This is a genomic window from Streptomyces sp. NPDC042201 (assembly GCF_055582185.1).
The window spans coordinates 459,077-809,427 of the sequence record NZ_JBVJDS010000003.1 but is presented as its reverse complement, the minus strand read 5'-3'; the positions used below and the strand labels follow the sequence as shown (position 1 = coordinate 809,427).

Genomic DNA, 350,351 nt, shown 5'->3' with positions numbered 1-350,351 from the left:
GTCACCGCGACCGTCCCCGTCGGAGCCGTTCCACTCGAAGCGGCCATCACCCCCAACGGCCTGTCCGTCTACGTGACCAACTCCGGCGACAACACGGTCAGCGTGATCAGCACCGCGACCAACACCGTCACCGCCACCATCCCCGTCGGAGCGGTTCCCCTCGGCGTCGCAACTACTCCGGACGGTCTGTTTGTTTATGTGACCAACTCGGGTGACGGCACGGTCAGCGTCATCAGCACCGCCACCAACACGGTCACCACGACCGTCCCGGTGGGAACCGCGCCTCTTGATGTGGAGGTCACGCCGGACGGTCTCAACGTCTATGTGGCCAACTCGGGTGACGACACGGTCAGCGTGATCAGCAGCGCCACCAACACCGTCACGGCCACCATCCCGGTGGGCACCACCCCGTTCGGCGTGGCCGTCTCCCCCGACGGCCTGCACGTCTACGTGAGCAACCAGAACGAGGACACGGTCAGCGTCATCAGCACCGCCACCAACGCCACCACCTTCACCATCCCCGTCGGCGTGGCACCGATCGGGGTGGCGATCACCCCGGACGGGCTGCACGCCTACGTGGCCAACTCCGGTGACAACACGGTCACTGTCGCTGAGACCGTTCCCTTCGCCACCACGACGACTCTCACATCGGCGCCCGACCCTTCCGTCTTCGGCCAGATCAAAATCCTTACCGCCACCGTGAGTTCCACCGCCGGCACACCCACCGGAACCGTCGACTTCTTCGACGGAGCCACCCTCCTCGGCACCTCCCCCCTCACCGGCGGAGTCGCCACCCTCTCCGTATCCACCCTCACCGTCGGCACCCACAGCCTCACCGCCGTCTACAGCGGAGACACCAACTTCACGACCTCCACCTCACCGGTGGACACCCAAACCGTCACTACCGCGAGCACCAGCACAGTCCTGACCTCGGCCCCAGACCCCTCCGTCTTCGGCCAGGCCAAGACCCTCACTGCAACCGTCACTGCTGTCCCACCGGGAGCCGGCACTCCGACCGGAACGGTCGACTTCTTCGATGGCGCCACTCTTCTGGGCACAGGCACCCTGACCGGTGGAGTCGCCACCCTCACCACCTCCGCGCTGAGCGTCGGCAGCCACAATCTGACCGCCGTCTACAGCGGGGACAGCAGCTTCGACGGCTCCACCTCACCCGTGGACACCCAGACCGTCACCACCGCGAGCACCAGCACAGCACTGACGTCGGCGCCGGACCCGTCGGTGTTCGGCCAGGCCAAGACGCTGACCGCCACCGTCACCGCCACCCCGCCAGGAGCCGGCACTCCAACGGGAACCGTCGACTTCTTCGACGGCGCCACCCTTCTGGGCACAGGCACGCTCTCCGGCGGAGTCGCCACCCTGACCACCTCGACGCTGAGCGTCGGCACACATAGCCTCACCGCCGTCTACAGCGGGGACGGTAACTTCACGACCTCCACCTCACCCGTGGACACCCAGACGGTCATCACCGCAGGCACAACCACAGCGCTGACGTCGGCCCCCGATCCTTCGGTCTTCGGTCAGGGCAAGATCCTGACCGCCACCGTCACCGCTGTCCCACCCGGGGCCGGGACACCGACGGGTACGGTCAGCTTCTTCGACGGCGCCACCCTCCTCGGTACCAGCACCCTCACCGGCGGAGTCGCCACCCTCACCACCTCCGCGCTGAGCGTCGGCACACATAGCCTCACCGCCGTCTACAGCGGCGACGGCAACTTCGACGGCTCCACCTCACCCGTGGACACCCAGACCGTCACCACCGCGAGCACCAGCACCGCCCTGACGTCAGCGCCAGACCCCTCCGTCTTCGGCCAGGTCAAAACGCTGACCGCCACCGTCACCGCCACCCCACCAGGAGCCGGCACCCCGACCGGGACCGTCGACTTCTTCGACGGCGCCACCCTGCTGGGTACGAGCACCCTCACCGGCGGCGTCGCCACCCTGTCGGTGTCCAGCCTCAGCGTCGGCAGCCACAGCCTCACCGCCGTCTACAACGGCGACAGCAACTTCACCAGCTCGACTTCGCCGGTCGACACCCAAACAGTCACCGCTGCTGACACGACCACAGCTCTCACCTCGGCGCCAGATCCCTCCGTCTTCGGCCAAGCCAAGACCCTCACCGCCACCGTCACCGCCACCCCACCAGGAGCGGGAACCCCGACCGGAACCGTCGACTTCTTCGACGGCGCCACCCTCCTGGGTACGAGCACACTCTCCGGCGGAGTCGCCACCCTGTCGGTATCCACGCTGAGCGTCGGCAGCCACAGCCTCACCGCCATCTACAACGCCGACAGCAACTTCACCACCTCAACCTCACCGGTCGACACCCAGACAGTCACCACCGCCGATACCACCACAGCACTCACATCCGCCCCCGACCCCTCCGTCTTCGGCCAAGCCAAAACCCTCACCGCCACCGTCACCGCCGTCCCACCGGGAGCTGGCACCCCGACCGGAACCGTTGACTTCTTCGACGGAGCCACCCTCCTCGGCACCTCCACCCTCACCGGCGGAGTCGCCACGCTCACCGTGTCCACGCTGAGCGTCGGCAGCCACAGCCTCACCGCCGTCTATAGCGGGGACACCAACTTCGACGGCTCCACCTCGCCCGTGGACACCCAGACGGTCACCACTGCTGACACAGCCACAGCGCTGACGTCAGCACCGGACCCCTCCGTCTTCGGCCAAGCCAAAACCCTCACCGCCACCGTCACCGCCGTCCCACCGGGAGCTGGCACCCCGACCGGAACGGTCGACTTCTTCGACGGCGCCACCCTGCTGGGCACGTCCACCCTCACCGGCGGCGTCGCCACCCTCTCCGTCTCCACCCTCAGCGTCGGCAGCCACAGCCTCACCGCCGTCTACAACGGCGACACCAACTTCAACACCTCAACCTCACCGGTCGACACCCAAACGGTCAGCACGGCCAACACCAGCACAGCACTGACGTCGGCGCCGGATCCCTCCGTCTTCGGCCAAGCCAAAACGCTGACCGCCACCGTCACCGCAGTCCCACCCGGAGCCGGCACACCTACCGGAACCGTCAGCTTCTTCGACGGAGCTACCCTCCTGGGCACGTCCGCCCTCACCGGCGGAGTCGCCACCCTCTCCGTCTCCACCCTCACTGTCGGCAGCCACAGCCTGACCGCCGTCTACAACGGCGACAGCAGCTTCAACAGCTCAACTTCGCCGGTCGACACCCAAACCGTCACCACCGCCGACACGGCGACAGCACTCACCTCGGCGCCAGATCCCTCCGTCTTCGGGCAGCCCAAGGTCCTCACCGCCACCGTCACCGCAGTCGCACCCGGAGCGGGAACCCCGACCGGAACCGTCGACTTCTTCGACGGCGCAACCCTCCTGGGCACAGGCACCCTCACTGGCGGGGTCGCCACCCTCACCAACTCGACGTTGAGCGTCGGCACCCACAGTCTGACCGCCGTCTACAACGGCGACAGCAGCTTTAATGGCTCGACTTCGCCGGTCGACACCCAAACCGTCACCAGTGCTGACTCGGCGACAGCACTCACCTCGGCCCCGGACCCGTCCGTCGTCGGCCAAGCCAAGATCCTCACCGCAACTGTCACCGCAGTTCCACCCGGAGCGGGAACCCCGACCGGAACGGTCAGCTTCTTCGACGGCGCCACCCTGCTGGGCACGTCCACCCTCTCCGGCGGGGTCGCCACCCTCTCCGTCTCCACCCTCAGCGTCGGCACCCACAGCCTCACCGCCATCTACAGCGGAGACAGCAACTTCGACGGCTCTACCTCACCGGTCGACACCCAGACCGTCACCACCGCGAGCACCAGCACAGCACTCACCTCGGCGCCAGACCCGTCGGTCTTCGGGCAAGCGAAAACCCTCACCGCGACCGTCACGGCCACTCCACCCGGAGCCGGCACCCCCACCGGAACGGTCGACTTCTTCGACGGCGCCACCCTCCTCGGCACCGGCACCCTCACCGGCGGCGTCGCGACCCTCACCACCTCCGCGCTGGGCGTCGGCACACATAGCCTCACCGCGGTTTATAGCGGCGACAGCAGCTTCGACGGCTCCACCTCGCCCGTGGACACCCAGACGGTCACCACCGCAGGCACGAGCACAGCGCTGACATCGGCCCCCGATCCTTCGGTCTTCGGTCAGGCCAAGATCCTGACCGCCACCGTCACCGCAACCCCACCCGGAGCCGGCACACCCACCGGAACCGTCGACTTCTTCGACGGCGCCACCCTTCTGGGGACCGGCACGCTCTCCAGCGGAGTCGCCACCCTGACCACCTCGACGCTGAGCGTCGGCAGCCACAGCCTGACCGCGGTCTACAGCGGAGACCCCAACTTCACGACCTCCACCTCACCCGTAGACACCCAGACCGTCACGGCCGCAGGCACCAGTACCGCCCTGACGTCGGCGCCGGACCCCTCCGTCTTCGGCCAAGCCAAAACCCTCACCGCGACCGTCACCGCCACCCCACCCGGAGCCGGCACACCCACCGGAACCGTCAGCTTCTTCGACGGCGCCACCCTGCTGGGCACGGGCACACTCACCGGCGGAGTCGCCACCCTCTCCGTATCCACCCTCACTGTTGGCACCCACAGCCTCACCGCCGTCTACAGCGGGGACTCCAACTTCACCGGCTCCACCTCACCCATCGACACCCAATCAGTCACCACGGCGAGTACCACCACGGCACTCACATCCGCCCCCGACCCCTCCGTCTTCGGGCAAGCCAAAACCCTCACCGCCACCGTGACCGCCGTCCCACCAGGAGCCGGCACACCCACCGGAACCGTCGACTTCTTCGACGGCGCCACTCTCCTCGGCACCGGCACCCTTACCGGTGGAGTCGCGACCCTCACCACCTCGGCACTGGGCGTCGGCACCCACAGCCTCACCGCGGTTTATGGCGGTGACAGCAGCTTCGACGGCTCTACCTCACCCGTGGATACCCAGACCGTCACCACCGCCGGCACCAGCACAGTGCTCACCTCGGCCCCCGACCCCTCCGTCTTCGGCCAGACCAAAATCCTCACCGCCACCGTCACCGCCACCCCGCCCGGAGTCGGCACACCCACCGGAACCGTCGACTTCTTCGACGGCGCAACCCTCCTCGGCACCGGCACCCTCTCCGGCGGGGTTGCCACCTTCTCCGTATCCACCCTCAGCGTCGGCACCCACAGCCTCACCGCCGTCTACAGCGGAGACAGCAACTTCACCACCTCCACCTCACCCGTGGACACCCAAACAGTCACCACCGCCAGCACCAGCACCCTGCTCACCTCGGCCCCCGACCCCTCCGTCTTCGGCCAGACCAAAATCCTCACTGCCACCGTGAGTTCCATCGCCGGGACGCCGACCGGAACCGTCAGCTTCTTCGACGGCGCGACCCTCCTCGGCACCTCCACCCTCTCCGGCGGAGTCGCCACCCTCTCCGTGTCCACCCTCAGCGCAGGCACGCACAGCCTCACCGCCGTCTACAGCGGAGACTCCAACTTCGCGGGCTCCACCTCACCCGTGGACACGCAGACCGTCACCAAGGCCAACACCTCCACGGCTGTGACCGCCTCGCCCGACCCCTCCGTCTTCGGGCAGCCCAAAACGCTGACGGCCACCGTCACCCCCGTCGCGCCAGGAGCCGGGACGCCGACCGGAACCGTCACTTTCTTCCTCGGCGGCATCCCCCAGCCGCCCGTGCCTCTCGTCGGTGGAGCCGCCACCCTCACCACCTCCACCCAGCCCGCCGGCACCCGCAGCGTACGAGCCACCTACAACGGGGACGGCAACTTCACCGGCTCGACCTCACCCACCATCAACACCACCGTCACCAAGGCCAACACCAGCACCCTGCTGACCTCGGCCCCTGACCCCTCCGTCTTCGGCCAGGCGAAAACCCTCACCGCCACCGTCACGGCCACCCCGCCCGGAGCAGGCACACCCACCGGAACCGTCAGCTACTTCGACGGCGCCACCCTCCTCGGCACCAGCACCCTGTCCGGCGGGGTCGCCACCTTCTCCGTATCCACCCTCACCGTCGGCACCCACAACCTCACCGCCGTATACAACGGCAGCAACAACTTCAATGCCTCCACCTCGCCCACCGACCCCCAGACCGTCACTACCGCCAACACCAGTACGGTTCTGACCTCGGCCCCCGACCCGTCCGTCTTCGGGCAAGCGAAAACCCTCACCGCCACTGTTACGGCCACCGCACCCGGAGCCGGCACCCCGACCGGAACCGTCAGCTACTTCGACGGCGCCACCCTCCTGGGAACGGGCACACTCTCCGGCGGGGTTGCCACCTTCTCCGTATCCAGCCTCAGTGTCGGCACGCACAGCCTCACCGCCGTATACGCCGGAGACAGCAACTTCAACGCCTCCACCTCACCCATCGACACCCAGACGGTCACCCCCGCCGGCACCAGCACATTGCTCACCTCGGCACCCGACCCGTCCGTCTTCGGCCAGGCGAAAATCTTCACCGCCACCGTCACCGCCACCGCACCCGGAGCCGGCACACCCACCGGAACCGTCGACTTCTTCGACGGCGCAACCCTCCTCGGCACCAGCACCCTGTCCGGCGGAGTCGCCACCTTCTCCGTATCCAGCCTCACCGTCGGCACCCACAGCCTCACCGCGGTATACAACGGGGACAGCAACTTCACGACCTCCACCTCACCGGTGGACACCCAAACGGTCGGCTCGGCCAGCACCTCCACTGCTGTGAGCGCCTCGCCCGACCCGTCCGTCTTCGGGCAGCCCAAGACGCTGACAGCCACCGTCACCCCCGTCGCGCCAGGAGCCGGGACGCCGACCGGGACCGTGACCTTCTTCATCGGTGGCATCCCCCAGGCACCCGTGCCCGTCACCGGCGGAGTCGCCACCCTCACCACCTCCACCCAACCGGCAGGCACCCGCAGCGTGCGCGCCATCTACAACGGGGACGGCAACTTCACCGCCTCGACCTCACCCACCATCACCACCACCGTCACGAAGGCCAACACCAGCACATTGCTCACCTCGGCACCCGACCCCTCCGTCTTCGGCCAGACCAAAATCCTCACCGCCACCGTCACCGCCACCGCGCCCGGAGTCGGCACACCAACCGGAACCGTCGACTTCTTCGACGGCGCCACCCTCCTGGGCACGTCCACACTCACCGGCGGAGTCGCCACATTCTCCGTATCCACCCTCAGTGTCGGCACCCACAGCCTCACCGCCGTATACAACGGCAGCAGCAGCTTCATCACCTCCACCTCGCCCATCGACACCCAGACGGTCACCCCGTAGGCATGGCAAAGCGCCCCGGCCAGCTCGTTGAGCTGCGCCGGGGCGCTTGCATGCTTCGGAAGGATGAGGTCAGCGCTGTTCGGCCTGCTCCTGCCGGCCCGCCGGCGCACCCGCGGCGTCTTCGTCGGTCCCGTTCCGGTGGTGTGGTCCGCAGCCGATCGCCACGCCCGCCGGGCCGGTGCCGACCCGGGTGGTGCGGATGACCCTGTTCCTGGCCGTATTGATCACTGACGCGTTGTTGGAGAGAAGATTGGTGACGTAAGCGCGGTCGCTGCGCTCGTCCACGGCGACTCCGACGGGCGCGGTGCCGACGCGGATGGTGCCGGTCACCGTATTCGTGGCGGTTCCGATCACCGACACATTGTTTGACGCCTGGTTGGCCACGTACACGCGGCGGTGCCGGCCGTCGACGGCCACCCCGAACGGAGTACCGCCGACGGGGATGGTGGCGGTCACCGTGTTTCCGGCCGTATTGATCACCGACACGCTGTTCGAGCCCTGGTTGGTCACGTACGCACGGCCCCGGTCCACGGCGATTCCAGCGGGCGTGCTGCCGACGGGAACGGTGGCGATCACCGTATTGGTGGCCGTCCGGATCACCGACACCGTCCCGGACAGCATGTTGGTGACGTACGCCCGGTCGCGCTCATGGTCGACAGCGACCGCGAACGGGTTGCCGCCGACCGCGATGGTGGCGGTCACGGCGTTGGTGGCGGTATTGATCACCGACACCGTCCCGGCGGCCCGGTTGGCCACGTAGGCACGGCTGCGCCGGCTGTCGACGGCGATCCCGAACGGACCGCTCCCTACGGGGATGGTGGCGGTCACCCTGTTCCTGCTCGTATTGATCACCGACACATTGTTTGAGCCATGATTGACCACGAACGCGCGGCGGTGCCGGCCGTCAACAGCGACCTCGAACGGACTGCTCCCGACGCGGACGGTGTCGATGTCCCCGGCAGGATTGATCACTGACACGCTGTTCGATCCCTGGTTGACGACATAGACGGGCCGTCCGCCTCTGCCGCCCTGCCCACCCAGCCCGCCGTCCCCGGCGTCGCTTTGAGCGGTCCCGTGCGTCAGCTCCGCCGCATCGCGCGATGCCGGCACCGGTTCGGCCTCCGCCCAGGCAGGTGAAGTTCCGAGCAGCGGGCCGGCGAACAGCGCCGCGGCGAGCCCCACCGCCCACGTTCCCCGCCGTGGGCACGGCGCCTTGCGGGGCCTCCGCTCCAGGGCTTTTGACTGCTGCGGCACGTTACGGGCGAGAGGCATCGTGTCTCCTGACAGGCTGTGGCTCGTCGTCGGAGCCGGGAAAGAAGATGGGGACGGCGCGGCGAGCCGATTCAGCCGTCATGGCTCGATCCGCCAGCAGCCATCCTGTGATGCCCCTTTGCCACTCGCCACGAGAGTTCGGCCAGAAGGACGCAGCGGCGGATCAACAGCCCCCTGCCACCTCGCGAGCGGACCTCGGGGACTTCGCGAACCGCGCGGACCCACGGGGACAAAGATCGCCCATCGGCCGATACGCGTACGAGCCCGGTCCCCGACCGCACGTAAATGATCACGCCGCGCCGCCGCGGACCGGCCGGGACGCGCCAACCAGTCGATCGGCGTGCGGAAACCGTTGACAAACCGGTGACATGATTGCAACCTTTGACTCGCAAAAAACTGGGCAACTGGCTCAATTTTCTAAGAATCTTTCTGCAACTTCATGGCAGGGGCCCGACCTGCCTGCTCCGGTCCCACCGCTCGGCCCGGTCCTGCGGGCCGCCCGCGCTCTCGTTCCAACCGAACAGAGGACCCGATGAAACGGAAGCAGCCCATCCGGCGGCTGATCACCGGCATAGTCATGGCCGGCCTGATCGCCGTCGGGCTCTTGCCCATCTCCGCCTCCGCCTCCGCGGCCGAACGTCCCAACCTGTCCCTGGGCAGGTCGGCCTTGGCCGGCGGATCCGAGGGGAGTCATCCCGCCGCCAACGTCACCGACGGCAACCAGGCAACGTACTGGGAGGGACCGTCCAACTCCTTCCCGCAATGGATTCGGATCGACCTCGGCAGCGCCGTCAGCGTCGACCAAGTGGTGCTGAAGCTGCCGACCACGTGGGAAGCGCGCACCCAGGCCCTCAGCGTCCAGGGCAGCACCGACGGGAACACCTTCAGCACCCTCTCCGCGTCGCAGGGGCGGGCGTTCGCCCCGGCCTCGGCCAACACCGTCACCATCGACTTCCCCGTCGCGAGCGTCCGGTACGTACGGCTGAACATCACCGGCAACACGGGCTGGCCCGCCGCGCAGGTCTCCGAGTTCGGGATCTACGGCCCGCAGGGTGAGGACCCCGGCGAGGACCCGGGTGAGGACCCGGGCGCGGAGGACGGTTCCGATCTGGCCCGCGGCAAGCCGATCGAGGCGTCGTCGACGGTCCACACGTTCGTCGCGGCCAACGCCAACGACGACAAGCTCAACACCTACTGGGAGTCCGCCGGACACCCGTCGACGCTGACGGTGAAGCTCGGAGCCGAAGCCGACATCACGTCGGTCGTGGTCAAGCTCAACCCCGACGCGGCATGGGGCTCCCGTACGCAGAACATCCAGGTCCTCGGCCGCGCCCAGGGCGCCACCGGCTTCACTTCCCTGAAGGCCCGGGCCGACTACTCCTTCAACCCGTCGACGAACCAGAACTCCGTGACGATCCCGGTCACCGGGCGCGCCGCCGACGTGCAGCTCCAGATCTTCAGCAACACCGGCGCGACCGGCGGACAGGTCGCCGAGATCCAGGTCATCGGAGTCCCGGCACCCAACCCGGACCTCACGGTCACCGCGCTGTCGTGGACTCCCGCCTCCCCGGTGGAGACCGACGCGACCACGGTGAGCGCGACCGTACGCAATGTGGGCACAGCGCCCTCCGGCGCCACCACGGTGAACGTCAGCGTGGGCGCAGTCGTCGCGGGCAGCGCCCCGGTGAGCGGGCTCGCCGCGGGTGCCTCGGCCACCGTCCAGGTCGCCGTCGGGAAGCGGGCGGAGGGCAGCTACAGGGTCACGTCCGTGGTGGACCCGACCGACACGATCGTCGAGCAGGACAACGACAACAACAGCTTCACCGCTACCGCGCAGCTGGTGGTCGGCCAGAGTCCCGGCCCCGACCTGCAGGTGCTCGATATCAGCTCCACCCCGCAGAATCCGGCCGTCGGCGCGGCGGTCCAGTTCACCGTGGCGGTGAAGAACCGCGGGACCACCGCGTCCGGCGTCACCACGGTCACCCGCGTGGCGGTGGGCGGCACCACGCTCAACACCAACACCCCGTCGATCGCGGCCGGCGCGACGGCCAATGTGAACGTCAACGGCACGTGGACCGCCACCAACGGCGGCGCCACCATCGTCGCCACCGCGGACGCGACCAACGTCGTCACCGAGACCAACGAGACCAACAACGCGTTCTCACGCTCGATCGTGGTCGGGCGCGGTGCGGCGGTCCCGTACGTCGAGTACGAGGCGGAGGCCGCCAGGTACCAGGGCACCCTGCTGGAGGCCGACGCGGAGCGCACCTTCGGGCACACCAACTTCGCCAGCGAGTCGTCGGGCCGGAAGTCGGTGCGGCTGAACAGTACGGGCCAGTTCGTCGAGTTCACCTCGACCAACCCGTCGAACTCGATCGTGGTGCGCAACTCCGTTCCCGACGCTCCGAACGGCGGCGGCGCGGAAGCCACCATCGGCCTCTACGTCAACGACACGTTCGTCAAGAAGCTGACGCTGACCTCCAAGCACAGCTGGCTGTACGGCGACACCGACGGCCCCGAAGCGCTGACGAACACGCCCCAGGCCGACGCCCGGCGGCTGTTCGACGAGTCGAACTCGCTGCTGCCGACGACCTATCCGGCGGGCACCAAGTTCAAGTTGCAGCGCGACGCGGGTGACAACGCCTCCTTCTACGTCATCGACATGATCGACCTGGAGCAGGTGGCGCCGCCGACGAGTAAGCCCGCCGAGTGCACCTCGATCACGGCGTACGGGGCGGTGCCCAACGACGGGATCGACGACACGACCGCGATCCAGCGGGCGGTCACGGACAACCAGACGGACGTCATCGACTGCGTGTGGATTCCGGCGGGGCAGTGGCGGCAGGAGAAGAAGATCCTGACCGACGACCCGCTGGACCGGGGTCAGTACAACCAGGTCGGCATCAGCAACGTCACGATCCGCGGCGCGGGAATGTGGCACTCCCAGCTCTACACGCTGACCGAGCCGCACCAGGCGGTGGGCAGCATCAACCACCCGCACGAGGGCAACTTCGGCTTCGACATCGACGACAACACCCAGATCTCCGACATCGCCATCTTCGGCTCCGGCACCATCCGCGGCGGCCCGGGCGGCGCCGAGGGCGGGGTGGGCCTGAACGGGCGGTTCGGCAAGAACACCAAGATCGCCAACGTGTGGATCGAGCACGCGAACGTGGGCGTCTGGGCCGGTCGTGACTACGACAACATCCCGGCCCTGTGGGGGCCTGCCGATGGGCTTGAGTTCACCGGGATGCGTATCCGCAACACGTACGCCGACGGCATCAACCTCACCAACGGCGCGCGGAACTCGCGGGTGTTCAACTCCTCGTTCCGCACCACCGGCGACGACTCCCTGGCGGTCTGGGCGAACCGGTACGTCAAGGACACGACGGTCGACGTCGCGCACGACAACTCCTTCGTCAACAACACCATCCAACTGCCCTGGCGGGCGACCGGTATCGCGGTCTACGGCGGTTACGGCAACAAGATCGAGAACAACCTGATCTATGACACGGCGAACTACCCGGGCATCATGCTGGCGACCGACCACGACCCCCTGCCCTTCTCCGGGCAGACCCTGATCGCCAACAACGCCCTCCACCGCACCGGTGGCGCCTTCTGGAACGAAGACCAGGAGTTCGGCGCCATCACGCTCTTCGCGGCGAGCCGGGACATCACCGGGGTCACCATCCGGGACACCGACATCTACGACTCGACCTACGACGGCATCCAGTTCAAGACGGGTGGCGGCACCATGCCGGGCGTAGTGATCAACAATGTGAAGATCGACAAGTCCAACAACGGCGCCGGCATTCTGGCCATGAGCGGCGCTCGCGGTGGCGCGACGCTGACCAACGTGACCATAACCAACTCGGCTGACGGCAACATCGTCACCCAGCCGGGGTCGGGCTTCGTGATCACGGGCGGTGCCGGAGCGGCAAGGGCACCGGATCGGAAGTCGGCTACCCGACGCTGAGATCCGAGCAGGTGCGGAGCGAGGCCGACCTCGCTCCGCACCTGCTGCTGTGCGGGACCGCCACCGGCCCCGCGCCGAGCGCGAGATCACCCGGCCGCTCGTCCGGTCGGCCGCGCGCCGAGCGCCAAGCGGAATAGGGCGATGGGGATTCCCGACGGGTCTCCGCGACGACTGATGACCTGCGGCAGGATTGAGCCGTGACAACCGAGTCGGACAAGATCGAGCTGAGCGAACACGAACTTCGTGAGATCGCGGGCTACGCGGCTGATTGTGCGCGCAGGGCACTGTCGATCTTCGAACAGAATCTTCCTGCTGACACGCGCCCTCGCGACGCCATCGACGCGGCGGACACGTTCGCCGGGGGCGGCCGGCGCACAGCCGCTCTGCGGCAGAGCGGCTGGGCGGCGTACAGAGCGGCACAAGAAGCCGCTGTACCCGCTGCGGTCGACGCGGCGCGAGCGGCGAGCCATGCGGCCGGCGCCGCGTACCTTCATCCCAAGGCAAGCGCTCATCAGGTGAAACACATTCTCGGAGCGGCAGCCCATGCGGCACGAGCGGAAGAGCTGGCAGCCGGAGAAGACCAGCGTGTCGCTGCGGAAACCCTTGAATGGGCGCGTCATCACGCACCGGCAGCGGTCACCGCGGTGCTCAGCCGTTTTCCCGCCGCACCTCCCGGAGGCGGGCGCGTAGGAGAGTTCATTCGCGATCTCGACGCCGCCCTGCGCGCCTGAGGGCGATCGGATACCAACGGACGCGGCGGGGCGGGGCGTACCCGGCCGGCGCTCTGCGGGGCGGCTGCTTCACCGTGTCGGCGTACCCGTCGCCCCTGTGGGAAATTCCTGGCTGCCGAGTACGCGCAGCAGTTCCAGCCGCTCGCGGGTCTCGGCATCCACCGGGGTGAGCACCAGCAGCAGCTGGCCCTGGTCGGGAGTGACCAGGGTCTCGCAGTCCATCAGCAGGCGGCCCACCCGCGGGTGCAGCAGGGTCTTGCGGTCGGCGCGGCGGACCGCCACCTCGTGCTCGGCCCAGAGCCGGCGGAACTCGGCGCTCGCTGCCCGCAACCGGTCGATAAACCCGGTGACCGTGGGGTCGCCGGACCGCCACCGCGTCATTGACCGCCTTGGCACGGCCACGCCGCCGCCTCTCGGGCGCCGCCCTGCTGGGTGCGCATCGCGATCGTCTGCTGGACGCCTCCCTGGAGCACTCCACCGCCGCCATGGTCACCGCGCTGTTCGACCAGGCTGAGGAACGCGACCCCGAGCGTCGGCGCCGCTGGATCGTGCTGGTCGACGGCGCCAACCACCAACTGGATTGCATCGGGAAGGAAGCCGCGGCCCGCGGCGTGGACATCGACGTCATCGTCGACTTCGTGCACGTGCTCGAGTACCTGTGGAAGACCGCCGAGGACCTGCACCCGGCCCAGACCGCCCGCGCCGCCTTCACCGACTGCTGTTGCCCGCCGTCCGCGTGGGCGGTGCCGTCGCCGCTCTGGGCTCACTGCTCGCGCTGATCCTCGGGTTCTCCCGCACCACCCTGGCCATGGCCCGCGACCGGCACCTGCCCCACGCCCTGGCCGCCGTCCACCCCCGCTTCGGCGTCCCGCACCGCGCCGAACTGGCCATCGGCGCCATTGTCGCCCAGCTCGCCGCGACCACCGACGTACGCGGCGCGATCGGCTTCTCCTCCTTCGGCGTCCTGGCCTACTACGCCATCGCCATCAACGCCTCCGCCCTCGCCCTCGCCCTCGCCCCGCAAGAAGGCCGACCCAACCGCCTCGTGCCCGTCATCGGCCTGGCCGGCTGCGCGTGCCCTCGCTATCGCTCTACCCCTGAGCACCGTCCTCCCCGGCACCGCGGTCCTCACTCTCGGAGCTGCCCTCTACGGACTGCGCAAGGCCAGGGCCACCAGCTCCCGCCACTGAACCGTCGGTTTTCCGAGCCTGCGCCGCTCCCCGGGCACGGACCTGGCGGCTTGACTCCGTCGCGGCGCCGACCGCGCCCTCCGATTCGATGGCTTCGGTGCTGGGCCTGTTGGAAGCCAAGGCCCGGAATCGGGCCGAGCGGCTGCGGGTGGAATCCGGGCGGATCACGGCGGAGTCGAGCGGCGGCCGCGGGCCGTCGGTATCAGCGGTTGCGTGGGGTGACCAGGCCGGATTCGTAGCCAAGGACGACGAGTTGGGCTCGGTCACGGGCGTGGAGCTTGGCCATGGCCCGGTTGATGTGGGTTTTTGCGGTCAGTGGGCTGATCACCATGCGCTCGGCGACCTGGTCGTTGGACAGGCCGTGCGCGACCAGGGCGACGGCCTCGCGTTCGCGGCTGGTCAGCCCTTCCAGTTCCGTGGCGGCGCCGGTGTGGAGCGGCTGGGCGACGTACCGGTTGATCAGCTTTCGGGTGATCGACGGTGCGAGCAGGGCGTCGCCGCGCGCGGCGACGCGTACGGCGTGCAGGAAGTCCTCCGGCACGATGTCCTTGACGAGGAACCCGGCAGCGCCGGCGCGCAGCGCGTCGAACACGTATTCGTCCAAGCCGTAGTTGGTCAGGATGACGACGTGCACCTTCGCCAAGGCCGGGTCCGCGGCGATGAGCCGGGTCGCCTCGATGCCGTCGATAACCGGCATCTGGATGTCGATGAGCGCGACGTCGGGCAGGTGTTCTCTGGCGAGGGCCAGGCCCTCTTTCCCGTCGGCGGCCTCGGCCACCACCTCGATGTCGTCCTCAAGGTCGAGGAGCGCACGGAACCCGCTGCGCAGGAGCGCCTGGTCGTCGACCAGCAGGACCCGGATCATGATGTTCCGTCCACGGGGAGTTCAGCGCGGACGGTGAAGCCGCCCTCGCCACGCGGTTCCGCGTGCAGGCGACCGCCGAGGGCAGTGACGCGTTCGCGCATGCCGAGCAGCCCGATACCGGGATTTGGGGTGGTGTCCGGGGTGGCCTTGCCGTCGTCATCGACTCGTATGGTCAGGGCGTTGGGACGGTAGCCGATGTGGACCGATGCGGTAGTGGCGGCGGCGTGTCGTGCGATGTTGGTGAGCGACTCCTGCACGATCCGGTAGGCAGTCCGGTCCACCGCGGCCGACACCTCGTGTCGTTGTCCGTCGATCGTCAGCGTCGCGGCCAGGCCTGTCGTACGGGACCGTTCCACCAAGTCCGGGACGTGGTCGAGCCCCTGCGGCGGGGTCCTGTCGTCGTCGCGCAGCACCTCCAGGGTCGCCCGCAACTCCCGGGACGCCTCACGACCAGCCTCCCGAATCGCCAGCAATGCCTTCGGTACCTCTTCGCCACGCTTGCGGGCCACGTGCACGGCGGCTTCGGCCTGCACCTTGATGACCGAGATCTGGTGGGTGAGCGAATCGTGCAGCTCCCGCGCGATGTGCAGCCGCTCCTCATCGGCGCGACGCCGTGCGGTCTCCTCCCGGGTGCGCTCGGCCTCGTCCGCCCGCCGCTCGGCCTGCCGCAGCGCTTCCCCCGCAGCACCGGCCGCGATTAGCCAGGCAATCTCCAGGGCGCCTCGGGCCCGCACGAACGCCTCGCTCGTATCGTGCAGGGAGACCAGGGCCGCGAGCGGGAGAGTAGCCAGCAGGGTCACGGACGCGGCCACCGAGATGACGTGGTGTCCCGCGCGCATCGCGCCGTACACCGCGAACAGGTAGGCAACGGCCGGCACATCGAAACCCGCCGCCTGGTAGCCCAGCGCGCACAACCCGGTGACGGCCAGAACCTGAACCGGAGCCCGGCGGCGCACAGTCAGCGCCAGGCCGCCGACCGCCAACAGCACGTAGCCGAGCAGGTCAAGCCCCGTGGCGGAGTGCTGCTCGGACAGCCCAGTAACCACCAGCGTCGCCGCCACACCAACGGCGATCGCCCAGTCCCTTACATCGGCCCGAACACCGAACCGCCCTGTGGTCATACGTGGACCCTAGCCGGAGGCCACTGCGGGCGAGTCCCGCCCGCGGACGAGCGGCCACCTACCGCACCCGCAGTACCTTCCCCGTGCCTGCGTCATTCGCAGCAACCGGATGCGCCACCTGCGGCAGCGCGAAATGCCTCCGTCTGCAAGACGACTGGCGATGGGTCCGGCGGCCAGGATCAGGTGACATCCCAACCCGGGAGTCGAGACGCACGAATGAGGAGAGGGACATGAGCTCATCAGGAGCCCTGAGGTCAGTCCGGCTGCCGCTTGCCGCGGCCGGAGCCGCCCTGCTCGGGGTGTTCGTGCTGGCCGCACCGGCGGCTGCCGCGCACGTCTCTGCTCAGCCATCCGCCGCCAGTATTTACACCATGAGCGCCGGGCGGCTCGGGGCCACCACCGCCGCCGTGCTAGGACTGATCGGCGTGGTCATCGCCGGACTGGCTCTGGCCCGCCCTACCGGTCGTTTCGGAACCGACAACGGGCGACTCGGAGCCAACACGGCCCTAGCGGCGGGGCTCATCGCCATGGCCCTCGGCGGGCTGGTGGTAGCAACCTCCGACGGCTCTCTCGGCACCGGCAACGGGCTGGGCGGAGCCATCGTGGCCCTGATCGTGGGACTGATCGCCATGGCCCTTGGCCGGCGGGCTCTCGCCCGCTCCCGCCACAGCGTCCGTGAGTAGGCAGCGGGCGGTGTCGCCCGGTCAGCGGATCCGTGGCAGGGCCTTGTCCGGGTGCGCTGACCTCAGGAGTCTGATTTCGGAGTTCGCGAGCTGGGTGCGCAGCCTGCTGTTTTCCAGCTGGGATGCGACGAGTGCTTCGACGTATGCTGTCAGTAGGCGGATCTGAACTGCGTCCGCAGCTCGGAGTTCCTTGAGTTTCGTGATCTGCCTTCAGAGCCGCTTCTCGTGGTCCGGGGTCTGGCCGCGTGCGCGGACTCTGTCGTAGAACTCGTTTCTGAGGTCGGGGTGTCGCTGGGTGAGGGCATTGCGCGGGACGCCGGCTTCGGCGGCCAGGGCGACGATCGTCCACGCTCCATCGGCGTGGTCGGAGACGCCGCTGAGGACCCGATCCATGGCTGAGCGAATCCGTGCGCGTTCGTCGGTAGCCGGGCTCATCAGGCGCTCCCGCAGCAGGTGACGCGATCCCGGGTGTGGGCGTCGGCCTGAGAACGCAGGCGTGTGGAACTCCTGTACAGCCGCTCGGCAAGAGGCCCCGGTGCCGCCTCAGAGAGTCCGCTTGACGCTCCAGCACGGCCGCACGTTGCCGAAGTTGCTGTGCGTGCTGGTCGGTACGGGCGATGTTCGCGCAGGACGGCTGACAGCGGTGAAGGCTCGGGCTGTCGGCGGTATCCGCGCGGTGGCACAACGCCCGGTCGCGGTTGTAGACGCACATCAGCAGGGAATTCGGGTTGTCGTTGACGGCCAGAGCGGGGTTGTCGAGAATGTCGCGGGCCTGCCGCAGTGTGCGCACGAACCCGGCGAAAGGTCAAAGCCCAGGGACGGCTGCGTGCTCTGCCCCGGCGAGCGGCCTCATCGAAGCGGGACATCAAAGCACTCGTCACAGGTCTCGGTGATATCGCGAACGCGATCCACAGCGCCACCGCAGGAGAAAGCCGACGTTACCGGGCCCTCGGCCTACAAGGCACGTATGACCCCGGAAAGCAGCAGGTCCGGATAGAGGCGAACCTCTGTCCGGACCTGATCACTGCCGTATCTCCCCGTAGGGAAATCGTTGGTGTCCGAGGGGGGACTTGAACCCCCACGCCCGATAAAGGGCACTAGCACCTCAAGCTAGCGCGTCTGCCATTCCGCCACCCGGACGAGTGGTCGTACCGCAGTGTTCGGCCGCGGCGACATGGACAACGATACCAGGGGATGGGGGCGGTCCTCACCCGTATATCCGGTGGTCAGCGATCCGTAGCCGCTCGGTGTGGGTGTCGGGAGGGCCACCGCGGCGAGTCCGGGCTCGACGCGGTGGCCCTCCGGCAAACGGGCGTCCTACGGCATCAGGTGGTAATCGGGGAAGTTGCCCGGCGGGCGCTCCCCCGGGGGGCCGTCCGTCACGGCTCGTACGAGGAGCTCGCCGCCCACAAACGCGCCTCGCCAGGAGTGGCCGAAGCCGCCGAAGAGCTCGTCACGGTCGCCGCGCGAGCGGGGCTTTCCGTGGCCGACCTTGAAGGCGCGGATCTGGGGGGAGAGCCGGGCGTACGTCGCCGGGTCGTCGGTGGACAGGGTCGCGACGAGGGCGCCGTTCGAGGCGTTCATCGCGGCCAGCAGTTCCGCCTCCGTATCGACCAGGACGATCGTGTCGACCGGGCCGAAGGGTTCCGCGTGGTGCAGTGGGGAGGACGGGGGCGGGGCCAGCAGGGTGACGGGCGGCAGGTAGGCGCTCGTGTCCTGGCCGGGGAGGAAGAGGCCGTCGGCCAGCGTGCCCTGGTGCAGCGGGACCGCGCCGCGGTCGATCGCCTCGGACACCTGGTCGTCGAGCTCCTTGGCCTTGGCCGCGTTGATGAGCGGTCCGAAGTCCAGTTCGGGCAGCGGGTCCTCGGGCAGCTGGACCGCCAAGGGATGGCCGAGCCGGATGGAGCGTACGGCGGGGAGATACGCCGCGAGGAAGTCCGCGAAGAGCGAGCGCTGGACGACGAAGCGCGGGTACGCCGTACAGCGCTGCTTCCCGTAGTCGAACAGCTTGGGGATGACGGCGGTGAGCGCGGGCCAGTCGCTGTAGTTCCAGACGCCCCAGGTGTTGAGTCCCTCCTGTTCGAGGATATGGCGTTTACCCAGGTCGGCGACTGCCGTGGCGATGCCGGCGCCGGTGTCCCGGCCCCCGACGAAGGAGACGCAGCCGATCTCCGGCGAGCGGACGAGCGCCTCGGAGAGTTCGCCGCCGCTGCCGCTGACCAGGGTGACGGGGATGCCCTCGCGGACGGCGAGCGCGCAGGCCAGGGTCAGACAGGCCACTCCCCCGTCGGTCGGGGCCTTGGCGATCACCGCGTTGCCGGCCAGCGCCTGGACGAGCATGGCGTGGACCAGGACCGACATCGGGTAGTTCCAGCTGGCGATGTTGGAGACCGGTCCCGGCAGCGGGGTCCGGCCCTCCAGCATCGGTTCGACGCCGTCGACGTACCAGCGCACGCCGTCGATCGCACGGTCGACGTCGGCCTGGGCAAGCCGCCACGGTTTGCCGATCTCCCAGACGAGGAGAAGGGCGAGCAGCTCTCGGTGTTCGGCGAGCGCGTCGAGCGTGGCCGTTACGCGCGCCTTGCGTTCCGCCAGAGGTACGTGTCGCCAGGCGCGGTGCTCGTCCAGGCAGGCGCGCACCGCCTGCTGGGCGGTGGCGCCGTCCAGCCGGGGCGGCCCCGCGATGGGGCTGCCGTCGACCGGACTGGTGGCGGACAGGGCGCGGCCGTCGGACTGCCATCGCGACGCCCAGAGGTTGCGCACCCGGTCGTCGTGGAAGGCCTCCGGGGCGACGGCGAGACAGCGCTGCCACGCGTCGGACCAGGCCGTGCCGGGTTTGAGAGTGAGGTGGTGAGTGAGGGTGGGTGCCATTGAGGGTCTCCGCTCTGAGGAGGCGGGAGGTGCATGGCTCGGCTGCCGCCGCGGCGGCAGCACACAGAGGTGTGGCCGCCGCGGCGTATCGCTGTTACTGGACGGTAGTGAGCCGGGTGGGTGGTGGCACGCACTCGCCATCAAGTATGAGTGACGTCACGCGACGCCGCGAGGCGGTCCAGCACCAGCCGCGCGGTCTCCGAGGGGGTCGAGCCGACCCGTACGCCGGCCGCCTCCAGGGCTTTCTTCTTGGCCTCCGCGGTGCCGGAGGAGCCGGAGACGATCGCGCCCGCGTGCCCCATGGTCTTGCCCTCGGGCGCGGTGAATCCGGCGATGTAGCCGATCACGGGTTTGGTCACATGCCCGGCGACATAGGCCGCGGCGCGTTCCTCCGCGTCGCCGCCGATCTCTCCGATGAGCACGATCAGCTCCGTGTCCGGGTCGTCCTCGAACGCGGCCAGGCAGTCGATGTGGGTGGTGCCCACGACGGGGTCGCCGCCGATGCCGACCGCCGAGGAGAAGCCGATCTCCCTCAGCTCGTACATGAGCTGGTAGGTGAGGGTGCCGGACTTGGAGACGAGGCCGATCCGGCCGGGCTTGGAGGCGATGTCCGCCGGGATGATGCCGGCGTTGGACTGCCCGGGGCTGATCAGTCCGGGGCAGTTGGGGCCGACGATACGGGTGCCGCGCTCCCTGGCGTACGCGTGGAAGACGACGGCGTCATGGACGGGGATGCCCTCGGTGATGACGACGGCGAGCCCGATCCCGGCGTCCGCCGCCTCGATGACGGCCGCCTTGGCGAACGGCGGCGGTACGAAGACGACGGTGACATCGGCGCCGGTCGCCGCCATGCCCTCGCGGACGGAGCCGAAGACGGGCACGGCACGGTCGTCGAAGTCGACGCTGCGGCCCGCCTTGCGCGGGTTGACGCCGCCGACGATGTCGGTGCCGGCGGCGAGCATCCGCCGGGTGTGCTTCATGCCCTCGCCGCCGGTCATGCCCTGGACGAGGACCTTGCTCTCCTTGGTCAGGAAGATGGCCATGGTGTCCTTCTCCTTATCCGGCGTTCGCCAGTACGGCGGCCTCCCGGGCCGCCCCGTCCATCGTGGTGACCTGCTGTACGAGCGGATGCGCGCGGTCCGCGAGGATCGCGCGGCCGCGGGCGGCGCTGTTGCCGTCGAGGCGTACCACGAGCGGTTTGGTCAGCCGTACCGATTCCAGCGCCTGGACGATGCCTTCGGCGACGGCGTCGCAGGCCGTGATGCCGCCGAAGACATTGACGAAGACGGAGTTCACGGCCGGGTCGGAGAGGATGACGGACAGACCGTCCGCCATCACCTGGGCGGACGCCCCTCCCCCGATGTCGAGGAAGTTGGCGGGGCGGGCGCCGCAGCCGGCGACCACGTCGAGGGTGGACATGACGAGGCCGGCGCCGTTGCCGATGATGCCGACCTCGCCGTCGAGCTTGACGTAGTTGAGTCCCTTGGCGGCGGCCGCGGCCTCCAGCGGGTCGCCGTTCGGGTCGTGCTCGCCGTCGCCCCACCGCACTTGCCTGAAGCGGGCGTTGTCGTCAAGGGTGACCTTGCCGTCGAGGGCGAGAATCAGCCCATCTGGAGTGCGTACCAAAGGGTTCACTTCGACCAGCAGAGCGTCCTCGCGGACCAGCACCTGCCAGAGCGCCCGGAGTACGGGCACGGTGGCGGGCGGTAGTCCGGCGGCCGCCGCGATCTCGGCGGCCTTGGCTTCCGTGACCCCTTCCGCCGGGTCGACGGGGATCCGGGCGACCGCCTCCGGGCGGCTGGCCGCGACCTCCTCGATGTCCATGCCGCCCTCGGCGGAGGCGATGGCGAGGAAGGTCCCGGCCGCGCGGTCGAGGACGTACGAGACGTAGAACTCGGCCTCGATATCCACTGGTCGGGCGAGCATCACCTTCCTGACTGTGTGGCCCTTGATATCCATGCCGAGCATCTGACGGGCGGTCAGTTCGGCTGCCGCCGGGTCGGCGGCGAGCTTCACCCCGCCCGCCTTGCCCCGGCCTCCGGTCTTCACCTGAGCCTTGACGACCACGCGGCCGCCGAGCCGTTCGGCGGCGAGTTTGGCCTCCCTGGCCAGCTCCACCACCTCGGCCTCCGGCACCGCGATGCCGTGGTCCGCGAAGAGTTCTCGTGCTTGGTGCTCGTACAGATCCATACCGGCTCCCTTTTGACGAAAGTGCCGCACGCCCCCTGGACACCATCCGCTGGATGCGGGATAACAAGTTTCATACAGTATTCGTCGACTGTATGCAATGTACCGGGAGGGCGCAGGCCCTCCCCTACGAAGGGACAGGGACTACCTCATGCCCGACGACAGCCAGGAACTCATCTCCGGTGGTCATCTGGTCGCCAAGGCCCTCAAAGCAGAGGGCGTAGAGGTCATTTACACCCTCTGCGGCGGCCACATCATCGACATCTACGACGGCTGCGTCGACGAAGGCATCGAAGTCGTCGACGTACGTCATGAGCAGGTAGCCGCGCACGCCGCGGACGGCTACGCCCGTATCACCGGAAAGCCGGGCTGCGCGGTGGTCACCGCGGGTCCGGGCACCACCGACGCCGTCACCGGTGTCGCCAACGCCTTCCGCGCCGAGTCCCCGATGCTGCTCATCGGCGGCCAAGGCGCCCTCACCCAGCACAAGATGGGTTCACTCCAGGACCTGCCGCACGTCGACATGATGACCCCGATCACCAAGTTCGCCGCGACCGTGCCGGACACGGCGCGCGCGGCCGACATGGTGTCGATGGCGTTCCGCGAGTGCTATCACGGCGCTCCCGGCCCGTCCTTCCTGGAGATCCCGCGCGATGTGCTGGACGCCAAGGTGCCGGTGGAGAAGGCCCGGATCCCCGAGTCCGGGCGCTACCGGGCCTCGACCCGCTCGGCCGGTGACCCCGAAGCCATCGAGAAGCTCGCCGACCTCCTCGTCCAGGCCGATAAGCCGGCCATCCTGCTCGGCAGCCAGGTCTGGACGACACGGGGGACCGACTCCGCGATCGAGCTGGTGCGGACGCTGAACGTCCCCGCGTACATGAACGGGGCGGGACGCGGCACGCTGGCGCCGGGCGATCCGCACCACTTCCAGCTGTCCCGGCGCTACGCCTTCTCCAACGCCGACCTCATCGTCATCGTCGGTACCCCCTTCGACTTCCGGATGGGGTACGGAAAGCGTCTCTCGCCGAACGCGACGGTCGTCCAGATCGATCTCGACTACCGCACGGTCGGCAAGAACCGGGACATCGACCTGGGCATCGTGGGCGACGCGGGGCTCGTCCTCGCATCGGTCACCCAGGCCGCGAGCGGCCGTGTCAACGGCGGATCGGTCCGGCGCAAGGCCTGGCTGGACGAGCTGCGCGCCGCCGAGCAGACGGCGATCGAGAAGCGGCTGCCGCAGCTGAAGTCGGACTCCTCCCCCATCCACCCCTACCGGCTGGTCAGCGAGATCAACGAATTCCTCACCGAGGACTCGATCTACATCGGCGACGGCGGCGACATCGTCACCTTCTCCGGCCAGGTCGTCCAGCCCAAGTCGCCGGGCCACTGGATGGACCCGGGTCCGCTGGGCACCCTCGGTGTCGGCGTCCCGTTCGTCCTCGCCGCCAAGCAGGCGCGGCCCGACAAGGAGGTCGTCGCGCTCTTCGGCGACGGTGCGTTCTCCCTGACCGGCTGGGACTTCGAGACGCTGGTCCGCTACAACCTGCCGTTCGTCGGCATCGTCGGCAACAACTCCTCGATGAACCAGATCCGTTACGGCCAGAAGGCCAAGTACGGCGACGAGCGCGAGCGCGTCGGCAACACCCTCGGCGATGTCCACTACGACAAGTTCGCCCAGATGCTGGGCGGTTACGGCGAGGAGGTCCGCGACCCCGCCGACATCGCGCCCGCCCTCCAGCGGGCCCGTGAGTCGGGTCTGCCGTCGCTGATCAACGTCTGGGTCGACCCCGACGCGTACGCCCCCGGAACCATGAACCAGACCATGTACAAGTGAAGGAGCCCTCCCATGACGCAGGCTCTTGAGACCCCGCAAGGAACGAAAGCGCTCACCGGCGTCCGGGTCCTCGACATGACGCATGTTCAGTCGGGGCCCTCGGCAACGCAGTTGCTCGGCTGGCTCGGCGCGGACGTGGTGAAGCTGGAGGCACCGACCGGCGACATCACCCGCAAGCAGCTCCGCGACCTCCCCGATGTCGACTCGCTGTACTTCACGATGCTCAACTGCAACAAGCGGTCCATCACCCTCAACACCAAGTCGGAGCGCGGCAAGGAGATCCTCACGGAACTCATCCGCCGCTCGGACGTCATGGTGGAGAACTTCGGCCCCGGCGCCGTGGACCGGATGGGTTTCACCTGGGAGCGCATCCAGGAGATCAACCCGCAGATCGTCTACGCCTCCATCAAGGGCTTCGGCGAGGGCCCGTACACCAATTTCAAGGCGTACGAGGTCGTCGCCCAGGCCATGGGCGGCTCGATGACCTCGACCGGCTTCGAGGACGGGCCGCCGCTCGCCACCGGGGCGCAGATCGGCGACTCCGGCACCGGCATCCACGCCGTCGCCGGCATTCTCGCCGCGCTCTACCAGCGTGAGAGCACCGGCCGCGGCCAGCGGGTCAATGTCGCGATGCAGCACGCGGTGCTCAATCTGTGCCGGGTGAAACTGCGCGACCAGCAGCGTCTGGCCCACGGTCCGCTCGCCGAGTACCCGAACGACGACTTCGGCGACGAGGTGCCGCGCAGCGGCAACGCGAGCGGCGGCGGGCAGCCGGGCTGGGCCGTGAAGTGCGCGCCCGGCGGTCCGAACGACTACGTCTATGTGATCGTGCAGCCCGTGGGCTGGCGCCCGGTCACCGAGCTGATCGGCCGGCCCGAGCTGGCGGAGGACCCGGAGTGGGCGAGCCCGGAGGCCCGGCTGCCCAAGCTGGGCAAGATGTTCCAGCTCATCGAGGAGTGGACGGCCACCCTTCCCAAGTGGGAGGTGCTGGAGAAGCTCAACGCCCACAACATCCCGTGCGGTCCGATCCTCTCCACCAAGGAGATCATCGAGGACGCGTCGCTGGCGGCGAACGAGATGGTCGTCCAGGTCCCCCACCCCGAGCGCGGCTCGTTCACCACGGTCGGCAGCCCACTGAAACTCTCCGACTCCCCCGTGGACGTGGTCACTTCACCGCTGCTCGGCGAACACAACGAAGAGGTGTACATCGGCGAGCTGGGTCTGGGCGCCGAGGAACTGCGCCTGCTCAAGACGAACGGAGTCATCTAGCAGTGGACACCACAGAACCGAATCACGCGGCCGTACGCGCCGTCCTGGACGCCGCGCTCGCCCAGGGGCGTACGTCCCTGACCGCGCCCGAGGGCAAGGCCGTCACGGACGCCTACGGCATCCCCACCCCGGCCGAGGCTCTCGCCGAGAACGCCGACGCCGCCGTGGCGCTCGCCGACCGGATCGGTTTCCCGGTCGCGATGAAGATCGTCTCGCCCGAGATCCTGCACAAGACGGACGCGGGCGGCGTACGGATCGGGCTGACGTCGGCCGCCGAGGTACGGGGGGCGTTCACCTCGATCGTCACCAACGCCAAGGCGTACGACCCGGACGCGCGGATCCTCGGCGTCCAGGTGCAGCAGATGGTGCCGGCCGGTACCGAGGTGCTCATCGGTACGGTCACGGACCCGACCTTCGGCAAGATCGTGGCCTTCGGCCTCGGCGGCGTGCTGGTGGAGGTCCTCAAGGACGTCACCTTCCGGCTCGCCCCGGCGTCCAAGGACGACGCGCTGTCGATGCTCGACGGGATCCGCGCCGCGGAGATCCTGCGCGGCGTCCGGGGCGGCGCGGCCGTCGACCGGGACGCGCTGGCCGAGCTGGTGGTCAAGGTGTCCCGGCTCGCGGCCGACTTCCCGGAGATCGCCGAGGTCGACCTCAATCCGGTGTTCGCCTCGGAGAGCGGGGTGATGGCCGCCGATGTGCGGATCCTGCTGACCACCGAGGTGCCGGCCGAGCGGCGGAGATACACGCGCGAGGAGATCCTCGTCTCGATGCGGCGGCTGATGAAGCCGCGTTCGGTGGCCGTGATCGGCGCCTCTAACGAGCAGGGCAAGATCGGGAATTCGGTCATGCGGAACCTGATCGACGGAGGTTTTCCGGGCGATATTCATCCGGTGAACCCCAAGGCCGATGACATACTCGGCCGTAAGGCATACAAGAGCGTGATGGATGTTCCTGGCGAGCCCGATGTGGCGGTCTTCGCGATTCCCGCGAAGTTCGTCGCCGCGGCGTTGGAAGAGGTCGGCCGCAAGGGCATACCGAACGCCGTTCTGATCCCGTCCGGCTTCGCCGAGACCGGTGAGCACGAACTCCAGGCGCGGATCGTGGCAATCGCCGAGGAGTACGGCGTACGGCTGCTGGGGCCGAACATCTACGGCTACTACTCCACCTGGCAGGACCTCTGTGCCACCTTCTGCACCCCGTACGACGTCAAGGGCGGCGTGGCGCTGACCTCGCAGTCCGGCGGCATCGGCATGGCGATCCTGGGCTTCGCCAGGAGCACCAAGACGGGTGTCTCGGCCATCGTGGGCCTCGGCAACAAGTCGGACCTCGACGAGGACGATCTGCTGACCTGGTTCGGCGAGGACCCGAACACCGAGTGCATCGCGATGCACCTGGAGGACCTGAAGGACGGCCGGGCCTTCGTGGAGGCGGCCCGCGCGACCGTGCCGAAGAAGCCGGTGGTGGTCCTGAAGGCCGGGCGTACGGCGGCCGGCGCGAAGGCGGCGGGCTCGCACACCGGCGCGCTCGCCGGTGACGACGCGGTGTACGACGACATCCTGCGGCAGGCCGGTGTCATCCGGGCGCCGGGTCTCAACGAGATGCTGGAGTACGCGCGGGCGCTGCCGGTGCTCCCCACTCCGCAGGGCGACAACGTCGTGATCATCACGGGCGCGGGCGGCTCGGGGGTCCTGCTCTCGGACGCCATCGTCGACAACGGTCTGTCGCTGATGGAGATACCGCCGGATCTGGACGAGGCGTTCCGGAAGTTCATCCCGCCCTTCGGAGCGGCCGGCAACCCGGTGGACATCACCGGCGGCGAGCCTCCGTCCACCTACGAGGCGACGATCAGGCTCGGCCTGGAGGACCCGCGGATCCACTCGCTGGTCCTGGGCTACTGGCACACGATCGTCACCCCGCCGATGGTCTTCGCCGAACTGACGGCGCGGGTCGTCGCGGAGTTCCGGGCGCGGGGCATCCAGAAGCCCGTCGTGGCCTCCCTCGCGGGCGATGTCGAGGTCGAGGAGGCGTGCCAGTACCTCTTCGAGCACGGCGTCGTGGCCTACCCGTACACCACCGAGAGGCCGGTCGAGGTGCTCGGTGCGAAATATCGCTGGGCACGGGCGGCGGGGCTGCTGTGACGCCTCGTCAGCACACGGCACCGGCCGGGCGGTTGGGAGGCGATCAATGACCTGACCCGCCCGGGCGAGCACGAAAGGTTTTGGACAGGGGGCGCTGGCCAGCTCTTTCGATGCAAGGGGTGCGACACCTATGACAACGACTCACATCACCAGCTCCGTCCCCTTCAAGGAGGTGACGGACCGCAACGGCCGCGTGTACCGGATCGGTGAGACCGACCGGGACATCATGGGCCGGCCGCGATGGACGATGGTGCTCTTCCCCTGGATGGGCATGCTCGGCATCAGTTCGTCGGAGTACGCGTTCACCTCGGCGGAGGACACTCTGCACGAGGCCCATCTCTGGAACAGCGGGCACATCTTCTGGCTGATGGGCGTCTGGATCTTCTTCCAGGCGGCCGTCGCCTTCCCCGCCGGGCAGCTGCGTGAGAGCGGCAAATTGCCCGCTCGCTACGCCATGATGCTCGGCGCGCTCGGTACGTTGCTCGGCTATGTCTCCCTGGCCTACGCGCCGCATGTGATCGTGGCGTACATCGGCTTCGGAATGTTCAGCGGTATCGGCGCCGGTCTGGTCTACGCCACCTGCGTGAATATGGTCGGCAAGTGGTATCCGGAACGCAAGGGAGGCAAGACCGGCCTCGTCAACGGCGGTTTCGCCTACGGTTCCGTGCCCTTCGTCTTCCTCTTCACCTCGTACATGGACCTGAGCAACTACCAGACCGTGCTGGTGCTCGTCGGCGTGATCTGCTGCCTCGTCGTCGCGGTCGCCGGCTGGTTCTTCAAGGACCCGCCGAAGTACTGGTGGCCGACGGGCGCCGACCCGCTCAAGACCTCGGAGGACCCGAGGATCCGGCGGGCGCTGGCGAAGAACCCGCCGGCGGTGAAGCAGTACTCACCCAAGGAAGCGGCACGCACACCGGTGCTGTGGATGATGTGGTTCTGCCTGCTCTGCACGGCCGGAATCAATATTTTCGGAATCGCGTTCCAGGTGCCCTTCGGAAAGGACATGGGGTTCGCGGGCGGGATCGTGGCCACCGCGATGTCGCTGAAGGCGATCGTGAACGGTACGGGGCGCGGGGTCATCGGCTGGATCTCCGACCGGTACGGACGCCGTAACACGCTGATCTTCGTCTGTCTGGTCCTGGGCAGCGCTCAGTTCGGCGTGCTGGTCTCCGGGTCCATGGGCAGCATGCCGTTCTTCCTCTTCTGCTCGATGGTCTCCGGCTTCGGCGGGGGCGCGATCTTCCCGCTGTTCGCGGCGATGACCGCGGACTACTTCGGGGAGAACAACAACGCTTCCAACTACGGCATGGTCTACAGCTCCAAGCTCATATCGGGCCTGGTCGGCTCCGGCATGGGAGCCGTGGTGGTGGGCGCCTGGGGTTACGAGGGCGCGTTCGTCATCGCGGGATGCATCGGACTCGCCTCGGCGGTGCTGGCGCTGTTCCTGAAGGCGCCGGGACGGCCGGACGCCAAGAAGATCGAACCGAATCCGAACCCGATCGGCCGGGACGCCGCCTGACCCGGCACCCGGCCCCGCACAGAAGGACGGCCCTCCCCACGGCTCGGACAGAGCCGCGGGGAGGGCCGTCCCCCGTGTGCGGGTGGGGCGGTGGCTACCGCTTCTCGCGCAGCGAGTGCAGGTGCGCCGACGACTTGCGGGCGAAGGCGATCGAGTCCACCGGCTGGTCGTGCTCCACCTGCCAGTGGTGGTCACGGCGGCCGCCATGGGTCTTGTTCACGGCCGAGATGAAGCGCTGGTAGTCGATGTCACCGTCGCCGACGTCCACCATCCGGTAGCCGTCGCGGGCGGTGATGTCCTCGATGCCGTCCTTGACGTGGAAGAGCGGGTAGCGGTGGGGCTGCTTGAGTACGTAGCGCAGCGGGTCGAAGGGTGCGGGCTTGCCCTCGACGGTCTTGCTGAAGCGGAACTGGCCGGCGAACGCCCAGTAGATGTCCATCTCCAGGAAGACCAGATCGGGGTCGGTCTCGGCCAGCAGGACGTCGTAGAGACGGACGTTCGGCTGGTCGGTGGCGAAGGAGAACTCCTCCGCGTGGTTGTGCTGGTAGAACTTCATGCCGCGCCGCCTGGCCGCCGCGCCGTAGGTGTTGAAGTCCTCGGCCGCCCGCTTCCAGGCGTCGACGGTGGAGCCGTAGCGGAACGGCCCCGAGGCCGTCCCGATGTGCTCGAGACCGAGGGCCTGGGCGTCGTCCAGGACCTTGTCGAGGTTCTGGGCGAAGCTGTAGGCGTCCGGGTTGTTGTCATCGGCGTAGTTGACATGGCTGCCGATGCCCTTGAGGCCGTGGTCCCTGGCCAGCTTCTTGAGCTGGGCCAGGGTGATCTCTCCGGTGCCCTGGGTGTAGCCGGCGTACTCGATCTCGTCGTAGCCGAAGCGCTCCAGCTCGTCGAAGACCTTGGCGAAGCCGATCGAGGACACCTTGTCACGCAAGGAGTAGAGCTGGATGCCGAGACGCCCGGGGGGCAGGACCGGCTGTCCCTTGCCGTGGCCGTGGTCGTGCCCGTGTCCCTTGCCGTGGGCGGCGGCGGGGGTGGCCGAGGCACCCAGGACGGCGGCGGCGGTGGCGCCCGCGGCGACACCGAGCATGCCGCGTCTGCTGAGCTTCTGCGCGAGCTCGGGGTCGGCTGACTTCTTGCGGCTCATTGCGGAACTCCTTTGTGTCTGTGCTGGGCGGTGCTTGCTTGTCAGTGCTTGCTTGTCAGTGCAGTCCGGCAAGCTGGAGGAGCAGGGACTTCACATCAGTGGCCGCGACACGGCCGCTGACGGCACGGGGGGTGGAGCACAGGATGAGCGGACCTTCGTCGTCGCTCTGCGGAAGGCGGCCGTGGCTGCCGCGAATGGGTGAGGGGTCGAGGGGGACGACCGCGAGGCGGTAGCGCATGCCGAGCTTCTTGCGGGCTATCGCCTTGGCCGCCTTGAGGCGTACGTACGGATCGAGGGGGTCCATGAACAGCTCGACGGGGTCGTAGCCCGGCTTGCGGTGGATCTCGACCAGCTGGGCGAAGTCGGGTGCCCGGTCGTCGTCGAGCCAGTAGTAGTACGTGAACCACGCGTCCGGTTCGGCGATGGCCACCAGCTCGCCCGAGCGGGGGTGGTCAAGGCCGTGGCTCTTCTTGCCCTCGTCGTCCAGGATCTCGTCGATGCCGGGGAGATCCCGGAGAGCCTCGCGGGTGGCGTCGAGGTCCTCGGGACGGCGCACGTAGACATGGGCGAGCTGGTGGTCGGAGACGGCGAAGGCACGGGAGGCCATCGGGTCGAGATACTCCATGCCGTCCTGGGTGTGCACCTCCAGCAGCCCGGCCCGGCGCAGCGCCCGGTTGATGTCGACCGGCCGCGAGACCCGGGTGATGCCGTACTCGGACAGCGCGACGACGGTACGGCCCTCGGCCCTGGCGTCGTCCAGCAGCGGGGCCATGGCCGCGTCGAGATCGGCGGCCGCCTGGTGGGACCTGGGGTCGTCGGGGCCGTAGCGCTGGAGGTCGTAGTCGAGATGCGGGAGGTAGCACAGGGCCAGGTCGGGCCGGCGGGTGGCGATGATGTGGCGGGTGGCGTCCACGATCCACTGCGAGGAGACGATGTCGGCGCCCGGGCCCCAGAAGTGGAAGAGGGGGAACGTGCCGAGCTTCTCGGTGAGTTCGTCGTGCAGCGCCGGCGGACGGGTGTAGCAGTCGGGTTCCTTGCGGCCGTCGGCGTAGTAGACGGGACGGGGCGTGACGGTGAAGTCGGTGTCCGCGCCCATCGCGTACCACCAGCAGATGTTGGCGACGGTATAGCCGGGGTGGGCGCGGCGGGCGGCGTCCCACAGCTTGTCGCCGGAGACCAGCCCGTTGTGCTGGCGCCAGAGGAGTACGTCGCCCAGCTCGCGGAAGTACCAGCCGTTGCCGACGATGCCGTGCTCAGCCGGGAGCGTCCCGGTGAGGAAGGTGGACTGCGCGCTACAGGTGACGGCGGGCAGCACCGTGGTCAGCGGGGCCTGGGATCCGGCGCCGGCCAGCTTCTTGAGGTGGGGCATGTGGTGGAGCAGCTGGGGGGTCAGGCCGACGACATCGAGGACGAGGAGCGGGGTCGGGCTCTCGGTCATGGCAGCTCCTTCAGGCCGAGGTCGACCAGGAGGTCGCGGGCCAGGGTGAGTTCGGCGGCGATCCCGTCGGCGAGCTGTCCGCGCGAGCGGGGACGCAGCTCCGGCGGGAGCGCCTGCCAGGTGTAGGTCTCGACTTCCAGATGGCGGGTGCGCGGCTGCGCGCCGCCGACGAGCCGGGTCAGCGCGTCCTGGAGTACGGGGAGGGTGGAGGCGAGCGGCGGGGCGGGCGGGGCGTGCAGCGGGACGTGGAAGTGCGCGCGCCAGGGGGCGCCGTCGGGCAGCGCCCCGCCGTTGAGGGCCTCGTCGAGGTCGTCGGTGCCGTGCAGCCCGGCGGCGGTGCGGGTGCGGGTCTGGTGGAGGAAGCGGGGCTCGGCGAAGGCGCCGAGAGCTTCCCGTACCTCCGGCAGATGCGGCTGCTCGGCGTGCAGGGCCGCGGAGAGCTGGGCCTTGGGAATGGAGATGCGCGCGGCGTGCAGCGCGTCCAGGGCGGTGGCCGGGTCCTCGAAGGACGTCGCGAGATGGCAGGTGTCGATACAGATGCCGATCCGGCCGCTGGCGATGTCGGTGAGCGGGCCGATCGCGTCGGCGGTGGTCTCGACCGTGCAGCCCGGCTCCGGTTCCAGCGCGATCCGGATGGACTTGCCGGTCAGCTCCTCCAGCGCGTCGAGCCGCTTCGCCAGCGTGGTCAGCGCGGTGTGGGCGGCGCGGGCCGCGGCGTCGTCGAACGGGGTGCGCCAGGCGAGCGGGAGGGTGGAGACCGAGCCTTCCGTGACATCGTCGGGCAGCAGCGCGGCCAGCAGCCTGGCCAGGTCGCTGGTGTGGGCGAGCCTCTCGGGATCGGCCCAGTCCGGTTTGTAGACGCGGTACTTGACCTCTTCGGCGCCGAAGCCCTCGTACGGGAAGCCGTTGAGCGTGACGACCTCGAGCCCGCGCCGGTCGAGTTCGGCGCGCAGGCCACGCAGCACCGAGGGATCGTTGATCAGGGCCTGGGCGGCGTCCTTGGCAAGCCAGAGGCCGATGCCGAGACGGTCCCTGCCGAGCCGTTTGCGTACCGGTTCGCAGTGGTCGCGCAGTTGGGCGAGGACGCCGTCGAGGGTCTCGGCGGGGTGGACATTGGTGCAGTACGAGAGGTGGACGGTGGAGCCGTCGGGGTGGCGGAAGCGCATGGCCTCACTCCCCGCCGCGGAGGATGGAGTTGCCCTCGTGGAGGGCCTCCGGGGCGGGGACGTCGAGCTGGAGTCTGCCGCTGAGGCCGTAGAAGGCGACGGGGTTGCGCCACAGGACCAGGTCGACGTCGTCCTCGCTGAAGCCGGCGGCGAGCATCGCGTCGGCGACTTTGCGGGTCTTCAGGGGGTCGCTCTTGCCCCAGTCGGCGGCCGAGTTGACGAGCACCTTCTCGGTGCCGTGGGACTTGAGGACGGCGACCATGCGGTCCTCGTCCATCTTGGTGTCGGGGTAGATGGAGAAGCCGAGCCAACTGCCGCTCTCCGCCGCGTCCTTGACCGTCGTCTCGTTGAGGTGGTCGAGCAGCACCCGGTCGGGGGCGAGGGCGGATTCACGGATGACGTCGATGGTGCGGCGCAGGCCCGACAGCTTGTCCCGGTGCGGGGTGTGGACGAGCGCGGGCAGGCCGTGGTCGGCGGCGAGCTGGAGCTGCGCGGAGAGCGCGAAGTCCTCGGCCGGGGTCATGGAGTCGTAGCCGATCTCGCCGACGGCGACGACGGAATCCTTGACGAGATAGCGCGGCAGGGCGTCCAGGACGGGGGTGCAGCGCGGGTCGTTCGCCTCTTTGGGGTTGAGGGCGAGCGTGCAGTGATGGGCGATGCCGTACTGGGCCGCGCGGAACGGCTCCCAGCCGAGGAGCGCGTCGAAGTAGTCGAAGAAGCTGGCGGGCGACGTACGGGGCTGGCCGAGCCAGAAGGACGGCTCGACCAGGGCGCGCACACCGGAGGCGTACATCGCCTGGTAGTCGTCCGTGGTGCGGGAGGTCATATGGATGTGGGGGTCGAAGATGCGCATCAGGACTCCTCGCCGGTCAGGTTCAGTGCGCGGTGCAGGTCGGCGGGTACGGAGCGGCCCGCGGCGGTGCGCTCGGCCGCGAAGTCGGCGAGCATCCTGGCCAGTTCGGCGTCTCCGTGGGCACGTCTGTCCAGGCCGTCGACGGCGTCGAGGTCCACACCCGTGAACAGGCATTTGAGGATGGCGTGCCGCCAGGCGTGGGGGTCGAGGTGGGCGGCGGCGTACGGGCCGACGGCGGCGGCGACCAGCCGGGTGTCGTTGGTCCGCAGCGCGTCCTCGGTCAGGGGCAGCGCGCCGGGCCCTTCGACGCGGTCCGGCAGGGCGAGCAGGACGGCGCGGCGCTCGGCGGCGGCGCCCTGGTGGTAGAGCCGGGTGAGCGTGGCGAGGTCGGCGCGGGCTTCCTGAAGGAGCAGCGTGCGTACGGAGTCGACCGTGTCGCCGGACCGTCCGCAGTGGCGTCCTGCGGCGGCGAAGCGCAGCTCCCAGGCGGCGGCAACGTTGTCGGCGGCGGCGGGGACCGCGTCCCGGGCCGTCGCCGCCTCGGCGAGGGCCTCGTCGAGCCAGGACGCGGCGGCCGCGTCGAGCCGGGGGGACAGCTCCTCGCGGGTGGGTGTCATGCCGATGCTCCCTTCGTACGCAGGAAGTCCAGGGAGGTGCGGGCCAGTTCGGGCCCGGCGTGGGAGTGGCGGGGCAGTTCGACGACGGTCAGGCCCTCGTAGCCGGTGGCGGCGAGCGCGTCGAGCACGGGCGGGAAGTCGATCTCGCCGTCCCCGAACGGGAGATGCTCGTGGACACCGCGCCGCATGTCCTCGATCTGTACGTGCCGCAGCCAGGGCGCGGCCTCGCGCACGCAGTCGGCGGGCGAGGCGGGTTCCAGGCACTGGCAGTGGCCGATGTCGAGCGTGAGGCCGAGCAGGTCCGGGTCGCCGAGGCGGTGCCTGAGCTGGTGGAAGCCGGCGAGGTCCGAGACGAGATGGCCGGGCTCCGGCTCGACGGCGAGCGGGATGTCGGCGGCCTCCGCGGCGTCGAGGACCGGTCCCATCGCCTCTTCGAGCCGCTTCCAGGCGGTGTCCGTTTCGGTGCCCGCGGGGGTGATCCCGCTGAAGCAGTGCACGGCGTGGGCGCCGAGGTCCGCGGCGACCTGGACGGCGGTGATCAGCAGTCGCGTACGGGCCGCCCGCCCTTCGGGGTCCGGGTCGAGCAGGGAAGGACCGTGCTTGCGGCGCGGGTCGAGTACGTAGCGGGCCCCGGTCTCGACGGTGACGCCGAGCCCCAGCTCGGCCAGCCGCCGGGCGACCCGCTGGGTGCGGGCGGCGAGTTCGGGGGCCATCGGGTCGAGATGCATGTGGTCGAGCGTCAGCCCGACCCCGTCGTACCCGAGATCGGCGAGCAGCGCGAGGGCGTCGTCGAGCCGCAGGTCGGTGAGCCCGTTGGTGCCGTAACCGAAACGCAGACTCATGTGGGGCTCACTTTCCGTGCGAGTGCGCGGGCGAGCGGCACGAGCGCCATGACGCCGGCCGCGACACCGGCCGCCCCGCCGCGCGCGGCGAGCGCGGCCTGGAGCGGGATCATGGCCCGGATCCCGCCGCCGACGGCGCGCTGGGTGAGGGGCGGGGAGGGGTTGAGCGCGGCGTGCAGGAGGGGCCGTCCTGCGGTGCCCGCGTAGACGGCGGCGAGCGCGCCCGCGAGGACGGGCGCGAGGACGGCCGGCCGCGCGGCGGCCGGGGAGACGTGGCGCGGACCGAAGGAGACCGGGGCCGATGGTCGGGCGGCCGCGCCGGCCGGTCGCGGCGCGGCCTTACGGCGGCGGCCCGCCAGGACGCCCAGGACCGCGGTGGCCGCGAGCGCGGCGAGCGGCGCGGCCGTCGAACCGCCCTGCGCCTCACGGCGCGAGACGGTGGTGACCGCGACGGTGTGCGCTCCGAGGAGCGCGGCGGACGGCAGGGCGGCTCGCGCGCCGCGCAGCGCGCCCGCCGTCGCCGTCGCGCCGAGCAGCAGGTCCAGGGCCCTGGCCGCGCCCATCGCGACGGGCCCGGCCGGGGTGTGCTTCAGCCGGATGTCGTACGCCCAGACGCTGGCCGCCAGCGCCGTGCTCACCGCGAGGGCCGGGCGGCCCGCGCCGGCCGACAGCGCCAGGCCCGCCCCGGTCAGGGCGCCCGCCGCCGCGAGCGCCGCCGCCGGGGAGATCCGGCCCGAGGGGATCGGACGGTGGGGGCGGTCGCGCGCGTCCTCCTCGCGGTCCGCCCAGTCGTTGAGCGCCATGCCCGCCTCGTACAGGCAGAGCGAGGCGCCCACGGCGAGCGCGGTGCCGCGGTGGGGACGTACGCCGAGGGCGGCCGCGCCGGCCAGGGCGTCGCCCGGGACCGTGAACAGGGCGGACACCCTCAGCAGTTCGGCCCAGGCGCGCAGGCTCACCGCGTCTCCCTCAGCCGCTCGGCGAAGGTGAGCAGTGCCTCGAACTGTTCGGCGAGGGCGGCGGGGCCGCCGTCCGGATCCTTGAAGTAGAAGCCCAGCTCGGGCAGCGGCCCGCTGAGCCCCGCCTCGTGCGCGCGGGCCACCAGCCGGGCCAGGTCGAGCACCAGCGGCGCGGCGAGCGCCGAGTCGCAGCCCTGCCAGATGGTCTGGAGGATCATCCGGGAGCCGAGGAAGCCGTCGAAGGCGATGTGGTCCCACGCGGTCTTCCAGTCGCCGAGCGCCGGGACGTCGTCGATATGGACCTCGCCCTCGGGGGCCGCGCCCAGCGTGTCGGCGAGGACGCGTTCCTTGCCCGCGTTCTTGGCCGCCGCCGCGGCCGGGTCGGCCAGCGCCGCTCCGTCCCCGCCGCCCAGCAGGTTCGTGCCCGACCAGGCCCGTACGGTCAGGGCCCGCTGGACGAACATCGGGGCGAGCACGGAACGGAGCAGCGTCTGGCCTGTCTTGCCGTCGCGGCCGGCGTGGGGAAGGCCGCCGGCCTCGGCGGCGGCCGTGAGGGCCGCGGTGCGCAGCCCGGTGGACGGGGTGAAGTTGACGTACGAGCAGCCGGCCTGGACGGCGGCCGCCGCGTACAGCGAGCTGGCGGGCAGCCGTGGATCGTCCGGCGCGGGCTCGGCCTCCGTGGAGGAGACATTGACGACGACCGTCCGGGCGACGCCGGTGCGCCGCGCGAAGTCCGTGATGTCGGCGGCGAAGGCGGCGATGAGTTCCTCGTCGCTCCTGGTGTCGCCGGGGTGGGGTCCGCCGGCTCTGATCTCCTGGTCGGCGGCGGTCAGTTCGGCATGGAGCGCGGAGGGCAGACCGTGCGGCAGTACGCCCGCCGCGGTCAGCGCCTCGGCCCGTTTGGGCAGCGGACAGCTCGCCGTGTCATGTCCGCCGAAGACCAGTGAGGAGAGGGCGGGGAGGCCCGTCCCCGCGAAGGGCGGGGTCTCGGTGACCATGCCCGTCGCGGGGTGGAGCCCGGCGGTGACCGCCGCGCATCCCGCGACGGCAGTCGTGGCGACGGAGCCACGGGCTCCGACGAACCAGACTCCGGTGCGTGCTGCAGTCGATTCGGTAGTGGTCGTCGCCACGGGCTGCCTCCCTGCCGGTGATGTGGTGTGGTGGACGGCGGGCGGGGGGTACGGCGCCTCCCCGCCCGCCGCCGGCTGACGGGCTGCTCTCCTGGGGGTTCCCAGGACTCCTAGAGGTTTCTAGGAGGAGGGCAGCTCCTTGAGCTGGATGTTGCGGAAGGACGCCTGGTCGTCGGCACCATGGTTCTGGATGCCGATGTAGCCGTCCTTGAGACTGCGCGCCGGGTCGCTGTTGGTGAAGTCGTTGATCTTCACGCCGTTCAGGAAGATCTGCAGACGCTCGCCCTGAACCCGGATCTCGTAGTTGTTCCACTGCCCCGGGGGCCGCAGAACCTGGTCCCTGGCCTTGATGTTGGCCGATTTGAAGGTGTAGACGGAGCCGGTGGTGCGGTCCGGGGCGTCGGTGGCGTCGATCTGCACCTCGTACCCGTTGTTCACCGCCGACCAGGGGTCGTCCGAGGCCGGGAAGCCCACGAAGACACCGGAGTTGTCGTCGCCGGCCAGCTTCCAGTCCAGCTTCAGCGAGTAGGACTTCAGCTCCTTGGCCTGGTACCAGAGCATGCCCATGCCGCCCTCGGAGCGCAGTTCACCGTCGACGACGTTGAACGTGCCGGGCCCTGCCTGCTTCCAGCCGGCCAGGCTCTTCCCGTTGAAGATGTCCCGGTAGCCGGTGTCCGGCTTGCAGTCGGCCTTGACCTGGCCGGCCGCGTACCGCAGTCCGCCGAGCAGATGCTGCCGGAAGGGCGCGTCCGCGTACGACTCCTTGGTGTGGCCGCCCCCGGTGTAGAAGGCACGGCCGCCCTCGTACGTCTGGCACCAGGCGATCGGGTGATCGCCCTTCATTTTGCCGCCCTGGTAGGTGGTCTCGTCCAGGGTGGCGAGGACCTTGGCCTGCGTACGGGGGTTGGTGCGGTAGTTGTACCACTCGTCCGTGCGCTGCCACTCGTCGTCCAGATGAGCGGTCGCCGGGTGGTCGTGGTCCTCTACCCGCACGGTGGCGGACTGGATCGCCGGGTGGGAGTCGAAGTAGGCCCCCACCAGGCCGCCGTAGAAGGACCAGTCGTACTCGGTGTCCGCTGCGGCGTGGACCCCCATGTAGCCGCCGCCGGTGGCGACATAGTTCTCGAACGCCCTCTGCTGGTCGGCGTTGAGGACATCACCGGTGGTGGAGAGGAAGACCACCGCGTCGTACCTGGCCAGGTTGTTGGTGGTGAACTGGCCGGCCTCCTCGGTGGAGTCGACGGTGATCCCGGTGGTGCCGCCCAGTTCCTTGAGGGCGGTGACTCCCGCGGGGATCGAGTCGTGGCGGAAGCCGCCGGTCTTGGAGAAGACCAGGACCCGCTTCTCGGTCTTGCCCGCGACGGCCGTACTGAGCTGGAAGTCGTCCAGGTCGTACAGCGCGCCGTCGCCGCCCTTGAAGACCAGGAACAGTTCGGTGGTCTTCTTCGGTACGGACCGCAGCGGTACGTCGATGTCCTGGAAGGTGTCCCAGCTTCCGGTGACCGGGATCGGCGCGGAGCCGAGCAGGTTGCCGGTGGCGGAGCCCGTCCGCACCTCCAGGAATCCGCCGGCGCCGCCGGAGGAGATCCGGGCGGTGAGCGTCTTGGACCCGGTCAGGTTGTACGGCGTGAAGGAGATCCAGTCGTTGTTGTTGATGTCGCCGACGGTCTTGCCGCCGTTGGCACTCGCCTTGTCGTAGGTCTTGATGCCGGACGAGTTGTTGAAGTGCTCGGCCTGCCGGTGACGGGGCTGCAGCTGCGCCTGGTCGTGGCCGGTGAGCGCCTCCTGGCCGCCGCCTCCGCCGTCGGTGTACGAGGCGTCGATCACGCCGAAGATATTGGCGTTGGGGTCGTGCTCGCCGTCGGCGGGCGCGGTGATGGTGCCTTCGCAGCCGTTCGCGGAGGTGATCGGGTGGCCGTGGTTGTCATGGCCGAGGATGTAGCTGACCACGACCTTGGAGCAGTCGATGGGCCCTGCGGCGCCGTCCTCGGGGTCGGTGACCTTGACCTTGAAGGGCAGGGTGTCACCGAAGCTGAAGAGCGTTCCCTCCGCCGGGATTTCCAGCGTCAGCGTGGGCGCCGTGTTGCCGACGACCACGCGTACGGACGCCGAACCGGTCCGCTCCGTGGGGTCCGTGACGATGAGGTTCGCGGTGTAGGTGCCGTTCTTCTTGTACGTGTGGCTGGGGTTGGCCTCGGTGGAGGTGGTGCCGTCGCCGAAGTCCCACGCGTAGGTGAGGGGATCGTCGTCGGCGTCCTCGGTGCCCGCCGAGGAGAAGGTGACCTTCAGCGGGGACTTCCCTGACGTCTTGTTCGCGGCGGCCACGGCGATCGGTGACTTGCCGCCGGTGGAGTTCTCGATGCGGTAGACCGCGGAGTTCTCGTCACCGCCGAACCAGGCCAGGCCGTAGTCGAGCACGTAGAGCGCGCCGTCGGGGCCGAACTCCATGTCCATGACCTGGGTGCCGGTCCACGGGAAGTCGTTGATCGCGCTGACCGTGCCGTCCTCGCTCTGCTCGATCCGCTTGATCCACTGGCGGCCGAACTCGCCGGCGAAGTAGTCGCCGTCGTAGGACTCCGGGAACTTGACCGGGGAGTCCAGGTCGTGGTCGTAGCGGTAGACCGGGCCGCCCATCGGGGACTCGGAGCCGGTGCCGAACTCGGGGACGCTGCCGCCGTCGTACGCGATCCAGGCGGACTGCGCCGGCGGGAGGTCGGTCAGGCCGGTGTTGTGCCGCGAGGTGTTCTTGGGCGCGGCGCAGTCGAAGGCCGCGCCGGAGGTCCCGGTCGCGAAGTCGTAGTCGATGTACGGGTCGTTCTCACCCGTGCAGTACGGCCAGCCGAAGTTGCCGGCCTCGGTGACCCGGGCGAACTCGACCTGTCCGGACGGTCCCCTGGTCGGGGAGGCGGCGCCGGCGTCGGGGCCGTAGTCACCCACGTAGACGATGCCGGTCTTCTTGTCGACGGAGATACGGAACGGGTTGCGGAACCCCATCGCGTAGATCTCGGGACGGGTCTTCTCGGTGCCGGGGGCGAAGAGGTTGCCCTCCGGGATCGTGTACGAGCCGTCTTCGGCGACCTTGACGCGCAGGACCTTGCCGCGCAGGTCGTTGGTGTTGCCCGAGCTGCGCCGGGCGTCGAACGCCGGGTTGCGGTCGGACCGCTCGTCGATCGGGGTGTAGCCGTCGGAGGCGAAGGGGTTGGTGTCGTCGCCGGTCGACAGATAGAGGTTGCCGTCCGCGTCGAAGGCGATATCGCCGCCGACATGGCAGCAGGTGCCGCGCGAGGTGGCGACGTCGAGGACCTTCTTCTCGCTCGCCTTGTTGAGGGTGCCGTCCTCGTTCAGCGTGAAGCGCGAGAGACGGTTGTACCCGTCGAAGGGGGCGAAGTCGGCGGCCGTGCCGTTCTCGGGCGCGTCGCCGGCGGGGGTGTCGAGCTTGGGGGCGTAGAACAGATAGATCGCCCGGTTCTCGGCGAAGTCGGGGTCGACCCCGACGCCTTGGAGTCCCTCTTCGTCGTGGCTGTAGACCTCCAGCGTGCCGGAGACCTTGGTGGCGCCACCCGCGTCGGTGATACGCAGTGTGCCGTCACGCGAGGTGTGCAGCACCTGCCGGTCCGGCAGGACGGCGAGCGACATCGGCTCGCCCACCTCGTCGGCGCCCTTCGCGAGGGTCACCTGCTGGAAGCTTTCTTCCGCGGCCGGCGGCTCGGGATCGTGAGCGGCGGCGGGTACGGCGCTGAGGCTCGCTACCGCGAGCACGGCGCCGGTCAGGAGTGCGAGGAGGGATCTGGCTCGGGGGCGTTTTCTGGGCACGAAAGTCCTCCACAATGGCCGTTCGTACGTGCGGGTTGCCAGGGGAGCGCAGGGATCGCGCTCGCCTCTCAGGGGTGGTGCTCTCGCACCGGACCCCCCGGGGGAGGTGGCTGTTCACCGACGTGCGCCGTCACATCGGAGACCATCTATGTCCTGTACATCTCAGTTGGACGGTAGCCGTGTTCGTCCGGGACCGAAAGACCTTGCGCACAGGTGAAGTTGTACTTCTTCCTGCCTCAGGACAAAGCAACTTCCGGGCACGCCAAACCGCCCGGCGGCGGCCCCCCTTTTTTAAGGGCTCGGTTCGCCTCCGGGGCGCTTTATGCCCCTGTCGACGGTCGACCGTGCTCGATTCGCTCGTACCTCGCGAACCTCCGCGCGCTCTCCCTTTCGACAGCGGCGCGCCCCTTCGGCTCACTCGCCGGGCGGACGGCCTGTGCGCAGTTTTAGTCGCCGCCTCCGAACGCGGCGTCGAAGGACGCGGTCGGGGCGTCGAAGTCGAAGCGCTTCAGGTCGGCCAGGGCCTCCGGGGCTCCCGCCAGCCGGTCCATGCCGGCGTCCTCCCACTCGACCGAGATGGGGCCCTCGTACTTGATCGAGCGCAGCATCCGGAAGACGTCCTCCCACGGGACATCGCCGTGGCCGGCCGAGACGAAGTCCCAGCCGCGCCGCGGGTCGCCCCAGGGCAGATGGGAGCCGAGGCGCCCGTTGCGGCCGTCGAGACGCTTGCGCGCCTCCTTGCAGTCGACGTGGTAGATCCGGTCCTGGAAGTCGTAGAGGAAGTTGACCGGGTCCAGGTCCTGCCAGACGAAGTGGCTCGGGTCGAAGTTGAGCCCGAACGCCGGCCGGTTGTCGACCGCCTCCAGCGCGCGCTTCGTGGTCCAGTAGTCGTACGCGATCTCGCTCGGGTGGACCTCGTGGGCGAAGCGCACGCCCTCGGCGTCGAAGACGTCGAGGATCGGGTTCCAGCGCTCCGCGAAGTCCTCGTACCCCCGGTCGATCATGCCGGGCGGCACCGGCGGGAACATCGCGACCAGATGCCAGATCGAGGAGCCGGTGAAGCCGATGACCGTGTCGACCCCGAAGGCGGCCGCGGCCCTGGCGGTGTCCTTGATCTCGGCGGCGGCACGCTGCCTGACGCCCTCGGGCTCGCCGTCGCCCCAGATCCGGGACGGCAGGATCCCCTGGTGGCGCTCGTCGATGGGGTTGTCGCAGACGGCCTGGCCCACCAGATGGTTGGAGATCGCCCAGCACTTCAGCCCGTACTTGTCGAGCAGCTGGTGGCGGCTGTCCAGGTAGCCCGGGTCGGCGAGTGCCTTGTCGACCTCGAAGTGGTCGCCCCAGCAGGCGAGTTCCAGACCGTCGTAACCGAAGTCACGGGCGAGCCGGCACACCTCCTCCAGGGGCAGATCGGCCCACTGGCCGGTGAACAGCGTAAACGGACGTGGCATGGGACCTCCTAGGCGGGAATTCCGGGCGTGGATGCTCCGGACGGCGGCGGCACAGGCGTGTACACGGCGTTCTTCGCCGCGCTGTCCTCCACCGCGGCGAGCACCCGCTGCACCTGCAGCCCGTCGGCGAAGGACGGCACCGGATCGGTTCCGGCGGCGACCGCCTCGACCAGATCGCGGGCCTGGTGGACGAAGGTGTGCTCGTAGCCGAGCGCGTGGCCCGGCGGCCACCACGCCTCCAGATACGGATGCTCCGGCTCGGTGACCAGGATCCGGCGGAAGCCGGACGTGGGCGCGGGCTCGGTGTGGTCGTGGAACGACAGCTCGTTGAGGCGCTCCAGATCGAAGGCGAGCGAGCCGCGCTCGCCGTTGATCTCCAGATGGAGCGCGTTCTTGCGTCCCGCGGCCATGCGGGTGGCCTCGAAGGAGGCCAGCGCGCCCGAGGCGAGCCGTCCGGTGAACAGCGCCGCGTCATCCACGGTCACCGGGCCGAGCTCGCCTCCCCCGGTCGCCGACAGGCCGGCCGACGCCCCGCTGAGCAGCGGCCGTTCCCTGACGAACGTCTCCGCGAGCGCGGACACCCCGACCAGCAGTTCCCCCGTCAGGAACTGCGCGAGGTCGACGATGTGCGCCCCCAGGTCGCCGAGCGCCCCGGATCCCGCGTGCTCGCGCTTGAGCCGCCAGGTCAGCGGGAACGCCGGATCGACCAGCCAGTCCTGGAGATAGCTGACCCGGACGTGCCGCAGGGTGCCGAGCCTGCCTTCCGCGATCAGCTTGCGGGCGTACGCGATGGCGGGCACCCGGCGGTAGTTGAAGCCGACCATGGCCAGCTGGCCGCGTGACCTGGCCGCCTCCGCGGCCCTGACCATGGCCTCGGCCTCGGCCACCGAGTTGGCGAGGGGCTTCTCGCACAGGACGTGCTTGCCCGCCTCCAGCGCGGCGATGGCGATCTCCGCATGGCTGTCCCCCGGCGTGCAGATGTCGACCAGCTGCACGTCGTCACGCGCGATGAGGTCCCGCCAGTCGGTCTCCGCGGCGGCCCAGCCGAGTTTGTCGGCCGCCTTGACGACGGCCGCCTCGTCCCGCCCGCAGATGGCGGCGAGGTGCGGCCGCATCGGCAGATCGAAGACATGTCCCGCCGTGCGCCAGCCCTGGGAGTGGGCGGCACCCATGAACGAGTATCCGATCATGCCGATACCGAGTGGCGGCGGTGCGCCGGCTTCCTTCTCCGACGCTTCCCTGCTGGTCATAAGGGAGTACTCCTCGTCTCTCGCGCGTGTGGGGGCAGACTGGCGGAGCCGGTCAGCTGAATCCCTGCGGCAGGTACTCGTCGATGTTCGTCTTGTCGACGACCGCCGAGAACAGGGTCACCTGAGCCGGGATCTCCAGACCGGCCAGGCCGCTGACGCCCTTGCTCTGGCCCAGCGCGCGGGCGAGGTCGATCGCCGACGACGCCATGATCGGCGGGTACAGCACGGTCGCCTTCAGGACGCTGTTGTCGGCCTTGATGGCGTCCATCGCCGCCTTGGCACCGGCGCCGCCGACCATCAGGAAGCCGTCACGGCCGGCCTGGTCGATGGCGCGCAGGGCGCCGACGCCCTGGTCGTCGTCGTGGTTCCACAGGGCGTCGAACTTGGGCTGCGCCTGGAGCAGCTGAGCCATCTTGGCCTGGCCGGACTCAACGGTGAAGTCGGCCGCCTGGCGGGCGACCTTCTTGATGTTGGGGTAGTTCGCGAGCGCGTCGTCGAAGCCCTGGGTACGCTGCTTGGTCAGCTCCAGGCTGTCGGGGCCCGACAGTTCGATGACGGTGGCGCCGGCCTTGTCCTTCAGCTTCTCGCCGATGTAGTTGCCCGCGTTGACGCCCATGCCGTAGTTGTCACCGCCGACGTAGCAGCGGAACGCCTGCGGGTCGGCGAAGATCCGGTCCAGGTTGATGACGGGGATGCCCGCGCGCATCGCCTTGAGACCGGCCTGGGTGAGGGCCTTGCCGTCGGCCGGCAGGATCACCAGGACGTCGACCTTCTTGTTGATCAGGGCGTCGATCTGGCCGATCTGGGCGGCGGTGTCGTTCGAGCCCTCGGTGATGTCGAGCGTGACGTCCGAGTACTTCTTCGCCTGGGCACGGGCGTTGTCGTTGATCGCGTTGAGCCAGCCGTGGTCGGCCTGGGGGCCGGCGAAGCCGATGGTGACCGGCTTGCCGGGCTTGTCGTCGGCGGCCGGCGCGGTGTTCGCCGCGGGCTCTTCCTTCTCGTTGCTGGTGCAGGCGGTGAGGAAGGCACCCGCGGAAATGGCGGCGGTGCCGAACAGCAGGCCTCTACGGCTCGTTTCTGGCATGACGATTCAGACCCTTCGATCGAGCGGTGCGTCGGAAGCGGTGCGTAGGGAAGCGGTACGAGGTCGGGCCCCGGGCTACGAGGTCAGCCCTCGCCGTTGCGCGCCGTGCGGCGCTGGACCAGTACGGCGGCGACGATGATCGCGCCCTTGGCGATCTGCTGGACGTCGCTCTGCAGGTTGTTGAGCGCGAAGATGTTGGTGATGGTGGTGAAGATCAGGACACCGAGCACGGAGCCGACGATCGTGCCGCGACCACCGCTGAGCAGGGTGCCGCCGATGATCGCCGCCGCGATGGCGTCGAGCTCGTACAGGTTTCCGTTCGTGTTCTGTCCGGAGCCGGAGAGCACGATCAGCATGAAGGCCGCGATACCGCAGCACAGACCGGAGAACAGGTACAGATACAGCCGCTGCCTGCGGACGTCGATACCGGCGAGCCGGGTCGCCTCCGCGTTGCCGCCGACCGCGATCGTGCGGCGGCCGAAGGTCGTACGGTTCAGCAGCAGCCAGCCGACCACCGTCACCACCGCGAAGATGATGACGAGCGGCGGGATCCCGAGGATGTACGACTCACGGGCACCGAGGTCGAGCACCGACTTCAGGGTGACGATCTGCGTGCTGCCATCGGTGATCAGGAGGGCCAGACCACGGGCGGACGCCATGATCGCGAGGGTCGCGATGAAGGGCGCCATGCCGCCGTACGCGATCAGCACTCCGTTGACCAGACCACAGGCCAGACCCACGATGATCGCGGTGAACAGGATGCCGGCGAAGCCGTACTCCTGGGTCGCCAGCGTCGTCGCCCACACCGAGGCCAGGGCCACGATCGCGCCGACCGACAGGTCGATGCCGCCGCTGGTGATGACGAACGTCATGCCGACGGTGACCACACCGATGATCGACGCCTGGGTGAGGACCAGCTGGAGGTTGTTGGTGTCCAGGAACTGTTCGGGCTTGGTGATACCGCCGACGACGATCAGGGCGGCGAGCACGCCGAGCAGCGAGAGGGTACGGAAATCGAGACGCAGCCCGAGCGGCGGCCGGCCCCCGGAACCTCCCGGCGTCTTTCCGGCGGGCTCGGTCCGCGGTATGGATACGGCGTCGGCGGGTGCGGCGTCGGGCCCGCCCTGCCGTGCCTCGGAGGCAGGCTGTTTCATGGCGTCGGACTCCCGTCCATCACAAGGTCGAGTACACGGTGCTCGTCCAGCTCCTGGGCCGGTGACGTATGGACGACACGGCCCTCCCGGAGCACCAGCACCCGGTCGGCGAGGCCAAGGACCTCGGGGACCTCGCTGGAGACGAGAAGTACGGCGAGGCCGTCGTCGGCCAGCCGGCGGATCACGGAGTAGAGCTCGGCTCGGGCGCCGACATCCACACCGCGGGTGGGTTCGTCGAGGAGCAGCACCCGGCAGCCGCGCAGCAGCCAGCGGGCCAGGACCGCCTTCTGCTGGTTGCCGCCGGACAGGGTGCGGATGATCGCGTCGGGGTTGTCGGGACGCAGGGAGAGTTCCTGGGTCGCGGCCCTGGCGGCCTTGCGCTCGGCGGCGCTGTCGAGCCAGCCGCCACGGGAGAACCGGGACAGCGACGACACCGACACGTTGCGGGTGACCGACTCGATGAGCAGCAGGCCCTGGGCCTTGCGCTCCTCGGGTGCGAGGCCGAGGCCGGCGCTTACGGCGGCGCGGACGCTGCCGGGCTTCAGCTCCTTGCCGTCGACCAGCACCCGGCCCGCGCTGGGCTTGCGGGCCCCGTAGATCGTCTCCAGGATCTCGGAGCGTCCCGAGCCGACGAGCCCCGCGAGGCCGACGATCTCGCCGGCCCGCAGTTCGAGGTCGACCGGGGCGAACTCCCCGTCCCTGGCGAGCCCTTCGACCCGCAGTACGGGCTCGGCACGCGGGGCGCCGTCCGCCGTGGCGGGCCGCTCGGGGAAGACGTACTCGACGTTCCGGCCGGTCATCAGCGCGACGACCTCGCTCGTCGGGGTCTCCTTCGCGGGCAGGGCGACCGCCACGGTCCGGCCGTCCTTGATGACGGTGACGCGGTCGCCGATGCGCCGGATCTCCTCCAGCCGGTGGGAGATGTAGATGACGGCCACACCGTCGGCGGTGAGTGTGGCGACGGTACGGAAGAGGTTGTCGACCTCGTCGGGGTCGAGGGCCGCGGACGGCTCGTCCATCACGATGAGACGTACGTCGTGGGAGAGCGCGCGGGCCATGGACACGATCTGCTGCTGGGCGGCGGAGAGCGAGCCGACGGGCCGGTGTGCCTGGATCTCGGGGTGGCCGAGCCGCTTGAGCAGCGCGGTCGCCCGGGTCCTGGCCTCGCGGCCCCTGACCACGAAGCCGGCGGTGGTCGGCTCGTGCCCGAGGAAGACGTTCTCGGCGACCGACAGGCCCTCGACGAGGTCGAGTTCCTGGTAGATGGTCGCGATGCCGAGCCGCATGGCGGCGATGGGCGACTTGAGGGTGACCTCTTCGCCGCGCCAGATGATCACACCGTCGTCGGGCTGGTGGGCCCCGGCGAGCACCTTGATGAGGGTGGACTTGCCGGCGCCGTTCTGGCCGAGCAGGCAGTGGACCTCGCCTGCCTCGACCTCCAGGTCCACGCCGTCGAGGGCGCGGACGCCCGGGAACGACTTGGTGATGCCGGACATGGTGAGCAGAAGACTGTCGGGTGGTGCGGGTGCCATGGCGTATCCCCTCGGCGGATGCGGCCGTTGAGCGGGCAGGGCAGAACAAGGGAAGGGGTGGAACTGAGGCAGGGCGGGACCAGGTGCGGCGGAGCTGTCGTACGGATGCGGTGATACGGTCGTACGGGTGCGGTGAAGCGGCTCGTGCAGGTGGTGCGGCTCGTGCGGATGGTGCGGCTCGTGCGAGTGGAGCGGGTGGTGCGGGTGCTGCGTCTCGTGCGGGCGGTGCGGGGTGGTGCGGTGGTGCCTGGTGGTGCGGTGGTGCGCTACCGGCGTCAGGCCGGTGAGAACAGGTGGTCGCTGATGAGCCGGGCGGCGCCGGTGACTCCGGCGGCCGGGCCCAACTCGCCCAGGACGATGGGGAGATTGCCGGTGGCCAGCGGCAGTGACTGCCGGTAGACCTGGGTACGTATGCTGGCCAGCAGCGTGTGGCCGAGGCCGGTCACCCCGCCGCCGATCACCACGAGACCCGGGTTGAAGAAGCTGACGAGTCCGGCGATGACCTGCCCGACCCGGTTTCCGCCGTCGCGGATGAGATCCAGCGAGGTGGGGTCACCCGCGGCCGCGGCCGCGGCGACATCCACCGCGCTCAGCCGGCCGGGCGTCTCCAGCCGGGCGGCCAGCTCGGGCGAGCGTCCGCTGCGGGCCGCGTCGTCGGCGTCGCGGGCGAGCGCGGCGCCGCTGAAGTAGGCCTCCAGACAGCCCCTGTTGCCACAGGCGCAGGCGCGGCCGTCCGATTCGACCTGGATATGGCCGATGTCGCCGGCGCTGCCGGTCGTCCCGCGGTAGACCTCGCCACCGACGACGATGCCGCAGCCGATACCGGTACCGATCTTCACGCAGAGGAAGTCGCCCACGGAGCGTGCGACGCCCGCGTGCTGCTCCCCCATCGCCATCAGGTTCACGTCGTTGTCGACCATGACCGGGCAGCCGAGCTCCTGGCTGAGCGCCTCCCGTACGGGGAAGCCGTCCCAGCCCGGCATGATCGGCGGCGCGACCGGGACACCCTCGGGGAACCGGACAGGACCGGGCACCCCTATCCCGGCTCCGTCGAACTCGTCGGCGAGCCCGGAGACCTTGAGCTTGGCCGCCATGGCGAGCACCTGCTCGAAGACGGCGACCGGACCTTCGCGGACGTCCATGGGGTGGTTGAGGTGCCCCAGTACTTCCAGCTCCGCGTTGGTCACGGCCACATCGATGGAGGTGGCGCCGATGTCCACACCGAGGAAGCGCAGGGCGGGCGCCAGCCGGATGTTGTGGGAGCGGCGTCCGCCGCGCGAGGCGGCGAGTCCGTCGGCGACCACGAGTCCGGTCTCCAGCAGCCGGTCGACCTCCACGGCGAGCTTGGAACGGGAGAGATCGACCTGATCGCCCAGCTGCGCACGGGAGTTGGGGCCGCCGTCGCGCAACAGCCTGAGCAGTCGCGCCTGGTGCGCGTTCGCGGGTCGTGCGGTCATACGTCTCACGCGCCCTCCCCGCCTTCTCGGCTGTTTTCCTTCGGCTTTCGAGGGAACGTAGCAGCGCTTGACCGCAGTGGGAAGAAGTTGCGCGGGAATCTGCCCCAACTTTCTCCACGCCGAGGACAAAGCTGTTTCCAGGCATGGCTTTTAGGGTGAAATGTTCCTACTGTCCGGCTGAAGGGAAACGGACGGCATTCGGCCACGGCGGCGGCTCCACCCGGGCACACCGGGGGTCCACACACCGCGGCCCGCACCGCCGGCCCCGCGGGGGGTCACCGGAGGGCAGCGGTGTGCCTTCCGGGTGGGGCCGGGGAGCGGGCCGGTGGGTCGCGACGACCCCGGTCAGGACCGTTCGCGCTGGTGATAGGTGGTGCGGGTGTGCTCGGTGTGCCCCTTCATGACCTCGGTCGCGCGCCGCTCGTCCCGCGCGGAGATGGCGGCGATCAGCTCCCGGTGCTCGATCCAGGACTGCTTGCCGCGCTGCCGGGCGACCGGGGTGTAGTACCAGCGGACCCGGCGGTCCACCTGGGCGGCCAATTCGGCCAGCACGATATTGCCCGCCAGCTCCATGACCTTGGCATGGAAGGCGGCGTTGGTGGCGACGGTCAGATCCACGTCGTCGTCCGCCACCGACTGCTCGCCCCTGGCGCACAGCTCCTCCAGGGCGGCGATCCCCGCCGTGCCGGAGTTGGCCGCGGCCAGCCGGGCGGCCTCCGCCTCCAGGAGCGTGCGGACCGACAGCAGCTGGTCCGCCTCGTCCTCGGTCGGTTCATGGACGAACGCGCCCTGGGCCGGGCGCAGATCGACCCAGCCCTCGGTGTTGAGGCGCTGGAGCGCCTCGCGCACCGGCTGCCGGGACACCCCCAGATGACCCGCGAGCTCGCTCTCGACCAGATGCTGGCCCGGCTGCAGCGCCCGGGTCGTGATCAGTTCGAGCAGCGCCTCGTACACACGCTCGCGCAGTGGACCCGGTCGTTCGAGCTTGGGCACGGCTCCCTGCGCCAGTTTTGCAGACAACATCGCGGTCCCCCTCGTGGCCGACAGTGCCAATGACTGTAGCGATCAGATCAAGACATTGGCTATCGTCTACAGTCTACCGGGAGGCCGCACGGTTCACGGGCAGCGGATGACCTGACCCGCGTAGGAGAGGTTTCCCCCGAACCCGAAGAGCAAGGCCGGTGCCCCGGACTCGACTTCGCCGCGGTCCACCAGCTTGGACAGCGCCATCGGAATCGACGCGGCGGACGTGTTGCCGGAGTCCACCACATCGCGGGCGATCACCGCGTTGATGGCGCCGATCTTCTGGGCGACGGGCTCGATGATCCGCAGATTCGCCTGGTGCAGCACGACCGCGGCCAGCTCCTCGGGGGCGACCCCGGCCCGTTCGCAGACCTTGCGCGCGATCGGCGGCAGCTGGGTGGTCGCCCAGCGGTAGACCGACTGGCCCTCCTGGGCGAACCGCGGCGGGGTGCCCTCGATCCGTACGGCGTGTCCCATCTCCGGCACCGAGCCCCAGAGCACCGGGCCGATGCCCGGCTCCTCGTCGGGACCGGTCGCCACGACGACCGCCGCGCCCGCGCCGTCGCCGAGGAGAACGCAGGTGGAGCGGTCGGTCCAGTCGGCGATGGCAGCCATCTTGTCGGCGCCGATGACCAGGACCCGGGACGCGGAGCCCGCCCGTACGGCGTGGTCGGCCGTGGCGAGCGCGTGGGTGAATCCCGCGCACACGACATTGAGGTCCATCACGGCGGGCGAGCCCATGGAGAGCCGGGCCGCGACCCGGGCCGCCGTGTTCGGCGAGCGGTCGATCGCGGTGGAGGTGGCCACCAGGACCAGATCGATGTCCCCCGGGGTGAGGCCGGCCGCGGCGAGCGCCTTGGCGCCCGCGTGCGCGGCCAGCTCGTCGACCGGCTCGTCCTCCCCCGCCACATGGCGGGTCTTGATCCCGACCCGGCTGCTGATCCACTCGTCGCTGGTGTCGACGATGGCCGCCAGGTCGTGGTTGGTGAGCACCTTGGCGGGCTGATAGTGCCCGAGCGCGGCGATACGAGTGCCGGTCATGCCCGGGACCCCCTCTGTTGTCGACGTCAGGAGTCCTCCAGTCTCGTCAGCGACTCACCCGTATGGGGACAGGAAAACCAACAGGATTCGCACGCGCCGCTTGGAGACTCCGCATCATCTGGTGAACAGTTGTGCGGCCTTGAGGACCAGCTCGTACACACCGTACGCGAGTGGGATGCCCACCCAAAGCCACGCGAAGACGATCAGACCGGTACGCCGGGACTCAGGCGGGGCGCTGCTGCTCGTTGGTGATGTGGTCATCGACTGCCTTCCTCGGAGCGGGGATGTGGTGGCGCGGGTTGACGGGCCTGACCAGCTCATTGGCGACAAAGCCGACGACCAGCAGGCCGATCATGATGGTGAACGAGAGTCCGTACAGCCCTGAGCCGCTCCGGCCCGCCTCCTCCTGGCTGTCCGCGACCCGGTTGACGATCAGGGGGCCGAGCACGCCGGCGGTGGACCACGCGGTGAGCAGCCGGCCGTGGATGGCACCGACCTGATAGGTGCCGAAGAGGTCCTTGAGGTAGGCCGGGATGGTGGCGAAGCCGCCTCCGTAGAAGGAGAGGATCACCAGCGCGCAGAGGACGAACAGCGGCTTGGAGGAGTCGCCGAACTGTGAGATCAGCAGATACATCAGGGCGCCGACGCCGAGGTACACGCGGTAGACGTTCTTGCGGCCGATCAGGTCGGAGGTGGAGGACCAGCCGATCCGGCCCGCCATGTTGGCGGCGGAGAGCAGGGCGACGAAGCCGGCCGCCGCGGAGACGGAGACGGGGGTGTCCGTCTCCGCGAAGAAGTCGGTGATCATCGGGGCGGCCTTCTCCAGGATCCCGATGCCCGCGGTGACGTTCATGCACAGGACGACCCACAGGCACCAGAACTGCGGGGTGCGCACGGCCGACCTGGCCGAGACCTGGGCGGTGGAGACCAGCGAACCCGCCGGTGCCTCCGGCGCGTCGGGGGCCTTCGCCGGCCTGCCGGACGGCCGGGGGACGCGGACCAGCAGGACGCCGAGTGACATGAACACCGCGTACACCAGGCCGTGCACCAGGAAGGCCAGCGCGATGCCGTCGCTGCCGGTCCCGAACGACTCCAGCATCTGGGCGGACCACGGCGACGCGATGAGCGCGCCGCCGCCGAAGCCCATGATGGCGATGCCGGTGGCCATGCCCGGCCGGTCGGGGAACCACTTGATCAGGGTGGAGACGGGCGAGATGTAGCCGATGCCGAGACCGATCCCGCCGACGAAGCCGTAGCCGAGGACGATCAGCCAGTACTGCTCGGTCGCGGCGCCGAGCGCGGCGATCAGGAACCCGGAGGAGAAGCAGCACAGGGCGACGGTCATCGCCCAGCGCGGCCCGTTGCGTTCGACGAGTGTGCCGCCGAAGGCGGCCGAAAGGCCGAGCATCACGATGCCCAGCTGGAAGGGGAGCGCGCTCTCGGTGCCGGTGAGACCGAGCGCGGATTCGAGTGGGGGTTTGAACACGCTCCAGGCGTAGGCCTGGCCGATCGACAGGTGCACCGACAACGCGGCGGGGGGTACCAGCCAGCGGCTCCAGCCGGCGGGGGCGAGAGGTGGGGTCATGGTCGCGAACTCTAGGAACCGGTCGACCGGTTGGGAAGATCTACAACGGAGTTTGCCGACTGCATACCGAACGGGAGCCTTGTCGGCCAGAACTACATACTGTAGACAATATATCGTCGACACAGAGTGGGCATCAGGTGTGACCCTTCCTCGGTCCCCCTCAAACCGAACGGAGAGCCCCACGGTGAAAGTCGCAGTTGTCGGTGCCGGTGCGATCGGCGCCTATGTCGGAGCCGCTCTCGACCGAGCGGGCGCCGACGTCCATCTCATCGCCCGTGGACCGCATCTGGCGGCCATGAGGCAGCACGGAGTCCGGGTGTACAGCCCGCGCGGTGACTTCACCGCGCGGGTGCACGCCACCGACAGACCGGAGGACATCGGTCCGGTCGACTATGTGTTCCTGGGGCTGAAGGCGAACTCGTACGCGGCGTGCGGGCCGCTGATCACGCCTCTGTTCCAGGACAGTACGGCGGTCATCGCCGCCCAGAACGGCATCCCCTGGTGGTACTTCCACGGCCACGGCGGTCCGCACGACGGGCAGCGCGTCGAGAGCGTCGACCCGGGCGGCTCGGTCAGTGCCGTGCTGCCGCCCGAGCGCGCGATCGGCTGCGTGGTCTACGCCGCGACGGAACTGGAGGGGCCGGGCATCGTCCGGCATCTCGAAGGGACCAGGTTCTCCATCGGGGAGCCCGACCGCTCGGTCTCCCCGCGCTGTCTGGAATTCAGCGATGCCATGCGGGCGGGCGGTCTCAAATGTCCCGTCGAGGCCGACTTGCGCAATGACATCTGGATCAAGCTCCTCGGCAATATCTCCTTCAACCCGATCAGCGCCCTCACCCGGGCGACCATGCGGGAGATGTGCCTGCACCGCTCCACCCGCCAGGTCATCGAGCTGATGATGGCGGAGACGCTCCAGGTGGCGGAGGCGCTGGGCTGCCGTCCCGACATCTCCATCGAGCGCCGGCTCGCCGGCGCGGAGCGGGTCGGCGACCACCGGACCTCCACACTCCAGGATCTGGAGAAGGGCAAGCCGCTGGAGCTGGACGTGCTGCTCACGGCCGTCGTGGAACTCGCCGCGATCACCGGCGTGCCGGTGCCGACGCTCCGCACGGTGGACGCGATCTCGGATCTGCTCGCCCGTGGCGTGGCCGCGGCGGCCTGATCCCGCCCTCCGAGGGGCGGGTACGCGTCATATCCCGTACACGGGGTTCCGCTGCGTACCCGCCTACAGAATACTGTATGCAATGGGCGCGTCATCACTCCCGAGGAGAGCGCAGCGTGAAGAAGCGAGACCGAACACCGAAGACATATGCCCGCATCACGTATCCGATGGTGCGGGACGAGAAGGGCGGCCCGCTGCGGCGGGCGACCTGGGACGAGGCGCTGGACCGGGCAGCGGAGGGCCTGCGCGCCGCGCGCGGCGCGTTCGGGATGTTCTCCTGCGCCCGCGCCACCAATGAAATGAACTATGTGGCGCAGAAGTTCGCGCGGGTGGTGATGGGCACCAACAACGTGGACTCGTGCAACAGGACCTGTCACGCGCCCAGTGTGGCCGGCCTCTCCGCGGTCTTCGGATCCGGCGGCGGCACCTCCTCGTACGAGGAGGTCGACCACACGGATCTGATCCTGATGTGGGGCTCCAACGCCCGCTTCGCCCACCCGATCTTCTTCCAGCATGTGCTGCGGGGCATCAGGAACGGCGCGCGGATGTACGCCGTCGACCCCCGCCGTACCTCCACCGCGGAATGGGCCGAGAGCTGGCTCGGGCTGAACGTCGGCACCGACATCCCGCTGGCCCACGCGGTCGGCCGCGAGATCATCCACGCGGGGCTGCACAACACCTCCTTCATCGAGCGGGCGACCACCGGTTTCGAGGAGTACGCCGCCGAGGTCGAGCCCTGGACGCTCGCCGTGGCCGAGAAGGTGACGGGTGTGCCGGCCGAGGCGATCCGCGGCCTCGCCCACGCCTACGCCCGCGCCGAACGGGCCCAGCTGTGCTGGACGCTGGGCATCACCGAGCACCACAACGGCACCGACAACGTACGGGCGCTGATCAACCTCTCGCTGCTCACCGGGCATGTCGGCCGGTACGGCTCCGGCGTGCAGCCGCTGCGCGGCCAGAACAACGTCCAGGGCGGCGGCGACATGGGGGCCATCCCCAACCGGCTGCCCGGCTTCCAGGACATCCTGGAGCCCGCCGTCCGGCGGAAGTTCGAGACCGCGTGGGACACCGTCATCCAGCCCCGGTACGGGATGACCCTTACCCGGATGTTCGAGGCGATGGAGTCCGGCGAGCTCAAAGCCGTCTACTGCATCGGCGAGAACCCCGCCCAGTCCGAGGCCGACAGCGAGCAGGCCGTCGAACGGATGAAGCAGCTCGACTGTCTCGTCGTGCAGGACATCTTCCTCACCAAGACCGCGGAACTCGCCGATGTGGTGCTGCCGGCCACCGCCGCGTGGTGCGAGACCGACGGCACCACCACCAACAGCGAGCGCCGGGTGCAGCGGGTGCGCAAGGCGATCGAGCCGCCCGGTGAGGCGCGTGAGGACATCGACATCATCTGTGACCTGGCGGGCCGGCTCGGCCACGCCTGGAAGTACGCCGACGCGGAATCCGTCTGGAACGAGCTGCGTTCGGTCTCCCCCGACCACTTCGGCATGACGTACGAGCGGCTGGCGGAGCATCAGGGAATCCAGTGGCCCTGCCCCGAGACGGACCGGCTCGAACCCACCTATCTGCATGGCCGGCTCTGGGAGGCGGACCCCGCCAGGCGCGGCCCGCTCGCGCCGTTCGGCCTCGTCAAGCACGACCCGCCGGTCGATCTGACGGATGATCAATTTCCGATCAGACTCACCACCGGACGCCGGCTGGACTCGTACAACACCGGTGTGCAGAGCGGGAGTTTCGCCTCCCCGCTGCGTCGCGGCGAGTATCTGGAGCTGTGCCCGGAGGACGCCGAGCGGTACGGCGTGTCGGTGGGCGAGGAGGTACGGATCAGCTCCCGGCGCGGAACGGTGCAGGCGCCGGTCTGGGTCGATCCCGGGCTCCGTCCCGGCCTCGCCTTCATGACCATGCACTTCCCGGACGAGGTGGACACCAACCAGCTGACCATCGAGGCCAATTGCCCGATCGCGGGCACCGCCGAGTTCAAGGCGTCCGCGATCCGGATCGAGAAGCTGCCTGTGGCAGCCGTCAGGAGCTGAGACGCAGTGGACCTGCACTTCGGTGACAGCAAGCCGACCGACGAGGAACGGGCGGCGGTCGACGCGCTGCTCGGCCCGCCGACGTCGGCCTGGGAGGGCGCGGACGACCGTACGGACGCGGATCTGCGCTGGGCACGGGGCGGCCGCGAGGCACGTGAGCGGCGCGATCTGCTGTTGCCGGGGCTGCACGCGGTCAACGACCGGGTCGGCTGGATCAGCGAGGGCGCGCTGGACTACCTCTGCCGGCGGCTCACAGTGCCGCCGGCGGAGGCCTACGGCGTGGCCACGTTCTACGCGATGTTCGCCGTCAAGCCGCGCCCCGCGAAAGTGCTGCACGTCTGCACCGACCTGGCCTGCGCGAGCCGCGGCTCCACGGCGCTCTGCGCGGATCTGGAGGAACGCCTCGGGGCGGCGGGCTCGGCCTCGGGAGGCGTCGTATGGCAGGCGAGTCCCTGCCTGGGCCTGTGCGAGCGGGCCCCTGCCGCGCTGGTGATCCAGGCGGGCGCTCCCGCCGACGCGGCCGGCGCGGCGGCGGAGCCGGCATCGCGGCGGTACGCGACGGCTGTCATCGCGCCCGCGACCGCCGAGTCGCTCGTCCACGCGGCGGCCGCGCCCGAGGAGGCGCCCGGGGAGCCGGCCGCCGTGATGGCCGTACCGCAGGCGGGGCAGCCGGGGCTGACCCTGCTCGGCCGTGTCGGGGTCGTCGACCCGTACAGCATCGACGACTACCGGGCGCACGGCGGGTACACCGCCCTGCGGCGGGCCTTCGACATCGGTCCCGCCGCGGTCATCCGGGAGGTCACGGACGCCGGCCTGGTCGGCCGCGGCGGCGCGGCGTTCCCCACCGGGCGCAAATGGCAGGCCACCGCCTCGCAGCCGGACCACCCGCACTATCTGGTCTGCAACGCCGACGAGTCGGAGCCCGGCACCTTCAAGGACCGGGTGATCATGGAGGGCGATCCGTACTCCCTGATCGAGGCGATGACCATCGCCGGGTACGCGGTCGGCGCGCGGCGGGGCTACCTCTATCTGCGCGGTGAGTACCCGCGCGCCCTGCGCCTGCTGCGGCACGCGATCGACCAGGCGCACGCCCGCGGACTGCTGGGGGACGACGTCCTCGGCCAGGGGTACGCCTTCGACATCGAGATCCGCCGCGGCGCGGGCGCCTACATCTGCGGTGAGGAGACCGCGCTGTTCAACTCCATCGAGGGCTACCGCGGCGAGCCGCGCTCCAAGCCCCCGTTCCCGGTGGAGAAGGGCCTGTTCTCCAAGCCGACCGCCGAGAACAACGTCGAGACGCTGATCAACGTGCTGCCCATCCTGACGCACGGCGCGCAGGCGTACGCGGCGATCGGCACCGGCGGGTCCACCGGACCCAAGCTGTTCTGTGTCTCCGGGAACGTCGAGCGCCCCGGTATCTACGAGCTGCCGTTCGGCGCGACCCTCGGCGAACTGCTCGATCTGGCCGGCCCGTCCGCCACCACGCGGGCGATCCTCCTGGGCGGCGCCGCGGGCGGCTTCGTACGGCCCGACGAGCGGGACATCCCGCTCACCTTCGAAGGGACCAGGGCGGCCGGTACGACGCTGGGATCCGGCGTGGTGCTGGTCCTCGACGACACCGTCGAGCTGCCGCGGATCCTGCTCCGTATCGCCGAATTCTTCCGCGACGAGTCCTGCGGACAGTGCGTGCCCTGCCGGGTCGGCACCGTCCGGCAGGAGGAGGCGCTGCACCGGATCGTGGACCGTACCGGCGCCGCGGCCGCCGACGACATCGCGCTGCTGCGTGAGGTCGGGCGAGCTATGAAGGACGCCTCGATCTGCGGTCTGGGACAGACCGCGTGGAACGCCATCGAGTCCGCCATCGACCGTCTGGGGGCCTACAAGTGACCGCCGTACCTCTGCAACCGCCCCGCCGCCTGATCGAGTTCACGCTCGACGGCCAGGAGACGCGGATCCCCGAGGGCGCCACCCTCCTCGACGCCTGCCGGGCGGCGGGCAAGGACATCCCGACCCTCTGCGAGGGCGACACGCTCACGCCGAAGAACGCCTGCCGGGTGTGTGTCGTCGAGGTCGAGGGCGCCCGTACCCTCGCGCCGGCCTGCTCGCGCCGCGCCGAGGCGGGCATGGACGTCCGCACGGACACCGAGCGCGCCCGGCACAGCCGGAAGATCGTCCTCGAACTCCTCGCCTCCTCGACGGATCTCTCGACCACCCCGAGGGCCGCCGAGTGGATCAAGGAGTACGAGGCCGAGCCGGCCCGCTTCGGCCCGGACGCGGCCCGGCTGAACGAAGAGCCCAAGATCGACAACGATCTCTATGTCCGCGACTACGACAAGTGCATCCAGTGCTACAAGTGCGTGGACGCGTGCGGCGAGCAGTGGCAGAACTCCTTCGCGATCTCCGTGGCGGGCCGCGGCTTCGACGCCCGTATCTCCACCGAGCACGACGCGCCGCTCACCGATTCGGCCTGTGTCTACTGCGGCAACTGCATCGAGGTCTGCCCGACCGGAGCGCTCAGCTTCAAGTCGGAGTTCGACATGCGCGAGGCGGGCACCTGGGACGAGTCGGTCCAGACGGAGACCACCACGATCTGCGCGTACTGCGGTGTTGGCTGCAATCTGACCCTGCACGTACAGGAGAATGAGATCGTGAAGGTCACCTCGCCGCACGACAACCCGGTGACCCACGGCAACCTCTGCATCAAGGGCCGCTTCGGCTTCCAGCACGTACAGCAGCGCTGATCGACACGAGTAGGACTGATCACCATGGGACGGGTCACCGAGCGCCGCCGCACCATCCGCATCAGGGACGGATCCGTCACGACCCGGCCCGACACCCTGGTCGCCGAAGAACCCCTGGAAATCCGGCTGAACGGCAAGCCGCTCGCCATCACGATGCGCACCCCGGGCGACGATTTCGCGCTCGCGGCGGGCTTCCTGGTGAGCGAGGGCGTGCTCGCGGCGGCCGCCGATGTGCGGTCCATCGTGTACTGCGCCGGCGCGAAGGACGACGGCTCCAACACGTACAACGTGGTCGACGTACAGCTCGCGCCCGGCGTGCCCGTCCCGGACATCACGCTGGAGCGCAACGTCTACACGACCTCCTCGTGCGGCCTGTGCGGCAAGGCCAGCCTGGACGCCGTACGGACCACCGCGCGTTTCCCGATCAACGACACTCCCCCGGTCCGGGTCGAGCCCGCACTGCTCTCCAGCCTCCCCGACCGGCTGCGGGCGGCACAACAGGTCTTCGAACGGACCGGGGGGCTCCATGCGGCCGCCCTGTTCTCCGAGGACGGCGAAATGCTGGACATCCGGGAGGACGTCGGCCGCCACAACGCGGTCGACAAACTGGTCGGCCGCGCGCTGCGACAAGACCTCCTGCCGCTCTCCCGGGCGATCCTGCTGGTCTCGGGCCGCGCCTCCTTCGAACTGGCACAGAAAGCCGTGATGGCGGGCATTCCCGTCCTGGCAGCAGTGTCGGCACCGTCGTCGCTCGCCGTCGACCTCGCCGCGGAAACAGGGCTGACGCTGGTCGGCTTTCTCCGCGGCCCCTCCATGAACGTGTACGCGGGCGATGAGCGGATCGCCCTGCACACCGGGGTCTGACTCGTCCCCGCTGCACGGGAAAAGGGCCCGGCCGACGGGGAGCGCCCCCTGCGTCGGCCGGGTTCCGACTCCCCCTTTTTTTTGGGGCTCGGTTCGCCTCCGGGGCGCTTTATGCCCCTGTCGACAGTCGACCGTGCTCGGCCCCTCGTACCTCGGGGCCTGTGCGCGCTCTCCTTTTCGACAGCGGCGCGCCCCTTCGGCTCACTCGCCGGCGGTCGGGGAGACGGGCGGTCGTCACACGGGAGGAGCGGCCCTCGTGCCACGGGCGCGCGTGTCCCCACCTTCCCCAGGCGGGGCCGAGCGGGCTGGTGGGCCACCGGCGGGAGGGGGGTGGGGGCGCAGGAGGTGTGTGTCCGGACGTAAAGCGTGATTTGTCGGCGCACACAAGCCGCACCCGACAAACGAGCCGCACGGCGCCGTAAATCATGCAGTCCGGACACACACCTCCGGAGCCGCCGACCCCCGCACCACGACAAACGGCCCCGCACCCGAACCCCCGCCGGACGCCGAACCGCGACACGCTCCGCGTACGTTCGGACACCACCCGGCAACGGAAAACCCGCAGGTCCAGACCAAGATCCCTGGCCCGCGTGACAACGTCGTACGGGTTTGGTGGAGATTCCCCCGCGACGAACCTACCCTTCGGTCAGAAGTGTGCCCGGCCCTCGCCGATCCGGTCTCGTTTCAGGCGCTGACCTGTGGTGATACGGCTCTGCTCCGGCGCCGTGCACACTCTCCCGCCGGGCCCCGCCGTGGGGTACCGTCACCGGCGCTGTGCGGAGCGCCACAAGGAGCAAGTCATTGCGCGAGTTCACCGTCCCCCCCTTGGCCGCTGCGCCCCCCGTCGGTGGGCTCGCGGACGCCGTGTTCGATCATGCCCTCGACGACCCGCGCCGTATCGCGCTCGGCCGTAAGGACAAGGAGGGCCGCTGGCGGGACGTGACCTCCGCCGTGTTCCGCGACGAGGTGCTCGGTCTGGCGAAGGGGCTGCTCGCGCACGGCGTGCGGTTCGGGGACCGGGTCGCGATCATGTCCCGTACCCGCTACGAGTGGACGCTCTTCGACTTCGCGATCTGGGCCGTCGGCGCCCAGTCCGTGCCGGTCTACCCGACCTCCTCCGCCGAGCAGGTCTACTGGATGCTGCACGACGCCGATGTCTCGGCCTGTGTGGTCGAGCACGAGGACCACGCCATGACCGTCGGCTCGGTGATCGACCGGCTGCCGCGGCTCGGGCGGCTGTGGCAGCTGGACGCCGGCGCCGTCGAGGAGCTGCTCGGTGCGGGCGCCGGCATCGACGACGACGTGGTGCACCGGCACAGGAAAGCGGTGACGCCCGACTCCGTGGCCACCGTCATCTACACCTCGGGCACCACCGGCCGCCCCAAGGGCTGTGTGCTCACCCACGCCCATTTCATGTTCGAGGCGGACACGGTGCTCAACCGCTGGGAGCCGGTCTTCCACACCAAGTCGGGTGACGAGGCGTCGACGCTGCTCTTCCTGCCGCTGGCGCATGTCTTCGGACGGATGGTCGAGATCGCGGCGGTCCGCGGCCGGGTGAAGCTGGGCCATCAGCCGGCCCTCCAGGCGAGCGCCCTGCTGCCCGATCTGGCCGCGTTCCGGCCGACATTCATCCTGGCGGTGCCGTACATCTTCGAGAAGGTCTACAACGCCGCGCGCCGCAAGGCGGAGAAGGACGCCAAGGCCGGGCCCTTCGACAAGGCCGTCGAGGTGGCGGTGCGCTACGCGGAGGCGATGGAGCACCGGGCGTTCGGAGTCGGGCACGGGCCTTCCCCCGCGCTGCGCGTGCAGCACCAGTTCTTCGAGAAGGCCGTCTACAGCAAGGTCCGCGACGCGATGGGCGGCCGCGTACGGCACGCCATGTCCGGCGGCTCCGCGATGGACCGGCGGCTCGGGCTGTTCTTCGCGGGCGCGGGCGTCATCGTCTACGAGGGGTACGGACTCACGGAGTCGTGCGCGGCGGCCACGGCCAACCCGCCCGAGCGCACCCGCTACGGCACGGTCGGGCAGCCGATCCCCGGCACCACCGTGCACATCGCGGAGGACGGCGAGGTGTGGCTGCGCGGCGGCCAGGTCTTCGCCGGCTATCTCAACGATCCGAAGGCCACCGACGCCGTCCTCCAGGACGGCTGGCTCGCGACCGGCGATCTGGGGGCGCTCGACGAGGACGGCTATCTGACCATCACCGGCCGGAAGAAGGAGATCCTGGTGACCTCCGGCGGCAAGAGCGTGTCTCCCGGGGCCCTGGAGGAGCGGGTACGGGCGCATCCGCTGGTGTCGCAGTGCATCGTGGTCGGCAACGACCGGCCGTACATCGCGGCGCTGGTCACCGTGGACCAGGAGGCCGTCGAACACTGGCTGTCCGTCCAGGGCAAGCCACGGCTCAAACCCGCCGAGCTGGTGCGGGATCCGGATCTGGAGATGGAGGTCAGGCGTGCGGTGGTGGCCGCCAACACGGCGGTGTCGCAGGCCGAGTCGATCCGTACGTTCCGGATCCTGGCGCATCCCTTCAGCGAGGAACACGGGCTGCTGACGCCGTCGCTGAAGCTCAAGCGCAAGGCGATCGAGGCCGCCTACGCCGTCGAGGTCGACGCGCTCTACCGTTGAGGCGGCACCGCCGGCGCCCGACGGACATGGTGGCGGGAATCCGTCCGCCCTCGTGATCGTTGTACGACGGAGAAGCAACCGACGACGTTAGGATCGACCGCCCGTGAGCAAGGTCCCCACCCTCACTCTCAACAACGGCATCGAAATGCCCCAGCTCGGCTTCGGTGTCTGGCAGGTGCCGGACGACGAGGCGGCACAGGCCGTCGGCACCGCCCTGGAGGCCGGCTACCGAAGCATCGACACCGCCGCCATCTACGGCAACGAAGAGGGCACGGGCAAGGCCATCGCCGCCTCAGGGACACCCCGTGAGGATCTCTTCATCACCACCAAGCTGTGGAACAGCGAGCAGGGGTACGACTCCACGCTGCGCGCCTTCGACACCTCGCTGGAGAAGCTCGGCCTGGACTATGTCGATCTCTATCTCATCCACTGGCCGATGCCGGAGGCCGGCACCTATGTCGACACGTACCGGGCGTTCGAGAAGATCCACGCGGACGGCCGGGCCAGGAGCATCGGTGTCTCCAACTTCCTTCCGGCGCACCTGGAGCGGCTGATCGGCGAGACCTCCGTGGTCCCGGCGGTCAACCAGATCGAGCTGCACCCGCAGCTCCAGCAAGGCGAGTCCCGTGCCTTCCACGCGGAGCGCTCCATCCTCACCGAGGCCTGGTCGCCGCTGGGCCAGGGCAAGGGTCTGCTGGAGGTTCCGACGGTGGTGGCCATCGCGCGGAAGCACGGGAAGACCCCGGCCCAGGTGGTGCTGCGCTGGCACCTCCAGCTGGGGAACGTGGTGATCCCCAAGTCCGTGACCCCGTCCCGGATCCGGGAGAACCTCGACGTGTTCGGCTTCGAGCTGGACGCCGACGACCTGGCGGCGTTCGCCGCGCTCGACGAGGGCAAGCGCATCGGCCCGGACCCGGCGACGGTCAACCGCTGACGCGAGCGGGACCGGCGGTTCGGAAGACCCGACCGGACACCGCGTCACCCGGCGCCGCCGGCCGACACCGGCCGGCGGCGCCGTCGTTGCCGGGGTTACGGCGAGCTCCGCTGCTGCTCCGGCACGGTGCCTGCCGCGGCGCCCGGTACCGCTCCGGTCGTCGCGCCGCCCGCCCGGTACTCCTGGGGGCTGACGCCCCGTACCCGCTTGAAGGCCGCGCTGAGCGCGAACGAACCGCTGTAGCCGACCTTCCTGGCCACCGACTCGACCGTGGCGTCCGTTCCGCGCAGCAGATCGGCGGCGAGCGCGAGCCGCCAGCCGGTGAGGTACGCCATCGGGGGTTCCCCGACCAGCTCGGTGAAGCGGCGGGCGAGCCCGGCCCGCGATATTCCGCACGCGGCGGCGAGCGAGGCGACCGTCCAGGGACGGGCCGGGTCGTTCTGCAGCAGCCGCAGGGCGCCGCCGACCGTCGGATCGGCCATGGCGCGGTACCAGCCGGGTGCCTCCGCGTCGGGGCGCGAGAACCACGCCCTGAGCACGGCGATCAGCATCAGGTCGAGCACCCGGTCGAGCACCACGCTCTGGCCGGGCTCGTCCCGGGAGATCTCGTCGTCGAGGACCGGCATCAGCGGACCGTTCCACGCGTCGGCGGGCAGCTGGAGCAGGGTGGGCAGCGCGTCGAGCAGCCGTCTGCTGACCTCGCCGTCCATCTGGTACGTGCCGATCAGGACGGTCGTCCCGCCGTCCGGGGCGTTCCCCCAGGTCCGTACCCCCAGCCGCATGGACTGGGCGAGCGGTTCGCCCTCCAGGGTGTGGCAGACGCCGCCTGGGCCGATGAGCGCGCGGGGGCTGGTCTCGGGGCGGTCGGCGGTGATGTACGGCTCCGGGCCGCGGACGACCGCGACACCCCCGGGGCGTAAGCACACCGGATCCCCGCCGCCGTCGGGGACGATCCAGGCCTCACCGCGGGTGACGCACATCAGGCAGAGCGGGGCGCGGTCCTCGATGCGGACGGACCACGGCGGCTCCATCACCATGCGCAGCAGAAAAGCCCCCCGGGCCCGCGGTCCGTCGAGGAGTCCGGCCAGTACGTCCATGGTCACCAGCGTAAATGCACCGGCGGGGGTGTCTGTCGCCGCACCGATCAGTTCGCGCCGTGTGCCGGGGCAATTTCCTCGACGCGTCGCGCGAGCGTGAAGTCCCGCTCGGTGACGGCGCCACCCGCGTCATGCGTGTGCACGGCGAGGGAGACGGTGTTATAGCCGAGGGTCAGGTCGGAGTGGTGGTTCAGCTCCTCCTGGATCTGGGCGACATGGACGACCATGGCGGTCGCCGCGAAGTGGCTGCCGAGCCGGTACGAACGGGCGATGCGCCCCTCCTTGAGGCTCCAGTCGGGAAGCTCCCGCAGCCGGTCCTCGGTCTCCTTCTGCGACAGCGCCTCGGTGGCCATGGGGGGCTCCTTCCGGGAACGGGCAGCGACCCGGCCGACGATACGTCGTCGTGCGCGCGCCCCGTGTCCGCCGTGCCGCGCGGGTCGGTTTCAGCGGATGTCCCGCGGTGTATGACCCTCCTCGGCCGTTGCATTACGGTCCTCGTATGGCAGCTCTCGCCCCGGACACGGCAGTCGGTCCCCTGTTGCGCGACTGGCGCCGGCAGCGCCGGGTCAGCCAGCTGGAGCTGGCCCTGCGGGCGGATTCGTCCGCCCGGCACATCAGCTTCATCGAGACGGGCCGGTCCCGGCCCAGCGAGGAGATGGTGCTGCGGCTCGCCGAGCATCTCGATGTTCCGGTGCGGGAGCGCAATGTCCTGCTGCTGGCGGCGGGTTACGCGCCCCGGTTCACCGAGACGGCGCTCGACGACCCGGCCATGGACGCCCTGCGCGAGGGCCTCGGCCAGTTGTTGCGGGGCTACGAGCCGTATCCGGCGGTGGTCGTCGACGGGACGTACACCGTGGTGGCCGCCAACCGGGGCATCGCCCTGCTGATGGAGGGGCTGCCCGAGAAACTGCTGGCACCGCCCTTGAACGCCATGCGGATCACCCTTCATCCGGAGGGGCTCGCTCCGCGGATCCGCAATCTGCCGGAGTGGCGCGGGCATCTGCTGGAGCAGATGGGGCGTCAGCTCGCGCTCTCCCGCTCCCCGGCGCTGCGCGAGCTGTACGAGGAGGTGGCCGCCTATCCGCTGCCGGCCCCACGCCCCGACGCGGCACGGGCAGAGGCGGCGGCCCACGCGGACGGCCCTGCCGCGATGCCGGGTTTCGCGCTTCCGATGCGGATCGAGCACGACGGGCACGTGCTGTCCTTCGTGTCGTCCATCTCCACCTTCAACACGCCGATGGATGTGACGGTCGCCGAACTGGCCGTCGAGACCTTCCTCCCGGCGGATCCGGCGACGGTCAAGTATCTGACGTCGGTCCTTCCGTAGGCGTGGCGCGCCGGGTGGCCCAGCCGGCGCACGCCGTGGCGAGCGCGGTGATGCCCAGGGCGACGGCCCAGTTCACGGGATAGTCGAGCGGGAGCACGGACGGGTTGTCCGGCTTTCCGGGGCGGAGCAGGAGCGGCAGCGCCAGCAGGGTCAGACAGCCGGCCGTCAGCAGACCGCCGCGCAGGACGGTCCTGAGCCGGGTCCGGCCGAGGAGCAGCCCGGCACCGAGGACCAGAGGGACGAGCAGCCCGTCGTGCAGCGCGACGGCTCCGGCGAGCCACAGGGCCACCTCGGCGGGGTCGCCAGGACGGGTGCGGTCGAGGAGTTCGTACCCCCCGAAGCCCAGGGCGAGTACGCCGAGGGCGCCGAGGGCGATCCGGGAGACGTTCGCGGCGCTCATGCCATGACCTCCAGCCGGGTGACCCATTTGGTCTGCAGGACCCCGGGCCGGTTGGGCGCGATGATCCGCGCCGGATAGCCGTGGTCGGGTGAGAGGACCGCTCCGTTGAGACGCAGCGCCAGCAGGGTGAGTCCGTCGCGGGTGTAGGCGCGGTCCATCTCGCTGACGCCGTATCCGCCGTGGCGCTGCAGGGAGACGATCCGCAGCGCGGCGCCGTCCCGCGCCCCCGCGCGGGCCAGCAGGTCCTTGACCCGTACCCCTTCCCAGTGCGCCGACTTCGACCAGCCCTCCACGCAGGCGATGGGAAGCTCGACGCGGTGCTGCGGCATCGCGCGCAGCTCGGCGAGGGTCAGTTCGTACGGCTCCGGTCCCGCCACCCGCAGCCGCCACTCCCGCAGGTCGTCAGCGGTGATGCCGGCCGCCGCGGCCGTGCGGTTGACGGGCAGGCCCTGCGGTCCTGTGCCGGGGTCGCGCGGGGCAAGCAGCAGGAGCCCCTCCAGCGGGGTCACCGACTGGCCGGCCGAGACGACGGTGACCGCGCCGACAGCGGCGGCGAGCCCGAGCAGCAGCGAGCGCCGCTCCACGCCGTCGGCGGCGGGCTCGGCCGTCCCGGGCGGGGTACGGCGCCAGTGCGCGGCGATCAGGGGTGCCTTCACGGCGAGATGGACCAGCAGCGCGCCGATGATGACCCAGGCGAGCGACCAGTGGACCTGCCGGAAGGAGAAAGGCCAGAGATACCACTGCGCGGTATTGAGCAGTCCCATGAACAGTTCGAGCAGGGTGGCCGCCACCAGAACGGCGAGGGAATCGCGTTCCAGCGCGTGCGCCACGGAACGCACCGGGGGCCAGCTGAAAAGCCGTGGATAAACGGTCCAGAGTTTTACCAGCAGCAGCGGTACGGCGGCGATACCGCTGATGACGTGAAGGCCCTGCGTGACGCGGTATCCGGAGACGGGACGCGTCGGGAGACGGCCGGCGGCCCAGGTGGGCGGCTCCTGGAGCACATGGCTGAGCACGCCGGTGAGAAAGCAGACCAGAAGGGCCAGGCCCAGCAGCCGGCCCACCACGGTCGCGGTGCGCGGGTCGTGCGACCGGCCCCGGAAGCGGGGAAGGAATGTCGGGATACGCATATCCGTATTCCACGCGCTTTCCGGGTCCGGGTGAAGATTCAACGTCCTTACGGAATATGAACGTTCCCCGTCCTTACCAATAGGTCAGCAGCAGATGATTGACGAGGAGGGCGGTCACGGCCTGCGCCGCCAGCCAGCCTCGGTGCTTCCCGGCGGGCAGCAGCGCGGCGGCCGCGGGCAGCCAGAGCGTGAACGGCAGCCAGATGCGTTCGGTCTCGGCCTTGCTCATGCCGGACAGGTCGGCAGCCACCAGCGCGAGCAGCACGGCGGCCACCAGGAGCGCGACCCGGCCGTCACCGCCCCGGTCGCCTTCGGCGGGCCCGCCGTCCCGCAGTCCGTCGCGCAGCCGCCGTAGGGACGGCGCGGCGGCGGCCGGTGCGCGCCGGATGCCGGCGACGGACGCGAGTCCCGCCGTGACCATCACGGTGGCGAGATTGGCCCATACCCAATACCCGTAAGGACGCTCCCTGGCCACGCCCTGGTAGTAGCGCTCGACCAGCAGTCCGTACGCCTCCCACCAGCGGAACCCGGCCAGCAGGAAGACCCCCGCCACCGCGGCGAACCCCAGCAGCGCGAGCGGCAGCGGCCGTGCCGTCCGGGCGAGAAGCAGCACCATCGCGGCCGGAATCACCATCAGCGTCAGTCCGTACGACAGATGGACGGTCAGTCCGAACAGCAGACCGGAGCCCAGCGCCGCCGCGCGGGGTGCGCGGGCCGTGCGGGTCGCCGCGTGTGCCAGCAGCGCGAGCGCCCAGGCGGCGACGGCCGCGAAGTAGCCGTCGGCGGAGGCGCCGACCCAGACGGCGGCGGGGGCGAGCACGAGGAAGGGGGCCGCGGCGCGGGCCGCGCGCTCGGCGCCTAGCGCGCGCAGGGTGACGAGTACGGCGGCCGCCGTCGAGGCGCCGGTGACGACGCAGAACGCGGCGGCCCATGCCCCGCCGCCGAGGCCGGCCCGGTCCAGGCCGACAAAGGTCAGGACGGCGGCCGGCGGGTGTCCCGCGATATGCGTCGGCCAGTTGTCCGGTGAGTTGATCAGGATGTGCCGGGTGAAGTCCCGCAGGGTGGCGCCGATGTCGTCGAACCGGTCGACTCCGCGCAGATACTCGTGCGGGGTGGTCAGCCGGGCCGCCACGCCGCGCTGCCAGCCGTCGACCAGCGCCAGCGACCAGGTCCAGGCCATGGTGGCCGCCCAGGCCGCCCAGGTCAGCCGGCGCCAGGACAGCCGGGCGGCGAGGGGCGGGCCGTACAGGATCACCGCGACGGCGATCACGAGCGCGGGGAGGGTGCCGGGGCCGAGGTGCGGCATCCACTGGGCGAGGAGGGGCGCCCAGTTGACATGCAGGGTGTCGTCGTACCGCTCGATCAGGGTGCCGGCCACGGCGGCGACGGCGAAGAGGAGCGCGCCCGCGCCGGCCGCCGCCAGGTCCAGGGCGTGTCCGGTGGATCTTCGGGGACCGGCGGGCGGCGTCCGGTGCCCGTCGGCGCGCGGCGGGCGGGGCGTACGGGCGTGCGGGGCATCGGGATGCGGTTCCGGCTGGGGAAGGCCGGGGCGGGGCGGGGTCACGCCGTCACGTTAGGCCCGCGGTCCCCCGTGCCGGGGCAGCCGACAGGCCGCGTCACCGAACCGTCAGATCTCGCCCTGCGTCGTAACCGGGCCCGGCGCGCACCAGGACCTACGGTCACGGATATGAACGTCCCTGCCCGGTTCGTCCCCTCCTGGCGCAGCCCATTGCGCGGGCCCTGGCTGACCTCGGTCTTCGCCGTGGTGCTGCTGGCCGGCATTCCCGTTCTCTTCCTCACGGGTCTGCTGTCGTACGTCGCGTACAACCCGGATCTGGCCCCGGTCAACGACAAGACGCCGGACAAGGGGGTGCTGGGCTTCTACCTCTTCTCCTGGCAGACCGATCCCTACTGGCTGTACCGCGTCACGCAGGGCGTGCATGTGACGCTCGGGATCGTGCTCGTGCCGGTGCTGCTCGCGAAGCTGTGGTCGGTCGCGCCGAAGCTCTTCGTCCTGCCGCCGGTACGGTCGCCCGGTCACGCTCTGGACCGGCTGTCGCTCCTGTTGCTGGTCGGCGGCGGGCTGTTCGAATTCATCACCGGAGTACTCAATATCCAGTTGGAGTATCTCTTCCCGGGCTCGTTCTATCCGCTGCACTTCTACGGGGCGTGGGTGTTCATCGGGGCGTTCGTCGCCCACGCCGTGCTGCGGCTGCCGCGCATGGTGCGCGCGCTGCGCGGCCGCGATCTCCGCGCCGAGCTGCGGACCCCGGCGTCGCGGACGGTGCCCGAGCCGCTGGACGAGACCGGGCTGGTCTCCGCCGACCCGGCGCCGCCGACCATCTCGCGGCGCGGCGCGCTCGGTCTGGTGGGTCTGGGCTCGCTAGCGCTGTTCGTGGTGACGGCCGGTCAGAGCATCGGCGGGTCGCTGCGCGGCACGGCGCTGCTCGCCCCGCACAACCGCGAACCGGGGTCGGGACCGAACGGCTTCCAGATCAACAAGGGCGTGACGGCGACCGGGATCCGGGCGCGGGACATCGGCCCCGACTGGCGTCTGGTCGTACGGGGCGGCGGCCGGGAGGCCACCCTGACCAGGGCCGAGGTGGAGCGGCTTCCGCAGCACGGCTCGGCGTTGCCGATCGCCTGTGTGGAGGGCTGGTCCACCTCCGACCAGCGGTGGGAGGGGGTCCGGCTGGCCGATCTCGCCGCGCTGGTCGGGCTGGGCGGTGCTCCGCCGAGTGTCTTCGTGGAGTCGGCGCAGCGGCGCGGCGCCTTCCGGGCGGTCGCGCTGCGCGACAACCAGGTCCGCGATCCCCGTTCGCTGCTCGCGCTGCGGGTCAACGGCGCGGTGCTGTCGGCGGATCACGGCTATCCGGCGCGGATCATCGTGCCGGGCGCACCGGGCGTGATGAACACCAAGTGGGTCCGGCGGCTGAGCTTCGGGGAGGCAACATGGCCCGCGTGAGGCGCACACGCGCGGGGCGGAACGGGGTCGGCCACCACCGCTTCGGCGCCCGGCGGCACTTCCGGCGTCTGTACGGGGAGTCGCCGCTGCAGCTCCTTCTGCTGCTGGCTTCGTTCGCGCTCTGCGCCTACGCCGGGATCAGGCTCCTGAAGGGCGACTGGCTCTTCATCCTGGTCTGGTTCGTGGGAGCCGCCGTCCTGCACGATCTGGTGCTGGTGCCGCTGTACGCGCTCGGTGACCGCGCCGTCCGGTCGGTGCTGCGGCCCCGTGGCGCCGTCCCACGTACGGCGGTCCATCACGTACGCGTCCCGGCCGCTGTCTCCCTGCTGTTGCTGCTCGTGTACTGGCCGCTGGTGCTGCGGACGTCGCGGCGGACCTACGAGGCGGACACGCGGCTCACCATCGATGTGTTCCTGGGCCGTTGGCTGCTGATCACCGCCGCCCTGTTCGCGCTGTCCGCCGTATGGCTGGTGATCAGGCTGTGGCGGCCGCCGCCCTCCGACGCGGGCTCCGGCGCGGGCCCCGGAGAACTGGTCTCGGACAGCCGGACATGAGCGGGCGCGTTCAGGGCAGGAGCGCCCTTTGTAGGGTCCGCTGCGCTGGAGGGTGATGTCATGACGACCAGAACTGTGCATGCTGCCGAAGTGGAGCAGGCGGAGGGTGTCCTCGCTCCCAGGGCTGGAGCACCCTCCGACGAGCTGCCGTGGATCGAGGACGCGGGCAAGATCGCCCCGAAGGACGCGCGTGCGCTGTCGAAGGTGTTCTTCGATCAGCTCCAGGTCCTGGAAGAGGGCACGCACGAGTACCAGTACGCGCGCAACACTCTCATCGAGATGAACCAGTCGCTGGTCCGCTTCGCGGCGAGCCGCTTCCGCAACCGGGGCGGCGGCGACATGGAGGACATCCTCCAGGTCGGCACGATCGGCCTGATCAAGGCGATCGACCGGTTCGATCTGTCCCGCGAGGTCGAGTTCACCTCCTTCGCGGTCCCCTACATCGTGGGCGAGATCAAGCGCTTCTTCCGTGACACCAGCTGGGCCGTCCATGTTCCGCGCCGTCTCCAGGAGCTGCGCGTCGAGCTGGCCAAGGCCAAGGAACACCTGGCCACCAGCCTGGACCGGGATCCGACCGTCAAGGAACTCGCCGAGCTGCTCGGCATCAGCGACGAAGAGGTCATCGAGGGCCTGGTCGCGACCAACGGCTACACGGCCGGCTCCCTGGACATGCCCACCGGCGACGAGGGACAGCCCAACGGCGGCGGGCGCACCTTCGCCGATGTGATGGGCGAGGCGGACCCGGCCATGGAGAAGGTCGAGGACCTGCACACGCTGGCCCCGCTGCTGAAGCAGCTCGACGAGCGCGAGCGCAGCATCGTGGAGATGCGCTTCGGCCGGGAGATGACGCAGTCCCAGATCGGCGCGGAACTGGGCGTTTCGCAGATGCATGTGTCCCGGCTGCTGAGCCGGATCATCAGCCGGCTCCGCAAGGGGATGCTCGTCGAGGAGTGACGCGTCGGCCGGGCGCCGGTGACGAGGGCGCGGCGGCTTTGTCAGACCCATGAATCAGACTGGAAAGTCCGACGGATTCATGGGAAGGAAGCCGAGATGACCACCGCGTCCCGAACGTCCGGCATGTCCAGTGAGTACACCGCGGCTCGGGCCTATCTCCGACTTCTGGCGGCTGTCCGGGCCGTCCTGGACGATCCCCTGCAGGCCTCCCTGAGCGCCCCGTTACTGGCGGCCCCGATCGCGGAGGCGGACGAGGCCCTCAGCGCGGCGGGCCTGGCGGGCAACGAGCGGGAGTTCCTTCATCTCGTCGCCGCCCAGGCACTGGACCCCACGCACGGACGGAACATGTCACGTCGCGACCATTGACACCCGAAGAGATCAAGTGATCTATTCACTTTATGAGTCGCAGTGAACTGTCACTGTCCGAGCATCTGGCGGACAGCATCGTCGAGATCATCCGTGCCGAACGGCTGGTCCCGGGAGACGCCTTGGCGTCCTCGCGGGATCTCGCCCGACGGTTCGACGTCACCACGCCCACGGTCCGCGAGGCCCTGCGCAGACTTGAGGCCACCGGCGTGGTGGAGTTCCGGCACGGCTCGGGCACGTACGTGGGCCCGGGCAGTGAGCGACGGCTGCTGGCCAATCCCCACCTTCCGCGTGGCAGCCGCGAGTCGGTGCTCGAACTCGTCGAGGCGCGGCTGGTCCTGGAGCCGGCCGTGGCGGCCGCCGCGGCGCGTACCCGCGCGCCGGAGGCGGTCGGGGAGCTGGAGGCGGCGTCCGCCAACGCGCTGCATCCGCCGGACGAATCGCTGCGGCAGTCGGTGCACTTCCATGTGGCACTGGCCGCCGCCAGTGGCAACGCGCTGCTGCGGGAAGCCGTCGAGGCGCTGCTCCAGGTCAGGGCGCGGGAACAGGTCGAGATCCGGCACCGGTACAACGACCGCGCCCGGGACCACGCCGAACACGTGGAGATCTTCGAGGCGGTACGGGACGGGGACGCGGACGCGGCCGAGCGGCTGACCCGGGAACATCTGGGGTCCATCCGCGAAGCGGTCCTCGCCGCCGATTTCCCGGACGCCGTCCCGGAGACCGCCCCGAACACTGTCCCGGAGACCGCCCCGGGGACCGGCCGATGAGCGCCCGACAGCCGCTGCGGCTGGCCGAGATGACCACCGAAGAGGCGGCCGCGGCGGTCACGGCGAGCCCCGTGGTGATCATCCCGGCCGGCGCGTTCGAACAGCACGGTCCCGGTATGCCTCTCGCCACGGACACCATCCGGGCCGAGGGGGTGGCCGAACGCGTGGCCGCCGAACTGGCCGGCCGTGCGGTGATCGGTCCGCAGCTGCCGGTCGGTGTCTCCCCGCACCATCTCGCCTTCGCCGGCACGGTCACCCTGACCACCACGACCCTGGCCGCGGTGGTCCGTGAGTACGTCGGGAGCCTGTACCGGCACGGCTGGCGGAAGGTGCTCGTGATAACCGGTCACGGCGGCAACAACGCCACCCTGACCACGGTGGCGCAGGATCTGCTCACCACCCACCCCGATCTGCAGTTCGCGTGGACACCCGTCACCGCGCTCGCTGCCGATGTCGTGTCCGGTATGGGGGTCAGCGAGGTGCACGGCCACGGCGGCGAGGCCGAGACCGCGCAGCTGCTCCATCTCACCCCGCATCTGGTGCACACCGACCGGCTCGCCGCCGGTACGACCGCCACCGCCCAACTCGATCCGCTCTCCCGGCTCTCACGGCACGGCAGCCATCCGGCGCTCGCCGTCCGCTACGACCGGCTCAGCGCCAATGGCATCCTCGGTGACCCGCGCCGGGCGACCGCCGAGGACGGACAGGCGGTCGTCGACGCCGTCGTGGTCCGTGTGGTCGCCTTCGTCAAGGAGTGGCTGGACGTCTGACACCGGCTGACCAGCCGCTCCGCCCGCGCACCGCGCGCACCCCGCACGCCGGACCCGCGCCGAACACCGCGCACCCTCCGCACCCGCAATCCCGCAATCCCGCACCCCGCAACCCCGCACCCTCCGCCCACGGCACCGCGCCCGCCTCATCGCGCGTGGTGCCGTGGGCCGGACCTTCCCGCGCCGCCGGGCCCGTACGACGCTCGTCGCACCTCAGGCCCCCGGACCGCGATCCCCGCCCCCCGCAGCGTGGGGCACCCCTGCCCGCACATCAGTGAGCCGTCCGCCCCAGGCGTCCGGCAGAAGGAGCCTGCCATGACTGGCACCCCGCACAGCAGCCGGAAGAGTCGTACCACCCGCCCCCTGCGGCGGACGGCGACGGCCGCCCTGGGCCTCGTCCTGTCCCTCGGAGCCACCGGCGCCGGGACCGCCACCGCCGCACCCGGCGGCGCGGCCAAAGCACCCGCCGCGGCCTCCAAGGCATGCCGGCTGCCCGCCCCTCAGCAGCCCGGCACCAGCGAACAGCACACCCTCACCAGCGGCGGCCGCGACCGGACGTATCAGCTCCATCTCCCGGCCGGATACAGCCACAAGCGCGACTGGCCGGTCATCCTGGCCTTCCACGGCCGCGGCAACACCGGCGCGGGGACTGAGGAGTTCTCCAAGCTGTCGACGCTGCCCGCCGTCGTCGTCTACCCCAACGGCGTGATCGGTACCGGGGACGGCGACCGGCAGGCCTGGCAGGGCGCTCCCTACGCGGCGGCCGGCGTCGACGACGTCGCGTTCACCGAAGACCTCCTGGACCGGCTCGAAGACACGCTGTGCGTCGACGAGCGGCGGGTGTACGCGACCGGAAAGTCCAACGGAGCGGGCTTCGTCGGGACGCTGCTCGCCTGCCGTACGGCCGACCGGATCGCCGCCATCGCCCCCGTCGCCGCCGCCCTCTACCCGACCGGTGAGGCATGCGAGCCCTCCCGGCCGGTCCCGGTCATCGAGTTCCACGGCACGGGCGACGCGACCATCCCGTACGCCGGCGACGCCGAGCGCGGACTCCCCGCCATTCAGGACTGGGTGGCGGGCTGGGCCGGCCTCAACGGCTGTGTCCTGCGCGCCCGTGACCGGGTGACCGAGCCCGACATCACCGTATCGCGGCGGCTCGGCTGCGACCGCGGGGCCGAGGTCCGGCATGTCGCGGTCACCGACGGCGGACACACCTGGCCGGGCGCCGACATCTACAGCGGCGGCGGCTACACCACGCAGACCATCGAGGCGCACGAGGTCATGTGGCAGTTCCTGCGCCAGTTCCGCACTCCCCCGTCCCACCGGCGCTGACCCCTCCCGCAGAACCCCTCCACCTGACACCGTGGACCCGAGCAAGGAGCCGCTCCCATGACCACGCCGACCCCCGCCCCCGCCGGTACGCCCTCGCCACCCGGTATGTCCTCCCCACCCCCCGACGGAACCCGGCTGCCGCGCGTCGTCCGCGCGATGGCCGTCATCGAACGGGCGGGCAACGCGCTGCCGCATCCGTTCTGGCTGTTCTGGATCCTGTCCGCGGTACTCGCGGTCATCAGCGCGGTGCTGGCCGCGGCCGATGTCTCCGTCGTCGCTCCCAGCGACGGCAAGACGGTCGCGGTTCAGAATCTGCTCAGCGGTGACGGACTGTCCATGGCGGTCTCGACGATGATCGAGAACTTCGCCACCTTCCCGCCGATGGCCACCATCGTGGTGGTGATCATGGGCGTCGCCGTCGCCGAGCGGACCGGTTTCCTCGCGGCGCTGATGCGGGTCAGCGTCTCGCGGGTGCCGGCCTCCTGGGTGGTGTTCGCCGTCGCGTTCGCCGGCACCGTGGCGCATGTCGCCTCGGCCGCCGCGTACATCATTCTCGTACCGCTGGGCGGTCTGGCCTTCCGCGCCGTGGGACGCTCCCCGATCCTCGGTATCGTCGTCGCCTACACGGCCATCGCCTCCGGGTACGACGCCAGCCCGATCCCCACGCCCAACGACGCCATCTTCGCCGGCATCACCACCGCGGCCGCGCGGATCGTCGGAGGCGACGCCGCCTATGTCTCACCGCTGAGCAACTGGTTCTTCAACATCGCCTCGTCGCTGCTGCTCGCGGCCGTCATCACGCTCGTGACGAAATTCGTCCTGAGCCGGCGGCCCGATCTCGACGCCGACCCGGACGCCGACCTCGAAGACCTCGGCGCGCTCACTCTCAGCCCCCGGGAGCGCTCGGCGCTGCGCGCTGCCGTCCTCAGCCTGGTGGCGACGCTCGTGGTGCTGGTCGCGGTGATGCTGCCGCAGTCGTCGCCGCTGCGGGGCGAGGGCGGCAGCATCGTGGACTCGCCGCTCCTCGACGGCATCGCGGCGGTCGTCGCCCTGGTCTTCGGACTGGTCGGCATCGTGTACGGATACCGCTCGGGCTCGATCACCTCACCGGGCGACGTACCGAAACTGATGGGGCAGGGCGTCATGCAGATGGCGCCGGTGCTGGTGCTGTTCTTCGCCATCGCCCAGTTCCTCGCGTACTTCGACTGGACGAATATCGGCGATGTGCTCGCCGTCAGGGCCGCCGAGGCGCTGGAACAGAGCGGGATGCCGATCGTCCTGGTGTTCCTGCTGATCCTGGTGCTGCTGACCCTGGTCAATGTCATGGTCACCAGCGGGTCGGCGATGTGGGCGCTGGCCGCGCCGGTCCTGGTGCCGATGCTGATGCTCGTCAGCGTCCCGGCGGAGACGACGCAGGCGCTGTTCCGGATCGCGGACTCGGGGTCGACCGCCATCACCCCGATGAGTCCGTACTTCGTGATGGCCCTGGGCTTCCTCCAGCGGTACCGCAAGAGCGCCGGCATCGGCACGCTGGCCTCGTACACACTGCCGCTGGCCGTCGCCATGACGGTCGCGTGGACGGCACTGTTCCTCATCTGGTGGGCGGTGGGCATACCGCTCGGGCCCGGCGCGCCGGTGCGCTGAGGAAACCGGTGTGCCGAAGGGAAGGGCCATGGGCCGCCGCGCCCACGGCCCTTCCCCCGTTCTCCCCGGCTTCCGCCTGCCGGCCGGCTCTTCCGCCGGCCGGCCGGACCGGCCCGCGACCCGGCCGCGCCCACCGAGAGCGGCGCGGCCGGGCGTGCGGTCAGGGCGTTACTGCGGACTGCCGCTCTCGGTGCGTTCTCCGTCCGCGGCCCCGCCGTCGGACGCGGCTACGGGCTCGGCGTCCCGGTCGGAACCGCGCGAGGCCCGTCGACGGGCTTCTGACACGTCGGCGCGCGCGACTTCGGCGCGGAGCATGGCGTTGAGTGCGGCGAAGGGGTCAATAGGCATGGTGGTGTCCTCGCTGTGAGATGGGGCTGAAGCAACTGCTGTGACTCGATGGGCACATGGGGCCCTCGGGCCTGTCAGCAGCGCAGCACCACACAGCGCGAGGCACTCGGCGCCCGCGGGGGCCCGGCCGGAGCGCGGCGCCCGGCGTACGGATCCTGTTCCGTCCCCGCCTGCGGGCCTGAGCGGGGGAACGGCTCGATACGGGACCTGCCCGCCCGCTCGGTCCTGGAGGGGGCGGCCTGTTCGGTCTCGGCCGTGTCCTGCTTTCCCTCGCCCGCGGGATCGGGGGCGGCCGAGGCGGGTGGCCGGGACTCCGCGCCCCGCGCCACCGCGGAGCGGGCATCGAGCGACATGCCCAGGAGCGCGACCAGCACCAGCAGGGTCACCAGCGCGGTCCGGCGCGCGGAGGCAGCCGCGCGGGCGGCTGCGGTGCTGGGGATGACGGACGCGGCGTGGCGCATGGGCACGACCTCCTGGACATGCCACCCCTGCCCATCAACGGCCGCGACTCGTCCTGCTACCGCCGGAAATCGCCCGTATGGGGGACGTTCGTTACGCCGAATTCCTTTCGCCCTCGGCCGAACGCGCCGCAGCGGGCCGTACGTCGCCCGATTGCGCCTGCGCCGACGGCCCCTCCACCGGCCGGAGCTCCACCGGACGGGATTCCGCCGGACGGGGTTCCGCCGCGGGTCCGAGCGGCACCTGCGGTCCGCTGCCTTCGCGCAGCCAGCGGGCGAGCACCCGGTGCACCTCTTCGGCGCCGACGAGTTCACCGCTGTCGGGGACCGGCGCCGAGAGCACCAGCGGTGACAGCAGGAAGGCCCGCGACTGTTCGCCGCCGAGGCCGCCGTGCGAGCCGATCTGTTCCTCGAAGGCGTGCACCCGGCCCGTCGCCGGGTCGTACATCGAGTTGACCATGATGTCGGCGACATGCGGGAAGGTGTCGGTGCGCCGTACGGCGTCGGCCGCGCCGGGCCCCATGGCGGCGAGCGGCCCTTCGTCACCGAGCTCGGCGAGCGGGACCTCCACCCCGTCAGGGCCGAGCACCACCGATCCGTGTCTCTCGCTGCGGACCAGCAGGAAGCCGATCCCCGGGTGTCCCGCGAGGGTCCGCAGGAGCGCGGGGTGGCGCCGGTCGATCTGTTCGCGGCTCATCCGCCCCCGCACTTCGGGGAAGGAGATCAGGGCGAGATTCCCGGAGGCGAGCACGATCGGTTCCGAGTCCTGCGCGGGCTTCCGCCCGGTGTCCTCCTCCCCCATCGGCCGGTGGAGCGCGCTGAGTACGGCGTGCCGTGCGGCGTCACGCGCCTCCGCGCCGCTCTTCGTCCGCTCGGCCTTGCGCGACACGGGCAGTCCGCAGCCCGCTCTGACCAGGTCCTTGAGGGTGAGCCCGTAGCGGCCTTCGAAGGTTTCGCCGGGGCTCTGGCCGTGGTCGGAGAGCAGCACGATCCGGTACGTACGGGGCGCGTGCTCGGCGACCTTGGCTATCAGGCCGACCGAGCGGTCGAGGCGTTCGAGGACGCGCGCGGCGTCGCGGCTGTGCGGTCCCGAGTGGTGGGCCACTTCGTCGTAGGCGACGAGGTCGGCGTAGACGGCGGTGCGTCCGGCGAGCATGTCCCCCATCACCGCCGCGACCACCACGTCCCGCTCGACGACGGTCGCGAAGGCCCGGATGAACGGGTAGAGCCCGCCCCGGCCGACCCGCGGCCGGTCGCCGCGCAGCCGCGCCCGCGTCGACTGGCCGATCTCGCGGCCGACGTCGGCGACGAAGGAGACCACCGTACGGACGGCGTTGGCCGGATCGGAGAAGTACGCGAAGTAGCCGGCGCGGGAGCGGTTGGCCCTGCCGCGTCTGGCGGCCATCGAGAGCACCAGGGCCAGTTGGTCGGCGCCGCCGCTGAAGAGATTGCCGCGGCTGGCGCCGTCGAGGGTGAGGAGCCCGCCGTCGCCGGTGCGTTCGATGGCCCGGCGCTGGAGTTCCGCGGCGCTGGCGGGCCGGTTGCTGACCATGATCCGGCCGCTGTCCTTCTCGTACCAGCGGAACGCGGGGATGTCGTGGTTGGAGCCGTGCAGGATGCCCAGCTGGCTGGCGCCGGTCTGGCTGGACCAGTCGGTGCGCCAGGGCGTCAGCCGGTGCGTCGGCTGCCCGGAGTCGGCCATGGATCCCGACCGTCCGCTGCCCAGCCAGCCGGCGACATGGGGCATCACCCCGTCGGCGACGGCGTCCAGCAGCACCTGGTGCCCCACCCCGTCGAGTTGCAGGAAGACCGTGCCGGGCTGACCGCCGTGGCTGCCGTCCTCGCCGCTCCTGCGGCGCCGCCGGTCGGCGAGGCGCCAGAGTCTTCGCCGGTAGGCGCCGTCGTCGCCGACCGCGAGCGCCGTGGAGGTGGCGGAGGCCACGGCGGACATCACCGCGGCGACGACCACCGCGGTCTCCGGGTTGGCGGCGCCCCGGCCGTCGGGAATGAGCCAGAGTGCGATCAGCAGCAGCGAGCCGTTGAGGAAGAACACCAGCAGCCCGAGTATCAGCGCGGGGACGAGCAGCAGCGCCCGTACGAGCAGCGGCCAGACCAGCGCGCTGAGCAGCCCGAACGCGCCTGCGCCCCAGGCCGCCGTGACCGCCGTCCTGGTGGCGCTGTCCCCGACGTCGGACTGGAGCTGGAAGTCCGGCAGGATGCCGGCGAGCACCAGCAGGGTCAGCGTGGACACCAGCCACACGATGATCACCCGCAGCAGGGCTCTGCCCGTCGTTCGCCATCGCCCCTGGAGCACTCCGCTGTCACCTCACGTCGGGGCCCGTACCGACCCACGGGCTCGGCCCAGCCTGACACAGCTCGCCGCGGTCCCCGGGCGGTACGGTCAGCAGCCGCCGTACCCGGCCGTCGGCATCGAGAGCCTGCGGTGCACATCGGCCTTCATGGCGGCGTCGTACGGGGGTTCGTCCAGGCCGACGGTCTCCAGCCGTACGCCCCTGCGCTCGCACTCGGCGGCGAAGGCGGGCGCCGAGGTGAACGCCCGGTCGAGCACCCGCTCGTTGGCAGCGACGAAGAGGTCCACCTGCCCCTCTTCGACATCCGCCCACAACCCGCGGTGGCCGGGGCGCAGTCCGTAGAGGAGCAGCTGCGTGGTGACGGCATAGCCCTTGTCCTCGGCCCACCGCGCGCACATCGCGTGCTGGCCGCGGGTGTCCACCAGGAAGGGGACGCGGTCGAGTTCCTCCAGTGGGGTCAGGCTGGCGATCGCAGCCACTCGTAACGCATCCATGTCCGTCCCCCCGTGCCCCCGCACTCGCCCTGGTCCGCAGACCCTACTCCGCGTGCGGCCCCGGGAGGGAGGAGCGCACCGGATGGCCTGCGGCGCGCGCGGGCGGGCGGCGGGCGACGCCGCGCATCCCGGCCACCCCGTGCGGGTACCCGCCGTACGCTGAGTACGGAGATCGTGCCCGGGGCGTACACCTCCCCGGGCGGACGGAGCTGAGGTCGGGTTGGGAACTGTCATCACCTGGTGGGGCCATGCCACCTGCACCGTCGAGGACTCCGGGGTCCGGGTGCTGACGGACCCGCTCTTCGTACGCCGGCTGGCCCATCTGCGCCGCCGTCTCGGAGCCGTACCGCCTGCCGGGGCCACGGTCGCCGACGCGGTGCTCGTCTCGCATCTCCACTCCGACCATCTCCATCCGCGGTCGCTGGCGAGACTCGCGCCCGGCACCCTGCTGATCGTGCCGCGCGACGCGGCGCGGTCCGTCCCCGGGCTCAGAAGGCTCGACTGCCGCAGAAATCCGGCCGGGCTGCGGATCACCGAGGTCGACGCGGGCGACGAGGTGAAGATCGGGCCGCTGCGGGTACGGGCCGTGCCCGCGCGGCACGACGGACGACGGCTCCCGGTCGGGCCGCACCGCTCCCCCGCGCTCGGTTATGTGATCAGTGGTGAGTCGCGGACCTACTTCGCCGGTGACACCGGGCTCTTCGACGGGATGGCGGACGCCGTGGGGCCGGTGGATGTGGCGCTCCTGCCGGTCGGCGGCTGGGGGCCCCATCTGGGGCCCGAGCATCTGGACGCGGAGCGGGCGGCGCAGGCGCTGGTCCGGCTGGCGCCGAGCGCGGCGGTGCCGGTGCACTACGGCACGTACTGGCCGATCGGCCTGGACGGCGTCAGGCCCCACGAGTTCTTCTCGCCGGGCGACGAGTTCGTACGGAACGCGGCGCGGCTCGCGCCGAAGGTGACGGTGCATCTGCTGGGGCACGGCGAGAGTGTGCGGCCGGAGGTCACGCGGTGATTGACCAGCTCATGTCGCAGCTGCCGGCCGAGTCGACCCAGCAGGCCGTCGGCTATCCGTCGCTCTTTCTGCTGGTGGCGCTGGGAGCGCTGGTGCCGGTGGTGCCGACGGGCGCGGTGGTGAGTTCGGCGGCGGTGGTGGCCTTCCACCAGACCGCGCCGCTCTCGATGGTCTACATATTCGTCGTGGCGGCCTTCGCGGCTTTCCTCGGCGATGTCTCGCTCTACTGGCTCGGGCGGCGCGGCGTCGGCTCGAAGAACGGCTCGCGCTGGCTGGCCGCGCTGCGCCGGCATGCCCCGCCCGACCGGCTGGAGCAGGCGCAGCGCAAGCTGCGGGAGAACGGCGTGACGGTGCTGGTGCTGTCCCGGCTGGTACCGGCCGGGCGGATTCCGGTGATGCTGGCCTGTCTGCTCGCGAACTGGCCGCTGCGGCGGTTCGCCCGGGGCGATGTGCCGGCCTGTCTGGCCTGGGCCGCGACGTATCAGCTGATCGGGGTCCTCGGCGGGTCGCTCTTCGCCCGGCCCTGGGAAGGGGTGCTCGCGGCGGTGGTGCTGACGGTGGTGGTCAGCGGCGCCCCGGCGCTGTGGCGCCGACTGCGCAGGCCCGGCTCGGAGAGCCAGGAGACGTGAGGCACCGGTTCGCTCCGCGCGGTCGGTTCGCCCGGTTCGTTCCGTCATAGAGGATCCGCTCACCGCAGTTCGTCGAAGGCGGATCCGAACACGTCGAGCGCTCGCGCGACATGGGGCAGTTCCAGGGGGTCGGGCGCGGTGAGGGACTCCAGGCGCTGCCGCGGGGTTGATCCGAGCAGCGGTCCGGTGGACAGGCGTACGCGCAGCGCGCCCAGTTCGTCCCCGAAGCGGTGGCCGCCCGGTACGGGCATCCCCAGGCGTTCGCTCAGATGGTTCTCCAGCTCCATCGAGTCGGTGACCCCCAGGGCGGCCAGGCGGGCGCGCAGCGGCCCGAGGTCGGCGTAGAGATGACGGCCCGCCTGCGGGGGCCTGGCGAGGGCGCCGGAGACGAGCACCGCACGGTGGGCGGCCGCGGTCACGCGCGCGTACAGGGCCGCCGCGGCCGCCGCTCTGGCCGTGACAGGACCGGGTTCGTCCAGCGCGTGGGCCCCGGCCGCGGCGACGGGACCGGCGACCATCGCGCCGAGCGCGGTGAGGATGTCGAGCGTTCTGGCCCGCCGGGCGGCTCCGTCCGGGGTGGCGGGGAAGCGTGCGACGGCCATCGGCCAGGCGGCCGGGAGCAGCGCGCCCGCCAGGTCGGAGACGATGACGACCTCGTCGGGCCACATCTCGGCCGGGCTGAGCAGCACCGTCTCGTGCGGCCGGTGCAGGGTGTCGCGCCAGGTCTCGTCGCTGATGATGTGCAGCCCCTCGTCGGCCGCGGCCTCGCAGGCCTCGCGGACGAGCTCGGGCGGGGCGACGGTGGCGGTGGGGTCGTCGGCGAGGGAGAGCAGCAGGACCCGGGGGGCGCCGCCCTCGGCGCGTACCCGGCGGACCGTCTCCAGCAGGGCGTACGGATCGGGCACGCCGCCCGCCTCCGCCGGGGTCGGCACATGGTAGGCGGGCCGCCCGAGAAGCCGGGCCTGCGGGGTCCACCAGGCGGGGCAGGGCCTCGGCATGAGAACGTCCCCGCCGTACGCGGCGAGCAGCGCGAACAGCAGGGGCTGCGCGCCGGGCGCGGCGGCCACGTCGTCCGGTGCCGTGCGCAGACCGCGCCGCCCCCAGTAGCCGCAGGCGGCCTCCCGCAGCACCGCGTCACCGCCGGGCTCCTCGGCCGAGGAGCGTCCGGCGGCCGCCGCGCACACGTCGACCAGCTCCGGCAGCGCGGGCAGCCCCGACTCGGGGGCGGGCGGGCCGAACCGGACGGGGCCACGGCCTTCGGGAGCGGTCCGCCGCATACGCCACCTCCAGCCGTCACCCGCCGGAAGCCCGGCCCACCGGCCGGGCCCAACGGCCCGTCGCACGGGCCTTGAGCCCTTTATACGGAGATTCCGCACTGCGTGCTCCCCGGGCTCCGCTCCCCCCTGCTACCCGGGACGGCCGTGTCCGTACCCGCCGGTGCGCCCACGGGGACGCCCGGCGGTTGGCCGTCGACGGCAGCGCACGCCGGCTCTCCGCCGCGTGCGCTCCCGCGCGAGCGCCGAGGAGCGGGCACGGGCGCGGGCGCGAGCCGGCCCGTCCGTCCGCCCGTCTGTCCGTCCGTCTGTCCGTCCGGATGCCGTACGGGCTGCTTGGGTCCGCCATCCGCGGGGTACCCGCGTTCCATGTTCGACACCTCTGCGGCCCACCAGGCGACTCCGGGAACCCGTGCCAGGATCGCCGCACTGCTCGAGTCCTGGGACGAGCAGGTCTTCCGTTCCGTCGCCACCCGGCACTGGCCGGGCGCCGATCCTGTGCTGCCGCGGCTGAGCCGCGGCGCCAACCACGGACTGCTCTGGTTCGGTGCCGCGGCGGGCATCGCCACGCTGGGGCGCGGGGCGCGTGCGCGGCGCGCCGCCCTGCGGGGCGTGGTGTCGCTGGGGCTCGCCTCGGCCGCCATCAACACCGTGGGCAAGCGGGCGGTGCGCCGTCAGCGGCCGCTGCTCGACGCCGTGCCGCTGATACGGCAGCTGAAGCGGCAGCCGTTCACAACCTCCTTCCCGTCCGGGCACGCGGCCTCGGCCGCCGCCTTCGCGACGGGGGTTGCGCTGGAGTCCAAGAGCTGGGGCGCCGTGGTGGCGCCCGTGGCCGCCGCGGTGGCTCTCTCCCGGGTGTACACGGGGGTCCACTATCCGAGCGATGTGCTGGTGGGTGCGGCACTGGGGGTGGGCGCGGCCTTCGCGGTGCGCGGGATCGTACCGACCCGTTCCCAGATGCCGTCACCGGGGCGGCCGTACGCCGAGGCCCCCGCGCTGCCGGGCGGCCGGGATCTGGTCGTCGTGGTCAACCGCGCGTCCGGTTCGTCGGAGACCGCCACGCTGGTGCGTGACGCGCTGCCGCTCGCGGAGATCGTGGAGTGCGAGCCCGAGGAGATGGACACCGAGCTGGAGAAGGCGGCGGGCCGCTGCCGCGCCCTCGGCATCCTCGGCGGTGACGGAACGATCAACCGGGCCGCGGCCCTCGCCGCGCGGCGCGGCCTGCCGCTGGCCGTCTTTCCCGGCGGCACGCTCAATCACTTCGCGTACGACCTCGGCATCGAGGACGTGCACGACACGGTCAGGGCGCTGACGGAGGGGGACGCCGTCCGGGTGGACCTCGGGCGCTTCACCCCGGGGCCGGACGGAGCGGAGTCCGGTCACTTCCTCAACACCTTCAGCCTGGGCGTCTATCCGGAGCTGGTACGGGTGCGGGAGCACTGGGCGCCGCGGATCGGCGGCTGGCCCGCCGGGGTTCTGGCGGCGCTGAAGGTGCTGCGCGGGGAACATCAGCTGGCGGCGGAGTTCGAGGGCCGGCACCGGGCGCTGTGGCTGCTGTTCGCGGGGAACTGCATCTACCAGCGGATGGGGCCGACCCCGGGCCGGCGGCACGATCTGGCCGACGGTCTGCTGGACGTACGGATCGTGCACGGCGGCCGCACCCCCGGACTGCGGCTGCTCGCCGCCGCGCTCGCCGGACCGCTGAGCCGCTCGCCGGTGCACGCGGCGGAGCGGATGCGGCGGGTAAGGATCGCGGACATCGCGCCGGGTACACCGCTGGCGTTCGACGGTGAAGTGGCCGAGGCGCCACGCGAGTTGATACTGGACAAGGCGATCGAGGCACTGACGGTCTACCGCCCGCAGGCCCTGCTGTAGGCCCTGCGGCAGGGGGTCTGCGTCGGGGACCGCCTCGGGGTCCGTACCGGCACGGAAACCCGATGGACAGGCACGGACGGGGCGGCCGAGGATCGCGGCCATGGATCCTCGATTCTTCCTGGAGACCGCGCGGCTGAGGCTGCGGTCCTTCACCGAGGGCGACCTCGACCGGCTCGTCGCGCTCGACAACGACCCGGGCGTGCGGCGGTTCATCGACGCCGGCCGTCCGGTCTCCCGCGACACGGTCCGCCGCCTGACCCTGCCCCGGATGCTCGGCCGTGGTTTCTGGGCCGCCGAGGAGAGGTCCACGGGGGCGTGGCTGGGCTGGTTCTCGCTGGAGCCCGGCGATGAACCAGGCTGGGACGTGGTCGAGCTGGGCTACCGGCTGCACCGTGCGGCGTGGGGCCTGGGGTACGCCACCGAGGGCGCACGCGCCCTGGTCGGCAAGGCCTTCACCGACCTCGGCACGGAGCGGGTGACGGCGCAGACCATGACGGTCAATACCGGTTCGCGGCGCGTGATGGAGAAGGCGGGGCTGACGTATGTCCGCACGTTCTTCGAGGAGTGGCCGGAGACCATCGAGGGGTCGGAGCAGGGCGATGTCGCATACGAACTCACCCGGAAGGAGTGGGCGGAGGCCGGGCGTGCCGGGTTCGCCGCGCATCCGACCACATAGCAAGACGCGTATCTCATTATCCGACATGGCGGCGTACCGTGGCCGGACTGCCTCACGCTAGGAGTCCTGCCGTGCCGAAGGAGACCGCGGTCTACACCCACGGGCATCACGAGTCGGTGCTGCGCTCGCACCGCTGGCGCACCGCCGCCAACTCCGCGGCGTACCTCCTGGGCGAACTGCGTCCTGGCCAGGACGTGCTGGACGTCGGCTGCGGCCCCGGAACCATCACCGCCGACCTGGCCGCGCTCGTCGCGCCGGGCGTGGTGACGGCGGTCGACGCCGCGGCGGACATCCTGGACCAGGCCCGGCGGACGGCGGACGCGGCCGGCGTGGACACCATTCGCTTCGCGGTCGCCGATGTCCACGCGCTGGACTTCCCCGACGACTCCTTCGACGTCGTCCACGCCCATCAGGTCCTGCAGCATGTGGGCGATCCCGTTCAGGCTCTGCGCGAGATGCGCAGGGTGTGCAAGCCCGGCGGCGTCGTGGCGGCGCGCGACGCGGACTACGGCGCCTTCGCCTGGTTCCCCGAGGTGCCGGTGCTGGACGGCTGGCAGGAGCTGTACCGGCGGGTGGCCCGCGCCAACGGCGGTGAGCCGGACGCCGGGCGCCGGCTGCTGTCCTGGGCGCGGCAGGCGGGCTTCACCGGCATCACCGCGACCGCCACGGCCTGGTGCTTCGCCACTCCGGAGGAGCGTGACTGGTGGAGCGGCCTGTGGGCGGAGCGCACCACCGCGTCCGGCTATGCCGGCCTGGCGGTCGCCGGCGGCCATACGACACGCGGGCGGCTGGCGGAGATCGCCGAGGCCTGGCGGGAGTGGGGCCGCGCCGAAGACGCCTGGTTCATGGTCCCGCACGGCGAGATCCTCTGCCGGGTGTGACCCCCTTGCCGCCCGAATCGATCACCTGTCCCGGCGCGGCCAACTAGGGTGTTCCGTATGGAAATCCTGGGAACCACGTTGCGCATCTGCGTCGACGACCTGGAGACCTCGGTGGTGTTCTACGAACGCCTCACCGGAAGCCCCGCGCTCCGCTTCGAGCGCGGTGGGGTCTCGGTCGCCGCCGTCGGCTGCTTCCTCCTCATGAGCGGACCCGCGTCGGAGATCGATGTCCTGCGCAAGGTGACGGCGACGATCGCCGTCAAGGACGTCGACGAGGCGCTCGCCGCCCTCACCGAGGTCGGCGCCCGGGTCCTCGCGGGACCGGTGCCGACCCCGGCGGGCCGCAATCTGATCGCCCTGCACCCCGACGGTTCGGTCTTCGAGTACGTCGACCGCCGAGTGGTCCAGGGCCCGTGACAAGACGGGTTCTGTGACGGGGCGGGCCCTGTGACGGGGCGGGAGCCTGTGACGGGGCCGTGCGCCTCGCTCAGTCCCCCGGCCGCATCCGGTACTCATAGGCGTCGGGCAGCGGATCGTCCGTCAGCGCTGCCCACACCTCACCCAGCGTCTCGGCGCCCTCCCTCAGGTCCGCCACCTCGAAACCGGCGTCGAAGACGGCGCGGGCCGCGTCCTTCTCCCCCTCGGCGAGCAGGAGTCGCGCCTCGACGAGCCGGAACGCGCCGCGCCGCCGTACGTCCGGCCGCAGCCGGTCCCAGACCCGGCGCGCCTCGGCCGTACGGTCCACCGCGAGCAGCGCGGTGACGGCCTCGCGGCCAAGGGCGGTGTGCACGGCGGTCCATGCCTCGCCGTCGTCGCCGCGCCCCGCGCAGAGGTCGTCGAACGCCGCCGCGTAGTGGTCGGCGGCGAGGTCCGGGTGGCCGCTCTGCCGGTCGGCGACGGCCAGACAGCGCAGCAGCGGCCACCGCGAGGGCGCCAGTTTCAGCCCGCGCTCCCAGCTGCGCACGGCCTGGGCCAGATCCCCGGCGTGCCACTGCGCGATACCGAGGTGGTACTCGGTGAGCGGCTCGGCCGGGGCGGTCTCCAGCATGTCGCGCCAGTGCGGCGCCACGAGCGTGGGGCCCGGCGGGGCGTCCACGCGTGGCTCCGGAAGCAGCCCGCTGGTCAGCAGCTCCACCCAGGGTTCCTGCTCCTCGCCGAGCGTGGACTCCTCGAAGGGCGTGCCAGGAAGTTTGTGCCCGGCCCGCAGCACTTCGAGCGCGCCCCAGCCGGAACCGGTCGCCAGACGCTCCCCCGGCGCGGCGTCGGCGTACGGCAGCCAGGCCGCGTACGCGGCGTCGACCTCCGCGCGCGGAAGGACCGCTTCGAGCCGGTCCGCGGCCGCCGCGCGGGCCCGGTCCCAGTCGGTTCCGTGGACCGTCGCGGGGTCGGCGGCGAGTGGTCCGTACGCCTCCAGCCAGCTGAACTCCGCCTCGCCTTCGAGCCGGACGTGCTCCAGCTGGGTGCGGGCGAGCCCGGCCTGGATCTCGGCGTATCCGGGGGTGCCCGGCTCGGTCAGCCAGCGCTGCCAGCGCCGGCCGCCCCGGCCCGCGCCCCACAGGAAGAGCTTGCGGCCGCGCAGTGCGTCGGTCGATGTCTGGACGAGCCCCGTCCCGTTCGCGTCGAGCGAGGCGATCCATTTCCGCTCCTCGTCCGGCACGTCGTAGAAGTAGTCGGCCGGGACGTCGCCGCGCAGCGGGTACGTACGGTCCTCGCCCCGGAACTCGGGCACCGGGACCTGGCGCAGGTCACGTTCGTACCCGAAGTGCCAGGCCGACTCGGCGGGAGACAGGACCCGGGTGTGTTCGTCCTCCTCGACCGCGATGTTGGACCACCAGTAGACGGGCGCCGCCCGCTCGTGGGGATTGCGGATCCGTACTCCGGCGTAGAGGAAGTCGGAGCCGTCGGGCAGCCACAGGTCGACCTGGAACGGCAGGTCGCGCAGGCGCTCCCACTCCCAGAGCCTGAGCATCTCGCCGCCGTCGGGGGCGGGTACGAGAGCGGCGTGCAGCGGCGCGCAGGACAGGGTGGTGTGGCCGGTGGCGCCGATGTTCCACTCGATACCGCCGGAGAACCAGGCGCCGTTGAGCGCGAAGCTCGCGGGCTGGAACACCGGGTTGCGGTAGACCAGTTCACGGCCGGTCGGCTTGTGGTGCAGCGAGTGGATCCGGCCGCCGAGACCGGGCAGTACGGTGACCCGCAGCCGGTCGTTCTCGATCACGACGGCGTCGAGATCCGTGTCCGTACGTTCTCGTTCGTATCCGTCGAGAATCCGGACGGGCAGCAGGGTACGCAGCGGCTCGTAGCCGATCTGCCGCACCATGTCGCGCGGCAGCCGCTCCTTGGCGCGCTCGTCGAGGGTGTGCGTCTCGTCGAGGACCCCCAGGGCGGGCAGCGGGTTCTCCGGCCCCAAGGGGGCGGCGGGCAGGGTCAGTACGGCACGTCGCACGGTCGTGGCCACGGTAACCTCGCTTCGTTCACGCGGGCGGCCGGCGACTCCGTTGGCCGGTGGCCCGTCGACCATGGAACACGGTGAACGCCCCGCTGACCAGGGGCCCTCGGGGCGTACGGTCACCGGTGTCCGCCCGCGCGGGAGCGGCGTCCACCCGCGCGGGGCGCCGGCCGGGGTATCGGCTACCGTTCGGCCGCCGGTGCGTCGCCGTCGGTGAAGGCTCCCACGATCAACTCCAGATCGGTCAGGTCCCGCTGGCCGCGTCCTGTGGAGAGCGCCAGCTCCTCGCCGCGTTGGAGGGCGCGTCGATCACCACGATATTCCGCATGCGGACCATCCTCACCGCCGTACGCTCATCCTCAAAGCGGTACGGCGGACCTGCACGGCCGCCACGGACAGAAGACGCGGACAGAAGGCGGTAAGCGGGATGACCACGCAACACACGTACCGGGTGATCGTGCGCGGGACGTGGGACGGGCTGACGGACGAGGCCCGTACCCGGCTGCTCGCGGACGTGGACCAGCACGGTCTGGCGCAGATGCGGTTCACCCCGGAGGGCTCGCTCACCTACGACCCGGCGCTCCGGCACTTCAGCTACCGCTATGTCGTGGTCTCGGACGTGGCGGACGGCGAGGAGATGGCGGCCGTGCTGGCCGAGGACCGGGCGGAGACGGCGCTGAAGGGGCTCGGCTGCGGCTATCGCGGGCTGCGCTCCACGGTGACCGACATGGACACCATGAAGATCAACCGCAAGGGCCGCTGAGGGCCGGCATCTCCGCGGTGACCGCCCAGCGTTCGTGGTCGCGCCAGGCGCCGTCGATGTGCAGGAAGTCCGGCGAGAAGCCCTCCAGCCGGAAGCCCGCGCGCCGCACGAGCGCGATGGATCCGGTGTTCAGGGGCTGGATGTTGGCCTCCAGCCGGTGCAGACCGAGCGGGCCGAAGGCATGGCGCAGGACCAGCCCGAGCCCCTCCGTCATCAGACCGCGGCCGGCGGCGTGCGCGAAGGCGCCGTACCCGAGCGCGCCGCTCAGGAAGCCGCCCTGGACGATGTTGTTGATGTTGATGAAGCCGGCGATCCGGCCGTCGTCCCGGGCACAGACCAGGAAGCCCGCCTTGGCGGGGTCGTCGATGAGCCGGCTCGCGTACTGCGCGTACGCCTCGGCGTGCTCGGGCGGGAAGAGCCACGGGTGGTGCAGGGCCCTGCTCGCGCGGGCGGCGGCGGTGAACTCCCCGGCGTCCTCGTGGCGGCAGGGCCGGATGAGCGTGCGCGGGCCCTCGGCGAGCGGGGTGGGAACGGCGGGCATCGCGCCAGCTTACGACCTGGTGCACGATAGCCAGCGGGCTCCCGACGCCCTGCGACTCCGCCTCCGGCGTTGTCGTCAGTCGACGACGCTCCGCGTCGCCTCCCTCCTCCGCCTTGGATGCGAAGCCGCATGACGCCGCTCGCTGATCCACTGGCTATCGTGCACCAGGTCGTTAGGTCCTGTCCGGTCGGTCTTGGCCGGGCGGTCGTGGGGTCAGGTCAGCGCGGGCACGTCCAGGGTGAGGGTGGCGCTCTCCGCGTCCAGGACCGCGGGCACGCCCAGCGGTATGGTCAGCGCCGTCTCGCCGTGACCGAAGCCCAGCTCCTCGACGACCGGTACGCCCAGGCCGCCGAGCCGGTCGAGCAGCAGCTCGCGCACGTCCTCGTACGGGCCGCACTCCGCCCAGGAGCCGAGGCCGATCCCGGCGACGCCGTCCAGCCAGCCGGAGCGCAGCAGCTGGGTAAGGACGCGGTCGAGACGGTACGGCTCCTCTCCGACATCCTCGATCAGCAGCAGCCCGCCGGCGGCCGAGGGACGCGCGTGCGGCGTGGCGAGGTCGGCGGCGAGCAGGCTGACACAGCCGCCGAGCGTGACGCCCCTGGCCCGGCCGGGCACCAGCGCGCGGGCCGTGTCCAGGCCGAGCGTCCGTACCGACTCGGGCTCGAACAGCGTGGCCCGCAGCGACTCCTGGGTCCTGGCGTCCTTCAGGAAGGTCACCGCGGCGGTCATCGGGCCGTGCAGCGTGGCCAGGCCCATCCGTACGGCGAACGCCTCGTGCAGGGCGGTGATGTCGCTGTAGCCGACGAAGACCTTCGGTCCTGCGGCCCGCATCGCGGTCCAGTCCAGCAGATCGGCCATGCGCTGTGCTCCGTAGCCGCCGCGCGCGCAGAGCACGGCGGAGACGGACGGGTCGCACCACGCCTCCTGCAGATCGCGGGCGCGGTCCTCGTCCGTGCCCGCGAGATGGCCGAGCCGCGGATGAACGTCCAGGACGTGCGGGGCGACGACGGGGTCGAGGTCCCAGCCGCGCAGGATGTCGAGGCCCGTTTCGAGCCGGTCCGCGGGCAGCGGGCCGCTGGGCGCCACGACGGCGACCTTGGCCCCCGGCCGCAGTCGCGCGGGCCTGGTCAGCGGCGTGACGGTCACTTCTTGAGCTCCAGCCTCGGGATGTCGGTGCGGGTGATGCCGAACGTCTGCGCGTACAGGGACAGTTCGGCCTCCAGCGCGCGGACCATGGTGTCGGCCCTGCGGAAGCCGTGTCCCTCGCCCTCGAAGGCGATGTACGCGTGCGGAATGCAGCGTCCTTCCATCCGCTCCAGGAACCGCTCGCACTGGACGGGCGGACAGATCACATCGTCCAGCCCTTGCAGCAGGAGGAACGGCGCGGTGATCGCGTCGGCGTGCTGCGACGGCGAACGGTCGTGGTAGCGGTCGGGGACCTCGGCGAGCGGTCCGATGAGCGATTCCAGATACCGCGACTCGAAGTCGTGCGTCTCGTCGGTGGCCCAGCCCAGCAGATCGAGGATCGGATAGATGATGGTGCCGCAGGCGTAGACGCTGGTGGTGGTGAGGGAGGCCGCGGTGGTCCAGCCGCCCGCGCTGCCGCCGCGCACGGCGAGCCGGGCCGGATCGGCGGTGCCCTCCGCGGCCAGGGCCTCGGCGACTGCCGCGCAGTCCTCGACGTCCACGACACCCCACTGCTCGCGCAGCCGGTTGCGGTACTCCCGGCCGTAGCCGGTGGAGCCGCCGTAGTTGACCTCCGCGACGCCGATGCCCCGCGAGGTGAAGTAGACGATCTCCAGGTCGAGGACGAGCGGGGCATGGCCGGTGGGCCCGCCGTGGGCCCACACCACATAGGGCGGCAGTTCGCCGTCGGGCGCGCTGTGGCCGGGGCTGTGCGGCGGATAGATATGGGCGTGGATCTCGCGGTCGCCGGGTCCGGTGAAGGTACGGATCCGGGGCTGCGGGTAATACGCGGGGTCCACCGCGTCGTGGTGCGTGGAGCCGATCACCCGGGCCCGTCCCGTCGCGGTGTCCAGCTCGACGACCTCGTACCCGCTGTGCGGACCCGCCGCGACACCGATCACGCGGGTGCCCTGCACCGCGAGGGTGGCGGCCCATTCGGTCCAGGGCCCGGCGGCGTCCACCAGCTCACCGGTCGCCGGGTCGAGTATGCCGAGGGCGGTGGTGCCCTTGCCGTGGATGACGGCGATCAGCCCGTTCTCCAGGGGGTGGAACCACTGGAGTCCGATCTTCCAGAGCGGCCCGCCGAACTCCTCCCCCCGGCCGGGGCACAGCGTGGTGCTCGGGATGACGCCGGGTGCGAGCGCGTCCAGGTCCGGTCCGAGGCGCGCGCGCTGAAGTTCCCAGTAGTCGCCGGCGTCCGAGACGAAGAGCAGCGAGCCGTCGGGCGCCCAGTCGACCTGGGCGACCGATTCGTCGGTGTCCCCGACCACGGGCCTGACCCCGGTGAAGGGGCCCGTTCGCGTCACCTCGCCGAGCATGACCACCGTGCCGTCCCAGGGCATCTGCGGGTGGTCCCAGGCGATCCAGGCGGCGTGGCGCCCGTCCGGCGAGAGCCGGGGCCCGGTGACGAACCGGTGCCGGTCGTCGGAGAGTTCCCGTACGGCCGCGCGGTCCTCGGCGGCCGAGCCGTCCAGCGGGACGGCCGCGATCACGCGGCGTACGTCGGTGGGCCGCTCGCCGGTGAACTCTTCGAGCACGCACCAGACTTCGCCCCGGTCCTGATGGATCCGCGGATCGGCCCAGCGCAGTCCGCCGCCGGTCGCGGAGACCGGCGTGAGCGGGCGGGGCTCGCCGGCGCCGTCCGGCTCGTACACGTACAGCCGCTGGTCGGGGAAGTGGACGAAGACGACGAGCGGGCCGCCCTCGGTGCGTGCGGCGCCGGCCCAGGGCACGCCGCCGTACTCGATCACCCGGCTGCGGACATTCCACGGGGCCGGCAGCACCGACTCCTCGCGGCCGTCCGCCCGTCGGCGCACGAGCGCGCGCCGGCCCGCCTCGGCGGGACGCGGCTCGGTCCACCACACCTCGTCACCGACCGCCCCGGCGTACTCCGGGCGCCCGTCGTGCGAGGCGGCCAGCGCGGCGTCGATCGGTGACGGCCACGTTCCGTAGGCCCCCTTGGACGGCATGGACACCATGGACAACGCTCCTAAGCGGACTGCAGATAGTGGTCGAGGACGCGGACACCGAAGTGCAGCGCGTCGATGGGCACCCGCTCGTCGACGCCGTGGAAGAGCGCCTGGTAGTCGAAGCCGGGAGGCAGCTTGAGCGGCGAGAAGCCGTAGCCGGTGATACCGAGCCGGGAGAACTGCTTGGCGTCCGTGCCGCCCGACATGCAGTACGGGACGACGTGCCCGGCCGGGTCGAAGCGCTCGATGGCGGCGCGCAGCTTGGCGAACGTCGGCGAGTCGACCGGCGCCTGGAGCGCGATCTCGCGGTGGTGGAACTCCCACTCCACGTCCGGTCCTGTGAGCTGGTCCAGGGTGGTGCGGAACTCCTCCTCGCCGCCGGGCACCATCCGCCCGTCGACATACGCGGTGGCCTGGCCCGGAATCACATTGACCTTGTAGCCGGCCTCCAGCACGGTCGGATTGGCGCTGTTACGGATTGTCGGCTCGACCAGCGCGGCGGCCGGGCCGAGCTTGCCCAGCAGGCCGTCCGGGTCGAAGTCCTCGGCGTGGACATCGGCCGCGATGCCGTGCAGCGCGGCGAGTTCGGCGAGGGCGGCCCGTACGGTCGGGGTCAGCCGGACCGGCCACGGGTGGTCGCCGATCCTGGCGACGGCGGCGGCGAGCCGGCTGACCGCGTTGGCTCGGTTCACCTTGGAGCCGTGACCGGCCTTGCCGCGGGCGGTCAGCTTCAGCCAGGCCGTGCCGCGCTCCCCCGCGCCGATCGGATAGAGCGCCATTCCTGGGCCCGCGTGGAAGGTGAAGGCCCCGGACTCGCTGATGCCTTCCGTGCAGCCCTCGAACAGCTCGGGGTGCTGTTCGGAGAGGAAGCCGGAGCCGTCCTCGGCGCTGGCCTCCTCGTCCGCGGTGTAGGCGATCACGATGTCGCGGCGTGGCCGGATCCCGGCCCTGGCCCAGGCCCGGACGACGGAGAGCACCATCGCGTCCATGTTCTTCATGTCGATCGCGCCACGGCCCCACACCACGCCGTCCCTGACCTCCCCGGAGAAGGGGTGCACGGACCAGTCGGCGGCCTCTGCGGGCACCACATCGAGGTGGCCGTGGACGAGCAGCGCGTCGGCCGACGGGTCCGTGCCCTCGATCCTGGCGACCACATTGGTGCGCCCGGGGGTCCGCTCCAGGAGGGTGGGTTCGATCCCGGCGTCGGCGAGCCGCTGCGCGACATATTCGGCCGCGGGCCGCTCCCGGCAGTCGCCGCTCCCCCGGTTCGTGGTGTCGATACGGATGAGCTCGGAGGTGAAGGTGACCACCTCGTCCAGCGCCGCCGTATCGAGAGCGGCACTCGTGTCGATGGGCGTCATGTCAGCCATACTGCTCCTCCACTGCGGCGGAGACGATCGTGGTGACCGCCTTGAAGGTGCGAATGGCCTCATACATCGTCCCGCAGGTGTACGCGACACGCCGTTCGCCGCTGGGGGTCACGCCCGGCACGACCGTGGCGGCGGCGGAGAGATGGTCGGCGTCGAACTCCAGCTCCACCGTGAACGGGCCGCCGCTGACCGGTGCGTACCGGCGGGCGAGCGCCGTGGCCTCCTTGGCGGCGGCGCGGATGTCGGCGGCGGTACGGGCCGGGGTGCGGCACACCGCCGCGTACCGCGAGACATGGTCCTTCACCGCGACCTTGCGGGCCTCCGGCGCGTAGCCTTCCGCGTCCTCGCAGGTCAGGTCGTCGCCGGTGACCAGCACCACCGGGATGCCGTACTCCGCGACGACATGGGCGTTCAGCAGGCCCTCGCTCGCCCGTGCGCCGTTGAGCCACACCCCGGTGATGGAGTTGGCGAGGTAGGTGTGCGCGAGCACGCCTTCCGTGCCCGCGCCGGTGTGATAACCGACGAAGGCGATGCCGTCGACGTCGCCGTGCTGCACGCCCTCGACCATGGACAGCGGCTTGTGCCGGCCGGTGAGCATCTCGACGCGCTCGTCCAGCCGCTCCAGCAGCAGGTTGCGCATGCTCCAGTGCGCCTCGTTGATGAGCACCTCATCGGCGCCGCCGTCGAGGAAGCCGAGCGCGGCGGCATTCACGTCGGAGGTGAACAAGGCGCGGCAGCGTTCCCACTGGGGTGTGCCCGGCAGGACGTCCGCCGGCCAGGTCACACCCGTCGCGCCCTCCATGTCGGCGCTGATAAGGATCTTCATGGCTGGAAACCGTACGCGTCCCGGCAGGACCGGGCCAGCCCTGTGGAAAACTAACGGTGGTCTAGACCTCCAAAGCGGCCCCGTATGGCGTACGACCAGCGCTTTACGCGAACGGCGCCAGGAAGTCCTTGGGCGCGAGCGCGCGGCTCACGATGCGGGTGTCACCGATCCAGCCGTAGAAGCCCTGGCCGAACTCCTCGTTGAACTGGGTGGCCCCGATGACGAACGGCTTGCCCAGGGTGGCGATGCCGGTCGACTTCTGGGACGGGTTGCGGGCGATCTTCGATCCGTCGACATACATGACCGTACGGCGGCCGTCGTTGACCAGCGCGATGTGCATCCAGCGGCCGACCGGGACGGCGTGGCTCCACGAGGTGGGGTCGGCGTCCTGCCGGTGCGGGTAGACGACGAACTGGAGGAATCTCTCGGGGGAGAGATTGAGGCTGCACGTGGGCTCGTCGGGCGACCAGCCGGTGGTCTTGCCTGCGTCGCCGTTGCGCCCCTCCCAGCTGAGGATCCCCATCCAGTCGTGATTGCCGTCGAAGGGATCCGGCAGCTTGACGAAGGTCTCGATGGTGTAACCCGAGGTGAAGGTCGCGCTGTTGAGCGGGGCGCCCGCGGCGGTGGTGAGGACCGCGCCGCGGTCCGGTTCCTTGCCGCCGTCGAAGCGCAGGCTCGCGTGGGCCGGCTGGCCGAGGTGGTGCTCGGCGGACCAGGTCAGCGCGTCGGCGCCGCTCGCGTGCAGCCGGCGCACCATCAGGTCGTTGCCGTTGCCGGTCAGGTCACGGGCGACCTTCCCGTCCGTCACCGGCTGGCCCGCCCGGCCGGCGTCGCGCAGCCCCGAGGAGTCGAAGCGCCAGTACGCGACGGTGCCACGCGGCATCACGGCGGCGGCCGGACGCGGGGCGGGCGGCCTGGCCGGGGCGAAGCCCGCGAACCGTTCGGTGAAGTCGATGTTCATGCTGAACCGGTCGACCGGACCGGTCAGTTCGATGGTCTCGGCCTCCAGCGGGGTCCGCTTGCGCGGATCACGGGCGAGGAACCACGGGGAGAACGTCTCGACGTCGACGACACCGCGGACGAGGTCGAAGCCGTACATCCGGATCATCCCGGCGCCGCCGTAGTAGCGGTCCTGATAGTTGGTGATCTGGACATGGACGTCGTGGCCCGCGTCGTTGGTGAGGACCGTGCGGCCCGGCGGCCAGTAGTGACCGCCCAGGGCGAGGAAGATCTGGTCGTTGCCGCGGACCAGGCCGTCCCACAGCCGCTTGCCGTTGTCCGACAGCTGCGCCGTGCCGGCGTCGTCCGACCACGCGATGTCATGGGTGGTCAGGATGGCCGGCAGCGAGGAATGCCGGTCGAGCACGCCCTGCGCCCAGCGCAGTCCCTTGTCCGACACCCGCCAGTCCAGGGCGAGGACCAGCCACTCGCGTCCCGCCGCGCGCAGCACGTGATAGCTGTTGTAGCCGTCGGGGGAGGCGCCGCCGAAGGTCGGCATGGAGGAGAAGCGCTTCGGGCCGAAGGCCCTGAGGTAGGCGCTGTCGCCGCGCTGGTCGTCCGTCGAGGAGGCGATGTCGTGATTGCCCGCGAGGACGCTGTAGGGCACCTTGCCGTGCAGGGTACGGAAGGTGTCGGCGGCGAGCTCGATCTCTTCCCCGGTGCCGTGCTCCGTGACATCACCGAGGTGCGTCATGAACGCGATGTTGGACTCGCCGCGTTCCGAGACGAGATAGCGGAATGTCTCGCGCAGCGGCGCCGGGTCGGAGCTGTCGGCGTCGAAAAGATACTGGGTGTCCGGAAGGACGGCCACGGCGAACCGGGGGCTCTCGGTGTCGAACCGGCCTCCGCCGGCTGCCGCGCCGCTCTCCGACGCCGCCCGGGCCGGTGAGGTGTCGAGCACGGTCGCCGCGGTGCCCGCGGCCGGCACGACAAGGGCTGCCTGGAGCAAGGCCCTTCTGTGGAAGTCCTTCTGATTGCCTGCCGTACCCATCTTCGCACTCCATGCACTGGACGCTGGTGTCAGTTGCACTGTGCTGATCGTCCATGGCTGTCCGGTGGCAGACAGCTGAACGGCCAACCGCTGTCCGCCGTACGAATGGGCTGGTCAGGCAGCGGGCGAGGCATCCGGCACGACCGCCCGGCGGCCCGCACTCTTGAGGACGGACGGGGCGTGGGAACAGAAACGAGGTGCCGCATGGGACGACCACTCGGCCGGCGGGCGCTGCTGCTCACTGCCGGCGGACTGCTGGCGGGAGCCGCCGGCTGCTCCGGAACCTCACCGACACGCGCCGGCCCGTCGGGCGCGGCGTCTGCGCTGTCCGCGTCCGGATCCCCGCCCTCGCCCCTGCCGACGACCACGGCGTGGCGGCCCGACCGCGGTGATGTGGACCCCGCCGTGAAGCTGCGCGCCGTACAGGTGGTGGAGGCGATCGGTGCCTGGGCCGCCGGGCAGGGCGGTGCGGCGGCGGCGAAGCGGCGGGTGGCCGCGCTGGGGGCGGCGCCGTCGCTGGTGGATCAGGCGGGGGCGCTGCTCCCCCGTGCCGCCGAGGCCACGCTCCAGGTGGTCGACGCGCAGTACGGCGGGATCCTGGCGGACAGGGCCAGCGTGCTGGTGGTGTGCCGCCAGTGGATCCCGGGGCACGCGGGCGGCACGACCGTCGACGTACGGCTGAGCCGGGCGCGGCCGCACTGGGAGGTCACCGCGCTCCACCCGGCGCGACCCGGCGCCGCCGCGGCGTCGCTGCCCACCACCGCGCGGCAGGTGCTGGCCGACCCGCGGATCACGTTTCCACCCGCCGCGCGGGCCGACTTCCGCAGCGGGAAGGTCCACCCGAGCGTGGGTCGGGCCCTGCTGCGGCTGGCCGGTTCCTACCGGATGTACGTCAGTGTGGTGCGCTCCGGGCATCCGCTGGATGTGTTCGGCACCGACCGGCCCAGTGACCATCCGCTCGGCCGGGCCTTCGACGTCTGGCAGATCGACGGGCACGCGGTGGTCGACCCGGCCACGCCGCGCCGGCTGGTCGAGTCCTTCATGCGGGACGCGGCGGCGGCCGGCTCGTACAACGTCGGCGGACCGGTCCAGCTCGCCGGGGGCGCGGCCGGTCAGTTCTTCACCGACAACACCCATCACGACCACGTGCACGCCGGGTTCACGGCCTGAGGACTGTCCTTAGGGAATTCACCAGATCCGGCGCCCTAGGCTTTTCGGGCGGAAAGAAATCACGGAAAAGACACCACAGTCGTTGGTTGCGCCTGCCCGAATTCCCTCCGGTGACGTCTGGATTGGATGCGAAATGCCCGCACAGGACGACTGGAACAGGATGCGGCCGGTCCTCGGCCCCGGCTCGATCGTGCATCAGATGTCATTGAACGAGACCTGCTATCCACCGTTGCCGGGCGTTCTGCGCGCCGTGCAGGAGACCGCCGCGCAATCCCACCGCACGCTGGACGCGCTGGGTTTCGGGCTGGCCGGTGCGATCGGCGGGCATCTGGGGGTGCCGGCGGCCGATGTCCTCGTCGGGGCCGGCTCGGGGGCTCTGCTTCAGCAATTGTTCAGCAGCCTGACGGGGCCCGACAGCCACACACTCCACGCCTGGCCCTCCTGGGAGGCGTACCCGATGATGGCGGCCAACGCCGGCTCCAGCGTCGTGCGCATACCCCTGACCGAGGACCGGCACGATCTGGACGCGATGGCCGCGGCCGCCACCGCGGACACCCGCATGGTCGTGTTGTGCAACCCGAACAACCCCACCGGGACGGCGGTGGACCATCAGGCGGTGGAACGGTTCCTGGACCGGCTGCCCGCCCATGTGACGGTGGTCGTCGACGAGGCATACCGGGACTTCGCGGCCGCCGATGCCGTCGCCGACGGCATCGCGCTGTACCGGGCGGACGAACGGGTCTGCGTGGTCCGCACCTTCTCCAAGTCCTACGGGCTGCTGAGCCTGCGGGTGGGTTATCTCGTCGGACATCCGCGGGTGCTCGCTCCGCTGCGCGCCCTGCAGCCGTTCCACCGCGTCAGCAACACCGGCCAGGCGGCCGCGGTCGCCGCGCTCGCCGAGGACGCCGAGATCCGCCGCCGCTGCGCGGAGACCGCCGGGGAACGCGACCGGCTGCACGGGATCCTGAGCGAGCAGGGCTGGCACGTGGCACCCAGTGAGGCCAACTTCCTCTGGCTTCCGCTGGAGGAGAGCGTCGAGGACTTCACCCAGTTCTGCGCCGACCACGGCGTCGTCGTCTGCGGCAAGCCGGGCCAGGGCGTCCGGGTGACCATCGCCGAACGTGCCGCCAACGACGCCTTCGCCGAACTGGCCGCCGCCTTCCGCGCCATGTCGGGCAGTGCGGCGTGACGCCCTCCCGCGTGCGGGCTCCGGCCGCACCCGCCGCCGCCTCCGCCGTTTCCGCCGCCTCCGCCGCCTCCGCCGCGCCGGCCCCCGCCGCTTCCGTCCCGGCCGCGCCGCCGGCACCGCTCCCGCAGGCGCTGCTGGATCCGACGCTGCGTCTGCTGCGCGGCGAGATGGAGCGCCGCCGCCCGGCCGGCGGCGCCGGTGTGCGCGCCATGAGCCGCGAGGCGCTGCTGCCGCCGGGCAAAATGCTGCGTCCCCTGCTGTTCGTCGAGTCCGCGGCGGCGGTCGGCATGCGGCGCGAGGACGCCGTGGCGGCCGCGCTCGGTGTGGAGTACCTGCATGTCGGCTCCCTCGTCCATGACGACGTGATCGACGGGGACACGCTGCGGCGCGGCCGGCCCACCGTCGCCGCGCGATTCGGCGCCGACAACGCCATCGTGGCCGGGGACGCCCTGATCATGGGCACCTTCCAGGCCGTCGCCGACTGCGCCGACAGCGGCATACCGGAGCACCGGCTGCTCGCCGTCGTACAGGCACTGGCCCGGGCCGGCACCGACCTGTGCCGGGGGCAGGTCATGGAGGAGGAGCTGCGCGCCGATCACGGCTGTGGCCTCGACCGGTACCTGGCGATGATCGCGCTCAAGACGGGCGCCCTGTTCCGCGGAGCGTGTCTGGGCGGGGTGCTGCTGGCCGGCGGCTCGGCCGCGGAGCAGGACGCCGTGACCCGGTTCGCCGGCCATCTCGGGCTGGCCTTCCAGATGTCGGACGACCTGCTGCCGCACGTGAGTGACACGGCCGCCAGCGGCAAGCCGCAGCTGAGCGACATCGCCAACAACCGGCCGACGTTCGCCCTGCTGCTGTGCCGGCAGGCCGCGGGCCCCGGCGACCGGCAACGGCTGGCCGAGGCGCTGAGCGGCGGGCGGCCGGCCGCGGAGGCGCTGGAGACGGTACGCCACCTGCTGGTGGTGACCGGTGCGCTGGAACGGGCCAAGCAGGAGGCCCGCACCCAGGTCGCACTGGCGAAGACCGCTCTGCGGGGGCTGCCCGAGGGCCGTGGCAGGGACGTACTGGCCGCCGTCGCCGACCTGTCCGTGGACCGGGAGCGGTGACCGTGGCGCGGGGCGGCGCTCTCCGCGCGCATCTGGAGACCTGGCGGCCGTACACGCTGGCCTACCCGGGAGTCGTCGGGCTGGCCGGCGCCGCTGCCGGTGGCGGTACGGCGACGGCCGGGGCGCTGCTGGCGGCCTGGGCGGCCCCGACCCTGGGCTGGCTCGGCGGTCACTACCTCGGCGACTACTTCGACCGCGACCTGGACGCGATCGGCAAGCCTCAGCGTCCCATTCCCTCGGGGCGGCTGAGTCCGGGCACGGCGCGGGCCTGCGGGATCGGCGCCGTCCTGGCCGCCGCCGTCGTCACCGTACTGGTCAACTGGCCGGTGGTGATCGCCGTCTTCGTCGCGCTGGCGGGCGTGATCGCCTACAGCCTGGTGCTGAAGGGGCGGGGGATCCTCGGCAACGCCGTCCGTGGCGTTCTGACGGCAGTCGCCGTGCTGTTCGGGGCGGCGGTGACCGTGGGGGTGGGTGATCCGCCGTCCTGGCGTGCCCTGCCCGTCGCGATCGTGTTCCTGCTGCACGACACCGCGTCCAATCTCGTCGGCACGCTGCGGGATGTGCGGGGCGACTGCGCGGGCGGCTACCGCACCCTGCCGGTGCGCCGCGGGCTGCCGTTCGCCATCCGTACGGCATCGGCGCTCCACCTCAGCGCGCTCCTGGTCGCGGCGGCCGGTGCGGCGTTCACCGACCGTCCCGCCGCGTATCTGGTCCTGCTGCTGATCACGGCCTCGGCGGGGACAGCGGCGTTCGTGCCGCTGCTGCGCTCCGGCGCCGCGCCGACCGCCCGGCTGGCCCTGCGCTCCCATGAAGTGCTGGTGGGCGAGCGGCTGGTGCTGGCCGGTGCGGTGCTGGCGGGCGGCTGGGGCCCGGTGGCGGGGCTCGCCGTGCTGCTGCCGCTGCTGGCCATCAGCCTGGTGACCCAGCGCCGGATGCGCGCACGGCACGAGTTCCCGCCGGAAGCGCCCGGTGCGCTGTCCCGTCGTCAAGGCGCCGTCGACCCGGCGCGGGGTAGCGCCCTGCCGCGCCCGAGGCCCGGTCCGCACCGCACGGGACGAGAAGAGGAGGTCGCGCCATGACGCGTTCAGCTCTGACCGTACGACTGGAGGAGGCCGTCACCTCCGGCGCCGAGGCGCTGTTCGGCCGGCAGCGCGCCGACGGCGTCTTCGCGCCAGGGGGTGACCGCTTCTCCCCCGCGAACACCGGTGCCGCGCTGATCGCGCTCCACTGCGTACGGATGGCCGCCGCCGCGGGGCCCGGCGGCGCCGGCCGGAGCGTCGCCGAGCGGAGCGCCGAGGGACAGCGCGTGGACGAACAGGGCCTGTACGACGAGAGCCTGCGTACGCGGGCCGTCACCCGGCTGTGTGAGACCCAGCGCCCGGACGGCGGGTGGGCCATGGCAGGCGTGGCCACCGAAACGCTCGCCACGGCCGTCGCCGTCGCCGCTCTCCAGCTCACCGCTCCGGACACCGCGCGATCCGCCATCACCGCGGGGCTGGCCTGTCTGGAGCGGCTCGGCGGCGCCGAAGCGCTGCCCGAGCCGACGATGACCGGTCTCGTACGACAGTTCGAGGCCCTCGCCGGACAGCGCGACGAGACCTCGCTCCCCCGGCTCCCCCTGGAGCTGCTCCTCCTGGCCGGGCCCGCGCGCCGGCTGCTCAGCCTGCGCCTGCCCATCTTCGCGGCCATGGCCCTGGGACAGGCGGCGCACCGCCACCAGGGTCCGCTGCGCGCCCGGCTGAACCGGCTGGCGCGGCCCCGCGCGCTCGCCGTGATCCGCCAGGCGTACGAACGTGAGGGCGGCACCGGCGCGTTCAGCACCGACCCGTGGCTCACCAGCCTCATCACGACAGGCGTCAGCCGCTCCGGTCTGGCCCCCGACATCGCCCGCGCCGCCGCCCACTGGCTGGCGACCGCGGAACGGCCCGGCGGCGCCTGGGACCTGATGCCGCTCGACATCACCTGGTCCAGCTTCGCGACCGCCGCCCTGCTGGAGGCCGGGTATGCGAAGGACCCCCGGCTGGAGCCGACGCGCGCCATGTTCCACGAGCGCCAGCAGGACGTGCCGTTCCCCGCGCTGGGCTGCCCGGCCGGCTACTGGGGTTTCTCTGACCGCCGCAGCTGGCCGATGGCGCTGGAGACTGCCGAGGTCAGCTCGGCCCTCGGCAGACTGCCCGGTGGCGCGGACGACGACCACGCCCGGCGGGGCATCGCCTGGCTGACGGCGCTGCAGGACCGGGCGGGCTCCTGGAGCCTGGCCGTACGCGACAGCCGGCCCGGCGGGTTCGGCCCCTGCCCGCAGATGACCGCGAAGGCGGTCATCGCCCTGCTCGACTCCGGTGCGGGCACCGACGACCGCCGGGTGCTGCGCGCGCTGCGCTGGCTGGGCCGCCGGCAGCAGGACGCCGGATGGTTCACCTCCCTGTGGTACCGCGGCCGTACGCCCGGCACGGCCCTGGTGCTGGAGGCGCTGTGCCTGGCGGGCCACGGCGGCGGGGAGCCGGCCCGGCGGGCCCGTGACTGGCTGCTGCGCTCCCAGCACGAGGACGGCTCATGGAGCACCGGCGGCGCCGACCCGGGGACCGTGGCCCCGCCGGAGGAGCCGGTATCCGAAGCTCCGGGCAGCGTCGAGGAGACCGCCTGGGCCCTGCACGCACTGCTGGCGGCGGGTGATGACCCGTACTCCGCACCGGTCGTCGCGGCGGCCGGGTGGCTGCTCGACGCCCAGGATGCCGAGGGCGGCTGGACCGGCTCCGCGGTCAACGAGTACGTGCGGTACTGCTCGCGCTACGCGGACGACATGATCGCCACCGGCCTCGCGCTCAAAGCCCTGGCCCGTCTGCGCTCAGACACCGCCACCGCCACCCACAACGCCATCGCCATCGCCTCCGCCACCGGCACTGGCGCCCCCACCGGCACCGGCACCGCGAGGAGGGAAGAGGCCGCATGAGTGACAGCACCCACTACGACGCCCTGGTGTGCGGGGCCGGTGTCGGCGGCCTCGCCTCGGCTCGCGCGCTGGGAGAGCTCGGGCTGCGGGTACTGCTCGTCGACCGGCAGCGCGCTCCGCTGGACGTCGCCAAGGGCGAGGTGCTCCAGCCGGGCGCGCTGCGGGTGCTGCGCCGCTGGGGCACCGAGCGGCTGCTGCGCGAGCGCTCCGCGGTCGGCCTGGACCGGCTGGTGGTCCGTACGGCGCGGGGCGATGCCCTGATGGCCCTGGACTACCGTCAGCTTCCCGACGGGGACCGGCAGTTGCTGGCCCACGACCATCTCGCCATCCTGACCTCGCTCGCCGACGGCCTGGGCCCCGAGGTGGAGATCCGCCGCGGCGTGCTGGTCCAGGAGCCGCTGCGCGACGACACCGGACGCGTCACCGGCCTGCGGCTGACCCAGGAGGGCGTGAGCCACGACGTGCGCGCCCCGCTCGTCGTCGCCGCCGACGGCATCTCGTCCCGGCTGCGCCGCGCCGTGGGGATCGGGGGCCGGCGGGTGGACTACCCGCACCGGCTGGTCTCCCTGGACATCGCCGGCCCGGCGTGGCGCCCGGAGGACTTCGCCGCCTATCTCACCGACCGGGGCCTCCGGCTGGCCTACCCGCTGCCCGGCGGCCGGGTGCGGCTGTATCTGCAGACCCGTTCCGACGAACTGCGCGGCCTGGACCGCGGCCGGCTGGAGGAGTGGGCCGCACAGGCGGTGGGAGAAGTGCCCGCGCTGCACGGGCTGGTACCGGCCCTGGCCGCCGCCGCGGGCAGCCGGCAGATCTTCTCCGTCACCCGGTTCCTCTCGGACCGCCTGGCCGCGCCCGGCCTCGCCCTCGTCGGCGAGGCCGCGTACGCCGTCCATCCGATGGCCGCGCAGGGCATGAACACCGCCATCACCAGCGCCGCCGCCCTGGCCGAGCAGATCGGCCGCCGCCTCGGTGACCGGCCGGCGGCAGGCGGTCCGTCCCGCCTCGACACCGCCACGGTCGACGCCGCGCTGCACGCCTACCAGGCCGAGCGGCTGCCCTTCCTCGTCCAGGCGGCGCAGACCAGTGGCAACGCCGCGCGGATGGTCACCGACCTGTCCTGGCCGGGACGGGTCGTCGGACGCAGAGCGGTGCGCTGCACCGGGGCCAACCCCCGGCTCCTGCACACCGTCACGTACAACATGGCCGGCCTCGGCCCCCGCCCGCTGACTCCGCTCGACAGGCTGCAGCAGATCGGGCTGCTGCCCGACCCCCGCGCCCACCTGGTCCCGGCCGGTTGATCCCGCCCGGTTACTGGCCACACCCCACCGCGCCCACCGCCAACCAAAGGACGATCCTCCATGGCGAATGAGGAATTGGTCGTACGCCCGGTCTCCGGCGCCCTCGGTGCCGAGGTGCACGGCATCGACCTGAGCCGGCTCGACGACAAGCAGTTCGCGCGGATTCATGAGCTGATGCTGCGCCACCTCGTGCTGTTCTTCCCGGGGCAGGCCGGCCTGACCCCGGAAGCCCATGTGGCGCTCGGCCGCCGCTTCGGCGAGGTCGAGGTGCACCCGTTCCTGCCGAAGCTGGAGGGACACCCAGAGATCACGCTCATCGAGTCCGACAAGGGCGGCAAGGCGGACGAGTGGCACATCGACGTCACCTTCAGCCCGAACCCCCCGGTCGCCTCGATCCTGCATCTCATCACCTGTCCCGAGGCCGGTGGGGACACGATGTGGAGCAACCAGTACCTCGCCTACGAGACGCTGTCCGCTCCGTTCCAGGAGATGCTGAACGGGCTGACCGCCGTCCACGTACTGAAGGCGCCTCAGGTCGGTGAGCTCTCCGCGGAGCACCCCGTGGTGCGGGTCCATCCCGAGACGGGCCGTCGCTCGCTGTACGTCACCCGGATGTGGACCTCGCACATCCCGCAGCTGAGCCGGCACGAGAGCGACATCGTGCTGCAGCACCTCTTCGACCACTCCGAGTCGCCGCGCTTCGCCTGCCGCCACCGCTGGGATCCGCACACGGTCGCCCTCTGGGACAACCGCGCCACCCAGCACCTGGCCATCAACGACTACGAGGAGTACCGGATGGGCCAGCGCGTGACGGTCCTGGGCGACCACCCCACCGGCGACACCCCGCGCCGGCCGGACTACGAACGCGCGGGCGACGAACGGTACTACCCGCGCAGGGTCAACGCGCGCTTCGGCTACTGAGGGGCCCGGCCATGTCCCGACGACCGCTGACCTTCATAGTCGGCACTGGACGCTGCGGCTCGACGGCACTCTCCGACGTGCTGCGCCTGCACCCCGGTGTCCTCAGCCTCAGCGAGCTGATCACCACACTGGAGCCCGGCGCGCTGCCCGACCGGCCGATCGACGGCGAGCGGTTCTGGTCACTCCTGGCCTCTGCCCGGCCGTTCGCCGACCGGATGATCCGCGAGGGCACCCCCCTGCCCGAACACCTCTACCCGCGCACCGCCGGCCGCTTCTCCGCGGACAGCGGCATCCCCGCCGTCTGTCTCACCACGCTGCCCCACCTCACCTCCACCCCCGACGAGCTGTTCGACGCGCTGCGCCCCGTGCTGGCCGGCCGGCCGGACGCACCCGTCGCGGATCACTACCGGGCCCTGTTCGACACCCTCGCCGAGCGCTTCGGCCGCCGGGCGGTGGTGGAGCGGTCCGGCTTCTCCCTGGGGCTGGTGCCCCAGCTGCGGGCTCACTTCCCGGACGCCAAGTTCGTACACCTGTACCGGGACGGCCCGGACTGCGCGCTGTCGATGAGCCGTCATCCCGGGTTCCAGCTCGTCCAGCTGATGACCGAGGCCGCCCGGGGCCGCGGCGGGGAGGTCCCGCTCGACCTGGAACGCCTGCTCGCTGACGACTCGTACGACCTGGCCTCCGCGCTGCGACGGCCGGTTCCGGTGGAGCGGTACGGGGCACTGTGGTCCGGGATGATCACCAGCGGGCTGGCCGCCCTCGACGAGGTCCCCGCCGCATCGCGTATGTCGCTGGCCTTCGAGGACCTGCTCGACACACCCGAGCGTGCACTCACCCGGCTGGCGGGACACCTCGGTGTGGACGCCGACCCGGTCTGGATCGCGGCGGCCGGGACGATCCTGGACGCCGGGCGGCGAGGCGCCTCCGCCCAGCTCTCCGACAGCGAACTGGCCACCCTGCGGGCCAGCTGCGCACCCGCCTCCCGCGCGCTGGCCCGCAGCGCCGCGTGAGACGGGCCGGCCCTGTCCCGTTCTCTCAGGCGTGTCCCGTTCCCCGGGCCGCTGGTGTCCTGCTCTCTCAGGCCCTGCCCGTTCCCTCAGCCCCTGTCCGTCCTGGCGAGCACGAACCACCTGGCGGGCAGGTCGATACGGGTGCCGTCCGGCAGTCGCTCCGTCTGGGCGAGCGCGGTGTCCCCGCTCGCGAGGACCGTCAGGCCCGCCGCGCGCAGCAGCTCGGGTACCTCCTCCTCGGCGGCGCCGGCTGGCTTGAGCCCGTGGTCGAAGACCCGCCGGAGCTTCTCGGGTGGCCCGCCGGGGCCCTCCGCGGCCTTCTGCAACACGGCCTTCGACGCGGGGGTGAGCTCCACGACGAAAGCCCGGCCGCGCCCACCGAGCAGCTCCGCGACGGCCTCCGCGACGGCGGGCCTGTCCTGCGGCTCGCTCTGGTGGATCACCGCCCGCATATAGACATTGGTGTCCCCGAGCCGCTCGCGCAGGGCGCGCACCGCGTCGTGGTCGACCAGATCGAGCTGCTCGAACTCCGCCACTTTCGCGGTGTCGGCGCGGCGCGCGAGCTCGATCGCCGCGTGCGAGAGATCCACGCCCACCGCGCGGGCGAAGCGCGTGGCCAGATAGCGCGTCTGGGTGCCGTTGCCACAGCCCAGGTCGACCACCGGCAGCGAGACGTCGGCGTACGGCAGCAGCAGCTCGCTGTGCGGCACGGAGGCGAGTGCGGGGTCGGAGTCCCAGATCGCCTCGCCCGGCGCGTCGGAGGTCTCGCGCCAGAAGCCCTCCCATGCTTTCCGGTAACGCTGCGACGCGTCCATATGACCTCCTCGAAGTACGTCCTGCCGAAGGCAAGTTGCCGTGGACCGGACAGGACCCGGCGCCGCCACCCGTCGGGGGCACGAGGGCGGCGGCCTTCCCTCAGCGTGCCTTGCGCGCCAGTGCCTGTTCGAACCAGACCGTCTTGCCGAGAGCTGTCGTGCTGGTGCCCCACTCCCTGGCCAGACTGCTCACCACCCGTAACCCGCGCCCGAACTCGTCGTCCCGGCCCGCGTCCAGCAGGGCCGCCGGGGCCGGTTCGTCGTCCATGACCTCGCACAGCAGGGCGTCCGTACGGACCAGCCGCAGGCCGACCCGGCCCGACCGCGCGTGGTTCATGGCATTGGTGACCAGCTCGCTGACCAGCAGCTCGGCCGTCTCCACCGCCTCCGGCAGCTCCCAGTCGAGCAGCCGTCCGCGCACCAGGCGTCTGGCCCTGGCCACCTCGCGCGGGTCCAGGGCGAGTTTGTATTCGGCGACGTTCTCGTCCGGGATGCCGTTCAGCCTGGCCATCAGCAGGGCCACATCGTCCTTGCGCCCGCCACGGGTGTTGAGCGCGCGGATGATGGTGTCGCAGGCGTCGTCCATCGAGGCGGCGGGATGCGCGGCGGACGCGCAGAGCGCCGCCAGCCCGTCCCCGATGTCCTCGCCGCGTACCTCGACCAGGCCGTCGGTGCACAGCACCAGCCGGTCGCCGGGACGGACCCGTACGATCGCTGTCTCGAAGGCCACTCCGCCGACACCGATGGGCGCGCCCGTGGGCAGGTCGAGCACCTCGCCGCTGCCGTCCTCGGCCCGGACGAGCACCGGCGGGACATGGCCGGCGTTGGCGATCTGGAGCTCGGAGTGGATGGGGTCGTACACCGCGTAGAGACAGGTCGCGAGATACAGCTCGCCGAGCCGCTGCGCCAAGTCGTCAAGATTACGGAGCAGTTGGGCAGGCGGCATCTCCATGGTCGCCATCGTCTGTACGGCGGTACGCAACTGGCCCATCATCGCCGCCGAGTTGAGGCCATGGCCCATGACGTCGCCGACGATGAGAGCGGTGCGTGAGCCGGGCAGTTTGACGGCGTCGAACCAGTCGCCACCGATCCGGCCGAGCTGGGTGCCCGGCAGATAGCGGGTGGCGATGTCGCACCCCGCCATGCGCGGCGTGACCTGCGGCAGCATGCTGTCCTGCAGCGTCTCCGCGACCTGCTCCTGGTACGTGTACATCCGGGCGTTGTCGAGCACCAGACCGGCCCTGGCGGCGAGTTCGGCGCCGGTCGTACGGTCCATGTCGTCGAACGGCTCCCGGTCGGGACGCCGCAGCAGCACCATGAAGCCGAGCACCACGTCGCGCGCCTTCAGCGGTACGACCAGCAGGGACCGGTTGTTGATGAGGGGCCGCAGATCCCGCTTCTCGAACTCCCCCGAGATGCGGTCACCGTCCTCCTCGCTGAGCCGCGGGATGAGCACGGGCTCGCCCGTGACCATGCACTGGAAGAACGGCGTGTGCTCGGGGAAGGAGATGGCCTCGCCGACCGGCACGGTGTCGTCCCAGCGGCCCGGTGCGTCGGTGTGCTCGACCCACACCCGGTGCCAGACCGTGGTCACATCGGGCGGGCCGTCGGGGAATCCCTCGCCGGCGAGGACCGCGGCCCGCAGATGGGTGCCCGCGAAGTCGGCGAAGCGCGGCACGGCGGCGCTGGTGACCTCACGGATGGTGCGTGCGAGATCGAGGGACGTACCGATACGGCCGCTGACCTCGTTCAGGAACTCCAACCGTTCCCGCACCTCGGCGTATTCGAGGTCGAGTCGCGGAGTCGGCACCGGCTCCTGCCGGAGCCGCGCGGCTCCCATCGAGGGCTCCGGCGCGCTCTGCCGTCCGGCCGTCCGGCGCGGCACCCCCCAGTCGGGGGTGACCGGCACCCGGTCGTGGTGGCTGAATTCCAGTACGGGGTAGCCCAGTTCGAGGACCTGCGCGACGATACGGCCGGACTCGGCGGGGCCCATGTTCGGCAGGATGTCCGGCAGCCGCCGGGCCAGCGCGTCGGCGTCCTGGAACTCCGTGTGCAGGGCGAAGCCCGGGGTGATCCGCAGGATGTCGGGGTCCTCCCCCTCGTCCTCGCTCTTGCCGCCGCCCCCACCGTCGCCCTGGCCGTCCGTCCGGAACTGGCCCGCGTCGGCGGCGAGAATGAGATGGCGCCCCGGGCCCGGTCCGACCAGTGGGTAGGCCCACCAGAGCACATCGAGCCGGTCGCGTCCCGTCCCGGACACCTTCGCCCAGCCCGCGGTGGGGTAGGAACCACGGGCGTGCAGCTCAGGGCCCAACTCGTCGTACGTGTCGTACGCACCGTGGGCCACGCCGTGCTCGTTCTCGGCGAGGGCGCCGGCGACCGGCATCAGATCACCTGCGGGCCGGCCGACCGCGTCTTCCCTCGCACGGCCGAAAAGCCGCCGTGCCCCGGTCGACCAGTGCGACACCAGGCCGTCACCGTCCACGACGACCACGGCGAGCGGAATCCGGCCGGCCGCGGCGAGTGGCCGCGGCAGCCCCGGCGGAATACCCCTGTCCATGGGTGGGAGGCTCCTTCCCCGCCGCCAGGATCCGCGGCTCCGCCCTCCACGGTACGACCCTTACGCAGGTTCCGCCGGTCAATGAACTAATAGGTTGTGCGCCCGCGCACGCCCCCCGGTTGACTGAAAATCAGTCAGTCTTCATGGCCCAGTTGGAGATCGCGTTCGGTGCGTCCGCCGCCCGCCATCTGGAGCACGGTGGCGACCGGCGGATAGCCCGCCGCGATGACGGTGTACTCGCCGGACGAGAGGTCCACGAACCGGAAGGTGCCGTCGGCGCTCGTGGTGAGGGTGTCCACCACGTTGCCCGCCGCGTCGAGCAGCGTGACACGCGCGTCCTCGACGGGGCGGCCGCCGCCGGCGCGTACGGTGCCGCGCAGCACCGCTCCGCCGGCCAGTTCGATGTCCTGGCGGGTCTCGCGCGAGGCCTGCACACTGACCGGAAGCGCCGCGGGACGGAACGCGGGGGCGCTCGCGGCGAGGGTGTACTCCCCCGCCACCAGCTCCGAGATGACATAACTGCCCTCGCGGCCGCTGCGGGTGGACGCCACGACCTCTCCGCGTACATCCGTGAGGGTCACGGCGGCGTCGCGCACCGGGGTGCCGTCGGCGGTGACCACGGACCCGGCGAGGCGCCCCGCGCCGCCGAGGACCACGTCCAGCTCGATGGGCCGTTCGCCGACGGTGACGGTCACGGCCTGCGGCTGGTGCCCGCCCGCCGCCGCGATCATCACGTACGAGCCGGAGCCCGGCACGCTCAGCGCGTACCGCCCGTCCCCGCCGCTCGCCCCGCGCCCGATCTGCTGTCCATGGACATCGATGAGGGTGAGGGCGGCGTGCGGCACGATGGTGCCGTCGTGGTGCTGCACGGTGCCGCAGACGGCCACGCCGGAGGTGTGCGGGGGCGCGGGCGGGCCCGGGGCGGCGGCCGGGGAGCCGGAGGCCGCGGCGCGAGCGGAGGGGACTGCGGTGGAGGCGTTGTGGGACACCAGTGGTTTCTCCTTGAGGAAGAAGGCGATCAACAGGCCGAGGACGAGCACCGGCACGAGATAGAGGAAGATCCGCGGCATGGCGTCCGCGTACGCCTGGATGTAGGCGTCGCGCAGCGCGGGCGGCAGGGCGTGGACCGCCTGCGGGGTGATGGACTCGGCGCCGGGCAGGCCGGTCGCGACGGGGACGCGGTCGGCGAGGGCGTGGTCGAGCCGGTTGGCGAAGAGCGTGCCGAAGACGGCGGCCCCCACGCTGCCACCGATCTGCCGGAAGTAGTTGTTGGCGCTGGTGGCGGTGCCCAGGTCGGCGGGCGGCACGGCGTTCTGCACGGCGAGGATGAGCACCGGCAGCACCAGGCCGATCCCCAGACCGAGGAGTGCCTGCGCGATACCGCATTCGAGCCGGGACGTATCGGTCTCCAGCCGGGACAGCAGCCACATCCCGGCCACCGAGATCGCGCTGCCGAGCACCGGGTAGACCTTGTAGCGCCCGGTGCGGCTGATGAGCTGCCCGGAGACGACGGAGGCGACGACGATGCCGCCCATCATGGGCAGCATCAGCAGACCGGACTCGGTGGCGCTGGCCCCGTCGACCATCTGCAGGAAGGTCGGCAGATAGCTGGCGGCGCCGAACAGTGCCACGCCGACGACGGCGCCGATCAGGCTGGTGATGTTGAAGACCGAGTCGCGGAACAGCCGCAGGGGAATGATCGGCTGGGGCGCGAAGTGCTCGACGACCAGGAACAGCACGGCCGTTCCGGCGGCGCCGGCGGCCAGGCCGAGGATGACGCGCGAGCCCCACGCGTACTCCGTACCGCCCCAACTGGTCAGCAGGACCAGGCAGGTGGACGCGGCGGCGAGCATCAGCGCGCCGAGGACGTCCAGCCGGGCCCGGGCGGTGGGCTTGGGGAGTTTGAGCACGGCGGTCACGACGGCGAGGGTGACCAGGCCGAAGGGCACGTTGAAGTAGAAGCACCAGCGCCAGGAGGCATGGTCGGTGAAGAAGCCGCCGAGCAGCGGTCCTGCCACGGAGGCGAGGCCGAAGGCGGCGCCGATGAGCCCCATGAAGCGGCCGCGCTCCCGGGCCGGCACGATGTCCGCGATGATCGCCTGGACGCCGATCATGAGTCCGCCCGCGCCGATGCCCTGGATGGCGCGGAAGGCGATCAGCTGGTCCATGGTGCGGGACCAGCCGGCCAGCGCGGACCCGATCACGAAGACGACGATCGCGAACTGGAAGACGCCCTTGCGGCCGAAGAGATCGCCGAGTTTGCCGTAGATCGGCAGGCCGATCGTGGCGGTCAGCAGATAGGCGGTGATCGCCCAGGACATCCGGTCCAGGCCCTGCAGCTCGCCGACGATCTTCGGCAGCGCGGTGGCCACGATCATCTGTTCCAGCGCGGCCAGCAGCAGGGCGAGCATCAGCCCGAGGAAGACCAGGCGCACCCGGCGGGGGCTGAGGGGTTCGGCGGCGGCCGCGGCCGCGGTGCGTGGTGGTGGCGGCGGGCCGGCCGTGGCGGGAGCGGGCAGCGCCGCGGCCCGCTCGGCGTCCTGCCCGACGTCGGGCCCGACGTCCTTCACCAGAGTGATCCCGCCCACGTACTGCTCCCCTCGTCACACCTGCGCGGCGTCATTCTTCGCATTGCGCGCCAAGCGGGAGCAAGCGGAATGCTGTCCGCCGAAGGGGGTTGTGACGGGGGCGGGTTGGGCCGGGGAGCGCCTGCCGAGGCGCTCATCAGGGGCTTTCCCGCGACGTGTCGCGCGCTGGACGCACAACGGCGCCGCGGGGAAAACCACTCGAAACGGTGACTTCGGCGGTGACCTCGGCAGGATCGGCGGTGACCTCGGCAGAAGCCCGCCGGGCTACTCGCCCGGCTACTTCCCGGGCTCGGCGCCGGGCTCGGTGGCGGTGCCCGGCTCGGGCTTGTTCTCGGTCTCGGCGGCGAGCTTTTCGAGCAGCGCGTCGTAGATGCGCGCCAGGCCCTTGGGGGCGAAGGTCCGCTCGAAGAAGCCGCCGATGCCGCCGGCGCCGTCCCAGACGGTGGTGACGACGGCCTTCGAACGGCCCTCACCGGCCGGGGTGACGGTCCAGGTGGTGACCATCGAGGAGTTACGGTCCTTCTCCACGAGCCGCCCGTCACTCGGCTCGGTCACCTCCAGCAGACAGTCGCGCACGCGCTTGCTGGTGGCCTGCAGCTTCCAGTGGACGAGGGTGCCCTCGCCGTCGCCGCCCTCCCGCACCTCGTACTCGCTGTACTGCGCGGGCATGACCTTCGCACGGGTGTCCTCGTAGTCGGCCAGCGCATCGAACACCGTCTCCGCGTCCGCCGCGATGATCCGCTCCGTCGTGGCCTCGACCTGCGCCATGGCTCTTCCTCCAGCACTCGTACTTCGGTGGGGTGCGGCCAGCCAATCACCTCCGGAACCCCCGCCCAAATCCGCGCCGCGGCGATCAAGGGAACAAGTGTTCTATTCTGAGAGGAGCACTACCGAGGAGGTACCCATGCGCTGGGACAATCTGGCCGAAAACCCACCGGCAAACGGACCGGCGGGGGACATCGCGCTCTTCGGTACGGACGCGGTGACCACACGCACCTTCGACACCCCCGAGTTCCGCGGCATCACCTTCCACGAGGTCCGCGCCCGCTCGATCGTGAACCGGGTGCCGGGCGCGTCCCGTATGCCGTTCGAATGGACGGTGAACCCGTACCGGGGTTGCACGCACGCCTGCGTCTACTGCTTCGCGCGCAAGACCCACAGCTATCTGGATCTCGACACCGGTCTGGGCTTCGACTCCCAGATCGTCGTCAAGATCAACGCGCCGGAGCTGGTGCGCCGCCAGCTGGCCTCCAGCCGCTGGCAGGGGGCGCATATCGCGATGGGGACGAATGTCGACTGCTATCAGCGGGCGGAGGGGCGCTACCGGCTGATGCCGGGCATCATCTCGGCGCTGCGCGACCGCGCCAATCCCTTCTCCATCCTCACCAAGGGCACGCTGATCCTGCGCGATCTGGAGCTGCTGCGGGAAGCGGCCTCCGTCACCGAGGTGGGCGTCTCGGTCTCGGTCGGCTTCACCGACCAGGAGCTGTGGCGCACGGTGGAACCGGGCACGCCGTCGCCCGAGCGCCGCCTCGACGTCGTACGCGCCATGGCAGACAACGGCATCGGCTGCGGCGTGCTGATGGCGCCGGTCATCCCCTTCCTGGGCGACCGCCCCGACCAGCTGCGGGAGACGGTACGGGCGATAGCCGAGGCCGGCGCCACGTCCGTGACCCCGCTGGTCCTGCATCTGCGGCCGGGCGCCCGCGAGTGGTTCATGGCCTGGCTGGCGGAGCACCATCCACGGCTGGTGGCGCGCTACGAGCGCATGTACGCCGAGGGTGCGTACGCCCCCACCTGGTACCAGCGCCGCGTCACACGGCAGGTGCACGAGCTGGCGAACGAGTACGGGATCGGCCCCGCGAGCCGGGGCGCCGCCCGGCGCATCACCGACCCCAGGGATCCGGACCCGCCGACGGCACCGGAGCCCGGGCCCGGCGCCACGCAGCTCACGCTCCTGTGACGGCCTTCCGCCCTTCGGCCGGTCGGAAACCCCGTGGTCCGTTGTCAGTGGCGTCGGCCAGGATGGGCCCATGACTCGACTCACCCATCTCGGCTCCCCCGACGGGGTCGCCCCAGGAAACGGCTACAGCCATGTCGTCTGGGGGACGGGCAGGTTCGTCGCCGTCTCCGGCCAGTGCGCCTTTGACGAGGCCGGCGAGATCGTGGGCGTCGGTGACCCCGCCGCCCAGGCCCGTCAGGTCTTCGAGAACCTGTGCCGCTGTCTCGCCGCGGCCGGCGCCACCTTCGACGACGTCGTCAAGCTGACGTACTTCGTCACCGACGTCGCACACCTGCCCGCGGTACGAGCGGCCCGGGACGCGGTGATCGACACCGAACACCCGCCCGCGAGCTCAGCGGTCCAGGTGGCCGCGCTGTTCCGGCCCGAACTGCTCGTGGAGATCGAGGCGTTCGCGATACTCGAAGACCCGGCCCGGTCCCGATGACCGTCGAGATCCGCGAGATGACCGCCGACGACTGCGAAGCCGTCGCGACGGTCCGGATACGGGGCTGGCAGCACGCGTACGCGGGGCTGATGCCGCAGGCCTATCTGGACGCGCTGAGCGTCGAGGAGGACGCGGCCCGCCGCCGTGACCATCTCGCCCGGGGCAAAGGCCGGGTGGTCAATCTCGTGGCGGAACGCGCCGGCCGGGTGGCGGGATGGGGCTGCTACGGGCCCGGCCGCGACGAGGACGCGCCCGCCGGGTCCGCAGAGCTGTACGCGATCTATGTGCTGCCCGAGCAGCTCTCCACCGGGGTCGGCCGGGCCCTGATGGACGCGCTGACCAGCCGGGCCGCGGCAGAGGGCTGTCCGCTTCTGCTGCTCTGGGTCCTCGCGGGGAACGAGCACGCCCGCCGCTTCTACGAGAAGGCCGGATTCGCGCCGGACGGCGCCGAGGAGTCGTTCGAGGTGGGCGGGGTCTCGGTGGGGGAGGTGCGTTATGGGAGGCGGGTGAGTGCTGTCGTGGCGGCGGGGGACAGTCTCGGGTGATTTCGGGCCGCTTCCAGGACGGTGCGTGCCTGGGCGTCGCCGAGCAGGCCCAGGCCCTCTACGCAGGCGAGTGCCACCCGCCAGTGGGGTTCGTCGGGGGCCAGTAGCCGTTCGAGGGTGGTGATCAGTGCCGGTACGGACTCGGGGGCGCGCAGTTCGGTGAGCAGCCGTACGGGGTGGAGCGCGTACGCCGTCCGCAGCCCGTTGCCGGCGAGCGCGGCCGCGGCTCTGGGAGTGCGCGGGTCGTCGAGTTGGGCCAGTGCGTACGAGGCGGAGACGCAGCGCTCCGGATCGCGGTGGTTGAGGAGCAGCACCAGCGCCTCGAAGGCCCGCCGGTCGCCGGCGCAGCCCAGCCGGAACGCGGCGATCTCCCGGGCCCACAAGGGCTGGCTGCGCGCGGTGAGGACACCGGCCAGCTCTTCGTGGTCCTCGGTCCCGATGAGCAGTTCGTACGGGCCGGAGCCGCCGGACTCCTCCCGCACCCGGTCCGCGAGCGAGCGGAAGTCCTCATCCATGGCGGCCAGCGTATCGGCGCCCGCCGGAGCATCCGTGACACAGCGCACAATGAGCCAGCTATGGCGCGCTCGTTACTCGTCGGTTAATCTCAGATGAGCGGGTAACCCCCCGCGGCTCCCGGTGGCCTGGTGACGCAGCCATCGAGAGTGCTGTCGGTTCAGCACACCGTGGTCCGGCCCGTCCGGGCCGCGCGACGCGACTCCGGAACAGAGTCCCGTCACCCTTTCGCAGCGAACAGCGATCCGCATCCGCCGCGCTCCGCATGTCTGCCGGAGCCGCCCCGCGCGCGCCCTTCTTCAGTCGTCACTCATCCCCTGGAGTCCCGTGATGGACATCCCTCTCTCCACCATCGCCGTCGTCGGCCTCGGCACGATGGGGACCGGTATCGCCGAGGTCCTCGCCCGCGCCGGCCGTGAGGTCATCGGCATCGACATCAGTGACGCGGCCACCGGCCAGGCCGTCGCCGCGCTCGAAGCGTCCACCGCACGGGCCGTCGCACGCGGGCGGCTGACCGAGGAGGAGCGGCGCACGGTCCTGGCCCGCTTCCGTACCTTCTCCGATCTGCACGCCGCCGCCGACGCCGAGCTGGTGATCGAGGTCGTGCCGGAGTCGTACGAGACGAAGCAGCAGGTCATCCGCGCGCTGGACGGGATCGTCGGCCCCACGGCGATCCTCGCGACCGGCACCAACGCGCTGTCGGTGACCCGGCTCGCCGCGGACTCCGCGCACCCCGAGCGCGTGCTCGGGCTGCACTTCTTCAACCCCGCCCCGGCGATGAAGCTGGTCGAGGTGGTCTCCTCGGTCCTCACCTCCCCCCAGGCCGTCGCGGCGGTCACCGCGCTCGCCCATGAGCTGGGCAAGGAGCCGGTCGCGGTGGGCGACCGGCCCGGTTTCGTCGCGGACGGGCTGCTCTTCGGCTATCTCAACCAGGCCGCCGCGATGTACGAGGCCAAGTACGCCTCCCGTGAGGACATCGACGCGGCGATGCGGCTGGGCTGCGGTCTGCCGATGGGACCGCTCGCCCTGCTCGATCTGATCGGGGTCGACACCGCCCGTACCGTGCTGAACGCGATGTACGCGGCCTCCCAGGACCGGCTGCACGCCCCCGCGCCGGTCCTCCGGCAGCTCAGCGACGCCGGGCTGACCGGCCGCAAGTCCGGGCGCGGCTTCTATACGTACGACGCGCCCGGATCCGGCACGGTGGTGCCGGACGCCCTCACCCCGTCGCCGGCCGCGCGGAGCGTCTCCGGCCGCCCGGTGCGTTCGGTCGGCGTGGCCGGCTCCGGCACGATGGCGAGCGGCATCGCGGAGGTCTTCGCCACGGCGGGCTTCGACGTGGTGCTCGCGGCCCGGAGCCCGGAGAAGGCGGAGGCGGCCCGGGCCCGGACGGCGAAGTCCCTGGCGCGCTCGGTCGACAAGGGCAGGCTGACGGCCGAGGCCCGTGACGAGGCCCTGGCGAGGATCACCCCGGCCGGTTCGCTCGACGCGTTCGCCGAGGTGGATCTCGCCATCGAGGCGGTGGCCGAGGATCTGGAGATCAAGCGGCAGCTCTTCGCCACGCTCGACAAGGTCTGCCGGCCCGGCGCGGTGCTGGCCACGACGACGTCCTCGCTGCCGGTCGTCGCCTGCGCCCGCGCGACCTCGCGCCCCCAGGACGTCATAGGGATGCACTTCTTCAATCCGGCCCCGGCGATGAAGCTGGTCGAGGTGGTCCGTACGGTCCTCACGGCCGACGAGGTGCACGCCACGGCCCGCGAGGTCAGCACAGCCGTCCGCAAGCACCCGGTGGACTGCGGCGACCGCGCCGGTTTCATCGTGAACGCGCTGCTCTTCCCGTATCTGAACAACGCGATCAAGATGGTCGAGGAGCACTACGCGACGCTCGACGACATCGACGCCGCGATGAAGCTGGGCGGCGGCTATCCGATGGGCCCCTTCGAACTGCTCGATGTGGTCGGCCTCGATGTCTCACTCGCCATCGAGCGGGTCCTGCACCGCGAGTTCCGCGACCCGGGCCTGGCACCGGCGCCGCTGCTCGAACATCTGGTGGCCGCGGGATGCCTCGGCCGCAAGACGGGACGCGGCTTTCGCGAATATGCCCGGCGCTGACCCAGGCGCTGACCTAGGCGGTGATCCCGGCGCCGACCGCGGTGCCGACTCCGGCACTGACCCCGGCGCCGGCTGGGGCGGGCTGCTCGATCCCCCGGGCGGTCCGCCCCCGCAGGCGCGCTCTCCTGCGCCGATGCAGTACGTTCACCTCATGTCCCAGTCGGCCAAATCCCCCCGTACGAACACCACGTCCGACGTTCCGGAGAGCGCCGCGGGCACCCGCGCGGCCGCCCAGCGGCTGAAGATGCGCCGGGAGCTGGCGGCCGCGGCGATGGAACTGTTCGCGACCAAGGGGTACGAGGCGACGACCGTCGACGAGATCGCCGCCGCGGCCGGGGTCGCGCGCCGGACCTTCTTCCGGCACTTCCGTTCCAAGGAAGAGGCCATCTTCCCGGACCACGACGACACGCTCGTACGGGCGGAGGCGGTGCTCAACGCCGCACCGGCCCACGAGCACCCGCTCGACACGGTCTGCCGGGGCATCAAGGAAGTCATGCGGATGTACGCGGCCTCCCCGGCGGTCTCCGTGGAGCGCTACCGCCTCACCCGCGAGGTGCCCACGCTCCGCGAGCGCGAGATCGCCTCGGTGGCCCGCTACGAGCGGCTCTTCACCCGCTATCTGCTGGGCCACTTCGACGAGCGCGACCACACCGACGGCAATGACGACCCGCTGCTGGCGGAGGTGGCCGCGTCCGCGGTCGTCACCGCGCACAACCATGTGCTGCGCCGGTGGCTGCGGGCGGGCGGCCAGGGCGATGTGGAGACACAGCTCGACCACGCCTTCGCGATCGTCCGGGACACCTTCGGCACGGGCATCGGCGCCGGCCGGACCGTCGGCGGCAAGCCGCGGCACGCGGCGGCCTCGGCCCGCACCAGTGGCGACGTCCTCGTGACGGTGGCGCACACGGACGCGCCCCTCGACGAGGTCATGCGAACCATCCGCCAGGCGCTCAGGAACGCCTAGACCCTCCCAGGTCACCACCGGCGGTAACGCGCGGCGCGCGCTACCGCGTGCGTACGGCTGCCCTCGCGCCGATACGCCATGCGCACGCTCGGGCACATGAAGTGATATTTACCGCTTACAGGGCGGTAAACATTGCTCATGCGTGCCATGCGGGTGACAAGTGAGAGTAAATTTTGGCACCCAGTGCCTTGTCAGGTGTCACGGCGTGCCATACGTTGACGTTGTCCGGCTGTTCCCGCAAGCGATCCCGCTTGTGCCCCGGACGCCTGCGTCACAGGCACCTCCGCGCCCACCCGGCGCCGCCGATCTGCTCGATCAGCACACCGCGCACCCGCCGAACCGACGGCACACCTCCCTCGCACCGCAAGCAGCCCCCACGCACCACGCACCCTCAGCTTCGCCGGAGGCAAAACCGTGAAGGAAATCCTGGACGCGATCCAGTCGCCGGACAGCACGTCCGCCGACTTCGCCGCACTGCGCATCCCCGGCTCGTACCGCGCGGTGACCGTGCACAAGGACGAGACGGAGATGTTCAGCGGTCTCACCACCTCGGAGAAGGACCCGCGCAAGTCCCTCCATCTCGACGACGTGCCCGTGCCCGAACTCGGTCCTGGCGAGGCCCTCGTCGCCGTCATGGCCAGCTCGGTGAATTACAACTCCGTCTGGACCTCGATCTTCGAGCCCCTGCCGACCTTCGGGTTCCTGGAGCGGTACGGCAAGCTCAGCGAGCTCGCCAAGCGCCACGACCTGCCGTACCACGTCATCGGCTCGGACCTGTCGGGCGTGGTGCTGCGCACCGGACCCGGCGTCAACGCCTGGCAGCCGGGCGACGAGGTCGTCGCACACTGTCTCTCCGTCGAGCTGGAGTCGTCCGACGGCCACAACGACACGATGCTCGACCCCGAGCAGCGGATCTGGGGCTTCGAGACCAACTTCGGCGGCCTGGCGGAACTCGCGCTGGTGAAGTCCAACCAGCTGATGCCCAAGCCGCTCCACCTGAGCTGGGAGGAGGCCGCGGCTCCCGGCCTGGTCAACTCCACCGCGTACCGCCAGCTGGTGTCCCGCAACGGCGCCGGAATGAAGCAGGGCGACAACGTGCTGATCTGGGGCGCGAGCGGCGGACTCGGCTCGTACGCCACGCAGTTCGCGCTCGCCGGCGGGGCGAATCCGGTCTGTGTCGTCTCCAGCGACAAGAAGGCGGAGATCTGCCGGCGGATGGGCGCCGAGGCCATCATCGACCGTACCTCCGAGGGCTACGCGTTCTGGCGGGACGAGCACCACCAGGACCCGCGTGAGTGGAAGCGCTTCGGCAAGCGCATCCGCGAGCTGACCGGCGGCGAGGACGTGGACATCGTCTTCGAGCACCCCGGACGCGAGACCTTCGGCGCGAGTGTGTACGTCACGCGCAAGGGCGGCACGATCGTCACCTGCGCCTCGACCTCGGGCTACACCCACGAGTACGACAACCGCTATCTGTGGATGTCCCTGAAGCGGATCGTCGGCTCGCACTTCGCCAATTACCGCGAGGCGTGGGAGGCCAACCGTCTGGTCGCCAAGGGCAAGATCCACCCCACGCTCTCGAAGGTGTACGCGCTGGAGGACACCGGCCAGGCCGCGTACGACGTCCACCGCAACCGCCACCAGGGCAAGGTCGGGGTGCTGGCGCTGGCGCCCCGTGAGGGTCTGGGGGTGCGCGACGAGGAGATGCGGGCCGAGCACCTCGACGCCATCAACCGCTTCCGGAACATCTGAGGACGTCACATGACCGATCATCAGAAGGACCGGCCCTGGCTCATGCGGACGTACGCCGGTCACTCCACCGCCGAGGCGTCCAACGAGCTCTACCGGCGCAACCTCGCCAAGGGACAGACGGGCCTCTCGGTCGCGTTCGACCTCCCGACGCAGACGGGTTACGACCCCGATCACATCCTGGCCCGGGGCGAGGTCGGCCGGGTCGGGGTTCCGCTCTCGCATCTCGGCGACATGCGGCGGCTGTTCCAGGACATCCCTCTGGAGCGTACGAACACCTCGATGACCATCAACGCCACCGCGATGTGGCTGCTGGCGCTCTATCAGGTGGTCGCCGAGGAGCAGGGCGCGGACCTCACGAAGCTCCAGGGGACGACGCAGAACGACATCGTCAAGGAGTACCTCTCGCGCGGGACGCATGTCTTCCCGCCGGTGCCGAGTCTGCGGCTGACCACGGACATGATCACGTACACGGTGAACCACATCCCCAAGTGGAACCCCATCAACATCTGCAGCTACCACCTCCAGGAGGCGGGGGCGACCCCGGTACAGGAGATCGCGTACGCGATGTCCACCGCCGTGGCCGTGCTCGACGCGGTGTTCGCGTCCGGTCAGATCCCGGAGGACCGCAGGGGTGACGTCGTCGCCCGGATCTCCTTCTTCGTCAACGCCGGTGTCCGCTTCATCGAGGAGATGTGCAAGATGCGGGCCTTCTCCCGCATCTGGGACCAGGTGACCCGTGAGCGGTACGGCATCGAAAACGCCAGGCAGCGCCGCTTCCGCTATGGCGTCCAGGTCAACTCCCTCGGACTCACCGAGGCCCAGCCGGAGAACAACGTCCAGCGGATCGTCCTCGAAATGCTGGCGGTGACCCTCTCCAAGGACGCCCGCGCCCGCGCCGTGCAGCTGCCGGCCTGGAACGAGGCGCTGGGCCTGCCCCGGCCCTGGGACCAGCAGTGGTCGCTGCGTATCCAGCAGGTCCTGGCGCACGAGAGCGATCTGCTGGAGTACGAGGACATCTTCGAGGGCTCGCATGTCATCGAGGCCAAGGTGGCCTCCCTGGCCGCCGAGAGCCTGGCCGAGATGGACCGTATCGAGGCGATGGGCGGCGCGATGGCGGCCGTCGAGTCCGGCTATCTCAAGTCCCAGCTGGTCTCCTCGCACGCCGGACGGCGTGCGCGCATCGAGTCCGGCGAGGAGAAGATCGTCGGCGTCAACTGCTACGAGTCCACCGAGCCCAACCCGCTCACCGCGGATCTCGACACCGCGATCATGACGGTCGACCCGGCGAACGAGGCGCGGGTGGTGACGGCCCTGCACACCTGGCGGGACAACCGCGACGAGGCCCGCGCCACCGAGGCGCTGACCGCGCTGAAGAAGGCCGCCGCGGGCACCGCCAATCTGATGCCGGCCACCGTGGAGTGCGCGCGGGCCGGTGTGACGACCGGGGAGTGGTCCTGGGCGCTGCGCGATGTCTTCGGCGAGTTCCGCGCGCCCACCGGCGTGAGCGGCGCGCCGGTCGCGGTGACCGCCGAGGCGGGCACCCCGCTCGCGGCCGTACGGGAGAAGGTGTCCCGTACCGCCGAGGACCTCGGCTCGGGACGGCTGCGGCTGCTGGTCGGCAAGCCCGGTCTGGACGGGCACTCCAACGGCGCGGAGCAGATCGCCGTACGCGCCAGGGACGCCGGCTTCGAAGTGGTCTACCAGGGCATCAGGCTGACGCCCGAACAGATCGTCACGGCCGCGCTCGCCGAGGACGTGCACTGTGTGGGGCTGTCGATCCTGTCGGGTTCGCACGGAGCGCTGGTCCCCGATGTGCTCGCGCGGCTGCGCGAGGCGGGCGCGGCCGACATCCCGGTGATCGTCGGCGGGATCATCCCGAGCGCCGACGCCGAGGAGCTGCGGGCGGCCGGCGTGGCCGCCGTCTTCACCCCGAAGGACTTCGGGATCACCGGGATCATCGGCCGTATCGTCGACGAGATCCGGAAAGCGAACAGACTCGACCCTCTGGAGGTCCCCGCATGACCGCCCCCGCCGCCCCTCTCACTCCGGCCTCCCCCGGGGCCGCCGCGAACCGGTTGCGTCCGCGCCGCTCCTGCCTGGCCGTGCCGGGCTCGAACCCGCGCTTTCTGGAGAAGGCCCAGGGACTGCCGGCCGATCAGGTCTTCCTGGACCTGGAGGACGCGTGCGCGCCGCTCGCCAAGGAGGGCGCCCGCCACACCATCGTCGACGCGCTGAACAAGGGCGACTGGACGGGCAAGACCCGGGTCGTACGGGTCAACGACTGGACGACGCACTGGACGTACCGCGATGTGATCACGGTCGTGGAGGGCGCGGGCCACCACCTCGACTGCATCATGCTGCCGAAGGTCCAGGACGCCCAGCAGGTCATCGCCCTCGATCTGCTGCTGACCCAGATCGAGAAGACGATGGGCTTCGAGGTCGGCAGGATCGGTATCGAGGCCCAGATCGAGAACGCCAAGGGCCTGGTGAACGTCGACGAGATCGCGGCCGCCTCGCCGCGGCTCGAAACCATCGTCTTCGGCCCCGCCGACTTCATGGCCTCCATCAATATGAAGTCCCTGGTCGTCGGTCAGCAGCCGCCGGGCTATGGCGCGGACGCGTATCACTACATCCTGATGCGCATCCTGATGGCGGCCCGTACCCACGATCTCCAGGCGATCGACGGCCCGTACCTCCAGATCCGCGATGTGGCGGGATACCGCGAGGTGGCGGGCCGCGCCGCCGCTCTGGGCTTCGACGGCAAGTGGGTGCTGCACCCGGGCCAGATCGAGGCGTCGAACGAGATCTTCTCGCCCTCCCAGGAGGACTACGACCACGCCGAGCTGATCCTCGACGCGTACGAGTACTACACGTCCGAGGCGGGCGGCAAGAAGGGCTCCGCGATGCTCGGCGACGAGATGATCGACGAGGCCAGCCGCAAGATGGCTCTGGTCATCTCGGGCAAGGGCCGGGCCGCCGGGATGCGGCGTACCACCGCGTTCGAAACCCCGGAGGCGTGAGCGATGCAGTTCGGACGCACCTTTGAGGAGTTCGAGGTCGGCGCGGTGTACAAGCACTGGCCGGGCAAGACGGTCACCGAGTACGACGACCACCTGTTCTGTCTGCTCACCATGAACCATCACCCGCTGCACCTGGACAGCAACTACGCCGAGAAGACGACGGACTTCGGGAAGAACGTCGTGGTCGGCAACTACATCTACTCACTGCTGCTGGGCATGTCGGTGCCGGACGTCTCCGGGAAGGCCATCGCCAATCTGGAGGTGGAGTCGCTCAGGCATGTCGCGCCGACCTTCCACGGCGACACGCTCTACGGCGAGACGACCGTGCTGGACAAGACGCCGTCACGGTCCAAGAGCGACCGCGGAATCGTCCAGGTGGAGACGAGGGGCTACACCCAGAACGGCACGCTGGTCTGTGTGTTCCGCCGCAAGGTGATGGTCCCCACCGCGACGTACATCAAGGAGCGCGGCGGCGAGCAGCCGGGCCGCCCGCAGTTGTCGGACAGCCAGGACACGCCACAGCAGCCGCAGACGCCTCAGGGGAAGTGACAGCGATGAGCCGACTCGCCCAGACAGCCGGGCTGACCGACATCCAGCAGGAGATCCTGGCCACCGTCCGGGATTTTGTCGACAAAGAGATTCTCCCGGTCGCCACCGAACTGGAACACCGCGACGAGTATCCGACGCGAATCGTCGAGGGCCTGAAGGAACTCGGCCTGTTCGGGCTGATGATTCCCGAGGAGTACGGCGGCCTGGGCGAGTCCCTGCTCACCTACGCGCTCTGCGTGGAGGAGATCGCCCGGGGCTGGATGTCCGTCTCGGGCATCATCAACACCCATTTCATCGTGGCGTACATGCTCAAGCAGCACGGCACCCAGGAGCAGCGGGACACCTTCCTGCCCCGGATGGCGGCCGGCGAGGTGCGTGGCGCGTTCTCGATGTCGGAGCCCGGTCTCGGTTCCGATGTCTCGGCGATCACCTCCAAGGGCATCAGGGACGGCGACGCGTACGTACTGAACGGCCAGAAGATGTGGCTGACCAACGGCGCGACGTCCACGCTCGTCGCCGTGCTGTGCCGCAGCGACGAGGGCCATCCGGAGGGCACGGCTCCGCACAAGTCGATGACCACGTTCCTGGTCGAGAAGGAGCCCGGCTTCGGCGAGGTCAGGCCCGGTCTCACCATCCCCGGAAAAATCGACAAGATGGGCTACAAGGGCGTCGACACCACCGAGCTGATCATGGACGGACTACGCATTCCGGCCAATCGGGTCCTCGGCGGCGCCACCGGCCGAGGGTTTTACCAAATGATGGACGGTGTCGAAGTCGGCCGGGTGAATGTCGCGGCGCGTGGCTGCGGGGTCGCGCAGCGCGCTTTCGAACTGGGCGTCTCATATGCCCAGCAGCGTCACACTTTCGGAAAGCCCATCGCCCAGCACCAGGCGATCCAGTTCAAGCTGGCCGAAATGGCCACCAAGGTCGAGGCCGCCCATGCGATGATGGTCAACGCCGCACGCAAAAAGGATTCAGGGGAACGAAACGACCTGGAGGCGGGGATGGCGAAGTACCTCGCCGCCGAATACTGCAAGGAAGTCGTCGAGGACGCCTTCCGGATCCACGGCGGCTACGGCTTCTCCAAGGAGTACGAGATCGAGCGCCTCTACCGCGAGGCACCGATGCTGCTGATCGGTGAGGGCACCGCCGAGATCCAGAAAATGATCATCGGCCGCCGGTTGCTCGAGGAGTACCGATTCCAGGGCTGATTGTCTATTTTGGACCCGTTTAACAGCGAAGAAGATCACACCGTGTCGTCATCTGTCGTCGGCTTCCAGCCGTCCGACTCGGCTGCTGGCTTGCTCAGTTACGGCCGCCAACCGATACCATCGATGGAAAGCCGCCGTCCCCCGTTGCCAGCGCGGCATCATCCGCTACGAAGGTCATCCATGCCCCACAGCCAAACCTCCGCACCACGCGGCCGGGTCCGCCTCGCGCGCGGAGCATCGCCGTGGCTCCTGCCGACCGTCGCCACCGCCGCGATCGGCCTCGCCCGTGCGCGCCGCTCCAAGCGCGCCGCCGTCCTCGCCGTGCCCGCCACCGCGCTCGCCGCGGGCATGCTCTGGTTCTTCCGCGACCCGGAGCGCGAGATCACTGAGGGCCGGGTCATCTCCCCGGCCGACGGCGTGGTGCAGAGCATCATGCCGTGGAAGGACGGGCGCACCCGGGTCGCCATTTTCATGAGTCCGCTGAACGTCCACGTCAACCGCGCTCCCCTCGCGGGTACCGTGACGTCCGTCGAGCACATCCCCGGCGGATTCGTTCCGGCGTTCAACAAGGAGAGCGAGAACAACGAGCGCGTTGTCTGGCACTTCGACACCGAGCTGGGCGACATCGAGATGGTGCAGATCGCCGGCGCGGTTGCCCGGCGCATCGTCCCGTATCTGCCCCAGGGGACCAAGGTGGAACAGGGCGAGCGCATCGGCCTGATCCGTTTCGGCTCGCGCGTCGACATCTACCTTCCGGAAGGTGTCGATGTCGCTGTCGAGGTCGGTCAGACCACGACCGCAGGGGTGACTCGAATTGACCGTGATTGATCCTGATACGCAAGCCGGCTGGGCCACGGAGGCCGAGGCGGAGGACGACGCGGAAGATATGCCGCTGTCAATGCGGCTGTCGATCGCGGACACCCTCACGCTCGGTAACGCCACCTGTGGCTTCATGGCCGTGTACTTCACCACCACCGGCATTCTCATCCCCCATCTCACGGGCAGCGATGAGAGCGGCATGGCACGGCACTCCGCCGCGACGGCCGTCATCCTGATGCTGTGCGCCGCGATCTTCGACCTGTTCGACGGGCTGGTGGCGCGCAAGCTGCGCAGCTCGCCGATGGGCGCGGAGCTGGACAACCTCTCGGACCTGATCAGCTTCGGCCTCGCCCCGGCGTACTTCGTACTCGTGTACGGCATGGTCGCGGACGACGCGCATCAGCGGGTCTCGGCGCTGGCGGCGATTGTGGTGCTGCTGGCCGTCGTGCTACGGCTCGCCAGATTCTCCTGTGTGACATTGAAGGACGGCATGTTCCAGGGCATGCCGAGCCCCTTCGGCGCGCTGACGGTCATCTCGATCGTGCTGCTGGAGCTTCCCTTCGTACCGACGCTGCTCGCGATCGTCGGGGTGGCGTGGCTGATGGTGAGCCGGGTCGAGTATCCCAAGCCGCGCGGTGTCCTCGCGGTGGCGATGCTCAGCTGGATCGTGGCCGCGATGGGGCTGCTGGCGGCCTGGGCGTTCGATGCCCCCGGCGGTCAGCTGCTGCTGCAGACCGGCTGTGCGCTCCAGGTGGTGACGGGCGCGGTGATCCCGCTCTTCGCCACGGCGCGCCGGGTGAACACCTTCCGCGACAACCGCCGCGAGGCGCGGGCGGCCCAGCTGCCCTAGGGCCTGTCCGACACATGGCGGTCAGAGGAACAACGGGAAGGGCCCGGGTGCACACGCGCCCGGGCCCTTCCGTGTTGAGGCGTCCGGTCAGTCGCCGACCTGGAAGGACTGCGCCGCCTCGGAGGTCTGCGCGGGCCGCACCACCTTCAGTCCGCCGGGGACCGTGTCGTCCGGCTTCATGATCACGGACTGCCGGGTGGACGGGGCCGCCGGGTCGGAGAAGTCGTGCGTGATGCCGAAGCCGCTGTCGTACGAGGTGAGGGTGAGCAGCGCCTTGCCGACGCCCTCCCGGGTCAGGTCCTTCGACGCGCACGCCTTCTTGAGCACTTCACCGTAGACGCCCGCGGCGGTGTACCCGGCGGCCACGCCGTTGTCGAGGACATCCTCCGGGTAGGAGGCCGCGTACTCCTTCGCGAGCTTCGCCGGGGCCGGCTCGGACGAGCCGATCGGGAGCGTGGAGGCGGCGACGTAGTAGTCCTTCATCAGCGCGGGCCCGGCCTGGGTCGCCAGGAGTTGGGGCGCGAAGGCCGAATTGTTGCCGACGACCGGCACCTTGAAGCCGGTGGCCGCCGCGACACCGACCAGTGAGGCCGCCTGGCGCGGTCCCGCGCTGATCAGGATCGCCTTGACGCCGGCCTGCTTCAACGCCGCGACCTGGGCCGACATGTCGTTGTCGGTCGGCTTGATCTTCTGCTCCACGATGGTCAGCCCGGCCTGCCGGGCCGCGTACCTGGAGCCGACGAGGGCGTTCTCGCCGTAGTCGCCCTCGAAGTAGACATGGCCGACCTTGTCGCCCTTGGCGATGCGCTTCTGCGCGAGGAGATAGTCGACGGCGTTGATGGTCTCGACGTCGTACGTCGCGCCGACCACCCGGACGTACGCGCTGCCGAGCAGCGAGGCCGACCAGGCCTGCGGCAGGACGAGGCCCTTGTCCTGGCCGTCGATGCGCTGTTCCACGGCGGCGACGAACGGAGAGCCTATGAACTGGGCGAAGCCGAGCACCTCGGGCGCGAGTTCGGTGTACGCGGCGACGGCCTTCTGCGGGTCGTAGCCGTGGTCACGGACGGTCAGCTCGACCGTACGGCCGCAGATGCCGCCGGCCGCGTTGGTCTGCTCGGCCCAGAGCCGCTGGGCCTGGGTGACGCTCTTGCCCAGCGAGGCGTAGACGCCGGTCATATCGGTGAGCACGCCCAGGGTGATGGTCTTGTCGGTGACGCCGACGCCGGTCTTCACTCCCCCGGCGCCCTCGGTCTTTTCGTCCTTCCCGGTGGTCTTGCCGCTGCATCCGGTGAGCGCGAGCGCGAGTACGGCCAGCAGCGCCGCGCCGCCCCTCAGCGTGTTCGTGGCACGTGGATTCATGTCTTCTCCCGAGAGGACCGTGGGGACCGTGCGGACAGGGCCGGGCGGGTGAGACCGCCGGGCAGGAACAGGACGACCGCGACGATCGCGGCGCCGTACAGATAGCGGGATGCCTCCCCCGGGGCGAGCCCGCCGGTGCCGGGGTCGGAGACCAGCGGGAGGGTGTCGCTGTAGTGGGTGAGAAGCTGCGGCAGCAGGGAGACGAAGGCGGCGCCGACGACCGCTCCCGCGACCGTGCCGAGACCGCCGATGACGATCATCGCCAGATATTCGAGGGCCAGGATCATGCCGAAGTAGTCGGGCACGGTCCGCTGGAAGATCAGCGCGAGCAGGACACCCGCGAGACCCGCGTACATGGAGGAGAGGACGAAGACGGCCGCCCGGTAGCGGGCCACCGGCACCCCCATCACCCCCGCCGCGATGCGATGGTCACGGATGGCGTTCATGGCCCGTCCCGGCCGGCCGCGCAGCACGCCGCGGGCGAACAGCGCACCGGCGAGGAGTGCGGCGAGTCCCACGTACCAGAGCTTCTCCGAGGACTGGAAGGGGACGGCGGCGACGACGGTCTCGCTGTCGTCGAAGGCGAAGCCGAAGAGGGAGAGCGGCGGGACGGCCCGGCCGTTGAACCCCCCTGTCAGATCACCAGCGTTGAACAGCACGTGCTGCCCGATGAAGATCAGCGCGAGGGTGGCGATGCCGAGATACGCACCGCGCAGCCGGCCAGCGATGGGGCTGAAGAGGCCGCCTGCCGCGCCGGCGAGCAGCACGGCGAGTACGGCGGCGAGCCAGGTCGGCAGGCCGAGTCCGGCGAGCTCGTGGCCGTTCTCGGTCCCGCTGTCGCCCGCCAGGACGCAGTAGCCGTAGGCGCCGACGGCGAGGAAGAAGGAGTGGCCCATGGAGAGCTGGCCGGTCGCGCCGGTGAGGAGGTTGAGGCCGATGGCGCCGATCGCCGCCGCCATCGCGAAGAGTCCGGCCTGCAGCCAGAAGCGGTCGAGATAGAAGGGCAGGGCGAGGAGCAGGACGGCCCCCGCGGTCCAGGCATAGCCGCGGGGCGTGCGCGGCCGGGCCCTGAGCAGCCCTGTACGGAGTGTTCCTGACGTCGCATCAGACACGGGCGAGCTCCTTCGTCCCGAGGAGTCCGGCGGGCCGGACCAGCAGCACGACGACCATCACGAGATAGGGCGCGAGATCGCCGAAGCCCCGGCCCAGGAAGGACAGATCGCTCTGGTAGCCGGTGGCGAGCGATTCGGTGACGCCCACGAGCAGCCCGCCGACCAGCGCTCCGGTGGTCGAGTCGAGACCGCCGAGGATCGCGGCGGGAAAGGCCTTGAGCGCGGCCAGGGAGGTGGCGCGTTCCAGTCCGGGTGTCGGAAAGACGGTGAGGAAGAGCGCGGCGACGGCGGCGAGCGCTCCCGCGACCGCCCAGGCGGAGAGCGAGACGCGGCCGAGCCGTACGCCCATGAGCGCGGCCGTCTGCGGGTTCTCGGCCGCCGCGCGCATCGCGACACCCCAGGTGGTGTAGCGGAAGGCGAGCAGGAAGGCCGTGATCAGGAGGGCGGCGGCGACGAAGGCCGCCACCCTGGTCTGGGCGAGGGTGATGTCGCCGAGGGTGAGGACACGGTCCCCCCAGGGGTCGCCGAGCGCGAGCACATCGGTGCCGAGACGGCGGGTGAGTTCGGTGGTGAGCAGGATGTCGACGCCGATGGTGACGATGGCGAGGACACTGTGGTCGGAGCCCCGGTAGCGGCGCATCACCAGGAACTCGACCGCCGAGCCGACGAGCGCCGCGCCCGCGATGCCGACGCCGAGGGCGGGCCAGAAGCCGAGGTCGTCATGGAGGACGGCGGTCACATAGCCGCCGGCCAGGAGGAGCGAGGCGTGGGCGAAGTTGACCACTTCGGTGGCCTTGAAGATGACCACGAAGCCGAGGGCGATCAGGGCGTAGACGGAGCCGATGGAAAGGCCGCCGAGGAGGAGTTCGATCAGGGTGGTCATGATCCGGTCTCCGCTTCGTCGTCGGCGCCGGCGGGGGTGTCCGCGCCGGTGGGGGCGTCGGCTTCGGTGGGGGCATCGGCTTCGGCGTCGGCTTCGGCGCCCAGATAGGCGCGGACCACCGCCGGATCGCTCTGTACGCGGGCGGGCGGACCGCTCGCGATCCTGCGGCCGAAGTCGAGTACGGTCACCGCGTCGGCGAGCCGCATCACCACCCCCATGTCGTGTTCGACCAGCACGATCGAGATGCCGAGGCTGTCGCGTACGCCCGAGACCACGGCGGCCGTACGGCGGCGCTCGTCGGCGGTCATTCCGGCGACGGGTTCGTCGAGGAGCAGGACGCTGGGCTCCATGCACAGGGCGCGGCCCAGTTCGACGAGCTTCTGCTTTCCGTACGGGAGTGCTCCGGCGGGCCGGTCGAGATCACCGGCAAGACCGACGAACTCCGCGATCTCCCCGACCCTGGCCCGGTGGCGGCGGGCCTCGCGAGCGGCGGACGGCAGCCGCAGCCCGGTGGCGAGGAACCCGGCGCGGGTGAGCCGGTGGCGGCCGAGCAGCATGCTGTCGGCGACGGTGGCGTGGGGCGGCAGGGCGAGGTTCTGGAAGGTGCGGGCGATGCCCAGGGCGGCGATCCGGTGCGGCGCGAGGCCGGTGAGTTCGGTGGAGCCGAGCCGGACACTGCCCGAGGTGGCGCGGTAGACACCCGACAGGACGTTGAAACAGGTGGACTTTCCGGCGCCGTTGGGCCCGATGACGGCGTGCACGCTGCCGGGTTCGACGGTGAACGAGACGGAGTCGAGCGCGGTGAGACCGGCGAAGCGCACGGTGATCCCGCTGACGGTGAGCGGCGGGACGGGCACGGCGTCGGCGGGACGGCCGGGCGGTGCGCCGGGCGGTGCGTCTGCCGGTGCGTCTGCCGGGAGGTCATCGCTTCCGGCGAGCGGTTCGTGGCGCGTCACGCGGACCACCTCCGCAGCGTGGGTACGGCCTGCTGGGCGCGGCCGGCGTCGTCGGCGGCGGTCTCGTCGACCACGCCCAGGTAGCGGCGCCGTACCTCGTCCGACGCGGCCAGCTCGGCCGCGGAGCCTTCGAGCGTCACCTCGCCGACCTCCAGGACGTACGCCGTGGAGGCCAGCCGCAGGGCGATGGCGGCGTTCTGCTCGACGAGCAGGACCGCGGTGCCACGGGCGTTGATCTCCTGGACGGTCTCGGCGATACGGGCGGCCATCAGCGGGGCCAGGCCGAGTGACGGTTCGTCGAGGAGCAGCAGCTTCGGCCGGGCCATCAACGCCCTTCCCAGCGCCAGCATTTGCTGCTCACCGCCGGAGAGGAGTCCGGCCCGTTGGTGCGCGCGGTCCGCGAGTACGGGAAACAGCTCACGTACCCGGGCGAGCGCCTCGGCGGACTCCTTGCGGCCGCCCCGCGCGCCCAGCGCGCCCGCCCGCAGATTGTCGGCGACAGTCATCCGGGCGAACACCTGGCGCCCCTCGGGGACTTGCACCACCCCGGCGGCGACCACCCGGGCGGGGCTCAGCCCGTCCAGCGGGCGGCCGCCGAACCGGACGGTGCCGGGGCCCGCCGTCCCGCGGTGAAAGCCGAGGGTGCGCGAAATGGCGCGCAGCAGCGTGGACTTGCCGGCGCCGTTGCCGCCGAGAACGGCGACGATCGCGCCGTCCGGTACATCGAGGGAGACGTCACGCAGCGCCCGCACCGGGCCGTAGCCGACGGACAGCGCACGCACTTCGAGCGCGGCCATGCATTCCCCTTCCGTTGCTGTGAGTTGCTGTGAGTTGCTGTGAGTGGGCCTGGTCGCTGTGGTGGGGCTTGCCGGAGCCACACCTCAGCACCGGGTCCTGGCACCGTCCACGGCGCCGGGCGTAATCGCTGCCGATGACCAGCGGCGCGGCGCCCGCGTTGTGCACGCGCACAAGGGCTGCCTGCCGGACGGCAGGCGGTCTGGCCCCGACAGGGCGGCCGGTGGCATCCTCACCAGCCATGGGCGGCCGCAGAGCGCGCACGGATCACGAGTGGTCGGTCTTGGCGAGCGCCTCTCGGGTGCTGCTGGACCGCGTACCGCACCTCACCGACCAGCTCATCGGGGAACTGCGGCTTCATTCACCGCAGTTCGATCTCGCCGTGCCGCCCGACGAGCACTGGCAGCAGATCAACAAGGCGATGCGGTACGGGATCGAGGCCATCGCGGCGCCCCGTTCCGCGCCGCGTCCGGATCTGGAGTACGCGCGACGGCTCGGCCGGCGGCGGGCGGAGCAGGGGGTGGCGCTGGATCTGGTGCTGCACGCGTACCGGCACGCGGGCTATCTGGTCTGGGACGAGTTACTGCGGATCGTCACCGAGAAGGACCCGGAGGCCCTGCCGATGCTCGTGCACACCGCGTCCCACATGTGGGCGGGCGTGGACCGGCAGGCGACGACGGTCGCGGAGGCGTACCGCAGGACGGAGCAGGAGATGCGGCGGCGCAGCGACGAACGGGTGCAGGCGCTGCTCGACGCGCTGCTGGAGGGCCGGTCAGAGCCGGGGCTCGCGGCCCGCGCGGCGGCGGGGCTCGATCTGCCGGAGCAGGGGCGGTACGCGGTGGTGGTGGTCCGGGTCGAACGGCAGGGCGGCCGCGAGCCGTTCGAGCGGACCGCGTCGGCGGAGGGCATGCGCTTCTTCTGGCGGATGCGGGCGGACTGCGAGATCGCGGTCGTCGCGCTGGAGCCGGACGCGGGGCTGGCGGAGCTGGCCGAGGTGCTCGGGGAGGCAGGCCAGGGGCCCGGTGGCATCAGCCCGGTGGTGGAGAGCCTGGCGGAGCTGGGCAGGGCCCGCCGGCTGGCCGAGACGGCGCTGCGCACCCTCGCGCCCGACGCGACGCTGATCGTCCGCCTGGACGAGCGCCTGCCCACGGCGCTCGTGGTCAGCCAGCCGGAGCTGGCGGCCCGTCTGATCGCTGACGTCTTCGGCCCGCTGCTCGACCTGGACCCGGCGGACCGCGCCGTACTGCTGGAGACGCTCGACGCCTGGCTCGAGTACGGCGGCTCCGCGGGGCGCGCGGCGACCCGCCTGTACTGCCACCGGAACACGGTTTTCAACCGCCTGCGCCGGCTGGAACAGCTCACCTCGCGGTCCTTGTCGCGGCCGAGGGACCTGATCGAAATGACCCTGGCCCTGGACGCGTTCCGGCTGACGCCGGGGTGAGGGACGGTGCCGGTACGGCGGGAGCGGGCGGGCTCCGTCCCTCACGGGCGAGCCCTGTCCCGCTCCGCGCGCGGCTCAGAGCCTGTCGGACGACCTCTGATCGAAGGTCGTCCGACAGGCTCTCAGACCAGGAAGTCCCGTGCGATGTCCGCCGCCAGACGTTCCAGCAGCGGTCCCGCTTCCGCCATGCAGACGGCCGGGTCCGGTTCCAGATCGGTGAGCGCGTAGGCCCGGCGGATACCCGCCTTGCCGAGGGCCTCCGGGCGCAGCGCCAGCCGGCCGCACACCGCGATGACCTCGATCCCTTGGGCACGGGCCGCCGCCGCGACGCCCGCCGGGGCCTTGCCGTGGAGGGTCTGCTCGTCCAGTGAGCCTTCGCCCGTGATGACGAGGGTCGCCCGGGCCAGGGCCGGGGCGAAGCCCAGCACATCGAGCATGACCTCGATGCCGGGGCGGAAGCTCGCTCCGAGGCCGACCAGCGCGCCGTAGCCGATACCGCCGGCCGCGCCTGCGCCTGGCGACCGCGCGAGACGGGCGGCCCGGGAGCCGACGGCCGTCTCCAGGACCGAGGCGTAGTGGATAAGGGCCGCGTCGAGGGTGGCGACGTCCTGCGGGCTCGCGCCCTTCTGCGGTCCGTAGACGGCGGGGGCGCCCTTGGGTCCGGTCAGCGGGTTGTCGACGTCGCTGGCGAGGACGATGTCCGCCCCGGCGAGACGGGGGTCGAGGCCGGAGAGATCGGCGGTGGCGAGTTCCCGCAGTCCGCCGCCGCCGGGACCGACGGGCCGTCCGTCGGCGTCCAGGAAGCGTGCGCCGAGCGCCGCGAGCATCCCCGCGCCGCCGTCGGTGGTGGCGCTTCCGCCGACGCCGAAGACGATGGACCGGGCGCCCGCGTCGAGCGCGGCGCGCAGCAGCTCGCCGGAGCCGTACGTCGTCGCCGTCAGGGGTGCGAAGACGCCCTCGGGGAGGTGCTGGAGGCCCGACGCCTCCGCCATCTCGATGACCGCCGTACCGTCCCGCAGGGCGTAGGCCGCGGTCAGTTCCTCACCGAGCGGGCCGGTGACCCGTACCTCACGGCGCTCGAAACCGGCCTCCACGGCGGCGGCCACCGTGCCGTCACCGCCGTCCGCGACGGGCAGGGTCTCGACCGTCACCCCGGGGGCTATCCGGTGCAGCCCGGCCGTCACCCGCTCGGCGACCTGCACGGCCGTGAGGGAACCCTTGAACTTGTCCGCCGCGACGAGTACGCACGCGGCCTCTCGTACTGCTCCGTCCGTCACCTTGTATCCCTCTGCTTTCGAACAGGCAGTCGCGCCGCCCCGACCCTATCCGCAGCCGTATCTCCCAGGGGAGTCCCGGCCCTGACGGGACCGGGTGCTCCTGGCGGCAATAGGCTCTCCGTGTGACGAATACGGATGCCGACTACGCCGCGTACATCGCCGGCCTCCCCCGGGTACTCGCCGGGGCCGCCATGCTGTTCAGGGATGGCGAGGGGCGCGTACTGATCGCCGAACCCAACTACCGCGAGGGCTGGGTGCTGCCCGGCGGGACCATCGAGTCCGACCAGGGCGAGACGCCGCGCCAGGGCGCCAGACGGGAGACGATCGAGGAGATCGGCCTGGACATCGAGCCGGGACCGCTGCTCGCGATCGACTGGGTGCCGGGCGGGAACCGGCCGCCGATCGCCGTGTATCTCTACGACGGCGGGGTGCTGGGCGAGGAGCGGCTCGCGGCGATCCGGCTCCAGGAGGAAGAGCTGCTGTCCTGGCGGCTGGTGGACCGCGAGGAGATCCCGTCGTATCTGCTGGGGGCTCTCGGGCGGCGTGTGCTGGCGGCGCTCGACGTGCTGGACTCCGGCGCGGGCACGGCGGAGCTGGAGAACGGCCGCCGGCCGCTGTGAGCAGACCCGTGGCAGGCCCGTAACAGGCCCGTGGCGGCGCCGTCCCGGCGTGGAGTTGACCTTCAGGTTGACCTTCAAGCTGGATGAACGCCCACAATTGCGGCCATGGACGGCACCACGGACGACACCACGGAACTGCTGAGCATCAGCGCCTTCGCCCGGCGCGTCGGTCTCGCGCCGAGCGCGCTGCGCTTCTACGACGACTGCCGGGTACTGCGGCCGGCGCGGGTCGACGCGGCGACCGGCTACCGCTCGTACACGCCTGACCAGGAGACACGGGCCCGGCTGCTGCGGTCCCTGCGGGAGGCGGGGCTGCCGCTGGCCGAGGTCACCGTCGTGCTCGACGGTCCCGCGCCGGCGGCCCGCGCCGTACTGGAGGGGCACCGGGCCACCGTGCGGGACCGGAGCCGGACGGCCGACGCCACGATCGCGGCGGTGCTCCGGTCCCTTTCCCCCGCCGGGGGCGATGCGTCCACGCGGGTGCGGCTGGGTGGCCCGGAGCTGGCCGGCGCCGTCCGCCAGGTCGTGCCCGCCGTCGGGCACGACGCGGCGCATCCGGTCCTCGGGTGCGTTCTGGTCGAGATCGACGACGGCGAAGTACGGCTGGTGGCCACCGATCGCTACCGCTTGTCGATGCGTGTCCTGCGACCGGCGGCGTTGGACGGGCCGGCCTGTCGACTGCTGGTGGAGTCGGCCGCGTTGACCGGGACGGGGGCCTGGGCCGCGCGCCGTTCCGAGGTCACCGTCGAGGTCGGCCCGGACGGGGCCAGGGCATGCGACGCGTCCGGGTCCGAGTTCCGTGATCTCGTCGTACTCGACGGACGGTTTCCCTCGTATCGCGAGATGCTGTCCGCCCTGGCACCGCCCGCCCACCGGGTGATCGTGGACCGGCCGGCCCTGCTCGACGCCGTCAGCCGCCGCGGTGACACGCCGGGGATCGCCCTGGTCCTCGGCGACGACGAGGTGGTCGTCTCCCTGCCCGACGGCTCCGGTGCCACGCGCCTGCCCGCCGTCCGCCCGGGTGAGCCGCCGCTGCGGATCGGCTTCGACCCCGCCGTCCTGGCACCGGCGCTGGAGGCGAGCATCGGCCCGGACGTACTGCTGGAGATCTCCACCACGACCCAGCCGGTCGTGGTGCGCTCCGCGGACCAGGGCAGCTTCACCACCTTGGTCATGCCGATCAGCCTCACCCCCGGCAACGGCAAAGGCAACTGACACCCCGGCACATCCCCGCGCCTCCCGCACATCCCCGTACCTCCCCGCACATCCCCAGGAGTGGACATGGACCCCGAGAATCCCGTCGTACAGCTGTGCGCGCAGGGCATGCGAGCAGAGGCGGAAGGGCGGCAAGCCGAGGCGCGCGACCTGTTCCTGCGGGCATGGGAGGCCGCCGGCGACGACTACGACGCCTGCGTGGCCGCGCACTATCTCGCCCGCCATCAGCCGACCCCGCAGGAGACCCTGCGGTGGAATCAGGAGTGCCTGTCCCGCGCCGACCTGGTCGGTGACGAGCGCGTCCGCGGCTTCTACGCCTCCCTCCACGCCACCATGGGCAGCGCCCACCAGGATCTCGGGCAGACGGCCGCGGCGCGCGAGCACTTCGAGTCGGCCGCCGCGCGCCTGAAGGACGTGCCGCCCGGCCAGTACGGGGAGTGGCTCCGCCTCTGTATCGCCAGGGGCCTGCGTGCCACCGGCACGGCGGACGCGCGGGACGACTCGGTCCGTACCCTCCTGACGCGCCTGTGCGCACGCGCGGACCTCGAAGCGCTGAGTCTGCTCCTCCCCGCCTGCATGGGAAACCTCGGCGGACCCGAGGACGAGGAGCGCGTCACCACGGCGCTGCGCATGCTCCACGCCGAGCGCCGTCTCCCCGCCGCCGAGCAGACCGCGCTCGGCGAGGCAATCACACTGCGGTCCGCCCGGCAGAGCGGCGGTGCCGTGGCGGCGTCCAGGGGCTGATCCGAAGCGCCGCCGCTGGGTCGGCAGTTCGCGAGGCGTACATACAACCGTTTTTCTGCGGCGATCGGTTGACGGACCGGGGGCCGCACGCCACGCGTTCACTCAGTGTTGGTCCCTGGTGCACGCTCCGCTGGCATCATTCGGAGTCCCAGGATCCCGGAGGAACCATGCGAAGCCAGACACGTGGCCGACTGGCGGCCCTGCTCACATCCTTAGCCGTGATGTCCGTCTCGGTCGTCGTGGCCGGCGGGGGCGCCGCCCAGGCCGGGACCGCGGGCGGCAGACCGCCCGCACCGAAGACGCTTCCCAGGATGCCCACGGCCGTCAGCGGCGGCGGCTGGCAGTCCGGCCATCTCCAGGGCACGGCCGTCGACCGCCGCAAGGGCCGTATGTACTTCTCCTTCACCAACCTCCTGGTGAAGACCGATCTGCGCGGCAAGCCCCTCGGCTCCGTCACCGGCTTCACCGGTCACCTCGGCGACCTGGACTTCAACGACCGGGACGGCCGGGTCTACGGCTCCCTGGAATACAAGGCGGCGAAGGCGTTCTACATCGCCGTCTTCAACGGGGACCGCATCACCCGGATGAACATGGACGCCGAGTCCACGGGAGTGGTCTCCACGGTTCACCTCAAGGAGGTCGTGAAGGACTACACGGCCGACATGAACGGCGACGGCGTCTTCGACGGCGACACCGCCAAGACCCCCGACCACCGGTACGGATGCAGCGGTATCGACGGCGTGGCGTTCGGCCCGGCCCTCGACCGCAGAGGCGGCGGGCCGAAGCTCACCGTCGCGTACGGGATCTACGCCAACACCACCCGCAAGGACAACGACCACCAGGTCCTGCTCCAGTACGACGTCCGGCAGTGGAAGAAGTTCGAGAAGCCGCTGACCGAGACCGCCCCGCACACGAGCGGTCCCGCCGCCCCGGACGGCAAGTACTTCGCGTACACCGGCAACACCACCTACGGCGTGCAGAACCTGGAGTACGACGCGCACAGCGGCAATTGGCTGATGGCCGCGTACAAGGGCACCAAGACACAGTTCCCCAACTACTCCCTCTTCGTCCTCGACGGCTCGAAGCGCCCCGCCTGGGGCACCGTGCGCGGTCAGCAGCGCCCGGAGCGCGGCCGGCTGCTGTCGCTCCTCCCCCGCGGGCTGCACCACACGGCGTCCGGTGTGTACGGCTGGGAGTCCACGGGCCAGTACGGGCTGATCTCGCTCGACGACGGCCGCTACTACCTCGCCGAAGCCGGCACGGTCCAGGTCGACGGGGTGACCCAGCAGACCGGCCGCGCCGTCCTGCACCGCTGGACGGGCCTGGCTCCGAGCCCCTTCACCCCGGTCAAGCGGCCCTGACCGGCCGGCCCGCCGACCCTCCCGCGGCCTCACCGGCCGGCCACTAATCCGCTCGCCGCTCCCGGCGCCGCTGCGTACGCTCGCGGCATGACTCTCGTCGCGATCCTCAGCGGCGCCGGGATCTCCACCGACTCCGGCATCCCCGACTACCGCGGACCCAACGGCCTGTGGCGGCGCGATCCCGGGGCCGAGAAGCTCGTCACGTACGACTCGTACATGACCGACCCGGAGATCCGCCGCCGCTCCTGGCGCATGCGGGGCGACAGCCCCACGCTGCGCGCCGAGCCCAATGCCGCGCACCGCGCGGTGCGCGAGCTGGAGCAGTCGGGGACAGCGGTCCGGGTGATCACCCAGAACGTCGACGGACTGCACCAGCTGGCCGGGACGCCGGTCCGCAAGGTCCTCGAACTGCACGGCACGGCGCGGTCGGTCAGCTGCACCGGGTGCCGGGCGCGGTCCTCGATGAAGGAAGCGCTGGACCGGGTCGCCGAGGGTGAGGAGGACCCGCGCTGCCTGGTGTGCGGCGGGATCCTCAAGTCGGCGACGGTGATGTTCGGCGAGCGGCTCGACCCCGACGTGCTGGCCCAGGCACTGGCCATCGCCAAGGCGTGCGAGGTGTTCGTCGCCGTCGGTACGACCCTCCAGGTGCAGCCGGCCGCCTCGCTGGCGGGGATCGCCGCCGACCACGGCGCCCGGCTCATTGTGGTGAACGCCGAGCCGACGCCGTACGACGACCGGGCCGACGAGATCGTCCGCGAGCCGATCGGCACGGCGCTGCCCGCGCTGCTGAAGCGGTTTCACCAGGGCTGACCCGGCGGCCGGCTGATGCCCGCCTCCCGCGCCGGGGGTCAGAAGAGGGTGGCGGCGGCCGGGACGTCGGCCGTCGCGCCCTCGAAGCGCAGCAGCCGCTGCTTGCGGTCGAGTCCGCCGCCGTAGCCGGTGAGGCTGCCCGTGGAGCCGATGACCCGGTGGCACGGCACGATGATGCCGATCGGGTTCTTGCCGTTGGCCAGCCCGACCGCCCGCGAGGCGCCCGGCTTGCCGAGGGTCACGGCCAGTTCGCCGTACGAGCGGGTCTCGCCGTACGGGATCTTCCTGAGCTCCTCCCAGACGCGGAGCTGGAACGGGGTGCCGTCCAGCCGCATCGGCAGCTCGAAGTCCGTCAGCTCACCGTCGAAGTACGCGGCGAGCTGACGCGTCGTCTCACCGAACGGCCGGGGGTCGGGCTCGCCGAAGGTCTCCTCCGGCGGACGGTGGCGCTGTTCCACCATGTAGAGGCCGCTGAGCACCCCCTCGGTGGCGACGAGGGTCAGTGGTCCGTACGGACTGTCGATCACGGTGTGCTGTCTGAACACGGCGAACATCCTTACGCGGGCAGGTGGTTACGCGGGCAGGTGGTTGATGGCATGGTCTTCGGTGGCCCACAGATACTGGACGGCGTAGGCACGCCAGGGCCGCCAGGCGGCGGCGCGCGCGGTGAGCGCGGCGGGGGTGGACGGCAGGCCGAGTCCGCCGGCGGCCCGGCGGATGCCGAGATCGGTCGGCAGGAACGCGTCGGGGTCACCGAGCCCGCGCATCGCGATCACCTCGACCGTCCACGGTCCGAACCCGGGCAGGGCGGTGAGCCGCGCCCGCGCCTCCTCCCAGTCACTGTCGGTCCCGAGCCGCAGTGAGCCGTCGGCGAGGGCCGCGACGAGCGTGGTCAGGGTGGTGCGCCGGCTGCGCGGCAGGGCCAGCGCCTCCGGGTCGAGCGCGGCCAGCGCGTCGGAGTCCGGGAAGAGATGGGTGAGTCCGCCCTCGGGATCGTCGACGGGCACGCCGTGCGCGACGACCAGCCGGGCCGCGTGCGTCCTGGCCGCCGCGGTGGACACCTGCTGACCGAGCACGGCGCGTACGGCGAACTCGGCGGCGTCGACGGTACGGGGCACCCGCCGCCCCGGCGCCTTGTCGACCAGCGGGGTCAGCAGCGGGTCGCCGCGCAGCTGCTCGTCGACGGCCACCGGATCCGCGTCCAGGTCGAGCAGCCGGCGGCAGCTGCTGATGGCGAGCGTGAGATCGCGCGGGTCGGTGAGGGAGAGCCGGCACGCGATGTGGTCGGGGCGCGGGCTGAGGGCGACGATGCCATGGCCGTACGGCAGCGCGAGGGTGCGCCGGTACGCGCCGTCCCGCCACTCCTCGACACCCGGCACCGCGGTCGCGGCCAGGTGCCCGAAGAGGTTGTCCGGGTTGAGGGGCGCGCGGAACGGCAGCCGCAGCGAGATCACTCCGGGGGTGGCGGGCTGCTCCGCACCGCGCCTGGCGCGGGAGGCCGCGCGCGCGGCGCGTGCGCGCAGCTCGCTCGGCGCCAGCGCGAAGACCTCACGGACGGTGTCGTTGAAGGACCGGATGGAGGCGAAGCCCGCCGCGAAGGCGACCTCGGCCATCGGCAGCCCGGTCGTCTCGATGAGCAGCCGGGCGGTCTGGGCCCGCTGGGCGCGGGCCAGTGCGAGCGGGCCCGCGCCCAGCTCGGCGAGGAGCTGCCGTTCGATCTGGCGGGCGGAGTAGCCGAGGCGTCCCGCGAGGCCCGGGACGCCCTCGCGGTCGACGACCCCGTCCTGGATGAGCCGCATCGCGCGGGCGACGGTGTCGGCGCGGGCGTTCCACTCCGGGGAACCGGGGCTGGTGTCCGGGCGGCACCGCTTGCAGGCGCGGAAGCCGGCCTGCTGGCAGGCGGCCGCGCTCGGGTAGAAGGTCATGTTCTCGGCCTTGGGCGGCACGACCGGACAGCTGGGCCGGCAGTAGATCCGGGTGGTCAGGACTGCGGTGAAGAACCAGCCGTCGAACCGCGCGTCCTTGGACTGGACGGCCCGCACACAACGCTCGGTGTCGGTGTACATGCCTCAAGCATCGGGCATGCGAGACCTCCGGGCTGGCAGGAAAACGACATCAGCCTTCGGCCCGCCGGACCGGGCCGTCCGGCCGGCGGGGCGGGTGGACGGGAGGCGCTCCGGCCGCGCGTGCGACCCGAATCATGTGTGTGTCTCGCGCAGTCGTCGCCATACGGCCTTCGCCGCGTTGTGTCCGGACATCCCGTGGACACCGGCTCCCGGCGGGGTCGCGGAGGAGCAGAGGAAGACGGCGGGATGCGAGGTGGTGTACGGGAACAGCGAGATCTTGGGGCGCAGAAGCAGCTGAAGGCCCGAGGCGGCGCCGCAGGCGATGTCGCCGCCGACATAGTTGGCGTTACGGGCGGCCAGCTCGGGCGGTCCGGCGGTGGCGCGGGCCAGGACGCGGTCACGGAAGCCGGGCGCGAAGCGCTCGATCTGCCGCTCGATCGCGTCGGTGAGGTCCCCGTCCCAGCTGTTCGGGACATGGCCGTACGTCCAGAAGACATGCTTGCCCTCGGGCGCCCGGGACGGGTCGACCAGGCTGGGCTGGGCGCAGATCAGGAACGGGGTGCCTGGCGCCTCTCCGCCGGCGGCCTGGCGCAGCGCGGTGCCGATCTCCCGGCTGCTGGGGCCGATCTGGACGGTGCCGGCCCGGCGGGGCTCCTCGGCCATCCAGGGCACGGGTCCGTCCAGCGCGTAGTCGATCTTGAAGACGCTCGCGCCGTAGCGATAGCCGTCGTACACCCTCCCGAGGCCCGCGATCCGGGCGAGGGCGGTCGGCGAGGTGTCGAAGACGTACGCGCGGGCCGGCGGCAGGTCGTCCAGCCGCTTGACCTCGTATCCGGTGTGGACCGAACCGCCCAGATCGCGGAGGTACGCGGTCAGGGCGTCGGAGATCGACTGGGAGCCGCCGCGCGGCAGCGGCCAGCCGCCCGCGTGCGCGGCGAGGGCGAAGATCAGGCCCACGGCGCCGGTGGCGATCCCGCCCAGCGGGGCGATGACATGGGCGACGAGCCCGGCGAACAGGGCCCGCGCCTTGTCGTCGTGGAAGCGGCGCATCAGCCAGGTGGAGGGCGGCAGTCCGGCCAGACCGAACCGGGCGAGGGTGACGGGGTCGCGCGGCAGGGCGGTCAGCGGCAGGGACATGAAGTCCTTGGCGAGCGTGTCCCAGCGGCCGAGGAAGGGGGCGACCAGACGGCGGTACGCGCCGGCGTCGCGCGGCCCGAACGACGCGGCCGTCTCGGCGACGGAGCGGGACAGCACAGCCGCCGTGCCGTCGTCGAAGGGGTGCGCCATGGGCAGTCCGGGGTGCAGCCAGTCGAGCCCGTACCGCTCCAGGGGCATGGTCTTGAAGACGGGCGAGCCGACGCCCAAGGGGTGCACGGCGGAACAGGGGTCGTGCCGGAAGCCGGGGAGCGTGAGCTCTTCCGTCCTGGCGCCCCCGCCCACGGTGTCCCTGGCCTCGAACACGGCCACCGAGAAGCCACGCCGGGCCAGTTCGACCGCGGCGGTCAGCCCGTTCGGTCCCGCCCCCACGACGACGGCATCGAGCATCGACGTCACCTTCGGACTCCTTTGTAGCCGACGGCCAAGAACCTCCAGGATATTCCCGGGCACCGACAGCCCGTGCCCGGGTACTGTCCGCGACGGCGAAGGGGCGGTGAACGAGACGGTGAACGACACGGTGAACGGGACGATCGAGGCGATGGCGGCCCGGCTCACGGGCGTGCGCGGGGTTCGCGCCGTGGCGCTGGGCGGCAGCCGCGCCAGGGGCACGCACCGCCCGGACTCCGACTGGGACCTGGGTGTCTACTACCGCGGCGAGGTCGACGTACCGGCGCTGGCGGCGCTGGCCGCCGAGGTGACGGGCGCGCCGGTGGAGGTCGCCGGCCCCGGCGGCTGGGGCCCCTGGGTGAACGGCGGCGCCTGGCTGTCGGTGGACGGTGTCGCGGTGGACTGGATCCTGCGGGATCTCGACCGGGTGGAGCGGGTCCTGGCCGACTGCGCGGAGGGCCGTTTCGAGGTCGGGACGCAGCCCGGCCACCCGCTGGGCTTCTGGTCGCCCGCGTACGCCGGGGAGGTCGCCCTGTGCCGCGTACTGGCCGATCCGGCAGGCGAGTTGACGGCTCTGCGGGCCGCGGCGCGGACATATCCGGAGCGCCTGCGCACGGCGCTGACCGGGGCGGCCTGGGAGGCGACCTTCTCGGTCGGGTCGGCCCGCAAGTCGGTGGGCAGGGGCGACGCGCTCCATGTGTCGCTGTGCCTGTCGCGGGCGTTCGGCGTTCTCGTGCAGGCCCTGCTCGCCCACCACCGGGTCTGGTGCCTCAACGAGAAGGGCGCGGCGGCGACAGCCGCCGCCCTCCCGGACACCCCGCCGGACTTCGCGGACCGGGTCGCGGGGGCGCTGAAAGCGCTGGACGCGGAGGCGGTGGAGGCCGCGGCGGACGTGGTGAGGGACGTACGGGCGGTGCTGGACGCGGGCGCGTGACGCCGGACGGTTGTCGGGCGTGTCGGCGAGGTCCGGACTGCCGGACGCCGGACGCCGGACGCCGGACGCCTCGGGACTGTCACGGAGGTCTGCCATGCCCCGCCCCATCTGGTCCGGCGCCATCAGCTTCGGGCTGGTCACCATCCCGGTCAAGGTGGTGGCCGCGACCGAGAGCCGCAGCATCAGCTTCCACCAGTACCACGAGGCAGATGGCGGCCGGGTGCGGACCCGGAAGGTCTGCGAGCTGGATGACCAGACGGTGGGGCAGGAGGAGATCGGCCGCGGCTACGACCTGCCCGGCGGCAGCCTGATCGAGATCACCGACGACACCTCCCCCGACGGCTACGCCTGCCAGGTCATCGCCGCGACCAACGATCCCCTCCCCCGCCCCTACCCCGGCGTACGGGAGATCCGTATCGACACCGGGAACCGGTTCTTCGACCACGCCCCCGCCCGCGGCGCCTGACCCGTAACGGCAGAGAAGGGTGCCGGCCGGGCTGGAACCCCGTACGGGGTGCCAGCCCGGCGCACTGGTCCGAGGGGGCAGTTGACTCAGATGCCGGTCCCGTATCCGCCCGGCGAATGAGTGCCGCGGTACGGGCGTCCATGCCCGGTCCGAACGAGGCTGCACGGCGCCCGCAGGTGATCTTCTCGAGCAACGCGCTGCTGGAGACGTACTTGTCGGACCGCGCGCGACAGCGCGGCCTGCGAAGCCACGCCGGGCCCGAAACCCGGAAACAGGGCGGGGATGGCCGCCCACGGGCCGTCCCCGCCGTCCGGGTCCGGCACGACACGTGCAACTGTTCGGGGCCGGTATGTGTCTAGGGGTTGCACGTGCCGTTCTCCTGAAAGACGCCTTCCATTCAGCGATGTCCCGACAGAGGATTCCGTCAATGCCGAACCCCCCGTACCGACGCCGTGTCTCCCGTTCCGCCGTCGCCACCCTCGGTGCCGCCGGGCTTGTCGCGCTGGGCGCCGCTCCCGCCGCCGTGGGCGACGAGGCTCCGCCCTCCCTGGTCCTTGGAGACATCAAGCCGATCACCGGAGTGAAACCGGGGAGCCCGGTCGATCTGCCGGTCACCGTGGTGAACAAGGGCACCACGACCGTCGAGAAGGTGTGGATCAAGTACACCGCCACCCGGGGTCTCGCCTTCCCGGAGGTTCCCTCCAACTGCCAGAAGCAGTACGTCGGTGCGTACGATGAGATGCCCGAGCGGTGGATCGCGATATGCGCGTTCGACCAGGCGGTGAAGCCGGGCGTCGCCTACACGCCCCAGAAGCCGTTCGCCGTCAAGGCGGAGAAGCACGCCTTCGACGACGAGATGTGGGTGACCGTCACGGATTACGAGCCGCCACCGGACGAGAACAGCACTCCGTTTCCGGGCACCGCACCGGAGATCGAACTGGTCGAGTCGCCGACCGGGGGCGCGGGGTCCACGGACCGGTTCAGGGTGCCCGTCACGTCGGTCAATACGGCCGACTACGAGGTGACGGGCGCGGCGTTGCGGGGGAAGACCGGCGACACGGTGACGATGAAGGTGACTTTCACCAATACCGGCCCTGGCTGGGTCTGGTCGAAGCCGGGAACTCCGTGGACCTCTGTCCTGGTCACGCTCCCCGCCGGAACGTCGGTCGTCAAGCCCGACTTCTACTGCAAGGCCAAGGGCAAGGTGTACAACTGCGGCCTCACGACCCGCCCGCAGGAACACCTGGAGACGGCGACCTTCACCTTCAAGTTGAAGATCGACAAGAAGGTGGCGGGCGCCAAGGGCTCGGTGGCGCTGAGCAACAGGAAGCTGCCGTTCGACCCCGACAAGGCCAACGACACGGCCCCCATCACGGTGGAGGTCACCGGCGGGGAGCCAGGCGCGACGGGCGGTACGACCGGCGGCCCGGACGGTGGCTCCGGCTCGACCGGCGGGTCAAGCGGCGGTTCCACCGGCTCGACGGGCTCGACGGGCGGGTCGTCGTCGGCCGGCGGTGCCGGTTCGGCCACGACCGGCGGCGCCCTCGCGGCGACCGGCTCCTCCGCCACACTCCCGATCGCGGGCGCGGCCGCCGCAGCGGTCGTCGCGGGCACCGTCCTCGTCGTACGCCGTCGCCGGGCGCGGCACGACAGCTGACGGACTGACGACGCGCGCGGGCCCCGCCCCCTGGGCCCGCGCGGCTCACGGCCGGCGCGGGCGGATCACCGCCGGGCGTCGGGGTCGACGGAGATGACGACCAGGGCGCGGTCCAGGGCCTGCAGCTCGGCCTCGCTGTTGAGGGAGTCCAGTTGCTTCGCGGCGGAGTCGGAGAAGGCGATCCGGGCGCGAAGGCCGCGTCCGTCTCAGTGCGGGCGGCGGACTGCTCGCGCAGATGCTCCAGCCGCATCGTGAGCAGGTGCTGAGTGGTGCGTTCCCGGGCGGTGTCGGCGGCCCCCGTCACGGCGGCGACGGCGTCCGCGCCGTTCGGGCGTACTGGTTCGGCCCCGGCCTGCTCGACCAGGTCCCCGAAGGCGCCCGCACCGAACGCCTCATGGGACTGCGCGAACTCGCCGTCCGTCCGCCCTGGCAGTCCCAGGGCATCTGAGGCGACCCCGGTGGTGTGGACACTCTGACAATGGATCTTGCAGATCCGAGGAAGGGTGTCCTGGTGGGACGGAAGTCTCCGTATCCGGCGGAGTTCAGGAACGATGCCGTCGCGCTGTACCGCGCGGCGGGTGGCAAGCGCACGTATGCGGCGGTGGCGGCGGATGTTGGGGTGACCGGCGAGACGCTGCGCAGTTGGGTGCGCCAGGACGATGAGCTGGCGGGCCGCGGCAACCGCGATGAGCCGGTCGCCGAGGGCAGGGATGAAGAACTGGCAAGGCTGCGGGCGGAGAATGGCCGGCTGCGCAAGGCGGAGAAGGAGTGGGAACTCGAGCGGGAGATCCTGCGCCGGGCGGCCCAATATTTCGCGAAGGAGATGAGGGCATGACCCTCCGCTGGGGCTTCATCTCCGACAACCGGGGCGACTTCGGCGTGCAGCGGATATGCCGGGTGCTTCAGGTCTCGCGCTCGGGCTTCTACCGGTGGATCGCCAGCGCGAAGGCCCGGCAGGTGCGGCAGGCCGCCGACGATGCCCTGGCCGCGGAATTCCGCGAGATCCACACCGACCACAAGGGAACGTACGGAGTGCGGCGTGTCCATGCTGAGCTGCGGGGCTTCGGACACACGGTGAACCGCAAGCGCGTCGAGCGGCTCATGCGCAAGCACGGCCTGGAGGGCCTCCATCTGCGGCGCCGTAAACGCACCACGGTCCCGGACCGCCTCGCACCGCCTGCCCCGGACCTCGTCCAACGTGACTTCTCCGCCGGGCGGCTGGACGAGAAGTGGTGCGGTGACATCACGTATGTGCAGGTCGGCGGGTCGTGGCTGTATCTCGCCTGCGTCCTGGACGTCTGCTCACGCCGAGTGCTCGGCTACTCGATGGCCACCCATATGCGGGCCGAGCTGGTCATCGACGCCCTCAAGATGGCAATGGCGGCCCGCGGCGGCAACGTGGACGGCGTGATCTTTCATGCGGACAGGGGCTCGCAGTACACCGCTGCCGCGTTCGCACAGGTCTGCGACGGTTTCGGGATCCGCAGGAGCATGGGCCGGATCGGCTCGAGTTACGACAACGCCCTCGCCGAGTCGTTCTGGCAGGGGCTCAAGAGGGAGACGATGCACCAAAGGCTGTTCTCGACGGTGCGTCACGCGAGGCTGGAAATCTTCCAGTGGCTGACCTACTACAACGCCCGCAGACGCCACAGTGCCCTCAACTACCTCTCACCAGTGGAGTTCGAACAGCAGCATCTGCAAGCAGCTAAACTCTCAATCGCGGCATGAGCCCCTGTGTCCACACTCCGGGGGACGCCTCAATCATCTCGGACCCCATGGCGATAGTCACAAGGTCTCCTCCTCGCTAGACCGGACCCTGCGTCCGGTATGTAGGCAGAGGCAGGAGGCCTTGATCTCGCAAGAAGTTGACTCTGATCCCGACGACGGACGCGCCTACGCCCCGGCCCCGCGTGGCGGCGAGTTCGCATTCCGTAGTTGTGGGCACGCTGGTCGACACCTTGTCCTAACAGATGAGAACGGGCGGTGTCATGAAACGGTTCCAGGCTCCGCCGAACCGGCATATGCCGCCTGCAGGCGTGGGCGTAGTGAGGCCGGTCAGTCCTGGGGCTCTGCGGCGCTGGCGGTGCGGCGGGCGAGGAGGACGGCGACGACCGCGGCCGCCGCCATCGGCACCGCCGCAATGAGCAGCACGTCGCGGCCGGAGACGTCCGCCGCCAGGAGTGCACCGATCACGGCCGGGCCGACGATCGAGCCGACTCGGCCGATGGCGGCGGCCCAGGCGACGCCGGTGGTACGGGCCGACGCCGGGTACAGCCCCACCGCCACAGCCGCCTGGCCGAGAACGCCGGGGACGGTTCCGGAGGAGCCGATGGCCAGCAGGACCAGCAGGACCGTGCCCACGGCGCCCGAGAGCGCGGTGACGGTCACGAAGGCGCTGCCGATCAGCGCCCCACCGGCCACCAGGAGGACCGTACGGACCCGGGTCGACAGCGGGATCAGCGCCAGACTTCCGAGCACACCGCCGACACCCAGCGCGACCGTTCCCATCGGTGCCTGCTCTTCGCTGAACCCGAAGCTGGTGTTGAGCAGCGTGGGAATCCAGGTGGAGAGTGCATAGCCGCTCATGAAGACCAGGAAGGCAAAGGACCACAGCAGCGCCGTCGGCACGGCCAGGCCGCCCTGGAAGAGCCTGCCGACCGTGGCGGCCTTCTCGCCGGAACCGGACTGCCCGGCCGCCGCTCTGACGCCGGACGGGACGGGAGCGGTGCGGGGCAGTCCCCAGATGAGCAGCGGCAGCAGCAGCGTCGGCAGGGCCGCGCCCAGCCAGAAGATCGCGGTCCAGCCGTAGGCGGCGATCAGCTTGACTCCGGCGCCGCCCGCCACCATGTTGCCGATGGCGATTCCGATCACGACCATGACGCCGACCGATTCCCGCCGCCCATGCGGCGCGTGGTCCGTCGCGAGCGAGATGGAGGCGGGCAGCACCACGCCGAGGCCGAGGGCCGTGAAGAGGCGCAGCACGGTGAGTACCGCAATCGAGTCGGCCAGCACGGTGAGCGCCGAGCCCACCGCGAAGATCGTGGTGCCGGAGATGATCACCGGCTTGCGGCCGAACCGGTTGACCAGCCTGCCCAGAAGGACGTAGCCGATCACCACACCGACATGGGTGGCGACCAGCGCCGGAGTGAATGCCGAGGACTTCAGCCCCCACTCCTTGGCCATCTTCGGCACCACAAAGGTGAGGGCGTTGGTGTCGAAGCCGTCGGCGAGCACGGTCAGGAAGCCGAGGACGGCGATCCGCCGCCACCGGCTGGGCACGGCGGCTTCAGCAGTCGTGTCGACGGTGGCGGGTATCGAGGCTGTTGGAGCCGCGCTCAGGGGTCTCACCTCGGATGACGAGTTGATTCAGGCAGGACCGAGCCTTTCGCCGCCGGATAACGGTCCGGGCTCCTGCCGCGGAAGGTATGTCCGGGCGCTTGAGGATCGCTAGTGCCGTACCAGCACGGGGTCGCCTACATCGGGATCACCAACGGCCACCAGTTCATCGCCAACGAGGGTGAGGCAAGTTCTTGGATCGCGGCCCGCTCGGGCCCGGGTGCACCGTACGGTCGGTGGACGGATGGCGACCGGGCGGTGACGCCGGGTCAGGCGTGGGAGGGGATCCCCGGGGATGGTCAATGCCCGTACGTACCCGCTGTGGCGGGATCTCGCGATGAGCGAGGACCTTCCCAGGGAAGCCCTCAAGACGGTGATCGAGGCCCTGTGCGCCCCGGCGATGTGTTCGGACGGCTTCGACTCCCGGGCTGACCAGTGGCGGGAGGAAGCCCTCAAGGCCGCGCTTCCGGCGCTGCTGGCGCGGACGTCGGCCAAGCGGCTGCGGGGCCGGCTCCTGGTCCACGGTGACGAGAAGCTGCTGGCCGCCCTGGCAGCCGAAGGCACGGTGAGCGTCGACGACGTGCCCGCCATCCTGCGACACCGCCGCCTGTGGGCCGGGCTGGTCGCCGCTCTGGCCCGGCACCCCGGCCAGGTCGATGCGGCGGTCGCGCTCCTGCCGCGCCTCGCCGACCACGAAGTGGAGCGGGTCGTACGGGACTGGGATCCCGACCAGTACACCCGCACCGAAGGGGCCGCCCCGCCCCCGCCGGTGCCGCAGGCGCTGTTCGACGCCGTCCTCGAGGCGTGCCTGACCCCGCTCGCCGCGTACCTGCTCCTCCCGGAACCCGAAGAGGGCTGGGAGGCCGTGTCCGCGTATCCGAAGGACTGGTCGCTGGAACTGGGAGGCCGCAGCGGCTGGGCGATGCTGGCCCGGTGTCCCGAGCGGTGGGCGGAACTCGCCGCGCACCCCACGCTCAAGGCGGCCGTCCAGCACCTGCTCCTGGACCAGGCCGAGATCCAGGCCGCGGAAGACGCCCGGACCAACGCCGTCGGCTACCTGCCCGGCGAGGAGGACCCCGGCGAAGACCTCCCCGCAGACGAGCCGGCCCCCGCTCTCAGCGAGGATCTGCTGCGGGCGTGCCTGCCCGCGTTGTGCCTGCCCGAGCTGGCCGCACTGCCCAACCCGCAGGTGACGGCCCGCAGGACCCTTCACCACATCGCCCGCCGCGTCGAGACCAACCCGCGCCTGGTCGACCTCGCCGCCGAGCAGCTGCACGCGGCCGCCGGCGCGGCGGTAGTCCGCGGCCAGCTGCTCCACCTGTCCGAGAAGCAGGAGAACGACTACGAGTTCGACGGGCGGGTGCGGCGCCTCGCCGATGACCTGGCCCTCCTGAGCGCCAACCCCGACCACCTCGCGGGCGCCTGCGCCCAGCTCGCCGCCCTGGACCAGCCGGCCGTCATCTCCCCCGCACCGAGCCGGACCCTGATCCGCGTCGTCGACGACAGCCTCCCCGCCGACTACGACCGCCCGGCCCGGCTCCTGGAACGCCACGCCGAGCACCGCCGCGCCGAGACCCTGGCCGCTCTCGCCGCCAACCCCCACACCCCGCACGCCGCCGTCACCGACGCCCTGAACACGCTGCACCCCGCCGAACTGGCCTGGATCGCCGAGAAGGTCGAAGGCCCCGCCTGGTTCCTGGAGGCGACGGCCGCCGTCCCGGCCCCGGAGGACGAGGACGACGGGGTGCTGCGGCTGCTGAGCGACGACGAACTCGCCCACCACCCCGACCCCGCCGCCGTCCTGCAGTCCTGGCTCGACTCCCCCGCCGCCGGCGAAATCCTCTCCCGCTCCGAGATCTACCGGGCCCTGGTCAAGTCCCGGCACCACACCCTGGAGCACCTGCGCCAGATCCCCGCCGATGAGGTCCTCGCCCGCCAGGAACCCGAGATCGCGCTGAAGATCCTGCTGGAGCACTGCGGGCGTAGCACCGGCCGATGGGAGGCTCTCGCCGCCGCCATGACCTTCGAGTACGACGAAACCAAGCCCACCTTCGGCGAGCTCCTCGACTCCCTGGACGGTGCGCCCGCGACAACGCAGACCACCTCCTGACCTAGCCGCCGGTCGAGGTCCAGCCAAGGTGCAGGCAGGAAACCCTCGGACCAGGACAGCCTTAGCTTGACTCTGTCGGGGATCTTGGCTTCGCTGCGGTCAACTGCTGGTGGATCGCCAGGACTTCGGCCGGTGGATCTCTTGCTGATCGAGGTAGTTCTGGAAGGCGGTCGGCTGTCGGGGTGGGGGCGCTTCCCCGGTTGGCGGCTGTCCGCTGAGACGCTCGATGTTGACGGCGATGGCGGTCAGGACGTGCTGGACGTGAGCCTTGTCCTGGCCTCGATAGCGGCAGCGGCGCATGCCGTGTCCGTGGGCGAACTCGTTGACGGTTCCCTCCACCCCGGAGCACACCGCGTAGCGGGTCTTCCACTCGGGTGTCTGCTGCTCGGTGCGGACGCGGAGTTGCAGGTCACGGAGTTCCCGCGGGGGAAGCCCACGTTGCGGGCGCTTTCGCGGGAGGTGGTGCACTGGGTGCGGACTGGGCAGGGTTGGCACTGGCCCTTGGTGAACCGCGCCACGATCAGTGGGGCCGCGGTGGGCGAGGACGTCGGGTAGGGGCCGTGCCAGCCCCGACTGACCTGGCCCTGGCGGCAGGTCACCTGCCGGCGGTCGAAGTCGATGTGGAAGTCGTCCCGGCCGAAGCCCTCGCCTCGGCGGTGCTGGCGGGTGGGATTGCCCGGCAGCGGTCCGGTGACGGTGACCCGGTGTTCGCGGGCGGCCTGTTCCAGAAGGACCAGGGAGGTGTAGCCGCTGTCGACCAGGTGCTCGGCGGGCAGCAGGCCGCGGCGCCGCAGCCGGGTATGAATGCCGGGCAGGACCTGGCTGTCGTGCGTGGTGGCCGCGGTGGTGGCCACGTCCGTGATCACGTTGAGGCCGTCAGGGGCGCAGGTCTCGGTCAGGTGGGCGGAGAAACCCTCCAGCTGATGATGTGTCCGTGACGCGCGTACTGGGCTGAGGTGTCGTAGGGAGAGACGATCGCCCGGGACGAGGGCGGCAGCCCGGGCCCGCCGTCCTCGTCGGTGCGCCAGAGCAGGCGGCCCGCGGCATCGCGGTAGTAGTTCTGCACCATGATCTGGCGTAGGGCCTGGACGCGGGGACCGGACGCTCGGCTTTCCCCGTGCCGGTAGAGGTGTTCCAGGAGCCGTAAGGCGTCGTCGCCGGTGGCGAGGATCCTGGTCTTGGGCCGGGTGGGGTTCTTGCCCAGGCGGACCGGTCGGCCGTAGCGGCGCCCCCACTCCTCGTCGACCAGGCCGTCCAGCAGGTGGCCAGCGGTGCCGGCGACTTCTTCCAGCGCGGCCCGCACCGCCTCGGTGATCAGTTCCAGCCGTGTCAGGTCACGCACCAGACCGGCGGCTTTGAGGCGGGCCAGCGCGAGGTCGAGAAGGCGGTCAGCACGCTCGCCCTCGGCGAGACGGTCACGGAAGTCGGCCAGCACGCTGTGGTGGAAGCCGGAATCGTTTAGCTCCATGGCCATGGCGTACTTGAAGTCGATGCGGCAGCACACCGCCTCGGCTGCCTGCCGGTCCGACAGACCGAGCAGGAACTGCAGCACACAGACGGTGGCCAGTTGAGCAGGCGAGAGGCCCGGACGCCCGTCGCGTGGGTACCAGTCGACGAAGTCCTCGTCGCACCACAGTCCATCCAGCCGATCTCTCACCCACACCGCCGTCGTACCGCCCGGGTTACTCGCCCGAGCAACCTGCGTAGTCAGAGACGGGACCTGCTCACCGGAACGGGGACGGAGCAACAACGCACACCTCGACAACTGCATCGGCCTTCGGAACAGACCCGAGCATGCCCGTTGAGCAAGCTGTCGCACCGGAGAACACCAAGATCCCCGACAGAGTCAAGCTGAAGGTGCGCATCACCTTCTGAGCGCGGGGGGCAGGCGGCACGGGCGTGGTTCCTCCCATGCCGCGCGGCGCCCTCGCGATGTCAGGCGGCGCGCTTCACGTGGCGGATCAGCCACATCAGCAGGGCGTCCAGGTCGGCGGCGGCCGAGAGGACCCGGTCGACCGCCTCGGGGGTGTGCAGCCACTCCTCGCAGCCGAGGGGACGCGCGGCGATCAGAGAACGGTGGCGCAGCAGGTTCGTACGGGAGTGGTCTGTCGGATAGCCGCGCGGGGGGCGTTTCATCACGTCCCCGGAGATGTCGTAGCCCTTCTTCCGCACGTCCTCGACGATGGCGGACAGTTCGCGGCCGCTCCCCTCGGAGGCTACGGCTTTGCGGAACATGTCCACCTGGCCGGGATCGGGGTACCACCAGGCGCCCTGGATCCGCAGGCCGTCCAGGGAGAACCGGAGACCGATCTCGATCTTGCGGCCGAGCCGGATCACCGCGCCCTGGTGCTGCCACCACCAGGAGTCGGTGCGGTAGTGCCAGACGGAGAAGTCCTCGTACCGGGGGTCGGTGTCCGCGACCTCGTTGAGAAGGGCGATCATCGGCTGCCGGACCAGGCGTTCGCGGTCCGCGCGGTAGCGCTCGCGGGTCGCGTGGGTCGGTTCGCCCTGGAGCTGCCACAACACATCCATGGCCTGCTCCGGCCAGCCGGTGAACTGTCCGCGCATGCGCGGATGGTAGCTCACCCATGATCCGCGCGCGCGGAGAGTGAGACGGGCAGGAAGGCGTGGCCCCAGACATGGTGTCGTCTGCCATCGGGACGTCAGCGGAGTCTGCCACTGGATGTCAGTGGTTCTGCCATGAGGTGTGTCAGTAGGTGCTGACGTCGTCGTCAGTGAGGCGGAGGCCGTATCGGACATCGTCGGCCAGGACGGCGGTGCCGTCGTCGGCGTGGACCAAGAGCCCGGCGTCGAGCAGGCCCGCGACGGTGGCCGCGGTCGGCTCCTCGGGATCGGTGGAGACGAAGCCCTCGTAGGACGCCTGGAACAGCACGGCCGCGTCCTGGCTGCTGAGGACGTCGCGCTGGAGCGGCCGGTAGTGCAAGTCGCCCAGGTGACGCCACGGCTCGGTGTGGTCGGCGGGGTGGACCCAGTTCATCTGCCGTTCGGTGAGGACGTCCAGGCGCGGGGTGAGGGTGAAGTGGGCGGGGGCCGCGCGGCGCAGCGCGTACGGCCCGGCGAGGTGGGGGTAGGCCCAGGCGCGTTCGATGGCGTCGCTGACGCGGTCGAGGTTCCAGCCGAGGGATTCGGCGAGGAAGTCGGCGGTGAGCGGGGCGGCCGGCGTGGGCGAGGGCGTTGAGGATGGCGACGGCGTCCGTGTCGGTGCCGGGGGCGGGCTCGGTCGGGAACTGGGCGTCGAAGTGGAGGGGGTGGTTGTAGACCTCTGCGGCGTAGGGGGTGAGGTCGCTGGGGTGGAGGTCGAGGCGGCGGGCGAGTTCGAGGACGACGTGCAGGGGCTGGTTGGGCAGGTGGTCCAGGGAGATGTCGTGTTCGTGGACGCCGAGGAGGTTGGCGAGCTCCCACGCGGACATGCCCGCGTTGTGCTGGCGGCGGCGTAGTTCCTCTCCCCAGCCGCGGGGTTTGTAGCGCGGGGGCTTGTAGGGGCCGGGGCCGGTCACAGGGCGGCGCCCTGGTCGCTGAGGATCTCCACGTTGAGGCGGCGCGCGGCCATCCAGTCGGTGAGCGGGGCGGGGCCGCCGCCGAGCTGTGTGCTCTGGCAGGAGCCGCGGTGGAGCCAGAGCGGATCGACGCCGATGCGCCGGCAGGTGCGCAGGACCGTTTCGGTCAGGGCCCGGTCGGAGGCTTCGAGCTCGGGGTTCTTCGGGTCGGCGAAGAAGCGGCGGCGGGTGCCGGCGCCGTCCGCGCGGCGGTGGGCGAGGTGGGCGGCGATGATGGCGGCCGCGTACGGCGAGAGGGCGGTTTTGCCGGTGGTGTGGGCGTAGCTGGGGCACTCGTCGTCGCGGCGGTCGAGCCGGTGGGCCCAGTCGGCGCGGAGGTAAACAGCGTGGTCGGCGAAGGTCGGCAGGTACAGGTAGCGGCCCGCCTCGTCGACGTTGCGGCACAGCAGGTGGGAGAAGCGGTCCGGGGCGGCGGCCAGATGCAGGGACAGCAGGGTGACGGCGGCGGCGTGGGTGGAGACGGTGGCGCGCAGGGCGCGGCAGATGCCGGGGGTGAGCCAGGTGGTGAGCCGGTCGGGGGCGGCAGGGCCGGGGGCGGCGGACTACCAGCGCAGCAGGACGCCGCGGGTGAGCAGGGAGGCCTGGATGGCGCGGAGACGGATGAGGGCGCACCGGCCGACGCGACCGTGCCCGTCCAGAATGCTGCGGTGCCGGCCACGTTCACCGGTGCGCCCGCCCCGACCGACGCGCGGTCTCCGTCCACGGATCCGGCATCCGAGGCTGCGGTCATGACTGCAACCGAGAACGCCCAGACCCCTGCCCCTGCTCCCGTTGCCGCTGCTCCGGCGGCTGCGCCGCGTCCCCGCCTGGCCCGTCTGGTGGGCACGATCCGGGAGGCGGCGAACAACCGGCTGTGGGACACCCTCTACGGCCTGCTGAGCACCGGCCAGCGGGCGGTGCTCGACTTCCTGTTGACGGTGTCGCCCGGGGCGCGGGTGTCGGAGCTGGACCGGCTGCGGCGGGGCCCGGTGCGGATCTCCGGCCCCCAGATGAAGTGGGCGCTGGAGCGGGCGGAGGAGATCACCGCCTTCGGGATGGGCGGGGTGGACGTGTCCGCGATACCGCCGCGGCGGCTGGCCGGGCTGTCCCGGTACGGCATCGACGGCAAGGCGTCGCTGCTCAAGCGGCACGGTGATTCCCGGCGCCTGGCCACGCTGCTGGCCACCACCGTCTACCTGACGTCCCGCGCGGTCGACGGCGCCCTGGACCTGCTCGAAGTGCTCATTGCCACGAAGCTGCTGGCCAGGGCCGAGCGGGAGACCATGAAAGAGAAGCTGAAGACCTTGCCGCGGGTGGAGCGGGCCTCGGCGAAGCTGGCCACCGCGTTCCAGATCGTGAAGGAAGTCTCACTCATGGCGACACCATGCCCGAGGGCGCCCGGCGGGCGGGCACCCTCGGGAGCAGACGGGTGACCCCCGTACGGAGGCGTCACCCGCCGCCGGGGTCGCGCCGGACGTCCAAGGTCCGGCGCGGCTCGATCAGTCGGCCGGGCGGAGCAGGGCGATCACCGTGGAGTCGTCGCGGTACTCCTCGCAGTCCTCTTCCGCAGCGGCGACCAGCGCGTCCGCGAGGTCCTGCGGGGCGTCCTGGTGTTGTGGGCGATACGCAGCCCCGGATCGGCATCGTCATCGCGTAACTGCCCGTAACCCGGTTGCGAACTGCAAAGAGGGCCTGCATAGGGTGGCCCCACCGATCATTGCATCTGGGGGGCGATCACATGGTCGAGCGCTGCGCATAGCGAGGCTCACAGGGGTGGCTACCGTGCTCGTGATGATGCCTCGCGCATTTGCTGAGTCACAGCTGTCCTGACGCCATGCCGCCTTGGGCCCGAGAGCTCCCCGCGCACCGCACTGCGCGTGATGATCTTGCCGAACACGACCTCAAGGAGATCCATGAGAATCGCGCGCACCCTGACTGCTGGTGCTGCTACGGCGGCACTGGTTACGGGAGTCACGGTCCTTGGCACCGGTGCCGCGTCGGCCGCCAGTTACCGATGCACGACGTCGAGCAAGACCATCGACCACCCCGGAAGCACCGCCATATCGGACGACTTCGACTTCAAGGTGACGACCTGCGCCAAGCGGGAGGGGAGCTACATCTACTCAAAGTTCACCGTGAACATCGACGGCCCGCCCGGCTTCTCCGGCTACCAGGTCGTCAACTACAACACCCGCGGACTGATCCAGGTCAAGAAGTCCGTATCCGGGACGGACCCCGTGGTGAAGTACGCATACGGGCCCGGCCTGGAAGGCAAGATGAACAGCCTCAACGGCTACGGCAACGCGACCTACACGAGCCCGACGGTGAAGCACAAGCCCGCGTCCGGCTACCGGTACCTCGGTGACAGCGTCCTACAGATCGACTGGAAGGACGACGGCGCTGGGTTGAAGTCTTACAGCTTCTCCGCCTCGCCGACCGTCTGACACTCACACACTCAGTGCCCGCCCCCGCTTATGAGGCGGGCACTGTGCGTTCTACACGCCGTACCGCGCATACGGCTATGGGGACCGCCCCGGGAGCGTCAGGCCGCGAGGGTGAGCCAGCGCCCCAGCTGCTTGCTGATCTTGTCGACACCGGCAATCGCGTGCCGGGCCCGGCGTTCCTGGTCGCCACGACGGCGGATGCCGGGCCAGCGCGGCGGCCCTGTTCGGCCTGCACGTGGCATCGGCCCATCCAGAGGCCGAGACCCCGTCACCCAAGCCCGGCTGCGACGACTGAGCTGAACCGGATTTCGTAGCGGCCCTGAAGCCAGGCATGATCGCCTCGGCGGATGGGAGAACACAGGTCTGATGCCTGCAGCACGCAAGTACCCCGATGAACTGCGTGAGCGAGCGATCCGTGAGGTCCAGACCTCGGGGCGTCCGGTCGCTCATGTGGCCCGCGACCTCGGGATCCACAAGGAAGCCCTGCGGGGATGGGTCCGTCGGGCCGAGGCCGACCAGGGCAGCCGGCCCGATCTCTTGACCAGCACCGAGCGAACCGAGCTGACCCAACTCCGCAAAGAGATAGCCGAGTTGCGGCGGGCGAACGAGATCCTGAAAGCCGCCTCGGTGTTTTTCGCCAAGGAGCTCGACCAGCCCCGCACGAGGCCGACGTGGTGATCAACCACCTCCGCGACGACTTCGGGGTCGAGCCCGTATGCCGGGAACTGAGCCTGTCGGTCTCGGCATACAACGCACGCCGCAGGCGCCCCGCCTCCGCCCGGCGAATGCGCGACGACCAGTTCACCGAGCACATCCGCCGCATCCACGCGGCTCCCGGCGAGACCTACGGGGCCCGGCGGATCCACCGCCAGTTGCGGCGCGAGAACATCACCGCGGCCCGTTGCACCATCGAGCGGCTGATGCGCGAGGACGGCCTGGAAGGTGTGATGCGCGGGCAGCGGCGCCGCACCACCATCCCTGAGCCGTCCGCCCCCAGGCCACCGGACCTGGTCAACCGGCGCTTCACCGCCCACCGCCCCAACCAGCTATGGGTCGCCGACCTCACCTATATCCGCACCTGGTCGGGCTGGGCCTACGCCGCCTTCGTCCTGGACGTGTACTCACGGATGTCGTCGGGTGGCAACTCGCCACCCACATGCGCACCGATCTCCCTGGACGCACCGGCGCCTCGCTCGCGACTATGAGGCCAAACCCGCCCACTCCGAGAGCATGATCCGTCTCGCGATGATCTCGAACCTCGCGAAACGAGCAACCGGCGAAACGCCCATAAACTGGCACAATCCGTGAACTATCCCCCAATCAAACAGGACGTCCTCTGAGCTTGTCCTACCTTCCAAGCATGGGTCTGAGGCGGTCCTTCGTAAGATCGTCGGACCCAGGGGTTCCGGGTATGGCTGATCGCGGCCGTCATGACCCGGCTGGCTAAGCCGCCCCGGTGGGCGGGGCGAAAAGGTCCCGGGCAGCCTGGCGGTCGGCCTCGCAAGTGCCGCATTCCACCTCGTGGCCCGCGTGATCGGGCGCGGCCACCATGCGGCTCGTCCGCGTCCTCCGGCCGCACTGCGAACACAGGCACCGACTTCCTACGCAGCTGCTTCGTCGCAGCCGGGCCGCCGTCACCGACCCACGGCCTGCGGCCCCCGGTGTGCGGCGAGTCGGTACACGCGCCGCACACCGGGCAGACGGTGCGGTCTCAGGACGCCGGGGCGTCCGCGGTGTAGGTCAGGACCACGCAGCCGCCGTGGCCGTTGGTGCCCGGGGTGGCCAGTTCGCGCTGGCCGTGCGGGCCGGAGACGCCGGCGCCAGCGCCTCCGTAGCCCCCGAGACCGGCACCACGGCAGGTCTCCGGGTACAGCGCGGGCCTGCCGCCCGAGCCTCCGACGCCCCGGCTGTTGCGGCTGCCGTCGCCCCCGCCCTCGCCCTTCTGACCTGCGAGAAGGCTGGGGTCGGTGCCTTCGCACAGGCCGTTCTTGGGGTTGCCGCCCTTTCCGCCGCTGCCGCCATTGCCGCTTCCGAAGGTTCCGGAGCCGTCGCCGCCGTGGCCGCGGTCGCCGTAGTCGGCGGCGACGAGCTTGCTTCCGTCGATGCCGATGGTGGTGGCGGCCCCATCCTTGCCGAGCCAGCCGGTGTCGGTCTTGGCTGCCTTGCCTCCCACGCCGCCCTTGCCGACAGTGAGGTGGAGCGTCTGCCCGGGGGTGACAGTGATGGTGCACGAGGCGGAGGCCGCCCCGCCTCCGCCGCCGCCTCCGCCGCCGGTCAAGGGCCCGTTGTTGTAGCCGCCACCGCCCGCGCCGCCTCCGCCGCCGCCCAGGGCCACGACGTGGATCCGGCTGACGTGTTCCGGCACGGTGAAGGTGTGGTCACCCGTGTGCTTGAACGTCTGCACCTCGGCGCTCGACGCGGACGCGGTGGATGTGACGGACGGCGACAGCAGTGACGTGACGGCGACGGCGGACAGCGCAACAGCACGGCGCGCCCCGGTTGTTCGGACGATCCTCATGGAACACCTCTCACGGAATGGTCAGGTCATCCGTGATGATCCATTCACTTGATCTCCGTCCACGTGCGCCCCGCAGGAGATCATCCGTGTGAGGGGGACCATCGAAACCGACTTCGATTCCAACTGGCGGCCGACGAAGGCCCGGTCGGTGAGGTAACCCAAAGGAAACGCTCTGGGCCGTCCCTCCCGGGTCGTCCGATTCGCCGCTCTCGCCCGGCCTCCTACCCCGCACCCAGGCCATGTTCGATTCCTGGCCTGGGCAAACGCGCACCCGAGGAGAAGACACAGGTTCTGACGGACACCCGCCCCGTCCCCGGCCGACCGGCAGCACCGGAACCCCACCGCGTTCCAGGGCTTCCTCGACCGCGGCCCGGAGCCGCTCGGTGTGGCTGAGCTCACGCCGTGGCGGCGGCGCGGTGCAGCGTGAACCAGAACGTCGGGACCGGGTTCGTGCCGGGTGTCACGTCGGCCAACGGCCACCCAGCGAACCTGGCGCTGAGTTCGTCGGCGGTGACGCCGGAGATCGGGTCGCCGAACGCCTCGGGCCCGTAACCGAACATCAGCAGTCGTGCACCCGGGGGCGGCACGCTTCGTAAGGCCGGCCGCATAGGCGTCGCGGCGGTGCCGTGGAATCCCGCAGTAACAGCTCAGGTCGAAGAACAGGTCATACGGGCCGGGCACGCCCACCTCGTCGAGTCGGGTGGCGTCCCCGCACAGCACTGTGACGTCCCCTCCGGCCGCGGCCCTGCGGCAGGACGGGCTGCTTGTCACCACGCCCGGCATGGGCAGCTTCGTCGTGCCGGCCGCAGCCTTGCCTCCGAATCCAGGTGCGACGCCAACCGTGACCGGGTCAACTCGTGCGCGGCGTGCGCAACGACCCGGTTGAGGCGGAGCTGCGGCAGGATGCGCAGGCCACGGGTGCGTTGTGGCCGTGTCGGCGCATGAGCTGTCCGCATCCGTTGCAGCCGCCTAGTTCCCAGGGCGGGCATCCCAGGGCGGCGGCTGCCGCCCGTTCGTCCGGGCCCCAGCGGCGAGGAACGCCCGGGCCGGCAGTTGTCGACGGCGCAGAGGTCGCCACGGGCTGTGGGGTGGTCGGCGGGGACGGCTGGATCGGGATCGACGGAGTCACAGTGTCGGGCACGGCACCGGTGCCGTCGCGCCGCCGGGGAATGGCGGGAGGGGTGGGTTCATCGACGGTGATGTGGAGCTCGACGCTTCCGATGCCCCGGCGGGGAAGGGGTGCGCTGGGGCGCCAGGTCTCGTCTCCGAACTGGCAGGTCGCGTCGGCTTCTCTGCCGGAGAAGTGGATTGCGTCGTCCTTCTCCGGTTCGGGTTCCTCGGTCGGTGGTTGCACGTCGCGGTAGTCGGCCCAGGTGTCGTGGTCTTCAGTGGGAACCCACATGTAGCTCCCGGCGCGGCGGTCCTTGCGGCCGGGGACGTAGAGCGGCACGACGCTGCCGGTGGCGGAGCCGATGAGCGTGCGGCCGACGGTGACCCCAAGCCGGTTGCCTCGGTATCCGGTCCATCCGGTGCCCTCGCTGTCCAGGCGGCGGGGGGTGTCCCAGTGCAGATGCCTCTTGCCGCATCCGGTCTTCGACTTTCCCGTCGGGCACGGTCGTTCGGCGGCGGCGGTGCAGTGCCAGTTGGCGAGGACGCGGTACCCGCCGACCAGCGGGAGGTCGGCGGCGTTGCTGATCTCGCGCCAGGTGACATCGCGGATCAGCATCCAGGGGGCCCTGTCAACGAGATGGAAAGTGTCGTTGTTGGTGATCCAGGCGGGGACGAGCCCGCCGTCGGAATGCGCTCTGGACCGGCGCAGCACAGCACTGGGGCTGGCGTTGTAGAACTGGGCCTCGCATCCCAGACTGAGTCCGCCGTGTCCGATGATGGTGACGTCGGGACGGGATGAGCGGTTCTTCGTGGCCTTCTCGACCATCCGCTCAAGTCCTGCCGACTCGCAGGTGCGGTCGAGGAAGTCCTTCATCGCCTTGTGGCGGTCACTTTCCTCGGGCGTCATCTCATGCGCGGTGGGCAGGTGCGCGGCCCGTAACCGCAGGGCTCCGTCCGGGCCCCGGTGTCGGCGGACGTACATGTGGGGGCTCTGGACGCCGTACAGCTCCGCCTTGCACTGGCGCCCTAGGTGCTTCTCGACGCAGACGAGGAGGTCGCGCTTTCGCGTGGCGACTGGCTGGAGGAGCTCCGCGATCAGGTCAGGGACGCTGATTTCACAGCTCCGTGGAAGCCCGAGGTCGTCCTTGTCGAGTTCCAGGACGCGGTCCAGCCCGGAGTGCCACACGCCGTTCGCCACAGATGCCCCATCCGTTACTCATAAGCGGAAAAGCCCTGGATTTCACGGTAGAGCCCGGCACTGACAACCCATCAGGTGGCAGATCAGTCATTCGAAAAGAGGGGGATAGATGTTCGGTCTTGAGTTCTGGCCCCGGGTGATGCCGGCCGCGTTCACGGCTCCTCAGGGATAACGGGCCGAAGTACGCTCGGCAGAGAAGTTCAGGACGGCGGGGCCGCCGATGAGGGAGGCCACGGTGAGGCAGACCTCGATGGTGCGGTCGTCGTGCGGCATGTACCGGATCTGGACCCGCTGTCCGCTGCGCCCGTACAGCTCGGGGGCGACGTAGGCGAGACCGTGGAAGTTGATGCCGTCCTTCTGCACGTTCCGCTCCGCCCCGGCGAGCATGAGGTGGCGCAGCTGCTCGGTGGGGACGCGGCGCAGCGGCGCGGGGTCCTCCTCCCACGCCTGGAGCGGGGTGCTCCCGCCGAGCATCCGGTGACGGTGGGCGGTGTTGTACCAGCGGGCCCAGTCGGCGAACCGCTTCACGAACCGCTCCAGGCGCAGCGGGCCCTCACCGTTGGCGGCGTTCTCGGCCGCGCGCTGGGCGGCCACCGAGTCCTTGATCGGCCCGTACAGGCGGCCGCCGGCGTCGCGCGGGCCGCCGGTGAAGCCGGGGAGCTGGGAGATCAGCATCTGCTCGATCGTGAGGTTCAGCCGCTCGACCTTGCCCTTGCGGTGCGGCTGGAACGCCGGGAGGCGGTGCATGACCACGGCCAGGCCGCCGAGGATCTCCTTGACCGCGCCGGCGGCGAACTCCAGGCCGCGGTCGATGCGGACGAGCTCGGGCACCGCGCCGAACGGCGAGACGTCGTTCTCGTGGGTGAGCGCCATGCGCATCGCGGTGAGGACCGTGCCGGACGTCGGGGCAGTGGCGATGGCCCAGCCGAGCAGGGCCCGGGTGCCGTCGTCCACCACGGTGGTCAGCCACGGCGCGAGCGCCTTGCCCTTCGGCGGCAGGACCAGGATCGGGAGCTGCTTGTGGTCCATCTCCCAGCACCGGCCGCGCAGCGCGTCCGGGCGGCGCAGGTAGACCGAGCCCGCCCGGCGCCCGGCCTCCCCGGACTTCCACGCCGCCCGCTCCGCCGGGGTCAGGTCCGTGGTGAACGCCCGGTACAGGGTGCGCTCCGGAACCGTCTTCGCGCTCGCCCAGCCCTCGGCGAGGAAGTCGGGCACCGGCGCCCCGGCCGTCGTGCCGTCCCCGTCGGTCACCGCGCGCCGGACGCGGACCACCGCGGCGACGTTGCCCCGGTAGAAGGCGAGCGCTGCCCGGTCGGTCTCGCTCAGCTCGTAGCGCGGACGCACGGCAGACGAGGCCGGCTTCGGCGGCGCGAGCCAGCGCCACACCGTCCGCTCCGCGACATCCAGGCCCTTCGCGACCGTACGCACGTGCGCCGCGGTCAACACCTCGTCCTTGTGCAGCCGGGACAGCCGTTCGATGGCAGCCCGGCGCTTCTCCGCCGACACCCTCCCCATGGTCCGAAGTGTCAGTGGTGGCAGAACCGTCGCGCCCGAACATGCGCCCGCATCCACACGTCCGGGTGGACTGTGCCCGAACCGGTGGCGCTCGGACGCCGGACATGATCCAGATACGGGCTGAGGGGCCCGGATTCCCTCATCAAAGGGTGTCCGGGCGTTCCTGAGGGGCCGGGTTTTTGAGGGAGTTGTTGAAGGCTCTGGAGCCCGTTTCGGTGATCGTCGGCCGATCCTCAGAAAACGTTCGTTTTCTGAAGATCACCGTGCTGGGGTGTCCCCGCACCCCCGCACGGCCTTCAAAAAACCCTTCAAAAACCTGGGCCGTTCAAGAACCCCAGACCACCGTTTTCTGACATAATCCGGCGTCATGAGTGACCTCCTGGAGCCGTCCGACTCCCCCGAACCCCTCGTCGCCGAGCCGCTGGTGCGGACCGAGATCAAGATCGGGTACGCGAGATAGCTTGGCATGAGACGTGTCTGCGAGAGAGTGTCCCGCTCTCGATCGGATGACTCGTCTGATGAAGTCGGCCTCGTTGTCAGGGCCCGTGTCTCATTTGGCCTCGGGTGCGTCTGGCCTTTGCTCGTTCACGCCTTGGGCAGCAGTGGGAGCGTCAATGGCCCGCGCGATCGTCTCGTCGAACTCTCTCTGGCGTGCTGTGGCCGCTTGGCGGTCGATCCCGGTGCATACGTCCTCGTCTGGACGGCGGCTCGGCGCGTCCAGACGAAGCTCCGCCGGGAACGGCGGGAGTCCCGCCAGCAGTGTTGCCAGGCTGGGATCCTCCACGGTGGCCAGCGGCTCCAACTCCCTCGCCCGAGCCAGAATCCGCCATAGCTCGATCTCAATGGCCTTCAGGTCGAGATTCTCTCCGGCGACCTCGACGACCCACGATTCCTGATCAACTTGTCGCATCGGCACCGAGGGGAAGTCCGGCAGGTTGCCTGCCTCCATTTGCTCGGCACTGGGACGAGGCTGATGGGCGACCCACTCGTCCAGGCGCTCGTCGAAATGCTCGCTGGCGTCTCGAACCTTCCGGTCCAGGACGGGTGATGTGTCATCGACGTCGAACAGGTCACACAAGTAGCTACCTCGTTCTTGGCGCCACTCCCAGCCCTCTTGGGTCTGCCCCTTGCTGGTCTTCGGTTTGCCGGTCAGAAGGGGCGAGAGCATCTTGGAGACCTTGGCAGTGAACATGAGGAAGGTCTCCAGGGAGATCCAGGTCCCGGGAGGCGGTGGTGTCCAGCTCGCCTGCTCGTATACCTCCGCCAGCGCAACTTGCGCGTATCGGATTTCCCTCGCCAGCCAGGTCAGATAGACCCGATGCGCCCACTCGTCCCAGATCGGCTCGTCACTCACAGCCCACTATCCTGCGCCAGCTCCGGACTCTGTGCCACGGTTGCGGTGGAACTACAGGCACTGGGATGGATCCCCACAGCTCAGCTGCTGCGTCCAAGCCGCCTGCGTTCACGCGGGCCGAGCGTCCGTGGCGGCTCAGGGCGACGGTCGAGCTTTGTAACCAGATGCTCCGTCCACGCGTGGCCACCGTCACGCGCTGCGCACTCCAGCTCAAGCTCGATCCGTAGGGGTGTGGCGTGCTCGTACTCAAGGTCGACTTGGAGCGTGACGTCGGTTCCGCTCGACATGCTGCCGAGTTCGGCACTGGGCACCCGAGCGTAGTCCCGTTCGCTGTTCTCGTCGTAGATCCGCTCACCTCGCAGGCCGAGGACGTAATCGCCGGACGCTGTGACCGTCACGCTACTCAAGGCGGTGCCGCTGGTCTGCTTGATGGTCAGCTCGCCCGTCGGGAAGTTCACGTCCTCCCAGCTCACGTACCCTGGTTCGGCGGTGAACTGCGGACGGCGGGCCTCAATGCGGTCGGCTTCTTCCCCGGCCAGTTGGATGCGCATTATCTCAACCTGCTCTTCGGCAGCGGCGGCCTGACGCTGCGCCGAAGCGGCGGAGTCCTCGGCAAGGAGTGCCTGCCGCTTGGCGATCCGGGTCTGCCATACCGCGATACCAGCGGCTGCGGCGCTGATGACAGCACCACCGATTGCGACTCCTGCTTCTGTGTCCACGCTTTCTCCCTTGGTTGTCGGCACCAGGATCTCCGGCATCGGGGTTATTGGGGTCACCCCGAACGCAGTCTGGCTTCGCACGATCTTTACGCTCTCCTCATGAATATGACACCGTCCCGCCGAGGTGTGAGCATGCTGCTGATCGCCCTGATCGGTGGAGTCATAGGTTCGGCCGCCACTTTGGGCACCGTGTCGCTGGTGATGCCCGCGAAGGGAGACCGCAGGGAGCAGGGCCCGGCCGGGCCTGCTGGACCGCCAGGGCCTGCGGGGCTGCCTGGGAACCTGTCGCAGATCAAGGGGGCGGCGGTGCTGATCGAGGGGGTGTGTCCGCAGGGGACAGGCGTCCTTGGTGATCCCATCATCGTCGTGCCCGACAACTGGGGGACCACGCACCAGTATCGCGTCTGCACGGTCGAGTGAGGCCCTGGCCTGATACCCCTCCACCGGCCCCCGGGCAGCGGTACCCCTCTACTTCGGGGTGATGGGCAGCGGTCCACGGGAGAGCAGGCTCACCGCTTTGGGTCACCGAATCGGGAGTCTGCGGATCTTGTCTCCTGCGACGGACCTCAGTTCTCGCCGCAGAGCGGTGATCTCGTCGTGCTGGGCTGCGAGGCGGGACAACGCCGTGGCCTGGAACTCCTTTAAAGCGTCGAGTTCGGTGTTCTTCCTGCTGAGGCGTTCGCGCAGCGTCGCGACCTCGGTCTTAAGCCGTTCGATCTGGGCGAGCCGCGGGTCTGGTTGTCGCCCGGCCTGCTGGGCGGTGGTCCGCTGGCGGTCGAACTCGGCCTTCAGGTGGGGGTAGGTGCGGTAGAGCGTCGCCCGTGGCACTCCCGCGAGGGTGCACAGGCTCTTGACGTCACACTTCAGGCCGCCGGGGACGGGGCCAGCGAGGAGCTGTTGCATGGCGGTCCGGATTCTGTCCTCGGCCTCCATCCGGTGGTTATGCGTCATGGGCGGGTTCCTCGTCAGAGTGGGCGGTGGCGTCGATCTCGGCGACGATGCGGGTGGCGCGGTCGAAGGCGGCCTGGGCTCGGGCCCGTTCGGGCTTGGAGAGCCGCGGGTTGCCGAGGAAGACGGCCTGGGTGCCGGCGGCGTGGTCGGCCCAGGTCTGCCGGTGCTGGGGGTGGTGGGTGGCTTGCGGGCAGCGGGCTGAATCGCACATTCCCATCAGGGGCTCATCGGCGTCTGGGGTGCCGGCGAGTTTCAGGCACAACGCCTTGCCCGGGTCGGAGAACCAGCAGTAGTTGCCGATACCGAGGTGCAGGGTCTTTGCCTTCGTCTTCAGGACATGCTCGACGCGTCGGTCGTCGATGACAGTGACCGGTCCTGCGTCGTGCCGGTCCAGGGCCTGATCAGCGGTTTTGAAGGCCGCGATGAGTTCGCGGGCGCCTTGGCCGCTGGGCAGGATACCGCGCTTGTAGTCTTCGTAGGCGGCGACGGTCAGTCGCAGGTGTGCGGCTTCTTCTTCGGCGGCGACCTCGGTGGCAAAGGCCGCTTGGTGCCCGCCGGGGCGGGCGGCATAGCCTTCGGCTGTGGCGACGCTGACGTGCTTGAGGTGCAGTTTTGTAGCCATTAGGCCGTGCGGGCGCTGGGCGCTGGACAGTGCGAGTGTGCGCCGCGGGGCTCGTGGGTTGACCGGCCCGTCGGGGATGGGTTCCATCCCGAGCCGCTGCCCGTACTCGCCGTTCACCCATGAACGCAGGGCAGCGTAACGGCGGTTGCTGTTGTTGGATGCCTTGGCGAACAGCCGCTCGCCGGGGGCTGCACCGGTGAGTGCTTCGGCAGTGGCAATGGCGCAGTGCACATCCTCAATGACCACCCAGGCGTCCTCGGTCCCACCGAACGCCTCGCCCTTGATACGGCGGGAGATTAGGCGGTGGCGAGTGCCGCCGCCGGGAAGCTGTTCTTGCCGTCGGCACCCGCTCGTCAGTTCCGCCAGCTCAGAGGCGCGCATCCCGGACAGCGCCGAGGCGAGGAAGGCGGCCGGGCCGAAGCGGGGCAGGATGTCCTCGTCGAGCCGGGCCGCGTACGGGCCGAAGATCCGCAGGAACTGTGCTGCGGTCATCTGCTGGGCCTGCTGGGAGAAGTACTCCTTGAGCCGGAGCAGGTTGGGCAGGTGACGGGGTGCGAACGCGGCGAGCGGACACAGCAGACACACCCACGGCCGAGCCGGACACGGGGTTCCCGCCGGAGCATGCGGGCTGTTCAGCGGGCTGGCGCAGGCGGCGACGAACACGTCCTGCTCACCGGAAAGGAGAGCCTGGATCGTGGCCGTGTCCAGCCCTGCGTCCTCGACCAGGCGAGGGAAGGCCACGGTGAACGCGGCAGCGTCCTCACCGCTGACCACGACTGGCGGGGCGGCCTTGCGGCGCACGTCGCTCTGGGCCTGTTCGATGACGCCTTCAAGAGCGTCCAGTTGGGCCGGGGTGTGGGAACTGAGGTAGTGGTCGCCTTCGACGCGGGCGCTGTGGTTGGGGTCGATCGTCGTGCGGCCGGTCCAGGCCGCGCGGTCGCGGCGGTGGTGGTAGGTGGCCCTGACCCGGCCGCCATGGACCGGCAGGGGCTGTCCGTCGTCGCCGAGTACGCCTGAGGACTTCATCCAGGTTCGGCGCTGGCGCTGGTTGCGGGGGCAGTCGAAGACTTTGCCCTGTGCGCCTCCGGGTCCGTCGCGGCCAAGGTAGATCCATAAGTGACCGGCCAACTGCCCAGCATGTTCGCGTAGTTGGGACGAGTGGTCCAGCCAGCGGTCCAGTAGCCGCACGGCCTCACGGGGCAGGTTGAGCGCCTCGTTCCCGGTGCGTCCCTTCTTGTAGGAGAGCAGGATCGTGTTCGCCGAGGTCCGGGTGATGTTGTCGAGTCTCAGCGCGTCTATGCCGTCAGGGACGATGCCCGTGCGCATCGCGAACAGGGTGAGGTAGGCGAACGCCGTGTCCGTAGCCGGGAACAGCGCCGTTTCGACTGCTGTGATCTGAGATCGGCCGATGCCGGTGTGCAGAGTGTCGAGCCGCTCGGTGGTCTTTCTCGCCCACCGCAGGGCCCGCGTTGAGCCAGAGCCAGGCTAGATTGTCGAAGGTGACTCCGTGGACAGACGGGTCGGCTCCACGCTCGGCTGCCTCCAGTGCCTGCAGACGGACACGGCTGGCCGCCGCGATGCGCTCGGTGCACGCGGCTTCAAGCCGCTGCCACTCGCCGTCGCTGTAGGGCTGGTTGGGTCGGCTCTTCTCGGTCTTGTTGATCCGCCGCCCGGCCAGGTGGCGGCAGATGCCCGGATCCAGCCCTCCAACTGTCTCCTGGAAGGCGTTCAGCACCACACGGATGCGCCGTTCGCGGTGGTAGTCGCAGGTCAGCCAGTACTGCACCAGCGTGGCCGGGGTCAGATCGGCAAGACCGCCCGTGACGCCCCAGGCATCGAGGTCGCGGGCCATCCGGCGCATCGTCGTCATGTATTGCCGGGCCACCGAGCGGGTGCGGATCGGCCCGTGCGGGTGCGTGGCCGCTACCAGTCCCGCGGCCAGGTCCGCAGCCATCTGCTGGTTCGGCAGGTCATGCAGAATCCCGTGGTGAAGGACACCGTCCGGCAAGGTGAACAGCACCGCCAACGGCTGCTGGACCCCGGTCGGCATCAGATCTCGCCCCCAAACTCGGCGACCGCCGCGGCATCCACGATCTGGGCTCCTCCGGCAGCCGCATAGGCATCCCGGTAGATCCGCTGGGTGTCGAGCAAATGCAGATACGCCTGAGTCGTGACGGCACTGGTATGCCCCAGCAAATCGCGCAGCACCAGCAACGGATCGGCCTTGGTCAGATAGAGCGCCAGGGCATCATCGCCGCCCGCGTCCACGACCAGCTGGGCGGCCTGCTGGTAGTAGCCCCGCACCAGTCGCTCCAACGTGGCCATCGCGAACGTGTGCCTGGTGACATGGGGGTGAACGTGTGGGAAGGACGGCTCAAAACGGTCCCGGATCCGCTGCGCGGTCCGGCGCAGGACGGTTGCCCAGTCGACGAACGGCTTCCCACCGGACTGCACCGCCAGCAGCGCGCTGCCCCCGCCAGGAACCACCAGCCGCAGCCGCTCAGCCGGCGCGAGGGTGTGCCAGCGCCGACGGATCCCGTTGATGAGCGCGCCGTCATATGTCGGGACCTCGACGACCATCGGCCGCTCCATCACCTCGATCGCCAAGCTCTTGAACATCTCCCCGGGCACCCTCTACAACCACATCCCCGACCTCCGCGAACTGCGCGCCGGAACCGTCCCCCAGCAGCTCGAAGCCGGAGAGCGGTGACCGTATGCCGATCAGGCCCGAGAACCGCGCCCGCTACCCGGCCAACTGGCCAGAGATCAGCGAGGGGATCAAGAACCGTGCCGGGTGGCGGTGCGAGTGCGAAGGGGAGTGTGGACGCGGCAGCCACTCCGGACGGTGCCCCAACCTGCACGGGCGGCCCGCGTACGGCACGGGCTCCCGCGTCGTCCTGACGACCGCTCACCTCGACCACGTCCCGGAGCACTGCGAGCCTGCTGGTAGTTCCCGCTATCAGAACTTGTGGAATGAGCCGACTGCGCCATGGCCGCCTCGGCCAGCAGTTCCTCGTCGATGTCGATCAGCATTTTGGGGAGGACCTCCTGGACATCCATGAGAGGTTTCAGTACGTTCAGGAACTCTCATCGGGTGACTCCGGAAGATCCAGAAACCTCAGCCGCCGAAGTCCAGGTGTGCGAAGACGACCGCCCGCACGCGGAGAACGGCCTTGGGGTCGATCGAGGCGAGGACCGGGACGGCCTTGTGCCAGCCCTCGGGGGTGAGTGCTTCGGCGAGGAGTGCTCGCGCGCGCGGAACGTCGCGGCCGGACGAGGGTGGGAACAGCAGGGCAGCCAGGCGATGCGCGAACGGCAGGGGATTGCTGTCCACATGGGGCGAAACAGGCATGTGGTGGACGGGGACACATGCGGCGTATGCAGCGAGGTGGGCGAGTATCTCCGATCGGCGCTCCGCACGTTCTTGCCGCCGGGCAACGGCAACGGCGGCTTCATGGTCACCAAACACGGCGCGGGCGACGGCCATGGTCGCCGGATCGAAATAGTCCCACGGTGACGAGGCACGTCGCGACTGCCGGACCTTCGCCGAGCAGATGTCGGGGCTGACTCGCCGAAACGGTCGGCGGACCGAGCGCCTGCGGTCGACGCTGGCCGCGGTCGGCCTCGCGCTCGCCGGTCGGGCCGGGGCCCGCATGGCGAGAGCCTTCGGCTTGTTCGTCAGCCCCAGCACGGTACTGCGGCTGGTCGAGGCCTTGCCCGACCCGGAAGTTCCCGCCCCGCGCGTCGTCGGCGTCGATGAGTACGCGACCCGCAAAGGCCGCCACTACGGGACCGTCCTGGTCGACGTCGAAAGCCGGCGTCCGGTGGACCTGCTGCCCGACCGGGAAGCCTCCAGCCTGGCCGCTTGGCTCGCGCGGCCAGGGGTCGAAGTGGTCTGACGCGATCGGGCACCGTTCTTCGCCGAAGGCGCCACCGCCGGGGCGCCCCAGGCGGTGCAGATGGCAGATAGGTGGCATCTCTGGCACAACTTGAGTGAAGCCGCTGAGCGTTGCGTCGCAAGCCACCGGGGGTGCCTGCGGGTGCTGGCGCCAGATCCAGCACAGCCTGCTCCCGAGCCGGAGAAGTTCGAAGATCCGTCCGGCTCGCCGTGGCCTACGGGACATCGGTTCGCTGACCGGACCCGGGCCAAGCACGCGACCGTCCACGAACTGCTGGCAGGTGGGCTCAGTCGGAGGGCGATCGGCCGCCAGCCGCGCATGACCTCCCGCACCGTCAAGCTCTTCGCCGACGCAGCCACCCCGGAGGACCTGTTCCGCGGGCAGTGGCAGGGTCGGCCGTCCAAGCTGGACGCGTTCAAGCCCTACCTGGATGACCTCAACCAGGGCTGCACCAACGCCTGGACGGTATGGGAGGAGATCGTGCCACTCGGCTATCAGGGCAGCTACCAGCGCGTTCGCGCCTACTTCCGGGAGAAGCGGACCTCTCCGAACCCGATCACAGTTCGACCACCGTCACCTCGCGTCGTCGCTGGCTGGATTCTCCGGCGCCCCCGAGCCCCTCCCAGAGATCGACCACCTTCGCCTCAAGGCCGTCCTGGTCCACTGCCCCGAACTCGACGCCCTCACCACTCACGTCCGGTCCTTCGCCCAGATGCTCACCGAGCGCCAGGGGGAACGGCTGCCGCAGTGGCTGGGCGCTGTCTGCTGCGACGACTTCCCCAGCCTCCACACCCTCGCCGCGGGCATCGAACGTGACCGCGACGCCGTCATCGCCGGGCTCACCCTGCCCTGGAACTCCGGCGTCGTCGAAGGACACGTCAACCGGATCAAGATGCTCAAGCGCCAGATGTTCGGCCGCGCCGGCTTCGCTCTCCTGCGGAAGAGCTGCACCGACGTATGCGTCATCGCGGTAACCGCTCCCCTCACCGGCCGCGTCCTCATCGGCAACGGCGACGGCTACTGGGGCCCCAACGTCTCCTCCGCCACCGACTTCCTCGACTGGTACGAACGCTGGCTCAACCACATGAGCGCCGGATGCGGCAACAGGGCCCTGGAACTTACCTCACCCCAGCTTCGTGCCCATCCCGACAGGCATCGCATGGCCCCGAAGATCTGACTCTCCGTAATAGCTACACGGAATGTGAGCCAGAACCTGAGAAACGACAGCGCCAGTGCACCCCGCCGTCGCAGAGCCACTCGGGAAGTCGCGACGACACCCCAAGTAGCTCTGCGTAGTGTCTTCGTGTCATCCGGCCACGGAGACTCCGCAAAAACTCGTTAGGCGGACGAGGGCGACCACTGCTATTTTTCCGGAGGCCGTGCGAGAGATCGAGGAGGTGGTACCCGTGAACGCAGTATCGACATGGGTGCTCCCCTCCGGGGTCACGGTCGGGCGATAGATCGTCCGGGAGCGCCGCTCTGAGCACTCCCGAAAGGCACGACCATGCATTTCACTTCCGAGCAGCGTCTCGACGACGGCGTCCTCGAACGCGAATTCACCCTCGGTGAGATCCCCGGCATCCTGTGGACACCCAGATCCGCATCCGCATCCGCACCGGTGCCGCTGATCCTGCTCGGCCACCCTCCCCTCGGGCTGCGCAAGATGTACCCCCGACTGGTGGCCCGGGCCCTGCACTCCGCGGCGGAGGGCTTCGCCACGGCCACCATCGAGCTCCCCGGAAGCGGCGACCGGCCCCGTTGGCCCGCCGCCGAGCAGGCCCGCTCCGACCTGCGCCGGGCGATGGGGGCCGGCGAGCCGGTCAGCGACGAGATCGTCGACGCCCTCATCCTCCCGTTGGTCGAAAAGGCCGTCCCGGAATGGCAGGCCGCCCTGGACGCCCTCCTTTCGCTGCCCGAGATCGGCGGCCCGGTCGGGTACTCGGGGGGAGTGATCTCCATCGGCATCCGGCTGGTGGTGGTCGAGCCTCGAATCTCGGCCGCCGGTCTGTTCGCCGGGAGTTTCGTGCCTCGCGCCATGTTCGAGGAGGCCAGGCAGGTCACTATTCCGCTGCATGTCCTGCTGCAGTGGGACGACGAAGGGAACGACCGGCAGGCGGCCCTGGACCTTTTCGACGCCTTCGGCTCCAAGGAGAAGTCCCTGCACGCCAATATGGGCGGGCACACCGGCGTCCCGCAGTTCGCGGGGGACGCCGCCGCCCAGTTCTTCACCCGACATCTGAAGTGAGGCCGGGCCGTCAGACCGGCAGCAGACGGTAGCGGATGCCGGCCGGCATGCCGCTCATCGAGGACAGGCCCCGGCCCTCCGCAGCTCGCTACACCGTGGGCCCCTGCTGAACTCTCGGCAGGGGCCCGTGCTGCCTGAAGTCATGAACTGTTCGATTTCTGCAGAGCTTCGAGTGCTGCCCAAACTCGTGCACAGGTGCTGTCGGTTCTCGGGTTCTGGCTCAGGTTGTGTAATCCGTGAACTGTGAGTGACGACTGAACTCCCGACGTTGTCGCGGGAAGTTGCCTCAAAACGAGCAGTGGCAGCAGTGGCTGGGCCGATAGTTCGGGGCTGTGAATGAGATCTTGCTCCGGCCGGAGGAGTTGTTGTTCCCGTCGATCGCGGACGTCGCGGTGCTGTCGGTCGACGTGAATATCGCGATAGTGCGTGTTGATGTAAGGTGCACCGCCGCGGGCGCCTCGTGTCCGGGTTACGGAGCGTGGTCCGCCCAGGTTCACGGCTCCTACCTGCGGTTTCCCGCTGATGTTCCGAGTTCGGGACGAAGCGTCGTACTCCAGCTGCGGGTCCGCCGGTTCGCCTGCCGGACCGCCGAGTGCGGACGTCACACCTTCGTCGAGCAGATACCCGGTCTGACCCGAAGGCACAGTCAGCGGACCGAGCGGCTGCGCTCGACCCTGACCGCGATCGGTCTCGCGCTCGCGGGCCGGCCCGGATCCCGCCTGGCCGACATCGTCGGTGCGCCGACCAGCCGCAGCACAGTCCTGCGGCTGGTCGAAGCACTTCCCGAACCAGAAGTACCCGCTCCGCGGGTGGTCGGCGTCGACGAGTACGCCACCCGCAAGGGCCGCCACTACGGCACCGTCCTCGTGGACGTCGAAACCCGCCGACCCGTCGACCTGCTGCCCGACCGGGAGTCGTCGAGCCTGGCCGCGTGGCTGGCCCAACGGCCCGGAATCGAGGTCGTATGCCGGGACCGCGCGCCGTTCTTCGCCGAGGGCGCCAGCTTCGGCGCCCCGCAGGCCGTGCAGGTCGCGGACCGGTGGCACCTCTGGCACAACCTCAGCGAGGCCGCCGAGCGGAGCATCGCCCAGCACCGCCGATGCCTGCGAGTCCTGGTGTCCGAGACACCTGAAACGCCCGAGACGGAGCCCGACCCGGCGGAGGAGTCCTCCGGCTCACCATGGCCGACCGGCCACCGGTTCGCCGACCGAACCCGGACCGTGCATGCCACGGTCCATGCCCTGGTTGAGGCAGGACACAGCCGTCGCGCCATCCAGCGGCAGCTCGGCATGACCAGCCGAACCGTCAAACGGTACGCGGACGCCGCCAAGCCGGAAGACCTCTTCACCGGGCAGTGGCAGACCCGGACCTGGGTCCTCGACGAGTACAAGACCTACCTGGACGACCGCTGGAACGAGGGCCGCACCAACGCCTGGAAACTATGGGAAGAGATCGTCCCGCTCGGCTACAAAGGCAGCTACCAGCGCGTTCGTGCCTACCTCCGCCAGAAACGCACCTCGCCGCGGCCCGTTACAGCCCGTCCTCCCTCGCCCCGGGCCGTCGCCGGATGGGTTCTCCGCCGCCCTGAAACCCTCTCCGAGACCGAACACCTCCACCTGAAGAACGTCCGGGCCAACTGCCCCGAGATCGACGCCCTCACCAGGCATGTCCGGTCCTTCGCGACCATGCTCACCGAGCGCCAGGGGGAGCGCCTGCCGGACTGGCTCGCCGCCGTCAGGCAGGACGACTTCCCCAGCCTCCACACCCTCGCCGCAGGCATCGACCGCGACCGCGAAGCAGTCATCGCCGGCTTCACGCTCCCCTGGAATTCGGGTGTCGTCGAGGGGCATGTCAACCGGATCAAGATGCTCAAGCGCCATATGTTCGGCCGGGCCGGCTTCCAACTCCTCAGAAAAAGAGTCCTGTTGTCGTAACAGCTGGTGACAGTACCACGACACTACTGGTGAATAGAGCCAGCCGAACAAGCTGTTGCCAACCGCATTTCACGCCCCGGCGACACCGTCGATGCGCTCCCGGATCAGGTCGGCATGGCCGTTGTGACGTGCGTACTCCTCGATCATGTGGACCATGATCCAGCGCAGCGAAACACCTCCGTCACCTACGTGGCTGGCTTCCTGCTCAGACAGCCGACCGGAGTCGTCCAGCGAGGCGGCAGCGATGAGCTCACGCCCTCGAACGATCTCTGTCTGCCAGACCGCCACGGCCTCGTCGAGTCCTCGGCCATCCTCAAGTGCAAAGCCGTCGACGTTGCTCTCCCCGAAGACTGCGTGCACGTCCTGGCCTGCGAACACACGCTGGAACCAGTTGCGTTCCACCTCGGCCATGTGCTGGACGAGGCCCAGCAGTGTCATCGACGACGGCGCAGCCGAGGCCAGCCGTAATTGATCGTCTTTGAGGCCCGAACACTTCAGGGCGAGAGTGGCACGGTGAAAGTCGAGCCACGATTCGAGCATGGCGCGCTCGCCAGCACGTGCGGGTGGGATAGGGCGTCCATCCGGTGTCGAAGTCATGCCAGAACCCTGACACACGCCGCCATGAACTTCGCGGGCCTTCGCTGGCAACGAACACGCGCTACCGCCCTCTCCCAACGAGCCACCTGGACTCTGCCGCCCGGAAATTCGAAGGCAAGGCGGATCACTGAGAGTGGTCGCGTCACAGAAGTTGAGCCAGAGCCGGTTCTCGTGAACAAAGCCACGGAGCCCGTTGACTGAGAACCGGGCTCACGGCCGCGAGGTGATCCACAAAAAGGGCCCCGGCCGCCCGATGGACGGCTGGCCGTCCCGCGTTCGGGGCCAGGGCAGTGCCGTCATTTCTCTTCAACATTCACGGACTGGTTGATCACCAACTGCCTCCGGAACCCGCCGACAAACGCTGTTCCTAGAAACGAACGGAGCCAGACTTCGAGATCTGCGAGAACAGGACGCCGGGGGCCGGAAGACTGATTCCGGGAGCGGGCCGCATACTTCCGGCTCTTGGAGCAGGGCTACAGCACCCGGGAAGCGGCCCGGATCGTCGGGATCAACCTCCGCAGGAGCAAGCGGTGGAGCAACGGACGCGCCGCCACGGTCCAGACCCTCCCGCCGCATCTGTGGCGTTCCCTGACCTGGGACCAGGGCTCGGAGATGGCTGCCCACCGGGCATTCACCATCGCCACCGACATCCCGGTCGTGCACGCGGTCGCGGACACGGACGACCTGCTCCTCGGCCAGAGCGAGGAACGACCGCAGCTCCAGGGCGCGGGTCATCGCCGGAGAGGCATCGGCACTGATCGCCCTCTCGTACAGCTGGGCGACAGGGGCGCCGAAGACGTCCTGCAGTCGGCCGTCCACGGTGCTGGGCTTGAGCCGGATGCTCATCGCTGCGCTGCCCTTCCCGTGCTCGGCGCTGACGGCGGTGCAGCCGCGGGTCGGTACGGAGCGCTGGTCTGCATGGCCGGGCCCGTACGGCGCCGCGATTGAGACGGGCAAGCCGTTCGGCAGCGAGATCCTTCTTCCCGGGAGCGTCCGGGCCGAGAAGCCACCGCACGACCGGAGCCCGCCGATCCCGTGCATCGACGGCCGCGCTGACGCGATGGGCGAGGTCCATCGTCGGGTCGTCGACCTCACAGGGCTGTGTCTCCAGCGCGGCGAGGAGCGCGTCTTCCGCCCGCTCGACCCCCCTCTGGGACTCGGCCAGAAGGCCGTGTCACTTGACGACGTCGGTGGCACCGGGGTTGGCAGTCGGCGCCGCAGCGACCGTGGCCTTCAACTGATCCATGCCCATTCCGAAGTGCGCTTCGATCCGTGTCGTGAGCACGCCCACGAAATCCTCTATGTCGTCGGATATGTCGTCGGACAGGGAGAACTCCTTCCGGAGGGGCCCAGCGGCCCGGTTGTTCACGGGACGGGATTTGGCGAGCGAGTGATTAACTCAGCTACGCAATAAGCGGGTTGTCGCCGAGTGCCTGTCAGTCGAGGCACATTCGGGCGTCGCGGTAGACGTACGTGCCGGAGACCCAGCCCTTTGCGCCGGTCGTCTTGTCCGTGATGTAGAGCCAGTTGCCGCTCTTCTTGGCCACGCTGAACTTGTGGGTCTTGTAGAGCACCCCGACCGCGGTGGACTTCGTGGTGGCCTTGGATCGGATGGTCACGGCCTTCGTGTGGACCTCGTACGGGAGCGGCGGGAGAGATGAGCAGCTGCTCGCTTTCGCGGACCGGGTCGCGGGGGCGCTGAAAGCGCTGGACGCGGAGGCGGTGGAGGCCGCGGCGGACGTGGCGAGGGACGTACGGGCGGTGCTGGACGCGGGCGCGTGACGCCGGACGGCTCTCGGGCGTGTCGGAGAGATCCGGGCCGCCGGAAGCCGTACGCCGGAGGCCTGACGCCGGATGCCGGATGCCGGATGCCGGATGCCGGACGCCTAACGCCTGAGGCCGTACGCCGAACGGATCAGGCTCCGGTGAGCAGTCGCTCCCGTACCCGCCGCGCCGTCGCCGCGTCCCTGGCCGCGGTGAAGGGGAGCGCGTTGTCGCCCGTGATGCGGTACGGCTCACCCGAAAGGGTCGTCTGGACGCCGCCCGCCTCCGTCACCAGCAGGAGCCCCGCCGCGTGGTCCCAGGCCAGCTCCCAGTTGAAGGCCACCGCGTCGAGCGCGCCGCGCGCGACGGCCAGATACTCCAGCCCCGCCGAGCCGCACGCGCGGGCGTCGATGCCCTCGGTGCGCAGGCCGAGGAGGGCGCGCTTCTGTTCGTCCGTGGTGTAGTCCGGGTGGGACATCGCGACCGCGAGCACCGCGCCCGGCGCGGGGGCGCCGGAGCGCAGCGGGGCACCGTTGAGCGTGGCGCCCCGGCCGCGTACCGCGACAGCCATCAGGTCCAGCGCCGCCGCGTACGTCCAGGACGCCAGCACCTCGCCGCCCTGCGCGAGGGCGACGAGGGTGCAGAAGCCCGGCTCGCCGCGGACGAACTGGCGGGTGCCGTCGACCGGGTCGACGATCCAGACCGGCGCGTCGCCGCGCAGCGCGCCGTACACCGCCGGGTCCGCGTGGACCGCCTCCTCGCCGACCACCACGGAGCCCGGGAGCAGCGCGGTGAGTGCGGCGGTGAGGTGCTCCTCCGCGCGCCGGTCCGCGATCGTCACCAGATCGTGCGGGCCGCTCTTCTCGACGATCTCGTGCGCGGCGAGCTGCCGGAAGCGCGGCATGATCTCGGCGGCGGCCGCCGCGCGGACGGCTTCCTCGACGGCCGACACGCGGGGTTCGTGGGCCGTCCCCCGCAGGGGCACCGTTCCGTACACAGAGTCATCGATCATGCCTCCAGCCAACCACGCCCCGGTGGCCCGCCGAATGCCAGGTCGGGTGACGGCTGGGGGGACGGTCAGCGGCCGACGGCGTAACCCTGCATGCCGCGGGGGTTGGCGGCGGCCGACAGGATGCCGGTCTCCGGATCCCTGGCCACCGCGCACAGCCGCCCCTCGGACCAGGCCTCGGCGACGGTCACGTCATGACCGCGGCCGCGCAGGGCGTCGATGACGTCCTGGTCCATGCCCGCCTCCACGGTCACGCTGCCGGGCCGCATCCCGCGCGGGAAGAAGGAGCTGGGGAAGCTGTCGTTGTGCCAGTTGGGCGCGTCGATGGCGCCCTGGAGGTCGAGTCCGCCCCGGACGAGCGACCGGAGGGCGACCGCCAGGAAGAAGTGGAGCTGCCACTGATCCTGCTGGTCACCGCCCGGCGTACCGAACGCGAGCACCGGTACGCCGTCGCGCAGCGCGAGGGACGGGGTGAGGGTGGTGCGGGGCCGACGGCCGGGGGTGAGGGAGTTCGGCAGGCCGTGGTCCAGCCAGGCCATCTGCAGCCGGGTGCCCAGCGGGAAACCCAGCTCGGGCACGACCGGGTTGGACTGGAGCCAGCCGCCGCTGGGGGTGGCGGCGATCATGTTGCCCCAGCGGTCCACGATGTCGAGGTGGCAGGTGTCCCCCCGGGTGGCGCCGTCCTTGGCCACGGTCGGCTCACCCACGCCCGCGGCCGGGACGCCCAGCGCGTCGAAGCCGGGCTCCCCGGCGGCGACCGCGCTGGCGTGGGCGCTCAGGGCGGGCTCGCGTCCGTCGGGGCTGCCGGGGCGCAGTTCGTACGAGGCCCGCTCGTCGATGAGCGCGCGGCGTGCGGTGTTGTACGGCTCCGAGAGCAGCGTGCCGAGCGGCACATCGGCGGCGTCGCCGTACCAGGCCTCCCGGTCGGCCATGGCGAGCTTGCAGCCCTCGATGAGCAGATGGACATACTCCGCGGAGCCGTACCGGGGCAGCTCGGACGCGAGCGAGGGCAGCAGGGCGAGCTGCTGGAGGAAGGCGGGGCCCTGGCTCCAGCCGCCCGCCTTGCAGAGGGTCCAGCCGTTCCAGTCGTACGTCGCGGGCGCCTCGTACGTCGCGGACCAGCCGGCCAGATCGGCCGCGGTGAGCGTGCCGGTGTGGCGTGAGCCGCTGGTGTCCATGGTGGGATGGGCCGCCTGCCGGAGCAGCGCCTCGGCGATGAAGCCCTCGCGCCACACGGCGCGCGCGGCCTCGATCTGGCTCACCCGGTCCTCGCCGGCCGCTTCCGCCTCGGCGATCAGACGGCGCCAGGTGGCGGCGAGCGCGGGGTTACGGAACAGCTCGCCGGGCGCCGGTGCCTTGCCGCCGGGAAGGTAGACATCGGCGGACGAGGTCCACTCGGTCTCGAAGAGCTCACGGACGGTTTCGACGGTCTGGCCGATCCGTTCGACGGGCGCGTGGCCGTCCTCCGCGTACTCGATGGCGTAACGCAGCACCTGGGCGAGGGACTTGGTGCCGTGGTCGCGCAGCAGCAGCATCCAGGCGTCGAAGGCACCGGGCACGGCGGCGGCCAGCGGTCCGGTGCCGGGGACCAGTTCCAGGCCGAGCGAGCGGTAGTGGCCGATGGTCGCGCCTGCGGGGGCCGGGCCCTGCCCGCAGAGCACCCGCACCTCGCCGCCGGCGGGCGCGAGGATGATCGGCACCTCGCCGCCCGGTCCATTGAGATGCGGTTCGACGACATGCAGGACAAAGCCGGCGGCGACGGCGGCGTCGTAGGCATTGCCGCCGTCCTCCAGCACGGCCATCGCGGACTGCGAGGCGAGCCAGTGGGTGGAGGACACCATGCCGAAGGTGCCCTGGAGAGTCGGCCGGGTCGTGAACATGCCCTAGATCCTTGTCAGTTGAGTGCCGCGGTCGGCACAGTGCGCGCTCAGGAGCCGGCCCGGGGAGCGTGGGGGACGTGTGTCACCGGCACCCCGGCCGACAAGCAGACTATCGACCGCCCCACGCCCCTTCCGGCCCGCCTCCGGCCTGAAGTGGGCGTAGCGGTCGAGCGGGGTCAGGACAGGATCGGGATCAGTCCGAGGGCGAAGACGACGTAGAAGCCGGCCGCGACCGCGAGGCGGGCCGGGGTGAGCCTGTGGGCGCGCATCGTCGCCAGCAGATAGGTGATCGCGGCCATGGTGATCAGCCCGGACCACAGCAGAGCGCCGTCGAAGTGCCATGTGGTGAACAGCAGCCCGATGCCGCTGGGGACGGTGGCCTGGATCATCATGGAGCCGGAGATGTTCGCCAGAGCCAGCTTCGTCTTGCCCTGCCGCACCCAGATCACCGCGTTCATGATCTCCGGGAGTTCGGTGGCGATCGGGGAGAGCAGCAGCGCGGTCACCGTGGCGGACAGCCCGAGCATGGGGCCGATGAGATCGAGCTGCTTCACGAAGTAGTGCGCGGCCAAGAAGATCACCGCGAGGGCGGCCAGGGTCTGCGCCACCACGGCCCAGGTGGCGGGGGACGCGGCCCCGGGCTGGAACTTCAGCGGCTCCAGCTCCTCTGTCTCCTCCTGCGCTTCAGCGGCCCGGCTGCTGCGGATCTCCCGCCAGAAGTAGACCGCGTAGGCGGCGAAGAACAGCAGGCCGAGTACGGGCTTGAATGCGAAGGCGACCAGGCCGAGCGAGACCTTGACGATGAAGATCGGCAGGAACCACTGCTGGTCCTTGGCCAGGCGCTTCATGTCCTTCGCGTCGCCCAGGGCCGGAGCATCGGGTCCGCCGGGGGCCGTACCGGTGTCGGCCAGTACCAGCAGACGCTCCTTGCGGTGCTTGAGCAGCAGCATCGTGCCGGTGACGCCGTAGGCGACGGTGGCCAGGGCGAGGGGGCCGCCCATCGCCGCGCCGACGCCAATGTTCTTGGCCTCCTCCGTCCCGCCGGTGGTCACCGCGACCAGCGTGACCACCGACTCGGGCAGCGCGGTGCCGAAGGCGGCCAGGATCGTACCGACGGCCATCTTCCCGACCTTGAGGCGTTCGCCCAGCCATTCGACCGCGTTGACGAACCACTCGCACGAGAGATAGATCGCCACCGCGCACACGATGAGCAGAAGAAAAGGGATCACGGGACTCGTCCAGCCTTCCCGCACCGGCGGGGGCTCCGAAGGACGACCGGCACGAGGGCGGGGCACGGCTTCGGCCCCTGCCGACACGCATACGGTCGTCGACAAACAGGACCGAAGGTCTCGCCCGCCCGCACCGTGCGGGCCCGGCCACCGGGAACCCGCAAGCGGGTTCCAGTGTGTCGACGACCGGTTCGCGGGGCTACTCCCCTTCGCAGCTCCGAACCCTACATCTGCCGGACCACCGCCCCCTCCGGCGGCGCCTCACTCTCTTTCGGGCGCCGTCGGCCGCGACGGTCCCACCGCGCCCAAGCGTGACCCGGCCCGCCTCCAAGGCGACGCGCCGAGGTGGCACCTTTCCGTTTTATCCATATATTGATTTTTATCTGGACTCATCCCTCAGCAATCAGGCGCGGTCCAGGCGTTGGCCGGCCAGCCACCGGGCTCCTTCCGAGAGGGGAACCATGACTGAGGAAACACCTCTGGCCCAGGACGAAGGGTGGGGTGGCGGAGAATGCCCGGCGGGCGCCCTCGCACGCCGGTCCTTCCTGCACAGCACCGCGGCGGGTGTGGCAGGAGCGGTCGGCGGCGGACTTCTCGGCAGCGAGGCGGCACACGCCGCGGCGCCCGCCGCAGCCCCGGACGCGGGCAAGGCCGACACCGGCACCGTCCCGTTCTTCGGATACCACCAGTCCGGCATCGCCGACCCTCCCCAGCAGGACGCGATCTTCCTCTCCTGCGACGTGACCGCCTCGACCCGCGCCGAACTCACCACACTCTTCCGCACGCTGACCGCGCGAGCCCGCTTCCTCACCTCGGGCGGGACACCGCCGGACGTCTCCGCGACGTCGGCGCCCTCCGACAGCGGCATCCTGGGGCCGAAGATCCAGGCCAACCATCTGACCATGACGGTCGGAGTCGGGGCGTCCCTCTTCGACGGCCGCTTCGGGCTCAGCGGGCGCAAACCGGTCCAGCTCGTCGCCATGCAGCCCTTCCAGCACGACGATCTGGACCCCGAGCTCAGCAACGGTGATCTGCTCATCCAGCTGTGCGCGGACCACCGCGACACAACGGTGCACGCGCTGATCGACATCCTGACCAGGACCAAGGGTGCGATGAAGCTGCGCTGGCGCATCGACGGCCAGCGCAATCCACCGCGCCCGGTCGGCGTCCGGCGCGACTGGTTCGGCTTCAAGGACGGCATCGCCAACCCGGACACCACCAACACCGCCCAGATGAACCAGGTGGTCTGGACCCAGCCGCACACCGACGAGCCCGCCTGGGCGGCCGGCGGCACGTACCACGTGGTCCGCATCGTCCACTTCCACATCGAGGCCTGGCAGAAGGTGCCCGTGGCCCAGCAGGAGCGGATCTTCGGCCGGCGCAAGGCGAGCGGCGCCCCGATGTACGCGGAGTCCGAGAACGCGTCGGACCTCCTCGACCCCATCTACACCAACGACCCGCAGGGACTGATCACCCCGCTGAACTCGCACATCCGGCTCGCCAATCCCCAGACGCCCGAGACCGCGGCGAGCAGCACCATCCTGCGTCGCAGCTTCGACTACGACCGGAGCCCCAATGTCCCCGAGCTCGACATGGGGCACGCGTTCGTCTGCTTCCAGCGCGAACTCAACTCGTACATCGCCATGCAGAAACGGCTGGAGGCCGAAACGCTCGTGCCGTACATCACTCCGCGCGGCGGGGGCTACTTCTTCGCCCTCCCCGGCGTACGCGACAAGAACGACCACTACGCACGCGGACTCCTGGCCTGACCCCTGCCGTCGGGGACCACGCCCGGAACACAGACCGAACCATCGCGAACGCACGCGGGAGGCGAGATGCATCACCCCCTGGGAAGCCGGGCCGGCACCATCCGCGCACGACAGACGAGGAAGCTCCGGCCGGCGCTCGCGATCGGCGCCACGATCCTGCTGGCGTCGTGTACGAAGGCGGCTCCGGTGCCGACCGCGGCCGAGGCCCCGGCCCCGTCCGCCGCCGCCCGCGTGTACGTCACCAATCAGCTCGACGACACGCTCTCGGTCATCAACGCACGCAGCAACAAGGTCATCGCGACCGTGCCGGCGGGCACCGCGCCCGAAGGGGTCGCCGTCGCCACCGACGGCAAGCATGTGTACGTCGCCGACAACGGGTCGGCCCGGGTCTCGGTGCTCGACACCCGGACCAACAAGATCGTCAAAACGGTGACGGTCGGCAAGGGCCCCTCGGGAGTCGCCCTGAGCCCGGACGGCAAGCGCCTGTACGTCACCAACGGCGGTTCCAACAGCGTGTCCGTGGTCGACACCGCGACCTACAAGGTGGCCGCGACCGTCAAGGTCGGCGTCTCCCCGGTGAGCGTGGCGGTCAGCCGCGACGGTGCCACGGCCTACGTCGCGAACGCCGGTTCGACCAAACTGTCCGTCATCGACACCGGTACGAACCGGGTCACCCGGGACCTCCCCGCCGGCCGCTCGCCGGTGGCCGTCGCCATCAGCCAGGACGGCAAGACCGCCTACGTGGCCAACGAGACGGCGCAGACCGTCTCCGTCATCGGCACCGGCGACGGCACGCGACGGACCGTACGGGTGGGCGAGGGCCCCTTCGACGTGGCGGTCGGCCCGGACGGCAGGACCGCGTACGTCGCGGTCCTCGGCCCGGGCAACGTAGCCGTCCTCGACAGCGGCGGTTCTCGCGTCTCGGCGACCGTTTCCATCGGCCCTCCGGGCACCGACCCGTTCAATCTGGAGGTCACCAAGAACGCCCTCTACGTCACGAATCAGGGCGCGGGCACCGTGTCGGTCATCGATCCGGGAACCCGTAAAGTCACCGCGACCGTCACCGTCGGCAACAGCCCCTACGGCGTCGCGGTGAGCCCCTGACGGCCACTCGCCCCCCAGGCCGCGGCGGCGGTGGCGAGTGCGAGGGACACCAGCAGCGCGCTGACCAACAGCGGCGAGCGGTACCCGAGTCCCGCACCGATCGCGATCCCGCCGAGCCAGGGGCCGATCGCGGCGCCCACGTTGAACGCGGCCGTGGCGAACCCGCCGGCCAGGGCCGGCGCCCCGGTCGCCACGTAGAACACCTGCGAGATCAGCGTGGACCCGACCGCAAACGAAAGCGCCCCCTGGACAAAGACGAGAACGAGCGTCGCCACCGGGCTCCCGGCCGATACCGCGAACACGACCCAGCCGGCCAGCAGGACCAGCCCGCCGGTCACCAGTAGCTGGGCGGGCCGCACGTCGGCCATGCGGCCGCCGACGGTGACACCGACGAACGAGCCCAGACCGAAGAGCGCGAGCATCGTGGGCACCCATACGGAGCCCAGTCCGGTGACGGAGGTCAACAGGGGCGCGAGGTAGGTGAACGAACAGAAGGTCGCGCCGTTCACCAGGGCGCCCAGCAGCAGGGTCACCAGAAGCCGCGGCTCGCGCAGCGACCGCAGTTGCCCTCGCGCGCTCGTGCGGGAGGAGTCGGGAGCACCGGCCGGTACCGCCCGCAGGATCGCGATGACGGCCGGCCCGGACAGGACGGCCACCGCCCAGAACGCTGAGCGCCATCCCCAGAGCTGACCGAGCAGAGCGCCGGCGGGAACGCCCACCACGCACGCGAGGGTGATGCCACCGAGCAGGGTGGAGGTGGCGCGGCCCTTGGCGTTCGGCTCGACCAGGCCGGTCGCGGCCACCAGGGCCACCGCCAGGAACCCCGCGTTGGCCAGCGCTCCGACGAACCGCGTGACCAAGAGGACCGCGTAGCTGGTGGTCACCGCACCGAGGATATGGACGAGCAGGAAAACGACCAGGAAGACCAGGAGCGCGCGACGGCGCGGCCAGCGCAGGCTCATCATCGCCATCAGCGGCGCGCCAATGATCATTCCCACCGCGAACGCGGAGGTCAGTGCCCCCACGGCGGGAAGAGAGACACTCAAGTCGCTTGCGATGTCCGGCCCGAGGCCGGACAGCATGAACTCGGACGTCCCCTGAGCGAAGACCGCGAGTCCGAGAACGTAAAGGGCCAATGGCACAGCAAAACTCCGCAACCACATCGTGGATCGAATGAATCGGCGAGGCAGCGGTGGATGGCAACCGCGCGAGAACCCGCCGGGGTCACGGAAGTGACACACGGCCGAGGTCGACAACAGCCCGCACTCAGGCGATCCGGTGGCAGTGGTCACGACGGACAGCGCCCGCGGCCTCCTGGGCGGCGGAGCTTCTACGCGACATCACAAGCAGCCACCGGACGACCGGTGGCTAGAGTCTTGCGGCCTCGGGACTGGACACGTGCGCAGATTAATAGGGGCAGGCACATCCCGTCCACGCGTTAAACGGCAGTACGACGGCCGATCGGCCTCAGGCGGCGGCGTTCGGGGCGGCGCCGTCGGCGGTGACGAGATGGCAGGAGACCTGCCGGGCCTTCGCCGTGGCCGGAAGCGCCCGTAGTCCGGGGACCTCGGTGCGGCAGCGGTCGACGGCGACCGGGCAGCGGGTGTGGAAGCGGCAGCCCGGTGGCGGCGCGAGCGGGCTCGGCAGTTCGCCGCTGAGCACGATGCGCCGACGGGAGCGCTGTTCGACCGGGTCGGGCACGGGCGCGGCGGAGAGCAGCGCCTGCGTGTACGGGTGCTTGGGGGCGGCGAACAGCTCGGCGGTCGGTGCCACTTCGACGATCTGCCCCAGATACATCACCGCGATCCGGTCGGCGAGGAATTCCACCGCCGCCAGATCGTGGGTGATGAAGAGACACCCGAAGCCGCGGTCGCGCTGCAGATCGGCGAGGAGGTTGAGGACGGAAGCCTGGACGGAGACGTCGAGCGCCGAGGTCGGCTCGTCCGCGATCAGCAGGTCGGGGTCGACGGACAGCGCACGCGCGAGGGAGACGCGCTGGCGCTGACCGCCGGACAGCTCGTGCGGATTCCGGTCGATGTACTCGGGCCGCAGACCCACCTGGCGCAGCAGTGCGGCAACCCGCTCCCTGGCCGCCCGGCCCCGGGCGATGCCATGGAGCCGCAGCGGCTCGGCGATGATCTGCCCGACCGTCATCCGGGGATCGAGCGAGGACGACGGGTCCTGGAAGACCAGGTGGAAGTCCTTGCGCAGGGGCCGCAGGGCACGTCGCGAGAGGTGCGTGATGTCGGTCCCGTTGATCCGTACGGTCCCGGAAGTCGGCTCGTCGAGCCGTACGGCACACCGGCCGACGGTCGACTTCCCGCTGCCGGACTCCCCGACGAGACCGACCACTTCGCCCCGTCCGACGGTGAGGGTCACCCCGTCGACGGCGCGGACGGTCCCCTTGGAGGCGGCGAAGTGCCTGGTGAGTGTGGTGAGTTCGAGAACGGGCGAGGTGTCCGCGCGCGGCTCGCCGGCCGGGGCGGGGACGACTGGGGCGGTGGTCACTGTCCGTCCTCCTTCATGGGCAGGTCCGTGGAGCGGTCCGCAGAGCCGGCTGTGCCCGGCGGCGATGCCGGAGCCGGCTCACGCGTCGGCTCAGGGATCGGCCCAGGCGCCGGAGCCGGCGCCGGCTCAAGGACCGTCACAGGCGCCGGCTCAGGAACCGGCATCGGGTGCCAACAGGCCGCCAGATGGCCGGGGCCTGCGTCCACCGCGCCGACCGGCGTCTCGAAAGCCGGCCGCGCCGCCCCGCACCGGTCGTCCGCCTTCGCGCAGCGCGGCGCGAACGTGCAGGCGTCCGGCTGTTCGTCGAGGCTGGGGACCAGGCCGGGGATTTCCGGCAGCCGGCGTTTGCCCTCGGCCCCCGGGCGCAGGACCGCGCCGAGCAGGCCCGCGGTGTACGGATGGCGGGGCGCCCCGAACAGCTCGTGCACCGGGGCCTGTTCGACCGCACGGCCCGCGTACATCACGAGCACCCGGTCGGCGCTGTCGGCGACGACGCCGAGGTCATGGGTGATCAGTACGATCGCCGTGCCGAGCCGTTCCCGCAGGGACTGGAGGACCTCCAGGATGCCCGCCTGGACCGTGACGTCGAGCGCCGTCGTGGGCTCGTCGGCGATCAGTACACCGGGGTCGCAGGCGACCGCGACAGCGATCATCACGCGCTGTCGCATACCGCCGCTGAGCTGGTGCGGATATTCGTCGACGCGCTGGCGCGGGGCCGGGATGCCGACCAGTTCGAGCAGCTCCACCGCCCGTTCCCTGGCCGCACGCCGGCCGAGTCCCTGATGCTTGCGGACCACTTCACCGATCTGCCGGCCGATCGTCAGCACCGGGTTCAGCGAGGTCATCGGCTCCTGGAAGATCATCGCGATGTCCTTGCCGCGGACCTTCCGCAGTTCCTTGTCCGCGGCCCCGGCGAGTTCCCGGCCGCCGAGCCTGATCGAGCCCGTCACAGCGGCGCTGGGCGGCAGCAGCCCCATCACGGCCATCGAGGTGACGGACTTGCCGCAGCCCGACTCCCCCACCACCGCCAGGACCTCACCGGCGGCGAGATCGAACGAGACGGTGTCGACGGCGTGTACGGTCCGGGTGTCCGAGCGGAACGACACGGACAGGTCGCGGACGCTCAACACCGCTTCGGAGCCCGACAGTTCACTCACCGCAGATACCGTCGCCACGGAGCCTGCGCTCATCGGGTGCCTCCACGAGGGTCGAGAACATCACGCAGCCCGTCACCGAGCAGATTGAAGGCCAGCGTCGCGGCCACGATCGCCAGACCGGGGAAGACCGCCATCCAGGGCGCGGGGGCGAGGAAGGACTGCGCGCCGGAGAGCATCACACCGAGCGAAGGGTCCGGTGGCTGAACGCCCAGGCCCAGAAAGCTCAGCAGCGCCTCCCCGATGATCGCGGCGGGAATGCCGACCGTCGCCTGGACGATCAGCGCCGAGGTCGCGTTGGGCAGGATGTGCCGTCCGAGTACGGTCGCGTCCCCGCCCCCGTTGGCGACTGCGGCCGCCACATAGTCGGCATGCGTCAGCCGCAGCGTCTCGGCCCGGGTGATCCGGATGACCGCGGGGATCTGCGAGATCCCGACGGCGATGGTGGCATTGGTCAGCGACGGGCCGAGCACCGCCGCCAGGCCGACCGCCAGCACCAGGAACGGAAAGGCCAGCAGGGTGTCGGTCAGCCGGGACACGGCGCTGTCCGCGAACTTCCCGTAGTACCCGGCCAGCAGTCCGAGCGGTACGCCGATGACAAAGGCCAGTACCACCGCGACCACGCCGACCTGCATGGACGCCCGTGCTCCGTACACGATGCGGGAGAGCTGGTCACGCCCGAGATCGTCCGTGCCGAGCCAGTGCGCCCCGCTCGGTTCGGCGAGCGCGTTGGAGAAGTCCGGCTGCGCCGGGTCGTACGGCGCGACGAGCGGCGCGAGCAGCGCGGCCAGCACGAACACCGCCGCGATGAACCCCCCGGTGAGGGCCAGCCGGTTCTTGCGCAGGGCGCGGAGCCTGGGGCTGCCCGCCGTCCGCGCCCCCGCCGTCCGGATCGCTGTGAGGACAGCTGTGGTCACCGGGCACCTCCGAGCCTGATGCGCGGGTCGATCACCGAATACAACACGTCGACCAGCAGGTTGATGAGGATGTACGCGGCGGAGGTGCACAGCACCACGGCTTGCAGCGTCGCGTAGTCACGGGTGAAGACGGCGTCGATGGTGAGCTTGCCGAAGCCGGGCAGGACGAAGATCTGCTCGGTCACGACGGCCCCGGAGATCAGATGGCCCAGTTGGAGACCGAGGACGGTCACCACCGTCACCAGGGAGTTGCGCAGGGCGTGCCCGCCGATGACCTGCCGTCGCGACAGGCCCTTGGCCCGCGCCGTACGGACATAGTCGGCGGACAGCGAGTCGAGCATGGCCGCCCGGGTCTGGCGCATCACGACCGCCGCGAGCCCGGAGCCGAGAACGAGCGAAGGCAGCACCATACGACGCAGATTGTCGAGCGGATCGGTGCCGAAGGGCACATATCCGGAGGCCGCGAAGACCGGTACGGCGATGGCGAAGGTGAGCACCAGCACGATGCCGAGCCAGAATGTCGGCACCGAAAGGCCGAGCAGGGCGATGGCGTTGGCGAGCCACTCCTCGGGCTTTCCGCGCCGTACGGCGGCGACGACACCGGCGCCGATGCCGAGGACGATCGCCAGCAGCATCGACAGCGCCGCCAGTTCGAGGGTGATGGGCAGGGCCGCGGTGATGGCGTCGGCGACGGGGAGCCCGGTACGGGAGGAGGTGCCGAGGTCGCCGGTGAGGGCGTGCCCGAGGTAACGCCCGTACTGGACAGCGATGTTGTCGTTCAGGCCGTAGCTCTCGCGGACGGCGGCGAGCGCCTCGGGGCTGCGTTCCTCGCCGGCGAGGGCGAGCGCCGGGTCGCCGGGCAGGGCCCTGATGCCCGCGAAGACCACGACGCTCACGAGGAGGAGGGTGATCAGGGACTGCCGCACCCGGGTGAGCAGGTATGTCGTCATCGGGCGTACCCCGCTGTCGTGACCCGGACCAGGCCGTCGCCGAAGATGCGGACGCCTGCGACCGAGGTCGTGGTGACGGCGTAGTTCTTCTGCCGGTAGACATAGATCAGGGCGTGTTCGGCGCTGATACGCCGGGTCAACTCGTCGTAGATCGTGGCGCGTTGTGCCGGATCGGCCTCGGTGCGGCCGCGGGCGACGAGCCGGTCGATCGCCGGGTCGGAGAGTCCGTACGCGTTCATCGCACCCTGGGTCTGGAGGAAGCTGGCGATATTGCCGTCCGGGTCGAGCCGCCCCGACCAGCCGCTGGTGAACGCGTCGTACTTCCCGGCGTCGGTCTCCTCCAGCAGCGTGGCGTACTCGGTCGGGCGCAGGGTGATCGCGAAGCCGGCCTCCTTGGCCATGGCCTGGACGACCTGGCCGAGCCGGCTGGACTCGGGCGTGGTGGAGACTTTCAGCTCCATCCGTACGGGGGTCTTCACCCCGGCGTCCCGCAGCAGCTTCTTCGCCCGCGCGACCTCGCGCTTCGGGCACTGCGCGGCCTTCGCGCCGGGCGCGATGGCCGACCCGGGCGAGACGGGCCCGCAGGCCGGCTCGTACATGCCCTGGAAAACAACCTTGTTGATCAGCTCACGGTCGAGGGAGAGCTCGAACGCCTCACGGACCCGGGCGTCCCGGGCGATCGGGGTGTCGATCTTCCCCGGCTTCGCGCCGAGGCCCTTCACATTGCCGACGTTGAGGCCGATGCCCTGGTAGCCGAGGGAGGGCGAGTTGAAGACCTGGAGCGCGGTCTCGGTCAGGGCGCTGCGTACGTCCACAGGGGTCATCTGGTCACCGACCTGGATGTCACCGGAGCGCAGATTGGCGAGGCGGACATTGCCGTCGGGGATGGGCTTGTAGATCACCCCGTCGAGCGGGACCTGGTCGGCGTTGTAGTAGTCCGGGTCCTTCTTCAGCACGATCCGGTCGCCGCCGACGCGTTCCACGAAGCGGAACGGGCCGACGCAGGACGGGTGGTTGGTGAAGTCCTTGCCGTACTTCTTCAGCGCGGCCGGGGACATCACCATCCCCGACCGGTCGGCGAGCACCCCGGTGAGCGGCACGTACGGCTGCTTCAGGGTGAGCCTGACGGTGTAAGGACCGGTCGCCTCGACGCCACGGAGCGGGGCGAGTTCGGTGGCGCGCGCGGACTCCGGCAGGTCGCGGTGGCGCAGCAGCGAGGTGACCACGGCGCGCGCGTCGAGTGCGGTGCCGTCGCTGAACTTCGCGTCGCGGCGGACCTGGATGGTGACGGTGCGGCCGTCGGCCGAGACGGTGGGGAGCGCCGTGGCGAGCTGCGGAACGATCGTCCCGTGCTGGTCGATGTCGTACAGCTTCTCGCACATGCCCGCGAAGACCGTGCGGCCGACGAGGGTCTGGGCGAGGCTCGGGTCGAGTTTGTCGGGGTCCGCGTTGAGCGCGACGGTGAGGGTTCCGCCGTCCCGTACGGGCCGTTCGTCGGTCATCCGCACTCCGCCGACCTCGGTCGCGGAGGACTGCAGGGACGCACAGCCCGATAGGAGGGACATCAACGCGACGGCGAAGGGGCCGGTGATGGTGCGGCGCACGAGGTACTGCCTCCCGCCAGGAGCCGATCAAGGAATATCGCCGACCGTATTTCGCATACAGGCTCGGGACAAGGGCGTTTCCCGGATACTGGAGGGATTTCGATGAAGATCGGGTAACCCGGCGCGGCATATCGGACGCGATCAGCTCAACTGCGGAAGGACGCGCACGAGCCCGACGATTCCCCGGCATGCGCGACTCCCCCACGGCCGCTTCCCGCCGTGGGTCAGCGGCCCGGCCCGGGCCGCGGTGCCGGTCCGGACTCGGCAGGATCCAGGCGGTAGCCGTGCCCGCGCAGGGTGGTGATCTCCGGCAGGTTCAGCGCGAACGGCGCGTCAGCGGCGGCCTGGTGAAGGCGGCGGCGCAGCGAGGCCAGCGTGACGTCGAGTGTCTTCGTGGGGCCGAACCAGTTCTCGTCCCAGACCCGCGCCATCAGGGTTTCGCGGGAAACGGCCGCGCCGGCGTGCCGGGCGAGGACGGCGAGCAGCTCGAATTCCTTGGGCCGCAGCGCGATCTCATGGGTTCCGACCAGGCAGCGCCGCGCGGTGGTGTCCACCGTCAGGTCGCCGAGGCGGATCGCTCGCTCCTGTGCGGGAGGTCCTGACGGGCGGCGGCGCAGGTGCGCGCGTAGCCGGGCCAGCAGGACGGTCAGGGTGAAGGGCTTGACGAGGTAGTCGTCAGCTCCCGCGTCGAGTCCGGCGATGACGTCGATCTCGTTGCTGCGGGCGGTGAGGATGACGATGAGCAGGTCGGGGAATTCGGCACGCAGCGTGCGTGCGATGTCGATGCCGTCGGTGTCGGGCAGGCCGAGGTCCAGCAGTACGACGTCGTGGGAGCCCGCGCGGGCCTCGGCCAGTGCGCTGATGCCGTCGCGGCACCAGGTGGAGTGGTAGCCGTGGCCACGTAGTCCGGCGTCCAGGTGCCGTCCGATGACGTCGTCGTCCTCGACGACCAGGACATGCGTCCCCTCCTGGGGTGCGGGCGGGCTCATGCGCCGAAGCCTAAGGGCTGTCCGCAAAGTCTCGCCTGGCTCGCGGTCCCGTGGGGTGAGGGAGACCGGGGCGGGCCTCGCGGTGCCCGCCCCGGCCGTTCGGGCGGCCCTCACAGTTCGCGGAGCTCTTCGACGGCCGGCCGCGCGGAGCGGCGGGCCGCGTTCCATGCCGCTGCGGTGATCGCGGCAACCGCGGTCAGGACGGTGACGGCGAGATAGGCCCAGGGCACGGCGATGGTGGCCGGCGGCGGATCGAAGACACCGGTGAGGACCTTGACGAGCATCTGGGACAGCGCCCACCCGATGACGGCGCCGCCGGCCAGGCCGCCGGCGGTCATGACCGCCGCTTCACTCAGGACCAGTCCCCGCAGCTGGCGCCGGGTGGCGCCGAGGACCGTGGTGAGGGCGAAGGTACGGCGCCGTTCGGCCAGGCCGAGTGCCAGGACGATGCCGCCGGAGGCCGCGGCCAGCAGGACCGCGAAGCCCAGTTCGATGCGGGTGAGTCCGGCCAGGTCCACCGAGGTGAGGCTCGTGCCGATCGAGGAGCGGGTCTGGGTGACGTCGGTGACGCTCGCGGCGGTCCCCAGCTGGTGGCGGAGTTGAGCGGCGACGGGTTTCTGGTGGATGCCGCCGGTGTCGATGAGGAACGCGCCGATCGCGTCACTGCCGGTGGTCCTGGCGATGTAGCCGGCGTTGGCGACGAAGAAGCTGTCCTTGGGAGCGGTGGGGAACTCCTTGACGACGCCCGCGTAGTGGAAGGGGACGGTGTGCAGGGTCTTGGTCCGGCTGTCCTGCAGCCGCAGATTGACGGTGTCGCCGGGGGCGAGCTGAAAGTCCTTGACGGTTTCCTGGCTGACCAGGAGGGAGTCGGGGCGGGCGGCGAGCTTGTTCATGAGGCTCTTGGCGCTGCCGCCCGCGAAGTACGCGTCCTGCAGGGAAGTGGCCGACGTGATGGTGGAAGGCTGGACGCCGTACAGGTCCTGCAGGTCCGCGCCGACGTAGGCGAAACGGTGCTGGAGGGGTTCGACGTGCCGGACTCCGGCCACCTTCAGGGGGCCGCCCGCCTCGGGTCCGACGCTGACGCCCGGCGACTGGGTGACCGTGACGTCGGCGCCGTTGGTGAGCTGGGCGTCCACCTCGGCCTGCTGACGGTACGTGGCGTTGAAGGTCGCGGTGGAAGCCCCGAAGGAAATGGCGAGCGCGAGGAGCACGATGGCGCGGGCCAGCGGACGGCGTCGACGGGACATGCTCGCCGCGGTGGTAGCTGCGAGTGGCCCGGTCAGCGGCCGGGCCAGGCGGGCCAGCGGCCGCCTTCCATGGGCCAGGAACAGAGCGGCCAGCCGCCACAGCAGCAGCGCCGAGCCGAACCAGAGCAGGGCAGGCCCGAGGAAGGCCCAGTACGACACCGAAATGCTCGCCACCCCTTCCGGGGCCAGGACCAGCGCGTACTGGTTGCCGCTCGACGCCCGGAAGACCAGGAGCGAGGCGGCGAGCAGGAGGAGGTCGACACCGCATCGCATCCACCACGGGGAGCGGGCGTGTCCGACGACCTGGCGCGCGGCCGCGACCGTACCGGTACGCAGGTCACTCAGCGCGGGTACGAGGACCGCTGCGGCGGCGACGGCCAGACCCAGGATGAGGGCAAGGGCGAACCAGCCCACCGCCGAGGCGCCGCTCGCACCGAACGAGGCGGTGCCGAAGGCGGCCCGGCCCGCCACCGCGGCGATCCCCAGGCCGAGCAGGCCGCCGGCCGCACCGACCACCCCCGCTTCGGCGGCGGCCATGGTGGCGACCTGGCGGGGCCGCAGCCCGCGGGTACGCAGCAGCGCCTGCTCACGCCGTCTGCGGCCGGCGCCCGCGCCGGCCACCGCGGCGGTCAGCAGGGCGGCGAGCACCGCGCCGGGCACGCCGAGGAACAGGAACAGGATCTGGGCGTACAGAGCGTCCTGCCGGGCTCCGTCCAGGGCGGCGCCGAGGTTGTCGCCGACCACCGCGCCGCCGGAGGTACGGGCCTCCAGGTTGCGGGCGGCGGCGGTGTCGGCGGTGAACGCGGCGGCCGGGTCGGCGGGCAGGGGTGCGTTGCGGGCGATGTGGATCTGGGTGGTGACGGCGCTCGGGTCGACGGCCTTGACCGGCGCGGTCAGTGTGCTGAAGAGGCCTGAGGGGAGGATCAGGACGTTGTCGGGCGGGGCGGCGGGCTGGGACTGCGGCGGAGCACCCACCTTCTGGAACAGCGAGTCAGCCTGCGGCAGGTCGACCACTCCGGCCACCTTCACCTTCGCCGGCCTCGCGCCGGGAAGGCCGACGGTGATCGTTCCACCGGGGGCGACATGCAGGTTCGCCGCGGTCTGCTGAGCTATCAGCACCCCGGACGTGGCGCCGGTGAGCTGGCGGATCTCCCGGGGGAACGTCGCCCGGTACGTGTCGGACAGGCCCAGCACGACACCCGGGCCGGTGTTCTGTGTGCTGCCCCCGCTGGTGGCCTGGAATCCGGTGCTGCGGGCGAACCCGACGCTCTGGGCGCTGCGCACACCGTGCGCGGCCCGGGCTGCTTCGAGGACCGTGGCGGGTTCGGCGCCCGGCTGGACTTCCGCCTGCCAGTCCACCGCGACCGAACTGACCGCGCGGTGGGTCATGGTGGATTTCGACGCGGTCAGGAACGACCCCAGGGACGCCACGAGTGCGACCGCGAGGGCGATGCCGGACGCGGTGGCGATCAGCCGTCCGGTGCGACGGCGGAGCAGTCCGCCGGTCCAGGTAATGATCATGATGTTTCTCCCTGGGGGGCCGCTGCCGCGGGGCGCCGGTGCGGTTCGGGCGGAGGGTGCAGGCGGCCTTCATGCATCGCCCATCGCTGGTCAAGGCGCTGGGCGACAGCGGGATCGTGTGTGGTGACCACGAGTGCGGCGCCGATCTCGTCGGCCGCGGCCAGGAGCACGTCGATGATGTGCCGCCCGGTGGCGCTGTCCAGCTGCCCGGTGGGTTCGTCCGCCAGGATCAGGCGCGGCCGCAGGGCCAGTACGCGCGCGACGGCCACGCGCTGGGCCTGGCCGCCGGACAGTTCTTCCGGCAGTTTGCCTGCCAGGCCGTCGGCGGCGACCAGGGCGAGGCAGTCCAGGGCGCGGCGCCGGGCCCGCTCATCGGGGACACCGGCCAGCACCAGGGGAAGCGCGGTGTTCTCGGCCACGTCCAGGGCCGGGATGAGGCTGGGCCCTTGGAAGACGACACCCACCTGCGCCGCCATCGGGCGCTCGGCCAGGCCCGGCCAGCTGAGCTGGCCGGTGGTGGGCTGTTCGAGTGCGGCCATCAGGTGCAGCAGGGTGGACTTGCCGGAGCCCGACGGCCCGGTGATCGCGATCCGGTCACCGGCGCGGACCTGGCAGGTCGCGCCGTGCACCGCGACGACGGCGGCCAGTGCCCTGCCGTACGTACGGGCCGCGTCCTGGCAGTCGACCAGCACCTCCTGGGGCTTCATGACGGGATCCTTCCGTCGCGCAAGGTGATGACCCGATCAGCGATCTTGACCGCTTCGGGGCTGTGGGTCACGATCAGCACCCCGCGGCCCGCTTCCGCCCGGCCGCGCAGCAGCGAGAGAATCCGCTGCTCGGTGACGCCGTCCAGTTCCCCGGTCGGCTCGTCCGCCAGCAGGATGTCCGGGTCGTTGGCCAGAGCGACGGCCAGCCCCGCGCGGGCGAGTTCACCGCCGGCCAGCTCCTGGGGCAGCGCGCGGCTCCGGTGCCCGAGCCCGACCTGATCGAGCAGCTCCGCGACCGGCTGCTCGCTCGCGCCGGGGGCCGCGGTGCGCGCGAGGCGGATGTTGGCGCGGATGTCGAGATGGGCGATCAGGTTGCCGGACTGGAGCAGGACTCCGATACGGCGGGCGCGGACGCGGGCCCGCTCGGATTCGGGCCGGTGGCTGATCCGTTCCCCGCCGATGTGTACGACGCCGCCGTCCGGTTCGTCCAGCCCGGCCAGGCAGGCCAGCAGGGTGGACTTGCCCGACCCGGATGGTCCGACGACGGCGACGCTCTCCCCGCGCCGCACCCGCAGGGCGACCCCGCGCAGCGCCAGGGTCTCTTCCTCGCCCGCCCGGTAGAACCGGTACAGGTCCCGCGCCGTGAGCGCGTCGGCGTCCGGGTGCCCGGTGAGGGTGGGGGTGGTCATCACTGCCACCGGAGCGAGTCGGTGACGATGCGCCAGGGATCCACATTGTCGGCGCCGACCGGGCCGGACAGCGTCAGGTCGACCTGACGGCCGTTGTGATGGAAGCTGTAGCGCTCGAAGGCGTCGTGGACGACCTTGCCGGTCACCGCGTCCGGGGCGCTGTCGCCCTGATAGGTGAGCAGGACACCCGGCCCGGCCTGGCGGGAAACGGCTGTGGCCTTCCCCATCGAGAACTTCGGCACCTGCCCTCGAAGGACGGGCAGCACCGTGGAGTTCACCGACGCCGGTGTCGGGGCGCTCGCCGCGTCGGCGGAGGCGATCTCGATCCGGTTCAGTTTGTCGGTGAAGGTGACCGCGTTGCCGCTGGTGGTGCGGGCCCAGCCCTCGGGGACCTCGACGGTGAAGCCGCCCTGGGCGGGCCGGTAGGCGACGAATGCCTGATCGTCGGGTATGTCACCGGCAGGATTGGATTCCGCCGGGGCCGGCTTGGTGCCGGACCCGCCGGTCGTGCCGGCGGTGCCCGGTGCGGGATTGCCGCCGTTGCCGCATCCGGCGAGCACGCCTGCGGTGAGTACGAGGGCGGCAAGGGAGAGACCAGGTGTACGTCGCATGAGCGTGGTGCCCTTCACGAGTGAGGTGGACGGCCGTACCCGTGACGTTAGGAAGCCGCCGGTAAGGGCCCGGCCCACGCACGGTTAGACGACGGCAAAACCTCGCTCCCGGCATCCTCGGGTGCCTTTTCGCCAGGCGTGCGGGCGCATGATGGGCGCATGAGACAGCGTGTGGTCCGGGTGGCTCTGGTCGCCGCCTCGGTGGCTCTTGTCCTGCTGGCTGTGCCGCTCGCCGCGGTGATCCGGGCGTCCTTCTTCGCCGACGAGCGCGGCGAGGTGGAGCGCGCCGCCATGGCCGCCGCGGTCCGGGTGAGCCCTGACTTCGCCGCCGGTGACCCCGTCGAACTGCCCCGTCGATCCGAAGGGCAACTGGGCGTCTACGACCGGGGATTGCGTCTTCGGGACGGGACCGGCCCGAGCAGCGCCGACAGCGCCACCCGCCGCGCGGTCGCCGGCCGCCTGGTACGGCAGGACATCGGGGGCGAGCTCGTGGCGGCCGTCCCCGTGTCCGACAACGAACGCGTCATCGGCGTGGTCCGCGCCTCCACCAGCACCGGGAGCGTGTGGAACCGCGTCCTGCTGGCCTGGGCGGCCCTGCTGGGAGCGTGCCTGGTGGCCCTGGGTGTGGCCGTCTTCGTAGCCAGGCGCCAGGCGTTCACCCTGACCGCCCCGCTGGAATCCCTCTCCCACACCTCCCGGGCCATCGCCGAAGGCGACCTGACCGCCCGGGCCGCCACCTGCGGGATCACCGAGATCGATCAAGTGGCGCGCAGCCACAACACGATGGTCCAGCGCCTGTCCCACCTGCTGCAGCACGAGAGGCACTTCACCGCCAACGCCTCCCACCAGCTCCGCACCCCACTCACCGGACTGCAACTGGGACTGGAAACAGCCCTGGCCACCCCCGGCGCCGACCTGCGCACAGCCGCCGAAGAGGCCCTGGAGCAGTCACGCCATCTCCAGCACACCATCGACGAAGTCCTCCAGCTGGCCGGCGCGGAGCCCAGCCCGGTCAGCCGCGCCGCCGCTCGGCCGGCCGGTGAACTCCTGGAGCAGGCCGAACGGCGATGGCACGGCCCGCTGGCCCAGGACGGCCGCCGCATCGCGTTCCTCCTCGACCCCGCGACCGCTGCCGTGCCCGTCCCCGGCCGCACCACCGACCAGATCCTCGACATCCTCCTCGACAACGCGCGCCGGCACGGCAGCGGAACCATCACGGTCACACTGCGCGAGATCGGCGCCGCCCTCGCCCTCGACGTCGCCGACGAGGGAACCCTCACCCTGGACGCGGAGGCGCTCTTCGACCGCGGTACCACCACCGGACCCGGCGAAGGGATCGGACTGTCCCTCGCCGCGGACCTGGCGGAAGCGGCCGGAGCCCGGCTCAGCCTGACCCGGCGGACCCCGACACGGTTCACCCTGCTGCTCCCGCACACGGACTAGGCCGTTTCCAATGGGTACGCGGGAGCCGGCCCGGGCCGGGTGATACTGGCGAGGTGACCTCTGCCCGCATCCTGGTCGTCGAGGACGACCACGGCCTGCGCGATGTCCTGGCCCGCGGACTGCGCGACGAGGACTTCGACGTGGTGACCGCCGCCGACGGGGCGGCCGCCCTGCGCGCCGTCGGCCAGGCGGTCGACGCGGTCGTGCTGGACGTCGGGCTGCCGGACTCGGACGGGCGGGATGTGTGCCAGGCGATGCGCGGCGCGGGCATCACCGTCCCCGTGATCTTCCTGACCGCCCATGGCAACCTCACCGACCGGCTCTCGGGGTTCGCCTCCGGCGGCGACGACTACCTGCCCAAGCCCTTCCACCTCAGTGAGCTCGCGGCGCGGCTGCGGGCGCTGCTGCACCGCTCCGGCACCCGCGGCGTCCTCGTCGAAAGCACGAGCGCGCTGCGCCTGGACCCGGTCCGCCATGAACTGACCGTGCACGGCCGGCCCGTCGCCCTGACCCCCACCGAGTTCCGTCTCCTGGCCTGTCTGATGGCCGGCCCCGGGGCGGTGATCCGCCGCCGGGCCCTGCTGCGGGCGGGCTGGCCGGAGGGTGCGCAGGTCAGTGACAACACCCTGGACCAGTACCTGACCCGCTTGCGGCGCAAGCTGCGCGAGGCGGACAGCCCGCACGCCATTCACACCGTTCGCGGCATCGGCTACCGTTTCGCATGAAACGTCTCCTGTCCGCCCGCACGCTGCGCGGCCGTCTCGCGCTGATGGCCCTGGCCACCGGCGCCCTGTGGATCGCGGTCCTGACGATCGTGTTCAATGTGGCGCTGGACAAACGGCTGCACGGGCAGGCCGACGAGGTGCTGCGTACCCGGGCGGAGGCGGTCGCGGCCACCGTGGAGGCCGGGCCGGACGGCCGGCTCACCGTCCGCGAGCCCACGGAAGACCAGGCTCTGGATTCCGGCGTCTGGATCTACCAGGGCACCCGTGTGATCGAGAAGCCCCCCAGCGCCCCCGCCGGCCTGCGCCAGCAGGCGGATCTGCTGGCCGGGCACCGCGACGAATTCGCCGACACCACCGGACCCGGCGCGTGGCGGCTGTACGCCTTCCCCGTCGAGGCGGGCAGCGGAAGAACACCGGCGGGCACCGTGGTGACCTCCGTGAACCTGGATCCCTACCGCAGCACCGCCGGCACGGCCCTCGTCGGATCCATCGCGCTGGCCGTGCTGCTGCTCGTCACCGTCTATCTCCTGACCCGGCTCGTGGTGCGGCGGGCCCTGCGGCCGGTCACCGCCATGAGCGCACAGGCCGCGCGGTGGAGCGAAGCGGGTACCCCCGAGCGGTTCGGCGCGGACGGCCGGCCCGCCGAGCTCGCTTCCTTCGCCGCGAGTCTCGACGCGCTGCTGGACCGGCTGGCAGCGGTCCTGCGCCACGAGCAGCAGCAGGCCGCGGAGCTGTCGCACGAACTGCGCACCCCGCTGGCGCGGATCACCGCGGAGACCGACTGGCTGGCCCGACGGCCCCGCAGCGCGGAAGAGCAGCACACGTCGCACCAGGCGATAGCGAACGCCGCCGCGACGATGCAGCAGATCTGCGACTCCCTTCTCTCCGAGGTCCGCACCCGCGGCTCACGGATCCCCGGACGCTGCTCATTCCCCGGCCTCGCGCACCGGCTGGCACAACACAGCGCGGCCCAGCACCCCGGTGCTCCGGCGGTGACGGTCGAGTACGAGGGCGAGGGCGAGGGCGAGGCGGCGAGCATCGGCGTCTCGGAACCGGTCGCCGAGCGCATCCTGATGCCCCTGCTGGACAACGCCCGCCGCTACGCCACGCATACGATCACCCTCGGATGTACGGCGGAGGAGAGCCGGGTCACGGTGTATGTGAGCGACGACGGGCCAGGGGTGCCCGACTCCTTCGCGGGGGCATTGTTCGAGCCCGGCCGTCGCGCGCATCCCGGGGACGGGCACGACGGCGCGGGACTCGGACTGGCCCTTTCCCGGCGCCTCGCCCGCGCCGCCGGCGGTGACATCACGCTGGCGGGCACGGGCTCCGGCGCGCGCTTCGCCGTTACCCTTCCCGCGGGCTGACCGTCCCCGTTCCGGCCACGTCGCGTTTGGTCCGGGCGAGGAAGACGACCAGCGCCAGAATGACCAGCAGGAACAGCACGCTGGTGCCGATCGTGCCCAGGGCGAGCCCGCCCTCTCCTCGCGGCTGGGACAGATAGTCACCCAGCGAGGCGCCGAGCGGCCGGGTCAGGACGTAGGCGATCCAGAACGACCACACCGCGTTGAGGTCCAGGGCGTAGTGCGCGACGGCCACGGCGGCGATCAGACCGGCGAAGACGAGCGCGGAGAGCCAGTAGCCCAGGTTGAGTCGCTCGGCGCTCAGGTCTCCGGCGGCGGTTCCCAGGGCGAACGTGAAGAGGATCGCGAGCCAGTAGAACGCTTCCCTGCGGTGGGTCAGGATGGTGTGGATCGACAGGGTCCGCTCGCTCAGGTACCAGGCGGCGAAGGTGAGGACGAGCGCCACGGCGAACACCGCCGTCGTCGTCTCCAGGGGGATCCCGAGATTGTCCGTGAGGTTGTCGGTGATCAGCGTGCCGACCACGCTGATCAGGACCACGGCCGTCCAGTACAGGCCCGGCACATAGGCACCGGCCCGGAACTGGAAGACCAGCGTGACGGCCAGCAGAGCGCCCATCACGTAAGAAGTGCTGGTCAGGCCCATACCGAGGTTGACGTTGAGCAGATCTGCCGCGGTCTCGCCCACCGTGGTGCACAAGACCTTGATCACCCAGAAGTAGAGGGTGACCTCGGGGACCTTGTTCCACATCTGGCGGTCCCGCGCGTGCACCCCGGCGACATGCGTGTTGGTTGTCATAACGCGGCAGGCTGGCAGGACTTTCCTGAACGTTTCCTGACTGCCGCGGGGACGCCCCGGAGCGGCGCGAGCGGCCGGTACGTGCGCTCACGCCGCTCCGCTCAGACCGCCGAAGGGCCGCCGGCTCCGGCCGCCGGGCGGGCCGAGCGGGTCAGGGCGACGTACAGCACCAGCGAAGCCGCGAGGCCGACCGCCCAGCCGTAGTCCGCGAGCGGCTTCAGGAAGGGGATCAGCCCGTCCTCGGGGAACGGGCCGGTGCCCGGCGCCGAGTGCGATCCGCCCACGGCCAGCAGACCGCCGACGACAAAGGCGATCACCGCCCGTGGATTCCAGCCGTTCCTGTACCAGTAGCGGCCGCCGGGGCGGTAGAGGTCGCCGAGGTCGAGGACGGTGCGCCGGATGATCCAGTAGTCCGCGATCAGGATGCCCGCGACCGTACCGAGCAGCCCGCCCACCAGACCGAGCCAGGTGAAGATGTACAGCTCGGGCGTCGCGGTGAGCTTCCACGGCATGATCACGACGCCGACCACACCCGTGATGAGCGCGCCGGTACGGAAGTTGATGATCTTGGGCGCGAGATTGGCGAGGTCGTACGCGGGCGAGACGACATTGGCCGCGATGTTCACCGAGATCGTCGCGATCAGTACGGTCACCAGCGCGAAGAGCAGCCCGAAGACATTGTCGGTCTTGGCGGCGAGCGCGACCGGATCCCAGACGGCGGCTCCGTACACCGCCTGCGATCCGGAGGTGACGAACACCGACAGCAGCGCGAAGAGCGTCATCGTCGTCGGCAGGCCGAGCGACTGGCCCCAGATCTGGGCGCGTTGGCCCGCGCCGAAGCGGGTGAAGTCGGGAATGTTCAGGGACAGCGTGGACCAGAAGGCGATCATCCCCATCAGGGACGGGAAGAAGACCGGCCAGAAGTCCGCGCCCCAGCCGAGCTGGGACGGCTGGTCGAGCAGCGGCCCGAGACCGCCCGCCTTGACGGTGATCCAGACGAGCAGCACCAGCGCGCCGACGATGACGAACGGCGCCGCCCAGTTCTCGAAGCGCCGCAGGGTGTCCATCCCCCGGTAGATGATGGCGAGTTCGAGCGCCCAGAAGAGGACGAAGCAGACCCAGAGGGTCCACGGCTGACCGCCGATCTTCGACGCCTCCGCCCAGCCGCCGAAGATCTTGCCGAGCAGGACGAAGATGCCCTGTCCGCCGATCCAGGTCTGGATCCCGAACCAGGCGCAGGCGACCGCCGCCCTGATCAGCGCCGGCAGATTGGCGCCGCGCAGGCCGAAGGAAGCGCGAGCGAGTACGGGAAAGGGAATGCCGTACTTCGGCCCCGCGTGCCCGGTCAGCAGCATCGGGAACAGCACGATCAGATTGGCCAGCGCGATCGTGAAGACCGCCTGCTTCCAGTCCATGCCCAGCGTGACGAGACCGGAGGCCAGCAGCCAGGACGGGATGTTGTGCGCCATGCCGACCCAGAGCGCGGCGAAGTTGTACGTCGTCCAGCGGCGGCGGGCGACCGGGACGGGCAGCAGGTCGTCGTTGACGAAGCGGCTGTCGTCGGGCACCGCGCCGGGCGGCAGTTCGACGCGGCCCTGGGGATCGGCTATCGGCCCGCCGGAGGGGACGGGCGGTACGGTCGCGGTCATGGCGGCTGACCCTTCGTTCGAGGGCGGCGGTCGGGGACGTCGAACGGGGCCGTGCGGGGATGCGGCCGCTCGGACGGGGGCGGGTGCGGCGGTCAGCTCTGGAGCGCGGGGATGATCTCGGCGCCGTACGCGTCGATCGTCGCTTCCTTCGCGTCGTGCATGTTGTAGACGGCGAACTGGTCGACGCCCAGGTCACGCAGCGCCGTCAGCTTCTCGATGTGCGCCTCGACCGGGCCCAGCAGACAGAACCGGTCCACGATCTCGTCGGGCACGAAGTCCGTGGACGGATTGCCCGCCCGGCCGTGATGGCTGTAGTCGTACCCCTCGCGCCGCTTGATGTAGTCGGTCAGGGCGTCGGGCACCAGCCCCGAGTCCTCCCCGTACCGGGACACCAGATCGGCCACATGGTTGCCGACCATCCCGCCGAACCACCGGCACTGCTCCCGCGCGTGCGCGAGATCGTCGCTCACGTAGGCGGGCGCCGCGACGCAGATCGTGACGGAGTCCGGGTCGCGCCCGGCGTCCGACGCCGCCGTACGGACCGCCTTGATCATCCACTCGGTGAGGAACGGGTCCGCCAGCTGGAGGATGAAGCCGTCGGCCTTCTCGCCCGCCATCACCAGCGCCTTGGGGCCGTACGCCGCCATCCACACGGGCAGCTTTCCGTCCCGTACCCAGGGCAGCCGCAGCGGCTGCCCGTCGACCACCGCCTCGCGGCCCTCCCCCAGGTCGCGGATGACATCGATCGCCTCGCCCAGCCGGGCCAGGGTGTTGGGCTTACGGCCCGCGACCCGCATCGCCGAGTCGCCGCGCCCGATGCCGCACACGGTGCGGTTGCCGTACATCTCGTTCAGGGTGGCGAAGGTGGAGGCGGTCACCTCCCAGGTCCTGGTGCCCGGGTTGGTGACCATGGGCCCCACGGTCAGTTTGGTGGTGTGCTCCAGAATGCGGCTGTAGATGACGAAGGGCTCCTGCCAGAGCACGGCCGAGTCGAAGGTCCAGCCGTACCGGAAGCCGTTGCGTTCCGCGCGCCGCATGAGTCCGACGACCGCCGAGGCAGGCGGGTCGGTCTGGAGGACGAGTCCGAAGTCCATGGCCTGGTCGCTCCTATGTCCTAGGTGAGGTACTGACAGGTCGAGCGGGGGGTGTACTGCCCGTGTCCCGCCCGGCCGGTGAACGTCCGCCCGTCGATGACGAGTGCACCGCGGGACAGGACCGTCTCCACCCGTCCGGTGATCCGCTTGCCCTCGTACGCGGAGTAGTCGACGTCCATGTGGTGCGTCTCGGCGGAGACGGTCTGTTCGGTGTGCGGGTCGTAGATGACGACATCGGCGTCGGCGCCCGGCGCGATGGTGCCCTTGCGCGGATAGAGGCCGAACATCCTGGCCGGGGCGGCGCAGGCGATGTCGATCCAGCGGCGGCGGGTGATGTGCCCGTCGACCACCGCCTGATGGAGCAGGTCCATCCGGTTCTCCACCCCCGGCATCCCGTTGGGGATCTTGGAGAAGTCCCCGCGGCCCATCTCCTTCTGCCCGGTGAAGCAGAACGGGCAGTGGTCGGTGGAGACCACCTGGAGATCGTCGGTGCGCAGTCCGCGCCACAGGGCGGCCTGGTGCTCCTTCGGCCGCAGCGGGGTGGAGCAGACGTACTTGGCGCCCTCGAAGTCCGGCTCGGCGAGGTTGTCGGTGGAGAGGAAGAGGTACTGCGGGCAGGTCTCGCCGAAGACCGGCAGTCCCTTGTCGCGGGCGGCCGCCAGCTCGGCGACGGCTTCCTCGGCCGAGACATGCACGACGTACAGCGGCGCGTCGGCGACCCGCGCGAGCTGGATCGCCCGGTGGGTGGCCTCGGCCTCCAGCAGGGTCTTCCGTACCTCCCCGTGGTAGCGCGGGTCGGTACGGCCGGCCGCCAGGGCCTGTTCGACGAGGACATCGATCGCGATGCCGTTCTCGGCGTGCATCATGATCAGCCCGCCGTTGTTCGAGGCACGCTGCATGGCCCGCAGGATCTGGCCGTCGTCGCTGTAGAAGACCCCGGGGTAGGCCATGAAGAGCTTGAACGAGGTGATGCCCTCCTGGACGAGGAGGTCCATCTCCTTGAGGGAGCTCTCATTGACGTCGGCCATGATCATGTGGAAGGCGTAGTCGATCGCGCAGACGCCGTCGGCCTTCGCGTACCAGGCGTCCAGCCCTTCGCGCAGCGCCTGTCCCGGCGACTGGATGGCGAAGTCCACGATGGTGGTGGTGCCGCCCCAGGCGGCGGCCCGGGTGCCGGTCTCGAAGGTGTCGGCAGCGAAGGTGCCGCCGAACGGCATCTCCATATGGGTGTGGGCGTCGACTCCGCCCGGGATGACGTACTTGCCGGTGGCGTCGATCGTACGGTCGGCGGTCCAGCCCCCGGCCACGTCGGAGCCGTGCGCGGCGAGGGCGACGATCCGGCTGTCCTCTATCAGGACATCGGCATGGGTCTCGTCGGCGGCGGTGATGACGAGTCCGCCGCGGATCAGGGTGCGGGTGCTCATGGGTGGGTGGCGTTCCCTTTCATACGGTCGGCTGCTGAGCCACGGGGGCTACGGAGCAGCGAGGTCGACTGAGCCGCGGTAGCATCTAAGCGCTGCGCAAGGCCCGTTCGAGGATCGCGGCGCCTTCTTCCGCCTCGGCGACGGTCAGGGAGAGCGGCGGGGCGATCCGCAGCACGCTGGTGTTGTGGCCACCGCCCTTGCCGATCAGCAGCCCGCCCTCGCGCGCCGCCTCCAGCACGGCGGACGCCGCCCCGGGCGCCGCCTCGTCCGTGCCCGGCTTCACCAGCTCGATGCCGATCATCAGCCCCCGGCCGCGCACTTCGCGTACGGAGTCGATGCCGGCGCCGATCGCCCGCAGCCGCTCGGTCAGCAGGCCGCCGACCCGGCGGGCGTTGCCCTGGAGGTCGTGCTCCAGCAGGTACGAGAGGTTGGCGAGACCGGCCGCCATCGTGACGGGACTGCCGCCGAAGGTGGAAATCGAGTTCGCGTCAAGGCAGTTCATGATGTCGGCGCGGGCGACGACCCCGCCGATGGACATGCCGTTCCCGATGCCCTTGGCGAAGGTGAGGATGTCGGGCGGGCCGTTCCCGGCGTGCGCCTGCCAGCCCCAGAAGTGTTCGCCGGTGCGGCCCCAGCCGGTCTGCACCTCGTCGCTGATCCACAGGATGCCGTGCCGGTCGAGGACCTCACGGAACGCGGCGTACAGCCCGTCCGGCGGGGCGGTGAAGCCACCGACGCCCTGGACCGGCTCGGCGATCAGCGCGGCGGGCGCGCGGGTGTGGCCGAGCAGATCCTCCAGATCGGCGACGCACGCCTCGATGAACTGCGCGTCGGTGAGGCCGGCGTACGGTCCGCGGGTGCGGACGCCGCCGTGCACGTACAGCGTCTGGAGCGGCGAGAGACCGGTCGGCGACCAGCTGCGGTTGCCGGTGATCGAGACCGTGGAGAAGGACCGGCCGTGGTAGCTGTTGCGCATCGCCAGGATCTGGTTCGACCCGCGGTACGCGGTCGCCAGCAGCAGCGCCGTGTCATTGGCCTCGGTGCCCGAGGTGGTGAAGAAGACCCGGGCGTCCGGGATGCCGGACAGGGTGGCGATCCGCTCGGCGAAGTCCACCATCGGGCGGTTGAGATAGAGCGTGGAGGAGTGGATGATCCGCCCGGCCTGCTCGCTCACCGCCTTGGTGACCTCGGGGAGGGCATGGGCGGTCATGGTGGTGAGGATGCCGCCGAAGAAGTCCAGATAGCGGTTGCCCTCCGCGTCCCAGACATGGCGGCCCTCGCCGTGGGTGATCTCGATCGGCCGGTCGTAGTAGAGCGCCAGCCAGTCGGGGAGGACGGCGCGGTGACGGCCGTACAGATCGGTCGCGGCCAGATGGGTCACGGCTGCACCAGCCCCTCGTACGCGTCGGGGCGGCGGTCCCGGTAGAACGCCCACTGCTGCCGCACCTCGTCGATCACGCCGAAGTCCAGGTCACGTACGAGCAGTTCCTCCACCTTGTCGCTGGCGGTCTCGCCGACGAACTGGCCGCGCGGGTCGACGAAGTAGCTCGTCCCGTAGAAGTCGTTGTCGCCGTACTCCTCCTGGCCGACGCGGTTGATCGCGGCGATGAAGTACTCGTTGGCGACGGCGGCGGCGGGCTGTTCCAGCTGCCAGAGGTAGCTGGACAGACCGCGGGAGGTGGCGGAGGGGTTGTAGACCAGCTGGGCGCCGTTCAGCCCGAGCTGGCGCCAGCCCTCGGGGAAGTGGCGGTCGTAGCAGATGTAGACCCCGACCCGGCCCACGGCGGTCTCGAAGACGGGCCAGCCGGCGTTCCCCGGCTTGAAGTAGTACTTCTCCCAGAAGCCCTTGACCTGCGGGATGTGGTGCTTGCGGTACTTGCCGAGATACGAACCGTCGGCGTCGATCACGGCGGCGGTGTTGTAGTAGAACCCGGACTGCTCGACCTCGAAGACCGGGACCACGATCACCATCCCGGTCTCCCGGGCGAGATCCCGCATTCTGCTGACGGTGGCGCCGTCCGGCACGGGCTCGGCCCACCGGTAGTGCTCCGGCTCCTGCACCTGGCAGAAGTAGGGCGCGTTGAACACTTCCTGGAACCCGATGATCTGCGCGCCTTGCCTGGCCGCCTCGCGGGCGTGCTCCTCATGCTTGGCGATCATGGACTCGGTATCACCGGTCCAGGTCGCCTGTACGAGTGCGGCGCGTACGACTCCGGCCACGAGCTGCTCCTTCGGCGGGGGCGACGATGAACTTCTACGCACGTAGATACGATGCGTTGGAGGAGAACGTAAGCCCCGTCACACACGGGGGCAAGACCATCGTCGTTAACCCGCAGAGTCGATCAAGTTTCACACCCGAGCGGTCGACAACGTGCGACTCTCATCAAGAACGATCAGACGGCCGGCCTCAGGGGCCCGGGATTCCCGCCACGCGCAGGGCGTGGACGAGGTCGCGCTCGCGGGCCGTCGAGACGGCGCGCGCCGCGTCGAGCAGCTGCGGGACGAGGCGGCGCGGGTCGGGCGCGGCGACGAGCGCCGCGTCCTGGGGCGTACGGACCTGCACGAAGGCGCTCAGCAGGGCCTGCGCCTCATGAGCGCGGCCGGCCTCGCCGAGCGCGAGTACGGCGTCGGTGATCTCCTCGGCGGGCCGGGAGACACCCTGTCGCAGCAGCTGTCCGCAGTCGTCGTCCCTGCCGGCCACGGCGAGCGCCCCGGCGGCCGCGGCGAGCTGCGCGGGCGGCAGGAAGGCCGCCTCCCACAGAAGCTCGGCCCAGTCGGCACCGAGCCCGGCGCGGTGCAGTTCGGCGGCGAGCAGGGGCAGCTGCTCGGGGGGCCGCCCCGCCGCCTCGCAGAGCACGACATGCGCCTCGCCGCTGCGCCCATCGGCGCGCAGCCGGATCAGCGCGTCGACCGTCTCGGCGGCGGCCCGCCGGTCCTCCGGCGAAGGCGTGGGCGCCACCTCCTGGGCGGGCGCGACGGGCGCTCCGCCGAAGCGGGCGCCGCGCGGCGTGGCGGGAGCGGTGGGAGGAGGCACGGGCAGTACGGGGGCGGGCACGTCCTCGTCGGAATCTTCGACGTCGAGCCCGGCGAACCGGGCGCCGCGCGGCTTGCGGCGGGGCGCGGGCTTCTTCTCCCGCGGACCGGCCGCCGGTTCGTCACGGTCCTGGGCCGCCGGTTCGTCACGGTCCTGGCCGGCCGGTCCGTCGTCGGGCCGGCCCCGGTCCGCCCATTGCGGGGCGCCGGGGGCCGAGGGCCCGTCAGGTTCCCGGTGGCGGGGCGCCGCGCCGGAACCGGCGCCGTACGCGTCCGCCGCCCCGTCGTCGCGGTCCCGCTGTCCGGTCCTTCGCGGTCCGCTGCCGAAGACCGAGGGTTCCTCCGGCTGCGGGTCCTGCGCGCGAAACCAGCCTTCCGGGGCCAGGGGACGCGCTGCGATGGTGGCGCGGCCCGGGGTGGCCAAGGACGAGAGCCTGGCGCGGAGTTCGGCGCAGCGCGCGGACGCGCGCGCGTGGTCGTCGCGGATCCAGGCCAGGTCGTGGCTGAGCTGTTCCGCCTCTGACGTGCCTTCCGGGGTCGTACGGAGCAGCCGCAGCAACTCCTCGGCGCGGCCCGCCGCGTGCATCTGCTCGCGCAGCATCAGCCGCAACCGCTCCGACAGCGCCTCGCTCCCGCCGGGCCGCCGGTCGTGCACGGCCGCGGACGCCGCGTGCAGTCGTCTCGCCCGCAGGGTCTCGCCCGCCACCGCCTGCTCGTCGCGGCCCGCCGCGAAGTCCTGGAGCAGTGCGTCCACGACATCCCAGGGCGGGATCTCGGCCCCGTCGAAGCAGGCGCGCAGGCCCTCGGGGTCGCGGTGGAGGAAGACTCCGTACCAGCCGCCGTCCGGGTCGAGGAGCGACGTAAGATCCCGCAAATAACGGGCGAACGACTCTATCTCCGCCGGGAGTTGATGCACCGCCATCGCTGCCCCGTCCCTGCCCTGCCGTGCCGGAGAAAGCCCTCCGGTCCGCAGGCATTCGACCTCAGTCGTGTTACGGGACGGCTACGCGCGGTTTTCCGGGAGGGTGCGGCGCTCACTCGGCCACCGGATCAGAAGGTGACGGCGATGCCGGTCTGCGGGCGCTTGCCGCGCCGGGCGATCCTCGCCGGCCAGTAGACCGCCCAGAGCTGCCAGGTGTATTTACGGGACAGCAGCTTGCGCACGGAGTCCGTCGCAGGCTCGTCGAGCAGCCGCGCGGTGCCCTCCAGGGTCGGCGCCCCCTCGGGGATCCGCCCGCGTATGTCGCAAGCCGCCACGAGGACGCGGCTGTTGTTGCGGAGCCGCTTGACCTTCCAGGTGTCGGTTTTGGTCCAGATGAACAGCTCGCCCCCCTCCACGACATGCCAGACGGGGGTGGCGACACCCGTACCGTCCTTGCGGAAGGTGGTGAAGCTGACATAGCGGCTGCGGCCGATTTCGTCCAAGGTCGTCACGGACGGGAGACTACGCGGTTCACGGGACGCGCGGCGTGGATCAGCAACTCCCGGCAGATGAATATCCCCCGGCCTCGGACGGGCACGAGCGCGCGGGTCCGCGGATCCTGACGCTGCTCTGACGCGACTGCGCCGCTCGGCCACCCGGACACGGCCCCGGGCCCTGTCCGGACCGGGGGAACCGGCCGGACAGGACCCGGAAGACGTACGTCGTCGCCTCTGCTACTTGCCGGCCGGACGCACCACCATCGCCGAGCCGCCGCCCCTGCGGACCTTCTCCGCCGCGGCCACCCAGCGGCCGTCAGGCAGCCGCTGCACACCGGTCGCCGCGCCGATCTCCGGGTTCTGGGTGAAGGTGTGCCCGAGCGCCTCCAGCTCCTGGCGCACCGGGCTGTTCCACAGGCCGGGTTCGAGCTCCGTCGCCGCCGTGTTGCGCTGGCTGGCGCGGGGCGCCGCGATGGCCTCGACCAGCGGCAGACCGCGGTCGAGCCGGCCCGTCAGCGTCTGCAGCACCGTCGTGATGATGGTCGAGCCGCCCGGCGAGCCGACCGCGAGCACCGGCCGGTCGTGCGAATCCAGCACGATCGTCGGGGAGATGGAGGAGCGCGGCCGCTTGCCGGGGCCCGGCAGGTTCGGGTCGTGGACCGCCGGGTTCGCCGGGGCGAAGGAGAAGTCCGTCAGCTCGTTGTTGAGCAGGAAGCCCCGTCCCGGCACGGTGATCGCGCTGCCGCCCGTGGACTCGATGGTCAGCGTGTAGGCGACCACATTGCCCCACTTGTCGGCCGCCGTGAGGTGCGTGGTGTTCTCGCCCTCGAACGTCGTCGGCGCGGTGGTGCCGCCGGTCGCGCACGGCGTGGGATCGCTCGGGTCACCCGGCGCGAGCGGGCTCTTGAGGACCGCGTCGTCCTTGATCAGGCAGCCGCGCGAGTCGGCGAAGCGCTGCGAGAGCAGGCCCTTCGTCGGTACGTCCTCGAAGGCCGGGTCACCGAGCCAGCGGCCCCGGTCGGCGAAGGCTATACGGCTCGCCTCGATGAAGCGGTGCAGATACTGCGCCTGGGTGGCCCGCGAAAGGTCGGTGCCCTCCAGGATGTTGAGGGCCTCGCCGACGCTGGTGCCGCCCGACGACGACGGCGCCATGCCGTACACATCGAGGCCGCGGTAGGAGACCTTCGTCGGCGCCTGGCGCTTCGTGCGGTACGCGGCCAGGTCCCCGGTGGTCAGATCGCCGGGCCGGACGACCCGGCTCGCGTCCGGGTCGACGGGCGGCTTGCGTACCGTACGGACGATGTCGCGGGCCAGCTCGCCCTGGTAGAGCGCGCGGGTTCCCTTGCGCCCCAACTCCTCGTACGTACGGGCCAGATCGGCGTTCTTGAAGACCGATCCGACGACCGGCAGCTCGCCGCCGGGCAGGAAGAGTTCGGCGCTGGCCGGGAAGTCCGCGAAGCGCGCCTGGTTGGACTGTGTCTGGGTGCGGAAGGTGTCGTCGACGGTGAAGCCCTGCTTCGCCAGCCGCTCGGCGGGCTTCAGCAGCCGGCCCAGGGACCGGCTGCCCCAGGCGTCCAGGGCGGTGTCCCAGGTCGCGGGGGTTCCCGGCGTACCGACGCTGAGGCCGCTGGTCACCGCGTCCGCGAACGGGAGCGGCTTGCCGTCCTCCAGGAAGAGCGAGCTGTCCGCCGACTTCGGCGCGGTCTCGCGGCCGTCGACGGTGTGCACCGTACGGGACTTGGCGTCGTAGTAGACGAAGTAGCCGCCACCGCCGATGCCCGCGGAGTACGGCTCGGTGACGCCGAGCGCGGCGGCGGTGGCCACAGCGGCGTCCACGGCGTTGCCACCGTCCTTGAGCACCTCGATCCCGGCGGCCGAGGCGTCCGCGTCGACGCTCGCGACCGCGCCTCCGTACCCCGTCGCCACCGGCGTCTTCACCGGCGCCTTCGCCGGGGGAGCCGCGTGCGACACCAGGGGCGGCGCGGCGGCTCCGACCGAGAGCATGGCCGCGGCAACGACCACGGCCGACACATTCCGAGCAGCGGGGCGACCCATCCGTACCTCCAGTGGAAAACAGTCCGCGCAGCGTAGCTTCACCGCACCTGCCCCGCCAGGATCGTCTCGAACACCGGTCCTTCCTCGCATTGTCCACGAAGTGGCCCGCGACGCGACCGGGGCGCCACCGCTACGATGCCCGCCCATGAATGACGACATACGCAACATCGTGCTCGGCGTGGTCGCCGCGGGTATCGGCGCCGCCCTGGGCTGGCTCGCCCGTACGTACCTCTGGCGGCGCAAGCTCCGCAGGAAGCAGGCGTTCTTCGGGCTGCCCGGCCACTCCGAATGTCTGCTGGTCGTCAATCGCGAGGCGGGCGGCGACGCGGTCCAGCGCTACGACGTCTTCGCCCTGCTGGAGCTGGCCGCCCTGATCAAGGACTGCGGCGCGCACGCCCAGATAGTCCAGCACGACACCGCGCGGCAGGGCTTCGGGGAGCGTACGGAGTTCTGCGTCGGCGGCCCGGCCGCCAACCGCCGGATGGCCGCCCATCTCCACTCGCTGCTGCCCGGCGTCGTGATCAATACGGACGCCGAGCCGGGGCCGGACCGCGGTGCCTTCCAGATCGGCTCCGAACGCTACCGGCTGGAACCGGGCGCCACCGAGTACGTCCTGCTGGCGCGGCTGACCGCCGGACAGGAGTCGAGACCGGTCTTCCTCTTCTGCGGGCAGCGGGCCATCACCAGCCAGGCGGCCTCGCGCTATCTGGCCCGCCACCACGAGAAGCTGGCCCGTAAGCACGGCGGCTCTTTCTGTCTGCTGCTGAAGGTGGTCAACTCGCAGGCGTACGGACCCGATGTGGTGGAGCTGGTCGCCGATGTGACCCGGGCGGCGATGGAGCCCGTCCCCGCCGCCCGCACGTCCCACCGGGCGAAGGACTGACCACGTCCCGCGCCGGCGACCCGCTCCCCGTCGAGCACAGCCCGACCGGCGCGCAGCTGACCTTCTCCCCGTCGGCGGCCGACCTTCGTATCCGTCGGTAACGCCGCACGAGAGGTGATCTCCGGCTGCCGCCGGGCGGACCATTGCCCCTGAGCTACTGCCCGCGCGGCAGCAGCGTCCCTGGATCGGCCGGGGCGACGCCCACGGCCTCTGTTCTCGGATTGCGCCGCTGACGCCTGGCCATCCAGTTGGCGAACCAGGAGAGCAGCATGCACATCCCGATGTAGATCGGCGAAATCACCATCACCACAGGGATGAACGGCAAATCGTAGTCGAGATTCGAGGCGATGAGCTTGCCCGCGTGGAGAAACTCCTCATACGTGATCAGATAGCCGAGTGAGGTGTCCTTCAGGGCGACCACCAACTGGCTGATGATCGTGGGCAGCATGGCGCGGACCGCCTGCGGCGCCAGTACGTACGTCATGACCTGCGTCTTGCGCATGCCCAGCGCGTACGCGGCCTCCCGCTGGCCGGGCTCCACCGAGTTGACCCCGGCACGGAACACCTCGGCGAGCACGGAGCCGTTGTAGAGCGTCAGTCCGGCCACCAGGGCGGGCAGCGCCTGCACCTTGAGCGCCACGAAGATGAAGAAGATCATCACCAGCACGGGCATGGCCCGGAAGAACTCCACCAGCACCGTGGCCGGCAGCCGGACCGCCCGGTGGTCCGAGAGCCTGCCCGCGGCGAGGACCGCGCCGAGCGCGAGCGAGAGCACCGCCGCGTACCCGAAGGCCCGCAGGGTGTTGCCGAGGCCGCGCAGCAGCAGCTCCTGGATGCCCTGGTACGTGAAGGGCGCCCACTTGGTGGCCGTGAACTGGTGGGTGTCGAAGAGCAGATGGAGCACCCAGCCGGCCAGCGCGACGATCACGGCCGTCGACACCACCCCGTAGAGGCGGTGCCGCCGGCGGGTCCTGGGCCCCGGCAGGTCGTACAGGGCGGTCGGTCGGCTCATCGGGCGACTCCCCAGCGCTTCTCCAGGACATGGAAGAGCGCGCTGATCGACAGCGTGATGATCAAGTAGCCGACGGCGATCCAGATGAAGATCCAGATGATGTCGAAGCCCATCTCGCTGAGGATCTTGTAGGTGCCGAGCAGCTCGGTGACGCTGAACGCCCCCGCGATGGCCGAGTTCTTGGCGAGGGCGATCAGGGTGGAGCCGATCGGGGGGATAACCGTGCGGAACGCCTGGGGCAGGACGACCGTGCCCAGGGTCTGGCCGAAGCTCATCCCGAGGCTGCGGGCCGCCTCTCCCTGGCCCGTGGGCACGGTGTTGATGCCCGAGCGCAGCACCTCGCAGATGAACGCGGAGGTGTAGCAGCCGAGCGCGAGGACCGCGAAGAGCTGGAAGGGGAGCACCAGCCCGAAGCGCGGCAGGCCGAGCACGACCGCGAAGAAGAGCAGTGTCAGCGGGGTGTTGCGGAGCACGGTGACCCATACGGTGCCCAGGGCCCGCAGGGAGCGGACGGGCGAGACCCGGAACGAGGCCATGACGAAGCCGAGGGCCAGCGCGAGCAGTGAGGCGTAGACCGTCAGCTCGACCGTGCCGAGGAAGCCCTGCCCGTAGACGGAGAAGTTCTGGGTGAGTACGTCCATGGCGCGGGCCTCAGCTCGCCGGGTAGCGGTCGATGGGCGGGGGCGGGGTGGCCTTGCGGCCGGAGAGGCCGAGCGTCGCGTCGTACGCCTTCTGCCAGTTGCCGTTCTTCTCGTTGGCCGCGATGGCGTCGTCGAGGGCGAACCGCAGGGCGTTGTCGCTCCGGTGGACTCCGATGCCGTACGGCTCCTTCGAGAAAGGCTTGCCGACCACCTTCAGTTCGTCGGGCACCTTGGCCGCGTACCCCTGGAGGATGGTGTCGTCGGTGGTGACGGCGGCGACCTGGAAGGTCAGCAGATTGTCCACGCAGACGGAGTACGTGTCGTAGCCGACGAGTTCGACGCGCGGGTAGTCGTGTTGCATCCGCTGGTACGAGGTGGAGCCGGCGGCCGAGCAGACGCGCTTGCCGTCGAGGTCCCCAGGCCCGTGGATGTCCTTCTCGGTGGCCCGTACGAGAAGGGACTGGCCGCCCAGGTAGTACGGGCCGGCGAAGCCGACGAGCTTCTTGCGGTTGTCGTTGATGGTGTAGGTGCCGACGTAGAAGTCGACCTGCCCGTTCTGCAGGGCGGTTTCGCGGTTGGCCGAGGCGATCGTGCGGAAGCGGATGGTCTTCGGGTCGAAGCCGAGGAACGCCGACATCATCCTGGCGATCTCGATGTCGAAGCCGGAGTAGACGCCCGTGGCGGGGTCCTTCTCCCCCATGTACGGCTGGTCCTCCTTGGCGCCGACGACCAGATACCCGCGCCGCTCGGCCCTGGCCCAGGTGACCGAGCCGGGCAGCCGGAAGCTCTTGTCCACCTGGTAGTGGGGCAGCGCGTCGGGCCGCGGGCCCTTCACGGGCGGGCTGCCCGGCTTTCCGCAGCCGACGGCGAGCAGGACGAGGACCAGCGCCGTAAGGGTTCTGCCGCGGTACGGCACGCGGCCGGCGGAGGTTGCACGCTTCATGGACCGCACCCCCCTCAGTGCTTGAGGATCTTGGAGAGGAAGTCCTTGGCCCGGTCGCTCTCCGGTGCGGTGAAGAAGTCCTCCGGGGTGCGGTCCTCGACGATGCGGCCGTCGGCCATGAAGACCACCCGGTTCGCGGCGGAGCGCGCGAAGCCCATCTCGTGTGTGACGACGACCATGGTCATGCCCTCGCGGGCGAGCTGCCGCATGACTTCCAGGACCTCGTTGATCATCTCCGGGTCGAGCGCCGAGGTCGGCTCGTCGAAGAGAAGGGCTTTCGGGTCCATGGCGAGCGCGCGGGCGATGGCGACGCGCTGCTGCTGGCCGCCGGAGAGCTGGGCGGGGAACTTGTCGGCCTGCGAGGCGAGTCCCACGCGGTCGAGCAGTTCCCGGGAGCGCCGGTCGGCGTCGTCCCGCTTGCGCTTACGGACCTTGATCTGCGCGAGGGAGACATTGTCCAGCACGGTCCGGTGCGCGAAGAGATTGAACGACTGGAAGACCATGCCCACTTCGGCCCGGAGCTGGGCGAGTCCGCGGCCTTCTTCCGGGAGGGGCTTCCCCTCGATGGTGATACGGCCCGACTCGATCGTCTCCAGCCGGTTCATGGCCCGGCAGAGCGTCGACTTGCCCGAGCCTGACGGGCCGATGACCACGACCACTTCCCCGCGGGCGACCGTGAGATCGATGTCCTGAAGGACATGCAGCTGCCCGTAGTACTTATTGACGTCCCGCAGCTCGATCAACGGATCGACGGCCATATGGTGCCCCACCCACTCTCGGCTGTGTCGAGGTCAGCGCAAACTATCCAGCCGGACAAGGGACTTCGCGCTCGACACGACGTATGAGGCATAAGCCGTATTTACTGCGAGGGGTGTTCGGGGCCGCGGCGCCGGACGGCGGCGCGGGGCGACGTCGGGCCTCCCCCGTCAGGCCGTGGCCGCCTCGGCCGCCTCCGCCGTCAGGCCTCGGCCGCCTCCGCGTACACCTGGGACAGTTCGGGCGCTCCGGTGGCCGCCCAGTCGAGACCGGCCTCGACCACCTGGATCTCCCGTCCGGAGACGAGGCGCACCACGGGATGCCCGCCCGGCCAGATGTGCCAGGCCGCGCCCGGCACCGTACGGACGATGACGGTGCCCAGATACAGGCCCGCGTCATTGCCCAGCCAGGGCAGCTCCTCCGGATCGTCGCGCCAGCGCGGCGGCAGCTGGTCGAGCGCCTCCAACGAGGCCGGGGAGTCGTCCAGTTGGAGACCGTCCTGCCCTGCCCGGACACGCAGCAGCTCGCATTCGGAGAGCAGCTCGGCCACGCCCTCCGGCTCGCCGCCGACGGCGTCGGCGAGCGATGTCCCCTGATCGCCGCCGTTCCGCTTGCGCCAGTTGTCCAAGAAAGGGATGTTCATACCACTCAGCCTCCCACTCCCCCTGCCGGGGCACCATAGGGCGCGCGGGGGACACCCGCTGGCCGAGAACCGGAGGCCGCGGCTCAGAGCCGTCTCAGATGTCGAGATCGACCACGACCGGGGCGTGGTCGGAAGCGCCCTTGCCCTTGCGCTCCTCGCGGTCGACATAGCTGTCCTTGACCGCGCCGGCGAAGGCGGCGTTGCCGTAGACCAGGTCGATGCGCATGCCCTTGTTCTTGGGGAAGCCCAGCTCGCGGTAGTCCCAGTAGGTGTACGGGCGGTCGTACTTGAGCGGGCGGGGCAGCAGATCGGAGAGTCCCTCCGCGCGCAGCGCGGCGAGCGCGGCGCGCTCCGCCGGGGTGACGTGCGTGGCCCCCTCGAAGAGCGACACGTCCCAGACGTCCTCGTCGGCCGGGGCGACATTGAAGTCCCCGAGGACGGCGAAGGGACGCGGGCCCGCCGCGTCCTCGGCGACCGCGTCGCGCAGCGCCTCCAGCCAGCGCAGCTTGTACGCGTAGTGGTCATGGCCGACCTCCCGGCCGTTGGGCACATAGACCGACCAGAGGCGGACCGGGCCGCAGGTCGCGGAGATCGCCCGCGGCTCCCGCACGCCCTCGTACTCCGGGCCGCCGGGAAGGCCCTTGACGACGTCCTCCAGGCCGGCCCGGGAGACCAGAGCCACTCCGTTCCACCTGCCGGTGGCGTGGACCGCGGACTCGTAGCCCAGCTCACGCAGCTGGTCGGCCGGGAACTGCTCCTCGCTGCACTTGGTCTCCTGGACGCACAGCACGTCCGTGCCGCTGCTCTCCAGCCAGGCCAGCAGACGGGGCAGCCGAGCGGTGATCGAATTGACGTTCCAGGTCGCGATGCGCATGCGGAACAGCCTATCGGCGGGGTCTGACAGTCACCGGCCGGCGGCGTGCGGCGGGCCGGTCTCGGCTCGGGCCTGAGCACACCCCGGGCCTGTCACGGCTCGGGCCTGATCGCACCCGCGCCTGTCACACCTCGGTGGACTCGCCCGGGGCGAGCCTGCCGTGGTCGGCGCCGCCCAGGGGGCCGATCTGGGCGTCGTAGAAGGGGCGGGCCAGATCCGCGAGCAGCGCGTCGTGGATGTCGAAGGCGCGCCGCGGCTTGACCTCGCGTACGTAGTCGATCACCTCGGAGATCTTGTTCCACGGCGCCTGCACCGGCAGCATCAGCGTCTCGACCGGATGGTCCGGGACCGTCAGCGCGTCACCCGGGTGGAAGAGCGAGCCGTCCACGAGATAGCCGACATTGGTGATCCGCGGGATCTCCGGGTGGATCACGGCATGCAGCTCGCCGTGCACCTGGACGTCGAAACCGGCCGCGGAGAAGGTGTCGCCGTGACCGACCGTGTGGACCCGGCCGGGGAAGGCCGCGGAGACCTGCTCGGCGACGCTGCGCAGGGTCCACAGCTCGGCCGCCGGATTGGCCTCCAGACCGGCCCGCAGCCGGCCCTCGTCGAAGTGGTCCTTGTGCTCGTGCGTGACGAGGATGGCGTCCGCGCCGACCGCGGCGTCCTCCTCACTGAAGGTGCCCGGGTCGATGACGAGCGTGCGCCCGTCCTTCTCCAGCCGGACGCAGGCGTGTGTCTTCTTGGTGAGCTTCACCGCGGACCACCCTTCTCGAGCGCTGTACTCCTGTGCGTTGCCTTCCCCACCATGGTGCTACGTCTCGGGCGTCGTCTCCTCTTGGATCACGGCCCGGGCCACCCGGAACGCCGAGTTCGCCGCCGGGACGCCGCAGTAGACGGCCGTCTGGATCAGCACTTCCTTGATCTCCGCGGGGGTGAGGCCGTTGCGCAGCGCGGCCCGGGTGTGGAAGGCCAGCTCCTCCAGATGCCCGCCCGCGACCAGCGCGGTCAGCGTCACCGCGCTGCGGGTGCGGCGGTCCAGGCCCTCCCTGGTCCACACCTCGCCCCAGGCGTAGCGGGTGATCAGCTCCTGGAAGTCGCCGTCGAAGTCACCGGCGTCCATGGCGCGGTCGACATGGGCGTTCCCGAGCACCTGACGGCGTACCCGCATCCCCGCTTCGTACGGATCGGGCCGCCCGGCGGACACGGCCTCCGGCTGCTCGGCGGCGGGGGCGATCTCGGCGACCGGGCCGACCGTCGCGGACAGCGAGGGCGACGTCATCCGGTCGGGCAGCACGGTCAGACCGGTGGAGGTGTCGGACGGGTTGTACCAGGCGGTGGAGAAGTGATGGGCGAGCAGATCCGTGACGGCGGCGGGCTGCTCGACGGGCGCCAGATGAGAGGCGCCGGGGACAAGCGCGAGCCGGGCGTCCGGGATCCCCGCCACCAGGGTGCGCGCCTCGGCCGGCCCGGTGACCTGGTCCTCGGCGCCGACCAGGACCAGGGTCGGCACGGCGATCCGGCCCAGCTCCGCCCGGATGTCGAAGGCGGCGAGCGCCTCGCAGGCGGCGATGTAGCAGCCGGGATCGGTGGTACGGACCATCTGGACGGCCCATTCGACGATGGCCGGCTGGGCGGCGGCGAAGCCGGGGGTGAACCAGCGTTCGGGCGCCGTACGGGCCATCGGATCCAGGCCGTTGGCGCGGACGATCACCCCGCGCTGGCGGAACTCGTCGGCCGTGCCGAACCGGGGCGAGGCGGCCACCAGGGCGAGCGAGGCGATCCGGTCGGGGCGGCGCAGCGCCAGCTCCGCGCCGATGGCACCGGCGATGGAGCAGCCCACGTAGCCGAAGCGCTGCACCCCGAGTCCGTCGAGCGTCGCCAGCAGGCGTTCCACCAGCTCGGGAACGCTGGTGGCCGGGTGCGCGGGGGCGCCGCCGTGGCCGGGCAGGTCGAAGCGGAACACCCGCCACTGGCGGGCCAGCTCGGGTACCTGCCGATCCCACATGTGCCAGGTGGTGCCGAGGGAAGGACCCAGGATCAGGACGGGAGCGTCCTCGGGACCGTCCATGCGGTATTGCAGGGTCTTAGTCATCGTCTCACTCACCCGCTCACGCTCCCATATCTCACAATTTCTCACGGGAGAGGGGTCGGGAATCGCACAAGCACCGTTGGCGTTCCTCCGGAAAGGGGGGTCAGGAAGCGGGGTCCGGCCAGGGGATGTCGGTCTCGACCGGCGCCGTGTAGTCGACGTCGGGCACGGCGAAGCCGTACAGGCGCAGGACTTCGGCGCGGAACCAGTCGAGGTCGGCGAGCGCGGAGATGGTGCCGGTGGTCGCCGCGTTCCACCGATCGGTGATGGCGGCCTGGACGCCGGGATCGAGCTCCCAGGTGTCCAGGCGTACGCGGCCTTCGTCGTCCAGGTCGAGCGGGCGGACTCCGGTGAGCTGGTCCCACAGCTCGGTGAGCTGGCCGACGGGCGACACCATCGCGTCGCCGACGACTCCGCGCAGCAGTCCGACATACAGGGCGATGCCGGGGATGGCGGTCGAGGACTGGGTGACGGCGGCGCCGTTGACGGAGGTCACCGCCCGGCCGCCGACGAGCTTGCCCAGCCGCTCGTCCAGCGTGCGCGCCGTTTCTTCGAGGTGGGCCTTCGCGACGCCGATGGTGCCCTGGCGGTAGATCGCGCCGGTCAGCGAGGAACCGATGTAGGAGAGCGCGGCCGTCTTGAACCCGTCCGCGAGCAGCTCGCGGGCGGCGAGGTGGTCGATCCAGCGCTCCCAGTCGGTGCCGCCCATCACGGCGACCGTCTGGGCGGTGTCGTCGCCCTCGGCCGCCGGGGATTCCACCTCCCGTACCTCAGGCACGTTGTCGTCGAAGACGAGCGTCTTCGTCCGGTGCGCCGCGCCGATGGGCTTGAGCACCGAGGCGTAGGTGACGCCTGTGTCGGGGTCGGTACGGCGGGGCGCGGCCAGCGAGTAGATGAGGTAGTCGAGCTGTCCGCCGAAGCGCTGCTGAAGAAGGCCGGCGACCTGATCCTTCATGGCGTCGGAGAACGCGTCGCCGTTGAGGAAGACCATGTCGCGGCCGTGGCGCCGGGCGAGGTCCGCGGTGGCGGCCGTGCGATACCAGCCGGCCGTACCGGTGCGCCGTCCCGGTGCCTTCTCGAAGCACACACCGATACCCCGGATACCGGCCCGCGCCAGACCGGCGATGGTCGCGGCCAGCCCGTACCCGGCGGACGATCCGAGCACGAGCGCCACCGGAGCACGATCCGGTGCGGCCGTCGGGGAGGCGGGGACGGCCTGCCACATGTCCTCCACCACCCGCTCGCAGCCCGCCGGGTGGGAATCGATGGACAGGAAACCGCGGTTGCGGGGGATGATGACGCGTTCGCTCATGTGCCTGTGTCCTCGGAGGTCGTAGACGGGGATGGGGCGGCGACGAGGGAGCGCACCGCATCCTGCAAGTCTGCAACCGTGCGGATACGGGCGGTCACCTCGTCCGGGACAGTAATGCCCAACCACTCTTGGAGGGTTTCCACCACTTCGATCACCGCGAGACTGTCCACGCCGAGATCCCGTTCGCGTACAGCCGCCCACCGCCCGCACGCCTCGCGCGACCGGCCGGTGATCCGCGCCACGACCTCCGCCGGCACGGCCGTGGTCTGTGCGTGCAACCGCTCCGCTCAGGCCAACGGCAGATCCACGAGCATCACGGCGTACACCGGGGAGTCCGGGGACGGCTGGTCCTTCCCGACCCTCCTGTACCCCCAGGACTCGTACAGGGCTTCCACCTTCGGGTGCGTCACGTCCACCAGGAGCACCGCGAGTTCTTCGTTCCTGGCGTCCATCAGCGCTCGGTGAAGGCGCTCGGCCGCGCCCGTCTTCCGCCACCGCTCACGCACCATCAGCTCGGAGAAGTGGAACGTGCGGCCCTTCTCCGGCGCCGGGTCCAGGTGCTCGCGCCACCACTCCCGGCCCTCCGCGCCAGGGGCGCCGTACGCGAAGCCCACCACGTCGGCGCCGTCGTAAGCGATCACGCAGGAGAAGCCGGGGTTGCCTCCCCAGTGATCCACGAACCAGGGGAACTTCTGCCGGAAGTCGTCGTCCGCCATCCGGTCGGCGTGCACATCCGCGTGCACGCCGATCAACGTCTGTCGGATCTCCGACAGGTCGTCGTGGCTGTAATGGCGCAGCTCCAAGGCGGAGGTCATCGGGCCCGGCTCCATTCTGATCGGTAACGGTCCTCCCACCCTCGCGCAGTGCCGGAGTCCGGCGCGAGGGTGGTGAGTTGACGGCCAGCAGTTCAGCAGGACCGTAGAACGCCACCCAGGACGGTCGGGACACGTCCGTGGACGCCTTCGCCAGAGCGTCTTCCGCGTGCCCCAGTGACCGCAGGGTGCCCGCCGGCTGAACGGCACGAAGCCGCAGCGCGCCCGACCCCCTTCGGGGCCGGTCATCCGGTTGTTACCGCAGAACCACGCTAGCTGGGTACCGTCGGGAGGGAGCACCCAAGGAGGGCCAATGTCTGACGAACACGGGCTCGGGGACCGGCTGCGCGAGATCCGCGAGCGGCGCGGCCTCTCGCAGCGCGAACTGGCGCGAGCCTCGAAGGTCAGCCGCTCACTGATCGCGAAACTGGAACAGGGCGTGGTCGCCGACACCCGCATGGAGACCGCCCGGAAGCTGGCCACCGCCCTTCGGGTGCCCACCACCGCGCTGGTGGCGCGTACGCCGGCCGAGCCCCACCCCGCGCCCGAGCCGTGGCAAGCCCTTCAGCGCGCCGTGGAGCGCCCCGCCGAGCAGCCCGACGAGGAACCGACGACCCTAGGTGTCCTGGACGGCCTGGAGGCCGTCAGGGAGGCCCACTTCGGCAAGCGTATGCGTGAGGCTGTGGACCTCCTGGTACCGCTCCTGCGGGATGCTGAAGCCCTCGGGGACGCCCCGGCCGCACGGGCGGCCCGTGCCCAGCTTCTCCAGATCGCGGGATCGACCCTGACGGGCGCCCGCCAGTTCGCCGCCGCCGAGACCGTGCTACGCCGCGCCCTTGACGAAGCGCCGGACCGTCTCCGGGCCGCGAGTGTCGTCACCACCTGGTCGTGGCTGCTGGTGAGGCAGGGACGGTTCGACGCCGCTCGCGACCTGGCGGTGAAGTGGGCGGACGACGCCGAACCCCGTATGTCCCGGGCGACTGCCGAAGAGATCGCCGCTTGGGGGTGGCTGCTGATTCAGGGACATGCGGCAGCTCTCCGGGACAACCGGGGCGGGGAGGCCGCCGACATGCTGCGCCTTGCCCGGTCGGCGGCGGTCGCCACGGGGCCGCTCCGGCACGGGGACGTGCGGATCGCCACCTGGGGGCCTGCCACGGTCGCATACAAGGCCGCCGAACAGGGGGTCGTGATGGACCGGCCGGATGAGGTGCTGGAGATCGCCCCGCGGCTGAAGGGCGGTACGGGGTCCGAGTACCACCGTCACAGGCTCGATGTGGCGAAGGCGTACACGATGACGCGTCAGCACGGCCGCGCGCTCGAAGTGCTGGGGGAGGTCGCGGCCGAGGCCCCCGAATGGATCGCCGAACAGCCCTACGCCCGTGACACGCTCGCCGACACGATCGCGCGGCGGCGCACGCTCACCGACCAGACACGTCAACTTGCCGATCTCGTGCGTCTACCGCTCTGACCACGGAACTGGGCTTTTGATACTTCGGGCTGATAGCTCGTCAGACTGCCATTGAAGTTGCCGAGGCGGTGTCGTCACGGTTGAGGGCATGACCCCCTTCGCATGCCTTGCCGTCTGTCCGTGCCGACCACGCGGAGCCCCGAACCGGGGACGCGGGCCGGGGGAGCGTGTCCGGTGACCTTGGCCACCTTCCCGCGCCCGATCGGGTCTCCCGGCTACAGCGAGACCCTGCCGCGCGAGCCGAAGAGCGCCGCCACCGCACGCCGCCTGGTGCGCGTCGCGCTCGCCGTCTGGGGTCTGGGCGCCGACGAGGAGAGTGGGCGCGGCCTCGCGATCGTGGCGGAGCTGGCGGAGGACTGGGGCACCGACGTGCTCCCCTGGGGGAAGCAGGTGTGGGCGGACCGGCTCGGGGCTCTGGTGCGGGCTCAGTCCCGGTGGTTCACGATGTTGATGACGTTGCCGTCCGGTGCCCGGACGAGGAAACGGCGCACGCCCCAGGCTTCCGTCGTCAGCGGGCGCACGATCTCGAGCCCCAGTTCCTGCGCCTCCGCGTAGGCGGAGTCGACGTCGTCCGTGAGCACGGAGACGACCGAGTCCTCGGATGCGGTGGCGTCGCGCGTGACGAGCTGGATGTTCGCCCCGGTTTCGGGGGAGGTGTAGCGGGCCACCCACCCCATGTTGAACTCCTCGGTGCTCAGCCCGAGGTAGTCGGTGTAGAAGCTTCTCGCCGCGTCGACGTCAGCCACCCGGAGGTTGGCCATGATGTGTTTGGCGTGCATGTGGTCCCCTGTTTCACCGTCCGGATCGACGAGCGCCCGCCTCGCGGAAGCCGGCCTCGCGGGGGGCCGCCACGCGCGCGTCGAAGTCGGGCGGTGTCGTCGTCGGCCCTGCTGCCGCGGCCCATTCGGGCAGATTACGTGACCCGGCCGTCCGTGCGGCCCTGCGAATCGCGGCCGCGCGCCGACCGTGGACCGGCCGAGCGCCCTCGCATCCTTCGCCCGCGAACAACTCGGCGTGCCGAAAGAACAGTTGCGCACCCTCGCCCGCTGGAGGTGGCGCGACCGGACGCCCTGCAAGTTAGGCTAGGCTTAGCTAAGTTTATTCAGCGCGTGGGGTGCGTGCGCGCCGTCCGGGGAGGGATAGTCATGGGCTTGCCCGTCATCGCGTCGTATCCGTTACCCGACCGCTCCGCACTCCCCGCGTCGTGTGCCCCGTGGGCCATCGACCCCAGCAGGGCAGCGCTTCTCGTCCACGACATGCAGAACCACGGCATGCCGGTGGTCTTCAGTGCCGAGCCGGCCGCCCAGCTGCCCGGTCAGCGCGGCCTCATGGGGGACGTCTGGGGTTCCGGAATCGGCGACGAGCCCGATGCCGCGGCCATCATCGCCCCGCTGGCTCCACGCCCGGGCGGACATCTGCCGGCGAACGTGCGCCACAAGGCCATGGCGCTGCGGTGGGCGGCCAGGAGCGGTGTGGTCTGCACGACGGACGCGCTGCTGCGCGACCTGCTGTTCCACAAGTCAACGCGGAACGCGTGAAAACCCGCTTCCGCTTCCCCCCATGCACCAGCTCCTCCAGACAAGAAGAGACGGAACGAAGATGACCGTACGGGTCGCGGTGGCCGGGGCCAGTGGCTACGCCGGCGGTGAACTGCTGCGTCTCCTGGCCGCCCATCCCGGCGTGCAGATCGGCGCCGTTACGGCCCACAGCAACGCGGGTCGCCGCGTCGGAGACACGCATCCGCATCTGTCCGCGTTCGCCGGCCATACGCTGGAGCCGACCTCGGCCGAAGTCCTGCGCGGGCACGACGTCGTGTTTCTGGCCCTCCCCCACGGCGAATCGGCGCCGCTCGCCGGCGCCCTCGGGGACGCCCTGATCGTGGACTGCGCCGCGGACTTCCGGCTGCGGGACGCCGCCGAGTGGAAGCGCTTCTACGGATCGGAGCACGCGGGCACATGGCCGTACGGCCTCCCCGAACTGCCCGGCGCGCGAGCGGAGTTGTCGGGGGCGCACCGGATCGCCGTACCCGGTTGCTATCCGACCGCGGTCACGTTGGCGTTGTTCCCCGCCTACGGCGCCCGCCTGGTGGAGCCGGAGGCCGTGATCGTCGCTGCCAGCGGCACGTCAGGGGCCGGGCGGGCGCTCAGGCAGCAGCTGCTCGGCGCCGAGGTGATGGGCTCCATGAGCCCGTACGGAGTAGGGGGCGGCCACCGGCACACGCCCGAGCTGACGCAGAACCTCTCCCGGGTGGCGGGCGAGCGCGTGACGGTCTCCTTCACGCCGACCCTGGCTCCCATGCCCCGGGGCATCCTCGCCACCTGCTCGGCCCGCCTCCGCCAGGACGCGGCCACAGCCGGGGAGGACGAGGTGCGCGCGGCCTACGAAGCCGCCTACGCCGACGAGCCGTTCGTACGGCTGCTGCCGCCCGGCCAGTGGCCTTCGACCGCCGCCGTGGTCGGGTCCAACACGGCCCTGGTGCAGGTCGCCGTGGACCCGGACTGCGGCCGGCTGATCTGCGTGAGCGCCATCGACAACCTGACGAAGGGCACCGCGGGTGGCGCGGTGCAGAGCATGAATGTCGCCCTCGGCCTGCCGGAACGGCTGGGCCTGCCCACGAATGGAGTGGCTCCGTGAGTGTGACCGCTGCCCATGGATTCCTTGCCGGCGGTGTGGCCGCCGGCCTCAAGGAATCCGGTGATCGCGACCTGGCTCTTGTGGTGAACCGAGGGCCGTCGCAGGCCGCCGCCGGCGTCTTCACCTCCAACCGCGTACAGGCCGCGCCCGTACGCTGGTCCCGACGCGCCCTGGCCGACGGCCGCATAGCGGCTGTGGTCCTCAACTCCGGTGGCGCCAACGCCTGTACGGGGCGGGCGGGCGCCGCTGACGCGCTGCTGATGGCCGAGCGGACGGCGCAGGCCCTGGATGTGGACCCGTACGACGTCGCGGTGTGCTCCACCGGCCTCATCGGCGTCCACCTGCCGATGGACAGGGTCACGGTGGGCATCGACACCGCCGCGGACCAGCTGTCGGCCGAGGGCGGGGAGGACGCGGCCGTCGCCATCAAGACGACGGACTCGGTGCACAAGACCGCCGTGGTCTCCTCGGGATCCCCCCGGACGGAGGCGGGGGGAGGCTGGACGGTGGGCGGGATGGCGAAGGGCGCGGGCATGCTCGCCCCCGGTCTCGCCACCATGCTGGCCGTCCTCACCACGGACGCCGATATCAGCGCGTCCGCACTCGAATCGACGCTCCGTGAGGCCGTGCGCACCACCTTCGACCGGGTGGACTCCGACGGCTGCATGTCCACCAACGACACGGTGCTGCTGCTCGCGTCCGGCGCCTCGGGAGTCGCCCCCGATCCCGCGGACTTCGCCGAGGCCCTGCACGCGGTGTGCCTGGATCTGGCACAGCAACTGGTGGCGGACGCCGAGGGCGCGACCAAGGAGATCGAGGTGGCGGTCGTCGGCGCCGCCTCGGAGGAGGACGCCGTCGAGGTGGGCCGGTCCGTGGCACGGAACAACCTCCTCAAGTGCGCGCTGAACGGGGAGGACCCGAACTGGGGCCGGGTGCTGTCCGCGATCGGCACCACGTCGGCCGTCTTCGATCCCGACCAGCTGGACGTGGCGATCAACGATGTCTGGGTGTGCCGGGACGGCGCGGCGGGCGAGTCCAGGGACAAGGCCGACCTGTCCGGCCGCCGGATCACGGTCACGGTGGATCTGCGCGCCGGCGACAGCTCGGCGTCGATCTGGACCAATGACCTCAGCGCTGCGTACGTCCACGAGAACAGCGCGTACAGCTCATGAACGGGCAGGGGCAGGGGACGAGGCGGATGAGATCACTCCCCCTCGGCCGGTACGGCACGACCGCCGGCCTGGTCACCGCGGATCCGCCGTGGCTCAAGGACCTCCAAGGGCGCATCGTGGTCATCAAATTCGGCGGTAACGCCATGGTGGACACCGCGCTCCAGCGGACGTTCGCGCAAGACGTCGTGGAGCTGCGGCAGGCGGGTCTGCGGCCCGTCGTCGTGCATGGGGGCGGGCCCCAGATCAGCGCGATGCTCGACCGCCTCGGCCTGGAGGTCCGTTTCGAGGCGGGGCTGCGCGTGACCACACCCGAGACCATGGACGTGGCCCGTATGGTGCTGACCGGCCAGGTCCAGCGGGATCTGGTCGGCGCCCTCAACGCCCACGGCCCCTACGCCGTGGGCATGTCGGGCGAGGACGCGCACACCATGACAGCCGTACGACGCCCGGCACGGGTGAACGGGCGGACGGTGGACATCGGACTCGTCGGAGAGGTCGTGACCGTGGACACCGGCGCCCTGCGCACACTGCTCGACGCGGGCCGTATCCCCGTCGTCTCACCCATCGCCCGGGGTGCGGACGGGGAGGTCTACAACGTCAACGCCGATCTCGCGGCGTCGGCGCTCGCCGCCGCGCTCGGCGCGGAGCGACTGGTGGTGCTGACCGACGTCGAGGGGCTGTACGCGGACTGGCCGCACAGCACCGAGGTGATCGGCCGGCTCACGGCCGGTGAACTGGACGCGCTGCTCCCGGGGCTCGCGAGCGGCATGCTCCCGAAGATGGAGGGCTGCCTGCGGGCGGTACGCGCGGGTGTCCGCAAAGCCCATGTACTGGACGGCCGGGTGCCGCACGCCCTGCTGCACGGCGTCTTCGCCGAGGCCGAGGAGGGCCCGGGCACGACGGTCGTCCCGGACGAGGAGGCCGAGGCCAAGGAGGACCGCACATGAGCGCCGACGACAGCGCCGAACCACTCGCGCGCCGCTGGAGCGCGGTCATGATGGACACGTACGGCACTCCCCCGCTGGCGCTGGTCCGGGGTGCGGGCAGCACGGTGTGGGACGAATCGGGCCGCGCGTACACGGACTTCACCGGCGGGATCGCGGTGAACACACTCGGACACGCGCATCCGGCCGTGGTCGCCGCGGTCACCGCCCAGGTCTCCCGGCTGGGGCATGTGTCGAACCTGTTCGCCTCCGAGCCGGCTGTCGCCCTCGCCGAGCGGCTGCTGGCCCTGCTCGGGCGGGCCGGCCGGGTGTTCTTCGTCAACTCGGGTACGGAGGCGGTCGAAGCGGCCTTCAAAATCGCCCGCCGGACCGGTCGCACCCACATGGTCGCCGCCGAAGGGGGTTTCCACGGACGGACCATGGGCGCTCTGGCGCTGACCGGCCGGCCCGCCAAACGCGACCCGTTCCTGCCCCTGCCCGGTGATGTCACCCACGTGCCGTTCGGAGATGCCGAGGCGCTGCGTGGCGCCGTCACCGAGGACACCGCCGCCGTCGTCCTGGAGTCGGTCCAGGGTGAGGCGGGGGTGGTGCCGGCGCCGGAGGGGTACCTTCGGGCGGCGCGGGAGATCACGCGCGCCACGGGGACGCTGTTGGTCCTGGACGAGGTGCAGACGGGCATCGGCCGTACCGGGCACTGGTTCGCCCATCAGGCGGTCCCCGGCCTGGCTCCCGACGTGGTGACCCTCGCAAAGGGCCTCGGCGGCGGGCTGCCGATCGGCGCCACCGTGGCGTTCGGGAGGGCGGCGGACCTGCTGGGCCCCGGGGACCACGGTTCCACCTTCGGTGGTAACCCCGTGGCGTGCGCGGCCGGGCTCGCCGTACTGGCGACCATCGAGGCGGAGAACCTGCTCCCGGCTGTCGTACGCAAGGGCGAGGAGCTGCGCCGTGGCATCGAGGAGCTCACGCACCCTCTCGTGTGGGAGGTGCGGGGCTCCGGGCTGCTGCTGGGGGTCGCGCTCACCGAGCCGGTGGCGGCGCGCGTGCAGCGGGCGGCTCTGGATCGCGGGTTCCTGGTGATGGCCACGGGCACGTCGACCGTACGGCTGGCTCCTCCTCTGACGGTCACGGAGGAGGAGATAGCCGCGCTGGTGAAGGATCTGCCCGGCATCCTGGGCGCCTGACCCAGGCACATTGTCACGACGGGGAGGGCCCGAGCCATCCGGCTCGGGCCCTCCCCGTCGTGGTGCCGGCCGGGCGCCGGGCCACGGTCACAGGACGCGGGCGAGGACCTTGGCACCGCGCCGCGGATCCAGCGACCGCGCCCAGGTCTCCGGGGCAAGGTGAGGGGAGACCGGGGTGAAGCCGTGGTGGAGGAAGAGGCGGCCGCTTCCGGTGGTCGCGGTGAACAACGTGTCAACTGCCCGCGATCTCCCCTCGGTAAGGGCGGCGGTCAGGAGCTGTGCGCCCAGCCCGCTGCCCTGTCTGCCGTGCGAGACGCAGAAGTTGTACAGCACGCCGGTCACCCGCCCGTCGTGCGTCGGCTCGGGGTGGACACGAAGCGCCAGGCAGCCGTCCAGCGTTCCGTCCGGCGCCTCGGCCACCAGGAAGTCGGTGGCGTGCCACGCGTAGACCTGGAACGGCCGGGCACGCAGCGCGCCCGAGCTGACGAACGGCGCGGAAAGAGCGGCAAGCGCCGCGGCGTCCCGGGGGCGGGCGGGACGCACCGGGCGGACCGCGGCGGAAGGTTGACACCTGGGGTGGAGCGCGTCGGACAACTGCCTTGCGGGGCGCGGCCTGGCCGTGATCAAGACGTACCTTCCTCGGTTCTACCGTGCAAGACGCCCTCTTGGTACGCCGTGTCACCTCGATGAGACACCATCAAGGTTAGGTTAGCCTTACCTAAGAGTGTCGCCAAGTCGGGGTGATCCGCGAAGATCCGCCGGACAGGGCCTAGGAACTTTCGGCCAGCACGGCGTCGGTGGCCGAGTCCGGGACGCCGGCCGCGCCGGCCTCCGGCTCGTACCGCCTGGGGGCGGCCGGGACCATCAGCGGGGTGCCGGTCTCGGGGTCGCCGATGATCCGGCAGGGCAGGCCGAACACGTCCTCGACGAGCTCGGCGGTCATGACGGTCGCCGGGTCTCCCTGGGCGGCGATGACTCCGCCGGGCCGCATCACGATGAGGTGAGTGGCGTAGCGGCACGCCTGGTTGAGGTCGTGCAGGACCGCGACGACGGTGTGGCCCTTGCGGGCGTGGAGTTCGGCGCACAGGTCGAGCACCTCGACCTGGTGGGCGATGTCGAGGTAGGTGGTCGGTTCATCCAGCAGAAGGATGGAGGTCTGCTGCGCCAGCACCATGGACAGCCAGACGCGCTGCCGCTGGCCGCCGGAGAGGTCGTCCACGGGGCGGTCGGCCAGGTCGAGTACGTCGGTCTGCCGCATCGCTTCGACGACAGCGGCCTCGTCCTCGGCGGACCACTGCTTCAGCAGCCGCTGGTGCGGGTAGCGGCCGCGGGCCACGAGGTCGCCGGCCGTGATGCCGCCCGGCGCGCTGGAGGACTGCGGGAGCAGGCCGAGGCGGCGGGCGACCTCACGGGAGCGGTACGAGGCGATGGCGGCGCCGTCGAGGTAGACCTGCCCGGCCTTGGGCTTGAGCATCCGGGCCAGCGCCGTGAGCAGCGTCGACTTGCCGCAGGCGTTCGGCCCGATGATCACCGTGAAGGAGTGGTCGGGGATGTCGACGCTCAGGGACGTGGCCACGGTCCGCTGGTCGTAGGACAGCGTGAGGTCCTCGGCACGCAGCCGGGGCTGCGGGGAGTTCGTTCCGGTCATGCGCGGCTCTTTCGTGATTCGGTGATCAGCAGCCAGATGAGGTACAGCCCGCCGATGGCGCCGGTCGCCGTGCCCACCGGAAGAAGCGCGGGTGCGAAGACCCGCTGCACGACGAGGTCGCTCAGGGCGAGCAGAAAGGCGCCCATGAGGGCGGACGGCAGCAGCGCGGGGCCGGACGACCGGGTGAGCCTGCGGCACACCTGGGGCGCGGCCAGGGCGATGAACCAGATGGGGCCGGTGACGGCGGTGGCGAACGCGGCGAGGGCGACGCTGATCACAAGGAGGACCGTGCGGGTGCGCCGCACGTCGACGCCGAGCGCCATGGCGGTGGTGTCGCCCATCTCCACCATGGTGAGGCGGCGGGAGAGGAGGAAGGCCGGCGGCAGCAGGACGGCGAGGGCGATACCGATGGCGTTCGCGTGCGTCCACAGTCGGTTCCCCAGGCTGCCGATCAGCCACGCCTGGGCCTCCAGGGCCTCCTGGAAGGTCGCCCGGGTGACCAGGTACGAGTTGACGGCGAGCAGCAGGGCGCTGACGCCGATGCCGATGACGACCAGCCGGAAACCCTGCAACCCGCGGCCGACCATGAGGAGGTTGACGGCGAGGGCCGTGACGAGACCACCGACCAGCGCGCCGAACGCGATCTGGGTCATGCTGCCGTGCAGCACGATGATGACGACGAGCGCGCCCACGGCGGAGCCGTTGGTGAAGCCGATGATGTCGGGGCTGCCGAGGGAGTTGCGGGTGAGGCTCTGCAGGATCGCCCCGCTCACCGCGAGGGCCGCGCCGACGAACACCGCGCTCAGGATGCGCGGCATGCGCAGGGTGTTGACGACGAAGTCGGCGGCGTCGGATCCGTTACCGGTCAGGGCCCGGAGGACCTCCCCGACGGAGAGAGGAAAGTCGCCGGTGGTCAGGGTGACCCCCATGACGACGATCAGCGCGACGAGCAGCAGGGCGGTCACGGCGAACACCCGGCCCTGCACGCGCAGCGAGACACCGCCCGCTCCGGTGCGGACGACCCGGCCGCTGATGACGCGGGGGGCGGGGGTGTCGGCGGATCCGGGCCCGGAGGTTTTCGCCTCGTCCACGGCACTCACAGCATGACCAGCTTTCGACGGCGGCACAGCGCGATGAACAAGGGCGCGCCGATGAACGCGGTGACGATGCCGACCTGTACCTCACCCGGAGCGCCGAGCACACGCCCCAGCACGTCCGAGCCGACGAGCAGGACCGGTGCGAGCAGCATCGAGTACGCGAGCACCCAGCGCTGGTCGGTTCCGGAGAGGAACCGAGCGACGTGCGGAACGGCCAGGCCCACGAAGCTGATCGGCCCGACGGCGGCGGTGGCGGCGCCGCACAGCAGCATCACGGCGACCGCCGACAGCACGCGGGTGCGGCCGACGTTCACGCCCAGGGCGCGCCCCATCTGGTCGCCCATCGCCAGGGCGTTGAGGGACGGGGCAAGGAGGAAAGCGACGATCGTACCGACGGCGACGAACGGCAGGACGAGGAAGACGATGTCGTAGTACCGGCCCGCGAGAGAGCCCACGGTCCAGAAGCGGAACTGGTCGAACGCCTCCGGATCGAAGAGCAGCACGCCCCAGTTGAAGGCGTACAGCACGGCGGTCACGGCCGCTCCCGCGACGACGAGCCGGTCGGGAGTGGCCAGTTTGCGCCCGGAGGAGCCCAGGAGATGGACAACCACCGACGCCGCGGCCGCCCCGGCGAGGGCGAACCACACATAGCCGAGAGGAGCGGCCACCCCCATGAACGCGATGGCCACGACGACGCCCGTGGAGGCGCCCAGGTTCACCCCGAGCAGTCCGGGGTCGGCGAGCGGATTGCGTGTCAGGGCCTGCATCAGGGCGCCGGACAGCCCGAGGGCCACTCCGACGAGGAGGCCGAGGACGGTACGGGGGATCCGGTAGTCGTGGATGATGACGGAGGCTTCCGACGCGTCAGGACGCCACAGGAGGTCCCATGTCGAGGCGAACGGAATCCCTCTGGTGCCCACCCAGACGCTGATCAGTGAGACGAGGACGAGCGCGCCGAGCGTCACGAGAAGCCCGAGACCGCGCAGGGCCGCCGACGACGGCCGTGCCGTGGGCACGACGGGACCGGCGGTCTCGCTTCCGGACACCGCCCGGGCTTCGACAGACAAGGACCACTCCCCTGGCGGCGCTTCCGAGTGCCCCGCGAGTCGCGCGAAGCGTTGAACAAGGGTGTGCCGCAAGCGACATGACGTACGAACGATGAAACTTAGGTGAGCCTAACCGTACAGCCGCGACGGGGTCAACGCGGTGGTCCGGCCCGCGCCGACGCCCGCACGACGGTGCCGCCGAGGCCCCACGCGCGGCCTTGGCACGGGCCGTCATTAAGGTAGGCTTACCTAACTTATCCAGCCCCGTTCTTGTGGAGGCCGCCGCATGTCCGCTGGAGGACCATCGGGGGGCCATGTCCTCCGGAGAGCGCTTGCCGACCAGCGCCGCCGAGTCGTCGGAGCATCACTCCTCGGCACCGCGCACCAAGCGTGCGAGGCCCTCGTCCCGGTGGTCATCGGTCTGGTCATCGACGAGGCGGTGGCGACCGGTTCCTCCGGCGCCCTCCTGCGCTGGCTGCTCGTGCTCGCCGGTCTCTTCCTCGTACTGTCCACGTGCTACCGGAACTCCGCACGGCTCACCGAAGGAGCGGGCGAAGGCGCCGCGCACCGGATCCGGCAGGACCTCGCCGACCGGGTGCTCGATCCGCGGGGCGGCGCCGACTCCGGACGGCTGCCCGGCGCGCTGACCGCCGTCGCGACCGGCGACGCCCGACGCGTCGGTTCCGTCGTCTCCGCACTGCCGTACGCGCTGTCCGCGGTCGCCGGGCTGGCCGTCAGCGCGGTGGCACTGCTCCGTATCTCCGTGCCACTGGGCCTGCTCGTCCTCCTCGGCGTCCCGCCCCTGCTGTGGATCGGCCATCTCATCAGCCGCCCGCTCGAACGGCGCAGCGAGGCCGAGCAGGAGCACGCGGCGCACGCGTCCGGGGTCGCCGCCGACCTGGTCAGCGGCCTGCGCGTACTGAAGGGGATCGGCGCCGAATCGGCCGCGGTCTCCCGGTACCGGGAGACGAGCCGGAGCTCTCTGTCCGCTGCCCTGCGGGCGGCCGGCAGCCGGGCCTGGCACGACGGCGCGATCCTTGCCCTGACGGGCATCTTCATCGCGGTCATCGGGCTCGTCGGCGCTCATCTGGCGATGCGAGGCACCATCAGCGTGGGTGAGCTGGTGGCGGCCGTCGGCCTCGCCCAGTACCTCCTCGGTCCTTTCCAGCTCCTCACCTACGTCAACGGCGAGTTCGCCCAGGGGCGCGCCTCGGCAGGCCGGGTCGCCGAGATCCTCGCCTCGCCTCCCGCCGTCGTGGCCGGGAAGGCCACGCTTCCCGAGCCGGTCCTCGGGCGGCTGCGGCTGCGCGGCGTCACCCAGGGCGCGCTGCGCGGCGTCGACCTCGACATCGCCCCCGGCAGCCTCGTCGGTGTGGTCACCCGTGACCCGGCCGCCGCGAACGACCTGCTGCTCTGCCTGGGCCGCGAACTCGACCCCGCCGAGGGCACCGTCGAGCTCGACGGCGTACCACTGACCGACCTCGACCCCGGCGACATCCGCCGCATGATCCTGGTCGCCCACCACGATGCCGACCTGTTCGAGGACAGCCTCCTCGCCAACGTACGGGCCGGAGCGGACACCGCGAGGGCGGAGATAGGCCCGGCGCTGGCCGCCTCGGCGGCGGACGATGTCGCCCGGGCCCTGCCCGAGGGCGTGGACACCGTCCTCACCGAACGGGGCCGGTCGCTGTCCGGCGGCCAGCGCCAGCGGGTCGCGCTCGCCCGGGCCCTGGCCGCCGACCCGCCGGTCCTGGTCGTCCACGACCCGACCACCGCCGTCGACACGGTCACCGAGGCCCGCATCGCGGCCCGGCTGCGGGACCTGCGCCGGAGCCGCACCACGGTCCTGGTCACCACCAGCCCCGCCCTGCTCGCCGGAACCGACGTCGTGGTCATGCTCGACAACGGCCGGGTGACCGCCAGGGGCAGCCACCCCGAGTTGGTCGGCGCCCACGAGGCGTACCGCTCGGCGGTACTGGCATGACGACCACTCGGAACAGCGACCCGCGGAACCCGGACGAGAAGAACGATGGACGGACGATGAGCGGAACCGGCACGCCCGAACGCGAGCTCCTGCCCACCGCCGACGGCGCCCAGACCCTCGCCGTCGTCCGCGGACTGCTACGCCGTCACCGGCTGCTGACGGTGGGCGCGGTGACCGTACTGGTCCTCGGCACGGGCACCGGGCTGCTGACCGCGCCGCTGCTCGGCCACATCGTGGACCTGGTCGTGGACCAGCGCGGCGCGGCCGCGCTGACCGTGCCGATGCTGCTCCTCCTGACGGTCGCCGTCGCCAGGGCCGTCGCGACCGCCCTCGGCAAGTCCCTTGTCGCCAGGCTCGGCGAGACGGTCCTCGCGGACCTGCGGGAACGGTTCATCGCGCGGGCACTGCGACTGCCGCTCGAACGGGTCGAGCAGGCCGGCTCCGGCGACCTGACCTCCCGGGTGACGGGTGACGTCACCCTGATCGCGAAGGCGGTACGGCAGGCCCTGCCGGAGTTCGTCGGTGCCTTCCTCACCATCGTGCTGACCCTGGGGGGGCTCGCCCTCCTCGACTGGCGCTTCCTGCTCGCCGTGCTGGTGTCCGTCCCGGTCCATGTCCTCACGGTGCGTTGGTACATCCCGCGCGCTGCGAGCATCTACGCCGCGCACCGGGTGGCGACCGGCGCTCTGCAGCACCAGCTGCTCGACAGCGTCGGCGGGGTGCGCACGGTACGGGCGTTCCGTCTGAACGGACGTCACGCGGAGCTGGTGGAGCAGCGGTCGCAGGCGGCCGTCGACCTGGCGGCGCGGGGCATGCGCCTCGTCTCGGGCTTCTTCTCCCGCCTGAACATCGCCGAGTTCATCGGCATGACGTCGATCCTCGTCACCGGATTCCTGCTGGTCGACAACGGCTCGGTGAGCATCGGTACGGCGACCGCCGCCGCGCTCTACTTCCACGGCCTGTTCAACCCGATCAACGCCGCGCTCTTCCTCATCGACGACGCACAGTCCGCCGGGGCGAGCCTCGCCCGTCTCGTCGGCGTGTCGAGCCTCCCGGCCGAACGGGAGCCCGACGGGCGGACCGCCGCGCCGGTGGACGGCTCGGTCAAGGTACTGGACCTCGGTCACGCGTACGTGGACGGCCATCCGGTGCTCCGCGCGGTGGACCTGGAGGTGCGGGACGGCGAACGGCTGGCCCTGGTCGGCGCCAGCGGCGCCGGAAAGACCACGCTGGCGAAGCTGATCGCGGGCGTCCACGCTCCGGCGACAGGTGCGATCTCCCTGGGCGGCGTGGACTCCCGGGAGTTGGGCCCGGCCGGGGTCCGGCAGGCGGTCACCCTGATCAGCCAGGAGGTCCATGTCTTCGCGGGCCCGCTGTCCGAGGACCTGCGACTGGCCCGCCCCGAGGCGACGCACGAGGAGCTGCGCGCCGCGCTGGCCCGTGTCGACGCGCTGGGCTGGGCCGAGACGCTGCCCGACGGCCTGGCCACGGTCGTGGGCGAGGGCGGCCACCGCCTCACGGTGACCCAGGCCCAGCAACTGGCCCTCGCCCGTCTCGTACTCGCCGACCCGCCCATCGCGATCCTGGACGAGGCCACCGCCGACGCCGGCAGCGCGGGCGCCCGGGTGCTGGAAACCGCCGCTCTGCGCGCGCTGGAGGGCCGTACGGGCGTGATGGTGGCCCACCGCCTCCCCCAGGCGGCGACCGCGGACCGCGTCGTCGTCCTGAACGAGGGCCGCGTCGTCGAGACGGGCACGCACGACGAACTCGTCGCGGCGGGCGGCCGCTACGCCGAACTCTGGTCGGCGTGGTCCGACAGCCGCCGGGAACCGGCCGTGCCGGAGTAACCCTCGGCACGGGGCCCGCCGCCTAGGCCCCGGCGGATCGGACCCAGTCACCTCGTTTCACAGGCTGACGAAGGGCCGCAGAGACCGCCCACGCGCAGAACGCCGCCGCCCATGGAGAGGGTTCTCCATGGGCGGCGGCGTCTTGATGGGGGGGTCACCCCTGCCGGGCGACGAGGCTCGCCGGGCGCAGGTCCGTCCAGTGCTCTTCGACGTACGCGAGGCATGCCTCGCGCGTGTCCTCGCCGAAGACGGTCCGCCATCCGGCGGGAACCTCGGCGAAGGACGGCCACAGCGAATGCTGGTTCTCGTCGTTGACCAGGACCAGGAAGCGGCCCTGCGGGTCCTCGAACGGGTTGGTGGTCATGCGTTGTCACTCCTTGTGGACAGGGCGGCGAACAGCTCCGAGAGCGGCTGTTCCGGTTCGGCTGCCACGGTGCGCAGCAGCCTCTGGAGTTCGTCGGCGAGCCGCCGTGCCGTGGCGGCGCCGAGCAGGTCGGTGGCGTAGATCAGGCCGCAGTGGACGGGCCCGTCACCGCGCGGCTCGTAGAAGCTGAGGGTCAGCCGGGCCCGGGTCGAACCGGTCGGTACGGCGTCGAGGGAGCCGATGCCACCCTCCAGTTGCTCCAGGTCCGCCTGTTCATGGTGGATCACCATCACCTGCGGGCCCTCCGGCGGCAGCCCGGTCGTCCGTACGACCTCCTCGAACGGGACGTCCTGCCGGTCGAGGGCGCTGAGCGTGGTCTCCCGCACGCGGGACAGCAGCTCCGCGAACGTCGGGTCGCCCGCCACGTCGGTGCGCAGTACGACCGTGTTGAAGAAACAGCCCACCAGATCGGCCAGTTGGTCGTCCGTACGGCCGGCGACCATCGTACCGATGGGCAGGTCCGTGCCCGCGCCGTGGGCGGTGAGCAGCGCCGCCAGGGCGGAGTGCAGAACCATGAACATGCTGGTGCCGGTCGCCCGGGCCAGGTCGTCCACGGCCGCGTGCGTCTCCTCGTCCAGGACGAAGCCCACCTGGTCCGCGCCGGGCGAGGACGGGCGCGCGCCGTCCGCCGGCAGAGCCGGCCCGGCCGGCACGTCCTTCAACGTCTCGCGCCAGTAGGCGAGCTGCCGGCCGCCCAGGCTGTCCGGATCGCCCAGGTCGCCCAGGACCTCGCGGGCCCACTGGGCGTAGTCGCTGTACGAGACCGGCAGCCGCTGCCACGCGGGCGCCCGGCTCTCCTTACGGGCCGCGTAGGCCGCCGTCAGGTCACGGAAGAGCGGGACGACCGACCACTCGTCCACCGCCAGGTAGTGCATGGTCAGCAGCAGCGCCTGCCGCCCGGTGGCCGCCGTCAGCAGGTGGGCCCCGAGCGGTGCCTCACGGACCGGCTCCGGCGCCCCGGCCGCCAGTTCCGCCAGGCGCGCCTCCAGGTCCTCGCACTCCTCCAGTTTCAGGACAGGAGGCTCGGTGACCCGGTGGTACAGCGCGCCGTCCCGTTCCGTGAACGCCGTACGGAGCGGCTCGTGACGAGCGGCCACATCGGCGAGCGCGGCGGACAGCGCGTCCACGTCCAGTCCGCCGGACGAGCGCAGTACGAGCGCGTGGTCGAAGCCCGCGTGACGGCGGTGGGCGTCCCACTGCCAGCGCTGGACCGGGGCCGCCACCGGCGGGTGCCGGCGGTCCTTCGCCGGGCGCAGTGCCGGGCGGGCCGCCGCCGCGCCCTTCAGCTTGCCGTCGAGACCGGCGACGGTCAGCGCGTCGAAGATGTCCCGGATGCTCAGCTCGATCCCGAACTCGGCGCGGATACGGCCCAACAGCCGCATCGACGCCATGGAGTGGCCGCCGAGCGCGAAGAAGTTGTCGTGGATGCCGACCTTCTCCAGCTTGAGGATCTCGCAGAACAACGCGGCGAGCCTGGCCTGCGTCCCGGTGGCCGGGAGCGCGCCGCCGGTCATCGCGGCCCAGTCCGGCGCGGGCAGCGCCTTGCGGTCCAGCTTGCCGTTGGGCGTCAGCGGCAGCGGGCCGTCCAGGGGGACGACCAGCGCCGGGACCATGTACTCGGGCAGCACACCGGCCATATGCGCGCGCAGCTCGCGCGGGTCCAGCTCGCCGGCATCCGGCACGGCGTAGCCGACGAGCCGGACGATGTCGCCGTCGCGGTCGGGCACCACGGCGGCCTGGGCGACCGAGGGGTGTCCGGCGAGGGCCGCCTCGATCTCACCCAGCTCGATGCGGAAGCCGCGGACCTTGACCTGGGTGTCGACCCGCCCGAGGAAGTCGAGGTTGCCGTCCGCGCGCCAGCGGGCGCGGTCACCGGTGCGGTACATCCGGCTGCCGGGCGAGCCGTACGGGTCGGCGACGAACCGCTCCGACGTCAGCCCCGCCTTGCCGAGGTAGCCGCGCGCGAGGCCGCGTCCGGAGACGTACAGCTCGCCCGTGACACCCGGCGGGACCGGCCGCAGGTTCTCGTCCAGCACGTAGCAGCGGGTGTTGGGGTCGGGCCGCCCGATGGGCACCCGGCCGGAGGGGCGCCCGCCGTGCTCGCGTGCGGACCACAGTGTGGAGTTGACCGTCGCCTCGGTGAGGCCGTACGCGCAGATCAGGTGGGCCGTCGCACCGAACCGCTCGAACAGGTCCGGCGGCACCGTCTCCGTACCGACCAGGACGGTCGAGCCCGCGGGCAGCCGGCAGCCCGGCGGCAGGGCCGACACGAGGGACGGCGGAAGGATCATGTGCGTGATCCGCTGGTCCGCGAGGAAGTCGGTGAGCGCCGGGCCGGCGACCCGGGCCTCTTCCGTGATGAGAACGAGCCGGCCTCCCCGGCACAGCGCCATGGACAGCTCGAAGACGAAGACGTCGAAGCCGATCGACGCGAACTGGAGGACCCGGCTGTCGCGTTCCAGGCCCATCCGGTCGACCGCGGTGGCGACGAGACTGGCGATGCCCTCGTGCGGGACGACCACGCCCTTGGGGCGGCCCGTCGAACCGGACGTGTAGATGACGTACGCGGCCTGGTCCAGGCCGACCCGCTCCCCCTCGACCGCGGTCTGCGGCAGCGTGTCCAGCTCGGCGGCGACCGAAGGCTCGTCGAGCAGCACCACCGGTACGCCCGCCACCTCCGGGATCTTCCCCGCGACCGGCTCGGTGCCGACCACGAGCGCCGCCCGCGAGTCCTCGATCATGTATGTCAGGCGGTCGGACGGGTGGACCAGGTCGAGCGGCAGGAACGCGGCGCCCAGCTTCAGCGCGGCGAGCACCGTGGCGACCATGTCGACCGAGCGGGGCACGGCCACGCCGACCACGCTCCCGGCGCCCATGCCGCGTGCGGCCAGCAGCCGGGCCACGCGGTTGGCGCGGGCGTCGAGCTGCGTATACGTCACGGAGCGGGCGCGGTCGACGACGGCGACCGCGTCGGGGCGCTCGGCGAGCCGCCGTGCGAACAGAGCGGGGAACGACTCCTCGTCTACCTCGCGGGACGTGTCGTTGAAGTCCCCCAGGACCAGCTGCCGTTCGTCGTCCGCGAGGATCTCCGCCCGCGAGACGGGCTGTCCGGGTGCGGCGACGAGGGCCGCGACGAGCGCCCGGAGGCGATCACCGAGGCGTTCGGCGGTCTCGTGGTCGAACAGCTCCGTGGCGAATTCCAGACGGCAGTTCAGATAGTCCTCGGCGCCGCCGGCCGAGGTGTGCTCGGTGAAGCTGAACACCAGGTCGAACTTGGCCGAGCGGATGCGGAACGGCACGTAGTCGGCGTGGAGGCCGGGCAGTTCCAGTGCGTCGCCCGTGCGGGCGTGGTAGCCGACCATCACCTGGAACAGCGGGTTCCGGGACAGCGAGCGCGTCGGGTTGAGCTTCTCCACCACCGACTCGAACGGCACGTCCGCGTGCGAGAACGCCGCCAGGTCCGTCTCCCGGACCCGGGCCAGAAGTTCGATGAAGCTCGGGTCGCCACTCAGGTCCGTCCGCAGCACGAGCGTGTTGACGAAGAAGCCGACCAGGTCGTCCAGCGCTTCGTCGCCGCGCCCCGCGATGGGCGAGCCGAGGGGGATGTCCGTGCCGGCGCCCAGGCGATGCAGCAGGGCGGCCACGGCGGCGTGCACCACCATGAACATGCTGGCGCCGGTCTCGCGGGCGAGCCGCTTCAGCCCCTCGTGGACGTCGGCCTCGAACGCGATGTCCAATTCGGCGCCGGAGAAGGCAGGCCGTGCCGGGCGCGGCCGGTCCGTGGGCAGTTCCAGCTCCTCGGGTGCGCCCTCCAGGGTCGTACGCCAGTATTCCAGCTGCTGGGCCGCCAGGCCGGCCGCGTCCGCCGGGTCGCCGAGCAGGCGCTGCTGCCACAGCGCGTAGTCGGCGTACTGGACCGGCAGCGGCTCCCATCGCGGGGCCGCACCGGAGACGCGGGCCGCGTAGGCGGTGGCGAGGTCACGGAGGAACGGGCGGTCCGACCACTCGTCGGTGGTGATGTGGTGCAGCAGCAGGACCACGACGTGGTCCCGCGGCGTCAGCTCCACGATCGTGGTGCGCAACGGCAGTTCGGCGGCGAGGTCGAACGGCCGGTTGACGGCCCTGTCGACGAGGGCGGGCACCTCGTCCTCGGTGGCGCGCAGCCGCTCCACGACGGGCCGCGCCTCTTCGGCGGGCAGCACCTTCTGGATCGCCTGGCCGTCCGGCTCCACAAACACCGTCCGCAGGGCTTCGTGCCGGGCCGTCACATCGGCGAGCGCCGCGCCCCACGCCTCGACGTCGAGGGTGCCGCGCAGCCGCATGACCAGCGGGAAGTTGTAGGCGGCGGAGGCACACTCGATCTGCTGGATGACCCACAGCCGCTGCTGGGCGTGCGAGAGCGGCAGCACGTCGGGCCGCTCACCGGCCGTCAGCGCCGGGCGGGCGGCGCCGCCGGAGCGGGCCGCGCGCTCGACCAGTTCGGCGACGGTGGGTGCCTCGAACAGGTCGCGGATCGCGAGTTCGGTGTCAAGGGCGGTGCGGGCGCGGCTGACGAGGCGGGTGGCCAGCAGCGAGTGGCCGCCCAGCTCGAAGAAGTCGCTGTCGATGCCGACGCTGCCCTCCGGCAGGCCGAGCACCTCCGCGAAGAGGGCGCACAGCGTCTCTTCGCGCGGGGTGCGGGGCGCGCGGCTCGTGCCCGTAGCGGCGAAGTCCGGTGCGGGCAGGGCGCGTACGTCCAGCTTGCCGTTGACGGTGAGCGGCAGCGTGTCCACGGCGACGAGCGCGGACGGGACCATGTAGTCGGGCAGCCCTGCCTTCAGGTGGTCACGCAGCCGCTGGAGCAGGCTCTCCCCCGCTTCCGTGCCGTCCTCCGGCGCGAAGTAACCGACCAGGCGCTTCGTCCCGGTGCTCTCGTTCACGACGACCGCCGCGTGGGCGACCTCGGAGTGCGCGGACAAGGCCGTGGAGATCTCGCCCAGTTCGATCCGGTAGCCGCGGATCTTCACCTGGTCGTCGGTACGGCCCAGGAAGTCGAGCAGGCCGTCGGGCCGCTGCCGTACGAGGTCACCCGTGCGGTACATCCGCTCACCCGGCTCCCCGAACGGGTCCGCGACGAACCGCTCGGCGCTCAGCGCGGGACGCTCGTGGTAGCCGCGGGCCAGACCGGTGCCGGCGATGTACAGCTCGCCGGGGCAGCCCGGCGGCACCGGGCGCAGCATCGCGTCCAGAACATAGGCGCGGGTGTTGCGGATGGGCATGCCGACCGTGGGGGTCGCGCTGTCCGTCGTCGAGCCGCCGAGGGTGTTGATGGTGTACTCGGTCGGCCCGTACAGGTTGTACCCGTAGGTCCCCTCGGTGCGGCGCAGCTTCGTCCATACGGTGTCGGACACGGCCTCGCCACCGAGGAGGACGAGGGCCGGGCGGTGCTTCCCGACCGTCTCGTCCCGGTCGAGGAGGCCCTCCTCGATGAGGAGCTGGGCGTATGTGGGGGTCACGTTGACCACGTCCACCCGGTGCCGGTCGCAGTAGGCGACCAGCGCCTCGGCGTCGCGGCGCAGCTCCTCGTCACAGACGTGGACCTCGTGGCCCTCGACGAGCCAGAGCAGTTCCTCCCAGGACATGTCGAAGGCGAAGGACACGGTGTGCGCGATGCGCAGCCGCCGCCCGCCGGCCGAGCCGATGGCCGGGTCGAAGATCTCCTTCTGGTGGTTGAGCTGCATGTTGGTCAGCCCCCGGTAGGGAGTGACGACGCCCTTGGGGCGGCCGGTGGAGCCGGAGGTGTAGATGACGTACGCCGGGTATTCCAGTCGGTCCGGCACGTCGTGGGCGAACGCGGGCCGCTCGGCGTCCGTGATCTCCCCGCCGGGCAGGGCGGCCAGCTCGGCGGCCACGGCCTCGTCGTCCAGGAGGAGTTCGGGCGCCACCGCACCGGCGCCACCGCGCAGTGCCGGGGCGACGGCCGTGGTGGAGACGAGGCACAGGGGTCCGGTGTCCTCGGCCATCAGCCGCAGCCGGTCGGCCGGGTGGTCCAGGTCCAGCGGCAGATACGCGGCCCCGGTCCGCAGGACGGCGAACAGCGCGGCCACCATGTCGATGGACCGGGGCAACGCCAGCGCCACGACCTTCTCCGGTCCCGCGCCCCGGGCGAGGAACAGGCGGGCGATCCGGTTGATGTGCGCGTCCAGTTCGGCGTACGTGAGGGCCCGCTCGCCGAAGACCAGCGCCACCGCGTCCGGGGTACGGGCCACCTGGGCCGTCAGCATGTCGGCGATGGTCTCGTTCGGCACGGGCTCCCGGCTGCCGGCCCACTCGGCCGTCAGCGCGGCGCGCTCCGGCGGCAGCAGCAGGTCCACGCCGACGGTACGGGTCGAGGCGGCGTCCGGGGCGGCGAGGCTCTCCCCGAGCCGCTCGAGGACGGTGGTGAACCGCCCGAGGATCGTGGTCGCGGCCTCCGCGCCGAACAGGTCGGGCCGGGCCGCCAGGGTCACTCGCAGCCGGGTCTCCGGGGTGACGATCAGAGTGAGCGGGAAGTGGGTGCCGTCCACGTTCGACACGTCGGTGATGCCGTGCCGCTGCCGGAGCGCCGCCGCGCGGCCCTCGCCGTCGGCGGAGCGGAGTACGAAGAGGGTGTCGAACAGGCGACGGTGGCCGGTCTCCTGCTGGAGCGTGCCGAGTCCGACGTACTCGTACGGCATGACCGCGGCCCGCTCGGACTGCATGCGCCGCAGCAGGTCGAGCAGCGGCTCGTCCGGAGCGAACTCGACCCGTGCCGGGATGGTGTTGAGGAACATGCCGATGATGCCGGCGACGTCCGGTACGTCCGCGGGCCGTCCGGCGACCGCCGTGCCGAAGACGACGTCGCGGCGGCCGGTCATCGCGGAGAGGACCAGGCCCCAGGCGGCGTTGAGCACCGTGTTCAGGGTGAGGCCGTGCCGCCGGGCCAGAGCGCGCAGCCGGTCGCTGGTCTCCCGGGTCAGCACCGCGTCGAAGTCGGCCGGGATGACCGGGCCCTCGTCGCGGCCCGTCGGGGCGACAAGGGTCGGCTCGTCGAAACCGGCGAGCGAGGCGCGCCACGCGCCGACGGCCCTGGCTGTGTCCTGCTCATCCAGCCATGCCAGGTAGTCGCGGTACGAGCCCGGGGCGGGCAGACCCGTGGTGTCGCCGTCCCGCTCGTACAGCGTGAACAGCTCCTCCAGGAACAGCCACGCGGACCAGCCGTCCCACAGGATGAGGTGGTGGGTGACGACGAGCCGGTCGCGGCCGTCCTCCAGCCGGATCAGCTGGAGGCGGCACAGGGGCGGCGCCGACAGGTCGAAGCGCTTTCGGCGGTCGGCGGCCAGCAGCTCGTCCACCCGGGCGCGCCGCTCCTGCGGCGGCAGTCCGGACAGGTCGGTCTCCACCAGGGGGATCTCGGCACCGTCCACGATGAACTGCACGGGCCGGGGCAGACCGTCACTGGTGAACCCGGCGCGCAGGCTGGCGTTGCGCTCCAGGAGCGCCCGGCAGGCGGCACGCAGCCGGGCGGCGTCCAGGCGGTGGTCGAAGTCCAGGGTCTCCTGCGACAGGTAGACGTCGAGCGCGTCCCCCGCGTCGTAGGTGGCGTGGAAGTACATGCCCTCCTGGAGCGGGGAGAGCGGCCAGATGTCGGCGACCGGCAGCCCGGCGACGGCCTCGACGCGGGCGTTCTCCTCCGGGGACAGCTCCAGTCCGCCCAGCGGGGCGGGGGCCGGGGGCTCCGCCGGCACGCCGGCGGTCAGCTGGTCCAGCAGCGCCCTCAGGGCCGGGTCGACCGCTGCCCCGGACTGCTGCTGCTGGGCGAGCACGGCCTGGAGAGCGGCGGCGGCCTGCCCGGCTTCGGCGGCGGACACGGTCACCCCGCCGGTGGGCGCCTCGGGACCGCTCGGGTCCGCCGAAACCGAAGCCGGCTCTGCGGCCGCGGCGGCGAGCGCGGCGGGCGTGCGGTGCTCGAATACATCGCGCGGGCTGATGGTCAGTCCCCTTTCGCGGGCCCGGGTGGCGACGGCGATCGACGTGAGGCTGTCACCGCCGAGCACGAAGAAGTCGTCGTCGGCGCCGATCCCGGGCATGCCGAGAAGGTCCGTGAAGATCTCGCACAGGGCGCGTTCCCGCTCGTCGCGGGGCGCCCGGCCACCGGCCCTGGGGGCGACGGACGGCGAGGGCAGGGCGTTCTGGTCGAGCTTGCCGCTGGGCGTCAGCGGCAGCTCGTCGACGGCCACGACAGCCGTCGGCACCATCGCCGCGGGCAATGCCTCGGCGAGCGCCGCGTGGAGGGCTTCGCCGTCCGGGGCGGCGCCGAAACCGGGAACGGCGTAGCCCAGAAGCACCCCGTCACGGACGATCACGGCGGCGCGGGCAACACCCGGCAGGGCGGCCAGGGCGGCCTCGATCTCGCCCAGCTCGACGCGGTTGCCGCGGATCTTCACCTGCCGGTCGGTACGGCCCAGGTACTCGACGGCGCCGTCGGCGCGGCGCCTGACCAGGTCGCCGGTCCGGTACATGCGCGCACCCGGCTCGCCGAACGGGTCGGCGACGAACCGCTCGGCGGTCAGGCCGTGCCGGTCGTGGTAGCCGCGGGCCAACTGGACGCCGGCCAGGTACAGTTCGCCCGGCACGCCGTCCGGGACGGGGCGCAGGAAGGCGTCAAGCACGTACAACCGGGTGTTCCACACGGGGCGGCCGATGGGAACGGCGAGCTCGGCGCCGCCCTCGTACGGGAAGTACGTCGTGTCGACCGCCGCCTCGGTGGGGCCGTACAGGTTGTGCAGCGGTACGGGGCCGCGGCCGTGGCGGGAGGTCAGCTCCCGCCAGCGGCGCGCGTCCGGTCCGGTGAGGGCCTCGCCGCTGCAGAACACCCGGCGCAGACTCGCCGCCCAGTCCGGGGCGTCGGCGGCGGCGTCCAGCACCCGGACGAACACGGCCAGCATCGACGGCACGAAGTGCGTCGTCGTGATCCGCCGGGCGTGGATCAGCTCGGCCAGATAGGCCGGGTCGCGATGGCCGTCGGGCCGGGCGAGGACGACGGTCGCGCCCTCGACCAGGGCCCAGAAGAACTCCCAGACGGACACGTCGAAGCTGGACGGGGTCTTCTGGAGGACCCGGTCGTCGGCGGTGAGGCCGTACTCACCCTGCATCCAGGCGAGACGGTTGACGATCGCCCGGTGGGTGACGGCGACGCCCTTAGGGCGCCCGGTGGAGCCGGAGGTGTAGATCAGGTACGCGGGGTGGTCAGGTCCCGCGTGCGCACCGGGCGTGTCGGGGACCTCCTCGTCGTGGTCGACGACGACGTGTTCGAGACCCGGCACCTCGGGCAGTCGCCCGGCCGAGTGGCTGGTGGTCACGACGGTACGGGCCCCCGAGTCGGCGAGCATGAACGCCACCCGGTCGGCGGGGTAGTCGAGATCCACGGGCAGGTAGGCGGCGCCCGCCTTGTGCACGCCGAGCAGCGCGACCATCAGCTCCGCGGAACGGGGCACCGCGACCGCGACGAACCGTTCCGGGCCCGCGCCGCGTGCCCGCAGCCGCCGGGCAAGTGCCTCGGCGCGCCGGTCCAGTTCGGCGTAGGTCAGGGTGGTGTCCTCGAAGACGACGGCCGGGGCGTGCGGGGTCCGTGCCACCTGCGCGGCGAAGAGCGAGGCGAGGGTGGCATCCGCGTCGGGCAGCGGGTGTGCCGTCGCGTTCAGCGCGGTGAGGCGCTCCTGCTCCCGGTCGGACAGCATCCCGACCCGGGCGACCGGGCGGGCGGGGTCGGACCTGAGAGTCCGCAGCACTGTCTCGAACCGGCGGGCGATCACCGCCACGGACAGCTGGTCGAGCCGGGCCGCGTCGTACGTGAACCGCAGCGACAGATGGGCGCCGGGCTCGACGATCAGCGCGAGCGGGTAGTGCACGGCGTCGAACACCTCGGCGCCGGTGACGCGCAGCGCCTCCTCGTCCTGTTCGGTGGACAGCTCACCGGACGGGAAGTTCTCGAACACCACGAGCGTGTCGAAGAGTTCCCCACCGCCCGTGATCCGCTGGATCTCGGCGAGCCCGAGATGCTGGTGGTCCAGGAGGGCCGCGTGCTCGTCCTGGACGCGCCGCAGCAGCTCGGCGAGTGACTCGCCGGCGTGCAGGGTGACCCGGGCCGGCACCGTGTTGATGAACAGGCCCACGGCCGAGTCCAGGCCCTCGACCTCGGTGGTGCGTCCCGAGACGGTGGTGCCGAACACCACGTCCTGACTGCCGGTCAGGCCACCGAGCAGCAGCGCCCAGGCGCCGTGCACGACGGTGCTGAGGGTGAGGCCATGGCTGCGGGCCAGGGCGGTCAGGTCAGCGGTGAGCGACTCGGGCAGCCGGACCTCCACGTGCTCGGGCCCGGCGACCGGTGCGGCCCGGTCCTCACCCGTGGCGAAGGCGGCGGGCAGCCGGCTGGGGCCGTCCAGACCGGCCAGCGCCTGCCGCCACGCGTCACGGGCGGCGTCACGGTCCCGGCAGGCCAGCCAGGACAGGTACGGCTGCGGGGCGGGCGGCTCGGGCAGGGCCTCCCCCCGGTGGGCAGCGGTGAGCTCGCGCAGCAGGACGGAGACCGACCAGCCGTCGGCGACGATGTGGTGCAGGGTGAGCAGGAGCCGCCGGCGCTGCCCGTCCCGGATCAGGGTGGCCCGCAGCAACGGCGGCCGGGCGAGGTCGAACCGCTCGGCACGGTCCTGCCGCAGCAGGTCCTCCAGTGTGGTGTGGGCGGTGTCCGCCTGGCGCCAGGGAAGGGTCGCGTGGCCGGCGATCCGCTGGACGACCTCGCCGCCCGGGAGCTGGCGGAACGAGGCGCGCAGCAGCGGATGCCGGTCGAGCAGCAGTTGGAGCGACTGACGCAGCCGGTCCGGGTCAACCGTGCCCGCGAGGTCGAGGAGTTCCTGGACGACATACACGTCACCGGCCTCCCGGTCGAACTCCGCGTGGAAGAAGAAGCCTTCCTGGAGCGGGGAGACAGGCAGGGCGTCCTCGTCGAGGCGCACCACCCGTGCGGCCGGCCGGCCCGCCGCCGGCGCCGCCACGCCGGCCAGGACCGCCGTCCTGGCGAGCGCCGCCACGGTCCGCTGCCGGAACACGTCGCGTGGGGTGATCGCGAGCCCGGCCTCGCGGGCGCGGTTGACCAGCTGGATCGCGACGATGCTGTCGCCGCCCAGCTCGAAGAAGCTGTCGTGGACGCCGGCCGACGGCAGGCCGAGCACCTCGGCGAACAGCCCGGCGAGCGCGGTCTCGGCGGGGGTGGTGGGCGCGTCGCCGCCGGCCGTCGCGGTCCACCGGGGCTCGGGCAGGGCGCGGCCGTCGAGCTTGCCGTTGGGCGTCAGCGGCAGGAGCCCGTCAAGGCGTACGACGGCGGAGGGAACCATGTGGTCGGGCAGCGCTTCGGCGATCCGGGCGCGCGCCTGTGTCACGGAGGCGTCCGGGTCCGTACCGGCCTCGGCCACGAGGTAGGCGACGAGCCGCTTGGCGCTCCGGTGATCCTCGCGGACGAGGACGGCGGCCTGGGCGATGCCCGGGCAGGCCATGAAGGCGCTCTCGATCTCGCCGGGCTCGATGCGGTGGCCGCGGATCTTGATCTGGCCGTCGCTGCGTCCCAGGAACTCCAGGTTGCCGTCGGCGGCCCAGCGGACACGGTCGCCCGTGCGGTACATCCGCGCGCCCGGCTCGGCGGCGTACGGGTCGGCGACAAACCGCTCGGAGGTGAGCCCCGGCCTCCCCAGGTAGCCGCGGGCGAGGCCGCGGCCGGCGATGTACAGCTCCCCCGCGGCACCGACCGGCACGGGGCGGAGCGCGGAGTCGAGCACGTAGGCGCGGGTGTTGGGGTCGGGCTCGCCGATCGGCGCGGGTCCGGGCCTGTCCGCGGTGGCGATCCACAGGGTGGAGTTGACGGTGGCCTCGGTGAGGCCGTAGGCGACGACCACCTGGAGCCGTCCGGACCAGCGGGCGATCAGCTCGCTGGGCACCGCCTCGGTGCCGACGATCAGCACGGCGCCGTCGGGCAGGTGGCAGTCCTGCGGCAGAGCCGAGACGAGGGACGGCGGCAGGATCATGTGGGTGGCGCGATGGCGTGCGATGTAGTCCGTGAGGGCGGGCCCGGCGACGCGCCGCTCGGTGGGGACGACAATGACGCGGCCGCCCACGCACAGCGACATGATCAGGTCCCAGACCGTCACGTCGAACCCGCAGGAAGCGAACTGGACGACGCGGCTGTCGGACGTGATGCCGATGCGGTCGGTGGCGGTGGCGATGAGGCTGCCGACGCCGTCATGGGAGACGACGACGCCCTTGGGCCGGCCGGTGGAGCCCGAGGTGTAGATGACGTACGCGGCCTGGCCGGAAGCGATGGGCGCACCCAGGTCCGAGGCATCGAGGAGGGCGCACTCGGAGACCACGGACGGGGCGTCGAGCAGCAGGTGGCCGACGCCCGCGCCCTTCGGCAGGACGTCGGACAACTCGCTGGTGGTGAGGAGGGTGTGCGCCCCGGCGTCATCCAGCATGTAGACGATGCGGTCCTGCGGATGGTCGACGTCCAGCGGCAGATAGGCGGCCCCCGCCTTCATGACCGCGAGCAGGGACACCACGAGTTCGGGGGAACGCGGCATGGCCACGGCGACGACATCCTCGGCGCCCACGCCACGGGCGGCGAGGAGGCGGGCCAGCCGGTTGGCCGCCGCGTTCAGTTCGGCGTACGTCAGCTCCCGGTCCTCGCAGACGAGTGCGACGGAGTCCGGGGTGCGGCGGACCTGACGCTCGAACGCGGCGGGCCAGGAGAGCTCGGTGGCCTCGCGCGGTGACACGCCGAACTTGCCGAGGAGCAGGCCGCGCTCCGCACCTGAGGTCAGCTCGATGCGGCCGACGGGGCGGTCCAGATCCTCGGCCAGGTCGGCCAGCAGCGCCAGGAAGCGGCGCTCATGGGCGCGCAGGGTCTCCGCGTCGCACACGTCGGCGTCCGCGTCGATGTGGATACGGACGCCCAGCCCTCCCTGGATCTCGACGAAGCTGAGGGCCAGGTCGCTGACCGGGCCGACCCAGACCGGGTCGAGTTCGATCGCGTGGTCGGAGAACCGCAGCTCTTCGGAGCGGGGCAGGACGTTGACCGTCGGGCCGACGAGCTCGGGCACGCCGTCGGCCAGGCCCAGTTCCCTGGCCAGGTCCTCGGCGCGGTAGCGGCCGTGGCCGACCGCCTCGGTGACGGCGTCGCGGACGTCGGCCAGAAGCTCGGCGCCGGTCGTGCCCGGGTGGACGGACAACCGCAGCGGGACGATGTTGGACACCATGCCGGGGATACCGGCCGACACGGAGTCCTGGCGGGCGGCGATCGGCAGGCCGAGGACCAGGTCCTGTTCACCGCTGACCCGGTGCAGGTAGGCGGCCACGGCCGCGATCAGCAGGCGGGAGGCACGCGTGCCGGCCCGCTCGGCGGCGGCATACAGCGAGTGGGTGTCCGCTGCGGACAGCTCGGACGTACGTCGCAGCCGCCGCGTCATGAGCGCCGGGGCGCGCTCCACGAGGCGTACGGGCTCGGGACGGTCGGCCATGCGGGCCAGCCAGTAGGCGCGGTCCTCCTGGTGGCGATCCGAGGCACGGTAGGCCGCGTCGGCCGCCACCAAGCGGGAGATCCGCCAGTCACCGGGGGCGGGAGGCTGGTCGGGGGCGGTGTAGATCTCCCCCGCCCGGCGCGTGATGAGCGCGACGCCCATGCCGTCGGTGACGATGTGGTGGTAGCTCTGGTACCACGTGACGTGGTCGTCGGCCAGGCGCAGCAGGGCCTGGTCAAAGAGGGAGCCCCGGGCCGGATCGGCCGGCCGATCGCGCGCGGCGTCCATCCAGTCGGCGGCGGCCCGCTCGGGATCGGAGGCACCTCGCAGGTCGACGACGGGGACGTCGAAGGGAACAGGAGCGGGCGTCTGCCGCGGTCCACCGTCCCCGGCGCTGACCCGCACGTGCAGGCTTTCGGCTTCCCCGACGGCCTGCCGCACGGAGGCGGCGAGACGGCCGAGGTCGATGTCGCCTCGCAGGTCCAGAGCGAACACGATGTTGTAGGCGGAGCTGTCCGGGTCGATCTGCTGGGCAAGCCAGATGCCGGATTGCCCGCCCGTGACGGGTATGCCGGAAGCGGACGTCCGGTCCGACTCGACGTCAAACATCGTTCGAAAGGGCCTTTCCCTGGTGATACGTCAGTGAGGTTCGTCCCGGCGGCGCTGAAGAGGAACTGGGCGCAGACGGCGGATCCCGTCCGCCCGCCCCTGCCGGCGGACGGACGGGATCCCGTTGGACCGGCGCTTACTTGACGGCCGCGATCAGCGGCTCGACCTCGTCGATGGCGTACGGGATCGAAAGGACGGTGTTGAAGGAGAAGGCCGCGCCGATGTCCGGGTCCTGGTAGGGCACGAAGAGGTCGCGCTTCTCCTCGTGAACCTTCAGCTTCTGGTAGAGCGGCTCGGCCTTGATGCGGTCGTTGGCCTCCGTGCTGGAGGTGACCCAGACGAGACGGTCGACGTCGAGTACGTTCAGCTTCTCGGCGCTCAGTTCGGCGACGTTCCAGCCCGGCTTCGCCAACGTGTCGATCTCGGGCTTCAGCTTGAAACCGAGCTCGGAGAAGAAGATCGCCTTCGGGTCGGTCTTCGTGAAAGCCGAGTACTTGCCCGCCTCGAAGCTGTCGGCGACGGCGAGGGTCTTCTCGGCGAACTCGGGGTGCTTGTCCCGCACGGCCTTGAAGCGCGCGTCGATGCCGGCGATCAGCTTCTCGCCCTCCGCGGCCTTGCCGAGCGACTTGCCGATCTGCCGGGTCATCACCTGCCAGGACGCCCCGTAGTCGGGCAGGCCCTTGGGCTGGGCGACGACCTTGGTGAACTTCGAGAGCGTGTCGTACTGCTCCTTCTTCATCCCCGAGTACTGCGCGATGACGAGGTCCGGCTTCAGCGCCGCGATCTTCTCGATGTTGTACTCGTCACGCTCACCGACGATCTCCGGCTTCGTGGACCCCCACTTGTCCTTCGTCCACGGCCACTTGCCGTACGGCTGCTCCTTGAACCAGTCCACCGCTCCGACCGGCTTGAGACCGAGCCCCAGAACGGCATCCTGGTCCGACAGGCCCAGGGTGACCACCCTCTTCGGCTCCGCCTCGATCGTCGTACTGCCGTACTTGTGCTCCACCGTCACCGGGAAGGCGGCCGACGTGGTGTTCGCCTCACCCGAGGGCTTCGACTCGGCCTTGTCGGCGCCGCCCGCGCAGGCGGACAGAGCGAGCGCGGCGACAGCGGCGACGGCCACACGGGGGATGTATCTGACGAAACGCGTCGGAGTGACGCGCGTACCAGTGGACACGGATGTTCCTTTCACGGGGATTACACGGTGCGTGCCACGCCTGCCGCGTACAGCGGCGCCACAAAGCGGGCGTGACGGTTGAGAGGCTTTGCCAGGGAGGGAACTCGGGGACGAAGAGGTCCTCAGCGGACCGAGCCGATGCCGTCGGCGACCGGCCGGGACCGGCCCTGGGCGGGCTCCGGACCCCGGTCGAGGATCGAGCCCAGGATCTCGCCGACCCTGATCGCGGTGTTGGAGAGCAGCGACGACGTGATGCCGTGGGTGTGCTCGGTGCCGCCCTGGAGGTAGATACCGCAGCGCAGTTCGGGGTCCGTCGTGATGCGGTAGTCCCGCTCGACGCGCACCCGGCCCTGGTCGTCGCGGTGGCAGCTTTCCGCGACCTCGCCGAGAAGACCGAGCGGGTCGGCCTGGCTGTAGCCGGTGGCGAGGACCACGACATCGGCGTCCAGCACCCCCTCCTCGCCGGTGACCAGGGATGTGACGGTGGCGCGGACGCGGTCCTGGGACTCCTCGACGGCGGTCAGCCGTGAGACGTTGAGGAAGCGCAGCCGCTCGGTGCCGAGGACCTTCTCCTGGTACGCCTGCCGGTACAGGTCGTCGATCAGGTCGATGTCCACGACGGAGTAGTTGGTGTTGCCGTGGTAGTCCATCAGCCTGCGCTTGATGTCGTCGGGGGCCGTGAAGTACTCGTCGACCGCCTCGGGATCGAAGATGCGGTTGGCGAAGCTGCTGTCGTCGGCGGGGCTGTAGCCGTAACGGGAGAAGACGGCGCAGACCTCGGCCCCCGGGAAGCGGCGGTGCAGGTACGCCACGTTCTCGGCCGCGCTCTGGCCGGCGCCGACCACGATGAAGCGGGTGGGGTCGGCACCCTCCAGGCTGTCCACCTTCGCGAGCAGGTCGGAGTTGTGCCAGACACGGTCGGTCCGCTCGACGCCCTCCGGCACGAGGGGGCGCAGACCCGTGCCGATGACGAGGTTTCGGGCACGGTGGACCACCGTCTCCGCCCCCGAACGGGCCGTCACGTCGAGGTACTCCACCACTCCGTCGCGTACGACGGGCGCGACGGCGATGACCTCATGGCCGTACGAGACCATGTCGTCGACCTTCTCCGCGGCCCACTCGAAGTAGTCGTGGAACTCGACGCGAAGCGGGAAAAGGTTCTTGTGGTTGACGAAGTCGATCAGCCGGCCCTTGCTCTGCAGGTACCGCAGGAACGTGTACTCACTGGACGGATTGCGGAGCGTCACCAGGTCCTTGAGGAAGGACACCTGCATCGTCGCGTCGTCGATCAGCATGCCCCGGTGCCATCCGAAGCTCGGCTGGCACTCGAAGAAGTGAGCGGTCACCGCCTCCTGCCTCCCGACGCCCGCGTTGTACTCGCTGAGCGCAATCGCCATGGCCACATTGGACGGCCCGAAGCCGATTCCTATGAGGTCGTGGATCAGAGGTGCGTCGCCAGGAAGAACCTGTGACATGTCACTCCCATTCGTGCGGGACAGCCGCCTGTCAGGCGTGGATGAAAAGAAAACGAGACGCCGAGCCCGCCGTGAACGCCGGAGCCGAACTTAGGTAAAGCTAACCTGACCTGGGTCGGCCTGTCGACGGGACGAATCGGGCAAGCGGCAAGCCTCGGTGCCGAACGAGCCTGAAATCGGGGCCCGTTGCATCCTTAGGTAAGCCTTGCTTTACTTGCTACGATCATTCGCTCTTCTGAGGAGGAACCCCATGCGGGTCGTCATGTTCGGTTACCAGACCTGGGGACATCGCACCCTGCAAGCACTCCTGGACTCCGAGCACGACGTGGTGATGGTCGTGACGCACCCCAAGAGCGAGCACGCCTACGAGAAGATCTGGAGCGACTCGGTCGCCGACCTGGCCGAAGAACACGGCGTCCCCGTCGTCATCCGCAACAGGCCGGACGACGAGGAGCTGTTCCAGCGGCTCAAGGAGGCCGGCCCGGACATCATCGTGGCCAACAACTGGCGCACGTGGATCCCGCCGCACATCTACGGCCTTCCTCGTTTCGGCACGCTGAACATCCACGACTCGCTGCTGCCGAAGTACGCCGGCTTCTCGCCACTGATCTGGGCCCTCATCAACGGAGAGCGGGAAGTCGGCGTCACGGCCCACATGATGGACGAGGTGCTCGACGCGGGCGACATCGTGGACCAGCGCGCGGTGGCGGTGGAGCCCACGGACACCGCGACCGACGTGTTCCACAAGACCGTGGACCTCATCGCCCCCGTGACGGTCGGCGCCCTGGACCTGATCGCCTCCGGGCAGACCGAGTTCACCCAGCAGGACCGTTCTCAGGCCAGCTTCTTCCACAAGCGGTCCGAGGCGGACATCCGGATCAACTGGGACTGGCCGGCCGACGTCCTGGAGCGCCTGATCCGTGCTCAGTCCGCGCCGTATCCGAGCGCCTTCACCTTCCACAGGGGCAAGCGCCTGGAGGTCCTGGCCGCGGTCGTTTCGGAGGGTCGCTACGGAGGCACTCCCGGCCGCGTCTTCTACCGCGAGGGCGACGGCGTGGTGATCGTCGCCGGCGCTGACGCCCGCACCGGCCGCAACCACGGCCTGGCCATCACCCGCGTACGGACGGAGGACGGCCACGAGCTGCCCGCGACCGAGTACTTCACCTCCATGGGCGGCTACCTCACCAGCCGTCCCTGACGACCGGTCCGTTCGTTCACGGGGTCGTGGTGGAGACGACGTACACCCGGGGAAATCCGGGCTCGGTGAGGTCGACGACGACGTCCTGGCTGGGCCGGGGGTCCTGCTGCCGGTGGCTGGTGCCGGCCCAGTCGTGGCCGGGGATGCCGAAGTTCCAGCCGACGGTACGCCGGTCGCGGGGGGCGATCGTGATGGCGCCGTCCTTGAGCGCGGACCGGCTGGTGCCCATCTCGCTCAGGAAGGTGTCGAGCCGCCCGGAGGTGACGTCGAACTGGACGTACAGCCGGCTGGACTTCCAGTTACTCGTCTCGTAGTAGCGCACCCGGGTGGCCCCGGGCGGGATCGGCACCTCGAAGATGCGGCGCTTCATCTTGGAGGGGCGCAGATGCTGGAGGCCGGTGGCCGAGGACTCGGTCTCCTTGTCCCGGCCGCTGTCGCGGCTCTGCCCGGCCGAGATCACCAGATAGCCGGCCGGGATGCCGATGAGCAGCACGATGACGACGGCGGTCAGCCAGCGCCGGCGGATGCGATGACGGCGGTCCTCCGGCGGCTTGCCGCCCTCCGCCGAGGACAGCGACGGCAGGGACACGGTCATGAGGGCGGTTCCTGGGTCGTACGGACGGTGCGGATGGCCTGGGCGTAGCGCTCGTACCGCTCGTGGCGTTCCGCGCGGCGGCGGTTGGCGCGGCGGAAGCGCCGGGCCACCAGCCGCGAGAGGTCGGCGGCGCCGACCATGCCCGCCTCGGGGCCGAGCTGTGCCTTGACGATCCGGGCCTCGGGGCGGTAGCCGCGGCCGGTGAGATGGCGGCGGAAGGCGTCGCGGGCCGGGCCGATCAGCAGATCGTCGGCGGCGCTGACGCCACCGCCGATGACGAAGCAGGACGGGTCGAGGGCCGCGGCCAGATTGGCGATGCCGACACCGAGCCACTGTCCGATGTCCTGGAACAGCTCGATGCACATGGCGTCGCCCTCGCGGGCCAGCTCGGTGATCAGCGGTCCGGTGATCTCCTGGACGTTGCCCTTGACGCGGTCGATGATGTTGTACGCGACCGGGGAGTCGGCCACGGCCAGCTCCCTGGCTTCCCGTACGAGGGCGTTGCCCGAGCTGTACTGCTCCCAGCAGCCGCGGTTGCCGCACGGGCAGCGGTGACCGCCGGGCACGACCTGCATATGGCCGAACTCGCCGGCGACACCGAACTTGCCGCGCTTCACCTGCCCGTCCTCCAGGATGGCGCCGCCGATGCCGGTGCCGAGCGTGATCATGACGAGGTGGTCCTCGCCGCGCCCGGCGCCGAAGCGCCACTCCGCCCAGGCGGCGGTGTTGGCGTCGTTGTCGACCATCACGGGGACCGCGAGCCGGCTGGAGAGGGCGTCTCTGAGGGGTTCGTCGCGCCAGGCGAGATGCGGCGCGAACAGCACCTTGGAGCGGTCGGCGTCGACCCAGCCGGCCGCGCCGATGCCGACGGCGTGCACATCGTGGCGGTCGGAGAGATCGAGCACCAGCTCGACGATGGTGTCCTCGACCACCCGAGGGCTCTTGGACTTGTCCGGGGTCTCGGTGCGGAGCTTCTCCAGGATGTTGCCGTCCGGGTCGACGACGCCTGCCATCACCTTCGTACCGCCGATGTCGATGCCGACGGTCGGGACACGGGGCGCGGTGAGCAGGGAGCGGCGCTCGCGGGTGCCGACGGTCCGCAGGACGGTGGCGCGGGCGGAGCCGCGGTGCGCGAAGTCGCGGTACGTGCTCATCGGCGCCGTCCCCTCGCGCGCATCGGCTCAGGGCTGCCGTGCCGGGTGAGTCGGCAACTGGGTACTCGCACGAGTCGTGTCGTCCCTGCGGGGTCGGGGCCGGCCGGCCCGGTCGGGCAGCCGCGGCGGACGGCGTCCGCTGTGGCCGATTCTGCCATCCGGGACGGCGGGGGCGCTGTGCGGGCGGTCAGGGGCGCCGAGCGCCCCTGACCGGCCAGGCCCTGTCCGGCGGATCTTCGCGGGCCCGGATCAGGCCTCGTCCACCGGATGTCCGCCGAGGTGGGTGGGGACGGGGGCGCGCTCCAGTTCGTGGCTCAGCTCCTCCAGCTCGGAACCGCCCGCCATCTGTCGGGTCAGCTCGTCCAGAGTGATCGAGTTCTTCGTGTGGGCGGCCGACATGACTCCGCGCTTGAGCAGCACGAAACGGTCGCCGACCAGGAAGGCGTGGTGCGGGTTGTGGGTGATGAGCACCACGCCGAGTCCGGCGTCACGTGCGGCGGCTATGTACTTGAGCACCACGCCCGACTGCTTCACCCCGAGGGCCGCGGTCGGCTCGTCCAGGACGAGGACCTTGGCGCCGAAGTGGACGGCGCGGGCGATGGCCACACACTGGCGCTCGCCGCCGGAGAGGGTGCCGATGGGCTGGTCGACATCGCGCAGGTCGATGCCCATCCGCAGCAGCTCCGCCCGGGTGGTCCTGCGCATCAGCTCGACGTCGAGCCGTTTGAAGGGCCCGCTGCCCCGGGTCGGCTCGGAGCCGAGGAAGAAGTTCCGCCAGACCGGCATCAGCGGTACGACGGCGAGGTCCTGGTAGACCGTGGCGATGCCCAGGTCCAGGGCTTCGCGGGGCGAGGACAGGGCGGTCTTCTCGCCCTCGATCAGGAAGTCGCCCGCGTCATGCCGGTGCAGCCCTGCGATGATCTTGATCAGGGTGGACTTCCCGGCGCCGTTGTCGCCGAGCACACAGCTGATCTCGCCGGCGTGGACCTCCAGCGAGACGCCCTCCAGGGCGCGGACATTGCCGTAGTACTTACTGACGTTGTCGAGTGCGACCAGTGCCGTCATCGGGAAGCCTCCGCGCGCTTGCGCACCCATGCGTTGAGCAGAGTGGCCAGAAGGAGCATCGCTCCGAGGAAGAACTTGAACCAGTCCGGGTTCCACTCCGCGTACACGATGCCCTTGCTGGTCATGCCGAAGATGAACGCGCCGACCGCGGAGCCGATCGCGGAGCCGTAGCCGCCGGTGATCAGGCAGCCGCCGATCACGGCCGCGATGATGTAGATCAGCTCGTTGCCGACGCCCTCGCCGGACTGGACGACATCGAACGAGAAGAGCAGATGCTGTCCGGAGACCCAGGCGCAGAAGGCCACGCCCATGTACAGCCCGATCTTGGTCTTGCGTACCGGGACGCCGACCGCGCGGGCGGCCTCGGCGTTGCCGCCGGCCGCGAAGATCCAGTTGCCGAAGCGGGTCCGCAGCAGGATCCAGGTGGCCAGCGCGACCAGCGCGGCCCACCACAGGATGGTGACCTTCAGATCGACGTCACCGATGGTCAGCTGGGAGGCGAAGAGCTTCCTGGCGGAGGAGAAGCCCTCCATGTCGCCGATGCTCTTGGTCGAGACCGTGCCGCTGATCAGCTTCGTGAGGCCGAGATTGAGGCCGGTGAGCATCAGGAAGGTGCCGAGCGTGATGATGAAGCTCGGCAGTTTCGTACGGGTCAGCAGAACGCCGTTGAAGGCTCCGAAGGCCAGCGTCACCAGCAGCGACACCAGGACGCCGACCCAGACGTTCGCCGTCATCTGGTAGCTGATCATCGAGGAGATCAGCGCGGAGCTGGTCACCATCACCCCGGCGGAGAGGTCGAACTCGCCGCCGATCATCAGCAGCGCCACCGGGACCGCCATGATCCCGATCGTCGAGGCCGCGTACAGGACGGTGCCGAAGCTGGCGGCCCGCAGGAACGAGTCCGCCACGACCGCGAAGAAGAGGAACACCGCCACGGCGCCGACGACCGAGCCCAGCTCGGGCCGGCCGAGCAGCGCGCGCAGGGGCGAGGCGCGGAGCAGCCGCTCGTCGTCGCCCGCCGGCTTCTCCGGCCTGTCGTCCACCGGTGGTGCGGTCGCGGTCATCGGGTACCCCGCTTCGTGTAGTCGGCCAGCGCCCCGGCGTCCTCGCGCGTGATGATCTGCGGTCCGGTGAGGACGGGGCGGCCGCCGCCGAGCACATCGGCGTTGTACCGGTAGAGCCAGAGCAGGTCCACGGCCTCGTACCCCTGGAGGTAGGGCTGCTGGTCGACGGCGAAGCCGAGGGTGCCCGCGCTGAGCGAGGCGGCGACCTTGGCGTTGAGGTCGAAGGTGTCGATCTCGGCCTCGCTGTCCGCGGACTCCTTCGCCTTGACGGCGGCGTCCGCGAAGGGGGCGCCCAGGGTGACGACGGCGTCGATGCTCCGGTCGGTCTGGAGCTTCGCCTCGATGGACGCCTGGACGTCCGGCATGTTCGTTCCGTCGACGTAGAGGTTCTGCAGGGAGCCGTCGAAGGTCTTCTTCGCTCCGGCGCAGCGCTGCTCGTGGCCGACGTTGCCCTGCTCGTGGATGACGCAGAGGGCCTTCTTCCTGCCCCGCTCGGCCAGCTCCTCGCCGACGGCCTCACCGGCTATGGACTCGTCCTGGCCGATATGGCTGAGCGCGCCGAACTGCTTGGACTGCTCGGTGCCGGAGTTCACGGTGATCACCGGGATGCCGGCCTTGACGGCCTTGGCGACGACGGCCTTCATGGCGTCGGGCTTGGCGAGCGTGACGATCAGTCCGTCGACCTTCTTGTCGATGTAGGACTGGACGAGCTGGGCCTGCTGCTGGCCCTCGTCGCTGTTCGCGTACAGGAACTTGATGTTGTCCTTGACGGCCGCCTGCTCGGCGCCGCTCTGGACGATGTCCCAGAAGGTGTCACCGTCGCCCGAGTGGGTGACCATGGCCACGGTCCATTCGGGCGTGTTCACCGCGGCCCGTCCCTGGGCCTCGGCCTGCCTGGCCCGCTCCTCGGCGCGCTTGCCGCCCGTGCTGCTGCACCCCGCGAGGGCCGAAGCCCCGAGTACTGCCGCGAGCACGGCGCCCATCGCGCGTACCCCTGTCCGAACCGTTGCCACGACGCCGTGCCCTTCTTGCTGTACTCCTCGGTGCGGCCGGGGCCCGTTCAGGCCCGGCCCGGCCGCCCAAGTATCGGTCATGGCCGTTCGGCGGACGGTCATCGGGTGGGCGTCCGGATGTTTCATCGGATATATCACCGGATGCTTCACCGGGTGCCGCGGCTGGTGAACTTCTCCAGCGCCGGCACGTCCTTCTCGGTGACCAGTGCCGGTCCGGTGAGCACCGGCTTGCCGCCGCCGATGACATTGCCGTTGTCCTTGTTGAGCCACAGCTCGTCGATGGCGAGATAGCCCTGGAGATAGGGCTGCTGGTCCACCGCGAAGCCGATCTCCTTGGACTTGAGCTGCTTGACCACCTCGGCGTTGAGGTCGAAGGTGTCGATCTCGGCCGTGGATCCGGCGCCCTGCTTGGCCTGGACGGAGGCGGCCGCGAAGGGGGCGCCCAGGGTGACGACGGCGTCGATGTCCTTGCCGCTCTGCAGCTTCGCCTCGATGGAGGAGGTGGACGCGGGCATGTTCGTACCCTCGATGTTGAGGTTCTCGACGGTCCCGTCGAAGGTCTTCTTGACCCCCGCGCAGCGCGCCTCCAGCGAGACATTGCCCTGTTCGTGAATGACGCAGAGGGCCTTCTTCTTGCCGCGCTTGTTCAGCTCCTCGCCGACGGCCTCACCGGCTATGGCCTCGTCCTGGCCGATATGGCTGAGCGCGCCGATCTCCTCGGAGAACTCGGCGCCGGAGTTGATCGTGACCACGGGGATACCGGCGGCGACGGCCTTCGCGACGACGGCCTTGACCGCTTCCGGCTTGGCGAGGGTGACCACGAGCCCGTCTACCTTCTGGTCGATGTAGGTCTGGACGAGCTGGGCCTGCTCCTTGCCCTCCTTGTTGGCCGCGTAGAGGAACTCGACGTTGTCCTTGGCCGCCGCGACCTTGGCGCCGCTCTGGACGATGTCCCAGAACGTGTCGCCCTCGCCCGAGTGGGTGACCATCGCGATCTTCATCCGGGCGGTGGTGACGGTCTTGCCGCCGCCCCCGCTCCCATCAGCCTTGTCCTCGGAGCCCTTGCCGCCGGAACCGCTGCATCCGGCGACAACGGCCAGTGCGCATACGGCGAGCAGGGCCGTGGCCGTGCGAGTGGTTCGCATGATGGTTCCGCCTTCTCTCCCGGCCGCCCCGTTGCGGCTGGGGGGAGTTCTAGCGGCCCTCACGCGGCCCCGTCAATAACTTTGTCAGTACATTCTTACGAGGAGGGGCGGGGCTACGGCCGGACGAGCAGCTGGAATTCGAAGGCGTACCGCGAGGCGCGGTAGATGTGCGAGCCGAACTCGACGGCCCGGCCGGTGTCGTCGAAAGTGATCCGCTCCATCGTGAGCAGCGGAGCCCCGGCCGGCTCCGTCAGCCGCTCGGCCTCCTCGGCGGTGGCGGCCCGCGCCCCGACCGTCTGCCGGGCGCTGTGCAGGGTGATCCCGGCGGACCGCATCATCCGGTACAGACCGGTGGCCTCGAGATGGCCGGTGTCGCAGTCGAACAGCCCGGTCGGCAGATGGTTGCGCAGATACGCCATGGGCTCGTCGTGCGCGTACCGCAGCCGCTCGATGAGCCGGACCTCCGCGCCCTCCGCCATGCCGAGCGCGGCCGCGACCTCGGCGGTGGCGGGCTCGACCGTATTGCGCAGGACGCGGGTGGCTGGGCGCTGGCCGGCCGCCTCCAGATCGTCGTAGAGGCTGCTCAGCTCCAGCGGGCGCTTGACCTGGCTGTGTACGACCTGGGTGCCGACACCCCGGCGGCGCACCAGCAGTCCCTTGTCGACCAGGGACTGGATGGCCTGCCGGACGGTGGGCCGGGACAGTCCGAGCCGGCCGGCCAGCTCGATCTCGTTGCCGAGAAGGCTGCCCGGTGCCAGCCGGCCCCGTTCGATGGCCGCCTCCAGCTGCTGCGACAGCTGGAAGTAGAGCGGGACCGGGCTGGTGCGGTCCACGCTGAGCTGGAGCGGCAGGGCGTGCTCCTTCTCCTGTCCGGGCTGCTTCTCCTGTCCGGGCTGCGCTGATCTCGGCTGATTGGGCACGGGTCGAGCGTAGTCGCATGGAATGTTGACGGGAAGTCGTGAAGTTCGATTGTCAGGACAAATGCTTGACATGGCATGGGGCGTATGGCCACCTTGGGGCCATGCGCATCGGACTCATCGGCACGGGCCGTATCGGTACTTTCCACGCGGGCGTGCTCAGCCGCCATCGCGAGGTCGGCTCCCTGGTTGTCGCGGACACCGACTCGGCACGGGCGGCGTGGGTCGCCGACCGGACGGGATCGACCGCCGCCCCCTCCGTCGACGAGGTCTTCACCTGGGGCGTGGACGCCGTGGTGATCGCCTCCGCCACCTCGGCCCACGCCGATCTGATCAGCCGGGCCGCGCGGGCCGGCCTGCCGGCGTTCTGCGAGAAGCCGATCGCCCTGGACCTGCCGGGCACGCTGGGCGCGCTGAGCGAGGTCGAGTCGGCGGGCACGGTGCTGCAGCTGGGCTTCATGCGCCGCTTCGACGCGGGGTACGGCGCGGCGCGCGAGCTCGTACGGTCGGGCCGGCTCGGCCGGCTGCACACCGTACGGGCGATCACCTCGGACCCGGCGCCGCCGCCCGCGGCGTATCTGCCGCTGTCCGGCGGCCTGTACCGCGACTGTCTGGTCCATGACTTCGACATCATGCGCTGGGTCACCGGCCGTGAGGTCGTGGAGGTGTACGCGACGGGCTCGGACGCCGGGCCCGGGATGTTCCGCGACGCCGGGGACGTCGACACCGCGGCCGTGGTGCTCACCCTCGATGACGGGACGCTCGCCACCGCCACCGCCACCCGCTGCAACGGCGCGGGCTATGACGTACGGATGGAACTGGCGGGCGAACTGGACCAGTTCGCGGTCGGTCTCGACGACCGTACGCCGATCACCTCGACCGAGCCGAAGGGCCCGCCGCCCTGCGACAACCCGTGGCCGGGCTTCCTGGAGCGGTTCGCCCCGGCGTACGAGGCCGAGCTGGACGCCTTCCTCAGGGTCGTCACCGGCGAGCTGGACAATCCGTGCGACGGGCGGGAGGCGCTGCACGCGCTGCGGATCGCGGAGGCGTGCGAGCTGTCCCGGCGCGAGCGGCGCCCGGTGCCGCTGGCGGAGATCCCCGGCGGCTGAGCTCGGCCGGGGCCGAGATCCCCGGCGCACGAGGCCCGGACGCGGTGTCCCCGCTCGGCCGAGCGGGGACACCGTGCCGTTGTTCCTACCAGCGCACCGGCAGCCGGCGTACGCCGCGGATCAGCAGGCCGGGCAGCCAGTCGTACGGGCCGGCCGCCGGGTCGAGCGCCAGCTCGGGGCAGCGTTCCAGCAGCGTACGGAGGGCGATGCGGCCCTCCAGCCGGGCCAGCGGGGCGCCGATGCAGAAGTGGATGCCGTGGCCGAAGGCGAGATGGCCGTGGCCCCGGCCCTCCGTCGTGGAGCGCCGGATGTCGAAGGTGTCCGGGTCGGGGAAGCGGGCCGGGTCGCGGTCCGCCGAGGCCAGCCCGATCAGGACCGTCTCACGGGCCGGAATCACCGTGTCGCCGTACGGGACCGGCTCCTTGGTGAACCGTACGGTGCTGGTCTCCACCGGCCCCTCGTACCGCAGCGTCTCCTCGATCGCACCGTCGAGCAGCGAGAAGTCGGCCCGCAGCGCGGCCAGTTGGGCGGGGTGGGAGAGCAGGGAACGGACCGCGTTGGAGATCAGGTTGACAGTCGTCTCATGTCCGGCGATCAGCAGCACATAGGCCCACGCCCGCAGTTCGGCCGCGGACAGCCGGTCGCCGTCCTCCGCGCGGGTGCGCAGCAGGGTGGAGAGCAGATCGTCGGCGGGCCGGGAGGCCCGCTTGTCCTCGATGAGGGAGTCGAGATAGGCGCACAGCTCGATGGTGCAGTCCCGGGGACCGGTCGGAGTGGTGGGTGCGACGATCTCGTTGGTCCAGGCGCGGAAGGTGTCACGGTCCGCGTGCGGCACGCCGAGCAGTTCGCTGATGACGGTGATGGGCAGCGGAAAGGCCAGCGCGTCGACCAGATCGCCGTGTCCCGCCGGGACCATGGCGTCCAGCAGGTCATCGGTGATCCGCTGGATGCGCGGGCGCAGATGCTCCACGCGGCGCGCGGTGAACTCGGGGGCGACCAGCTTCCGCAGCCGGGTGTGGTCGGGCGGATCGAGGGTCAGCACATGCGGGCCCATGATCGCCTCGTCGGCGGACTCGTAGCCCACGGCGGCGAGTGACTTGATCAGCCGTGGGTCGGCCAGCGCGGCCCGCCCCTCCTCGTATCCGACGACCAGCCAGAAGCGGTTGCCGTCCGCCGTCCTCACCTGATGGACGGGGCCCGCCTCGCGCAGCTTGGCATAGTACGGATAGGGGTCGGTGTTGAAGTCCGGCCCGTATTCTTCCAGTTCGATGACCGACATCGGGTCAGCGTACGTCGCCGGTCCGTCCACCGCCGTCACCCGTGGCCGGATCCGCGTCATGCACCAACAGGGCGATCTGGACCCGGTTGTTGAGCCCGAGCTTGGCCAGGATGCGCGAGACATGGGCCTTGACGGTGGGGACGCTCAGATAGAGACCGGCGGCGATCTCCGCGTTGGACCGGCCGCGGCCGACGGCGAGCGCCACCTCCCGCTCCCGCTCGGCGAGGGAGGCGAGCCGGTCCGCCGCGGAGTCCCGGCGGGTGCCCGTCGCCGCCCCCGCCACGTGGGTCATCAGCTGGCGGGTAACCGCCGGTGAGAGCACCGGATCACCGGCCGCCACCCGCCGTACCGCGGTGACGATCTCGGCGGGCGCGGTGTCCTTGAGGACAAAGCCGGCTGCTCCGGCGCGCAACGCCCTGAGCACCTGTTCATCGGCGTGGAAGGTGGTCAGGACGAGGACTTCGGGGGCGTCCGGGCGGCGGCGCAGCGTCTCCGTGGCGGTGAGCCCGTCCATGACCGGCATCCGGATGTCCATCAGCACCACATCGGGCGCGCTCCGTTCGACGAGGGCCGCGACCTCGGTGCCGTCGGAAGCCTCCCCCACGATCTCGATGTCGTCGGCGCCGCCGAGCATGAAGGTCAGCCCCGCGCGGACGAGCGGGTCGTCGTCGACGATGATCAGCCGGATGGTCATGAGGTCCACGGTAGCCACGCCCGGACGGCGAAACCGCCCTCACCCGTGGGTCCGTGCTCGAACCGGCCACCGGCCAGCGTGGCGCGTTCGGTCAGTCCGATCAGTCCCTGGCCGGATCCCGGGACCTCGGGGACCTCGCCCACCGGGGCGTCGTTGCGCACTGCCACGGTGAGCCCGTCCCCCGGTCCGCCGCTCACCTCGACGGTGGTCTCGGTGCCCGGCGCGTGCTTGCGGGCGTTGGTCAGGCCTTCCTGGGCGATGCGGTAGGCCGTGCGGCCGGTGGCCGCCGAGACGGCTGACGGGTCGTCGATCCTGCTGTCGAGGGTGACGTTCATGCCGGCCTGACGGGACTCGGCGACCAGGGCGTCGAGGGTGACGAGAGTGGGCTGCGGGCGGTCGCCCTCGTCACCGGGCGTGCGCAGGACGCCGATGATCGCGCGCAGGTCCTGAAGGGCTTCGTGCGCGCTGTCCCGGATCACCCCGGCGGCTCTGGCGACCTCGGGCGGCGGCGCGTCGGGCCGGAATTCGAGGGCGCCCGCGTGGACGCTGAGCAGGGTCAGCCGATGGGCGAGCACATCGTGCATCTCCCGGGCGATGGCCTCGCGGGCCAGCCGCTGCGCCTGCTCGGCGCGGAGTCCGGCCTCGGTCTCCGCGCGCACCGCACGCTCGCGCAGCGCGGCGACCAGCTGGCGCCTGGCCCGTACGAGCATGCCCCAGCCGATGACCAGCAGGACCAGGAGCACGGTGGCGATGATCCCGGCCGGCACCGAGGTGTCCGGATCGGGGCGGACGACGGCCAGGACGGCCCCGGCCACCATGGACAGTCCTCCGACGATCGCGACGGGCCTGAAAGGACGGTGCACGGCCACGCTGAACAGGCCCACCAGCGCCGCCCCGCCGGAGACCGGCGCCACCGAACTGAGCACGGCCAGCGCGACGGCGAGCCCCACCGGCCGGCGCCGCCGCGCCCAGACGGCGCAGCAGGCCACCACGCCCACCATCAGATCGGCGAAGACGACGGGATCCGGGTTGCCCGCCCGCTCGGCGGCATCGAGGGCGACCAGGCCGATGGTGGCGGCGCTGAGGAACATCAGGGTGTCCACGACCCAGTCGCGCACGGTACGGCGCGGCCGGGCCCCGCCCCGGTCGCCGGGCAGCGCGGGGCCCCACGGACCGACCATCTCCGAGGGGAGCAGCCAGGGGTACTCCGTGCGCGTCATAGCCATGAATTTACGCAGGCGGAGGCCGGTGCGGACCCCGGTGGAGGAGGAGAGATACCAAAGTCGCGCGGGCACCGACTTCGGCCACCCCGACGGGTACGGGCGGCCGGGGTCAGTCCACTCCCATGGGTACGGGCGGGCACCGACTTCGGCCGCCCCCACGCGTACGGGCGGCCGGGGTCAGCCGCCCAGCTCCTGGTGGCGGGCGGAGAGCCGGGCCGCGCCCTGCTCGGTGAGGGAGCCGAAGAGCCGCAGCCGCGAGATCCCGCCGTCGGGGAAGATGTCGATCCGTACGTCGGTGGCGACCACGCCCGCCGGCAGCACGAACCGGTGGTTCGTATCGGGCTGGAGCCGGGTCCTGGGCAGGATCCCGGTCCAGTCGCCCGTCCCGCCGTCCCGCCCGGACAGCGCCGCCCAGCCGGCCGCGTTGCCCTTCAGATACGTCGTGTCGATCTCGACGGCGCGGATCTCGGCCTGCTCCACCAGCTGGTAGCGGATCCAGTCGTTGCCCAGGTCGCGGCGTCTCCGGGTCTCCCAGCCGTCGTCCATCTTGCGGGAGCGGCCCGGCTGGATGGTGTTGGTGGCGGGCGAGTAGAAGCGGTCGGAGGCGTCCTCGACCCGGCCGCCGTTCTCCAGTGCGACGAGGTCGAACGTACCGAGGACGCCGAGCCATGCCGGGTCGGGAGCGACCTCGCCGTACACCCGCAGCCTGGCGATCCCGCCGTCGGGATGCTGGTTGACCCGCAGATGGGTGAAGCGCTGTTCGGCGTCGACCGTGAAGCCGTTGGCCGCGTGGCCGCCAACATCGGTGCGGGGTACGAGGGTGGTCCACTTCACCTGGTCGCCGAGCAGGTCCTCGGGGGACGGGGAGCCGGGCAGCGAGACGCCCTCGACGGAGACCGCCCGCGGGTAGTTGCCACGGAAGTGGGCGGTGTCCACGACGATCCCGCGGATCACTCCGGGTGCGCCGAGCCTGACCAGCGCCCAGTCGTGGTCCTCGTCGGTGGGGTGCGGCCGCTCCGCGCCGGCGCCGCGCCTGCGCCGCGTCTCCCAGCCGTCCATGATCTTGCCCTTGTGGCCGAAGCGCTCCGGGTCGAACTCCGCCGCCCCGGGCTTCAGCAGGTTCTCGCGCTCGGCGAAGAACTCGTCGTTGGCGGCGATGACCCCGGCCCCGAGCCGCCGGTCGGCGAGGTCGGCGAGGTGCGTGAAGGGGAAGTCGGCGGTGCGGTAGTCGGCGTACGGGTCGCCGCCGCCGTACGGGGCCGCGTCACCGGTGAAGGAGGGCGTGGACAACGGGGCTTCGGACACGGTCAGTTGTTCCTTTCCAGCAGTCGTCCTGTGGGTTCGGTGGGGGCGCCGTCGCGGGCGACGGGGACGCCGCGCAGCCAGGTCGACCTGACGACTCCGTGGAGGGTCTTGCCCGCGTACGCCGTCACCTGATTGCGGTGGTGCAGCTCGGCCGGGTCCACGGTGAAGGTCTCATCGGGCGCGAGGACCGCGAAGTCGGCGTCCCGGCCGGCCTCGATGGCGCCCTTGCCGGCCAGTCCGGCCAGGGCGGCGGGGGCCGCCGACATCCAGCGGACGACGTCCTCCAGGGAGTGGCCGCGCCTGCGCGCCTCGGTCCAGATCGCCGGAAGGCCCAGCTGGAGCGAGGAGATACCGCCCCAGGCGGAGGCGAAGTCAGGGGTCTTGAGGTCGGTGGTGCAGGGCGAGTGGTCGGAGACGACGCAGTCGATCGTGCCGCCGGCCAGTCCCTGCCAGAGCGCGTCCTGGTTCGCGGTCTCGCGGATGGGCGGGCAGCACTTGAACTCCGTTGCCCCGTCGGGGACTTCCTCGGCGGTGAGGGTCAGGAAGTGCGGGCAGGACTCGACGGTGATCCGCACCCCCTCCCGCTTGGCCTCGGCGATCAGCGGCAGCGCGTCCGACGAGGACAGATGCAGCACATGCACCCGGGCGCCGAGCCGCTTCGCCTGGGCGATGAGGCCCCGGATCGCCGCGTTCTCGGCGTCGCGCGGCCGGGACGCCAGGAAGTCGGCGTAGGCAGGACCGCCGCGCTGCGGCGCGGAGGCCAGCTCGCCCGGGTCCTCGGCGTGCACGATCAGCAGTCCGCCGAAGCCGGTGATCTCGGCGAGCGAGCGGCCGAGCTGCTCCTGGTCCAGCTCGGGGAACTCCTCCACACCGGAGGGCGAGAGGAAGCATTTGAAGCCGAACACCCCGGCGTCGTACAGCGGCCGGAGATCCTTGACGTTGTCCGGGACGGCGCCGCCCCAGAAGCCCACGTCGACATGGGCCTTCGTACGGGCCACCTCCCGCTTGGTGCGCAGATGGGCGGCCGTCGTGGTGGGCGGCAGGGAGTTGAGCGGCATGTCGAGCAGCGTGGTGATCCCACCGGCCGCGGCGGCGCGGGTGGCGGTCCAGAAGCCTTCCCACTCGGTGCGGCCGGGGTCGTTCACATGGACATGGGTGTCGACAAGACCGGGGAGTACGGCATCGTTCCCGGCGTCCTCCAGCCGGGCGCCGGCCGGCACCTCGCAGTCGTACGGCAGGACGGCCGTGATCTTTCCGTCGGCGACGGCGATCGAGGCGGCCCGTGTCCCCTCGGGGGTGATGACGCGCGTCGAACGCAGTACCAGGCTCACTTCGGACACCCGTGACCTCACTTCCCGTGCGCTTCCCGTGCGCTCACTCCCACGGCGCTTTCGCGGAGCTCCGCGGGAGCTCCCACGGAGCGAAATTCAACGAACTGTTGAAGGAGTCTTCACTCCGGGCCCCGGCCCGTCAAGACCACACTTCCCGCACCGCCCCCGCCATGGGCATCGGCGCGCTAGACTTGCTTATTTCCACAGAGCGGAACCAATATTTCAGCGAGCAGAATGTATCTTTGCCCCTCTCCAGCATAAAAAGATCACCACGGGTGACCGCGGACATCGGACAAACACGCCCTGACCGGCAGAGACGCCGCACCGGCGGCCCTGTGCCCCGGCGCATGGCCCGGTACGCTGCTTTCTGGCCCCGCCCGCCCCGAAAGGACCGTTGCCGTGCCGTCGTCCAGCGCCAGCACCACCGACGCCACCAAATCCGCCTCCGCCAGCGGCGGCGTCCAGTCCCTCGAGCGCGCCTTCGATCTGCTGGAACGGATGGCGGACGCGGGCGGCGAGGTCGGGCTGAGCGAGCTCTCCGCCAGCAGCGGTCTGCCGCTGCCGACCATCCACCGGCTGATGCGCACGCTGGTCGCCTGCGGCTATGTGCGCCAGCAGTCCAACCGGCGGTACGCGCTCGGGCCGCGCCTGATCCGCCTCGGCGAGTCGGCGTCCCGGCTGCTCGGCACCTGGGCCAGGCCGTATCTGGCCCGGCTGGTCGAGGAGACCGGCGAGACCGCGAACATGGCGCTGCTCGACGGCGACGAGATCGTGTACGTCGCACAGGTCCCGTCCAAGCACTCGATGCGGATGTTCACCGAGGTGGGCCGCCGGGTCCTCCCCCACTCCACGGGCGTGGGCAAGGCGCTGCTCGCGCACACCCCGCCGGAGGAGGTCCGCGCCCTGCTCGCCCGTACGGGCATGCCGGCCGCCACGGAAAAGACGATCACCACGCCGGACGGCTTCCTGGAGGCCCTGGAACAGGTGCGTCGGGCCGGGTTCGCGATCGATGACAACGAGCAGGAGATCGGGGTCCGCTGCCTGGCGGTTCCGGTGCCCAACTCCCCCACGGCCGCGGCGATTTCCATCTCCGGTCCGGCGGGCCGGGTGACGGAGGAGGCCATGGAGAGGATCGTCCCGGTGCTCCAGGAGGTCGCGCGGGATCTCTCCGAGGCGCTCGCGAACACGACGACGCAGGGCTGAGGAACTGTCCTGGGCCGTGTACGGCGGATCGGACCTAGCGGAACCGGCTGGAGAGTCCTCCGAAGAGGTCGACGGCGTTCCGTACGCCCATCAGCGCGGGTGCGAGCGCGCTCACCGAACCGATCGAGCCCACGATCAGCAGCAGCGAGCGGCGCATACGGGAAACCTCGGGATCGCCGCTCGCCACCATCGCGGCAAGCGCGCCCAGCTCGTCCTCGGCGATGGCCCGGTCCCTGAACTCGGCCGGGTGTCCGGCCAGTTCGCGCCGGAGCCGGAAGACGGCAGCACGTAGCTCCGTCACCCTCGGATCCTCGCGCTTCTCTGTCACCGGCGTCTGTCCCACGCTCCGCAACAAAGCTCTCCCCCTCACCCCTCGCCCCGCGCACGTCCTTGTGCCGGGCATACCTCTGCGCCTGTACGTCTCCCCGGACGGTGGTCAAGCGCCTAGGTTCGTGGGCAAGTTAACGCCATTCCGTGCGGTACGCGCCACTCCGCGGGCCGAATGCCACGGGAATGAGAACGGAACTCTCGGTAGCCCCCTTACCGGCAGCCGCCGTACACCGGGCATCCGACGCACCGCCCCCGGATGAGGTAAGCAGGCCCCATGGCAGGCACACGCAACGAGACGAACCCGCCCGTCGCCGGGCTGCTGCTCGCCGCGGGCGGCGGGCGCAGGCTGGGCGGACGCCCGAAGGCGCTGCTGCCGCACCGCGGCCGGCCGCTGGTCGAGCACGCCGCGCGCACACTGCGCGAGGGGGGCTGCGGCCCGGTGCATGTGGTGCTGGGCGCGGCCGCCGAGGAGGTGCGGAACCGGGCCGAGCTGCCGGGCTGCGTCCTGGTAGACAACCCCCGGTGGGCGGACGGCATGGGGTCCTCACTGCGCGCGGGTCTCGCCTCACTGGCCGGTACGGACGCACGGGCGGCCCTGGTCCTCCTGGTGGACCAGCCGGGGATCGGCGCGGCGGCGGTGGCCAGGGTGGTGGCCGCGTACCGCACCCCGGACTCGCTGGCGTCGGCCTCGTACGAGGGGAGGCGCGGCCATCCGGTGCTGTTCGGCGCCCGCCGCTGGGCGGACATCGCGGCGGATGCGCGGGGCGATCAGGGGGCACGCGACTATCTGAGGGGCCATGAGAGCGACATCGTTCTCGTCGAGTGCGGGGATGTCGCGCAGGCGTACGACATCGACACGGAGGAAGATCTGTCCCACCTCGAATAGGGCCGCACCCCGTGTGCGGGGCGGTGGCACCGCGCGTCGTGATCTGTCGACCCGGAGAGTCTCGACATCAACAAACCATTGAACTTCCACCATGAGGAAACTAGCATCCACTGGTCAGAAGCGCCCGACACCTCGGACGGTGCCCGCGACCGCTTCCCCACGCCACGGCACCCCGTGCCGTCCGAGGCGACCCGGCGGCCGTCAGGTGCCGCCCGCGAAGGAGTGACAGCTCATGTCCGCACCAGCGCCCTCCCCGCTGGCCGTCGTCGATGCCGAGCCCCTGCCCCGGCAGGACGAGGTCCTCACCGATGCGGCCCTCACGTTCGTGGCCGAGCTGCACCGGCGGTTCACCCCCCGTCGTGACGAGCTGCTGGCCCGCCGCGCCGAGCGCCGCGCCTCGATCGCCCGCACCTCCAGCCTGGACTTCCTGCCGGAGACCGCGTCCATCCGCGAGGACGAGAGCTGGCGGGTCGCCCCGGCGCCGGCCGCGCTGAACGACCGCCGGGTGGAGATCACCGGTCCGACCGACCGCAAGATGACCATCAACGCCCTGAACTCGGGCGCGAAGATCTGGCTCGCCGACTTCGAGGACGCCTCCGCTCCCACCTGGGAGAACGTGATCGTCGGTCAGCTCAATCTGATGGACGCCTATGAGCGCCGTATCGACTTCACCGACCCGCACTCCGGCAAGTCGTACGCCCTCAAGGCCGAGGACCAGCTCGCGACCGTCGTGACGCGCCCGCGCGGCTGGCATCTGGCGGAGCGTCATCTCCAGCTGGACGGCGTGCCGGTGCCCGGCGCGCTGGTGGACTTCGGGCTGTACTTCTTCCACAACGCCAAGCGCCTCATCGAGCTGGGCAAGGGCCCGTACTTCTATCTCCCGAAGACGGAATCGCACCTGGAGGCCCGCCTCTGGAACGACATCTTCGTCTTCGCCCAGGACTACACCGGCATTCCGCAGGGCACCGTCCGCGCGACCGTGCTCATCGAGACGATCACCGCGGCGTACGAGATGGAGGAGATCCTCTACGAGCTGCGCGACCACGCCTCCGGGCTCAACGCGGGCCGCTGGGACTATCTCTTCTCGATCATCAAGAACTTCCGTGACGGCGGCGCCAAGTTCGTCCTGCCGGACCGCAACGCCATCACGATGACAGCGCCGTTCATGCGCGCCTACACCGAACTGCTCGTCCGCACCTGCCACAAGCGCGGCGCGCACGCCATCGGCGGCATGGCGGCCTTCATCCCGTCCCGGCGCGACGCCGAGGTCAACAAGGTCGCCTTCGAGAAGGTCAAGGCCGACAAGGACCGTGAGGCGGGTGACGGCTTCGACGGCTCCTGGGTCGCCCACCCGGACCTGGTGCCGATCGCCATGGCCTCCTTCGACGCGGTCCTCGGCGACCGGCCCCATCAGAAGGACCGCCTCCGCGAGGACGTGTCCGTGGCCGCGGGCGATCTGATCGCCGTCGACTCCCTCGACGCCAAGCCCACGTACGAGGGCCTGCGCAACGCCGTCCAGGTGGGGATCCGCTACATCGAGGCCTGGCTGCGGGGCCTCGGCGCCGTCGCCATCTTCAACCTGATGGAGGACGCGGCCACCGCGGAGATCTCCCGCTCGCAGATCTGGCAGTGGATCAACGCGGGCGTCGAGTTCGAGCACGACGGCCGGACCCTGCGGGCCACGCCGGAACTGGCCCGCCAGGTCGCCGCCGAGGAACTCGCCGCGATCCGGGCGGAGGTGGGCGAGGAAGCCTTCGCGTCCGGCGCGTGGCAGCAGGCCCACGACCTGCTGCTGACGGTCGCACTGGACGAGAACTACACGGACTTCCTCACGCTGCCGGCGTACGAACAGCTCCGCGGCTGACCCCGGACCCCGCCCGCTCCCGTCGCACATATCTCCGCCCCCGGCCCCGCACGGCGCCGGGGGCGGAGCAATGTGCGGCGGGAGCGATGAGTTTCGCTGACCGGACCGGTCCACCCCTCATGGACACAGAAACGAAAGCGGAGATGCTCGACCTCGGGCCCGTGTGCCGCGAGGTGGCCGGGCTGCTGGACGGCATCACCGACGAGCAGCTCACGGGCCCGACGCCCTGTCCCGACTACGCGGTACGGGACGTGCTGGCGCATCTCGTCGGGCTGACCACGGCGTTCCGCGACGCGGCGAAAAAGGAACTGGGCCCGACGACGGATTCCTCGCCGGACGGGGGGCTGCCCGTGCTGCCCGCCGACTGGCGTGAGGCGCTGCCGCGGCAGCTCGACGAGATGGCCGCCGCGTGGCGCTCGCCCGATGCCTGGCAGGGCCACACCCGCGTCGGCGGGGTCGATCTGCCGGGCTCGGTGACGGGCCTCGTGGGTCTCAATGAGGTCCAGATCCACGGCTGGGACCTGGCGCGCAGCACCGACCAGCCGTACGCCCCCGACGAGGTGAGCCTCCAGGCGTCGTACGCGCTGCTCGCCCCGCCGCCCGAACCCGCGGACGCCGATTCGGCCTCGTCGAACCTCTTCGGCCCGCCGGTCGAGGTCCCCGAGGACGCCCCGCTGCTGGACCGGGTGATCGGCCGGAGCGGCCGCCGCCCGGACTGGAAGCCCGGGGAGTGAACCGGGCTGCCCAACCGGAGGCCGGGGGGCCTTACGGCTGGGCAGCTCACCGCTGACGCCCCGGTCGCCGGCCGGCCGGGGCAGGGATGTCGGCCGGGGCAGGGATGTCGGCCGGGGCAGGGGTGTCAGTACTTCGCGCCAGTCCTTCGCGTCAGTCCTTCGCGGCCTCGCGAGCCGTCCGCAGGAGGGCTCGGGCCGCTTCCTGGAAGCGGGCGTCCGCCCGGGTCAGCTCCGGTTCGATGCCGGTGATCCATACGCGGCGGTCCCGTTCCGCCAGGGCGGTCAGGCGGTGGAGGTGGGCCTCCGACAGCTGCTCGGGGCCCAGCACCGCAAGCGCCTCCACGGCGCCCATCGGGTCCGCGTCGTCCTCGGCCGAGGCCAGGACCAGGTCCGCCAGCCGGGTCCGGTTCTGGGTGGCGGGCACTGTCGCGAGCAGGGCCAGGGCCATGGACGGTGTCTGGTCCGGTTGCTCCAGACCGCGCTCCAGAGCGGGGCGCAACGCGGCGGCGGCCGGGCCGAGGAGGGCGGCGGCCCGCGCCGCTCGTACGGCGGTCCACCGCATCCAGTCGGCGGCCGTCGCCGCCAGGACGCCGGCGATCACCGGCAGCGCGTCGTCGGGATCGCCGGTCAGCCGCCACAGGGCGAGCGCGATCTCCAGATCGGCGTCCATCCGCGGGGTCGTACGGCGCTCGTCGTCCTTGCCGAGGGCCGCCCGGAGACTCGGAAGCAGTACGGCGGCGGCCTCGCCCAGCTCGGCCGTGGCACCGGCGGCGTCCCGTATCCGGTAGGTGTCCTCCGCCGCCAGTTCGGCGGTGAGGACGGTCAGCAGCGGCTCGGGGTCGCCGGTCAGACCGTGCAGCGCACGCGCCGCGGCGAACCGGCCTTCTTCCGGTCCCGAGACGGCGGCCTCGCCCAGTGGCCCGACGGCCCGCGCGGGGCAGACGGCCGCCATCGCGCGGGGCACGAAGACAGGGAACTTCCCGAGGAGTGCGGCCACTTCGGGGAAGGCCGGCGCGGCCCGCTCGCCCCAGCAGCTGAGCAGCCGGGTGAGGTGGATCGGCTCGTTCCCGTCGAGATCCGAGGCGGTCAGCCGGGCGCGTACCGCCGCCAGCAGCTCCGGGTGGTACGGGAACGACACAGGGGACCGGCCGCCCGGGAAGCCGACCGCCGCACCGAGGGCCCGGGGGCGCTCGGGCAGGTCACGGGCGAGCAGCGGGGCGGCCCCCTCCGGATCCACCCCGATCAGGGCCTGGAGCGCGTGGTCCGCGAGGCCGTCGGCCTCGGAGGCGAGCGCGGTCAGAGCCGGGGCGGCGGGAGCCGCGTGCGCGCCGAGCTTGGTGAGGATGCCGATGGCGGACAGCGCCGAGGCCGGCTCGTCCAGCAGGGCGGTCACCGGGGCCGCGAGCCTGGCCGGCGCGCTGCGCGAGAACACGCACGCCTGCTCGGCCGCCCACAGGGCCTCCGCGCCGACCGCGGCGTCTCCCGACCGGAGTGCGGCGTCGAGCAGCGCGAACGCCGCCTCGCGGTCCGCGGACGTCTCGCGGTGCAGCAGGGCCTCGACGACCCACTGCAGCGGCTCCGTGCGCTCCAGGTCGAAGCGGCCGGTGACCAGTTCATCGGCGGGAAGGAGCGACAGCATCGCCTCATGGTGCGTGCCGGTCCAGGGCAGCTCCAGGTCCAGACAGCCGAGAACCGCAGCGATCCGCAGCTCCGCGGGCTCCGCCGTGTCCAGCGCCGCCGTCGCGAGTGCGGCCGCGCCGGATGTGCCCGGTGTGACCGCCCCGTCCAGTCGTACGATCCCGGCCAGCAGCTCGGCCCGTACGACAGGATCCTGCTCCTGCTCCCAGCGCCGCAGCAGCACGGGAAGGACCGGCCCCGCGGCTCCGGCACATGCCGCCGCCCAGACCGCCGCCTGCCTCACCCCGGAGTCGTCGGCGTCGATCAGCGGCAGGATCAGGGGCAGTTGGGCGACGACGGCGGCCTGGCAGTCGCCGGGCGGGGTGCCGTCGTACACACCCTCGCTCTCGGCCACCCCGCCGAGGAAGACCAGCAGCTCATCGGCGAGGACCCCGGCGGCGGCCAGTCCGGCGAGATAGGGCACGGCCGCCGCGGAGGCTTCGTACACCGAGCCCTGGTGCAGGATGCTGCCGTACAGCTCGCTCAGAGCCGCCGCCGCCTCTTCCTCGTCCTCACTCGCCAGCGCCCGCAGCGCGTCGGGCACATCGGCGGCGCTGCCGTAAGCATGCTCAAGGGTTGCCCACGGCCGTGTGTCCAGATCGGCGAATACCTGTACGAGATCCATGGCCGGAATGCTGCCACGGGGGTCTGACAACGCCCGGCGACCGCCCCCGCCGGGAGGCAGGGACCGGTTCGGGAACCGCCTCAGACCGCGTTGAGCCCGCGTCCGCGCGCCTCGTCGTACGCCGCCCGCGACTCGGCGATGGTCACGCGATGACGCTCGGCCCAGTCGGTGAGCCCGAGCAGCGACGCGTGCAACTCGCGGGCGACCTCGGTCAGTTCGTACTCGACCTTGGGCGGAACGGTCGCGTGCACCGTACGGATCAGCAGCCCGTCGCGCTCCAGATTGCGCAGCGTCAGCGTGAGCATCCGGCGGCTGATGCCTTCGATGGAGCGCTCCAACTCCGTGAAGCGGATGGGCCCATGGGCGGCGGCGATGATGATCAGGACGCTCCATTTGCCGGCGACCCTGTCAAGAACTTCGCGGACCGGGCACGCCTGCGCGTGCACGACCTGGGGGGTTACCCGCGTGTTCCCCTGGGACATCGAAGTGCCTCCTTACAGCGGACTCCATGGTCACCCACGATTACCTCTGTTACAAGTCGTGCACCTTTGGAGGTCCGGACCGTGGACAGGATCGTTACACCCTCTCATCATTCGCGCTGGACAGCACTGATCGTGCTGTGCGCGGGGACGCTGATGACCGTTCTCGACGGCAGCATCGTGACCGTGGCCATGCCCGCGATCCAGTCCGATCTCGGCTTCTCGCCGGCCGGGCTCGCCTGGGTCGTCAACGCGTATCTCATCGCGTTCGGCGGACTGCTGCTGCTCGCCGGGCGGCTCGGCGATCTCATCGGCCGGCGGCGGATGTTCATCGCCGGGCTCACCGTATTCACCACCGCCTCGCTGCTGTGCGGGATCTCCACCGGCTCCGGCGCGCTGATCGCCGCGCGCTTCCTGCAAGGCATCGGCGGCGCGATGACCTCGGCGGTTGTGCTGGGCATGCTGGTGGCGCTCTTCCCCGAAGGCCGTGACCGGGCCAGGGCCATCGCGGTGTTCAGCGCGGTCGCGGCCGCGGGCGGCGCGCTCGGCACCTTTCTCGGCGGGGCCCTCACCTCGACTCTCGGCTGGCACTCGATCTTCCTGATCAATCTGCCGATCGGGGTAGCCGCCCTGATCGCCGCCCGGCGCGTGCTGGCGGCCGACGCCGGGCTGGGACTCGGCAGGGGCGCCGACTACGTGGGCGCGGTGCTGGTCACCGCGGCGCTGATGCTCGGCGTCTACACCATCGTCAAGGCCGCCGACCACGGCTGGGCCTCGGCCCACACCCTCGGCTTCGGCGCGCTCTCCGTACTGCTGCTGGCGGCCTTCGCCGTGCGGCAGTCGTACGCCGCCGATCCCCTGCTGCGACTGGGGCTGCTGCGCTCCCGGACCCTGTGGGGCGCGAATCTCGTACAGATGCTGATGGTCGCGGGGATGTTCACCTTCCAGTATCTCGGCGCGCTCTACCTTCAGCGGGTGCTGGGCCTCGACGAGTTGCTGACGGGGATCGCGTTCCTGCCCGCTCCCGTCGTCATCGGCATCATGATGCTGGGCTTCTCCACGCGGCTGAGCACCCGCTTCGGACCGCGCCCCGTGCTGCTCGCCGGGCTCACACTGATCGTCGTCGGGCTCGGACTGTTCGGACGGGCGCCCGCGGAGGGGACGTACGCCGTCGACGTCCTGCCGGTCATGGTGCTGCTCGGGGTCGGCTTCGGGTTTGCCATGCCGGCGCTGACAGGTCTGGCGATGGCGGGTGTACGCCAGGAGGACGCCGGTCTGGCCTCGGGCCTCTTCAACACGACCCAGGTGGTGGGCGGCGCGCTCGGCCTCGCTGTGCACTCGACCCTCGCCTCGGAACGTACGCGCGAGGTGCTCGCCGCGGGCGACGGCGCGGTCCAGGCGCTCAGCGACGGCTACCGGCTCGCGTTCCGTACGGCGGCCGTGGTGGTGGCGGTGGCGCTGGTCGTGGCGGCGACTCTGCCGCGTACGAAGAAGACGAAGAAGGCGAAGGAGAAGGGGAGCCAGCCGGAACCGGGCACCACTCCTGCCCCCGGAGCCCCTGCCGCGACCGGTACGGTTCACACACCGTCCACCACCCATACGGGATGATCCGGGAGAACTCACGTAATCTCGGAAGCCGGCCGGCCCGTACCGCGAGGACCGGCGCACCTCGCGGGAAAGGGCCGATTCGTGATCCACGCGCTCCGCCGACTACCGCTCGTTCCGCTGCTGTTGACGCTCATCGCCTGCGCCGCGTGCTCCTCCGCCTCGGGCGTGTCCGTGGGGCTGGACAGTCCGGCGAAGAAGGAGATCGCGATGCGTCTGGTCTCCAGCGCGGAGAACTCCTCGCTGGACTGGAAGGCGCAGTACGGCTACATCGAGGACATCGGCGACGGCCGCGGCTACACCGCCGGCATCGTCGGCTTCTGCACCGGCTGCGGCGATCTCCTCCAGGTCGTCCAGCGGTACACGGACGCGCGGCCGGACAATCCGCTGGCCTCCTTCCTCCCCGCGCTGCGCGCGGTCAGGGGCGGCGACTCCCACCAGGGGCTGGGCCGCGCGTTCACCGACGCGTGGAAGGCGGCGGCCGGGGATCGCGCCATGCGCAAGGCCCAGGACGCGGAGCGCGACCGGCTGTACTTCGACCCCGCCGTCAGCCGGGCGAAGACCGACGGGCTCGGCACACTGGGGCAGTTCATCTACTACGACGCCTATGTGATGCACGGCTACGGGGACTCCCGGGGCTCGGTCGGATTCCGCGCGATCCGCGAACAGGCCCTGCGCACGGCCGAATCCCCCGGCCGCGGGGGCGACGAGACCCGCTATCTCCACGCGTTCCTGGACGCACGGGCCGCCGCGATCCGCCGCGAGCCGTCGCACTCCGACACCAGCCGTATCGACACGGCCCAGCGGGTCTTCCTCGACCGGGGCAATCTGGCCCTCGACCCGCCGCTCGACTGGAAGGTGTACGGCGACAGCTATTACCTCGCCGCCGAGTAGCGGGGAAACGGGACAACTGTCCGGCCCTCACCCCTTCTTCACCTCCGTATGGCTGTACGCCACCCTCCTCCTTTGGTAGGAAAGCTTCCTAACAGATAAGCGCAGCCACACGCTCTCCCTTGGAGGTCAGGGTGCCCACCCCCCACATACGCACCGCTCTGCTCGCGCTGGCACTGGTCGCCGCTTCCGCCACCGCCACCGTGGCGCACGCGGCGCCGGAGCCCGTCGGCGCCGCCACCGCCGTCGCGGCGGCCCCGGCCGCGGCGGCGGGACTGGACGATCCGGCGAAGAAGGACATCGCCATGCAGCTCGTCTCCAGCGCGGAGAACTCCTCGCTGGACTGGAAGGCGCAGTACGGCTACATCGAGGACATCGGCGACGGCCGCGGCTACACCGCCGGCATCATCGGATTCTGTTCCGGTACGGGCGACATGCTGGACCTCGTCGAGCGGTACACCGACCGCGCGCCGGGCAATCCGCTCGCCCGGTATCTGCCCGCGCTGCGGGAGGTCGACGGCACTGACTCGCACGAGGGGCTCGACCCGGGCTTCACCGCCGCCTGGAAGCAGGCCGCCCAGGACTCGGCGTTCAAGACGGCGCAGAACGACGAACGCGACCGGGTGTACTTCAACCCGGCCGTGAACCGCGCCAAGCAGGACGGCCTGTCCACGCTCGGGCAGTTCATCTACTACGACGCCATCGTGATGCACGGCGACGGCGGCGACAGCACCAGCTTCGGCAGTATCCGCGAGCGGGCCCTGGCCAACGCGACGACGCCGGCCCAGGGCGGCGACGAGACGCGCTATCTGAACGCCTATCTCGACGCCCGGGTCTGGGCGATGAAGCAGGAGGAGGCGCACGAGGACACCAGCCGGGTGGACACCGCGCAGCGGGTGTTCCTCGACGAGGGCAATCTGAACCTGGATCCGCCGCTCGACTGGAAGGTGTACGGCGACAGCTTCCACATCGGCTGAGCAGGGCGGGTACGGCTGCCACGGACCCCGCTCGGGGCCGTGGCAGCTGGTCGAGGGCCGTCCCCCTCGACCGGACATCCGCGCGCGATCAGCCCTGTGCGGCGATCCGCGCGAGGCGCCGCGCCTCGCTCCGGGTGGAGCGGGCGATGGCGTCCTCGTCCACCGTGGTCAGGTGGCTGTCCTCGACGACGGTCCTGCCGTTGACGAGGGAGAGCGTGATGGGCGCGGCGGCGCCGAAGACCAGCGCGGTGACCGGGTCGGCGATGGAGGCGTGGGCCAGCGTGTCCAGCTTCCAGAGCACGAGGTCGGCGAGCTTGCCGGCCTCGATGGAGCCGATCTGGTGGGCGCGGCCCAGCACTTGGGCGCCACCGTACGTACCGAGCCGCAGGGCCTGACGGGCGTTCAGCGCGGCCTCGCGGTGCGCGCCGAGGCGGTTGATGAGGAGCGCGTTGCGCAGCTCGGTGTGGAGTTCGCCCGACTCGTTGGAGGCGGTGCCGTCGACGCCGAGGCCGACCGGCACGCCGGCCTTGAGCATGTCGGGGACGCGGGCGATACCGGCGGCCAGCCGGGCGTTGGAGGAGGGACAGTGGGCGACGCCCGTGCCCGTACGGCCGAAGGCGGCGATGTCGGAGTCGTTCATATGGACGCAATGGGCCATCCACACATCGGAGCCGAGCCAGCCCGTCGATTCGAAGTAGTCCGTCGGGCCCATGCCGAACAGTTCCTTGCAGAACTGCTCCTCCTCCAGGGTCTCGCTGCCGTGGGTGTGCAGCCGCACGCCCTTGCGGCGGGCCAGCTCCGCGCCCTGCTTGAGCAGTTCGGTGGATACGGAGAACGGCGAGCACGGCGCGACCGCGATCTGGGTCATCGCGTCGAACGAGGCGTCGTGGTGCCGGTCGATGGTCTCCTCGGTCGCGGCGAGCGCGCCTTCGAGGGACTCGACGGCGAAGTCCGGCGGCAGACCGCCGTCCGACTTTCCCCGGTCCATGGAGCCACGGGCGAGGGTGAACCGTACGCCCGTCTCGGCGGCGGCCCCGATGATCGCGCCCGACAGATCGCCCGTGCCGCGCGGATAGACGTAGTGGTGGTCCATCGCGGTGGTGACACCACCGCGGGCCATCATCGCGAGCGAGCCCTGTGCGGCCGCGCGGACCATCGGCTCGTCGAGGCGTGCCCAGGTCGGGTACAGCGCGACCAGCCAGTCGAAGAGGTTGTGGTCGGTGGCGAGTCCGCGGGTGATCCACTGGTAGAAGTGGTGGTGCGTGTTGACCAGGCCGGGGGTGACGAGGTGGCCGGTGCCGTCGATACGGCGGACCACATGCTCCAGGTTCGCGGGGGCCCTGCCCGCGCCGGCCGACTCGATCCGGTTGCCCGCGACGACGACGTATCCCGAGGCGTACTCGGTGTCGTACGCGTCGACCGTCGCGACGGCGCAGTTCTCGATGACGATGCGCGAAGCCGCCATGGTGGTTCCTCTTCCTGTTCCTGCCGTCGGGCTCGCGCCCGGATGTGGGCTCGCGCCCGGATGTGTACGGACCCGGGGGCCGCGCGGGGTCAGAGGGTGGTCATGTCCAGCGGGATCCGTGGCTCTTTGCCGTCCCGCAGGACGGTGGCCTCGATCAGGCCGTACGGGCGGTCGGCCGCGAAGTAGACCTCGTTGTCGTTCTTGAGCCCGAAGGGCTCCAGGTCGACCAGGAAGTGGTGCTTGTTCGGCAGCGAGAAGCGGATCTCGTCGATCTCGTCGCGGTTGTCGATGATCCGCGAACCCATCTGGAAGAGGGTCTGCTGGAGCGAGAGGGAGTACGTCTCGGCGAAGGCCTGGAGCAGATGCGTGCGCGCCTGCTCGTAGGACTGCTCCCAGTCGGGCATCCGCTCGTCGTCGCTCGACCAGCCGTAGCGCCATCGGGCGGACACCTGGGTCGCGAGGATGCGGTCGTACGCCTCCTGGAGCGTCGTGTATGTGTCCCTGGCGTAACCCCAGAACTCGGAGTCCGTCGAGTTCATCACGACCAGGTCCTTCAGACCCGAGATGACCTGCCACGCCGCACCGTCGTAGCTGATCTGGCTGACGCGGGTCTCCTGGCCCTTGCGGACGAAGGAGTGCCTGGGCCGGTCCGCGCCGGCGGGCCCCGCGGTGCCTTCCGAGGTCTCGATGCGCTCCCAGGCGTACTCCTCGACGCGTATGCGCGCCTGCCGGATCGGCTCCTGACTGGTGACGAAGTGCCTGGCCAGATGGATGCCGAACTGCTCGGCCGACTCGATGCCGTGCTCCTTGGCGAACGCGTACACCGTGTTCTTGGTGGTGTCGGTCGGCAGGACATGGGCGTTGGAGCCGGAGTAGTGGACGTCGTCCATGTCGCCGGAGAGCGCGACGGAGACGTTCAGGTCCTTGATGTGGTGGGTACCGCCGTCCCGCGTGATCCTGACGACGCGGTTCTCCGCTTTGCCGTACTGGTTCTGGCCGAGAATGGTGGGCATGTCTGCTAGCTCCCTCGGTAAACGGAGTAGCCGAACGGGTTGAGCAGCAGCGGTACGTGATAGTGCTCGCCGGGGCTGACGCTGAACGTGATCGCCACCTCCGGAAAGAACGCGCCGCTGTCCCTCGGGCGGGAGGCGTCCTGCTGCGCCTCGGCTTCATTCTGCGAGAAGTACGCCTCGGTCTCGAAGCCGAGACGTACGTGGGTGGTGCCCTCCGGCAGCGCCGGCAGGTCCTTGCAGCGCCCGTCCACGTCGGTCCTCGAACCGCCGAGGGCCGACCACGGCGCGTCGGAGCCGCTCCGGGCCGCGAGCGAGACGGCGACACCCTGGGCGGGGCGTCCGAGGCTGGTGTCCAGGATGTGCGTGGACACCGAGGCCGTGGTCTCGGTGCTCAAGACCGTCACTCTCCTTCTTCCACGGGTTCTTCCGCGGGTTCTTCCGGGGGTTCTTCCACGAGACGGGTCAGCCGGATGCGGTTGATCTTGCCCAGTTCGGTGCGCACGATCGCGCGCTCCTGCTCGGGCGTATGGCCGATCCGGGCCTTCAGCGCGTCACGCATCTGTTCACCGGTCGCGCCGGTGGCGCAGATCAGGAAGACATGTCCGAACGTGTCCTGGTAGGCCAGGTTCAGTTCGAGCATCTCGGCCCTGAGTTCCTCGGAGGCGCCGGCCATCCCCCGCTGTTCGCGGGAGGAGACCGGGTCTCCGGGCTTCGGCCGGCCGATCGGCGGATGCCCCGCCATCGCCTCGGCCAGATCCCCGGGGCCCAGTTCACCCATTGCGGTGTCACTGGCGGCGAAGAGGGCTTCCGCGGTGGCGTACGGCCGCCGGGCGAGCAGTTCACTCCCCCACGCCGCACTGGCACACACCTCCTGCAACGCGGCCAGGGCCGCCCGGTCGGAGAGGGTGTTGAACCGGACCAGGCCCGGTGTCGATGTCGAAGTCACGGGAGCCTCCGTGGCCGTCGTGAGCGGGCTTCGCCTAGCTAACGCCCTCCACCACACCGCGTCAACACTTTGTTGAAATCTCGTATACGGAGGACCCGCCACCCCCACGCGGCCCCCGGGCGCCCGCGCCCCCGGGCCGCCGCTGCCATGACTTCGCGGCACAATCACGGGAGTTTTACGGAATGATGAATTCCAAACACACGCATTGGTTTCGGCGGCCCATGTCAATAGCGCCGCGCGGAAGGCGTCGAGAGGGAAAGCGCGCGCGTTCCAGCCATTTGGAAATTGAACACCATGCGACCCAGTAGCGACGCCGCTACCTGGGGTTACGCGGTGACCCAGCCTTGATCAGTCGTAACTGGGGGTGACGTCACGTCTCTTTTATCCATACATAAACACCCTTGGAGAGCATCGACGGGCGGCGGCTGGCCGGAAAGGTATGTACCAGATCGTGAGACAGAGCTTGCTGGCGCCGAAAGACGCGTGAAAGTGTTCGGGAAATCGAACCGGATTGAATAGAATTCCGGTTACTCGTTTCAGCGAATCGCAGAGGGGGAGTCAAGGATGAGTAACACCGAGACGGCGATCGGCGCATACCTCGAAGGATTCGAGGGGGACATGAAGAGCCTCCAGGACGCATTCGCCGAGGACGGCTACATCGAGATCGCCGAATTCGGTCCCGCCGGCCTGAAGGCGCAGCTCCTCTCCGAGGTGGACACCCTTCTGGAGAAGCACGCGCAGCGCCGTCGGCTCCAGATCGCCAGTACGGGTAATTCACCCCGCTACTACGAGGCGGTGGGCCGCAATGCCATCGTGGAGAACGCCGAGATCATTCCGGCCGCCTACCGTTCGCCGGCGCTGCTCGGATTCCTGGCGGAGCTGACCGGGGAGCCGGAGATCGTACCGGTTCCGTGGCAGCCGGAGGAGATCGTCATCACGCGCATGACGCAGACCGGCGACTCGCACGGCTGGCACTGGGACGACTACTCCTACTCGCTCATCTGGATCATCGAGGCACCGGGATCCGACGACGGCGGTGCGCTCGAATACGTACGCGACACCGAGTGGGACAAGGAGAACCCGCGGATCGACGAGTACCTGCGGGACGGCGTCATCGAGCGCCGTCAGCCGGCCACCGGCTCTGTCTACCTGCTCAAGGCCGACACCGCCATGCACCGCGTCGCGCCGCTGACACGGGACGGTGCGCGTCGCGTCATCCTCTGCTTCTCGTACGCCACGCTCGCCGATCTGGAGCGCGATGTCTCGCACGAGACGATGGAAGAGCTCTACCCGGAAGACCACTCAAGCGTCTGACTCAACGCAGGGGGGAAATCGTGAGCGCAACGCTGGAAGATCTCAAAAATTTCTACTCCGCACAGGGAAGCAATACCTCGTCGATATTCGACGTATGGGAGCGGGGGGATGCCCGAGGAGACTCGGTCACACCGTCCACATATTCCGGTGAATACCGTTCCTTGATGCTGGAGACGCTGGCCAAGGCTCTTTCCGCACACGATTCCAAGAAGCTCCTCAGTCTTGGCTGTGGAAACGCCATGATAGAGGCGGAGCTGGCTTCCCAGGGGTATGACATTCTCGCGGTCGACGCGATGGCGGAAGCCGTGGAGCTCGCCAGAAAGAAAGGGCTGACCAGCCTTCGGGCGGACGTGGAGTCGTGGGCTCCGGAAGCCGGAGCCTGGCCCGTGGTCTACGCGGACGGCCTGCTGGGCCATCTGTACGACTCCGCTACGGAGAGCTTGCCCGTCCTCGGCCGTATTCGGTCCTGGTTCACGGGCGGCGGGACGCTGGTGGTGTCGAACGACAGCCCCCGATCGGGAGGGGCCGTCGAGGCGGCCCCCGGTGTCGACGCGTTCTACTGGCTGTCCGGGGAATATCTGGTCGAGCAGGCTTATGCCGCCGGCTTTTCCTACGCGACGTGCGAGACCTTCACCTATGCGCGCCCCATTTCTGGAGAGCGGCACCGGGCGGTTCTGATCGCCCAGGTTCACGAGTGACACACGACCGGGAGACAGCACGTGGGCAGCGCGCTCTTGAACACCGTCAACACATTCGGCGAGAGTTTCGTCAACGCGTCGGAGCTGCTGGGCCGGTACGAATCCACTGAGGCCGAGGCCGCCGGCACCGTACGGCTACTGGGGCTGCGTAGCGGAGAGACCGTCGTGGAGGCCGGATGCGGCCCGGGGAGATTCGCCCAGGCACTGGCCGCGCACGGCTTTCCCGTGATCGGGGTGGACATCTCCCCGGAAGTCATCGCCATCGCCGAGCGACGGCATCCCGGCCCGGACTACCGGGTCATGGACATGGCCGACCTGGCGCCCGGCAGCGCGGACGCGCTGGTCAACGTCTATTCGAGCTTCGGCTACTGCAAGACGGCCGAGGAGGACACGGCCGTCCTGCGTACGTGGTGGCGAGCGCTGCGCCCCGGTGGGCGGCTCCTGCTGGAGCTCTCCGATCTCGAACGCGCGCAGAAGCGCCTCGGCCCCGGGGCCGGGACCGTGCACCGCAGCACCAATGGAGTACAGGAAGAGATCCGGATGGACTGGGAGCAGCAGATGCTGCATGTCAGTTACCACCTGGACGGCCGGCGACTCGACTGCAGGACCCGGGTCTACAGCCGTGACCAGTTGCTGGAATCCCTCCGTACGGCCGGCTTCACCGACGTCGACTGCTTCGGCGGATTCGACGGCCGGGCGAAGTCGCCCGACGACCGACTGGTCCTGGTGGCACACCGCTAGTGCCCCTCCCGGGAACAGCTCGTCCGGTGGTACACCGCCGGCTCGTCATGAGGTCCGGGAGGCGAGACATCCGCCTCCCGGATCCGAGCGTGCCTCCCGCCCCCGCTGTTCCCAGGAAGGAACGTCACCGCCCATGCCGATGAGCGCAGGGTTCAGCCGCCGCGTGACGCCGGTGCTCCGCGAAGCCGCCGAACACTTCGGAACCCCCTTTCACCTGTACGACGAGCAGGGCATCGCCGCCACCTGCGCCCGGTTCAACGAGGCGTTCTCCGGTCTGCCCTATCGCGAATACTTCGCGGTCAAGGCCCTGCCGAACCCGGCGGTCATGGAGATCATGCGGCGTCACGGCTTCGGCTTCGACTGCAGCTCCCTGCCCGAACTGGCCCTGGCCCGCAGCGTCGGAGCCAGGGGCGCCGATGTGTTCTTCACCTCCAACAACACCAGCCGGGAGGAACTGGCCGCGGCCGTCGAGCAGTCGGCACTGATCAACATCGATGACCCGGCCGTGCTGGCCAAGCTGGCGGACCATCTGGGCGGCTCCGGCCTGGTCGACACCCTCTGCCTGCGCGTCAACCCGGGGGCAACGGAGAGTTCGGACCAGTTCCTCGGCAGCCCGCAGAACGCCAAGTTCGGCATCCCCCCGAGCCGGTTGACCGAGGCTGTCAACAGCGCCCGCGAGCTGGGCGTACGTCACTTCGGCCTGCACATGATGGTGGCGTCGAACGTACTGACGACGGCTCCGCTCGTGCGTACGCTCGACATCCTGCTGGGGCTCGCGACGGACATCCGCGAACGGACCGGCGTCGAGATCGAGTTCCTCAATCTCGGTGGTGGTATCGGCATCCCCTACCGGCCCGGGGAGCAGACCTTCGACCTGCCGGCGCTGGGCCGGGCTCTCCGGGACAGGCTGACGGGCTGGGCGGCCGAGCGGAACGCCGTGCTTCCACGGCTCTGCTTCGAGAGCGGCCGGTACATCACCGGCCCGCACGGCGTGCTCGTCACCAGCGTCCTCAACCGGATGAGCAAGTGGCGTGAGTACGTGGGCGTCGACGCGAGTATGAGCTCCCTCATGCGACCGGGCATGTACAGCTCGGCCTACCACCACATCACAGCGCCCGAGGCGCGGGGCCGGCCCTCCCGGACGGTCGACGTCGTCGGATCGCTCTGTGAGAACAGCGACAAGTTCGGCACGGACAGAGAGCTGCCCGAGCTGGTCGAGGGAGACCTCCTGCTGGTACACGACACCGGCGCGCACGGCCACTCCATGGGCTTCACCTACAACGGGCGGCTGCGCCCCAAGGAGCTGCTGCTACGGCCGGACGGCACGGTGGAACTCATCCGCCGGGCCGAGGAGCAGGAGCTCGATCACTTCGCGACCCTGCGGTTCTCACCGGACCGGATGTCCGCTCCGTCTCCCGCCCGCCCCGTCACAGGCACGCTAAGTGAGGTAACCGCACCATGAACGGACCCATACCCGGGGCACTCACGAGGGCAGCGGACAGGCCCGCGGTCGGGATCGTCGACCCCTTCTCCACCGGGGCTTACCTCAAGGACGCCTTCACCGCTCGCGGGTGGCGGGTCGTGGCCGTCACCAGCCAGTGGCCGCTGCCCGACATCTACGCCGGAAGCCTGCGCCCCGAGGAGTTCGACCAGGTTGTGTTCGGGCAGGGAGACGCCGCCGCGACCGCCGCCGAACTCGCACGTGTCCCGCTGCGCGCGGTGGTCGCCGGCACCGAGATCGGTGTCCGGTTCGCCGACGAGCTGGCCGAGTCGCTCTCCCTCGAAGGCAACGGCACCGCGCTGAGCGAAGCCCGCAGGGACAAGGCGGCCATGGCCGCCCGGCTCCGCGAGAAAGGCCTGCGGCACGTCCGCACCTTCGAGGCCAGGAGCGAGGCCGAGGCAGTGGAGCAGGCGTTGAGCCTCGGCCGGTGGCCCGTGGTCGTCAAGCCCGCCGACAGCGCGGGATCGGACGGCGTGACCTTCTGCGACTCGCCCGAAGCGGTCCGCCAGACCTTCACCAAGCTGCACGGCGAGACCAACCGTATGGGCCTGGCCAACCACAAGGTACTCATCCAGGAACTCCTCGTCGGCCAGCAGTACTTCGTCAACACGGTCAGCCGCGCCGGACGCCACCACATCGCTGAGATCTGGCGCGACGACCGGCGCCGGATACCGGGCGCGGGCCTGGTGTGCGACTGCGAGAGCCTGCTGCCCGCACGCGGCGATGTGCAGGACCTGCTGGGCGCGTACATCACCGGTGTGCTCGACGCCCTCGGCATCGCCTGGGGCCCCGCGCACAGCGAGCTGATGCTCACCGCGAGCGGCCCGGTGCTGATCGAGACCGCCGCACGCATGCAGGGCACCATCCTGACCGGGCCGGTGGAGCAGGCGACCGGTACCAGCCAGGTGAGTCTGACCGTGGAGGCGGTGACCGACCCGGACCGCTTCGACGCGCGGGCGGAGCGCCCCTACGAACTGACCCAGGGGCTCAGCGTGTTGTCGCTGATCGCGCACCGCGACGGGGTCATTCGGGCCCCTGACGTGGCGGCCCGGCTCGCCGCTCTGCCGAGCTTCAGCGGTCTGATCGGCGATCTGAGCCAGGGGGTGCCGGTACAGCCTACGGTCGATCTGTTCACTTCTCCCGGCATCGTGTACCTGCTGGGCGACGACGAGCAGGTGGCGCGGGACCGGGCGGCCATCCGCGCCTTCGAGGCCGAGGGGCTGTACGGATGACCGGCCCAAGGCCGCACGGCCACCGCGGCGACGGCGGCCGGCCCCCGCGGGGACGGACGTGTCCCGTATGAGGGAGGAACTGCTCGCCACCGCGCGGGACTCGGGTTTCGTCCCTGTCGATCTCTCCCTCGGTGTGGCCTGCGACCCCGAGCCCGACGCGGCCGACGCGTGGGCCGCTGAGGGAGGAGAGCCCGGCTATCCGAAGAGCCGGGGCTTCGCCGTCCTGCGCACGGCGGCCGCCGCGGCCCTGCGCCGCCGCTACGGCGTGTCCGTACCGCCCGACGCGGTCGCGGCCTGCGCCGGGAGCAAGGAGTTCATCGGGTCGGCGGCCCTGTTCCTGCGCCAGGAGCGGGGCGGTGGGCGCGACACGGTCCTGATTCCCCGGCTGCGCTATCCCACCTACGGGGTGGGCGCCGCGCTGGCGGGGATGCGGACCGTGGAGGTGCCTACGGACGACGCGTTCAGGATGCGGCTCGACCTGCTGCCCGCCTCCGACGTCCGGCGCGCGCTGTGCCTGTGGGTCAACAGCCCGGCCAATCCCACCGGAGTCGTCGAGCCGCTGGCTGCCGTCGCCCGCTGGGGGCGCGAGCACGGGGTGATCGTCCTCTCGGACGAGGCGTACACCGATCTCACCTGGGACGGCAGCCCGGGGACGATTCTCTCCAGCGGCCTCGACGGGGTGCTGGCGGTCCACAGCATGTCCAAGGCTTCGCACGCCCCGGGGCTCCGGGTCGGCTTCTACGCCGGTGATCCACGCCTGGTGGCGCCGTTGGTCGTCCGCCGCCGCGACGCCGGGCTGATGGCCGCCGCACCCGCACAGGTCATGGCCGCCCGGCTGCTGGACGACGACCGGCGGGTCGCCGGACAGCGCGCCCGCACCCTGCGCCGGCTGACCGGGCTCGTGGACCTGCTCAACGGGGCGGGCCTGCGCTGCGCCCGGCCCGAGGGCGCCATGTTCGTCTGGCTGAGGACGCCCGGCGGGGACGGCGCGGCGTTCGCCCGGCTCGCCGCGCGGACGGCCGGTCTCGTCCTGGCCCCGGGGGCGCAGTACGGCTCCGCCGGACATCCGTACGTACGGATCGCGGCGACGGAGGAACAGGAAACGGTCGAGCCGCGGATCGGACTGCTGGCGACGGCCCTCGGCCGGGCGCCCGCTCCACCGTCGCCCGGAGACACGTCGCCCGGAGACACGCCGCCCGGCCCCGCGACCGCCGGTGCCACCAAGCCACCGCGGGCCAGGAACCGAGAAGGAGCACTGCCATAGCCACGACGTTCCCGGCGGGCACGCACACGTGTGACGAGCCGATCCGTGTTTCCACCGTCGCCACGATCACGGCGATCGGCCCCGAGGAGTGGGGCCGGCTGGCCGCAGGCACCGGCCTCTACCAGAGCTATCCGTGGCTGCACTGGGCGGAGTCGTCCAGCGGGGCACGCCCGGAGTACGTGCTGGCGCACGGCGCCGACGGTGTCCTGGTGGGCGCCGTACCCACCTATCTGCTCTCCTCGGCACCGGACCGCTTCACCACCTGGTACGACCCGGTACGCGTCTTCCTCGCCCCGCACTGCGACACCACGGACGCGACGGACCAGTGGTTTCCGCTGCTGCTCGTGGGCTCGGCCAGCGGCTACCACAGCGAGATCCTCGTACGGCCGGGCCGGGACCGGCGGGCCGTGGCCCGCGCGCTGCTGAGCGGATGCCTCGACCTCGCCGGTCGCTCCGCCGCCCGCGGCACGGCGATGATGTACGCGCCGGAAGCGGCGGCGCTGGAGGCCGGAGCGGTCCTCGGCGGGCCCGTCGCACCGGTCCCCACCTCGGCCGAGGCGGTGATCCCGGTGACCGCGAAGGACCGGGACCTCGACGACTACCTCGCCCGCTTCCCCAGCGCCCGGCGCTCCAAGTTCAAGAAGGAGATCACGGCGTTCCGGGCGGCCGGCGGGACGACGACGCGCTACGCGCTGGGTGACCTCGTCGACCGTGTCGGACCGCTGCTCGGCCAGCTTCAGCGCCGGTACGGCGACCCCGTGACCGACCGCGAGATGACCGCCTACGTCGCCTCGCAGGAGAGGCATCTCGGCGCGCGGAGCGTCGTCCTCGCCGACGAGACGGATGACGGCGGGCTCCGTGGCTTCACCCTCTCCTACATCCATGAGAACACCCTGTACGTGCGGGCCGCCGGCTTCCAGGAGGACCTGGAGCAGCCGCCGTTCGCCTACTTCAACCTGGCCGTGTACGCCCCCCTCCGCCTCGCCATGGAGAACGGGCTGACCGCGGTCGACCTGGGCACCGGGGCCTACCGGGGCAAGACCCTGCGCGGGGCCGCGATCCAGCCGCTGTGGTCCGCGGTCCGGCCCCCCGCTGACTGCCCGCCGCAGTGGTACGAGGCCCTGGGACAACCGGCTCCCGAAGCCGTCGAGGCCGGATGGGCAGGCGCCAGAAAGTGAGTACGCCATGGAGATGACGAACGACAGCGGGCTGCGCATCGCGCACGTGGACACCGACGAGGCACTCGGCCGCGACTGGCCGGCGTACCGTCAGGACGCCGACGTGATCAGGGTGCGTGACCCCGAGGCCGCGGACCGGCCGCTGCTGCGGAAGGCCGGATTCGCCGTCAAACCGAGCTGGCTCACCTGGCTGGCGCCCGTCCGCGCGAGCGAGGAGGACTTCCTCGGCCGGCTGGGACGCCGGGCACGCAAGAACGCCCGCCACTCACTCCGCACCCTCCGCGACCGGGGTGTCCGCGTCGGCGTGCACCCGCTGGACGCCCCGGCCCTGGACGCGTTCCTCGTCGTGTACGACGCGCACATGTCCCGGCTGCGCAACGGCGTTCCCTACGCGGTCGGGATGCGGGAGCAGTTCCTGGAACAGGCCGGCGGCTACTTCCTCGTCCGCGCCACCGATGCCGAAGGCGTGCTGATCGGGGGCTGCGTCTGTGCCCTCGACACCGCCGACTCGGTGGTGCGCATACGGTTCAGCGCCATGGCGGCCGAGGAGCGCAACGGGCAGCTGGTACGCGCCATGTATCTGATGGCCTGCCAAGAGGCGCGGGAGCGCGGCCACCGGTGGCTCTCGCTGGGCAGCGATCCGAGCCTGTACGGACATGTGGCACAGCCCGGACTCTTCGTCTTCAAGAGCCAGTTCGGCTGTGTGCCCGTGCCGTCCCAGCTGCTGGACCCCGAGGACGGCTCGGACGAAGCGGATCTCGTCGTCAGTCTTCGGGCCCTCACGGACCCCTCCCTGGTCGTCGCCTACGACACGGAGCGGCCCACCGACCCCACGAAGGGCGAGAACTGGATGTCCGCGCCCCCGCAGGACACCGCCGTCCTCCCCGTACCGCTGCGTATGGAGATCCTTTCCGCCGCGGGAGTCCCGGACCCGTCGCTGTACACCGCGGCCTTCCTCAGCCGGGTCGACAGCCGGGTGATCGCGCCGTGACCACCACACCGCAGAGTCCGGGCGCCACCCCGGAGACCGCTGTACCGCCGCCGGGCCCGGTCTTACGGCACCGCGGCTTCCAGTACCTGCTGGCCGGGGCGGGGGCCAGCCACATCGGCACCCAGATCCGGCTGGTGGCCCTCCCCCTCATCGCCGTGACGACCTTTCATGTCACCCCCTTCCAGAGCGGTCTGCTGACCGCCGCCGAGACCGCCGCGTTCCTCCTGATCGGGCTCCCCGCCGGAGTCTGGGCCGACCGGTTCCGGCGGCGGCGGATCCTGATCGCCGCGGACATCGCCCGGGGTCTGGTCATCCTGAGCCTCCCCGTCGCCTCGTTCCTCGGTGTCCTGTCGCTGCCCCACCTCTATGTGGTCGCCCTCCTCGTCGGCTTCGGCACGGTCCTCTTCGACGTCGCCCATATGAGCTACGTCCCCCAACTGGTCGGCAGGAAGCGGGTGGTCGAGGCAGCCACCCGGCTGGAGGTCGTGGAGTTCTCCGCGACCGCCGGCGGACCCGCGGCGGCGGGGCTGCTCGTCCAGTACCTCACGGCGCCCTTCACCCTCCTCGTCAACGCCTTCAGCTACGCGGTGTCCGCACTCTTCCTCAGCAGGATCCGGGACGACGGGAAGAGCCCCCGGGCCGACGCGGCGCCCGGGGAGCCGTCGCGCATGTGGCCGGACATCAAGGCAGGACTCGCCATCGTCCTGCGTGACCCCGTCCTCCGGCCGATCGCGCTCTGCGGAGCCGTCGTGCAGCTCTTCGAAACGGGCTGGCTGGCCCTTCAGCCCATCTTCCTGATCCGCCAGATCGGTCTCTCCTCCGGCGGATACGGCGTCCTGCTGGCGGCCGGCGCGATCGGCGGGCTGCTCGGAGCGGTGCTCACCCCGCCGATCTGCCGGCGGTTCGGCACCGTACGCACACTCAGAATCTCGCTGCTGATGACCTTCCCGTTCCTGCTGCTGCCGTTCGCGGCTCCCGGCTGGCAGACGGTCCTCTACGGCATCGGCACGTTTCTCGGCATGGGAGCCTCGGCCATCTACAACGTCACCCAGATCGGCATTCGCCAACTCGCCTGCCCGGAGCACCTGCTGGGCCGTATGAATGCCACGATGCGGTTCGTGATGTGGGGGGTCATGCCGTTCGGCGGCATCCTCGGCGGCGCGCTGGGCTCCCTGTTCGGTGTCCGGGCCGCGCTGACCGTCTGTCTCGCCGGACTGCTGCTGGCGGCTGTGCCGATCTGGCTCTCCTCGCTGCGGACCATGAGCGACCAGGGCCTCGCCCATGCCTGACACCGGCCGCGCCGGCGGAGGGGGACTCGACCCCGTGGCCCTGCGGGAGCTGGCCGACACGGCGAAGCTGCGCGGGGCGGCGCTCGGCGCCACCTCGCTCGACTTCCGGGCCGAGTGCGTGCGCACCCACCGGCTGAGCCTGTCGGACGGCGAGCTGGAGGACATCGGCGAGAGCGAGGACACAGGCTTCGCCGTACGCGTCGTCCGGCACGGCACCTGGGGCTGGGCCGGGGACTGCGAGCTGACCGTCGCCGCGGTCGACCGCGCGGTACGGGACGCCGTGAGCCTCGCCGAGACACTGTCCACCGCGAACCGGAGGCCCGTCGCCCTCGTCGAGGAGCCCCTCCACCACGACCTGGAGTGGGCCTCGCCCTGCCGCGTGGACCCCTTCACCGTCCCGGTGGCCGAGCGGATCGGACTGCTCGCCGACTGGTCCAGGACCTTGCTGGCCCAGCCCGGTGTCGACCATGTCGAGGCGAGTGTCACTCAGGTCAGGGAGGAGAAGTTCTACGCGGACAGCGCGGGGACGACCACCTTCCAGCGGCGCGTGCGGATCCATCCCGAGCTGACCGCCATGTCCACGGGACGGCGCCAGGTCGGCGTACGGATGACCGCACCGCCGACCGCCAGGGGCTGGGAGTATCTGCGGGGCGACGGCTGGGACTTCGACGCCGAACTGCGTGCGCTGCCCGGACTCCTCGCCGAGAAGCGGGCCGCGCGCCCGGTGCGCCCGGGGCGGTACGACCTCCTGGTCGACTCCACCCATCTGTGGATGCCCCTGCACGAGTCGATCGGCCACGCCACCGAACTCGACCGGGCACTCGGCGACGAGGCCGCTTTCGCCGGCGGCACCTTCGCCACCCCCGACCTGATCGGCACGTTGCGCTACGGCTCCCCCCTGCTGAATGTCACCGGCGACCGGACGGACCCGTACGGGCTGGCGACCGTCGGCTACGACGACGAGGGCGTGCGCGCCCAGTCCTGGTCGCTGATCAGCGACGGCATCCTGACGGGCTGTCAGACAGACCGGCACACGGCCGGGCGGATCGGTCTCCGACGCTCCAACGGATGCGCGTTCGCCGAGTCCGCCAGGTTCGCCCCGATGCAGCGCATGCCCAATGTGTCGTTGACCCCGGCGCCGGACGGACCGGGCCTCGACGAGCTGATCGCGGGGATCGACGACGGAATCTATCTGGCCGGAGAGGGGAGCTACTCGATCGACATGCAACGCCGTAACTTCCAGTTCACCGCCGACCGGGCCCGCCGTATCCACCGCGGCCGGCTCGCCGAGCCGCTGGACGGTGTCGCCTACCAGGCGGACACCCTGGAGTTCTGGCGAGCCATGGAAGCCGTCGGAGGCCCGGAGACCTATGTGCTCAACGGCGCCCTCGACTGCGGGAAAGGGCAGCCGGGACAGCTCGCCCCCGTCAGCCACGGCGCGCCGGCCGCCGTCTTCGCCGGCATCCGGGTCCTGGACACCGGACAGGAGGGAGGACTGTGATCCGCCCGACGATCCCCACGCGGCCGGTCTCCGACGGCCCCCCGGCCGGCCCGGAGCGGCGCTCCGCCGAGGATCTCGCCGAGTACGCGCTCGGGCTCTGCCGCGCCGACGCGTGCGTGGTCGTGGTCGAGGACCGGGACAGCGTCCATCTGCGCTGGTCGGAGAGTACGGTCACGACCAGCGGGTCGGCACGCGGACGGCTGCTGACCGTCATCGCCGTCGAACACCGTGAGTCCGGTGGCACCTCGGTCGGTGTGGTCCGCTGCTCCGGCACCAGCCGTGACCGGATCGCCCAGGCGGTCGCGGCCGCCGAGGCCGCGGCGCGGGCGGCGACCCCGGTGCCGGGCGCGCTGCCCCTGCCCGCGCCGGCCGGCGGACCGGTCGACTGGCCCGCTCCGGCCCAGGAGCAGACCGGCCCTGAGCACCGGGCCCATGAGAGGGCGGCCCGGTTCGTGCCCGCCCTCGGCCGGGCCTTCGAGGCCGCGCGGGCGCACGACCGGCTGCTGTTCGGTTTCGCCGAAGAGGGCTCTCTCACCACCTGGATGGCCACCTCCAGCGGGCTCCGCCTCCGCGGCGACCAGCCCTTCGGACGGGTCGAGCTCACGGCGAAGTCCGCGGACCTCACCCGGTCGGCCTGGACGGCCGCTCCCGTCCGGACCCTGCGGGCCGACGGCCTCACCGGCATGGCCGACGACCTGCTGCGCAGGATGTCCCGCGGCGACGAGCGCCGTGAACTGCCCCCGGGACGCTACGACGTGCTGCTCTCCCCCTCGGCGGCGGGGGAAATGGCGCTCAACCTGTACCGGGCGGCCGGCGCCCGCGCCGCGCACGACGGACGCGGCCCGTTCACCGGTCCCGGCGGCACCAACCGGGTCGGCGAGCGGCTGACCCCGTACCCACTGAACCTGCGCAGCGATCCCCACCACCCGGACCTGCCCTGCCCGCCGTTCCTGGTCGTGCCGTCCTCCGGACGGGACAGCTCCGTCTTCGACAACGGCCTGCCGCTGACAGCCACGGACTGGATCAGGGACGGAACGCTGCGCGCGCTGGTGCAGACCCGCGAGTCCGCCGTGCTGACGGGCCTGCCGTGCACCCCGGCCGCGGGCAACCTGATCCTGGAGGGCCCGGGCCGGGCGACCCTGGACGACATGGTCGCCCGCACCGCGCGCGGGCTGCTCATCACCAGCTTGTGGTACGTCCGCACCGTCGACCCGAACAGCGGGTTGCTCACCGGGGTCACCCGCGACGGCGTGTATCTGGTGGAGCAGGGCGAGATCGTGGCCGAGGTCAACAACTTCCGTTTCAACGAGAGCCCGGTGGCGATGCTGGGGCGCGTCACCGAGGCCGGGGCGACCTCGCCCGCGCTGTCGCGCGAGTGGGATCCGTACGCGATGCCGCTCGCCGCGCCACCGCTGCGGGTGTCGGACTTCAACCTCTCCTCAGTCAGCCGCAGCACATGACCTGTATGCCCCTCGACCGTGTCAAGGAGTGTCGCAGCATCATGAACAGCCCTACGGTTCCCGCTGTCCTCGGCGGGCCGATCAATCCCGAGATCGACGCGCTGTGGGAGCGTCGCGCGGAGCTGACGCCTGCCGACGGCGATGCCCGTGCCACCGTCGTCGAGGCCGTCGGCCTGCTGGACGAAGGACGCGCCCGTGTCGCCGCCGTGGATCCCGAGACCGACGAGGTCATCGTGGACGAGCGGGCCAGACGCGCCATCATGCTCTGCTTCAAGGTCCTGGACATGCGCGAGACCTCGGCGGGCCCGTTCGAATACCACGACCGGCTGCCGCTCAAGACCGATTTCCGTGGTGTACGGGTCGTGCCGGGGGCCGTGGCCCGCTGGGGCAGCCATCATGCCCCCGGCGTCGTCCTCATGCCGTCGTACACCAACATCGGCGCGTTCGTGGACTCGGGGACCATGGTCGACACCTGGGCCACCGTGGGTTCCTGCGGGCAGATCGGCAAGAACGTGCATCTCTCCGGAGGCGTCGGCATCGGCGGGGTGCTGGAACCCGCGACCGCCGTCCCTGTGGTCGTCGAGGACGACGCGTTCATCGGCTCGCGCTCGATGGTGGTCGAGGGGGCCAGGGTCCGCCGGGGTGCCAAGCTCGGGGCCGGCGTCCTGCTCACCGCCAGCACCAGGGTCTTCGACGCGGAGACGGGCGAGGAACTCCCCCCGGGCGAGGCACCCGCCTGGTCGGTCTGTATCGGCGCCACCCGCGCCAAGCGGTTCCCCGGCGGCGAGTTCGGCATGCCCTGCCTGCTGGTGATCAAGCGTCTCCCCGAGGGCGGTACGCACGACAAGCTGCTGCTGGACAGCCTCTTCCGGGAGCACGGAGCCGCCGTATGAGACCCCGTACCCCCATGTCACGCCCCTGCGGCGGGCCCGCCGGGACCACGCTGCCCCGCCCTCTCTTCCGGGAGCTCTCGATGTCCCATGTTTCCCATGGCCGTTCGCGCGGCGTCATCGCGGCGGCGGCGACGGCTGCCGTCCTGCTCCTCGCCGGATGCGGATCGGGGGACGCCTCCGGGACGACGACCGTGAAGGGGGGCGTCACGCTGGTCAAGCCCGGTCAGCTGACCGTCTGCACCCATCTGCCCGATCCGCCCTTCCAGTCCGAACGGGACGGCGAGGTGGTGGGATTCGATGTCGACCTGATCGACCTGGTGGCGGCGGATCTCGGGGTGAAGCAGGTCATCGTCGACGGCCCGTTCGAGACGATCAAGACGGGCGCCGCCCTGAACGCCCGGCAGTGCGACATCGCCGCCGTCGGTATGACCATCACCGAGGAACGTAAGAAGAACCTGGACTTCTCCGCTCCGTACTTCGACGCGGACCAGGCCGTTCTCGCGCGCGCGGGGACCGGGATCTCCACGGCGGACGACCTCAAGGGGCACAAGCTCGGCTCGATGTCCTCCACCACGGGGGAGGACTACCTGCGCGGCAAGGGCCTGGACCCCCAGTCGTTCGTGAGCGTCGACGCCCAGCTCAACGCGCTCAGGACCGGGCAGGTGGACGCCATCGTGCAGGACTCGCCCGTGGTGACCGAGTGGCTGAAGGATCCCTCGAACGCGAAGTTCCGGATCGCCCTGTCGGTCAAAACCGGCGAACAGTACGGATTCGCCGTACGCAAGGGCGGCGACGGCGCGTTGCTCAAGGCGGTCAACACCGCGCTCGCCGACGCCAAGGCGGACGGCACGTACAAGAAGCTGTACGCCACGTGGTTCGGCGCCGCTCCCGGGGGATCGGCATCTTGACCGGACTCCGGAAGGCGGCCGATGTCACCGCGCCGGGGGCCCTGGCGTCTCCCGCGGTGCACCGCCGACGCCGCCGGCGCCTCGCACGCGCGGCCCAGTACGGGTTACTCCTGCTGGCCGCGCTCCTCGTCGTCGCGCTCGCCGACTGGAACCGGCTGGCCGACCAGTTCGGCCGGGTGTCCGTCGCCCGGCAGATGTTCCCCGAAGTGATCACCGTCGCCCTGCGCAACACGGTCCTCTTCACGGTCGGCGGCTTCCTCTTCGGGCTTGTCCTCGGCATGGTCGTCGCGCTGATGCGACGGTCCGACGTGCCGCTGTGCCGCTATCTGGCCGTGGCCTACATCGAGGTGTTCCGCGGGCTGCCCGCACTGCTGATCTTCGTGTTCACCGGTGTGGGCATCCCGCTCGCCTTCCCCGGCGTGCGGTTCCCCGGCGGCATCTACGGCCAGACGGCCTTCGCCCTCGGCCTGGTGGCGGCCGCCTACATGGCGGAGACCATCAGAGCCGGGATCGAGGCGGTGCCGCGCGGGCAGTGGGAGGCCGCCCGCTCCCTGGGCATGCGGCAGTCGCACGCCCTGCGGTCCATCGTCGTCCCGCAGGCCTTCCGGATCATCATCCCGCCGCTGACCAACGAACTCGTCCTGCTCTTCAAGGACTCCTCGCTGGTTCTCTTCCTCGGCGTCACCCTGCAGGACCGCGAGCTGACCAAATTCGGTCAGGACGCGGCGAGTTCGGCGGCCAACACCACACCGATCCTGGTTGCCGGACTCTGCTACCTGCTCATCACGATACCGCTGGGAATCCTGGTCCGCAGGCTCGAAACACACACACGCAAGGCCCGGTGACACCATGCGCACACGGTCAGACCACACCCCGGCGGACGGCCGGCCCGCCATCGAGATCCGCGGGCTGAGCAAGTCCTTCGGCGCGGTGAACGTCCTCACATCCATCGACTTCAGCGTGGCGGCGGGTGAGGTCGTCTGTGTCATCGGCCCCTCCGGGTCCGGGAAATCGACGCTGCTGCGCTGCGTCAACATGCTGGAGACACCGACCTCCGGCAGCATCCGTATCGGCGGCGAGGAGGTCACCGACCCCGACGCGGACATCGACCGGATCCGCCGCCGTATCGGCATGGTCTTCCAGCAGTTCAACCTCTTCCCCCACCTGACCGTGGAGGAGAACCTGACCATCGCACAGCGCAGGGTCCTCCGGCACAGCCGCGACAAGGCCAGCCGGATCGCCCTGGAGAATCTGGAGCGGGTGGGGCTGGCGGACCGCGCCTCCGCGTATCCGGCTCATCTCTCCGGAGGCCAGCAGCAGCGCGTGGCCATCGCGCGCTCACTGTCGATGGGACCGGAGCTGATGCTCTTCGACGAGCCGACGTCCGCCCTCGACCCCGAACTCGTCGGCGAGGTCCTCGGGGTCATGCGCGGGCTGGCGACGGACGGCATGACGATGATGGTCGTGACGCACGAGATGTCCTTCGCCCGCCAGGTCGCCGACCGGGTGGCCTTCATGGACGGCGGGGCCGTCATCGAGGAAGGCTGTCCGCGCCAGGTCCTCGACGCCCCCCGGCACGAGCGCACCCGGCGCTTCCTCCGCCGTCTCCTCGACCCCGTCGCCACCACCGCGGCGCCTGCCCGGCCGGCGGGCGCGCTCCGGGCCGTACCCAGGGAGCCGGAGCCCGCCTGAGCCGTCCGGGGCCCGCCACCCGGTCCCACCGCTCCGCCACGCCGACACCACCCAAGCCCCTTTTCCAGGAGGACCGTTGGAGACCACGGGTAGCCACAGTGACCGGGCGTTGCCGCACCTCGCAGGACCGTCACGACGGAGCGTCCTGCAGGCCGCCGGAGTCACCGCCGGCGCCGCTCTCACCCCGCTGGCGAGCGCCCCCGCCGCCCGGGCGCTCGGCCAGGACCGGCGGACCCTGCTGACGTTCACCGCGGCCACCAACGGCACCGCGAGCCTCGCTCCCTCCGGTGACCGGCTCATCGCCGAGATCCAGGGCGTGCTCTGGGACATCCCCCGGCGCGGCGGTGACGGCGTCGCCCTCACGCCGACCGATCTGGAGCCCGTCCGTCCGGTCCACTCACCGGACGGAAAGCTCCTCGCGGTGTGCGCCTATCGCGGCGGCGGGTTCCACATCTGGACCCTGCGCCCGGACGGCTCCGAGCTGCGACAGCTCACCGACGGGCCGTGGGACGACCGGGGCCCCTCGTGGTCACCCGACGGGAGCCGGATCGCCTTCGCCTCCGAGCGCGGCGGCAGCCCGGCGACGGGCAGCGCCTACCGCATCTGGACCCTGGACATCCGCACCGGCGCACTCGCCCGTATCACCGGACTCACCGGTCAGGACGGTCCCGGCGAGGGCGGTCCCGTGGAGGACTTCGATCCCGTGTGGTCACCGGACGGCACGCGCGTGCTCTTCGTGCGCGGCCGGTTCACCGACGGCGCCTTCCAGGCCCGCACCATCGCCTCGGTACTCGCCGACGGCGCCGGCGCGGTACGGACCGTCCACACCGATGCGGTGGCGGGGGCCAGGATCCTGGCACCCGCCCTCTCCCGGGACCACCGGCTCGCGTATCTGCGCACCACCTCGGAGTCGGACGAACCCAACTCGTCGAGCACCCTGGTGATCGACGGCGAGGACGTCGCCGTGTCCGGGGACGTACTGCCCGTGCCGCCGCGCTGGACCCCCTCGGGGCAACTCCTGCTCAATGTCGACGGCGCCTTCGTGCTGCTGGAGCCGGCGAGCGGCGACCGTGAGGTGATCCCCTTCAGCGCGCGGCTCCCGGTGAGCCGCCCCCGTTACCGCACGAAGCGCCACGACCTGGACTCCACCCGCACCCGGCCCGTCCGGGGCATCCATCTGCCGGCGCTCTCCCCGGACGGCCGGCAGGTGGTGTTCGCCGCGCTCAACGCCCTGTGGACCGCCGGTACTTCCGGTGGCGGCGCGCCGCGCAGACTCGTCCAGGCCGCGCCCACCCACTACGTCCAGGCCCCGGTATGGACGCCGGACGGCAGCGCCGTCCTGTACGCCGACGACCGCGACGGGCAGTACGCGATCCGACGGCACGAACTGGCCACCCACCAGGAGAGCGTGCTCGCCACCGGCGGCCGGATTCACCCCGCGCTCTCGCCCGACGGCAGCCGGCTCGCCCACCTCGACATCTCGGGCAACCTGATCGTCCGCGATCTCGCGACCGGCACGGACCACATCCTCGCCGCGCCTCTGGGCGGCGGCGGACTGCCCGGCAGGCCCACCTGGGCGCCGGACGGCCGGCATCTCGCCCTGTGCGACCGCAACCGTCTCAACCACCGGTTCCGCGAGGGATACAACGTCGTGCGGGTGGTGGACGCGACCACCGGTGCGGACCGGCTGCACGCCGTCGCACCGCACGCGTCGATCTCCGACCGCTACGACTCCGGCCCCGTCTGGTCCCCGGACGGCGCGACGATGGCCCTCATCTGCGAGTCCGCGCTGTGGCTTCTCCCCGTACGGTCCGACGGAACGCCGGACGGCGTCGCACGGCGTGTCACCGACGAGCCCGCTGACCACCCCTCCTGGTCCGGGGACTCGCGCACCGTCCTGTATCTCTCCTCGGGACGGCTGCGACTGCTCGACGTGGGTGAGGAGACGGACGGCAAGCCCCGCACCGTACCCCTGTCGCTCGGTTACCACCGGCCCGCGCCGGCCGACACCGTCGTGCACGCGGGCCAGCTCTGGACGGGCACGGGGGAAAACCGCCGGGACGACGTGGACATCATCGTGCGCGACGGCCGGGTGACGGGCATCGAACGCCACCGCCCCCGGCGCGGGACCGGCCGGACCGTCGACGCCTCGGACCGTACGGTGATCCCCGGCCTCTGGGACGCCCACACCCATCCCTGGCAGTACACCTACGGTGGCCGGCAGACCCTCCTCCAGCTCGCCTACGGAATCACCACCGCCGTCTCGCTCGGCGGATTCGCCTATGAACAGGCCCGTATCCGCGAGTCCGTCGTCGCCGGACGCATGGCGGGGCCCCGGCTGCTCACCACCGGGGAACTGCTCGACGGGTCACGCGTCGCGTACACCATGGGCCGTGCCCACCGGACCTCCGAGGGGCTCCGGCGTTCCCTGGCACGGGGCGCCGCGCTGGAATGGGACTTCGTCAAGACCTATGTCCGCGCCTCCGCCGGATTCATGGCGGAGGCCGCCCGCTCCGCCCATGAACTCGGCGTGCGCGCGGGCAGTCACCTCTGCGCACCCGGGATCCAGACGGGTCAGGACCTGACGACCCATCTGCACGCCACCCAGCGCGCGGAGTTCGGGCACGCGATCTCCGCGACCGGTCACTCCTACCAGGACCTCACGGAGATCTACACGGCCGGCGACTTCACCATGATCGCCACTCCCTTCTCGGCGTCACCGCTGATCGGAGCGGATCCCGCCCTGGCCGCCGACGACCGGGTCACCCGGCTCATGCCCCCCTGGGACATCGAGATGGTCCGTCAGCTCGCGTCCCGGCCGCCGAGCCCGGCCGAGCTGACCCTGATGAGTACCGAGGTGGCCACCTACCGGCGTGTTCTGGCCGGTGGCGGGCTGGTGGCCCTGGGGACGGACTCACCGCTGACGCCGGTGGGACTCCAGCTCCACATGGCCCTGCGTGCCCTGCACCGCTACGGCCTCTCACCCGTCGAAGCACTGCGCACGGCCACGGTCCTGCCCGCCCGCGTCCTGGGCCTGGACAGAGACCTGGGCACGGTGGAGCCGGGCAAGATCGCCGACCTGACCATCGTGGACGGAGATCCCTTCACCGACTTCGACTCGCTCGTACGCACCCACGCGGTACTCACCGCCGGGACGCTCGTGCGGCGCACTGACCTGGTGGCCGCCAGGACCGCGGCCGGCCATGACGACCGGGAGCGCTGGCTCGCGGTCTCTCGTCGGATGCGCGAGGACACCTGCTGTGCCGGATGACCGGCCTGCCCCTCCGGGGGCGGGCAGGCCCGCCGGTCTCCCCGCCGGTGACCGGCCGGCGGCCGTGCACGCCGCGGTGTGACGGCAGCGTGGCCGTGGTGCGGCGGGTCAGCCGTCCTGTCGCGGCTGCTCCGCGCCGCCTCGGGCCTCGGCTCGGCGCTCGTTGGCGTAATTGATGTAGTTGTAGACGGTGAAGCGGCTGACGCCGAGGGCGCTCGCCACCGTCTCCACGCCGTGCCGTACGGAGAAGGCGCCGCGCGCTTCCAGTGTCCGTACGACCGACTGCTTGACCTTGCGGTCCAGTGCGGCGAGCGGCATGCCGTGTTGGCGCTCCAGCGCCGCGAGGATGTGATCCAGGGAGTCCGACAGCTGCGGCAGCCGTACGGCCAGCAGGTCCTCGCCCTCCCAGGTGAGGACGACATCGTCGGGCTGCGCCTCGTGGGGCGCCATCAGTTCGCCGCCCATGGCGTCGACCAGCGGCTTGACCGCCGCAACGAAGGGGTGGTCGCGCGGCTCGGTCACCGGCCGCCCTCCGCGTCCGCGTCGCCGATCACATTGACCTGGAGGGAGACCCGCGTCGCGCCGGCGGCCAGCGAGGCGCGCAGCAGTGCGTCCACCGTGGTCAGCACGGCGTCGGCGCCGCCTTCCGCCGTATTGCCGAACGGGCCGACGTCGACGGCGTCCAGCGCGGCGCCCTGGACGACCTCGCGGGCCACCACCGCGTGAGCGGGCGCCTCGTCGAGATCGAAGGGCTCGGTCGTGAACTCCACTCTCAATCGCACTGTGTGCCCCTGGCGTCGGCTCTGACCTGCGCGTTCTCTCAGCCCTCCGGCTGAGAGGGCACATTCCCCCTTCAGGGCACCGAACGCCCGTTCAGGGTCATCGCAGCGCTGGTGTGCCCCAGTCGCTCCGACACGACCTTAACGGACTCTCCCGCGGCGATCAGCAGAGATGCGTAAGGGCTGTCCCGTAACTGCTGGCCGCCGGAGGACGCGTGCTCCTGATCGCCGCGTACTGGCGCAGCAACCTGACGCTGCGCCAACCGGCACCAGTGTCCGGGGTGTCGAAGTCGGCAGCCGACCACAGCGCACTCTTCGGCCGCTCCCGCTCCCGCCCAGGACGGTGTTCCCCAAGCACAGCACCGTTTCAGCGGTTCTTCAGCGGGTATTGAGAGGCTCTTCGCAGGCCGTCAGGCAGCCTGGCTCGGTGGTTTCGCCCGGCGCCGGGCGGCCGCCCGGCTCTTCTGCCGTGCCCTATGTCGGCCAGCCGATCACCCGACCTCCGGCCTTGCCACCGCAGGGTCGTAACCACCGCCTGAAGGAACACACATTGAACGCGCCAGTTCCGGCCTCCCGCCGTACTCTGCTCAGACTCGCCGCCGCGGGTGCCGTGGGTGGCACACTCGCCGCCACCCCCCTGCCGGCGTTCGCGGTGTCCCGGTCCGCAGGCTGCCCGCTGCCGCGCACCCTCTCCGTCACCGCCCCGGGCGTGTACCCGGAGGGCGTCGCCTGGGATCCGCGGAGGAAGGCGTTCCTCGTCGGGTCGAGCGCGCAGGGCACGATCTCAGTGGTCAGGGCGGACGGTTCGGTGACTCCGCTGGTCGCCCCGTTCGCCCAGGTCTCGGTGCTCGGCATCACGGTGGACGCCGCCCGTAACCGGGTGCTGGCCGCCTACACCGACTACTTCTTGCGGCTGCTCGGCATGGTGGACCCCTCGCAGCCCCCGGTGTCCGGGGTCGGTGTCTTCGACCTGACCACCGGTGCCGTACAGCACCTGGTCGACCTGTCCGCCGGTCAGGCCGAGCCGCGCGCCAACGACGTCACCGTCGACGACCACGGCACCATCTACGTCACCGACACCGGGGTCGACACCGTCAGCGTGGTGAGCAGCGACGGCAAGGTGATCCAGGTGATCCAGGACGGCCGCTTCGTCACCTCCGAAACGGGACCGAACGGGATCGTCGCCCACCCCGCGGGCTTCCTCCTCATGGGCAAGTACGACGGCGGCCGGCTCTTCCGCATCGACCGTCCCCGGTCGGCGCGGCCGGTGGTCAGCGAGGTACGGCTCGACCGCGCGCCGCTCTCCCTCGACGGTCTCGCGTTGCGCAAGGACGGCTCTCTGATCGCCGCGGCCAACGACCTGTCGCTGTCCGGTGGACGCACGGGCAGGGACGCGGTCGTGGTGCTGCGGTCCACCGACAACTGGCGTACCGCGCGCACGGTGAAGGACCAGACCTGGCCGATCGAGGACCCCACGACCATCGCCGTGACTCCGTACGGCGACTACGTGGTCAGCGGCGGGCTCCGCGAAATCCTGACCGGCGTCCCCTCCACCACGCCGGGCCAGTTCCACCTGCGTCGCTGCTGACGGCGCGCCGGCGCCTCGACCGGAGTCCGCGTGCACGGCTCTGCACGCGGTGCTCCGTACGCACGGCTCTGTATCTACGGCACATACGGCCCTGCCTGCGGCGCTCGCCGCGTACGGCGCCGTACGCACCTCACCAGCTCAGACCTCCCGGGAGTCCCCTTGTCACCCGTAGCCCATGACACCCCGCCGCCCGAAACGGCCCCGCCCCGCGGCCTGTTCAGCGGCCTCGCCCGGCTGACCGGCGCCCGGGCCCGGCTGCTGCTCGTCCTCACCGTGATCCTCCTGGCCGGGGCCGTCGTCCTGGGCAGCGGGGTGGCCGACCGGCTGCGCAGCGGCGGCAGCGGCGGCGTCGTCGACCCCGCCTCCGAGTCCTCGCACGCCGCGGACATCCTGGAGCGGGAGTTCCCCGGCGCCCGCCCCAACCTCGTCCTGCTGGCCCGGGCCGGCAGCGGGGTCGACGACGCCGACACAGCACGTCAGGGAAGGGAACTCGCCGCTCGCCTCGCCGACGAGAAGGGCATCACCGGGGTCACCTCCTACTGGGACACCGGGGCACCGGCGCTGCGCTCCGAGGACGGCCATGGGGCCCTGGTGGTGGCCCGGCTCACCGGGGACGATCTGGAGGCCGAGCGCACGCTGGAGGAGCGGATCACCGGACACTTCGACGGACGGCAGGGCGACCTCACCGTCCGGATCGGGGGCAGCGTCGCCGTCCAGCACGAGCAGCAGACCCTCATCAGCGAGGACCTGCTGCGCGCCGAGGCCATCGCGCTGCCGATCACGCTGATCATCCTCATGATCGTGTTCGGCAGCGCCGTCGCCGCCCTGCTCCCGCTGGGTATCGGCATCATCGCGATCCTCGGCACCAACGCGGTGCTGCGCATCCTGACGTCCTTCACCGACGTCTCCGTCTTCGCCACCAACCTCACCACCGCACTGGGCCTCGGCCTGGCCATCGACTACGCGCTGCTGATCGTGCGCCGCTACCGGGAGGAACTCGCGAACGGCCGGGACACGCCCGGCGCGCTCGCTGTCACCCTCAACACCGCAGGGCGGACCGTGCTGTTCTCGGCCGCCACGGTCGCCGTCTCGCTCGCCGCGATGCTGGTCTTCCCGCTGTACTTCCTGCGCTCCCTCGCGTACGCGGGGATCAGCGTGGTGGTCCTGGCGGCCGTGGCGGCCCTGGTCGTCCTGCCCGCGCTGCTCGCCGTCCTGGGCCGCCGGATCGACGCGCTGGACGTCCGCAAGCTGTTCCGGCGCCGCTCCCGCGAGCAGCGGCGGGCCACCGAGGCCGGGGCGGGCTGGGCCCGGCTGGCGCGGTGGGTGATGCGGCGCGCGCCCCTGGTGGCCACCGGCACCCTCGCAGTCCTGCTGCTGCTCGGCGCGCCCTTCCTGAACGTCGACTTCGGCACCGCCGACTACCGGCAGCTCCCCGCGTCGGCCGAGCCCCGGGTGGTGCAGCAGCACATCAAGGACGGCTTCCAGGGCAACCCCACCGGAGTGACCGAGGTCGTCACCAAGCAGGCGTCCCCCGCTGAACTCGGCAGCTACGCCGAGGAGTTGTCCCGGCTTCCCGGGGTGCTGCGGGTGGACGCCCCGACGGGCCGCTACACCGAGGGCAAGGCCGCCGGGCCCGCGCAGCCCGGCCGCACCTCCGGCGCCGTCTCGTACCTCACGGTGGTGCCCGCCGCGGAGGAGGTCTCCGACGAGGGCAAGGACCTGGTACGGGACGTACGGGCGGTGGACGCGGCGTTCCCCACGTACACCTCCGGTACGACCGCGGCCATGATCGACAGCCAGGCGGCCATCGGACGAGGCCTGCCGTGGGCCCTCGGCATCATCGTGCTCGCCACGCTGGTGCTGGTGTTCCTGCTCACCGGCAGTGTGCTGGTGCCGGTCCAGGCGGTGCTGCTCAACGCGCTCAGCCTGACCGCGATGCTGGGGGCCGTGGTGTGGGTCTTCCAGGACGGGAACCTGTCGGGGCTGCTGGGCTTCACCCCGACCGGGAGCATCGAGACGGCGCTGCCTGTGCTGATGTTCTGCCTCGCCTTCGGGCTCTCCATGGACTACGGGGTCTTCCTGCTCTCCCGGATCAAGGAGGAACACGAGCGCCTGCTCGACCACAAGGCCGCCGTGGTGCAGGGCATCCGCAGCACCGGGGGCGTCATCACCGCCGCCGCGCTTGTCCTCTCCGTCGTCATGGTGGCCATCGGCACGTCCCGGATCACCAACACGAAGATGCTCGGACTGGGGGTCGCCCTGGCGATCCTCATGGACGCGATGGTGATCCGCACACTGCTCGTGCCCGCGGTGCTGGCGCTCACCGGCCGGGCGGCCTGGTGGGCACCCGGGCCGCTGCGCCGACTGCACGCGCGGTTCGGCATCAGCGAGGGCGGCTCGGAACGCCCTGCGCCCGTGGCGGACGCGACCGGCACGCCGGACGCGGCAGCGGCGAGGCGGGAGGAACCCGTGCCCGCGGTCGGCGCGGTGGGCGGAAAGCCGGCCGACTGACGACTGCGGCGAGGCGAGTTCGGGATGCGGGAGGACCCCAACAGGTCCTCCCGCACTTGCTTTGGCGGGGTGCACTCGTCCTGGCGGGGCGCAGCGGCTTTGGCACGGCGCAAGTCCTCGTTGTTAGCGTCCGGAGCACCCCATCGGGCGGACGCCGGAGCAACCCGGAGCACCCCTGAGCAAGGGGGTTCGATGACAGCCACTCAACCGTTCGGGCCACGGTCGCGGTCGGTACGCCGCGTCGTGTTGGGAGAAGGGAACGACATGACCTTCGACACGATCGTCGTCGACTACGGGGGCGTGCTGACGAACCCGCTCGTGGAGACCTTCGTCGCTTTCGCCGAACTGGCCGGGATCGACGCGGGCGACCTCGCCCAGGCACTCCTGGCGTCGACGGAACGCCACGGGGAGATGCCGATGGCGGCACTGGAGACCGGCGCGATCACGGAGCGCCAGATGGTGGACCGGATCCTGGCCGAACTCCCCGAGGACGCGGGCCGCATCCTGGCGGACGGGCGGAGCTTCGGCGAGCTGTGGTTCCGCGGCCGGCGCCCCAACGAGCCGTTCCTGGAGTTCCTGCGCGGCCTGCGCGGCGACGGCTACCGGCTCGCCCTGCTCACCAACAACGTCCGCGAGTGGGAACCGCTGTGGCGCGCCCAGCTCCCCGTCGACGAACTCTTCGATGTCGTCGTGGACTCGCACCGGGAAGGCGTACGCAAGCCCGACCCGGCCATCTACCGGATCCTGCTCGAACGGCTCGGCACCACCCCGCAGCGCTGCCTGTTCGTCGACGACACGGAGGAGAACTGCGTGGCCGCGGCGGAACTCGGCATCCGCTCGGTGCGGTTCGCCGACACCGACGGCGCCGTCCACGAGATCTCCGCGTTGCTCGACCGCCCCCTGGCCATGGCCGCCGACGCCGGGAGAGGTGAGCTGAATTGACCGTTCCGGTTCTGGTCGTCGGCGCCGGGCCCACCGGGCTCACCGCCGCCGCCGTGTTGCGGGACCTCGGCGTGCCCTGCCGCGTCGTCGACCGGCGCCCGGGGCCCGGCATCGCCCCCAAGGGGCTGGTGCTGTGGAGCGGCGCCCTGGAGTGCCTGCACCGCCTCGGCGTCGCCGAGAAAATCGCCGAGACGGCGCTGCCGCTGACCGGGGCGTCGTACTGGTCGAACGGCCGGCGCCTCGCCGGGGCGCGCTTCGGCGGGCTGACGGGTACCGCCTTCCCCGGCCCCCTCTGCGTACCGCAGCCGGTGACCGAGCGGGCGCTGCACGCCCGGCTGACGGAACTGGGCGGCACCGTCGAGTGGGAGACCGAGGTCACGGCGGTCACCGTGAACCGTGGCGGCCCCGCGGAGTCGGCGACAGTGACGCTGTGCTCGGCCCGTGGCGAGGAGACCCTCACGGTGTCCTGGCTGATCGCCGCCGACGGCGCCCGCAGCCTGGTGCGCGACAGCGTCGGCATCCCCTTCGAGGGCCACACCTTCGACCGTATGTTCCTGATCGGGGACGGCCGGCTGGAGGGCGCGCCCGCCGAGGCCGAGGTGCAGCACCACGTCGCACCGGACGGCGTACTGGTCATCGTCCCCCAGCCCGACGGCCACCGCGTCTTCTTCGACATGGAGCCGGACGGGCAGACCGAACCGCCCTCCGAGGAGATGCTGCAGCGGCTCCTCGACGAACGCGGCCCGGGCGGGCTGCGCCTGCACGGCACCTGGTGGGCCAGCCGCTTCTTTGTGCACGCCAAGGTCGCCCCCCGGTTCCGGGAGGGCCCGGTGCTGCTGGCGGGCGACGCGGTGCACGCCCACACCACCGCCGGCGGCCAGGGACTCAACACGGGTGTCCAGGACGGCTACGACGTGGGCTGGAAACTCGCGAGCGTCGTACGCGGCACTGATCCGGCGCTGCTCGACAGCTTCGAGGCGGAACGCCGCCCGGCGTCCGTCAGGGCGGTCGCGAACGGTGATCAGCAGACCCGGATGTGGCTGCTGCGCAATCCCGCGGCGCGGCTCCTGCGGAACACGGTGCTGCGGCTGCTGTCCGCCACCGGCCTGCTGGAGAAGAAGGTGATCCCCCTGCTCGCCCAGCTCGACCTGGACCACTCCGGGAGCCCGGCGGTGGCCGATCTCGACGGCGCCCCGTCCGTACCGCGCGCACTGCGGCTCGGCCGACGCGCCCCCGACCTGGCGCTCGCCCCGGTGCACGGCACTGAGGCGGAGTCGCTCCACGCCCACCTGTCGGCCGGCCGGCACACCGTGCTGGTTCACGGCGACCTGGCCGCCGGGGAACTCGCCGCGCGAGCCGCGGCGACCGTGGGGGAACGGGGTACCGGGGACATCGTGCGGGTGCTGTGGATCCAGCCTGCCGACACGGCTCCCGCCGATCTCCCGCAGGACGGCGCCGGGTTCGCCGTGGCGCGGGAGACGGACGACGCGCTGGGCGGAGCCGGTACCCCGTGGTGCGCGTACCTGCGGCCCGACGGGGTCGTCGCGGCCCGCTCGGGCCTGGCCGACCTCGACGCGCTCCTCTCCCGGCTCCCGTCCCGGCCGCCTCGCATCACCCCGGTACCGGCCGTAGGGCCTTGACGAGGTTCAGCACACCGCTCGTGCTATCCCCCTGGAAGGATCGACCCCGACCATGACCATCCCCATGTCCGCGTCCCCGTCCCTTTCCTCGCATGCGCCCACGCCAATCCCCATGGCCGTACCCGCCTCCACTCCCGCGTCCGGGACGGCCCCCATGCCACCCGGGAATGACCATGTGGAGCTGAGCTACGACGCGACCGTTCCACGCGCCCTGGTCCACAGATCCTCGATAGCCGAGGTGTTCGTCACCGACTCGACCGAGACGGGCGAGGACACCTTCGTCGTCGCCGCACAGCTCCCGCGCGCCCATATGATCGGGGAGAGCTTCCCGCTGTACGACTTCAGCCTGATGGTCGAAGTGGTGCGTCAGGCCGGGGTCCTGATCGCCCACCGCCACCTGGAAGTGCAACTGGGCTCCGCGTTCATCTTCCGGAACCTGACACTCCGTACCACCGCCTTCGAATCCCTGCGCATCGGCTCGCGACCCGCCAACGCGCGGATCACCGTGAGCGTGCGGACCCGGCGCAACAAGGCCGGCCGCCTCCAGGGGTTCAGCTTCATCGGGGACATCGAGGTCGACGGACGGCCCGCGATGCACGGAGAGGGCGGGCTGCTGATCCTGTCCAAGGCCGCCTACCAGGCCATGCGCAGCAGACGGCTGTCGCCCGACCACCCCGGCTTCCTGCTGCCGCGGTTCACGGCGGCCGAGCCCTCCCACGTGGGACGGCGAGACTCCCGGAACGTGTTCGTCACCGAGCCCGTCGCCGACGCGGGACGGTTCGGTTGCCAGTTGGTGGTGGACACCAGCCACCCGCACGTCTTCGACCATCCGCTGGACCACGTGCCGGGCCATCTACAGATGGAGGCCGCGCGTCAGCTGGCCGTCGCCGCCGTCGCCCGGCTGCACGCCCTGGACCCCTACAGCCTGTCGGTCGCCTCCATCACCTCCGACTTCGCCGACTACGTGGAGCTCGACCGCATCACCAGGCTGCGAGCGACCGTCGACGGATTCCGCTGGGACGAAGACCTGTGCACCTTCACCACTCCCGTCGTGGTGGAGGCCGTGCAGGAGGGCACCATCAGCACGGCCATGCGGCTCGAGGTGGCACAGTGGGTCTGAATTACTCGGACGCTGGAAACTCGGGTGAGTGTCTGGGGCAGTTCTGGCCTGCGGTGATGCTGTCCGGCCGGTGTCTCGGGGTCGGGTAGATCGATCTTGTGCCCGTGATGTCGCGTTGTTCCCTGTCCGAGGGCGGTGCTGGTCAGGGGTGCGCGGCGGCTGGCATGCCGGGTTCCGCGGGCCCGGGGACTGCGGACGGCCGACGTGCCGGTCGACGGACGGCGGGTGGTGGTCCGTGTGCGGGTGCGGCGCTTGGTGTGTCCCACGCGCGGCTGCCGGCAGACCTTCCGCGAGCAGATGCCCGGGGTGCTGGAGCGTTACCAGCGACGCACGGCCCGCCTGGCCAGGCAAGTCAAGGCTGTGGTCAAGGAGTTAGCGGGCCGGGCGGGAGCTTCCAGTCTTGACGACAGCTCGGTTTCAGGGCGGTGTGGTGACCGGCGCCGGCCGACTGCGGGACGCGCATCGGCGGCGCTTGTCGGGAAGCAGCTGGGTGATGCCCTGACCGTCGCAGTGCTCCAGCAGGGGCACGGTGACGCGTCGGGTGGTGTCCAGGGCGCGGCTCGCCGTTCCCACGGTGAACGGCTGGTCGAGTTCGCTCAGCCGGTCGGCCGCCAGCCGGGGGGCGTCCGGTAGCAGCACCACGTGCTCCGCGAGTCGCAGTACCGCTCCGTGGCGGACCGCCGTGGCGAGCTCGCGCCGGCCGAAGCCGAGTTCCGCGAGCTGCTGGGCGTGGGGCGCGGCGAAGGGCCGACGGGCGAGCTCCGTGGTGAGACGGTGCACCGCGTCCGCCACAGCGGCGGGCAGTGCCGCAGGCCCGGCGGTCACGCGCCCGCGGCTCATCCGCAAGGGCGGCGTGACCAGTGCCTCCACCAGGGAGACAGCCGGCAGCCCCAGACGGTGCCGAGCGGCCTCCACCGGCATGCCCTCCTCGGTGGGCCGCTGGGAGCGGTACGCCGTGACCAGTTCGGCCAGCCGGGCCCTCAGCGCGGTCCAGTGGGCGGGGTCCGCAAGCCAGTCGCCCGCGACCGGCGTGGTGTGGACGGCCACCCCCATCGCGGTCAGCTCCCCGCGCCTGACCAGCAGCCGGCGCCGTAGCTCGGCCGCCTCGCCCGGAGTGCCGCGAGCGTCGCCGAGGTCTGCCGCGCGCCGTGCCGCGGAGCCGCGGAGCCGCAGTTCCGGTGGCTGGGGGTCGAGCACCTCCAGGCCGGCCAGCACACGCCGCAGACCGGGATCGCGCAGCACCGCGCGGTCACCGATACGGAGGGGCAGTGGCGCCGGCAGGGTCAGCCGGACGATATCCCCACCGAGCGGCCGTACGCGTACGGGCACGGCCGCCGAGCCGATGTGGGCGACAGCGGTGCGGGGCAGCGCCGCGGCCGGTGTTCCGCCGTGTACGCGCACGTCGCAGTGGAGGCAGGGGAGGAAGCTGTCGGGGGTGAGCAGGGCGTCGCCGCGGCCCGTCGACTCCTTGTCGAGGTCCCTGAGGTTGACGGCGACCCGGGCGGTGGCCCGCACCAGATCGGTCTTCTCGCCGAGGGCCTGCAAACCCCTGACGCGCACGGGACGGCCGGTCCGGGCGGTCACCAGGACGTCGCCCCGGCGGATCCGCCCCGCACCGAGCGTGCCGGTGACCACCAGCCCGCTGCCGCGCACGGTGAAGGACCGGTCGATCCACAGCCGCACCGGGGAGTCGGCGTCCCCGTCCGGCAGCCGCGCGGCCAGCCGGCCGAGGGCGGCGCGCAACTCCGCGAGGCCCGCGCCGGTGCGGGCGCTGACGGCCACGGCCTCGACGCCGCCGAGGGTGCTGGACCGGATCCGGTCCCGCGCCTGCGCCGTGGCGGGGCCGGGGTCGGCCAGATCGCAGCGGGTGACGGCGAGCAGTCCATGCCGTACACCCAGGGCGTCCACGGCGGCGAGGTGCTCGGCGGACTGCGGCTTCCAGCCTTCGTCGGCGGCGACGACGAACAGCACGGCGGGCACGGGCCCCACGCCGGCCAGCATGGTGGGGACGAACCTCTCGTGTCCCGGGACGTCGACGAACGCGAGCCGTTCGCCCGATGGCAGATCCGTCCAAGCAAAGCCCAGGTCGATGGTCAGACCACGGCGCCGCTCCTCTGCCAGCCGGTCGGGGTGGTTGCCGGTCAGCGCGTGGATCAGTGTGCTCTTGCCGTGGTCGACATGCCCCGCCGTCGCGATGACCCGCATGATCACCGCCCTGCCGCGCGCAGCACCGCGGCAAGGATGTCGCCGTCGCACGCCTGCGGTACGCACCGCAGGTCCAGCAGCAGCCGGCCGCGCACCACCCGGCCGAGCACGGCCGGTTCACCGGTGCGCAGCGGCGTCGCCAAGTCGTCGGGGAGGCTGAGCGCACAGGACGGCAGGGCGGTCCCGGGGGCGCCGCCTCCTCCCACCACTGCCTCGCAGGGCACGACGCGCGCGTCCAGACCTCGGCGCGCCACGTCCTCGGCCAGGCGCAGCGTGCGGATGCGCAGCTGCGGCAGCGGCATGTGCACGGCTGCGTGCACGGGTGGCTCGGGACCGCGCAGTGTCGCTTCCAGCGCGGCCAGGGTGAACTTGTCCACGCGCAGGGCGCGGGCCAGCGGATGGCGGCGCATCCGCTCCACGACGGCGGCCCTGCCGAGGACCAGCCCCGCCTGCGGACCGCCGAGCAGCTTGTCCCCACTGGCGGTGACCAGCGTGGCGCCGGCGCGCAGGGCCGTGGCCGCGTCCGGCTCGTCCGGTAGCACCGGGTCAGGCGTGAGGAGGCCGGAGCCGATGTCGACCACCACGGGCAGGCCCAGCGACGCCAGTTCCCCGGCGTCCACTTCCCGGGTGAATCCGCTCACGGTGAAGTTCGACGGGTGGACCTTGAGGATGAAGCCGGTGTCCGGGCCGACGGCGTCCGCGTAGTCGCCGAGACGGGTCCGGTTGGTGGTGCCGACCTCGCGTATCCGGGCGCCGCAGGAGGCCAGCAGTTCGGGTATCCGGAAGCCGTCGCCGATCTCCACGAACTCGCCCCGGCTGAGCAGGATGTCGCGCCCCGGGGCCAGCGTCACCGCCGCCAGGGCCAGGGCGGCGGCTCCGTTGTTGACCACGTGCACGGCCTCTGCGGCCGGCACCGCTTCCCGAAGGGCCGCCATGGCGCTGCGGCCGCGCGACGCCCGTCTGCCGGTTCTCAGGTCCAGCTCGACGTCCGTGTATCCGCCGGCTGCCGCCATCGCCTCCAGCGCGGACCGCGACAGCGGGGCCCGTCCCAGATTGGTGTGCAGCACCACACCGGTGGCGTTGTGCACGGGGCTCAGCCCGGCCGCGCGGGCGGGGAGCGCGGCGAGAGCGGCATGGACCGCGTCACCCGGGCCGATCCGTCCGTCGCGTACGGCCTGCTGGGCGATGGCGACCGCGGCCTTGACGAGGGGCCTGCCCAGCCGTGCGGACGCCTCGCTCAGCCGGGGATCGCCGAGCAGCACCGTGGCGCTCGGCACCTGCCGCCGGGTGTCCGTCGGCGGCTGCCGCATCTTGTCAGCCACTCGCGCCACCCCGATCGAAGTCAGCGGAGGCGGACGGGAATCGAACCCGCCTGGCCCGGTTTCCGGACCACACCGATTTTGAAGATCGGGAGGGGCACCAGCCCGCCCAACGCCTCCGGAGCAAGATTGTGATCCCCGCACGCTGCTGGGGCAAGGGGTGAAATGATCGTCGTATGAAGACTGTTGGCCCCGCCGCCGGATCCGCCGCGCCCGTACGGCTGACCCAGTACGCACGCGGCGGCGGTTGCGCCTGCAAGATCCCTCCGGGGGAGCTGGAGGCGATGGTCGCGGGACTGCGGCAGCCCCGGAACCCCGGACAGGCCCTGCGCAGCGACGAGGACCGGCTGCTGGTCGGACTCGACGACGGCGACGACGCCGCGGTGGTGCGCACCGGTGACGGCACCGCCCTGGTGTCGACGGCCGACTTCTTCACGCCCGTCGTCGACGACGCCCGCGACTGGGGCCGAATCGCCGCGGCCAACGCCCTGTCCGACGTCTACGCGATGGGCGGCCGGCCCCTCGTCGGGCTCAACCTGCTGGGCTGGCCCCGTGACGTACTCCCCGCGGAGCTGGCCCGGGAGGTCCTGGCGGGAGCGCTCGACGTCGCCCGCAGCGCCGGCTGCCTCGTCGGCGGCGGCCACAGCATCGACAGCCCGGAACCGCTCTACGGAATGGCCGTGACCGGCCTGGTGGATCCGGACCGGCTGCTGCGCAACGACGCCGGCCGGCCGGGTGTGCCGCTGACGCTGACCAAACCGCTGGGTGTCGGAATACTCAACAACCGCCACAAGCGGACGGGCGAGGTCTTTGCGCACGCCGTCGCCGTCATGGCGGCGCTCAACGACAAGGCCAGTGCCGCTGCCCTGGAGGCCGGCGCCGTGTGCGCTACCGATGTGACCGGATTCGGTCTGCTCGGCCATCTGCACAAACTGGCCAGGGCCAGCGGCGTCACGGCCGTGGTGGACGCCGCCGCCGTCCCCGTGCTCGACAGCGCCTGGGAGTCCCTGCGGGCCGGGTACGTCAGCGGAGGCACCCGGCGCAATCTCGACTGGGTGAGTCCGCACCTGGACGCGGGACGGGCGAGCGACGACCAGTTGCACCTGCTTGCCGACGCGCAGACCTCCGGCGGACTGCTGGTCGCCGGGGAGATACCCGGACATCCGGTCATCGGGGAACTGGTGCCCGCCGTGGCCGGCACCACGCTGGTGATCCGCTGAGCGCTGCGGACGGCCGCAGGTCCGCGGGCGAGGCCCCGGGCCCGCGGCCGGCCCGCTACCGGTAGCGGATGTGCAGGTGGTTGTCGTGGTTCGGGTAGCTCGTGGTCAGTCCTTCCGAGATCAGCTGCGGATCATTGAAGAAGATCAGCTGGACGTGGCCGGGGGCCTTCGCCCGGATCTCCTGCACGAGCCTGCGGGTGGCCGCGCGGTCGTAGGTGCTCGACTCCCAGGTGATACGCCCCGCGGTGCACTGCGCCGAGTCGGTGCGGGCCGGCCACACGTCGATGTCCATCCCGACATCGTGGCTGCCGTGGCCGGGTATGTCCCCACCGTGCTCGAAGCCCGCGTCGCCGACCGGAAGTCTGCCGTTCCCGGTGGTGGCGAACGTGGCGGCGGCGGCCTCCAGCTGGCCGACGGCGCCGGCTGTCGCCCAGTGGGCGCCCGCGTTCCCGTCGGGACTCTGGGCGCACATCGAGCCGCCGCCGAAGCCGATGTTCTCGTAGTGCCACAGCAGGTTCTGCCAGGTGGCCGGCCCGACGACGCCGTCCGCGCCGATTCCCGCATGGGACTGGAAGGTGCGGACGGCGGAGTCGCTGGCGGGTCCGAAGGCCCCGTCGACCGAGAGGCCGGCGCCCCGCTTGGCATTGAGCAGCGACTGGACGGCCTTCACCGCCGGCCCGTTGTCGCCCTGTCGTACGGTGACGGCGAGCGCGCCCCAGGTGGCGGGCCCGACGATGCCGTCCGCGGCCAGGCCCTTGGACTGCTGGAAGCCCACCACGGCGCTCTGCGTGCCCGAGCTGAAGACGCCGTCCACCGCCACGGAGCGGCCGTGCGCGGCGAGCAGATGCTGCAGCGCGACGACGTCGGAGCCCCGGTTGCCGTTGCTCGTCAGCGGGAACGCGGCCTGCGGGAACGCCTGCGCGGGGACGCCCAGTCCGAAGAGCAGGCCCGCCACCGCGGTCAACAGCGTGATGATGCGTGCGAGTCGTCTCACGATTCCTGCCTCACTTTCCTGTTCGCTTCTCGGCTCACCTTCCTGCTCACTTTCCCGACTGAAGAGCGCCCCAGGTGGCGGGGCCGACGATGCCGTCGGCGCCCAGCCCGCGCGAGGACTGGTAGTCGCGTACGGCCTGGCCGGTGCCCGAGCCGAAGGCGCCGTCGATGGCCACGGTCCGCCCGAGCGCGGCGGTCAGGGCGCGCTGCAGCCGGGTGACGGCCTCTCCCGTCGAGCCGTTCTGGATGGTCGGGGCGGATCCGCGGGACAGCAGAGCCGTCCAGGTCTTCGCGCCGACCACACCGTCCGCCGTGAGCCCCTTGCCGGCCTGGAAGTTCCGACTGGCGGTGGTGGTGGCGGGCCCGAAGATCCCGTCCGGGGTGCCCGGGTCGAAGCCGGCGGCCTTGAGCAGGCACTGGGCCGCCTTGACCTGGTCTCCGGACGAGCCGCTCTGGACGGTGGTGTACGCGGTGAAGCTGAAGTTCACCCCGGTGCAGGTGGACGGGGGCGGGGTGCCGTTGCCCACGTCCAGGTAGTCGCGGTCGATGGTGATCGAGTAGCCGCCGTAGGACTCCGTGACCTCACCCGCGTACTGATGGATCCGCTGGTGGTTGGACCAGTAGGTGGACGGCACGTAGGAACCGGTGTTGGTGTCGGCGGCGCCGTTCCACCACGCGTAGAAAAGGTGGTCGACCCGCGTGTAGGCGCTGTTGTTGTACTCGCTGGCGGCGTCCTTGATGCCGGAGGCGGCGCTGGAGTAGAGGCCCGACAGATAGCCGCTGCTGTGCAGCCGCTCGGTCCAGCCGGACAGGTACGACAGCACGGCCGCCTTGCAGGAGGCCGTGGAGCTGTACGCCTCGATGTCGCTGTAGAGGGCGCTGCCCGCCGGGATACCGAGGTTCGACGCGGCGGTGATGGCGCCGGCCGCGGCGGAGACACCCTGGGACTTGGCCGTGGCCGGATCGGTGGAAATCGTCAGCGAGTAGCTGGTGCACGGTGCCTGGCGGCCAACGTCGATGGGGAACAGACGCCATCCGTTGTTGGTCTGGCTGGTCACCCAGCTCGCCGTCAGATTCGGCTGGGCGCAGCCCCGGAAGGAGCCGCTGATGTAGACGCCGACCGCGCTGTACGGCGAGCTCGCCTGCCAGGCGTTCATAGCGGCTTGCGAGGGCGCGGTACAGGCGTCGAAGCCCTTGCCCAGGTAGCTGCCCGGTTGCGGCCCGGCCGCGGCCAGGGGGGTGGCGTCGGACCGCTGAGCCGCGCGGGGCAGCTCGGTGCGCTCGGCGCCCTTGGTGAGGTCGGCCGAGGCGAGAACGCCGCGCACCAGGCTCTCGGTTTGCGGGGTGTGGGCGGCGGTCACGAGGACGCCGGCGTCCTCGACCGCGATCTGGATGGTGTCGTTGCTGGACGCGGCGGTCGGAACGGTGGCCTTGCCGCGCTGGGTCCGCGCGGTCGCCGCCGTCGCCTGGCCGGCGGAGCGGGCGGTGATGGGCTCCACGACGATGCCCGCCGCACGGCCGACGACTCCGGCGGGGCAGTCGTTCTGGTCGGCGGGCTCGCCCAGGTAGACGGCGGGTCTGTCGAACCGGAGGCAGGCGCGCGGGTTCTCGGCCAGATCGACCACCTGCCATTCGGCGGGCACCTCGATACGGTAGCCGTGGTAGGTGACGGTCTGCCTGCTCTCGGGCGGGGAATCGGCCAGGGCGTTGCCGGGTACGGCGAACGCGCCGATACCGGCGAGCACCGCCAGCAGGGCCGTTCCGGCGCGGGCGCGCCAGGGGGTGCGGGACGACATCAGGGCACTCCTACTCGAAAGTGGGGGAGAAAGTGTGGGGGGGAGCGGCGCGGCCAGGGCGGGCCGCTCCCCCCGGGCCGGAGGCCGACCCGGGGTAGGTGGACTGCTGTGTGCGTGGGGACTTGCCGGTCAGACGCCGCAATGGGGCGCGGACCAGGAGCGGCTGGTGCGTCCGTCCACGTGGGTGTGGTCGTTGTGGTCGGGGGCGGCCGTGGCCAGCGTGCGACCCACGGCTGCTGTCGCGGTCATGACAACAGCAAGAACGAGTTGCGTCGTACGCCTCAACATCGCGCCTCCGTTATGAGTCCTTCCCGATTCCCGGCGAGAAGGCCGAGGCGAGTTTGACCTCCACGACCGTTGCCTGTCCACACCTCCACCATCTGCCACAGGACCAGACCTCCGGCACAACCGGCCTGCAGGCCACGGTCGTTGCGAGTACAACCTCCGTGCCCTGTCACGACATCGGGCGATGACGCTATCGGAAGATCGCGCAGGCGGCAGCGGCGATCAGCACGGAGCACAGGACGGTCATGCCGCTCAGCCGCCGCGCGAGCAGGCCGTCCCAGCGCTCCCCGTTTCCGGAAAGCCTGCGCAGAGCCGGGGTGAGTGCCCGGCCCGCTCCGAAGCCGAGTCCGGCCGCCAGGGCGGGCGCGTAGGAGCCCCCGGACAACAGCACCGCGACCGCCATCGCGTACGGCGCACTCGCCGAGACATAGGTACGCACGCCCGTACCGAGCTCGAAGCCGAACTGCAGGGCGCCGCGCGCCAGATGGCGGCGCAGTACGTCCTGCGGTATCTGCCGGGCGTTCTGCGGCATCCGTAGCGGCAGCTTGCCCGCGTCGCGCAGGGCGGCGAGCAGCGCGACGGCCACGATCAGCCCTTTCCGCACGTCGGCCGGGAGCGGTGTGAAGAGACCGGACAGGAGCCACAACACCCCGGCCGTCAGCACCCCGCCGACCAGCAGGCCGACGGTGAACACGCCGAGGACCAGCGCCTGTCTGTACGTTGCCCGCCAACCTGGCGAGGCCAGCGCGAACGCGCTGTTGCGCGTTCAAACGGAGCCGGAGAGCGAGTAGCCGGCCAGACCGCCGGTGATCGCCCAGGTCAGCATGGGGGCGTAGAGGGCGGCGGCGATCACCGCGATCCCCAGGGCCGCCAGGGGCAGGGCGGGATCGGTGAGCAGCGCCCGTACGGTACGGGCGCCGCTCGGCCAGGCCGCAGGACGGCCGGACTCGCTCATCTAGACGGTCCCGGTCAGCGTGAGCCAGGTGTTCTGACCGACCACGCCGTCGGCGGTCAGGCCGTGCAGCGACTGGAACGAGACGACGGCCTGCCCGGTGAGCGAACCGAAGTTGCCGTCGACCGTCAGTGCGGAGCCGTGCTTGTTGAGCTGCCGCTGCGCGCCGCGTACGGCATCGTTCACGTCTCCTTGGCGCACGGTGACGACCAGTACCGGCCAGGTGGCCGGGCTGACGCTGCCCGTGGGGCTGAGTCCGTTCGCCGACTGGAACGCGTCGACCTGCGCCTCGGTGCCCGGCCCGAAGATGCCGTCGGCAGCCGCCGGATGACCGTGGTAGGTGAGCAGGTGCTGGATGGTGTGGACGTCGGGCCCGGTGGCGCCGCGACCGAGGGTCGGCCAGCTGATGGAGCCAGGGCAGTCGCAGTCGGTGGTCCAGCGGCAGATGGACTTCACCCAGCCGGAGCCGGTGTTGCGGTACCCGTCGTGGCAGCGCCGCTCGATACCGCAGCCGCAGCTGCCGCAGGCCGCGCTGTAGCGCCACAGCCAGCCGTCGTAGGTACCGGCGTAGCACTGGTTGGGCCGCAGCGTCCAGGTGACACCGTCCGACCGGTGGAAGCCGGTGTTCGTCCCCGATGTCACGCACGCGTCGGCATAGATGGTGCTGGGCCCGCAGCCCGGGGAGCAGTTGTGGTCCTCGGCGTAACTCGGGCACGCACCGGTCCAGATGTCGTAGCCGTCGGCATATGCCTGCCGGGCGGCGGTGAACACCCCCAGCGCGGCAAAGCCCACGGCGGTCGCCGCCTGCAGCACTGTGCGTCTGGACGGCGCGAAGGATGGAAGAGCCCCGCGCCTGGTCCGGGACCGGCGGCCACCGCTCCCGGAGTGGCGCAGCGTGGGCACGTCGTCCAATGAAGTCACGGCAGGCTCCTCGGCGTTGCGGGTTGGATGTCGTCGAGCAACCGCAACAGCGCGGTGGGTGAACCGAGCGGCTCCGAACGCGCGATCCGGCCCTCCGGATCGATGGCCACCGCATAGGGGGTGGCGGGGATGTCGTAGGCCGTGAACAGCTCCGGACGGTGATCCCTGACCGGGACGGCGCCTTCGTCGGCCTGCGGCCCGGCGCCCGCGTAGAACCCGAGCACCTGCGGGGCGGCGGCAGCGCCCTGGCGGATCGTCCAGGCGCCGGCCTCGGCGAGCACCTGGCCGCAGGTGCGGCAGTCGGCGTCAAGGAAGAGCAGCAGCGCGGCGCGGCCCGGCGTCAGGAGGCCGTCGAGCCCGGCCGGATCGAGCCCGGGCGCCGATGCACCGGGTGCGATGCCCACCCGCCCGGGGTGGTGCGGCTGCGTTTGTGACAGCTGGTGCACCTGCCTGATCAATCCCGAGACGACCAGCGCGAGCAGCGCGATCGCCGCCCACGAGGCGATCACAGCGCTGGTGGTGAAGTCCATCGCGTCGACACTCCTTCGGCAGTCCGGTGCACGGTGGTCTCGGTCGGCTGGTGAACAGTGGCCCTGGTCGGCAGGTGAACGGATGCTGCGGTCGGCTCGTGCATGGCAGCGGGCAGGGACCACAGCAGCACGGTGCAGGCAGAAGCCGCGAGCATCAGTGTGATCAGCTCCGCCGCGGAGAGCCGTACGGGGCCGGCCCCGGCGATGACCGCGCCGGCCAGCGCGAGCCCGGCGAGGGCCACGGCTCGCCGCGTCACCCAGCGGCTCAGGGGCACATCCTGGCGTGAACAGCCGCACGGCCCCCCGCGGCCGAGGGCGAGGACGTGCCGCGTGTAGCCGGCGTAGAGCCCGAAGAGGGCGGTCCCCGCGGCGAGTACGGCCTGCAGCCCCCGCTGGTGACCTGTCAGCAGCGCGGCCGCGCCGACCGCCCCCAGGGCGCCCTCCGCGAAGGGCAGGACGGCGGCCGCGAACCGGCGGAACCGCGGGCCCAGCACGCCGTGCACCCGCAGCGCCTCACCCAGGGCAGCCGGACGGGCGGCGTGAGAGCCCGCACCCATGAACAGGCTCAGTATGACGATCGAGGCGGTCAGCCCGCCGTAGAAGCCGATCACCGCCGGCTCACCCGGTGTGCCGCAGCGCGAGACGCCCGACGAGCTCGGGCACCCGCTCGACGCGAGTCGACGCCAGCGGCACCAGCGTGGCCCAGATCTCGGTGGAGGAGAGCACGAAGAACGGGCTGCCGTCGGAGAGCGTGTCGCGGAACAGTTCACCGGACGCGACCGTCACCCCCTTCCAGGGCGGAAGCTGGGCGGTGTGCTCCTTCGTCCGCCGGGACAGCTCCAGCAGCCCGAGGCCGGGCACCTCCTTGATCACCGTCGCGGGCCGCGCGAAGGCGCTTCCGGCCGACGGATCCGGCTGGAGGGTGAGCCCGTACTCGCTCTCCGCGATACGCACCGACCGGAGCAGCCCGAGCACCTCGGCCACGCTCAGGCCATAGAGCCGGGTCACGAGTGCGTGGCGCCGGCCGCGCCACACGACAAGCGATGGCCGCTCCACAAGCCCTGAGCGCGGCTCGCGCTCGATCGACTGGAAGATGCGCAGCGTGCCCTTCTGGAAGGTGAGCTCGGAGTCGGGTGACGCGATGCCCAGGGAAGCGGCGACATCGTCCCCCAAAGAGGCCGGCCCGGCGGTGAACTCGACCAGTCGGCCACCGACCACCACCTCGACGGCCGAAGTACACGGCGACTCGAGGTCGAGGTCGCCCTCCAGGTGATACGTCCCGCCATCGAGGGCGCGATGAGTGACGAACGATGCGACCATGTGCATCCTCCCGGGGAGGGCGGGGGTCTGTGTGACACCGCTGCCGCAGGGGAACCTAGACAATGGTCATGGCCCTGTCAATCACACCGCCCGGCGGGGGTCGCCTGCCGTGCCGACGAGCCCGGGGGGGTAGCGGGCGCGGAGGAGGACGAAGGGCACTCGGCGACCGGCTCGGACAGGTCGCCGGCGCTCACGGTCGAGGACACCAGGGAGCGCAACCCGAGCTCCAGCAAGGATGGAACCCGGCGGCGGAGGTGGCTGCGGCCCCGGTCGTTCGTGCCGGCCTGACGATCATTGGAACCCAGGCAATCCGGCGGGGCTTCGTCGTCGTCCCACACGCTCTCACACGGATCTCACCGACTGTGCGGACTCCCCCGGACCACGAGGCCCCGACCTGGCATCGAGCTCCCGCCCTGGATCGGCCGGACGTCCCTGGACAGTCCCTATGACGTGTGCCATGTGGGACCTGCACAGCTCAGGGGCAGCCGCCACCACCCCGCCTGGCCGGCCTTGCTGTCCGTGGCCGGATGCAGATGCCGCCGGAAGCACGGGCCCCTTCAGGACGGCATCGGTGTCCGTGCCGGCTGGTTGGGCATCAGCGGTTCCTGCACCAGTGCAGAAGCCCGGCCTTGACGCAATACGCACTAAAAGCCCTCACTCTGCGACCAGCCAACTCGGAGCATTCCGCGGGCGCGTGACGACACGGCTGTGTCCTCGCACTGGACGTACTTGGACGACTCCGACAACGCGGCGAGGTGCCGCCCGCCGCGGCAGCGGCTGATGTCACTGCGGCGTCGCGGGCCCGCGAAGATCGACCGGACAGGGCCTAAGGGCTGTCCCGTAATCCGTGGCGGGCGCACGACGACAGCTACGGCACCTCGCTGCGTTGTCGGAACGCCCGAATACATCCAGTATGCGGACGTCCCTCCGCCTTGCGATGCTCCCCCGTAGCCTTGACGGCACGGGAGGTACCCCCTCCATCTGACGCCGTGCGCTGATCCACCACGGATTACGGGACAGCCCTTAGGGGCGCGGCCCGATGGTCCTTCCCGTGGCGCGGTCCGTGACGGTGATCGCGAGGACGGGGCACGAGTCGGCGGCGTCGAGGAGCGTCGCGTCGGGGCTGTTGTCGGCCGCGCCGGGCAGGACGAGGGCGGTGTTGCCCGGCAGCGCGAAGTGGTCGGGCACCAGCGCGACGCACATGCCGGAGCCGATGCACTGCCCCTGGTCGACGGCGAGGTGCCAGGCGGCCTCCTCGCCGTCGGCCGGGGCGCGGGCGGTCACCAGCCCACCACCATCCGTCTCGGGGCGCGGACGAGCATCCCCTCTTTCCACACGACCTCGTCGGCCACGTGCAGACGAGGCATCGTGGTGACGAGTGCGCGCAGGGCCTCCTGCAGTTCCATCCGGGCCAGCGGCGCGCCCAGGCAGTGGTGGACGCCGTGGCCGAACGTCACGTGCTGGTTGGCCGGCCGGTCCAGGTGCAGCGCGTCGGGGTCCTCGAAGCGCGCAGGGTCGCGGTTGGCCGCGTTGGTCGCCACGATCACGGGCTCCCCGGCCCGTACCAGCACCCCGCCGACCTCGATGTCCTCGGTCGCGTACCGGGCGAAGGCACCCCCGACGATGAGCGGCACGAACCGCATCAACTCCTCGACGGCGGCAGGGATCAGTCCGGGGTCGTCCCTGAGCCGCCGCCACTCCTCGGGGTGGTGCAGCAGCACGTGGACGAAGTTGGGGATCTGCGAGGCGGTCGTCTCGTGGCCCGCGATCAGGATGCCGACGCAGAGGTTGACCAGCTCCTGCTCGCTGAGCCGGTCCTCGACGTCCCGGGCGGCGATGAGCGCCGAGATGAGGTCGTCCCTCGGAGCGAGGCGCCGCGCCGCGACGTGGCCCGTGATGTAGTCGCGCAGCGCCAGCATGTTGGCGAACTGCTCCTCCTGCATGAGCTGGTTGGTGGACAGCACGCCGTCGCTCCACTCCCGGAACCGCGGCCGGTCGGCGGCCGGCACGCCCAGCAGTTCGCAGATGACAGCGACGGGCAGCGGCAGCGCGAAGTCCTCGACCAGGTCCGCCGTGTCGCCCCGCGCCCTCAGCCCTGTCAGCAGCTCGTCGGTCAACTGCCGGACCCAGGGCCGCAGGCGCTCGACGCGCTGTTTGGTGAACGCGCGCGAGACGAGGGTGCGCAGCCGGGTGTGGTCGGGCGGGTCCATCGACAGGATGCTGTCCGCCTCGACACCGGCCCCGGGGGTGTGCCGGGGTTCGTCGTGCTCCTGGGCGAGGGCGCGGGAGAAGCGGTGGTCGCTGAGGACGGCGCGTACGTCAGCGTAGCGCGTGGCCAGCCACGCGGGCTCACCGTAGGGCATCTGGACGCGGATCATCCCTCCGAACGCCCGGGCCTGGGCGTAGGCCTCGTGCATGCCGAGGCCGGGCCCCCTGTTGAAGGGATAGGAGACGGGGACAGGCAAAGTGGTGCTCGTCAAGAGAATCTCCCTCGCGGACGCGACGGTTGAGGAGGATCCGAGCGCGCTCGAAGGAGCCGAACGGGCTACGGCGGAGACGAACGGGCTGGTTGGCCACGGGAGATGCGTCCCGAGCAACCGCTCACCACGCTAGGTAGACGGGTCGCGTGGCGTCAAGATCGCCTCACGGGGCGCGCAGGCAGCCGCCGGGTACGGGCCTGGTCAGCAGCGCGGATTGCCCAGCGCACGACCGACTCTGACACACCGACACCTGCGGCGAGATCGGATGTGCTTTGGTGCTACTCGGATCGATAGCGGATTGCTAAGCGCCGGCGCCGCATACCCACCCCATGTCCGCCGGTCCCGATGACGAGCCCTCGGTAGCAGCGGCCCGCCACGCCGGGAAAGGCAGCTCGACTTTCGGCACGCAGCCGTGATCGACCTGGACCAACGTGTTCGAGGCGAAAGTTCAGGGTTAGAATCAGCACTTTGCCGTTCGGACACAGACGCAGCCCATCCAGCTCCCTGGCGTGAGACACATTTAGCACAATAGTGGACGCCAAATCGTGCTGCGTCCAAGAGTTCGGATTCCCAACCTGCCTCGCAATGGCGTCCTGAACAGATGGATCAAGATCGACATTGAGCGAGTTGCTACTCATCATCATCCTTCACACGCCATTGCTATGCATGCAAGTCCGGGTCATATTTCGCGTCGCTCACGGGCACAGGGTCGGTGGGTGTCGGGTCGGGGAACAGGGTCAGTGCGTACATAGCGACCATGGCGACTCTCCTCAACGGGTTGGGTTGACGGTCTGGTTATGGAAAGAAGTGGCTGGGCGCCGCTGAGGCATCCGGGCCCGGTCAAGGATTTCCAGTGAGCAGCCGCACTGCACACGACAGCCGGGCGAGTGCCAACACGGTGCGACGGCCTGGCCATCCGGCAAGAGGCTCGTCGTGTCGACGATGACAACGCCGTTTCCTTCAGCTGGTGCGCTTACACACCGGCCGTGTCATGGTGGACGGCCTACCGGGCGCGCGGCTTCCCCGTTTGGTCAGAGCCTGTGCGCATACGTCGACGGTCGGTCGGTCCGCCATTGCCTCCATTGCCTCTCCCGGTTTCCGGGGTTGCCTGACCGCAGCCCCTTGTCAATGCCGCGGCCTTCTGCCATCAGCACTGTGAGCCCGCCAGTTGCCCGGCGGCCGGGAAGCGGTCCTCCAGCAGGTCGAACGCCTTCTGCGCCTCGGTGCCCGGCAAGGAGATGGACGTGGACGCGGCGCCGGAGCTCTGGGTGCCGACCACCCCGAAGACGGCCAGTGCCGCGATCCACAACAGGACGACGGGACGTCGGCGTCCGAAGGCCCAACGGCCCTCTTTGTACAGGAAAGTTGCCACGGAAGACTCACACTCTCTGGTGAGGAAGGACGTTTTTGGGCGTGCGGTGCCGTACGGGCGACCAAGGGGCCGACCGGGCACACGGAAGGTAGGGAAGTGGCGCTCAGCGGTCAGAGGACGGCCGGCGTGGTACCGGTATGCGGGAAGAGAGCCCTGCTGCACGGGGCGTCAAACGCCGGTCGCAGGGGCCTGGTTCAGACGGTGCCGGCTTCCCTGCCGACAGAAGCGGTGAGGGCGGGCAGGAGGATGTGGTCGATGACATCCTCGGCAAGCTGCGGGTTCGGTCCGTCGCCGGTGAGTAGCTGCTCGATCATCGGCGGGCCTAACAGGACCTGCACCGTCAGAGCGGTGGCGGGGCTGTCCATGATCTCCCCGCGCTCCATCGCGCGGGCCAGGATGTCCCGCGCCGTCTCCATCGCCAGGATCTCGCGCAGTGCCTCCATGAGTTGGCGTCAGGCCGAGAGGGATCCGGCCATGGCTGCGCGGATGACGGGGACGACGCCGCCGTCCACGAGCAGGTCGGTTCCGGTGATGAAGGACGCGGTGGGGCCGAGGAGGAAGGCGGCGGCGTCGGCGATGTCGGTGGGAGTGCCGAGCCGTCCGGTGCCGGAGTTCTGGACCATGGCACTTATCCGGGCACCGTTCCCGCCCTCGAGTTCCTGTCGGCCCATGGGGGTGGCGATCACACCGGGGCTGATCGAGTTGACGCGGGCGCCGCGCGCGCCCCAGGAGTGGCTCGCGGTGCGCACCTGGAGATGGTTGACGCGCTTGGCCATGGAGTACGCGGAGCCGGGGTTGAAGGAACTTCCGGCGAGGAACGGCAGTTGCAGCAGCGCGTCGGCGTCGGTCGCGGCCAGTTGCGCCTCTTGCTCGGGGGTCAGCGGGGCGCCCATGTGGCCGGCCATGCTGGAGATCACGACACCGGCGCCGCCGGGCGCGACGACCTTCCCGAACTCTTCGAGTACGAGGGCGACGCCCACCAGGTCGACGGCGAGGATGGCCTCGATCGGCGCCTGCTCCGGCGAGAGGCCCGCGGTGTGCACGACCTGAGTCACGGCGCCGGCCTCGCAGGCCTTGGCGGCGAGCGCGTGCACCGACGCGCGAGTGGCGACGTCCACCCGCGCGGTGATCACGGTGTAGCCGTCGCCGCGCATGGCGTCGGCGGTCCCTTCCAGAGTGGCGTCGTTGAAGTCGGCGAGCAGAACGGTCTTTCCGGTGCCCTGCCGACGGGCGATGGCCTGCCCCATTCCGCCCGCTCCGATGACGACGACTACTTCGGTCATGGTGTCTCCCTGGACTCTTTACGAGACGAATAGTCTCGTGAAGGGGAGGCTAGCGCACTCTGTTAACCTGCGCGAATGGCCCAGTCCCCACCCAAACGCCGCAACGCGGCGACGCACCGCGCGATTCTGGAGGCGACCCGCGATCTGCTGGTGGAGGGCGGGTTCGAGCGCCTGTCGATGGACGCGATCGCCGCTCGGGCCGGGGTGGGCAAGCAGACTCTCTACCGGTGGTGGGCCTCGAAGGCCTCCCTCGTCGCCGAGGCGGTCGTCGCCGACGTCTTCGCGGGCGACGAGACCACCGCGATCCCCAATACGGGAGACGTCGTCGCGGATCTGGAGAAGTGGCTCGGAGCCTGCGTACGGGTCTTCACCTCACGCGCCGCGCTCATCCGCGCCCTGACCTCCGCAGCCGCGGACGACCGCGGCGAGGCCCAGCGGCTCTACCGGCGCTTCGCCGGGCCGCACCTCGCCGCCGTCGTCGCCCGGCTGCACGAGGGTGTCGAGGCCGGCCAGGTCCGCCGCGACGCGGATGTCGACGCCGCCGCGGACGCGTTCCTCGGCTCCCTGCTCTTCCAGTTGCTCACCAACAACGAGGAACGCGCGGCCGAGCGCACCGCCGGTCTGCTGCGCCTCGTGCTGCCGGGGCTGCTCACGAAGTAGCCGGGCGTTCCGGACGGCGGCGGCGCAGGCCTCGGGGCCCGTCCGAAGTCGAGGCGGCGGCGCGCCGCCGCCTCGACTTCGGACTCCGGTCGCGGCCGGCGTACCGGAGATCCCCGGGCCCTCCGGCAGGGTGGTGCTCACACGAGGAACGACGTGCGCATCCGTTCGCGGTCGACGGCGGCGCCGGCGATGTGGACGGACTCGATCTTGCGGGTGTTGGTGATCGCGTCGAGGGGGTCGGCCGTCAGGACGATGAAGTCGGCGCGCATGCCCGGTTCCAGGGATCCCCGGTCGGTGAGCCCCAGCATCTGCGCCGGCAGGAGGGTCGATGCCTTGATGGCCTCCAGCGCGGGCATGCCCGCGTCGACCATGGCCTCGATCTCCCGGTGTTCGGCGAAGCCCGGGAACTGCGTCAGCACACCGGTGTCGGCCGACATCAGGACGGTGACGCCCGCGTTCACGTAGGCCATCAGCGAGGCTTCGAGAACCTGGTAGCCCCGGTTGAGTGCTTCCTTCATCTCGGCCGGGATGCCGGAGAACTGGCTGCGGATGAGGTCCCGCGCCTCGTCGCTGACGGTCTCGGCCAGCAGCGGGTCGTCGAGCCAGCGAAGGTTGTGCTGGAGTCCGCGCTGGATGCTCATCGAGGTGAAGACGAAAGCGCCCGAGTCCCGCAGGAGCGTGAGGAGTTCGTCGTCGGGTCCGGGCTCACGGACCATGTGGGCGGTGCCGTCCGCGCCCGCCCGGACGACGCCCTTGGCGTCGGCCAGCTCGTAGATGTGCGCGATCGCCTTCTTGCCGTGCCGGTGCGCCTCGTCCACGATCGCCTCGTACACCTCGGGCCCCAGCTTCTGCTTCGTCCCGTTGCGGTCGTCGACCCAGAACTTGATCACGTCCGGGTTCTTGGCGGCGATCTCGCGTACGGTCGCCCTCGCCTCCTCGGGGGTCGACACCTCCCGGATGACGTCGGGCGCGAAGAACGCACCGCCGTTCTCCGCGCCCGGTGTGGGGGCGGCCAGTCCGTTGGACGCGGAGAGCAGGAGCGCGAGTTCCGGGTCGTCCAGGACCCCGGCACGCTGGTCGTCACGTACCGCCAGCTCGATGTCGTCCCGGTCGGTCCCGAGCGACTGGAAAACACTGACGCCGTGATAGACGAACCGGCGCAGATGATCGATGACATTGGCGCGGTCGAAATGCGCCTTGTCCGTGCCGGTCCCCTTGTAGTAGCCGATATGGCCGTGCGGGTTCACGATCGTCGGCATGACAGTGCGGCCCGCCAGACTCACCAGGTTCGCACCGTCGGGGACGTCGACCTCGCCGTAAGATCCGGCCGCGACGACCAGCCCGTCGCGCACGATGAGCGCGGCGTTGTCGATCGGCTCTCTTCCGTCACCGACGATCAGCCGGAAACCGTGGAAGACGGTCGACGGAATACTGCGATTGTTCTGCGCTGCCGTTGTCAATGAATTCCCCTTCACAGATCTCGGCCCCACGACGGAATGGGATTTTCATTCGCGGAAACCGAGTGAGCAATGTGGTCTGTTTTCGCGCTCTACGTCATAGTTGGCGCATGGACGTAAGGCACCTTCGGTACTTTCTCGCTGTCGCCGAGACGCTTAACTACTCGCGTGCGGCGGAGCGGCTCGTGATGGCCGCCTCTCCCCTGAGTCGCAGCATTCAGCAGTTGGAGTCGGAGCTGGGTGGCCGGTTGTTCGAGCGGGGCACCCGTAAGGTCGAACTCACCCCGCTCGGCGTCGCGTTGATCCCGCACGCCGAGAAGACGATCGCCGACATGGATGCCTTGGTCCGCGACATGCGACGACGTGTGCAGGGCAGCCGCGAGATGGCGATCGGTATGCGCTCGCTGCCGCCCGAAGTGATCCGAGCCGTCGTCGACGATGTCGTCCATGCCGCCGATCCGGCGGCCCTGGTGCGGCTGGAGCCGATGGAGTCCTTCGACCAGATGGACCAAGTCGCGGGCGGACGGCTCTCGCTGGGGCTGGTGAACCGCCGCTCGGAGGACCGCCGTCTGCACTTCCTGCCGGTGGTCAGGGAGAAGACGGGACTCGCGCTGCCCGACCGACCGGAGTACGCAGGGCTCGACTTCGTCCATCCGAAGGATCTGGCCGGGCTGCGTCTGCTGTTGCAGCCCGGCGTCGAATCCCTCGCCGCCGGCCTCGAACCCTTCCGCGATGCCGCGATCGATGTCGTGCAGACCACCACCAGCATCGTGGGCGGTCTGGCCGCGGTGATCGCCGAGGGGGGCTTCTGCTGCCTCACCCCGGCCAATCCCTCCGCACCCTGGCACCGGTTCCTCGCCGGGGATGGCGTTGTGGTCCGTCCCCTGGCCCTGGAGCAGTTCCACTCCACGACGTATCTGTGCTGGCGAACCGACCGCGACAACGCCGACGACCTGGGGCCGTTCATCGCGCTGGCACGCGAGCGCTTTTCCGAGCCGATGGACTTGTGAAGCCCGGACGGGTCAGTCCTCGGTAAGCCCGTACTTCCTGGCGTCCTCGCGGACCTGGGCGACGCCGAGGAAGGAATCGAATCCCACGATGGCGGGGATCCCGACAAGGCGCTCCTCAAGACTCACGCTCGTCTTCTCCTTGGCCAGCACGGAGAAGACGTCCCGGTAGGCCGCCTGGGCGGCGAGGTGGGAGAGGCCGTAGTAGAGCACGACCGCAGTGCCGTCCGCCTCGTAGTCCTCGGACGTCAGGCCGGGGAAGTCCGGGGCGACGAGCGGCACCGTGGCCTCCCTCCGGAGGCGCTGCTTCTGCTCGGCGTTGAGCACGCCGGCCATGAACAGCCCGTCGGCGCCCGCTTCCTGGTAGGCGAGGAGGCGATCGATCGCGGCGTCGGGGCCCTCCGAGCCGGCGGAGTCCGTGCGGGCGATGACGAGGAAGTCCTCGGACGCGCGTGCGTCGAGGGCGGCCTTGATCTTGTCCACGGCCTTGCCGACGGGGATCACCCTCGGCTTCGACGTCACGTGCTTCCCGAACTCATGGTCCTCGATGTGAGTCGCGGCGGCGCCCGCCCGTTCGAGCTGTCTCACCGACCGGGCCACGTGGAGGGGGTTGCCCCAGCCGCCCTCGCCGTCCACGATGATCGGCACCTCGATGATCGAACTCAGCCGGCGCACCTGGTCGGCCATGTCCTCCACACCGATGTAGCCGATGTCCGCGACGCCGTACCGCGTCGCGCCTGTGGCGTAACTGCCGATGTAGGCCGCTTTGAAGTCGAATTCCTTCAGCACGAGGGCCGAGATGCCGTCGTAGATCGACGGAACGATGAGCGGAGCATTCTCGGCGATGATCTGCTTGAGCGTGTTGGGCATACGAGGGCTTCTTTCTGGTTCCTGATGTTGATCGGCTGTCGGAGGTGACGCTGTCGGCGGGACTCGTACGCCGTGGGCGTCGGGGGTCCGGTCCGCGGCGTTCTGGCTAGCTCGACGTGGCGGCCTGGTCCGGTTCCGGCACGGGGGCCGTGGTGGGCTCGTCCGTGATCTTGTTCTTGCGCATGAGCAGGGTGACGACGAGGGCGGCCACCAGGGTCACGACGACGAACCCGATGGACAGCCTCCACGCGTCGTCGGTGGGCGCGGTGGTCTTCGGGACCACCGAGGAGGCCAGGAGCAGGGAGACGACGGAGGTGCCGACGGCGACGAAGATGGTGCGGGAAACGGAGTAGACCAGTCCGATCGCCTCGCCCGTGTTGCGGGCGGGTACGGCTTCGATGATCACGTTGGGGAGGCCGGCGAGGAGGAAGCCGCCGCCGATGGCGGAGATGGTGGAGGCGATGACGACGAGGGGGAGGTTGCCGTAGACGACGAGCAGCATGGCGAAGCCGATGATGGAGACGGCGATGCCGGTGGCGAGGGTTACTTTGGCGCCGTGTTTGGCTGCGAGGCGTCCTGCGGAGGGTGAGAGGGCGAAGCCGGCGCCTGCGCCGATGAGTCCGTAGGCTCCGGCGGCGGTGGCGCTGAGGCCCAGGCCGATGGGCAGTATGTCGGGGCTCTGCATGAGGATGGGGATGAGGAGGGATCCGGCGGCCATGGAGCCGGCGGCGACGAGGGCTGTCACGAGGAGGCACAGGACGAGGGCGCGGCGCTGGAAGAGTCGCAGGTTGAACATGGGGGATTCGACGCGGAGTTCGTAGGCGGCCCAGAAGACCGCGAGGGCGAGGCCGGCGGCGATGAAGACGGAGACGAGTCCGTCGCTCCAGCCATGGTCCTTGGTGCGGGTGACGCCGTAGAGGATCGAGGCCACGGCGGGTGCCAGGAGGACGCCTCCGAGCCAGTCGATGCGTGTGCCGTCGCGGGGTGCGATGACGGATTTCGGCAGTACGGCGAGGGCGACGGCGATCGAGGCGACGGCGAGTACGGCGGAGGTGAGGAACATGTAGCGCCAGGTGCCGCCGTCGATGATGATGCCGCCGACGAAGGTTCCCAGGGCGCCGGCGATGATCGCGGTACCCGTCACGACCGCCGCGGCGACCGGGACTCGGGGAGGCGGGAGGATCTCGCGGGCCAGCGCGATGAGGATCGGGAAGAGGGCGGCGCTGGTGCCCTGGAGGGCGCGGCCGACCAGGATCGCCTCATAGTTGGCGAAGGCGAAGCTGATGAATGAGCCGAGGGCCGAGAGCGCCATGAGGACGATCAGCACGCGCTTGCGTCCGTACATATCGGCGAGGCGGCTGGATATCGCGGCCGTGCCGGCGCCGACAAGCAGGAACAGCGTGACGGCCCACGAGAGCGCGGCGGCATCCATGTGGAAATGGCCCATCAGGAATGGGATGGCCGCGTAGATCATGACCTGTTCGAACGCTCCGGTCGCCTCGATCAGAATGAAGGCGAGGATCAGGAATGCATAGGACTTGTTCAGCTCAAATTTTGGGGATGACACGAGGGACATCTGATCTTGCCTCTTTCGCCACAGCGTGGATTGCTTTTCCGCACAGCACCCTGCGTACCGATCCGCTCGATGAGGCGAATGGGATTGGGTGGACCGATAGCGTGTTTGGCATCACCTTGATCGGCGGGCCAATTGGGACCTTAGGGGTCGCTCAAGCAGGCGTCTATGAGTCGTTTATGACCAATACTCGACACTTTTGCTGCTATCTGGGTCATAGTCCGCGTGCGGCCGGTAGCCGTATGCACCAAGATCCGCTGCGGCGGCGGACACCGATCTGCCGCAGTTCACCGGCCCCGGACCGCCTCGGAGCCGGGATCGATCCGAGCGGGGGCAATCCGTCATGAGGACCGGTCGGGCGGCCTCCACGGGCGATCCAGGAAGGAGATATCGCTCCCGGATGTCATCAACGACCGGCGTGAGTAAGGCAGTTGGTGTATTGACGGCTTGCCGACGCCCAAAGGCTTCACCGCGCTCCGCATTGCCGAGTTCTTGGCGTGGTCGGTGCCAGGGGAAGCTCAGCAAACGCCGAGCTGATCAGAGATGGAAAGGGTGCTGCCTCAGCGGGGATCAGGAGAACTGGCGGGTTGGCGCAGACCGGCGCGGGCCACCACCCACCGCTCTCAGCTCAGACGGCCTCTTCGCCGCACCGTGCTCTCCGGACGGTGCACACTGAGTCCCGCCGAGCGCGCCGGAAGAATTGTGGGCACCGTTTCGGTGGGTGCCGCGGCTTGCGCGGCGCTGTCCATGCCCCTGGGCGGTGCGGTGTGCCGGGGCCGCTCCAGCAGCGCGGAACGTGCTTCGGCATCACCGGGAGACACGTAGCGGCCGTGCGGGCGGTGGACTTCCTCGTACGCGCTCTTGTCCTCCTGGCTGAAAGCCACCCCGAGCCCATGGACCTCGCGCAGCTCGTCGCACTGGACCATGTGCTGCTTCACAGTGGTGAGTTCGAGGGGCCACCGAGCCTGCACCCGGAACTGCCCGCACGCGCAGGAGAACTCGGGAGGAAGCGAGCGGTGCTGGAGGAAGCCCTCCTCGTCCTGATCGGGGCCGGCCTGGCGGGCGTGGTGGACCGCACCGAGGGCCTGATGTACGCGGCCACAGACCGGGGACCGGTCTTCGTCGATGTCCTTGAGGCGCCCTACGTCGAGTCACTGCGCGAGCGGGCCGAGTGGGCCGTCCGTCACTTCTCCGCCAGTACGGACGCCCGTACCGCGACTCAGGAGATCGTGGACCGCGCGACCGCGTACTTCGTACGGGCCGAGGCCAGCCACGGGTGATCTGCGTCTGATCCACCTCACCTACGCGGGCTCCGGCAAGCCCGCCGCAAGCGTGGAGTTCGACCCGGCACTCAAGGTGATATACGGGGCCTCCGACACCGGCAAGTCGTTCATCGCCGAGTCCATCGAGTACATGCTCGGCGGCAACCGGGCGCCCGAGATCCCGGAAGCCGAGGGCTACAGCCAGATCCTCCTGGCACTGCGGCTGCCGGACGGCACCGTGCTGACTCTGCTGCGCGCACCGCACAGCAACACCATCCACCTTCACCGGCAAGACCTCCGGGACCTGGTCACCGGGTTCGCCGACACCCAGGTCACCGCGACGCACACAGCACGCAGCACGCAGCACGCAGCACGCAGCACGAACAGCCTTTTCCTGTTCCTCCTGGGCGAACTGGGCCTCGCGGTTAAGAATCCGCAAGAACGAGACGGGCGGCAGCCGGAGTCTGGCGCTGAGCGACCTCGTACATCTCTCGGTCGTCCCCGAGACGCGTATGGTCGACCCCCTGTCTCCGCTCCTTCACTCACCCGCCGCCACTGGCGAGAGCGCGGAAGCGTCCGTGATGCGACTCATGCTGACCGGGGACAGCGATCCGGATGTCGACACCGGCCTCAACGCCGGGCAGCGCCGCGTCAACAAGGGACAGATCACCCTGCTCGACCGAATCATTGAGCCCTGACCTGCGACAACGTAATTTCCCACAGAGCCCCAAGCCGATCTCGACGCATGGCATGACCCAGAGACTGGGCTGCCATGGCATCCCGGTCCGCACCGCCCGCAACGCGGCGCTGGCCGCTCTCGCTGCTGATCTCCCCAGCCCGATTCTCGCCGACGCGACCAGGATGCACCGCCAGACCGTGCTCCGCTGGGTCGCCTACGCCAGACGGGACTGGGCCGAGTACCTCGCCGCCCGAGCCTCGGACAACGAGGGTCGCCCATGACCATCTCCGTCAGGCACGAGGGGCACCCAAGCCAGCCGACGCCTGAACGCACAGCATGATCGGATACCAGCAGCGCACGAAGCGGAGGAATACATGTCAACAGCTGCAGTTCCAACCCCGTTTACCCAGACTGCCAGGTCAGCGGAAGCGTCACAGACGCCTGGCGGATTGATCATTTTCTTGAACGGTACATCGAGTTCCGGGAAGTCGAGCATCGCCAAGGAACTCCTCCCGATCCTGGACGACACGTACTTCTACATGCCGGTGGACGCCTTCCACGCCATGCGGACATCGCCGCAGGACCTCGCCCCCGACCAGCTCCAGAGCGTGCTCAAGCACACCTGGATGGGCTTCCACCGGGCAGTCGCGGGGATGGCCGCTGGCGTCGGCGTGCACTGCCTCTTGCCGGAACTGGAACAGCGAGAGCAGATGCGCGGTGACCGCCCACCAGGTCTGGCAGCACGCCAGATCGCCCAGGTTGCTCGACGTGCGACCTCGCAGGCGAAGACGTGCCAGGCCACACGTCGGGTCGGGGTGACAGGTTCCGGCACGCCGGTGGCGAGTCGCCGTGATGCGGTTGTGGAGGTCCCCTTGAGGGTTATCGGGTCCTGAAGCGGCGGAAGAGGTTTCGGGCCACGTACGTCCCCGGGCCGCCGAAGCCGACGATGTCGACGCGTCCGTCACCGGTGATGTCGGCGAGGAAGCGGGGGTGGCGGTCGACCCGCCAGGCGCCTGCGTCCTCGTTGTACCCGAACCCGCGGCACACCAGCTGGGCCTGCTCGAACCGGCCGTCGCCATGGCTGTGCGACACCCAGACCCCCTCGTCGCCGAAGCCGACGATGTCCGGGTTGCCGTCGCCGGTGACGTCGGCGAAGAACCGGAGGTGCTTCTTGCTCGTCCACCGCTGGGCGAGCCCGAAGTCGTTCAGGACGAGCTTGGAGGGCTCGAACGTGCCGTCGCCGCGCCCGCGTGCGACTACGACGCCCTGCGGGCCGAACCCGACGATGTCCACTGCTCCGTCATCGGTGGTCCTGAGCAGGAACCGGGGGTGCTCCTCGACTGAGCTCCACCCTTGGTCGACCCCGAAGTCGTCGAGGACGTAAAGAGGGTCGGCGAACGTGCCTTCCTCGTCTTGGAGGGACACCCAGACGCCGTCGTCGTGGCAGCCGACGATGTCGAGCCTGCCGTCACCTGTGGTGTCGACGAGGAAGCGGGGGTGCTTGTCGGCAAGCCAGCCACCCGCCTTCTCGTCGTGGCCGAACGCTTGGAGAGCCGGTTCGTCGGCAAGCGGTGCAAACTTTCCTTTCTCGTCCTGGAGGGACACCCAGACGCCGTCGTCGTGGCAGCCGACGATGTCGAGCCTGCCGTCACCTGTGGTGTCAGCGAGGAAGCGGGGGTGCTTGTCGGCAAGCCACCCGCCGGCCTGCGGGCCGTGTCCGAATGCCTCAAGAACCAGCTCGCCGCCGGGCGCGAACGTCCCGTCCTCGTCCTGAGGGCTCACCCGGACACCGTCAGCGGAAAGCACGACGACGTCGGGTTTGCCGTCGCCCGTCGTGTCCACGAGGGTCCACAATTCCTTGGGACTCGGGGAGGGCCCGGGTGGGTGCAGGATGCGCTCCTCGTCGTCGAACGTCCCGTCGCCTCTGCTGGAGGCCGTCACAGCCCCCTTCGCGGGTTTGAGCCCTACGATGTCCTCCCGTTTTGCTCCCGTGGTGTCGGCGAGGAACCGCGCACCGACCCTGGCCCACCAGCCCGGTTGGCCGCTGGGAGAGCGGGTCGCCCCCTTGCTGTCCCACCCGCCGGCGTCCTGGTCGCTCCCGAACTGATCGAGGACCAGCAGCACGTCGCTGAAGGAGGGCGTCGCGTCGGGTGCCGGCCGCAGTGCGGCCGAGTGGACCAGCCGCCATGACTGGCGACCGTTCCAGTGGCTCAGAGGTGCCCAGCGCAGCACGGGCTCGCTGGTGCGCTCGGGCTCGGCCGGGACGAACCGCCACCGCTGGCTCTCCGCGCCGTCGTCGTACTCGCGCAGGACGATTCGAGTCTCGTCCTCGCCGGGGTCGGCGAGGTCGAGAACGGCGCCATCGGTCGCGCCCTCGATGAAGTAGAGGCCCGCTTCGCCCTCAACGGGGACGAAGCGCCACTGCTGGCCCTTCTGGCCGGCTGAGGCGTCCCACTGGCGGACGCCGCGGTCCGCGGCGGCGGGGTTGTCGAGCACCTTGCCGCTGACCGCGTTGCGGATCACATACGCCTGGTTGTCTTGCGCGGCCTGCACGGGGGTGAGCCGCCACTGCTCCGGGCTCGGGCCGCCATCGGGGAAATCGCGGACGACGAGCGCCCCGTCCGCGCTCGGCGCGGCCTTGGCGCCGAGGGTCTCCCCCGTGGCGGCGTTGACGATCTCCAGCTTCAGTTCTTCCGTGGGCACGGGCATCGTGGTGCCTCTTCCAGGCGGTGCGGGCGTTGGCTCGGGACAGGTTTGGTACGGCGGTGGCCGCGGATCACGTGAAGACGTGGTGATACGGGACGTTCCACTCGCTGGGCAGCCGCGGGTAGAACGTGTTGATGACCGTCCCGGTGAAGTCCCCGCCCCAGTTGTAGGTGAGACGCACCTCGCTGTCGGCCGTCACCGCGTGGTCCTTGAACCCGAGGATGGCGTCGGGGTGGATGATCGGCACGAAGGTGATCCCGCCCCACGGCGTCACCGTGACGACCCAGAGCTGGGTGTCCTCGGGCGCGCCGTTCTTCCCGCGCCACTTGTCGCCGACCTTGTCGGGGAGGCCGACCTGGACGGTGTCGGCCGTGCTCTTGGGAGCCTCCTGGTGGACGGTGATACGCCTGCGCTGCGGCTTCGGCGCGCCGTCGTCGCCGCGCCCGGCGTCGGCGTCGCTCGCACCGGCGGGTTTGGGCGACACCTGGCCCGCGGCGCTCTCGATGAAGTACAGCGGTCGCTGCCCGAAGAAGCCGCCGGGGGTGATGTACCAGAGGTGACCCTGCGCCTCCTTGGTGGCCGGGTCGAGCGCGGTGGCCAGCTTGACCCCCTTGTCGTGGCTCTCCTCCTTCAGCTCGGCGGCCCGCAGGTAGCCGCCGTTGAAGGCGTGGACGAGCATGACCGGCCGGCTCTCGACCAGCGCAGCCACGATCGCGTTGTCATAACTGTTCACCGCTACCGGGCCGCCGACGACCAAATTCGCCATCGTCGTGCGTTCTTGGGTGTACATCGCGGAAACCTCACCTGTTCTTGATGTGGAGAACAACGCGTCGGGCGCTCAGTGCAGTGGTTTATCACGCGGCATTACCCCAAGCGCAACCACCCTCAATCGAAACGGCTCCGAAAACGGAAGGATGATCGAAGTAAATGCCCCCAAAAGCGGCATCGTTCGAGGCCACGACACCCGTAGGTGGGAATTCCGGAAATTCACGATCGGGTGATCGACAGTGGTTCAAGATTCTGCTTCGCGCGATTTGAGGGCAGCAGACGAACCTTGATCACTCGATTGAGCGTGATGCTCCAAGACGCCTTCTCGGCCAATGGAGCCCGTGATAGCTTCGATTTTCCGAACGCGCACTTACTGTTTACATTTCACCAAGCGCGGTTCTGCCAGATCAGTCGAGGACGGGGAATGCCTTCCAACGCGTACAACCTGGACCGGGCCAAGCGCCAGCCGCTGACGAAGAGGAACCTGCGGGAACTGAACATCTCCCAGACCTGGCAGTCCATCCTGGACCACCCCAATCTGGTCTACGTCGATGACTACGGTGTGCGGCACAAGCCCGTCGGGTTCTCCGTGAATAAGTCGAGCTTCGGCTCTTTCCCCGGTTCCGCGTTCCAGCTGGGCTGGCTCGCCTACATGAACCTCGGGGAGCCGCTGATCGAGGAGCGGTGCAACATCGACCAGCCTCCGCCCGACATGTTCTCCTCGCGTGCCTACGTCAACCGCAGCCAGACGTCCCCGATGACCTTCACCGACTCGGTCGATTTCACCGTGTCGAACGGGGTGACGTGGTCGCTCCAGGGGGATGCCCGGCTCACCTTCGGCGGCAGCGTCGGCGCGCAGCTGCAGCTGCAGCTTCAGAACCAGCTCAAGATGGATCTGCAGGCGCAGCTTCAGACGCAGCTCCAGAACGAGATGGCGAACAAGAACGCGAACACCGTGACCAACAAGAACAGCAAGGACAGCGTCGGGGTGGACAACGCCAACGCCACCGAGACGGGCGTGCGGAACGCGGCGACGAACTCCGCCGCGAGCTCGGTGACGAGCTCGGTGGCGTTCACGACCCAGGGCAGTGCCACCGGCAACGCGGCGCTCAACGCGCAGTTGGCGCTGGGCATCACGGCCTCCGTCGGCGGCTCCCTGACCACCAGCTGGGCCTCGAAATCGCAGATCTCCGGCCAGGTCCCGCCGGACTCCCGCGTGGACACCATCGTCACGCAGCGGCGTACCCACAAGCACTACTGCTACGAGATCCCGGTGACCTTCTCCGGGTTGCTCGCGGTGAAGTACGACGTACCGGTGGCGGTCCTGTCTCCCCCGCAGCCCGGGAACTACCCCGCCCTCGACCAGTTGGTTGCCCGTGACATCGGCGACATCGACCTGGCGGGCGGCGGCGGCTTCCGCATGAAGGGGTGGGCCGAGGTCGTATCCGCCCTGGACGTCCACCACACGATGTTCGACGGCGAGAGCCTGACCGGCAGCCAACGAGCGCTGCACAAGCAGCCTTGACCGGGCGGCGACACCGCCACGACGACGACCAGGGGTGACGACCATGGTGTTCGACAACATCTTCAATTTCGCGAGCCAGGGAGCGGGGCTCTTCTCAGTAACCACCGACGGCGCCAAACCGCAGCCGGGTGCGAACGTCGACTTCGAGGACGCCGACGACGAGACATACGACGACACGAGCACGAGCCTGTTCAACAACGCGATCCACGGGGCTTCCTCCCGGGCGAAAGTCGTGCAGGAGCAGTCGCCCGAAGCACGGGCCATCCTGGGCTTCCTCGGCTCCTTCATCCAGACCACCCAGGCATCGGCCGGTGTGCAGGCCCAGTACGCCCAAAATCCCAGCTCGGTGTCCACGGCGGCGTCCGCCGGCATGCGGGAGTCGAGTTCGACGGTGACCGAGCACAGCGGCCTTCAGAAGAACGAGGACCTGGAGAACAAGCCCAAGAAGAGCGATTACACCAAGCCTCCCCAGCCTCCTGAGGCCCCCGAGGCCCCTGAGCCCCGCAAGGCGCCCAAGGCAACCGCCGAGGACCCGTCCGGTTCCCAGTAGCGCCCGGGCCACGAGACGAGGGGTCGGGGGCGAGGTCGCCCCCGACCCCTCGTGCGTCACACCGGGAGCAGCTGCCACTGCCGGTCCCGGTCGTCACCCTCCGCCCCGTGCTGCTTGATCGCCGTGCGGGCATTGGTGTCGACGCGCAGGAGCAGACCGCTGTTCCGGTTCGCGATCTCGTACACCTGCGGGGTACCGGTCGCCGAGCCCACCGGGATCAGCCGCCACTGCTGGTGGCGTCCGTCATCACCCTCGTAGGCGCGTTGCGCGACCACCGCCCCGTCCCGCTCCTGCGCTCCGACGACCTCCAGGACCTTGCCGCTGCGCACGTTCTCGATCGTGTACAGGACGTCGCCGTTGTCCTGGCCCGCCACGACCAGCCGCCACCGCTGGTGGTCCCTGGGGACGGCGAGGGACTGGTGGATCTCGGCGCCGTCCTTGGTGGACTCACGCAGGACCGCCATCCGCAGCCTGCTCCGGACGTTGGCCCAGAAGACCACCGTGCCCGAACCGGGCAGCCCGGCCATCTTCGCCGACGCGATCTTCCGAACCCGGTTGTTGAGATGGTCGGCGATGTAGAGGGTGTCGACGCAGTCCACAGCAAGCCCGAACGGGTAGTTCAGCTGGGCCGAAGCGGCCGGGCCGTCGTCACCGCCGAAGCCCGCGGTACCCGCGCCGGCGACCGTGCTGATCTTGCCGTCCGGCGTGATCTTCCGGACCCGGTGATTGTTGTAGTCAGAGATGTAGAGGGCGCCGGCGCTGTCCGCCACCACTCCCAAGGGGTGGTTCAACTGGGCCGAGGTTGCCGGGCCGCCGTCACCGCCGAAGCCCGCGGTGCCCGTGCCGGCGACCGTGGTGATCTTCCCATCGGCCGTAACCTTCCGGACCCGGTGGTTGCCGGCATCGGCGATGTAGAGGTCGTTCGCGCAGTCCACCGCCACTGCGTACGGGCAGTTCACCTGCGCTGAGACCGCTGGACCACCGTCTCCCTTGAAGCCTGCGGCCCCGGTCCCCGCGACCGTGCTGATCTTCCCGTCAGTCGTGATCTTCCGGACCCGGTGATTGTTGTAGTCGGAGATGTAGAGGACGCCGGTGCTGTCCACCGCCACCCCCAACGGGTAGTTCAACCGGGCGGCGGTGGCGGTGCCGCCGTCACCGCTGAACCCCGCGGTGCCCGTGCCGGCGACCGTGGTGATCTTCCCATCGGCCGTGATCTTCCGGACCCGGTGATTGTTGGCATCGGTGATGTAGACGGCGTCTGAGCTGTCCACCGCCACCTCACGCGGGCAGTTCAACTGGGCCGAGACAGCAGGGCCATTGTCCCCGTTGAATCCCGCGACCCCGGTCCCCGCGACCGTCCTGATCTTCCCGTCAGTCGTGATCTTCCGGACCCGGTGATTGTTGTAGTCGGAGAAGTAGAGGGTGCCGGCGCTGTCCACCGCAATCCCGTACGGACGGTTCAACTGAGCTGAAACGGCAGGCTCGTTGTCCCCTTTGAACCCCGCCACCCCGGTCCCCGCGATCGTGCTGATCGGAGGGGCGGAGTGCTCGTCACCCGTGGCTGCCGCGTGGGCAGTGCTCATCGCATTCCCTTCACCGTTCACCGACCGCCCACTACAGACGGTTTTCGGTTGATTCCAGAAAGTCACAAGAGCATTGGGGTTGGCAAGTCCACTTCCGAGTGGTCCTTGTGGAGCACGGTGACGAGCACCGAACCCGATGGGTAGTCGACCCCGCCGACGCCCAGCCGCCGCCGGGTGGGCCGAGACGTTCGACATGCCGACGCTGGAGGGCCCGGAGCGGGCCTTGGACTGGGGCGAGGGGCACGCGCAGCTGGAAAACGCTGCGAAGCAGCGAGAACAGGTGAGGGCATTTCTGCAGGTCAGCACAGATCAGCAGGCGTTCCCGCAGGTCAGAGCCGCGCAGCAGGACTCGGCTCTCAATCGCACGAGCTCAACCTACTGCGCGGGTGAGGAAAACCGGGAGCCCCACTTGACAGCCCGGGAGCCTCCCGGGCAGGCTTCCATCAAGCAGAATATAACTTCCGCAATACGGAAGGGGCGCATTTCATGGGCTACTCGGACCGGCGCTTCGATGTGAACCTGTCCATCCTCTTCACCGAGCTCCCGCTTCTGGAGCGACCCGCGGCCGCCGCCGCGGCGGGGTTCAATGCCATGGAGCTGTGGTGGCCCTGGACCGACACCCCCACGCCGCCGCGGGCCGAGCTCGACGCGCTCAAGAAGGCGCTCGACGACGCCGGCACCCGGCTGGTGGGGCTGAACTTCTACGCCGGGCAACTGCCGGGCCCCGACCGGGGCGCGCTCTCCGTACCCGGCGAGGAGTCCGACCGCTTCCGCGCCAATATCGACGTCGTGACCGGTTTCGCCGCCTCCGTGGGCTGCACGGCGCTCAACGCGCTGTACGGCAACCGCGTCGAGGGCGTCGACCCGCGCGTGCAGGACGCCCTCGCCCTGGAGAACCTCGTGCTGGCCGCCCGCGCGGCCGACCGGATCGGGGCGGTCCTGCTGGTCGAGGCGCTCAACAAGCCGGAGTCCCCGCTCTGTCCGCTGGTGAGCGCTGAGTCCGCGATCGAGGTCGTGGACCGGGTCAACGCGGCCACGGGTCTTGGCAACGCCTCGTTCCTGTTGGATCTCTACCACCTGTCGATGAACGGCGAGGACCTGAACGGGGTCATCGACCGGTACGCCCACCAGACCGGCCACGTACAGATCGCGGACACCCCGGGCCGTGGCGCGCCTGGCACCGGATCGCTGCCGCTGGAGGAGCTCCTCGGCCGGCTGCGGAAGGCCGGTTACGACGGCTGGGTCGGCCTGGAGTACAAGCCGGGCGACCGGCCGAGCGCCGAGGCCTTCGGCTGGCTCACCAACTGACCGTTGTCACGCGTGTGTGGAAAGAGGCACCCATGAGCAGTCTCCCCAAGGTCGCATGGATAGGTCTCGGCATCATGGGCTCCCCCATGTCCGAGAACCTGATCAAGGCCGGCTACCCGGTGACCGGCTTCACGCTGGAACAGGACAAGCTGGACCGCCTCTCGGCCGCCGGCGGTACGGCCGCCGGCTCGATCGCCGAGGCGGTACGGGACGCGGACGTGATCATCACGATGGTGCCCGCCTCCCCGCACGTCGAGGCCGTCGCGTACGGCGAGAACGGCATCCTGGACAACGCAAAGCGCGGCGCCCTGCTGATCGACATGTCCTCGATCACCCCGCAGACCTCCGTGGACCTGGCGAAGAACGCCGCCGGAAAGGGCATCCGTGTCCTGGACGCCCCGGTCTCCGGTGGCGAGGCCGGCGCCGTCGAGGCGGTCCTCTCCATCATGGCGGGCGGTGAGCGGGCCGACTTCGACGAGGCCAGGCCGCTGCTGGAGGCCCTCGGCAAGACCATCGTGCTGTGCGGTCCGCACGGCTCCGGCCAGACGGTGAAGGCCGCCAACCAGCTGATCGTCGCGGTCAACATCCAGGCCTGCGCCGAGGCCGTGGTCTTCCTGGAGAAGTCCGGCGTGGACCTGGCCGCCGCCCTGGACGTCCTCAACGGCGGTCTGGCCGGCTCGACCGTGCTGACCCGCAAGAGGGACAACTTCCTCAACCGCGACTTCAAGCCCGGCTTCCGGATCGATCTGCACCACAAGGACATGGGCATCGTCACGGACGCCGCCCGCGATGTCGGTGCCGCGCTTCCCGTCGGCGCCGTGGTCGCCCAGCTGGTCGCCTCGCTGCGCGCGCAGGGCGACGGCGGACTGGACCACTCCGCGCTGCTGCGCTCCGTCGAGCGCCTCTCCGGCGAGCAGGTCTGACACCGGGCCCGGCACCGGACCCCGAACCCGGGCGGCTGCGGCGCTGACACCTGTCCTGTCGCGCCCAGGTGCCGCCGCCGCCCGGAACCACCCGCGAACGGCCGTACGGACAGCCGCATCGCGCGTTATTTTCCGCCGGTGTTCCCGGCGGCCTCCGCCCGCGCGGAGTACGGACGGTCCCGTACTCCGCGCTCTTGGCCTGCCCGGGCCGCGACAACCGAGCCACAGCTCGCCTGCCCGGGCCGCGACAACCGAGCCGTGGACCGCGCACGACAACGGCCCCCGCGCCGGATCGCTCCGGTGCGGGGGCCGCCCCTTCCCCCTCGGTGGCCGGGGATGCCGGGGGTCAGGCCAGTGGCAGGATCTCCGTGGGCGCGTGCCACGGCTCCGTGGCGATGTCCTCGAACTCGTGCACGCTCGCGATGTCGGTCCCGCTCATCGAGATGTTCGTGACGCGCTCCAGGATCGCTTCCACGACGACCGGGACACGGTGCTCGGCGGCCAGCTTCTTGGCCTCCTCGAAGGCCGGCAGCAGCTGATCCGGTTCGGTGACCCGGATCGCCTTGCAGCCCAGGCCCTCGACGACCTTGACATGGTCGACGCCGTAGACGCCCAGTTCGGGCGAGTTGATGTTCTCGAACTCCAGGTTGACCTGGAAGTCGATGTCGAAGTTCCGCTGGGCCTGGCGGATCAGGCCCAGATACGAGTTGTTCACCAGCACATGGACGTACGGGATGTGGTGCTGGGCGCCGACCGCCAGCTCCTCCAGCATGAACTGGAAGTCGTAGTCGCCGGAGAGCGCGACGACCATCGCCTCGGGGTCGGCGACGGCGACTCCCAGCGCGGCCGGGATGGTCCAGCCGAGCGGTCCCGCCTGGCCGCAGTTGATCCAGTGGCGCGGTTTGTAGACATGGAGCATCTGCGCGCCGGCGATCTGGGAGAGGCCGATGGTGGTGACGTACCGGGTCTCGGGACCGAAGGCGCGGTTCATCTCCTCGTACACGCGCTGCGGCTTCAGCGGCACCTGGTCGAAGTGCGTACGGCGGTGCAGCGTGGCCTTGCGCTCCCGCGCTGCGGCGGCCCACGCGCCGCGGTCGGGCAGTCCACCCGCGGCCCTGAGCTCCTTCGCCACCTCGACGAAGAGCGTCAGCGCGGCCTTGGCGTCCGAGGCGATGCCGTAGTCCGGCGCGAAGATCTTGCCGATCTGGGTGGGCTCGATGTCGACATGGACGAACGTCCGGCCTCGCGTGTAGACATCGAGCTTGCCGGTGTGGCGGTTGGCCCAGCGGTTGCCGATGCCGAGGACGAAGTCCGACTCCAGGAACGTCGCGTTGCCGTAGCGGTGCGAGGTCTGCAGGCCCACCATGCCGGCGTTCAGCGGGTGGTCGTCGGCGAGGGCGCCCCAGCCCATCAGGGTCGGGACGACCGGCACGCCGGTCAGCTCGGCGAACTCGGCCAGCAGAGCGGAGGCGTCGGCGTTGATGACGCCGCCGCCGGCGACGATCAGCGGGCGCTCGGACTCGTTCAGCAGCCGGACGGCCTTCTCGATCTGGGCGCGGCTCGCGACCGGCCGGTAGACCGGCAGCGGCTCGTACGTCTCCGGGTCGAACTCGATCTCGGTCAGCTGGACATCGATCGGCAGGTCGACGAGGACCGGGCCGGGACGGCCCGAGCGCATCAGATGGAAGGCCTGCTGGAAGACGCCGGGGACCTGCGCGGCCTCCAGGACGGTGGTCGCGGCCTTGGTGACCGGCGCGGCGATCGAGGCGATGTCGACGGCCTGGAAGTCCTCCTTGTGGATCACCGCGGTGGGCGCCTGGCCGGTGATGCAGAGGATCGGAATCGAGTCACCGAGCGCGGAGTACAGCCCGGTGATCATGTCGGTGCCTGCGGGGCCCGACGTACCGACGCAGACACCGATGTTGCCCGGGTGGGTGCGGGTGTAGCCCTCGGCCATGTGCGAGGCGCCTTCGACATGGCGGGCGAGCGTGTGATGAACGCCGCCGGAAGCCTTGAGGGCTGCGTAGAAGGGGTTGATCGCGGCGCCAGGCACACCGAACGCGTTTGTCACGCCTTCGCGCTTGAGGATCTCAACTGCCGCTCGGGCAGCGGTCATTCGAGGCATGGAGTGCTCCTGCTTCGGCCGGCGGATTCGGGCTCTGTCGCGCCACCTGAGAGTCGATTCCGTAATACGGAAGTTTAGTTCTGCTATACGGAAGCAATCTAAGGGCGCCCCGGTGCGGCGTCAAGGGAGCGCCGGGGCACGGCCCGAGGCCCTCCCCAAGGCAGGCTCAACAAGGCAGCTCAACGAGGCAGCTCAACGAGGCAGGCCCGCCAAGGCAGGTTCAGCGCACCGAGCGCGCCGCCGGCGACAGATGCCGGGTGAACCAGTCCTGGGAGAGGTCCGCCACGGCCTCGAGGGCGCCCGGTTCCTCGAAGAGGTGGGTGGCCCCCGGCACCACGGCGACCTGGTGCTCGCAGCGCATCAGGTCGGCCGCCTGCTCGTTGAGGCGGAGCACCTGGGCGTCGGCGCCGCCCACGACGAGCAGGGTGGGCGCGCGTACCGCGGTGAGCCGGTCCGCCGCGAGGTCGGGGCGGCCGCCGCGGGAGACCACCGCCGCGATGTCCGCGTCCGGCTCGGCCGCGGA

At 70.7% G+C, this 350,351-nt stretch carries 291 protein-coding genes, 2 tRNA genes and 9 pseudogenes (1 of these 302 cut by a window edge); 133 read left to right on the top strand and 169 right to left on the bottom strand.

Annotated features, from left to right (window positions below):
- The first annotated feature begins 45 nt into the window (after positions 1 to 45).
- Positions 46 to 7,302, top strand: coding sequence for an Ig-like domain repeat protein (locus ACZ6MZ_RS10975; RefSeq protein WP_469351144.1), 7,257 nt, complete (start codon positions 46 to 48; stop codon positions 7,300 to 7,302).
- A gap of 69 nt (positions 7,303 to 7,371) precedes the next feature.
- On the opposite strand, the gene ACZ6MZ_RS10970 is transcribed toward ACZ6MZ_RS10975, so the two are convergent.
- Positions 7,372 to 8,574: a YncE family protein gene (locus ACZ6MZ_RS10970; protein WP_469351097.1), complete on the bottom strand. Its 1,203-nt coding sequence runs from the start codon at positions 8,572 to 8,574 to the stop codon at positions 7,372 to 7,374.
- Between the two features lie 532 nt (positions 8,575 to 9,106).
- Between ACZ6MZ_RS10970 and ACZ6MZ_RS10965 the strand changes: the two genes are divergently transcribed.
- Together ACZ6MZ_RS10965 and ACZ6MZ_RS10960 are read left to right on the top strand one after the other, a co-directional pair.
- Positions 9,107 to 12,550: a CARDB domain-containing protein gene (locus ACZ6MZ_RS10965; protein WP_469351096.1), complete on the top strand. Its 3,444-nt coding sequence runs from the start codon at positions 9,107 to 9,109 to the stop codon at positions 12,548 to 12,550.
- A gap of 197 nt (positions 12,551 to 12,747) precedes the next feature.
- Positions 12,748 to 13,281, top strand: a complete 534-nt coding sequence (locus ACZ6MZ_RS10960) for a putative immunity protein (protein WP_469351094.1) — start codon at positions 12,748 to 12,750, stop codon at positions 13,279 to 13,281.
- 69 nt (positions 13,282 to 13,350) lie between these two features.
- On the opposite strand, the pseudogene ACZ6MZ_RS10955 reads toward ACZ6MZ_RS10960, so the two are convergent.
- A pseudogene (locus ACZ6MZ_RS10955) lies at positions 13,351 to 13,650 on the bottom strand (MmyB family transcriptional regulator); the annotation flags it as partial.
- Positions 13,651 to 13,670: 20 nt separating this feature from the next.
- On the opposite strand from ACZ6MZ_RS10955, the gene ACZ6MZ_RS10950 reads away from it, so the two are divergent.
- A complete protein-coding gene (locus ACZ6MZ_RS10950; protein ID WP_389784974.1) occupies positions 13,671 to 14,060 on the top strand; it encodes a hypothetical protein in 390 nt (129 codons plus the stop codon).
- A pseudogene (locus tag ACZ6MZ_RS10945) lies at positions 14,000 to 14,471 on the top strand (amino acid permease); the annotation flags it as partial. The gene ACZ6MZ_RS10950 and the pseudogene ACZ6MZ_RS10945, both read left to right, overlap by 61 nt.
- A 202-nt stretch (positions 14,472 to 14,673) precedes the next feature.
- Here ACZ6MZ_RS10945 and ACZ6MZ_RS10940 read toward each other — a convergent pair.
- Positions 14,674 to 15,336, bottom strand: coding sequence for a response regulator (locus tag ACZ6MZ_RS10940; protein WP_389784971.1), 663 nt, complete (start codon positions 15,334 to 15,336; stop codon positions 14,674 to 14,676).
- Positions 15,333 to 16,457, bottom strand: coding sequence for a sensor histidine kinase (locus tag ACZ6MZ_RS10935; protein ID WP_389784970.1), 1,125 nt, complete (start codon positions 16,455 to 16,457; stop codon positions 15,333 to 15,335). Before ACZ6MZ_RS10935 ends, ACZ6MZ_RS10940 begins: the two co-directional genes overlap by 4 nt.
- Positions 16,458 to 16,687: 230 nt before the next feature.
- Here ACZ6MZ_RS10935 and ACZ6MZ_RS10930 point away from each other — a divergent pair, with 230 nt between their 5' ends.
- The gene (locus tag ACZ6MZ_RS10930) at positions 16,688 to 17,140 is read left to right on the top strand and encodes a DUF6223 family protein (protein WP_389784969.1); all 453 of its coding nucleotides are present in this window, start codon (positions 16,688 to 16,690) and stop codon (positions 17,138 to 17,140) included.
- 210 nt (positions 17,141 to 17,350) lie between these two features.
- Here ACZ6MZ_RS10930 and ACZ6MZ_RS10925 read toward each other — a convergent pair whose 3' ends face one another.
- The 5 genes from ACZ6MZ_RS10925 to sucC form a co-directional block, all read right to left on the bottom strand.
- On the bottom strand, positions 17,351 to 17,533 hold the full coding sequence (locus tag ACZ6MZ_RS10925) for a hypothetical protein (RefSeq protein ID WP_389784967.1): 183 nt from the start codon (positions 17,531 to 17,533) through the stop codon (positions 17,351 to 17,353).
- 659 nt (positions 17,534 to 18,192) lie between these two features.
- Positions 18,193 to 18,280, bottom strand: a tRNA-Leu gene (locus ACZ6MZ_RS10920).
- Between the two features lie 177 nt (positions 18,281 to 18,457).
- Positions 18,458 to 20,011: an aldehyde dehydrogenase family protein gene (locus tag ACZ6MZ_RS10915; protein ID WP_389784964.1), complete on the bottom strand. Its 1,554-nt coding sequence runs from the start codon at positions 20,009 to 20,011 to the stop codon at positions 18,458 to 18,460.
- Positions 20,012 to 20,151: 140 nt separating this feature from the next.
- Positions 20,152 to 21,054 carry a succinate--CoA ligase subunit alpha gene (gene sucD, locus ACZ6MZ_RS10910; RefSeq protein ID WP_384181452.1) on the bottom strand — a complete coding sequence of 301 codons (903 nt, stop codon included), beginning with the start codon at positions 21,052 to 21,054 and terminating at the stop codon, positions 20,152 to 20,154.
- 13 nt (positions 21,055 to 21,067) lie between these two features.
- Positions 21,068 to 22,201 carry an ADP-forming succinate--CoA ligase subunit beta gene (gene sucC, locus ACZ6MZ_RS10905; RefSeq protein WP_389784963.1) on the bottom strand — a complete coding sequence of 378 codons (1,134 nt, stop codon included), beginning with the start codon at positions 22,199 to 22,201 and terminating at the stop codon, positions 21,068 to 21,070.
- 148 nt (positions 22,202 to 22,349) lie between these two features.
- Here sucC and ACZ6MZ_RS10900 point away from each other — a divergent pair, with 148 nt between their 5' ends.
- The 4 genes from ACZ6MZ_RS10900 (at position 22,350) to ACZ6MZ_RS10885 (ending at position 28,961) form a co-directional block, all read left to right on the top strand.
- Positions 22,350 to 24,032, top strand: a complete 1,683-nt coding sequence (locus tag ACZ6MZ_RS10900; RefSeq protein WP_384181448.1) for a thiamine pyrophosphate-binding protein — start codon at positions 22,350 to 22,352, stop codon at positions 24,030 to 24,032.
- 12 nt (positions 24,033 to 24,044) lie between these two features.
- Positions 24,045 to 25,301 carry a formyl-CoA transferase gene (gene frc, locus ACZ6MZ_RS10895; protein WP_384181446.1) on the top strand — a complete coding sequence of 419 codons (1,257 nt, stop codon included), beginning with the start codon at positions 24,045 to 24,047 and terminating at the stop codon, positions 25,299 to 25,301.
- A 2-nt stretch (positions 25,302 to 25,303) separates the two neighbouring features.
- A complete protein-coding gene (locus tag ACZ6MZ_RS10890) occupies positions 25,304 to 27,442 on the top strand; it encodes an acetate--CoA ligase family protein (RefSeq protein WP_389784959.1) in 2,139 nt (712 codons plus the stop codon).
- Between the two features lie 130 nt (positions 27,443 to 27,572).
- Complete coding sequence (locus ACZ6MZ_RS10885; protein WP_384181442.1) at positions 27,573 to 28,961, top strand: OFA family MFS transporter; 1,389 nt, start codon at positions 27,573 to 27,575, stop codon at positions 28,959 to 28,961.
- Between the two features lie 94 nt (positions 28,962 to 29,055).
- Here the strand turns inward: ACZ6MZ_RS10885 and ACZ6MZ_RS10880 are convergent, their stop codons facing one another.
- The 19 genes from ACZ6MZ_RS10880 to ACZ6MZ_RS10790 form a co-directional block, all read right to left on the bottom strand.
- Positions 29,056 to 30,102: a sugar phosphate isomerase/epimerase family protein gene (locus ACZ6MZ_RS10880; RefSeq protein ID WP_389784957.1), complete on the bottom strand. Its 1,047-nt coding sequence runs from the start codon at positions 30,100 to 30,102 to the stop codon at positions 29,056 to 29,058.
- A 55-nt stretch (positions 30,103 to 30,157) separates the two neighbouring features.
- A complete protein-coding gene (locus ACZ6MZ_RS10875) occupies positions 30,158 to 31,540 on the bottom strand; it encodes an alkaline phosphatase family protein (protein ID WP_389784956.1) in 1,383 nt (460 codons plus the stop codon).
- Positions 31,537 to 32,706, bottom strand: a complete 1,170-nt coding sequence (gene eboE, locus ACZ6MZ_RS10870) for a metabolite traffic protein EboE (RefSeq protein WP_389784954.1) — start codon at positions 32,704 to 32,706, stop codon at positions 31,537 to 31,539. The genes ACZ6MZ_RS10875 and eboE overlap by 4 nt, the downstream gene beginning before the upstream one ends.
- Positions 32,707 to 32,710: 4 nt before the next feature.
- The gene (locus ACZ6MZ_RS10865) at positions 32,711 to 33,559 is read right to left on the bottom strand and encodes a TatD family hydrolase (protein WP_384181434.1); all 849 of its coding nucleotides are present in this window, start codon (positions 33,557 to 33,559) and stop codon (positions 32,711 to 32,713) included.
- Positions 33,559 to 34,176 (bottom strand): EboA domain-containing protein, encoded by a 618-nt coding sequence (locus ACZ6MZ_RS10860; protein WP_389784953.1) that lies wholly within the window; start codon positions 34,174 to 34,176, stop codon positions 33,559 to 33,561. The genes ACZ6MZ_RS10865 and ACZ6MZ_RS10860 overlap by 1 nt, the downstream gene beginning before the upstream one ends.
- Positions 34,173 to 35,018, bottom strand: coding sequence for a sugar phosphate isomerase/epimerase family protein (locus ACZ6MZ_RS10855; RefSeq protein WP_389784950.1), 846 nt, complete (start codon positions 35,016 to 35,018; stop codon positions 34,173 to 34,175). Before ACZ6MZ_RS10855 ends, ACZ6MZ_RS10860 begins: the two co-directional genes overlap by 4 nt.
- Positions 35,015 to 35,974, bottom strand: coding sequence for an SCO3242 family prenyltransferase (locus ACZ6MZ_RS10850; RefSeq protein WP_389784948.1), 960 nt, complete (start codon positions 35,972 to 35,974; stop codon positions 35,015 to 35,017). The genes ACZ6MZ_RS10855 and ACZ6MZ_RS10850 overlap by 4 nt, the downstream gene beginning before the upstream one ends.
- Positions 35,971 to 37,104, bottom strand: a complete 1,134-nt coding sequence (locus ACZ6MZ_RS10845) for an inositol-3-phosphate synthase (protein WP_389784945.1) — start codon at positions 37,102 to 37,104, stop codon at positions 35,971 to 35,973. Before ACZ6MZ_RS10845 ends, ACZ6MZ_RS10850 begins: the two co-directional genes overlap by 4 nt.
- A 120-nt stretch (positions 37,105 to 37,224) precedes the next feature.
- On the bottom strand, positions 37,225 to 40,917 hold the full coding sequence (locus tag ACZ6MZ_RS10840) for a ThuA domain-containing protein (RefSeq protein ID WP_469351091.1): 3,693 nt from the start codon (positions 40,915 to 40,917) through the stop codon (positions 37,225 to 37,227).
- A gap of 446 nt (positions 40,918 to 41,363) precedes the next feature.
- Positions 41,364 to 42,368 carry a sugar phosphate isomerase/epimerase family protein gene (locus tag ACZ6MZ_RS10835; RefSeq protein ID WP_384181422.1) on the bottom strand — a complete coding sequence of 335 codons (1,005 nt, stop codon included), beginning with the start codon at positions 42,366 to 42,368 and terminating at the stop codon, positions 41,364 to 41,366.
- An 8-nt stretch (positions 42,369 to 42,376) separates the two neighbouring features.
- Positions 42,377 to 43,558 carry a Gfo/Idh/MocA family protein gene (locus tag ACZ6MZ_RS10830; protein WP_389784995.1) on the bottom strand — a complete coding sequence of 394 codons (1,182 nt, stop codon included), beginning with the start codon at positions 43,556 to 43,558 and terminating at the stop codon, positions 42,377 to 42,379.
- 112 nt (positions 43,559 to 43,670) lie between these two features.
- On the bottom strand, positions 43,671 to 44,702 hold the full coding sequence (locus ACZ6MZ_RS10825; protein ID WP_384181418.1) for a substrate-binding domain-containing protein: 1,032 nt from the start codon (positions 44,700 to 44,702) through the stop codon (positions 43,671 to 43,673).
- A gap of 83 nt (positions 44,703 to 44,785) precedes the next feature.
- Entirely contained in the window at positions 44,786 to 45,856 is a 1,071-nt protein-coding gene (locus ACZ6MZ_RS10820) for an ABC transporter permease (RefSeq protein WP_469351089.1), read from the bottom strand.
- Positions 45,853 to 47,388 (bottom strand): sugar ABC transporter ATP-binding protein, encoded by a 1,536-nt coding sequence (locus tag ACZ6MZ_RS10815; RefSeq protein ID WP_389784938.1) that lies wholly within the window; start codon positions 47,386 to 47,388, stop codon positions 45,853 to 45,855. Before ACZ6MZ_RS10815 ends, ACZ6MZ_RS10820 begins: the two co-directional genes overlap by 4 nt.
- A gap of 275 nt (positions 47,389 to 47,663) precedes the next feature.
- Positions 47,664 to 48,845, bottom strand: a complete 1,182-nt coding sequence (locus ACZ6MZ_RS10810; RefSeq protein WP_389784936.1) for an ROK family transcriptional regulator — start codon at positions 48,843 to 48,845, stop codon at positions 47,664 to 47,666.
- 345 nt (positions 48,846 to 49,190) lie between these two features.
- On the bottom strand, positions 49,191 to 49,868 hold the full coding sequence (locus ACZ6MZ_RS10805; RefSeq protein ID WP_384181410.1) for a GntR family transcriptional regulator: 678 nt from the start codon (positions 49,866 to 49,868) through the stop codon (positions 49,191 to 49,193).
- A gap of 93 nt (positions 49,869 to 49,961) precedes the next feature.
- Positions 49,962 to 50,909 carry a beta-ketoacyl-ACP synthase III gene (locus ACZ6MZ_RS10800; RefSeq protein WP_384181408.1) on the bottom strand — a complete coding sequence of 316 codons (948 nt, stop codon included), beginning with the start codon at positions 50,907 to 50,909 and terminating at the stop codon, positions 49,962 to 49,964.
- Between the two features lie 114 nt (positions 50,910 to 51,023).
- A complete protein-coding gene (locus ACZ6MZ_RS10795) occupies positions 51,024 to 51,170 on the bottom strand; it encodes an MFS transporter small subunit (RefSeq protein ID WP_384336889.1) in 147 nt (48 codons plus the stop codon).
- On the bottom strand, positions 51,133 to 52,494 hold the full coding sequence (locus ACZ6MZ_RS10790) for an OFA family MFS transporter (RefSeq protein ID WP_384181406.1): 1,362 nt from the start codon (positions 52,492 to 52,494) through the stop codon (positions 51,133 to 51,135). Before ACZ6MZ_RS10790 ends, ACZ6MZ_RS10795 begins: the two co-directional genes overlap by 38 nt.
- A 184-nt stretch (positions 52,495 to 52,678) precedes the next feature.
- Between ACZ6MZ_RS10790 and ACZ6MZ_RS10785 the strand changes: the two genes are divergently transcribed.
- The 7 genes from ACZ6MZ_RS10785 (at position 52,679) to ACZ6MZ_RS10755 (ending at position 62,862) form a co-directional block, all read left to right on the top strand.
- Complete coding sequence (locus tag ACZ6MZ_RS10785) at positions 52,679 to 53,656, top strand: 2-dehydropantoate 2-reductase (protein ID WP_384181404.1); 978 nt, start codon at positions 52,679 to 52,681, stop codon at positions 53,654 to 53,656.
- Between the two features lie 116 nt (positions 53,657 to 53,772).
- Complete coding sequence (locus ACZ6MZ_RS10780) at positions 53,773 to 55,698, top strand: molybdopterin oxidoreductase family protein (protein WP_469351085.1); 1,926 nt, start codon at positions 53,773 to 53,775, stop codon at positions 55,696 to 55,698.
- A gap of 6 nt (positions 55,699 to 55,704) precedes the next feature.
- Complete coding sequence (locus ACZ6MZ_RS10775; RefSeq protein ID WP_469351084.1) at positions 55,705 to 57,585, top strand: NAD(P)H-dependent oxidoreductase subunit E; 1,881 nt, start codon at positions 55,705 to 55,707, stop codon at positions 57,583 to 57,585.
- On the top strand, positions 57,582 to 58,439 hold the full coding sequence (locus tag ACZ6MZ_RS10770) for a 2Fe-2S iron-sulfur cluster-binding protein (RefSeq protein ID WP_384181398.1): 858 nt from the start codon (positions 57,582 to 57,584) through the stop codon (positions 58,437 to 58,439). Before ACZ6MZ_RS10775 ends, ACZ6MZ_RS10770 begins: the two co-directional genes overlap by 4 nt.
- Positions 58,440 to 58,463: 24 nt before the next feature.
- On the top strand, positions 58,464 to 59,303 hold the full coding sequence (gene fdhD / locus ACZ6MZ_RS10765; RefSeq protein WP_384336893.1) for a formate dehydrogenase accessory sulfurtransferase FdhD: 840 nt from the start codon (positions 58,464 to 58,466) through the stop codon (positions 59,301 to 59,303).
- 825 nt (positions 59,304 to 60,128) lie between these two features.
- Complete coding sequence (locus ACZ6MZ_RS10760; protein WP_389784925.1) at positions 60,129 to 61,928, top strand: AMP-dependent synthetase/ligase; 1,800 nt, start codon at positions 60,129 to 60,131, stop codon at positions 61,926 to 61,928.
- 103 nt (positions 61,929 to 62,031) lie between these two features.
- A complete protein-coding gene (locus ACZ6MZ_RS10755; protein WP_469351082.1) occupies positions 62,032 to 62,862 on the top strand; it encodes an aldo/keto reductase in 831 nt (276 codons plus the stop codon).
- Positions 62,863 to 62,957: 95 nt separating this feature from the next.
- Here ACZ6MZ_RS10755 and ACZ6MZ_RS10750 read toward each other — a convergent pair whose 3' ends face one another.
- Both ACZ6MZ_RS10750 and ACZ6MZ_RS10745 read right to left on the bottom strand, forming a co-directional pair.
- Positions 62,958 to 63,959, bottom strand: a complete 1,002-nt coding sequence (locus ACZ6MZ_RS10750) for an AraC family transcriptional regulator (protein ID WP_386876077.1) — start codon at positions 63,957 to 63,959, stop codon at positions 62,958 to 62,960.
- Between the two features lie 47 nt (positions 63,960 to 64,006).
- Entirely contained in the window at positions 64,007 to 64,312 is a 306-nt protein-coding gene (locus ACZ6MZ_RS10745; protein WP_384337781.1) for a 4a-hydroxytetrahydrobiopterin dehydratase, read from the bottom strand.
- Between the two features lie 146 nt (positions 64,313 to 64,458).
- Here ACZ6MZ_RS10745 and ACZ6MZ_RS10740 point away from each other — a divergent pair, with 146 nt between their 5' ends.
- On the top strand, positions 64,459 to 65,286 hold the full coding sequence (locus ACZ6MZ_RS10740) for a helix-turn-helix domain-containing protein (RefSeq protein WP_389784918.1): 828 nt from the start codon (positions 64,459 to 64,461) through the stop codon (positions 65,284 to 65,286).
- Here the strand turns inward: ACZ6MZ_RS10740 and ACZ6MZ_RS10735 are convergent.
- The 3 genes from ACZ6MZ_RS10735 to ACZ6MZ_RS10725 form a co-directional block, all read right to left on the bottom strand.
- Positions 65,258 to 65,686: a hypothetical protein gene (locus ACZ6MZ_RS10735; protein ID WP_469351079.1), complete on the bottom strand. Its 429-nt coding sequence runs from the start codon at positions 65,684 to 65,686 to the stop codon at positions 65,258 to 65,260. The two genes, ACZ6MZ_RS10740 and ACZ6MZ_RS10735, sit on opposite strands and share 29 nt — an antisense overlap.
- The gene (locus tag ACZ6MZ_RS10730) at positions 65,683 to 66,816 is read right to left on the bottom strand and encodes a molybdopterin-dependent oxidoreductase (RefSeq protein ID WP_469351077.1); all 1,134 of its coding nucleotides are present in this window, start codon (positions 66,814 to 66,816) and stop codon (positions 65,683 to 65,685) included. The genes ACZ6MZ_RS10735 and ACZ6MZ_RS10730 overlap by 4 nt, the downstream gene beginning before the upstream one ends.
- Positions 66,817 to 66,889: 73 nt before the next feature.
- Positions 66,890 to 68,245 carry a hypothetical protein gene (locus tag ACZ6MZ_RS10725; RefSeq protein WP_469351140.1) on the bottom strand — a complete coding sequence of 452 codons (1,356 nt, stop codon included), beginning with the start codon at positions 68,243 to 68,245 and terminating at the stop codon, positions 66,890 to 66,892.
- Positions 68,246 to 68,503: 258 nt separating this feature from the next.
- On the opposite strand from ACZ6MZ_RS10725, the gene ACZ6MZ_RS10720 reads away from it, so the two are divergent.
- The 8 genes from ACZ6MZ_RS10720 (at position 68,504) to ACZ6MZ_RS10685 (ending at position 76,171) form a co-directional block, all read left to right on the top strand.
- Positions 68,504 to 69,781, top strand: coding sequence for a molybdopterin-dependent oxidoreductase (locus tag ACZ6MZ_RS10720; protein ID WP_389784913.1), 1,278 nt, complete (start codon positions 68,504 to 68,506; stop codon positions 69,779 to 69,781).
- The gene (locus ACZ6MZ_RS10715; RefSeq protein ID WP_469351076.1) at positions 69,778 to 70,335 is read left to right on the top strand and encodes a hypothetical protein; all 558 of its coding nucleotides are present in this window, start codon (positions 69,778 to 69,780) and stop codon (positions 70,333 to 70,335) included. The genes ACZ6MZ_RS10720 and ACZ6MZ_RS10715 overlap by 4 nt, the downstream gene beginning before the upstream one ends.
- Positions 70,336 to 70,395: 60 nt before the next feature.
- Positions 70,396 to 71,289, top strand: coding sequence for an RNA polymerase sigma factor SigF (locus ACZ6MZ_RS10710; protein WP_469351074.1), 894 nt, complete (start codon positions 70,396 to 70,398; stop codon positions 71,287 to 71,289).
- Positions 71,290 to 71,385: 96 nt separating this feature from the next.
- On the top strand, positions 71,386 to 71,655 hold the full coding sequence (locus tag ACZ6MZ_RS10705) for a hypothetical protein (RefSeq protein WP_469351072.1): 270 nt from the start codon (positions 71,386 to 71,388) through the stop codon (positions 71,653 to 71,655).
- Positions 71,656 to 71,687: 32 nt separating this feature from the next.
- Positions 71,688 to 72,425: a FadR/GntR family transcriptional regulator gene (locus ACZ6MZ_RS10700; protein WP_389784910.1), complete on the top strand. Its 738-nt coding sequence runs from the start codon at positions 71,688 to 71,690 to the stop codon at positions 72,423 to 72,425.
- The gene (locus ACZ6MZ_RS10695; RefSeq protein WP_469351070.1) at positions 72,422 to 73,195 is read left to right on the top strand and encodes a creatininase family protein; all 774 of its coding nucleotides are present in this window, start codon (positions 72,422 to 72,424) and stop codon (positions 73,193 to 73,195) included. Before ACZ6MZ_RS10700 ends, ACZ6MZ_RS10695 begins: the two co-directional genes overlap by 4 nt.
- 315 nt (positions 73,196 to 73,510) lie before the next feature.
- A complete protein-coding gene (locus ACZ6MZ_RS10690) occupies positions 73,511 to 74,527 on the top strand; it encodes a CE1 family esterase (protein WP_386876089.1) in 1,017 nt (338 codons plus the stop codon).
- Between the two features lie 57 nt (positions 74,528 to 74,584).
- Positions 74,585 to 76,171: an AbgT family transporter gene (locus ACZ6MZ_RS10685; protein WP_389784905.1), complete on the top strand. Its 1,587-nt coding sequence runs from the start codon at positions 74,585 to 74,587 to the stop codon at positions 76,169 to 76,171.
- Positions 76,172 to 76,339: 168 nt separating this feature from the next.
- On the opposite strand, the gene ACZ6MZ_RS10680 is transcribed toward ACZ6MZ_RS10685, so the two are convergent.
- From ACZ6MZ_RS10680 to ACZ6MZ_RS10665, 4 genes are all read right to left on the bottom strand, one after another.
- The gene (locus ACZ6MZ_RS10680; protein WP_386876091.1) at positions 76,340 to 76,519 is read right to left on the bottom strand and encodes a hypothetical protein; all 180 of its coding nucleotides are present in this window, start codon (positions 76,517 to 76,519) and stop codon (positions 76,340 to 76,342) included.
- Positions 76,520 to 76,593: 74 nt separating this feature from the next.
- Entirely contained in the window at positions 76,594 to 76,980 is a 387-nt protein-coding gene (locus ACZ6MZ_RS10675; protein ID WP_389784903.1) for a hypothetical protein, read from the bottom strand.
- A gap of 91 nt (positions 76,981 to 77,071) precedes the next feature.
- Positions 77,072 to 79,291 (bottom strand): phage holin family protein, encoded by a 2,220-nt coding sequence (locus tag ACZ6MZ_RS10670; protein ID WP_469351066.1) that lies wholly within the window; start codon positions 79,289 to 79,291, stop codon positions 77,072 to 77,074.
- 87 nt (positions 79,292 to 79,378) lie between these two features.
- Positions 79,379 to 79,783 carry a hypothetical protein gene (locus tag ACZ6MZ_RS10665; RefSeq protein ID WP_384181365.1) on the bottom strand — a complete coding sequence of 135 codons (405 nt, stop codon included), beginning with the start codon at positions 79,781 to 79,783 and terminating at the stop codon, positions 79,379 to 79,381.
- Between the two features lie 220 nt (positions 79,784 to 80,003).
- On the opposite strand from ACZ6MZ_RS10665, the gene ACZ6MZ_RS10660 reads away from it, so the two are divergent.
- Entirely contained in the window at positions 80,004 to 80,795 is a 792-nt protein-coding gene (locus ACZ6MZ_RS10660; protein ID WP_384335175.1) for an MBL fold metallo-hydrolase, read from the top strand.
- 11 nt (positions 80,796 to 80,806) lie between these two features.
- Positions 80,807 to 81,424 carry a DedA family protein gene (locus tag ACZ6MZ_RS10655; RefSeq protein ID WP_386876757.1) on the top strand — a complete coding sequence of 206 codons (618 nt, stop codon included), beginning with the start codon at positions 80,807 to 80,809 and terminating at the stop codon, positions 81,422 to 81,424.
- A 59-nt stretch (positions 81,425 to 81,483) separates the two neighbouring features.
- Here the strand turns inward: ACZ6MZ_RS10655 and ACZ6MZ_RS10650 are convergent, their stop codons facing one another.
- On the bottom strand, positions 81,484 to 82,701 hold the full coding sequence (locus ACZ6MZ_RS10650; RefSeq protein ID WP_469351063.1) for an aminotransferase class I/II-fold pyridoxal phosphate-dependent enzyme: 1,218 nt from the start codon (positions 82,699 to 82,701) through the stop codon (positions 81,484 to 81,486).
- A gap of 366 nt (positions 82,702 to 83,067) precedes the next feature.
- On the opposite strand from ACZ6MZ_RS10650, the gene ACZ6MZ_RS10645 reads away from it, so the two are divergent.
- From ACZ6MZ_RS10645 to ACZ6MZ_RS10630, 4 genes are all read left to right on the top strand, one after another.
- Positions 83,068 to 84,573, top strand: a complete 1,506-nt coding sequence (locus ACZ6MZ_RS10645) for a bifunctional phosphatase PAP2/diacylglycerol kinase family protein (RefSeq protein ID WP_389784898.1) — start codon at positions 83,068 to 83,070, stop codon at positions 84,571 to 84,573.
- Between the two features lie 100 nt (positions 84,574 to 84,673).
- Positions 84,674 to 85,249, top strand: coding sequence for a GNAT family N-acetyltransferase (locus ACZ6MZ_RS10640; protein ID WP_469351061.1), 576 nt, complete (start codon positions 84,674 to 84,676; stop codon positions 85,247 to 85,249).
- 71 nt (positions 85,250 to 85,320) lie between these two features.
- The gene (locus ACZ6MZ_RS10635; RefSeq protein WP_469351059.1) at positions 85,321 to 86,130 is read left to right on the top strand and encodes a class I SAM-dependent methyltransferase; all 810 of its coding nucleotides are present in this window, start codon (positions 85,321 to 85,323) and stop codon (positions 86,128 to 86,130) included.
- Positions 86,131 to 86,187: 57 nt separating this feature from the next.
- On the top strand, positions 86,188 to 86,547 hold the full coding sequence (locus ACZ6MZ_RS10630) for a VOC family protein (protein WP_384181353.1): 360 nt from the start codon (positions 86,188 to 86,190) through the stop codon (positions 86,545 to 86,547).
- Positions 86,548 to 86,617: 70 nt separating this feature from the next.
- Here the strand turns inward: ACZ6MZ_RS10630 and ACZ6MZ_RS10625 are convergent, their stop codons facing one another.
- Complete coding sequence (locus ACZ6MZ_RS10625; RefSeq protein WP_469351057.1) at positions 86,618 to 88,588, bottom strand: DUF5107 domain-containing protein; 1,971 nt, start codon at positions 88,586 to 88,588, stop codon at positions 86,618 to 86,620.
- A 418-nt stretch (positions 88,589 to 89,006) separates the two neighbouring features.
- On the opposite strand from ACZ6MZ_RS10625, the gene ACZ6MZ_RS10620 reads away from it, so the two are divergent.
- Entirely contained in the window at positions 89,007 to 89,342 is a 336-nt protein-coding gene (locus tag ACZ6MZ_RS10620; RefSeq protein WP_384181349.1) for a DUF6204 family protein, read from the top strand.
- On the opposite strand, the gene ACZ6MZ_RS10615 is transcribed toward ACZ6MZ_RS10620, so the two are convergent.
- The 6 genes from ACZ6MZ_RS10615 to ACZ6MZ_RS10590 all read right to left on the bottom strand — a co-directional run bounded on the left by ACZ6MZ_RS10615 (position 89,323) and on the right by ACZ6MZ_RS10590 (position 97,224).
- On the bottom strand, positions 89,323 to 89,883 hold the full coding sequence (locus tag ACZ6MZ_RS10615; protein ID WP_469351056.1) for a GNAT family N-acetyltransferase: 561 nt from the start codon (positions 89,881 to 89,883) through the stop codon (positions 89,323 to 89,325). The two genes, ACZ6MZ_RS10620 and ACZ6MZ_RS10615, sit on opposite strands and share 20 nt — an antisense overlap.
- A 213-nt stretch (positions 89,884 to 90,096) precedes the next feature.
- Positions 90,097 to 91,029, bottom strand: coding sequence for a S66 peptidase family protein (locus tag ACZ6MZ_RS10610; protein WP_389784885.1), 933 nt, complete (start codon positions 91,027 to 91,029; stop codon positions 90,097 to 90,099).
- Positions 91,026 to 93,038 (bottom strand): prolyl oligopeptidase family serine peptidase, encoded by a 2,013-nt coding sequence (locus ACZ6MZ_RS10605; RefSeq protein WP_469351139.1) that lies wholly within the window; start codon positions 93,036 to 93,038, stop codon positions 91,026 to 91,028. Before ACZ6MZ_RS10605 ends, ACZ6MZ_RS10610 begins: the two co-directional genes overlap by 4 nt.
- A gap of 20 nt (positions 93,039 to 93,058) precedes the next feature.
- The gene (locus tag ACZ6MZ_RS10600) at positions 93,059 to 94,399 is read right to left on the bottom strand and encodes a M20/M25/M40 family metallo-hydrolase (protein WP_384181486.1); all 1,341 of its coding nucleotides are present in this window, start codon (positions 94,397 to 94,399) and stop codon (positions 93,059 to 93,061) included.
- 1 nt (position 94,400) lies between these two features.
- Complete coding sequence (locus ACZ6MZ_RS10595; protein WP_389784883.1) at positions 94,401 to 95,234, bottom strand: M55 family metallopeptidase; 834 nt, start codon at positions 95,232 to 95,234, stop codon at positions 94,401 to 94,403.
- A 103-nt stretch (positions 95,235 to 95,337) separates the two neighbouring features.
- Positions 95,338 to 97,224: a LamG-like jellyroll fold domain-containing protein gene (locus ACZ6MZ_RS10590; RefSeq protein ID WP_469351054.1), complete on the bottom strand. Its 1,887-nt coding sequence runs from the start codon at positions 97,222 to 97,224 to the stop codon at positions 95,338 to 95,340.
- Positions 97,225 to 97,428: 204 nt separating this feature from the next.
- Between ACZ6MZ_RS10590 and ACZ6MZ_RS10585 the strand changes: the two genes are divergently transcribed.
- The 8 genes from ACZ6MZ_RS10585 (at position 97,429) to ACZ6MZ_RS10550 (ending at position 106,871) form a co-directional block, all read left to right on the top strand.
- Positions 97,429 to 98,394: a hypothetical protein gene (locus ACZ6MZ_RS10585; protein WP_469351051.1), complete on the top strand. Its 966-nt coding sequence runs from the start codon at positions 97,429 to 97,431 to the stop codon at positions 98,392 to 98,394.
- A gap of 133 nt (positions 98,395 to 98,527) precedes the next feature.
- The gene (locus ACZ6MZ_RS10580) at positions 98,528 to 99,583 is read left to right on the top strand and encodes an aminotransferase class I/II-fold pyridoxal phosphate-dependent enzyme (protein ID WP_469351049.1); all 1,056 of its coding nucleotides are present in this window, start codon (positions 98,528 to 98,530) and stop codon (positions 99,581 to 99,583) included.
- Positions 99,580 to 100,689: a polyprenyl synthetase family protein gene (locus ACZ6MZ_RS10575; RefSeq protein WP_469351047.1), complete on the top strand. Its 1,110-nt coding sequence runs from the start codon at positions 99,580 to 99,582 to the stop codon at positions 100,687 to 100,689. The genes ACZ6MZ_RS10580 and ACZ6MZ_RS10575 overlap by 4 nt, the downstream gene beginning before the upstream one ends.
- Positions 100,686 to 101,768 carry a UbiA family prenyltransferase gene (locus tag ACZ6MZ_RS10570; RefSeq protein WP_469351045.1) on the top strand — a complete coding sequence of 361 codons (1,083 nt, stop codon included), beginning with the start codon at positions 100,686 to 100,688 and terminating at the stop codon, positions 101,766 to 101,768. The genes ACZ6MZ_RS10575 and ACZ6MZ_RS10570 overlap by 4 nt, the downstream gene beginning before the upstream one ends.
- A complete protein-coding gene (locus tag ACZ6MZ_RS10565; protein ID WP_469351043.1) occupies positions 101,765 to 103,639 on the top strand; it encodes a prenyltransferase/squalene oxidase repeat-containing protein in 1,875 nt (624 codons plus the stop codon). The genes ACZ6MZ_RS10570 and ACZ6MZ_RS10565 overlap by 4 nt, the downstream gene beginning before the upstream one ends.
- Positions 103,636 to 104,937, top strand: coding sequence for an FAD-dependent oxidoreductase (locus ACZ6MZ_RS10560; RefSeq protein WP_469351041.1), 1,302 nt, complete (start codon positions 103,636 to 103,638; stop codon positions 104,935 to 104,937). Before ACZ6MZ_RS10565 ends, ACZ6MZ_RS10560 begins: the two co-directional genes overlap by 4 nt.
- A 60-nt stretch (positions 104,938 to 104,997) precedes the next feature.
- Entirely contained in the window at positions 104,998 to 105,858 is an 861-nt protein-coding gene (locus tag ACZ6MZ_RS10555) for a TauD/TfdA dioxygenase family protein (RefSeq protein ID WP_469351040.1), read from the top strand.
- An 11-nt stretch (positions 105,859 to 105,869) separates the two neighbouring features.
- Positions 105,870 to 106,871, top strand: a complete 1,002-nt coding sequence (locus ACZ6MZ_RS10550; protein ID WP_469351039.1) for a sulfotransferase family protein — start codon at positions 105,870 to 105,872, stop codon at positions 106,869 to 106,871.
- Between the two features lie 86 nt (positions 106,872 to 106,957).
- On the opposite strand, the gene ACZ6MZ_RS10545 is transcribed toward ACZ6MZ_RS10550, so the two are convergent.
- The 4 genes from ACZ6MZ_RS10545 to ACZ6MZ_RS10530 form a co-directional block, all read right to left on the bottom strand.
- Positions 106,958 to 107,686 (bottom strand): class I SAM-dependent methyltransferase, encoded by a 729-nt coding sequence (locus tag ACZ6MZ_RS10545; protein WP_469351037.1) that lies wholly within the window; start codon positions 107,684 to 107,686, stop codon positions 106,958 to 106,960.
- Between the two features lie 100 nt (positions 107,687 to 107,786).
- Complete coding sequence (locus tag ACZ6MZ_RS10540; RefSeq protein ID WP_469351036.1) at positions 107,787 to 110,243, bottom strand: ATP-binding SpoIIE family protein phosphatase; 2,457 nt, start codon at positions 110,241 to 110,243, stop codon at positions 107,787 to 107,789.
- Between the two features lie 134 nt (positions 110,244 to 110,377).
- Positions 110,378 to 112,831 (bottom strand): MFS transporter, encoded by a 2,454-nt coding sequence (locus tag ACZ6MZ_RS10535; RefSeq protein ID WP_469351034.1) that lies wholly within the window; start codon positions 112,829 to 112,831, stop codon positions 110,378 to 110,380.
- A 276-nt stretch (positions 112,832 to 113,107) separates the two neighbouring features.
- Entirely contained in the window at positions 113,108 to 113,599 is a 492-nt protein-coding gene (locus ACZ6MZ_RS10530) for an SRPBCC family protein (protein ID WP_384181332.1), read from the bottom strand.
- A 136-nt stretch (positions 113,600 to 113,735) separates the two neighbouring features.
- Here ACZ6MZ_RS10530 and ACZ6MZ_RS10525 point away from each other — a divergent pair, with 136 nt between their 5' ends.
- From ACZ6MZ_RS10525 to ACZ6MZ_RS10515, 3 genes are all read left to right on the top strand, one after another.
- Positions 113,736 to 114,794, top strand: coding sequence for an Rv2578c family radical SAM protein (locus ACZ6MZ_RS10525; protein WP_469351031.1), 1,059 nt, complete (start codon positions 113,736 to 113,738; stop codon positions 114,792 to 114,794).
- Between the two features lie 70 nt (positions 114,795 to 114,864).
- The gene (locus ACZ6MZ_RS10520; RefSeq protein WP_469351029.1) at positions 114,865 to 115,278 is read left to right on the top strand and encodes a RidA family protein; all 414 of its coding nucleotides are present in this window, start codon (positions 114,865 to 114,867) and stop codon (positions 115,276 to 115,278) included.
- Entirely contained in the window at positions 115,275 to 115,823 is a 549-nt protein-coding gene (locus tag ACZ6MZ_RS10515; protein WP_469351027.1) for a GNAT family N-acetyltransferase, read from the top strand. Before ACZ6MZ_RS10520 ends, ACZ6MZ_RS10515 begins: the two co-directional genes overlap by 4 nt.
- On the opposite strand, the gene ACZ6MZ_RS10510 is transcribed toward ACZ6MZ_RS10515, so the two are convergent.
- The gene (locus ACZ6MZ_RS10510) at positions 115,772 to 116,338 is read right to left on the bottom strand and encodes an adenylosuccinate lyase (protein ID WP_469351025.1); all 567 of its coding nucleotides are present in this window, start codon (positions 116,336 to 116,338) and stop codon (positions 115,772 to 115,774) included. The two genes, ACZ6MZ_RS10515 and ACZ6MZ_RS10510, sit on opposite strands and share 52 nt — an antisense overlap.
- Before the next feature lie 328 nt (positions 116,339 to 116,666).
- Between ACZ6MZ_RS10510 and ACZ6MZ_RS10505 the strand changes: the two genes are divergently transcribed.
- The 9 genes from ACZ6MZ_RS10505 (at position 116,667) to pssA (ending at position 127,613) form a co-directional block, all read left to right on the top strand.
- Positions 116,667 to 118,448: a 3-hydroxyacyl-CoA dehydrogenase family protein gene (locus ACZ6MZ_RS10505; RefSeq protein WP_469351024.1), complete on the top strand. Its 1,782-nt coding sequence runs from the start codon at positions 116,667 to 116,669 to the stop codon at positions 118,446 to 118,448.
- Positions 118,449 to 118,599: 151 nt separating this feature from the next.
- On the top strand, positions 118,600 to 119,412 hold the full coding sequence (locus tag ACZ6MZ_RS10500; protein WP_384181320.1) for a TetR family transcriptional regulator: 813 nt from the start codon (positions 118,600 to 118,602) through the stop codon (positions 119,410 to 119,412).
- A 414-nt stretch (positions 119,413 to 119,826) separates the two neighbouring features.
- Positions 119,827 to 121,164, top strand: coding sequence for a crotonyl-CoA carboxylase/reductase (gene ccrA / locus ACZ6MZ_RS10495; RefSeq protein WP_469351022.1), 1,338 nt, complete (start codon positions 119,827 to 119,829; stop codon positions 121,162 to 121,164).
- Positions 121,165 to 121,173: 9 nt separating this feature from the next.
- Positions 121,174 to 123,186 (top strand): protein meaA, encoded by a 2,013-nt coding sequence (locus ACZ6MZ_RS10490; RefSeq protein ID WP_469351020.1) that lies wholly within the window; start codon positions 121,174 to 121,176, stop codon positions 123,184 to 123,186.
- A complete protein-coding gene (locus ACZ6MZ_RS10485) occupies positions 123,183 to 124,184 on the top strand; it encodes an HpcH/HpaI aldolase/citrate lyase family protein (protein ID WP_469351018.1) in 1,002 nt (333 codons plus the stop codon). Before ACZ6MZ_RS10490 ends, ACZ6MZ_RS10485 begins: the two co-directional genes overlap by 4 nt.
- 3 nt (positions 124,185 to 124,187) lie before the next feature.
- A complete protein-coding gene (locus ACZ6MZ_RS10480; RefSeq protein ID WP_389784836.1) occupies positions 124,188 to 124,733 on the top strand; it encodes a MaoC family dehydratase in 546 nt (181 codons plus the stop codon).
- A 5-nt stretch (positions 124,734 to 124,738) separates the two neighbouring features.
- Positions 124,739 to 125,944 (top strand): acyl-CoA dehydrogenase family protein, encoded by a 1,206-nt coding sequence (locus tag ACZ6MZ_RS10475; RefSeq protein ID WP_384181311.1) that lies wholly within the window; start codon positions 124,739 to 124,741, stop codon positions 125,942 to 125,944.
- Positions 125,945 to 126,124: 180 nt separating this feature from the next.
- The gene (locus tag ACZ6MZ_RS10470; RefSeq protein WP_384181309.1) at positions 126,125 to 126,772 is read left to right on the top strand and encodes a phosphatidylserine decarboxylase; all 648 of its coding nucleotides are present in this window, start codon (positions 126,125 to 126,127) and stop codon (positions 126,770 to 126,772) included.
- Complete coding sequence (gene pssA / locus ACZ6MZ_RS10465; protein ID WP_389784832.1) at positions 126,759 to 127,613, top strand: CDP-diacylglycerol--serine O-phosphatidyltransferase; 855 nt, start codon at positions 126,759 to 126,761, stop codon at positions 127,611 to 127,613. The genes ACZ6MZ_RS10470 and pssA overlap by 14 nt, the downstream gene beginning before the upstream one ends.
- A gap of 87 nt (positions 127,614 to 127,700) precedes the next feature.
- Here pssA and ACZ6MZ_RS10460 read toward each other — a convergent pair whose 3' ends face one another.
- The 5 genes from ACZ6MZ_RS10460 to ACZ6MZ_RS10440 all read right to left on the bottom strand — a co-directional run bounded on the left by ACZ6MZ_RS10460 (position 127,701) and on the right by ACZ6MZ_RS10440 (position 132,720).
- Positions 127,701 to 128,972: an ABC transporter substrate-binding protein gene (locus ACZ6MZ_RS10460; RefSeq protein ID WP_389784829.1), complete on the bottom strand. Its 1,272-nt coding sequence runs from the start codon at positions 128,970 to 128,972 to the stop codon at positions 127,701 to 127,703.
- Positions 128,969 to 130,084, bottom strand: coding sequence for a branched-chain amino acid ABC transporter permease (locus ACZ6MZ_RS10455; RefSeq protein ID WP_469351014.1), 1,116 nt, complete (start codon positions 130,082 to 130,084; stop codon positions 128,969 to 128,971). Before ACZ6MZ_RS10455 ends, ACZ6MZ_RS10460 begins: the two co-directional genes overlap by 4 nt.
- The gene (locus ACZ6MZ_RS10450) at positions 130,077 to 130,967 is read right to left on the bottom strand and encodes a branched-chain amino acid ABC transporter permease (protein WP_469351013.1); all 891 of its coding nucleotides are present in this window, start codon (positions 130,965 to 130,967) and stop codon (positions 130,077 to 130,079) included. Before ACZ6MZ_RS10450 ends, ACZ6MZ_RS10455 begins: the two co-directional genes overlap by 8 nt.
- Positions 130,964 to 131,824, bottom strand: coding sequence for an ABC transporter ATP-binding protein (locus ACZ6MZ_RS10445; RefSeq protein WP_469351137.1), 861 nt, complete (start codon positions 131,822 to 131,824; stop codon positions 130,964 to 130,966). Before ACZ6MZ_RS10445 ends, ACZ6MZ_RS10450 begins: the two co-directional genes overlap by 4 nt.
- Before the next feature lie 95 nt (positions 131,825 to 131,919).
- Complete coding sequence (locus ACZ6MZ_RS10440; protein ID WP_469351011.1) at positions 131,920 to 132,720, bottom strand: ABC transporter ATP-binding protein; 801 nt, start codon at positions 132,718 to 132,720, stop codon at positions 131,920 to 131,922.
- A gap of 239 nt (positions 132,721 to 132,959) precedes the next feature.
- On the opposite strand from ACZ6MZ_RS10440, the gene ACZ6MZ_RS10435 reads away from it, so the two are divergent.
- Positions 132,960 to 134,159: a PucR family transcriptional regulator gene (locus tag ACZ6MZ_RS10435; RefSeq protein WP_384181297.1), complete on the top strand. Its 1,200-nt coding sequence runs from the start codon at positions 132,960 to 132,962 to the stop codon at positions 134,157 to 134,159.
- 122 nt (positions 134,160 to 134,281) lie between these two features.
- Here ACZ6MZ_RS10435 and ACZ6MZ_RS10430 read toward each other — a convergent pair whose 3' ends face one another.
- On the bottom strand, positions 134,282 to 135,436 hold the full coding sequence (locus ACZ6MZ_RS10430) for a glycerate kinase (RefSeq protein ID WP_469351010.1): 1,155 nt from the start codon (positions 135,434 to 135,436) through the stop codon (positions 134,282 to 134,284).
- A gap of 122 nt (positions 135,437 to 135,558) precedes the next feature.
- Here ACZ6MZ_RS10430 and ACZ6MZ_RS10425 point away from each other — a divergent pair, with 122 nt between their 5' ends.
- From ACZ6MZ_RS10425 to ACZ6MZ_RS10405, 5 genes are all read left to right on the top strand, one after another.
- On the top strand, positions 135,559 to 136,056 hold the full coding sequence (locus ACZ6MZ_RS10425) for an NUDIX domain-containing protein (protein WP_384181293.1): 498 nt from the start codon (positions 135,559 to 135,561) through the stop codon (positions 136,054 to 136,056).
- 105 nt (positions 136,057 to 136,161) lie between these two features.
- A complete protein-coding gene (locus tag ACZ6MZ_RS10420) occupies positions 136,162 to 137,271 on the top strand; it encodes a DNA polymerase III subunit beta family protein (protein WP_469351009.1) in 1,110 nt (369 codons plus the stop codon).
- A gap of 66 nt (positions 137,272 to 137,337) precedes the next feature.
- Positions 137,338 to 138,015 (top strand): hypothetical protein, encoded by a 678-nt coding sequence (locus tag ACZ6MZ_RS10415; protein WP_469351007.1) that lies wholly within the window; start codon positions 137,338 to 137,340, stop codon positions 138,013 to 138,015.
- A 167-nt stretch (positions 138,016 to 138,182) separates the two neighbouring features.
- Positions 138,183 to 139,376, top strand: a complete 1,194-nt coding sequence (locus ACZ6MZ_RS10410) for a hypothetical protein (RefSeq protein ID WP_469351005.1) — start codon at positions 138,183 to 138,185, stop codon at positions 139,374 to 139,376.
- Between the two features lie 87 nt (positions 139,377 to 139,463).
- On the top strand, positions 139,464 to 140,186 hold the full coding sequence (locus tag ACZ6MZ_RS10405; protein ID WP_469351003.1) for an SIR2 family NAD-dependent protein deacylase: 723 nt from the start codon (positions 139,464 to 139,466) through the stop codon (positions 140,184 to 140,186).
- Positions 140,187 to 140,224: 38 nt separating this feature from the next.
- Here ACZ6MZ_RS10405 and ACZ6MZ_RS10400 read toward each other — a convergent pair whose 3' ends face one another.
- The 3 genes from ACZ6MZ_RS10400 to ACZ6MZ_RS10390 all read right to left on the bottom strand — a co-directional run bounded on the left by ACZ6MZ_RS10400 (position 140,225) and on the right by ACZ6MZ_RS10390 (position 143,806).
- Positions 140,225 to 140,740 (bottom strand): methylated-DNA--[protein]-cysteine S-methyltransferase, encoded by a 516-nt coding sequence (locus ACZ6MZ_RS10400; RefSeq protein WP_469351001.1) that lies wholly within the window; start codon positions 140,738 to 140,740, stop codon positions 140,225 to 140,227.
- Between the two features lie 18 nt (positions 140,741 to 140,758).
- Complete coding sequence (locus ACZ6MZ_RS10395; protein ID WP_469351000.1) at positions 140,759 to 142,252, bottom strand: DNA-3-methyladenine glycosylase 2 family protein; 1,494 nt, start codon at positions 142,250 to 142,252, stop codon at positions 140,759 to 140,761.
- 132 nt (positions 142,253 to 142,384) lie between these two features.
- The gene (locus ACZ6MZ_RS10390) at positions 142,385 to 143,806 is read right to left on the bottom strand and encodes a phytoene desaturase family protein (RefSeq protein WP_469350998.1); all 1,422 of its coding nucleotides are present in this window, start codon (positions 143,804 to 143,806) and stop codon (positions 142,385 to 142,387) included.
- 142 nt (positions 143,807 to 143,948) lie between these two features.
- Between ACZ6MZ_RS10390 and ACZ6MZ_RS10385 the strand changes: the two genes are divergently transcribed.
- The 5 genes and pseudogenes from ACZ6MZ_RS10385 (at position 143,949) to ACZ6MZ_RS10365 (ending at position 148,582) form a co-directional block, all read left to right on the top strand.
- The gene (locus ACZ6MZ_RS10385; protein ID WP_469351136.1) at positions 143,949 to 144,731 is read left to right on the top strand and encodes a nucleotidyltransferase domain-containing protein; all 783 of its coding nucleotides are present in this window, start codon (positions 143,949 to 143,951) and stop codon (positions 144,729 to 144,731) included.
- Between the two features lie 94 nt (positions 144,732 to 144,825).
- Positions 144,826 to 145,059, top strand: a pseudogene (locus ACZ6MZ_RS10380) (Ku protein); the annotation flags it as partial.
- A 565-nt stretch (positions 145,060 to 145,624) separates the two neighbouring features.
- Positions 145,625 to 146,854 (top strand): hypothetical protein, encoded by a 1,230-nt coding sequence (locus ACZ6MZ_RS10375; protein WP_469350996.1) that lies wholly within the window; start codon positions 145,625 to 145,627, stop codon positions 146,852 to 146,854.
- Between the two features lie 235 nt (positions 146,855 to 147,089).
- Positions 147,090 to 147,302 (top strand): hypothetical protein, encoded by a 213-nt coding sequence (locus ACZ6MZ_RS10370; RefSeq protein ID WP_469350995.1) that lies wholly within the window; start codon positions 147,090 to 147,092, stop codon positions 147,300 to 147,302.
- Positions 147,303 to 147,365: 63 nt separating this feature from the next.
- Positions 147,366 to 148,582 (top strand): IS3 family transposase gene (locus ACZ6MZ_RS10365; protein ID WP_469351134.1). Its coding sequence is split into 2 segments (ribosomal slippage): positions 147,366 to 147,618 and positions 147,618 to 148,582, totalling 1,218 coding nucleotides; the frame shifts between segments, so codons are not numbered across the junction.
- 327 nt (positions 148,583 to 148,909) lie between these two features.
- Here the strand turns inward: ACZ6MZ_RS10365 and ACZ6MZ_RS10360 are convergent.
- Entirely contained in the window at positions 148,910 to 150,133 is a 1,224-nt protein-coding gene (locus ACZ6MZ_RS10360; protein WP_384186197.1) for an MFS transporter, read from the bottom strand.
- 352 nt (positions 150,134 to 150,485) lie between these two features.
- Between ACZ6MZ_RS10360 and ACZ6MZ_RS10355 the strand changes: the two genes are divergently transcribed.
- Positions 150,486 to 152,300 (top strand): hypothetical protein, encoded by a 1,815-nt coding sequence (locus tag ACZ6MZ_RS10355; protein WP_469350993.1) that lies wholly within the window; start codon positions 150,486 to 150,488, stop codon positions 152,298 to 152,300.
- A gap of 99 nt (positions 152,301 to 152,399) precedes the next feature.
- Here ACZ6MZ_RS10355 and ACZ6MZ_RS10350 read toward each other — a convergent pair whose 3' ends face one another.
- Entirely contained in the window at positions 152,400 to 152,768 is a 369-nt protein-coding gene (locus ACZ6MZ_RS10350) for a transposase (protein ID WP_469350991.1), read from the bottom strand.
- A gap of 92 nt (positions 152,769 to 152,860) precedes the next feature.
- On the opposite strand from ACZ6MZ_RS10350, the gene ACZ6MZ_RS10345 reads away from it, so the two are divergent.
- Complete coding sequence (locus ACZ6MZ_RS10345) at positions 152,861 to 153,238, top strand: hypothetical protein (RefSeq protein ID WP_389784800.1); 378 nt, start codon at positions 152,861 to 152,863, stop codon at positions 153,236 to 153,238.
- Here ACZ6MZ_RS10345 and ACZ6MZ_RS10340 read toward each other — a convergent pair.
- The 3 genes from ACZ6MZ_RS10340 to ACZ6MZ_RS10330 form a co-directional block, all read right to left on the bottom strand.
- Complete coding sequence (locus ACZ6MZ_RS10340; RefSeq protein WP_389784799.1) at positions 153,196 to 153,957, bottom strand: transposase; 762 nt, start codon at positions 153,955 to 153,957, stop codon at positions 153,196 to 153,198. The genes ACZ6MZ_RS10345 and ACZ6MZ_RS10340 overlap by 43 nt on opposite strands.
- Before the next feature lie 278 nt (positions 153,958 to 154,235).
- Positions 154,236 to 154,868 (bottom strand): DUF2461 family protein, encoded by a 633-nt coding sequence (locus ACZ6MZ_RS10335; RefSeq protein ID WP_469350989.1) that lies wholly within the window; start codon positions 154,866 to 154,868, stop codon positions 154,236 to 154,238.
- A gap of 142 nt (positions 154,869 to 155,010) precedes the next feature.
- Positions 155,011 to 155,298 carry a hypothetical protein gene (locus ACZ6MZ_RS10330; RefSeq protein WP_389793090.1) on the bottom strand — a complete coding sequence of 96 codons (288 nt, stop codon included), beginning with the start codon at positions 155,296 to 155,298 and terminating at the stop codon, positions 155,011 to 155,013.
- Positions 155,299 to 155,407: 109 nt separating this feature from the next.
- Here ACZ6MZ_RS10330 and ACZ6MZ_RS10325 point away from each other — a divergent pair, with 109 nt between their 5' ends.
- From ACZ6MZ_RS10325 to ACZ6MZ_RS10315, 3 genes and pseudogenes are all read left to right on the top strand, one after another.
- Positions 155,408 to 155,758, top strand: coding sequence for a hypothetical protein (locus tag ACZ6MZ_RS10325; RefSeq protein ID WP_389793087.1), 351 nt, complete (start codon positions 155,408 to 155,410; stop codon positions 155,756 to 155,758).
- A 926-nt stretch (positions 155,759 to 156,684) separates the two neighbouring features.
- A pseudogene (locus ACZ6MZ_RS10320) lies at positions 156,685 to 157,215 on the top strand (Tn3 family transposase); the annotation flags it as partial.
- 555 nt (positions 157,216 to 157,770) lie between these two features.
- Positions 157,771 to 158,301: a hypothetical protein gene (locus tag ACZ6MZ_RS10315; protein WP_389793084.1), complete on the top strand. Its 531-nt coding sequence runs from the start codon at positions 157,771 to 157,773 to the stop codon at positions 158,299 to 158,301.
- Positions 158,302 to 158,399: 98 nt separating this feature from the next.
- On the opposite strand, the gene ACZ6MZ_RS10310 is transcribed toward ACZ6MZ_RS10315, so the two are convergent.
- The gene (locus tag ACZ6MZ_RS10310; RefSeq protein WP_389793082.1) at positions 158,400 to 158,543 is read right to left on the bottom strand and encodes a hypothetical protein; all 144 of its coding nucleotides are present in this window, start codon (positions 158,541 to 158,543) and stop codon (positions 158,400 to 158,402) included.
- 124 nt (positions 158,544 to 158,667) lie between these two features.
- Here ACZ6MZ_RS10310 and ACZ6MZ_RS10305 point away from each other — a divergent pair, with 124 nt between their 5' ends.
- The 3 genes and pseudogenes from ACZ6MZ_RS10305 to ACZ6MZ_RS10295 all read left to right on the top strand — a co-directional run.
- Complete coding sequence (locus ACZ6MZ_RS10305; RefSeq protein WP_389793080.1) at positions 158,668 to 158,979, top strand: transposase; 312 nt, start codon at positions 158,668 to 158,670, stop codon at positions 158,977 to 158,979.
- A gap of 107 nt (positions 158,980 to 159,086) precedes the next feature.
- Positions 159,087 to 159,506, top strand: coding sequence for an IS3 family transposase (locus tag ACZ6MZ_RS10300; RefSeq protein ID WP_389793092.1), 420 nt, complete (start codon positions 159,087 to 159,089; stop codon positions 159,504 to 159,506).
- Positions 159,481 to 159,609: pseudogene (locus ACZ6MZ_RS10295) on the top strand (IS5 family transposase); the annotation flags it as partial. The gene ACZ6MZ_RS10300 and the pseudogene ACZ6MZ_RS10295, both read left to right, overlap by 26 nt.
- A 403-nt stretch (positions 159,610 to 160,012) precedes the next feature.
- On the opposite strand, the gene ACZ6MZ_RS10290 reads toward ACZ6MZ_RS10295, so the two are convergent.
- The 6 genes from ACZ6MZ_RS10290 to ACZ6MZ_RS10265 form a co-directional block, all read right to left on the bottom strand.
- Positions 160,013 to 160,819 carry a glycine-rich domain-containing protein gene (locus ACZ6MZ_RS10290; RefSeq protein WP_389793078.1) on the bottom strand — a complete coding sequence of 269 codons (807 nt, stop codon included), beginning with the start codon at positions 160,817 to 160,819 and terminating at the stop codon, positions 160,013 to 160,015.
- Between the two features lie 395 nt (positions 160,820 to 161,214).
- Positions 161,215 to 161,379, bottom strand: a complete 165-nt coding sequence (locus ACZ6MZ_RS10285; protein WP_469350985.1) for a hypothetical protein — start codon at positions 161,377 to 161,379, stop codon at positions 161,215 to 161,217.
- Positions 161,380 to 161,669: 290 nt separating this feature from the next.
- On the bottom strand, positions 161,670 to 163,127 hold the full coding sequence (locus ACZ6MZ_RS10280) for a competence protein CoiA family protein (protein ID WP_469350984.1): 1,458 nt from the start codon (positions 163,125 to 163,127) through the stop codon (positions 161,670 to 161,672).
- Between the two features lie 162 nt (positions 163,128 to 163,289).
- Complete coding sequence (locus ACZ6MZ_RS10275; RefSeq protein ID WP_389788549.1) at positions 163,290 to 164,642, bottom strand: Mu transposase C-terminal domain-containing protein; 1,353 nt, start codon at positions 164,640 to 164,642, stop codon at positions 163,290 to 163,292.
- 550 nt (positions 164,643 to 165,192) lie between these two features.
- Complete coding sequence (locus tag ACZ6MZ_RS10270) at positions 165,193 to 165,996, bottom strand: hypothetical protein (protein WP_389788552.1); 804 nt, start codon at positions 165,994 to 165,996, stop codon at positions 165,193 to 165,195.
- 80 nt (positions 165,997 to 166,076) lie between these two features.
- Positions 166,077 to 166,754 carry a hypothetical protein gene (locus ACZ6MZ_RS10265; RefSeq protein ID WP_389788553.1) on the bottom strand — a complete coding sequence of 226 codons (678 nt, stop codon included), beginning with the start codon at positions 166,752 to 166,754 and terminating at the stop codon, positions 166,077 to 166,079.
- Positions 166,755 to 166,847: 93 nt separating this feature from the next.
- Here ACZ6MZ_RS10265 and ACZ6MZ_RS10260 point away from each other — a divergent pair, with 93 nt between their 5' ends.
- Positions 166,848 to 167,135, top strand: coding sequence for a hypothetical protein (locus ACZ6MZ_RS10260; RefSeq protein WP_389788554.1), 288 nt, complete (start codon positions 166,848 to 166,850; stop codon positions 167,133 to 167,135).
- A gap of 102 nt (positions 167,136 to 167,237) precedes the next feature.
- On the opposite strand, the gene ACZ6MZ_RS10255 is transcribed toward ACZ6MZ_RS10260, so the two are convergent.
- The 5 genes from ACZ6MZ_RS10255 to ACZ6MZ_RS10235 form a co-directional block, all read right to left on the bottom strand.
- Positions 167,238 to 167,666, bottom strand: coding sequence for a hypothetical protein (locus ACZ6MZ_RS10255; RefSeq protein ID WP_389788556.1), 429 nt, complete (start codon positions 167,664 to 167,666; stop codon positions 167,238 to 167,240).
- The gene (locus ACZ6MZ_RS10250; RefSeq protein WP_389788558.1) at positions 167,656 to 169,614 is read right to left on the bottom strand and encodes a hypothetical protein; all 1,959 of its coding nucleotides are present in this window, start codon (positions 169,612 to 169,614) and stop codon (positions 167,656 to 167,658) included. The genes ACZ6MZ_RS10255 and ACZ6MZ_RS10250 overlap by 11 nt, the downstream gene beginning before the upstream one ends.
- Positions 169,592 to 170,338, bottom strand: a complete 747-nt coding sequence (locus ACZ6MZ_RS10245; RefSeq protein WP_389788560.1) for a hypothetical protein — start codon at positions 170,336 to 170,338, stop codon at positions 169,592 to 169,594. Before ACZ6MZ_RS10245 ends, ACZ6MZ_RS10250 begins: the two co-directional genes overlap by 23 nt.
- Complete coding sequence (locus ACZ6MZ_RS10240) at positions 170,338 to 170,895, bottom strand: hypothetical protein (RefSeq protein ID WP_389788562.1); 558 nt, start codon at positions 170,893 to 170,895, stop codon at positions 170,338 to 170,340. Before ACZ6MZ_RS10240 ends, ACZ6MZ_RS10245 begins: the two co-directional genes overlap by 1 nt.
- Before the next feature lie 511 nt (positions 170,896 to 171,406).
- Complete coding sequence (locus ACZ6MZ_RS10235; protein ID WP_389788565.1) at positions 171,407 to 171,640, bottom strand: hypothetical protein; 234 nt, start codon at positions 171,638 to 171,640, stop codon at positions 171,407 to 171,409.
- Positions 171,641 to 171,842: 202 nt separating this feature from the next.
- Between ACZ6MZ_RS10235 and ACZ6MZ_RS10230 the strand changes: the two genes are divergently transcribed.
- Positions 171,843 to 172,187 (top strand): transposase, encoded by a 345-nt coding sequence (locus ACZ6MZ_RS10230; protein WP_469350981.1) that lies wholly within the window; start codon positions 171,843 to 171,845, stop codon positions 172,185 to 172,187.
- Positions 172,188 to 172,743: 556 nt separating this feature from the next.
- Here ACZ6MZ_RS10230 and ACZ6MZ_RS10225 read toward each other — a convergent pair.
- Entirely contained in the window at positions 172,744 to 172,881 is a 138-nt protein-coding gene (locus tag ACZ6MZ_RS10225; protein ID WP_389788568.1) for a hypothetical protein, read from the bottom strand.
- A gap of 18 nt (positions 172,882 to 172,899) precedes the next feature.
- Here ACZ6MZ_RS10225 and ACZ6MZ_RS10220 point away from each other — a divergent pair, with 18 nt between their 5' ends.
- From ACZ6MZ_RS10220 to ACZ6MZ_RS10210, 3 genes are all read left to right on the top strand, one after another.
- Positions 172,900 to 173,364 carry a hypothetical protein gene (locus ACZ6MZ_RS10220; protein ID WP_389788570.1) on the top strand — a complete coding sequence of 155 codons (465 nt, stop codon included), beginning with the start codon at positions 172,900 to 172,902 and terminating at the stop codon, positions 173,362 to 173,364.
- 327 nt (positions 173,365 to 173,691) lie between these two features.
- On the top strand, positions 173,692 to 174,432 hold the full coding sequence (locus tag ACZ6MZ_RS10215) for an alpha/beta hydrolase (protein ID WP_389788572.1): 741 nt from the start codon (positions 173,692 to 173,694) through the stop codon (positions 174,430 to 174,432).
- Between the two features lie 332 nt (positions 174,433 to 174,764).
- Positions 174,765 to 176,366, top strand: coding sequence for an ISL3 family transposase (locus tag ACZ6MZ_RS10210; RefSeq protein WP_469350979.1), 1,602 nt, complete (start codon positions 174,765 to 174,767; stop codon positions 176,364 to 176,366).
- A gap of 69 nt (positions 176,367 to 176,435) precedes the next feature.
- Here the strand turns inward: ACZ6MZ_RS10210 and ACZ6MZ_RS10205 are convergent, their stop codons facing one another.
- The 7 genes and pseudogenes from ACZ6MZ_RS10205 to ACZ6MZ_RS10175 form a co-directional block, all read right to left on the bottom strand.
- Positions 176,436 to 176,963: a DinB family protein gene (locus ACZ6MZ_RS10205; RefSeq protein WP_384181270.1), complete on the bottom strand. Its 528-nt coding sequence runs from the start codon at positions 176,961 to 176,963 to the stop codon at positions 176,436 to 176,438.
- Positions 176,964 to 177,605: 642 nt separating this feature from the next.
- Positions 177,606 to 177,809: pseudogene (locus ACZ6MZ_RS10200) on the bottom strand (hypothetical protein); the annotation flags it as partial.
- A 328-nt stretch (positions 177,810 to 178,137) separates the two neighbouring features.
- Positions 178,138 to 178,332 (bottom strand): hypothetical protein, encoded by a 195-nt coding sequence (locus ACZ6MZ_RS10195; RefSeq protein ID WP_469350976.1) that lies wholly within the window; start codon positions 178,330 to 178,332, stop codon positions 178,138 to 178,140.
- Positions 178,333 to 178,399: 67 nt separating this feature from the next.
- Entirely contained in the window at positions 178,400 to 178,777 is a 378-nt protein-coding gene (locus tag ACZ6MZ_RS10190; protein ID WP_469351132.1) for an SH3 domain-containing protein, read from the bottom strand.
- 101 nt (positions 178,778 to 178,878) lie between these two features.
- The gene (locus ACZ6MZ_RS10185) at positions 178,879 to 179,739 is read right to left on the bottom strand and encodes an inositol monophosphatase family protein (RefSeq protein WP_389674578.1); all 861 of its coding nucleotides are present in this window, start codon (positions 179,737 to 179,739) and stop codon (positions 178,879 to 178,881) included.
- A 65-nt stretch (positions 179,740 to 179,804) separates the two neighbouring features.
- A complete protein-coding gene (locus ACZ6MZ_RS10180) occupies positions 179,805 to 181,616 on the bottom strand; it encodes a gamma-glutamyltransferase family protein (protein ID WP_469350975.1) in 1,812 nt (603 codons plus the stop codon).
- A 176-nt stretch (positions 181,617 to 181,792) separates the two neighbouring features.
- Entirely contained in the window at positions 181,793 to 182,845 is a 1,053-nt protein-coding gene (locus ACZ6MZ_RS10175) for a sodium:calcium antiporter (protein WP_469350973.1), read from the bottom strand.
- A 461-nt stretch (positions 182,846 to 183,306) separates the two neighbouring features.
- Here ACZ6MZ_RS10175 and ACZ6MZ_RS10170 point away from each other — a divergent pair, with 461 nt between their 5' ends.
- Together ACZ6MZ_RS10170 and ACZ6MZ_RS10165 are read left to right on the top strand one after the other, a co-directional pair.
- The gene (locus tag ACZ6MZ_RS10170) at positions 183,307 to 184,614 is read left to right on the top strand and encodes a Dyp-type peroxidase (protein ID WP_469350972.1); all 1,308 of its coding nucleotides are present in this window, start codon (positions 183,307 to 183,309) and stop codon (positions 184,612 to 184,614) included.
- Positions 184,615 to 184,680: 66 nt separating this feature from the next.
- Positions 184,681 to 185,718: a YVTN family beta-propeller repeat protein gene (locus ACZ6MZ_RS10165; RefSeq protein WP_469350970.1), complete on the top strand. Its 1,038-nt coding sequence runs from the start codon at positions 184,681 to 184,683 to the stop codon at positions 185,716 to 185,718.
- Here the strand turns inward: ACZ6MZ_RS10165 and ACZ6MZ_RS10160 are convergent.
- The 11 genes from ACZ6MZ_RS10160 to ACZ6MZ_RS10110 all read right to left on the bottom strand — a co-directional run bounded on the left by ACZ6MZ_RS10160 (position 185,694) and on the right by ACZ6MZ_RS10110 (position 198,615).
- Positions 185,694 to 186,860 (bottom strand): Cmx/CmrA family chloramphenicol efflux MFS transporter, encoded by a 1,167-nt coding sequence (locus ACZ6MZ_RS10160; RefSeq protein WP_469350968.1) that lies wholly within the window; start codon positions 186,858 to 186,860, stop codon positions 185,694 to 185,696. The two genes, ACZ6MZ_RS10165 and ACZ6MZ_RS10160, sit on opposite strands and share 25 nt — an antisense overlap.
- Positions 186,861 to 187,185: 325 nt before the next feature.
- On the bottom strand, positions 187,186 to 188,226 hold the full coding sequence (locus tag ACZ6MZ_RS10155) for an ABC transporter ATP-binding protein (RefSeq protein WP_469350967.1): 1,041 nt from the start codon (positions 188,224 to 188,226) through the stop codon (positions 187,186 to 187,188).
- Positions 188,223 to 189,416: an ABC transporter ATP-binding protein gene (locus ACZ6MZ_RS10150; RefSeq protein ID WP_469350965.1), complete on the bottom strand. Its 1,194-nt coding sequence runs from the start codon at positions 189,414 to 189,416 to the stop codon at positions 188,223 to 188,225. The genes ACZ6MZ_RS10155 and ACZ6MZ_RS10150 overlap by 4 nt, the downstream gene beginning before the upstream one ends.
- Positions 189,413 to 190,273 (bottom strand): ABC transporter permease, encoded by an 861-nt coding sequence (locus tag ACZ6MZ_RS10145; protein ID WP_389788667.1) that lies wholly within the window; start codon positions 190,271 to 190,273, stop codon positions 189,413 to 189,415. Before ACZ6MZ_RS10145 ends, ACZ6MZ_RS10150 begins: the two co-directional genes overlap by 4 nt.
- Before the next feature lie 20 nt (positions 190,274 to 190,293).
- Entirely contained in the window at positions 190,294 to 191,247 is a 954-nt protein-coding gene (locus ACZ6MZ_RS10140; protein ID WP_469350963.1) for an ABC transporter permease, read from the bottom strand.
- Positions 191,244 to 192,851 (bottom strand): ABC transporter substrate-binding protein, encoded by a 1,608-nt coding sequence (locus ACZ6MZ_RS10135; RefSeq protein WP_469350961.1) that lies wholly within the window; start codon positions 192,849 to 192,851, stop codon positions 191,244 to 191,246. The genes ACZ6MZ_RS10140 and ACZ6MZ_RS10135 overlap by 4 nt, the downstream gene beginning before the upstream one ends.
- 224 nt (positions 192,852 to 193,075) lie before the next feature.
- Positions 193,076 to 193,840 carry a response regulator transcription factor gene (locus ACZ6MZ_RS10130; RefSeq protein WP_469350959.1) on the bottom strand — a complete coding sequence of 255 codons (765 nt, stop codon included), beginning with the start codon at positions 193,838 to 193,840 and terminating at the stop codon, positions 193,076 to 193,078.
- Positions 193,841 to 193,950: 110 nt separating this feature from the next.
- Positions 193,951 to 196,608 (bottom strand): ABC transporter permease, encoded by a 2,658-nt coding sequence (locus tag ACZ6MZ_RS10125; protein WP_469350958.1) that lies wholly within the window; start codon positions 196,606 to 196,608, stop codon positions 193,951 to 193,953.
- Positions 196,605 to 197,315, bottom strand: coding sequence for an ABC transporter ATP-binding protein (locus tag ACZ6MZ_RS10120; RefSeq protein ID WP_469350956.1), 711 nt, complete (start codon positions 197,313 to 197,315; stop codon positions 196,605 to 196,607). Before ACZ6MZ_RS10120 ends, ACZ6MZ_RS10125 begins: the two co-directional genes overlap by 4 nt.
- The gene (locus ACZ6MZ_RS10115) at positions 197,312 to 198,004 is read right to left on the bottom strand and encodes an ABC transporter ATP-binding protein (RefSeq protein ID WP_469350954.1); all 693 of its coding nucleotides are present in this window, start codon (positions 198,002 to 198,004) and stop codon (positions 197,312 to 197,314) included. Before ACZ6MZ_RS10115 ends, ACZ6MZ_RS10120 begins: the two co-directional genes overlap by 4 nt.
- Positions 198,004 to 198,615 carry a hypothetical protein gene (locus tag ACZ6MZ_RS10110; RefSeq protein ID WP_469350952.1) on the bottom strand — a complete coding sequence of 204 codons (612 nt, stop codon included), beginning with the start codon at positions 198,613 to 198,615 and terminating at the stop codon, positions 198,004 to 198,006. The genes ACZ6MZ_RS10115 and ACZ6MZ_RS10110 overlap by 1 nt, the downstream gene beginning before the upstream one ends.
- Before the next feature lie 159 nt (positions 198,616 to 198,774).
- Between ACZ6MZ_RS10110 and ACZ6MZ_RS10105 the strand changes: the two genes are divergently transcribed.
- The 3 genes from ACZ6MZ_RS10105 to ACZ6MZ_RS10095 are packed head-to-tail and all read left to right on the top strand — an operon-like array spanning position 198,775 to position 202,150.
- Positions 198,775 to 200,058: a sensor histidine kinase gene (locus ACZ6MZ_RS10105; protein WP_469350951.1), complete on the top strand. Its 1,284-nt coding sequence runs from the start codon at positions 198,775 to 198,777 to the stop codon at positions 200,056 to 200,058.
- A gap of 53 nt (positions 200,059 to 200,111) precedes the next feature.
- Positions 200,112 to 200,783 (top strand): response regulator transcription factor, encoded by a 672-nt coding sequence (locus ACZ6MZ_RS10100; RefSeq protein ID WP_469350949.1) that lies wholly within the window; start codon positions 200,112 to 200,114, stop codon positions 200,781 to 200,783.
- The gene (locus ACZ6MZ_RS10095; protein ID WP_469350948.1) at positions 200,780 to 202,150 is read left to right on the top strand and encodes a sensor histidine kinase; all 1,371 of its coding nucleotides are present in this window, start codon (positions 200,780 to 200,782) and stop codon (positions 202,148 to 202,150) included. Before ACZ6MZ_RS10100 ends, ACZ6MZ_RS10095 begins: the two co-directional genes overlap by 4 nt.
- Here the strand turns inward: ACZ6MZ_RS10095 and ACZ6MZ_RS10090 are convergent.
- From ACZ6MZ_RS10090 to ggt, 9 genes are all read right to left on the bottom strand, one after another.
- Positions 202,131 to 202,943, bottom strand: coding sequence for a COG4705 family protein (locus ACZ6MZ_RS10090; RefSeq protein ID WP_469350947.1), 813 nt, complete (start codon positions 202,941 to 202,943; stop codon positions 202,131 to 202,133). The genes ACZ6MZ_RS10095 and ACZ6MZ_RS10090 overlap by 20 nt on opposite strands.
- A gap of 101 nt (positions 202,944 to 203,044) precedes the next feature.
- Complete coding sequence (locus ACZ6MZ_RS10085) at positions 203,045 to 204,592, bottom strand: NCS1 family nucleobase:cation symporter-1 (protein ID WP_384181254.1); 1,548 nt, start codon at positions 204,590 to 204,592, stop codon at positions 203,045 to 203,047.
- A 92-nt stretch (positions 204,593 to 204,684) separates the two neighbouring features.
- Positions 204,685 to 205,686, bottom strand: a complete 1,002-nt coding sequence (locus ACZ6MZ_RS10080) for a TIGR03842 family LLM class F420-dependent oxidoreductase (RefSeq protein WP_469350946.1) — start codon at positions 205,684 to 205,686, stop codon at positions 204,685 to 204,687.
- 20 nt (positions 205,687 to 205,706) lie between these two features.
- A complete protein-coding gene (hydA, locus tag ACZ6MZ_RS10075; protein ID WP_469350944.1) occupies positions 205,707 to 207,110 on the bottom strand; it encodes a dihydropyrimidinase in 1,404 nt (467 codons plus the stop codon).
- Positions 207,111 to 207,195: 85 nt separating this feature from the next.
- Entirely contained in the window at positions 207,196 to 208,482 is a 1,287-nt protein-coding gene (locus ACZ6MZ_RS10070) for an aspartate aminotransferase family protein (RefSeq protein ID WP_469351129.1), read from the bottom strand.
- 5 nt (positions 208,483 to 208,487) lie between these two features.
- Positions 208,488 to 209,330 (bottom strand): nitrilase-related carbon-nitrogen hydrolase, encoded by an 843-nt coding sequence (locus ACZ6MZ_RS10065; RefSeq protein ID WP_469350942.1) that lies wholly within the window; start codon positions 209,328 to 209,330, stop codon positions 208,488 to 208,490.
- A gap of 187 nt (positions 209,331 to 209,517) precedes the next feature.
- Complete coding sequence (locus ACZ6MZ_RS10060) at positions 209,518 to 211,017, bottom strand: hypothetical protein (RefSeq protein WP_469350940.1); 1,500 nt, start codon at positions 211,015 to 211,017, stop codon at positions 209,518 to 209,520.
- A gap of 176 nt (positions 211,018 to 211,193) precedes the next feature.
- On the bottom strand, positions 211,194 to 211,577 hold the full coding sequence (locus tag ACZ6MZ_RS10055; RefSeq protein ID WP_469350939.1) for a PPOX class F420-dependent oxidoreductase: 384 nt from the start codon (positions 211,575 to 211,577) through the stop codon (positions 211,194 to 211,196).
- A 222-nt stretch (positions 211,578 to 211,799) separates the two neighbouring features.
- Positions 211,800 to 213,617 (bottom strand): gamma-glutamyltransferase, encoded by a 1,818-nt coding sequence (ggt, locus tag ACZ6MZ_RS10050; protein WP_384181242.1) that lies wholly within the window; start codon positions 213,615 to 213,617, stop codon positions 211,800 to 211,802.
- A 145-nt stretch (positions 213,618 to 213,762) separates the two neighbouring features.
- Between ggt and ACZ6MZ_RS10045 the strand changes: the two genes are divergently transcribed.
- Positions 213,763 to 214,500, top strand: coding sequence for a hypothetical protein (locus ACZ6MZ_RS10045; protein WP_469350937.1), 738 nt, complete (start codon positions 213,763 to 213,765; stop codon positions 214,498 to 214,500).
- 154 nt (positions 214,501 to 214,654) lie between these two features.
- Here the strand turns inward: ACZ6MZ_RS10045 and ACZ6MZ_RS10040 are convergent, their stop codons facing one another.
- The 11 genes from ACZ6MZ_RS10040 to ACZ6MZ_RS09990 all read right to left on the bottom strand — a co-directional run bounded on the left by ACZ6MZ_RS10040 (position 214,655) and on the right by ACZ6MZ_RS09990 (position 223,588).
- On the bottom strand, positions 214,655 to 215,512 hold the full coding sequence (locus tag ACZ6MZ_RS10040; RefSeq protein WP_469350936.1) for an amino acid ABC transporter permease: 858 nt from the start codon (positions 215,510 to 215,512) through the stop codon (positions 214,655 to 214,657).
- Positions 215,509 to 216,153: an amino acid ABC transporter permease gene (locus ACZ6MZ_RS10035; RefSeq protein WP_384181235.1), complete on the bottom strand. Its 645-nt coding sequence runs from the start codon at positions 216,151 to 216,153 to the stop codon at positions 215,509 to 215,511. Before ACZ6MZ_RS10035 ends, ACZ6MZ_RS10040 begins: the two co-directional genes overlap by 4 nt.
- Before the next feature lie 10 nt (positions 216,154 to 216,163).
- On the bottom strand, positions 216,164 to 217,096 hold the full coding sequence (locus tag ACZ6MZ_RS10030) for a glutamate ABC transporter substrate-binding protein (RefSeq protein WP_389788632.1): 933 nt from the start codon (positions 217,094 to 217,096) through the stop codon (positions 216,164 to 216,166).
- Positions 217,097 to 217,110: 14 nt separating this feature from the next.
- Positions 217,111 to 217,854, bottom strand: coding sequence for an amino acid ABC transporter ATP-binding protein (locus tag ACZ6MZ_RS10025; RefSeq protein WP_389788633.1), 744 nt, complete (start codon positions 217,852 to 217,854; stop codon positions 217,111 to 217,113).
- 200 nt (positions 217,855 to 218,054) lie between these two features.
- The gene (locus tag ACZ6MZ_RS10020) at positions 218,055 to 218,495 is read right to left on the bottom strand and encodes a DUF6278 family protein (RefSeq protein ID WP_384181230.1); all 441 of its coding nucleotides are present in this window, start codon (positions 218,493 to 218,495) and stop codon (positions 218,055 to 218,057) included.
- A 94-nt stretch (positions 218,496 to 218,589) separates the two neighbouring features.
- Positions 218,590 to 219,369 carry an exodeoxyribonuclease III gene (locus ACZ6MZ_RS10015; RefSeq protein ID WP_384335330.1) on the bottom strand — a complete coding sequence of 260 codons (780 nt, stop codon included), beginning with the start codon at positions 219,367 to 219,369 and terminating at the stop codon, positions 218,590 to 218,592.
- A 124-nt stretch (positions 219,370 to 219,493) separates the two neighbouring features.
- Positions 219,494 to 220,126, bottom strand: coding sequence for an MBL fold metallo-hydrolase (locus ACZ6MZ_RS10010; protein ID WP_389788636.1), 633 nt, complete (start codon positions 220,124 to 220,126; stop codon positions 219,494 to 219,496).
- Positions 220,127 to 220,183: 57 nt separating this feature from the next.
- Positions 220,184 to 221,476: a bifunctional 3-oxoadipate enol-lactonase/4-carboxymuconolactone decarboxylase PcaDC gene (pcaDC, locus tag ACZ6MZ_RS10005; RefSeq protein WP_384181224.1), complete on the bottom strand. Its 1,293-nt coding sequence runs from the start codon at positions 221,474 to 221,476 to the stop codon at positions 220,184 to 220,186.
- 88 nt (positions 221,477 to 221,564) lie between these two features.
- On the bottom strand, positions 221,565 to 222,773 hold the full coding sequence (gene fabV, locus ACZ6MZ_RS10000; RefSeq protein WP_469350933.1) for an enoyl-[acyl-carrier-protein] reductase FabV: 1,209 nt from the start codon (positions 222,771 to 222,773) through the stop codon (positions 221,565 to 221,567).
- A complete protein-coding gene (locus ACZ6MZ_RS09995; RefSeq protein ID WP_469350931.1) occupies positions 222,770 to 223,015 on the bottom strand; it encodes an acyl carrier protein in 246 nt (81 codons plus the stop codon). Before ACZ6MZ_RS09995 ends, fabV begins: the two co-directional genes overlap by 4 nt.
- Before the next feature lie 45 nt (positions 223,016 to 223,060).
- Complete coding sequence (locus ACZ6MZ_RS09990) at positions 223,061 to 223,588, bottom strand: GNAT family N-acetyltransferase (RefSeq protein WP_469350929.1); 528 nt, start codon at positions 223,586 to 223,588, stop codon at positions 223,061 to 223,063.
- Positions 223,589 to 223,898: 310 nt separating this feature from the next.
- Here ACZ6MZ_RS09990 and ACZ6MZ_RS09985 point away from each other — a divergent pair, with 310 nt between their 5' ends.
- Positions 223,899 to 225,053, top strand: a complete 1,155-nt coding sequence (locus ACZ6MZ_RS09985; protein WP_469350927.1) for a helix-turn-helix domain-containing protein — start codon at positions 223,899 to 223,901, stop codon at positions 225,051 to 225,053.
- Between the two features lie 425 nt (positions 225,054 to 225,478).
- On the opposite strand, the gene ACZ6MZ_RS09980 is transcribed toward ACZ6MZ_RS09985, so the two are convergent.
- Positions 225,479 to 225,832, bottom strand: a complete 354-nt coding sequence (locus ACZ6MZ_RS09980; protein WP_469350926.1) for a VOC family protein — start codon at positions 225,830 to 225,832, stop codon at positions 225,479 to 225,481.
- Positions 225,833 to 226,198: 366 nt separating this feature from the next.
- On the opposite strand from ACZ6MZ_RS09980, the gene ACZ6MZ_RS09975 reads away from it, so the two are divergent.
- The 5 genes from ACZ6MZ_RS09975 (at position 226,199) to ACZ6MZ_RS09955 (ending at position 230,984) form a co-directional block, all read left to right on the top strand.
- The gene (locus ACZ6MZ_RS09975; RefSeq protein ID WP_469350925.1) at positions 226,199 to 226,591 is read left to right on the top strand and encodes a cysteine hydrolase family protein; all 393 of its coding nucleotides are present in this window, start codon (positions 226,199 to 226,201) and stop codon (positions 226,589 to 226,591) included.
- 61 nt (positions 226,592 to 226,652) lie between these two features.
- Positions 226,653 to 227,687: an N-acetyl-gamma-glutamyl-phosphate reductase gene (gene argC, locus ACZ6MZ_RS09970; RefSeq protein WP_469351127.1), complete on the top strand. Its 1,035-nt coding sequence runs from the start codon at positions 226,653 to 226,655 to the stop codon at positions 227,685 to 227,687.
- Positions 227,684 to 228,859: a bifunctional glutamate N-acetyltransferase/amino-acid acetyltransferase ArgJ gene (gene argJ, locus ACZ6MZ_RS09965; RefSeq protein ID WP_469350924.1), complete on the top strand. Its 1,176-nt coding sequence runs from the start codon at positions 227,684 to 227,686 to the stop codon at positions 228,857 to 228,859. The genes argC and argJ overlap by 4 nt, the downstream gene beginning before the upstream one ends.
- Positions 228,860 to 228,885: 26 nt before the next feature.
- A complete protein-coding gene (argB, locus tag ACZ6MZ_RS09960; RefSeq protein ID WP_469350922.1) occupies positions 228,886 to 229,806 on the top strand; it encodes an acetylglutamate kinase in 921 nt (306 codons plus the stop codon).
- On the top strand, positions 229,803 to 230,984 hold the full coding sequence (locus ACZ6MZ_RS09955) for an acetylornithine transaminase (protein ID WP_469350921.1): 1,182 nt from the start codon (positions 229,803 to 229,805) through the stop codon (positions 230,982 to 230,984). The genes argB and ACZ6MZ_RS09955 overlap by 4 nt, the downstream gene beginning before the upstream one ends.
- Before the next feature lie 87 nt (positions 230,985 to 231,071).
- On the opposite strand, the gene ACZ6MZ_RS09950 is transcribed toward ACZ6MZ_RS09955, so the two are convergent.
- The 4 genes from ACZ6MZ_RS09950 to ACZ6MZ_RS09935 all read right to left on the bottom strand — a co-directional run bounded on the left by ACZ6MZ_RS09950 (position 231,072) and on the right by ACZ6MZ_RS09935 (position 234,796).
- Positions 231,072 to 231,527, bottom strand: a complete 456-nt coding sequence (locus ACZ6MZ_RS09950; protein ID WP_469350919.1) for a GNAT family N-acetyltransferase — start codon at positions 231,525 to 231,527, stop codon at positions 231,072 to 231,074.
- Between the two features lie 226 nt (positions 231,528 to 231,753).
- A complete protein-coding gene (locus tag ACZ6MZ_RS09945; protein ID WP_469350918.1) occupies positions 231,754 to 232,632 on the bottom strand; it encodes an ABC transporter ATP-binding protein in 879 nt (292 codons plus the stop codon).
- On the bottom strand, positions 232,629 to 233,732 hold the full coding sequence (locus ACZ6MZ_RS09940) for a FecCD family ABC transporter permease (protein ID WP_469350917.1): 1,104 nt from the start codon (positions 233,730 to 233,732) through the stop codon (positions 232,629 to 232,631). Before ACZ6MZ_RS09940 ends, ACZ6MZ_RS09945 begins: the two co-directional genes overlap by 4 nt.
- The gene (locus ACZ6MZ_RS09935; RefSeq protein WP_469350915.1) at positions 233,729 to 234,796 is read right to left on the bottom strand and encodes a FecCD family ABC transporter permease; all 1,068 of its coding nucleotides are present in this window, start codon (positions 234,794 to 234,796) and stop codon (positions 233,729 to 233,731) included. Before ACZ6MZ_RS09935 ends, ACZ6MZ_RS09940 begins: the two co-directional genes overlap by 4 nt.
- Before the next feature lie 265 nt (positions 234,797 to 235,061).
- Here ACZ6MZ_RS09935 and ACZ6MZ_RS09930 point away from each other — a divergent pair, with 265 nt between their 5' ends.
- Complete coding sequence (locus tag ACZ6MZ_RS09930) at positions 235,062 to 236,759, top strand: ABC transporter ATP-binding protein (protein WP_469350913.1); 1,698 nt, start codon at positions 235,062 to 235,064, stop codon at positions 236,757 to 236,759.
- Positions 236,756 to 238,606: an ABC transporter ATP-binding protein gene (locus ACZ6MZ_RS09925; protein WP_469350911.1), complete on the top strand. Its 1,851-nt coding sequence runs from the start codon at positions 236,756 to 236,758 to the stop codon at positions 238,604 to 238,606. The genes ACZ6MZ_RS09930 and ACZ6MZ_RS09925 overlap by 4 nt, the downstream gene beginning before the upstream one ends.
- 154 nt (positions 238,607 to 238,760) lie before the next feature.
- Here the strand turns inward: ACZ6MZ_RS09925 and ACZ6MZ_RS09920 are convergent, their stop codons facing one another.
- From ACZ6MZ_RS09920 to ACZ6MZ_RS09905, 4 genes are all read right to left on the bottom strand, one after another.
- On the bottom strand, positions 238,761 to 238,970 hold the full coding sequence (locus ACZ6MZ_RS09920; RefSeq protein WP_384190972.1) for an MbtH family protein: 210 nt from the start codon (positions 238,968 to 238,970) through the stop codon (positions 238,761 to 238,763).
- Entirely contained in the window at positions 238,967 to 253,201 is a 14,235-nt protein-coding gene (locus tag ACZ6MZ_RS09915) for an amino acid adenylation domain-containing protein (RefSeq protein WP_469350910.1), read from the bottom strand. The genes ACZ6MZ_RS09920 and ACZ6MZ_RS09915 overlap by 4 nt, the downstream gene beginning before the upstream one ends.
- A gap of 136 nt (positions 253,202 to 253,337) precedes the next feature.
- Positions 253,338 to 254,381 carry an iron-siderophore ABC transporter substrate-binding protein gene (locus ACZ6MZ_RS09910; RefSeq protein WP_469350908.1) on the bottom strand — a complete coding sequence of 348 codons (1,044 nt, stop codon included), beginning with the start codon at positions 254,379 to 254,381 and terminating at the stop codon, positions 253,338 to 253,340.
- Positions 254,382 to 254,503: 122 nt separating this feature from the next.
- Positions 254,504 to 255,856: a lysine N(6)-hydroxylase/L-ornithine N(5)-oxygenase family protein gene (locus ACZ6MZ_RS09905; protein WP_469350906.1), complete on the bottom strand. Its 1,353-nt coding sequence runs from the start codon at positions 255,854 to 255,856 to the stop codon at positions 254,504 to 254,506.
- A 250-nt stretch (positions 255,857 to 256,106) separates the two neighbouring features.
- Here ACZ6MZ_RS09905 and ACZ6MZ_RS09900 point away from each other — a divergent pair, with 250 nt between their 5' ends.
- The gene (locus ACZ6MZ_RS09900) at positions 256,107 to 257,054 is read left to right on the top strand and encodes a methionyl-tRNA formyltransferase (protein ID WP_469350904.1); all 948 of its coding nucleotides are present in this window, start codon (positions 256,107 to 256,109) and stop codon (positions 257,052 to 257,054) included.
- 16 nt (positions 257,055 to 257,070) lie between these two features.
- Here ACZ6MZ_RS09900 and ACZ6MZ_RS09895 read toward each other — a convergent pair whose 3' ends face one another.
- From ACZ6MZ_RS09895 to ACZ6MZ_RS09865, 7 genes are all read right to left on the bottom strand, one after another.
- Positions 257,071 to 257,649, bottom strand: coding sequence for a hypothetical protein (locus ACZ6MZ_RS09895; protein ID WP_386876222.1), 579 nt, complete (start codon positions 257,647 to 257,649; stop codon positions 257,071 to 257,073).
- Entirely contained in the window at positions 257,646 to 258,803 is a 1,158-nt protein-coding gene (locus ACZ6MZ_RS09890) for an ROK family glucokinase (protein ID WP_384190986.1), read from the bottom strand. Before ACZ6MZ_RS09890 ends, ACZ6MZ_RS09895 begins: the two co-directional genes overlap by 4 nt.
- Positions 258,804 to 259,052: 249 nt before the next feature.
- Positions 259,053 to 259,868 carry an ATP-binding cassette domain-containing protein gene (locus ACZ6MZ_RS09885; protein WP_469350902.1) on the bottom strand — a complete coding sequence of 272 codons (816 nt, stop codon included), beginning with the start codon at positions 259,866 to 259,868 and terminating at the stop codon, positions 259,053 to 259,055.
- Entirely contained in the window at positions 259,865 to 260,932 is a 1,068-nt protein-coding gene (locus tag ACZ6MZ_RS09880) for an ABC transporter permease (RefSeq protein WP_469350901.1), read from the bottom strand. Before ACZ6MZ_RS09880 ends, ACZ6MZ_RS09885 begins: the two co-directional genes overlap by 4 nt.
- Entirely contained in the window at positions 260,929 to 261,945 is a 1,017-nt protein-coding gene (locus ACZ6MZ_RS09875) for a sugar ABC transporter substrate-binding protein (RefSeq protein ID WP_469350899.1), read from the bottom strand. The genes ACZ6MZ_RS09880 and ACZ6MZ_RS09875 overlap by 4 nt, the downstream gene beginning before the upstream one ends.
- Before the next feature lie 146 nt (positions 261,946 to 262,091).
- Positions 262,092 to 263,090 (bottom strand): substrate-binding domain-containing protein, encoded by a 999-nt coding sequence (locus ACZ6MZ_RS09870; RefSeq protein WP_384337431.1) that lies wholly within the window; start codon positions 263,088 to 263,090, stop codon positions 262,092 to 262,094.
- 113 nt (positions 263,091 to 263,203) lie between these two features.
- Positions 263,204 to 263,941 (bottom strand): GntR family transcriptional regulator, encoded by a 738-nt coding sequence (locus tag ACZ6MZ_RS09865; protein WP_384191027.1) that lies wholly within the window; start codon positions 263,939 to 263,941, stop codon positions 263,204 to 263,206.
- Positions 263,942 to 264,111: 170 nt separating this feature from the next.
- Between ACZ6MZ_RS09865 and ACZ6MZ_RS09860 the strand changes: the two genes are divergently transcribed.
- Entirely contained in the window at positions 264,112 to 265,116 is a 1,005-nt protein-coding gene (locus tag ACZ6MZ_RS09860) for a Gfo/Idh/MocA family protein (RefSeq protein ID WP_384190995.1), read from the top strand.
- A gap of 85 nt (positions 265,117 to 265,201) precedes the next feature.
- Here the strand turns inward: ACZ6MZ_RS09860 and ACZ6MZ_RS09855 are convergent, their stop codons facing one another.
- From ACZ6MZ_RS09855 to allB, 5 genes are all read right to left on the bottom strand, one after another.
- Positions 265,202 to 266,395 (bottom strand): cytochrome P450 family protein, encoded by a 1,194-nt coding sequence (locus ACZ6MZ_RS09855; RefSeq protein ID WP_389791957.1) that lies wholly within the window; start codon positions 266,393 to 266,395, stop codon positions 265,202 to 265,204.
- Between the two features lie 4 nt (positions 266,396 to 266,399).
- The gene (locus ACZ6MZ_RS09850; RefSeq protein WP_389791959.1) at positions 266,400 to 267,089 is read right to left on the bottom strand and encodes a response regulator; all 690 of its coding nucleotides are present in this window, start codon (positions 267,087 to 267,089) and stop codon (positions 266,400 to 266,402) included.
- Positions 267,086 to 268,309: a sensor histidine kinase gene (locus ACZ6MZ_RS09845; RefSeq protein WP_469350897.1), complete on the bottom strand. Its 1,224-nt coding sequence runs from the start codon at positions 268,307 to 268,309 to the stop codon at positions 267,086 to 267,088. The genes ACZ6MZ_RS09850 and ACZ6MZ_RS09845 overlap by 4 nt, the downstream gene beginning before the upstream one ends.
- A 180-nt stretch (positions 268,310 to 268,489) precedes the next feature.
- Positions 268,490 to 269,617 carry an allantoicase gene (gene alc, locus ACZ6MZ_RS09840; protein ID WP_469350895.1) on the bottom strand — a complete coding sequence of 376 codons (1,128 nt, stop codon included), beginning with the start codon at positions 269,615 to 269,617 and terminating at the stop codon, positions 268,490 to 268,492.
- A gap of 2 nt (positions 269,618 to 269,619) precedes the next feature.
- Positions 269,620 to 270,957: an allantoinase AllB gene (allB, locus tag ACZ6MZ_RS09835; RefSeq protein WP_469350894.1), complete on the bottom strand. Its 1,338-nt coding sequence runs from the start codon at positions 270,955 to 270,957 to the stop codon at positions 269,620 to 269,622.
- Positions 270,958 to 271,347: 390 nt separating this feature from the next.
- Between allB and ACZ6MZ_RS09830 the strand changes: the two genes are divergently transcribed.
- Complete coding sequence (locus ACZ6MZ_RS09830) at positions 271,348 to 272,151, top strand: IclR family transcriptional regulator (RefSeq protein WP_469350893.1); 804 nt, start codon at positions 271,348 to 271,350, stop codon at positions 272,149 to 272,151.
- 34 nt (positions 272,152 to 272,185) lie between these two features.
- Here ACZ6MZ_RS09830 and ACZ6MZ_RS09825 read toward each other — a convergent pair whose 3' ends face one another.
- Positions 272,186 to 272,506, bottom strand: coding sequence for a DUF5955 family protein (locus tag ACZ6MZ_RS09825; protein ID WP_389791966.1), 321 nt, complete (start codon positions 272,504 to 272,506; stop codon positions 272,186 to 272,188).
- A gap of 249 nt (positions 272,507 to 272,755) precedes the next feature.
- Here ACZ6MZ_RS09825 and ACZ6MZ_RS09820 point away from each other — a divergent pair, with 249 nt between their 5' ends.
- The 3 genes from ACZ6MZ_RS09820 to ACZ6MZ_RS09810 all read left to right on the top strand — a co-directional run bounded on the left by ACZ6MZ_RS09820 (position 272,756) and on the right by ACZ6MZ_RS09810 (position 275,965).
- Positions 272,756 to 273,367, top strand: coding sequence for a nucleotidyltransferase family protein (locus ACZ6MZ_RS09820; RefSeq protein WP_389791968.1), 612 nt, complete (start codon positions 272,756 to 272,758; stop codon positions 273,365 to 273,367).
- Positions 273,368 to 273,599: 232 nt separating this feature from the next.
- Positions 273,600 to 275,231: a malate synthase A gene (gene aceB, locus ACZ6MZ_RS09815; protein ID WP_469350891.1), complete on the top strand. Its 1,632-nt coding sequence runs from the start codon at positions 273,600 to 273,602 to the stop codon at positions 275,229 to 275,231.
- A 119-nt stretch (positions 275,232 to 275,350) separates the two neighbouring features.
- Positions 275,351 to 275,965 (top strand): TIGR03086 family metal-binding protein, encoded by a 615-nt coding sequence (locus tag ACZ6MZ_RS09810; protein WP_469350889.1) that lies wholly within the window; start codon positions 275,351 to 275,353, stop codon positions 275,963 to 275,965.
- A gap of 151 nt (positions 275,966 to 276,116) precedes the next feature.
- On the opposite strand, the gene ACZ6MZ_RS09805 is transcribed toward ACZ6MZ_RS09810, so the two are convergent.
- Together ACZ6MZ_RS09805 and ACZ6MZ_RS09800 are read right to left on the bottom strand one after the other, a co-directional pair.
- The gene (locus ACZ6MZ_RS09805) at positions 276,117 to 278,267 is read right to left on the bottom strand and encodes a hypothetical protein (RefSeq protein ID WP_389790863.1); all 2,151 of its coding nucleotides are present in this window, start codon (positions 278,265 to 278,267) and stop codon (positions 276,117 to 276,119) included.
- An 80-nt stretch (positions 278,268 to 278,347) separates the two neighbouring features.
- Positions 278,348 to 278,749, bottom strand: a complete 402-nt coding sequence (locus tag ACZ6MZ_RS09800) for a winged helix-turn-helix transcriptional regulator (protein WP_384192120.1) — start codon at positions 278,747 to 278,749, stop codon at positions 278,348 to 278,350.
- Between the two features lie 81 nt (positions 278,750 to 278,830).
- On the opposite strand from ACZ6MZ_RS09800, the gene ACZ6MZ_RS09795 reads away from it, so the two are divergent.
- The 3 genes from ACZ6MZ_RS09795 to ACZ6MZ_RS09785 all read left to right on the top strand — a co-directional run bounded on the left by ACZ6MZ_RS09795 (position 278,831) and on the right by ACZ6MZ_RS09785 (position 282,219).
- Positions 278,831 to 280,354: an MFS transporter gene (locus ACZ6MZ_RS09795; RefSeq protein WP_469350887.1), complete on the top strand. Its 1,524-nt coding sequence runs from the start codon at positions 278,831 to 278,833 to the stop codon at positions 280,352 to 280,354.
- A gap of 81 nt (positions 280,355 to 280,435) precedes the next feature.
- Positions 280,436 to 281,245 carry a chitosanase gene (locus ACZ6MZ_RS09790; protein WP_469350885.1) on the top strand — a complete coding sequence of 270 codons (810 nt, stop codon included), beginning with the start codon at positions 280,436 to 280,438 and terminating at the stop codon, positions 281,243 to 281,245.
- A 131-nt stretch (positions 281,246 to 281,376) separates the two neighbouring features.
- Positions 281,377 to 282,219 carry a chitosanase gene (locus ACZ6MZ_RS09785; RefSeq protein WP_469350883.1) on the top strand — a complete coding sequence of 281 codons (843 nt, stop codon included), beginning with the start codon at positions 281,377 to 281,379 and terminating at the stop codon, positions 282,217 to 282,219.
- Between the two features lie 88 nt (positions 282,220 to 282,307).
- Here ACZ6MZ_RS09785 and ACZ6MZ_RS09780 read toward each other — a convergent pair whose 3' ends face one another.
- The 4 genes from ACZ6MZ_RS09780 to uraD form a co-directional block, all read right to left on the bottom strand.
- Complete coding sequence (locus ACZ6MZ_RS09780) at positions 282,308 to 283,684, bottom strand: 8-oxoguanine deaminase (protein WP_469350882.1); 1,377 nt, start codon at positions 283,682 to 283,684, stop codon at positions 282,308 to 282,310.
- Positions 283,685 to 283,773: 89 nt separating this feature from the next.
- Positions 283,774 to 284,697, bottom strand: coding sequence for a factor-independent urate hydroxylase (gene pucL / locus ACZ6MZ_RS09775; protein WP_469350881.1), 924 nt, complete (start codon positions 284,695 to 284,697; stop codon positions 283,774 to 283,776).
- Positions 284,698 to 284,702: 5 nt separating this feature from the next.
- Positions 284,703 to 285,092 (bottom strand): hydroxyisourate hydrolase, encoded by a 390-nt coding sequence (uraH, locus tag ACZ6MZ_RS09770; protein WP_469350879.1) that lies wholly within the window; start codon positions 285,090 to 285,092, stop codon positions 284,703 to 284,705.
- Between the two features lie 5 nt (positions 285,093 to 285,097).
- On the bottom strand, positions 285,098 to 285,643 hold the full coding sequence (uraD, locus tag ACZ6MZ_RS09765) for a 2-oxo-4-hydroxy-4-carboxy-5-ureidoimidazoline decarboxylase (RefSeq protein ID WP_469350877.1): 546 nt from the start codon (positions 285,641 to 285,643) through the stop codon (positions 285,098 to 285,100).
- A gap of 564 nt (positions 285,644 to 286,207) precedes the next feature.
- On the opposite strand from uraD, the gene ACZ6MZ_RS09760 reads away from it, so the two are divergent.
- The 16 genes from ACZ6MZ_RS09760 to ACZ6MZ_RS09685 all read left to right on the top strand — a co-directional run bounded on the left by ACZ6MZ_RS09760 (position 286,208) and on the right by ACZ6MZ_RS09685 (position 305,576).
- Positions 286,208 to 286,957 carry a HalD/BesD family halogenase gene (locus ACZ6MZ_RS09760; protein ID WP_389790871.1) on the top strand — a complete coding sequence of 250 codons (750 nt, stop codon included), beginning with the start codon at positions 286,208 to 286,210 and terminating at the stop codon, positions 286,955 to 286,957.
- A gap of 20 nt (positions 286,958 to 286,977) precedes the next feature.
- The gene (locus tag ACZ6MZ_RS09755; protein ID WP_389790872.1) at positions 286,978 to 287,655 is read left to right on the top strand and encodes a class I SAM-dependent methyltransferase; all 678 of its coding nucleotides are present in this window, start codon (positions 286,978 to 286,980) and stop codon (positions 287,653 to 287,655) included.
- A 21-nt stretch (positions 287,656 to 287,676) separates the two neighbouring features.
- Positions 287,677 to 288,396, top strand: a complete 720-nt coding sequence (locus ACZ6MZ_RS09750) for a class I SAM-dependent methyltransferase (RefSeq protein WP_469350874.1) — start codon at positions 287,677 to 287,679, stop codon at positions 288,394 to 288,396.
- Between the two features lie 133 nt (positions 288,397 to 288,529).
- Entirely contained in the window at positions 288,530 to 289,858 is a 1,329-nt protein-coding gene (gene lysA / locus ACZ6MZ_RS09745) for a diaminopimelate decarboxylase (protein ID WP_469350873.1), read from the top strand.
- Entirely contained in the window at positions 289,855 to 291,129 is a 1,275-nt protein-coding gene (locus ACZ6MZ_RS09740; protein WP_469350871.1) for an ATP-grasp domain-containing protein, read from the top strand. The genes lysA and ACZ6MZ_RS09740 overlap by 4 nt, the downstream gene beginning before the upstream one ends.
- A 67-nt stretch (positions 291,130 to 291,196) precedes the next feature.
- Positions 291,197 to 292,393, top strand: a complete 1,197-nt coding sequence (locus ACZ6MZ_RS09735) for an aminotransferase class I/II-fold pyridoxal phosphate-dependent enzyme (protein ID WP_469351124.1) — start codon at positions 291,197 to 291,199, stop codon at positions 292,391 to 292,393.
- Positions 292,390 to 293,571, top strand: a complete 1,182-nt coding sequence (locus ACZ6MZ_RS09730; protein WP_469351123.1) for a GNAT family N-acetyltransferase — start codon at positions 292,390 to 292,392, stop codon at positions 293,569 to 293,571. Before ACZ6MZ_RS09735 ends, ACZ6MZ_RS09730 begins: the two co-directional genes overlap by 4 nt.
- A gap of 7 nt (positions 293,572 to 293,578) precedes the next feature.
- A complete protein-coding gene (locus tag ACZ6MZ_RS09725; RefSeq protein ID WP_469350869.1) occupies positions 293,579 to 294,562 on the top strand; it encodes a GNAT family N-acetyltransferase in 984 nt (327 codons plus the stop codon).
- On the top strand, positions 294,559 to 295,851 hold the full coding sequence (locus ACZ6MZ_RS09720; protein WP_469350867.1) for an MFS transporter: 1,293 nt from the start codon (positions 294,559 to 294,561) through the stop codon (positions 295,849 to 295,851). Before ACZ6MZ_RS09725 ends, ACZ6MZ_RS09720 begins: the two co-directional genes overlap by 4 nt.
- Entirely contained in the window at positions 295,844 to 297,352 is a 1,509-nt protein-coding gene (locus tag ACZ6MZ_RS09715) for a TldD/PmbA family protein (protein ID WP_469350865.1), read from the top strand. The genes ACZ6MZ_RS09720 and ACZ6MZ_RS09715 overlap by 8 nt, the downstream gene beginning before the upstream one ends.
- Before the next feature lie 11 nt (positions 297,353 to 297,363).
- Positions 297,364 to 298,812 (top strand): metallopeptidase TldD-related protein, encoded by a 1,449-nt coding sequence (locus ACZ6MZ_RS09710; protein ID WP_469351121.1) that lies wholly within the window; start codon positions 297,364 to 297,366, stop codon positions 298,810 to 298,812.
- A gap of 41 nt (positions 298,813 to 298,853) precedes the next feature.
- On the top strand, positions 298,854 to 299,705 hold the full coding sequence (locus tag ACZ6MZ_RS09705) for a 2,3,4,5-tetrahydropyridine-2,6-dicarboxylate N-succinyltransferase (protein WP_384192077.1): 852 nt from the start codon (positions 298,854 to 298,856) through the stop codon (positions 299,703 to 299,705).
- An 80-nt stretch (positions 299,706 to 299,785) separates the two neighbouring features.
- Positions 299,786 to 300,613, top strand: coding sequence for a transporter substrate-binding domain-containing protein (locus tag ACZ6MZ_RS09700; RefSeq protein ID WP_469350862.1), 828 nt, complete (start codon positions 299,786 to 299,788; stop codon positions 300,611 to 300,613).
- Between the two features lie 41 nt (positions 300,614 to 300,654).
- Positions 300,655 to 301,458, top strand: coding sequence for an amino acid ABC transporter permease (locus ACZ6MZ_RS09695; protein WP_469351120.1), 804 nt, complete (start codon positions 300,655 to 300,657; stop codon positions 301,456 to 301,458).
- Positions 301,459 to 301,462: 4 nt separating this feature from the next.
- Positions 301,463 to 302,305, top strand: coding sequence for an amino acid ABC transporter ATP-binding protein (locus tag ACZ6MZ_RS09690; RefSeq protein WP_469350860.1), 843 nt, complete (start codon positions 301,463 to 301,465; stop codon positions 302,303 to 302,305).
- Positions 302,306 to 302,381: 76 nt separating this feature from the next.
- Complete coding sequence (locus tag ACZ6MZ_RS09685) at positions 302,382 to 305,576, top strand: amidohydrolase family protein (protein ID WP_469350859.1); 3,195 nt, start codon at positions 302,382 to 302,384, stop codon at positions 305,574 to 305,576.
- 108 nt (positions 305,577 to 305,684) lie between these two features.
- Here the strand turns inward: ACZ6MZ_RS09685 and ACZ6MZ_RS09680 are convergent, their stop codons facing one another.
- Both ACZ6MZ_RS09680 and ACZ6MZ_RS09675 read right to left on the bottom strand, forming a co-directional pair.
- The gene (locus tag ACZ6MZ_RS09680; protein WP_389790900.1) at positions 305,685 to 306,041 is read right to left on the bottom strand and encodes a helix-turn-helix domain-containing protein; all 357 of its coding nucleotides are present in this window, start codon (positions 306,039 to 306,041) and stop codon (positions 305,685 to 305,687) included.
- 53 nt (positions 306,042 to 306,094) lie between these two features.
- Positions 306,095 to 306,358, bottom strand: coding sequence for a YkoF family thiamine-binding protein (locus ACZ6MZ_RS09675; RefSeq protein WP_469350857.1), 264 nt, complete (start codon positions 306,356 to 306,358; stop codon positions 306,095 to 306,097).
- A gap of 209 nt (positions 306,359 to 306,567) precedes the next feature.
- On the opposite strand from ACZ6MZ_RS09675, the pseudogene ACZ6MZ_RS09670 reads away from it, so the two are divergent.
- The 7 genes and pseudogenes from ACZ6MZ_RS09670 to ACZ6MZ_RS09640 form a co-directional block, all read left to right on the top strand.
- Positions 306,568 to 306,654: pseudogene (locus ACZ6MZ_RS09670) on the top strand (IS5/IS1182 family transposase); the annotation flags it as partial.
- A gap of 251 nt (positions 306,655 to 306,905) precedes the next feature.
- Entirely contained in the window at positions 306,906 to 307,943 is a 1,038-nt protein-coding gene (locus tag ACZ6MZ_RS09665; RefSeq protein WP_469350855.1) for an SMP-30/gluconolactonase/LRE family protein, read from the top strand.
- 159 nt (positions 307,944 to 308,102) lie between these two features.
- Positions 308,103 to 310,454, top strand: coding sequence for an MMPL family transporter (locus ACZ6MZ_RS09660; protein ID WP_469350853.1), 2,352 nt, complete (start codon positions 308,103 to 308,105; stop codon positions 310,452 to 310,454).
- 264 nt (positions 310,455 to 310,718) lie between these two features.
- The gene (locus ACZ6MZ_RS09655; protein ID WP_469350852.1) at positions 310,719 to 311,396 is read left to right on the top strand and encodes an HAD family hydrolase; all 678 of its coding nucleotides are present in this window, start codon (positions 310,719 to 310,721) and stop codon (positions 311,394 to 311,396) included.
- Entirely contained in the window at positions 311,393 to 313,036 is a 1,644-nt protein-coding gene (locus tag ACZ6MZ_RS09650; protein ID WP_469350850.1) for an FAD-dependent monooxygenase, read from the top strand. Before ACZ6MZ_RS09655 ends, ACZ6MZ_RS09650 begins: the two co-directional genes overlap by 4 nt.
- A 154-nt stretch (positions 313,037 to 313,190) precedes the next feature.
- A complete protein-coding gene (locus tag ACZ6MZ_RS09645) occupies positions 313,191 to 314,156 on the top strand; it encodes a ScbA/BarX family gamma-butyrolactone biosynthesis protein (RefSeq protein WP_389790889.1) in 966 nt (321 codons plus the stop codon).
- A gap of 198 nt (positions 314,157 to 314,354) precedes the next feature.
- A pseudogene (locus ACZ6MZ_RS09640) lies at positions 314,355 to 314,558 on the top strand (ISL3 family transposase); the annotation flags it as partial.
- A 15-nt stretch (positions 314,559 to 314,573) separates the two neighbouring features.
- Here the strand turns inward: ACZ6MZ_RS09640 and selB are convergent.
- The 3 genes from selB to ACZ6MZ_RS09625 all read right to left on the bottom strand — a co-directional run bounded on the left by selB (position 314,574) and on the right by ACZ6MZ_RS09625 (position 317,800).
- On the bottom strand, positions 314,574 to 316,361 hold the full coding sequence (gene selB / locus ACZ6MZ_RS09635; RefSeq protein WP_469350848.1) for a selenocysteine-specific translation elongation factor: 1,788 nt from the start codon (positions 316,359 to 316,361) through the stop codon (positions 314,574 to 314,576).
- 2 nt (positions 316,362 to 316,363) lie between these two features.
- Positions 316,364 to 317,671 (bottom strand): L-seryl-tRNA(Sec) selenium transferase, encoded by a 1,308-nt coding sequence (gene selA, locus ACZ6MZ_RS09630; protein ID WP_469351118.1) that lies wholly within the window; start codon positions 317,669 to 317,671, stop codon positions 316,364 to 316,366.
- A gap of 35 nt (positions 317,672 to 317,706) precedes the next feature.
- Positions 317,707 to 317,800: transfer RNA gene (locus tag ACZ6MZ_RS09625), tRNA-Sec, on the bottom strand.
- Between the two features lie 56 nt (positions 317,801 to 317,856).
- Between ACZ6MZ_RS09625 and selD the strand changes: the two genes are divergently transcribed.
- A complete protein-coding gene (gene selD, locus ACZ6MZ_RS09620; RefSeq protein WP_469350847.1) occupies positions 317,857 to 318,900 on the top strand; it encodes a selenide, water dikinase SelD in 1,044 nt (347 codons plus the stop codon).
- A 55-nt stretch (positions 318,901 to 318,955) separates the two neighbouring features.
- Here the strand turns inward: selD and ACZ6MZ_RS09615 are convergent, their stop codons facing one another.
- From ACZ6MZ_RS09615 to ACZ6MZ_RS09555, 13 genes and pseudogenes are all read right to left on the bottom strand, one after another.
- Positions 318,956 to 319,894 carry a peptidoglycan-binding domain-containing protein gene (locus tag ACZ6MZ_RS09615; protein ID WP_469350845.1) on the bottom strand — a complete coding sequence of 313 codons (939 nt, stop codon included), beginning with the start codon at positions 319,892 to 319,894 and terminating at the stop codon, positions 318,956 to 318,958.
- Between the two features lie 46 nt (positions 319,895 to 319,940).
- Positions 319,941 to 321,689 (bottom strand): glycoside hydrolase domain-containing protein, encoded by a 1,749-nt coding sequence (locus tag ACZ6MZ_RS09610; RefSeq protein ID WP_469350843.1) that lies wholly within the window; start codon positions 321,687 to 321,689, stop codon positions 319,941 to 319,943.
- A gap of 475 nt (positions 321,690 to 322,164) precedes the next feature.
- Complete coding sequence (locus tag ACZ6MZ_RS09605; RefSeq protein ID WP_384186931.1) at positions 322,165 to 322,668, bottom strand: hypothetical protein; 504 nt, start codon at positions 322,666 to 322,668, stop codon at positions 322,165 to 322,167.
- A gap of 72 nt (positions 322,669 to 322,740) precedes the next feature.
- Positions 322,741 to 322,929 carry a hypothetical protein gene (locus tag ACZ6MZ_RS09600; RefSeq protein ID WP_384186934.1) on the bottom strand — a complete coding sequence of 63 codons (189 nt, stop codon included), beginning with the start codon at positions 322,927 to 322,929 and terminating at the stop codon, positions 322,741 to 322,743.
- On the bottom strand, positions 322,930 to 323,847 hold the full coding sequence (locus ACZ6MZ_RS09595; RefSeq protein WP_469350841.1) for a peptidoglycan-binding domain-containing protein: 918 nt from the start codon (positions 323,845 to 323,847) through the stop codon (positions 322,930 to 322,932).
- Positions 323,844 to 324,377 (bottom strand): thioredoxin domain-containing protein, encoded by a 534-nt coding sequence (locus ACZ6MZ_RS09590; RefSeq protein ID WP_469350839.1) that lies wholly within the window; start codon positions 324,375 to 324,377, stop codon positions 323,844 to 323,846. The genes ACZ6MZ_RS09595 and ACZ6MZ_RS09590 overlap by 4 nt, the downstream gene beginning before the upstream one ends.
- Positions 324,353 to 324,988, bottom strand: coding sequence for a MauE/DoxX family redox-associated membrane protein (locus ACZ6MZ_RS09585; protein WP_469350837.1), 636 nt, complete (start codon positions 324,986 to 324,988; stop codon positions 324,353 to 324,355). Before ACZ6MZ_RS09585 ends, ACZ6MZ_RS09590 begins: the two co-directional genes overlap by 25 nt.
- A gap of 7 nt (positions 324,989 to 324,995) precedes the next feature.
- Positions 324,996 to 325,697 carry a hypothetical protein gene (locus tag ACZ6MZ_RS09580; protein ID WP_384329175.1) on the bottom strand — a complete coding sequence of 234 codons (702 nt, stop codon included), beginning with the start codon at positions 325,695 to 325,697 and terminating at the stop codon, positions 324,996 to 324,998.
- A 1,023-nt stretch (positions 325,698 to 326,720) separates the two neighbouring features.
- Positions 326,721 to 326,981: a ferredoxin gene (locus tag ACZ6MZ_RS09575; RefSeq protein WP_469350835.1), complete on the bottom strand. Its 261-nt coding sequence runs from the start codon at positions 326,979 to 326,981 to the stop codon at positions 326,721 to 326,723.
- Positions 326,978 to 328,177, bottom strand: a complete 1,200-nt coding sequence (locus ACZ6MZ_RS09570) for a cytochrome P450 (protein ID WP_469350833.1) — start codon at positions 328,175 to 328,177, stop codon at positions 326,978 to 326,980. The genes ACZ6MZ_RS09575 and ACZ6MZ_RS09570 overlap by 4 nt, the downstream gene beginning before the upstream one ends.
- 1,174 nt (positions 328,178 to 329,351) lie before the next feature.
- Positions 329,352 to 329,549: pseudogene (locus ACZ6MZ_RS09565) on the bottom strand (hypothetical protein); the annotation flags it as partial.
- A 194-nt stretch (positions 329,550 to 329,743) separates the two neighbouring features.
- Positions 329,744 to 329,992, bottom strand: a complete 249-nt coding sequence (locus tag ACZ6MZ_RS09560; protein WP_469350832.1) for a TetR/AcrR family transcriptional regulator C-terminal ligand-binding domain-containing protein — start codon at positions 329,990 to 329,992, stop codon at positions 329,744 to 329,746.
- A 9-nt stretch (positions 329,993 to 330,001) separates the two neighbouring features.
- Positions 330,002 to 330,832, bottom strand: coding sequence for an SDR family oxidoreductase (locus ACZ6MZ_RS09555; protein ID WP_469350831.1), 831 nt, complete (start codon positions 330,830 to 330,832; stop codon positions 330,002 to 330,004).
- 75 nt (positions 330,833 to 330,907) lie between these two features.
- On the opposite strand from ACZ6MZ_RS09555, the gene ACZ6MZ_RS09550 reads away from it, so the two are divergent.
- Positions 330,908 to 331,492 carry a TetR/AcrR family transcriptional regulator gene (locus ACZ6MZ_RS09550; RefSeq protein WP_469350829.1) on the top strand — a complete coding sequence of 195 codons (585 nt, stop codon included), beginning with the start codon at positions 330,908 to 330,910 and terminating at the stop codon, positions 331,490 to 331,492.
- A 137-nt stretch (positions 331,493 to 331,629) separates the two neighbouring features.
- Here the strand turns inward: ACZ6MZ_RS09550 and ACZ6MZ_RS09545 are convergent, their stop codons facing one another.
- A complete protein-coding gene (locus ACZ6MZ_RS09545; protein ID WP_469350828.1) occupies positions 331,630 to 332,952 on the bottom strand; it encodes an amidohydrolase family protein in 1,323 nt (440 codons plus the stop codon).
- A gap of 62 nt (positions 332,953 to 333,014) precedes the next feature.
- Between ACZ6MZ_RS09545 and ACZ6MZ_RS09540 the strand changes: the two genes are divergently transcribed.
- A complete protein-coding gene (locus tag ACZ6MZ_RS09540) occupies positions 333,015 to 333,959 on the top strand; it encodes a LysR family transcriptional regulator (protein ID WP_469350826.1) in 945 nt (314 codons plus the stop codon).
- Positions 333,960 to 333,971: 12 nt separating this feature from the next.
- Here the strand turns inward: ACZ6MZ_RS09540 and ACZ6MZ_RS09535 are convergent, their stop codons facing one another.
- Positions 333,972 to 334,826: an isocitrate lyase/PEP mutase family protein gene (locus tag ACZ6MZ_RS09535; protein WP_469350825.1), complete on the bottom strand. Its 855-nt coding sequence runs from the start codon at positions 334,824 to 334,826 to the stop codon at positions 333,972 to 333,974.
- Positions 334,827 to 334,932: 106 nt separating this feature from the next.
- A complete protein-coding gene (locus tag ACZ6MZ_RS09530) occupies positions 334,933 to 336,402 on the bottom strand; it encodes an MFS transporter (RefSeq protein WP_469350823.1) in 1,470 nt (489 codons plus the stop codon).
- Between the two features lie 827 nt (positions 336,403 to 337,229).
- Here ACZ6MZ_RS09530 and ACZ6MZ_RS09525 point away from each other — a divergent pair.
- From ACZ6MZ_RS09525 to ACZ6MZ_RS09515, 3 genes are all read left to right on the top strand, one after another.
- On the top strand, positions 337,230 to 337,679 hold the full coding sequence (locus ACZ6MZ_RS09525; protein ID WP_469350821.1) for an ABC-three component system middle component 2: 450 nt from the start codon (positions 337,230 to 337,232) through the stop codon (positions 337,677 to 337,679).
- A gap of 732 nt (positions 337,680 to 338,411) precedes the next feature.
- On the top strand, positions 338,412 to 338,621 hold the full coding sequence (locus ACZ6MZ_RS09520; RefSeq protein WP_469350819.1) for a hypothetical protein: 210 nt from the start codon (positions 338,412 to 338,414) through the stop codon (positions 338,619 to 338,621).
- A 93-nt stretch (positions 338,622 to 338,714) separates the two neighbouring features.
- Positions 338,715 to 339,233 (top strand): phosphotransferase-like protein, encoded by a 519-nt coding sequence (locus tag ACZ6MZ_RS09515; protein WP_469350817.1) that lies wholly within the window; start codon positions 338,715 to 338,717, stop codon positions 339,231 to 339,233.
- Here the strand turns inward: ACZ6MZ_RS09515 and ACZ6MZ_RS09510 are convergent.
- Positions 339,220 to 341,049, bottom strand: a complete 1,830-nt coding sequence (locus ACZ6MZ_RS09510) for an FG-GAP-like repeat-containing protein (protein WP_469350815.1) — start codon at positions 341,047 to 341,049, stop codon at positions 339,220 to 339,222. The genes ACZ6MZ_RS09515 and ACZ6MZ_RS09510 overlap by 14 nt on opposite strands.
- Positions 341,050 to 341,116: 67 nt before the next feature.
- A complete protein-coding gene (locus ACZ6MZ_RS09505) occupies positions 341,117 to 341,836 on the bottom strand; it encodes a hypothetical protein (protein WP_389792724.1) in 720 nt (239 codons plus the stop codon).
- 402 nt (positions 341,837 to 342,238) lie between these two features.
- On the opposite strand from ACZ6MZ_RS09505, the gene ACZ6MZ_RS09500 reads away from it, so the two are divergent.
- Together ACZ6MZ_RS09500 and ACZ6MZ_RS09495 are read left to right on the top strand one after the other, a co-directional pair.
- Positions 342,239 to 343,339: a hypothetical protein gene (locus ACZ6MZ_RS09500; protein ID WP_469350813.1), complete on the top strand. Its 1,101-nt coding sequence runs from the start codon at positions 342,239 to 342,241 to the stop codon at positions 343,337 to 343,339.
- A gap of 43 nt (positions 343,340 to 343,382) precedes the next feature.
- Positions 343,383 to 343,889 carry a hypothetical protein gene (locus ACZ6MZ_RS09495; protein ID WP_469350811.1) on the top strand — a complete coding sequence of 169 codons (507 nt, stop codon included), beginning with the start codon at positions 343,383 to 343,385 and terminating at the stop codon, positions 343,887 to 343,889.
- Positions 343,890 to 343,945: 56 nt separating this feature from the next.
- Here the strand turns inward: ACZ6MZ_RS09495 and ACZ6MZ_RS09490 are convergent, their stop codons facing one another.
- Entirely contained in the window at positions 343,946 to 345,472 is a 1,527-nt protein-coding gene (locus ACZ6MZ_RS09490; RefSeq protein WP_469350809.1) for an NHL domain-containing protein, read from the bottom strand.
- A gap of 486 nt (positions 345,473 to 345,958) precedes the next feature.
- On the opposite strand from ACZ6MZ_RS09490, the gene ACZ6MZ_RS09485 reads away from it, so the two are divergent.
- Both ACZ6MZ_RS09485 and ACZ6MZ_RS09480 read left to right on the top strand, forming a co-directional pair.
- A complete protein-coding gene (locus ACZ6MZ_RS09485) occupies positions 345,959 to 346,780 on the top strand; it encodes a TIM barrel protein (protein ID WP_469350807.1) in 822 nt (273 codons plus the stop codon).
- A gap of 32 nt (positions 346,781 to 346,812) precedes the next feature.
- Positions 346,813 to 347,703: a 2-hydroxy-3-oxopropionate reductase gene (locus ACZ6MZ_RS09480; protein WP_469350806.1), complete on the top strand. Its 891-nt coding sequence runs from the start codon at positions 346,813 to 346,815 to the stop codon at positions 347,701 to 347,703.
- A gap of 346 nt (positions 347,704 to 348,049) precedes the next feature.
- On the opposite strand, the gene gcl is transcribed toward ACZ6MZ_RS09480, so the two are convergent.
- Positions 348,050 to 349,828 carry a glyoxylate carboligase gene (gcl, locus tag ACZ6MZ_RS09475; RefSeq protein ID WP_469350804.1) on the bottom strand — a complete coding sequence of 593 codons (1,779 nt, stop codon included), beginning with the start codon at positions 349,826 to 349,828 and terminating at the stop codon, positions 348,050 to 348,052.
- A gap of 220 nt (positions 349,829 to 350,048) precedes the next feature.
- Positions 350,049 to 350,351, bottom strand: partial view of a phosphoribosyltransferase family protein gene (locus tag ACZ6MZ_RS09470; RefSeq protein ID WP_469350803.1) — the 3' end only. The gene runs 1,014 nt beyond the window's last position; 303 of the gene's 1,317 nt are visible here — the last part of the coding sequence; its start codon lies off the right edge, out of view — the gene reads right to left on this strand; its stop codon occupies positions 350,049 to 350,051.

Bases quoted from the DNA above. Each gene is read 5' to 3' on its own strand.
- ACZ6MZ_RS10970 (WP_469351097.1), bottom strand. From the start codon at position 8,574: ATGCCTCTCGCCCGTAACGTGCCGCAGCAGTCAAAAGCCCTGGAGCGG.
- ACZ6MZ_RS10965 (WP_469351096.1), top strand. From the start codon at position 9,107: ATGAAACGGAAGCAGCCCATCCGGCGGCTGATCACCGGCATAGTCATG.
- ACZ6MZ_RS10940 (WP_389784971.1), bottom strand. From the start codon at position 15,336: ATGATCCGGGTCCTGCTGGTCGACGACCAGGCGCTCCTGCGCAGCGGG.
- ACZ6MZ_RS10935 (WP_389784970.1), bottom strand. From the start codon at position 16,457: ATGACCACAGGGCGGTTCGGTGTTCGGGCCGATGTAAGGGACTGGGCG.
- ACZ6MZ_RS10930 (WP_389784969.1), top strand. From the start codon at position 16,688: ATGAGCTCATCAGGAGCCCTGAGGTCAGTCCGGCTGCCGCTTGCCGCG.
- ACZ6MZ_RS10925 (WP_389784967.1), bottom strand. From the start codon at position 17,533: ATGGATCGGGTCCTCAGCGGCGTCTCCGACCACGCCGATGGAGCGTGG.
- ACZ6MZ_RS10915 (WP_389784964.1), bottom strand. From the start codon at position 20,011: ATGGCACCCACCCTCACTCACCACCTCACTCTCAAACCCGGCACGGCC.
- sucD (WP_384181452.1), bottom strand. From the start codon at position 21,054: ATGGCCATCTTCCTGACCAAGGAGAGCAAGGTCCTCGTCCAGGGCATG.
- sucC (WP_389784963.1), bottom strand. From the start codon at position 22,201: ATGGATCTGTACGAGCACCAAGCACGAGAACTCTTCGCGGACCACGGC.
- ACZ6MZ_RS10900 (WP_384181448.1), top strand. From the start codon at position 22,350: ATGCCCGACGACAGCCAGGAACTCATCTCCGGTGGTCATCTGGTCGCC.
- frc (WP_384181446.1), top strand. From the start codon at position 24,045: ATGACGCAGGCTCTTGAGACCCCGCAAGGAACGAAAGCGCTCACCGGC.
- ACZ6MZ_RS10885 (WP_384181442.1), top strand. From the start codon at position 27,573: ATGACAACGACTCACATCACCAGCTCCGTCCCCTTCAAGGAGGTGACG.
- ACZ6MZ_RS10880 (WP_389784957.1), bottom strand. From the start codon at position 30,102: ATGAGCCGCAAGAAGTCAGCCGACCCCGAGCTCGCGCAGAAGCTCAGC.
- ACZ6MZ_RS10875 (WP_389784956.1), bottom strand. From the start codon at position 31,540: ATGACCGAGAGCCCGACCCCGCTCCTCGTCCTCGATGTCGTCGGCCTG.
- eboE (WP_389784954.1), bottom strand. From the start codon at position 32,706: ATGCGCTTCCGCCACCCCGACGGCTCCACCGTCCACCTCTCGTACTGC.
- ACZ6MZ_RS10865 (WP_384181434.1), bottom strand. From the start codon at position 33,559: ATGCGCATCTTCGACCCCCACATCCATATGACCTCCCGCACCACGGAC.
- ACZ6MZ_RS10860 (WP_389784953.1), bottom strand. From the start codon at position 34,176: ATGACACCCACCCGCGAGGAGCTGTCCCCCCGGCTCGACGCGGCCGCC.
- ACZ6MZ_RS10855 (WP_389784950.1), bottom strand. From the start codon at position 35,018: ATGAGTCTGCGTTTCGGTTACGGCACCAACGGGCTCACCGACCTGCGG.
- ACZ6MZ_RS10835 (WP_384181422.1), bottom strand. From the start codon at position 42,368: ATGCCACGTCCGTTTACGCTGTTCACCGGCCAGTGGGCCGATCTGCCC.
- ACZ6MZ_RS10830 (WP_389784995.1), bottom strand. From the start codon at position 43,558: ATGATCGGATACTCGTTCATGGGTGCCGCCCACTCCCAGGGCTGGCGC.
- ACZ6MZ_RS10825 (WP_384181418.1), bottom strand. From the start codon at position 44,702: ATGCCAGAAACGAGCCGTAGAGGCCTGCTGTTCGGCACCGCCGCCATT.
- ACZ6MZ_RS10820 (WP_469351089.1), bottom strand. From the start codon at position 45,856: ATGAAACAGCCTGCCTCCGAGGCACGGCAGGGCGGGCCCGACGCCGCA.
- ACZ6MZ_RS10815 (WP_389784938.1), bottom strand. From the start codon at position 47,388: ATGGCACCCGCACCACCCGACAGTCTTCTGCTCACCATGTCCGGCATC.
- ACZ6MZ_RS10810 (WP_389784936.1), bottom strand. From the start codon at position 48,845: ATGACCGCACGACCCGCGAACGCGCACCAGGCGCGACTGCTCAGGCTG.
- ACZ6MZ_RS10805 (WP_384181410.1), bottom strand. From the start codon at position 49,868: ATGTTGTCTGCAAAACTGGCGCAGGGAGCCGTGCCCAAGCTCGAACGA.
- ACZ6MZ_RS10800 (WP_384181408.1), bottom strand. From the start codon at position 50,909: ATGACCGGCACTCGTATCGCCGCGCTCGGGCACTATCAGCCCGCCAAG.
- ACZ6MZ_RS10795 (WP_384336889.1), bottom strand. From the start codon at position 51,170: ATGACCACATCACCAACGAGCAGCAGCGCCCCGCCTGAGTCCCGGCGT.
- ACZ6MZ_RS10790 (WP_384181406.1), bottom strand. From the start codon at position 52,494: ATGACCCCACCTCTCGCCCCCGCCGGCTGGAGCCGCTGGCTGGTACCC.
- fdhD (WP_384336893.1), top strand. From the start codon at position 58,464: ATGGGACGGGTCACCGAGCGCCGCCGCACCATCCGCATCAGGGACGGA.
- ACZ6MZ_RS10750 (WP_386876077.1), bottom strand. From the start codon at position 63,959: ATGGACGTACTGGCCGGACTCCTCGACGGACCGCGGGCCCGGGGGGCT.
- ACZ6MZ_RS10745 (WP_384337781.1), bottom strand. From the start codon at position 64,312: ATGGCCACCGAGGCGCTGTCGCAGAAGGAGACCGAGGACCGGCTGCGG.
- ACZ6MZ_RS10740 (WP_389784918.1), top strand. From the start codon at position 64,459: ATGGCAGCTCTCGCCCCGGACACGGCAGTCGGTCCCCTGTTGCGCGAC.
- ACZ6MZ_RS10735 (WP_469351079.1), bottom strand. From the start codon at position 65,686: ATGAGCGCCGCGAACGTCTCCCGGATCGCCCTCGGCGCCCTCGGCGTA.
- ACZ6MZ_RS10730 (WP_469351077.1), bottom strand. From the start codon at position 66,816: ATGCGTATCCCGACATTCCTTCCCCGCTTCCGGGGCCGGTCGCACGAC.
- ACZ6MZ_RS10720 (WP_389784913.1), top strand. From the start codon at position 68,504: ATGAACGTCCCTGCCCGGTTCGTCCCCTCCTGGCGCAGCCCATTGCGC.
- ACZ6MZ_RS10710 (WP_469351074.1), top strand. From the start codon at position 70,396: ATGACGACCAGAACTGTGCATGCTGCCGAAGTGGAGCAGGCGGAGGGT.
- ACZ6MZ_RS10705 (WP_469351072.1), top strand. From the start codon at position 71,386: ATGACCACCGCGTCCCGAACGTCCGGCATGTCCAGTGAGTACACCGCG.
- ACZ6MZ_RS10700 (WP_389784910.1), top strand. From the start codon at position 71,688: ATGAGTCGCAGTGAACTGTCACTGTCCGAGCATCTGGCGGACAGCATC.
- ACZ6MZ_RS10695 (WP_469351070.1), top strand. From the start codon at position 72,422: ATGAGCGCCCGACAGCCGCTGCGGCTGGCCGAGATGACCACCGAAGAG.
- ACZ6MZ_RS10690 (WP_386876089.1), top strand. From the start codon at position 73,511: ATGACTGGCACCCCGCACAGCAGCCGGAAGAGTCGTACCACCCGCCCC.
- ACZ6MZ_RS10685 (WP_389784905.1), top strand. From the start codon at position 74,585: ATGACCACGCCGACCCCCGCCCCCGCCGGTACGCCCTCGCCACCCGGT.
- ACZ6MZ_RS10680 (WP_386876091.1), bottom strand. From the start codon at position 76,519: ATGCCTATTGACCCCTTCGCCGCACTCAACGCCATGCTCCGCGCCGAA.
- ACZ6MZ_RS10675 (WP_389784903.1), bottom strand. From the start codon at position 76,980: ATGCGCCACGCCGCGTCCGTCATCCCCAGCACCGCAGCCGCCCGCGCG.
- ACZ6MZ_RS10665 (WP_384181365.1), bottom strand. From the start codon at position 79,783: ATGGATGCGTTACGAGTGGCTGCGATCGCCAGCCTGACCCCACTGGAG.
- ACZ6MZ_RS10655 (WP_386876757.1), top strand. From the start codon at position 80,807: ATGTCGCAGCTGCCGGCCGAGTCGACCCAGCAGGCCGTCGGCTATCCG.
- ACZ6MZ_RS10650 (WP_469351063.1), bottom strand. From the start codon at position 82,701: ATGCGGCGGACCGCTCCCGAAGGCCGTGGCCCCGTCCGGTTCGGCCCG.
- ACZ6MZ_RS10645 (WP_389784898.1), top strand. From the start codon at position 83,068: ATGTTCGACACCTCTGCGGCCCACCAGGCGACTCCGGGAACCCGTGCC.
- ACZ6MZ_RS10640 (WP_469351061.1), top strand. From the start codon at position 84,674: ATGGATCCTCGATTCTTCCTGGAGACCGCGCGGCTGAGGCTGCGGTCC.
- ACZ6MZ_RS10630 (WP_384181353.1), top strand. From the start codon at position 86,188: ATGGAAATCCTGGGAACCACGTTGCGCATCTGCGTCGACGACCTGGAG.
- ACZ6MZ_RS10620 (WP_384181349.1), top strand. From the start codon at position 89,007: ATGACCACGCAACACACGTACCGGGTGATCGTGCGCGGGACGTGGGAC.
- ACZ6MZ_RS10615 (WP_469351056.1), bottom strand. From the start codon at position 89,883: ATGCCCGCCGTTCCCACCCCGCTCGCCGAGGGCCCGCGCACGCTCATC.
- ACZ6MZ_RS10605 (WP_469351139.1), bottom strand. From the start codon at position 93,038: ATGCCGTCCAAGGGGGCCTACGGAACGTGGCCGTCACCGATCGACGCC.
- ACZ6MZ_RS10600 (WP_384181486.1), bottom strand. From the start codon at position 94,399: ATGACGCCCATCGACACGAGTGCCGCTCTCGATACGGCGGCGCTGGAC.
- ACZ6MZ_RS10595 (WP_389784883.1), bottom strand. From the start codon at position 95,234: ATGAAGATCCTTATCAGCGCCGACATGGAGGGCGCGACGGGTGTGACC.
- ACZ6MZ_RS10590 (WP_469351054.1), bottom strand. From the start codon at position 97,224: ATGGGTACGGCAGGCAATCAGAAGGACTTCCACAGAAGGGCCTTGCTC.
- ACZ6MZ_RS10585 (WP_469351051.1), top strand. From the start codon at position 97,429: ATGGGACGACCACTCGGCCGGCGGGCGCTGCTGCTCACTGCCGGCGGA.
- ACZ6MZ_RS10580 (WP_469351049.1), top strand. From the start codon at position 98,528: ATGCCCGCACAGGACGACTGGAACAGGATGCGGCCGGTCCTCGGCCCC.
- ACZ6MZ_RS10565 (WP_469351043.1), top strand. From the start codon at position 101,765: ATGACGCGTTCAGCTCTGACCGTACGACTGGAGGAGGCCGTCACCTCC.
- ACZ6MZ_RS10560 (WP_469351041.1), top strand. From the start codon at position 103,636: ATGAGTGACAGCACCCACTACGACGCCCTGGTGTGCGGGGCCGGTGTC.
- ACZ6MZ_RS10555 (WP_469351040.1), top strand. From the start codon at position 104,998: ATGGCGAATGAGGAATTGGTCGTACGCCCGGTCTCCGGCGCCCTCGGT.
- ACZ6MZ_RS10550 (WP_469351039.1), top strand. From the start codon at position 105,870: ATGTCCCGACGACCGCTGACCTTCATAGTCGGCACTGGACGCTGCGGC.
- ACZ6MZ_RS10545 (WP_469351037.1), bottom strand. From the start codon at position 107,686: ATGGACGCGTCGCAGCGTTACCGGAAAGCATGGGAGGGCTTCTGGCGC.
- ACZ6MZ_RS10540 (WP_469351036.1), bottom strand. From the start codon at position 110,243: ATGGACAGGGGTATTCCGCCGGGGCTGCCGCGGCCACTCGCCGCGGCC.
- ACZ6MZ_RS10530 (WP_384181332.1), bottom strand. From the start codon at position 113,599: ATGGCGCAGGTCGAGGCCACGACGGAGCGGATCATCGCGGCGGACGCG.
- ACZ6MZ_RS10525 (WP_469351031.1), top strand. From the start codon at position 113,736: ATGCGCTGGGACAATCTGGCCGAAAACCCACCGGCAAACGGACCGGCG.
- ACZ6MZ_RS10520 (WP_469351029.1), top strand. From the start codon at position 114,865: ATGACTCGACTCACCCATCTCGGCTCCCCCGACGGGGTCGCCCCAGGA.
- ACZ6MZ_RS10515 (WP_469351027.1), top strand. From the start codon at position 115,275: ATGACCGTCGAGATCCGCGAGATGACCGCCGACGACTGCGAAGCCGTC.
- ACZ6MZ_RS10510 (WP_469351025.1), bottom strand. From the start codon at position 116,338: ATGGATGAGGACTTCCGCTCGCTCGCGGACCGGGTGCGGGAGGAGTCC.
- ACZ6MZ_RS10505 (WP_469351024.1), top strand. From the start codon at position 116,667: ATGGACATCCCTCTCTCCACCATCGCCGTCGTCGGCCTCGGCACGATG.
- ACZ6MZ_RS10500 (WP_384181320.1), top strand. From the start codon at position 118,600: ATGTCCCAGTCGGCCAAATCCCCCCGTACGAACACCACGTCCGACGTT.
- ACZ6MZ_RS10490 (WP_469351020.1), top strand. From the start codon at position 121,174: ATGACCGATCATCAGAAGGACCGGCCCTGGCTCATGCGGACGTACGCC.
- ACZ6MZ_RS10485 (WP_469351018.1), top strand. From the start codon at position 123,183: ATGACCGCCCCCGCCGCCCCTCTCACTCCGGCCTCCCCCGGGGCCGCC.
- ACZ6MZ_RS10480 (WP_389784836.1), top strand. From the start codon at position 124,188: ATGCAGTTCGGACGCACCTTTGAGGAGTTCGAGGTCGGCGCGGTGTAC.
- ACZ6MZ_RS10475 (WP_384181311.1), top strand. From the start codon at position 124,739: ATGAGCCGACTCGCCCAGACAGCCGGGCTGACCGACATCCAGCAGGAG.
- ACZ6MZ_RS10470 (WP_384181309.1), top strand. From the start codon at position 126,125: ATGCCCCACAGCCAAACCTCCGCACCACGCGGCCGGGTCCGCCTCGCG.
- ACZ6MZ_RS10460 (WP_389784829.1), bottom strand. From the start codon at position 128,972: ATGAATCCACGTGCCACGAACACGCTGAGGGGCGGCGCGGCGCTGCTG.
- ACZ6MZ_RS10450 (WP_469351013.1), bottom strand. From the start codon at position 130,967: ATGACCACCCTGATCGAACTCCTCCTCGGCGGCCTTTCCATCGGCTCC.
- ACZ6MZ_RS10440 (WP_469351011.1), bottom strand. From the start codon at position 132,720: ATGGCCGCGCTCGAAGTGCGTGCGCTGTCCGTCGGCTACGGCCCGGTG.
- ACZ6MZ_RS10435 (WP_384181297.1), top strand. From the start codon at position 132,960: ATGGGCGGCCGCAGAGCGCGCACGGATCACGAGTGGTCGGTCTTGGCG.
- ACZ6MZ_RS10420 (WP_469351009.1), top strand. From the start codon at position 136,162: ATGGACGGCACCACGGACGACACCACGGAACTGCTGAGCATCAGCGCC.
- ACZ6MZ_RS10415 (WP_469351007.1), top strand. From the start codon at position 137,338: ATGGACCCCGAGAATCCCGTCGTACAGCTGTGCGCGCAGGGCATGCGA.
- ACZ6MZ_RS10410 (WP_469351005.1), top strand. From the start codon at position 138,183: ATGCGAAGCCAGACACGTGGCCGACTGGCGGCCCTGCTCACATCCTTA.
- ACZ6MZ_RS10405 (WP_469351003.1), top strand. From the start codon at position 139,464: ATGACTCTCGTCGCGATCCTCAGCGGCGCCGGGATCTCCACCGACTCC.
- ACZ6MZ_RS10400 (WP_469351001.1), bottom strand. From the start codon at position 140,740: ATGTTCGCCGTGTTCAGACAGCACACCGTGATCGACAGTCCGTACGGA.
- ACZ6MZ_RS10395 (WP_469351000.1), bottom strand. From the start codon at position 142,252: ATGTACACCGACACCGAGCGTTGTGTGCGGGCCGTCCAGTCCAAGGAC.
- ACZ6MZ_RS10385 (WP_469351136.1), top strand. From the start codon at position 143,949: ATGGCGGCCCGGCTCACGGGCGTGCGCGGGGTTCGCGCCGTGGCGCTG.
- ACZ6MZ_RS10375 (WP_469350996.1), top strand. From the start codon at position 145,625: ATGCCGAACCCCCCGTACCGACGCCGTGTCTCCCGTTCCGCCGTCGCC.
- ACZ6MZ_RS10370 (WP_469350995.1), top strand. From the start codon at position 147,090: ATGCTCCAGCCGCATCGTGAGCAGGTGCTGAGTGGTGCGTTCCCGGGC.
- ACZ6MZ_RS10355 (WP_469350993.1), top strand. From the start codon at position 150,486: ATGGTCAATGCCCGTACGTACCCGCTGTGGCGGGATCTCGCGATGAGC.
- ACZ6MZ_RS10335 (WP_469350989.1), bottom strand. From the start codon at position 154,868: ATGCGCGGACAGTTCACCGGCTGGCCGGAGCAGGCCATGGATGTGTTG.
- ACZ6MZ_RS10330 (WP_389793090.1), bottom strand. From the start codon at position 155,298: ATGAACTGGGTCCACCCCGCCGACCACACCGAGCCGTGGCGTCACCTG.
- ACZ6MZ_RS10325 (WP_389793087.1), top strand. From the start codon at position 155,408: ATGGCGTCGCTGACGCGGTCGAGGTTCCAGCCGAGGGATTCGGCGAGG.
- ACZ6MZ_RS10315 (WP_389793084.1), top strand. From the start codon at position 157,771: ATGAGAATCGCGCGCACCCTGACTGCTGGTGCTGCTACGGCGGCACTG.
- ACZ6MZ_RS10310 (WP_389793082.1), bottom strand. From the start codon at position 158,543: ATGCCACGTGCAGGCCGAACAGGGCCGCCGCGCTGGCCCGGCATCCGC.
- ACZ6MZ_RS10305 (WP_389793080.1), top strand. From the start codon at position 158,668: ATGCCTGCAGCACGCAAGTACCCCGATGAACTGCGTGAGCGAGCGATC.
- ACZ6MZ_RS10300 (WP_389793092.1), top strand. From the start codon at position 159,087: ATGCGCGACGACCAGTTCACCGAGCACATCCGCCGCATCCACGCGGCT.
- ACZ6MZ_RS10290 (WP_389793078.1), bottom strand. From the start codon at position 160,819: ATGAGGATCGTCCGAACAACCGGGGCGCGCCGTGCTGTTGCGCTGTCC.
- ACZ6MZ_RS10285 (WP_469350985.1), bottom strand. From the start codon at position 161,379: ATGTTCGGTTACGGGCCCGAGGCGTTCGGCGACCCGATCTCCGGCGTC.
- ACZ6MZ_RS10275 (WP_389788549.1), bottom strand. From the start codon at position 164,642: ATGGGGAGGGTGTCGGCGGAGAAGCGCCGGGCTGCCATCGAACGGCTG.
- ACZ6MZ_RS10265 (WP_389788553.1), bottom strand. From the start codon at position 166,754: ATGCCGGAGATCCTGGTGCCGACAACCAAGGGAGAAAGCGTGGACACA.
- ACZ6MZ_RS10260 (WP_389788554.1), top strand. From the start codon at position 166,848: ATGCTGCTGATCGCCCTGATCGGTGGAGTCATAGGTTCGGCCGCCACT.
- ACZ6MZ_RS10255 (WP_389788556.1), bottom strand. From the start codon at position 167,666: ATGACGCATAACCACCGGATGGAGGCCGAGGACAGAATCCGGACCGCC.
- ACZ6MZ_RS10250 (WP_389788558.1), bottom strand. From the start codon at position 169,614: ATGCGCACGGGCATCGTCCCTGACGGCATAGACGCGCTGAGACTCGAC.
- ACZ6MZ_RS10245 (WP_389788560.1), bottom strand. From the start codon at position 170,338: ATGCCGACCGGGGTCCAGCAGCCGTTGGCGGTGCTGTTCACCTTGCCG.
- ACZ6MZ_RS10235 (WP_389788565.1), bottom strand. From the start codon at position 171,640: ATGCCTGTTTCGCCCCATGTGGACAGCAATCCCCTGCCGTTCGCGCAT.
- ACZ6MZ_RS10230 (WP_469350981.1), top strand. From the start codon at position 171,843: ATGTCGGGGCTGACTCGCCGAAACGGTCGGCGGACCGAGCGCCTGCGG.
- ACZ6MZ_RS10220 (WP_389788570.1), top strand. From the start codon at position 172,900: ATGCTCACCGAGCGCCAGGGGGAACGGCTGCCGCAGTGGCTGGGCGCT.
- ACZ6MZ_RS10215 (WP_389788572.1), top strand. From the start codon at position 173,692: ATGCATTTCACTTCCGAGCAGCGTCTCGACGACGGCGTCCTCGAACGC.
- ACZ6MZ_RS10205 (WP_384181270.1), bottom strand. From the start codon at position 176,963: ATGACTTCGACACCGGATGGACGCCCTATCCCACCCGCACGTGCTGGC.
- ACZ6MZ_RS10185 (WP_389674578.1), bottom strand. From the start codon at position 179,739: ATGATCGATGACTCTGTGTACGGAACGGTGCCCCTGCGGGGGACGGCC.
- ACZ6MZ_RS10180 (WP_469350975.1), bottom strand. From the start codon at position 181,616: ATGTTCACGACCCGGCCGACTCTCCAGGGCACCTTCGGCATGGTGTCC.
- ACZ6MZ_RS10170 (WP_469350972.1), top strand. From the start codon at position 183,307: ATGACTGAGGAAACACCTCTGGCCCAGGACGAAGGGTGGGGTGGCGGA.
- ACZ6MZ_RS10165 (WP_469350970.1), top strand. From the start codon at position 184,681: ATGCATCACCCCCTGGGAAGCCGGGCCGGCACCATCCGCGCACGACAG.
- ACZ6MZ_RS10150 (WP_469350965.1), bottom strand. From the start codon at position 189,416: ATGAGCGCAGGCTCCGTGGCGACGGTATCTGCGGTGAGTGAACTGTCG.
- ACZ6MZ_RS10140 (WP_469350963.1), bottom strand. From the start codon at position 191,247: ATGACGACATACCTGCTCACCCGGGTGCGGCAGTCCCTGATCACCCTC.
- ACZ6MZ_RS10130 (WP_469350959.1), bottom strand. From the start codon at position 193,840: ATGAGCCCGCCCGCACCCCAGGAGGGGACGCATGTCCTGGTCGTCGAG.
- ACZ6MZ_RS10125 (WP_469350958.1), bottom strand. From the start codon at position 196,608: ATGATCATTACCTGGACCGGCGGACTGCTCCGCCGTCGCACCGGACGG.
- ACZ6MZ_RS10120 (WP_469350956.1), bottom strand. From the start codon at position 197,315: ATGAAGCCCCAGGAGGTGCTGGTCGACTGCCAGGACGCGGCCCGTACG.
- ACZ6MZ_RS10115 (WP_469350954.1), bottom strand. From the start codon at position 198,004: ATGACCACCCCCACCCTCACCGGGCACCCGGACGCCGACGCGCTCACG.
- ACZ6MZ_RS10110 (WP_469350952.1), bottom strand. From the start codon at position 198,615: ATGCGACGTACACCTGGTCTCTCCCTTGCCGCCCTCGTACTCACCGCA.
- ACZ6MZ_RS10105 (WP_469350951.1), top strand. From the start codon at position 198,775: ATGAGACAGCGTGTGGTCCGGGTGGCTCTGGTCGCCGCCTCGGTGGCT.
- ACZ6MZ_RS10095 (WP_469350948.1), top strand. From the start codon at position 200,780: ATGAAACGTCTCCTGTCCGCCCGCACGCTGCGCGGCCGTCTCGCGCTG.
- ACZ6MZ_RS10090 (WP_469350947.1), bottom strand. From the start codon at position 202,943: ATGACAACCAACACGCATGTCGCCGGGGTGCACGCGCGGGACCGCCAG.
- ACZ6MZ_RS10085 (WP_384181254.1), bottom strand. From the start codon at position 204,592: ATGACCGCGACCGTACCGCCCGTCCCCTCCGGCGGGCCGATAGCCGAT.
- ACZ6MZ_RS10080 (WP_469350946.1), bottom strand. From the start codon at position 205,686: ATGGACTTCGGACTCGTCCTCCAGACCGACCCGCCTGCCTCGGCGGTC.
- hydA (WP_469350944.1), bottom strand. From the start codon at position 207,110: ATGAGCACCCGCACCCTGATCCGCGGCGGACTCGTCATCACCGCCGCC.
- ggt (WP_384181242.1), bottom strand. From the start codon at position 213,617: ATGGGTCGCCCCGCTGCTCGGAATGTGTCGGCCGTGGTCGTTGCCGCG.
- ACZ6MZ_RS10045 (WP_469350937.1), top strand. From the start codon at position 213,763: ATGAATGACGACATACGCAACATCGTGCTCGGCGTGGTCGCCGCGGGT.
- ACZ6MZ_RS10040 (WP_469350936.1), bottom strand. From the start codon at position 215,512: ATGAGCCGACCGACCGCCCTGTACGACCTGCCGGGGCCCAGGACCCGC.
- ACZ6MZ_RS10035 (WP_384181235.1), bottom strand. From the start codon at position 216,153: ATGGACGTACTCACCCAGAACTTCTCCGTCTACGGGCAGGGCTTCCTC.
- ACZ6MZ_RS10030 (WP_389788632.1), bottom strand. From the start codon at position 217,096: ATGAAGCGTGCAACCTCCGCCGGCCGCGTGCCGTACCGCGGCAGAACC.
- ACZ6MZ_RS10025 (WP_389788633.1), bottom strand. From the start codon at position 217,854: ATGGCCGTCGATCCGTTGATCGAGCTGCGGGACGTCAATAAGTACTAC.
- ACZ6MZ_RS10020 (WP_384181230.1), bottom strand. From the start codon at position 218,495: ATGAACATCCCTTTCTTGGACAACTGGCGCAAGCGGAACGGCGGCGAT.
- ACZ6MZ_RS10015 (WP_384335330.1), bottom strand. From the start codon at position 219,369: ATGCGCATCGCGACCTGGAACGTCAATTCGATCACCGCTCGGCTGCCC.
- fabV (WP_469350933.1), bottom strand. From the start codon at position 222,773: ATGAGCGAACGCGTCATCATCCCCCGCAACCGCGGTTTCCTGTCCATC.
- ACZ6MZ_RS09990 (WP_469350929.1), bottom strand. From the start codon at position 223,588: ATGACCTCCGCCTTGGAGCTGCGCCATTACAGCCACGACGACCTGTCG.
- ACZ6MZ_RS09985 (WP_469350927.1), top strand. From the start codon at position 223,899: ATGTCTGACGAACACGGGCTCGGGGACCGGCTGCGCGAGATCCGCGAG.
- ACZ6MZ_RS09980 (WP_469350926.1), bottom strand. From the start codon at position 225,832: ATGCACGCCAAACACATCATGGCCAACCTCCGGGTGGCTGACGTCGAC.
- ACZ6MZ_RS09975 (WP_469350925.1), top strand. From the start codon at position 226,199: ATGGGCTTGCCCGTCATCGCGTCGTATCCGTTACCCGACCGCTCCGCA.
- argC (WP_469351127.1), top strand. From the start codon at position 226,653: ATGACCGTACGGGTCGCGGTGGCCGGGGCCAGTGGCTACGCCGGCGGT.
- argB (WP_469350922.1), top strand. From the start codon at position 228,886: ATGAGATCACTCCCCCTCGGCCGGTACGGCACGACCGCCGGCCTGGTC.
- ACZ6MZ_RS09955 (WP_469350921.1), top strand. From the start codon at position 229,803: ATGAGCGCCGACGACAGCGCCGAACCACTCGCGCGCCGCTGGAGCGCG.
- ACZ6MZ_RS09945 (WP_469350918.1), bottom strand. From the start codon at position 232,632: ATGACCGGAACGAACTCCCCGCAGCCCCGGCTGCGTGCCGAGGACCTC.
- ACZ6MZ_RS09930 (WP_469350913.1), top strand. From the start codon at position 235,062: ATGTCCGCTGGAGGACCATCGGGGGGCCATGTCCTCCGGAGAGCGCTT.
- ACZ6MZ_RS09925 (WP_469350911.1), top strand. From the start codon at position 236,756: ATGACGACCACTCGGAACAGCGACCCGCGGAACCCGGACGAGAAGAAC.
- ACZ6MZ_RS09920 (WP_384190972.1), bottom strand. From the start codon at position 238,970: ATGACCACCAACCCGTTCGAGGACCCGCAGGGCCGCTTCCTGGTCCTG.
- ACZ6MZ_RS09915 (WP_469350910.1), bottom strand. From the start codon at position 253,201: ATGTTTGACGTCGAGTCGGACCGGACGTCCGCTTCCGGCATACCCGTC.
- ACZ6MZ_RS09905 (WP_469350906.1), bottom strand. From the start codon at position 255,856: ATGTCACAGGTTCTTCCTGGCGACGCACCTCTGATCCACGACCTCATA.
- ACZ6MZ_RS09900 (WP_469350904.1), top strand. From the start codon at position 256,107: ATGCGGGTCGTCATGTTCGGTTACCAGACCTGGGGACATCGCACCCTG.
- ACZ6MZ_RS09895 (WP_386876222.1), bottom strand. From the start codon at position 257,649: ATGACCGTGTCCCTGCCGTCGCTGTCCTCGGCGGAGGGCGGCAAGCCG.
- ACZ6MZ_RS09890 (WP_384190986.1), bottom strand. From the start codon at position 258,803: ATGAGCACGTACCGCGACTTCGCGCACCGCGGCTCCGCCCGCGCCACC.
- ACZ6MZ_RS09885 (WP_469350902.1), bottom strand. From the start codon at position 259,868: ATGACGGCACTGGTCGCACTCGACAACGTCAGTAAGTACTACGGCAAT.
- ACZ6MZ_RS09880 (WP_469350901.1), bottom strand. From the start codon at position 260,932: ATGACCGCGACCGCACCACCGGTGGACGACAGGCCGGAGAAGCCGGCG.
- ACZ6MZ_RS09870 (WP_384337431.1), bottom strand. From the start codon at position 263,090: ATGCGAACCACTCGCACGGCCACGGCCCTGCTCGCCGTATGCGCACTG.
- ACZ6MZ_RS09860 (WP_384190995.1), top strand. From the start codon at position 264,112: ATGCGCATCGGACTCATCGGCACGGGCCGTATCGGTACTTTCCACGCG.
- ACZ6MZ_RS09855 (WP_389791957.1), bottom strand. From the start codon at position 266,395: ATGTCGGTCATCGAACTGGAAGAATACGGGCCGGACTTCAACACCGAC.
- ACZ6MZ_RS09850 (WP_389791959.1), bottom strand. From the start codon at position 267,089: ATGACCATCCGGCTGATCATCGTCGACGACGACCCGCTCGTCCGCGCG.
- ACZ6MZ_RS09845 (WP_469350897.1), bottom strand. From the start codon at position 268,309: ATGACGCGCACGGAGTACCCCTGGCTGCTCCCCTCGGAGATGGTCGGT.
- ACZ6MZ_RS09820 (WP_389791968.1), top strand. From the start codon at position 272,756: ATGGCAGGCACACGCAACGAGACGAACCCGCCCGTCGCCGGGCTGCTG.
- aceB (WP_469350891.1), top strand. From the start codon at position 273,600: ATGTCCGCACCAGCGCCCTCCCCGCTGGCCGTCGTCGATGCCGAGCCC.
- ACZ6MZ_RS09810 (WP_469350889.1), top strand. From the start codon at position 275,351: ATGGACACAGAAACGAAAGCGGAGATGCTCGACCTCGGGCCCGTGTGC.
- ACZ6MZ_RS09805 (WP_389790863.1), bottom strand. From the start codon at position 278,267: ATGGATCTCGTACAGGTATTCGCCGATCTGGACACACGGCCGTGGGCA.
- ACZ6MZ_RS09800 (WP_384192120.1), bottom strand. From the start codon at position 278,749: ATGTCCCAGGGGAACACGCGGGTAACCCCCCAGGTCGTGCACGCGCAG.
- ACZ6MZ_RS09780 (WP_469350882.1), bottom strand. From the start codon at position 283,684: ATGGCGGCTTCGCGCATCGTCATCGAGAACTGCGCCGTCGCGACGGTC.
- pucL (WP_469350881.1), bottom strand. From the start codon at position 284,697: ATGCCCACCATTCTCGGCCAGAACCAGTACGGCAAAGCGGAGAACCGC.
- ACZ6MZ_RS09760 (WP_389790871.1), top strand. From the start codon at position 286,208: ATGAGTAACACCGAGACGGCGATCGGCGCATACCTCGAAGGATTCGAG.
- lysA (WP_469350873.1), top strand. From the start codon at position 288,530: ATGCCGATGAGCGCAGGGTTCAGCCGCCGCGTGACGCCGGTGCTCCGC.
- ACZ6MZ_RS09740 (WP_469350871.1), top strand. From the start codon at position 289,855: ATGAACGGACCCATACCCGGGGCACTCACGAGGGCAGCGGACAGGCCC.
- ACZ6MZ_RS09735 (WP_469351124.1), top strand. From the start codon at position 291,197: ATGAGGGAGGAACTGCTCGCCACCGCGCGGGACTCGGGTTTCGTCCCT.
- ACZ6MZ_RS09725 (WP_469350869.1), top strand. From the start codon at position 293,579: ATGGAGATGACGAACGACAGCGGGCTGCGCATCGCGCACGTGGACACC.
- ACZ6MZ_RS09715 (WP_469350865.1), top strand. From the start codon at position 295,844: ATGCCTGACACCGGCCGCGCCGGCGGAGGGGGACTCGACCCCGTGGCC.
- ACZ6MZ_RS09705 (WP_384192077.1), top strand. From the start codon at position 298,854: ATGAACAGCCCTACGGTTCCCGCTGTCCTCGGCGGGCCGATCAATCCC.
- ACZ6MZ_RS09700 (WP_469350862.1), top strand. From the start codon at position 299,786: ATGTCCCATGTTTCCCATGGCCGTTCGCGCGGCGTCATCGCGGCGGCG.
- ACZ6MZ_RS09690 (WP_469350860.1), top strand. From the start codon at position 301,463: ATGCGCACACGGTCAGACCACACCCCGGCGGACGGCCGGCCCGCCATC.
- ACZ6MZ_RS09680 (WP_389790900.1), bottom strand. From the start codon at position 306,041: ATGGGCGGCGAACTGATGGCGCCCCACGAGGCGCAGCCCGACGATGTC.
- ACZ6MZ_RS09655 (WP_469350852.1), top strand. From the start codon at position 310,719: ATGACCTTCGACACGATCGTCGTCGACTACGGGGGCGTGCTGACGAAC.
- ACZ6MZ_RS09645 (WP_389790889.1), top strand. From the start codon at position 313,191: ATGCCACCCGGGAATGACCATGTGGAGCTGAGCTACGACGCGACCGTT.
- selB (WP_469350848.1), bottom strand. From the start codon at position 316,361: ATGCGGGTCATCGCGACGGCGGGGCATGTCGACCACGGCAAGAGCACA.
- selA (WP_469351118.1), bottom strand. From the start codon at position 317,671: ATGCGGCAGCCGCCGACGGACACCCGGCGGCAGGTGCCGAGCGCCACG.
- selD (WP_469350847.1), top strand. From the start codon at position 317,857: ATGAAGACTGTTGGCCCCGCCGCCGGATCCGCCGCGCCCGTACGGCTG.
- ACZ6MZ_RS09610 (WP_469350843.1), bottom strand. From the start codon at position 321,689: ATGTCGTCCCGCACCCCCTGGCGCGCCCGCGCCGGAACGGCCCTGCTG.
- ACZ6MZ_RS09600 (WP_384186934.1), bottom strand. From the start codon at position 322,929: ATGAGCGAGTCCGGCCGTCCTGCGGCCTGGCCGAGCGGCGCCCGTACC.
- ACZ6MZ_RS09590 (WP_469350839.1), bottom strand. From the start codon at position 324,377: ATGGACTTCACCACCAGCGCTGTGATCGCCTCGTGGGCGGCGATCGCG.
- ACZ6MZ_RS09580 (WP_384329175.1), bottom strand. From the start codon at position 325,697: ATGGTCGCATCGTTCGTCACTCATCGCGCCCTCGATGGCGGGACGTAT.
- ACZ6MZ_RS09560 (WP_469350832.1), bottom strand. From the start codon at position 329,992: ATGGAGGCACTGCGCGAGATCCTGGCGATGGAGACGGCGCGGGACATC.
- ACZ6MZ_RS09555 (WP_469350831.1), bottom strand. From the start codon at position 330,832: ATGACCGAAGTAGTCGTCGTCATCGGAGCGGGCGGAATGGGGCAGGCC.
- ACZ6MZ_RS09550 (WP_469350829.1), top strand. From the start codon at position 330,908: ATGGCCCAGTCCCCACCCAAACGCCGCAACGCGGCGACGCACCGCGCG.
- ACZ6MZ_RS09535 (WP_469350825.1), bottom strand. From the start codon at position 334,826: ATGCCCAACACGCTCAAGCAGATCATCGCCGAGAATGCTCCGCTCATC.
- ACZ6MZ_RS09530 (WP_469350823.1), bottom strand. From the start codon at position 336,402: ATGTCCCTCGTGTCATCCCCAAAATTTGAGCTGAACAAGTCCTATGCA.
- ACZ6MZ_RS09520 (WP_469350819.1), top strand. From the start codon at position 338,412: ATGACCCAGAGACTGGGCTGCCATGGCATCCCGGTCCGCACCGCCCGC.
- ACZ6MZ_RS09515 (WP_469350817.1), top strand. From the start codon at position 338,715: ATGTCAACAGCTGCAGTTCCAACCCCGTTTACCCAGACTGCCAGGTCA.
- ACZ6MZ_RS09510 (WP_469350815.1), bottom strand. From the start codon at position 341,049: ATGCCCGTGCCCACGGAAGAACTGAAGCTGGAGATCGTCAACGCCGCC.
- ACZ6MZ_RS09505 (WP_389792724.1), bottom strand. From the start codon at position 341,836: ATGTACACCCAAGAACGCACGACGATGGCGAATTTGGTCGTCGGCGGC.
- ACZ6MZ_RS09500 (WP_469350813.1), top strand. From the start codon at position 342,239: ATGCCTTCCAACGCGTACAACCTGGACCGGGCCAAGCGCCAGCCGCTG.
- ACZ6MZ_RS09495 (WP_469350811.1), top strand. From the start codon at position 343,383: ATGGTGTTCGACAACATCTTCAATTTCGCGAGCCAGGGAGCGGGGCTC.
- ACZ6MZ_RS09490 (WP_469350809.1), bottom strand. From the start codon at position 345,472: ATGAGCACTGCCCACGCGGCAGCCACGGGTGACGAGCACTCCGCCCCT.
- ACZ6MZ_RS09485 (WP_469350807.1), top strand. From the start codon at position 345,959: ATGGGCTACTCGGACCGGCGCTTCGATGTGAACCTGTCCATCCTCTTC.
- ACZ6MZ_RS09480 (WP_469350806.1), top strand. From the start codon at position 346,813: ATGAGCAGTCTCCCCAAGGTCGCATGGATAGGTCTCGGCATCATGGGC.
- gcl (WP_469350804.1), bottom strand. From the start codon at position 349,828: ATGCCTCGAATGACCGCTGCCCGAGCGGCAGTTGAGATCCTCAAGCGC.